The sequence below is a fragment of the Streptomyces sp. NPDC107521 genome, from assembly GCF_055598485.1.
Map to the genome: position 1 here is coordinate 57,672 of NZ_JBVKAT010000005.1, position 323,224 is coordinate 380,895.

Consider the following 323,224-nt stretch of genomic DNA (forward strand, 5'->3'; position numbering starts at 1 on the left):
CAGGACGGACACGTCCGGGCCGAGGTGTCCGCAGGTGGCGAGCCAGCGCAACTGCGAGACCACACCGCACTGTTCGATCATCACCCCCTTGGGCCTGCCGGTGGAGCCGGAGGTGTAGATGACGTACGTGAGGTGGTCGCCCCGGGGCTCGGGGAGGGGGCGCGGGCGGCCGGGCGCCGGGGCGTCGGCGGCGGTGACCACGACCGTGCCCGGGGGGACCAGGCGGCTGAGCCGCTCGCGCAGATGGGGCTGGGTGACGACCAGGCGGACGCCGGCGTTCTCGACCATGTACCGGAGCCGGGCCTCCGGGTAGTCGGGCGACAGCGGCAGATAGGCGGCGCCGGAGGTGAGGATGCCCCAGACGCCGGTCACGAGGTCGGCGGACGGTTCGGCGAAGAGACCGACACAGGTGTCGGGTGCCGCGCCGAGTCCCGCCAGGTGGGCGCCGAGCCGGTCGGCGGCGGACTTGAGGTCCACGAAGGTGAGGTCGCCGCCGTCCGCGGTGACCGCGACGGCGTCGCCCCGCAGACGGGCCTGCTGGCTCAGCAGACCGCGCAGCGACGTGCGGTGGGAGAAGACTCTGGATATCGGTGCGTGGGTGCTCATTGCTGGACTCCCCCGAACAGGTGGGTCGCGCTAGGCCCGGGTGGTGCTCCGGGCCGGCCGCGACGGTGTGTGAGTGGGTCTTCCGGTGCGAGGCTGGGCGAGTACGACGGCTCCGACCACGGCGACCGCGCCGACCAGTTGCAGCGGGCCCAGGGTCTGGTCCAGGAAGAGGTATCCCAGGACCGTCGCACACAGGGGTGAGGCGAAGGAGAGGAACGAGGCGGCGAGAGCGGGAAGCTGGGAAAGGCCGCGGAACCAGAGCACATAGGCGATCAGGGCGCCGATGATGCTGAGGTAGGCGAAGCCGCCGATGTTGCCCCAGGTGAGGTGGTCCGGCAGGTCCTCGCTGGCCAGGGTGACGGGCAGCAGGACCAGGCCGCCCACGGTCAGCTGCCAGCCGGTGAAGGTGAGCAGACTCGTGCCGTCGGGCCGGCCCCACTTCTTGGTGAGGACGATGCCGGAGGCCATGGACAGGGCGCCGAACAGGCCGGCCACGATGCCGACGCCGTCCAGGCCCGCGTGGGGCTGGAGCACCAGCAGGGCCACCCCGGCCGCCGCGAGCAGGCAGGAGACGACGTGGACGGGCCGGATGCGGTCCTTGAGCAGCGCCGAGCTGAGCAGGAGCACGATCATCGGCTGGACGGTCATCACCAGGGCGGCGACCCCGCCGGGCAGGTGGTAGGCCGCGAGGAAGAGGAAGTAGAAGAACGCGCCGATGTTCAGCACGCCGAGCACCGCGGCCCGCCACCACCAGATGCCCCGGGGCAGCGCGCGGGTGATCAGCAGCAGGATCAGCCCGGCCGGCAGCGCCCGCAGGGTGGAGGCCAGCAACGGCCGGTCGGGCGGCAGGAACTCGGTGGTGATGAGGTAGGTGGAACCCCAGACGGCGGGGGCGATGGCGGTGACCGCGGAGGTGACCGCGAGGCGTTGACTGTTCACTTCTTGGCTCCGGAGTCGGTGGTTCCGAAGAACCGGTCGCCGAAGTCGCCGATGCCGGGGATCATGAACGCGTGCTCGTTGAGCCGGTCCTCGACCGCACTGGTGACGATCTTCACGTGGGGCCGCTCGGTACCGACACGACGCAGCCCTTCGGGGGAGGACAGGAAATTGACCATCACGATGCGGTCCTCGTCCACACCCGCGTCCAGCAGGACGTCGATGGCGGCGAGCGCGGACCCCGCGGTGGCCAGCATGGGCTCGAGGAGCAGCACGTGCCGGTCGGCGATGTCGTCGGGCAGGTGCTTGTAGTACAGGTGCGGCAGCTTGGTCCCCTTGTCGCGCTGGATGAGGATCTTGCCGACGCGGATGCCGGGGTGGAGGTCGCGCAGCTCGCCCTCCATGGACTCGCCGGCCCGGATCACGGGGACGGCGCAGATCTTCGTGGCGAACTCGAGTCCGCGGTACGTGGCGCCGACCGGCGTGGTGATGTCCTTCTTCGTGAACGGCAGCAGGTCGAGGCCGTGTTCGAGGAGGAGGCGGATGACTCGCCGCGCGTAGAACACGAAGTCCTCACGGGTGCAGTCGCGGTCCCGGATGATCGTGTGGATGGCGCGGAGCTGGTCGGACTGCGGAAGCAGGTGGACATGGTGACCCGTGGTCACGTGGGGCTCCTTGAGGTCGACTGCCGGCGGGAAGCCGGGAGGACAAGGGCACCGGGGCGGTGTCCGGGCCGGGGTGCGGACCGGACACCGCCCCGTCGTGCGGCCGTGATCCGTGAACTCGGAGGGGCGGGCCGGGTCAGCCGATCGCGTCGAAGGCGGCGCGGGCCTCGGCGATGAACTTGGTGACCTTGGCGCGGTCCTTGCGCCCGTCGGGGCCCTCCAGGCCGGTGTGGGCGTCGACCGCGGCGGGCTTCACCGCGCGGATCGCGTCGCCGACGTTCTCCGGGTTGAGGCCGCCGGCCATCATCAGCGGCTTGGGGGAGCGGCGGACCAGCTCCGCCGAGACGTTCCAGTCGTGGGTCAGACCGGTGGCGCCCTTGGCGCCGGTCCTCGGGTCGAACGTGTCCGTTATGTACATGTCAACGAAGGGATGGGTGTCGTCGACCAGCTTCAACAGTTCGTCGACGTTGTCCTGCTTGACGACGAGGGACTTCAGCACGAACAGGTCCGGGCGCAGCTCCTTGAGGCGGCGGAGCTGGTCGGTCTCCACGTCGCCGTGCAGCTGCACCGCCACCACGCCGAGTTCCTGACAGAACCGGCTGATCCCGTCGGCCTCGGTGAGGTAGCTGATGAGTACTCCGGCGTGCGGGGCCCGGAGGTTCTTGATGATCGCCGCCGCGTCCTGCTCGGCGATGTCGTCCTTGCCGGACGGAAGGCGCAGGGCGAAACCGATCCAGTCCGCTCCCGCGTCGATGATCATGTCAGCCTCGGCGGCATCGATGATGCCGGCGACCTGGACGAGCTTGTTGACAATGGTCACGAGGACCACCCCCCTCTGTGCGGTTCGGTGCGATGGTGAGTGTGTGCCCCTGCGGTCCCTACCGGCCGTAGGTCTCCTGGAAGACCGTCATGCCGCGCTCCCGGCGCCCGGGATGCAGTCGGTCCTCGGCCGGGTAGCCGAGCGGGGCGAGCAGCGCGATGTGCAGGTCGTCGCGGTCGGCGATGCCGATGGCCTTCTTGACCTCCGCCTCGTTCCAGCCGTTCATGGGGCTGGTGGCCAGCCCGGCGGCGTGTGCGGCGATCAGGAGGAAGGACGCGGCGATCATGGCGTCCTTGACGGCGTACTCGCGCTCCAGGCCGCGGTCGCGCAGGTCCTCGTAGAAGGCCCGCACGTCCCCGGGTGTGGCGTCGGCGAACTGCGGGGACCAGGCGCCGCTGTGCCGGGCCTGCTCCCAGATGTCGCCGCGGTCCTCGCGCCAGGCGCCGGACTCCGCGACGAACACCAGCATCACGGGCGCCTCCTGGGGATGCGCCTGTCCGCCGGTGGCCTCGGTGAGGGCCCTGAGGCCCTCTTCGCCGGTCACGGTCACGACGGACCGGGACTGCAGGTTGAAGCTCGACGGCGCTTCCAGGGCGAGGTCGACCAGTTCCCGCAGCAGCTCGGCGGGAACGGGATCCGGCCGGTAGTGGCGGACGCTGCGCCGCGATCGGATGACCCGGGACACGGTGGCGTGGTCCGGTGCGGACAGCTCCATGACCCCCCCTGATTGCTCGACATCGAACTATCTGACGTCGAAACAGTAGGACATGCTTTAGTCTTGCGTCAAATAGTTCGGGATCGAATTAACCCAGATGAAGCGACCATGAAGGCGAGGCAACTCCCATGCGCGATTCCGTGGACGACTTCCTCGACCAGTGGACGGCTCAACGCGAGGACCTGGACCTGGACGCCATGGGAACCGTCGGCCGCATCCTGCGCCTGTCCCGCCTGGTGAACGGGCGTCTGAAGGAGTACTTCGCCCAGTACGGCATGGAGACGTGGGAGTTCGACGTGCTCGCCACGCTCCGCCGCAGCGCCCGCCCGCTCACCGCCAAGGAACTGGCCGCGAGCGTCATGATCGGCTCGGCGGCGCTCACCAACCGCGTCGACCGGCTCGTCGCCCGTGACCTGGTCGTCCGCACACCGGTCCCCGGGGACCGGCGCAGCCTGCACATCGCCCTGACCGACCGGGGCCGGGAACTCGTCGACGACACGGTCCGGGGCCATGTGCGCAACCAGCGCGACATCCTCGCCGACCTCACCGACGACGACGCCGAGAGCCTCAACCGGCTCCTGCGCACGCTGCTGGTCTCCCTCGGCGACACCCGCTGAGCGGCGTCACCGGGGACGGCGTGGGGCGCCTGAGGACCGTCACCGCCGACGGCGGGCGGCTCCGACGGGCCCCGGCCCGCGTCGGCCGCACGCCGGACGCGGTCGGCCTCCCCGGGAGGAGGACCGGGGCACCGGCGCTCCGCCGCCGCCCGCACGGCGGCTCCGGCGTGCTCGCCAGGGGGTGCCACGGCCCCACCCTCCGGCCCTCCGGTCGAGAAGGAGCGGGGCGGTGCCGTGGGGACGGCACAGCGAGCGGCACCGGGGCACGGGTGCCCGCCCGGGACCGGCCCGGGGCACCCGCCCGCGGCCGCGTCTCCGGGCGGTCACCCCTGGTCGGCCCGGGCCGGGCCGAGGACACGGCCCGGGGGAGACGACCCGCTAGAAGAAGCCGAGCTTCTTGGGGGAGTAGCTCTGGAGGATGTTCTTCGTCTGCTGGTAGTGATCCAGCATCATCTTGTGGGTCTCCCGGCCGATGCCCGACTGCTTGTAGCCGCCGAACGCGGCGTGCGCCGGATAGGCGTGGTAGCAGTTGGTCCAGACCCGCCCTGCCTGGATCGCCCGGCCCGCCCGGTACGCGGTGTTGAGGTCACGGGTCCAGACCCCGGCGCCCAGGCCGTACAGGGTGTCGTTGGCGATCCTGAGGGCGTCGTCGAGGCCGTCGAAGGCCGTGACCGACACCACCGGGCCGAAGATCTCCTCCTGGAAGATCCGCATGCGGTTGTCGCCCTCGAAGATGGTCGGCTGGACGTAGTAGCCGCCCTTCAGCTCACCGTCGTACTCCACGCGCTGTCCGCCCGTCAGGATCTTCGCGCCCTCCTGCCGGCCGATGTCCAGGTAGGACAGGATCTTCTCCAGCTGGTCGTTGGAGGACTGCGCCCCGATCATCGTCCCGGTGTCCAGCGGGTGACCGGGGACGATGGCCTCCGTACGGGCGACGGCCGCTTCGAGGAACTCCGCGTAGTGGCCGCGCTGGATCAGCGCCCGCGACGGGCAGGTGCAGACCTCGCCCTGGTTGAGCGCGAACATGGTGAAGCCCTCGAGGGCCTTGTCGCGGAAGTCGTCGTCGTGCGCCCAGACGTCGTCGAAGAAGATGTTCGGCGACTTGCCGCCCAGCTCCAGCGTGACCGGCTTGATGTTCTCCGAGGCGTACTGCATGATCAGCCGCCCGGTCGTGGTCTCGCCGGTGAACGCCACCTTCGCCACCCGCGGGCTCGACGCCAGCGGCTTGCCCGCCTCCGTGCCGAAGCCGTTGACGATGTTCAGGACCCCGGGCGGCAGCAGGTCGGCGACCAGGCTCAGCCAGTAGTGGATCGACACCGGTGTCTGCTCGGCGGGCTTGAGCACCACCGCGTTGCCCGCCGCGAGGGCGGGGGCCAGCTTCCAGGTCGCCATCAGGATGGGGAAGTTCCACGGGATGATCTGCGCGACCACCCCCAGCGGCTCGTGGAAGTGGTACGCCACCGTGTCGTCGTCGAGCTGGCTGAGCGAGCCCTCCTGGCCCCGGAGCGCCCCCGCGAAGTAGCGGAAGTGGTCGATGGCGAGCGGGATGTCGGCGGCCAGCGTCTCCCGGATCGGCTTGCCGTTCTCCCAGGTCTCCGCGACCGCCAGCTTCTCCAGGTTGGCCTCCATGCGGTCGGCGATCCGCAGCAGGACGGCGGAACGCTCGGCCGCCGCGGTGCGGCCCCAGGCCGGGGCGGCCTCGTGCGCCGCGTCCAGCGCCCGCTCCACGTCCTCCGCCGTGCCGCGCGCCACCTCGGTGAACGGTTGACCGTTCACCGGCGACGGGTTCTCGAAATACTGCCCGCGCGCCGGCGGCACGTACTCACCGCCGATGTAGTGGTCGTAGCGCGGCTGGTAGGAGACGATCGCGCCCTCGGTGCCGGGTGCCGCGTAACGGGTCATCCTGGTCTGCCTCCCTGTCGAGCGCTGCCCGCCGTCGGGCAGCCTGCCGCGAGGCTAGGGAGCGGGACGTTGCGGTCGGGTTGCGCCCGTGGTGGGTCGTGTGCGGCGCCGACGGCCGGCGCGGGATGCGCGGCGTGCGCGGTGTGCACGGCGTTCCCGGCACCCGGCGTTCCCTGTGTCCCCGGTCGGGGCGGCGGGAGCGGCCGGAGCGGCGCGAGTGATGTGTCCGTGGACGGCGGCCCGGGGCGTGCGCCCGGTCGGTACGGCTGGAGCTGCCTGCCTGCCTGCCTGCCTGCGTGTCCGGACGGTACGGCCGGGCAGGTGGCCTCGCCCGTGTCGTCCGGGGCGCGGCCGGCCGACGTACCGGCCCGCCGTGGCCCTCCGTCGGGGGTCCTCCGCCGGAGGGCGGGTCGTCGGTCCTGGCGATGGCCACGCCCGGGAGCGTGCCGTGCCCAGGGGCGGGCGGCACCGGTGCCGGCGACCACGGGCGGACGTCACCCGCCCGGCGCCGACAGCTCGGCCTCCAGCGCGGCGAGCCGGGACCGGACCGCCGGGGTGGGCCGCACCTCCGCCAGGGCCCGCCACACACCGAGGTCGTCCCCTCCCCACGGCGCGTGCGCCCAGTCCCCGAGCAGATCGGGGTCGCGCGAGGCGGTCAGCGCCGCGCGCAGCCCGTCGTCGAGCCGACGGCGCCACCGGGCCACCGCCGGGGCCCGGGAACCCGGCAGCAGCGGTCCGGCGTAGGCCCGCACCGCCGCCGTCACCGCGCCGGACCGCAGCCGCCGCTCCACCAGTGCCGCGTCCGACTCCACCGGCACGGCCAGCCGGTACGGTCGGGAGCGCAGCAGACCGGGCTCCAGGACACCGCGCAGCCGGGCCAGTTCGGCGCGCAGCGTCACCGGGGTCACCGACTCGTCCTCGTACAGCGCGCACAGCAGCGCGTCACCGCTGAGCCCCTCCGGGTGCAGGGCGAGCAGGGTCACGATCTCGCTGTGCCGGCGGCTGAGCCGGACCCCGGCGCCGTCCGGGCCGAACAGCGCGTTGTCCCGTCCCAGCGCGGCCAGCCGCGAGGTCCTGGCGGTCGGCCGGCCCGGTGCCGGCAGCGCCAACTGCGACTCGGCCGCGCGGGCCACCGCCTGGACGAACCCGAGGCTGTGCGGATGCGCCAGCCCGTCCCCGCCGGTGATGTCCACCGCGCCGAGCACCCGTCCGGTGCGCGGGTCGTGCACCGGGGCGGCCACACAGGTCCACGGCTGGACGCGGCGGATGAAGTGCTCCGCGGTGAAGACCTGCACCGGGCGGCTGACGGCCACCGCGGTGCCCGGCGCGTTCGTCCCGACCGCGGACTCCGACCACCGGGCGCCGGGCACGAAGTTCATCCGCTCCGCCTCGCGCCGGGCGGCCGGATGGCCCTCCACCCACAGCAGCCTGCCGTGCGCGTCGCACACCGCGAGCAGGTGCTCCCCGGCCACCGCGAAGGTGCCGAGCAGTTCGCGGATCAACGGCATCACCCCCGCCAGGGGGTGCTCGGCCCGGTAGGCGCCGAGGTCGCCGTCGGTCAGCTCCACGCTGGCGGAGCCGTCCGGGCCGACGCCCGCCCGGACGGACCGCCGCCAGGACTCGGCGACCATCCGCCGAACGGGCCGCGGGACCGTACCGGCAGCCGTGAACACCTCGTGCGCGCGCCGCAGTGTCCGTGTGTGCTCCACCGGGTCGGCGCCCGGCGCCAGAGCCAGCCACGAATCCGTCAACTCGGCCTCCCCTGACGGTGGTGCGACGCTGACATCGTCACGCGGACGCCATCCGCCGACAACCACTTCGACGGTCCTTCACCCGGGCGTGGCGGGTTCCCGCTCCCTTCGGATCAGGCGAAGTTGACGAGTCTGATGTACCGGACCCAGTCCCACAGCGGGCCGGGGTCCGTGTGGTCGCTGCCGGGCACCTCGTGATGGCCGATGATGTGCGCCCGGTCCCGGGGAATGCCGTACTTGGTGCAGATCGCGGCCGTCAGCAGGGCCGACTGCTCGTACAGGGCGTTGCTGAAGTACTCCGGCCGGTCCACCCACCCCTCGTGCTCGATGCCGATGCTGCGCGTGTTGTAGCTCCAGTTCCCCGCGTGCCAGGCGATGTCTCCCTCACGGACGCACTGCGCGATGTGACCGTCCGACGATCTGACGACGTAGTGCGCGGAGACCTGCCGGGCGGGGTCGCGGAAGATGGACAGGGTGTCCGCGTAGGTCTCCTGGGTGATGTGGATGACCACGTGGTCGATGGGATAGGAGGTGGGACGGCCGGACGCCGTGTAGTTGGACGTGCTCGCGGGCTGCCACTCCACCGAGGGATAGCCCGTGGCCTCGGTCTCCTCGCGCCGGGTCCGCGCGGAGGCCGTCCGGCCGGTGAGCATCGCGGAGGGGACGGTGGCGAGGGCGGCCCCCTGGAGGAGCCGGCGCCTGTTCAGGGCCGCCGCGGGGCGTTCCGGTTCCGGCTGCTGTCCCGGTCCGTTTCCGTCTGCCCTCTCCTGTGTCCGTCGCATGAGCGCTGCCTTTCGTCGTGGGGGGATGATGGCGTGCTCGGCCGCGCAGCTCCGCTGCCGCGTCGCGCACGTTGGCCAACGGCGGCGCGGCGGCTTGGTTGCGAACGGGTACGCGGTTGGCTCAGTGGGCCGTCGGCGCCGGGTTCGCGTGAATCACGTTACGGCGACGGGCACTTGAGCAGAAGCGCCCGGCACGGTTCCGTGGATGACCGCGGCTTTGTGGAGAACTCGCTCACTCGATCGAGTGAGTTGCCCGGCGCGCGGAAGGGGAAGGGGACGGATCGGACCCGCTCCACGGCTCCGCCGGACCGCCCGGCTTCGGGGAGGCGGCCCCCGGCTCCGGTCCGTCCGTCGGGGCGCCGTCAGCGGCCGCCGGGGCCCCGCTCCAGGAGGGGCGCCGCGTCGGAGAGCACTCCGGAGATCCTCGCCAGGGTCTCCTCGTCCCGCTCCACCGGCTCCAGCACCGGCCCGGCCGCCGTGTTCCAGCGCCGCGCGACCGCGGCGGGGTCCTCGCCGGTCAGCAGCCCGGCCGCCTGCGCCGCCGCGCCGAGCGCGACGAGTTCCCGCGCCGCCGGGACGCGGACGGGGCGCCCCGACAGCCGCCGCACGGTCCGCTGCCACGCCGCTCCGCGCGCCCCGCCGCCGATCAGCAGCAGGGGCGCGGCCGGATCCGCGTCGGCGTCCAGGACGCGGTCGAGCGCTCCGAGCAGCGCGTGCACGGCCCCGTCGTAGGCGGCCTGGAGCAGTTGGCCGCCGGTCGTGTCGTGGCGCAGCCCGTGCAGCAGACCGGTCGCCAGGGGCAGGTCGGGGGTGCGCTCGCCGTCCAGGTAGGGCAGGAAGGTGATCTCCGCGCCGGGCTCGACGGCCTCGCGGTCCAGGCCCAGCAGGGCGGCCACGCGGTCGACGGCGAGGGTGCAGTTGAGCGTGCAGGCCAGCGGCAGCCAGTCGCCGGAGGCGTCGGCGAAGCCCGCCACGGTGCCGGTCGGGTCGGCGGGGCGCCGCCGGGAGACCGCGTACACCGTGCCCGAGGTGCCGAGGCTCAGCACGGGCACGCCGGGGCGCAGGCCGAGGCCCAGGGCGGCGGCCGCGTTGTCCCCGGTCCCGGCGGCGACCAGGGTGCCCGGGGAGAAGGGCAGGCCGTGGCCGCCGCGCACGGTGCCCGCCACCTCGCCGGGCCGCACCACCCGGGGCAGCAGTGCCGGATCGAGCCCCACCCGCGCGAGGACGGCGTCGTCGTACGCCTCCGTGGCGGAGGCCCACCAGCCGGTGCCCGAGGCGTCGCCGCGGTCGGTGGTGCCCTGTCCGGTGAGCCGCTCGGTGAGGTAGTCGTGGGGGAGGCGGACGGCCCTGGTGGCGAGGACGGCCCCGGGCTCGTGCTCGGCCAGCCAGGCCCACTTGGCGACCGTGAAGGACGCGCCGGGCACGCTGCCCGTGCGCTCGGCCCACGCGGCGGGGCCGCCCAGCTCCGCCACCAGGCGCCGGGCCTGCGGGGCCGGGCGCACGTCGTTCCACAGCAGGGCCGGACGCACCGGCTCGCCCCGGGCGTCCAGGGTGACCAGACCGTGCTGCTGACCAGCGACCGACACGGCGGCGGCCTCCCGCGCGGCGTCACCGCACCGGGCCAGTGCCTCGCACAGGGCCTCCCACCACTGGCGCGGATCGCTCTCGCGCGCGGCCCCCGAGGTCACGGTGTGCGCCGCGCGGCCCTCGGCGACGGTCCGCCCGGTGGCCGCGTCGACGACCAGCGCCTTGGTGGACTGGGTGGACGAGTCCACTCCGACGACGAGCGGACCCTCGGCTGCCGACATCGGTCTCCTCCTCCTTCTCCGGGGGCCGTCCTCCGGGGCTCCCGCACCGTTCCGGCCCGCCGTTCCCCCGGGTGTCCGGGCCGGTCGCACCGGACACCACCGGTACGGGACATCGTGTCCCTTCCCGGGGACGCCCGCGGGCGACGATCCGTGAGCGACCGGACCAGCTCACCATGGACGACCTTCTCGGCGTCCGCCGACGCTCCCGGCCCGCCGGGGCCGTCGTCGACGGAGGCCGCCCCCACGCGCGCCCCACGCGCCTCCTCGCGCCGGAGGGCGGGCCCTCCCGCGCGGGACACCGTCAACCCGGTGCGAACCGGTGCGCCGGGGACGACGGGGGTGTCGGGGACGAGGGTGCCGAGAGGGGGCGCCGGTCGCCCCCAGGGGCGCGGCACGGTGTTGACGACGCCCCTGGGAGGATGGTCCGCATGACACAGGAACACGGAGCGGCGGTCGCCCAGGGGCCCCGTCAGGCGACGTTGTCGGTCGTCGCGGCGGCCGTCGTCCAGGAGGGCCGGCTTCTGGTCGTGAGCAAGAGCGCCGCACCCGACGTCTTCTACCTCCCCGGCGGCAAACCCGAGGCGGGTGAGGAGCCCTCCGCGACCCTGGCCCGCGAACTGGACGAGGAACTGGGCGTCGAGCCGCTCCGGCCCCGGCTGCTCGCCCGGATCGACTCCGTCGCCGTGCTGGAACGGGTGCCCATGCGGCTGACGCTCTTCGCGGCGGACATCGACCGGATGCCCCGGCCCGCCGCCGAGATCGCCGACATCAGGTGGATCACCGGCCACGAGAGCGGGCTCCGGCTCGCACCCGCCCTCACGGACCACGTCCTGCCCCTCCTCGCGCGGACGGGCAGCATGGCGCCGTAGGACGTCCCGGCACCGGCGGGGCGGGGCTTCGGACACGGCCGCCCGCCGCGAGCCGCTCCGGCCCCGGCCCATGACCGCGAGCACCGCCGTCCTCCGGTCCGGTCCGTGGCGGCGAGCCCACGCCGACCCCGGCCGGTGGCCGTGAACCTCCGACGGCCCCGGACCGCGGCCGCGGGACCTCCGCCGCCCCGGCCCGAGGCCGCGGTTCCGGCGCGCGGCTCGCCCCCCCGTTCCGCCCCACGCCCACCCCGCCGTACGCCCCGGCCCGTCCGCTCCGGCGCCCATCCTCCGCGACCCGTGCTCGCCCCCGGTCCTACGGCTCGTCCCCGGCCGCGGCGGACGCCACGGCCAGCGCCGTCGCCGGGTCCCCGGCCGCCCCGCCGACGGGCACCCACCGGCCGTCCTCCTCCCGGTACGGCCACCACCCGCCCTCGCGGTCCAGCCGGAGCTGGAACGGGGCTCCGGTGACGGTCCACCGGTTGGCCCGCGCCCGCAGTGACGGCCGCTCGCCCTCCTCCCAGGCCGTCGCCAGGGCCGCCTCCGCGCGCGCGAGCGCGTCCCCCGCCACCGGCCACTCCTCGTCCAGTACGGACAGGGCGGCCGCGCCACCGAGCCGCCAGGCGCGCACGGCGACCGCGAACGCCTCCCGGTCGCGCCCCGACCCGGCGGCGAGCCGGTCCCGCGCCGCGTCCCCGGGGTCGCCCGCCGCCAGCCGGACCGTGTCCTGGGCCACCGTCGGCTCCGCCCGGGGGGAACGCCGGTCGTGCCCGTCGAGCAGCGCGTCGCCCAGCAGGCGGTGCGCCTCGGCGGCGGTCCACGAGGCGAGGAGGGACAGGGCCTCCGGATCGACACCCGGTGGGGGAGCGGTCCCGGTGTCCAGGGACGGCGGTACGCCGGGCCCGTCCTCCGGGCGGGGCGGCGGGGGCGGTGGCGGCAGCGCCCGCCCCGCGGCCCGGGCCTCGGCGGCGTCCACTCCGTCGGTCTCCGCCGCCGCCCCGGTCCGTCCGGACGCCCCGCCGTACGCCCGGAGCGACTCCAGGACGGCCCGTTCGCCACGCCCCCGCATCAGCAGCAGGACGAACGGGTCCCGGTCCAGGAGCAGCGCCATCCGGTAGCAGAGCGCCGCGGTGTGGCCGCAGTGGTCCCAGGCGCCGCAGCCGCACTCGGGCTCCAGGTCGCCGAGGCCCGGCAGCAGGTCGATGCCCGCGGCCGCCGCGTCCTCCACGAGGTGCGTGGGCATCTCGCGCTCCAGGAGCGCCGCCACGTGCCCCGACCGTTCCACCGCCATGTCCGTGAACCGGTCCCACTGCTCCCCGGACAGCTCCGCCAGCAGCACGTCGGCCCGGTGCGCCGTGCCGTCCCGGTCCCTGACGACCGCCGTGACGCGCCCCGGCCGCACCGACACCGCGCCGACCGCCCCCGCGCGCGCCAGCCGCCGGCCCGCCTTGAGCTGCGCGGTGTCCAGCGCCCCGTCCTCCAGGGCGCCCAGCCAGGACCGCCCCCACCAGCTCTCCGCGAAGCCCCGCCCCCGCACGGGCGGCAGCGCCGCGAACGTCCGCTCCGCACCGTCCTCGTGTCCCGTCATCGCGCGCCCCCTCGCAGTCCGACCAGTTCCGCCAGTTCGGCGTCCGTCAGCTCGGTGAACGCCGCCTCACCCGAGCCCAGCACCGCGTCGGCCAGCTCCTTCTTGCGGTCCAGCAGGGCGGCCACGCGGTCCTCGACCGTCCCCTCCGCGATCAGCCGGTGCACCTGCACCGGGCGGGTCTGGCCGATGCGGTGGGCCCGGTCGGTGGCCTGCGCCTCGACGGCCGGGTTCCACCAGCGGTCGTAGTGCACGACGTGCTCCGCCCGGGTGAGGTTCAGCCCGGTGCCCGCCGCCTTGAGGGACAGCAGGAAGACCGGCACCGCGCCCGCCTGGAAGTCGCGCACCATGGCCTCCCGTCCGCCGACGGGAATGCCGCCGTGCAGGAACAGCGAGGGCACGCCCCGGGACGCCAGATGGCGCTCCAGCAGCCGTCCCATCCGCACGTACTGGGTGAAGACCAGCACGCTCGACCCCTCGGCCAGGATCGTGCCGAGCAGCTCGTCCAGGAGCTCCAGCTTCCCCGAGCGGCCCGCGATCACGGGATCGTCCTCCCGCAGGTACTGCGCCGGGTGGTTGCAGATCTGCTTGAGCCCCGTCAGCAGCCTCACGATCAGCCCCCGGCGGGCCGTGCCGCCGGAGCCGGAGATCTCCGCGAGCGCCTCGCGCGTCACGGCCTCGTACAGGGCCGTCTGTTCCGTCGTCAGCGACACCGGGCGGTCGGTCTCCGTCTTGGGCGGCAGCTCGGGCGCGATACCGGGGTCCGACTTCCGGCGGCGCAGCAGGAACGGCCCCACCAGCCGGGCCAGCCGCTCGGCCGCGGCCGGGTCCCGGCCGTCCTCGACGGCGCGGGCGTAGCGCCGCCGGAAGGTGCCGAGACGGCCCAGCAGCCCCGGCGTGGTCCAGTCGAGGATCGCCCACAGCTCCGAGAGGCCGTTCTCCACGGGGGTGCCGGTCAGGGCCACGCGCGCGTCCGCGCCGATGGCGCGCAACCGCCGGGCGGTGTCCGAGTACGGGTTCTTCACGTGCTGCGCCTCGTCCGCCACCAGGAGGCCCCACGGCACGGCGGCGAGCCGGGCGGAGTCCAGCCGCATGGTGCCGTACGTGGTGAGCACGAACCCGTCGCCGGGCAGGTCCCCCGGATCGCGCCGCGCGCCGTGGAACCGGCGTACGGGCGTGCCCGGCGCGAACCGCTCGATCTCCCGCTGCCAGTTGCCCATCAGGGAGGTCGGGCAGACCACCAGGGTGGGTCCGGCCGTCGCCGCGTCGCCCTGCCGGTGCAGGTGCAGGGCGATCAGGGTGACCGTCTTGCCGAGGCCCATGTCGTCGGCGAGGCAGCAGCCCAGGCCCGACGAGGTCATCCGGACCAGCCAGGTCAGACCGCGCCGCTGGTAGTCGCGCAGGGTCGCGGCCAGGGCGGCGGGCTGCGGGACGGGCTCCTGGGCCCCGGGGTCCGCGAGCCGGTCCCGCAGGGCGGCCAGCGGGCCCGTGGGACGCACCTCCACCAGTTGCCCGTCGACCTCGGCCGAGCCCGTCAGGGCGGCGGCGAGCGCGTCGACCGGCGTGACCGTGCGGTTCTCCCGCGCGCGGGCCCGTCGGGCCTCGTCGGGGTCGACCAGCACCCAGCGGTCGCGCAGCCGGACCAGGGGCCGGCCGGCCTCGGCGAGGCGGTCCAGCTCCTCACGGGTGAGCCGCCGCCCGCCCAGCGCGAACCACCAGTCGAAGGCGAGCAACGCGTCGGCGGACAGGAGCGACGTCCCTCCGCCGGACGGATCCGGACCCCGCCCGGGGGAGCCCTCGGGCGGTCCGATCTCCGCCCCGGTGGTGAGGCCCCGGGACAGGTCCCTCGGCCAGTGCACGTCCACACCGGCCCCCGCCAGCGCCCGGGCGCCCGCGCCGAGGAGGCCGGCGACCTCCCGGTCGGTCAGCTCGACGGCGTCGGGCACGGCGGCCGACAGCAGCGGCGCCAGCGCGGGCCAGGCCCGGGCGGCGCGACGCAGCGCGAGCAGGGTGTCCATCCGGGCGCGCGGTCCGAACGCCGCGTCGGCCTCCTCGGACCACACCGCGGCGGCATCCGCGACCAGCGAGGGATCGCCGACGCCGTGCACCTGCGGTACGGCGCGGAACACCGGGGCGGCCTCCGCCGCCGCGTCCTCGGGCAGCCCGAGCACCTCGACCCGCAGGGACAGCCGCACGCCCGCGTCGTGCCCCGCGGCCACCTCGGCCGCCCACGCCTCCAGCCCGGGTGCCCCGCGCGGCTCGCGGGCGGCGAACAGGGGGCCGTCCGTCACGAGGGGGGCGGCGGGGGAGCGGGGCAGGGTGTCGGCGACCCCGTCCAGGAAGGCCCGCACCAGGCGTTCCGGGAAGGGCAGCCGCGGGGGACCGGCGCCGTCCAGCGGGACCGCGTGCGCCTCGGGCGGCATCGCGGCGGCCAGGTGCCGGACGCGCTCGGTGTCCCCGGCGTCCAGCGGGCCGACGCGCCAGGCGTCGTGCCCGGCGGGCGACAGCCCCGGCAGCAGTCGCCCGCGCGCCACCAGGGACAGGGCCTCCACGGCCACCGCGCCCCAGAAGGCGGCCGCCCGGTGGGCGTACGGCGCCACCCGCGCGCGGGTGAGGACGGGGAGGGCGTCCCGCAGCGGCAGCGGGAGGGCGGGCACGCGCACCGCCATGACACCGCCCCCGTCCGGCACCACGACCGTCAGGTCCTCCAGGAACGCCGAGGGGACTCCGGCGGGCGGTTCGCCGTCCGGGTGCCAGAAGGCCACGCGGGCGGTCCGGGCGGGATCACCGGGAAGGAGCACGGCACAGCAGCGGATCAGACCGACGGCGAGGCCGGAGTCCTCGTCGGGGCCGGGGGAGGGCGGTTCCGGGTGGGCCGTCTGCACAGCGATGATGAGTCCTCAAATTTGACTAGTGGGCGGGCGGGCGCCGAATATACCCCCTTTTCCGGAGTGCCGGGTGTGACCGGGGCGTGTCGTGGATCACTATGGAAGGAGTGGGACCTCCCGTCGGCGACGGGCCGCCTCCGGACGCCGCCCGGGGCCGCCGGGACGGGGGACCGCGGAGACCGCCGGGGCCGGTACCGGTCCGGCCGGCTCCGTCGCCCCGCGCCGGATCTCAGGGTTTCCTCAGGGTTCCGGGGGCCCGTGGAGCGGAACCGCGCGGAGCGCGGGACCGTTTTCAGGACAGAGAGCGGCGCAGTGCCGCTGAGGAGGCGACGCCATGTCAACGAATGCCAAGGTGGCCGCAGGGGGTGTGGCGGTCGGGCTCATCCTGCTCATCTGGCTGCCCTGGTGGGCCGTCCTGCTGATCGTCCTGGGAGTCCCGACCGCCGCGTACCTCACGCTCGACCCCTCGCAGCGGCGGCGGCTGCGCCGCGTCGGCCGCAAGCAGATCGGCCGCTGAGCGGGCCGGAGCCCCGGCCGGGGACCGCGCCGACCGGCGGGCGTGCCCGCACGCCGGTGCGGGGGCGGTCCCCGGGGGGCTCTGCGCCGTCCATGCCACGCCCCCGGGCCGCCGGACGGGGGCGGAGGCGTGACCGGAGGCCGACGGGCGGCTCCGGCCGGCCGCACGGCGACGGCCCGCCCACCTGAAGCGGTGGGCGGGCCGGTCGACGCACTGCGCCGTACGGGCCGGGGGCGCCCGGCCCCGGGTCCGCGTGTCCGGGCACATGGACAGCGGTACCCCTGGCGCAGGCCCCGGGAGGGCGCCGACGCGCGGTGCTCCGCCGTGCCGCGCGCGGACCCACGTGGGGCACCGTCGTGGCGCGGGCCCCGCGAGGGCGCCCATGCCCGTGCTGCCGCGCGCGGACGCCCGGCGCGGCGGGGGCGAGGACGCCGGGCGCACGGCCCGGTGGTCGGGACACCCCTCCGCCGTCCGGGCGCCCCGGCCCCGGCCGTCAGGCCACCGTACGGATCAGCTTCTTGTTGACGAACTCCTCGATGCCGGCCCGGCCCAGCTCGCGGCCGAAGCCGGAGCGCTTGATCCCGCCGAAGGGCAGCTCCGCGCCCTCCGCGCCGACGCCGTTGACGAACACCATCCCGGCCTCGATGCGGTCGGCGACCCGCGCGGCCTGCTCGGGGTCGGTGGTGAAGACGTAGGAGCCGAGCCCGTAGGGGGTGTCGTTGGCGATGCGGACGGCCTCGTCCTCGTCGGCCGCGGGGAAGACCAGGGCGACGGGGCCGAAGAGCTCCTCGCGGGCCGCCGGGTGGTCCGGGGCGATCCCGGTGAGGACCCCGGCCGGGAAGAAGGAGCCGTGCCGCTCGCCCCTGCTGTGCAGGGTGGCGCCCTGGGCCACCGCCTCGTCCACCTGCTCGGCGAGCCGCTCGGCGGCGGCGGGGGAGGAGAGCGGGGCACCGGTGGCGTCCGCGAGCAGCCGGGCCGTGAACCGCTCCACGAACGCGTCGTACAGCTCCCGCACGACCACGAACCGCTTGGCGGCGTTGCACGCCTGACCGGTGTTGTCGAGGCGGGCCGCGACCGCGGCGTCGACGACCGCGTCCAGGTCGTCGGTGGAGAGCACGAGGAAGGGGTCGGAGCCGCCCAGTTCGAGGACGACCTTCTTCAGGTGCCGCCCGGCGGTCTCGGCCACGGCGGCACCGGCCCGCTCCGAGCCGGTCAGCGAGACGCCCCGCACCCGGGGGTCGGCGATGATCCCGGCGACCTGCTCGTTGGTGGCGTACACGTTGACGTAGGCGCCCTCGGGGAAACCGGCCTCGGAGAACAGCCGCTCCAGGAGCGCGGCGGTGGCCGGGCACTGGGGGGCGTGCTTGAGGACGACGGTGTTGCCGACCGCCAGGTTCGGGGCGGCGAACCTCGCCACCTGGTAGGCCGGGAAGTTCCAGGGCATGATGCCGAGCAGCGCGCCCACGGGCCCGCGCCGGACGACGGCGCCGCCGGGACCGGAGGTCACGTCGAGCGGCTCGTCGGCGAGGAACTCCTCCGCGTGGTCGGCGTAGTAGTGGTAGATGTCCGCGCAGAAGTCGATCTCGCCCTCGGCCTCGGCCAGGGGCTTGCCCATCTCGCGGACGATGCCCGCGGCCAGTTCGTCGCGGCGCTCGGTGTGCAGGTCGCCGAGGCGGCGCAGCAGGGCGGCGCGCTCGGCGACCGTGCCGGTGCGCCCCCACGCGGCGGCGGCCGCGTGGGCGGTGGTCACGGCCGCCTCGACCTCGGCGTCGGTGGCGGTCGGGTGCGTCTCGACGACTTCGCCGGTGGCGGGGTCGGTGACGGCGTACATGGGATCTCCGGGGGTGAGGGGGGAGGTGGCGGGGCGGGGACCGGCTCAGGGCTCCAGGATGGTGCGGAGCCCGGTGTTGGACCGGAGGTCGTCGAAGGCCGCCGCCGCCTCGGAGAGCGGCCGGGTACGGCCGATCAGGTCGTCCAGCGGGAGCCGTCCGCCGAGGTAGAGGCGGGCCAGCCGGGGGATGTCCCGCTCGCCGATGCTGGAGCCGTAGTTGCAGCCGAGGATGCGCTTGCCCTGGTCGGCGAGGTCGAACAGGTTGAAGGACCCGGTCGCCTCGGCGGCCGCCATGCCCACCAGCACGGCGGCGCCGCCGGAGGTCAGCATGCCGGGCAGGGTCTCGACGACCCGGGGGCTGCCGATCGCCTCGAAGGCGTAGTCGACGCCGCCGAGGTGCTCCTGGCACCAGGCCGCCACGTCGGTGCCGGCGCCGTCGAGGGTGTGGGTGGCGCCGAACCGGCGGGCCGCGTCGAGCCGGTCCGCGGACAGGTCGACGGCGACGATCGGATCGGCACCGGCCAGCCGCAGCCCCATGACCACGCTCAGCCCGACCCCGCCGGTGCCGATGACGACCGCCGACTCGCCCGGGCGGACCCCGGCGGTGTTCACCACGGCGCCGACACCGGTGGTGATGGAGCAGCCGAGCAGCGCGCCGATGCCGAACGGCAGCTCGGCCGGGACCTTGACCGCCGCGCTCTCGGGGACGACCAGACGGCGGGTGAAGGCGCCCAGGCCCAGGTAGGGCCAGATCGGCTCGCCGTCCGCGTCGGTGAACGGGGTGGTGCCGTCGGGCAGGGTGTTCTCCACGGCCCGGGTGCCGGTGCACAGCCACGCCTGGCCGGCCACGCACTTGCGGCAGCGCCGGCAGGGGGCGAACCAGGAGAGGACGACGTGGTCGCCGGGGCGGACGGAGGTGACGCCCGCGCCGGTGGCGGTGACCACGCCGGCCGCCTCGTGGCCGAGGACGAGCGGGCGCTCGGTGGGCCAGTCGCCGGTCACGATGTGCAGGTCGGAGTGGCAGACGCCGGCGGCGCGGACGTCGATCTCGACCTCGCCCGGACCGGCGGGCCGGGCGGCCACCTCGCGGCTGCCGAGTCCGGTGCCGGGGTCGAAGACGACGGCGGGGGAGAGTTCGGTCGGCATCAGGACGCCTTCATCTCTTCGGTGGTCGGACGGGCTTCCGCGGCCCGCGGGAGCCGGGTGTGGGGCTTGGCGAGCGCGACGTAGGCGATGCCGAGGACGAAGAGGGCGGAGAAGACCAGGATCACGGCCCAGGTCTGGACCCAGCTCCCGCCGACCGGGGCGAGTTCGGCGCGGGGCCAGGCGATGTTGATCGCCTCGAACAGCAGCCACACCACGGCGGCCACGTTGACGACCAGACCGACGCGGCCGAGCCGCAGCCGTCCGGCCGCGGGGTTCCAGCGGCCGCTGAGCCGGGCGACGAGCGCCACCACGGCGACGGTGAGGAAGATGAAGTAGAAGCCGCCGGAGCCGAAGGCGATCAGGGTCGCCGCGGCGTTGCCGTTCAGCCCCAGCAGCAGCCCCAGCCCGGCCAGGACGGCCGTCGCGATGAGCGAGACGTAGGGGATCTGCCGCGGGCCGATGGTGGCCAGGGTGGCGGAGAACGGGAGCTGCCGGTCGCGGGCGAAGGCGAAGACGGCGCGTCCGATGTACGTCTGGATCGAGATGGCGCAGGCGAAGAACGCGATCAGGACGACGAGGATGAAGGGCTTCTCGCTCCAGCCGCCGAGTCCGTCGGTGACCGCGGAGAAGACGGGGTCGGCGAGGGCGCCGGCCACGGCGTCCCGGGGCTTGTCCAGCGCCATCGTCACGGCCAGGCCGGTCAGCAGCACGGTGAAGGCGACGAACAGGTAGGCGCGCAGCAGGGCCCGGGGGACGCTGCGCCGGGGCTGCTCGGTCTCCTCGGCGACCTGGGTGGTGGCGTCGAAGCCGAGGAAGGCCCAGCCGGCCACGGCGAGACAGGTCAGGAACCCGGCCAGCACCGAGCCGCCGGAGGCGTTCTCGGCCCCGAGGGTCTCGAAGAGGATGCCGAAGCCGTTGTGGCGGGCGAACACCAGCAGGATCAGGCTGACCGCGATGGACGCGACGCCCTCGGCGATGATGCCCGCGTTGAGGAAGTGCTTGACCGGGTTGACGCCCAGGAGGTTGATGCCGAGCGCGACGGCGACGAAGACGACGCCGAGCAGCACATGGGTGGCCGGGGACGGGGCCCCGTCGGCGAAGAGCATGTACAGCCAGCTGGCGCCGAGGTAGGCGACCGTCGTCAGCGAGGCGACGGCCGAGGCAAGGTAGAGCCAGCCCGTCAGCCAGCCGAGCCGGGGGCCGCCCAGCCGGCGCACCCACTGGTAGACGCCGCCGGTCATCGGGAACTGCGAGGACAGCTCGGCGTAGACGGTGGCCACCAGGAGCTGGCCGAGGAAGGCCACGACGACCGCCCAGATCCAGGCGGGACCCGCGAAGACGAAACCGAGCTGGACGACGGCGTAGATGCCGACGACGGGGGAGATGGTGGCGAAGCCGATCGCGAATACGGCCCAGGCGGACAGGGTGCGCTTGAGCTCCTGCTGGTAGCCGTATTCGGCGAGGTCACCGGCGTCGGTGCGGGGGTCGTTCACATGCGTCTCCTGACCACGTCGGGTGCCCGGACTGCTATTGGGCATCCGACCAATTGCCTAATTGGTCGCATACTCAATAACATTCGTCCCATGACGTCAAGGGGTCCAGGCAAACGAGTGCGCAAGGCGCCCGCCGAGCGCCGCAACGAGATCGTCACCACGGCCGCGAGGGTGGGCCTCACGGAGGGGCTGGAATGCGTGACCCTGCGCAGGGTCGCCGATGAGCTGGGGGTCCAGGCGGGGCTGGTCGGCCACTACTTCCCGGCGGCGGACAAGCTCGTGGCCGAGGCCTTCGCCGGCGCCACGATGACGGAGCTGGACACCCTGCTGCCGGAGGCGGGCACGGACGCGCCGCTCGGCACGCTGCGGAACTTCTTCGGGCTGATCTCCAGCGCCGAGTTCGACAACATCAGCCAGCTGTGGCTGAACGCGCGGCACCTGTCCCGCTACCGTCCGGTACTGCGCGAGCACGTGGTGGAGCAGGAGCTGCGGTGGTGCCGGCGGATCGAGGGGGTGGTCGCCGCCGGGGTCGCGGCGGGCGACTTCCGCTGTGTCGACCCGTGGGTCGCGGCCGTGCGGATACTCGTCGCGATCGACGGGACCACCGCGTACATCAACACCAGCGCCGATCACCGCGCGGCGGCGACGGGTGACATGGTCCGCACCTTCGCGGAGGCCGAACTGGGCGTGGCGGAGGGGACGTTGGACACACCCCCGGTGGGGTGAGCGGAGCGGCCGGGCGTCCCTCGCGCGGCCCCGTGCGGCGCCCCCCCACGATGGCCGGCGGGGGCGCGTCGGGGCGGCGGTCAGGCGCCGGGGCCGGTGCCGCCGCAGTGCGGCGTCGGGCACTCCACCAGGACGGTCACCACGGGGTCGGAGGCGCCCCCGTCCCCGTGCGTTCCGACCGGGTCGCCCGGGAACACGCGCAACCGCCGTCGGCAGCGCTCGCAGCGGGGGCGGGGGAGGGCGGGGAACCCGGATCGGCGCCAGTGCGCCGGGAGGACGGTCATGCCGTCGACGATGGCACAGGACCGCCGCCCCGTCCCGGGCCGCGCACCGTCGCCGCGGCCGCCGGAACCGCCGTGCGCACGGGCGGCCGGTCGCCCCGCACCGTGGCCCGGCGCCGCGGGCGGGCCCGGCCCGGGCGGCGGTCTCACGGCGTGGGGCCGCCGTCGGGCCGGGAGGGCGCCGGGGCGCTCAGGACGCGCAGCGTGCTCAGGGCCAGGGACAGGATCGTGCCGGGGTCCCTGGGGTCGAAGTCGTCGGCGAGGCCCGGCAGGCCGCGGGCGCGGAGGCGGGCGAGCCTCTGCCCGTTGCTGCCGCGCAGGGCCCGCAGGAAGTCCTCGGCGCGCTCGGTCTCGGATGACGGTGCCGGGCTGTCCGGCGCGGCGGTGGTCCACACGGTCATGCGCACTCCCTCGTTCGGCCTTCGGGCGTCTCGGGTCGTCACACGTGTCCCCGGGGTCCCGGACCGGGCATCGACGAACGGTCCGGGCCCCGGCGGCGGCCGTCCGGGCGGCGGGCCGTCCGGCGGTCACCGGTTCAGGGGCGGGGTGCCGGGCGAGCGGGCCCGGGGGCGCGGGCCCCGCCGCGCGCCCGGGGGCGTCCGGTGCGGTGCCGGGTGCGGTGCCGGGCCCCTCCGCACAGGAGCCCGGCGGCTCGCGGCCCGCCGGGCGGCCGGGGCCCCGCGTCCCCGGCGGCCGCGGTCCGGCCGTCGCTTCCGGTGCGCACGGGGCGTGCTCCTTTCGGGCCGGCCAAAGCGGGAGCACGGCCCCCGCGGACCGGATAGGAAATTCAATCAGCCGGGGTGCGGTGAAAACAATGGACCAAAGTACATGAGTGGACCGCAATCCTTCCCCGGTCCGGACCGGGGAAGTGATTTACCGTCAGTTCGCCTTCTCCGTAAGGGGATCAAGCGCGGATGCCTTCATCAGTACGGTTCGATGTCCGTCCACCTGTTACCATTGTGTTGCGCAATGAAGAGTAATGAGGTGATAGTATGGCCCGCTACTTCAGTCAGCCGGACATTGACGAGATCGAGATCCTCGGTGTCATGAAGGCGCTCTCGGACGAGATTCGTACGCGGCTCGTTTCCGTTCTCGCGGACGGTGAATACCATGCCTGCCGTCCCGAGGAGTTCGACATCGGCGTCCAGAAGTCCACGCTGTCCCACCACTTCAAGGTCCTGCGCGAGGCCGGGCTCACCATGACCCGCCTGGAGGGGCGCAACCACCAGGTGCGCCTTCGCCGCGAGGATCTCGACCTGCGCTTCCCCGGGCTGCTCGACTCCGTGCTCGCCGCACTTCCGAACGGACCGGTCCGCGCCGCGGGCTGAGTGCCACCACCCCCGTCCCCACCGTCGCCGCACGAGTTCGAGGGAGAACGCATGAAGCTGGGATTCCAGACCAACTACTGGTCCTCCGGGCCGCCGGAGACGGCCGAGGCGCTGATCGCCGAGGCCGAGCGGCTGGGATTCGACTCCGTCTGGACCGCCGAGGCGTACGGCTCGGACGCCCTGACCCCGCTCGCCTGGTGGGGCACGCGCACCCGGCGCGTCAGACTCGGCACGAACATCGTCCAGATGTCGGCCCGCACCCCGACCGCCACCGCGATGGCCGCGCTCACCCTCGACCACCTCTCCGGCGGGCGCTTCGTGCTCGGCCTCGGCGCGTCCGGCCCGCAGGTGGTGGAGGGCTGGTACGGGCAGCCCTACCCGAAGCCGCTGGCCAGGACCCGCGAGTACTTCGACATCGTCCGCCAGGTGATCGCGCGCCGCGCCCCGGTCTCCTTCGACGGAGCGCACTACCGGCTGCCGTATCCGGGCGGCACCGGACTCGGCAAGCCGCTCAAGTCCACCGTGCACCCGCTGCGCCCCGAGGTGCCCCTCTACCTGGCCGCCGAGGGCCCCAAGAACATCGCGCTCGCCGCCGAGATCGCCGACGGCTGGCTGCCCTTCCTCTTCTCCCCGCGCGCCGACGCCTTCCACCGCGAGCAGCTCGAACTCGGCTTCGCCCGCCGCTCCGCCGAGCGCTCCGACCGCTCCGGCTTCGAGATCGCCGCCGGCGCCCCGCTCGTCCTCGACGACGACGTCCAGCGGGCCAGGGACGCGGTGCGGCCCTGGATCGCGCTGTACGTCGGCGGCATGGGGGCCAAGGGCGCCAACTTCCACAACGACGTCGTCGCGCGGCTCGGTTACGAGGCGGAGTGCGCCAAGATCCAGGACCTGTACCTCGCCGGACGGAAGAAGGACGCCATCGCCGCGGTGCCGGACGCCATGGTGGAGGACGTGTCCCTGGTCGGTCCCCGGGAGAAGCTGCGGGACGAACTGGCGCGCTGGCACGAGTCGTTGATCACCACGCTGCTGATCCGCAACGACGACCCCAGGACGCTCGCCACCGTGGCCGAGCTGAAGCCGTGATCCGGCGGGCGCGCCGGGGGCCGCGGTCCCCGGGCTCGCGGTGACCGCGGCGCCGCGGGAGCGGGGACGAGGGGTGGCCGGTGCCGGACCGGCCACCCCTCGTCGTCCTCGCCCCGGCGCCGCCGGGCCGGGTCAGGACAGGTCGGCGATGATCGTCTTGGTCTCCAGGTAGTTCTCCAGCACCGCGTGGCCCATCTCGCGGCCCCAGCCGGACTGCTTGTAGCCGCCGAAGGGGAGCGCCGCGTCGAGCGTGTTCCACGTGTTGACGAAGACCGTGCCCGCCCGCATCGCGTTGGCCGTGCGGAACGCGGTTCCCACGTCCCGCGAGAAGACCCCGGCGGCCAGGCCGTACACGTTGTCCCGCTCGACGGCGACGACGTCGCCCAACTCGTCGAAGGGCAGCACCGTCAGCACCGGCCCGAAGATCTCCTCGGCCACGACCCTCATGTCCGGGGTGACACCGCTGAAGATCGTCGGCTCCAGGAAGTGCCCGGTGTCGCCGATCCGCCGGCCGCCGGTGCGCAGCTCGGCCCCCTCGGCCGTGCCGGACTCGACGTACCCCATCACCCGGTCGAACTGCTCCCGCGAGACCAGCGGACCCATCTGGGTCGCCGGATCGGTGCCCACCCCGACCTTGATCTTCTCCGCCTCGGCCACCAGCCCCTGGACGACGTCCTCCAGCACCGGCCGCTGCACGTAGAGCCGGGACCCGGCCATGCAGGACTCGCCCTGGTTGAAGAAGATCGCGGCGGCCGAACCGGCCACCGCCCGCTCCAGGTCGGCGTCGGCGTAGATGACGTTCGGCGACTTCCCGCCGAGTTCGAGGGTGAGCTTCTTCAGGTTGCCCGCGCCGGCCCGCACGATCTCCTTGCCGACCTCGGTGGACCCGGTGAAGGCGACCTTGTCGACGTCGTGGTGGGCGGCGAGGGCCGCGCCCGCGTCACCGAAGCCGGTCACGATGTTGACGACACCGTCCGGGATGCCCGCCTCCTGGGTCAGCTCGCCCAGGCGCAGCGCGCCGAGCGGGGTCTGCTCGGCCGGCTTGAGGACCACGGTGCAGCCCGCGGCCAGGACCGGCGCCAGCTTCCAGGCCGCCATCATCACCGGGAAGTTCCACGGGATGATCTGGCCGACCACACCGATTGGTTCGCGCTGTGTGAACGAAAGGAAGCGGCCCGGGGCCGCCGCCGAGAACGGGATGGTGTTGCCCTCGATCTTGGTGGCCCAGCCGGACATGTAGTGGAACATGTCGGCGGTCATCGGGATGTCCGCGAACGCCGCGTGGGTCAGCGGCTTCCCGTTGTCGGTCGACTCGATGAGCGCCAGCTCCTCCGCGTGCTCCAGGACGAGGTCCCCGAGGCGGTGGATCAGCCGGCCGCGCTTCGACGGCGACATGGCGCGCCAGCGTGATCCCGGCTCGAAGGCGGCGCGCGCCGCGCGCACCGCCCGGTCCACGTCCCGGGCCCCCGCCCGGGGCACCCGGGCGATCACCCGTTCGGTGGCCGGGTCGACCGAGTCGAAGGTGGCGCCGTCCAGGGCGTCCACCCACGCGCCGCCGATGAGCATGCGGCGCGGCTCGGGACTGATGGCCGGCCCGGTCCGGCCCACGGCCGACTGCTCGGCTGTCGTCATTTCCGTTCCTCATTCCGTCCGTTGTCTACTGGCCGATGATGCGTTGCGATATTCATGCGCGGTGTGCATTCTCATGGAGCCTGTTGCGCAGGGCATTTGGCGGCGCGTACGCTGCCCGGAGAAATTCGGCCCCGAATAAAGTCGGAGGAGAATTCCATGACCACTGAAGTCCCCCCGCCCACCGCCCTGGTCACGGGTGCGGGCCGCGGAATCGGGAGGGCCACCGCCGTACTCCTCGCCGAGCGCGGGCACCGGGTCGTCTGCCTCGACGTCGACGCCGGCGTGCGGGAGACGGCGGAGCGGACCGGAGGCGTCGCGGCCGTGTGCGACGTACGGGACGCCGCCGCGGTCCGGGCCGTCGCCGACGGTCTCGAACGGCTCGACCTGCTGGTGAACAATGCCGGGGTCTGGACGTTCAGCACCCTTTCGGATATCGACGTCGAGCATTACCGCAGGGTCCTCGACACCAATGTGCTGGGAAATCTCGTCTGCACCCAGGCATTCGCTCCGGTCATCGCCCGGAGCGGTGGCGGTGCCATAGTGAACGTCACGTCCTTCCTCGCGCGGACGGCCCGCGCGAACTCCGGCATCTATCCGGCCGCCAAGGCCGCGATCGTCGCCCTCACCGAACAGGCCGCCGCCGAATACGCCGGCTCCGGCATCCGGGTGAACGCCGTCGGTCCCGGCCTGATCCACACCGACGGCGCGGCCGATCTCTACGGGCCCGACGACGCCGAACGGGCGCGGCGCGGCGGCCACCTGCCGCTCGGCCGGCTCGGCGTGGCCGAGGACATCGCCGGGGTGATCGCCTTCCTCGGCTCCGACGAGGCCCGCTACGTCACCGGGCAGACCCTGTACGCGGACGGCGGGATATCCATCGGCACGATGGGCTTCCTGCACCGCGCCTGGACACCCTGACCCCGGCACCGGCAGGTCCCGGGGGAGGGCCCGGCGGTGCCCCGCCACCGGGCCCGGCCTCCCCGGAGCCGTCCGCCGCGTGCCCGGTGGCCCCTCGGCGGCCGTCACGCACGCCCGACGCGCCGCCGGAGCGCGCTCCGCCCGGCTCCGCCCCGGGGACGCCCCGCCGCCCCGTGGGCACCGGCACCGGGCCCCGCTCCCGGGCTCATGCGTCAGACACCCCCCGGACGGGGGAGGTCGCCGAAGAACACGCCGTGGAAGTCGTTCGGGATGTGGTGCGGCACCCGGGCCCGCCCCAGCTCCTGGAACGAAGCGGCGTCCAGGACGAGCAGGAACGACGTGCCGGTGCGGGCGTCCAGGACCCCGGAGAGCACGACGCCGTCGTCCTCCGCGGTGGCGCCGGGGCGGCCCACGAACACGGCCTCGCTGGGGAAGCTGCCCTTCTCGTACCAGGCGGTGTGGGTGCCCGCCACGACGTCGAGCTTCAGCAGCCGGTTCATCGCCCGCAGACTGCGCGGGGAGTGGCCGAGCCCGTAGGCGTAGCGGTACGGCTTCCCGTTGTGCGCACGGTAGTTGATGCGCGGCATCTCCACACCGGCGTCGGTCAGGTCCACGACCCGCGCCGAGTCGGAGGAACCGCCCAGGGGCAGGACGAAGCGGCGGGCCGCGTAGCCGTAGGCCTGGAGGTCGAACTGGTCCTCCGAGGGCGCCAGCCCCAGCACGCTCTCGTACGGGGTCTCGGTGACCGCGATGTCGATGAGCAGGTCGCCGCCCACCTCGGCGGCGTTGATGTGGTGGAACGCGAAGAACGCCGGGCCCTCGAAGGTCCGGGTCACCCGGCCCTCGCGCTTGTCGACGACCAGGAAGCGGGTGCCCCGCTCCGGCTGCCAGCTGAAGCACTGCACGAAGGTGTTGCCCGGCTCCAGGAACCGCTCGCGGTCGATGACCACGGGGATCTCCACCAGCACCACGTGGTTCTCGGTGGCGGCGAAGCTGTGCATGTAACGCGGGTCCTCGCCGGTCTCGATGGTGGCGAGGCGGGTCTGGCGCAGGGTGTCCTCGGGCGTGTAGTGGACGTGGTAGACCGTCCGGTCCCGCATCTCCGTCGTGTAGTTGAGCAGCGCGCGACGCTCGAAGTCGTAGTGCGGGTGCGGCGTGGACAGCTCCCCGGGGATCCGCCCCTCGAAGGCCAGCTCGCCCACGGTGTCCAGGGTGCGCGGGTCGAACTCCATGTTCAGCGGCTGCTCGTTGAAGGCGAAGAACCGGTTCGCGAGCCGGGTCAGGTTCACGTTGGTGTTGTCGGAGATGTTCGGCGAGTACGCGGCGAAGTGCCGCCCGAACAGCTCCTCGCACGGGTCGACGCCGAACTGCTTGCCGTAGAGCTGCCCCTTGGTGACCGCCAGGTCGTACGCCGTCGTGCGCAGGTACTTGTTGGCGTAGGAGACCTGGCCCTCGCCGAAGGAGTAGGAGTGCAGCATGCCGATGCCGTTGAACCAGTGGGTGAGGCGGTAGTCGCCCACCTCGAACTTGGCGGGTCCGTTGCGGATCAGGGTGCCGCTGAGCCACTCGGGCAGCGTGCCCTCCACCGGCAGCCGGTCGATCCGCACCTCCTTGTCCAGGGTGGTGTACCCGGGGAAGTCGGGCAGCGGCTGCGGCTTCGGTGGGAACGGCGGCAGGGGCTGGGGCGTCTGGGGCATGGTCGGGGTTCCTCTCGCGATGGTGCGGCGGGGGCGGGGGCGGGGGTGCCGGACACGGGCGCCGTGGCGCCGCGGACCGCCGGACACCCCCTGGGTCCCGTCCCCGCGCCGCCGCCCGCCGTGCTCCGGCCGGGCGGCGGCACGGTGACGACGGGGCCTAGCTCGTGAAGGTCATGGGCATGGAGTGCGGGCCGCGGAAGGTCGGCGTCTCGGTGCGGTGGATCCCGGCGCGGTCCACCTCCGGCCGGCGCACCCGCTCCACGAACTGCCGCACCGCCACCTCGTTGATGAGCTGGCCGAGCTGGCCGCCGAGGCAGTAGTGGGCGCCGTGGCCGAGGGCCAGGTTCTGGCTGCGGGGACGGTCCACGTCGAGCCGGTCCGGGTCCGGGAACGCCTTCGGGTCGCGGTGTGCCGCGCCCATCCAGACATAGATCTCCTCACCGGCCCGGATGGTCTGGCCGCCCAGCTCGGCATCGCGCACCGGGCGGCGCTTGGTGAGCTGGACCGAGCTGTCGTACCGCATGAGTTCGGGCGTGGCGTACGGCACGAGGGACGGGTCGGCGGTCAGCCGGGCCAGGACGTCGGGGTGGTCGAGCAGGGCGAGCACGCTGTTGCCGATCTGGTGGGCGGTGGTCGTCTGGCCGGCCGTCAGCATGAAGATCAGGTTCCCGAGCAGCTCCTCCTCACTGGTGAAACCGCCGTCCGCCCAGGCGTCGGCCAGGGTCTGCATCAGATCGTCGGTCCGTTCGCTCTCCCGGCGGCGCAACTGCTCGCGGAAGTAGTCCATGTACTTGCCGACGCTCGCCAGGTGGTAGCCGGGGTGCTCCTTGCTCAGCGGCCCCTCGTCGACCAGCAGGCCCCAGCTCAGGATCCGCTTCCAGAAGAGCTCGCGTTCCTCCACCGGCACCCCGAGCACCCCGCAGACGACGGCGGACGGCAGCGCCATCGCGTAGTCCGTCATGAAGTCCATCCCGCCGCGCGGCAGGACCGCGTCCAGCAGGGCGCCCGCACCGCGCTCTATCCCGTCGCGCATCGCCTCCACGGCACGTGGCAGGAACGGCTTCGTCATCAGCTTGCGCAGCCGCTTGTGGTCCGGGGCGTCGGTGACGAAGAGCTGGGAGTACAGGGCGCGCAGGGGGGCCGCCTGCTCGGGGGAGTGCGTGTCGGGGTCCCACTGGGGGCGGCGCGCGGAGAAGACGGGGTCGCGCAGCGCCGTGAGCGCGGGCTCGTACCCGGTGACCATCCACGCGCCGCCGTCACCCATCGTCGGGTCCCACAGGACCGGGTTGATCTCCCGGGCACGACGGTAGAGCGGGTACGGGTCCTCGACGTAGCGGGGCGTGTAGACGCCCATCATGGACAACTCGTTGTCGCGGTCCGTGGGTCCGGTGAGCTGAACGGTCATCGTGCGTCTCCTCGGTAGCTGGCTGCGTGGACGCGCAGCACGTGCGCGCCCGACACCTCGTCGGACACGAGCCAGTCGCCCCGCCGTGGGTCTCCCTCGACCAGCAGGCGGGCGCCCGACATCCGGGCCGTCCCGGGCGGCCGCAGCAGCGAGATCCGGCGCACCCGCAGCTCGGGCGGACCGCCGGGGCCGTCGGCCGGCGTGCGGCGCAGCAGGTTCTCCAGCGCGGTGAGCGGCAGGCTCTGCTCGGGCCAGCGCGGCAGCATCCAGACGTCGTTGGCCGGAGCCTCGGTGAGACGGGCGGCGACCAGGGCCCCGGCGGTGTCCTGCCAGGAGGCGAGCGGCAGCACCCGGCCGCGCCAGCGCAGCCCCCGGGGCGCGCCCGCCGCGCCGCGCAGGGGCGGGGCGTCCTCCGGCACCGCTCCGCCCGGCACCGCATTGCCCGGGTCCGTTCCCGGGACGGCCCGCGGCCCGTGCGCCGCCCGGTGCACCACGCGCAGCCGGGCCGCCTCGCGGGGCAGCGCCGCACCCGTGCGGTACACCACCTCCACGTGCCACGCCCCGTCGACGTACGCCGCGCGCGCGGTGCGCTCCAGGGGCGCCGCGCCCGCGTCGAGGCGCAGCGCGGCCGGGCGCACCCGGATGTCCTCGAACCGGTCGGGGACGAGGGGTGCGAGGTCCTCCGGAGGCAGCCAGACGGCCGCCCACAGCGCGTTCTCCAGGAGCAGCGAGACCGGCAGCGCGGGGGCCCCGTCGACCTCGAAGTCGGTGAGCACCGGCACGCGTTCCCGGGTGAGGGCGATACGGGCGGTCAGGCTGCGGTGCGGCGCGTGGTCGCTGACGTCGCCGAGGTGGAAGAGCGCCGGGACGAGGGCGCGGTAGCCGGGCAGGTCCTCGCTGCCCGGGTAGCCGAGGGCCTGGAGCGGTCCGAGCGCCCGGCCGAACGGCCCCACGTAGGTGACCTCCCCGCGCGTGCCCGCGGCCAGTTCCGCGAGCCAGAGGCGCACCCCCTCGTCGACGTCGAGGGCGGCCATGTAGCGCAGCGTCGCCTCGAAGTTGGCGACCATGCCGACCCGGTCCCAGGTCGGCCAGCACAGCGTCATCACCGGGAACGGCGCGATCCGGTCGGCCCACAGGGCGAGCCGGGCGAGCCCCTCGTTGGCGGCGCCGTAGTCGAGCTGTCCGACCATGCCGCCGAGCCGCCCGGTGAGCGAGCCGACCGCGCAGAAGAACTTCAGCGGCAGCGCGCGCACCCGCTGGAACAGGTGGAGGAAGCCGTCGGTCTTGGTGGCGACGGTGCGCAGGAACTCCTCGTCGGTCTTCTTCGGGAACCGCGCGGGGGTGTCGACACCGGCGTTGTGGATGACGGCGGTCGGCGGCCCGTCCAGTCCGTCGAGCAGCCGGCCGACCGCCTCCGGGTCGGTGAAGTCGCAGGTGCCGTAGGTGATCCGGAGTCCCTCGCGGTGCACCCCCGAGAGATGGGCGAGCAGTTCCCGCTCGCGCCGCGCCGCTGCGATGGCCGCGCGGATCGCGGTGATCGGCCGCCCCTCGGCGCGCAGGCCCCACAGCCCCCGCTCGTACGCCGCGAAGCCCTCGTCGTCGGCGGTCAGCCAGGGCGCGGCCGCGGGGTCGGGCAGCGGACCGCGCCCGGTGACCACGACGCGGCAGCCGTGCGCGCGGGCCAGCGCCGTGGCGATGCGCCAGCCGATGCCCCGCCCGCCGCCGGAGACCAGCACCAGGTCGTCGGGGCCGAGCGGTACCGCGGGCGGGCCCGCGTCCTCCGCCTCGGCCCGCAGGGTGAAGCGGTGCCCGCCCCGGTGCCCGATCTCGAACAGGCCCCACCGGTACAGCTCGCGGCAGATCCGGTCCGGCAGCAGGTCCGTCTCGTCGAGCGGGGTGTCCAGGACCCGGGTGTTGCAGTTGGGGATCTCCCGGTGCAGCGTCTTGGCCAGGCCCGCCCAGATGCCGCCGAGCGGCTGCGGCCCCCCGCCCGGGGCGTGGTCCTCGGGCGCGAAGCCCATGCCCCCGCCGAGATAGGTGACGGCCAGGTAGAACAGTCTGCGGGTCGCGGTCTCCCGCTCCCACTCCGGGTAGCAGGCGCGCAGGGCGGCGACCGTGCGCAGCAGCGCCGGCGCGTGGGCGCCGCCGCGCTCCGGGTCGAAGGGCTCGGCGAGGGTCAGGTCGACGAGGCCGTCGGGCAGCCGCCCGTCCACGCGCCAGTCCCCGCCGGGACCCGGGTCCGTGACGACCCGGGCGCCGCACTCGCGCAGCCGGGCGGCGACGCGCGCGGCGAGCGGCGGGGTGCCGCCCAGGACGGCGATCCGGGCCCCCGCGATGGCCGGAGCGGTGTGCGCGGGCGGCACGGGCTGCGGCACCGGCCGCCACCGCATGCGGCGCACCGGGGCCACCGCGGGGCCCGCCCCGTCCGGGGCACCGGGGCCGCCGTCCGGGGCGACGCCTGTGCTCATGTCCGGACCGCCTCCTGGTCGGCGTACTTGATCTGCATCAGCACCTCGGGCAGGGGCCGCAGCGAGACCAGCGCGCCGGGGGTGACGGGATGCCCCGACACCAGGTGCAGCCGGAACCGCTGGGTGATCATGGCGACGGCGAACTGGATCTCCAGCAGGGCGAGGTCCATGCCGATGCACTTGCGGGCGCCGCCGCCGAAGGGGAAGTAGTCGTAGCGGTCCCGGCCCGCGGCGCGCCCGCCGACGGCGCCGGTGGACTTCCCCTGGTGGGCGGGGCAGAACCGCCGGGGGTCGAAGGCCTCCGGGTTCTCCCAGACGGCGGCGTTGTGGTGGGCCGCGTAGACCGGGACGAGGACGGTGCTCCCGGCGGGCACGTGGTAGCCGCCGATCTCGTCGTCCTCCACGGTGTCCCGGGGGAACAGCCAGATCGGCGGGTACATCCGCAGCGACTCGTCCACGACCTGCCGCAGGTAGGGCAGGTCCGGCAGGTCGGCGGCGGTCGGAACGCGTCCGCCGAGGACCCGCTTCAGCTCCTCGTCGAGTTCGTCCCGGACGTTCCGGTGCTGGGCGATGGCGTAGAGCGTCCAGGTCAGGGCGCAGCCGGTGGTCTCGTGCCCGGCGAGGAACAGTGTCTTGAGCTCGGCCCTGATCTGCGTCTGGGTGAAGGGCTTCCCGGTGACCGCGTGGGTGGCGTCGAGCAGGGCGGCGACGACGCTGTCGGGGCTGCCGCCGCCGTTGCGGTGCAGGTCGATGATCTCGTCCATGACGCCGTTGAGGACCCTCTGGTGGTGCTTGAGCCGGCGCTGGTAGCGGGTGGGCACCCAGCGCGGCAGCATCTGCTTGACCTCGCCGGTGAGGATCATCGCCTTGAGCGAGAAGCGCACGGCCGGCATCAGCCGGTCGGAGTAGTCGCGCAGGTCGACGCCGTAGAGCATGCGGCCGATGACGCCCATCGCCAGCCACATCATGTCGTCGGTGATGTCGACGTCCTCGCCCTTGGCGGCCTTCTCGTCCCAGCGGGCGAGCAGTTCCTCGACCGTCGCGGTGATGGTGTCCGAACTCTCCCGCAGCCGCGTCCTGTTGAAGAAGGGCTGGGTGACGGAGCGCCGGGTGCGCCACTCCGGTCCGTCGGTGGTGAGCATGCCGCGCCCGAAGAACAGGTGGAAGCCGCGGTAGAACCGCCCGCGCACGTAGTTGCGGGAGTTGTCCTGGAGGACGTGCTTGACGTGCTCGGGCTGGGTGACCTGGTGGACCAGGTAGGGGCCCATCTTCATCCGCGCGATGCCGCCGAACTGCCGCTGCAGTTCCACCAGGAGCTTGAGGGTGTCCTTCCGGAAACTGCTGAGGGCGCCGAACAGGACGCTGCCCTCGGGGCCGGGCGCCTGGCGGCGATCCTGCCCCGGCGCGGCCTTCCCGGCGGGCTCGGTGGTCGGCACGGGGATCTCCTTCTTCGGTGTCATCGGCCGTTCGCCCCCACGGGGGCGGTCCGCGGTTCCTGATCGGGCACCGGCCGCTTGTCCGGCGTGTGGAGGGCCCCGGTCACCGCGTCGACGTAGCCGATGACGGTGGCGGAGACGTCCTTCATCTGCAGGACGACCCGGCCGCCGGGGGCCACCGCGACGAAGCGGTTGTCGGGAGCCCGCTCGGTCATGTCGAAGGCGGGCGGCGTCGCGTAGAGGTCCAGCCGTCCGTACTGCGCCGTGAGCCCGAGGTCGTTGCCCGCCGCGTACAGGTCGATCCGGCGGATGGACAGGGGCGCGGCGATCGGCACCAGACGGCCGTCGACCAAGTGCAGGACCCCGGTGCGGGCCAGCCCGTCGAGGAGGATCGACGGCGCGGTGAAGCGGCTGAACGCCGGGTCGTCCGGGGCGAGGTCGAGACGGTACGTGGACCGCTTGCCCAGCGGGTGGAGCCGGGTGTCGTGGGTCGACACGAACGGCCCGGTCAGTGACACCGGCGAGGCCGGCACGTGGTACGGATCGGCGACCGGCCGCTCCCCGGCCGGGTCCCAGGGCTCCCAGCGGGGCGCCGCGCTGTACTCGGCGGCCAGCAGGACCCGGGCGGTGAAGTGGGGCCGGTCCTCGACGAGCAGCACGCCGCCGGGCGAGCGCACGTCGGTGGTGATCCGGATCTCCACCGCGGTCAGCTCCGCGGTGCGGGCCACGACCTTCGCCGCGATCCGCTTGGGCGTGGACGCCGTGTCCTCGTACACCCGCAGGAAGTGGTGGAACACCAGGTCCTCGAAGGCCACGACCTTCAGCCCCGGCACCAGTTCCCGGGCCGCCTCCGCGGCGATCTCGGTGACGAAGGTGCCCGGCAGGGTGGGCACGCCGCGCACCCGGTGATGGCGGAGGTAGCCGTCGACGGCCAGGTCGAACACGCACTCGTGCACCGCCTCGTCCGGCCCCGACGACACCTTGCGGCGCAGATAGAACCAGTCGCCGCCGGACGGGCGCGGGGCGTCGAGGTAGCCCGGGTAGAAGCGCTCCACGGTGGCCCGCTCGGCGGCTCCGAGGTGCACCACCGACGGCTCGTCGCGGCCCGTCGCCAGCTCCCGCACGAAGTGGTCGACGCCCTCGGCCACCGGCATGTGGCTGTAGGAGCCGGCCCGCTTGAAGTACGCCTTGGTCAGCTCGTTGGCGCCCATCCCGACCCCGTCCCACAGGGTCCAGCCGACGGTGAACTCCTCGGCGCCGCGCGCCCGGCTGCCCCAGGTCGCGGCCGAGGCGAGGAAGTCGTTGCCGGAGGCGTAGTCCGGCTCGCCGAGCTGGCCGAAGTAGCCCAGCAGCGAGCCGAAGTTGCACCAGCTCCGCGGCGGGCGCGCGGCGAAGGCGCGCCGCAGGTTGCGGTAGCTGCGCAGCTTGAGGTCGCGGATCGAGGTGAACTCCGCGAACGACTTGTCCTTGATGAGCGCGGAGCGCTGGCGCCCCGCCGCGTTGATCAGCAGGTCCACGCCGCCCGGCTGTTCGGCGAGGACCCGGCCGACCGCGGCCCCGACGGCGTCGGCGTCCTGGACGTCGCAGCTCAGATAGGTGACCCGGCCCGGCCCGCAGTGCTCCTCCATGGCGCGGATGTTCGCGCGGGCCGCGCGGGCGTCGGTCATCCGGTCGAACTCCCGGTTGATCCGCGCCACGTTGCCGCCCCCGCCGACCAGCCGCCTGCGGATGTAGGACTGCCGGGTGGCGGCGAACGCCTCGTCCTCGCCCTCGAAGACCTCCGCCGGATAGCTGTCCAGCGGGTTGCTGCCGATCAGGTAGACGCGCGGCCTGTGGCGGGCGGCGAGGCCCTTGACGACCTCGGCGGTGATGCCGCGGGCCCCGCCCACGGCGAGCACCACCGCGTCCGGGCCCAGCAGGGCGGGACCGGCGGCGGGCCCGGGGGCCGCCTCGGCGAGGGTGTGGCCGAGGCGCCGGCCGCCGTCGAGGAGGACGACGGGGAACAGGCGGGTCGCGGTGGACTCGCGCTCCGCGGCCAGGGCGGCGCCGCGCAGGCCGCGCTCACCGGTGGCCAGGGCGAAGACCAGGCAGTCCGCCAGCTCCAGATGGGCGCACTTGACGAGCCCGGTGAACAGGCCCGTGAAGGGGTGCGGCACCCCGTTGTCGAGGGCGCCGGTCAGCAGGGTCACGAAGGAGGAGCCGGCCGTGCCCAGGCCGTCGTAGGCGTGCCGCAGCGTCAGGTACGCCGCGTCGTGCAGCGCGATCAGGGAGGCGGCCCCGCCCTCCAGGGACGCGGGCAGCGGCGCGGTGCGCGCCAGGTCGGTGACGACCCGCAGGTGCCGGACCGGCCCCCGGTGCTCGGCGAGCGCGGCGCCCACCGCCTCCTCGGTCACCTCCGGCAGATGGCGCCAGCCGGGCCTGGTGACGTCGGCGGGCGCGGTGGACAGGACGGTGGCGTCGGCCGGCAGGTGGCGCAGGCTGGCGCCCAGGTCCGGCAGGTCGGTGAGGACCACGACGCCCGGCGGGAGGAACGGGACGCGGTCCACCGAGCCGGTGGTGTCGGCGAGTTCGGTCAGCCGTGGCACATGGCGGACGACGGTGTGCTCCGGGGAGCCGCCCGGACCGGCGGGGGCGGGTCCGTCCGGCGCCCCGGGACCCTGGTGCGCTCCGCGTCCACCCCCCGTCCCCGGGACTCCGGCGGGCACGGCCGGCCCGGCGGATTCGGCGGGTTCGGCGGGTTCGGCGGCGCGCTGCGCCGAGGGCTTCCCGGCCGCCGCGGGGACAGCGGCCCCGGCGGGCCGTGCGGATACGGCCGCCTCCGTCACCTCCGCCGCGGGCTCCGGGGCCAGCGCGCCGGTGACCGTGAGCGTGAGGTGGGTGGCGGGGAGCCCGGGGTCGGGCGCGCAGGTCACGGTGACCCGCCCGGCGGGGCGGTGCAGCGCCTCCAGGACGGCGAGGCCGCCCGCCGCGCCCAGGTAGTGGGAGCGCCCCGGGCCGTCGGCGGACGGCATGACGTCGATGCGCCCGGCGTCCCGGGGAGCCTCGCCGCCGACGGTCAGCTCGTCGACGTAGCCCAGGATGTCGAGGCCCGCCGCCCGTGCCGTCTCCTCGGTGGTCAGGGTGAACAGGAAGGAGCCCTCCGCGAGCGGCGGCCGTCCCGGTCCGCGCCCGCACACGCCGTCGAGCAGCGCGTCGTACTCGGGCAGCGAGTTGCCGTTGATGCCGCCGGCGAGCGCGAACTCCAGCTCGCCCGTGCGCAGATAGCGGCAGGCGGTCTCGATCGCGGCGAGCGCGGAGGCGGGGCCCGCGTCGAGCGTGATGTTGGGGCCCTTGAGGTCGAAGTGGTTGGCGACGCGCGCCGAGATGATGTTGGGCATCATCCCGGGGAACGAGTCCTCGTTCGAGGCCGGGATCTGGCCGCGCACCCGCTCCCGCACCCCGGCCAGGAGCGCGTCCAGACCGGGCAGCGCGGCGGTGGCGGCGTCCGTGGTCAGCGCCTTCTCGACGTCGTCGAGGAAGCAGCGGTTGGCGAAGAGCATGGCGGCCCGGGTCGGGCCCATGTTGCCGACGAAGACACCGGCCGACGTGGTGTTCGCGTCCCAGAAGCCGGTGAGCCGCCCGCGCAGGTCGTGGGCGCACTCCAGGATCATCAACTGGCAGCGGTCGATGGTGCGCACGGTCGCCGGGGGCATCCGGACCTTCTGGAACGGCGGCGGCGGATACGTCTCGCCGAAGCTGTCCCCGGGCCGGCCGCTCCCGCGGGTGACCCACTCGGTGACCCCGTCCCGGTCGAGCCCGGGCACGTGCGCGGACCAGGCCACCACCGCGACGCGACGCGAGGCGGCGGCGGCGGACGGCCGCCGCGGAGCGGGCAGGTCCGGACGGTCCTCCTGCACGATGAGGTGGGCGTTGGTGCCGCCGAAGCCGAACCCGGAGACCGCGGCGGTGCGCGGACGCCCGGACCCGGCGGGCCACGGCACCGGCTCCTTCGGTATCTCCAGCCGTGTGGTGCCGAGGTCGAAGTCGGGCTGCGGCGAGGAGTAGCGGAACTGGCGCGGGATCGTCCCGTGCTCCATCGCGAGCAGCGCCTCGATCACCGAGACCACCCCGGCCGCCCAGCCGGTGTGCCCGATCAGGGACTTGTTCGAGGTGACGTACCCGGTGCGGTCCCGGCCGAAGTGGGAGCGCAGCGTCGTGAACTCGGCGAGGTCGCCCGCCGGGGTGCCGGTGGCGTGCGCGATGATCCAGTCGACGTCGGACGCGCCGACGTCGCCGTCGAGCGCCGCCCGTACCGCCAGGTCCTGGCCCGCCGAGTTGGGCGCGTAGATCGCCTTGCCCTTGCCGTCGGAGGAGGCGCCGAACTCCTTCAGGACGCCGAGGACCCGGTCCCCGTCGCGCCGGGCGTCCCGCAGCCGCTTCAGCACGACGACGCCCGCGCCGTCCGCGAAGATGACGCCGTCGGCCTTGGCGTCGAGGGAGTGCACGGCGCCGCGCTTGGACAGGCCCTGCAGCTTGGAGAAGAGCACGGTGCCGCGCGGCGCGAGGGCGAACGCCCCGCCGCAGACGGCGATGTCGTGCTTGCCCGTCTGCAGCCCCTTGACACCGATGTCCACGGCGTACAGGGAGGAGGAGCAGGCGGTGTCCACCATCTGCAGCTCGGTGGAGCGGGGCAGGATGCCGTCCATCGCCAACTGGCCCACGTGGTGCGGGAGGAAGCGGGCCGGGTCCTGGGCGCCGCGCCAGTAGCGGCGGGCGAGCGTGTCGTGCACCGTGCCGAGCAGCCGCTCGCGGTCCCGGTCGCCGAGCCCCAGCCCGTCGGCCACCTCGCGGGCCCGGTCGCCGATGCCGGCCAGCACCCCCGCCTCCTCCAGGTGCTGGCTGCCGTCAGGGGTGTACCCGACGAGGAACGCGTAGCGCGAGTCGTCGTCCCGGTGCACCCCGTCGAGGGCCTGGACCAGGCTGTGCCGCAGCCAGGTGGTGGTCAGCTCGTGGTCGGCCGCGTCCCCCATCGTGTCGACGGAGCCGCGCACCGGCTCGAAGTCCGTGATGAACACACAGGTGTCCTGGTACGACTTGTCCTCGGCCGCGGTGTCCGAGGAGTGGAAGGTGCCCCGCTCCCAGCGGTCCTCCGGTACGGGGACGAAGAGTTCGGCGCCCTTGGTGCGCAACTCCCAGAACTCCTGGGGGCCGTTGGCCCCGGCGACCGCCAGGCCCATGCCGACCACGGCGATCTCGTCGGCGTCGGCGTCGTCCTCGGCGTCGGATACGTGCTCGGTGTCCGGTACGGCCTCGGGACCCGGTACGGCCACGGCGTGTGGTACGGCCTCCGGGGCGGGAGCGGGAGCGGGAGCGGGAGCGGGGGCGGGCACGGCTCCGGGCGTTCCGCCTGTGGCCGCTGCGGCTGCTTCGGCCGCTTCGGCAGCGGCGGCCGTCGGGGCGGCGGGTGAGGACGCGGCTCCGGGTACGGCCGCGGGTAAGGCTTCGGGGGCGGACGCCGTGGCCGGGACCGAGGATTCGGCGGACCCGGTGCCGGGGGCCGCCCCCTCCGCCGCGGGCCCGCCGGTTCCGGCGGCGGCCCCGGGCGCCGGGTCGGCGCCGGCCCGCGGTCGCGGCGACATCAGCGCCGCGCCCAGGCTCAGCCCGCCGTCCGCGAGCACCACCTGGCCCGTGATCCAGCTCGCGTCGTCCGAGGCGAGGAAGGCCACCACGGCGGCGAACTCCTCGGGGCGTCCGAGGCGGCCGAACGGGGTGGACTCGGTGATGGTGCGCTGCATCTCGGCGGCCTGCGGGAACTGATCCGCGACCTCGCTCACCAGCATGGCCGCCGACGCCGTGTTCACCCGGATGCCGAGCGGCGCGAACTCCACCGCGAGATAGCGGGTGGCGGCCTCGGCGGCGGCCTTGGCGGGGGCGCAGGCCAGGTAGTTGGCCATGACCATCTGCGAACTGCCCAGTGCCGAGAGCTGGATGATGGAGCCGCCCCCGCGCCGTGCCATCAGCGGGGCGGCGGCGCGGGCGCAGCGCAGTCCCCCCTTGTAGTTGGTGTCGAGCGCCCGGTCGAGGTGGGCGTCGGTGATCTCGTCGAGCGGGACCAGCGCGCCGTTGGCCGCGTTGTTCACCAGGATGTCGAGGTACCCGAACCGCTCGTCGATCTCGGCGAACATCCGGTCCACCTGGTCCTGGCGGGCCACCGAGCCGCGCACGAGGTCGACCTCGGCGCCGAGCGCGCGCAGTTCGTCGCGCAGGGTCTGCGCCTCCGCGTGCGAGTGGAAGTAGTTCACCAGGACGTGGGCGCCCCGCAGGGCGAGTTCCCTGGCCACGGCGCGCCCGACGTTTCTGGCCCCTCCGGTGACCAACGCCAGCTTGCCCTTGAGTTGTCGCATGGATCGCTAACCCCTTCCGGCTGTCCTGTTCGCGTACGCGGCGCACGGCGGCCCTGCGGGTGGCTCAGCCGGTGAGGGTCCCGCCCTTCAGGTTGGTGTGGACGAGGTCGACGACCTTGCCGAAGGTGTCGTACGTGGCGAGCCGGAACCCGGCCTCGCGCGGTGGCAGCCCGTAGTGCCGGGTGACCCGGGCGAGGAGCTCGACCTGCTTGACGGAGTCGACGCCTAGTTCCGCCTCCAGGAGCACGTCCTCGGTGAAGACCTCCTCCGGGTACTCCAGGGCCGTGGCGTAGGTGGTGCGCACGAGCGCCGCCACCTCCTCGGTGGACGGGACACCGGGGGCGGCGTGCGCCTCGGTGGGTCCGGCGGCCGGTGCGGCGGGCTGTTCGACGGCCGTCGCGGGGGCCGTTGTGGAGGCCGTCGCGGCGGGGGGCGCGGCCGGTCCTCCGTCGAGCTCCGCCCGGACCAGCTCGACCAGGCGGGGACCGAAGGCCTCCCAGAATTCCTCGATGGTGGGCACGCTGCCGCCTTCCAGTCCGTTCAGGAGTGCGTCCAGGGACAGCCCGCCCTCCGCGTCGAGGGCGAGTGACGACCTGACGGTCGTCCCGGCCGGGGGGAGATTGCGCCGGACGAGCTTTCCGAGTGCCCCCAGGGCGCCGGACTCGACGAATACGGAGAAGCCCTCGGCGTTCAGCCTCCGCATGGCCCCGGTGAACCTGACCGGGAGCACGAAGTGGCGGGAAAGGCATTCCGTCAGCACGTCGGAATCCGTGTAATGGCGCTCGAGGATCGGCGAGTAGACCGGGACCTCCAGGGGGCGCTGGGGGAGTCCGGCGATGCGCCGGGCGAAGACCGGCACCAGTGGTGCCAGGACCGGGTTGTGGAACGGGAACGGGGAGTTGAGCTCGACGGCGCCCACGTCGATGTGCCCGGCGATGCCGACGACGCGGGCCAGGGCCCCGGCCGGCCCGCTGATCACGGTCTGCGTCGGGTGGTTCTCGCTGGCCACCGCGAGGAGTTCGTCGCCGACCAGGTCGATGACCTTGCGCACCTGTTCGGCGGGCATGGACAGCGCGGTCATCCGGCCGGTGCCGAGCCCGGCCTCCATGATGACGCGGGCCCGTTCGGCGGTGATCCGCGCGCCGTCCGCGACGCTGAACGCCCCGGCGGCCACCAGCGCGGCGATCTCGCCGAGGCTGTGGCCGACGTGGACGCCCGCCCGTACGCCGTGGGCGTCGAGCACGCTGAACGCGGCCATGTCGCTCGCGTAGATGGCGAGCTGGGACACCCAGGCGGGGTGGCGCAGAATCGACGCCGCGTCGAGGGGCTCCCCCTCCAGCAGCAGCTCCGATACGCCCCGGCCGAAGAGTTCCTCGGCCACGGTGTCGACTTCCTTGAGGACGAGTTCCACCTGCGGGTGCCGGGAGTGGGCGAGCCGCAATGCCGCTCCGTCGAAAGCACCTTGACCGGGGAAGAGGAAAACTGTCTTCTCGTTCGGCTTCATCGGTCGAAACCTTCCATAGACGCCTCGATCGAGTGAACCATCTCCATGGCGCCCGGGAAATTGGACCTAAGTACACGCAACAGTTCGACGGTTGCGGAACTGACGGGGCCCGGACGCCGGTACGGCGCACGGGCCCGGTGGCGCGTGGTCCGGTCGGGGTGACCGGTGCCGGCGCGGTCAGTGCAGCAGACCGTCCAGCAACTGCGTGATGTGTTCGAGCTGGGCCCTGACCTGCTGGGGACCGCCCGCGGTCACCGGCATCAGGATGCGGGTGACGCCGACCGCCGCGTAGTCGGGGATCTGCTCGGGGGTGTGCAGTCCGCCGTACAGGGTGATGGGCAGCGGGGCCCGCCCGGCCGCGCGCGCGAGCACCCGCAACTCCTCCGCCTGGCGGACGAGCTGGCCGAAGTGCGTGGCGAGCGGGAACCAGCCGTCCCCGTACTCCACCACGCGGCGCAGCACGTGCCGCCCGTTGCCGCCGACCAGGACCGGCGGATGCGGCTGGCGCGACGGCTTGGGCCAGGACCAGATGCGGTCGAAGTCGACGTACTTGCCGTGGAAGGTGGCCTCGTCCTGGGTCCAGATCGCCTTGACCGCCCGGACGTGCTCGCCCATCCGCTCGAAGCGGGTGGCCGGGTCGACGCCGTGGTTGCGCATCTCCTCCATGTTCCAGCCCGGCCCGACGCCGAGCACCAGGCGCTCCCGGGAGAGCTGGTCGAGGCTCGCGGTCTCCTTGGCCAGGATGATCGGGTCGCGCTGGTTGACCAGGCAGATTCCGGTGCCCAGCAGGATCCGCTCGGTGACGGAGGCCGCGGCGGTCAGCGCGATGAAGGGGTCGAGATTGCGGTAGTAGCGGGAGGGCAGTTCCCCTCCGGTGGGGGAGGGGGACTCGCGCGAGGCGGGGATGTGGGTGTGCTCCGTGAAGAACAGCGACTCGAACCCCAGGTCCTCGACCATGCGGGCCAGTTCCGTGACCGCGATCCCGTCGAACACCGGGAAGGTCACCACTCCGAATTTCACACTCATGCCTTCTGCTCGGCCCTCTGTTCCGTCGGCCGCCCCGAGCGGGCCGCCGGGATCCCGGCCAGCTCGCGCCGGAGCACCTTGCCCGCGCCGGAGCGCGGGAGCGCGTCGACGATCCGCACCTCGCGGATCTTCTTGTACGGCGCGACCCGCGCGGCGACGTACTCCATCAGCTCGCTCTCCACGGCCCCCGGCGGACGCGGCCCGGACTCCGGGGCGAGGACCACGTACGCCCTCGGGTACTCCTCCCCGTACTCGTCCACGGCGCCCGCCACGCCCGCGTCGGCGACCAGCGGATGGCCGAGGAGGCAGTCCTCCAGCTCACCGGGGGCTATCTGGTAGCCCTTGTACTTGATGAGGTCCTTGACCCGGTCGCGCAACTGGATCCAGCCGTCGTCGTCGACGAGGCCCACGTCGCCGGTGCGCAGCCATCCCCCGGTGTCCGGGGCCCGCTCCCCGGGCTCACCGGAGCCGGGCGCGTACCCCTTCATCATCTGGGGCCCGCGCACCCACAGTTCGCCCTCCTCGCCGGGTCCGAGGGGCCGGCCGTCGGCCACGGAGACCACCCGCAGCTCGGTCATCGGCAGCAGCCGGCCCACGGAGCCGGGCGGCGGCGTCTCGCCCTCGGGCGGCACCGTGATGCCCGGTGACATCTCCGTCATGCCGTACGCCTGCACCACCGGGACCCCGGTCCGGCGCTCCACCCCGGCGGCCACGTCGCTCTTGAGCGGGGCGGCCGAGCACAGGATCTGCCGGACGGTGGCGAAGGCCGCCGGGTCGACCGCCGGGTGCTTGAGCAGGGCCACGGCGATGGGCGGGGCGATCAGGGCGTGGGTGACACGGTGCTCGGCGAGCGTGTCGAGGAACGTCTCGAAGCGGAACCGGGGCACGACCACCAGCGTGGCGCCGTTGCGGAGGCTGAGCCCGATCAGCGTGGAGAAGCCGTAGGCGTGGAAGAAGGGGAGCACCGCGAGGACCCGGTGGCCGGGGCCGACCCGCATGGCGTGGCTCATCTGCGCGATGTTCGCGGTGAGGCCGGCGTGGGTGAGCAGGACGCCCTTGGGGGTGCCCGAGGTGCCGCTGGAGTACGGCAGCAGGGCCACGTCGGCGGCCGGGTCCACGGGGTGCCGCGGCGGTCCCGCGTCCGGGGCGGCGGTGCTCAGGTCCGCGAGGTCGCGCAGGCCCGTGGTGTCCCCGGCCTCCTTCTCCATCAGGACGACCTCGTCGACGGCCCCGGCGGCGCGGGCGGCGAGGGCGAGCGGCGCGAACGCGGCCGCGCTGACCACGGTGCGCGCCCCGCTGCTCGTCAGCTGGCGGATCAGCTCGGCCCCGGTGGCGAGCGCGCTGACCGGTGTGACCACGGCGCCCGCGCGCAGCGCGGCGAGGCAGGCCACCGGGTACAGCGGGGAGTTGGGGGCGTGCACGGCCACCACGTCGCCGGGCCCGATCCCCGCGTGCGACAGTCCGGCCGCCACCGAGTCGACGAGGTCGGCGAGGCGTCCGTAGGTCAGCGTGCGTCCGGTGACGGAGTCGACGAGCGCCGGGCGCTCGCCGTGCTCGCGCGCGTGCTCCAGTACGTACGACACCACGTCGTCGTGGGGCAGGTCGATGGCCGGGAACCGACTGGGATGGATCATGTTTCCTCTCCCGGGAAGAGGCACGCCCCTCCGGACGCGCCGGAGGGGCCTGCCGGAGGGTGCGGTTCTCAGGTGCGGGGTGACGGCTCCGCCACCGGGGCGGCCTGTGGCGCGCCGTCGGAGGAGGGCTTGCCGCGCCGGGCGATGAGGCTCCGGGCGATCTCGGCGGTGCCCAGGCCCAGGACGATGAACACGGCGCCGACCAGGCCCAGGTTGTACGCGCCGAAGAGGGAGATGCCGGCCGCGCCGGTGCCGCCGGAGGCGGAGACGCCGAGGTAGAGGGCCGCCGCGTTGAGCGCGATGCTCAGCGGGGCGCCGGCCGGGTTGATCTGGATGAGGCGGTGCTGCTGCGGCACGAGCACGCCCCAGCCGCACAGGCCCCACACCACGAGCGCGAGGGCGGCGGTCACGGTGTTCCTGCTGCTGAGCGGGAGCAGCAGGAAGTTCAGGGCGGCGATGACGATGGCGCTGTTGATGACGACCCGGCTGCCCAGCTTGTCGGTGAGCGAGCCGCCGCCCAGGTTGCCGAGCGTGGCGGCGATGCCCCAGATGAACAGCAGCACGGCGAGGGTCGTGCCGTTGCCGTCGGTCGCGCGGTCGAAGGAGATGGCGATGTAGGTGTAGACGGTGTAGAGGCCCATGAGCACCAGCACCGTGGTGAGCAGGGTGAACACGATGCGTGTGTCGCGCAGCGGCGTGAGCCGCTGGCTCAGCTTGACCGGCGGCAGCGACGGGACCGCCGGCAGCATGGTCATCACGCCCACGGCCGCGACCAGGGCCAGCGCCGCCACGAACCACATCGTGGTGCGCCAGTCGGACTGGCTGCCGATCACGGTGCCGATGGGCGCGCCGAGCGCGGTGGCACCGCTGAGGCCGGCCATCACGATGGCGAGGGCCTTGCCCCGCTTCTCCGGCGGCGCCAGGGTCGAGGCGGTCACGCTGGCGGTCGGGGTGAACATCGCGGCGCCGAGTCCCGCGACCACCCGCGAGGCGACGACCAGGCCGAACGTGGGGAGCACGGCGGTCAGCACGTTGCCCAGGGCGAGTACGAGGAGGCCGCTGATCAGCAGTTGCTTGCGGGGCCAGTGCGCGGTCGCCGCCGCCATTACGGGGGAGAGCACCGCATACGAGAGCGCGAATACGGTGACGAGCTGCCCGGCGGCGCTGTTGCTGACGTTGAGGTCATCCGCGACATTGGGCAGGATTCCCGCCACGACAAAGCTGTCGGTACCGATTGCGAATGTCCCGAGAGCTAATACTAGGAGGCGGCTGTACATGCCTTGACTCCACTTCGAATACCAAAGGTTCGATGAGCTTCATACTATGACGCGCCTCACGTTGGGTGTCAAGATAACTCGCTGACCTGCGGCAATGGCGAAGCCTCGCCTCGGCGTCAGTGGGGGATACGCCGGGGCGAGGCTCGGTGGAGGCGGGTGAGCGGCAGGGAAAGGGGGGGCGGGATCGCGCCGTTATCCCGCGGCTAGCCCCCTGTCCGACTGGCGGTGGGAGAGCGATACGAGGCCGACCTGGAGTCGGGACTCGAGCCCCAGTTTCTCCATGATGCGGGCCACGTGTGCCTTGACCGTGCGTTCGGTCACGCGCATGCGTGCTGAAATGGCGCGATTCGAGAGGCCGGAGCCGAGGAGGTGGAACACCTCGGACTCGCGGCAGGAAAGGAGGCGGACTCTCTCGAGGGAGCCCGACCAGTCGGGGTCGATGTCCCGGTCGGCCCGGAAGCGATGGGAGACATCCCGCAGCACAGGTCGTTCCGTAGTCCCGTGGGGGGAGGTCCTCGGATGTCGATTTTCAAGATTCACAGAGTCCATCAATGGATCCTTAAACCAACCTCGATGACCGTTTGGTTGTGATGTTACATCGGGGACTGTCTTTGCACTCAAGATCAAGATTCGCCCGTTCGACCGGAATCCAACCGTTGGTTCCATGGGGTAAAAGGTGCGTTCAGGGCATTTTTCCGCGAATCAATCGACAAGATTCGAACCATCCCGCTCAAAAATATAGCCCTGGATTCACGTATGCATTGGCATTGAGGGCGATTTCAGGGCAGCTTTTGTCGAAAATTGACCAGAGTGATATTTGTCACGTATGGAGACTGTATGAATATGGCACCCGGTGACATCGGACTCCCCCGGTCGTTCGGGGAGGGCGTCCTGGGTCCACCGAGAGCGGCGGAGAAGGCCCTGGTGGGCGGGGTTCCGCCCGGAGGCACTCCGTGTCGACGGGGGTGTCGTGTGCCCGGCCGTCCGGTGCCGGGCGTCGATCCCGGCAGTTGGCGCCGGCGACGTCCTGGGCCCGCGCGATGGGGGAGGCCGGGGCGGGGGCGCGGTGCGGCGGGGTGCCGGGCGCGCGTCGCACGGCCGGAGGCCGGGGCCGGGCGGTGCGGGCGGCCTTGCGACGGGTGTCCGCGCGGGCCGACGCGGAGGGGGCCGCCGCGTCCCAGGTGGGAGGCGCCGACGGCACGGGCCTCGGCCTGTCGGGCGCCCGGCGGTCCGGACGGTGGAGGCGGTGGCGCGGCGGCCGCCGGGCCCGTCCGTCGGACGGGGAGCGGCGGCGTTCCGCGCGGCCGTCCGATGCCGCGTGGACCCCGCCCGTGCGCGGAGGGGCCCCGGGCCGTCCGCTTACCGGGGCCGGTGTCGCCCGCTCCTCGGTGTGTCCCAACCGGGGGCGGGAAAAGGCCCATTGTGCAGTAACGAGTGCCCGGCGTCGAGTTCTGCCGAGTTAAATTGGTTGACACATATGATGCGGCTTGGAGGGATGAATGATCGACTCTGCCGTCGCTCTACCTCAGGGACGCCGTCAGCGCAATAAGGCCAGAGTGCAGGAACGCCTCTTCGAGGCAGCCGTGGAGCTGATCGCGCGACACGGCTACGACAACACCTCGATCGACGAGATCGCGGCACGTGCCGATGTGGCCCGGGGTACCTTCTTCAACTACTACCCGCGCAAGGACGACCTGATCTCGGAGTGGAGCGCCCGCCGCGGCACCGAGTTGCGCCGCTCGCTCGTCACGGAGGCCGGCGGGCTGGAGCCCGGGGACACGGTCAGCCGCTTCCACCGCTGCCTCGCCGCCCTCGTCGAACTGAACGAGGACCGACAGGAGGTCAACCGCTCCATGGTCACCGCCGCGGTGAGAGCCGGCTGCCTGGGGGCCCGGGAGTCGGCCACCGCCGAGTTGTTCACCGCCATCCTCACGGACGGACAGGCCCGGGGGGAGCTCAGCGAGGGCTTCGACCCCGACCGGCTGGGGCTGCTGCTCCGCGACGCCTATCTCGGTGTCCTGACCCGCTGGGCGGTGGGCGCCGAACAGGACCATGCCTCGCTCTACCGGGAGTTGCACGAGGTCTTCAAGGTCTTCCTGGTCGGCGCGCTGCCCCGCACCGCCCATCGCGACTGCTGCCCACACACCGCCTGACGCCCCGCCGGAAGCCCTCCGCCCGCCCGTACGTCCGTGCTCGCGCACGGCCGCGTCCCCCCGCGCGCGGGTGTGCACGGCGCCTGTCGCCGATTTCGCGGAGGGCCGTCCGGCGGCGTACCGGCTGAGCGGTGCTGCCGGTCGTCTCGTGGATGTGCCCCGTCGGCCGACCGGTGCCGCCGGCACGGGAACCGCCGGAGGGCGTCATGGACCTCCCTCCGCGCCGCCGGAACGCCCGTCGGCCCTCCGCGCGGACGGGGGAACCCGGGACCAGCGGCCCCGGATCCGCCGCCAACCCGTGTCGATGACGCTGCGGTTGGCGCTCCCGTGGCCCCGAAGGGCCCGTCGCCGTGGGGCGTTCGTGCCGGGTCGGCCCGCGCCGTCCCGGGCCGTGACTGCGGTCGGCGTCGGTGAACCCTGGGCTCGGGTCGGAGATCCCCGTTCCCGAGCGCGCGTTCCCGGCACGGCACGGTTCCGGACTCAGGTGCTGTCCTGTGCCTCCCAGACGAGCGCCTCGACCGTCGCACCCGTGAAGAGGTCACCCATGTCGGTGATCGTCAGGGTGGCGACGCGTCCGGTCTGCGTCCTGAGGCACAGCACGCTCTCCCGCGCCACCGCGGCCGTGTACGACCCGTGCGTCGCGAGCCGCTCCAGGCACTCCTTCCTGCCGGGCGTTCCCGGGCCCGGCCACGGCGCCACGTCGGGACCGCCGGACTGACTGCCGAACAGCGCGCCGCTGTTGGTGAACAGCGCGGCGTCGTAGGACGCGTCGGTGCTCTGCTCCGGTGGGACGGAGTCGAGGTCCACCCCCGCCATTCCGATGTGGATCTCTCCCCGCCACCGAACGGGACTGGCACCGCCCCGGGGCGTCGTCGAGGCCGTCGGCGCCGTCCGTGCGGTCGGCGGGGTGTCGTCAGCGGGGTCGGACGGAGGGGTCTGCTCGGGAGTGGCGGCGGGGTCCTGGCTCATGACGGAGCCCGGTGGCGGTGCGGCGCCCCGCTCGGTCTCCCCCCAGGGGCCGTACGACCTGACCGCGTACGCGGTCCCCCCGATCAGCGCGGCGAGGCAGACCGCCGCCAGGAGGAAGCCCGCCCCGTTCCACACGGCCGCCCCTGCCCTGGCACCGGGGGTCGGAGTGGGGGGGAGGAGGGTACGGAGGGGGCGGCGGCGGACTGGGGGCCTGGTAGACGTTCACCTGATGGCCGTTCCGCCCGATCTGCAGAGCGGCGTCCCCGTCGAACCTGTTGTGGGACCCCTGGCCGGTGGCTTCGGGATCAGGCGCGGGTCCCGTCACCTCGACCCGCCGAAGCTGTTGAACTGGGAGGAGTTGTCCCCGATCTGGAGGGCCGTGGGGCCGTGGAAGACGTTGTGTCCCACGGCGGGCCCGCCCCGCTCGTCCCGTCCGGGCCGGGACGCGTACTGGGCCAGGGCGTCCCGGAGCAGTTCGGCGAAGGCGGCGTCGCGGTCGATCGCGTCCTTGAGGGCGAACTGCAGCCACTGCCGGGTCTCGGGCGTCGGCTCGGTGCGTCCGGCCGAGGCCTCCTCGTCCAGACGGGCCAGGGCGGTCTCCTGCCCGAGCTTTTCGCTGACCACCGTGTGCACCCGGTCCATCGCCGCGTCCAGGGCGCGGTCCACCTCCTGGTCGGCCTGCTCTCCCACCCGGCGCACCTTGCGGGCCGCCCATGCGAACAGACAGCCGATCGCGATCTCCACGCCTGTCATCCTGGTCCCCCCTGCAGCACCAACTGACGGTCGATCAGACGGTACCCCGGTGGGGGGCGCGGACACAGACGTCGGAAGGAAATCGCCCCAGCGGCCCGTACCCGCGGCGAGGTGGGCGATCGGGCGGGGCGCGCCGGAACACGGCGGGACTCCGACGGCCCGCGACGGACAGCGGCGGGATTCCGTGAACAACTCGGGTCGGAGTGTTCAGGGGCGCATCGCCCCGACGGTGTCCGCGGCGACGGCGAGGGGATCGGTGGGAGGCCGGCCGAGCAGCCGCACGAGGTCGGTGCCGGTACCGCCGAGGAACCCGTGCCGGACACTCGTGGCGATCGAGACGAACATCGGTGCCTGGAACGGCAGCAGGGTGTCATCGGCGAGCAGCCGGGCACGGTACTCGCCGAGCCCGATCGTCCGGTGGGTGACGGCGAGGCGTTCGGCGACGTCGTCGGCGGTGATCCGTTCGCCGACCAGATCGTACGTCCGGCCGGCATGCGGTGCCGGGTCGGCGGCGACGAGGGCTGCGGCGGCGGCCAGGTCCGCCCGCGCCACCGCGGAGAGCGCGCCGTCACCGAACGCCGACTCCAGGCCGTCCGGCGTCCAGGACAGCAGGGCGCCGAACAACTCGGCGTACAGCCCGTTGCGCAGGATCGTCCACCTCGGGCCGCTGTCCCGGATCATCCGCTCGGTGGCCCTGTGCGCGAGCGCGAACCCGAGGTGGTCCCCGGCGCCCGTCAGGCTGGTGTAGATCACGTGGCCGACGCCGTCGCGGAGCGCGGCGTCGAGGACGGCCCGGTGGCGGGCGAGGACGCGGTCGTCCTCGGCGTATCCCGCGGAGACGAGGACCAAGGTCGAGACACCGGTCAGGTCCGGGCCCGTGGGGTCGTCGAAGTCGACGCGCCGCTGACCGTCGGCGGGTGTCCTGCTGCTGCCCAGGGCGGGCACCTCGCGCTCGGCCAGTTCCCGGAGCGTGAGGGAGGCCAGCCGTCCGCCGGCGCCGGTCACCATGATCATGAGGGTTCGGTCTCCTGCCGTGGTTCTCTTCGGTAACTACGGTGAGATCCTGAACCGGCCATGACCGGCGTACAAGGAGGCAGTCTCGTGTCAGTGACGCACACCGGGGTAACCACCGGAGCCGCCGAGCTCGAACCGTGCGGGCTGCCGGAGCATCCCGACTGCGGGATCCGCGACGTCCTCGACCGGGTCGGGGACAAGTGGTCGGTTCTGGTCGTCGTCGAGCTGGCCGGGGGACCGCGGCGCTTCCGGCAGCTCCAGCGCGCCGTGGAGGGAATCTCGCAGCGCATGCTGACCCTCACGGTGCGCCGGCTGGAGCGGGACGGCCTGGTACTGCGGACGGTGTACCCGACCGTGCCCGCGCAGGTCGACTACCGCCTCACCGGGACCGGTGCGAGCCTCACCCATCTGGTGAAGGCGCTCGCGGACTGGTCGCTGGAGCACCGGGACACCATCGCCCACGCCCGCCGGGCCTACGACCGCGAGCACCCCGACAACGAGATCCGGTGAACCGGTGGAACGCCGACAGCCGCCCGACCCGCGACACCCCGTCCGTGTGGTGCGCATGACGCACGACGGAGGTCGGCGCGTACCGGTCGAAAGGCCCCTCGTGGCCGACCCCGGGCTCAAGCACGCCCTGCGCCACCTCCGCTCCGTGAAGTCGCGGAGACCGTCCGACGGGAACCCCGGGGCGTTCGCCGGCTGGCGGGAGGGGATCGCCGAGGCCCTGGACGCGGTGGCGCGTGTGCTCCTCTTCGAGGAGGACCGGGCCCGGGCCGCGGCCGAGGCGGCGGCGGCCCGGGAACAGGCCGCGGAGGTCCGACGCCGAGGCTCGATCCGGGCGAACGGGGGGTGACACCTCCGGGCGGCCCTCCGGTTGGTGGCCGCGCCGCGCGACACGGGGACCGGCGCGCACCTCTGCGTGTTCCCCCGCCCCCGCTCCGACGCCTCCCTCTCCTGCCCCCGGCACACAGGGGACCCCGCTCGGCTACCCTTCTGGCGCTCGGCTCCCGTATGCGGCCACACCCGTCGGACACGGCTCAGGTCACTGGCTCGGCCGGACCGCCAACCGGTCCAGTGCCTCCAGGAGCCCGGGAAGCTCGGGCCCCCGGCCCACGGGGAGTATGTGCCCGGGTTCCTCGTCCAGCAGGACGAAGGCGATGTCATCGGTCCGTGCCACGAGGGACCAGCCGGGACCGTCGGCCCGCACGGTCCTGGCGCCGTCGGTCGCGAACGAGGACCGCACCCGGCCGGGCGGCGGAGGCGCGGTGACATAGGCACGGGCCTCGGCGAGCACCCGCCGTACCCCCGCGTGTCCGCCCGCCCCGGACCGGCCGCCGGTGTCCGCCCCGTTCCGTACGGCCTCCGCCCCCGCCTCCGTCGGGGCCCCGGGCGCCGTCCCGCTGCCCGCGCCCGGTGCCATGAAGTCCGCGTCGTCGACCTGGCTCCGCCACCGCGCCCACTGCACGGCGATCTCGTCGGCGCCCAGCCGCCGCTGTGCGGGCCCCCAGACCTCGACGTCCGGCGGTGACAGCGCGGGATGGCCGCTCACCCACGGATCGGGGTCGTGCGGCGCGGGGACGCCGGGAGCCGCCACCGCGACGGCAAGGGGCCAGCCCGGGAGCGAGGCCACCACAGCGCGCTCGTCCGGCGACAGGTCGTACTCCAGGCCGCAGTCCCAGGACGCCACGGCCACGGCGACCAAGGACACGTCATCGACGACGACCGTCCACCGCGCCCCTTCGCCGTCCTGGCCCAGCACCAGCCCGTATCCCTCGCCCGTCGGGGCCAGGTCCAGCGCGCCGCACGCCTCCGGGTAGTCGTCGCCCAGCACACCCGGGAACTGCGCGGGCGTCAGCAGCACCGCGGTGAGCACGTACAGCGCGTCGTCCGCCCCCGCGTGGGAGTCCAGGGGTTCCTCTTCGGGCCCGGCCATCCCAGCCTCCCCATCGGTTGTCCAACGGCGCGCACCCTAGTGCCCCCGGAACACCCTTGTCACGGCCTTCGCACCGGCCCGAACCGGGTCCGGACCGCCGCTGATCCGACGGGACGAGGACCGGGTGGGCCCGGCCCCGGTGACATGCCGCCCCTCACCACCCGGCCCCGTGGCCCACCACCGGGTGCGCCCCGGCGAGCGCGCGTGCCCCCTCGTGTTCCGCCCCCGCCCGGGTACGGACCGAGGGATCCGGCACGCCGTGCGCGATCACCGGTGGGTGACCGGACGGCCTGTCATCTACCGTAATCCACTATGGAGTTACTGCTTCGACGGCGGAAGGGAACGGCGACCGTGAAGCGATATGAACGGCTGCGACAGATCCGACGGATGGACCCGCGGCGCGACGCGTCCGAGATCTACCGGCTCACCTCGGCGTACGAGTTCCCCTGGGACTTCACCCGGGCCCTGGAACTCGCCCTCTACCGCACCTACGCCGTCCCCAGCATCGGCCGCCTGCTGGCAGAGACAGCGGAACTCACGGACCGCACCCAGAAGCGCTACGACGACACCACCCTGCTCCTCGACGCCGTCGTCGAGCACGGCTTCGGCAGCGAGCAGGGCCGCACGGCGATCCGCCGCATCAACCAGATGCACCGCAGCTACGACATCACCAACGACGACATGCGCTATGTGCTCTGCACCTTCGTCGTGACCCCCAAACGTTGGATCGACGCCTTCGGATGGCGGAGGCTCTCCCGCCACGAGACCACCGCCTGCGCCATTTACTATGGCACCCTCGGTCGGCACATGGGTATCAGGGACATCCCCGAGACCTACGACGACTTCGAGACGTGCCTCGACGCCTGCGAGGAGGCCCACTTCGGCTGGGACGAGGGCGCCCGAAAGGTGTCGGACGCCACCCTCGACCTCATGGCCTCCTGGTATCCGCGCCCCCTGGCCCCCGTGCTGCGCACCGGTACGCTCGCCCTGCTCGACGACCACCTGCTGCGCGCCTTCCGCTACACCCCGCCGAGCCCCGCCGTCCGCGCGGCCGTGCGTGGTGCGGTACGGCTGCGCGGACGCGCCGTCCGGCTGCTGCCACCGCGCCGGACTCCCCACCACGCCCGGCAGAACTGGGAGGTCAAGGGCTATCCGAACGGCTACCGACTGGCCGATCTCGGTACCCGCCCGGTCCCGGGAACGGGCGGCTGCCCCGTGCGGCACCTCGACACGTCGGCCACCGAGTAGAGGGCGGTCCCGACACGTCGCCCGCTGGGCCGAAGGCGGTGCCGTGCCTCCTCACCGATCCCGCCCGGCGGGGGAGTCCGAGGAGCCACGGACCGGCACGGTGGGCGCTCCCGCGCGCGGGGAACCGCCTCACGGCCGGGTACGGCGCGTGGCGTGGCGCGGCACACCGCCCGGACGGGCGGGCCCGGTGTCAGCCGTCCCGGGAGGCCAGCACCAGAAAGCGTGCCTCCTCGTCCGTGTACGACGTCATCCGCCACCCGGAACGCTCCAGCAGGGGACGCAGAACCGGTTCGGCGCGCAGATCGTCCGGCGCGAGCCGCCGACCGTGCCGGGCCGCGAGCGCCGCCCGGCCGATGGGGTGGAACAGCGCCAGCACTCCACCGGGACGGGTGACCCGGGCGAGTTCCCGCAGCCCCTCGGCGGGGTCCGACAGGTGCGAGAGCAGCCCCGCGGCGAACACGGCGTCGAACACCCCCGACCGCAGCGGCAGCGCCGCGACGTCGGCCGGCAGCAGGTGCCCCTCACGGTCCCGACCGGCGCGCGCCGCTTCCCGGAGCATGGCGCACGTGAGATCGGCTCCCACGACCACTCCGGACGGCCCCACCGCCGACCGCAGCGGCGGCAGTGCCCGGCCCGTGCCGCAGCCCGCGTCGAGTACCCAGCCCCCTCTCCTCAACTCCAACCGGTCGATCGCGGCGGCGTAGGAGAGGCCATCGTCGGGGAACCGGCGCTCCCAGCCGGCGGCACGGACGCCGAAGAACTCCCGGACACGTGTGCGGTCGTCGCTCATGCCCGCATGATCGCTCACCGGTGCCGACACCGGCGACCGAAGGAACGAGGGGCGAGGGGAAGGCCCTCGTCGTCACCGCCCTGCGACACGCCCATGACCGGCCGGATCACGTCCCTCCACCGCGTTCCCCGCCCCGCCGGACTATCGCCCGCCCGCCCAACGGGAGGACGACAAGGGCCGGTTGAGGCCGTTGCCGGCGCGGACTGCCGTCGGTCCCGCGCCGTGGACGCCGTGGGGGACCGTCGCCCGCCATTCCCCGTCGGTCAACTTCCGTGCCGGAGTCCCGTCCTCCTTGCTCGTGGGCCGGGTGTGGTGAAGGCTTGCGTACAGATCCCCCGGCCCGGGGGAGACGCCGCATATGGGGACAACAGGGGGAGACCGGAAGATGGCGCAGAACCAGGGACTCGGCTGGCTGCTGGACGACCTGACGGAGCGCGTGGAACACGTGCGGCATGCCCTGGTCCTGTCCAACGACGGCCTGGTGACCGGGGCGAGCACCGGTCTGCGACGGGAGGACGCCGAGCATCTCGCCGCCGTCTCCTCCGGGCTGCACAGCCTGGCCAAGGGCTCGGGGCGTCACTTCGGGGCGGGCCAGGTGCGGCAGACCATGGTCGAGTTCGACGACGCGGTGCTGTTCGTCACCGCCGCCGGCACCGGCAGTTGCCTGTGCGTCCTCAGCGGTGCCGAGGCCGACTTCGGCCAGATCGCCTATGAGATGACGCTGCTGGTGAACAGAGTCGGAGAGCACCTCGACGTGGACGCGCGACAGCCCGGGAGGATCTCCTCCACAGGCCTGTGACCTGTGCCTTCGCTGTTCCTGCGGGATGGGTTCGGAGTTTTCCACAGGCTCACCACGGATCTCCCGCCAGCCGCTACGGTCTTTTCCGGGCGGGCGCAATCGGCGCCGGCCGCACACTCCACGGGGGAGAAGACCATGCACGGAAACCTCGTCGCGCCCTGGACCACGACCGGCGCCGGGCCGAACACCCGCGCCCGCTCCGCCTTCCCGGTCCGGCGTCGCGCGGTACGGGCTCCCGGAGCCGTGGCCGGTGGACCCGGCCCGGCCGAGGCCCCACGCGGCATCCACGCGCCGCCCGAGCACGGGGGCGGCGGCCCCGCCCTCGCCGGCACCGAGGCGGTGGGCCCGCGAGCAGTGGCGGACGGCCGCGGGGAACCGCACGAGGGCGCCACCACGGTCGGTACGGCGGAGGGCGCAACCCTCATGCGAGTGGCGAAGGACCGCTTCACACGGCTCGCCCGGCTCGGCCTCCTGGTGCCCGTGGCCTTCTACGTCAACCGCTACCGGACCGTCGTCTGGCTGTACTCGGCCACCGAACTGCGCCGGTTCGCCGCCGACGAGTCCCACACCCGGGTACTGAAGGGGCGCATGTCCGAAGGCCCGCGCGACCAGTTGGCGCGGGGACTCGACCTGCGCCCCCGCAACTGGCGGGGCCGACATCTGGAGCACCTGCTCCGTGAGGCCGGGCATCCGTGGGGGCGCGCGGCGGCCCTGGCCGCGTTCCTCGATCCGGCCGACGTCGCGGACGTCGTGAGTGACCCGTACGAACAGGCCCGCCTCCGCCCCTTCCTCCCACCACCACCGCACCAGGGCGCGCCCGGGTCCGCCTCGGCGCGGACCGCCCGGGAGATCATGACGGCGGCGGACCCGGACGAGGTCGAACGGCTCCGGAGGGACCTGCGCCGCGCCGTGGACGCCGCGCGCGGCCGGCCCCCGGCACCACGGCCCGGCCGACCGGCGGTGGAGCAAGGGCCCGGAACACACCATGAACCCACCCGCCGTACCCACCGGTCGACCCCTCATCGGACACCGGCGGACCACCATCACCCGGCCCTTGACACCCGAACCAGGCTGTCCCCGGTGACGCCGCGACCGAGCCGTGGAGCCCTCCACCCGGTGCCGGACACCCCCGCCCTCCCCTCGGCGCTCACCCTTGCTCCGGCCCCCGGCCCGGCTCCGGCACTTGGCCGGGGCCAAGCGGTCCGGACGGTCGCGGACGCCGGGGCATCCCTCTCGCCGAGGCCGTCCGGGCGGCTTCGTGCCCTGCTGGGGCGCCTACGCCGTTCCCCCGCCTGATCCCGGAGAACGGGAAGGCGCGGCACCATGCCGGTCGCCGGGGAGTGCCGCCGCCCGTCAACGGGAGGGTGATCGAAGGCACTCGGCCGAGGGCTGGATCGGAGGGGCTCCTCGGCGGGCGGCACAGGGGCGCCGTGGCCGGGTTGGTGACCTGCTCCGAGGAACCGGTGGCACACGTCGTGTCCTGCCGTCGGCCCGGCACCTCGAGGAAGAGGGATCAGGGCCGGGCCGTGGTGCTCGAAACGTTGTCGCATCGCGTGCAACCGGACACGGTCCTCCGCTGTCACACCTTCCGTCGTGGGAGCGGACCGTCGGCGGACGCGTCCGCGTGTCCGGTCCGGGCCGAACGGAAGAGGAAGGGCGCGGAGGATGGGGAAGACGCGGTGGAGAGCGGAGGCCGGTCCGGTGTGCCCCGACGCACGACAGACGTCACCGTGGCGGCAGGAGGGCGGTCACCGAGGGGACCGCCTGCCCAGGGACAGGGGCAGACGATGCCTCTCCGGCATGGGCCGCCCCGCGCCCCGGCCACCCGGTTCGCCGCCGGCACGGCGGGGCCGCAATACCGAGGGCCGTGACACCGAGGCGAGGCTGTCTCCCCGACGAGCCCGGTCGATGTACGCCACCCGGGTAGTACCTCCGCCGGACAGCCCGGTTCGAGTGTCGGTCGACCATCAAGAGGGAGTGGTTCGGATGGCCTTCGGCTATCTGGTGACTGTGCTGCTGACCGCGTTGATCGCGGTGTTCTGCCTGGTGCGCATCCGCGGACCGAAGCCGCTCTTCTACTTCAGCTACCGGCTCGGTCTGGTCTTCAACGAGGTGCCGGTCCTCGTCCTCTACGCGCTGGCCGCGGCGACGGCGCTGGCCTTCGCACAGGGCGACATCGTCACGGCCGTCGACCGTGCGACCGTGGCCCTGGCACTGGTCGTGGCCGCCGGAATGGTGGTGGTCGCCCGGCGCGGGGCGAGAGCGGCGCCCGTGATCAGGCAGGCACTGGACGAGGCGCTCGGCGCCGGTGCGGCTACCCGCCGACGGCCGCCGCTGGCACGCATTCTGCTCAGGCCCGTCCTCCGCCGTCGCCGCGACGTCCGACGGGTGGGCGATCTCCGCTACGGGGACGCCGGACGCCGCAACCTCCTGGACGTCTACCATCACCGCTCGCGCCCCGAGGGCGGGCCCGTGCTGATCCACTTCCACGGAGGCCATTACGACCAGGGACGGAAGAACACGCAGTCGCTCCCCCTGCTCTACCGGCTCGCGAGCCGGGGCTGGGTCTGTGTCAGCGCCAACTACCGTCTGCGGCCCGCCTTCTCGCACCCGCACCATCTGATCGACGCGAAGAAGGTCATCGCCTGGGTCCGGGAGCACGCCGGGGAGTACGGGGCCGACCCCGCGGCGGGGGTGTTCGTGTCGGGCAGTTCCGCGGGCAGGCACATGGCGGCGCTCGCCGCCCTCACCCCTCATGAGCCGGTCTACCAGCCGGGGTTCGAGGAGGCGGACACCTCCGTGACGGCCGCCATCGCACTCAACGGCTATCTCGGCACGTACTTCGACGGCGATCCGGCGACCTCGCCGGTGAACCTGGTCCACGCGGACGCGCCACCGTTCCTCATCGCCCACGGTGACCTGGACGAGCTGGTGGAGACCGGGAATCCCCGTGCCCTCGTCACCGCCCTGAGGTCCGTCTCGACGTCGCCGGTGGTGTACGCCGAACTCCCGGGCGGACACCACGCCTTCGACCTCTTCCACTCCTTCCGCTTCGAGGCGCTCATCGACGGCGTGGAGGACTTCGCCGCATGGGTGAGGGCGCGGGAGAAGGGCAGCTAGGAGGTGCCGAGGCGAGATCGGGACTCGGCGGCCCACCGCCGTGGCATCCGGCCCGCGGAGCGTCGCACGACGCGGCGCGGGCCGGTGGACAGGAGGTCAGCCCACCTTGCGGAACAGACCCTCCTGCACGACGGACACGATCAGCTCCCCTTGGAGGTTGTAGATGCGGCCGCGGGCCAGGCCCCGCCCGCCCACCGCGATCGGTGACTCCTGGTCGTACAGGAACCACTCGTCCGCGCGGAAGGGCCGGTGGAACCACATGGCGTGGTCCAGCGACGCCATGTCGAAGCCGCGCGGGCCCCACAGGGGCTCGACGGGGATGCGCACGGCGTCGAGGAGGGTCATGTCGCTGGCGTAGGTGAGCGCGCAGGTGTGGACCAGGGGATCGTCCCCGAGCGGTCCGACCGCGCGCATCCACACCGCGCTGCGCGCTTCGGCGCCCGCGATCTCCTCGTGGGTCCAGCGCAGCCGGTCGACGTAGCGGATGTCGAAGGGCTGGCGACGGGCCATCCGCTCCAGCTGCTCGGGCAGGGCGCCCAGGTGCTCCCGGATCTCGGCCGCGACCGTCGGCAGCGTGTCGGGATGGGGGAACTCGCGGGCGGGCGGTGCCTGGTGCTCGAAGCCGGCCTCCTCGGGCTTGTGGAAGGAGGCGGTGAGGTTGAAGATCGTGCGGCCCTGCTGGACGGCGGTGACCCGGCGGGTCGTGAACGACCGACCGTCCCGCACCCGTTCGACCTGGTACACGATGGGCACGCCGGGCCGGCCGGGGCGCAGGAAGTACGCGTGCAGCGAGTGCACGGGACGGTCGCCCTCGGTGGTGCGTCCCGCGGCGACCAGTGCCTGGCCGGCCACCTGGCCCCCGAACACCCGTTGCAGGGACTCCTCGGGGCTGCGGCCCCGGAAGATGTCGACCTCGATCCGCTCCAGGTCGAGCAGTGCCACCAGGCTCTCTGCCGGATTCGTCATGGGTGGAGTGCTCCCGTGCTCAGAGCTGGCCGACATCGGTGACCTTGATGACCGCCCGGCCCTCCGCGTCGGAGGCCGTGAGGTCGACCTCGGCGCTGATGCCCCAGTCGTGGTCGTCGTCGGGGTCGTCGAAGATCTGCCGCACCCGCCACAGGCCGTTGCGCGGCTCCTCCTCGATCACCAGCAGCTTGGGGCCGCGGGCGTCGGGGCCGGTGCCGAGTTCGTCGTACTCGTCCCAGTACTTGTCCATGGCCTCGCCCCAGGCGTCCGCGTCCCACCCGGCGTCGGCGTCCATCTCGCCCAGCTCCTCGACCCGGTCGAGGGCGGCGAGTTCGACCCGGCGGAACAGGGCGTTGCGGACGAGGACGCGGAAGGCGCGCGCGTTGGTGGTGACCGGGCGCACCTGATCGGCCTTCTCCCGCGCCTCCTCGGCGGTCATCTCCTCCGGGTTCGCGAGCTGTTCCCACTCGTCCAGCAGGCTGGAGTCGACCTGGCGCACCGTCTCGCCGAGCCACTCGATCAGGTCCTGGAGGTCCTCGGACTTCAGGTCGTCGGGGATGGTGTGGTCGAGCGCCTTGTAGGCGCTCGCGAGATAGCGCAGCACGATGCCCTCGGTGCGGGCCAGCTCGTAGTGCGAGACCAGCTCCGTGAAGGTCATCGCGCGCTCGTACATGTCGCGGATGACCGACTTCGGCGACAGCGGGTGGTCGCCGACCCAGGGGTGGCTGCGGCGGTAGGTGTCGTAGGCGTGGAAGAGGAGTTCCTCCAGCGGCTTGGGGTAGGTCACGTCCTGGAGGCGCTCCATGCGCTCCTCGTACTCGACCCCGTCGGCCTTCATGGCGGCCACGGCCTCGCCGCGCGCCTTGTTCTGCTGGGCGGCGAGGATCTGCCGGGGGTCGTCCAGGGTGGACTCCACGACGGACACCATGTCGAGCGCGTACGACGGCGACTCCGGGTCCAGCAGTTCGAACGCGGCGAGCGCGAAGGTGGAGAGCGGCTGGTTCAGCGCGAAGTCCTGCTGGAGGTCCACGGTCAGCCGGACGATGCGGCCCTCGGCGTCCGGCCGGTCCAGCTTCTCGACGATGCCGCCGTCCAGCAGCGAGCGGTAGATCGCGATGGCCCGGCGGATGTGCCGCAGCTGCTGCTTGCGCGGCTCGTGGTTGTCCTCCAGCAGGTGGCGCATGGCGGCGAAGGCGTCGCCCGGCCGGGCGATCACGGACAGCAGCATGGTGTGCGTCACCCGGAAGCGGGACGTCAGCGGCTCCGGCTCGGAACCGATGAGCTTGTCGAAGGTGCTCTCCGACCAGGCGACGAAGCCCTCGGGCGCCTTCTTGCGGACGACCTTGCGGCGCTTCTTCGGATCGTCACCGGCCTTGGCGAGTGCCTTCTCGTTCTCGATGACGTGCTCGGGCGCCTGGGCGACCACGAAGCCCTCGGTGTCGAAGCCCGCGCGCCCGGCGCGGCCCGCGATCTGGTGGAACTCCCGGGCGCGCAGGGTGCGCACCCGGCTTCCGTCGTACTTGGTCAGGGCGGTGAACAGCACGGTGCGGATGGGCACGTTGACGCCCACGCCGAGGGTGTCGGTGCCGCAGATGACCTTCAGCAGCCCGGCCTGGGCGAGCTTCTCCACCAGGCGCCGGTACTTGGGCAGCATGCCGGCGTGGTGCACCCCGATGCCGTGCCGGACGTAGCGGGAGAGATTGCGGCCGAACTTCGTGGTGAAGCGGAAGTTGCCGATCAGGTCGGCGATCCGGTCCTTCTCCTCGCGGGTGCACATGTTGATGCTCATCAGCGCCTGCGCCCGCTCCACGGCCTGCGCCTGCGTGAAGTGCACGATGTAGACGGGGGCCTGCCGGGCCTCCAGCAGATCGGTGAGCGTCTCGGTGAGCGGTGTGTAGCGGTACTCGTAGGAGAGGGGCACCGGGCGGGTGGCCGAGCGGACCACGGCGGTGGGCCGGCCGGTGCGCCGCGTGAGGTCCTTCTCGAAGAACGCGACGTCCCCCAGCGTCGCCGACATCAGCACGAACTGGGCCTGCGGGAGCTCCAGCAGCGGGATCTGCCAGGCCCAGCCCCGGTCGGGCTCGGCGTAGAAGTGGAACTCGTCCATGACGACCTGGCCGACGTCGGCCCGCCTGCCGTCCCGCAGGGCGATCGACGCCAGCACCTCGGCGGTGCAGCAGATGACGGGGGCGTCCGCGTTCACGGAGGCGTCGCCGGTCAGCATGCCCACGTTCTCGGTGCCGAACAGCTTGCACAGCTCGAAGAACTTCTCCGACACCAGGGCCTTGATCGGCGCCGTGTAGAAGGTGACCTCGTCCCGGGCGAGGGCGGCGAAGTGGGCGGCCGCCGCGATCATGCTCTTGCCGGACCCGGTGGGCGTCGACACGATCACGTTCGCGCCGGAGACCACCTCGATCAGCGCCTCCTCCTGGTGCGGGTAGAGGGTGAGACCGCGTTCCCCGGCCCACGACTCGAAGGCTTCGTACAGGGCGTCGGGGTCGGCGGTCGGCGGCAGCTGATCGATGAGGGTCACGGACCCATCTTGCCCGCCCGGGGCCGCTATGCGGGAATCGGTTGCCGCCACGAAGATCGCGAACGCTAGGCTGGGCCGCCGGGGGCGCGTCACCGGGACCGGCCAACTGAACAGCGACAGACGACGAATGGGGCGGGCAGCGGCGATGATGGGACCAGCACACTCACTGTCGGGCGCCGCCGCCTGGCTCGGCGTCGGGGCGGCCACGGCCGCCGCGGGGCGCCCCATGCCCTGGCCGGTGCTGCTCGTCGGGGCCCTGATCTGCGCCGGAGCCGCCCTCGCCCCGGACCTCGACCACAAGGCGGCGACCATCTCGCGGGCCTTCGGGCCGGTCTCGCGGACCCTGTGCGAGATCGTCGACAAGCTGTCGTACTCCGTGTACAGGGCGACGAGGAAGCAGGGCGACCCGCGTCGTTCCGGCGGCCACCGCACCCTGACGCACACCTGGCTCTGGGCGGTCCTGATCGGCGGGGGCGCCTCCGCCCTGGCCGTCATGGGGGGCCGCTGGGCGGTGCTGGCCATCCTCTTCGTGCACATGGTGCTCGCCATCGAGGGACTGCTGTGGCGGGCGACGCGCGGATCGGGCAGTGACGTGCTGGTCTGGCTGCTGGCCGCGACCAGCGCGTGGATACTCGCCGGGATACTGGACAGGTCGGACGGCGGCGCGGGCTGGCTGTTCACCGACCCCGGCCAGGAGTACCTGTGGCTGGGCCTGCCCATCGTGCTGGGCGCGCTGGTGCACGACATCGGGGACGCCCTGACCGTCTCGGGCTGCCCGATCCTGTGGCCGATACCCGTGGGCCGCAGGCGCTGGTACCCCATCGGACCCCCGAAGGGCATGCGGTTCCGGGCGGGGAGCTGGGTGGAGCTGAAGGTGCTGATGCCCGCGTTCATGCTGCTCGGCGGCGTGGGATGCGCGGCGGCACTCAACCTCATCTGAGGCGTCCGGAGGACGCCGCCGTCCGTCGGACACGGCCGGCCGGGAGCGCGGTGGGCGCTCAGCCCGTGCCGCCGGAGCCCTGTCCCTCCCCGCCGTAGCGCCGCTCGAAGCGGGCGACACGTCCCTCCGAGTCCACCGTGCGGGCCTTGCCCGTGTAGAAGGGATGGCTCTCCGAGGAGATCTCCACGTCCACCACCGGGTAGGTCTCGCCGTCGTCCCAGACGATGGTCCGGTCACTGGTCGCGGTCGACCGGGTGAGGAAGGCGTAGCCGGCCGAGCGGTCGCGGAAGACGACGGGCCGGTACTCGGGGTGCTTGTCCTGCTGCATGCCAGCTCCTTGTGCGAGAGGGCGAAGTGCGCGGGTCGTGCGCGCCGCGCGGAGGATGTGCGCCGTGTGGGGGCGCGGTCCGTACGCCGGTTGTCCGGCGCGCCGCCGGCGCCGTGGCGCGGGGACACGCCGCGACGGGTGGGCTCATCGGGGCAGGGAGTCCTCGTCGACGATGTGCACGGCGGCCTCCTCGGCGGACGCGGCCGCCCCGTCGATGCCGACGTCGGCGGCGACCAGCGCGGGCTCCTCGTCCTCGTGGGCGCCCTCGTCGGGGGCCACGAGACGGCCGGAGCGCTCCGCGCCGACCTCGTCGTCCAGCAGTTCGCCGTCGGTGCCGTCGGAGTCGCCCATCCCGTCGCTGTCGGGGACGGAGAGGTCGGGCCGTTCCTCGGCGAGCCGCTGGTCCAGGGTCTCGCCCCGACGTCGCTCGCTCGCCGTCACACCGGTGTGCTCCACCGCCCAGGGGCGTTCGGGCGGGGACCAGCCGCGGTCGAGGGGGTCGTCGACACCGTCGTGCTCCAGCGTGTCCTCGGCGTCGAGCAGTCCGTTGTCCTCCCGCTGCTCGGATCCGTCGGGCTGGTAGACGTCATCTCCCCATCCGTCGGCGCTGTTCACGGGTACCTCCAGGGGGTGGGTGCGGACCCCTGCCCGCCGTGTCCGGCGGTGGGCCGCCACTGCACGCGGCGCGGGCCTCACCCCCGGGCGAACCGCACGGTCCCCGGGTGCTTCCCGAACCGGTGCCTCCCACCAGCCTTCCACCCTCGCTCGGGACCGCGCAACGGCAGGGACCGGGCCGGGCACCCGCCGGTCGGCGCCCGGTGCCCCGCCTACCGCTCACGGGCCGGTGACGTCGGTGTTCCGCCCCGTTCCGCGAGGGGCACGGGCCGTCGGCCATCCGGCGGGGAGGGGCGGACCACCGGGCCGGGCGTGGTCGTACGGCGACGGCCGGGTACGCGGGCGCCCCCGGCGTCCGTCCCGCCCGCCCGGGGGCGATCCCCTCCGCCGGCCCGCCCGCGCACCGGGCAGGGATCCCACCACCGGTCCGTCCGCGCGTCCGGCGGACGGCACGCGGCGAACCGCCGTGACCGGAGAACGCCCGGCCGTGACCGGAGCCCACCGGTAGTGAGCAGAGCCTGTCCGCGCCCCCGGGAGCAGCGGGCCCGCCCCCCCCCGGGGCGCGGCAGGCCCCATCCGGGGCACGCCGCGCCCCGCCCGGCCCCCGGTCCTTGCGCCGCTGCCCCGCCGGAGGCCCGTCACCCGTGCCAGGAACGCCACAGCGCCGCGTACGCGCCGTCCGCCGCGACCAGTTCGTCGTGGCTGCCCAGTTCGCTGATCCGCCCGCTCTCGACCACGGCGATGAGATCCGCGTCATGGGCGGTGTGCAGCCGGTGGGCGATGGCGATCACCGTGCGGCCGTCCAGGACACGTGCCAGGGAGCGTTCGAGACGACGCGCGGCCCGGGGGTCGAGCAGGGAGGTCGCCTCGTCCAGCACCAGGGTGTGCGGATCGGCCAGCACCAGCCGGGCCAGCGCGATCTGCTGGGCCTGGGCCGGGGTGAGGGCGAAGCCTCCCGAGCCGACCTCGGTGTCCAGCCCGCCGTCGAGGGCCCGGGCCCAGTCGTCGGCCCCGACCGCGCCCAGCGCGTTCCACAGCTCGGTGTCGTCGGCGCCGGTCCGGGCGAGCCGGAGGTTGTCGCGCAGGGAGCCGACGAAGACGTGGTGCTCCTGGTTGACCAGGGCCACGTGCGAGCGGACCCGCTCGGCGGCCATCCGGGACAGCTCGGCCCCGCCCAGGGTGATCCGGCCGTCCCGGGGACCGTAGATCCCGGCGAGCAGGCGGCCCAGTGTGGACTTGCCGGCGCCCGAGGGGCCCACCAGGGCCATCCGTGTACCGGGGGCGACCTCCAGCGACACCTCGCGCAGGACGTCCACGCCCTCCAGATAGCCGAAGCGCACCCGCTCGGCGCGGACCCGCCGTCCCTCCGGGGCCAGCGAGGGGTCACCGGCCTCCGGCTCGATGTCGCGCACCCCGACCAGCCTGGCCAGGGACACCTGCGCCACCTGCAGTTCGTCGTACCAGCGCAGGATCAGGCCGACCGGGTCGACGAGCATCTGCGCGATCAGGGCCGCCGTCGTGAGCTGGCCGATGCCGATCCAGCCCTGGAGGACGAACACCCCGCCGATCAGCAGGACGGAGGCCAGCACCGTCACATGGGTGACGCTGACGACCGGGAAGAGGACGGAGCGCAGCCAGAGCGTGTAGCGCTCCCACGCGGTCCACTCCCGCACGCGCCGGTCGGACAGCTCCACGCGCCGGGCGGCGAGGCGGTGGACCTCGACGGTGCGGCCCGCGTCCACGGTCTCCGCGAGCGCGGCGGCCACGGCGGCGTACCCGGCGGCCTCCGACCGGTAGGCCGACGGCGCCCGGCGGAAGTACCAGCGGCAGCCGATCACCAGCAGCGGCACCGCCAGCAGCACGACGGGCGCCAGCGTCGGCGCGGTGACCACGAGGCCCCCGAGCAGCAGCACGACCCAGACCACACCGATGGCGAGCTGCGGCACGGCCTCGCGCATGGCGTTGGCGAGCCGGTCGATGTCCGTGGTGATGCGGGAGAGGAGGTCACCGGTGCCGGCCCGTTCCAGGACCCCCGGCGGCAGCCCGACGGAGCGGACGAGGAAGTCCTCGCGCAGGTCCGCCAGCATGCGTTCGCCGAGCACCGCACCGCGCAGCCGCACCTGCTGCACGAAGGCGGCCTGGACGACGAGCGCGGCGACGAACAGCGCGACGGTCGGGGCGAGACGCAGCTCCCGCGTGCCGTCCGAGACCCGCTCCACCAGCCCGCCCAGCAGATGGGGCCCGGCCATGGAGGCCACGACGGCGGCGGTGTTCACGACGACGAGCAGCACGAACGCGCTCCGGTGCCGGCGCAGCAGCTCGGCCACGTAGCCGCGCACCGTGGCGGGTGCGCCGACGGGCAGGGTGCTCGCCGAGGTCGGGGCCGCCGGGTCGTACGACGGGGGCGCGACGCCGATCATGCCGTCTCCTGGGTCTCTCGCAGTCGGTGCGGTGCGTCGGGGCGCGCGACGCCCGCGGCGAGCGCGCCGTCGGGGGTCCGCTCCGCGGGGGCCGGGGTGCCGCCGCCGGACGCGGTGGCCTCCGCCTCGGCGTCGCGGGTCACCACGGCCCGGTACCGGGGCTCGGCCCGCAGCATCTCCCGGTGCGTGCCCGCGGCGGCCACCCGGCCGCCGTGGAGGAACACGACCCGGTCCGCGCGCTCCAGCAGCAGCGGCGACGAGGTGAACACGACGGTGGTGCGCCCGGCGCGCAGACCCCGTACGCCCTCCGCGATCCGCGCCTCGGTGTGCGAGTCCACGGCGGACGTCGGCTCGTCCAGGACGAGCACCTCCGGGTCGGTGATCAGGGACCGGGCCAGGGCGAGGCGCTGGCGCTGGCCGCCCGAGAGCGAACGGCCCCGCTCGGTGACGCGGGCGTCCATCGGGTCCTCGGCGCCGGACGAGCCCTGCGCCAGCGCGGCGAGCACGTCCTCGCACTGGGCCGCCGCCAGCGCCGCGCCGGCCTCGACCTTCCCCGAGGCGGGCACGTCGAGCAGTTCGCGCAGGGTGCCGGAGAGCAGGACCGGGTCCTTGTCCTGGACCAGGACCGCGCTGCGCGCGCTGGCCAGCGGCAGCTCGTCCAGCGGCACGCCGCCCAGCAGCGCCGAGGCGCCGTCCCGCGCGGAATGCCCGCCGAGCCGGTCCGCCAGCCGCCCGGCGGCGTCCGGGTCGCCGCACACCACGGCCGTCAGCAGGCCGGAGGGGGCGAGCAGGCCGGTCCCGGGGTCGCGCAGGTCCCCGGCGGGAACCTCGGCGGCCCTGGACCCGGCGGTGTCCGTGGCCCGCTCCAGCGACAGCACCCGCGCGGCCCGCCTGGCCGAGGGGCGCGAGGAGGCGTAGGCCATCGCGATCTCCTCGAAGTGCCGCAGCGGATAGGTGAGGATCATGACGGAGCTGTAGACGGTGACCAGTCCGCCGACGTCGATGCGGCCGTCCCGGGCGAGGTTCACCCCGTGCCAGACGACGGCGATCAGCAGCAGACCGGGCAGCAGGACCTGGATCGCCGCGATCAGGGACCACATCCGGGCGCTGCGCACGGCGGCGCGGCGCACCTGCTGGGAGGCGTCGCGGTAGCGGTCGAGGAACAGCTCCTCGCCGCCGATGCCGCGCAGCACGCGCAGGCCGGCGACGGTGTCGGCGGCCAGTTCGGTGGCGCGCCCCGCCTTCTCGCGCTGGACGTCGGCCCGCCGGGTCGCGGGCGGCAGCAGCGGCAGCACGGCGAGGGCCAGCACCGGGAGGCCCACCGCCACGACGACGCCGAGGGCGGGCTGGTAGACGACCAGTCCGACGCAGACCAGGAGGACGGCGACGGCCGCCGCGGTGAAACGGGAGACGGCCTCCACGAACCAGCCGATCTTCTCCACGTCACCGGTGGAGACCGCGACGACCTCCCCGGCCGCGACCCGCCGGGTCAGCGCGGAGCCCAGCATCGCCGTTCTCCGGGCGAGGAGTTGCTGGACGCGGGCGGCGGCGGTGATCCAGTTGGTGACGGCGGCGCGGTGCAGGAAGGTGTCGCCGACCGCGTTGCCCGCGCAGCACAGCGCCAGCAGCCCGCCCGCGAGGGCGAGCCGGCCGCCGGAGCGGTCCGCCACGGCCTGGACGGCGAGCCCGACGCAGAACGGCAGGGCGGCGACCGAGGTGAAGTGCAGCAGTCCCCAGGCCAGCGCGGCGGCCTGGCCGCGCAGTTGGTTCCGGAACAGCCACCACAGGAGTCGGGGACCCGAACGCGCGTCCGGCACGCCGGGGTCGGAGTAGGGGAGGTCTTGGATCCGCATCGTGTCCCAGTGCTCGTGTCGGTGCGTGCCGGGTGGCAGCGGCGTCAGGAGGCCGCAAACCGTGAAAGGTTCGCGTCGAAAGGGCACGGAAGCAAGCGATTTTCCCGGCCCGGAGCGGGGCCGCGCGGGGGCCTCGGGGCGCAGCGGTGGGCGTCGCGCGCGAACTCCCGGGCGGACGCGGCGCGATGGCCCCCGCGAGGGTGGGACCATGGGCGGATGCGAAGCGGTGGTGCACGGCGGAAGACGGTCGCGACGGCGGCCCTGGGACTGCTCCTGGTCACCCTGACCGCCTGCGGAGGCGGCCCGCCCCGGAGCGGCACCGCCCCCGGGGACCGGGCCGCTGGGGGCGGCGGCGCCGGGCCCGCGCGGGAGAGCGCCGACCCGACCCGTGTGCCCGGCATCGGCGACCGCTTCCAGAAGCTCATCCCCGCCGCCTCCCGCCAGGTCGTCGCGGTCTACGGCGACGGCCCGGACTCCGCCGACTCCACGGTCGTGCTCTACACGAAGGAGGGCACGGCCTGGCACCGGGTGCGCGACTGGGCGGCGCACAACGGCAAGAAGGGATGGGCGACCGAGCACCGCGAGGACGACAAGCGCAGCCCGGTCGGGGTGTTCACGCTCAGCGACGCGGGCGGCGTGCTGCCCGACCCGTCCCCGGGCGGGCTGCCGTACACCCGGTCGGAGTCCTTCGCCGCGCCGCGCTGGTGGGCGAAGCCGTACTGGCACGACTTCGACTACGTGATCGCCATCGACTACAACCGGGTCAAGGGCACCCCGCCGAACGACCCGACCCGTCCGCAGGGCGCTGCCAGGGGCGGGAGCATCTGGCTGCACATGGACCACGGCAGCGGCACCTCGGCCTGCGTCAGTCTGTCCCGGGCGGGCATGGAGTACCTGCTGCGCACCCTGGACCCGGGGAAGCGTCCCGTGGTGGTGATGGGGGACCGGGCCGAACTGGCGGCGTAGCCGGGCCGGGGCTTCTGCCCGGCGGTGGCGCTCCCGCCGCGGCGGTCGGCCCCCGCCCGGCCCCCGTCGACGGCCGTGGCACGCCCGCGCCCGGCCCCGGCCCCGGGCCGGGCGCGGCCCCATGGGCTCCCATCCCGTGAGGACTCAGCCGGTGAGGACTCAGCCCGTGCCGGGCGACCCGTCGACCAGCGTGTCCAGCAGCCCGCCGAGCAGCGCGCGCTGCTCTGCGGTGAGCGGGGCGAGGATCTCCTCGGCGGCGCGACGGCGCGCGGCGCGCAGTTCGCGCAGGGTCGCGCGCCCCTCGTCGGTCAGTTCGATCCGGACGACCCGCCGGTTGGACGGGTCCGGCGCACGGCGCACCTCGCCCGCTCGCTCCAGCCCGTCCACCAGGGAGGTCACCGCGCGGGGCACCACCTCCAGGCGCGCCGCCAGGTCGGCCATGCGCGGCGGCGACCCGTAGTGCGCCAGGGTGCGGAGCAGGCGGCCCTGGGCCGGGGTGATGCCCAGCTCGCGCGACTCCAGGTGGCGCTTCTGGATGCGGTGCACCCGGCGGGTGAGCCGCAGCAACTGCTCGGCGAGGAGGCCGTCGGGATCGGGGGCGGTCATGCCGGGAACATTATCAGGACGACATTCATTATGAAGTGAGGTAACAATGAGGGTGATCCGCCGGGCCGTCCGGCGTCGCCACCGACCCCCGTAGGAGCCCATGCGTCCCGACCGTGAACCCGCCTGGACCCCGCCCGCCGACGCGGGAGGGCAGCCCCGGCAGATGCGCCGCATCCTCGGACTCTTCCGCCCCTACCGGGGGCGTCTGGCCGTCGTGGGGCTGCTCGTCGGCGCCGCGTCACTGGTCTCCGTCACCACACCGTTCCTGCTCAGGGAGATCCTCGACGTCGCGATCCCGCGGGGCCGCACCGGGCTGCTGAGCCTGCTCGCCCTGGGCATGATCGCCGGTGCCGTCCTGACCAGCGTCTTCGGCGTGCTGCAGACGCTGATCTCCACGACGGTCGGCCAGCGGGTCATGCACGATCTGCGCACCGCCGTCTACGACCGGCTGCAGCGCATGTCGCTCGCCTTCTACACCCGCACCCGCACGGGCGAGGTCCAGTCCCGCATCGCCAACGACATCGGCGGCATGCAGGCCACCGTCACCTCCACGGCGACCTCGCTGGTCTCCAACCTCACCGCCGTCGTCGCCACCGTCGTGGCCATGCTGGTCCTCGACTGGCGGCTGACCGCGGTCTCCCTGCTCCTGCTGCCGGTGTTCGTGTGGATCAGCCGGCGGGTGGGCCGGGAGCGCCGCAGGATCACCACCCGGCGGCAGAAGCAGATGGCCGCCATGGCCGCCACGGTCACCGAGTCCCTCTCCGTCAGCGGGATCCTGCTCGGCCGCACCATGGGCCGATCCGACTCGCTGACCCGCTCCTTCGCCGACGAGTCCGAGCAACTGGTCGACCTGGAGGTGCGCGCCAGCATGGCCGGCCGCTGGCGCATGGCGGTCATCACCATCGTCATGTCCGCCATGCCGGCCGTCATCTACTGGACCGCGGGCATCGCGCTCCGGCTCGGCGGCCCGGAGGTCTCCCTCGGCACCGTCGTCGCCTTCGTCTCGCTCCAGCAGGGGCTGTTCCGCCCGGCCGTGAGCCTGCTCTCCACCGGTGTGCAGATCCAGACGTCGCTCGCGCTCTTCCAGCGCATCTTCGAGTACCTCGACCTGCCGGCCGACATCACCGAACGGCCGGACGCGGCCCGTCTCGACCGGGTCAGGGGCGAGATCCGGTTCGAGGGCGTCGAGTTCCGCTACGAGGCCCACGGCCGCCCGGTCCTGGACGGCGTCGACGTCACCGTCCCCGCGGGCGGCAGCCTCGCCGTGGTGGGCCCGACCGGGGCCGGCAAGTCCACCCTCGGCCACATGGTGCCGCGCCTGTACGACGTCACGGGCGGCCGGGTCACACTCGACGGCGTCGACGTGCGCGACCTCGACTTCGACACCCTGGCCCGCGCGGTCGGCGTCGTCTCCCAGGAGACGTACCTCTTCCACGCCTCGGTCGCCGACAACCTGCGCTTCGCCAAGCCCGACGCCACCGACGGGGAGCTGGAGGAGGCGGCGCGGGCGGCGCAGATCCACGACCACATAGCCGCCCTCCCCGACGGCTACGACACGGTCGTCGGCGAGCGCGGACACCGCTTCTCCGGAGGGGAGAAGCAGCGCCTCGCCATCGCCCGCACGATTCTGCGGGACCCGCCCGTCCTCATCCTCGACGAGGCGACCAGCGCCCTGGACACGCGCACCGAGGCCGCCGTGCAGACCGCCATCGACGCCCTGTCCGCCAACCGGACCACCCTCACCATCGCCCACCGGCTGTCCACCGTCCGGGACGCCGACCAGATCGTGGTCCTGGACTCCGGGCGCCTGGTGGAACGGGGGACGCACGAGGAACTGCTGGAACGGGACGGGCGCTACGCGGCGCTGGTGCGCGGGGAGGCCGTGGGGGAACCGGCGGCCGTCCCGGGCCCGGAGCCGGTGGGGCTCGCCGTGGTGCCCGTCCCGGAGCCGGTGGTGTTCCCGGAGTCCGCCGGCCCGGACCCCTCGGGGTCCTCCCCGGGGTCCGCCCTCGAACCGACGCGCTCCTGACCCGGCTCCCGGCCGGTTCCCTGATCGGTGACCACGGTCGGGGTCACGATCCGGGACCGCGGACCGGGCCCGGAGCCGGGTGCCGAGGCGGGAACGGACCCGGCCCGGAGCTGGGTCAGGAGCCGAGTGGCGGGTCCAGCGGCGGGGCCGCGACCGGGGTCGACAAGATGAAGATATGCCGGGTTTCTCCCGCTGCCGGGGTTACCGTGCCCGCATGCACAAGAACACTCCGTCACGGGGCGCAAGGGGCACGGGGAGCGAGTGGAGCGCGGAGCGCGCCGGGGGCGCGGCGGACGCGCGCGGCGGTTCCGGGACCCGGCGAGCGGGCGGCGCACACGGCGCGCGCACCCGTGGACGAAGCGCCCGGGACTCCCGCTACCCGCGCACGGCACGCACCACCCGGGCCGCGCGCGCCGCGCGCCGCACCCGGCCCGGGGTCCGGCTGACGCGCCGGGGCCGCGTCGCCCTGGTCGCCGCCGGGATCGTGGTGGCCGTGACCGCCGCGGCGGTGCCACTGCTCGCCCTGGGCGGCGGCGGTGACACGGAACCGGCCTCCCTGGTCGTCCCCGAGGGGCGGCGCGCCGCCCAGGTCTACGAGAGCATCGACGAGGCCCTGGACCTGGCGCCCGGCACCACCGGCAAGTCCGTCGCGGCGGCGGAGCTGGAACTGCCCGAGGAGGCCGACGGCAACCCCGAGGGCTATCTCTTCCCCGGCACCTATCCGCTCGGCGGGAAGCCGACCCCGGAGAAGATGCTGACGGCCATGGTCGGCCGGGCGAACAAGGCGTTCCACGGCGCGCCGGTGGCCGCCGGGGCCCAGCGCAACGCCCTCGACGTCTACCAGGCCGTGACCATCGCCAGCATCGTGCAGACCGAGGCCGCCACCAAGGACGACATGGGCAAGGTGGCCCGGGTGATCCTCAACCGGCTGGAGCGCGGCATGCCCCTCCAGATGGACTCCACCCTCAACTACGCGCTGGGCCGCCCCGCGCTCGCCCCCACCACCGAGGACACCGGCAAGGACAGCCCCTACGACTCGTACCGGCGCATGGGGCTGCCGCCGACCCCGATCGCCGGCCCCGGCGCCGACGCGATGCGCGCCGCCGTCGAGCCGGCCCCGGGCGACTGGCTGTACTTCGTCACCGTCCGGCCGGGCGACACCCGGTTCACCGCCGACCTCGCCCGGCACCGGCGCGATCTGGAGGAGGCCGACCGGGCGCGGCGGAGCGCGTCGCCGGAGGAGAGGGCCGCGGCCGGGTGACCGGACGCGGCCGCGCGCGGCGGCGTTCTCACGCGGCGGCCGGTTCCGGTGCGGACAGCAGCCGCCTGATGTCCCGTACGGCCGCGCGCCCGGCCCGGTTGGCGCCGATGGTGCTGGCGGAGGGGCCGTAGCCGACGAGATGGACGCGCGGGTCGGCGGCGGCGCGCGTCCCCTCCAGCCGGATGCCACCGCCCGCCGCGCGCAGCCGCAGCGGGCGCAGATGGCCGAGGGCGGCCCGGAAGCCCGTCGCCCAGAGGATCACGTCGGCCTCGATCCGCCGCCCGTCGCCCCACTCCACCCCGTCGGGGGTGACGCGCTCGAACATGGGCAGCCGGTCCAGCACGCCCGACCGCAGTCCCTCCCGGATCGCGTCGTTGAGCGGCAGTCCGGTCACCGACACCACGCTCATCGGCGGCAGCCCCCGGCGCACCCGCTCCTCCACCAGCGCGACCGCCGCCCGCCCCGCCTCCTCGTCGAACGGTCCCTCGCGGAACACGGGCGGACGCCTGGTGACCCAGGTGGTGGCCGCCGCGTGCGGAGCGGTCTCCAGGAGGTGCTGGGTGGCGGAGGCGCCCCCGCCGACCACGACGACCCGCAGCCCGGCGAACTCCCCGGGCCCCTTGTACCCGGCGGTGTGCAGCTGACGTCCGCGGAAGGTCTCCTGGCCGGGGACGCGCGGCCAGAACGGCCGGTCCCAGGTGCCGGTGGCGTTGATCAGCGCCCGGGTCGACCACACCCCGTCCGACGTCTCGACCCGCAGTCTCCCGTCGCCGCCCTCCCGCACCGCTTCCACGTCGACGGGCCGGCGCACGCGCAGGTCGAAGGCGCGCTCGTAGGCCGCGAAGTACGCGGGGACGACCTCGGCGGACGGGCGCGCGGGATCGGCGCCGGTCAGCTCCATGCCCGGCAGGGCGTGCATCCCGTGCACCTTGCCGTACGTCAGCGACGGCCAGCGGAACTGCCAGGCGCCGCCGGGGCCGGGGGAGTGGTCCAGCACCACGAAGTCGCGCTCCGGCTCGAACCCGGTGCGCCGCAGGTGGTAGGCGCCGGCCAGCCCCGCCTGCCCGGCACCGATGACGACGACCTCAACCTCACGCACATCGTTCACGCTTCTACCAACCGCCCGATCGTCGCGGATCTTCCCCTGGGGTGGCGGGGGTGGTGGCGGGGGCGCGGGCGGACCGGGCGTGGGCCGACGACCGGGTTCGCGCACCGCGCCGGGCTTCCGAACGGGCCGCGCCGCCACCGGACGGGCGCGGCCCGGTGCGCCCCGGGCGGGGCGGAGGCGCATGCGCCAGGATGGGGGCCATGCCCGATGCCTTCACCACCCGAGTCCTCGACCTCACCACCGGCTCCGCCGAGCGGGTCGCCGACATCACCGGCGACTGCGAGTCCTTCCTGCGCGAGGCGGCGGCGGGCCGCGACGGCCTGCTCAACGTCTTCGTGCCGCACGCCACCGCCGGGGTCGCGATCATCGAGACCGGCGCCGGCAGCGACGACGACCTGCTGACCGCCCTGCACACGCTGCTCCCCGCCGACGACCGCTGGCAGCACCGCCACGGTGCCCCCGGCCACGGCCGTGACCACGTCCTGCCCGCCCTCGTCCCCCCGCACGCCACCCTCCCGGTGGTCGACGGCCGCCTCCAACTCGGCACCTGGCAGTCGGTGTGCCTGGTGGACACCAACACCGACAACCCCGAGCGTCAGGTGCGTCTGTCGTTCCTGGGCGCGTGAGGTCCGGCTCACCTCGCGGTCGGCCCGGGCCCGTCCCGCGGACGATGTCCGGTTCGGGGCCCGCGCCGGCGTCGTCGTCGGACCGGCCGGACCACCGGCTGGAGGGGGGCACGTGAGCCGGGAGACCGGTGCCGTGCTCGATCGCGGGGCTTCCCTGTCCCGCGCGAGCCGCGACGGAAACGGCCGACGGGCCGAATCCCCTCGCAGGTCACCTGAGGACCGGGTCGCCCGTCGACACGGACGGCCCGGCGCGGCGTCACCATGCCAGGTCTAGGCCAGGTCGAGGAAGCTCCATCGTGCCTCGGGCCGGGCGCCGCTGAGCCACACTCCGCAGCTCTGGAGCACCACCGGACCCGCGGTGATGTGCTGGGTCCCGGTGTTGAGATCGCGCAGGAAGCGGTCGATCGGGCCGCGGCGGATCGCCGCCGAGCCCGCCCAGCGGTGGACCGTGCCGCCCACGTCCCGCGCGGTCGACGTCACGTGGCTGAGGACGAGGCGCAGCAGCGTCTCCTGGTCCGTGGTGAGCGGGTCGCCCGAGTCGAGAGCGGCTTCGACGTCGTGCCACACCTCCGCCGCCCACGCGCGGGCGGCCCGGAGCCGGGCCTCCGCGGTCGCGTACTCCGCGTGGAACTGGGAGGTGTCGACGGCGGCACCGCGCGTTCCGGCGCGGGCCCGGGCAACCCCCTTCAGCTCGTCCAGCAGCCGCCGTCCGACGCCGAGTGCCCAGCCGGTGTGCCCGATCGCGGCCAAGTCGACCAGACCGAGGCGGTAGACGGCGCCACCGTTGACCGGGGTGGTCGTGGTGGCGGGGTAGGTGTACTCGTGCGGGACGTACGCGTCGTGGCAGTGGTAGTCGACGCTGTGCGTGGCGCGCAGCCCGAGCACGTCCCAGTTGCCGTCGAGCGAGACCTGCGACTTCGGCATGACGAGGACCCGCATCTCCCCGGTGTCCTCGACCTGGATCAGGCTGTGGACGTGGGTGGCGTGCGCCATTCCGGAGGCGAACTGCCAGTTGCCGCTGACCAGATAGCCGTCCTTCACCGGAACGGCCCGGCCGGGCCGGGCGCCGTGCCCGGCGACCAGCGCGTACTCCCCGCCGGCGACGTCGGGGAACAGGTCTGCCGCCGCCGCGTCCCCGATGTAGGCCGCCGTGGAGCCGGTCACCAGTTGCAGTGCGAACATCGTCCAGCCGGCCGCCGCGTCGTGGTAGCTGAGCCGCTCGACCGTCTCGATCAGTTGCAGAGGGGCGAACTCGTGTCCGCCGAGACTCTCCGGCAACTCCGCCCGGACGATTCCCGTGTCCAGAAGGGCCCGCGCGCTGTGCTCGGGGAGTCTGCCGAGGTCCTCCGCGGCGTCGGCGTCCGCGTCGAGCGATCTGCCCACGGTGTCGATCCGGTCCAGCAGAGCGGGCAGTTCCGGGCTGAGATGCAGTCGAGCCGTGGGCGTCATGCCGAACCTCACTTCACCGTTGCCGATGAGACGTCATGTTCCATGTCATGTGCGGGAGTTCGTTCGTCCGGGTCCGATCGACCCGCCGAGCGCGATCGTCTCACGCGGGTGGTCCGTCGCATGCCGAACAGCCGCAAGGCGGGGCGGGGAACAGGTGCCCCGCTCGCCGAGCCGACCGTCGAGCCGCTCCGGCCCATCCGCGAGCCGGTGGACACCGGCACCGACAACCCCGACGGCTCCGAGCGGCCGCTTCTCCCGGGCTGAGCGCGAACACCCCGGGCTCCGGGGCGTGTTCCGGGTTCCGGTGAGGTCCCCCCCCCGCGCCGTGCGGTGCCGCCGCCCGCGGGAGCCCTCCCGCCTGGGCGGGGGCCGGGCGAAGGGCGGGCGGGGCCGGGGCGGGGCATTCCCCCGGCCTCCCGGTGCTGGTTCGGTGGGAGCAGCCATCGGACGGGGGGTGCGGTGATGGACGTCGACGGCTCGGGGGCGCTGGTCGTGGCGGTCGTCGGGGTGATCGGGACCCTGCTGTCGGCCCTGCTCACCCAGCGCGCGGCCGAGCGCAGCCGACGGCGCGAGCAGGAGCGGGCCGAGCGGGCGCGGGAGCGCGCGCGGGAGGTCGGGGAGCGGCGCGACTGCTACGTCGCCCTCAACGCCGCCTCCCGGCAGTATCTGGCCGCCCTCACCGACCAGTTGCACGCGATCGGCCGCCCGGAGGACACCGATGCGGTGCGTCCGCGCCTCACCGGGGCCCGGGACCTGCACCGGGACGCGTACGCCGAGGCGCAGATGCGGCTGCCCGACCCCGTGCTCGCCCCGGCCGGGGAGGTCGCGCACGCGCTCGGCGCGCTCTACGGCAAGCTGCGGCGGCTGGACGACGGCACGCCCCGGCCCGGCGACGCGCTCGACGCCGTACCGGGGGAGATCGACGCCCTGTGGGAGGCGCTGCGTGAGCTGCGGCGCGCGATGCGCGGGGACCTGGGGGCACCGGGGGAGCCGGGGGCACCGGGAACGGGGCGCGCGGGGCCGGGCGCGTGCCGCCGGGGGACCGGTCCCGGCGCCACCGGGGCGGGCTCCGCACGGTGACCGGGCGTCGGCCGGGAGGCACCCGAAGGGGCCGCCGCCATCGCTGCCCCCTCGCCTCACGGGACCGGACGGCGGCGGTCCGTGAGGCGTGGGGAGCGGCAGTGGAGGAGGACGAGGAGAGCGACAGGGACCGGGCGCCCCGGGACCGCTCCGTCCGGGGCGCCCGGGAACCCGCGCGCCGCTGATCCGGGATACCTGGGCCGCGCCGGAGCCCGGCTCCCGGGACGCCTCGGCCGGTGCCCCGGGTGCGCCTTCCCCGTGCGGGCCGCCCGTCGGCTTGTCCCGGCGCGGCGTCCGGTGCCATGGTGGTCGGCATGGCACCGCCGTCCCTTGAACACGCCTCGGTACTCGCGGAATTACAGGTGGTCCGGAGGGCGGGGCCGCTGCGGCTGCGCGGCCGCGACGACCTGCCCCTCCTCGAAGCGGCCGCGGCCGGGCTCACGGCCACCCGGCCCCGCGAGGGCGCCGTGGAGGCGCTGCTCCGCCGCGCGGTGGAACGGCTCGACCCGGGCACCCTGCGCACCGCCGCCGAGTACACCCTCGGTCTCGCCCAGGGCACCCGGGACTGGCCGGCCTCCTCCCGGCGGGCCCGCGCGGCCGAGGTGTACCGGGTGAGCGTGGAGCGCTTCCGCAAGCACCACGAGGTCATGGTGCTGGGGCAGGTCGCCGAGCACATCGTGGAACTCGCGGAGGGCGGCGGCGAACCGGACGGGGCCGACCGGGAGGGCGCCACCCACCGGACCCTGGACGTCCTCGCGGGCGACCGCGGCGCACGCCTCACCCTCCACATCCACCCGGTGGACCTGCTGCGGGACCTGGACGTCGTGGTCTCCCCGGTCAACACCCACTTCGCGCTGCCCGAGTCGTACAAGTCCTCGGTCTCCGCATCGCTGCGCCGGGCCGCCTCGGTGCGCGGTGTCACCGGCGACCTGCTGGACGACCCGGTCCACGACGAACTGCGCACCTGGGCCGCTCGGCACGCCACCGGTGGCCGCCCGGTGCTCCCGGGAACCGTGGCGGCGACCGGGTCCGGTGCCCTGGCCGGAGCCGGTGTGCGCCGGATCTACCACGCGGCGGTGGCCGTGCCCCGGGCCGGCACCAACGACTACGACGTGCTGCCCGCCGACGTCACCCGCGCCACCTCGCGCGCCCTGGCCCTGCTGGCCGAGGAGCACACCCGGTACGCCCCGCCGCTGCGCTCGGTCTGCTTCCCCCTGCTCGGCTCCGGCCGGGGCGGGCTGCCGTACCGGGTGAGCGCCGCCGCCGTGTGGAGTGCCGTCGAGGCCGAACTCGCTCGCGGGGCGCGGTGGGACGTGCACTTCGTCGGGCACACTCCGGAGGCGGCCCGTGCGGTGGAGCGGATCGCAACCGGAAACCGCCCCGGCCGCGCCCGGCCCGCGCCCGGCCGCTCCGGTTGACCGGGAGTACGGGCCGCTCGGCGGAGCGCGCACCCCGGGGAAGCCCGTCCTCCCCGGGCGGCCCGCCCGGCACAACCCACCCTCGAAGTAAGGGCGTTGGCCCGAAGGAGGCCGGCGTCGCGAAACGCCTCCGGGTGTTCGGCCGACCGGGCTCGCACGACCGCCCCAACGGGCCGCGACCGTCCCCGACATGCCGCGCGGCACGCCGGGTGACGACCGCAGGACGCCTGCCGGGTGCCCCGCCCGCGTCCGTCCCCGGCGCCGATGGACGGACCCACCGCCTCGTGCGTGGTCGTGGACACCGACTCCAGCGGTGTCTCCCGCCGTCGCGGGCGCCGAGGGAATCACGTGGGCCCGGCCCCGGAAGCGGAGGGGCGGGACCGGAGGGCACGGCGCCCCATCCACCCGACCCCGGCCGCCTTGTCCCGCCTCCCGGCCGCCCCTTCCCGCCCCCCGGCCGAGGGGACCCTGTCGGCGTGCCCCCGGCCCGACCGGCCCTCGCGTGCCGGGTCCGGGTGCCCGGTCCAGGTGGCCGACCGCGCCCGCGCGGCTAGCATCGGGAGTGCCCCGGCGCAGGCGCGCGGGCGGCCCGCACGGGGTCCGGGACGCCGGCCGGTGCGACGGCCGTCCGGCCCGGCCGACGGGACCGTTCGGTCAGGTACCGGGCCGGGGTGGGGCGGCCGGACGCGACGGCGGGACCCACAGGCCGCCGACACCGGACGCCGGACGTCGGAAGGACCGGGACAGCGCGCCCGGCGGTGCCGGAAGAGGGAGAGCAGGAAACATGACGGAGCCCGTCCGGAACGTGCTGGTCCTCTCCCTCGGCGGGACCATCGCCATAACCACCGACCCCGCCACCGGCGGCGTCGTCCCCGCGCTCCCGGCCCGTGAACTCCTCGCCGCCGTACCCGCCCTGGCCGCCAGTGGCATCGGTGTCCGGGCGCGGGACGTCCGGCGGCTGCCCGGGGCCTCGCTGACCTTCGACGACCTCGCCGAACTGTCGGCCGTCATCGAGGCGGAGCTGGACGGCGGCGGCACCGACGGCGTGGTCGTCACCCAGGGCACCGACACCATCGAGGAGACCGCCTTCCTCCTCGGCCTCCGCCACGGTCACGAACAGCCGGTCGTCGTCACCGGAGCGATGCGCAACCCCACTCTGCCCGGCGCCGACGGCCCGGCCAACCTGCACGCCTCGGTGCTCGCCGCCGCCGCGCCCGCCCTCAGGGGCGCCGGCTGCCTCGTGGTCCTCGGGGACGAGGTGCACGCGGCGCGCGCCGTCCGCAAGTCCCACACCACCAGCCCCGCCGCCTTCACCTCCCCGTCCTGCGGACCCGTCGCCCGGATCGTGGAGAACCGGGTGCGCCTCCTGGGCGGCCTCCCGCCGCGCGGCGTCCTGATCGGACCGCCCGTCCGCGAGGCCCGCGTCGGGCTGTACACCGTGACCCTGGGCGACGACGGTGTGCTGCTGGACTCCTGGCAGGGGGCCTGCGACGGCCTCGTGGTGGGGGCGCTCGGGGCCGGGCACGTCCCGGAGCGCCTCGTCGGGCCGCTCTCCCGGCTCGCGTCCCGCGTCCCCGTGGTCCTGGCCTCCCGCATCGGCAACGGGCCGGTCCTGTCCGGCACCTACGGCTTCCCCGGCTCCGAGAAGGACCTCCTCGAACGGGGACTGATCGGCGCCGGTGACCTCGGGCCCCACCAGGCGCGGCTCCTGCTCCACGCCCTCCTCGCCCACGGCTCCGACGGACCCGCCGTCCGCGAGGCGTTCGCGGCCGCCGGGGGCTGAGCGGGGCGGGCGGCGACGGGGCCGCGCCGCTCAGCGCGGCGGCGGTGCCGCGGGCGCGGGCATCCCCACGGGGGCGTAGGGCGAACTCTTCGGCGGGTCCAGCGGCGGCCGGTACAGCTCCCGCTCCCCGTCGTCGAAGGGCCCGTGGGCGAAGGCGGCCACGGAGCCGATCGTCCCTCCCCGCTCCAGGACGTCCGCGACGGCACCGAGATACGCGGACAGCGAGGGCAGGCTGCGGCTGAAGCCACCCGAGCCGTCGTGCCACTGCCTGCCGATCCGCCCCTGGTGCGGTCCCTCCCGCGTGTCGATGATCCGCGCGTCCCCGTTGCCGTGTGCCCGGGGAATCCACCGCGGATGCCACCACGGCTCCTCGCCGTCCTCGGGCAACACCGGTACGCCCGGGTCCCGTTCCTCCTCCTGGAGTATCCCCATGGGCATCTGCCAGAACCCGACGATCCCGGTCACGCCCCGGGGAGTCCTCTCCGGGAGGTCATGTCCTCGTACCGCATCCCGTCGTGGCACGCCGGGGACTCCAGCAACGCCTCGGGGAGCCGCAGGCCAAGGATCTCCCGCGCCCGCTCGACCTCCCGCGGACCGACGCGCCCCGTCCGGGCCTCTCGGCCCCTGCCGTCCCCCACGGCCCCGGTTCCCCACGGCTTCCGGACTTCACGGGGAGAGTGCCCCCGGCCCTCGGGCACTCTCCGCCCCTTGCGGCCCCAGAGCCTGCTACGGGCCCGAGGTCCCCCAAGGGTCCGCCCGCCCCTACGGGTCCCGGGTCCTCTACGGGGTTCTCGGGTCCTCTGCGGGGTCTCGGGTCCCCTACGGGTCTGCCCGCCTCCGCCCCCTACGAGCCCACGCCTCCCCCCAGCGCCCCGCCCCCCGTGCGGTCCGGTCGGCCGGTCACCCCCTCACGGGTCCCGCCCGGAGCGGCCGCGCGGGGCCCGGCGGACCGTCTTCCGTCAACCCGTGTTCGCCCAGGGAGCCCACCGTCAGGCCGGCCGAGCGGCAGTCGGACACGATGTCCGGGAGGGCGCCCAGGGCCGCCCGCCAGCTCCCGGCGGCGGAGGCGTGGTCCGTGTCGTGCAGCAGCAGCGTTCCGCCGTCGCGCAGACCGGCGGCGGCCGTCGACCGCACCGACTCCGGCGTGGCGTCCCGCCGCCAGTCCTCGCCCCACGCGGTCCACAGCACCGTACGGAGCCCGGCCCGGCGGGCGGCGGCCCAGCGTCCGGAGGTGAGGATGCCGTAGGGCGGGCGGTACCAGCGCGGCGCGCTCCCGGTGGCCCGGCCCAGCGCGTCGGCCGCACGCCGTACCTCCTCGGCGTCCCGCCGGGGTGACGGACGCCACGGGCGGCTGTGCGTCCAGCCGTGCACGGCGGCTTCGTGCCCGCGCAGCACCAGCTCGCGGGTGAGGGCGGGATGCCGTACTACGTTCTCGCCGAGGACGAAGAAGGTGGCCCTGACACCGAGCGTGTCCAGGACGTCCAGGAAGCGCGGGGTGGACGCGGGATCGGGGCCGTCGTCGAAGGTCAGCGCGACGTGCCCGGGGCTGCCCTGCCCGGCCAGCCCGGGGAACCAGCGCCGCCGCACACCCGGCAGCCAGGTGCCCGCCGTCCCGATGTGCGCCAGCCCGGCCGCCACCGGCACGGCGGCGTACCGCACCGCCCGTCCGGAGCGCCCCCGATTCCATGCTCCAGCCGCCCCGGTCACCGCACGCGTGCCGCTCACCATGCCTCCCGTCTCCGGCGTCGCACCCCGCACCCCCGAACCTGGGCCCGAAGCCCTCCTGTCCCTGCCCCCTGCCGCCCTGCCCCGCTCCGCATACCGCCCGGCCGGCCGTGACCTCCCGCCCCGTCGGCCCTCGCCCCCTCCGTCACCCGTCCTCCCGCTTCCGGCCCCGCCGTCCCGGCGCGGGGCCCGCGCGGACCGGCGGGGCAGTGTCCCAGGCACCGTGCACCGATGGGGCGCCGGCCAGGCCGATGCTGCCCAGACCCATCAGGGCCGCGCCGGTGAGCTCCGGGAGCACCCGCACGCCGAGCGCGATCTGCTCGCCGAACAGGGCCCAGCCGAGGGCGACGCTGGTCAGCGCGTCCCCGAGGGTGAGCGTCGGCTGGGAGGCGGCCAGGGTCCCGGCCCGCAGCGCGCTCTGCAGCAACAGGAAACTGAGCATCCCCAGCCCGGCCGTGGCGTAGGGCGGCCACTGGGTGAGCACCGCGCCCGCCCCCTGCGGAAGCCGCCCGGTTACCTCCTTCATCAGCCCCGCCGTTCCGCCGAAGCCCACCGCCGACGCCGACCCGAACAGGGCCGCCCGGGGGGCGCCCCGCACCAGTCGCCCCACGGCCGTGAACCCGGCCATCGCGCCGAACAGCGCCAGGCCCGCCCAGCCCCACCGTCCCGGAACCGCCGTGTCCCGGCCCGGCGAGGGCGCGGCCGCGCCGAGGAACAGCGCCAGCCCCACCGCCAGGGCCGCGAACGCCAGCCAGGTCCGCCGGTCCGGGCGACGGTGGAAGACCGCGCTGCCCACGGCCAGTGTGAACAGCAGTTCGGTCGCCATCAGCGGCTGCACCACGGACAGGCTGCCCACCGCCAGCGCCGCCGACTGGAGCACCGCCGTCACCGCGAGCAGCGCCGCGCCGCCCAGCCAGTACCGGTCGCGGACCAGCCGCAGCAGTGAGCGCACCACGGTGTGGGCGGCCCCGGCCCGCTCCTCGTCCTGGGCCGCCGCCCGGCGCTGGAGCACCGAGGCCGCCGCGTTGCACAGGGCCGCGAGCAGCGCGAGGACGACGGTGGGAACGGTCACCGGCGCGCACTCCCCGAGTCCCGCGGTCCTTCCCGGCCCGCTCCCCGCCACCCCGCGCGGCCCGTGCCCCGGCCCGGCCCCCGGCCCCCCGTCGGTCCCGCTCCCCGGTCCCTCGCCCGGTATGTCATCCGAACCGCGTGGCCAGCCGCCGGTACAGCCCCGGCACTGTGCCCCGGACCCGGCACGGCAGCCGCAGCCAGCCCGGCACGTACACGTCGTCGCGGCCCCGGACGGCCGCGTCGCGCACCGCGTCGGCCACCCGCTCGGCGGGCACCGGACGGGGCCGGGAGCGCCGGTAGGGCGCCCCGCGGCGCTCGAAGAACGGTGTGTCCACGACCCCCGGCACCACATGGGTGACGCCCACCCCGGTGCCTCGCAGTTCGTAGCGGAGCGAGTCCGCGAAGGTGCCGAGCGCGGCCTTGGCGGCCGAGTACACGGCCTCGCCGCGCACCCCGACCGCCCCCGCGAGGGAGCCGATGAGCACCACCCGCCCCGAGCCCGCCTCCACCATCCCCGGCAGCAGCAGCCGCACCAGCCGCAGGGTGGCCAGGACGTCGATGCCGAAGACCTCGTCGATGGCGTGCGGGGGCATGTCGTGGAACTTCCCCGCCCAGCCGATCCCGGCGCCGGCCACCAGCAGGTCCACCGGGCCGACCGTGGCCTGGGTGAAGTCGGTGAGCAGCCGGTCGGCGCCCGGCAGGGTGAGGTCGGTGGCGAAGGCGGTGGCCCGCGCCTCCTCGGCCACGTCGCGCAGCCGGTCGGGATCGCGCCCGCTGAGCACCAGCCGCCAGCCGCCGTCGTCCCCGAGCCTGCGGGCCACCGCCGCGCCGATGCCCGAGGACGCCCCCGTCACCAGGGCCGTGCGGGTGCGGATGCCGGGACCGCCGTCCGGACCCCGGGGCCGGGCGCGGCCGGCGTCGGGCGCGGCGGCCCGTCCCGGCCGGGGGCCGGGCCGGGTGCGGGAGAACGCGTGGACCATGGCACCCACCTTGGCCGCGGACCGGGCATCGCGCGAGCCGGCGACCGTGCCCCGGGGCCTCCCGGACCGCTCCCCGCGTGGCCCCGACGGGCCGTCGGACCCGACCGGCGGGCCACCGAGCATGCCCGGAGACGGAGACGGAGACGGAGACGGAGACGGAGACGGAGACGGGGCCGGGGCCGGGGCCGGGGCCGGGGACGGAGACGGGAGCAGGTGCCGGGGCCGGGGACGGGAGCAGGTGCCGGGGCGGGACCCGGCGGGGCGTGACCGGATCACCCGCTCCCGTCATGGTTTGACCGCATCGTTCCGGGCTACCTGACGCACCGTGCATCCTCCCAGCTCACCGGCGTCCGGGACGGGGCCCGCGGCGCCCGCGCGGCGCCCCGGCCGCCTGCTGGTGGTCAGCGCGAGCATGGGCGCCGGGCACGACACGGTCGCCGCCGAGGTGGCCCGCCGGGCCCGGGAGGGCGGTGGTGACGCGCTGGTCACCGATGTCCTCGCGCTCCTGCCGTTCGGGCTCGGCCGCGCCCTGCGCTTCCTCTACCGGGGCTCGGTCCGGCACGCTCCCTGGGCCTACGGCGCGGTGTACCGCCTGTTCCTGCGCCCCGGGCCGGGCCGACGCCCCGGCGGCACGCCGCTGGCCCGGCTGGCGGGCGGGCGGCTGCGGCGGCTGGCCGCGGCGTGGGAGGCGGACGCGGTGGTGCCGGTCTTCCACCTCGGCGCCCAGCTCACCGGCCATCTGCGGGCCCGCGGACTGCTGCCGGTGCCCAGCGTGGTCCTGGTCGTCGACTTCGCCGTGCACCGCCAGTGGCTGCACCCCGGCAACGACCACTACCTGTGCCTGACGCCGGACGCGGCCCGCGAGGTGCGGCGCGCCACCGGCGCACCGGCCACCGTCTGCGGTCCGGTGGTGGCCCCCGGGTTCCTGACGCCCGACGCCGGGGCGGGGGCACCGGCGGCCTCCACCGGGCCCGCCCTCGCCCTGGTCGCGGCGCCGGACGCGCCGGACGCGCCGGACGCACCGGACGCACCGGACGCGCCGGGCGCCGGCGGCAGCGACGGCGGAAGTCCGCCCGGCACCGGGCGGTCCGCCGGTCCGACAGCGGGTACCGGCGGCGGCCCCGGTTCCGGCGGGCCGGGCGACACCTGGCGGCTGTTCCTCGCGCGGCACGGCCCCGGCCGGGTGCCCGTCGTGCTGTCCGCCGGGGCCTGGGGGGTCGGTTCGCGCCTGGACGCCACGGTCCGGCTGCTGGCCGCGCACGGCTATCTGGCGGTGGTGCTCTGCGGGGCCAACGACCGGCTGCGGGGCGAGCTGTCGGGCACCCCGGGTGTGCTCGCGCTGGGCTGGGTCGGCGACATGCCCGGCCTGCTGCGGGCCGCCCGCGCGCTGATCGACAACGCCGCCGGGCAGACCGCCGTGCAGGCCCTCGCCGCCGGGCTGCCGGTCATCGGCCACCGCCCGATACCGGGGCACGGAGCGGACGGCGTACGGCGGATGGCGGACCTGGGCGTCTCCGACCTCGCCGGCAACGGCGCGGCCCTGCTCGCCTCCCTGCGGCGGCTCACGGCGCCGGGTCCGGAGCGCGAGGCGCGGACCGCCGCCGGACGCGCGCTGTTCCGGGACGACCCGGTGCCGCTGATGACCGCGTACGCCCGCGCCCGGCGGGGGGCGGGCACCGGCGGGTGAGACCGGGGCGCCCGCCGGACGCGCCGGTCAGTCGCCCGAGGCGCGCTCGGCGCGCTCCTCGTGGAGCTTCCTCACCCGCGCGGCCTCCTTGCGGACGTCGGCCTGCACTGTCCGCTCCCGCTCCAGCCACTCGGGGCGCTCCCGCTTCAGCTCCTCGATCCGTTCCGTGGTGAGCGCCTCGTCCACGCCGCCGCGCCGCAGGCCCGCGATGGACACACCGAGCTTCGCCGCCACCACCGGCCGGGGGTGGGGGCCCTCGCTCCGCAGCTTCCGCAGCCACTCGGGCGGGTCGGCCTGGAGCGCGCTCAGCTCGGAACGCGAGACGACACCCTCACGGAACTCGGCGGGGGTGGCCTCAAGGTAGACACCCAGCTTCTTCGCCGCGGTCGCGGGCTTCATGGTCTGGGTGTTCTGGTGCGACGTCATGGGGTCCAGGGTATCCAGTGGCCACCGGGCCGCCGACCACACCCGGCGGCCCTCCCGCCGGCCCCGGCCCGCCCCGGTGGTCGGGCCGGGGCCACCGCGCCCGGTAGCCTGGACGGGTGACAGGCTCGGAAGAACCCCCCGCGTTCCGGCTCGCCTACGTCCCGGGGGTGATGCCCGACAAATGGGTGCGCATCTGGAACGAGCGGCTGCCGGACGTCCCGCTGTCCCTGACCCAGGTCTCCCCGGACGAAACGGACAGCGTCCTGCGGGAGGGCGGGGCCGACGCCGGACTCGTCCGGCTGCCCGTCGACCGCGCGGTGTTCAGCGCGATCCCCCTGTACACCGAGACCACGGTCGTCGTGGTGCCCAAGGACCACCTGGTCACCGCGGCCGACGAGGTGACCCTGGCGGACCTGGCCGACGAGATCGTGCTGCACCCCCTGGACGACGTGCTCGGCTGGCAGACCCCGCCCGGCCGTCCCGCCCTGGAACGCCCGGCCACCACCGCGGACGCGGTCGAGCTGGTCGCCGCGGGCATCGGCGTCCTCGTCGTCCCCCTGTCCCTGGCCCGGCTGCACCACCGCAAGGACCTCGCGCACCGCACGGTCACCGACGCCCCCGGTTCCGGTGTGGCGCTCTCCTGGCGCGAGGACGCGCACACGGACCTGGTGGAGGAGTTCATCGGCATCGTCCGGGGCCGCACCGTCAACAGCACCCGGGGCCGCCCCCGGGCCGAGCCGGCGGCGGAACGGAAGACCGGGCGCGGGGACGCCGCGCGGCGCAAGCCGACGCCCGGCAAGTCCTCCGGCGGCGCCCGGCGCGGCTCGGGCACGGCGCGAGGTTCGGGCGGCGTCCGGGGCGCGGGCGGCTCCCGGAGCGGGCGGCGCGGCAGACCCGGCCACCGCTGACCGAGCCGCCACCCCGACCGATCCGCACCCCGGCCGAGGATCACCCCCGCCATGGCCGACGGCCGGCAGCTCGCACCGGCCGTCGGTCCCCGCTGCCCACCGGGCCCTACCCGCCGGGCTCTACGCCCCGGCCTCCCCCGCCGTGTTCCGTTCCGGTCCCCCTCGGGCGCGCCGGGCCGAGCGCTCCAGCCAGTCGAGGGCGCCCCGCGCCGTGAACTCCCGCTGCCCGCCGCGCAGCAGCAGGTCCGCCGTGGCGAAACCGGGGTCGCCGGCCGTCTCCGGGAGGTAGGGCACGGCGATGCAGCGCATCCCTGCCGCGTGGGCCGCCTCGGCGCCCGGGACCGCGTCCTCGACGACCACGCAGTCCGCCGGGTCCGCCCCCAGCCGCCGGGCCGCCTCCAGGAAGACGTCGGGGGCCGGCTTGCCCCGCGCGACCTCGTCGGCCGAGACGGCGGTCCGCAGCCGGGCGTCCAGCCCCGTGCCGGACAGCACCGCCGCGATGGCCTCCGCCGAGGAGCCCGAGGCCACGGCCATCGGGACGTCCGCCCGGGCCAGCAGCTCCACGAAGGCGCGCATCTCCGGGTAGGCGCGGGTGCCGCCGCGGGCCAGCTCCAGATAGTGCCGGTTCTTCGCCGCGAGCAGGTCGTCCACCGGAGCCTCCAGGCCGTACCGGTGCTTCCAGCCGATGACGGTCTCCCGGGTGCTGATGCCCACGGAGCGTTCCTGGTCGGCCCAGGTGAAGTCCGGCACCCCGTGCTCGGCGAGCAGGCGGCGGCTCGCCTCGTAGTAGTTCGGCTCGCTGTCCACGAGCGTTCCGTCCAGGTCGAAGAGGACCGCGATGCCCCCCGGAGTGCTCATCCGACCAGCATGCCGTAGCCACGGTCCGCCCGGGGCGGGATTCGGCGGCCCGGGAGCCCGCGCGGGAACACCGACCGGGGGAGCGCTCCCCGTGGGCCGGTCCGCCGGTCCGCGACGGGGCCGGACGCGGCGGCGCGGCCCGCAGGTGGGGCGCGACCGTGAGCGGGTCCCTGGAGCGGGGCCCGGAGCGGACCCACGGCACGGGGACCGCGCCGCACCCCCGTACCGCGCACTCACCCCCGCACCGCACCCCGTACACCGCGCCCGGCACCGGCCACGCGCTCTCACCCCCGCGCCGCGCGGCCGATCGACTCCACCAGCGGCAGCAGCCGGTACGGCACCCGTTCCCGCAGCGCGACCTCGCTGCGGGTGCGCACCACCCCGGGCAGGCTGATGAGCTTCTGCACCACGTCCTCCAGATGCGCGTTGTCCCGCGCCACGACCCGGGTCATCAGATCCCCGCCGCCGGTGATGGAGAAGGCCTCCACGATCTCCGGGACGGCGGCCAGCGCCTCGCCCACCTCGTCCAGACGCCCCTGGGTGACCTCGATGTGCACGAACGCCAGCACCGGGTGGCCGAGCGCCGCGGGGGAGAGCGCCGGGGCGGTGCCGGTGATCACGCTCTCCCGCTCCAGCCGGTCCAGCCGGGCCTGGAGGGTGCCGCGGGCGACGCCCAGGAGGCGGGCGTACTCGCGCACGCTGGTGCGCGGCTGCTCCAGCAGCAGCCGCAGGATGCGGGTGTCCAGTTCGTCGACGGCCATGACGCCCGTCCGCTCCCCTCGTCGGCCATTGGTATGCCGGTGGCTGCCGGGACACCGCATCGACTGTACCAATGGCACAGTCGTGAAGCGGCCTGTTGAGCCACTGGCGGAAAGGATGCTCCCATGGGGGTGTCGATGGCGCTGCGGACCCCGCGGCGCCTTTTTCATGCCGGGAACCGCGCGGACGGCGATCCGTGCGGAAAGGGGGCGATACGTGGTGCTGAAGAGGGTGTTCGTGGCTCCGGACCCGGGGCGGGCGCGGCTGCGCTTCGCCGCGCGGGGCGTCCTCGGCATCGGCCTGGCCGTCATGGTCTGCGGGTCGGCCGGGATCTCCCTGGTGGGCGTCGTCGTCGGCGGGCTCGCCGCGCTGCTCGCGCTGTTCACCGTCACCGACCCGGCCGTCCGCGGCCAGGCGGTGACCACCGCGCTGCTCCCCGCCGCCGGACTGCCGGTGCTCGCCCTGGCCGCCGTGCTCCACGACCTCCCGGTCGCCCGCGACCTGGTCTTCCTCGCCGTGGTCGGCGCCGGGGTGTACGCCCGGCGCTGGGGACCGCGCGGGCACAGCCTCGGCGTGTTCGCGTTCATGACCTTCTTCATCGCCCAGTTCCTGCACGCCACCGCGGACCTGCTGCCCGAGATGTTCGCCGCCCTGCTGCTGTCCGTGGCCGCCGCCGGGGCCACGCGCTTCGGCCTGTGGTGCCACGAGCGCCGCACGCCCCCGCCCGCCGCGCCCGCACCGCCCCCCGGCCGGGGGCTGGCCCGCGTCACCACCCGCCAGGCGGTCCAGGCCACCGCCGGCGCCGCCTTCGCGCTGGTCGTGGGGCAACTGGTGTCGGGGGACCGCTGGTACTGGGCGGTCGGCGCCACCTGGTGGGTCTTCGTCAACACCACCTCGCGCGGCGAGACCCTGGTGCGCGGCTTCCGCCGGGTGCTCGGCACCGTCATCGGCATCGGCGCCGGGTTCCTCGTCGCCGTCCCGGTCGCCGGGTCCGGGGTGCCCACCGCCGTCCTCGCCGCCGTCTGCGTCTTCGGGATCTTCTACACGGCCGCCGTGTCCTACACCTGGATGATGCTCTGCGTGACGGTGCTCGCCGAACTGCTCTACGGGCTGCTCGGCGTGCTCGGCCCCGGGCTGCTCGCCCTGCGGCTCGTCGAGACGGGCGTGGGCGCCCTCGGCGCCGCCCTCGCCGTGCTCCTGGTCCTGCCGGTCACCACCCACGCCGTCACCCACGCCCGGATCGAGCGCGCCCTGCGCGGTGTGCGGGCCTGCACGGCCGAGGCCGCCGCCCGGCTCGCCGGGGACGACTCCGCCGACCCGGGGGCGCGGGTCGCCGAGCTGGAGCAGGCGCTCGCCCGGGTACGGCTGTCGGTCGCGCCGCTGGTGCACCCCCTGCACCCGGTGCGGAGCCGCAAGCGGCGCGCCCGCCGGGTGCTCGCCCTGCTCGACGACTGCGCCCGGGAGGTGCGCGGCCTGGCCGCCGTCGCCGCCGACCCGGAGGCCTCGCACGACGCCCGGCTGGCCGCCGCCTGCTGGCGGGTCGAGAGCGCGGTCGAGGCCCTGACCGGCGGCGGGGCCGTCCCCGCCCGCGCGGAGCGCCCGCTCGCCGCCGGACCCGCCCACGCCCATCTGCACGGCCTGGAGGACGCCCTCGCCGAACTCGCGGCTCCGCTGCGCGCCCCGTCCGGCTCGCCCCTGGTGGGCGCCTGAGCACGGGTTCCCCCGCCTCGGCGGTGCCAAGTCCCCCCTTTGGTCTAGACCGCACGTGATCGACTGCTACGGTCGCCCGGAGCACGCATCGGACGAGGCACCCCGCCGGGGCGCGGGGCAGAGAGGGGCCAGCGGTGGCAGACGGCGGGAGACGACAGCGGCGGGCGTTCATCGGGTCGTTCACGGCGGCCGGCGGACCCGGGATCGTGACGGCGGCCGTCGACCCGGACAGCGGCGCCCTCACCGCCCTCGGCGCGGACGGCACCCTGCCCGACCCCTCCTACCTGGCCCTCGCCCCCGGGGGGGAGACGCTCTACGCGGTCAGCGAGACCGCGCCGGGCGCGGTGGCCGCGTACCGGGTGGCCGGGGACCGGACCGAACCTGCGGGCCGCCCGGTGCCGGTCGACGGCGACGGGCCCACCCACCTCGGCCTGCACGCGGGGCACGTCCTCACCGCCAACTACGGCTCGGGCAGCGTCAGCGCCGTACCGGTCCGCTCCGACGGCACCCTGGCGCGCGGCGCCTCCGGGGTCCTGCGGCACACCGGTTCCGGCCCGCACACCCAGCGCCAGCAGGCACCCCACGCCCACCAGGTCCGGTCCGACCCGAGCGGGCGCTGGGCGGTCAGCGTGGACCTCGGCACCGACTCGGTGCGCGTCTGCGCCCTGGCGGACGGCGCCCTCACCGTGCACCGGGAGATCGCCCTGCGCCCCGGCTCGGGCCCCCGCCACCTGGCCTTCCACCCGGACGGCGGGCACGCCTACGTGGTCAACGAACTCGCGCCGACCGTGACCGTCTGCCGCTGGGACGCCGCCGAGGGGGTGCTGCGGCCGCTCACCGAGGTGCGGCTGCTGGCCGGGCCCGCCGCGGGCGACGCCTATCCGTCCGGCATCGTCGTCTCGCCCGACGGCCGCTTCGTGTGGACCGCCACGCGGGGCGAGGACGTGGTCTCGGTGCTGGCCGTCGAGGGGGACGCCCTGCGGCTGCTCGCCACCGTCTCCTGCGGCGGCCGCTGGCCGCGCGACATCGCCCTGTCGGAGGGCCTGCTGTACGTGGCGAACGAGCGCTCCGGGGACGTCACCTGGTTCACCACCGACCCGGACACCGGCCTGCCGGCGCGCGCCGGATCGCTGCCGGTCGCCGCCGCCTCCTGCGTCGTCCTCGGCTGACCCGCCGTACGTCCCTCCCGGGGGACGGCGAAGGGCCCGTCCCTCCGGGGAGCGGGCCCTTCGGCGGTGCGGGGGCGGGTCAGCGGACCGGGGAGCCCTGCGACGGCTGCGGGGCGATGCCCAGCGTCGTCGTGTACTTGGCCAACGCCAGCTTGCCGATCGCCGGGTAGGGGCCGAGCGGGTCGGCCGTGGCGCAGCCCGCCTCCCGGGCGGCCTCCGCCAGCAGGCTGCGCTCGATCTCCGGGCCGATCAGGTACGGGGCCAGCGCGAGCTGCCGGGAACCGGAGGAGCGCAGCCGCTCGGCCACGGTGGCGATCGAACCCTCCTGGTCCAGGGCTGCCGCCATCACCGGCACGGCCAGCCGCGCGGCCAGCAGCATGCCCGTGATCCCGGCCGCCTGCACCGCCTCGTCGCCGCCCACGGAGGCCAGCACGATGCCGTCCGCGGCGGTCGCCACGGTGAACAGCCTCGCCCGGTCGGCGCGGGCCAGACCGGCCTCGGAGAGCCGCACGTGCAGCGCCTCGGCCAGCAGCGGGTGCGGGCCCAGCACATCGGTCAGCTCGGCCGCGACCCTGCTGTCCATCACGGCCTGGCGGACCCTGCGCAGCAGCGCGCTGTCCGGACCGGCGAGCAGCGGCACGACGACGGCGACGGGCCCCTCGGGCTCCTTGGCCTCCAGACCCGCGGCGAGCGCCTGCTCGTAGCGGGCGACGCGCTCCTCGGCGGCGTGCAGCAGGACGACCGGCAGCGACGGGTACTCCACGTCGTCGCCGTCGAGGTAGCCGATGCGGGCGTCGAGGCCCGGCAGTTCGGAGCGGGCGATGCTGATGACCTCTTCGGCGAGGCCGCGGGTGGCGCTACTGGGCGTGCCCGGCACCGCGAGGACCAGCGCGGGCGCGCCCTCGGGGGCCACCAGCGGCTCGGGACGGCGGTGCCGTCCGGGCTGGCGGGGGCGCGGCATTCGTACAGGCAGGCCGGCGGGCCCAGTGGGGGAACTCATGGCGCCGCATGTTACTGGTTTCCGCGCCTTCCGCGTTCGGGGAGGGTGCGGGAGAGTACCATCCGTCCGGTTTTGTCTGGAGCAGGTTGTACGGATCGGACGGCATCGGCACGATTCCCCTTCGCCGACGAGCGGAGTCAGTCCGTTTCCGTCCGTGTCACATGGAGCATCAGCCCGTCCTCGGGCAGACCCGGGGAGCCCGTGGCCAGGACGGTCGCGAGCCGTACCGCGCCGTGCAGCGGATCGCCCTCGGCGGCCGTCCGCCGCGCCCGGGGAAGGCGGCGCGACAGCTCCTCGTCGAGCGGGTCGGTGAGCGGGGCGCCCAGCTTCAGCAGCCCCCCGGTGACCGCGACCAGGGCCCCGTCCCCGGCGGGGCAGACGGCGGCGGCCGAGTCGGCCATGTGGCCGGCGGCGGCCCGCAGGATGCCGGCGGCGACCGGGTCGCCGTCCGCGCAGGCGGCCACGTCGGGCGCGAAGGAGGCGAGCACGGCGGGGCGGTCCGTGCGCGGGTACAGCGCGCCGGGCAGCCCCGTCACCGGCCCGAACCGCTCCCGGGCGCGGGCGAGCAGCGCGGCCGAACCGCCGTCCCGCCCGTCGTGGGCGCGGAGCGCGGCCTCCAGGCCGGCCCGCCCGATCCAGGCCCCGCCCCCGCAGTCGCCCAGCAGGTGTCCCCAGCCGTCCGCCCGCCGCCACCGGACCAGATCGGTGCCGGTGGCGATCAGTCCCGTACCGGCGGCGACCACCGCGCCCGGCCGGGGGCCGAGGGCCCCGGCGTAGGCGGTGACCGCGTCGGCGGCCAGCGCGACCACCCGGGCGCCCAGTTCCCGCGCCAGGGCACCCGGCAGTTCGGCGCGCAGCGCGTCGCCGAGGGTGGCCATCCCGGCGGCGCCGACGGCCACGGTGGTGAGCCGTCCGGTACCGCTCCCGGCGGCCAGCGCGCGGGCCATGGGCACCACCTGCTCCAGGACGTGCCCCGGGTCGATGCCCCGGGGTCCGGTGCGCACGGGTTCCCGGGAGGCGCGCCGCCCCAGCGGGCCGCGCCGCACGGTGCCGACGACGGCCCGCAGTCCGGAGCCGCCGGAGTCCACCGCGAGGAACCCGTCGTCCCCCGCCGCCTCGGCCGCGCCGGTCACGGCAGGCGCCAGTCCACGGACTGCGCGCCCTGCCGCAGCAGCAGGTCGTTGGCCCGGCTGAAGGGCCGGGAGCCGAAGAAGCCCCGGTCGGCCGACATGGGCGAGGGGTGCGCGGACTCCAGGGCGGGCAGCTCACCGAGCAGCGGCCGCAGATTGCGCGCGTCCCGGCCCCAGAGGACGGAGACCAGGGGCTTGCCGCGCGCGGCCAGGGCGCGGATCGCCTGCTCGGTGACCTCCTCCCAGCCCTTGCCCCGGTGGGCGCCGGGCCGGCGCGGGGCGGTGGTCAGCGCCCTGTTGAGCAGCAGCACGCCCTGCCGGGTCCACGGGGTCAGGTCCCCGGTGGTGGGCTGGGGGAGCCCGAGGTCCGCGTTCAGCTCCCGGAAGATGTTGATCAGGCTGCCCGGCAGCGGCCGTACCTCGGGGGCGACGGAGAAGGAGAGTCCGACGGCGTGTCCCGGGGTGGGATAGGGGTCCTGGCCGACGATCAGGACCCGCACGTCGTCGAAGGGCTGCTGGAAGGCCCGCAGGACGTGGGATCCGGCCGGGAGGTAGGTGCGCCCGGCGGCGATCTCGGCGCGGAGGAAGTCGCCCATCGCGGAGATCCGCCCGGCGACCGGTTCCAGGGCCTGCGCCCAGCCCGCTTCGACGATGTCATTCAAGGGTCGTGGTGCCACGGGCGTCACCCTACTGCCGCGCGGGGGCCCCGGATCAACCGGCGGTGCGGCGGCAACCCCCGGCCCCGCCCGGTCCGTTCACCCGACGACCGCCGCGCGGACGCAGAGCACGTCGGGAAGGTGGGAGGCGAGGAGGCGCCAGGAGTCGCCGTCGTCGTCGGAGGCGAACAGCTCCCCGTTGCGGTTGCCGAAGTACACGCCCGCCCGCTCGGCGTCGTCGGTGCGCAGGGCGTCCCGCAGCACCGTCCCGTAGTGGTCCTCCCGGGGCAGGCCCGCCGTCAGCGGCTCCCAGCTCCGCCCGGCGTCCTGGGTGCGGTAGACCCGGCAGCGGTGCCCGGCGGGGACCCGGTCCACGTCGGCGTTGACCGGGAAGACGTAGGCGGTGCCGCCCCGGTGCGGATGGGCGGCCACGGCGAAGCCGAAGGTGGACGGCAGGCCCTGCCCGATGTCCGTCCAGTGGTCGCCCCCGTTGTCGCTGCGGTAGACGCCCCAGTGGTTCTGGAGGTACAGCCGGTCCGGGTCGGCCGCGTCCCGGGCGACCTTGTGCACGCACTGGCCGAACTCGGGGTCGGGATCGGGCAGGTACTCCGCGGAGACGCCGGAGTTGGACGGCCGCCAGCTCGCGCCGCCGTCCTCGGTGCGGAAGACGCCCGCGGCGGAGACGGCGACCGTCACCGAGGCGGGGTCCCTCGGGTCGGTGAGGACGGTGTGCAGCCCCTCGCCGCCGCCGCCCGGCACCCACTGGGAGCGGGTCGGGTGCTCCCACAGGGGGCGGACCAGCCCGAAGCTCTCCCCGCGGTCCTCCGAGCGGTACAGCGCCGCCGGTTCGGTCCCCGCGTACACCACGCCGGGCTCGGCCTCGGCCGGGTGGAGCTGCCACACCCGCTCCAGCGAGGCGCCGGTGTCCCGGGGGAACCGCACGGCGGGCCGCCCCGGCTCCCGCCAGGTGCGGCCCAGGTCGTCGGAGTGGAACACCGACGGGCCCCAGTGCGTGCTGTCGCCCCCGGCGAGCAGCCGCGGGGTGTCCCCGCGCAGGTCGAGGGCGACCGAGTGGACGGCCTGGGCGTTGAAGTGGGGACTTCCGCCGAACTCCCAGGTGCCACCGCGCCGGCGCCCGATGAACAGGCCCTTGCGGGTGCCGACGGCGAGCAGTACCTCGGTCATGCCGATCACCTCCGGGCGTCCTTCTCGACGCCTTCGACTGGGTTGCGACGCCTTCGCCCCCGGCACCGGCCAGTCTGCACCGGGGTGCGGACGGTCACCTCCGGACGGGGCGTCGTCCCAGGTCACGACGGCGGTGTCGGCCCGCACGGCGCCCGCGCCCGCCCCTTCGGCGCGTCCCGCCCGCGCCTCGCCCCGCGCCGCTCCCGAGTCCCTCCCCGGTGCCCCTCAGCCCTCGCCCGGCAGCGCACGCGCCAGGATCGCGCCCAGGTCCGCCCCGTCGGGCAGGGTGCCGAAGGCGTACCCCCGGTCGCCGCCGAGCCGGGACGCGCAGAAGGCGTCCGCGACGGCCGGCGGCGCGTGCCGGACCAGCAGGGAGCCCTGGAGGACCAGGGCCATCAGCTCGACCAGCCGCCGGGCCCCGGTCTCGGACGCCCCGGGCAGATCCGACTCCAGCCGGGCCACGGCGGCGTCCAGCCGGGCGTCGGCGCCGCGCGCCGGGGCCAGCTCCGCGAACAGGGCGTGCCGGGTGGCGGGGGAGCGGTCCAGCGCCCGCAGCACGTCGAGGGCGTTGACGTTCCCCGAGCCCTCCCAGATCGACAGCAGCGGGGCCTCCCGGTAGTGCCGGGGCATGCCCGAGTCCTCCACGTAGCCGTTGCCGCCCAGGCACTCCAGGGCCTCCGCGGTGAACGCCGGGCCCCGCTTGGTCACCCAGTACTTGCCGACGGCGGTGGCGATCCGCCGGAACGCCGCCTCCCCGGCGTCCCCGCGCACCGCGCGGTCGGCCGCGCCCGCCAGCCGCAGGGTGAGCGCGGTCGCCGCCTCCGACTCCAGCGCCAGATCGGCCAGCACGTTGCGCATCAGCGGCTGGTCGGCCAGGCGGGCGCCGAACGCGCTGCGGTGCCGCGTGTGATGGCCCGCCTCCACCAGGGTCCTGCGCATCAGCGTCGCCGAGGACATCACGCAGTCCAGCCGGGTGCAGTTGACCATCTCGATGATGGTTCTGACGCCCTCCCCCTCGGGCCCGACCAGCCAGGCGACGGTCCCGTCGAACTCCGGCTCGGAGGAGGCGTTGGACCGGTTGCCGAGCTTGTCCTTGAGCCGCTGGATGCGGAACGTGTTGCGCCCCCCGTCGGGCAGCACCCTCGGCACCAGGAAGCAGGAGAGCCCGCCGGGCGCCTGGGCCAGCACCAGGAACACGTCGCTCATCGGCGCCGAGGTGAACCACTTGTGCCCGCGCAGCGTGTACACGCCGGGCTCGGCGGTCGGGGCGGCGGCCGTGGTGTTGGTGCGGACGTCGGAGCCGCCCTGCTTCTCGGTCATCCCCATCCCGGCCAGCAGGCCCCGCTTCCGCGTCGGGACGCGCAGCCCGGGATCGTACTCCCGGGCGGTCAGCAGCGGCTCGTAGACCTTCGCCAGGTCCGGCTGGCGGCGCAGCGCCGGGACGGCCGCGTACGTCATCGAGACGGGGCAGCCGTGGCCCGCCTCGGTGTGGCCCCAGACCAGCCCGCCGGCGGTCCGCGCGACATGGGCGCCCGCCCGTCCGTCCGCCCAGGGCGCGCCGGCCAGGCCCTCCCCGACGGCCACCCGCATCAGCCGGTGCCAGCTCGGATGGTGGTCGACCTCGTCGACCCGGTTGCCGTACCGGTCGTGGGTGCGCAGCTCCGGCTCGTGGCGGTTGGCCAGCTCGCCCCACTCCTGCGCCTCGGCGCTGCCCGCCCGCCGTCCGAGCCGCCGCAGCGACTCCTCGGCCCAGCCCGCCCCCTCCCGCCGCACGCCCTCCAGCAGGGCCGCGTCGTCGGAGGCGTCGTAGGGGGCCAGGGGCGGCGGCTGGTTGGTGACGTCGTGCGTGGTGTGCCCTGCGGGGCGGCCGGCCGAACCCTCGTCGGAGTGCTGCGCGCGTGTCGTCATACCACGATGTTGCGGTATTTCCGCGATCGCAGCAATAGTGCAACAGGGTGGCGGCGCACGTACAGTACGTCCGTGTCCGCGCCGACGAACGACCCCGCGCCCCCGGCCGGGGCGGAGCCGCGCCCGCTCTCCGCGCGGTCGGTGGTGCTGAGCCTGCTGCTGGGCACGGACGCCCCGGAGCTCCCGGCGCGGGAACTGGTGCGGCTCGCCGACCGGTTCGGCGTCGGCGGCTCCACCGCGCGGGCCGCGCTCAGCCGCATGGCCTCCGCCGGCGAGCTGCGCCGCACGGAGGGCGGATACCGCCTCGGCGCACGGCTGCTGGACCGCCAGCGCCGCCAGGACGAGGCGGTGCGCCCGCGCACCCGCGCCTGGGACGGGGACTGGGAGCTGGTCGTGGTCACCGCGAGCGGACGCGGCCCCGCCGAACGCGCCGACCTGCGCGCCCGGCTCACCGCGCTGCGGCTGGCCGAACTCCGCGAGGGCGTCTGGCTGCGCCCCGCCAACCTGCGCCGCCCGCTCCCGGCCGACCTGACGCGCGTCGCCGAGCCCGGACGGTGCCGCCCCGACCGCCCGGCGGCGGACCTGGCGGCCCTGCTGTGGCCGCTGGACGCCTGGGCCGACACCGCGCGGGAACTGCTCGGGCACGTCGGCCGGGCGCGGACCCCGGCAGGGCGCCTCGCCGCCTTCGCGGCCGTCGTGCGCCATCTGCTGGCCGACCCCGTGCTGCCCGCGCCGCTCCTGCCGGACGGCTGGCCCGGCCCGGCGCTGCGCGAGGCGTACACGCGCTACCAGCGGGAGCAGTCCCGCCGGCCGGGCGCCGGGGACGCCCCCGCCTGAGCCGCGCCCGAGGGCCGGGCGGGGCGGGCGGGACGGGTGGCCGCCGCTCGTCCGGTGGGGTGCCGCGCGCGTGTTCCGTTCGTATGGAATGTGATCATGCGGTTACGTTGCGTGTGTGCTCGAAGCATCCTTCGTTCATCGTTCCCTCAGGCTGTCCGACCGCTGCCCGGACGAGGGCGAGCTGTCCGTGCGGCACACCTGGACCGTGCGCGGGGGCGGTGCCGCCGTCTCCTGGTTCGACGTCCGCCTCGCGTTCGCCGACGGCGCCGTGGTCGAGACCCTCGCCGTGCTGTCGCCGCACGGCGTCCGCGTCGAGGACGTGCGCGCCGAACCGGCGCTGTCCCTGGACGACCTCGCGGTCCTCGGGCAGTGGCTGGAGGGTCCGCTCCTCGACGCCTGCGTGCCCGCCGCCGCGGGCTGCGCGGCGCCCCGCAGGGCGCGGCCGGAGTGGCCGCGCGGCCGGGAGGGATGCCGGCTGGCGGCACGGGAGTACCGGGCCGCCCAGGAGGCGGGCACCGATCCTGTGCTCGCCGTGATGGGCGCGACCGGGCACAGTCGCCGGGACTCCCTCCGGCTGATCGGCCGGGCGCGCGACGAGGGGTTCCTGGCCCCGCGCCGGGCGCGGCGCGGTTCCCCCGCAGCGCCGCGTGCCCCGCGGCCGGACCAGCGGGACGGGCCCTACAGCGGCTGATCCGGCCCGCCCCGGGCGCCCTGCGCCGGAACGGCGGGGGCCTGGGCCGAGGGCTCGGCCCCCGTCGCGAAGAACCGCGACACATCCGCGCCGCCCTCCGTGTCCGGGGCCTCGGAACCCGGCGGGACCCCCAGCTCCCACGCCAGCCGGTAGCGCTTGAACAGCTCGGCGCGCAACTGCGGAACGGGCATCGGCACCCCCGGCACCAGCGCCGCGAAGACGGCGCCCATCAGCAGGGCCCGCAGCATCGGGTAGTCCCGGTCGACGTCCTGCGAGCCGTGCCGGACCACGGTGTCGCGGAGCAGCTCGGCCAGCCGCCTCTGCTCCGGGCAGATCACGAACCCCTCGGCCTGCAGCAGCCCCGCCATGTGGTGGCGCATCAGCACCGGCCGGTCCCGCGCCAGGCCCAGCAGGGCGTCGATGGCGCGCGCCATCCGCTCGGGCCCCTCGTCGGTGCGCGGCTCGCGCTCCAGGGCCTCCTCCAGGGTGCGGTGCATCAGCCGGTGCACCGCGGACTGCACCAACTGCCGCTTGCCCGGGAAGTAGTACGAGACCAGACCGCGTGCCGAGCCCGCCCGGTCCGCGATCGCGCCGAGGGTGGTCGCCTCGTACCCGTGCTCGTGCACCAGTTCCACGGCGGCCTGCAGCAGGCGCTCCTTGGAGCGTCTTCGCAATTCTTCATTGACCGAGGCGCTGCGCGGGGACATCCTGTAACTCCTGCGTTGACTGGCTGCCAGCCAACTATACTCAGCGCAGCAGGGGCCGCCCCCTTTCCACATGCGGCCCGGCTGCCGCCTGTCTCGGGCGACACGGGGGATCGTCCGAGACGGGCGGCCTGTTCGACGGCCGCTGCGCACCGCGACCGACGGTGCGGAGCCCGGACACCATGCTGAGCGGGCGGCCGCGGGGCAGTGGCCCAGGGCGCTCGCGGGACCGTGGAGCGCGCCCGTGGGAGGTCTGCGGAGGGCCGGTCGGCGGGCCCGGCCCGTCCCCTGTCTGCGCGGGGCCGCGGCGGGCCGCCGGTCTCAGGGCCGCCACCGCCGGTGGGCGAGGACGGCGAGCGCCGCCACCAGAGCGCCCAGCAGCCAGCCCCCGAGGACGTCGGTGGCCCAGTGCACACCCAGCCACACCCGGGTGAAGCCGACGCCCGCCACGGAGAGCGCCGCGAGGGCGACGGCGGTCCGCCGGACGCCCCGGGGCGCCCCGTAGCGGTACAGCAGCCACACCAGCAGGAGGCAGACGAACGTGGCGGTCATGGCGTGCCCCGACGGGAAGGCCGCGTAGCGAGCGGAGTCCACGGGGACGGCCCAGACGGGCCGGGGGCGGTCCACCGCCGCCTTGAGCCCCTGCTGCGCCGCGGCGCCCAGCAGACAGACCGCCGCCAGCCAGACGGCCGTCCACCGGTCCCGGCGCCGCGCCCACAGCCAGACCACCGCCACCGCGCTCAGCAGCCGCATCGTCCACGGGTCCCACACCCAGTCGGTCAGGACGCGCAGGACGTGCGTGACGCCGGGCTCGCCCAGCGCCCAGCGGTGCGTGGTATCCGCGACGGTCCGGTCGAAGCGGACCAGCGGACCCCACTCGACGGCGACCGCCGCGGTCAGCAGGGCGGAGCACAGTACGAGGACCCGGACGGCGCGGACCGCCCCCCGGGACTCCGGCGGCCTGGAGGGACGGGGCGGGGAGGCGGTGCGCGCGGAGGGCATGCCGCGATCCTCCCCGACGGCCGGCCCACGGGGCCACTCCCGCGGCGACCGCCCCGCGCGCGAGGTGGGCCGGGGCGCGTGGGCGGTGCGGAGGGCGTGTGGCGGGTGCGGGCCGGCGGGCGGGGGCGGTCGACCCGGCGGGCGGCCGGCCCGGGGAGCGGCGGGTGCGGGTGCCGGTGCGGCCGGGCGGCGGGCGGCGCTGGCGCCGTTCCCGGTGCCCGCGGGGGTCAGCGCAGGGCGTGCAGGCCCGGGACGAAGGCCAGGAGTACCGGCACCACCGGGACCAGCGCCGCCGCGGCCGTCAGACGCAGCCGCCGTGCCGCGGGCAGCCGGTCCGGCGCGGTGAGCAGCCGGTCCACCCGCTGCGGGACCTGGGCGCGGCCGGTCGGGGCGGGGCCGAACACGCCCCGGTCCTCGTTGAGTTCGACCAGGGCCAGGGCGGTCGTCAGACGGCCGTGACGACGGGAGGCGGCGTCGTCGGCGGCCAACTCGACCAGCCGGTGCATCTCGTCGCGGAACGCCGCGAACACCGGAACCTGCGGGAAGCCGTCCGCCAGCGCCGACGCGCAGTGCAGCAGCCAGTCGTGCCGCGCCCGCGCGTGCCCCCGCTCATGGGCGAGGACCGCGTCCAGCTGCCGGCCCCTCAGACGGTGCAACGCGGCGGTGGTGACGACCAGTTGCGAGGGAGCGCCCGGAAGCCGCCAGGCGTCCGGCCGCTCGCCCTCCAGGACCACGAGCCGGTCGGTGCCGGGGACCTCGCCGGGGAGCAGCGGCGCCCGCTCGCGCAGACCGGCCCGCCGCGCCCGGCGCCGGGCACGGGCCCGCACGACCTCCCGGGCCAGCATCGCCGCGCTCCACAGCCCGCCGCAGGCCAGCGCCACGGCGGTCACGGCCGCCCAGGGACCGGCGGTGCCCGGCGCGTACGCCTCCACCACCGAGCGGGGCGCCGTCGCGAAGACCTGGCCGCCCACCGCGTGCCAGGCCGCCGCCGCGCTGAGCGTCATCGACAGGACGCAGCACATGAGGACGGCCGCCACCACGCACTGCCACACCCACAGCGCGACCACCGGTTCCCGGTCCGGCCAGTCGGCCCGGGCGAGCAGCCGGGGAGCGGCGACGGCGGTCAGGGCACCGAGCAGCAGCAGAGCCGCGGGGAGCAACATGGAGGCAGCTTATGAGCGCGGGGCCCGGACCGGACGGCCCCGGTGGCCGAAGTGACGCAGGCAACGGCCGCGCCGCGCGCCGGCGGAGGGCAGGGGTACGTCCGCCGGACACCGGTGTGTCCGCGTGGTGCCGGGTGCCGGGTGGGCACAGGTGCGTCGGCCGGGCGCGCGGTGAGGCGCCCGTAGCGGCGCGCTTCCGGCGGGGCCGGCGCGCCCGCGTGCGCCCGGCGCCCGCCCCGGCCTCCCGCCTCACATGGCCGGGAGCATCACCAGCATCGCCATCCCCATCGCCAGCCGGCACGCCCGCGACAGCTCCGGACGGTCGCCCCACCCGGGGGCCGGGCCGCCGCCGGGCACCGCCGGTGCGGGGACCAGCCGGACCCCGGCCAGCAGCACGTACCCGGTGAAGTAGAGCATCAGGACCCCGGTCAGCAGCGGCACGCCCGGGGTGCCGTGGCCGTGCGCGTGACCGCCCGCGCTCGCGGGGGCGCCGGCCATGGCCAGCGCCATCCGGACCATCGCCGCCGCCTCGACGACGTGGTGCAGGTGGTGCGGGTCGGACCGGGCCGCCCACAGGGCGCGCAGCCCCGCCGCCCCGAACACCACGGCGTACGCCGTCCATGTCCCGGGGGGCGGGACGAACACCGCCGCCGGGACCGCCATGGCGGCCATCCCGAACCCCGTCAGCGCCTCGCCCCCCGCCGCCCGGCGCTGTTCCTCGACCCGGCTGCGCATGCGCAGCAGGCAGTAGGCGCCGGTCGTCGCGCAGAGCACGACGAGCAGCCAGCCGAAGGCCGTCGGTCCCCCCACGCCCACCTCCCCGCCGGGCCCGGCGGCGCCGGGGCCCCGGTCAAGGGCTGCCCGCGCCGCGCGGCGCCCACGCGGGCGCAAGGGAGCGCGAAGGGGGCACTGCCGGGAGCGCGCGGTGCCCGCCGGGCCCGGTCGGCGCCGCCCGGGACCGTCCGCCGTACCGCCTCCGAGCAGGGCGGACGGGGGAGCGGCAGGGAAGGGCGGCCCGCCCGGGGAGGGTGGGCGAATCCGCCGGGGTCCACCGGACGGGGATGGGCCGGGCGGGGTGCGGTGGGTGTCGCCCGTGTCACGCCGTACGGCGGTCGGCCGTACGACGGCCCGTGCCCAGGCGCGGGCGGGGACCGTCGTGCCCGATCCTGTGCCCCCGGATCTCGGGCCTCCAGGGCAGCTGCGGGCACCCGGAGGGAACCGGCGGACAGACTGATCCCCGACCGCCCGACCGCCCGACCGCCCGACCGCCCGACCGCCCGGCTCCGGAGCGGCGGCGGAAGACGGAGCCGGAGCGGAAGACTTCTCCCGGGCGCGGGCGAGGCGCTCGTCGAGCCGCTCCGTGCCGCCGAGCCCGAAATGATTCACAGGTAAAACACTTGTTAAGCTACTTCCCATGCGCAGCACGCTCCCCACCACCGGCACCCCGCTCGGCCGCCGTCTCTCCCTGGCCGGTGTGCTGCGTCCGCGCCGGCCCTCGGAGATCTGGTTCAAGCCCGCCCTCAGCGCCGTCGTGGCCGCCGCCCCGCCCAATCTGCTGCTGCTCGCCCTCGGCCGCCTCGACCTGGCGATGTACACCATGGCGGGCTCCCTCTGCGCCCTCTACGCGCACCACCGCCCCTACGCGGCCCGGGCCCGCGCCCTCGCCTGGGTCGTGCTCGGCATGCTCGCCGGGGTCGCCGTCGCCCTGGTCACCGCGGCCCTCACCCGCGACGCCGTCGTCCTGGTGGCCGTCGGAGCCCTGCTGGCCGCGGCGCAGAAGGCGGTGTGCGACGCCACCCGGATCGGGCCGCCCGGGCACGTCATCCCCACCTTCGTCAGCTCCGCCGCCCTGTTCCTGCCGCAGACCCCGGCCGGGATACCCGGCCACCTCGCGCTCACGGCCGGGGCCGGGGCCTGGGCCTGGCTCGTCTGCATGGCTCCCGCGCTCGTCCGCCCGCACGGCCCCGAGCGCCGCGCCACCGCCCAGGCCCTGAACGCCGCCGCCGCGTACGCCGGCACCGGCGGCACCGGCGAGGGCCACGCCGAGGCCCGCGCCGCCGGATACACCGCCGTACAGGCCGCCTGGCACGCCCTGCCGGCGGGGCCCGGCTCCGGTGCCCGGGCCACCACCCGGCGGGGGCTGGCACGGCTCCTGGTGCGGGCCGAGGTTGCCCTCGCCGCCCCCGCCGACACCGACCCCGGGACGCTGCGCGCCGCCGCCCGTGCCCTGCGCGGCGGCGGACGCCTCCTCCGGGCCGGGGCCTTGGACACCGCCGACGGCGGACCGCCCGGCGCCGGGGCCGAGGAAGGGCCCGGGGCCGCCGTCCCGCCCGCACCGCCGCGCCCCCGGCTCGGCCCGCTCGTGCCCGTCGCCGCGCGCACCGCCCTCGGCTGCGCCCTGGCCGGCTACGGCTCCCTCGCGCTGGGCATCGGCCGCCCCTACTGGGCGCTGGTCACGGCCGCCGCGCTCTACCAGGCCAACCTGACGCTGACCTGGAGCCGCACCGTGCAGCGCGTCGTCGGCAACCTCGCGGGGGTGCTGCTGTTCGCCGCCATCGCCCCGCTGGTCCACCTCGGGCAGGTGCTGCTCGTGCTGTTCTGCCTGGCCCTGACCTTCGGCGCCGAGGCCCTGATGAGCCGCAACTACTGGCTCGGCACCGTGTGCGTCACCCCGATGGCCCTGCTCATCACCGAGTTCGCCGGCCGCCAGGAGTCCGGCGCGCTGATCGCCGAGCGGATCGTCGACACCCTCGTCGGCGCCCTGCTCGGCCTCCTCGCCGCCGTGCTCGTCACCGACCGGCGCTCCGGCGACCGCGTCGAACGGGCGCTCGCCACCGCCGACCGGGCCCGCGAGCACGCCGCGCGGCTGCTGGCGGAGCCCGCCGCGGCCCCCGCCGCCCTGGACGCCGCCCGCCGCGCGCTCGCCACCGCGCTGACCGAGCTGCGGGCCGCGGCCGACGCCGCCGCGGGCGAATGGCGGCAGCGGGCGGTCCCCGAGGAGAGGGTCGTGCTCGCGGAGCGGTCGGGACACCGTACGCTCGCCGCAACGGTGCGACGCCGGGCGGCGCGTCCGGACCGGGGCACGAGAACGGAGGACGTACGGTCATGACCGCAACCGACGGGGGCTCGGAGACCGACACCAGGGGCGGCGCCAGGGGGGACACGGTCGCCGCGGTGGTACGGCAGTGGCGGACCGTGCATCCGGAACTCGACACCGGGCCCATGGAGATCATCGGCCGCATCAACCGCTGCGCGGCCCTCCTCCAGCAGGCCGAGGACGCCCCGCTGCGCCGGGCCGGGCTCAGCCGCGCCGAGTTCGACCTGCTGGGCGCGCTGCGGCGCACCGGGCACGAGCTGACCCCGGGCGAGCTGGCCCGCGAGACCTTCTCCTCCGGCGCCGCCGTCACCAAGCGGCTCAAGCAGCTCAGCGAACGCGGTCTCGTCGAGCGGCGCGGCGACACCCGGGACCGGCGCGTGGCCCACCTGCGGCTCACCGACGCCGGGCGCGACCTGGTCGACGGGGTCCTGCCCGACCAGCTCGCCTACGAGTCCGCCGTGCTGTCCGGCGTCGAGCCGCCCCGGCGGAACGAGCTCTCCGACCTCCTCGGCGAACTCCTGGGCCAGTTGGAGGGCCGCCTGGACGCGCTGCGGATCTGAAGCCGCCCGGCGCGCCCCGCCCGGCGCGCCCCGCCCGACGCGCCCCGCGCGGCACGGACCGCACGCGGCACGCGGCGGCCCCCGCACCGCGGCCCGGACGCGTCCCGCGCGGGGCCGGAGACGTGCCGGGCCACCGGGTGCGTCCGCCGGGGCTCCCGGCGGCGCGGGCGGCGTTATCCTCTGCGGTGCCCCGCGCCGAGACCGAGATCCGGAGAAGCCCTGCATGGACACCGCCGCCGCACCGCACACCTTCCGCGACGCCACCGAGGCCGACGTGGACGCCCTCGTCGCCCTGATCGAGTCGGCCTACCGGGGGGATTCCAGCCGGGCCGGGTGGACCACCGAGGCGGATCTCCTCGAGGGGCAGCGGACGGACCCCGAGGGTGTCCGGGAGGTCATCGAGGCGTCCGGCAGCCGACTGCTCGCGGTGGAGCGGGACGGCGCGGTCGTGGCCTGCTGCCAGCTCGAACGCCGGGACGGCAACGCCTACTTCGGGATGTTCGCGGTCAGCCCCGGGCTCCAGGGCGCGGGCCTCGGCCGGGCGGTCATGGCGGAGGCGGAGCGGCTGGTCCGCGAGGAGTGGGGCGCGGCGGAGATGCACATGACGGTGATATCGGTGCGCGAGGACCTCATCGCCTGGTACGAGCGCCGGGGCTACCGCCGTACGGGACGGATGAGCCCGTTCCCGTACGGCGACGAGCGCTTCGGCATACCGCAGCGCGACGACCTCCGGTTCGAACTGCTGACCAAGCCGCTGGTCTGACGCCCGGACCCCGGGGCAGCGCCTCCCGTCCGGCCGCGCCCGGCCCGGCCGCGTGACCGGGCCGGGCGGTCGGCCCGTCCCCGCCGACGGGGTTCGCCGGGGCGGGGTGTGACGCCCCCGGGCCTGGCGCCGCCGGGCCTGGCGCCGCCGTCCCGGGACGGCGGCGCGGACGGAGCGGCGCGCGGGCTCAGGCCGTGAAGCGCCCGGTGCGCTTGATGCCGGGGTAGTCGGTCGTGGCGCCGTCCAGCCCGAACGCGCGCACCAGCCGCAGGTGGTCCTGGGTGTTGACCACCCAGGCGCAGACCCGCAGGCCCGCCTTCCGGGCCCGCTCCACGGTCTCCAGCGTGATCCGGTTGATGTCCAGGCAGAGCGTCCCCGCGCCCGCCTCCACGGCCCGGTCGACGACCTCGGGGCCGTAGTACTGGGCGACCAGCGCCGTGCGCACCCCCGGCACCAGCCGGGCGGTCTCCGCGATGGCATCGGCGTGGAACGAGATGACCTCCACCCGGTCCACCAGCGCGCGCCCGAGCAGCACCCCGGCCAGGGTCCGGGCCGCCGCCGTGTCCTTGATCTCGGCCTGCACCGGCAGCGACACCGCGTCCAGCACCTCCTCGAAGACCGGCACCCGTTCCCCGAGCCCCGCGTCCAGGGCGCGCAGCTCGGCCAGGGTCAGGTCGGCGACGGCCCCGCTCCCGTCGGTGGTGCGGTCCACCTCGGCGTCGTGCATCACGACGAGCGCGCCGTCCTTGCTCAGGTGCAGGTCGAGCTCGACCACGTCGAGACCGGCCCGCTCGGCGGCGGTGAAGGACCGCAGGGTGTTCTCGGGCTCGACGCCCATCACTCCGCGGTGACCGATGGTGAGGAGGTTCACGGCTGGACTCGTTTCCGTCGACGGCGGCGGTGGCGGGGCACGGTCCCGAACCTGGCCGGATCGCGACGCGGTGCCCTCGCTGGAACCGTTTCCCCCGGGCCGCTCCGGGTATACGGACACCGCGCCCGACAGGAAAAAATGCGGCGAGAGCCCGGGTGAGGCAGGATAATTTACGGAGTATCCTCTTGATTGGAGAAACCTTGTATGCGTACGGTGGGTTGACGCAAGCTTCTCCCGTGGAGGATGGGACATGACGGAAATTCTTGTGCAGGTGGGCGGGGAGGGGAACATTCCTCCGGTGAGCAGGGTGGTCGAGCACCCCGCGTGGCCCGTGCTCAAGGATGCCGTGGAGCGGATCCGGCCATGGCAGTCCCCGGACGGGGCCATCGACTTCGACGCCGGGGACGCGCCGCGCCGCCGCGACGCCGAGGAGGCCGTCCGGAGCGTCGTGGAGTGCGTGCGCGTCCTGTCCCCGCTGCTGCCGCACGACGCCGCCTACCACGAGGCCCTCGCGGGCGATCTGACCCGTTGGGCCGACGGCGGCTTCGGCGTCCCGGACTTCCTCGACTCCCTGCTGGCCTTCCAGCCCGCCGCCCACCGCGCCGACGGGCTCCAGCACCTCGTCGTCTTCCCGATGTACACGCAGAACGGCAACCCCGACCGCAACCTCGAGGCGGTCGTGCTGCGCATGGTCTGGCCGGACTGGCTGGCCGAGCTGGAGCGCACCCGCTACGACAACCCGCTGTTCTGCGGGATCACCTTCGAGGACTTCACGGCCGGCTACGACACCAACTCCGCCGTCCTGTTCCCCGAGACCATCGCCGTGCGCGAGGCCCCCGAGCGGTTCTCCTGGGGCGGCATCTTCTGCGACCGCGAGGCGGCCCGCTTCCGCCGGGTCACCGAGGCCGCCGTCGAGGTGCTCGGACTGGAGCTGCCCGAGGACGTCGCCGCCCTGGTCCACGACCAGAAGCGCTGCGAGGAGGCGTTCGTCCTCTGGGACATGGTCCACGACCGCACCCACAGCCACGGCGACCTGCCCTTCGACCCGTTCATGATCAAGCAGCGCCAGCCGTTCTGGATGTACGGCCTGGAGGAGCTGCGCTGCGACCTCACCGCCTTCCGCGAGGCCGTGAAGCTCGCGGCGGAGGGCGTCCCGCAGGCCCGTGACGTGCAGTACGCGGTGCTCTTCGACCGCATGTTCCGCTTCCCGGTCACCGGCGAGCGCGTGCGCAACTACGACGGCCTCGGCGGCCAGCTCCTCTTCGCCTACCTGCACCGGCACGACGCCGTCCGCTGGACCGACAACAGGCTGTTCATCGACTGGCAGCGCGCCCCGCAGGTCACCAACGAGCTGTGCGCCGAGATCGAGACGCTCTACCGCGACGGCATCGACCGCCCCAAACTCGTCCACTGGTTCGCCGGGTACGAGCTGGTCGCCCGCTACCTCGCCCCGCACCCCGGCTCCACGTGGGCCAAGGGCCCGGAGGCCCTGGACCTCTCGCTGCCGCCCCGGAAACTCGTCGATGACGTGCTTCCCGACGAGTTTCCGCTCAGCATGTTCTACGAGGCCCTGTCCAAGAAGCTCAGGAAGGTGATCGCCGCCACGAGGGGCATCACCGCGGACGGGGCCGGACGAGCCGCCGCGTGAGCGACGGCACCGGTACACAGGAACCGGCCGGGCGGGCTCGGCCGGACACGAGGGTTCGGGAGGCGAGGACCATGGGGAACGGGGCGCTCGACGGCGCGGTGATCGCGGTGGCGGGAGCGGGTGGGCCCGCGGGGCGGGCCGCCCTGCTGAGGCTGGCCGAGGCGGGCGCGACCGTCGTCGGCGCGGACAACGACCCGGAGCGGCTGGCCGAGGCCGTCGACGCGGCGCGCTACGCGCACGGCGGCGCCACGGTCACCGGCGAGAAGGTCGACCTGCTCGAACTCGGCCCCACCCGCGCGTGGGCCGACCGCATAGAGAAGGACTACGGCCGGATCGACGGGCTGGTCCACCTCGTCGGCGGCTGGCGCGGCAGCCAGACCTTCACCAAGACCAACCTCGACGACTGGGACCTGCTGGAGCACCTGCTCATCCGCACCGTGCAGCACACCTCCCTCGCCTTCCACGAGCCGCTCCAGCGCAGCGACCGCGGGCGCTACGTCCTGATCAGCGCCGCCGGGGCGAGCAGCCCCACGGCGGGCAACGCCGCCTACGGGGCCGCCAAGGCCGCCGCCGAGGCGTGGACGCTGGCCATGGCCGACTACTTCCGCAAGGCGGGGGGCGAGGACGGGCCCACCTCGGCGGCTGCGATCCTGGTGGTCAAGGCGTTGGTGCACGACGCGATGCGCGCCGAACGCCCCCACGCGAAGTTCGCGGGCTTCACGGATGTCGGGGAGCTGGCCCAGGCGGTCGCCGGGATCTGGGACAGGCCCGCCCCGGAAGTGAACGGAAACCGTCTGTGGCTGACCGAGAAGCCGTGAACCCGCCGAGGACCGACGCACGACGCCACCACGACCCCGCGGTGCGCGGCTTCGCCAGCGACAACTACGCGGGCGCCCACCCCGAGGTGCTCGCCGCACTGGCCCTGGCCAACGGCGGGCACCAGGTGGCGTACGGGGAGGACGCGTACACGGAGAACCTCCAGCGGGTGATACGCGGCCACTTCGGACCCACCGCCGAGGCCTACCCGGTGTTCAACGGCACCGGGGCCAACGTCGTCGCGCTCCAGGCGGTCACCGACCGCTGGGGCGCCGTGATCTGCGCCGAGAGCGCGCACATCCACGTCGACGAGTGCGGAGCCCCGGAGCGCGTCGGCGGTCTGAAGCTGCTCACCGTCCCCACCCCCGACGGCAAGCTCACCCCCGAGCTGATCGACCGCCAGGCGTACGGCTGGGACGACGAGCACCGCGCCATGCCCCAGGTCGTCTCGATCACCCAGAGCACCGAACTCGGCACCCTCTACACCCCCGCCGAGATCCGGGCCGTCTGCGACCACGCCCACGCCCACGGCATGACGGTGCACCTGGACGGCTCCCGCCTCGGCAACGCCGCCGCCTCCCTGGACGTGCCCATGCGCACCCTCACCAACGCGGCCGGGGTCGACCTGCTCTCCCTGGGCGGCACCAAGAACGGCGCCCTGTTCGGGGAGGCGGTCGTCGTCCTGAACCCGGACGCGGTGCGCCAGGTGAAGCACCTGCGCAAGCTGTCCATGCAACTGGCCTCCAAGATGCGGTTCGTGTCGGTGCAGCTGGAGGCGCTGCTCGCCAAGGACCTCTGGCTGCGCAACGCCCGGCACGCCAACGAGATGGCCCAGCGCCTCGCCGAGGGCGTGCGCGCCGTGCACGGGGTGGAGATCCTCCATCCGGTGCAGGCCAACGCCGTCTTCGCCCGGCTGCCGTACGCGGCGGGCGAGCGGTTGCGGCAGCGCTTCCGCTTCTACTTCTGGGACGAGGCCGCGGGCGACGTGCGCTGGATGTGCGCCTACGACACCACCGAGGACGACGTGGACGCGTTCGTCGCGGCGCTCAAGGAGGAGATGGCCCGCTGAGACGGGCGCCCGGGGGACCGGGCAGTGATGCATAGATATGCGGTGTACTGAAAATTCATTGACTGCAGGGTCGCCGCGTTCCTATGCTCTGCGCGCATGCGACTGATCCAGCAGAACCCCGACCTGTCCGCCTACTTGGCCGCCGACGAGGCCATCGACCACCATCATCCCCGGGTCAGGGAGGTGGCCCGGAGCCTCGCGAAACGGGCAGAGGACTCGTATGCCTATGCGGAGCTGGCCTTCGAGCATGTGCGCGACACCGTCCCGCACTCCCTGGACTCCGGCGACACGCGCGTCACCTGGCGGGCCTCCGACGTGCTGGAGCGGCGCACCGGGATCTGCTACGCCAAGGCGCACGCCCTGGCCGCGCTGCTGCGCGCCGAGGACATCCCCGCGGCCCTGTGCTACCAGCGCCTCGGCGTGGTGCACGGGCTGGTCGCCGTGCGGTTCAACGGCGCCTGGCACCGGCAGGACCCGAGGGGCAACCGGCCCGGCGTGGACGCCCGGTTCTCCCTGGGGCGCGAACGGCTGGCCTTCGTGCCCGATTCCGCGGCGGGCGAGGCGGACGACCCGGTGCTGTACGCGGCGCCCCACCCGGCCGTCCTGGAGGCGCTGCGGGCCGCCGTCGGCCGGACCCGGCCGTGGGAGGACCTCCCGACGGCCCTGTGACCCGACGGCCCCGGGGCGGCGTACGGCTCAGCGGGCCTCGGCCGTGCGCACCTGCTCGGGCGTCGGGGCGGTGCCCCCGAGGTGGGCCGGCATCCACCAGGTGTCCTCCGGGCCCCTGGGGCGCGTCGGATAGGCGCGCTGGGCGACCTCCAGGAGCTCCTGGACGCGCTCGCGCAGCCGCCGGGTCAGGGCGCCCGCGTACTGCTCCCGGGAGGCCTCCATGGCCTCGCCGACCCGGACGGTGACGGGGATGTGGCTGCGCCGGAAGTTGCGCGGGTGCCCCTTCGTCCACAGCCGCTGCGTGCCCCAGACCGCCATGGGCACCAGCGGCACCCCGGCCTCCTGGGCCAGCCGCACGGCACCCGACTTGAAGCTCTTGAGCGTGAACGACTCGGAGATCGTCGCCTCCGGGAACACCCCGATGACCTGGCCGGAGCGCAGCGAGGCCAGGGCGTGCGCGTAGGCCTTCTCGCCCTGGCCGCGGTCCACCGGGATGTGCTTCATGCCGCGCATCAGCGGTCCGGAGATCCGGTGCCGGAAGACCGACTCCTTCGCCATGAAGCGCACCAGGCGCTTCTGCGGCAGCGCCGCCAGGCCGTTGAAGACGAAGTCCAGGTAGCTGATGTGATTGCTGACCAGTACGGCGCCGCCCGAGCGCGGGATGTTCTCCGAACCGCGGCAGTCGATCCTGAGGTCCCACACCTTGAACATGGTGCGGGTGAGACCGATGACCGGGCGGTAGACGAGATCTGCCATGGGCGGGACGGACCCTTCCTTCTCGGCCTGGGAAAGGGCTCCCAGTCGAAAGTTACGCAGCCGTAGGTTTGCGGCCTGCCGCCGATCGTGCCCCATGAACGGCCGGGGAACCAGCCCGTGCGCCCCCGTGCCGCGAGATCCTCGTCACGTCACCGGCCCCATCCTGGCCGAAACCCGACGCCCGCCCGGGAATCTCCGGTGCCCGCCGGGCGCTGCACCCGCTGACGGGTGAACCGGGGGTGCGGACGCCGTGCCCCCGCGACGGGCCGCGGAGCGGCGGAAACGGGAGGACACGGGTGAGCGGGCGACGCGAGGACGACGGTGCCGGAACCGGATCGGGTGACTCCGGACCGGCCGGTTCCGCACCACCCGCCCCGGGCCCCTCCGGCACCCCCGCACCGCCCGTGCCGGTGTCCGCGCCGGACGCCCCGGCGCCCCCCGGTCGCGCGTCCGAGGTGTCCTCCGGCGTCCCCGTGCCGTCCGGCCCCGGGCCGGGGCGGGCTCCGCGGCTCGACGCGGCGGCCCTCGGTGCCGAGTTGGGCGCCCGCGCCACCCTCCTCCAGTTCTCCACCGCCTTCTGCGCCCCCTGCCGGGCCACCCGCCGGGTGCTCGGCGAGGTCGCCGCGCTGGTCCCCGGCGTCGCCCACGTCGAGATCGACGCCGAGGCGCGCCTGGAACTCGTCCGCGCCCTCGGCGTGCTGCGCACCCCGACCGTGCTCGTCCTCGACGCCGACGGGAGGATCGCGCGCCGCGCGGCCGGCCTGCCCCGCAAGGCGGACGTGATCGCCGCCCTGGGGGCGGTGGTGTGACCACCGCCACGCCCGCCGTGAGGCACACTCCACTGCTTCCTCGTCCCGGGACGTACTTGACTGTGTCCGCCACTGATCGCCAGCCCGCCCAGCCGCCGCTCCCGGCCCCCCGGGGGCGGGTCCCCCGCGGAAGGACATCCCGCATGACGGCCGCGCCCGACCGCGCCGCGCCCCGCCCGGCCACCGCCGACCTCTTCCGGTCGGTGTTCCGACGGCACGCGGCCGGGGTCGCCGTGATCACCGCGCGGGACGGCTCCGGCCGCCCGGCCGGCTTCACCGCCACCTCCCTGGCCTCGGTCTCCGCCGAGCCCCCGATGCTCTCCTTCGGCATCGCCACGGGCTCCTCCACCTGGCCCGCCGTCGCCGCCGCCGGACACGTCGGGGTGCACGTCCTCGCCGAGCACCAGCAGGACCTGGCGGCCACCTTCGCCCGCAGCGGCGCCGACCGCTTCGGGCCCCCGACCGGCTGGCGCGAGGGCCCGGAGGGCGTCCCGCTGCTGGACGGGGTGCTCGCCTGGCTGGTGTGCCGGGTCGTGGGCCGGGTGCCCGCGGGGGACCACCGCATCGTGCTGGCGGAGGTGCGCGCCGGTGATCCCGGGGAGGGCGGCGGCCCCCTCCTCTACCACGCGGGGCGCTACCACGGCCTGCGCGAGTGAGCGGCCCCGCGCCGTGCGCGCCGCCGCCCTCCCGCGGGCGCCCGCGCGGTGCTGCGAGGGTGTCGGGTTCCGGTTACGCTGCGTTGCGAAGGTCACAGTTCAAAGCGCTTGCTCAGCGGGCAGGAACTGAGTGTACTGACGAGTAATATCCGGTCGGGGCGCGGTCGCCCCGACCGGAACGGGCCGCTTGTGGCGCCTATGCTGCCAGCAAGCAGGCAGCACTGAAATGACGATGCAGTAGGAGAGCCGGCGTGAGCTTGAGGATCGTTGTCACCGTGAAGTACGTGCCCGACGCCACCGGCGACCGGGGCTTCGCCGATGACCTGACCGTCGACCGCGACGATGTCGACGGTCTGCTCTCGGAGCTGGACGAGTACGCGGTCGAACAGGCCCTGCAGATCTCGGAGGCCCACCGGGAAGCGGGTGAGGACGTGGAGATCACCGTTCTCACGGTGGGTCCGGAGGACGCCAAGGACGCCCTGCGCAAGGCGCTGTCGATGGGCGCGGACAAGGCGGTCCACGTCGAGGACGACGATCTGCACGGCACCGACGCCCTCGGCACCTCCCTGGTCCTGGCCAGGGCCGTCGAGAAGACGGGCTACGACCTGGTGATCTCCGGCATGGCCTCCACCGACGGCGCCATGGGTGTCGTCCCGGCCCTGGTGGCGGAGCGTCTGGGTGTCCCGCAGGTGACCATGCTCGCCGAGGTGTCCGTCCAGGACGGCATGGTGCGCGGCCGCCGTGACGGTGACGCCGCCTCCGAGCGGCTCGAGGCCGCGCTGCCGGCCGTCGTGTCCGTCACCGACCAGTCGGGTGAGGCGCGTTACCCCTCCTTCAAGGGGATCATGGCGGCCAAGAAGAAGCCGGTCGAGTCCTGGGACCTGTCCGACCTGGACATCGACGCCGACGAGGTCGGCCTGGAGAACGCGGGCACCGCCGTCGACTCCGCGACCGAGCGCCCGGCGCGTACCGCGGGCACGGTCGTCAAGGACGAGGGCGAGGGCGGCAGGCAGCTCGCCGGGTTCCTCGCGGGCCAGAAGTTCATCTGAGCCCCGCCCGGTCGCGCCGACCGCCCCCTTCATACCTCGCGAGCAGGAGAGAAGAAGTCCCATGGCTGAAGTCCTCGTCTACGTCGACCACGTGGACGGTGCCGTCCGCAAGCCCACCCTCGAGCTGCTGACCCTGGCCCGCCGCCTCGGTGACCCCGTAGCCGTCGCCCTGGGCGCCGGTGCCGCCGACACCGCCGCCGTGCTCGCCGGGCACGGCGCGGTGAAGGTGCTGACCCACGAGGCCGCCGAGTACACCGACTACCTCGTCGTCCCCAAGGTCGACGCGCTCCAGGCCGCCGTGAAGGCCGTCTCCCCGGCCGCCGTCCTCGTCCCCTCCTCCGCCGAGGGCAAGGAGATCGCCGCGCGCCTGGCGCTGCGTCTGGGTTCCGGTGTCATCACCGACGCCATCGACGTGGAGGCCGGTGACGGGGGCCCGGTGGCGACGCAGTCCGTCTTCGCCGCCGCCCACACCACCAGGTCCCGGGTGGTGCGGGGGGTCGCGGTGATCACCGTGAAGCCCAACAGCGCCGCCGTGGAGGCCGCCCCGGCCGCCGGCGCGGTGGAGGCCCTAGAGGTGGCCTTCTCCGCCCTGGCGAGCGGCACCAGGGTCACCTCGCGCACGCCGCGCGAGTCCACCGGCCGTCCGGAGCTGACCGAGGCCGCGGTCGTGGTCTCCGGCGGACGCGGTGTCAACGGTGCGGAGAACTTCGCGGTCATCGAGGCCCTCGCCGACTCGCTCGGCGCGGCCGTGGGCGCCTCCCGCGCCGCGGTGGACGCCGGCTGGTACCCGCACACCAGCCAGGTCGGCCAGACCGGCAAGTCCGTCTCCCCGCAGCTCTACATCGCCGCCGGTATCTCCGGCGCGATCCAGCACCGGGCCGGCATGCAGACCTCGAAGACCATCGTGGCCGTCAACAAGGACCCCGAGGCCCCGATCTTCGAGCTCGCCGACTACGGCGTCGTGGGCGACCTCTTCGACGTCCTCCCCCAGCTCACCGACGAGATCAAGGCCCGCAAGGGCTGACCGGTCCCGCACACGACCGGGCTCCCGCGACCGATTGCGGTCGCGGGAGCCCGGTCGTGCGTGGGGGAGCGGCGGGAACGGGCGCGACGGGCCCCGGGACGAGCGGGGACGGCGCGGGGGCCGGACGCGAGCGGGGCGCGGAGCCGACCTCGCCCCGCGCCCCAACTCCCGCTCCCGCACCCGGCGTCCGTGCCCCGCACCCGGCGTCCGGCTCCGGCACCCGCGCTCCGGCTCCAGGGCGGCACCCCGCGACGGGCACCCGGCTCCAGGACCCGCGCCCGGCATCCGCGCCCCGGCTCCGGAGTGGCACCCCGCTCCCGGCCGCCGCGCCCCGCACGCGCCCAGCACTGTGCCGCGGTCCGGGAATCCGGACCGCGGCACTGACGCACTGCCGGCTCAGACCTCGCCGGGGGCGAACCCCTGGAGCGCGACCGGGCGGAGGAACCGCTCCACGGCCCGCCCGCCGACCGAGGTCGCGCGCGCGTCCGTGGTGGCCGGGTAGGGCCCGCCGTGGTGCTGCTCGTCGACCACGGCGAGGCCGGTCGGGGCGCCGTTGAGGACGACGCGGCCGACCAGGCCGGTCAGGGACCGGACGGAGCGCCGCGACAACTCCTCACCCGGCCGGGCGTAGACCGAGGCGGCCAGACAGGGATCGAGCGTGCCGAGCAGGTCCACGATCTCGTCGGCGTCCGCGAACACCAGGACGACCGCCGGGCCGAACACCTCCTCGGTCAGCTCCCGGTGCGAGCGCAGCGTCCCCGGCACGGTGGTGAACACCACCGGGTCGTGCCACCAGCCCGTCTCCCGCGCCGCCCCCGTCGGCACCGTCTCCGCCGGGGCCAGCTTCTCCAGGGCGCCGACCCGCCCGACGAAGCGGTGGCGGATGCGCTCGTCCAGGAAGGGCGAGGCGACGCTCTCCCGCAGCGCCTCCTTGAACGCGTCGGCGAACCCCTCCGCGCCCCGCTCGACCAGGACCAGCCCCGGCTTCGTGCACCGCTGTCCCGCGAAGTCCCCCACCGCGTGGGCGAGTTCGTCCGCGATGGCGCCGCCCCGGTCCGCCACCGCGGCGGCGGTCACCACGACCGGGTTGAGGCTGCCCATCTCGCAGTACGCGGGGACGGGCCGCGGTCGCGAGGCCGCCAGGTCGTACAGGGCCCGGCCGCCGGCCAGCGAACCGGTGAAGGCCACCGCCGCGATGCCGGGGTGCAGCACCAGACGCTCGCCGACGTCGTGGCCGACGCCCTGGAGCAGGGTGAACACACCGTCGTCGAGCACCTCCCGGAGCGCCTCGGCGATCAGTCCGGAGGTCCGCGGGTGCGCCGGATGGGACTTGGCGACGACGGTGCAGCCCGCCGCGAGGGCCGCCGCGGTGTCGGTCCCGCCGACCCCGAAGGCGAGCGGGAAGTTCGACGAGCCGAAGACGGCCACCGGACCGAGGGGCACCAGGACCCGGTGGATGCCCCCAGCGCCGCCGTCCCCGCCCGGGGCCAGGGCCTCGTCGGCGAAGCGCGCGTAGGAGCGGAACTGGGCCACCGTACGGTCGAGTTCACCCCCCAGCCGGGCCGCGGGCAGCCCCGTCTCGCGCGCCGCGGTCCCGGTCACCGGGCCGCGCCGCGCCTCCAGGGCGTCGGCCACGCCGTTCAGGAGGGCCGCCCGCCGGGCGGGGGTGAGGGCGGCGAAGCCGGCGGCCGCGCGCCCCGCCGCCTCGACGGCCTCGTCCACCTCTCGTGGCGAAGCGTCCTGGAACACGGGGCCGATGCTGGACCCGGTCGCCGGGTCGAACGCGGTGAAGCTCATGGAATGCGTCAACTTTCGTGGTTCGTGGGAAACGGCGGCACGGTCAGGAGGGGCGGACGCGGGCGCGTCCCCTGAGATCGGTCACGGAGGCGGCGCCGAGGAGCTGCATCGCGTTGGTGAACTCGTCCCGCAGCAGCGAGAGGACCTTGTCCACGCCCGCCTCCCCGCCGGCCATCAGGCCGTAGAGATAGGCGCGGGCGACGAACACCCCGTCGGCGCCGAGCCCCACGGCGGCGGCCACGTCGTAGCCGCTCAGCACGCCTCCGTCGACGAAGACCGCGCCCCGGTCCCCGGTGGCCGCGACGATCTCCGGCAGCGCCTCGACGGAGCCGGGCACCCGGTCGAGCTGACGGCCGCCGTGGTTCGACACCACGACGCCGTCGGCGCCCGCGTCGAACACCCGCAGCGCGTCCTCGGCCGAGAGGATGCCCTTGACGAGGAGCCGGCCGGGCCACAGTTCGCGGACCTGCCGCAGCCGCGGGATGTCCAGGGCCGGATCGAAGAGGAGGTCGGCGAGGTCCGACGAGGTGCCGTCGAAGGAGCCGAGGGCGGCGAACTCCAGCGGGTCGTGCGTCAGCAGGTCGAACCACCACCGGGGGTGGGTCGACATGTCGGCGAGGGTGGAGAGCCGCAGGTTGGGCGGGATCGTCAGCCCCTGCCGGATGTCGCGCAGCCGCCGGCCGCCGACCGGGGTGTCGACGGTGACGACGAGCACCTCGTACCCGAGCCGGGCGACCTCGGCGATCAGTTCGGCGGTGCGTCCCCGGTCCCGCCACGGGTAGAGCTGGAACCAGTTCTGCCCGGGGGAGGACGCCATGAGGTCCGCCGGCGAGGTGGTGCCCACCGTGGAGAGCGTGTACGGGACGCCCGCCCGCCCGGCGGCGGCGGCCACCGCGCGCTCCCCGGTGTGGTGCATCATCCGGGTGTAGCCGGTCGGGCCGAGCACGACGGGCAGGGTGCTCGACCGCCCGAACCAGGTCGCGGCGGTGTCCACCCGGGAGACGTCGGTCAGCGCGGTCGGCAGCAGCTCGACGCGGTCGAGGGCGTCGCGGTTGCGCCGCCTGCTGATCTCCCGGTCCGCCGCCCCGTCCACGTAGTCGAACACCGAACGCGGTACCCGGCGGCGGGCGGCGGCGCGCAGGTCCGCGACCGAGACCGCGTCGCGCACCCGGCGCGGTCCCGGCTCGCGGGGGCCGCGCGGCGACATGACCAGCGGCTTCACTTCGGACCAGCGTGGGAGCCGACGGCGGCTCGCCCCTGTTCTGGGCGCCATGTCAGGAGGGGACGGCCGCGGCGGCGCTGGGACGGACCACGAGCGACTCGATGATCGCCGACTTCGGGGCGTCCACGCAGAAGCGGACCGCGTCCGCGACCGTCGCCGGGTCCAGGTAGAAGTTCGGGTCGTCCGGGACCCCGTACGCCGACCCGACCGCGTGGCCCATGTCGGTCGCCACGAAGCCCGGGAAGACGCTGCTCACCCGTACGCCCCGGGCGCGCTCCTCCTCGCGGAGGGTGTCCGAGAAGGCGAGCAGGGCGTGCTTGGTGGTCGTGTAGGGCGATCCGCTCGGGTAGGTGACCTTGCCCGACATCGAGTTCATGAAGACGATGTCGCCGCGCGACCGGCGGATCCGGTCCAGCAGGCGGCTGGTGAGGTCGACCGTGCCGAAGAAGTTCACCTCGATCGCGGCGCGCCAGGCGTCCATGTCCACGGCGTCGATGGGCTGTTCGTCGGCGATGGCCGCGTTGTTGACGAGCACGTCCAGGTCGCCGACCGACTCGGCGGCCTCCGCGATCCGCGCGGAGTCGGCGAGGTCGATCAGCACCGTGCGGGCCGAGGGAAGCTGTGCCACGACCTCGTCGGCGGCCTTCCGGTCCCGGCCGCCGACGAGGACGTGGTGGGTCCGGCCGAGCTCGACGGCGATGGCCCGTCCGATGCCGCGTGTCGCGCCGGTGACCAGGGCGACGGGTCGGGTGCGCTGTTCCATGGTGACTCCTGTTCTGGGGGAGGGGGACCGTGCTCCGGCGGGCGCCGGAGCACGGTCCCCCGGGGGGACGGACGTCAGAAGGGCTTCTCGTCCAGGCCGAGGTGGATGCTCAGGTCCTCGTTGTCGATGCGCCAGGCCGGTCCGGCGCCGTGACTCTCGTCGTGGAAGGACCGGAAGCCGAGGATGCCCTGGATCTTCGGCGGCAGCTCGCGCACGATCTCGAGCGGCACCGCGAACGGGTGCGCCTCGATCGGCACCAGGAAACCGGAGTTGAAGACGAGGAGGATGCAGCGGCGCAGGGTGTCCTCGGTGAGGTTGGCGCCGCCGCCGTGGGACACCTTGCCCGACAGGAGCAGGGCGTCCCCGCGCTTGAGCACCGCGGGGATCGTCATGTCGGGCGTCCCGCGGTCCTCGTAGTCCTCCCAGTGGTTGCTGCCCGGGATGATCCGGGTGGCGCCGACCTCCTCGGTGAAGTCGGTCAGCGCGACCAGGATGTTGATCTGGATCTCGGGCGCCTTCGGACCCGCCGCGACCATGAACGGCCAGGTCTCCAGGTCCCGGTGGAGCCGCTGGGCCTCCTGGCCGGGGTGGGTCTGGATGACGTGGGCCTCCCCGAGCCAGTAGGTGTCGGAGGTCGGCAGCAGCAGGGTGTCGGCGATGTCCAGGACCTTCTCGTCCTGGAGCCACTCCTCGCGGAAGGCCTTGCTCTTCGCGGTCATGCCGGTCATCCGCTTGGTGCGGGTGCCGTGGATCATGTCGCCCCGGCCGTCCACGTCGTAGCGGCTGCCGATGGCCACGTCTCCGAGGAGGCCGTCGATGTCGGCGTTGAGGCGGCCGACCTGCTCCTCACTGAACAGGCTCTGGATGATCACACCGCCGTCGCGGTTGACGTGCTCGGCCATCTCGTCGCTCGTCGTCGACCTCTGGACTCTCCGGATGTCGCTCATGAACTCGCTCCTCTCTTCGGCCGCCGCCCGCGCGGGGCGCGTGCGGCTCGTGGGACAGTCAGGCGGATACCTGGCTGAGGGATGTGACGACCGGGACGCCGCGGGTCGCCGCTCCGAGCGGCGACATCACCGACTCCGGCCGCTGGCGCGCCAGGTGTTCCAGGCCGGCCGCGGCGCGCCGTACGCGTTCGACTCCCGTCTGCCGGGTGACGGAGTCGAGGTGCTGTCCGGCGGGGTAGATGCCGGGGGCGTTGCGGAGACCGAACTTCAGGTAGACCGGGGCGGCCACCCGGACGATCTCACCGATGTCGTGGTAGCGCAGGAAGCCGCCCAGTCCGTCCGGGCCCTCGACGTACAGGTCGAGGGCGGCGGCGAACGCGGCGCGGAAGGCGGCCAGTTCCGGGACCGGGGTGTCCCCGGCGACGTTGACGCTGTCGACGCCGTGGTCGACCAGCATGCGCGCGCCGACCGGGTTCGCGATGCCCATGACGGCGGAGGCCTTCACGATCATGTCGTGGGGGATCTCGCCGGTGGCCCGGCCGCCCTCGATCAGGGCGATCAGGCCCTCGTCCGCGACGAGGATGCTGCGGATGCCCAGCGACGCGGCGCGCAGCACGTCGTCGTAGGCGGCCCGCAGCGTGTCGAGGGTCATGTGCCGCCAGCCGAAGTACTTGCCGTCGGGCGTCAGGGCGGAGGCCGAGGCGTTCCAGGGCGCGCGCGGTCCGACGAAGAGGCAGACCTCGATCCGGTGGGCGGCGCCGAGGGCGGCGTACTCGCGGATCTCCTCGTCCAGGAGCATCGACACGCCGCTGCCCTGGGAGACTCGGTGGACGGGGACCTCCATCGACGCGGCGGCGTCGACGATCCTCTGGAAGGCGGCCGGGTTCTCGACGCTCGGGATCTCCACACGGCACTCGCCGCCGTCCTCGAAGCGCAGGCGGGAGTCGCGCGGGTTGCGAGCCGCGTCGATGAGGGCGGCGAGATGCGTCCCGCCAACGGTCTTCGACATTCCTTGTAACCAGCTTTCCTAGTAGCCCGGTCCGGGGTGCGCGTCAGACGGTGATCAGCGGGCCCGGCGGGGTGTGGTGGGTGAGGAGTTCGTGCCCGTCGTCGGTGACAGCCAGGGCGTGGCTGATGACGAGGGGCGTCTTCTGCTCGCTCCACAGTCCGGCGATCAGGTGGAAGGCCATGCCGGGCCGGAGGACGGTCTCGTCGCCGGCCCGGATGGAGGCGGTGTGCTCGCCCCAGTCCGGGGCGTAGGCCAGTCCGATCGGGTAGCCGAGCCGGGAGGACTTCTCGACGCCGTGCCGGGACACGACGCGCCGCCAGGCGGCCTCCAGGTCCGAGCAGGTGTTGCCGGGCCGGACCGCCTCCAGGGCGGCCCCGATCCCGTCGCTCATCACCTCGGCCATCCGCCGGACCTCGGGATCGGGCGGTCCGATGGAGACGGTGCGGGCGAGCGGGGCGTGGTAGCGCCGGACGCAGGCGGAGAGCTCGATGTTGACGAGGTCGCCGTCGGCGTAGCGCCGGTTGACCCAGGACAGGTGGGAGGCGCCGAGCCGCTCGCCCGACAGCATGAACGGGACGGAGGAGGGTATCTCCCCGCACAGGTCGTCCAGGCCGCGGTACTGGGCGCCGACGGCGGCCGCGGCCGCCTCGCACTCCCTGCTCCCGGCCCGGACCCGGTCGACGGCGGCGGCCATCGCCCGTTCGGTGATGCGTCCGGCGACCCGCATGAGGTCGATCTCGTTGGCGGACTTCACGATCCGGCACCAGTTCACGACGTTGGTGATGTCGGTGAAGTCGGCGGCGGGCGCGTGCCGGAGGAGCTGCCGCCAGGCGTGCACCGTCAGGTAGTAGGCGTCGAGTTCGATGCCCACCCGGCCGCGGGCCAGGCCGAGTTGGTCGAGGAGCCGGGCGACCTCGGACATCGGGTGCCGGTCGGTCCGCTGCACCAGGTCCTCGGGATAGGTGAAGAGGTGGTCCTCGCCCATCCAGGTCGTGAGGCGGGCCGAGTGGTAGTCCACCGGTCTGCCGATCCAGTAGGGGGTGTCCCGGTCCACGTGGACGATGACGGCCTGGGGGACGTAGAACGCGTAGCCGTCGTAGCCGGTGAGGTAGTGCATGTTCGCCGGATCGGAGATCACCGCACCGGCGAGGCCCCGTTCGGCGAGTGCGGCCCGGACCGTCCCGAGCCGGCGCCGGTACTCCTCGACCGGGAAGACGGGCCGCGAGTCCTCGGACCTCTTCGCCGCCTTGACGATGTCGAAGCCCGCGGGAGTGTCGGACATCAGGTGGTACCTCCGTACGTGCGCTGGGGGAGGGGAATGGCCGCCGCGCGGCTCACCGGGCGGTGTCGAGCCGGCGTTCCAGGAGGACTCCGGCGCGGCCGACGGCTCCGCAGATCAGGATGAAGAGGACGGCCGCGGTGCCGTACATGAGCAGGGGCTCGCCGATGCTGCTGACCCCGAGCTGGGCCCGGAACATGATGTCCGCGACGCCGATGTAGTAGAGCAGCGCGGTGTTCTTCACCTGTCCGACCACGAAGCTGGTCAGGGGCGGGAGCATCGCGCGGGACGCCTGCGGGACGATGATGCGGGTGAAGGTGGTGGTCCTGCTCAGCCCGAGGGCCGAGGACGCCTCGTACTGGCCCTTGTCGACGTCGACCAGGCCGGCGCGGAAGATCTCGATGGCGTAGCCGGCGCCGTAGGCCGTCAGCCAGATCAACGCGGCGTACCAGGCGGTCAGTTCGATGCCGAACTCGGCCAGTCCGTAGTAGAGCACGAACAGCTGGAGGATCGGGGGCAGGCCGCGGATCAGCTCGACGAAGCAGATGATCAGGGCCCGGACCGGTGCGGGTCCGTGGATGCGCGCCAGCGCTCCGAGGACGCCGAGCACGATCGCGGCGACGGTGGACAGGGCGGCGAGTTCCAGGGTGGTGGTGGCGCCGCGCACGACCTCCGTGACGAAGTGCCAGGTGGAGTCGTTCATCCGAGCACCCGCGGGGGATCGACGGACTGGAGGTTCTCGGCGATGCGCGCCGCCTCGGAGTCGTCCGGGCGGCCCGGAGCGGAGGGCAGCACCCGGGAGAGGAAGGCGCGGGCGCGCTCCGTCCGCGGGTTGGTGAGGACCTCCTTGGCCGGTCCGGACTCGGCGATCCGGCCGTCGGCCATGATGACGACGGTGTCGGCGACATCGCGGGCGAAGGCCATCTCATGGGTGACGAGCATCATGGTCATGCCCGACTGGGCCAGGCCCTGGATCGTGCTGAGCACGTCGCTCACCAGCTCGGGGTCGAGCATGGAGGTCGGCTCGTCGAGGAGCAGGACCTTGGGGTCCATCGCCATCGCGCGGCAGATCGCGACGCGCTGGCGCTCCCCGCCGGAGAGCTGCTGCGGGTAGGCGGTGGCCCGGTGCCGCAGGCCGATGGCCTCCAGCAGCTCGTGCGCCCGCCTGAGGGCGGCCTCCCGGCTGATGCCGCGGACCTTCTCGGGCGCGATGGTGATGTTGCGCTCGACGGTGAGGTGCGGGAAGAGGTTGAACGTCTGGAAGACCATGCCGACCTGCGAGCGGATGTGGCTCTCGGTCTCGCGCTGTTCGCGGCGGGACGCCCGCGCCCCGGGTTCCGCGGTGCCGACGATCTCCCGGCCGCAGAGGGACACCCGGCCGAGTTCGAACTCGGTGAGGTGGTTGACGCAGCGGATGAGGGTGCTCTTGCCGGCACCGCTCGGCCCCACGATCGCCATCACCTCGCTCTCGTGGACCGTGAGCGAGACATCCTCGAAGATGGTGCGGTCGCCAAAGCGCTTCGTCAGATGATCAAGCTGGACTATAACGTCTTTGGACACGGCGTTCCGTCCCTCCGATGATGCATGCGAGCAGTAGGTAGACAGCGAGGTACATGACGCCCGCCAGGGCCAGCGACGACATGGGCTTGTAGGTCTCGGCCGATGCCTGGTAGGCGCGGGTCATCAGGTCGGCGACGCCGATCGTGAGCACCAGCGCGGTGTCCTTGATGATGTTGCTGATCTGGTTGGTCGCCGGGATCAGGAACGAGACCAGGGCCTGCGGGGCGATGATCTTCCGCGCCTTGAGCAGGGTCCCCATGCCGAGCGCCGCGGCGGCCTCGTGCTGGCCCCGGTCGACGTTGGCCCAGCCGGCCCGGAAGATCTGGGCGAACTGCGTCGAGTGGAAGACGGTCATCGCGATGACGGCCGCGACCGGTCCCGACAGGGAGAGCCCGAGCTGCGGCAGCCCGTAGTAGGCGAGGAAGAGCATCACCAGGACGGGGACGGCCTGCACGAGGTCGATGTAGAGCCCCGAGGCGACCCGCAGCGCGGCGAACCGGGAGAGCCGGGCGGCCGTGAGGGCAGCGCCGAGGACCACGGAGAGGGCCGTGCTCCACAGCGTCAGCTCGACGGTGGTCCAGAGCGCCTGGAGGAACTCGGGGAAGTAGCGGCTCCACAGCTCAAACACGGGTGCTGCCTCCGTCCGGCAGGGGGCTGTCCGGGTGCGGTGTCATCAGGACCGGGTCGCCGCGTCGTCGGGGGCCTCGCACAGGCCCTCGGTGTAACTCGCGTCCTTCATGCCGTACTTCTTGTAGATCTTCGCGAGTTCGCCGTTGCAGGTGATCTTCTTCAGGTAGGCGTTCAGCTCCTCGCGCAGCTTCTCGCCCTTCTTGTTCTTGGGCAGGCCGTAGAAGCTGCGGGGCGTGACGCTGGTCAGCTTCTCGGGCACCGGGCCGAGGTTGGCGAGGTCGAGGGACGGGTCGTTGTGGGTCTCCCAGTCCGCGTTCACCGAGGACTGGATGCTGCCGTCGACGCGTCCGGAGGTGACGGCCATGAAGGTGTTCTTGAGTCCGTCGAACTGCTGCACCTTGGCACCCGGCACCCGGGCGGCGATGCGCGCCTCCTCGGTCCCGATGACGACGGCGAGGCTCTTGCCCCGGAGGTCGTCGATGGAGTTCCCGGACAGCCCCGGCTTGCTCTTGCGGGTGACGGCCACGTCGGCGACGTTGTTGATGGGCCGGGAGTAGTTCATCACCTTGCCGCGCTCGGCGGTGTAGTAGATGTCGATGCCGAGGACGTCGGCGCGGCCCGAGGACACCGCCTGGATCGCCGAGGCGAACGGCAGGTTCTCCAGCTTGATCTCCCTGCCGGACTCCTTCGCGAAGCCCTCGAGGATGTCGACGCCGTAGCCGACGTACTTGCCGCTGTCGTCCTGGAAGACGGACGGGGCGTAGGCGGACGCGGCGACGACGATCCGGTCCTTCGCGGCCGGGCCGTCCCCGTCGTCCGATCCGCACGCCGTGAGGCTCACCGCGAGGACGGTGGCCGCGGCGAGGGCGGTCGCGGTGCGGGTCTTCTTCTCAAGAGGCATGGTTCTCTTCCCTGTGTGCGTACTCTCGGCCCGGTCCCGGCTCGGGTGCCGGGTCCGAGATGGAAGACAAGATCTCCCGCACGGCCTGGGTCGCGAGCGCGACGTAGGCGAGCGGAAAGCGTTCGTTGGGGGCGTGCACGTTGGACTCGGGCAGTCCGAATCCGGTGAGCACCGCCGGGATCTCCCGGGCGGCCAGCGCGCTCATGACCGGCACGGTGCCGCCGGTCGGCTGCATCACGGGGGCCCCGCCCATGGCCCGTCCGACCGCGTCCGCGATGCGCCGGGCGACCGGGCTGCCGGGGTCGATCAGGCTTCCGCGCGACGACTCGAGCACGTCGAGACCGATCTCGGCGCCGGGCACGGCGGCCTCGGCGATCAGCCGTTCCAGCTCCGCCCCGACGGTGTCGGGGTCCTGGAGGGGAGCGAGGCGGATGGAGAGATGGGCGTGGGCCCGGGTCGGAATAATCGTTTTTTCACGGTCGGGCTCACCGCCCGCGATGCCGTGGACGTTGATGCTCGGACGGAACCCGGTGCGTTCCACGAACGAGTCGAGCGCGTCCGGCGCCATCGGCCGGCCGCCGGCCGACGCGAGGATCCGCGGCCAGTCGCACGCCGCCTGCCACTCGGCGAGATCCTCGGGCCGGGGCCGGAAGCGCCCCGCCTCCAGGGCCGCGGGCGGCTCGTCGGTCAGCACGCCCAGGATCCGGTTCAGCACGTGCAGCGCGTTGAGTCCGGCACCGCCGAAGATCCCGGAGTGGAGGTCCATCTCCCCGGTGACCACGGTCAGCCGGTAGAAGCGGATTCCCCGGGTGGCGATCTGCACGACCGGCTGCCGGTGGCGGAACATGATGCCGTCGAAGGCCACCGCGAGGTCGGGCGTCTCCGTCAGCCCCTCCACCCATTCCACGGCGGTCTCGCCCGTCGCCTCCTCCTCCGCGTCGGCGAGGATCACGACGTTGACCGGGAGGGCCGACTCGGCGGCGAGGTCCAGCGCACCGCGCATCAGCGCGTAGAGGTGGATCTTGTCGTCGGCCGATCCCCGGGCGTGGATCCAGCCGTCCCGGACCGAGGGGTCGAAGGGGGCCGTGACCCACTCCTCCTCGTCGCCGGGCGGCTGCACGTCGAAGTGCGCGTACAGCAGGACCGTCGGCGCGTCGGCGTACCCCGGGCTGGCGGGGATCCGCCCCACGACGAGGGGGTCGCGCTCGGTGGGCACCAGTTCCGCCGTCCCCCCGTGTTCCTGGAGGTAGCTCCGGATCCATTCGGCGGCGCGGGCGATGTCGGCCGAGTGCTCCGGGTCGCCGCTGACCGAGGGTATGGAGAGGAACGCCATGATGTCGCTCAGCCGCTCGGGCGGCACCGGGTGGCGCTCCGCCAGGGCGACCCAGTCCACGGCGTCGGCCGGCTCCGCCGGGCCCGGGGCGAGCCCCGTGTCGCGGCCGGTCACGACGCCACCGGGCGGGACGCGGCGACCAGGCTGAACAGGTTCTTGGGGTCGTCGGCCTCGGCGACCAGGTCGAGCCCTCCGCGGGCGATGTGGGCGCCCGCCGTCTCCCGGGCGTAGTTCAGGGCGGAGAAGTCGGCCATGGCGAATCCGACCGAGTCGAAGACCGTGATCTGCTCGGCCGAGGTCCGGCCCTTCTCCAGTCCGGCCAGCACCTGCCACAGCTCCACGACCGGGAAGTCCTCGTCGAACTGCTGGATCTCCCCCTCGACGCGGGTCTGCGGGGCGAACTCGACGAAGACGTCGGCGCGGCGCAGGATGGCCGCCTCCAGCTCGGTCTTCCCCGGGCAGTCCCCGCCGATCGCGTTGACGTGCACCCCGGGGACGACGTCCGCGTCCAGCAGGACATGGGCGTTGGCCTTGTCCGCCGTGCAGGTCGTGATGATGTCGGCGCCGCGCACCGCGTCCGCGCCGTCAAGGGCGGCGACGGCCTCGATGCCCGAGCCCGCGAGGTTCGCGATCAGCTTCCGGGTGGCCGCCGGGTCCGTGTCCCAGACGCGGATCCGGTCCACGCCCAGCAGTTCCTTGAAGGCGAGGGCCTGGAACTCTGCCTGGGACCCGGCGCCGATCATCGCCATGGTGCCCGCGTCCTCACGGGCGAGCACCTGCGCGGCGAGCGCGGAGGTGGCCGCCGTGCGCAGCGCGGTCAGGATGGTCATCTCGGAGCAGAACACCGGGTAGCCGGAGGCGACGTCGGCGAGGAAGCCGAAGGCGGTCACCGTCTGCAGTCCGTTGCCCGGGTTCGACGGGTGTCCGTTGACGTACTTGAAGCTGTAGGTCCCGCCGTCGCTCACCGGCATCAGTTCGATGACGCCCTCGCGGGAGTGGGACGCGACCCGGGCCACCTTGTCGAATTCGTTCCACCGCAGGAAGTCGGCGCGCAGGCGGCCGGCGATTCCGCGGACGATCCGCTCGGTGCCCGTCTCACGGACCCAGGCCCGCATCCCCTCGACGCTCAGGATGTCCAACCCGACCCCTCCTCACTTGTGTTCGGTATTTCGAACGCCTATCGTGATTTCGCACAACCTAAGCTCAGGTTTGAAGAGTCGTCAAGGCTGCCTGCGGATTTATTCGAAGACGAGTTTCGTAAGTTGTTCGCTATTCCGAACATGACTCGGAATGCTGTACGGTTCGAGGCCCTGCCGGAGTGAAGGGGGGAATCACCGGTGCCTCACCCATGGGCCTTCCGGCCCGGAACGGCGGCGGGGGGGGACCCGTCCCCGGCGGACGGTTCCCCGCTTCCCCGCGCGGGACGACGGCCCGGCCCCCGGTCCGGTGCCCCGGCCCCGCGGGCCGGGCGTCGGTCCGTCGCGCCTCACGCCGGCGCCCTCCCGGACGCCGGTGTCCCCGGGCCGGGGACACCGGCCGGGGGCCGGTCCCGCACCGGCCCAAGTCGGCCCGTCCGGAGGCCGTTTGGCCCCGGACCCGTCGGCTACGCTCACCCCTTTGTCCCTGCGACCGAAGGAACGTCCGCGATATGGCTCAGAGTTCTGGTTCGTCCCCCCGGTTCGTCCCGGGTCTGATGCGCGCGATCGACATTCTGGAACTCCTGGCGGAGAGCGACCCGATGTCCGCCACCGAGATCTCACAGGCCCTCAAACTGCCGCGCACCACGGCTCATGAGCTGCTGTCGACCCTCGCGGCCCGCGGGCTCGTCGAAACCGACAACAACGGGGTGCGGAAGTTCCGGCTGGGGCCCACCCTGCTCTGGCTCGGCTCCCACTACCGCGCCGACATCGACCTGCCCCGCGCCGCCACCGCGGTGGCGGAGGCGGTCGCGCAGCAGTGCGGCGAGACCGTGCACGTCGGCCGGCTCGTGGGCCGGGAGGTCCTCTACATCGCCAAGGTGGAGAGCACCCACCCGGTGCGCATGGTCTCCCGGTTCGGGGTGCGGCTGCCCGCGCACCTCACCGCCGTGGGCAAGGTGATGCTCGCCCACCTCTCGCGTTCCGAGATCGACGAGCTCTACCCCCAGGGGGCCGTACTGGAGGCGTTCACCCCCAACAGCATCACGTCGCTGACCGTCCTCAAGCGCGAACTGGCGGCCGTCCGCGAACGGGGCGTCGCCACCGAGACCGAGGAGTCCAACCCCGACGTCGGCTGCGTCGCCGCGCCCGTCTTCGACCACAAGGGCAAGATCGTCGCCGGACTGAGCCTGTCCGTGCCCAGCTACCGGCACACGGAGGAACTGCGCACCAAGTGGGCGGAGTTGTCCCGGTGGGGGGCGCGGGAGCTGTCCCACCGGCTGGGGCACCACGCGGACGCCTGACGCCCGCTCCGGCGGTCGCCCCGGTGGTTCCCCTCCGGAGAGTTGCCTCCGGCCCCTGCCGGCCCCCGCGCGGCCCGGCGGTCCCGCCCGGCCGCGCGGGCGGGCGGACCGCCCGGCCCCCGGCCCCCGTGTCGAGGGCGTCCGTCCCCGTCCGTCCCCTCCCGCCGTCCGTTCGTCCCGTCCGTTCCGCCGGCCCCCTTGTTCCCCCGGCGCCGATCCTCCGCCGGACCGTCCGTTTCCCCGGAGTCCTCCGTGCCCGGGTCCGGGGGGCCGGGGCCGGGCACGCACCGCACCCCCGTACCACCACGTACCGCACCCCCGTACCACCACGTACCGCACCACCGCCGTACCACCACCGCACCGCACGCCCGCCGTTGGCGTGGCCGGCGTCCGGGGCCGATGAGCAGGACGCCCGGAGCCGGCCGTGAACCCGGGCGTCCGGAGCCCATGAGAGCGCGAGGAGCACCATGGCCAACCCACCGAAGACGTCCGCCGACGGACCGCCCGTCGAGGAGCTGGCGCGCCGCGTCGGCGCCGCCGGGCTGGTGACCGACCCGGACGTCATCGCCTCCTACTCCCGCGACATGGCGGCGATCCCCGTCTCCGGAGTCCCCGCGGCGGTACTGCGGGCGACCTCGACCGAGGAGGTGTCCGCCGCCATGGCCTGGGCCTCGGAGCACGGTGTCGTGGTCGTCCCGCGCGGCGCCGGTACCGGGCTGTCCGGAGGAGCCAACGCGGTCGACGGCTGCCTGGTCGTGTCCCTGGAGGGGATGAACCGCATCCGCTCCATCGACCACGTCAACCGGGTCGCCGTCGTCGAGGCCGGTGTGGTCAACGCCGACCTCGGCCGGGCGGTCGCCGAGCACGGCCACTTCTACCCGCCGGACCCCGGCAGCTTCGAGGTGTCCACGATCGGCGGCAACCTCGCCACCAACGCGGGCGGGATGCGCTGTGTGAAGTACGGGGTGACCCGCGCGTCGACCCTCGGCCTGGAAGTGGTCCTGGCCGACGGGTCGGTGCTCACCACCGGCGCCCCGACCCGCAAGAACGTGGCGGGTCTCGACCTCACCAGCCTCTTCGTCGGCTCCGAGGGCACGCTCGGCGTCATCACCGCCGGGATCATGCAGCTCCGGCCGGCTCCGCCCCGGCCGCCGGTCACCTTCGTCGCGGCGTTCGACACCCTGGCGCGGGCGGGGGAGGCCATCGGGCTGATCCTGGAGTCACGGGCGGTGCCGAGCGTCCTGGAACTCATCGACCGGGCGACGATCAACGCGATCGAGGACTACCGGTCCATGGGCCTGGAGCGCGGCTGGTCCGCGCTGCTCATCGGCCAGTCCGACGGCGAGAACGCCGACACCGACGTCCTGACGATGGCGGACATCTGCACAGCCGCCGGGGCGGAGTTCGTCGCCCACACCGACGACCCGGCCGAGGGCGACCAGTTCATGCGGGCCCGGCGGCTGGCAGGCACCGCCACCACCGAGGCCGGGCCGTCCATCACCGAGGACGTCGCGGTGCCGCGCGGCTCCCTGGTGGCGATGATCAACGCCGTCGACGAGCTCAGCGCGGAGGCCGGCATCCGGGTGGCGACCGTCGGACATGCCGGGGACGGCAACCTCCACCCCGTGCTCATGCTCGACGGGACCGACGAGGAGACCATGGACCGCGCGCTCCGGCTCGCCGAGCGGATCGCCGCGCGCGCCGTCGAACTGGGCGGCACCGTCACCGGGGAGCACGGCGTGGGGCTGCTCAAGCGGGACTGGGTCCGCGACCAGCTCGGCCCCCGGTCGATCGACGTCCACCGCCGGATCAAGGAGGCCCTCGACCCCGCCGGAATCCTGAACCCCGGCCGCGCCTTCTGACGCCGACGGGATCGGCGGGAGTGCCCGGTGCCGCCGTCGCGGACCGGGCCCCTGCGACGGCGCCCGTCCCCGGTGGGCCGGGGACGGGCACCGTCGCACGTGCGGGCGAAGAGGCATGGGCCCCACCCGGCACGGAGCCGGTCGCGAGGCCCGCTCAGGGGCCCGCCCAGAGGGCGGGCCCCGGTCGCGTCGTGGGACAGCGACGGGCCCCGACGCCGGGTCAGCCCCGGGCGGCCCGTCGACGGCGGACGGCGAACAGGACTCCGCCACCGGCCACGAGGAGGGCCGCGGCGGTGGCCGTGATCACACCGGTGCCACTGCTGCCGGTCTCGGCCATCGGGCCGCCGGGCACGGCCGGGGAGGGGCTGTCCGAGGCGGTGGCAGGGGCCGTGGCGCCGCCGGTGGTGCCGTCGTCCCCGTCACCGGGGGTCGGTGCGGCGGTTGTGCTCGGGCCGGTGGACGGGGTCGTCCCGCCGCCGGTGGTGCCGTCGTCCCCGTCACCGGGGGTCGGTGCGGCGGATGTGCTCGGGCCGGTGGACGGAGTCGTCCCGCCGCCGGTGGTGCCGTCGTCGTCCTCGTCGCCCTGCCACCGCACGACGGCCTCCGCACTCGTCGTCGCCGTGTTCGGCGCCACGAGGATGACGGTCTGGGCGTGGTCCTCCGCGGTGGGGGTGCCGCCGGGCGTGGTGGGAACCGAGACGATACGGCCGGTGAGCGATGACCCCGCGGCCGTCGCCGTGACCGTCGCGCTCCCGGAGCCCTTGATGTCGCGGAGGTCGAGGTACAGCTCCTGGCCGTCGGTGAGCGCGTCCGGGTCGAGGGCGGCACCGTCGGCGTCCGTCACCGTCACCGCGGGGTCGACGGAGACGGCCACCGAGGGCCGGTTCGCGCTCACGACGAAGGGGCCGACGAGGGTTCCGGCCTGCTGGGGGGTGCCGGGCGCGGAGAGCGAGAGTTCGGTCGCCGTGTCCTCCGGCGTCGTGCCGGTGTCCGCGTTCGCGCCGGCGATGAGGTGGCGGTAGGCGGCTTCGGAGTCGGCGGTCTCCCAGCGCCAGGGCGCGTCGAAGTCCAGTTCGGTGTACCGCCAGATCGCGTACTGAGTCGCCTCGATCGCGTCGTCGCGCGCTATGCCCGGTACGCCCGCCGCGGTACCGAACTCCTCCAGGCTCAGGGCGGGATAGCTGTGCGTGAGCACCCAGAGGACCTTGCTCCGGACCGCCGGGTCGGTGAACCGGTTGTCCCCGAGATAGCTCCCGGGACCGCCGACCGTTCCCCGGACGTTGGTCAGGGCGGTCACGTCGTGCTCGATGCAGTAGGCCCACGCGTCCGGCTCGCCGACGCCGGCCGGCTCCCCCGTGCGGACGGGGAAGATGCCGGTGCCCGCGTAGCCCTGGCGCGCACCGATGTGGACCGTGCCGCCCCCCTGCGGGGACGCCTCGGCCGCGGCGGATGCCGCGGCCCCGGGCACGAGGAGAGTGACGCACGCCAGAACACCCGTCATCACCGCACGTGCGGTCCGTCCCGATCGCCGTAGCGTCCTGTTCGCCATTCCCACGCCAGACCTTTCGTTCCACGATGAGCCGCACGGACCCGTGACCGGATCCCGTACCGTCGGCCGCCCCCCCCCGGCCACGGCGTCCGGGGCGCGCGGCCGCACGGCGGACCTCCTCCCGCCGAGGAGGCCGGGGGAGGTCCGTGAACGCGGTCGATGCGCGGGCGTGCGCCGTGACAGGGAAGTCGCCGGCCGGTGCGGAACCCGGAGTCAGAGGGGTCCATGCCATCGGCTCCTGCGACGCACACGATATCGATCGGGCTTCCCGCGCCCGGGTGACCGTCGCGATTCCCGAAATGGGGACGGGTGGCCCCGGTGGGAATTCTCCCACCGGAGAATCCGGTGTCCGGGGGACGGGGAGGCTCTTTCCTCACTCTTCGGCGGGTGTCCCATGACAGACGGCAACAACGTCTGTGACCTGCGCTTTTGTCGGATCGGTCGCGACGGGGAAGGAGGTGGGTCCGCCGTGCGCCGACGCAAGTCGTCCGTGCGCCCGGGGCCGCCCGGCACGTACCCCGTGTCCCGGAAGGGGCCGGAATTCCGTTTTCCGAGATGGTCAGAGCCATGCGTCGGGTCCTTCGAAACACCTAGCACGTTCGCAGGGCGAAAGGAGAACGAGTCGAACGGTCCGGCTTCCCGGCCTCCGCGTTTCCCCGCATTCGGCGAATGCCCGGTCCGCGCGTGCCGCTCCAGCGGTTCCCCGGAGCCGGTGCGACGGGATCCCCGCCCCCGGCGCCCCGGGCCCCGCCGGTCGATGCCGTGCCGCCCCGATCGCGCGGCAGGCGGCGGAGGACCTGCCGGGTCCGGGTACGGGCACGGCGTCCGCGGCGGCGGACGTGACCGGTCGCGTCGACGGGAGGGGGGCACCGGAGCGCCGCACGGGTGCTCCGGACGTGCGTCCACCGGCCGCCAGAGGGGGTGTTGACCCCCCGTCGCCCGCCGGTTAGCTTCGGTCGACGGTCCGCCGATTCCGTACGGCGGACGGCCGGAGGGTGCCGCGTGGGACAGCCGGAGAGGATCGCCACCAGCCTCACGGACGCCGTCGTCGAGGAGATCGGTGCCTTCCTCGCCCCCGTCGACGCCGAACTGGCGCTCCGCTACCCCGGCGACCCCGGCACCCGCCAGCCCGTCCACACCGTCTACGTCCCCGCCGACTCCCTCACCGCCGCCACCCCGCGCGAATGGGGCGACCGGGCCCTGGCCGCGCTGGACGAACACGCGCCGGACGCGGCCTCGTTCGCCGCCGTCCTCGGCCTCGCCCCCGAGCTGGCCGGACCGGTCCACTCCCGGGTGCGCGCCAAACTGGAGCGCGAACCCGTCGAGGACCTCCGCGTCGACTTCGAGGACGGCTACGGCCACCGCCCCGACGCCGAGGAGGACCGGGACGCGGCCCGCGCCGCCCGGCTCGTCGCCGGGGCCCGTGCCGACGGCACCGCGGCCCCTCTCGTGGGCATCCGGGTGAAGTGCCTGGAGGCCCCGGTCCGCGAGCGGTCCGTCCGCACCCTCGACATCTTCCTCAGCGGCCTGCTGGAGGCCGGCGGCCTGCCCGGCGCACTCGCCCTCACCCTGCCCAAGGTCAGCCATCCCGGGCAGGCCGCCGCCATGGCCCGGCTCCTGGCCGCGTTCGAGTCCGCGCGCGGACTGGAGCCGGGCCGCCTCGGCTTCGAGATCCAGGTCGAGACCAGCCAGGCCGTCCTGGCCGCAGACGGCACCGCCGCCGTCGCCCGCATGATCCACGCCGCCGGGGGCCGCGTCACCGGACTGCACTACGGCACCTTCGACTACAGCGCCTGCCTCGGTGTCTCCGCCGGGCACCAGGCCCCCGACCACCCGGCGGCCGACCACGCCAAGGCCGTGATGCAGGTCGCCGCCGCGGGCACCGGCGTACGCGTCAGCGACGGCTCCACCAACGTGCTGCCGGTGGGCCCCACCGCCCGGGTCCACGAGGCCTGGCGGCTGCACTACGGGCTCACCCGGCGCGCCCTGGCCCGCGCCTACCACCAGGGCTGGGACATGCACCCCGGGCACCTCCCCACCCGGTACGCCGCCGTCTTCGCCTTCCACCGCGAGGGCCTCGCCCGGACCACCGCCCGCCTCGCCCGCTACGTCCGCCGCGCCCCCGGCGACGTCATGGACGAGCCCGCCACCGCCCGGGCCCTCGCCGGCCAGCTCCTGCGCGGTCTGGACTGCGGCGCCCTCGACCTCGACGAGATCACCGGCCCGACCGGCCTGGACCGCGCCGCCCTGGAGTCCTTCGCCGGTCCGCGCCGGGACGCGGCGTCCGCCCCGGGGAGCCGACGGCCGCGGACCGGCGCGGTCACGGACCCGACCCGGGCGCGGTGACGGCGCGTCCGGTCAGTCCGCCGGGGGCAGTTCGCCCGACCCCCGGGCGATCAGCCGGGTGGGCAGCTCGATCCGGTCCGGGGTGATCAGGGTGCGGTCGAGCTGGCGGAACAGCCGCTCCGCCGCCGTACGGCCCAGCGCCGCCGCGTCCTGCGCTACCACCGTCAGCCCCGGCCGCAGCAGATCGGCCAGCTCGATGTCGTCGAACCCGACCAGGGCCACCCTGCGGGAGTGCTCCGCCAGCACCCGGATCACCGTGACCGTCACCCGGTTGTTGCCCGCGAAGACCGCGGTGACCGGGTCCGGACCGGCGAGCATCGACTCCGCCGCGCGCCGCACCCGCCCGGGGACGGTGGCGCCCAGCGACGTCCACGACTCCCGCACCGGTATGCCCGCGTCCTCCATGGCCGCCCGGTAGCCGCGCAGCCGCTCGGCCGCCGTGTGGATGCGCGGCATGTCCCCGATGAAGCCGATCCTGCGGTGCCCGTGCGCGATCAGATGGGCGACCCCGTCCCGGGCGCCGCCGAAGTTGTCCGACACCACCACGTCCGCGTCGATCAGCCCCGCCGGACGGTCCACGAACACCGTGGCCACGCCCGCCTTCAACTCCGGCTCCAGATACCGGTGGTCGTCCCCGGCCGGGATCACCACCAGCCCGTCCACCCGCCGCGCGCACAGGGCCAGCACCAACTCCTGCTCCCGGTCCGGGTCCTCCGCGCTGGAGCCGTTGATCAGCAGCGCGCCGTGCGCGCGGGCCACCTCCTCCACCGCGCGGCTGAGCGGCCCGTAGAAGGGGTCCGCCAGATCCTCCAGGACCAGCCCGATGCTCGCCGTCCGGCCCTTGCGGAGCACCCGCGCGCTGTCGTTGCGGCGGAACCCCAGGGCGTCGATGGCCTCCTGGACGCGGTGCTCCGTCTCCGGGGTGACACCGGGCTCCCCGTTCACCACCCGGGAGACGGTCTTCAGCCCGACCCCCGCCCGGGCGGCGACGTCCTTCATCGTCGGGCGGTTGCCGTAGCGGCTGCCCGGAAGGCGGTCCGCCCGGCGGGCCGTGCCGGGAGGGGTGCGGTGTCCTGTGCTGTCGTCCACGGGGTTGCGTCGGCTCCTGTCGTCCACGGGCGTACGCCGGTCCTGCTCGCGTACGAGGATGTGGCGACGAGCATAGAGCCTGGACAACGTTGTCATAGGCGGGTCGGAATGTTCATGGCAATCTTCGGCCGTGCCCCCACCACACAACCAACTCACCGTGCCCGATGTGTTTCCCGATTGTGTTTCCACTGATGTTGACCTCGACGGGGAGAGCCGACTCTGATGCGCACCGACCTCGTGGCAGCACTGGACATCGGCGGAACCAAGATCGCCGGAGCGCTCGTCGACGGCCACGGCCGCATCCTCCTGCGCGCCCTGCGCCCCACCCCCGCCCAGGAGGACGGCGAGAGCGTGATGCGCGCCGTCACCGCCGTGCTCACCGAACTGACCGCCGCGCCCCCCTGGGAGCGGGTCACCGCCGTCGGCATCGGCAGCGCCGGACCCGTCGACGCCTCCGCCGGAACCGTCAGCCCGGTCAACGTGCCCGGCTGGCGCGACTATCCACTGGTCGCCCGCGTCCGCGCCGTCTGCGGCGGACTGCCCGTCGAGCTGATCGGCGACGGCGTCGCCGTCACCGCCGCCGAACACTGGCGGGGCGCCGCCCGCGGCCACGACAACGCCCTCTGCATGGTGGTCTCCACGGGCGTGGGCGGCGGCCTCGTCCTCGGCGGCCGGCTGCATCCCGGGCCCACCGGCAACGCCGGCCACATCGGCCACATCAGCGTCGATCTGGACGGCGACCCCTGCCCCTGCGGTTCGCGCGGCTGTGTCGAGGGGCTGGCCAGCGGACCCAGTATCACCCGGCGCGCGCTGGCGCACGGCTGGCTCCCCGGCGCGGACGGCGACGCCACCGCCGCCGCGGTGGCCGCGGCCGCGCGCCGGGGCGACCCCGCCGCCCTCGCCGCCTTCGAACGGGCCGCGCGCGCCCTCGCCGCCGCCATCGCGGCCACCGCGACCCTCGTCGAGATCGACATCGCGGTCGTCGGCGGCGGTGTCGGGCAGGCGGGCGACGTCCTGTTCGCCCCACTCCGCCGGGCCCTGTCCGACTACGCGACGCTGTCCTTCGTCCGGCGCCTGACGGTCGTCCCGGCCCGGACGGGCACGGACGCGGGTCTGGTGGGCGCCGCGGCGGCGGCCCTCACCCGGGTGTCGGCGGGGCGGACGGCGGGGGTGCGGGGCCGGGAAGGGCGCGGCCCGGCCGTGACCCCCGTGCCCCCGGGGCGTTGAGCCGGGCATGAAGAAGCGCAGCATGCTCGCCATCGCCTCCCTCGCCACCGGCTTCGTCGTCGCGGCCGTCACCCCCTCGCACGCCGCCCCGGTCGAACTGCCCCTCCACAGCGAGCTGGAGGGCGCCCTGGGCACCGTCGAGCACACCGTCGCCACCGACAGCGTCACGCTGGACCAGGACACCCTGGGCCGCCTCGGCTGACCCTCCGCCGCACCGCACGGCGCCGGGCCCCTCGCACGGGGGGCGCCGGTGCCGCTGCCGTGCGCCCTCCAGCTGGGCCTGGTTTCCGTGGCAGGGTGTTGCGGGCAAGCCACAGGGGGCCAAACAGAATGAGGGGGACCTGTGTCCGTCGTCTGGATCAACGGCGCGTTCGGTGCGGGCAAGACCACCACCGCACGGGAACTGATCGAACTGATCCCGGACAGCACGCTGTTCGACCCCGAGATCATCGGCGGGGCGCTCGCACACCTGCTGCCGGCCAAACGCCTCGCCGACACCGGCGACCTCCAGGACCTGCCGATCTGGCGCCGCCTCGTCGTCGACACCGCCGCCGCCCTGCTGGCCGAACTCGGCGGCACCCTCGTGGTCCCCATGACCCTGCTGCGCCAGGAGTACCGCGACGAGATCTTCGGCGGGCTCGCCGCCCGGCGGATCGCGGTCCGGCACATTCTGCTCACCCCGGCCGAAACGATCCTGCGGGAACGGATGGCCCTCCGGGACATCCCGCCCGACCCCTCCGGCGGCGACCCGCGGACGGGCCGGTGGTGCGACGACCGCATCGAGCCGTACCGCACCGCCCTCGCCTCCTGGCTCGCCGCCGACGCCCACCCCATCGACACCGGCGCCCTCACCCCGTACGAGACCGCCGCGCGGATCACCGAGGCCGTCGGCACCGGCAGCGCGCCCCTGTGCGACATCGTGCAGACGCCCGAACCCACCGGGGAGACGCTGGCCGCCGGGGTGCTGCTGTTCGACGCGCAGGACCGTTTCCTCCTGGTCGACCCCACCTACAAGCCCGGCTGGGAGTTCCCCGGCGGCATCGTCGAACCCGGCGAGGCGCCCGCCCGCGCCGGCATGCGCGAGGTCGCCGAGGAGACCGGCATCCGCCTCACCGACGTCCCCGGCCTGCTCGTCGCGGACTGGGAGCCGCCCGCGGCACCCCACTACGGCGGGCTGCGGCTGCTGTTCGACGGCGGCCGGCTCACCCCCGCCGACGCCGCCCGGGTGGCGCTTCCCGGCCCCGAGCTGCGCGACTGGCGCTTCGTCACCGAGGACGAGGCCGCCGGACTGCTGCCCCCGGTCCGCTACGAACGCCTGCGCTGGGCGCTCCGGGCGCGGGAGCGCGGTGCCGCGCTCTACCTGGAGGCGGGCGTCCCGGTCGGCTGACCCGGGTGGCCGCCGGGCGGGGCGCTTCCGCCGGGCGGGGCCGGGAGGCGCGGCCGGTGCTCCGGCGCCGCGGCCCGTACTCCGGCGCCGCTTTCCCGCCGCGCGTCCTGCTCCTGCCTCCCGGCCCTGAGCGGTTCCGGCCCTGCGTGGTTCCGGGCCTGCGCCTGTTCCGGGTCTGCGCCGGTCCGGGCCCGCGACTTCCCGTCCTGCAACGACGCGGCCCTGCGCCGGTCATGGGCCGCGCCTCCGTGCCCGGCCCGGCCCGGCGCGCCGCCCGCCGTCAGATCGCGGCGTAGTTCCGCAGGAACAGGGCCTCCGCCACCGAGAGGCGCTCCAGTTCCTCGGGAGACACGCTCTCGTTCACCGCGTGGATCCGCGCCTCCGGCTCGCTCAGGCCGATCAGCAGGATCTCCGCCTCCGGGTAGAGCGCGGCCAGGGTGCCGCACAGCGGGATCGAACCCCCCTGGCCCGCGTACTGCATCTCCTCGCCGGGGTACGCCACCGCCATCGCGTCCGCCATCGCCCGGTACGCCGGGCTGCCGGTCCCGGCGCGGAACGGCCGGCCCTGGCCGATCCGTTCCACCTCCACCCGGGCGCCCCACGGCGTGTGCCGCTCCAGGTGCGCCTGGAGCAGGTCGGTGGCGTGCGAGACGTCCGTGCCCGGCGGCACCCGCAGGCTGACCAGGGCGCGGGCGCTCGCCTGCACCGAGGGGGTGGCGCCGACGACCGGCGGGCAGTCGATGCCGAGCACCGTCACCGCCGGGCGGGCCCAGATCCGGTCCGCCACCGCACCGGAGCCGATCAGCTCCACCCCGTCCAGTACCCGGGCGTCCTCCCGGAACCGCTCCTCGTCGTAGTGCACGCCCTCCCAGTCGCCGTCCGCCGTCAGCCCGTCGACGGCCGTCGAGCCGTCCTCGGTCCGCAGCGAGTCCAGGGTGCGGATCAGCGCGGCCAGCGCGTCGGGCGCCGCGCCGCCGAACTGACCGGAGTGCAGATTGCCCTCCAGCGTGTCGACCCGCACCCGGACCATGGTCATGCCGCGCAGCGTGGAGGTGGCGGTCGGCAGCCCGGCCCGGAAGTTGCCCGAGTCGCCGATCACGACGGTGTCCGCGGCCAGCAGGCCGGGGTGCTGTTCGGCGTACCGCTCCAGACCGCCCGTGCCCTGCTCCTCCGAACCCTCCACGATCACCTTGACGTGCACCGGCACGCCGCCGTTCGCCTTCAGCGCGCGCAGGGCCAGCAGGTGCATCAGCACACCGCCCTTGCAGTCGGCGGTCCCGCGTCCGTACCAGCGGCCGTCCCGCTCCGTCAGTTCGAACGGGGGACTGGTCCATCCGGCCTCGTCCAGCGGCGGCTGCACGTCGTAGTGGGCGTACAGCAGCACCGTCCGCGCGCCCTCCGGGCCGGGCAGCCGCCCGTAGACCGACTGGGTGCCGTCCGGTGTGTCGAGCAGGGCCACGTCCTCGAACCCCTCGGCGCGCAGAGCGGAGGCTATCCACCCGGCGGCGGCCTCGCTCTCGCCGCGCGGGAACTGGCCGAAGTCCGCCACCGACCGGAAGGCCACCAGTTCGGTGAGCTCCTCCTTCGCCCCGGGCATCAACGAGGCGACGGTCTCCGCGACCGGATTCGAGGACATGGGCACGCTCCTTGCGGGTACGACGTTGTAGCGGTGGAACCCCGTTCAGCCGCCCGATCCTCCCACAGTGGCCTGCGGCGATGCCCGCCGTAGGATGCTGGGGGTCAGGTGCGGCATGTGGTGAGATCGGAGCAGAAGGCCATCGTGAGGGACGAGAACTCTTCGGCGGACGACGCGCGTCAGGTCTGGGACGTCGTGGTGGTGGGCGCGGGACCGGCGGGGTCCTCCGCCGCCTATGCCGCGGCGGTAGCGGGACGGCGCGTACTGGTGCTGGAGAAGGCGGAACTGCCCCGGTACAAGACATGCGGCGGCGGCATCATCGGCCCCTCGCGCGACAGCCTGCCCCCCGGATTCGACCTGCCGCTGCGGGACCGGGTGCACGCGGTGACCTTCGCGAACAACGGGCGGTTCACCCGTACCCGCCGCTCCCGTCAGATGCTCTTCGGGCTGGTCAACCGGGCCGAGCTCGACCAGCAGCTCATGGAGCACGCCCAGAAGGCGGGTGCCGAGCTGCGCACCGGCGCCACGGTGACCCGGGTGGAGCAGCACGGCTCGGCGGTCCCCGACCGGCGCACGGTCGCCGTCGTCCTCCAGGGCGGCGAGACGGTGCTGGCCCGTGCCGTGGTCGGCGCGGACGGCAGCGCCAGCCGGATAGGGGCGCACGTCGGCGTCAAGCTCGACCAGGTCGACCTCGGCCTGGAGGCGGAGATCCCGGTGCCCGAGACGGTCGCCGAGGACTGGAAGGGGCGCGTCCTCATCGACTGGGGGCCGATCCCGGGCAGCTACGGCTGGGTCTTCCCCAAGGGCGGCACCCTCACCGTCGGAGTGATCTCGGCCCGTGGCGAGGGCGCGGCCACCAAGCGGTACCTGGAGGACTTCATCGGGCGGCTCGGCCTCGCCGGTTTCGAACCCACCGTCTCCTCCGGCCATCTGACGCGCTGCCGGGCCGACGACTCGCCCCTCTCGCGGGGACGGGTACTGGTCTGCGGGGACGCCGCCGGCCTGCTGGAGCCGTGGACCCGTGAGGGCATCTCCTTCGCCCTGCGCTCGGGGCGGCTCGCGGGTGAGTGGGCGGTGCGGCTCGCGGAGGCGTACGACGCCGTCGACGCGCGCAAGCAGGCGCTGAACTACGCCTTCGCCGTGAAGGCGGGGCTCGGTGTCGAGATGAGCGTCGGCAAGCGGATGCTGGCGATCTTCGAACGCCGACCGGGGCTGTTCCACGCGGCCCTGACCGGGTTCCGTCCGGCCTGGCGGGCCTTCCGGGACATCACGCGCGGCTCCACCACGCTGGGCGAACTGGTGCGGACCCACCCACTGGCGCAGCGGGCGCTGTCCGCGATGGACCGCCGGGCGGGTGCGCCCACGGGCGGCGACGGAACCGACGGGGGCGACGGGAACGGCGGGGCCGCCGAAGGCGCGGGTGCCGCCGGGGGTGCCGCAGCGGTGGAGCCCTCCCGTGCCGACGGGGCTGAGCGGGCCGGGGACGCCGGTGACGGCGGCGCGTCCGGCGGTGCCGGTGCCCGGGCGGGTGCCGGAGCCGTGGACGGAGGGTCCCTGAACGGCGTTCGGGAGGACGCCGGTTCCGCGGACGGAGGTCCGGCGCACGGCGGTTCCGTGGAGGGTGGCCCCGGGGACGGAGGCCCCGTGGACGGAGGCGGGGACACCGGGGTCACTTCCTGATCTCGATGCGGAAGACCGGGTGGTCGGGAGCGGCGGCGAGGATCTCCTCGTCGGAGGAGTCCGCGGTGACCCCCTGGAAGTACTCGTTCACCTGCCAGCCCCACCGCTTCAGATAGGTGCGCACGACGGGGAGCTTCTCCTCGTCGGGCAGTTCCACCGCGGTGAAGGTCCGGACCTTGCGCCCGACACGCAGTTCCCCACCGCCCGCGGCCCGCATGTTGCGCACCCACTGGGAGTGGCCGCGCGCCGAGACGAGGTACTGCCCGCCGGCGTGGCTGTGCGGGTTGACCGGGACGCGTTGCATCTGTCCGCTGCGGCGCCCGCGCACCGACAGTTCCGCCGCCCCCGCGAGGCTGACGCCGCGCCGGGCCAGCCAGCCGACCACGCGGTTGAAGCGGAGGTTCATGGGTGTGCCCTTGAGGTAGTAGGGCGCGGTGCCGACCGGGGGCGGGGGCGTGGCCCCGTGCGGGGCCGGGATCGGGGCCGGGGTTTCGGCTGTGTCCAGGGCCGGGGGCGGGGTCGCCGAGAGGGGCGGGGGCGAAGTCGGGGGCTGAGGGTGGGTCTTGGCCGAGGTCATGGCGTCCTCCGGGGATGTGGCTGATGTGGCGGATGTGGCCGCTGGGGTGTGCATTGCGGCCGGGGTGGGTGCTGCGGCGGGGTGGGGGCGCAGCGGGCGAAGCCGTGCCGCTCCGGCGGGCGGGGGTCGTGGCCTTCGGCGGGGCGAGTGGGGCAAGGCGGGGACCGGCGGGCACGGACTCTTGCGGAAGCACCGCTCACATCTGTGAGCACCGCTCTCTCTTTGTGCTTCCAGTGTGCAGCGCGAGCCTGGGTAATGCAAGAGCACTGATCTCGTTTGTGTGCACTGATCTCGTTTGAGTGTGGCGCTTCCGTGTGTGTGCGGTGCGCTTGTTTGCGTGTGCTGGTCGCGACCGGGTGCGGCGCTCCCGGTCGTGTGCAGTGCCACCCGCTTTCCGCTCCCCGCTGCCTGCTGCCCGCTCGTGCGCGGCGTTCTCGCTGGCATCCGGCGCCCCTCTCGTGTGGGGTGTTCTCACTTGTGTGCAGTGCTCTCGCTTGCGTGAGGTGCTCGCATAGGGGTGCGGTGTGCGCGACGGGGAGCGGTGTTCGCAGGTGGAAGCGGTGCTCGCGGGGGAGAGCGGTGTTCGCCATCCGGGGTGGGTGCGCGTCCATGGTTGGCGGGTGCGGGTGCGGGTGCGGGTGCGGGTGCGGGTGCGGGTGCGGAAGGGGAGAGCGCTGCTCGCGTACCGGTGCGGTGCTCGCAAATCTGCGCACCGCACACGTTTGCGAGCAGTGCTCGCGTCTGTGTGCACTGCTCGCACCCCATGGAACACTGGCTCGCATGAGTAACCCCGCACAGGGCGTTCGTGCCCGGGCCCGGATCGAGGCGACCGCGGCCATCAAGGACGAGGCGCGCAGACAACTGGCGCACGAGGGCGCCGCCAAGCTCTCCCTGCGGGCCGTCGCCCGCGAACTGGGCCTCGCCTCCTCCGCGCTCTACCGCTACTTCCCGAGCCGCGACGACCTCCTCACGGCGCTGATCATCGACGCCTACGACGCCATCGGCGCCGCCGCCGAGGCCGCGCGCGACCGGACGGCCGACGTCACCCCGGTGCGGTGCTGGATCCTGGTGTGCGAGGCGGTGCGCGGCTGGGCGCTGGCGCATCCGCACGAGTACGCGCTGATCTACGGTTCGCCGGTGCCCGGCTACCACGCGCCGCAGGACACGGTGTCCTCGGCCGCGCGGGTGGCGGAGGTGCTGGTCGGCGTCGTGCGGCAGGCGCACCGGGGCCGGGGGCTGGCCCAGCCCGTGCTGCCCCCCGCGCTGCGTCCCGAGGCCGAGCGGATGGCCGCGGAACTCGCCCCCGATCTGCCGCCGCAGGTGGTGGCGGCGTTCGTCGCGGCCTGGGCCGAACTGTTCGGGCTGATCGGCTTCGAGGTGTTCGGGCAGTTCCACCGGGTGGTGGAGGACCGGGAGGAATTCTTCCGCCACGCCGCCGCTCGCCTCGCCTACGAGGTCGGCCTGGAGCACTGAGCGCCGGGCGTGACGGACGCTCAGTGTCTGCGTGCGAGCGACGCTCCGGGTGGCACCGCTCCGCCGGGCCGTTGCGTCGCATCGGCCCGTCGGCCCGTCGGCCCGTCACGCCGTCAGCCCGTCACGCCCTCGGCCGTCCCCCGGCGCGGTCGCCTCCACCCGTGCCCGCGTCCGCGTCCCCCGGTCCGGCTCCGGTCCGGTGCCGGCCGGTCCCGCTCCCGCCGTGATGCCCGGCGTACTTCCCCGGGAGTACGCGCGACCGCCCCGCGGGGGTGACGCCCGGGGGAGGCGCGGCGTCTAGCGTGACGGGCATGGACGGACCGGGCGTGGACGGACAGCGTGAGCGCGGGGGCGGGCCGCCGCCCCGGTGGAGGTACGGGCCCCCGTGGTGGAGCGGGGACGAGGAGGGGCGAGGGCCCCGGCTGCCCTGGCTGTCCACCGCCCTGGTCACGGCGTTCGTACTGATCGGCTCGGAGTTCGCCGCGCGGGCACGGCATGGGGACCGGGTCCCACTGGACGCCCTCGGGCATGTGCTGCTGGTCGTGACCGGCGCCGTCCTGCTGGGGCGCCGGCGGCACCCGGTGGCCGTCGTGTGCGCCGCGACCGCGGCCGTCCTGCTCTATCTCGGCGCGGGCTACCCGTACGGGCCGGTCTTCGTGGCGGTGGCGGTGGCCTGCTTCGGCGCCGTCGTCGAGGGTCACCGCCGGGCGGCCTGGTCCGCTCTGGGCGTGCTGTGGGCGGGGCACGCCCTGCTCGCCCACTGGCTGCACCGATGGCTGCCCCCGGCCGGGGACTCCGCCGCGTCCTGGGGGCAAGAAGGGGTGGTCGCGACCTGGGTGGTCGTCGTCGTGGCCCTCTCTGAACTGGCCCGGATCCGCCGTGAGCAGTGGGTGCGGGAACGGGCGGAGCGGGCCCGGGCGGCCCGGCGGCGTGCCGACGAGGAGCGGCTGCGCATCGCCCGGGAGCTGCACGACGTCCTCGCGCACAGCATCTCCGTCATCAACGTGCAGGCGGGCGCCGGGCTGGCCCTGCTCGACACCGATCCCGAACAGGCCCGCACGGCGCTGTCCACCATCAGGGCCACGAGCAAGGAGGCGTTGGGCGAGGTGCGTCAGGTGCTCGACACGCTGCGCGCCCCCGGAGACGTGCCGCGCGCACCGGCCCCGGGGCTGGACCGGCTGCCGGAACTGGTCGAGCAGGCGGCGGGCGTGGGGCTCACGGTGAGCGTGATGGGGGAGCCGCCGGGGCTGCCGCCCGCCACGGACCTCGCCGCGTTCCGGATCGTGCAGGAGGCCCTGACCAACGTCGTGCGGCACTCGGGCTCGCGCCGGGCGCGGGTGCGATGGGCACGGGACGGGGGAGTGCTGAGGCTGGGGGTCGACGACGACGGGCCCGCGACCGGGGCCGAGGCGGGCGGCAGCGGCAACGGACTGGCCGGCATGCGGGAACGGGCGGCGGCCCTCGGCGGCACCATCGAGGCGGGTCCCCGGCCGGACGGGGGCTTCCGGGTGCGCGCGGTACTGCCCCTCGTCCCGGCGCACCGAGTCCTCCCCCCGGGCCCCTCCGCCCTGTCCGACCCAACCGCCGTGCCGGACCCAACCACGGTGCCTGGCACACCAGTCCCGCCGGATACACCCGTCCCGCCGGGACCACCCGTCGTGCCGAACCCGTACGGCCCGTCGTCCACCGCACCGCACATCGAGGAGAAGGGCCCGTGATCCGCGTACTGCTCGCCGACGACCAGTCCTTGGTGCGTGCGGGTTTCCGTGCCCTGCTGGACGCGCAGCCGGACATCGAGGTCGTCGGGGAGGCCGCCGACGGTGGGCGGGCGGTGCGGGCGATCCGTGAACTGCGCCCGGACGTCGTCCTCATGGACATCCGGATGCCCGTGATGGACGGACTGGCCGCGACCCACCGGGTGACCGGGGACGGCGCGCTCGCCGGGGTGAGGGTGGTCATGCTGACCACCTTCGAACTCGACGAGTACGTCTTCGAGGCGATCCGGTCCGGGGCCTCGGGGTTCCTGGTCAAGGACGCCGAGCCCGAGGAACTCCTGCGCGCCGTGCGGGCGGTGGTCGCCGGGGACGCCCTGCTCTCACCGGGGGTGACGCGGCGCCTGATCGCCGAGTTCGCGGCCCGCTCCAAGGAGCCCGCGGCGGACGACGCCCTCGCCGTGCTCACCGAACGGGAACGGGAGGTGATGGCCCTGGTCGGCATCGGTCTGTCCAACGCGGAGATCGCCCGCCGTCTGGTCGTCAGCCCGCTCACCGCCAAGACCCACGTCAGCCGCACCATGGTGAAACTGGGCGCCCGCGACCGGGCCCAACTGGTCGTCCTGGCCTATGAGTCGGGGTTGGTGCGCCCCGGCTGGCTGGGCTGATCCGCGCTTCCGCGCGCCTCGTCGCGGCGGCCTTCCGCAGGGAGCCCCGCTCCTCCGGTGTCGCCGCGGTCCTCCGTCGGCCGGTCGTCCCGCCCGCGCTCCGCAGCCCCGCGCTCCGTCCCTCCGGGTTCGGGCCGGCCGCGGAACGCCCGCCCGTGCGCCGGCCGTCCGCGTGACGTCCGCTCGCGCTGCGCGCGCCCGAACCGGGTGAGGACGCTCACCACGCGGAGCGGGAACACCACGGCGCCCACCAGCGCGCCCACGCCGGTGAGCACGCCGCGCGCACCGGCCAGCGGGGAGAACACGTAGGCCGGTCCGGCCACGGCGGCCAGCAGCACGACCGCGGCGAAAGCCGCGCTGCACAGCGCGTAGCCGATCTCGACCGTGAGCGCGTCCCGTTCGCCCTGTGTGCGCCGGCCCCCGTGGTGCGTCATGGGGCGATTGTCCCGGGCGGCGTCCCCTCCGGGCAAGGGGCACCCTCACCCGGCCGAGGAGTGCCCGGTGGGCGCGGTCCGGCCCATGGGGCGACGGCACGGAGGCACCGCCGCGGTGGCGAGGCCATGGGCGGCAGGGGAGACCGGGCGGCGAGGGGACGGGGCGGCGGGTGCATCCCGCGTACCCCGCGTACCCCGCGTACCCCGCGTACCCCGCGTACCCCGCGTACCCCGCGTACCCGGCAGGCCGCGCGCACTCCGCGTACCTGCGTATCCCGTGCGCCCCGCCTTCGTGCGCCCCGCCACCCTGCCTTCTCAACCGCGCAGTTCGCCCAGCGCGGTCAGCAGCCGGTCCACGTCCTCGTCGGAGCTGTACGGGGCGAGCCCCACCCGGACGGCGCCCCCGTCGCCCAGGCCGAGGTGACGCGAGGCCTCCAGGGCGTAGAAGGACCCGGCGGGCGCGTCGACGCCGCGGTCCGCCAGCCCCTGGTACACCTCGGCCGGGCTCAGTCCCGCCACGGAGAACAGCAGGGTCGGTGTGCGCCGCGCGGCCCGGGAATACACGGTGGTTCCGCCCAGCTCCGCGAGCCCCTGCTCGATCCGCTCGCGCAGCGCGTCCTCGTGGGCCTCCAGAGCGGCGAAGGACGAGGCCAGACGCTCCCGTCGGCCGTCGCCGGTCCCGGGGTCCAGCTCGGCGAGGAAGTCCACCGCGGCCCGCGTGCCCGCCAGCAACTCGTAGGGGAGCGTGCCCAGTTCGAAGCGCTCGGGGACGGTGTCGCTGGAGGGCACCAGCTTGTCCGGGCGCAGTGTCTCCAGGAACTCGGGCCGGGCGGCCAGGACGCCCATGTGCGGACCGAGGAACTTGTACGGCGAACAGACCAGGGTGTCCGCCCCGAGCGCCGCCAGGTCGACCAGGACGTGGGAGGCGTAGTGCACCGCGTCGACGTGGAGCAGGGCGCCCGCCTCGTGGGTGAGGCGGGCGATGGCGGGGAGGTCCGGGCGGGTGCCGATGAGGTTGGAGGCCGCGGTCACGGCGACCAGCCGGGTGCGCGGGGAGAGCGTGGCCGCGATGTGCTCGGGGGACAGTTCCCCGGTGGCGGGGTCGAAGTCGGCCCAGCGGACGGTGGCCCCGGCCGCCTCGGCCGCCTGGACCCAGGGCCGGATGTTGGAGTCGTGGTCGAGGCGGGTCACGACCACCTCGTCACCGGGGCCCCAGTCCTTGGCGAGGGTGCGGGACAGATCGTAGGCCAGTTGTGTGGCGCTGCGCCCGAGGACGACGCCCAGGGGATCGGCGCCGAGCAGGTCGGCCAGCGCGTCGCGGGCCTCCAGCACCGTGCGGTCCGCGTTGCGCTCGCCCTCTGTGGTCCGCCCCCGGTTGGCCAGCGGGGCGGCCAGCACCTCGGCCATGGCGTCGATCACGGGCTGCGGGGTCTGGGTTCCGCCTGGTGCGTCGAAGCGGGCGGTGCCGGACTTGAGGGCGGGGACGCGGGCGCGGATCGCGTCGATGTCGAGGGTCATGTGCACTCCAACCGGAAACGGGGACTGTCCGACATGGTCGCAGCCGGACGCCGCCCGCGACAGGGGGCTCGGCCCCGCGGCCGGCCGCCGCCCCGGGGGCCGCCCGGACCGGCCCAGGGCACGCGAGCGCGGGAGCGGGGCGGTCGGGAAGCTGCGGGGCGCGACCCTGAGGCCGTCGGGCCGTCGGGCCGCCGGGCGAGGACGCCGCGGGCGCCGTCACCCCGGGCGCACAGGGAGCGGCGGGGGCGGACCGGATCACGCGGGGAGCCGGGCGCCCCCGTGTCCGTGAGCCCCTGCGGCCGGGTCCGGGCGGCAAGTGGCCCTGCGCGGACCGGCCGCCCGGACGGAGGTGACGGAGAGACGGATACGCGCGGAGGAATCGCGGCGATTCTCCGTCCTGGGTAAAGAATTGACGACGCATCACTTCCATCACGTGAAAGATTCATGGGGAGTTGGCTCCGAGGTGATACGGGTCGACGGAGGCGCCGCGCACTCTTGTCATGTACCTGCGACTCGATGGGCGGGTCGCAGCCTCAAGGAGGTATGGGATGCGCCGCAGACTCGTCACCGGGCTCGCCGCCTCGGCCCTCGCCGTGACCACCGTCGTCGCCACAGCCGCCGTCGCCGACGCCGCACCGGCCGACAAGGGGTCGGTGCTCGCGAGCTGGACCCAGACCGGGGCGTCCAGCTACAACGCCTGGAACTCCGCCCGGGCCAACCGCTCCGCCTGGTCCGCCTACGGATTCGACTGGACCACCGACTACTGCTCCTCCTCGCCCGACAACCCCTTCGGCTTCCCCTTCGGCAACTCCTGTGCGCGGCACGACTTCGGCTACCGGAACTACAAGGCCGTGGGCGGCTTCAGTGCCCACAAGGCCCGTCTGGACAGCGCCTTCTACGAGGACCTCAAGCGCGTCTGCGCCGGGTACGGCGGTGCGTCGAAGACCGCCTGCAACAGCACGGCGTGGACGTACTACCAGGCGGTCAAGGTCTTCGGCTGACGTCGACGGAGGGGCCGGGCCCGCGGCCGGGTCCGGCCGGTGGCGGCGCTCGGGCCGTGCGGCCGGCCGTCCGCGTCCGGACCGCCGGCGGCGGCTGCATCCCCGCCGGGGGTGCCCGGTGCGGATCCGCGGACCGTTCCCGGACGGCGCTGGGTGTGGCGGCCCTTCCGGGAGGGTGTCTTCTTCGGCGGGGGTGGGGGTGTCCGGCGTATCGGCCGCGAATACCCCTGGAGGGTAAGAAAATCGCGCCTTTCTGTCTTGACTCAATACCCCTGGGGGGTATGGTGGAACATGTGGAGACCCCCGCCGGAGTCTGGGGTCCGGACATGGAGGAGACGATTCCCGTGCACACCGCCCTGAAGATCACCGCGTTCGCCGCAGCCCTGGCGGCCTCCTTCGGTACGGCCTACGGCGTCGGGTCGAGCGTCGATCCGGTCGTCGACGGCGCCCCGTCCGCTTCCCACGCGACGAGCCACACCAAGGGGGCCGCCGGGGGCGGCACGGACGGAGAAGGGGACGAGCGAGGGGGCAGGGCTCCGGCCGCCGGCGGGCTCCAGGTCTCGGAGAACGGATACACCCTTGATCTCGCCACCCCGCGCGTCACCGCCGGACAGCGCGCGGACCTGCGCTTCACGGTCCGCGACGACGACGGCCGGGCCGTCACCTCCTATCGGCCCGAGCACGGCAGGGAACTGCATCTGGTCCTGGCCTCGAACGACCTCGTGACCTACCGTCATCTGCACCCCACCCGCGCCGCCGACGGCACCTGGACCACCCCCGTCGAACTGCCCCGGGCCGGCGGCTACCGCGTCCTCGCGGACTTCGCCCCCGCCGCCGGGGGCGAGGACGGCCTCACCCTGGGCACGGACCTCGCCGTCGCGGGCGGCTACGCGCCGCTGGAGCCCCCGGCCCCGTCCCGGACCGTCGCGGTCGACGGGTACGAGGTGCGGCTCACCGGCGCGCTGCGCCCCGGCGCGGCGGGCGAACTGGGGCTGACCGTCTCCCGCGACGGCCGCCCGGTCGCCGACCTGGAGCCCCACCTCGGCGCCTACGGCCACCTCGTGGCGCTGCGCTCCGGCGACCTCGCCTACCTCCACGTCCACCCGAACGGCGCGCCCGGAGACGGGGTCACCCGGCCCGGCCCGCGGATCTCCTTCACCGCCACGGCGCCGAGTACCGGAACCTACCGCCTGTTCCTCGACTTCCGGCACGAGGGCAAGGTCCGCACCGCGGCCTTCACCGTCCGGGCCGAGGCGCCGCGGAGTGCCGAGGAGGCCCCGGCCGACGCCGCGCGGACGGAGGGTCACGGCCACTGACGGGGGAGGGTGGGTCCCCTGCCGGAGGGGGGCGGGGCACCTGCCAGGGGTACCGGATGGCGCCGGGGGCGAGGGTAACGGCCGGCGGGGTGCGACGAGGGAGGGAAGCGTGGGTGCCGGGGTCGTCGGGCCTCTCGGACAGGCCCAAATTAGTACTGACGCGAAACCATCGTTACTCATTGCGATCTTGGCGAGTTCGAAACAGGCACGTTCAGTAGACTGCGACAAGGAACACCACACAGCAGCGAAGACCAAAGATTTACCCCGTCTTGGCGGTCCCCGGTAAACGTATCGATCACCACATCCGCTTCTCGGTTTTGCTCAACCCATTTCCCTTTTCTGGCTGTTGACCTTTAGCTCGCCTGAAGGCCCTAGTTGCGGCAGGTATCTGTGAGAGCACTGTGGGTGGAGTGTGGCGAGGATGCGGGCCCGGTTGTGGGGCGGGGGCAGGGCCGTTGGGGCACTACTGAGTGTGACATTGGCAGTGGGGGCGGTTCCGGCCCTGGGGGTGAGGCTACGGCCGCCGTGCCGACCGCGCCGCGCGGTGCCGAAGCTCCCCGGGCTGCGGGTGGGGTGTTGGAGGCGGAGGCGCTGGCTGAGGCCCGGCGAACTGGGGAGCCGGTGGAGATCTCCGCTCAGCGGGGGGAGAGCCGCGCGGTGTTCGCCACCCCGGAGGGTCGCCTGGAGGCGCGGGAGTATCTGCGTCCGGTCTGGGCCTGTGGCCGGTGTGGGCCAATGGGAACCCCAGTCTCAACAATATTCCCTTCGATGACGGAAGCCCGTTGACCCAGAAGCTCATGTCGGACGGGCCCCACAAGGAGATAGTCGAAGACCTGGCCAGGAAGATAATTCATGCCGACTTCGATGCTCCGGTGAATGAACTCGGGGATGGAAGGGGCCACTCGGACCCGAAGTCGAATATCGGGAAGGACCTGCTGGGCATGATGACGGACGGCAAGCGCGGAAGTGAAACTCCGACTGCTTTCCCCGGTAGTTACAACATCGAATATCAAGTGATCGCGCAATCGAAGAAAAATCGCTCTTTCGCGATTGCTTTCGCCTCCTACAGCAAGACAGGGGTGCAGTCGCTGTTTCACATCCCTGGGATGGGTGACGTTCCTTCCGGTCACGCCTTCCGTAGTATCGCGCAGGAGTTCTACGGCACGGTGACGGTTAGTGTCCGTTGATTCCGGAATTGCCAAGTCGTTCCGGTCGGTGAAAGCATGGACGGGGGTGGCCCGGTTTGCCGCTCTACTGCTCCTGGGTGCGTCTTATGCGGCGTACCTGTTCCAGGCGTTCCCGATTCCGAGTACCCAGGATGACCTAGTGGCGGCCCTGAGGTCGGACAGGCATCCGGTGGTCGAGGTCGGCTACGACGATCGGGGGGTGAACCTGTTCTGGGAGACGGCTCCGCTGGTCTACCGCGAACTGCACACCCATGTACCAGGTGCGCTTCACGGTAGTGAGGACGTGGCCGCAGTGAAAGAAGCGATCGCCGCCAAGGCGGGCATGCGCGTCACGGATCTCCGGTTTAGGGACCGGCAGATGCGCTATGAACCGGGCGGCCTGGCCGTTCTTCTGGCCGCGGCGTATCCGCTCTTCCTTCGGTCCGCCGTCCTGATTTGGGCTGTATTCAGTGTGGGCGTGGCACTGCTGATCGCGGCCTACGCGCTGCCCCGCAGGTACATGCGGGTGAAGAACCGCGGGGTGTGGTTCACCATCTGCCTGGCCACCGGGGTGGGGTTCTTCACCCACCTGTGGCTCGAACGCTGTGTGGCTCCCGATACCGGGGAGCCGCCGGAGCTCAAGCCGCGATATGCATGGGCCGCGTCGCTTGCGACCGCGGTGATCCTGGCAGTGGGCGGATGGGCGCTGGTCCATACGATGTGGTGGATGCAGGCATGATCTCCAACTCGATCCACTTCACGGGCATGTGCAAGACGGCGGCGATCTTGTGGCGTTGCCAGCCTCTGGGGGTGTGACCGGAGAGCTGATACGGCGGAGCTCCGTTGCGGCGAGGAAGAACCCAAGTCCTCTGCTGTAACGGAGCTTCGCGATGCGAGAACCCTCTACCCGTTTTCGCCCACCGCATCCTGCGCCATTGCCGGACGGCTGGGAATTGGAGAAATGAGAGGCGAGGGGCACGTGCAGGTGATCGAAACGATCGCGACAGCCCTGTTCCTCGGCCTGCACCACCAGGAAGACTACTGAGCTTGAACTCGTGATGTCGTCGGGTTGCTCAGGTGGGTCTGATGGGCAGGCCGGTTTCGGTAGGGCAGCCGTCTATGAGGTGGCTGCGGTACTGGATGTGCCGCAGGCCGCGTCGGATGCGCTGGACGAGGTGTTCGGGAGTGCTGAAGGCGACGTTGGAGAGCCGGCCACGCCGCAGCAGTGACCAGATCCCTTCGACGGGGTCGAGGCCGGGTGCGTAGGGCGGCAGGTAGGAGATGGTCAACCAGTTCCGGGACGCCGCGGCCGGACGCCGGCTTCGGGCCACTCCGCCAGACGGCGCCAGCAGGCCATGCCGACCCGAAGCCCAGTTCCTGCGGGAGGTGTTCCCGGGCGACACCGGTGTGCAGCACGGACAGGATGCCCTGGAGCACCAGCCGGTCCGGATGCCGCTTCCGCCCCGGATGACGGACCCGACGCTCCATCCTCGGCAGAAGCGGCTCGATCACCGCCCAGAGCTCATCATTGACTTCCCACGGCTTCCGCCGAGCCACCCGGCACCCCCGATCAACCCCCGGAGAGCCGCCCAACCAGCCCGAAGATCATTTCGTTAGGGGTTGTTGGGCCAGGACCACCCGGACCCCGGCCTCCTCGAACCGGGCGACGGCCTCCGGGTCGGCCGCGTCGTCGGTGACCAGGGTGTCCACCGCGCCGGTCGCGCAGATCCGGGCGAAGGCCCGCCGCCCCAGCTTGCTGGAGTCGGCCGCCACCATCACGCGCTCGGCCCGCTCGCACAACAGCCGGTTGATCGCCGCCTCCGCCTCGTCGTGGGCCGCGGCGCCGTGCTCGACGTCGAAGGCGACGACGCCCAGCACCGCCACGTCCAGCGTCACCTGGCCCAGCACCCCGTCCGCCAGCGGCCCGATCAGCTCGTACGACTGGGGCCGGGCCACTCCGCCGGTCACCACGATCTTGAACTGGGGCCGCACGGCCAGCTCGTTGGCGATGTTCAGCGCGTTGGTGACCACGGTGAGCGCGGGCGTGCCCGAGGAGAGGTCGGGGCGGACGGCCAGGGCGCGGGCGACCTCCGTGGTGGTGGTGCCACCGGTCAGTCCCACCGCCTCCCCGGGCGCCACCAGTGCCGCGACCGCCCGCGCCACGCGCTGCTTCTCGGAGGCGTGCCGGGCGGTCTTGTAGCGCAGGGGCAGCTCGTAGGAGACCCCGTGGACGACGGCGCCGCCGCGGGTCCGCACCAGCATCTGCTGCTCCGCGAGACGGTCGAGGTCGCGGCGGATCGTCGCCGCCGACACGTCCAGTTCGGCCGCCGCCTGCTCGACGTCCAGCCTTCCGCGCTCGACGAGCTGTTCCAGCAGCGCCTTCCAACGGGCGTCGCGTGACATCCGCCCCTCCGTTCCTCGATCTCCCGCCGACCCTAACGCACCGCAAAGCTCCGCTGTCTGCTTGATTGTGCTTGAAACTTCGCTATATCTTGCAGGAACAATCATCGATTGCCGAGTGGGGAGAGTGCGGCATGACCCATGTCGAGGACGAGCTGAGCAGCCAGCCCGAGTGCTGGACCCGTGCCGCAGGGGAGGCCGCCGCTCACGCCGGAGCGCTGCCCGGGGCGGGGGAGCGGGTGGCGATCGTCGGCTGCGGCACCTCCTACTTCATGGCGCAGGCGGCGGCGGCGCTGCGCGAGGGAGCGGGCCTGGGCGAGACGGACGCCTTCGCCGCCTCCGAGTTCCCCGGGGGCCGCTCCTACGACCGGGTCGTGGCCCTCACCCGCTCCGGCACCACCACCGAAGTCCTGGGACTCCTCAGCGAGTTGAAGGGGCGTACGCGCACCGCCGCGATCACCGCCGACCCGCGGACACCGATCATGTCCGCCGCCGACGACGTGGCCGTCCTCGACTTCGCCGACGAACGGTCCGTCGTGCAGACCCGGTTCGCGACCACCGCCCTGACGCTGCTCCGCGCCCACTTCGGCCTGCACACCGACGCCGTCGTCGCCGACGCCCGCACCGCCCTCGCCGAGCCGCTGCCCGAAGGGATCGTGGGCTGCGACCAGTTCACCTTCCTCGGTCGCGGCTGGACCGTGGGGCTCGCCAGTGAGGCCGCGCTGAAGATGCGTGAGGCGTCGCTGTCCTGGACCGAGGCCTATCCGGCGATGGAGTACCGGCACGGCCCCATCAGCATCAGCACCGGCGGCACCGCCACCTGGATGTTCGGCGCGGCGCCCGAGGGGCTGGCCGAGCAGGTCCGGGCGACCGGAGGCCGGTGGGTGGCCGGAGGGCTCGACCCGCTCGCCGAACTGGTCCGGGCCCAGCGGCTCGCCGTCGCCGTCGCCGCCGCCCGGGGCCTCGACCCGGACAGCCCGCGCAACCTCACCCGCTCGGTGATCCTCACCCCCGACACCGAGTGACGTCCAACACCCCTGTCACCGGAGGGTTTTGAGGTCGCCTCGGGTGCGGGTCCGGTCCCCGGCCCCGCACCCCCGCTCCCGTCGCCCGGTCCCTCCCCGCCGCTCCGAGGCCCCCGCCGTCCGCGCCTGGTCGCCCGGCCCCCGACGCGGCGCCCCCCCGACACCGTGCCCCTGACGCCCCTGACGCCCCTGACGCCCCTGACGCCCCTGATGCCTCGGCCGCCGAGGCCCGGGAAGGAAGAAGACCGTGCCCCTCGTCACCACCGGTGAACTGGTCGGCCGAGCCGCCGCGGCGCGCTCCGCCGTCGCCGCGTTCAACATCATCACCCTGGAGCACGTCGAGGCCGTCGTCGCCGGCGCCGAGACGGCCGGCGCCCCCGTCGTCCTCCAAGTCAGCGAGAACGCCGTCAAGTTCCGGGGCGGACGGCTGCTGCCGCTGGCCCGCGCCGCCGTCGCCGCCGCCGAGGAGGCCGCCGTCCCCGTCGCCCTGCACCTCGACCACGTCCAGGACGGCACGCTGCTGCGCCGGGCGGCCGACGCGGGGTTCAGCTCCGTGATGTACGACGCCTCCCGGCTGCCGTACACCGAGAACCTCGCCGCCACCCGGGCCGCCGCCGACTGGGCGCACGCCCAGGGGCTGTGGATCGAGGCGGAGTTGGGCGAGGTGGGCGGCAAGGACGGCGAGCCGCCGCGCGACGCCCACGCGCCGGGTGCCCGCACCCTGCCCGACGAGGCGCGTGCCTTCGTCGCCGACTCGGGCGTCGACGCCCTGGCCGTCGCCATCGGCAGCAGCCACGCCATGACCACCCGCACCGCCGTCCTCGACCACGACCTGCTCAAGCGGCTCTCCGCCGCGCTGGACGTGCCGCTCGTCCTGCACGGCTCCTCGGGCGTGCCGGACGGTGAACTCGCCCTAGCCGTCGCGGGTGGCATCGCCAAGGTCAATGTCGGCACCGCCCTCAACATCGCCCTGACCGGCGCCGTCCGCGAGTGCCTCGACGCCCGGCCGGAGGCGGTCGATCCGCGCGGCTACCTCGCGGCGGGCCGGGAGGCCATGGCCCGCACGGTCGCGGCGACCGTCCGCGTGCTCACCGGGACCGCTGCCGTCTGACGGCCTTCAGCACCACGAACTTCGGATCGCTCGCCACCACCCGGCTGTTGCCGAACAGGCGCCGCAGCGCGACGTGGTACCCGAGGTGGCGGTTGCCCACCACCCACAGCTCACCGCCGGGCCGCAGCACCCGCCGGGCCCCGGCGAACATCCGCCACGCGGCGGCGTCGCTGGTCGCCTGGTGGGAGTGGAACGGCGGGTTGTTCAGCACCAGGTCGACACTGGCGTCGGGCACCCCGGCCAGCCCGTCCCCGACCCGGAACTCGGCGTGCCCCGGCACCCCGTTGGCCCGGTAGGTGTCCTGCGCGGAGGCCACGGCCGGGAACGACTCGTCGGTGAACAGCACCTCGGAACCGGGCTCCGCCAGCGCCACCGCCGTACCGACCACGCCGTTGCCGCAGCCCAGGTCCACCACGCGCCGGGGGCCGTCGCCCACGGGCAGGTGTCCCAGGAAGAAGCGGGTGCCGATGTCGAGCCGGTCGGCGCAGAACACCCCGGCGTGGTTGACGACCGGCCGTCCGGACATCGTGCCGATGCCGTCCGGGAGGGCGTAGCGCAGCGGCCACGGGTTGGCGGGGCGCTCGGCGGCCGGGTCGGGCGAGCAGAGGATCAGCCGGGCCTTCCGCTCCGCGAGGGAGGTGCGGGTCGGGCCGAGGATCCGCTCGAACAGCCGGAGGGTCGAGGTGTGGATCTCCTTCACCATCCCGGTGCCGACCACGACCGTGTCCCGGTGCACTGCCGGTGCCAGCCGGAGCAACTGCTCCTCCAGCAGGGCGAGGCTCTTGGGCACCCGCACCAGCAGCACGTCGATCCGGCCGGGCGGCGAGTCCTGGGTGGTGAGCATCCGCACCGCGCCCGGTTCGACCCCGGCGCGCGCGAGGTTGGCGCGGGTCGCCTCCTGGGTGAGGTGGGAGTCGCTGATCTGCACCGGGCGGTGCTCCGCCAGCGCCGTCACCAGCGCCCCCCACCGGTCGCCCAGCACCACGACCCGGCCCGACAGCGGAACCTGCCGGTCCGCGAGATGCCTGAGCAGATACTCGTCGGAGGCGTCCCAGGCGCGCAGCCGGTCGCGCGGGTCCTGGGGGAACCGGGCGAGCACGCTCTCGCCCCAGGGAGTCGTCAGTCGGTCGGTACGGTCGCTCATCGTGCGTCCAGGCTAGCGGAGCCGCAGCTCAGCCCCGCCGGGTCCGGGGCACCGGCGGCGACGGCGCGCCTGGCCGGCGCCGAAGCCGGTCCACGCGGCCACGGCGCGGGAGCCCGGACGTCCCCGCGCCGTGACGTCCCCGCGCCGTGACGGCGGGGCGTGGCCGGGTGGCGCCCTGCGCCCGCCGTCGGCCCCGCCGGGTGCGGCACCACGGGCGACAACGCACCGCCGACGCCGACGCCGACGCCGACGCTTGCGGTGCCGGTGCCGGTGCCGGTGCGCGGACGGGCGTCGTACCGCGACGTCATGGCACGGTCGGACATCCTGTGCCCCTCGGCCCGGGAACGGCGGACTGTCCCCCCGGCCACCCCGCCCCCGGTGGCACCCGCCCCTCCCCGGAGCCCAGCGCCACCCTCGGACACCGCTCCCGGGCCAGGGCCTCTCCGAACCAGAGTCTCCCCGCACCGGGGCCGTTCCCGGACCCCGACCGCTCCGGTGTCCGGACCGCCCAGCCCCCGCGGCACCGGGTGGCGGTGCCCCCGCCCGTCTCCGACGGCCCCGGCCCGCACGCCATGGCCCGCCGCCCGCGCATCCGCGCACCGGACCCCCTGAGTTGGGGTGCCCCGGACGGCCGGATCCGGCCCCTTGGCGAGCGGGCCGCCCCGTCCGGAGAGGGCACGGAGGGCCCGCGGATCATGGGAGACTCGCCCTCATGAGCGGCAAGGCGGACCCCCGGGCGGCGGGGGAAGGGAACACGTCGAGGACGCGGCTGGACCGGGGGCGCGCCGCGCTCGGACCCGCGTTGGAGCTCGTGCACACCGGGCGTGCCCCCACCCGTGCCGTGCTCACCGCCGAACTCGGCGTCACCCGGGCCACCGCCGGTGCCGTCGCCGCCGAACTGGAGGCGCTCGGCCTGATCAGGGTGGACGCCCGGCCCGGGGCGGCGGCCGGGTCCCAGGGCCGGCCCTCGCACCGCCTCGCGGTCGCCGAGGACGGCCCGGTCGCCCTCGCCGCCCAGGTCCACGCCGACGGCTTCCGGGCGGCCCTCGTCGGGCTCGGCGGGCGGATCGTCGCCACCGCGCCCGGCCGTGAGGCCGTCGGCGCCGACCCGGCGAAGGTGCTGGGCTCGGTCGTCGAGGCGGGCGCGGACCTGCTGCGGAGCACCGGGCGGCGCTGCGTCGGCGCGGGGCTCGCCGTGCCGTCCGCCGTGGCCGAGCCGGAGGGCCTGGCCCTCAACCCCCTCCACCTCACCTGGCCGCCCGGTTCGCCGGTGCGCCGGATCTTCGCCGAGCGGGTGCGCGCGGCGGGGATCGAGGGTCCCGCGTTCGCCGCGAACGACGTCAACCTCGCCGCCCTCGCGGAGCACCGGCACGGCGCGGGGCGCGGCGCCCGCGACCTGCTCTGCGTGGCCACCGGCCACCGGGGGGTCGGCGGCGCCCTCGTCCTCGACGGCCGCCTGCACTCGGGGAGTTCGGGGCTGGCGCTGGAGGTCGGCCACCTCGTCGTCAACCCCGACGGCGGGCCCTGCCACTGCGGCAGCCGGGGCTGCCTGGACGTGGAGACCGATCCGCTGGCCTTTCTCACCGCGGCGGGCCGCGCGCCCGGCCCGGAGGTGTCGCTGCTCCAGCAGTCCAACGACCTGATCCGGGGCCACTACGACGACCCGGTGATCCGCAACGCCACCGAGGCCCTGGTGGACCGCCTGGGCCTGGGCCTCGCCGGCCTGGTGAACATCCTGAACCCGGACCGGATCATCCTCGGCGGACTCCACCGCACCCTCCTCGACGCGGATCCCGGACGCCTGCGCGCGGTGGTGGCCGACCGCAGCCTGTGGGGGCGGAGCGGCAGCGTGCCGATCCTGCCGTGCGGCCTGGACCACAACAGCCTGGTCGGCGCCGCGGAGCTGGCGTGGCAGCCGGTGCTCGACGACCCCCTCGGCGCCCTGGCCTGAACCCCGTGCCGGACCTTCCGATCCCGGCCCCGTGCCGGACCTTCCGCTCCGTACCGGCGGCCCTCCCGTCCGTACCGGCGGCCCGCACTCTCTCGCCGCCCCTTCCCCCGTCCCTCGTGGCCGTCCGCACGGCCCGCGCACGGTCCCGGCCCGTGCGCCCCGGAACCGCCCCCCGCCCCGAGCGGCCGGGCGGCTCCGGGTCATGGCGTGCGTCCGGCCGGCGCGGTGGTGAGCGGGAGTGCAGCACCTCCGCCTCCGTGCCGTACTCCCGCGGCCGTACGACGACGCCCCTCGGCGGTACGACGACCCGGACCCCTTCCCTGGAGCACGCTCGGGGACGACAGCGAGGGGCGTCACCCCGAGTGAGCCGACCGGCATGAACACCCTGGCGCACGTCACCGGTGACGGACCCGGCCGTGGGTCCGGCTCGTCCCGCTGGTCCGGGTGCTGGTCGGCGCGGGTGTCCCGGCGCTGCTGCGCCGCACCGGGGGGTGCGGGCGACCCGGCTCCGGCGGCCCTGCGGGGAGGAGTGCTCGCCCGTAGCCCTGCTCGGCCGCCGCTTCGCCTCCGGCGGCATCGACGAGGACGAGGACGCGCGCCGGCTGAGCGTCCTGCATGACGGATCCGGCCGCACCGGAGGGCGACGCGGGGCATGATCACGGCGCCCCGGGCCACCGGGCCCCGGTTCTCCGTCCGGGCCGGGCGTCCGGGCCGGGCCATCGGGCCCTGCGCGTCCCCGGCCCGCTCATCCGCCCGCCGCGGCCCGCGCGGTACGCGGGCGGGGTCACCGCCCGGTCAGCCGGGGACGGCCGACCGGGCGGGAGCGGTGCGCGTGCCGGCGCCCTCCACCGCGTACTCGGGCTCCACCGCGAACTCAGGGACCGGAGCGGGCTCCGCCTCCGCGAACACGACGGCGGGCACGTCCTCGGCGGGGCGGCGCGGGGCGCGCGCGGCGGCCGGCGGCGCGGCGGGGTCCTCGGTCAGCGAGAACCAGACGACCTTCCCGGACTCGCCGTCCGGCCGGGCGCCCCAGCTCTCGCTCACCGAGGCCACCATGGAGAGCCCGCGCCCGCAGGTGGCCAGTGGACCGGGGTCGTCCATCACGGGGAGCCGGGGATCCCGGTCGCGCACCGAGACGGTGAGCCGTCCGGGCTCCAGATCCAGCTCCACAGTGCACGACTTGTCGGGCCGGGCGTGCAGATGAACATTGGTGAGCAACTCCGTCACGCCGAGCACGGCCCGGTCGATCAGGGTGTCCATGTGCCAGTAGCGCAGATGCGCGGAGACAATTCTGCGGACCTGGCCGATCCGCGACGGCAGGGCTTGCAGCTCCACCGCGCAATGTCTGTTGGGGTGACTGATCACGGCTGCGGCTCCCCGACATAGAAGGTCCGGAAGAACACGGAGTACGGAGCCGGCGGGGCGCAGACGCGTGCCGCCGCCCGTTGTCATCGCCGGCGGGGCTGGTTCGCAGCGTTATCGCCGGTAAACCCAGAGTGACGTGGGACCAGAGTGACGTACCGGGTGGGACCCCGCAACTCGCGGGCCCGGCAGGGGGTGGAGCACCGCGGCCCACCGCTCCCGAGGGGGCGGGGCCCGCGGCCCGCGGAGGGTCAGCCGTCGCGCCCGGCGGCCCGCCGCACGGCCTCGATGAACCGCCGTGCCGCGGGCGGTCCCGGCTGGCCGGGCGCCGGATCGCCGACGCCCATGGTCAGCAGGTACCGCGTGCCGTTGAGGTCCGCCAGGGCCCGGCCCTCCGGCGCGAACCAGGGCCGCGAGGCGCGCACCGTCTGCACGGGCGCGCTGTCGATCTCACTGCCGTAGCTGGTCAGCAGCTCCAGCCGGCCGCCTCTGATGCGGACCTGTCCGGCCGTGCTGAGCGAGCGCAGCCGTCTGCCGATGCGCACGCCCGTGGCCGTGAACTCGGTCTCCGCCATGCCCTCGCCCCCTCGTCCCCGTCGGTGTGCCGGACCCCGCCGCCGGGCGCGGCGCGGCACCGGACCGCTCCGCCTCCAGTGTGCGCCCGGAACGGGGCACCGGCCCCGCCGGGAAAAGTGTGCCCCGGTCCGGGGGCGGGTACCAGCGCGCGCGGCGTCATTTCCCGGGCGCGCGGAGCACGCTCCCGCATCCGCCGCCGTCCGGCGGCGGCCGTGCGCCCCAGTGCTGCCTTTGGGTCTCTCAAAGGGGTGTTTATGCAGGTGAGAAGCGTGAGCAAGGTGCCTATGATCGAGGTGCCGGTCGCGCGACGCGCCGCTGGCGCACAGCATAAGGAGTCCTGCCGTGAGCACCACCCAGCCGCCCCGGACCGGCGCCACCCTCGATGTCGACCGCAGTGACGCCGCCTCCCGCGCCTGGCTGAAGGAGGCCGTACGGAAGGTCCAGGCCGACGCCAACCGGTCGGCCGACACCCACCTCCTGAAGTTCCCGCTGCCGGAGGAATGGGGCGTCGACCTGTACCTCAAGGACGAGTCGACCCATCCCACCGGCAGTCTCAAGCACCGCCTCGCCCGCTCCCTGTTCCTCTACGGCCTGTGCAACGGCTCGATCCGGCCGGACCGCCCGGTGATCGAGGCGTCCAGCGGCTCCACGGCCGTCTCCGAGGCGTACTTCGCGAAGCTGATCGGCGTGCCCTTCATCGCCGTGATGCCGCGCTCGACCAGCACCGAGAAGATCCGCCTGATCGAGTTCCACGGCGGACGCTGCCACTTCGTGGACGACCCCCGCCGGATGTACGAGGAGTCCGCCCGTCTCGCGGCGGACACCGGCGGCCACTACATGGACCAGTTCACCTACGCTGAGCGCGCCACCGACTGGCGGGGCAACAACAACATCGCCGAGTCGATCTTCCACCAGCTCCGGCTGGAGCGGTTCCCCGAGCCGGAGTGGATCGTCGCCACGGCCGGCACCGGGGGCACCTCGGCGACGCTCGCCCGCTATGTGCACTACATGCAGTACGACACCCGGGTCTGCGTCGCGGACCCGGAGAACTCCTGCTTCTTCGAGGGCTGGACCACCGGCGACCCGGACGTCTCCTGCGACCGGGCCTCGCGGATCGAGGGCATCGGCAGGCCCCGGATGGAGCCGAGCTTCCTGCCCGGCGCCATCGACCGCATGATGAAGGTCCCCGACGCCGCCAGTGTCGCCGCCGTCCGGGCCCTGGAGGGGGCCATCGGCCGCCGGGCGGGCGGCTCCACCGGCACCGGGCTCTGGAGCGCGCTGCGGATCGTGGCCGAGATGGTGGCCGAGGGGCGTCGGGGCAGCGTGGTCACCCTGCTGTGCGATCCCGGTGACCGGTACCTGGACAAGTACTACTCGGACGACTGGCTCGCCGGGCAGGGCCTGGACATCGCTCCCTACAGCGCGGCCATCGCCTCGCTGCTGCGCACCGGGAGCCGGCTGGAGTAGGGCGCCGCCGCGGGCCGCCCGCCCGGGTCCCGGTGGCCCCGGGCCCCGCGCCGCCCGTCGGCCGCGGCGCCGCCCGTCGTCGTGCCGCCCGTCCTCGGGCCGTCCGCTCCGCCGTGCGCCCGCGGGGGCCGTCCGGTCAGGCCGCTTCGGGGTCCGGTTCGCCCGCCACCAGCAGCCGCAGGTGCTCCGGGATCTCCGCGCGGGCCGGCCCGGGCAGGCCGCCGTCCGTCACCAGCGTGTCGACCTCGCCCAGCGTCGCGAACGAACTCAGGCCCACCACGCCCCACTTGGTGTGATCGGCCACCACCACGACCCGCCGCGCCGACCGCACCAGCCGCCGGTTGGTCTCCGCCTCGGCCAGGTTCGGTGTGGACAGGCCGGCCTCCGCCGATATCCCGTGCACCCCGAGGAACAGCAGGTCGAAGTGGAGCGCCGCGATGGCCTGGTCCGCCACCGGCCCCACCAACGAGTCCGAGGGGGTGCGCACCCCGCCGGTGAGCACCACCGTGGCATGGCCGGAGCGGGAACCGGAGGTGCGCTGCGCCATGTGGAACACGTCGGCCACCCGCACCGAGTTGGTCACCACCGTCAACTCCGGTACGTCCAGCAGCCGGTGGGCCAGCGCGTAGGTCGTCGTGCCGCCCGACAGGGCGACGGCCGCGCCCGGTGCCACCAGCTCCGTCGCGGCCCGCGCGATCTCCTCCTTGGCGGTGGGCTCCAGGTCCGACTTGGCCTCGAACCCCGGCTCGTGGGTGCGCGCGTCGACCACCGGCACCGCTCCGCCGTGCACCTTCTCCAGGACGCCCTGGCGGGCCAGCGCGTCCAGGTCGCGGCGGATCGTCATGTCCGACACCCCGAGCCTGCGCGTCAGTTCGTTGACCCGGACCCCGCCCCGGCGGCGCACCTCGTCCAGGATCAGGGCGCGCCGCTGCTCCGCGAGGAGGTTCGGATTCTCGCTCACGTACGCTCCGGTCCTTTCGCCGCAAAAACCGTCCGACACGCCCACCGCACCCGCTCCGGCAGGGCCGTTCCCCCCGGCCCCGGCGCGTGGACGCCCCATCCTCGCACGGCCTGTCATGACCCGCTCCACCGGCAAGGGTGTTGTGTACATGCCGCGATGACGGCTCCCGGGTCACACGGATCGGCGGAATCCGGCCCCCCGGAGTGTAGGAGGGCCGCACAACGGACATCCTGTGCCCGCACGGACACTGCCGACGGCGCGTCACGGGGGTGCGAACGGTGGAACGGGCAGCGCGAGGGACGGGACGGACGGGACGGGAGCGGACGGCGGAGCCGCGGGGGAGGCCGGGGGAGAAGCGGACGGAGGGCACGGCGGAGCGGCGGGAGCGGGCCGGGGAGACACCGGCGGAGAGGACGGCGGAGGGGACGGGGCCCGCCGGGCGGGGGAGCGGGACCCCCGGTCCACCCCCCGCCGGGGACACCGGCAGCGCCCTGGAACTGCTGGTGCACGGGGTCGGCGGCACCACCCCCGAGCGGATGCTCGACGCCCCGCGCACCGTCCGGGTCACCGGTGACGACATCGCCGCCGTCTTCCGCCGGGGCGAGGACGCCGACGCCGAGTCCCGGCCCGGCGACGGGACCGGTCCCCCGGTCCCCGAGGCCTACGTCTGGTGCAACCTCACCTCGGGCAACGGCACCCGTGCCCTCTGGCTGCTGCTCCTGCCCTTCATGGTCGTCAACCTCGCCCACTGGATGCGGCCCGCAGCCCACGGCCGGGTCCGCGTGGTCCGGCTCTACGGACTGCTGGTGCGGCTCGCCGGACTCTCCCTCACGGTGCTGCTGGTCGCCGCCGCCTGCGAGGTCGCCGTCGACCTGATCGCCTGGCAGTGCGCGGGCACCCACGCCTGCGCCGTGCGCCACTCCTGGCTCGGCTTCCTCTCCCCGGGCGCCTCGCACGACGGCTGGTGGAGCATGCCCGGCCGCCGGCTCGCGCTCGCCGCCCTCGTCCCCGCCGCCCTCACCGGGCTGCTCTGGTACCTGTCCCTGCGCACCTGGCGGGCGTACGAGTCCCAGCAGCCCATGGACCGCACGACCGGGGACGGCACCGACGCGGACACCTCCGGCCGCACCGCCCTGGACCGGCCCGGCTTCTGGTACGGCCGCCGCCTGGTCGCCCGGCTGCGCGCCGCGCACACCGCCGCCGGACTGCTCACCGTCGCCGCCGCCGTCACCGTACCGGCCGCCGCCTTCGACCGCCGGGCGGGCGGGGCGCCCCCGCTCGACACCGCCGGATGGCTGCTCCAGTCGGCGCTCGCCGCCTGCGCCGTCGCCACCGTGGCCGTCGTCTGCCGCCGGGGCCGCAGCGAGAGGCGGCTCGACGCCCGCCTCGACGCGCACCTCGTGCGCCGACTCCCGCTGACCGCCCTGTTCCTGCTCGCCCTCGCCCTCCTCTACGGCGGCTGGACCCGGCCGGGCTGGACCTCGGCGGGACGGCTGGCCGGGGACGCCGCCTTCGGCTCCCTCACCCTGGCGCAGGGCGCCCTCGTCATCGCGCTCTGCGTGGCCGCCGGGCTGCTGCACCACCGCGCACCCGACCCGCGCGCCGCCGTCCACGGCCTCGGCGGACCCGCCGTCGCCCTGATCGCCTGCGCCCTGGGCGGGGTGATGACCGGCGGCGTCGCCCAGCGGATGGCCGACTGGCTCGACGGCACCCGCGCCTCCCTCGACGGCCCGCCCGTCCTGCTGACCTGGCAGGCCTCCGTCATCCCGCCCCTGCTCGGCCTCCTCCTGCTGCTCTGCGCCGGTCTCGCCCTGCACGCCCGGCGCCTCGCCCGCGCCGAACGCGCCGCCGTCGAGGCCGACTACCCCGGGGAGACGGGGGAGAGCGGTGACCCGGCCCGCACCCGGCGGATCGCCCGCGCCCGTGCCCTGGCCTCCCTCACCGACCGGGGCCCCCTCGTCGTCGGCGCCGTCTCGGCGGCCACCCTGGTGCTCGGCGCCGGGGCCCTGGCGGGGGCGTTCGCCACCGGGAGGGTACCGGCCGACGCGGCGCGCGGCGCCCACCCGCTGGTGCACGGGGCCGCGCAGACCGCCCAGGGGCTCGGCTCCTGGCTGATCGGTCTGGGCTTCATACTGCTGGTCACCTGGGGGCGGCGCGCCTACAAGGACGCCTCCGCCCGCCGCACCATCGGCATCCTCTGGGACGTCGGCACCTTCTGGCCCCGGGCCGCACACCCCTTCGCCCCGCCCTGCTACGCCGAGCGGGCGGTCCCCGACCTGACCTGGCGCATGGCCACCTGGACCAGGGCCACCGGCGGGCGGCTGGTCCTGTCCGGGCACTCCCAGGGCAGCGTGCTCGCCGCGGCTGCCGCCTGGCAGCTCGAACCCGCCGTCCGCCGGCGGGTCGCCCTGCTCACCTACGGCTCCCCGCTGGAACGGCTCTACGGCCGCTGGTTCCCGGCCCACTTCGGGCCCGACGCCCTCGGCTCGCTCCACCGCGACGTCGACCGCTGGCGCAATCTGCACCGGCGCACCGACCCCATCGGCGGCCCGGTGCGGCTGCCCGGCGCGCAGGGCCCCGCCGTCGACCGCGCCCCCCTGCGGGACCCGCTGACCTACGGCCGAACCGAACGGCACCCGCTGCCCACGCCGATCCTCGGCCACGCCGACTACCAGGCCGACCCGGCCTTCGCCGAGGAGCGCCGCGGCCTCCTGGCCCGGCTCCGCCCGGAAGTGCCGTCCCCGCGCCACACCGTCCCTGACCCGCCCGTTCCGGACCCGCCCGTCCCGGACCCGGGTGGCCGTCCCGCCCCGGCCGACCGCGGGGCCGGACCGGAGCCCGCGGCGGCGGAGGACCGACCCGCGACAACGGGGGACTGACCCGCGCCGGGCGGGAAGGGGGCAACCCCCGGGCGGGCCGCGGCACCCCCGCGTCCTAGCCGCGCCGGGGCGGCAGGTCGTCCGGGAAGAGCAGGGTCAGGTCGTCCGTGCTCGGGTCGGGGAGCTGGGCGACCCGGCTCGCGTGCCGCTCCACCATCGCCTCGAACGTCTGCCGGGCGGTGCGCCCGTTGCCGAAGGCCGGGCCCTTGGGCATCCGGGTGAAGTACGCCGCCAGCGCCTCCGGGGTGTCCGGGGCCAGCCGGTACTCGTGCTCGTCGGCCTGCTGCTCCACGATCCGCAGCAGCTCCCCGGGCCCGTAGTCGCCGAAGGTGATGGTGCGGGAGAAACGGGAGGCGACACCGGGGTTGACGGAGAGGAACCGCTCCATCTCCACCGTGTAGCCGGCGACGATCACCACGACCGCGTCCCGCTCGTCCTCCATCAGCTTGACCAGGGTGTCGATGGCTTCCTTGCCGAAGTCCCGGCCCGCGTCCTCCGGGGACAGCGCGTACGCCTCGTCGATGAACAGCACCCCTCCGCGCGCCCGCTGGAACGCCTCCTGGGTGCGGATCGCCGTGGAGCCGATGTGCTCGCCGACCAGATCGACCCGGGACACCTCGACCAGGTGCCCCTTCTCCAGCACGCCGAGCGCGGCCAGGATCTCGCCGTACAGCCGGGCCACCGTGGTCTTGCCGGTGCCGGGGGAGCCGGTGAAGACCAGGTGCCGCTTGACCGACGCGGCCTTCAGCCCCGCCCGCTGCCGGCGCCGGCCCACCTCGATCATGTCGGTGAGCGCCCGCACCTCGCGCTTGACGCTCTCCAGGCCGACCAGCGCGTCCAGTTCCCCGAGGACGTCCTGCGAGGACCGGACCGGGGTCTCCGGCACGGCGGGCGCGGGCGCGGGCGCGGTCCCGGGCTCCGGGTCCCGCTGCCCGGGGAGCGGGCCCAGCAGCCCCGTCGACCGGGGTGCCGTCTGGAGGGCGGTCTCCCGGGAGCCGGGGGGCCGCGGTCCGCCGCTCTCGTCGCTGGTGCAGTCCTCCACGAGGGGGCCCGCGTCCGGGGAGCCGTCCGCGCCGCCGTCCGCGAACTCGTAACCGCCGCGCGCGCAGCGCTCGGTGCGGCACCTGCGGAGCGTGGTGCGGCTGCCGTCGATGACGTGGAAGCCGTAGCCGGCGCTGCCGGTCACCCGGCAGTTCAGGAAGCTGCCGCGTCCGCCGGCCGACACGTAGACACCGGCCTCGGAGGGGCCGTCGACGGTGCAGCGCTCGACGGTGGGATCGGCGCCCTTGGTGACGATCACGCCGGTGCGGTTGCCCTCCAGGGAGCAGTTGTTGAGGGTGCCGCCGCTGCCGTGGTCGCGGAACCAGGCGCCGGTCGCGGCCTCCCGGATGCGGCAGTCGTCCAGTTGCGCGGTGGCGCCGTCGCTGACCGACACCGCCGTGTTGCGGACCTGGGACAGATCGCTGTCGACGACGTCGACGCGCGAGCCCCGGTCGAGGACGAACAGGGCGTCCGGCACGTCGTGCACCCGGCAGGAGTCGAGCACGGCCGTGGCACCGTCGCTGACCCACACGGCCGGGTAGTCGCCGGTGCTGTCGAATATCTCGCACTGGTTGGCGTCGACGCGGGTGCCCGGGTCCCACACGGAGAGCCCGTTGCGCCCGAACTGCCGCACGCTGGTGCGGGTCAGGGTGAGCACCGACCGGGAGCGCAGGTCCACCGCGTTCTCCGGGATGTCGTGGATGCGGCAGTCGGCGAGCGTCAGCACGGCGTCGGTGTCCAGGGTGATCCCGTCGCCGGTGGTGCGGTGCACCGCGCAGTCGGTGAGGTGGCCGGTGGCCCGCCCGGTGATCTGGACGCCGCTGCCGCGCACCTCGTAGACCTCGCAGCCGATCGCCTCCAGGGCGGAGCCCTCGCCGGTCGCCGTCAGACCCGAGCCCGCCGCGTGGTGGACCCGGCAGCGCTCCAGCCGGGGGTGCGCCCCGGAGCTGACGGCGATGCCCGCCTGCCCGGCCGAGACCACCTCGCACTCCTCGAACACCCCGCCCCCGCCGTCCAGGACGGCGATGCCGACCCCGGCCGGGTTGTCCACGCTGCAGCGCCGCACGGTCGGCCGGGCGCTGCCGCGGACCTCGATGCCGGAGGCGGAACGGGTGACCACCCGCACGTCCAGCAGCTCCGGGGTGCCCTCCTCGACGAGGACGGCGGGCGCCGTCGCGTCCTGGCCCTCCACGTGCAGGTCCTGGACGACGGCCGAGGCGCGCACGGTCAGCGGCACGCCCTCGGTCGGCGCGATCCGCACCGAGCCGTGGGAGCCCTCGGGGCCGCGCAGGGTCACCGCCCGCTGGACGACGAGGTTCTCCCGGTAGGTGCCCGGGGCGATGGTGAGGACGTCACCGTCGGCCGCGGCCTCCAGGGCGGCGGCGAGCGATGCGTACTCACCCGTGCGGCGCCGCCACCGCGAGGTGCCGGTGTGCGTCACCTGGACCGTGCCCTGTGCCATGGCGCTGCTCTGCCCCCACCTCGTCGTCCTGACGGCTCGTTCGCCCGCGGTGTGCTCCGCGGCTCCCCCCGGCGGGCCGCGGCCGACCGGTTCGGCCGGTCCACCGTAGCGTGCGGACGGAGGGCGGGCCGACCGCAGGCCCGGGCCCGTCCGCCGCCGGTCAGCGGCCGGCGCCGGGGCCGCCGGGGACGGCTCCCGGCCCAACGGGCCCGCCGGGGACGGGTCGTGTGCCCCGTACCCGGCACGGCACGGTCGCCGCCGCGCGTCCGCCACGCGTCGCCGGGCCCCGGCGGGGCCTTCGCGCGGCCGTCCCCCGGGGTCAACGCCCGGGCGCGGCACCGGGTTCCCCGGCCCCGCGCCGCCGGGCGGCCTCGGCTACTCCAGGACCCGGACCGGGTCCCCGACCCGCACCGTGCCGAGCCGTTCGGGCACGAGGTTCTGGCCGAAGACCAGCCTGCCGTCGATGGCGCGGTGCCGGGCGAGGCTGCGCAGCGGTTCCTTGCCGCGCGCGGCGGTGTCCTGGTCGGTGGTGGTCACCACGCACCGTCCGCAGGGCTTGGCGACCCGCGCCACCAGCTCCCCGACCGCGATGCGCGTCCAGCCGTCCTCCGCCCACGCCTCGGTGCCGGAGAGGACCAGATTCGGCCGGAACCGGTTCATGGGCAGTGGCCCCTCGGCCGGGCGGTCGCCCCCGGCGATCATCGCGTTGAGGGCGTCCAGGGAGGCGGTGGTGGTCACCAGCAGCGGGAAGCCGTCGGCGAAGGTCACCGTCTCGCCGGGCCGGGAGTACGCGGGGTCGACCCGGCGGCGGGTGGCGGGATCGTCCATGTGCACCAGGCGCACGTCGGTGCCGAGGTGGGCGCTGCACCAGGCGTGCGCCTCCGGCGCCTCGGCCGGGACGGCCTCCAGGGTGTCGCGGAAGATGTGCACCGGCACGGTCTGCGCCGCCTTCGGCACCGGCACGGTCAGCGGTTCGAGGCCCGGCGCGGACAGGCGGATGCCGCCGCCGGGCAGCAGCTCGGCGGCGGCGAGGGCCAGGCGTGGCCGCTCGCGCTGGGTGACGACCCTTCCCCCGTCGTCGACCAGCATCCAGCGGCGGTCCCCGGCCAGCCCCCAGGGCTCCACCACGGCCTCCCGGAGCGGAACGCTCCGCAACGCCTTGACCGGGTGGACGTGAATCGACTGCACTCGCGCATTCCCCATGGGGCCATGGTGCCAGCAGGCACCCGCGGGCCACCCGGGGAACGGCTCAGTAGCCGCGGTACTGCTGGTTCTGGTACGGGTCCTGGTACGGAGCCGGGGCGGGACGGGGCGCGGCGGGACGCATCGCCTCGTACCCCGCGGGGCGCATCCCCTCCTGCCCGGCGGGCCGCATGGCCTCGTAGCCGGCGGGGCGCATGCCCTCGTACCCGGCGGGCCGCATGGCGTCGTAGCCGGTGGGGCCCGGTGCCATGGGGCGGGGCGGCTGGGGCTGGTGGGGGGCCGGGTAGCCGCGCGGGGCGGTCTGCTGCGGGATGTACGCGGTGGGCGCCTGGTGCAGGGGCGCGGGCTGCGGCATCTGCTGCGAGTAGCCGTAGGAGGGCTGGGACGGCGCCGCCGGGAGGGCGGGCAGCGCCGAGGGGAGCGCCGGCAGGTGACTGACCGGCGCGTCGTACGCGGCCGGGACCCGGATCGGCGCGATCTGCGGGGTGCCCCGCTCGGCGACGAGGGAGTCGTAGATCGGGGTCTCCGGGAAGGAGGCGGAGTAGTAGCCGCCACCAAAGGTGGAGCGGGGGGAGGTCATGGCCATAAGTTAAGCCCACGATGTGCTGGTTGGGGAGACCGACAAGAGGGTTGTTTTCCCGCGTTCACGACGGCCTGGTATCCATAATTCGAGTGAATACGACAAAACAGGTCAGCAGGCGTCCCGTTGTGAGGTAAAAGCCGAGTTCCGGGCCTGTTACCGGGGGTTGGCGGGGGTCACTCCCCGTACTCCTGGCGGGCCGCGGGCCCCGGGGGCTTAGGTTGGGTGCGAGGACTTGGCGGACCGCCGGGGCACGGCCCGGCGCCACGACACAGTGATGGGGGCGTACATGTCCATGTCCAAGGGCGCGAACACTCCGGTGCCGACCGCGGCGCTGAGGGTCGAACTGGGCTGGCGATCGGGCCCCGGAGTGCCCGACGCGGACGCCTCGGCGCTGCTGCTCCTGGGTGGAAGGGTCCGCTCCGACGCGGACTTCGTCTTCTACAACCAGCCGTCGCACTCCTCGGGCGCGGTCCGGCACGAGGGCAAGCGCGACGCGGGCGGCCGGGTGACGGACGGCCTGCTGGTCGATCTGGCGCGGGTGGAGCCCGCCGTCGACACGGTGATCGTCGCCGCGTCCTCCGACGGCGGCTCCTTCGGACAGGTCCCCGGCCTGTACATCGAGGTCCGGGACGCCGCGGGCACCGTCGTGGCCCGCTTCGACAACCCGGGCGCCACGGTGGAGACGGCGTTCGTGCTCGGTGAGTTCTACCGCCGCCAGGGCGCCTGGAAGTTCCGCGCCGTCGGCCAGGGGTACGGCACCGGTCTGGAGGGCCTCGCCACCGACTACGGCATCACCGTGGACGAACCGCAGGTCCCCGCCGCCCCGCAGGCACCGCCCGCGCCCCCGCCCGCCGCCCGTCCGGCCTTCCCCCCGGCCGCGCCGCCCGCGGCCCCGCCCCGTCCGCCCGCGGCCCCGGCGGCCCCGCCCGCCGCGCCACCGGTCAGCCTCGGCAAGGTCACGCTGACCAAGGCGGCGCCCTCGGTGTCGCTGACCAAGCAGGGCGGCACCTCCGGCGCCCTGCGCGTCAACCTCAACTGGGAGGTGCGCAAGCAGTTCTCCGGCTGGGGCCGCAAGCTCGGCCGCTCCGTCGCCATGCACAACGACCTCGACCTCGACCTGTGCTGCCTGTACGAGCTCACCGACGGCAGCAAGGGCGTCGTACAGGCCCTGGGCAACGCCTTCGGCGCCCTGCACCGGCCGCCGTTCATCCACCTCGACGGCGACGACCGCACCGGGGCCGTCTCGGCCGGCGAGAACCTCACCGTCAACCTGGACCACCAGCGCAGCTTCCGGCGCATCCTCGTCTTCGTCACCATCTACGAGGGCGCGCGCTCCTTCGCGGACCTGCACGCGACCGTCACCCTCCAGCCCCAGCACGGCGCCCCCGTCGACTTCTCGCTCGACGAGTGCACGGTGCCCTCCACGGTGTGCGCCCTCGCCCTGATCACCAACACCGGCGACGACCTCGTGGTCCAGCGCGAGGCGCGCTACCTGGTGCCCGACCGCGGCGTCAGCCCCCAGCGGACCGTCGACCGCGCCTACGGCTGGGGCATGAACTGGACCCCCGGCCGAAAGTGACCCCCGGCCGCCGGTGCCGCCCCCCGGGGGCACCGGCCCGCCGCCGGTGACCACCGCCGCCCCGGTGCTCAGCCCTCGTCGGGCAGGGCGCCGGGCCGGGAGTAGGTGCGGCCCTTCCACGCCGCGCCGCGCCCCCGGTAGTGCAGCACCGCCGAGTCGACCGTCATCAGCAGGTACAGCAGCGCGGTGAACGGCAGCAGCGGGGCGAGCCACCAGGGCTGCCCGTAGTACCGCAGCATCGGCACGTACGTCGCCGCCATCACCAGCCACGCGGCGCCGCCCGGCACCGCGACGGCCGCGCCGCCCCCCGCCGCGCCCGCCACGACCGCCGCGGGCGGCACCAGATACACCAGCGCCAGGCCGAGCACCGTGCCCGCGAGCAGCGGCGGACTGTGCCGCAGCTGCGCGTAGGCGCTGCGCGAGACCATCCGCCAGAGGTCGCCCAGGCGCGGATACGGCCGCACGCTGTCCACCCCGTCGGCCAGCCCCAGCCAGACCCGGCCGCCGCTGCCCTTGACGGCGCGGGCGAGGGCCACGTCGTCGATCACGGCGTGCCGGATGGAGTCCGGGATCCGCGCCCGCTCGGCGGCCCGGGTCCGCAGCAGCACACAGCCGCCCGCCGCCGCGGCCGTCCGGGTCGTCCCCACCCGCCCGTCGCGCCCCGGGCGCCCGGCGATCCACCGGAACGGGTAGAGCTGGGCGAAGAAGTACACGAAGGCCGGCACCACCAGCCGCTCCCACGGGCTCTCCACGCGCAGCCGGGCCATCTGCGAGACCACGTCGAAGCCGCCGGGCCCGGCCGCCGCGACCAGGCGGCGCAGACCGTCCGGCGCGTGGGCGATGTCCGCGTCCGTCAGCAGCAGGAACCCGGGCTCCCGCGCGCGGGCCAGCGCGATGCCGTGCCGCACCGCCCAGAGCTTGCCCGTCCAGCCCGGGGGCGGCTCCCCGGGCGAGGAGACGGTCAGCGGCAGCCCGCCGGTCCGCCGCGCCAGCTCCCGGGCCAGCTCCCCGGTGCCGTCCGTGCTCCCGTCGTCGACGAGGAACACCTCGGCGCGCCCCGGGTAGTCCTGCGCGAGCAGCGACGGCAGGCTCGCGGGCAGCACCCCGGCCTCGTCGCGCGCCGGGACCACCACGCACACCGGCGGCCACTCGGCGGGCTCCTCCCCCTCGGGCAGCCGGACGTCCGTCCGCCAGAAGAAGCCCTGCCCGAGCAGCAGCCACAGCCAGACGGCGAGCGACAGGACGGCCACCGCGGACGCCACGGACGGCGGCGCCGCGGCGAGCGAGGCGGCCACGTCGGCCGCGGCGGACGGACCGGCCGCGCCCGCCCCGGGGGGCGGGGCGGGCGGCGGGGCGAGGGCGGTCGGAAGGGCGGTCCACACGTCGGCGCTCACGTGCGCAGTCTGCCGCACGGCCCCGGGCCGCGGCGGCGCATCGTCTATCGTGGCGGAGTGAAGATCGCGCTCATGGACTCCGGAATCGGTCTGCTGGCGGCCACCTCCGCGGTACGGCGGCTGCGGCCCGACGCCGATCTCGTCCTCTCCCTCGACCCCGACGGCATGCCCTGGGGGCCGCGCTCCGTCGAGGACCTCACCGGGCGCGCCCTGGCCGTCGCCGAGGCAGCCGCCGCGCACGCCCCGGACGCCCTGATCGTCGGCTGCAACACCGCCACCGTGCACGCCCTGTCCGCGCTGCGCGCCCGGCACGAGCCCGGACTGCCGGTCGTCGGCACCGTCCCGGCGATCAAGCCCGCCGCGGCCGGCGGCGGACCGGTGGCGATCTGGGCGACCCCCGCCACCACCGGCAGCCCCTACCAGCGCGGCCTCATCGCGGACTTCGCCGACGGGACCCGGGTCACCGAGGTGCCCTGCCACGGGCTCGCGGAGGCCGTCGAGCACGCCGACGGGGCGGCCGTCGCCGCCGCCGTCGCCGCCGCGGCCGCCCTGACCCCCGAGGACGTGACGACCGTCGTCCTCGGCTGCACCCATTACGAGCTGGTCGCCGAGCGCATCCGCGCCGCCCTGCGCCGCCCCGGCTCCCCGCCGCCGGCCCTGCACGGCTCCGCCGGGGCGGTCGCCGCCCAGGCGCTGCGCCGCCTCGGCGTCCGGCCCGAGCCCGGCGCGCCCGCCGGGGGCACCCTCACCGTGCTGCTCAGCGGACGCGAGGGCACCCTGCCCGACGCGGCGCTCGCCTACGCGGAGGGACGGCTGCTGCACGCGGTCGCCCCGGCGCACTGACCGCCCGGTCCGCCCCGCCTGCCCGGTCCGGCCCCGCCCGCCCGGTCCGGCCCCGCCCGTCGCGCCCGGAGCCCGGCGCGAACCCGGTCCGGCCCGCCCCGGCCGGGGACGCCCCGGTTGGCGCAGTCACGTTCCGCGACGCCGCACACACGGGGCGAAACGTGGGTAACCTCGTCTTCCATGAGGCATCGCCCCGGCGAGAAGGCCCCCCGCCCCCCGCACATCTGGACCGGACGCGCCACCAACAGGGCCCAGTGGTTCCTGGCCCTCACCGGCGCCGCCTGCCTGGCCCTCGGCATCGCCCTGGCCGTCGACTCGGCCTGGGAGTCCGGGGTCGCCCCGCTCGCCATGGCCGTGGTCGGCTGCATCGCCGCCGGGCTCCTCGTCCTCTACGGCACCCTGGCCTTCGTCCACGTGGCGCTCCGGGTCGACGAGGAGTGCCTGGAGGTCCGCTGCGGCCACATCGGCGTGCCCCGCCGCCGCATCCCCCTCTCCGACGTGGCCGGCGCCGAGTTCGTCCCCCACGTCACCCCCCGCCACTGGGGCGGCTGGGGCTACCGCTGGAGGCCCGAGAAGGGCACGGCCGTCGTGGTGCGGCGGGGCGAGGGCATGATCCTGCGGCTGTGGGACGGGCACACCCTGACGATCACCGTCGACGACGCGGAGTCCGCCGTCCGGGTCATCACCGGCCTGCTGCGCCCGAGGAGCCCGGGGCCGGTCCTCTGATCCGCCGCCCCCGGTCCGGCCCGCGCCCCTGATCCGGCCCCGGCCCTCCCGGGCCGCCCCGCCGGTCCCGCACCGGTGCCGCGGCCCCGTGCCGGGACGGTCACCGCCGGTGCCCCTCACGGACCGTGTTGCCGGGCGCGATGTCACGCACCGTACACTCCCGGGGTGACCGCCACCGCAATCCCCGTCGGCACCCCGGACCCCTCGGAACCGCAGGCCGCGCCCGGATCCCGCGCCGCCCGACGGCTGCGGCGCGTGCTGCCGGCCTCCGTGGCCGCCCTGTCCGGAGTGCTGCTCTACGTCAGCTTCCCGCCGCGCACCGTGTGGTGGCTGGCCCTGCCCGCCCTCGCCGGTCTCGGCTGGGCACTGCGCGGCCGCACCTGGAAGGCGGGCTTCGGCCTCGGATACCTCTTCGGCCTCGGCTTCCTGCTGCCGCTGCTCGTCTGGACCGGCGTGGAGGTCGGCCCGGTGCCCTGGCTGGCCCTGGTCGCGGTCGAGGCGGTCTTCCTCGCACTGGTCGGCGCGGGGATCGCGGCCGTGTCCCGGCTGCCGGCCCGGCCGGTGTGGGCCGCCGCCCTCTGGACCGCCGGGGAGGCCGCCCGGGCGCGCGTGCCGTTCGAGGGCTTCCCCTGGGGCAAGATCGCGTTCGGCCAGGCCGAGGGCGTCTTCCTGCCGCTCGCCGCGGTGGGCGGCACCCCCGTCCTGGGCTTCGCCGTGGTCCTGTGCGGCTTCGGCCTCTTCGAGGCGGTCCGCCTCGCCCTCCTGGCCCGCCGCACCGGCGCCGTACGGCGGGGCGCCGCGGCGGCCGCCCTGCTCGCCCTGGCGGTGCCCCTCCTCGCGGCCCTGGCCGCCCGGCCGCTGGTCAGCGACCGGGCCGAGGACGGCACCGCGACGGTCGCCGTCGTCCAGGGCAACGTGCCGCGCGCCGGTCTCGACTTCAACGCCCAGCGCCGGGCCGTGCTGGACTACCACGCGCGCGAGACGGAGCGGCTGGCCGCCGAGATCGGGGCGGGCCGCGTCCCCCGCCCCGACTTCGTCCTCTGGCCGGAGAACTCCTCCGACATCGACCCCTTCGCCAACCCGGACGCCCGCCACGTCATCGACCGGGCGGCGAAGGCCGTCGGGGTGCCGATCTCGGTCGGCGCCGTCGTCGAGCGGGACGGCAAGCAGCTCAACGAGCAGATCCTGTGGGACCCCGAGAAGGGCCCCACCGACACCTACGACAAGCGGCAGATCCAGCCGTTCGGCGAGTACCTGCCGCTGCGCTCGCTCATCGGCGCCCTCAACGACGAGTGGACCGGCATGGTCCGCCAGGACTTCACCCGGGGCACCGAGCCGGGCGTGTTCACCATGGCGGGCACCAGGGTCGGCCTGGTCACCTGCTACGAGGCGGCCTTCGACTGGGCGGTGCGCTCCGAGGTCACCGACGGCGCCCAGCTCATCTCGGTGCCGAGCAACAACGCGACCTTCGACCGCAGCGAGATGACCCACCAGCAGCTCGCCATGTCCCGCGTCCGGGCGGTCGAGCACAGCCGCACCGTCACCGTGCCGGTGACCAGCGGCGTCAGCGCGATCATCATGCCGGACGGCCGGATCACCCAGCGGACCGGCATGTTCGTGGCCGACTCCCTGGTCCAGGAGGTGCCGCTGCGCTCCTCCCTGACGCCCGCCACCCGGCTGGGGGTGCTGCCGGAGATCGCGCTCGTCCTGGTCGCCGCGGCCGGCGTCGGCCTGGCCGTCAGCCGCGCCGTCCGCGCGCGGCGCGCCGGGACCGGGACGCCGGGCCCGTCCGCGTAGCGGCACGGCCGGGCGCCCGCCCGCACCGCCGGTGACCGCCCGTGCCTGCGGGGCGCGGGCGCCGTCGTCCGGCGTCGCGGTGCCGGACGACGGCGTACCGCAGGGCGGGGGCGCGCGGTGCCCCAGGGCGGGGCGCGGGGTGTTGCCGGGCGGAGGGCGCGGTGACGCGTCGCGCGCCCCGTCCCGTGCACGCGCTCCCGGGACGTACGCCCCGCCGCACGCCCGCGAAGTGACGTCGTACGCCCCGCTCCACGCCCCCGTGCCCGGCCGGCCGCCGCCGGACGGCCCGTTAGGGTCGGGACCATGCCTACGCCCGACTTCATCCACACCATCCGCGCCCACGCCGGTCACCATCTGCTCTGGCTCCCCGGAGTCACCGCGGTCGTCTTCGACGACGAGGGCAGAGTGCTGCTGGGCCGGCGGTCCGACACCGGGCGGTGGGCGCTGATCGGCGGCATCCCGGACCCGGGGGAGCAGCCCGCCGTCTGCGCGGTGCGCGAGGTGGAGGAGGAGACGGCGGTGCGGTGCGTCGTCGAGCGGGTGGTCCTGATCCAGGCGCTCAGCCCGGTCACCTACGACAACGGGGACGTCTGCCAGTTCATGGACACCACGTTCCGCTGCCGTGCCGTCGGCGGCGAGGCCCGGGTCAACGACGACGAGTCGCTGGAGGTCGGCTGGTTCGCCGTGGACGCCCTGCCGGACCTCAACGAGTTCGGCCGCTTCCGGATCAAGCAGGCGCTGTCCGACGCCCCCGTGTGGTTCGAATCCGCCACCACCCCGTGATCCCCGCCCCGGCGGGGCGACCAGGCAGGGGCGGGAGGGGGCGGCGCGGCTCGGCAGCCGCCTGACGGGGCTCCCGGGCGCCGCCCGCCACCGCCGGGTGGCTCCGGCCGCCCCTGGCGCCCCGCGCGGTCCCGGCCGCCGCCCGATGCCGCGCGGGGGGCCGCCTGCCCGGAGTGGCATCCGTGCCAACGGGTGGCCGTGACACCGACGGGCGCGGCTCACGCGCGCCGGAGCCGCGGCCTTCGCCGGTTCGTCCGAACGTCCCCTCCGACGGCCCCGTCCCGCCGTACCGGTGGCCCCCTCGACGCCGGAGGACGCCGCGCTGAGAGGATCGTCCGGACCCGCGAGATGCACCGCGGCCCGGAAGGAGACCGAGACCATGCGCGTCACCACGGACGGCGGCCGGACGGAGGCCCACGGATGAGCGGCGGCGGGAGCGACCACGTCCTGGCGCACACCGAGGGACGGACCGGCCGGGTCGTCCTCAACCGGCCCGGGGCGATCAACGCCCTCACCCACGCCATGGTCCGCCGTCTCGACGCGGTCCTCACCGCGTGGGAGCGCGATCCGGCGGTGGAGGCCGTGGTCCTCACCGGGGCGGGGGAGCGGGGGCTGTGCGCGGGCGGTGACATCCGCGCCATCCACGGCGACGCCCGGGACGGCGACGGCAGCGCGACCGCGGCCTTCTGGCGCGACGAGTACCGTCTCAACGCCCGTATCGCCCGCTATCCCAAGCCGTACGTCGCCGTCATGGACGGGATCGTGATGGGCGGCGGCGTCGGCGTCTCCGCCCATGGCAGCGTGCGGATCGTCACCGAGCGCTCCCGCGTCGCCATGCCGGAGACGGGCATCGGCTTCGTCCCCGACGTGGGCGGCACCCATCTGCTCGCCCGCGCACCCGGCGAACTGGGCACCCACCTCGCCCTCACCGGCCTGCCGGTCGGCGCCGCGGACGCCCTGCTCTGCGGACTGGCCGACCACCACGTGCCCTCCGCCTCCCTCGGGCCGCTCCTCGACGACCTGGCCGGGTCCCCCGTACCGGCGGCGCTGGCCCGCCACACCCAGGCCCCGCCGCCCGGCGCACTGGCCCGGCGGCGCCCCTGGATCGACGCCTGCTACTCCGCCGACACGGTCGAGGAGATCGTCCGGCGCCTCCGCGCCCACGGCGATCCCGAGGCCGGGGCGGCCGCCGAGACCCTGCTCACCCGGTCGCCCACCGCGCTCAAGGTGACCCTGGCCGCTCTGCGCCGGGCACGGCGGCTCGGCTCGCTGGAACCGGTCCTCGACCAGGAGTACCGGGTCTCCCTGGCCGCCTTCGCCCTCCCCGACCTGGTCGAGGGCATCCGGGCCCAGGTCATCGACAAGGACCGGACACCGCGCTGGTCGCCCGCCACCCTGGAGGAGGTCGCCGGGGCCGACGTGGAGCGGTTCTTCCGGCCCCTCGGCCCCCGCGAACTCGGCCTCGCCCCCGGCACCGCCCCCCGGAGCGGAGCGGAGACCGGCTGACGGGACCGTCGCCGCCGGCCCTCCTTCCCGCCCCCGCGGCCTCCTCCCGGCCGCACCCTTCTCCCGGCGTCGGCACCCCGCCCGGTGGCGGAGCCGTCGGACGGTCGGCCCGGGTGTCCGCCCGGCCCCGGCACACCGCCGCGGCCGGGTGTCCGCCCGGCCCCGGCACACCGCCGCGGCCGGGTGTCCGCCCGGCCCCGGCACACCGCCGCGACATGCGGAACCCGGGTGCCGTTGGGACGATGTCCCCAGGCGGGGGCGGCCGGGGGGCAGCGGAAGGGAGGACGTGGGGATGCCCGGCAGCGCTCCGTCCCCGGACACACCGTCCACCGCGGGGACACCCCCCGACGGCGCACCGCCGCCCACCGGCGCACCGCCCTCCGCCGGGCCGCCACCGGTCCCCGCCGGACCGTCCGCCGACACGGCGTCACCGTCCGCCGCAGCCCCGTCGCCCGGCCCGTCCCGAGGTGAGCGGCCCGGTATCCGGTTCTGGATCGACCGGGGCGGCACCTTCACCGACATCGTGGCCCAGGCGCCCGACGGCGGGCTGAGGGCGCTGAAGCTGCTCTCCGAGAACCCGGACCACTACCCCGACGCGGCCGTCGAGGGCATCCGGCGCCTGCTCGGACTGGCCCCCGGCGAACCGGTCCCCGCCGCCGCCGTGCACAGCGTCCGCATGGGCACCACCGTGGCCACCAACGCCCTGCTGGAGCGCTCGGGGGAACGCACCCTCCTGGTGATCACCCGCGGCTTCCGCGACGCCCTGCGCATCGGCTACCAGAACCGACCCCACCTCTTCGCCCGCGGCATCGACCTCCCCGAGGTCCTGTACGAGCGGGTGACCGAGGTCGACGAACGCGTCACCGCCGAGGGCGAGGTGCTCCGCCCGCCCGACCTCGACTCCCTCGCCCCCGAGCTGCGCCGGGCCCACGACGACGGCATCCGCAGCGTCGCCGTGGTCTGCCTGCACAGCGCCCTGCACCCCGCGCACGAACGGGCCGTCGGCGAACTCGCCGCCGCGGTGGGCTTCACCCAGGTCTCCCTGTCCAGCGACGTCGGCCCGCTCACCCGGCTCGTGCCGCGCGGCGGGACCGCCGTCGCCGACGCCCACCTCTCCCCGGTCCTGCACCGCTACGTCCACCGGGTCTCCCGTGAACTCGCGGGTGTCCGGCTGGCGTTCATGCAGTCCAACGGGGGACTGGCCGCCGCGGAGCACTTCCGGGGCACCAACGCCGTCCTGTCCGGCCCGGCCGGCGGCGTCGTCGGCATGGCCGCCCTCTCCCGGCTGGCGGGACACGACCGCGTCGTGGGCTTCGACATGGGCGGCACCTCCACCGACGTCTCGCACCACGCTGGTGAACTGGAGCGCGTGTCGGTCACCGAGATCGCCGGGGTCCGCCTCCAGGTGCCGATGCTCGACCTGCACACCGTCGCCGCCGGCGGCGGCTCCGTGCTCCGCTTCGACCACGGCCGCTACCGCGTCGGCCCCGACTCCGCCGGTGCCCGCCCCGGTCCCGCCTGCTACCGCCAGGGCGGACCGCTGACCGTCACCGACGCCAACGTGATGCTCGGCCGCGTCCCGCCCGCCCGCTTCCCCCACGTCTTCGGCCCCGGCGGCGACCAGCCGCTCGACGAGGCCGTCGTGCGGCGGGAGTTCACCCGGCTCGCCGCCCGCATCCGCGCCGCCACCGGCGACCGGCGCACCCCCGAGGAGGTCGCCGAGGGGTTCCTGCGCGTGGCCGTCACCCATGTCTCCGCCGCCGTCAAGCGCATCTCCGTCCACCGGGGCCACGACATCCGCGAGTACGCCCTGACCTGCTTCGGCGGCGCCGGCGGCCAGCACGCCTGCGCCGTCGCCGACTCCCTCGGCATCCGCACCGTCCTCGTACCGCCCTTCGCCGGGGTGCTCTCCGCCGTCGGCATCGGACTCGCCGACGTCACCACGGTGCACGAGCGGTCCCTGGAACTCCCCCTGGACCGGGCCCACATGGCCGAGGTGAACGCCGCCGCCGACCGGCTGGAGGCCGACGCCCGCGCCGTCCTGGCCGACCAGGAGGTCCCCCGCGCGCACGTCCGCGTCACCCGCGCCGCGCGCCTGCGCTACGACGGCACCGACACGCCCGTGACCGTGGCGCTGGCCGGACCCGGGGCGATGGCACGGGAGTTCACCGAACGCCACCGGGCGCTCTACTCCTTCCTGCTCGACCGCCCGGTCGTGGTCGACGCCCTCTCCGTCGAGGGCCGGGGAACGAGCCCCCACCCCGACCTCGCCCGCCCGGACACCCCGCCGACCGGCCGCAGTCCCCACGAGACCTCCGACCGGACCCTCGACCGGCCGCCCTCCCCCGGCCACGACGGCTCCCCGGGGGAGGGCACCGGACGGCGGGAACCCCGGGAGGACGGCACCGGAGGGGACGAGGCCGGGGCCACCACCCGCCTCCACCTCCGGGGCGCCTGGCACGACGTACCGCTGCGCGCACGCGAACGGCTGCGCCCCGGCGCGGTGCTGGCCGGGCCCGCCGTCATCACCGAGGCCAACGCGACCACCGTCGTCGACCCCGGCTGGCAGGCGGCCGTCACCGGCTCCGGCCACCTCCGGCTGACCCGCACCACCGCCCTCCCCGCCGAGGACGTCGGCACCGGGGCCGACCCCGTCATGCTGGAGATCTTCAACAGCCAGTTCGTCTCCGTCGCCGAGCAGATGGGCGCCCGACTCGCCGCCACCGCCCAGTCCGTCAACATCAAGGAGCGGCTGGACTTCTCCTGCGCCCTGTTCGACCCCGAGGGGCACCTCGTCGCCAACGCCCCCCACATCCCCGTCCACCTCGGCTCGATGGGGACCGCCGTGCGCGAGATCGTCCGCCGCCGCGCCGGGACCATGCGGCCCGGTGACTCCTACGCCGTCAACGACCCCTACCACGGCGGCACCCATCTGCCGGACATCACCGTCGTCACCCCCGTCTTCGGGGAACCCGGCACACCGCACGCCGGCCGCCTGCTGTTCCACGTCGCCTCCCGCGGCCACCACGCCGAGATCGGCGGACTCACCCCCGGCTCCATGCCCGCCGACAGCCGCAGCATCGAGGACGAGGGCGTCCTCCTCGACAACTGGCTGCTGGTGCAGGACGGCAGGCTCCGCGAGGAGGAGACGCTCGCCCTGCTCACCGGGGCCCGCCACCCCTCCCGCGACCCGGCGACCAACCTCGCCGACCTGCGCGCCCAGACCGCCGCCAACGCCAAGGGCGTCGACGAAGTGGGCCGCATGATCCGGCACTTCGGACTCGACGTGGTCCGCGCCTACATGCGCCACGTCCAGGACAACGCCGAGGAGGCCGTGCGCGGCGCGCTCGACACCCTCACCGGCGGGACCCACCGCTACGAGACCGACTCCGGAGCGGTGATCGCCGTCCGGGTCGACGTCGACCGCGCCGGACGCCGCGCCACCGTCGACTTCACCGGCACCTCGCCCCAGCTCGACTCCAACCTCAACGCCCCGTCCGCGGTCGCCACCGCCGCCGTGCTCTACGTCTTCCGGACCCTCATCGCCCAGGACATCCCGCTCAACGACGGCTGCCTGCGCCCCCTGCGCGTCATCACCCCGGAGGGCTGCCTGCTCGCCCCCGTCCCGCCGGCCGCCATCGTCGCCGGCAACGTGGAGACCTCGCAGGCCGTCACCGGCGCCCTCTACGCGGCCCTCGGCGCCCAGGCGGAGGGCAGCGGCACCATGAACAACGTGACCTTCGGCAACGCCCGCCACCAGTACTACGAGACGGTCGCCTCGGGCGCCGGAGCGGGCCCCGACTTCGACGGCGCGTCCGCCGTCCAGACCCACATGACCAACTCCCGGCTGACCGACCCCGAGGTGCTGGAGCTGCGGCTGCCCGTCCTGGTCGAGGAGTTCTCCGTGCGCCGGGGCAGCGGCGGCGCCGGCCGCCGGCACGGCGGCGACGGGGTGCGCCGCCGGATCCGCTTCCGCGAGGCGATGACGGTCAGCGTGCTCGCCGGGCACCGCAGGATCCCGCCCTACGGGATGGCCGGCGGCTCCCCGGGCGCCCTCGGCTCCCACCACGTCGAGCGCGCGGACGGCACCGTCGTCCCCATGGCGGGCCGCGACTCCGTGGCGGTGCGCCCCGGTGACGTGTTCGTCCTGCTCACCCCCGGCGGCGGCGGCTACGGCAGCCCGCCGCCGGAGGACCCCGGGTGAGCGGCGACGCGGGCCGCCGGGGGAGTCGCCCGCCGCTTCCCGGGTAGGGGTCCCGGCGGCGGACGGTACCGGACGGCCCCCGGAGGAGGGCCGGTCGGCCCCGGACCGGGACCAGCGGCCCCTGCCCGGGGCCCCCGTCGCGCGAGAGGCTGGCAGCGCGGCACAACCGGACACAGGAGGTGGGCACCATGCCCCGCACGATCACCGTAGGACTCGACGGATCGCCCGAGAGCCGGGCCGCCGCCGAGTGGGCGGCGCGCGAGGCGGTCCTGCGCGACCTGCCGGTCACCCTGCTCCACGTACCGCACCCGCTGCCGGAGCCCGTGGCACAGGCCCCGCTGCCCGGTGCCGAGACCCTCCAGCACTGGAGCGAGCGCATCCCCCGCGAGTCCGCCGAGGGCCTGCGGCTGCGCCACCCCGCCGTCGAGGTGCGCACCGAGCAGCGCCCCGGCACCCCCGTCGACGTCCTGGTGGAGGCCGCCGCCGAGGCCGATCTGCTGGTCCTCGGCTCCCGGGCGCTCAGCGGGCTCGGCGGCTTCCTCGTCGGCTCCGTCGGACAGGCGGTGGTCGCCCGCGCCGAGGCGCCGGTGGTGCTGGTGCGCACCGGGACCCGGGCCGCCGACGAGCACGTCATGGACGCCACCGGCATCCCCTCCGCCGCCACCGCCTTCCGCCCCGTCGTGGTCGGCATCGACCTCGCCCGGCCCGCCGAGGCGCCGCTCGCCTTCGCCCTGGACGAGGCACGGCGCCGCGGCACCGGCCTCTACGTCGTCCACGGCTGGAACCTCTCGCCCTACTACGCCTACAGCCTGGCCGCCGGAGTGGACGCGAGCGACGAGGCCGCCCGGCAGCAGGCCGCCGAACTCACCGGCCTGCTGCACCCCTGGCGGCAGAAGTACCCCGACGTCCCGGTCACCGAGGTGTCCCGCCTCGGCAGCCCCGCCCGGCAGCTCATCGAAGCCGCCCGTGACGCCTCCCTGGTGGTGGTCGGACGGCGCCGCCGCAGGCGCCCCTTCGGCATCCACATCGGTTCCGTCGCCCACGCGGTGATGCACCACTCCACCGTCCCCGTCGCCGTCGTCGCGCACGAGTGAGCCGCGGCCCGGCGCCCAGCGAGAGGAGCGACACGCCATGAAGGCAGCCGTCGTCCAGAAGTTCGGCGAGCCCCTCGTCATCGAGGAGCGCCCCGACCCCCGGCCCGGCCCCGGCCAGGTCCGGGTGCGAGTCGAGGCGTGCGGGCTGTGCCACACCGACATCCACGCCGCGCACGGCGACTGGCCCGTCAGGCCCAGCCCGCCGTTCGTCCCCGGCCACGAGGGCGTCGGCATCGTCGAGGAACTGGGCGACGGCGTCACCCACCTCGGCGTCGGACAGCGCGTCGCGGTGCCCTGGCTGGGCCGGGCCTGCGGGCGGTGCGAGCACTGCCTGTCCGGCTGGGAGACGCTCTGCGAGAGCCAGCTCAACACCGGCTACTCCCACGACGGCGGGTACGCCGAGAAGATGCTCGCCTGGGCCGACTTCGCCCAGCCCGTGCCCGACGGCGTCGACCCTCTCGACGCCGCCCCGCTGACCTGCGCCGGGGTCACCACCTACAAGGCGCTGAAGGTCGCCGGGGTGGCCCCCGCCCAGCTCGTCGCCGTCTCCGGGGTCGGCGGGCTCGGGCACCTGGCGGTGCAGTACGCGAAGATCGCCGGGGCCACGGTCGCGGCCGTCGATGTCACCGACGACAAGCTGGCGCTCGCCCGCGACCTGGGCGCCGACATCGTCATCGACGCCCGCACCCAGGACGTCGGCGCGGAGCTGAAGCGGCACGGCGGCGCCCACGTCGCCCTCGCCCTGGCCGTGAACCAGGGCGCCTTCGAGGCGGTCAACAAGGGACTGCGGCGCGGCGGCAAGCTCGTCATGGTCGCCATGCCCGCGCACGGCACCCTCCAGGTGCCGATCTTCGACACCGTCCTCAACGGCACCTCGGTGATCGGCTCCATCGTCGGCACCCGGCAGGACCTCGCGGAGGTGTTCCGGCTGCACGCGGCGGGCCGCACCCGGGTCGTCCGCGAGACCCGCCCGCTCACCGCCGTCAACGAGTCCGTCGACGAGGTGCTGCGGGGTGCCGTCACGGCCCGGATCGTCTTCGACCTCACCGGGTCCGGCTGAGCCCCGGGCCCCCTGCCCGCCCCTTCCGCGCCCGCCCGGACCGGTCCGCCCCCGCGGCCGGTCCGGGCGGGCGCGCGGTCCCTCCCGAGCCGAATCCCGCCGGGTGCGACAAGCTGGACGGGTGAGGTGATCCCCGCCGGCCCCCGCCGGACCCGCGCCCGCGCACCCCGCCGTCCGCGGAACCGGAGGCCGCCGGCCCACAGCGAGAGGGGCCAGCATGAAGGCGCACGTCTTCCACGCACCCGGACGGTCCGCCTGGGAGGAGGTCCCCGACCCGGGCCTCGACGGGCCCGGCGACGCGATCGTCCGCGTCGACACCGTCACCATCTGCGGAACCGACCTGCACATCCTCAAGGGCGACGTGCCCGCGGTCCGGCCCGGCCGGGTCCTCGGCCACGAGGCGGTCGGCGAGATCGTCGAAGTGGGCCGGGACGTGCGCACCGTACGCCCCGGCGACCGGGTCCTGGTCTCCTGCGTCAGCCCCTGCGGGCGCTGCCGCTACTGCCGCGAGGGCGCTTACGGGCAGTGCCTCGGCGGCGGGGGCTGGGTCCTCGGCCACACCGTCGACGGCACCCAGGCCGAGTTCGTCCGGGTGCCCTTCGCCGACCTCTCCCTCCACCCCCTGCCCAGCACCGTCACCGACCGGGACGCGGTGCTGCTGGCCGACATCCTCCCGACCGCCTACGAGGTCGGCGTGCTGAACGGACGGGTGGGCCCCGGCGACACGGTCGTGGTGGTCGGCGCCGGGCCGGTGGGGCTGGCCGCCATCGCCACGGCCCGCCTCTTCGCCCCGGAACGCGTCATCGCCGTCGACGTGGCCGAGCCCCGGCTGGAGGCCGCCAGGGCCTTCGGCGCCGACGCGGTGGCCGACGCCCGCGAGGACCCCGGCCAGCTCGTCGCGGACCTCACCGGGGGGCTCGGCGCCGACACGGCCGTCGAGGCGGTGGGCCTGCCGGAGACCTTCGAGCTGTGCACCCGCGTGGTGCGGCCCGGCGGGCGCGTCGCCAACGTGGGCGTGCACGGCGCGCCCGCCACCCTGCACCTGGAGGACCTCTGGATCAGGAACCTGACGGTCACCACCGGCCTGGTCGACACCCGCACCACCCCGACCCTGCTGCGCATGGCCGCCGCGGACCGGCTGCCCACCGGCCCGATGGTCACCCACACCTTCCCGCTCGACCGCATGGAGGAGGCGTACGACGTGTTCGCCAACGCCGCGCGCACGGGAGCGCTGAAGGTGGTGCTCGGGGAGCCCCGGCGCGAGATCGTCGCCACCTGAGCGCCGCCGGGTCCGCCGGTGTCGCCGATGGGACCGGCGGGCACCGGTAGGGCCGGCGCTCACGGCCGCCCGTCGGCGCCCGGGGCACGGGCGGCGCGGACGCCTCCCGGGAACCGGCGGCGCGGCCCGTGACGGGCCCGTACGGCCGGTACAAAGGCTCGGAGGCACCGGGAGTCCGGGGCCGGTGCGCCCTCCCGGTACGGGCCCTCACAGGGGGCCGGTCGGCGGGCGCGTACCGGGGCACGGGGTACAAGGGCACGGGGTGCCCCACCGCGAGGTGCGGGAATCCGCGGGGCCGGGGCCGGGGCTGGGGGCTGGGGCCGGGGCGGAAGGGAACCGCCCGGTCCGCCCTCGCGGCCGGGGTCAGCGCGTCATGTCCGGCTCGCCGCGCACCACGACCACCGGGCACGCCGCGTGCTGGGCGCAGCGCTGGCTGACCGAGCCCAGCACCGCGCGCGCGAACGCCCCGCGCCCCCGGCGGCCCACGACGAGGATCTCCGCGCCCTGCGAGGCGCGGATCAGCGCCTCCGAGGGGTCGCCCTCGACGAGCAGTTCGCGCATCCCGGCCGGACGGCCGTCGGGGAAGACGGCGCTCAGCGACCGCGAGAAGCGCTCCCGGGCCTGCTCCAGGTCGAAGCCGGGCTCCATGGCGGGGGCGCCGCCCCACCCGCCCGTGGCCGGGGTGTCCCAGACGTGCACCGCCTCCACGACGCCGCCGACGGTCCGGGCGTAGCGGTCCGCCCAGCGCAGCGCCGTGTACGAGGACGGGGAACCGTCCACACCCACGACCACCCTCGGTGGTACCGGCTCGGAGGGTCGCATGGCCACCTCGCTCACACGTCGCGGTCCGCTCCCGTCCACGCTGCCGGGACCCGCGCCGCGCCGCCAGTCGGGGCACCCCCGACCGCCGCGCCGTCCTCCTCGTCCCCGGTCCGCCAGTCCACGTCGACGACGCCCTCCACGGCCCGTGCCAGACGGGCCGCGACCGGCACCAGCGAGGTGTCCCGGACCCGCCCGGCCAGGGTGACGACTCCGTCGGTCACCTCCACCCGGACGGGCTCGGCGGGCCCGGGGAAGAGCGGCGCGACGACCTCCCGGCGGATCTCCTCGACGAGTTCGCCGTCGTCCCGCAGGAAGCCCTTGAGCAGGTCGGCCCGGCTGACGATGCCCCGGAGCAGGCCCCTGTCGTCCACCACCGGCAGGCGTTTGACCCGGTGCTCGGCCATGAGCCGGGCCGCGCGGGCGAGGGTGGCGCCGGGGCCGACGGTGACGGCGGGGGAGGTCATCAGCTCGGCCGCGGTCCGGGCCCCGGCCCTGGCCAGGTCGGCCAGGCGGCGCAACTGGGTGAACCGGTCCGGGTCGCCGTCCCGGAACTCCTCCTTGGGCAGCAGGTCGGCCTCGGAGACGACGCCGATCACCACCCCCTCGCCCTCCACCACGGGAAGGGCGCTGACCCTCCACTGGTGCATGAGGACGACGATGTCCTTGAACGGGGTGTCACGGCCGACGGCCACGGCCGCCCGCGTCATCACGTCGCTCACGGGGCGAGGACTGCCGTACACGATTCCTCCAGGGTGTCGGTTGCGCCCGGTGGCGTCGGGTGCCGGTGGCCGGCGCACCGGGACCGGCCACGGCCGCTCCGCCGGACCCCCGGGCCCCGCCCGCCCCCGCGCGCGGGGCCCCGCTCCCGCCGGTGCCTCCCTGACGGCAGCGTCCTCCCCGCGCGGGCGCGGCACCAGGGGCCACTCGGGCACCGGTGGGGGACCTTCGGCCCCCGTCCCGTCGGAGGGACCTCGCCCGTGCCCCGTCCGGCCCCCCCGGGAGGGCTGTCAGGGCTTGCGGGCCAGGCCCCCGTGCTCGCCGATGGGCTCCGGGGCGGGCGTGGTGGTGAAGGGGCGCCAGAGGGTGACCGGGACGACCCCCGGCTCCACCAGCTCCAGGCCGTCGAAGAACCCGGTGATCTCCTCGGCGGTGCGCAGCACGTACGGCGCCGCGCCGCTCTCGTTGTAGGCGTCCTGGGCCTGCTCGAAGTCCGGGTCGATGCCGCGCGAGCCGTCGTTGATGGACACATGGCTGCCCGGCGGCAGGCCCGCCACCAGCCGGGCCACGACCGAGCGCGCCTGCTCGTAGTCAGGGATGTGCCCCAGGATGTTGCTGAGGATGAGGCCGATGGGCCGGGAGAAGTCCAGCGTCTGCGCGGCGCCCGCCAGCACCCGGTCCGGGTCCAGCACGTCGGCGTCGATGTAGGCGGTCGCGCCCTGCGGTGTGGAGTACAGCAGCGCGCGGGCGTGCGCGAGGACCATCGGGTCGTTGTCGACGTAGACGATGCGCGCCTCGGGGGCGAGGCGCTGGGCCACCTCGTGGGTGTTGTCGGCGGTGGGCAGCCCGGTCCCGATGTCGAGGAACTGGCGGATGCCCGCCTCGCCGACCAGGTACGCCAGATTGCGGTGCAGGAAGGCGCGGCTGCTGCGGGCGATGGTGACGATGCCGGGGAAGACGCGGGTGTAGGCGTCGCCGGCCTGTTCGTCGACGGGGTAGTTGTCCTTGCCGCCCAGCCAGTAGTTCCAGATCCGGGCCGAGTGCGGTACCGAGGTGTCGATGTTCTGGAGTGCGTCGGGTCCGGGCTTCGGTGCGTGGTCGCTCATGATGGTCCGTCTCTCAGCGGCGGCACGGGTGCCTCGTGCACGGGTCCCGTCCAAACTACGTCCGGTCGCCCCGGTCCCGCACGGAGGCGGGGGACACCGTCGGCGGCGACGGCGGGACGGAACGGCCGGGGAGGGGGCGTTCCGGACCGGTTCCCGGCGGCGCGGCGCGGCCGTCCCGGGCGATCGGCGCCGGGTGCCGCCCCGCCGCGTCCCGGCCCAGCAGCCGCTCGGCGTTGATGTCCTGGACGGCGCCGAGCGCGTCGCCGACCGTCGCGTAGTCCACGGCGACGAAGTTCACCTGTGCGCCGCGCTGCTGTTCGCAGCCGCGGACCCGTTCCAGGACGCGCTGGCGGGAGTTGACCGTGCCCGCGTCCAGCCGCCGTCCGCCGCCCGCCGTGACGAAGTGGTTGAGCAGGAACAGCCGCCGGCCGGTGCCGCCCCGGTGGGGCAGGCAGGTCATCTCGTCGGGGCTGCGGAAGGCGAACGGCGTCTCCATGCCGTACTGGTAGAAGTTGCGGTACCAGGGCGCCGGGCCGTCGGCCTTCTCGGTGAAGACGACCAGCCGCCGGCCGCTGTCGATCATGTCCTTGAGCCGGGGCCAGGGGCGGTCCGGATCGGGGTCCGGGGTGTGGATCAGGTCCGTGAGCCCCGCCTCGGCGAAGGCCCGCTGGGTGGCCTCGGGGTCCGTGCCGTCCTGGAGGATCAGGGTGACGATCTCGGTCGGGTTGTCGCGCAGCCAGTCCCCGATCTGCCGCAGCGACGGCGTCAGTTCCAGGGCGCCCGCGCCGCAGACGGCGTGGCACAGCCACAGTCCCGGGTGCGGCGGGTTGACCCGCTGGAGCACCTGGATGAGCTGCCGCCGCAGCTCGGGGGTGAACTCGGAGGCGTTCAGCCGGTCCGCGACCTCCTCGGGCCGCTCCCAGCGGTGGGTGTCCAGCAGCAGGACCCGCACCCCGGCGTTGAGCTGGCCGACGATGTCCGGGTCCTGGAGCGGCCCGATGAACCGGTCGGCGGTGGTGGCCATCGCGTTGTGCGCCGCGAGCTGCGCGATCTCGTCGTAGCGGGCGTCGCACAGCTCGGTGCTGCCCTGGCAGATGCGCGGGGAGGAGCCGGTCATCGCCACCGGCGCCAGCATCGTCCCGAGCAGGGCGCAGGCCGTCACGGTGAGGGTGAGCAGCGGGCCCTGGCGGGGGTCGGTGAGGCGCGGCACCGAGGGCCTGGTCTGCCAGACCCAGGAGACGGTGATCAGCAGGGCTCCGGCGGCGAGCAGGATCACGGCGACGACGGTGGCGGTGGACAGCAGCCGTTCCAGCGCGGTGGCCTGGACGTCGGCCAGCAGCCGCGCGGCGGACGGCGGCCAGGACGGCGGCGGCACCAGGAGCGCGTCGCCGAGCACCAGGCGGAGCAGGAACACCCCGGCCGCGGTCAGGGCCGCCGCGGCGGCCGGCACCCAGCCCAGGGACATCAGGCGGCGGGCGGCCGGAGCGGGCGTGGACCGCCAGAGCAGGAACAGCGCCCCGGCGCAGAGCACCGCCGCCACCGGTTCCACCACGTCCTGGAAGAGCCGGGTGACGGCCCGCGCGCGGTTCACCGGGGCGAGCACCTCCTGCCCGGGGTCCACGTCGACGGTGATCACCCAGGTGCCCCGGCGGGCGTCGCCGAGCAGCTCGCCCGCGGCCTCCCGGACCTTCTCCGACAGGGCGAGCGGGGCGACCGCGGCCAGCGCCCCGGTCACGTCGCCCCGGTCCAGGGCGGTGCCCACGGTGACCCGGGCCTCGGCGCGGGACCCCGGCGGCACGAGCCGCATCAGCGCCTCGGTGGCGGCGGCGGCCTGGCCGGGCGACAGCGGCAGCCGGGGCAGCGCCTCCAGCGGGGCCTCACCGGCCACCAGCCGCGCCGTCATCTCGGACAGGCGCTGCACGAACGCCTGGAAGTCGGGCTCGGAACGCTGCTGGAGGGCGGCGACGGCGTCCCCGAAGTAGGCCTCGCTGAGGCGCTCCACATTGGCCACGACGGGTTCGAGGTCGACGGTGATCCGCAGGGCGGCGCGCTCGCCGCGCAGGTAGTGGATCACCTCCGCGATCTGCCGGTCGCCCATCGCGCGCAGCGTCTCGGGCGGGATCACGACCTTGAGGTTGGAGGTGACGGTGGACTGCGGCACGGGCAGCCGGTCCAGCAGCTCGCTGGTGACGGGCGTGCCGCGCGGATCGACCAGGACCTCGTCGTAGAACCGGCCGTAGGCGCCCTCGTCCTCCAGCACCTGCCCGTAGAAACCGGGGTCGAGGACGGTGGAGCGGATGACGGCCGCGGCGGCCAGGACGGTCAGGCTCAGCACGGCCACGACGCGGACCAGCAGCGCGAACCGGGGCGAGCGGCGCACCAGTGCGTTCATGGCCACCCTCCCGTCGTGCCGTGCGTGTGCTCCCTTCACCCTGCCACGCCGGCGGGGGGCGGCGGGGACCCGGTGCCGTCCCCTCCGCCCCCCGCCGTGCGCGGTGCCGGGGTCAGACCGCCGGCGCCGGGTAGGTCGGGTACTCCACCCCGGAGACGTGCTGGACGACGCGGACGACCTGGCAGGAGTAGCCGAACTCGTTGTCGTACCAGAGGTAGAGGATCGCGTTGTCGCCCTCGACCCGGAGCGCGCCCGCGTCGACGATCGAGGCGTGGCGGGAGCCGATGAAGTCGCTGGAGACGGCGTCGGGGGCGGTGATGAAGTCGATCTGGCGCTTGAGCGGCGACGTCAGCGACACCTCGCGCAGGTGGTCGAGGACGTCCTCGCGGGTGGTCTCGCGGGCGAGCTGGAGGTTGAGGATCGCGATGGACACGTCCGGCACCGGCACCCGGATCGAGCTGCCGGTGATCGTGGCGTCGAGCTCCGGGAGCGCCTTGGCGACGGCGGAGGCGGCACCGGTCTCGGTGATGACCATGTTCAGCGGCGCGCTGCGGCCGCGGCGGTCGGACTTGTGGTAGTTGTCCAGCAGGTTCTGGTCGTTGGTGAAGGAGTGCACGGTCTCCACGTGGCCGCGCAGCACCCCGTACTCCTCGGCCATCGCCTTCAGCGGCGGCACGATCGCGTTGGTGGTGCAGGAGGCGCAGGAGAGGATGCGCTCGTCCGGCTTGATGGTGTCGTGGTTGACACCATGGACGATGTTGGCGACGTCGCCCTTGCCCGGCGCGGTCAGGACGACCTTGTCGATGCCGGGGCGCAGGTGCTTGGAGAGCCCCTCGCGGTCGCGCCACTTGCCGGTGTTGTCGATGAGGATGGCGTTGTCGATGCCGTACGCCGTGTAGTCGACCTGCGAGGGGTCGTCGGCGTGGATGACCCGGATGGCGTTGCCGTTGGCGAGGATCGTGCTGCTCTCCTCGTCGACGGTGATGGTGCCCTGGAACTGGCCGTGCACCGAGTCGCGGCGCAGCAGCGAGGCCCGCTTGACGAGGTCCTGGTCGCCGCCGCCGCGCACCACGATGGCGCGCAGCCGCAGTCCGTTGCCGGAGCCCGCCTTCTCGATGAGCAGGCGGGCGACGAGGCGGCCGATCCGGCCGAAGCCGTAGAGGACCACGTCGCGGGGCTCGCGGCGGTCCGTCTTGCGGGCGCCCGTGGCGCCCTCGACGGCCTCGGCGGTGAAGTCGGCGACCGAGAGGCCGCGGTCGTCCTCCTTGTAGGTGGCGGCGAGCATGCCGATGTCGATCTGCGAGGGGCCGAGGTCGAGAGTGGCGAGTGCCTGGAGGAACGGCATCGTCTCGGTGACCGACAGTTCGGCGCCCGCGATCTGGCGTGCGAACCGGTGCGTCTTGAGGATGCTGACCACCGACTTGTTCACCAGGGAGCGGCTGTGCAGCAGGACGGTGACGTCCCGCTCGCGCTGCAGCTTCCCGATGATCGGGATCATCGACTCCGCGATCTCCTCGCGGTGCATCCAGTTGGTGAACGAGTCGTCGTTGACAGTCACGTCTCTTATCTTTCGAGCTAGGCGGCGCTCATATGCTAACCCTCTCCCTCGGACGGTCCCTCATGTGGGCCCCGTCTTGATCAGATGAGTGCGCCGAGGGCGCCCCGGGGCCCGCTCCGGAGTGCCGACGGCACCGGGGCCGCGCGCCTCTGGCGGGGAGGCCCGCCACCGGCCGGACCGCCTCCCCGGCCGCCCGCGCGGCCGGTGGTGCGAGGGGGCGCGCGGACCGGGGTTGTGCCACGGCCGACCGGGTACGCGGATCTGGACCGCGCCCGCCGGTGCCCCGGTCGGGCGGCGCCGCTACCAGGGATGCGCCCATGGAGACACCCGCGAACAACACGCCCCTGCCCACCCCCGCGCAGCGCGCGCTGGACGCCCTCGCCGGGGACACCGAGGACACGGTGGCGCTCGACACCCTCGCCGGCAGCGACGTCCTCGTCCCGGTGCCCGACGACGCCGACGAACGGGACGCCACCGATCCCGGCATGCTGGCCCTGCCGGTGCTGGAGCAGCGGGGCGGCCGGCCGGTGGTCCCGGTGTTCACCTCGGAACGGGAGATGGCGGGACTGCTCCCGTACGTCTCCCGCTACCGCCTGGTGCCGCTCGGCGTCCTCGCCGCGCAGTGGCCCGCCGAGGACCTGTCGCTGTCGATAGACGCCGGGTCGGAGCACCGGCTCACGCTCACCTCGGACGGGGTCCGCACGCTGCTGGCCCGCCCGTAGCGGGGGACCGCCCGCGCCCGCGGGCCGGGCCGGACGCGCGGGTCAGGCCGGGTGCGCGGGCCCCGGCGCCGTCCGGGCCGCCCCGGGGGGCGCCGCCGGGGCCTCCTCGCCCAGGCTGCGGGACAGGGCGGCCCGCTGCAACGGGCGCACCTCGGCGTACAGGGCGCTGCCCCGGAGGGTCAGGGCGACCCGGACGCCGCGCCGGTCCTCGGCGCACATGGAGCGCTCCACCAGCCCGTCCCGCTCCAGCCGCGCGATCAGCCGGGACAGCGCGCTCTGGCTGAGATGGAGCCGGTCCACCAGGCTCTGCACCCGGTACGGGGCGCTCTCCCCGGACGGCTCGGCCGCGAGCACCTCCAGCACCTCGAAGTCACTGGCGCCCAGACCGTGGGGATGCAGCACCCGGTCGATCTCGCACACCGTGCGGGCGTGCAGCGCGAGGATCTCGCGCCAGCGTTCCTGCAGCCGCGCACCGGCCGTTCCGACTGCCATGCGTGCACGGTAACACCCGAACGATCATTCGTTTAGGGGAAGAGCACAACCCGTCGCACCGGCCGCCTCCCGGGTCCCGGAAGGGCCTTCCCCCGCGCGCGGGGGTGATGCCGGACGGCGCCCTCGGGCGTCGCCGCCGCGCGCCCGACGGCGTGTAGTAGGACTGGCGCGCGGGGAGCGGGAGGGGGGTCCGGTCCCGTCCCTCCGCAGCCCGCCCCGCCGCGAGGAGAACAGGACCTCCATGAGCGCCATCAGCATCGGTCAGGCCGTCGTCCTCGGAGCCGTCGAGGGGGTGACCGAGTTCCTGCCCATCTCCTCCACCGGCCATCTGAAGATCGTGGAGGGGCTGATGGGGATCCCCGTCGACGATCCCGCGGTCGTGGGGTTCTCGGCCGTCATCCAGGTCGGCGCCATCGCCGCCGTGCTCGTCTACTTCTCCGGGGACATCGCCCGGATCACCTCCGCCTGGCTGCGCGGACTGACCGACCGCGAGCAGCGCTACCACCACGACTACCGGTTCGCCTGGTGGGTGGTCCTCGCGACGCTGCCCGTCGTCGCGGTGGGGCTGGCCGCCAAGCCGCTGATCCAGGGACCGCTGGCCTCGCTGTGGGTGGTGGCCGGCTCGCTGATCGCGGGCAGCGCGGTCATGTGGGTGGCGGACCGCAGGGGCCGGCACAAGCGGGGCGAGGACGACACCTCGCTGCGGGACGCCCTGCTGGTCGGCGGCTCCCAGATCCTCGCCCTGCTCTTCCCGGGCTTCTCCCGCTCCGGCGCCACCATGTCCACGGCCCTGCTGCTCGACCTGGACCGGGTGGCCGCCACCAGGCTGTCCTTCTTCCTCGGCATCCCCGCCCTGATCGGCGCCGGGGTCTACGAGCTGAAGGACGCCCTGGGCACCGGCACCGCCGCCGCCCCGCTGGCGGTCGGCACCCTGGTCTCCTTCGGGGTGGCCTACGCCTCCATCGCCTGGCTGCTGCGGTTCGTCGCCCGGCACACCTTCGACGCCTTCGTGGTCTACCGGATCGTCGTCGGCGTCCTGCTGTTCGGCCTGCTGGGCGCGGGGGTGCTCCAGGGCTGACGGGTCAGCGGGCCCGGGCCGCCCGCAGCGGCTCGCCCACGGAACGCAGGTGGCGCAGCCCCTCCCGGTGCGAGGCGAGGAGGCCGGTGCGGTGGTAGGGGAGGCCCAGTTCGGCGCAGTACCGCTCGGTGAGGACCTGGGCGTCCCGCAGGGCCGGCGTCGGCATGCTGGGGAAGAGGTGGTGCTCGATCTGGTGGTTGAGCCCGCCCATCAGCGCGTCGACGAACACCCCGCCGCGCACGTCGCGCGAGGTGAGGACCTGGCGGCGCAGGAAGTCCAGCCGGGTGCCCTCCTCGATCATCGGCATGCCCTTGTGGTTGGGCGCGAAGACCGAGCCCAGGTAGATCCCGAACAGTCCCTGGTGGACGGCGGCGAAGGCGAGCGCCCGGCCGGGGGACAGGACGGCGAACAGCCCGCCGAAGTAGAGCGCGAAGTGGGCGACGAGGAGGGTGCCCTCCAGGACCGGGCGCTTGACGGCCGGTCCGCCGAGCGCCCTGAAGCTGTTGAAGCTCAGGTTGAGCCCCTCCAGCGTCAGCAGCGGGAAGAAGAGGGCGGCCTGGTGCCTCCCGACGAAGCGCGGGAGGCCCCGCGCCCGCTCCGCCTGCCCCCGCGACCAGACCAGGATGTCGGGGGAGACGTCGGGGTCCCTGCCCTCGTGGTTGGGGTGGGCGTGGTGGCGGGTGTGCTTGTTCATCCACCAGCCGTAGCTCATGCCCAGCAGCAGGTCGGCCGTGAACAGGCCGCCGATCTCACTGGGCCGCCGCCGCGAGAACACCTGCCGGTGGGCGAGATCGTGCGCGGCCAGCCCCAACTGGCCGAAGACGACGGCCAGGACGGCCGCGACGGCCAACTGCTCCCAGCGGTCCCCGAGGACCAGGAAGGCCGCGACGCAGGAGGCCAGGGCGAGGGCGACGAGACCGAAGCGCACCGTGTAGTACAGCGGTCGGCGTCGCAGCAGCCCCGCCTCGGTGACGCGCCGCGCGAGTTCGGCGAAGTCGCTTCCCCGGCCGGGCCGGAGCGCCGGGTGCGTGGGGAGGTCCGCCGCCTGCTCGGGCGGGGACTCGGACGGGGGGAACAGGGTGGTTCGGGCCATGCGGTCGAGTATCCGAACGGGGCCGCGCCCGGGGAATGGCGGTGCCCCCCGGGCCGGGGTGCTGCTGTCCCCACCCCCGGACCGGGGGGGAAGGCCCGGGTGGCGGTCCGTCCCGGCGGGTCCCGCCGCCGGGACCGGGCACCCGGGCAGGCCGTCACCGGCGGGTCCTGACGCCCTCCGGCACCCGGCACGGCGGCCGGGGGTCCGCCGCACCGCGGAGCGTGTCCGGCGTCGGCACCGGGGCCGGGGAGAACGCTGTGCCGGTAGACCCGTGCCGGCGGGCCCGTGCCGTGCGGGGCGCCGTCACAGCCGTGCGTGCCGCGCCTGCCGTGCCCGCCGGAGCCCGAGGCGCAGGGCCAGGGCCGCCGCGCACGCCCCGAGCCCCGCGACACCCCCCGCGACCAGCCCGGCACCGGGGCCGCCACCGCTGCCGCCGGGGGCGGGCGGGGCCGCCGCGGGCACCGGCGAGGAGCCCGCACCCGGACCGGTGTCCCGGGGCAGCCCGGCGTCCAGGGAACCCACCGGCACGATCCGCCCGTCCGCCGCGAACCCCCAGTCGAGCAGGGCGCGCGCCTCCTCGTACACGGCGTGCGCGCCGCCCTCCTGGGGGTTCATCACGGTCACCACCAGGGTGCGGCCGTCCTGGCGGGCCGCGGTGACGAGGGTGTTCCCGGCGTCGCTGGTGTAGCCGTTCTTGACGCCGATCAGCCCGGGGTAGCGCTCCACCCCGTCCGCTCCGGTGAGCAGGCGGTTGGTGTTGAGGATGCCGTACGTGGTGCCGTCGAGCCCGGGGAACATCGCGTCGACGGTGGAGCAGTAGCGCGCGAAGTCCGGGTCGCGCAGCCCGGCCCGGCCGAACACGGCGAGGTCGAACGCCGACGACACCTGACCGGGCGCGTCGTAGCCGTCGGGCGAGCGCACCCGGGTGTCGAGGGCGCCCAGGGCGCGGGCCCGGGCCTGCATCCGCCGGGTCGTGGTGTTCCAGCCCCCGCCGAGCGAGGCCAGCACGTGCACCGCGTCGTTGCCCGAGTTCAGGAAGACGCCGTTCCACAGGTCGGAGACCCGGTACGTCTGCCCCTCGACGACGCCGACCAGACTGCTGCCGGGACCGATGTCCGAGAGCTCCTCGGGGCTCACCCGGTGCAGGGTGCCGCCGGGCAGGTCCGGCAGCACGGTCAGCGCGAACAGCGTCTTCAGGGTGCTGGCGGGCGGCAGCGGACGGTGCGCCTCGTGCCCGGCGAGCACCGCCCCGGTGTCCGCGTCGGCCACGACCCAGGACAGGGCCGAGACCTCGGGGACCTTGGGCACCCCGGCGCGTGGGTGCACCTGGGTGCCGGAGCGGAACAGCAGACCCGGCCGGGCCGCCGCCGCTCCGGGGCCGCCGGGCGTCCCGGGGTCGGGGCGGGTGGGGCGGGCGAAGACCGCGGCGGGGGTGAGCGTGAGCAGTCCCGCCACGCACAGGACACAGGAGGAACGGGCGGCCCGGCACAAGAATCTGATAGTCATACCGCAAACGTAGGAACGGATCCGGGGGACGCCCCGCCGACCCGGCCGGGCCGCGCCCGCGACCACCCGGATGCCGTACGGAAACCGGTCCGCCGCGCGCCGTCCGGCGCCCGCCGCCGTTCGCGGGCCGCCCCGCACCCGTCGTTCACCGCCCGCCCCGCATCAGCCGTTCGCCGTCGTCCGTCAGGCGGCCGTGCCGCGGCCGTCGTCAGGCGGCGGGCAGCGTGGGCCGGAGGCGGCGCAGCAGGGAGGCGTTGTCGGGTGTCCGGCGCATCCGGTCGAGCAGGGTCTCCAGCGCGGCCCGCGGGTCGCGGGACCCCAGCACCCGGCGCAGACCGGGCACGGTGGCCGACTCGGCGGCGGACAGCAGCAGTTCCTCGCGGCGGGTGCCCGAGGCCGCCACGTCCAGGGCGGGGAAGACCCGGCGGGAGGCCAGCTCGCGGTCGAGGCGCAGCTCCATGTTGCCGGTGCCCTTCAGCTCCTCGAAGAAGAACTGGTCGGCGCGGGAGCCGGTCTCCACCAGCGCGGTGGCGAGGATGGTCAGCGACCCGCCCTCCTCGGTCTTCCTGGCCGCCCCGAACAGCCGCTTGGGGGCGGACAGCGCCGCGGCGTCGACACCGCCGCTGAGCACCCGGCCGCCCGCGGGCGCGGCGTTGTTGTGGGCCCGGCACAGGCGGGTCAGGGAATCGAGCAGCACCACCACGTCCTCCCCGTCCTCGACCAGCCGTTTCGCCCGCTCGATCACCAGCTCGGCCAGTTCGATGTGGTGCCGCGCGCCCCGGTCGAAGGTCGAGGCGTACACCTCGCCCCGGACCGATCGGCGCATGTCGGTCACCTCCTCGGGGCGTTCGTCGAGGAGCAGCACCATCAGCCGGCACTCGGGGTGGTTGCCGGCGACCGCGGCGGCGATCCGGGTGAGCAGGACCGTCTTGCCGGTCCGCGGCGGGGCCACGATCAGCCCGCGCTGGCCCTTGCCGACCGGGGCGATCAGATCGGTGACCCGTCCGGTGGGCCCCGCCGCCGGATGCTCCAGCCGCAGCCGCTCGTACGGGTGGACCGGGGTCAGGTCGGCGAAGTGCCGCCGTCCGGGGAGGTGCCGGGGATCGGCGCCGTTGACCCGGACCACCTCGGTGACGGTGCCCCGGTCGCCGGGGATCCCCTCGACCAGATCGCCCCGGCGCAGCCCGTGGCGGCGGACCAGGGCGGGGGAGAGTACGGGATCGGACGGTTCGGGCAGCAGGGCCGCCGAGCGCAGCCGGCCGGTACCGCGCGGGTCGAGGTCCAGCACGCCGGTGACGGTGCCGGCGGGGGAGGAGTGCGGAGCGGGGGGTTCGAGGGTGGTGGTCATGCGCGGTCCTTTCGGGACGCGGGGCGCGAGCGGCGCGGGCACACGGAAGGAAGGGAAGGGGGAAGTCCGCGCCGAGGGGCCGTGGGCACGCCCGGGCGGCGGGAACAGCACCCCGGGCCTGGCGAAGGGCCGGCTCACGAGGTGGTGGTGCGAAGACAGCGGATGCGCCGAGCCCGGGAGGCGGGCGGGGCGCGGAACCGAAGCAAAGACAACATCGGCGCCCATTGCGGGCGTCCACAGATGCTGGCCGCACCCTACATCGCGGAGCGGTTCGGTGGCAAGGGGTCACCGGTTTCCCCGCCCTGACCTCCACATCCGTGCTCCGGCGCCCCTCTCCGGAGCCCGGCCACCGCTCCCGTTCGCCGCCCCAGGGCCCCGCCCACGGCCCGCCCCCGGGCCCGTCTCCGGACCCCGTCTCGGTCCCACCGCGCCGACCCGCCCCGAACCCTCCTCCGGGCGGACGCGCCCCCGGCGCGCGGTCGCACACCCGCCGCGCCGCCCCGCGCCACGCGGGTCCGCCGCGCGCCGGACCGCCTCCGGTGCCGCGGCCGGCGGCGTCACCCCGTCGGGAGGCCCGCACGACGCCCGCGTGCGCCCTTCGCGGTGGGCGGAGGTGTGTCCCCCGCGGCGCCACCCGGTGGCCGACCGGAACCGGGCGCCTGACACGGCGTCCGCTCCCGCGCCCCGGCGCCAGGCACCCCCTAGGCTGACGGAGTGTTCAGCCCCGAAGGTCCCACCCTGCGCGAACTCGCCGTCCAGGCACTGTCGTCGGTCGAGCACGGCTACGACCTGCTCGCCCCCAAGTTCGACCGCACCCCCTACCGCACCCCGGGCCCGCTGCTCGACGCCGTCGCCTCGGCCCTGGAGCCGATGGGGCCGTTCGGCAGCGGTCTCGACCTGTGCTGCGGCACGGGCGCGGGCACGGACGTCCTCGCCCGGGTCTGCCGGGACCGGGTGACGGGCACCGACTTCAGCGCCGGGATGCTCGCCGTGGCGCGGGGGCGGATCGCGCCCCGGGGGCCGAAGGTGTCCTGGGTGCGCGCGGACGCCCGCGCCCTGCCGTTCCGCTCCGCCTTCGACCTCGTGGTGAGCTTCGGCGCGTTCGGCCACTTCCTGCCGAGGGAACTGCCGGGCCTGTTCGCCGGGGTGCGTGCCGTGCTGCGGCCCGGTGGCTGCTTCGCCTTCCCCGTCGTCGCCCCGCCCCGGCCGGGCTCGGGGGCGTACTGGGCCCTGCTGGGCTTCGACACCGCGATGCGGGTCCGCAACGCGGTGTGGCGCCCGCCCTTCGTGATGTACTACCGGACCTTCCGACTCGGCGCAGTCGGAAGGGAGTTGGCGCGTGCCGGGTTCCGGGTCGGCCTGCGCGACCTGCCCTCCTTCGGACACCGGCCGGACGGCAGCCCGCGCGTCCGGCTGGTGGTGGCCCGCAGGCTGCCCGGCGGCCGGGTCAGCCCGCGGCCGGCAGGGTGAACTCGTAGACCAGGGCGTCCCGGTGGGTGTCCACCAGCAGGTCGGTGACCTCCAGGGGGCGGGCGTACTGGTCGTGCACCCGGCGCAGGACCCGGACCGCCGGGGTGTCCGCGAGCGGGGTGATGACGTCCCGGTGGTGCAGCGTCAGGCCCGCCCGCCGCATCCAGTCGTAGGCCCTGCGCAGTTGGGCCGCGGCGGCCCCGTCGGCGCGGTCGCGGTAGCGGGCCAGCTCGGCGACCTCGGCGAGCGCCACCGGGGAGAACGATGTCAGAGCCGTGCGCCGGCCGCTGCCGTCGGCGGAGGTGGAGGTGTAGCGGTGCACCAGGGTGGGCCGGTCCGGGGCCAGTCCGAGGGCCCGCGCGTGCTCCGGCGGCGGCGCCTCCCAGACGACCGTGGCCCGGTCGACGGCGGCCGACTGCGCCCCGCGGGCGCCCACCGGGAAGGCGAGGGACGACGGGCTCTGGGCGGGCGGCCCGGGGAGGGTGACATGGCTGCCCCGCTTGTCGGTGGCGACCAGTCCGTCCCGGCGCAGCACCTCCAGCGCCTGCCGGACGGTCTCCCTGCTGACACCGAAGGTTTCGGCCAGTCTCCGCTCACCCGGCAGCCGGCCGCCCGGCGGGACGGTACCGTCGTGCAGTTCGCCGAGCAGCCGCACGGCGATCCGCCAGTACAGGGGTTCCGCCCCGGTATCGGAGCGGGCGTGCGGGGTGGAGCGAGCGTCCTGCGAAGTGGAGCGGGCCATGCCGCGCCCTCCTGTTGGTCACGTACGGTAGCCGCGCGGGCTCGATGCGCCACCAGAATTACCATTGGTCTAAACCACTAGGGAAGGGCGCCCCGGTGATCTGGCCGAAACCGTACTGGCGCCCCGTGCGGGGGTGTACCTGTCCGCGGACGGCGGCGCTCCGGGGGAACCCCCGCCACCGCTTCCGGGCCCGCCGTTCCCCCGCGTCGTCGACCGCGTGGTCCGCCCGCCGCGCCCCGGGCGGGCCGGACCTGCCGGGGCCTCCGGGCGGGGCGCCCGGGCCTCCGGGAGCGCGCGGCCTCAGGCGCGGCCGTCCAGCCATCGCATCCGGACGGTCTGCTGGTACGGGCCCCCGCCCTCGTGGTCGTTGAACTCGTACACCTCGATCGCCTTGTCCCGGTGCGCCCACGCGTTGAACGCCGCGAAGACGGTCGACGGCGGGCAGGTCTCGTCCTCCAGCCCCGTCGAGAACAGGGCCGGCACCCGGCCGCGCGCCGCGAAGTGCACCCCGTCGAAGTACGACAGGGTGCGCAGGGCGTCCGCCGCCCGGCCCCGGTGCGTCCTCAGGTACAGGCCGATCTCGCGGTACGGGTGCCGGTCGGTGAGGGTGGTCGCGCGGGGGAAGTCGCACAGGAACGGCACGTCCGGCGCCACCGCCACCAGATCCGGCACCAGCGCGCCGACGGCGAGGGCGATGCCGCCGCCCTGGCTGTTGCCGAGGGCGACCGTGCGGGACGCGTCGGTCAGCGGGTGGGCGCGCGCCGCCTCGACGGCGCGCACCGCGTCGGTGAACACCCGGCGGTAGTAGTAGTTCTCCGGGGCGTCGATGCCGCGGGTCATGAACCCCGGGTAGGCCGGTCCGCCGCCCAGCGGGTCCGCGGTGCCGCCCCCGCCGCCCCAGGCGCTGCCTTGGCCGCGGGTGTCCATCACGAAGTGGGCCCGGCCCGTGGACGCCCACAGCAGGTGCTCGTGCGGCAGGCCCCGCCCGCCCCCGTAGCCGACGAACTCCACGACCAGCGGCAGCGGTTCCCGCGCCGAGGCGGGCAGGAGCAGCCAGCCCCGGACCGGGTGGCCGCCGAACCCGGCGAACGTCACGTCGTACACCCGCACCGTGGACAGCCCGGTGTCGACCGGCTCGAACCGGGCGTCGAGGTCGTGCTGCCGCGCTTCCCGCAGGGTGCCGTCCCAGAACGCGTCGAAGTCCTCGGGCTCGGTGGAGGTGCTGCGCCAGGCGCGCAACTCGTCCAGGGGAAGGTCGAACAGGGCCATCGAGACCGCCTTTGTCGCCGGGAACCGGTGGGGACCGCGCCCGCCGGCACGGGCCCGGCGGGGGCCGCGGGCCCGGTTCGCACGGGTGAGCACACGGTACGGGAGCGGCCGAAGGGGAGGCCAGGGCCGTCCGGTCCGTCACCTCGGGTGATTCCGCCGTTCGGCCCAGGGGTGCCGGGACGCCGGGACGCCGGGGAACCGGAGGACCGGGCCGCCGCCGGCCGGGGGAACGGGGTGTCCGGAAACCACCGGACACCCGAAGCGTCCTGCCGCGTGCCGCGTGCCGCGTGCCGCGTGCCGCGTGCCGCCTCCGTGTCCCGTCCGGGTGTGCCGCCCGCCGCCGGCCGTCCGTCAGGTGCGGCGGTGGGTCCAGCGGGGCTCGGTCCGGGCCCACGCGCGGTCCCACTCGGCCAGCCGCCGCCGCATCGCCGCCCCGCGCACCGCCCGGTGTCCGGCGACCACCACGAGCGCCGAGCCCAGCGCGGTGAACGCGCCGACGGTGACGGTGTGTTCCAGGATCGCGGTGTCACCGGTCGGCGGCGGCACCCTCCGGTCCCGCGAGTCCACCCAGATGCCGACGGTGTCACCCGCGCGCGTGTCCGCCGGGACCCGGGCCGTCGCGTCCCGCGCCGTGCCGTCCCGCGCCGTCCAGCGCACCGTGGCGCGGAAGGACTGCCGTCCGCCGTCCTCCGACGACGCGGGCGCCTCGGACGTCCGCCCGGTCACGAGCGCGCCGACCCGGTGCCGCTCGGCACGCTGCTCCGCCGCGACGGCGCGCGCGTGCCCGTCGGAGCGCACCGCCGCGACGGCGCCCAGCAGCGGTGCCCCCACGATCAGCAGGACGGCGACGACCAGCGCCGTCCACGTCTCGACGACGTCCGAACGGCGCAGCAGCGGATTGCGGTGGCGCCGCCGGACGCACACCCCGGTTCGCATCTCGGCCTCCTCGCGGTCGCGCCGGAGAAGTGCCCCGCACCGCACCCGGGAAACCCGGCCGTACGCAGGGTGCGCCATGCCCCACGGACCGTCGCCGGGCGCCGCCGCGGCCCCGTCCCGGTGTCACCGCGGCACTCCCCTCCGTGACGGAGCGCCGCCGTCCCGTGCCGGCCGCGGTCCCGGACCCCGTGCCCGCCGGAGTCCCGGCCCGGTGCCGCCGGACCCCGTCCGCCGCCGACCGGGGAGCGGGTGCCGGCGGGAGGGGCGGCCGTCCGGGCCCGGCCGTCGGGGCGTGACCGTTCCCATGTCCCCAACACCCCCTGGACAAGGGGCTGTTGGAGTAGTCCGGTCGTCGGCCGAGGAGGAGTGTCCCGGCCGGCGTACTCCGGGAGGTGAGCCCCATCGCCCCTGTGTCGGTCAGGGTGCTCGCGGCCCTCGGCGGTACCGTCACCGGACTCCGGTGACCGCGAGAGCGCCCTTCGGTTCCCGAACGGCCCTCCCTTCACCATGCCCGCTCCGTTCTCCGCCCTCCTCCCCTGCCGTGACGCCGTCGTGGCCGCGCTCCGCGCCGCCGGTCGCGTCTTCGCCGAGGACGAGGCCGCACCGATCCCCGGCGCCGCCCGGACCCCCGGTCGGCTCATCGCCCCGGTCGGCCGCCGCGTCACCGGTGTCCCCCTCGAACACGTCCTCGGCCGGGCCGTGTTCGGGGGACTGCGGGTCGCCGTCGAGCCCGGTGTCTTCGTCTCTCGCCGCCGTACCGAGTACCTCGTCGAACAGGCCCTGGCCGGGGCACCCCGCGGCGCCGTCGCCGTGGACCTGTGCTGCGGCTCCGGGGCCGTCGGCGCCGCCCCGGCCGCCGGGCTCGACCGCCCCGAGGTGCACGCCGCCGACATCGACCCGGCCGCCGTGCGCTGCGCCCGCGCCAACCTCGCCGCCGCCGGGGGCCGGGTGCACACCGGCGACCTCTTCGACGCCCTGCCCGGCGGTCTGCGCGGCCGGATCGACGTCCTCGCGGCCAACGTGCCCTACGTCCCCACCGCCGAGGTCGCCCTGCTGCCCGCCGAGGCCCGCGACCACGAGCCGCTGACCGCGCTCGACGGGGGCGCGGACGGCCTCGACGTGCCGCGCCGGGTCGCCGCCGGAGCCCCGCGCCGGCTCGCGCCCGGCGGGCGCCTCCTCGTCGGGACCGGCGAGCACCAGGTGCCGGCGGCCCTCGCCGCCGTCACCCGGGCGGGGCCGACCGCCCGGCTCGCCGCCGACCCGGACCGCGGCGCCGACGTCGTCATCGGGGTCCGGGGGCGGCCGGGGGACCGCTGACGGAGGGGGGCGTGGCCCGGGCGATCAGCAGGGCGACGTCGTCGGCGGTGTGCGGCTCGCGCAGGGCGTCCAGCAGCAGGTCGCACAGCTCCTCCAGCGGCCGGTCGGGGCCGCCGAGCAGGCTCAGCAGCGTCCCCAGCCGCTCGTCCAGCGAGTGCCGCCGGGTCTCCACCAGGCCGTCGGTGTAGAGCACCAGCCGGTCGCCCGGCTCCAGGTCCACGGTGACGGCGGAGAAGGCGACCCCGCCCACGCCCAGCGGCACCCCGGTCGGCAGGTCCAGCAGCTCCGGCTCCCGCCCGGGGCGCAGCCGCACCGGCGGCGGATGCCCGGCGCTGGCGATCCGGCAGGTCCGGGTGTGCGGGTCGTGCACGGCGTAGACACAGGTGGCGATGGCCTGGTCGAGGCCCGCCGCCGTCCGGTCCAGGTGCTCCAGGAGCAGCGCCGGATCGAGGCCGAGCACGGCCAGGGTGTCCGTCGCGGTCCGCAGCCGCCCCATCGATGCCGCGGCCGCGATGCCGCTGCCCATCACATCGCCCACCACCAGCGCCGTCCGCCCGCCGTCCAGCGGGATCACGTCGAACCAGTCGCCGCCGACCTCGTTCGTCGCCTCGGCCGGGCGGTACCGGGAGGCCACCTCCAGCCCGCCGGTCACCGGGGGATGGGCGGGCAGCAGGCTCCGCTGGAGGGTGAGGGCGGCCTCGCGGGCGTTCTGGTACCAGCGGGCGTTGTCGATCTGGAGGGCCGCGCGGGAGGCCAGCTCCCGGGCGAGCAGCAGATCGTCCTCGCCGAAGGGCAGCGGGTTGCCGATCCGCTTCAGGTCCAGCGCCCCCAGCACCTCGCCCCGCGCGATCAGCGGCACCGCCAGGTACGAGTGCACCCCCGCCCGGCCCAGCAGCCCGGCGGCCTCGGGGGAGCGGGCGATCCGGGGCAGGTCCGCGTCCGTCACCCGGGACACCAGCACCGGGCGCCCGGCCCGCACGCACTCGGTGACCAGGCGGTCCGGACCGTAGCGGGCCACCTCGCCGGGCGGATCGGCCGCCCGCAGGGCCTCCCCGGCGTCCTCGGCGGCGACGGCCAGCGCCCGGATCACCGCCGGATCGGCGGGCCGGAGCGCGGAGCGCCGCCCCCGCGTCACCGGCTCCAGCAGGTCCACCGCCGCGATGTCGGCCAGCCCCGGCACCGCCACCGACGCCAGCTCGTGCGCCGTGCGCTCCAGGTCCAGGGTGGTGCCGATCCGCGAGGACGCCTCCGCCACCGCCGCCAGCCGCCGCCGCGCGGCCTCCGCCTCGGCCTCCGCGCGGTGCCGCTCGGTGATGTCCTCGACGGAGACCACCACGCCCAGCACCGTCCCGTCCGGGGCCTCCAGCCGGTACAGGGACAGCGACCAGACGTGCTCCTCGTCCGGGCCCGCCGGGGTGCGCCCCCGCACCGCCTGGTCGACGACCGGCCGCCCCACCGCCAGCACCCGGCGGGCCGCCGCCTCCAGGAGGTCCACGGTCTCCAGCTCCGGCAGCACCTCGCGCACCGTGCGCCCCAGGTGATCCCCGGCCGGCAGCCCGTTGATCCGCTCCAGCGCCGGGTTGACCGAGACGTACCGCAGGGAGGTGTCGAGCACGGCCAGCCCGTTCGGGGCCTGTCTGATCACCTGTGCCGACAGCGCCACCTCGCGCTCCAGACGGCGCAGGGCGCTCCGGTCGGCCGCCAGCGCCAGCGCGTACGCCGCGCCCCGCTCGTCCAGCAGCCGGGTGACCCGGAACTCCACCGACCGCGTCCCGCCGTCCCCGCGGCGGACCGGGAAGGAGCCCGTACGGCCGCGGCCCGTCCGCAGGGTCTGCGCGAACAGCTCCGCGACCGCCTCCGGGTCCCCCTCGGGGGCCAGCAGCGGGCCGGCGGGCCGCCCCAGCGCCTCCCGGGCGGAGCGGCCGAACAACTCCTCCGCCCCGGAGCCCCAGAACACGATCCGCCCCCCGGAGTCCAGCACCAGCGGGACCCCGCCGAGCACGCCCGGCAGCCCGCCGTCCGGCACCGGACCGAACGGCGGCGCACCGCCCCCGTCCGCGGTGGCCCCGGCTCCAGTCATCCCACGCTCCGCCCTCGCCGTTCCACGCGGCGGCCCCGGCGCTGCCGGTCGCCGCCGCCCGCCGCGCTCGCACGCGGCATGCCTCCACCCGCGGTTCCCGCCCCACCGTCCAGCATCACCCCGTACGGCGGCCACCGCCCACGGAAGGGGGCGCGGCGCCGGGAGGGCGGGTCCGGCGAGGGCGCGGTGCCCCCGGAGGGAGGGCGCCGGTAGTGCTCCGCCCGGGGGAGTGCTTCCCTGGAGGGAGAGGCAGTGCCGGCCCGCCGTGACCGGGGCGCGTCCCGGCGCCGCGCGCCGCGCGGCCGGGCGCGGCGGTGCCGTGCCGGGCCCAGGAGAGGAGCGATCACCATGGATGCCGAGCGACCGCACCCGGAGTCCGTCTCGGTGGAGCTGAGCGGATGCACCGAGGAGGACGCGCGGGCCGTCTTCGACGCCCTGTGCGCCCGCTTCCCGTCCGACCGGCACACCGGCGACGCGACCCGCCGGTACGACGCCGTCCGCCCGACCGTCTGGCTCGGCACCTTCGACGTCGCCGCCGGACCGGCCGGGGAGGGCGGCCCGGCCCCGCTGGGGGCCTCCGTGGAGGCCGACGCCCAGGGCGGCTACTGGGCCGTCGAACGGCTGCGCGTCACCCTGGACTCCCTGTTCACCGTGCGCGACCTGAGCACGGCCTCGGGGGACCAGGAGCGCGAGCTGCACGTGCGGCTGGAGAGCCGCTGAACGACGTCGCGCTGCCCGGGGCCCCTCCGTACGGGCCCCGCGGCCCGGACCCTCCGCGCGGGCCGACGGCGCCGCGCGACCGGGTCCCCGCGTGACCCGGTCTCCAGCGCGACGAGGCCCCGTGCGGCCCGGTTCCCCACGCGGGCCGTCCTTCGCGCGGCCCGTGACGACGTCCCACGGCCGGGTCGCGGGCGGGGCCGGTGACGGCCCACGGCCCGGGCCGGTCCGTGGAGCCGGGAACACCCCGCGGCCCGGCTCCCCGCGCGCCCGGCCGCGTCCCGTCACCCGGTCCCCGGCGAGGCCGGGGACACCGTGCCACCAGGGCCTCCGTGTGGCCGACGCCACTTTATGCAACTAGTTGCACAAAAGTGGCGGTGTCCTCTAGAACTGAGGCACGACATCGCGCACGGAGGCCCTGATGAGCCGCTATCCCCACCTGCTGAGCCCCCTGGACCTGGGCTTCACCACGCTGCCCAACCGGGTCCTGATGGGCTCCATGCACGTCGGCCTGGAGGAGGCGGAGGGCGGCTTCGAGCGCCTGGCCGCCTTCTACGCCGCGCGGGCCCGCGGGGGAGTGGGTCTCATCGTCACCGGCGGCATCGCGCCCAACGACGAGGGCCGCCCCTACCCCGGCGGCGCCCGGCTCACCACCGCCGAGGAGGCGGCCCGGCACCGCGTCGTCACCGGCGCCGTGCACCGCGAGGGCGGCCGGATAGCCCTCCAGATCCTGCACTTCGGCCGGTACGCCTACCACCCCGACCTCGTCGCGCCCAGCCCCCTCCAGGCGCCGATCAGTCCCCATGTGCCGCGCGAGCTGACCGACGCCGAGGTCGAGCGCACCGTCGACGACTACGCCCGCACCGCCCGCCTCGCCCGCGAGGCCGGGTACGACGGCGTCGAGATCATGGGCTCCGAGGGCTATCTCATCAACGAGTTCACCGCCGCCCGCACCAACCACCGCACCGACCGCTGGGGCGGCTCGCCCGAGAACCGCAGGCGCTTCCCGGCCGAGATCGTCCGCCGGGTGCGCGCGGCCGTCGGCGAGGACTTCATCGTCGTCTACCGCCTGTCCATGCTCGACCTGGTCCCCGGCGGCTCCACCCTCGACGAGGTGACCGCCCTCGCCCGGGAGGTCGAGGCCGCCGGAGCGACCCTCATCAACACCGGCATCGGCTGGCACGAGGCACGCATCCCCACCATCGCCACCTCCGTGCCGCGCGGCGCCTACGCCTGGGTGACCGAGCGCCTGATGGGCGAGGTGGGCGTCCCGCTCATCACCACCAACCGCATCAACACCCCCGAACTCGCCGAGGAACTGCTCGCCGGCGGCGCCGCCGACATGGTGTCCATGGCCCGCCCGATGCTGGCCGACCCCGACTTCGTGGCCAAGGCCGCCGCCGGGCACCCCGAGGCCATCAACACCTGCATCGGCTGCAACCAGGCGTGCCTGGACCACACCTTCAGCGGGCTGCCCACCTCCTGCCTGGTCAACCCGCGCGCCTGCCACGAGACCGAACTGGTCCTGTCCCCGGCCGCGACCCGCCGCAGGATCGCGGTCGTCGGCGCCGGGCCCGCCGGGCTGGCCTGCGCGGTGAGCGCCGCCGAACGCGGCCACGAGGTCACCCTGTTCGACGCCGCGGACGAGATCGGCGGCCAGCTCGACGTCGCCCGCAGGGTCCCCGGCAAGCAGGAGTTCGACGAGACGCTGCGCTACTTCCGCCACCGGCTCACCGCGCTCGGCGTCGACGTGCGCCTCGGCGCCGAGGTCACCGCGGCCGGCCTCGACGGATGGGACGAGGTGGTCGTCGCCACCGGCGTCACCCCCCGCGTCCCCGACATCCCCGGCGTCGGCCACCCCAGCGTCGTCGGCTACCTGGACGTCCTGCGCGACGCCGTACCCGTGGGCGAGCGGGTGGCCGTCCTCGGCGCCGGGGGCATCGGCTTCGACGTCGCCGAGTACCTCACCGACGACGGGGGCCGGGCCCACCGGGACCCGGCGGCCTTCCTCCGCGTCTGGGGCGTCGACCCCGCCCACCGCGCGCCCGGCGGGCTCACCGAACCGGTGCCGCCCGCCTCCCCGCGCACCGTCCACCTGCTCCAGCGCACCGTCGGCAAGGTCGGCGCCGGGCTGGGGCGGACCACCGGCTGGATCCACCGCACCGAACTGCGCCGGCGCGGCGTCACCATGGTCCCGGGCGTGCGCTACGACCGCATCGACGACGCCGGGCTCCACCTCACCGTGGACGGCGCGAGCACCGTCCTGGAGGTCGACACCGTCGTCCTGTGCACCGGCCAGGAACCGCGCCGCGGGCTCTACGACGACCTGGTCGCCGCCGGGCGCCCGGTCCACCTCATCGGCGGCGCCCACGAGGCCGCCGAACTGGACGCCAAGCGCGCCATCAGGCAGGGCACCGAACTGGCGGCGGCGCTGTAGCCCCGGCCCCGACCGGAGGACCCCGCCCCCGCCGCTCGGCTCCGGGCGGGAGGTCCCCCCGGTGCCGCGTGCCAGGATGAGCCCATGTCACTCCCGCACGCGATCCTCACCGCCCTGGTCGAAAGGCCGTCGTCGGGGCTGGAGCTGACCCGCCGGTTCGACCGGTCGATCGGGTACTTCTGGTCGGCCACGCACCAGCAGATCTACCGCGAGCTGGGGCGGCTGGAGACCGACGGGCTGATCCGGACCCTGCCCGCCCCGCGCCCCGCGCGCGGACAGCGCAAGTGCTACGAGGTGCTGCCCGCGGGCCGCGCCGAACTGGCCCGCTGGACCGCCGCCGCCCAGGACCCGAAGCCCCAGCGGGACGTGATGCTGCTGCGTCTCAGGGCCGCCGCCGTCGTCGGCACCGCCGGGATCGAGGAGGACCTGCGCCGCCATCTCGACCTGCACGAGCGGCAGTTGGCCGAGTACGAGGAGATCGAGGAGCGTGACTTCCCGCCCGGCCGGGACAGCGCGGAGGACCGGCTGCGGCATCTGGTGCTGCGGGCCGGGATCGATCTGGAGACCTTCTGGACCGGGTGGCTGCGGCACGCGCTGGCCGAGTTCGCCGCCCTGCCCGCCGCCACCGGCACCGCCACCTGCCCGGCCCCGCCTCCCGGCGCCCCGGACCGGTCCGCCTCCTCCGGGGGTCCCCCCGGCCCCGGCGACCCCGACGGTCCCGGCCTCGCCGACGGTCCGGGGTGAGCCGCTCCCGGCACGCCCCCGCCCCGCTCAGAACCGGTACGGCTTCGAGCGCCGCCGCAGGAACCAGGCCGCGGCGATGACCCCGCTGCCGACCAGCGCGCCGCCCGCGACCAGGGTCACCGTGCCGTAGTCCTTGACGGCGCCGCCCACTCCGCCGAGGACCCCGCGCGGCGACGCGGTCGGCGAGGGGGCGGCCGTCCGGCTGGGGGACGGCGAGGGGGAGGGGGCGGCGGCGACGATGACGGTCTGGGTGCCGGCGGTGCTGTTGTTGGAGCACATGACCACGACGGTGTAGGTGCCGGGGGAGATGTCCGACCACGCGGCCGTCTGGCCCTCGGCGGTGCCCGACAGGGCGACCTGGCGGCCCTCGGCGAAGCTGCCCTGACTGCTGGTGAGCAGCGAGGCGGTGCCCCAGCTCCCGTTGAGCTGGGCGCAGGCGGTGGTGGTGACCGACACCGTGGAGCCGGTGGTGCTCACGGAGATCCCGGGGCCCGCGGCGGCGGGACCGGCGGCCAGGGCCAGGGGCAGCGCGAGGGCGGCTGCCACGGTGGGGCCGGTACGGGGAAGCGGCGATGAGTAGCGCATGGGACTGCCCTCCGGCGGCACGGTCGACGGCACGCCCGTGCGCCGCCGGAGGTGGGGGAACGCCCGTGCTGCCTCAGACGCAGCCAACAGGGCCGCGAGCGGGGCCGCATGCGGAGCGCCCCCGGCCAGGTGACGCCCGTCTCGTGGCGCGTGGCGGCCGAGCCCGCCCACCGGCACCGGCCGCCCGGCCGACGCCCGGGGCGCGGCGCTTTCGCGGCCCCCTCGCGGTCCCGCGGCGCCCTCGCGTCCCCTTCGCGGTCCCGGGTCCCCGCGTCCTCTCCACCCGCGCCCTGCCGTCCCCGGTCCGGGGGATCGCACGGCCCTGCGACTCGCGTCCGGCCCCGGCCGCCCGCCCGGGCCGTTCCGGCCGTCCGCCCGGCCCGCGGCGGATTCCGCCGCCCGCCGCCCCTGCCGTCCACCCGGCCCGCGGTGGACTCCGCCGCCCCTGCCGTCCGGCCGGTCCCGGCCGGCGCCCCTGCCGCATGCCCGGCGTACCAGGCCCGTCCGGTGTCATGGTGTGCCCCGCCCGTCCGGTGTCACGACGCGCCCGGTCCGTCCGGTGTCACGGGCCGGTCGTCACCGTCCGCTCCTCCGAGAAACCGCCCCAGGTGCCGTCCGGCAGCTTGGCCCGCAGCCGTACCCGGTGCCGTACCCCGGCCTCCTCTCCCGCGTAGAAGCTGTACTCGCCGTGCTCGCGGGGCGCCTCGGCGCCGTAGACCAGCGAGGTGGCGGACTCGCCGTCCAGGTGGATCTGGTACTCGGTGACCACGCCGTCCGTGTGCGGCACCGTCCAGGTGAGGTCGATGTAGTACGCCCCGTCCTCGCGGTGGGAGGCCGCCTTCAGCCCGGTCGGCGCGGGGGCCCGCCCGTCGTCGGAGCCGGGGGTGGTGAGCCGGACGACGGCGCTCGGCGTGGAGGTGTTGTCGGCGGCGTCGCGCGCCCGGACGGTGAACGCGTAGGCGGTGCCCGGACGCAGTCCGGTGACCACCGTCGCGGTCTGTCCGCCGCCGACGCTGTGGACCTTGGTGCCGCCCTGGTAGACGTCGTACGACACCACGCCCCGGTCGTCCTCGGAGGCGGTCCAGCCGAGCTGGACCGCCCTGCCTCCCGCCACCCTGCCGTGCGCCCCGCCGGGAGCGGTCGGCGCGCTGCTGTCGGCGGGGCCCCCGGCCGGTGTGGTGGCCCCGACCTCCTGGCTGTGCGGACCGAGCCGTCCCTCGGCGTCGCGGGCCCGCACGGTGAACACATAGGCGGTGGAGGGGCGCAGCCGCGTGATGTCCACCATGTGGCTCTCCGACGGCACCTCCTTGATCTTCGTGCCGCCCCGGTAGACCTCGTAGGTCTCGACCCCGTCGGCCGCGTTCCACATCACGTGCACGCTGGTCGAGCTGCCCGCCTGCGCGGTGACGCCCGCGGGCGCGGCGGGCGGCGGCTTGCCCCCGCCGCCGTCGTCGCCCAGCCCGCAGGAGGTGACCAGGAGCAGGGCCCCGCCGGCCAGGGCGCAGCGCCGGGCGAGGGAACCGGACGCGCGGAGAGCAGCGGGGATGGATCGCACGGCGGTGCCTCCCGGACGGTCACGACAAAGGTCCGGACCAATTGTGCGGTCATGACGCGATCACATCAAGAGGACCTTGGCGGGGCGCTGCCGGAAGGTTGCGTATGCTGGCCTTCTGAGCCGAACTGTCCCGCGCCCGCGGGGAGTTCGAGCCCATGGCGCGGGCCGCTGTCGTCGCTGCCGCCGTGCCGGCACGGGTGGCCGGGCGGACCGGACCCCTCGGGTTCCGGTCCGCCCGCCCCCGGTCCGCCACCCGGGGCGCACCACCCGTCCGGCCCCGCCCCGGTGGACGGACGGCCCCGCGCGGGGACAGATGGGCCGAGTGTCCGCCGCTGTCCCCCAGGAAGGCCGCACCGTGTGTGTCCGTTCGCTGACGCTGGCCCTGGCCGGTGCCGCCCTGCTCGCCCCCGCGCTGCCCGCAGCCCCGGCCCACCCGCACCCCGGCCCCCGGCCCCCGGCGCGGCCCGCACCGGCCCCCGCGCCGGGGCACGGGACCGGCACCGCGCGGGGCACCGCGCCCCTGCCCCGCGCCGTGGCGCCACCGGTGCGCCGCGGTGATCCGCACGCCGTCTCGCGCGGCCACCGCGGGGCCGCGCCGCCCGGGCCCGCCCGGAAGGAGGCCGCGGAGGACCCCGTCCGCGCCGCCGACCTGCTGGCCAGGATGCGCGACTGCGCCCCCGTCTCCGGCGGGCGCTACCGCCCCGACGCGGGCGCCCCCGCCGACATCCCGGTCTGCGGCACTCCCGACGCCGTGTTCTGGAAGGCCGACCTGGACATCGACTGCGACGGCCGGCCGGGCGAGCACTGCAACGCCGACACCGACCCGCACTTCACCGACGCCACCGCGTACACCGGTCCGGACGGCCGGCCGCTGGACGCCGAGCGGCTGCCCTACGTCGTCGTCCCCGAGCCCAGCGACATCTGGGACCACCGTGAGCACGGGGTCGGCGGCGGCTCGGTCGCGGCCGTCGTCTACGAGGACCGGGTGCGGTACGCGGTCGTCGGCGACGTCGGCCCCCGCGACCTCATCGGCGAGGCCTCCTACGCCGCCGCCGAGTCCCTGGGCATCGACCCCGACCCCCGGGCCGGCGGCGCCGCCTCGGGGGTCTCGTACATCGTCTTCAAGGACAGCCGGGCCGAGCCCATCGACGACCCGGCCGCCGCCGTGGCGGCGGGGGAACGGCTGGCCCGGCGGTTCGCGGACGGCGGCTGACCCGCCGGGCCGCCCGCCTCACGCCTTGCGGTAGGAGTACGCCTCCGCGGCCGCCGCGGCCACCGCCGCGAGGTCGCCCCCCGCGGCGGCGGTGACCACCGCGGCCACCGCGCCCTCCACGAACGGCGCGTCCACCAGACGGGTGCCGTCCGGGAGTTCGCCGTCCTCCGCCAGCATCGCCTTCACCGTCAGCACCGCGCTGCCGAGGTCGGCGAGCACCGCGACACCCGCGCCCCCGTCCACCGACGCGGCGGCGGCCGACACCAGCTCCGCGCTGGTGCCGAAGCCGCCGTCCGCCGTGCCGCCCGCCGTGGCGACGGGCACCGCCGTACCGCCCCCGGCCAGTTCCCGGGCCAGCTCCGCCACCGCCCCGGCCACCCGCGCGCTGTGCGACACCAGCACGATCCCGACCCGCCCCGCCTCAGCCATCCGCGGCCTCCTCCAGCGCGGCGACCAGCAGCGCCGCCGAGGTGGCCCCCGGGTCGCGGTGGCCCACGCTGCGCTCGCCGAGGTAACTCGCCCTGCCCTTGCGGGCCCTCAGCGGTGTCGTGGCCGCCGCCCCCTCCTCGGCGGCGGCGCGGGCGGCGGCGAAGGACTCGCCCAGCGCCTCCACCGCGGGCACCAGGGCGTCCACCATCGTCTTGTCACCGGGCGCCGCGCCGCCCAGGGCGCGGACCGCGTCCACCCCCGCCCGCAGCGCCTCGGCGAGGTCCCCGGGGCTCACCTCCCCGGCGTCACCGAGCGCCTTGCCGGTGCGGCGCAGCAGCGTCCCGTACAGCGGGCCCGAGGCGCCGCCCACGGTCGAGATCAACTGCCGTCCGGCCAGCGTCAGTACGGCACCCGGGGTGCCGGGCGGCTCCTTCTCCAGGGCGGCTGCCACGGCCGCGAAGCCGCGCCTCAGATTGCTGCCGTGGTCGGCGTCGCCGATGGGCGAGTCCAGTTCGGTCAGCCGCTCCGCCTCCCGGTCGACCGAGGCGGCGGCCGCCGCCATCCAGCGGAGGAAGAAGCCGGTGCCGAGCAGGTCCTCCCGCCCGGTGCCCGGGGCTCCGTCCGGTCCCGTGCCCCGTTCGGCGCTCACCGGCCCCACCGCAGCCCCGGGGTGCTCACCGGCGCGTCCCACAGTCCGAGCAGCTCCTCGTCGACGGTGCACAGGGTGACCGAGACACCGGCCATGTCGAGGGAGGTGACATGGTTGCCGACCAGCGTCCGGGCGACGGCCACCCCCCGCTCCGCGAGCACCCGCTGCACCTCGGCGTTGAAGCCGTACAGCTCCAACAGGGGCGTGCCGCCCATGCCGTTGACGAGGACCAGCACCGGTTCGCGCGGGGCGAGGTCGGCCAGCACCGCGTCCAGCGCGGCCTCCGCGATCCCGGCCGACGTCATCATCGGCCGCCGCTCCCGGCCCGGCTCACCGTGAATGCCGATGCCCAACTCCAGCTCGCCCTCGGGCAGATCGAAGGTGGGACTGCCCTTGGCCGGGGTGGTGCAGGCGCTCAGGGCCACCCCGAAACTGCGGGAGTTCCCGTTCACCCGGCGGGCGACGGCCTCGACCTCCTCCAGCGGCCGGCCCTGCTCGGCCGCAGCGCCCGCGATCTTCTCCACGAACAGCGTCGCCCCGGTGCCGCGCCGGCCCGCCGTGTACAGGCTGTCGGTCACCGCCACGTCGTCGTCGATCAGCACCCGGGCGACCCGGATGCCCTCCTCCTCGGCCAGTTCGGCGGCCATCTCGAAGTTGAGCACGTCGCCCGTGTAGTTCTTGACGATGAACAGCACCCCCGCGCCGCCGTCCACCGCCGCCGCCGCGCGCACCATCTGGTCCGGCACCGGCGAGGTGAACACCTCGCCCGGACAGGCCGCCGACAGCATGCCGGGGCCCACGAACCCGCCGTGCAGCGGTTCGTGCCCGGAACCGCCGCCGGAGACCAGTGCCACCTTTCCGGCCACGGGGGCGTCCCGCCGCGCGATCACCCGGTTCTCCACGTCCACGGCCAGTTCGGGATGCGCGGCGGCCATACCGCGCAGGGCGTCGGCGACCACCGTCTCCGGTGTGTTGATCAGCATTTTCATCGGTACCTCCTGGGAAGGGCGACGATCGGGTCATCGGCCGGGTCCTCGCTGGTGAGCATAGGTGCGGACGGTCCGCCGTCCGGCGGTGCCCGGGGGACCGGGGCGGGCCGCGGCGGTCCGGTGCCGGTCGGGCGGCCGGGCGGTGTGCCGGCCGTCCCGGTGCGACCGGAGGCGTCGGCCCTGCTGAGGCCGCGTCACCCACGGCGTGGGGCGGCCGCGCGCGGGGCGCGGGGCGCGGCGGGGCACGGTGCGTGGCACGGGCGCGCGCCGTCCACCGGCGGGCGGAGCCCGGCGGGCGGTCCCCGGGGGGGCGGAGCCCGGCCGTCGCGCGGCGATGCCCCCGGCACGGCTCCCCGCGTCCCCTCGCCGCACATCACCGCGCGAGCACCGCCACCGCCCGCGCCCCCCGCACATGCCTCCCGCCGCATCCCCTCGCGCACCGCCCCCTCGCGCACCGCCCTCCCGCGCCTCCTCGCGCACCGTCCCCCGGTGCTCGTGCCGAGCCCCTCCGCCCCCCGGTCCGGAGCGCCCCGCCCGGCCCGGGGCATGCCCGGCGGCCGCCCGGGACCCCGTCACGGCGGCATTCGTGACAGTGGTGTCGGGGGAGTGTGGAGGAGTGGCGCAGGAGTGCCACCCACCCTGGTCCGCCATCTGTCGCCTGTGGTTAACTGGGTTCATGACTGTGCTCGTGACCCGCCCCCATGTGGACCTCGCGCGCGTCACCACCACGGGCTGTATCGCCCGGGGCTGACGCCTCGCCCGGCTTCGCCCCTCCGTGCACCCCGTCTTCCGCCCCGCCGTACGCCCGCTCCGGGCCGGACACCGGGTGCCCCTCCCGCCGTTCCCCGCCGCGCGCGGCCCAGCGCCTTTCCGACGCCCCCACGCCGTCGCTCCGGCACGCCCGTACGGCGATTCCGTCCCCTTTCTCAGTCTTTCTCTCTTTTTCTCGTTTCCTCTCGTTCCTCTCTCGCCCTCGCACGACCGCACAAGGGAGCACCACCATGAGCCAGCCGATCGACTCCGCCACCGAGGGCCGCGCACCCGACGGGGAGTCGGCCGGGCCCGCCGCCCCGGCCTGGTCCTTCGAGACCAAGCAGGTCCACGCCGGTGCCGCGCCGGACCCGACGACCGGCGCCCGGACGACGCCCATCTACCAGACGTCGTCGTTCGTCTTCCGGGACACCCAGCACGCCGCCGACCTCTTCTCGCTCGCCGAGCCCGGCAACATCTACACCCGCATCCACAACCCCACCCAGGACGTCTTCGAGCAGCGCGTCGCCGCGCTGGAGGGCGGCGTGGCGGCGGTGGCGCTCGCGTCCGGACAGGCGGCGCAGACCCTGGCGATCCTGACGCTGGCCGGCTCCGGCGACCACATCGTCTCCAGCGCATCCCTGTACGGCGGCACGTACAACCTGTTCCGCCACACCCTGCCCAAGTTCGGCATCGAGGTGTCCTTCGTCGACGACCCGGACGACCCCGACGCCTGGCGCGCGGCGATCCGCCCCGGCACCAAGGCGCTGTTCGCCGAGACGCTGGGCAACCCGCGCGGCAACGTCCTCGACATCCGGACCGTCGCCGACGTCGCGCACGACGCCGGCGTCCCGCTGATCGTGGACAACACCGTGCCCACGCCGTTCCTGCTGCGCCCCGTCGAGCACGGCGCCGACATCGTCGTCCACTCGGCCACCAAGTTCCTCGGCGGGCACGGGACCACCCTCGGCGGCATCGTCGTCGACGGCGGAACCTTCGACTTCGGCGCCCACCCCGAGCGCTTCCCCGACTTCACCGAGCCCGACCCGAGCTACCACGGACTGCGCTACTGGCCCGCGCTGGGCCCCGGCGCCTTCGCCGTCAAGCTCCGGGTCCAGCTGCTGCGCGACCTCGGGCCCGCCATCGCCCCGCACTCCGCCTTCCTGCTCCTGCAGGGCGTGGAGACGCTCAGCCTGCGCCTGGAGCGGCACTCCTCCAACGCCCAGGCCCTGGCCGAGTGGCTGGAGCAGCGCGACGAGGTGGCCGCCGTCCACTACCCGGGCCTGCCGTCCAACCGCTGGTATGAGGCCGGGCAGCGGTACCTGCCGCGGGGCGCGGGTGCCGTGCTCTCCTTCGAACTGCGCGACGGCATCGAGGCCGGCAAGCGGTTCGTGGACGCCGTCGAACTCTTCAGCCACCTCGCGAACATCGGCGATGTGCGCAGCCTCATCATCCACCCGGCGTCCACCACCCACAGCCAGCTCGACGAGGAGCAGCTCGCGGCGTCGGGCGCGGCGCCCGGCCTGGTGCGCCTCTCGGTGGGCATCGAGAACCTCGCCGATCTGAAGGCCGATCTGGAGGCCGGGTTCCGGGCGGCGAAGGGCGCGTCCTGAACACCGTGCCGGCACCCGCGAGGGTCCCCCTCCCGCCGTCCCACGGGGGCTGGCGGGAGGGGGACCCGTCCGGGCGCCGGCAGTGGTACGCGCACGGGACGCCGCTCGCCACGGAGGCGGGCGGCCGACTGCCCGGGGCACGGCTCGCGTTCGAGACCTGGGGACGCCCGGCACCGGACCGCTCCAACGCCGTGCTCGTACTGCACGCCCTCACCGGGGACAGCCATGTCGCCGGGCCCGTCGGCGCGGGCCACCCGTCCCCGGGGTGGTGGGACGGTCTCGTCGGGCCCGGCCGGGCGATCGACACCGACCGCTGGTACGTCGTCGCGCCCAACGTCCTCGGCGGCTGCCAGGGCAGCACCGGACCGTCCTCCCCGGGACCCGGCGGACGGCCCTGGGGCGGCGACTTCCCCTTCCTGACCCAGCGCGACCAGGTGGCCGTCGAGGCCGGCCTCGCGGACGCGCTGGGCATCGACCGCTGGGCCCTGGTGGTGGGCGGCTCGATGGGCGGGATGCGGGCGCTGGAGTGGGCCGTGACGCACCCGGAACGGACGGGCGCGCTCCTGCTGCTGGCCACGGCCGCCGCCGCGAGCGCCGAGCAGATCGCCTGGGCCGGCATCCAGACGCGCGCCATCCGCTCCGACCCGCACTGGCAGGGGGGTCACTACCACGCCACGGGCCGAGGGCCGGACGAGGGGCTGGGACTCGCCCGGCGGATGGCCCACGTCATGTACCGCGGCGAGCCCGAACTCCAGAGCCGGTTCGGCCGCTCGGCGCAGGGCCGGGAGGACCCCTGGGCGGGCGGCAGGTATCAGGTGGGGTCGTATCTCGACCACCATGCCGACAAGCTCGCCCGCCGTTTCGACGCGGGCAGCTACGTGGTCCTCTGCGACGCCATGAACAGTCACGACATCGGCCGCGGCCGGGGTGGCACGGCCGCCGCGCTGCGCCGGGTGACCGCCCCGGCCCTGGTCGCCGGGGTCGACTCCGACCGGCTCTACCCGCTCTACCAGCAGGCGGAGTTGGCGTCGGGCATCGGCACGGCCGACGATCTGCGGATCATCGGGTCCCCCTACGGCCACGACGGCTTCCTCCTGGAGACCGAGCAGGTCGCCGCGCTGGTGGCGGAGCTCCTGCCCTGACCGGCCGCCGCGCGCGGCGGTGAGGGTGCGGGCGGGGCGCCTTGAACGAGGCGGCCGGGTGCGCACCCCGCGCCGCGTGGGCGGCGCGGCGCCCCGAGGGCCGGCCGGGCCGCGCGCCGCCGAGCGGGGGTCGGCGGGCCGCGGACGTGGCGCGCCGCCGCCCGCCCGGAGGGAGCGGCGGGAGCGCGCCCCGGCCCCTGCCGCCGTCACCGCCGCCGTCACCGAAGCGGGACCGGCCCGACCGGTCGGCGGGGAGCGGCCCCGAGGTGACCCGGGAGCGGCCCGGGGGCTGGGCTGAGACCGGGGATGGGTACGCTGCCGACGACAGCGGGCGACGCCCGGGGCCCGGCGCCCCTGCCGACGCCGATCCGACGACCGACCCGAGGCCCCGCCCATGCCAGCGCGCCACCCCACCGGCCCCGCCCGGGCGTCCGGTGTGCCGCGCGTCCTGGGCGCCGGAGCCCCGGCGGTGCTGTGCGTCCTGCTCCCGCTCGCCGGACACCTGCTGGACCGCTGCCACGCGCCGCGCTGGATCCTCGCCGCCGCCGTCGTGTCGGCCGCCGTGCCCGGCGCGGTGCTGCTGACCCGGCGGCGGCTCTCGGACGCCCAGGCGATCGGGGTCCTGCTGGCCGCGCAGCTCGCCGCCGACCTGGCCTACACGCTTCCCGGTGCCTGCCGGGCGATGACGGGGGGTCAGAGGGCGGCGCCGGGCCCGCTGGCCCTGACGGGGCACGCGGCCGAGGGCGGGCCCCCGGCCGGGGTGCTGTTCGCCGGGCATCTGATCACCCTGCTCATCGCCGCCCGGCTGCTGGGCTGCGCCGAGCCGCTGAGGGGGCGCAGCGGGTCGCTGCCGGCGCTCGCGCGCCGTCTGCTGCGGCGCGTCCGGGCCGTGCTCGGCCGGGTCCCCGGCACCGGTCCGCGGGTGACCGCGCGGACCGGTGCCGCGGTGCTGCGGTCGGCCGTCCTGGCGCGGCGCGGCGGCGGCCGGGCGCCGCCCGCGCGGGGACGCGTGCTCCCCGGCCCGCTCCGGCCGCTGCCGTACGGCGTTCCGTCGCCGCCCTGACGGGCAGTGGGGCGGACCCGCGCGGCGCGGTGCCCGGCGTTCCCGGTGGCCCGTGCCCCGCCGACGCGGGACCACGGGGACGCCGGAGCGGGTGAGGGCCGGAGGCGGCCCGGAGACGCCCCGAGGTGTCTCCCGGGGGCCGCGACGGGAGTCCCCGCGCCGATGGGTGCGCCGCACGCCCTCCGTCGGACGGGCCGCCCGCGCCACGCCCCCCACCCCGACCCGACCCGACCACCGTCCCGTGGGCGCGGCGGCGCCCACCCCGCCCACGCGGTCCCGGCCCCGTGCCGCCGCACGGCCGCACGGACCGCCGTCCCTCACCACCGCCCTCCCGCGCGCCCGGCCCGTACAGGCCGTACGGCCCCGGCAGATGCCCAAACCGGTGCCGTGGCCGCCGCGAGGCCGGCCGCGGCCCGGCCCGTGCCGCCGTCCCCCTCCGACGCCATGAAGAAGGAACCATGAAGAGGCTCACCAGACACCTCGTCGTCGCCGCCGTCCTGCTCGCCGGATTCGCCGCCGCCCTCGGCTCCTATCTGCTGCTCGCCCCCGAGGACCGGCGCGACCGGGGCGGATCGGACGTCGGCCCCGCCGCCCAGGCCGTCCCGGTGCGGGAGAACAGCCACCGGCTCACCGACCCCGCTTCCGGCGAACTGACCCTCGTGGAGTTCCTGGACTTCGAGTGCGAGGCGTGCGCGGCCTACTTCCCGGTTGTCGAGAAGCTCCGCGAGGAGTACGGGGACCGGGTGACCTTCGTCGCCCGCTACTTCCCGATGCCCGGCCACCGCAACGGCGAGCCCGCCGCCCGCGCCGCCGAGGCCGCCGCGCGGCAGGGCCGGTTCGAGGAGATGTACACCAAGCTGTTCACCACGCAGAAGGAGTGGGGCGAGTCGAAGGAGTGGAAGGAGGACGTCTTCCGGGGGTACGCCGAGCAACTCGGCCTGGACATGAAGCGGTTCGACCGGGACATGGCCGACCCGGAGACCGCCGGACGCGTCCAGGAGGACCAGCGCGACGGACTCGGACTGGGCGTCCAGGGCACGCCCACCTTCTTCCTCGACGGCCGCCGCGTCGCCAACCCCGGCTCGTACGAGGAGTTCAGGGCGCTCATCGAGGAGGGACTCGCGCGCTGACGAGGTGACCCGGTGACCCGGTGACCCGGTGACCCGGTGACCCGGTGACGGTGACGGTGACGGTGACGGCGACGCCCGGCCTCGCCCGGTGACGGCGCCGCCCCTCCCGCGGTGCCCCGGGTCCGCCACCGCCGCCCCGTCGTTCACCCGATGCGGTGAACGGTGTCGGCGGGCTCCGGCGGCCCCCGCCACCCCCGCCGGTGCCCGTCGCCACCCGCCCCGGCCAGGGACGCCACCGTCCGGACCGGAACCGGCCCCGTCGCGCGGCACCGTGACCGGAGGGCAGCCCGCGCTCCACGGACGCGGACCTCGTGCAGTCGGTGCACTACGTTCTGTGTCCGTGGTGACGGGCATCGTTCGAGGACGCCGCCGCTCGGGGCCCCCGGCCGGAGCGGTGCTGGCGCTGCTGCTCGCCGCCCTGCTGCACGTCCTGGTCTGCGCCCACGGCCCGGCGTCCGCGAGCGCGGCGCCCGCCGCGGACACCCCGCTCGCCGCCCCGCTCCTCTGCGGGCAGCCGTCCGGACCGCACCCGGCGCTCCACTCGCACGCGCCCGTGGACGAACACCGGACGCCCTGCCGGGAGGCGGGCGAACCCACGGCGGCCCAGCCCTCCCGGGACACCGCCCCGTCCCTCCTCCTGGCCCAGAGCCTTCTCCCCGCCCTCCTGGGCGCGCTCCCGGCGGCCGGTCCGCAGCCGCTCCGTCCGCCGCTCCCCGCGCCGCCGCCCGCTCCCTCGGCGGGCGACCGGCGGGCCCTGCTCGGCGTCCGGCGGACCTGACCGGCCCCGCCGCCGTGCCCGCCGACGCGGCGCGGCGGCCGACCGGCCCCGTCCGTTCCCCCACGCACCACCGGCCGCCCGGCGCGCCGGTGGCAGGAGAAGCACGCCATGACATCCCTGACCCGCACCGCCGTCCCGGACGGCCCCGCGCAGCCGGCGGACACCGCCAGGCGCCCCCTGCACACCCCCGCCGGACTGGTCGGCGACACCCCCGTCCTGCGGATCGGCGAGCCCTTCACCGCCGCCGGGCGCGGCTTCTGGGCCAAGCTGGAGGGCCACAACCCCGGCGGCATCAAGGACCGCACGGCCCTGTACATGGTGCGCGCCGCCCGGGAGCGCGGAGCGCTCGTCCCCGGGGCCCGCATCGTCGAGTCCACCTCGGGCACCCTCGGTCTCGGTCTGGCGCTGGCCGGGGCCGCCTACGGCCATCCGGTCACCGTCGTCACCGACCCCGGCACGGAGCCGCTGATGACCGGTCTGCTCACGGCCCACGGCGCCACCGTCGACGTGGTCGCCGCGCCGTGCCCCACCGGCGGCTGGCAGCGGGCCCGCCGCGACCGCGTCCGGGAGATCCTCGCGGGAGAGCCCGGCGCCTGGTGCCCCGACCAGTACCACAACCCCGACAACGTGGCCGCCTACGCCCCGCTCGCCCGTGAACTCGCCGCCCAGCTCGGCCGGATCGACACCCTGGTCGTCTCCGTGGGCACCGGCGGCCACTCCGCGGGCATCGCCTCCGTGCTGCGGGTCCCCTTCCCCGCGCTGCGCGTCGTGGGGGTCGACACCACCGGCTCCACGATCTTCGGCCAGCCCGCGGCCCGGCGGCTGATGCGCGGTCTGGGCAGCAGCATCCACCCCCGCAACGTGGCCTACGGCCTCTTCGACGAGGTCCACTGGGTCGCGGCACCCGAAGCGGTGTGGGCCGCCCGGCGGCTGGCCCGGGACCACTACGCCACCGGGGGGTGGAGCGTCGGCGCGGTGGCCCTCGTCGCCCGCTGGCTGGCCCGCCGCTCCCCGGCCGACGACCGGGTCGTGGCCGTCTTCCCCGACGGCCCGCAGCGCTACGTGGGCACGGTGTTCGACGACGGCTACGGCCGGGCCCACGGACTGCTCGGCCGAACCCCCGCCGACGATCCGGACGAGATCGCCCACCCCGCCGAGCGGGTGGTCACCCGCTGGACGCGCTGCACCACCGTCGTCGACCCGCTCGGCGGCGCCGGCGGGCACGACGGGACCGGCACGGCGGCCGCGGGAGCGGTCCGGTGAGGCACCTCTGGCGGCAGACCCGCTCCTTCCCGCCCGCCGCGCGGCTGCTGATGGCCAACCAGTTCGCCATCAACCTCGCCTTCTACATGCTCATGCCCTACCTGGCGGCCCATCTCTCCGGCGGACTCGGCCTGGCGGCCTGGGCGGTGGGGCTGGTGCTCGGCGTGCGCAACTTCTCCCAGCAGGGCATGTTCCTGATCGGGGGCACGCTCGCCGACCGCTACGGCTGCAAGGCGCCCATCATGGCGGGCTGCCTGCTGCGCACCCTCGGCTTCGGCCTCCTCGGCTGGGTCGACCAACTGCCCGCCCTCGTCGCCGCGTCGGCCGCGACCGGCTTCGCGGGGGCGCTGTTCAACCCGGCCGTCCGCGCCTATCTGGCCGCCGAGGCGGGGGAGCGGCGGGTGGAGGCGTTCGCCACCTTCAACGTCTACTACCAGGGCGGCATGCTGCTCGGACCGCTCGTCGGACTCGCTCTGCTGGCCGCCGACTTCCGGCTGGTGTGCACCGCGGCCGCCGCCGTCTTCGCGGTGCTGACCGCGCTCCAGGCGCGGGCCCTGCCGGCCCGCCACGGCGACCGCGCGGACGGCGCCCGCGAGGGCGTGCTCCGCCAGTGGCGCACCGTCGTCGCCAACCGCCCCTTCCTGCTGTTCGCGGCCGCGATGACCGGCTCGTACGTGCTGGCCTTCCAGGTCTACCTGGCCCTGCCACTGGCCGCGTCCGACGCGCTCGGTCCGCGCGGTACGCAGGTCACGAGCGCGCTCTTCGTCGTCTCGGCGGCCGTCTCGGCCGTCGGCCAACTCCGCCTGACCGCCTGGGTGAAGGAGCGCTGGCGGCCGAGCGGGGCGCTGGCCCGGGGGCTGGTCCTGATGGGGCTGGCGTTCGTGCCGCCGCTGCTCGCGCCGCCGGGGCACGCCGTCGCCACCGCCGGCTGCCTGCTGCTGGCCGTGGCGCTGCTGGCGGTGGGGGCCGCCGTGGTCTACCCGTTCGAGATGGACACCGTCGTCACGCTCTCCGGGAACCGGCTGGTGGGCACCCACTACGGGCTCTACAACACCGTCTCCGGACTGGGTGTCACCCTCGGCAACCTCGGCACCGGCGCCCTCTGGGACGCCGCCGGGCGGTACGACGCCCGCTGGCCGGCCTGGGCCGCGCTGACCGCCACCGGGCTGGGCTGCGCGGCGGCGGTCGGCGCGCTCGCCCGCACGGGCCGCCTGGTGCCCCGCCGGACGGACCCGGTCGCCGCCTGAAATCCGGCCGGGGCGCGACGCCCGTCTCCTCCCGGCTCCCGCGATACGGGCGGCTTCGCGGGGGCCGCCCCCACCCGGCCCGGTGGGGGCCACCGGTCCGGTAGCACCGCGACCGGGACACCGGTACCCGGCGTTCCCGGCCGCCGGCCCGCGGCTCCCCGCGGTCCCGGACCGGGTGAAACGGCGGTGGCGCGGGCGGTGCCTGCGTAGCCTGTGACGGCCCCGTGTGCCACAAGTTCCCGGCGGGGCCGTCTTCTTGAGAGGCCGACAATGACCAGCAGCACATGGATACGTCGTCTGCGCCCGGCCGCGTCCGGCACCGCGCAGTTGCTCTGCTTCCCCCACGCCGGCGGCGCCGTCAACGCGTACGGCGGGCTCGCCCGCGCCCTGGACCCCGGTGCCGAGGTGTTCGCGGTGCAGTACCCGGCCCGGCAGGACCGGCTCGGGGAGCCCCCCGCCCGGGACTTCGGCGAGATCGTCGACCGGGTGCTGGCGGAACTGCCCGGGCACCGCGACCCCGGCAGGCCGCTGGCCCTGTTCGGGCACAGCATGGGCGCGCTGCTGGCGTTCGAGACGGCCCGCGCCCTCCAGCGGACCGGGGCCGCCGACGGACCCGTCCACCTCTTCCTCTCCGGCCGGGCCTCGCCCTCCCTCGGCCCGCGCGCGAGCGACTTCCAGGAGGGCGACGCCGCCCTGCTGGCCGAGATACGCCGCCTCGGTGGCATGGACCCGCGCCTCCTGAGCGAGCCGGGCATCCTCGACCTGATCATGCCGCCGGTCCGGGCCGACTACCGGCTGCTCGGACAGTACGTCTGGGACCGGGGCACCCTGCGGGACCTGCCCGTCACCGTCCTGGTCGGCGAGGACGACCCGATCGTCCGGGTGGACCAGGCCGACCAGTGGCGGGGCCTCACCTCCGGCCCCGGCCGCACCCTCGCCCTCCCCGGGGGCCACTTCTTCCTCGACCAGCAGATCGAGCGGGTCGCCGCGGCCGTCACGGAGGCCCTGGCGGGTGCCCCGGCCGCGCCGCCCGCCGCCGGGGACCCGGCCGGACGGGGCCGCCCGCTGCCCCGGTGACCCCGCCGCCGGTAGGGGCGCACGGCCCGGCGGGACCGCCCCCGCGCTCCCGCCGGCCGCCGTACCGGTGAACCGGACCGCCCGGCGGGTGTCGCGCACGGCTTCCCCAGGCTCCCGGCGACGGAAACGTCGTCGCAGGTCAGGGGCCTGTTAATGAAGATGGCAACGGTCACCGATGCAGCCTTTGCCCCTTTCTTCGGGTTGTGGTTCCCTGCTGGCGGCAAGAGGGTCCGACCGAGGAGGGGAACCGGAGTCATGGGGCACGGTCACAGTCACGGCACGGGTGGTCACGCGGGCGGGAAGCACCGGTGGCGGCTCGCCGTCTCCTTCGGGCTGATCGCGTCGTACTTCGTGGTGGAGCTGGCGTACGGACTGCTGTCGGGATCGCTGGCGCTGCTCTCCGACGCCGGGCACATGGCCGCCGACGTGGTGGCGCTCGGCGCGGCCCTGGTCGCCACCCGGGTGGCGACCAGGCCCGACCGGACCGGACGGCGCACCTACGGCTCGTACCGGGCGGAGGTGTTCGCCTCCCTGCTGTCGGTGCTGCTGATGCTCGGCGTCTCGGCCTACGTCGTGATCGAGGCCATCGGCCGGATCGGCAGCACCGCCGAGGTGTCCTCGGGACCGATGATGGTGGTCGGCGGCATCGGCCTGGTGATCAACCTCGTCGCCCTCGCCCTGCTGCGGTCCGGCGCCTCCGAGAGCCTCAACGTCAAGGGCGCCTACCTGGAGGTCGTGGCCGACACCGCCGGATCCGTCGGGGTGGTCATCGCCGGCTGGCTGGTGGCGACGACCGGACAGCCCGTGTGGGACACCGTCATCGCCCTGGCCATCGGCGCCTTCGTCGCGGTCCGCGCCGTGGCCCTGGGCCGCGAGGTGTTCGCGGTGCTCGGCCAGCACGCCCCGGCGGGCATGGAACCGGCCGAGGTCGCGGCCGACCTGGAGGCCGTGGAGGGCGTCAAGGAGGTCCACGACCTGCACCTGTGGACCCTCACCTCGGGAATGAACGTGGCCACGGCGCATCTGGTGGCCGAGGAGGGCTCCGACGACCACGCCGTCCTGGACCGGGCGCGCGACGTCCTGCGCGACCGCCACGGGGTCGAGCACGCCACCCTCCAGATCGAACCCCTCGACCACAGCGGCTGCGAGAAGGTCGGCTGGTGACCACCGGTGCCCCCGCGGACCCGCGGGGGCACCGGGCTCAGGCCGCCCCGTCCCGCTCCGGCACGAGCCGCTGCTCGGACCAGATCGTCTTGTCCCGGCGGGTGTGGCGCACCCCCCAGCGGGAGCTGAGCCGCATCACGATGAACAGACCCCGCCCGCCCTCGTCGCCCTCCCGGGCGTGCCGCAGGTGCGGCGCCGCGCCGTTGGCGTCGGTGACCTCCGACAGCAGGCGGTCCCCGTCGAGGATCAGCCGCAGCCGGATCGGGCCCTTCCCGTGCAGGATGGCGTTGGTCACCAGTTCGCTGACGATCAGCTCGGTGTCGGACGCAGCCCCGGACAGCCCCCACGCCGAGAGCTGCTGCTCCACCAGCCGCCGTGCCGTCGCCACCACCGAACCGTCGGTGGGCAGCGTCCACACCGTGACGTGCTCCTGCGGCAGCGCCCGGGTGCGGGCGAGCAGCAGCACCGCGTCGTCGTCGCGCGGCGGGGCCAGCGCGTACAGGGCGGTGTCGGCCAGCTCCGCGAGCGAGCGGTCCATCGGCGCCAGGAAGTTCTCCAGCCTCCGCCGCCGGCAGGACTCGTCGGGCCCGCAGGCGGCCACCAGCCCGTCGGTGTAGAGCGCCAGCAGACTGCCCGGGGCCAGTTGCACCGACACCGGGGTGTACCCGCCCCCGCCGCCCGCGCCCAGCGCCGGCCCCTCCGGCACCTCCACCGCCACCGGCGCGCCCTGCGGGTCCAGCACCACCGGGGCGGGATGCCCGGCGCGGAGCAGGACGCAGGTGAGCGTGACGGGGTCGTAGACCGCCACCGCGCAGGTCGCCACGTACGCGGGCGAGGCGTCCGGCGGTTCGGTGCCGATGATCGCCGCCACCTCGTCGAGGTGGGTGAACAGCTCGTCCGGCTCCAGGTCCTGCGACGCCAGCCCGCGCAGCGCGATCCGCAACTGCCCCATGGTGGCGGCGGCCTCGATGCCGTGCCCGGTCACGTCCCCGACCACCAGCGCGACCCGCGCCCCCGACAGCGGGACCACGTCGAACCAGTCGCCGCCCGCGCTCTCCGGCAGGTACACCTGGGCGGTCTCCACGGCCGACAGCTCCGGGGCGGGCCGCGGTTGCAGCCGGTGCTGGAGCGCCGAGGCGATGGTGTGCTCGCGGTGGTAGGCGCGGGCGTTGTCCAGATGCGCGGCGGCGGCCAGCGCCGCCTGCCGGGCCAGGTCCAGATCCGCCTCCCCGAAGGCGTCTGTGCGCAGGGTCCGGCAGAGCGTCAGCAGCCCCAGCACCTCGTCCCGCACCCGCAGCGGCGCCACGATCACCGAATGGACGCCCGCCTCCACCAGCGGCGCGAACCGCTCCGGGTCCGTGCGCAGCCAGGGGGTGTCGGCGGAGAGCGTCAGCAGCCGGGCCCGCGCGTCGTTGAGCACCTGGGTGAAGGGCGTCGGGAAGGGGAAGGGGCGGCCGCCCCCGCGGTCCGGCGGCCGGGCCGACTCGGGCGCGTGCCCGGCCACGCGCAACGCGGTGTCGGCGGGCAGCGGGCCCCGCCGGGCGGCGCCCCCGCCCCCGGCGGCGTCGGAGAGGTGCACGAAGGCCGCCTCGGCGAACCCGGGCGCCAGTGCCCGGGCCAGCTCACCGGCGGTCGACCGCTCGTCGAGCGTGGACCCGACGGTGCGGTGCACCCGGCTGAGCACGGCCAGCCGGTCGGCCGCGGCCTGCCGCTCGGTGACGTCCTCCAGCACCGCCACCAGGCCCAGCACCCCGCCGTCCGCGTCGTTCAGCCGGAACAGCGACACCTCGACGGCCAGCGTGTGCCGCGGCCGGGTGGGGGTCGAGCCCCGTACCAGATGGTCCCGCAGCGGCTCCCCGGTGGCGAGCACCTCCCGGGCCAGCCCGGTCAGCTCGGCGGCGGGGAACCCGGGGGCGAACTCCCCGACCGTGTGACCGACCACCTCCTCGGCCGACAGCCGCCGCATCGCCCGCGCGGACGGATTGAACCGGACGACCCGCAGCTCCGTGTCGAGGACGAACAGCCCCTGGGGCGACTGGCTGAACAGCGCGCTCAGGACCATCGAGTCATCGGCCCCGGAAGCCTCCACGCGACGCTCCTCTCCCGGCCGCCCACTCCACTCCACTCCACCCTCCCGGACCCGGTGCCCGGGGCAACCCGGCGCGCGCCGCACGGGGTACCGCGCCGCCTGCCGGGCCCGCCGGGTGCCCCGCCCCCCGGGCGTAAACCGGCACCTCCCCGGCGTGGTCCTGCGACGGGCGCCCCGGCCCGCGGATACCCTCCGCCGCATGGCGGTGCAGCAGAGGACCGGACCGCCGCACCGGGATCCGGAGCGGCACCGCGCGAACCGCGCACCCGGGCGCGCCCTGGTGCGCTGGACGACCACGACCGACCACAAGGTGATCGGCAACCTCTATCTGGTGACCTCCTTCGGCTTCTTCCTCTTCGGAGGGGTCCTCGCCCTGCTGATGCGCGCCGAACTCGCCCGCCCCGGACTCCAGTTGTTCACCGCGTACCAGTACAACCAGCTCTTCACCGTGCACGGCACGGTCATGATGCTGCTGTTCGCCACCCCGCTGTTCGCCGGGTTCGCCAACGCCGTGATGCCGCTCCAGATCGGCGCTCCCGACATGGCCTTCCCCCGGCTCAACGCCCTGTCCTACTGGATGTACCTGTTCGGCGGGCTGGTGGTGCTCGCCGGTCTGCTGACCCCGTCGGGCGCGGCCTCGTTCGGCTGGTTCGCCTACGCGCCGCTCAACGGCGCCGCCTTCACCCCCGGGCCGGGCGGCGACCTGTGGACCATGGGCCTGGTGGTCAGCGGCGTGTCGACCACCCTCACCGCCGTCAACTTCGTCACCACGATCCTGTGCCTGCGCGCCCCCGGCATGACCATGTTCCGGATGCCGATCTTCACCTGGAACGTGCTGTTCACCTCGATCCTGGTGCTGCCCGCCTTCCCCGTCCTCACCGCCGCGCTGCTCGCGCTGGAGGCGGACCGCGCGCTGGGCGCCCACGTCTTCGACGCGGCGAACGGCGGGGCCCTGCTGTGGCAGCACCTGTTCTGGTTCTTCGGCCACCCCGAGGTGTACATCGTCGCGCTGCCGTTCTTCGGGATCGTCTCCGAGATCATCCCGGTCTTCAGCCGCAAGCCCGTCTTCGGCTACACCAGCCTGGTCGGCGCCACCATCGCCATCACCATGCTCTCCGCCGTGGTGTGGGCCCACCACATGTTCGCCACCGGCGCGGTGCTGCTCCCGTTCTTCTCCGCCATGTCGTTCCTCATCGCGGTGCCGACCGGGGTGAAGTTCTTCAACTGGATCGGCACCATGGTCCACGGCTCGCTGTCCTTCGAGACCCCCATGCTCTGGGCGACGGGGTTCCTGGTGACCTTCCTGCTCGGCGGGATGAGCGGGGTCCTCATCGCCTCCCCGCCGCTGGACTTCCCGCTGACGGACTCGTACTTCATCGTCGCCCACCTGCACTACGTGCTGTTCGGGACGGTCGTCTTCGCGATGTTCGCCGGCTTCTACTTCTGGTGGCCCAAGCTCACCGGCCGGATGCTCGACGAACGCCTCGGGAAGATCCACTTCTGGACCCTCTTCACCGGCTTCCAGACCACCTTCCTCGTCCAGCACTGGCTGGGGGAGCGCGGCATGCCCCGCCGCTACGCCGACTACCTGGCCTCCGACGGCTTCACCGCGCTCAACACCGTCAGTACCATCGGCTCCCTGCTGCTCGGCCTGTCCGTCTTGCCGTTCCTCCACAACGTGTGGCGCACCCACCAGTACGGCGCCCGCGTCGAGCAGGACGACCCCTGGGGCTACGGCCGCTCCCTCGAATGGGCCACCTCCTGCCCGCCGCCGCGCCACAACTTCACCGCCCTGCCGCGCATCCGCTCCGAGTCCCCGGCGTTCGACCTCCACCACCCCGGCGTCGGCCGGACCGGGGAGAGGGACGCGCGGTGAGGACCGAGGCCCGGCTGTTCACCGGCGTCGCGGTGTTCTTCGCCTCCTCCGCCGTCCTGTACGGCTGGTGGTCCGCCGAACCCGTCGGCACCGTCGCCCTGACCGTCGCCTTCCTGATGGCCCTGGTCATCGCCTTCTTCCTGCGGGTGCAGCACCACAGGCACGGCACGGGTCCCCAGGACCGGGGCGACGCCGAGACGGCCGACGGCACCGGACCGCTGGGCTTCTTCGCCCCGCACAGCCCCTGGCCCCTCGCCGTCGCGCTCGGGGCGGCCGTCGTCGCCCTCGGCGTCGTGTTCGGCCTCTGGCTCGCCCTGATCGGCTGCGGCCTGCTCGCGCTCGCCGTCCCGGCCCTGGTCCTCCAGTACGCGGGGCGCGGCACCCGGCACCGCGACGCGCCGCCACCGCCGCCGGGTCCCTGAGAACGGCCCGGTGCCCGGCCCCCGGTCACGGGGCCGGGCACCGGGCCGGACAGCCGGGGCTGGGGGGCCGAGGCGGTGCCTCGCCCCGGTGCCCTCCGCCGGAGGACTCCCCCCCGGGGGACTCAGCGGACGCCGGGGCCGCCGCTGCCGAACGAACCGCTGCCGCCCTCGCTCCACTTGCGCCGGTGCTCCTCGGGAGCGCTGCGGGTGCCCTGGTGGCGCAGTTCGTGCGGCAGTGTCCGGCCGCCGTCGTGCGGCATCTCCTCGGCCTCCCGGTGCTCCCGGATCTCGTGCACCGCCCCGTCGGGCGGCAGCCTCGGCTGCTCGTCCGCCGTGGGCGGCGGCAGTTCCCGGCGCCGTACCCGGCTGCCCAGCGCGAAGGCGCCGATCAGCAGGGCGACCACCACGACGGCCGCGATCACCAGGCCCGCACTCATGGCGCCGGAATCCGCTGCGAGGTCCATCCACGTGTCGGTCATCCGGCGCGGGTACCCCCGGCCCTCCGGGCGATTCCGCCGCCCGCCGCGCACCACCCGCGGCGCGCCGCACACCCGCCGGAGCCGCCCGTGCCGCCCCGGGCGCCGGTCCCGGTCCGGTTTGGCGGCCTGCCCGGGGGCAACCCGGAGGAGGTGACCTCGACGACTTCGCAGCAGGAACTCTTCCGGTTTCTGGAGGACCGCTTCGCGTGCGCGCAGGCGTGCGCCACGTGCGGCAGGTCGTGCGCGCTGCGCGCGAGCCTCGTGGACCCGGACGGGAACGAGGACCAGGAACTCGCCCGGCGCAAGGGCATCATGTGCGCGGAGGTGTGCGACGCCACCTGCCGGGTGCTCTCCGAACAGAACCAGGTGGACGAGGAGGCCATCCGCGTCCAGGTCGAGTGGTGCCGCCAGGTGTGCCTGGAGACCGCCCACGCCTTCGACGGGCAGCCGGACGCCCAGGAGAGCGCCGATGCGTGCCGGGCCTGCGCCCGCGCCTGCGACACCTTCCTGACGACCCTGCGCTGAGCGACGCACCCCGCCACGGCCGCGCGCCCTCGCCACGGCCGGGGCGGGCCGGGGCGTCCCGCCCGCGTCCCGGCGTCCCCCGCGACGCCCCCGGAAGCCTTGGCCGGGCCCCTGCCGCACCGCCCCCGTCCACGTCCGTCCCGCGGGCCCCTGGCTCCCCGTCCCGCCCCGTGCTACCAAGAGCCATGACGCCGCACCCGCACCCGCGCTCCTACGACGCCGTCATCGTCGGCGGTGGCCACAACGGACTGGTCGCCGCCGCCTACCTGGCCCGCGCCGGACGCTCCGTCCTGGTCCTCGAACGGCTCGGGCACACCGGGGGTGCGGCCGTCTCCAGCCGCCCCTTCCCCGGTGTCGACGCCCGGCTGTCCCGGTACTCGTACCTGGTCAGCCTGTTGCCGGACAAGATCGTGCGGGACCTGGGGCTCGACTTCCGGGTCCGCGCCCGCACGGTCTCCTCCTACACGCCCACCGAACGCGACGGCCGCCCCACCGGACTGCTCGTGGGCGGCGGCGAGCGGCGCACCCGCGAGTCCTTCGCCCGGCTCACCGGCTCCGACCGCGAGTACACCGCCTGGCGCCGCTTCTACGCGATGACCGGACACGTCGCCCGCCGGGTCTTCCCCACCCTCACCGAGCCGCTGCCCACCCGGGACGCCCTGCGCCGCCGGATCGACGACGCCGACGCCTGGCGGGCGCTGTTCGAGGAGCCCCTCGGCGTCGCCGTCGAGGAGCGCTTCGCCGACGACCTCGTGCGCGGCGTGGTCCTCACCGACGGCCTGATCGGCACCTTCGCCGACGCCCACGACCCCGGACTGCGCCAGAACCGCTGCTTCCTCTACCACGTCATCGGCGGCGGCACCGGCGCCTGGAACGTCCCCGTCGGCGGCATGGGCGCCCTCACCCGGGCCCTCACCGACGCCGCCCGCGCCGCCGGCGCCGTGATCGCCACCGGCCACGAGGCGGTGCGCCTCGCCACCGACGGCCGCACCGCCGAGGTCACCCACCGCCACGCCGACGGCGAGCACACCACCGCCGCCCGCCACGTCCTGGTCAACGCCTCCCCGCACGAACTGGCCGCCCTGACCGGCGGGACACCGCCGCCGCCCGACGAGGGCGCCCAGCTCAAGGTGAACATGCTGGTCGACCGGCTGCCCGCGCTGCGCGATCCGCTCACCGACCCGCGCGAGGCCTTCGCCGGCACCTTCCACATCGCGGAGGGCTACGGGCAACTGGCCGCCGCCCACGCGCGGGCCGCCGCCGGCGAGCCGCCCGCCGCCCCGCCCTCCGAGATCTACTGCCACTCGCTGACCGATCCGACCATCCTCGCCCCCGACCTGGCCGCCCGGGGCCTGCACACCCTCACCCTGTTCGGCCTGCACACCCCCGCCCGGCTCTTCGCCGACGACCACGACACGACCCGCGACCGCCTGCTGGCGGCGACCCTCGCCCAGCTCGACGCCCACCTCGCCGAGCCGCTCGCGGACTGCCTGGCCACGGACGCCGACGGGCGGCCCTGCATCGAGGCCCGCTCGCCGCTGGACCTGGAGCGCGATCTGCGCCTGCCCGGCGGCCACATCTTCCACCGCGACCTGTCCTGGCCGTACGCCGCCGACGGCGCCGGCCGCTGGGGCGTCGCCACCGAGTGGCCCAACGTGCTGCTGTGCGGGGCGGGCGCGGTGCGCGGCGGAGGGGTGAGCGGCGTACCGGGGCACAACGCCGCCATGGCCGTCCTGGAGGAGCGACCCGGGGACTGACCGGTCCCGGGCGCGCCCGGGACCGTACGACCTCCCGGCCGCGGCGACGGCCGGGCCGCCGGGGACGGCCGGGCCGCCGGGGACGGCACCGGGTCCCGCGCACCGTCCGCACCCCGCGCCGCGGCACCCGGGAGGCCCACCGCCCGCCCCGGGCCGGTCCGGCGGCCCCGGCGCGGCCACCACCGCCCGCCCCGGGACCCCGCGCACATCCCTTGACCCCTCCGGCTCCCCGGCCCAGGATCGGGCCATGACGCCCGGACACGGCAGTACCGTCGACGGGGTGCTGCGGCGCAGCGCCCGCCGCAGCCCCGAGCGCGTCGCGGTCGAGTACCGCGACCGCTCCTGGACCTACCGGGAACTCGACACCGCGGTCTCCCGCGCGGCGGGCGTCCTGCGGGACCGGGGGCTCGCCCCCGGCGACCGGGTCGCCGCCTACGGGCACAACTCCGACGCCTACCTCATCGCCTTCCTCGCCTGCTCCCGCGCCGGGCTGGTCCACGTCCCGGTCAACCACCACCTCACCGGCGACGACCTCGCCCACGTCCTCCGCCAGTCCGGCAGCGCCCTGGTCCTCACCGACCCCGCCCTCGCCGCGCGGCTCCCGGAGGGGGCGCCCGCCCTGCCGCTGCGCGACGCCGACGGGGCGCTCCTGGACCGGCTGGCCGGGGCCGCGCCGTACGACGGGCCGGAGCCCGGGGACGGCGACCTGGTGCAGCTCCTCTACACCTCGGGCACCACCGCCCGGCCCAAGGGCGCCATGATGACCCACCGGGCACTGGTCCACGAGTACCTGAGCGCCGTCACCGCCCTCGACCTGCGGGCCGCGGACCGCCCCGCGCACGCCCTGCCCCTGTACCACTCGGCGCAGCTCCACGTCTTCCTGCTGCCCTACCTCGCCGTCGGCGCGACCAGCGTCATCCTGGACGGGCCCGACGGCGACCTGCTCCTCGACCTCGTCGAGGCCGGCCGGGTGGACAGCCTCTTCGCGCCGCCCACCGTGTGGATCGCCCTCGCCAACCGCCCCGACTTCGCCACCCGCGACCTCGCCGGACTGCGCAAGGCCTACTACGGGGCCTCGGTCATGCCGGTGCCCGTGCTGGAGCGGCTGCGCGCCCGGCTGCCCGGGCTGGCCTTCTACAACTGCTTCGGGCAGAGCGAGATCGGCCCCCTCGCCACCGTCCTCGGACCCGACGAGCACGAGGGCCGCCTCGACTCCTGCGGGCGGCCCGTCCTGTTCGTCGAGGCCCGCGTGGTCGACGAGGACGGCGCCGACGTGCCCGACGGCACGCCCGGTGAGGTCGTCTACCGCTCACCGCAGCTCTGCGAGGGCTACTGGGACGAGCCGGAGGAGACCGAGGCCGCCTTCCGGGGCGGCTGGTTCCACTCCGGCGACCTCGCCGTCCGGGACGCGGACGGCCGGCTCACCATCGTCGACCGGGTGAAGGACGTCATCAACTCCGGCGGTGTGCTGGTCGCCTCGCGCCAGGTCGAGGACGTCCTCCACACCCACGGGGCCGTCGCCGAGACCGCCGTCATCGGCCTGCCCGACGAGCGCTGGATCGAGGCCGTCACCGCGGTCGTCGTCCCCCGTGAGGGCGTCGCCGTCGGTGAGGACGAGCTGATCGCCCACGCCCGCGCACGGCTCACCGGCTTCAAGGTCCCCAAGCGGGTCCTCTTCGTCGACGCCCTCCCGCGCAACGCCGGCGGGAAGATCCTCAAGCGCGAGCTGCGCGCCCGCTTTGCCCCGGCGCAGCCTCCCGGGTGACCCGCCCGGGGCCATGCGGCGGTGTCCGGGGAACCCGGCACGGCGGGTCGCCCGCACGGCCTGTTCGCGCCCCCTCCCGGTCGCTAGGCTGACCGCGCAGGGCCGAGACGTGAGGAGTACGGACGTGGCCGAGAGCACCACCCACCAGCGCCCGCACACGGGCTGGGACAAGCCCGAACTGGATCTGAGCAACGCGCAGTGGCGGTCCAGCAGCGGCGGCAGGGGGGACGTCCAGATCGCCTTCGTCGAGGGCTTCATCGCCATGCGCAACGGCGGCAGCCCGGGGAGCCCCTCCCTGATCTTCACCCCGGACGAGTGGGGTGCCTTCGTCTCGGGGGCGCGGGGCGGCGAGTTCGACCTCACCTGAGCCGCCCCGCCCGGCGGGCCGCCCCCGCCCGACCCGCTCCGCCCGCCGGTGCCCCGGCCCGTCGGCGTCCCGGTCGGCCCGGTGCGCCGACCGGATGAACGGGGGTGTGCCGGACGGCGCCCTGGGGAAGGCGGCTCACCGGAGGTGAGGACCATGAACACCCTGCCGGTCATCGCGGCGGTCGACGGATCCCCGGACAGTCTGCGCGCCCTCGACTGGGCCGTCGACGCCGCCCGGGTCCGCGGCGCCGCCCTGCGCGTCGTGCACGTGCGGCAGTACGCGGCCTGGGGCCAGACCGACGTCCTGGTCGCCGGACCGCCCGACTCCGGCGAGGACCCCGTCCTGGAGGAGGCACGCGACCACCTGGCGGGCCGGGCCGACGCCGCGACGACGGACTACCTCGGCCTGGACGGCGCCCCCGGGGCCGTCCTGCCGGAGCTGGGCGCCGACGCGGGACTGCTGGTGCTCGGCTCCCGGGGCCGCGGCGGCTTCGCCAGCCTGCTGCTCGGCTCCATCGGCCTGGCCGCCGCCCGCGACGCGCCCTGCCCCGTCGTCGTGGTCCCCCGGCCCGGCCGTGAGGTGCCCGAGGGGCCGGTCCCGCCGGGCAGCGGCCCCCGGGTCGTCGTCGGGCTGAACGTGGACAGCCCCGACGAGGCGACCCTCGCCTTCGCCTTCGAGGAGGCCGCCCGGCGCGGCGCCCGCCTCCAGGTCCTCGCCGCCTACCCGTGGCCGATCCAGACCTGGGCCGCGGGGCAGGTCGTCGCCCCGGTGATCGACGAGACGGCCGTCGCCAACGACACCCGGGTCCTCGCCGACGGCTTCCTCGCCCCCCACCGCGGCCGCCGTCCGGAGGTCCGGGCCGAGCCGTACGTCGCCCCGGGCGATGCCGCCGGACAGCTCGTGGCCGCCTCCCGGGACGCCGATCTGGTCGTCGTCGGCCGCCACCGCCGGCGCCTGCTCGCCCCCGCCCGGATGCTGGGCTCCGTGACCCACGCCGTGCTGCTCCACGCGGCGGCCCCCGTCGCCGTGGTCCCCCCGTCCCCGGCCGAGGAGTAGCCCCGGGGGCGCCCCTCCGTCGGCCCCCTCCGGAACGCCGCGGCACCCCCGCCCGGACGGCCTCCGGGCGGGCCGGGGGAGCGCCGTCCCGGCCGTCGCCCGTGGGGCGTTCACCCGGCCGGGCCACGTACCATGTCGGCATGTCGTTCCTCCGCCGCCGCAGCGCCACCCCCGCCGGGCCAGACTTCGACGTACTGGCCATGGACCCGGGTGACTGGCCCGGCAACCTCGGCGCCGGGCTGCTCCCCGCGCCCGACGGAAGCTGCCAGGGCGTCTTCCTGCGCTACGACCTGTTCGGCGGGCGCGGCCCCGCGATGATCATCGGCAATCTGCCGGAGGGCTCCCCGGCCCGCGAGGTCCCCGAGGGCGAGGTCCCCTTCGAGGTGGCGCAACTGCTGCTGGCCCTGGAGAACGACGAGGAGGTGACCGTCGTCGGCGCCGAGGACGTGCCCGTGATGCAGGGTGACAACCTGCTGATCGTGCGCCGCCTCAAGCTCTCCGAGAGCCGGATCTCCTGCGTCCAGTTCGACCGCAGCGACCGGGTCCTGGTCACCATCGCCGCCTGGGACCGCCCCATCACCGACGACCTGTACGCCCTGCTGAAGCCGCTCCCGGCGGAGCTGTTCCAGCAGGGCTGACCGGCCCGACGGCGTCCCCGCTACCGCCCCGGGGACGCCACCGTCACGTCGGCGGCACGCACGTACGCCACCCGGTGGCCGTACTGGATCTCGTAGTACAGGTCCTCACCGGTCACCACCCGGTGCGAGGCACCGCCGAAGTCCACCGCGTAGTAGTACTCGCCCGGCACCTTGTCCCCGGCCACGTACGTCTGGCCCTTCGGCAGGGTGTACGGCAGCGGCGACACCGCCTGGACCGGCACCTCCGCCGGGTAGGCCGCCGGCTCCGGATAGGCCCGCCCGTACACCGGGATGCTCTCCAGACCCTCCCTCGGGGTGATCAGCAGCGCCCGCGCGGGCACCGCCGCCGGCTGCCTGCGCGGGTTCGGGAACCACGCCTTCTGCCCCAGGTACCAGATGGCCGTCCAGTCGCCCCAGCGGTCCGCCACCGCGAACCGCTGGCCGGTGGAGACCCGGGACGACAGGTCGTTCACCCCGGTCGTCGGCGCGCCGCCCAGGCCGATGTCCCTGATCAGGGGCGCGTTCGCATCGTGGTCGGAGTACAGCCGCACATCGCTCGAACCGTGCGGGACGCACGCCTCGCCCCGGGTCGCGCACCCGGTGTACTCGGGCCGGTTCGAGGCGTAGTCCGGGCGGATCGTCACCGCGTCGGCGCCCGGCCCGGCGGTCGGCACCAGCGGGCGGCCGAGCAGCTCGAAGTAGTGCCGCCAGTCCCAGTACGGCCCCGGGTCGGTGTGCATGCCGGCGACGGTCGCCGTGGTCGGTCCGGGCACGTTGCCGTGGCCCAGGATGTGCTGCCGGTCCAGCGGGATGCCGTACTTCCCGGCCAGGTACCGCACCAGCCGTGCCGAGGAGCGGTACATCGCCTCCGTGTACCAGGCGTCCGGCTCGGCGAGGAAGCCCTCGTGCTCCAGCCCGATCGAGTTGGCGTTGACGTACCAGTTGCCCGCGTGCCAGGCCACGTCCTTCGCCTTCACGTGCTGGGCGACGTGGCCGTCGGTGGAGCGCAGCGTGTAGTTCCAGGAGACGTACGTCGGGTCCTGGACCATGTTCAGCACGCCGTTCCAGGCGCCCTCGGTGTCGTGGACGACGATGTACCGCACGCGCTGCGAGGCGGGCCGGTTCCCGAGGTCGTGGTTGCCGTAGTCGCCGTCGCCGAACTCCTCGTACGGGGCCGGGATCCACTCGCAGGGCACCGAGGCCGGGCACTCGGTGCCGGCCGTCGCGGCGGCCCGCAGTCCGGTGCGCCGGAGCTGCGCCGTGTCGGGGGCCAGGCCGGGGTCGGCGGCCAGCGCGACCCGCTGGCCGGCGTCGGTGGTGCGCTCCCGGCCCTCGCGGATCACCGAGAAGACGTCGTCGGCGTAGGCCGCCGCCGTCGCGGCGTCGTCCGCGCCGGAGAACCCCGCCACCGCCCCGTACCAGTCGGCCGGGTCGCTGCTGAGCGGCTCGCCCAGATCCCGCTGGGCGGCGGCGAGCAGCGCGGCCCCTCCGGCCACGTTGGCGGCCGGGTCCTCGCGCAGCGCCGCCGGGCCGAGTCCGGTCAGCCCGGCCGCCCTCGGCAGGGTGGTCAGCCGGGCGGGCGGCGGCCCGGTCTCCGGCGCGGGCCTCGCCCGGGGCCGCAGCGGGGCGCGGGCGCCGTCGCCGCGCGGGTCCTCGGTGCCCTCGCCGTGGTGGGAGGCGCCGGCCAGGGCGGTACGGGCGTCGGTGAGGTGCATCGGACCGTAGCCGCCGCTGACACTGGGCGAGCCGCCGTGGCCGTCCCAGCGGGACTGGAGGTAGGAGACGCCGAGCAGCACGCTCGACGGCACCCCGTACTCGGCGGACGCGTCGGCGAAGGCCCGCTGGAGGCGGTCCGGCGCGGGCGGAGCGGCGACGGCGCCGGAGGCGGAGGGCGCCGCGCCGAGCAGCGGCAGCAGCAGCGCCGCCGAGGCCAGGACACCGGCCGCGGCACGGCCGCGACCGCGGCCGGGAGCGGACGGGGGAAGGGGGACGGGTCGTCGCAAGGCGGCCTCCTGTGACGGTGGGGCGTGACGGGGCGTGCGGGACCCAGTGCCGCGGCACTGGCGCCCGACAGTGGTACCGGGCGCCGTGACGATCCGTCAATCATGCGAGGGGGGACGGCGATTCGCCCCGCCGCCGGGGGCCGGCCGGGTTCCGCCGCGGGTGGGCCGCGGACCTGCGCGGCGTCAGTGGCGTACACCGGCGGCGGTCCCGAGGGCGGGAACACGGAACGAGGGGCCGGGCCGCGTCCCGCTCCGGACGCGCCCCGGCCCCTCGTCCACCGCCTCAGCGGGTGCCGACCGCCGCCCGTACGGCCCGACGGGCGAGCTGGCAGTCGTCGTGCAGCCGCCGCAGCAGCAGCCGCTGCTCCTCCCCGGACGGCACCGCGCCCGGGTGTCCCGCGCCCGGCGCCGACGCGGGCGACTCCCTGAGCGAGCGCTGCACGGCCGTCTCGTAGGTGCGGATCTCCCGGGTCAGCACGATCATCAGATTGACCAGGAACGCGTCCCGCGCGGCCGGTCCCGCCGACTGGGCGAGGTGGCTGATCCGGCGGCGGGCCTCCGGCGAGTCACCGAGCACCGCCCACAGCGTCGCCAGGTCGTAGCCCGGCAGGTACCAGCCCGCGTGCTCCCAGTCCACCAGCACCGGACCCGCCGGAGACATCAGGATGTTGGAGAGCAGCGCGTCGCCGTGGCAGAACTGGCCCATGGCCTCGCGCCCGGCCGCCTGGGCGATGCCGTGCAGCAGCTTCCGCAGGTCGCCCAGGTCCCGGTCGGTGAGCAGGCCCAGCTCGTGGTCCCGGGAGATCCGCCGCGCGTAGTCCAGCGGGGCGACGAAGGTGCCGGCCGGTGGCCGCCACTCGTTGAGCCGGCGGACCGCGCCGAGCACCGCCCGGATGTCCGCGCGCGGCGGCGCCTCCACCGGGTGGCGCAGCAGCGCAGCCGGGCGGCCCGGCATCCGCTCGATCACCAGGGTGCCGTTGTCCGGATCCGCCGCGATCAGCCTCGGCACCCGCACCGGGGGGCGGTGCCGGACGAACGAGCGGTAGACCCCTATCTCGTGCCGGGTGCGCTCCGCCCACGCGGGGGAGTGGTCCACCAGGCACTTGGCGACCGCCGTACTGCGCCCGGTCGTGCCGACCAGCAGCACCGAGCGGCCGCTGCGGCGCAGCACCTGCACCGGGGCGAACTCGGGGCAGACCCGGTGCACCGAGGCGATGGCGGCGCGCAACTGGGCGCCCTGGGCGCCGGACAGGTCGAGCCGTCCGCTGAGTGTCTGGCCGCCGGGTACCGCCCCGTGCCGCGGCCTGCCCGCTCCGAGCACCGGGGCCGCCGGACGGGCGGGGGCCAGGTACGGGCCGCCGCTCCCCGCCGGACGGGGGTGCGGCGGGCGGGGCGGGGCGGCCACGGAGGACGATGCTGCGTACATGGGCGAGACAGATCCCTTCGTGTGGCTGGTGTGCCTGTCCGGACGGCGCCGCCCCCACGGGCGCGCCGTCCTCGTCGTCGTCGCGCCCCCCGGCCCGGCCGCCGGGCCACCCTGGGGAGTGAGCCCCGGCGACCGGGTCGGGACGGCGCTTTCCTACCTGACACCCGCCCGGCCGTGGCACACCATCTGGCGCACCCTGGCGAACGGTGGCGAATAGTCGCCCGGCAATCCGCACGGGGCTAGTGTCAACTCAGCCGAGAACCTGGGGGCTTGACGTGAGTGGACGAACCAACGCCCGCCTTTCGGACCTGTTCGGCCTGGCCGGCTGGTCCAAGGGTGAGCTGGCGAGGCTGGTCAACCGGCAGGCGGCGGCCATGGGCCACCCCCAGCTGGCGACCGACACCTCGCGGGTGCGGCGGTGGATCGACATGGGAGAGATCCCGCGCGATCCCGTGCCGAGGGTGCTGGCGGTGCTGTTCACCGAGCGTCTCGGCCGTGTCGTGACCATCGAGGACCTCGGTCTGGTCCGGCACGGGCGTGCGGGAAAGCGGTCGCCCGACGGGAACGAGGAGCATCCCGACGGAGTGCCGTGGGCGTCCGGGCGGACCGCGGCGGTCCTCACCGAATTCACGGGAATGGACCTCATGCTCAACCGACGCGGCTTGGTGGGCGCGGGCGCCGCGCTCGCCGCGGGAACAACCGTACTCAGCGGTGCCATGCGGGACTGGTTCCACACCGGTCCCGCCCCGGTCGCCGACGCACCCCACTCCCTCGACACCCCGCACGCCGAACCCGCCGGGTTCGACCGCTACGAGGCCGCGCCCCTCGGGTCGCAGGAGATCGAGGAACTGGAGCGCTCGGTCGAAGTCTTCCGCGCCTGGGACGCCGCCCGCGGCGGCGGCCTCCAGCGCAAGGCGGTGGTGGGCCAGCTCAACGAGGTGGGCGGCATGCTCGCCTACCACCACCCGCCCCACCTCCGGCGGCGCCTGTGGGGCGTCGCCGCCAACCTCGCCGTCCTCGCGGGCTGGATGTCGCACGACGTCGGCCTGGAGCCCACGGCCCAGAAGTACTTCGTCATCGCGGCCCACGCGGCCCGCGAGGGCGGGGACCGGCCCCGCGCCGGGGAGGCACTGTCCCGGGCGGCCCGCCAGATGGTCCACCTCGGCCGCCCCGACGAGGCGCTCGACCTGCTGAAGCTCGCCCGCACCGGCTCGGGCGAGGAGGCCCTGCCCCGCACCACGGCGATGTTCCACACCGTCGAGGCCTGGGCGCAGGCGTCCATGGGCCGGGGCCAGGCGATGCGCCGCACCCTGGGCCTGGCGGAGGAGCTGTTCGTCTCCGACCGGGGCGACGTGCCGCCGCCGAGCTGGATGCAGCTCTTCAACGAGGCCGACCTGTACGGCATGCAGGCCCTCGCCCACCGCACCCTCGCCGAGTTCGAGCCCGGCGCCGCCGTGCAGGCCCGGCACTACGCTGACAAGGCGCTCGCCCTGCGGGTCGACGCCCAGCAGCGGTCCAAGATCTTCGACTTCCTGTCCATGGCGTCCGCCTGCTTCATCGCGGACGACCCCGAACAGGCGGACGGGTTCGCGCGGCTCGCCCTGGTGTCGATGGGCTCCAACTCCTCCCGGCGCACTTGGGACCGGCTGCGCCAGATGTACCGGCTCACCGCCGAGTACGCCGGGTATCCGAGGATCAGGGAACTGCGGGAGGAGATCGCCCTGGCACTGCCCCGGCCGAGGCAGCCCGGGGGCCGGGGCGGGGCCGCCGCCCGGGCGTAGGGCCCCGGCGGCCCGCGGGGCTCCGGCGGTGCGGGGGGCCCGGCGGATGGAGCCCCCGCCGGGGCACGCTCCGGGCGCCGTGCGGCGGTTGTTCCGCCGTGTCCCGTGGCTACTCCGTCACCCTGGCCACCAGGGTCCACCCGCCCGTCTCCGGGCGGGGCGCCTCCGGTCCGCCCGGGGCCCCGGTGAGCCACCGCAGCGCCTCCCCGGCGGTGCGGGCCCCGGTGAGCCGGGCGGCGAGGGCCGTGAGAGGGCCCCGGTCCGGCCCCGCCGTGGCGGTGCGCAGGACCAGCAGGTCACCCGGTGCGAGCACCGCCGTGCGCCCCGGGCCGTCGAGGACACCGGCCGCCCCGCCCCGGAAGAGCAGCGGGGCGGGGCCCCCGGCGTGCGCCCAGGTGAGGGCGCGGGTGCCGGGACGGTAGCCGCAGCAGACGGTGACGGCCGGGGCCGGCAGCGCGGCGTCCGCCAGGAACAGGGCCAGCCGGTCCGGCAGTTCCCGGGGCCCGGCACCGGCCAGGGCCAGCCCGCGCAGGGCGCCGAGCAGCGCCGCGATGCCCTGGGAGGCGCTGCTGCCGCCGGTGCGGACGCCCCCCTCGGGGGCGGTGCCGGGCACCGGCGCGCTCGCCGTCCCCGGCGCGGTCGCGGCGAGGACGCCCACGGTGAGCAGCGTGCCGTCGCCGCCCAGCGCGCACGCGTCGTACCAGCCGTCGGTACCGGGCCCGCCGTCGGCAAAGGCCGGGCCGTCCGCGGCGAGGTCCAGGCCCGGCCGCCCCCGGCGCGGGAACCGCAGCGGCCCGCGCCACGGCGGCGCCACGGCACCGGCGGCACCCTGCCCCCCGGGGTCCGCCGCCGTACCCGGGGTGTGCCGCGGGCGCGGGCCCGGGAGGGGCACGCCGGTCTCGCGCAGCACCGCCCACATCGAGGCGATGCCGCCGTCGGGGCCGGGCACGGGACCGCCCAGCATGTGCACGGGCCGTACGGTGCCGTCGGGCCGCCGCACCCGGAACTCCCCGTCGACGGGCCGGGCGTCGACGAGGCAGTCGGTGACCATCCCGGTGAGGGCGGGCCGGTCCTCGGGCAGCACCACCGAGGGCAGGGCGTCGAGGCCGAGCGGTGCGGAGTCCGGGTCGCGCCCGAGTATCCGGAACAGCCCGGCCGACCACTCGGCCCGGCCCGTCAGCAGGTCCCACTCCGCGCTGCCCACCCGGCCGGGCGGCCCGGCCGGCTCCCCGGCCGCCGGAACGCCCCGCAGATCCGCCAGGCTCCGCCCGGCGGCGTCGAGGTGACGCAGCGCCACGGCGTACAGGGCGTGCCGCCGGGAGCCGTGCGGGTGCGCGGCGCCGTCCGGGGCGGCGTGCCGCGCCGCGTCCACGTCGCCGCGCAGCCGCCGGGTCCGCAGGATCAGCGCGTCCAGCGCTCCGTGCGGCGACGGCGCGGCCGGGCGGCCCGCGGAGAGGGGGGACGGCATGACGCACTCCGGTGTGCAGACGGGTAGGGCCCCGTGGGGAGCCGGGGCCTGCGGAGGGACCGTTCCGACGATCGCACAGCCCGGGGCGCCCCGGGAGGCGTTTGGCGACACCGGGCGCGACGGTGTCTTTGGCATGTGCCAGGGTCTTCCCGGAGGGCACCGGGCGGCTGCGCGGAGGCGGCGGGACGATCCGAAGTCGGCTTCTGGGCAAGGGTTTTGACAGTTCCGTTGCGGCGACGACCGTGTCGGAGCGCTCCGTCCCGCCGTCCGTCCCGGTGACGATCCGGGCGCGCCCGCCCTCGTCCCAGGCGGCGTCCCGCACTTCCCGGCGGAACCGGACGGCGCCGTCGAGCCCCTGGTCCCGGCAGACCGCCTCGATGCGGCCGAGGATCTCGGAGCCCGGGGGTGAAGTTCCCGCGCCAGTCGTGGACCGGGCGAACGAGAAGCTGTGGTATCGGGGCGGCGGATCGCAGGCCACGCCCGGATGGGGGGTGTCCCGCCAGTGGTCCCGCCGACGCGTTCGGCCTTCTCGAAGACGGTGCACGACACCCGGGAGCCCGCCGCGGTTCGCGCACCGCGCAGATTCCCGATGCACCGGCACCGGCACCGGCACCGACGACCGCGACCCGTACCGAACGCTCCACGCCCCCGCCTGCCGAGGGAGGAACAGATGACTTCAGAAGCCCGACCGCGCGCCGGCCGGGCGGCCACGGCCGGTCGCGGAAGGCGTGCGACCCCGTGACCGCGTCGAATTCCCGGCGGGAGAGAATGGGAGGACCGGCCACCGTCGCCGGACGAACGGTCCGGGCACTGACCTTCCGCACCGATGTGGATCTTGACCCGTTCCGGTTCGGTGGCCACGGCAGCCGGTATGCGCGGAGGCCGGACCCGGTGGTGCGGCCCCGGAGGGCGGTGCCGGTGCCGGTGCCGCTGCCCCGAGGGTGCCGTGACGGGAGACGATGACCGCCCCGGAACCACGGCCCGCCCGGCCGGGGCCCGACGGGGGCACCGCACCAAGGCGCGGGCCGCCCCGGGGTGTGCCCGTCGGAACGTGGCCTGCCCGCCGTGCGCACACACGACACCTGAGAAGGGGACCATGACCACCTGGACCACCCGCCCCGAGACCACCGAGGACATCTCCGCCGTCCGGCGGATTCTCCTCGGGGCCTTCCCCACCGCCGCGGAGGCCGACATCGTCGATGCCCTGCGCGCCGACCCGAACGCGTGGATCGACGGCCTGGCCGTGGTCGCCGCGGCCGCCGACGGCACTCCGGTCGGGTACGCGCTGCTCACCCGCTGCCATGTCGGCGGTCAGCCCGCCCTCGCCCTGGCCCCATGTGCCGTGCTGCCCTCGGTCCAGCGCACCGGCGCCGGCACCGCCGCCGTTCGGGCCGCCCTGGACGCGGCTCGGGCCGTGGGAGAGAACCTGGTTCTTGTCCTGGGCCACGCCTCCTACTATCCCCGGTTCGGCTTCACTCCCGCCTCCCGCTTCGGCATTCGCGCGCCCTTCGACGTACCGGATGAAGCCATGATGGCCCTGGCCCTCGACGACACCCGCTCCGTCCCGACCGGCACCATCCGCTATCCCCCCGCGTTCGGCGTCTGATCTCTTCCCGCGGTGCCCCTGGACTCGTGCTCCGGGGGCGCCACGGTCCCGGGTGGAAGAGCCGCGGCGGCCCGTGGAGCCCGGCTCGTCCTAGAGGAAGACGCCCGCCCCTCCAGGACGCCGCCGCAGGCGGAGCCCCGGTCACTGCGAGGCCGCACGTGTCTCGCCCAGCGCGGGGCTCCAGGGCCGCGGTCGTGAAGCACGGCTGTTCCGCGCCCGTCGAGGATCCTGCTGAAGCCAAATGCATGGCATGTACTCGATCATCTGGGTACGGTGAGGATCTTTGGGTGGACGGTCAAGCGCATACGGGGGCGTAGCGGCATGACGGGCGAGCCGGACGGAACGAGACCACATCCACCGATGCCGCCGCATCCTCCGCGGCCCGCGCCCCCGGAGCCCAGGACGGGGCCACCGAAATGGGCCTGGTGGGTCGTCGGCATCCTCGTCCCGGTGCTCGGCCTGGTCGTCACGCTGGTCACTCAGGGGGCCAATCGCCCTGCCCGGCCCGCGGCTGCTTCCCCGGCATCACCCGAGGCGTCGGCTCCGGAGGCGACGGGAACCGCAGCCCCGAGCGAGCCGGCCGCCGGTGGGGTGACCACTCTCCCTCCTTCGCCGACGCCCTCGGAAACGTCGGTGGCGATCCTCAGGACCGGCGACTTCACGCTCCTCAGGGGCTACAGCGCCGATCTCGAGCACGGCACGGTCGGGGCTTTGGTGACGAGCCCCGACATGATGTGGAACGGCGGCACCACGTTCTCCGTCATGAACGGACGCGTGGGGGACTCCTCGCAGGGGGCTACCCCGAAGACCTGTACGAGCGCCCTTGCCTCGCCGTCGTCCACCGCCTGGATGGTCCCCGGCCTGGAGGGGACCTGGTTCTGCATGCCGACCAGCGCGAACCATCTGGCGGCAGTCCAGTGGCTGGGCGTCGGGAACGGGGGTCACCGCTACCACTACATCCTTTGGGACACGCCCGCCCCCCAGGCCGACCAGGCGTACTGACCCGCGGCGTCGTCGATGCGGCTGAGCGCTCGTCGCGCCGTCCGCCGCGGACGCCCACCGGCTGAAGTACGGCTCACCGGCACGAATCTGCCCACCCCCCGGCACCGGGGATATGAGCACTCATTCGGGTTCTCCCCGCTCGTGCTCACGCTGATCTTCGCGGTGCACGTCGCCCCGCCCATCCCGTCCCTGCTCATCGCAGACCTCCGCCCGACTCGTCGGCCGCCGCAAGGTGCTGCTCCCGGCCGTACTGCCGGCCGCGCTCGGCTCCCTCGTGTTCGCCCTCGCCGACGGCATCGCCCGCCTTTTCGCGGCCCGCCTGCTGCAGGGCCTGGCCGTGGGCGCGGCGTCCGGAGCGTCCCCCGCTGCACTGAGTTCCGTGACCGGACTTTCCTGAGCGCCCGCCACGTCACCCTGCTCCGGCAGCGGCAACCTCGCCCTGGCCGGCGGAGCCGTCACGCTGATGCCCGCCTGCTTTGTGGCCGCGCAACTCGCGGTGCCGGGACGCCGGGCGCCCGGCCTCCGGATCACGGACCCGGTCCTGCCGGCCGTCGGCCCGGTCCTGCTGGTGGTCGCCGGACGTACCGGCTCACTCGCCCTGCTGCTGGCCGCCACCGTCATCGGCGGGAGGGGGCAGGGGCTGACCTTCCTCGGCGGCATCATCCAGGTCAACCTGCTCGCCCCCGAGGACCGGCACGCGGAGGTGCCCTCCGGCTTCTACGTCGTCTGCCTCGGCGTCGGAGTCCCCCTCGTCGGAGTCGGCCTCCCGGCCACCGCGACCGGCTTGCTGACGGCGGTTCAACTCTGCGCCGCAGTCGTGGTTCTGCTGTGCCTCCTGGACGTGTTCGCTCTGGCCAGCAAGCGCTGCGAACAGCCCTCAGCAGGCCAGGGGGTGGAGGACGTCTTCCCCCGGCGTCGGCGCGCTCCCCGCCGTGGTCCCGGGCGCGCGGGCGTGCTTCACGGTGTCTCCCTGTGACCCGCCGGTCGGGGGCGGGCGGTGCCGGAACGTGACGGAGGCGACTCGGCGGCGCCAGCCCCTCCGCACCTCTGCGGGCAGCCCGGCATACAGGAAGAGGCGGCGGCCGGGACGACTCCGCGACGCGTGGTCGCCGCGTTCCTCGACCGGGTGAAGGAACGCGGCGAGTACGGCATGGGGGGAGAAGCCGAGCGCGCGGTCCGCATGGTGCTCGCCCCGCCGGGCGTCTCCGGTCGGCGAAGTACGCGCCCGGTTCGCGTCACGCCTGGCGGAGGAACCCGCCCCGAACCTGCTCCACTCCATCCGTATCGCCGAACCGCTGCCGGCGGAAGGGCTCGTGAGGACGGCCGCGGCATGGATCGAGGGCGCCACCGGGCAGACCGTGCCCCGGGACACCGGTGCCGCCCTGCCCGCGGTCGGCGACACCGCCGACGACGACCCGGTGGGCCAGAACCTGCTCCAGCACCCGTCGGCCACGAACCGGTCGATCGGCGGCCCCGGAGCGGCCGACCGCGCCCGCCTCAACCGGACGTGAACCCCTGGCTTCCGCCGGTCGGGACGGGGGACCGGCCGACGCCGGGGGCCGCGGTGCCGGTTGGTTCGCCGGATGCACGGGAAGAGGCGGCGCGGGCGCGCGCGGGTGACTACCGTTGCTCCTCCGGTGATCAACAGGGGCGGAGGAAGGCGATGTTGCTGCGTAAGGGTGAGAACACGGCGTTGCTGACAGCGCGGACGGTGCTGACGGTGGCGGTGCAGGGGCTGTCGGCGGACGTGTCCGCGCTGCTGCTCGGTGCTGACGGCAGGGTGCGCGGTGATCACGACCTGGTCTTCTACAACCATCCGGCTCAGGACGGCGTGTCCGTCCAGGGCGCGGCGGTCACCGCGGAGCTTTCTCACCTGCCGGTGGGCGTGCACCGTGTGGTTGTCGTGGCGAGCGCCGATCCGCTGCAGCCCGGCGCCGTCTTCACCCGGGCACCCCGACTGACGGTCACCCAGAACGGCGCTCCGGCGGCGTCGTTCACCGCGCCGGACTTCACGTCCGGCGAGACCGTCGTGGTCCTGGCGGAGCTGTACCGACGCGGTGACGGCTGGAAGGTCCGGGCCGTGGGGCAGGGGTACGCCTCCGGCCTCGCGGGACTGGCGACCGACTACGGCGTCGACGTCGACCCGGAACCCGAAACCGGCGGTGCGCCGCTGCCCGCTCGGACGCGCACGGCAAGCGCAGGCTCCGCCTCGGTCGACCTGACGAAGCTGGAGCGGCGGGCCCCGGGCCTGCTGGCCCCCGCCCGCCAGGCCGGCCGGGTCCTCGCGGACCGGGGGATCACGGGGCGGCGGGCCGCCGTCTACCTGATCCTGGACCACGACTCGCACATGGAGGAGCTCTACGAGTCGTTCGCCGTGCAGGCGTTCGCCGAACGCGTCCTGGCCCTGTCGGCCAACCTCGACGACGACGGCACGGTACCTGTGATCTTCTCCAGCGGAGACGATCCGTTCCTCGAGGAGATCCGGCTGGACAACTACCGCGGCCGCATCGGACAACTCCACACCCAGGTCGACTGGGGCTGGGGGAACGTCGCCAACGCGATGCGCCGTGCCGTCAGCCACTACCAGGAGTCCGGAGCCTCCGACCCCGCCTTCATCGTGACCCAGGTCGGTGACGAGCCCTGGGACAAGGCGGAGGTCCGCTCCCTCCTCCAGAACACCGCCTCACTGGGCGTCTTCTGGCTCTTCGTCGGCTTCGGCCGAGGCAAGCTCGCCTTCTACAAGAACCTCAACGCCTCCACCTCGGCCACCTTCACCAACGTCGCCTTCTACGACGCCAGCAAGAACCCCGGCTCGGTCCCCGGCGAACGGTTCTACACGGGCCTGGTCGACTCCTTCGCGACCTGGATGCGCTCATGAGGCCGTAACCGGGGGCACTGCGCCACCGTTTCGGCGATGACCGGGGGAGTGCTGGTGCACCTCGAATCCCGACGTTCCACCGTCGAACCCCCGATGACGTCCCGGTGGCTGACTGCGGGGGCGGGCCGCGTGCCACCCGGCCGAACGGATGCGGCACGCCTGGAGCTGCGGGCAGGCAGTGGTGCTCCGCCGGTGTCAGGAAGCTGCCGCGCGTGCCGTCTCCAGTTCGGCGACCAGCCGCACGACCCGCTTGTTCCGGACCCGGACGGAGCTGTGGCCCGACAGCATGTACAACAGGTCCGTCCCGCCCGAGGCCAGTACCAGCTCCGGGACGTCGGACGAGTGGACCGCGCCCGACAGGACGGCCACCCGCACCTCCAGGATGTCCTCCCACGCGTGGGACCGCGCGTTGAACAGCCCGGAGTACCTCAGCCCGTCCGGCCCGTAGCGGACGCCGAACACCGGCGCGCGGAACGTCATCACCGCACCCGGAACGCCCAGGATGACGACCGGGAGCAGATGGACCGCCTGCCTCACTCCCGTCGCCATCGCGACGGCGACCAGCAGGCACGCACCGCCCATCAGGAAGTAGCAGAGAGCTCCGAGAAGGGGGCGCCTCTTCCGCATGTCCGCCTCCGGTTCCGCGGTGTGTGGCGTCGCCCGAGGTCCGGAGCCGCCGTGATCGTCCACGAAACAGCTTACGAATACCGGGGCGGCCGTCCGAGGGCGGAGTCGCCCGTCCTTCGGCCCTGCTCTTCGCGAACTCCGAGGCCGGAGGCGTTGCGGCCCTGCCGAGTGGGGTGTCGGACGTCAGCGCAGATGTTCCAGGATGTCGCGCGCCCGGTTCACCTCGTAGTCCACCAGATCATCAGCCCCGTCCAGTGACTCGCCCAGGGCGACGGCCTCGCGCAGTGCGTGCCCGGCTGTGCCGTGATCACCGTCAGAGGCCAGCATGTCGCCAAGGACCACCAGGGCTCTCACTTTCAGTGCTGAAGCCCCGAGCTCGCCTGCGAGGTCACGCAAAGCAGCTTTCGCGACCTCGCCCTCACCACGATCAGCCCGCATCAGCGCCTTGCGGAACCGCAGTTCACCATCCACGTCCGGATCATAGGTTGCTCCATGGCCCGGTGGGCGTTGCGTCGTTCCCAAGCCGGTCGAGGTGAGCGCCGTGCGGGACTTCGGTGGTCCGGCGGGGGAGGGCGTGTCCTGGCGGTGGTTCCGAGACGTCCGCCTGGCCCGGACAGACGTGAGCCGGTGCGGGTCGGGTCGGCTTTCCCCGGGGTCCCACGGGGCGCGGGTGATCGGACGAGCGAGGCGGAGTCGGCCGCAGGCGGTGATGACCAGCCGGGTCCGACCGGTCCGCCGCCTCCGGTTCCCGCAGCCGGGGGGCGGGTCCGGCCCGGTGCCCGTTCCGAGACCACGGGCACCGCCTGACCCGGCCGCTGCCCAGGCGTGGCTTCGAGGATTCCGGACACCGAGTGATCCGGGCCGATCACATACCCGCCGCGATGTCGCGGGCGAGCCGCGTGCAGTGCCTGCGCGCCGCCGCGATCTGCTCGTGGTCCGTGGGACGCAGGCCCTCGCGCTCGCGCGCCAGTCGGGCTCGTGCCTTCGGTCGCCGGCGCCCACCGTCCTGGCGCCGCGTGAACCCGGATCGCGTCCGCCGTTCCCGCCCCGCTCGCCGCGCGGCCGCCGGAGGGCGGGGCGTGCGGCGGGCAGGGTGTCACGGCCGACGCGGGCGGCACGCTCCGGGAGCGGTGTCCCCCTCGGGCCGGTGCCGTCGCGGGGGACGGTTCGCGTACGGGCGCCCGTGCCGGTTCGTGTACGGGCGCGGCCCGGGCCGGTGCCGGGGTCAGTACCGCAGGACGCCCGCGATGCCGTGGGCGTCCCCCAGGGCGCCGTCCGGCACGAAGCGGACATCGGCCCCGGTGTCCAGGCACTGCTCGACGATCTCGTCCACGATGTCCTCGCGGGCGTCCAGGTCGCCGCTCTCCGCCGGGACCAGGTGGTCGCCGTCGTCGCGCACGGTCACCCGGTAGTTCTCCTCGACGGCCAGCAGCCGGACCCGTCCGGTGCGGGCGTTCTCCCACAGCTCGTCGACGCCGGCCGCGAAGTCCTTGCGCCCGCGCGCCGCCTCCAGTTCCCGCGCCACCTCGTCGGCCGCGCCGCGCGCCTCGTCGGTGAGGGCCGGGGCGACCGCCTGCCACACGGCCTCCGGGGTGCCGTTGGCCAGGCCGCCGTGCGGGACGGTCATCGCGTCGCGCAGCGTGGTTCCGGCCTCCTCCATCAGCGCCAGCGCCGCCTGCGTGCCGGTGACGTACAGCGGACGGGGATGGGCGCGCAGCACCTCGGCCATCGCGGCGTCCGCCTCGCGGAGGAACTGGCGGGTGCCCTCGTCCTGGAAGGTGCTGGGGGAGTCCCCGATGCGCTCCTGGCGCTCCGGGTCGAAGTTCTCCGGCGGCCGGTCCATCGGGAAGCCGTTGAGGTGCTCCTCGGTGACCCGGTCCACCCCGCCGCTCCACAGGGTGACGCGGTCGGCCGCGACCGAGAGCACCCAGAACGGCCGCTCGGACGCCTGGGCGGCCACGAGGTTGCGGGTCAGGAAGGTGTCCGACAGCACGACCCGCTCCGGAACGGAACGGGCGAGCGTCCACACCTGGTGCTCGCCGGGCGCGGCGAACAGGACCAGGCCGTCCTCGGCGTGCGTGAGGTCCACCTCGGCGAGGGCCCGGTCCAGCTCCCGGGAGACGTCGAGGCGCCGGTCGCGGGTGACCGCCGGGTCGTCCTCCAGCTGCCGTTTGGCCTCCGCGACGATGTTGCGCAGCCGGACCGGGTCCTGGGAGTTGTCCGGTGCGCGGCGGTGGGTCGGCGTCAGTACGGACACCGCGGGATACGGGCGGGCGCGCCGCAGTTCGGCGAGGGTGTCGGGACTCAGCTCGTGCTCCATGTCAGCACCATAGAGCCGTGGGGCGTATCCGGCATTCGGGGCAATTCACCCCGCCCGGGGTGGTGCGCCGGGTGCCCGCGCCGGTCGGGGCGCCGTTCAGCGGTCGTCGCCCTCCGGACCGCAGGAGGAGCTGCCGCCGGACGGCAGGGAGCCGTACAGCAGGAAGTCGTCCACCTTGCGGTGCACGCACTTGGAGGAGGCGTACCCGGTGTGCCCCTCGCCCCGGTTGTCCAGCACCACGGCCGAGGGGCCGAGCCGCCGGGCGGTCTCCTCGGTCCAGCGGTACGGCGTCGCCGGGTCGCCGCGCGTGCCCACCAGCAGCATCCTCGGGGTGTCGACGTGCTTGACCCGCTCGCGGATGTAGTCGGTGCCCCGGGGGCGTCCGTGGCACATCAGCACCTGGGTGAGCCGGTAGCGGCCGAAGACCGGGGACGCCTCCTCGTAGCGCCTGCGCAGCTCCCCGAGGGACCGGGTCACCTGCCCGGCCGTGGGACGGTCGGGATCGTCCGCGCAGTTCACCGCCATCAGCGCGGACGGCATGTTGTCGAGGGGGACGTCCTCCGGGTCGGTGAGCCCGGCGCCGGCGGCCCGGGGGGCGGGCGGCGGCGCGGCGCGGACGGGGAGGGTGACGCCGCCGGAGGTGAAGCCCTCCAGGCCGCGGGTGTCGCCGTCGTCCAGCAACTGGCCGAGGGCCCGTTCCAGTGACGGCCACAGCTGCCGGCTGTAGAGCGCCTGTCCGATGGCGCCGACGAGGTCCTGGCCGGAGAAGGGCTCCCCGAAGGCGCTCGGTACCGGATCCGAGTCCAGCGAGGCGACGATCCGCACCACGGCGCCGCGGGCGGTGCGCGCGTCCCGGCCGAACGGGCAGGCGACGTCCCGCACGCACCAGTCGAGGAAGTGGTCCAGCGCGATCTGCTGGCCGCGCGCCCCGGCGAGCCCCTGCGCGGAGGGCGGTTCGGTCAGGGTGTCCACGCCGTCCAGCACCATCCGGCCCACCGCGCGGGGGAACCGTGCCGCGTACACCGCCCCCAGCCGCGTTCCGTAGGAGAAGCCCAGGTAGTTGAGCCGGTCGTCGCCGAGCGCCCGGCGCATCACGTCCAGGTCGCGCGCGGCGTCGACCGTGCCCATGTGACGCAGCACGGGTCCGGAGTGCGCCGCGCACTGGGCGGAGGCGTCGCGCAGGATGCGGAGCGCCTCCCGGGGGTCGGTCAGCTCCCGGTCGGGGTCCGTGGCCTTCATGATCTCCGCCGTGGCGGGTCCGCAGGTGACGGGGGAGGAGCGGCCGACACCGCGCGGATCGAACGACACCACGTCGTAGCCGTTGGTCAGCTGCATGAACTCCTTGCCCGCGGCGGCGAGTTCGTCGACGCCCGAGCCGCCGGGACCGCCGAAGTTCAGCACCACGGACCCGCGCGAGCCGCCGGTCGCGCGGTAGCGGGCGACCGCGAGGTCGAGGGTGGCCGCGCCGGGCCGGGCGTAGTCGAGGGGGACGGTGACCTTGCCGCACTGGAGGTCGGGCGGCATGTCCACGCCGACGCAGCGCGACCAGCGGACGGTCTGCCGGTGGAACCGCGACAGTCCGTCGGACGCGGGCTCGGCGATGGTGGCCGGGAGGCCCGCGCCCAGCAGGGCCAGACCGAGTGCCCCGGTGACCGCGCGGCCCCCGAGAGAGGGCCGAGTCGACGTCTTGACCTGCATCGATGCCTCCCGGACGCTCCGTCGCGGACCGGTGCTCGGCGCCCGCGCCCACCCTAAGCGGGCCCCGGCGGGGCCGCCTCCGGGCACCGGTGCGGGGGTCACCGCGCGCCCGCTCGTGATGACGCCGGCACCCTCGGTGTCACCGGCCGCCGTCCGCTCGGCGCCCGGCTCGCACGTCCTTGCGGTGACGACGGCGGATGTTCGGGTGGGGGCGGCCGAACGGGTGAAAGATCATGAGGCCATAACCCGGACGGCCCGCCCGGGGTTTACCCGCTGCGGGCGAGTGCCCGCGACCATGTCTGGAAGGCAGGGAACCTCATGCGAAGGGTTACCCGAAACGGTGTGCTCGCCGTGGCGGCCTCCGGTGCGATGGCCGTGACGCTGCCCGCGTACGCGGCCTTCGCGGCCGGCGGGGCCTCGGCCGACGGCGCCGCGGTCGGCTCTCCCGGAGTGATCTCCGGGAACACCGTGCAGCTCCCGGTCGACGTTCCGGTGAACGTCTGCGGCAACACCGTCAATGTGGTCGGGCTCCTCAACCCCGCCGCGGGCAACAAGTGCGCCAACACGGGCGGGAGCGAGGCCGGCCCCGGGAAGGAGCACGGCTCCGGCGGCCACGGCGAGGGATCCGGGTCCCACGGCGGCGCGTCGAGCGGGACCTCCGGCGGTGCCACCGCCGAGGGCGCCGCGGTCGGCTCCCCGGGAGTGATCTCCGGCAACGGGGTGCAGCTCCCCGTCGACGTACCCGTCAACGTCACGGGCAACAGCGTGAACGTGGTGGGCGTCGGCAACCCGGTGTTCGGCAACCAGTCGGTCAACGCCCCCGGCGACCGCCCCGAGCCGCCGGAGCGCCCGACCGAGCCGACGCCGGAACCGTCGCCGGAGCCGTCCGCCCCCGCCGAGCCGCACACTCCGGCGAAGCCCGCTCCGGAGCCCGCGGCCCCGCCGTCGGCCGGGCCGGGGACCGAGGCGTCCCTCGCCCACACCGGTGCGGACGGGACGATGACGGCGCTCGCGGGCAGTACGGCGCTCGCCCTCGGCGGCGCCGCCCTCTACCGGCGCTTCCGCCCGGGGCGGGACGCCTGACCGGGCGGTGCCCGGTCAGGTGACGTCCGGTCCGGGAACGTCCGGTCCGGGAGCATCCGGCCCTGGGGCGTCCGGTCCCCGGGCCTCCGGTTCCTGAGCGTCCGGTCCGGGGGTGTCCGGATCGGGCGGGGCCGGTTCCGGGGCACCCGGCCACCGGAGGCCCGCTCAGGGCCCCGCCCCGGCGGGTTCCGGTTCCGGGAGCCCCGGTCCGGGAACGGTGAGGGACCGTGCCCCGGCGGCGCGGCCCCACGGGTCCCCGCGGTCTCCACCGCGGGGACCTCTCCGTACCCACACCGCCGGGTCGCCGCGTTCCGTCGGCGCGGGATCCGGCCGCGGCGTCACCGCCCGGTGTGGAACCTGCGGTGCAGCGCGTGGACCTCCTCGACCAGCTCCGGGACCGGGCCGTCCACCGCCACGTCGGGCGCGACCTCGCGCACGGCCAGTGTCCGCACCGGCGGCGCCGGGACGCCCAGTTCGGCGAGCCAGCCGCCGAGCTGCTCCGACGAGGCGACGTAGACGATGCGGCCGAGCCCCACCCAGGCGTGCGCGGCGGAGCACATCGGGCAGTGCTCGCCGGACGTGTACACCGTGGCCCCGGCCCGCTCCTCGGGTGACATGTGGGCGGCGGACCAGCGGGCCAGGTCGAACTCGGGGTGACGGGTGCGGTCACCCGAGGCCACCCGGTTGTGGTCCTCGGCCAGGACCGTCCCGTCCGCGCCCACCAGCACCGAGCCGAACGGCTCGTCCCCGGCCTCCAGCGCCCGGGCCGCCAGCTCCACGCAACGGCGCAGGTACGGCAGTTCGGCGTCCTTCACGACCATGGTGTCCGGTCCTCCTCGCAGTGCGGCCCCCGATGGGCTCCGCCCAGCCTATGCGCGAGCGGAGGCCGACGCTCCGCGGCCCCGGAGAGCAGGCGCGCGGACCGGTCCGGGGAGGTGGACCGGCCCGCGCGGGCTCCTTCCGTCGGCTCGTCCCCTACCGTCTGGTCGTGCTCCGCGCCGACGCGACGGCGCAGGCCGCCCCAAGGACCAGTGCCAGGGCTCCGATGACGATGTTGTTCCAGATGACGCCGGCGTCCGGGTGGGACCCGACGATCCACGGTGCGACGATCATCCACGCTCCCATCGCGCACATGGCCCAGCTCAGGCCGTACATGCGGTCGGGGGCCCGGGTGAACCCGAGCGCCAGCAGGCCGATCGCCACACCCATGATCAGGTTGTGGGTCATGAGCGCGGGCTGGCTCGCCGTGTAGTGGACGATCCACGGGGACGCGGCGCAGTACAGGCCGAGCAGGAACACCGGCCCGTCCATGAGCGCCACGTCGCGGCCTCCGAGCACACGGGCGTAGCGGGCCCGCATCTCCGAGGCGTCGGGGTGAGCGGTGATGTCCCCCGCGGGGTGGGTGGCCCCTCTGGGGTGCGAGACGTTGGCCATGACGTCGTCTCCTTCGGTGACTACGTCCATTCTGCTCTTATTTTTCCCTTATGTGTAGCCGGGGGAGGAAGAGACGGGCAACGGCCCCTGGAGTACGTCCGTTTGTCACACCGGTATGAATTCGGCGTCCGCGGGGCGGGAACGGGCCCGGATCTCCTTGACGCTCCTCTCCGGCCGCTGACACGATTCACGGCATGACCTTGCGACTGGACCTCACGCGGCGACGCCATGTCGACCTCGCGCGTGTCTCCAGCGCCTTCTGTCGCCCGGCGGCCTGACCCCTCCCGTCCCCCCGCGGCGCCTTCCTTCCCCTGCCCCTTCCCCTTTCCCGCGACCGGCCGTTCCGCGCCGGTGGGACGGGGGCGCCGCGCGCCCGGTGCCGCCACCGCGCACCCCGCGGACACCGCCGTGCCGTCCCCGGCACCGCGCCGTCCCGCGCCGTTCCCGGCCGCACCGTGCCCGGTCCGCCCTCCGGCCGCTCCGCCGGCCCGCTGTCCCGAAAAGAGAACCCATGGCCATCGTCCTGTCCGTCTCCGGGAGCCCCTCGGTCTCCTCCCGCACCAACCGGCTGCTGCGCCACCTCGACGGCCGGCTGACCGCCCAGGGCCACGAGGTGATCCCGCTCGACGTCCGCACCGTCCCCGCCGAGGCCCTGCTCGGCGCGGACTTCCGGCACCCCGCGATCGTGGAGGCCGCCGCACTGTTCGCCCGCGCCGACGGCGTCGTCGTCGGCACGCCCGTCTACAAGGCGTCCTACTCCGGAGTCCTGAAGGCGCTGCTGGACCTGCTCCCGCAGTACGCCCTGGCCGGCAAGACCGTGCTGCCGCTGGCCACCGGCGGTTCCACCGCCCATGTCCTGGCCATCGACTACGCCCTGCGGCCGGTGCTCACCTCCATGGGCGCGGAACACGTCGTGCCGGGCTGGTTCACGCTCGACCGCGACATCACCGCCCACGAGGACGGCACGGTCTCCGTGGCCCCGGCCGCCGCCGAGGCCCTCGCCGGGGTCGTCGACCGGTTCTCGGCGGCGCTCGGTGCCCGTCTCCCCGTCCTGGCCACCACCGGCTGACCCGCCCCGGACCCCGTCCCGCCCCGGATCCCTCGCGGGTCCGCACCCCCGCACGACCTCGCGCACCCCGCCCGGACCGTCCCCCCGCGGCGGTGTCCGCGCACGCACCGAACGGAGACCCTCGTGTCCCTCACCTTCCACTGGTTCCTGCCCACGAGCGGCGACAGCCGCGATGTCGTCGGCGGCGGACACGGCACCCCGGCCACGTCCTTCGGGCGGCACCGGCCGCCGACCGTCGGCTATCTGACCCAGATCGCCCGCGCCGCCGAGGACCTCGGCTTCGTCGGCGCCCTCACCCCCACCGGTGCCTGGTGCGAGGACGCCTGGCTGACCACGGCCATGGTCTCGCAGGCCGCCGAGCGGCTGAAGTTCCTGGTGGCCTTCCGCCCCGGGGCCATCTCGCCCACCCTCGCCGCGCAGATGGCGTCCACCTTCCAGCGGCACACCGGCGGACGCCTGCTGCTCAACGTCGTCACCGGCGGCGAGAGCCGCGAGCAGCGGGCCTACGGGGACTTCCTCGACAAGGACGACCGTTACCGGCGCACCGGGGAGTTCCTCACCGTCGTACGGGGGCTGTGGGAGGGCCGCACCGTCGATCTGGACGGCACGCACCTGCGGGTCGAGGAGGCCCGGCTCACCCGGGTGCCCGAGCCGGCGCCGGAGGTGTACTTCGGCGGCTCCTCGCCCCTGGCCCGCGAGATCGCCGCCCGGCACGCCGACGTGTACCTCACCTGGGGCGAGCCGCCCGCCCAGGTCGCGGAGAAGATCGCCCGGGTGCGGGAGGCCGCCGCCGCTCGGGGCCGCGCCCCGCGCTTCGGCATCCGGCTGCACGTCATCACCCGCGACACCGCCCGGGACGCCTGGGCCGAGGCGCACCGGCTGCTCGACGGATTCGACCCGGCGACCGTGCGGGCGGTGCAGGAGGGCCTGGCCCGCAGCGAGTCGGAGGGGCAGCGGCGCATGCTCGCCCTGCACGGCGGCGACCGAGGCGACCTGGAGATCCGCCCCAACCTCTGGGCGGGGATCGGCCTGGTGCGCGGCGGCGCGGGCACCGCCCTGGTCGGCGGCCACGAGGAGGTCGCCGAGCGGATCGAGGAGTACCACGCCCTGGGCATCGACGAGTTCGTCCTGTCCGGCTACCCGCACCTGGAGGAGGCGTACTGGTTCGGCGAGGGCGTCCTGCCCCGCCTCGCCGCCCGCGGCCTCTGGCACCACCCGCACACGGACCCGGCCGCGACGGAGGCGCCGGTACCGGTGGCCGTCTGACGCCCGGCCGCTTGCGACCGATGGGCGACCGAGGTGAGGCACCGGGTGACGGACACCGGGTGACGGGCGCCGGCCGGCCTGGCGCCGCGTCGGCCCCGTCCCCGGCGGTCGGCGTCAGCCGGGGCAGGGAAGGCCACTGTCCTGGGCAAGGGGCGGCGGGACCTCGATCCGGCCGCGGCACCGGTCGGATTCCGTGAACAGTGCCGGGCGATCTGTTCACGGTCACAGCCATACGTACCGGCACCGCCGTGAACCGTCGTGCCATCCGGGCGGGTTGCCTGGCCGCTCGGGTTCGTGCGGTGCATCAGAGCTGCCGCGGGCCGTCGACGGTGAGAGAATGGGTCGAGCGACAGTCGCCCCTGCGGGTCTCCGAGATGCCGGACCGGCCAGACGGTCAGCCAGAGCAGAAAGGGGCAGGCATGCCCTTCATCTTCCGGTACGGCGACGTGATCTGCACTGCTGCCGGGGGTGTCGGGTTCGCCGTGGCGTCCGCACTCGGTGGTCTCTCGACCGTGTGGTGGGCCGTGTGGGCGGCGGTGGCCGTCATGGTTGCGGGGAGCCACATCTACCGCCGTCGACCCAGCAGCCGATGAACGGCGCGCGCACCCCTGGATGTTCGCCATGTCTCCGAAGCGGCAGGGCTGGTCGTTGACCTGAACGGCCGGGAGACGCGGCGACTCGGTGGCTTCCGGGACGCGGCGGGCGTGTGCCGTGCCGTCTCTCGGTGCGGTGAGGTGCGGTGCGGACGGAACCTGGAGGCGTGCCCGGACATGGATGCGGGTCCCGGAGCAGTTCTGACGCCATCGACGGCCACGGTGTCCCGCTCGCACACGTCGGTCGGCAGCCTCTGAGAGGCATGGGCAGACCGACGTTCAGGCCGACATCGTCGACGACGAGCGGGACCGACTCGTCGTCCACGCGCTGAAGGGGCCGGCACCGGTTGCTCGGGTCCGTAGGCGAACGACCTGCGGCGCAGAACGCTCCAGGACGTGTCGCGCGTGGGTCACGGGACCCGGCACTCCGAGACGGGTGATGGGGCCCGGTCGTGCGGCCGGGCACCTGCGGCGAGAAGTGCGGCGATCGTTTCGGGAAAGGGCCCGGCCATCGCCCATTCGAGCGGGGACCTGCCCGTGCCGTGGTCTTCGCGCAGACCGGGGTCGGCGCCGTGGGCGAGGAGCGCGCGCACCGTTTCGGTGTGACCCCAGCACGCGGCCGCGCACAGGGGTGTGCCTTCCGTGCCGTGTCCGCTCTCGGTGTCGGGCAGTGCCCCGGCCGCCAGGAGACACAGGACGGTGTCGGTGGCTCCGTGGACCGACGCCGCGTAGAGGGGCGTGGTCCCTTCGGCGTCGCTTGTCTCGGGGCGGGCCCCGGCCCGCAGCAGAGCATTGGTCCGGGCGCTGTCGCCGACCATCGCCGCCTCGACGAGACGCTTGGGCAGCTTCTTCTGCCTTCTTCTGTTCATGGTTGCCCAGATTAGCCACGAGTCGGGTGAAGTACCCGGTCACACAGACTTGTTGGGGACCACGCCGTCATGGCCACCCCGGATGCCACCCGCTTTGCGCGACGTTCATGCTTCTCACGGTGCCGGATCTTCCACGGTCGAGACGGCCGGTCGGTGCCGTACCGGAGGCCCGCTCAGGGCTCGCGGACGAAGTGTGCGCAGTCCGGGCAGTCGTCGAGGTAGCGGTGCCGGCACTCGACGGTGTGCTGCAGGAAGGTGATGGCCTGCCGTGTGCGGGCGAGTTCGCCCTCGAGGGCGGTGATCTTCGCTCTCACCACCGCCTGCGCATCCTGCTTTCTCGGCGCCATCGCGGCCCTCACCTCCGGCAGGGACAGCCCGACGCGTCGCAGCTTCAGCACGGTGCGTGCCTGCTCCAGGGTGCTGTCGTCATAGACGCGGTAGCCGTGGCCGTCGCGGGGCACGGTGAGCGCCCCCGTCTCCTCCCAGTGCCGCAGTACATGGGCCTCGATGCCGAGTTCCGCGGCTGCCGCGCCGATCGTTCGCATCACCACACCCCTTGCCTTCATGCCGACCTGAACCCCTAGCGTCTCGATCATGCCTGAAACCCAACGCCCCACGGGCGCCCCTCGCAGTGCCTCGGTTCTGGTCACCGGTGCCGCCGGCAACCTCGGCCGTGAGGTCGTCGTCCGTCTCCGGGCACGCGGCGCGCGCGTGCGCCGCCTGGTGCACCGTCGGACATCCGGCCTCCCGGACGATGTCGAGTTGGTGGTCGGCGACCTCACGGAACCCGCGGTGCTCCGCGCCGCGCTCCGGGACATCGACGCCGTCCTTCTCCTCTGGCCCCTGCTCGACTCCGCCCCCGCCCACCCCGTGGTCGCGGAACTCGTCGCGGCCGCGCCCCGTGTCGTCTACGTGTCCTCGACGGCGGTGGACGACGACGCCGCCCGGCAGAGCGATCCCATCGTCCAGGTGCACGCCGACATGGAAGTCCTGTTGCGCGACGCCGGACTGGGTCCGGTGATCCTGCGCAGTGACACGCTGGCCTCCAACGCCCGTGGCTGGAAGGCTCAGTTGCGTGCGGGTGACGTGGTCGCGGGCACGGACACCGCGCGCACGGCCGTCGTCGACGAACGCGATGTCGCCGATGCTGCCGCGGCCGTACTGCTCGCACCGCACCACGCCCACCCGGACACCATCCCCTATCTGCTGACCGGGCCCGAGGTGCTCGGCCGGGCCGGCCAGATCGCCCGGCTCGGTGACGCCCTCGGGCGCCGACTGGGTTTCAAGGCCCTTCCCGCCGGCCTCGCCCGGTCCCGCATGCTCGCGGACGGTCGTCCCGAGCGGTTGGTGGAGGCGCTCATCGCCGCTGCGGTGCGCCGACCGGAGTCGAACCGCGTCACCGATCACGTCGAGCGCCTGACCGGCCACCCGGCCCGCACCTTCGCGCGATGGGCCGTCGACCACGCTGGTGAGTTCAGCTGACGGGAGAGCACTCCGTGCGGTCGTCGACCCGAGGGGGATCACCCCCGGGGGGGGAAAAAGGCGCGATGCTTCCGGCCGGGCCGCTCCGCGAGGGCCCCCTCCCGCCTCCGTCCGTGCGGGCCCCTGCTTCCCAACCTCCGCGCCCGCCCCGGCCCTCGGCGGAAGGCAGGTGGTCTGCCCGGATCACCGCTTCGCCGCCGCCCGCGCCACGGCCTCCCTCCCGGCCCCGCCTCCCGATGTCTCCCGTGGCAGCCAGCGGCGCGTGAGCAGGCCGAGGACGAGGTGCAGGAGACCTGCCGTCGCCGCGACGACGTGCAGTCCGGTGACGAAGGCCGACTTGGCGTCGCTGACGACCGCCGCGGTCAGGCCGGGGAGTTGGAGCGCCTCGTCGAGCGTGGGGGCGAGGCCGGGGACCCCGAGCCGGAACACCACGGCGGCGAGCGAACCGAGCAGCGCGATGCCGAGGGCGTTGCCGATCTCGTTGCTGGTCTCGGCGATCGCCCCCGCGGATCCGGCCCGCTCGGCAGGGACCGCGGCGACGGCGGTGTCGGCGACGACGGCGAAGGAGATGCCGTAGCCGAGGCCCGCGACCGCGGTGGAGGCGATGTACCAGCGGGTCCCGCCGGTCGCGGTGGTGAGGAGCAGCAGGAGCAGACCGGCGGCGATGGAGAAATGGCACACGAGCAGTGCGACGCGCCTGCCGAAGCGGTCGACGGCCGTCGGGGCGACGACGCAGGCCGTGGTGAGCACGACGGCTCCGGGCAGCGCCAGGAGCGCCGACCGCAGGACGGGGAGGCCGAGGACGGACTGCAGATAGATCCCGGACAGGTAGGCGGTGGCCGACCAGGCCGCGAGCGGGAGCAGGCCGGTGACGACGGCGACGGCGAAGGTCCGGTCGCGGAACAGCGTGAACTCGATCAGGGGGTGCGGGAGGCGGCGCTGTCGCAGGGCGAACCACCCCAGTACGGCGGTGCCCAGGAGCAGGGAGGCGGCAGCGGTGGCCGTCGGGCCCTCGGCGGCGGCGCGCTTGACGCCGTGGATCGCCAGCAGGAGCCCGACGGCGGAGGTCACCACGCTGATCGCGTCGATCCGGCCCGGTCGCGTGGCCCGGACCTCGCGCAGCAGCACGGGGGCCAGGCAGAGGAACAGGGCGATGACGGGCAGGTTGACCAGGAACACCGACCCCCACCAGTAGTGCTCCAGGAGCACACCGCCGATGACCGGCCCGATCGCGAAGCCCGCCGCGAACGCCGCGGCGAAGATCCCGATGGCCCGGGCCCGTCGCCCCGGGTCGGTGAACAGTTCACCGAGGACCGCGAGCGCGGAGGGGAGCAGCGTCGCGCCCGCGATCCCCATGACCGCGCGGGCGGCGATGAGCAGTTCCGGCGTGGGGGCGAAGGCGGCGGCGGCCGAACCGAGGCCGAAGAGGGCGGCGCCGGCCATGAGGAGCCGGAGGCGTCCGAAGCGGTCGCCGAGGCTCCCGAACGCGACGAGAAGGGACCCGACGGCGAAGCCGTACACGTCCAGGATCCACAACGCCTGGTCCGCGCTGGGGTTCAGCGCCCGGCTCAGCCGGGGCATCGCGAGGAACAGCACGGATCCGTCCATCGAGACCAGCAGCACCGGACCGAGGACGACGAGCAGACCGAGCCAGGCCCTGAGCGGGACGGCACCGGAGACGGGAGAGGGGCGTCGGGTCATGCCGTCCAGGCTCCGGGCATCGGAGGAGGACAGCCAGACACCCGGTGTGGGTACACCCGCCAGGTGCACCCTCGCACCGCACGGTCGGCCGTGCCCGAGAACCGTCCCGACATCCTCGGCGGGTGCGCGACAAAGGCCACGGCACCTCGCGGCGGCGTCCGAACGCCCGGACACGCCGTGGCCCGGGCGTCCCGCCCTCGCCCCGGACGGCATCCCGTCCGGCGCCCCACACCATCGGCCGGGGAGCGGCCATCGCTCCGCCCGAGACGCCGCACACCGATCCACCGGGGGTGACGGGACAGCCGTAGGCTCGGACGGGTGGAGAGTCTCGGAGCGTTCCTGAAGAGCCGCCGCGACCGGGTCACCCCGGACGCGATCGGGCTGCGCACCTACGGCGGCAGCCGGCGCGTTCCGGGGCTGCGCCGGGAGGAGTTGGCCCATCTCGCCGGTGTCAGCGCCGGCTACTACACGCGGCTGGAGCAGGACCGGGCGGGCAGCGTCTCGGCGCAGGTCCTCGACGCCCTGGCCGGGGTGCTGGTACTGGACCCGGTCGAGACGGCGCACCTGCACAACCTCGCCCGCCGGAGCGGTCGGGCCGCTCCCGCCGAACCTCCCGTCGAACACCCCCACCCCCGTGTGCTCGCGCTGCTCGACGCGCTGGCCGGGACGACGCCCGCGATCGTGCTCGGCAGGCGCGGTGACGTGCTCGCCTGGAACCGCGCGGGTCACGCGCTGTTCGCCGGGCACGTGGACTTCGACGCGCCGGGCGCCCCGGAACGCCGTCCCTCCGTCCCGCGGATGTTCTTCACCGACCCCCGCACCCGGGAGCTGCACCGCAACTGGGACGACCTCGCGCGAATCCACGTCGCGTATCTGAGGCTCACCGCGGGCCGGTTCCCGGACGACGCGCGGCTGGCGGACCTGATCACGGAACTCACCCTGCGCAGCGACCGGTTCGCCCGGATGTGGGCGGCCGGGGAGGTCGCGGACTGCACCACCGGCGACATGCACCTGCGCCACCCCGCCATCGGCAGCGCGAGCGTCGCCTATCAGGTGTGGCTCCAGCCCGACAGCCCGGATCACCGTCTGGAGGTCTACACCCCCAACGACGCGTCCTCGGCGGACGCCCTCCACCTCCTCCTCCAGCCCCGCGTCGCGGAAGAGGACGGCCCCGGTATCCCCGCGGCCGAACGGTGGCCCGCCGACGGCCGCCTGCGCGAACGGCCCGTCAGCACGCCTGCGCAATAAGGCAGTCAGCATCCCTCGACGGCTCGACGGCTCGACGGGCGCTCCCTCTCCTCGCGTCCATGCCCGCCCGGCCGTGTCACTCACCCCCGCCCCGGCCGCACCCGGCCCTCACCCGGTACGGCCCCCACCCCCGCCCCCGTCCCACGCGGCCGATCGACGGGTGGTCGACACCGCCCGCCGGACCCCTGCCGCGCCCTGACGGCCCCGGCACGCCGGGGCTCCGCGCACGGGGCTACTTGCCCGGCTTCTGCAGCAGGTGCCCGAGCTTGATCAGCGCGCTGCGCCGGTGTTCGTCGAGCAGCGCGCACAGTTCGACCGCGTCGCGTCGGCGGGTGGCGGCGAGGATCTCGTCGTGGGCCTTGCGGTCGTAGCGCCGCAGGTTGTCGTCGGAGAAGAACATGGCGCGGTACGGGTCCGACTTGTCCCAGAGCTGGGTGATGAGGCGGAGGAGCTGCGGCATCCCGGCGCGCTCGAAGACCAGGAAGTGGAAGCGCCGGTCCAGCCGGCCGAGTTCGATCACCTGGCCGCTCTCGGCGCTGGCGGCCATCTCGTCCAGGAGCAGGTCCATCGTGACCAGGTCCTCCTCGGTGAGGTTCGGCAGTCCGCGCGTCACCGCCAGGCTCTCCAGGTTGCACCTGATGTCGCACAGCTCGATCAGCTCGTCCATGCCCAGATAGGTGACGGAGAAGCCCCGCCGGGGACGGTAGGTGACCTGGCCCTCGGTCTCCAGGGTCTTCAGCGCCTCGCGCACGGGCACCACGCTGACGCCCAGCTCCTCGGCGATGGCTTCCTGGCGCAGTGGCTGACCCGGCGTCAGCCGTCCGGAGAAGAGCCATTTGCGCAGCTCGTGCAGGACGGCCTCGTGCACGGTGACCGGCTTCGCGATGCCCGTGGACTGCATGGATCCTCGATTCGCTCGGATGACGCATGACATGCACACAAGTGCACTGCGGTCATCTTAGGTCTTGTTTTTTCTAAGATCCAGCCATACTGTCCTCGGACATCGGACCAGAATGGTCGGTTCGGTATGAACACCCTGATATAGGTGACAGAGGGGGCAAATCATGCATCCCAGAAGTGTCCGGGGTTTTGTCGACGGGGCCTTTGTGGAAGGTTCCGCCGTTTTCGAGAAGATCAGCCCCGTGGACGGCGGCGTGGTTGCCCAGGTGCACGAGGCGGGCCGGGGGGAGGTGGATGCCGCCGTCAGGGCCGCGCGCCGGGCGGTGGACGACGGACCGTGGGCACGGATGAGCACGCCCGACCGCGTCGCCCTGCTGCGCAGGATCGCCGAGGGGATCGAGGAGCGCTTCGAGGACTTCGTCGCGGCCGAGGTGGCGGACACCGGTAAACCGGAGCGCCTGGCACGGGAGTTGGACGTGTCACGCGCCGTCGCGAACTTCCGCCAGTTTGCCGACATGGCGGCGACCGTGGGGCTCGACGCGTTCCACACGGAGACGCCGACGGGGCGAAGGGCGCTGAACTACGCCTTCCGGAAGCCGGTGGGGGTGGTGGCGGTGATCGTGCCCTGGAACCTTCCGCTGCTCCTGCTCACCTGGAAGGTGGCGCCCGCCCTGGCCTGTGGCAACGCCGTGGTCGTCAAGCCCTCCGAGGAGACGCCGTCGACCGCCGCCCTGCTCGCCGAGGTGATGGCCGGGGCCGGGCTGCCCAACGGCGCGTACAACGTTGTCCACGGCTTCGGGCCGGAGTCCGCGGGCGAGTTCCTGACCACGCACCCCGGCGTCGACGCGGTCACGTTCACGGGGGAGTCGTCCACCGGTTCGGCGATCATGCGGGCGGTCGCGCCGGGGGTCACCCCGGTCTCGTTCGAACTCGGCGGGAAGAACGCGGCGATCGTCTTCGAGGACGCCGACCTCGACCGTGCCGTCGCAGGGCTCGCCGAGTCGGTCTTCGCCAACACCGGCCAGGTCTGCCTGTGCACCGAACGGGTCTACGTCCAGCGGTCGGTGTTCGACACGGTGGTTCAGGGACTGGCGGAACGCGCCGGGGCGCTGCGCCCCGGCCGCCCCGACGACCCGGCCACGAACCTCGGCCCGCTCATCTCGCGCAAGCACCGCGAGAAGGTGCTCGGCTTCTACGCCGCCGCCCGCGCCGACGGGCGGCTGGTGGCGGGCGGCGGGGTGCCGGAGCTGGGCGGGGGCCTGGACGGGGGCGCCTGGATCGAACCGACCGTCGTCACCGGGCTCGACGACGGCCACCGGGCGGTGCGCGAGGAGATCTTCGGTCCGGTCTGCGCCGTACTGCCCTTCGACACCGAGGAGGAGGTGGTGCGCAGGGCCAACGACACGCGGTACGGCCTGGCCGCCGCGGTCTGGACGGAGGACCTGCGCCGGGGCCACCGCGTCGCCCAGCGGATGCGCGCGGGGATCGCCTGGGTCAACTGCTGGTACCTGCGCGATCTGCGTTCACCCTTCGGCGGGTTCGGCCTCTCCGGCATCGGCCGTGAGGGCGGGACCCACTCGCTCCACTTCTACACGGAGCCCACCAACGTGTGCGTGGAGCTGTAGCCGCGGCCCCGGACACCCCGCCACCGCGGACACGCGGTCCGGGCGGGGGTCCCGGGCGCACGACCGTCCCGGCACCGCCCCCACCGGGGGCACGCCCGGACACGCGACGACGGCGGAGACCGGCCGCCCACGCCCCGGGCGCGGGAGGGGCCGGACGCGTCGCCGCACCCAATGGACATCTGGAGGACGAAGCACAGTGCAACGGACGCAAGACACCCCACGGAACGGCGCGACCGCGCGAGCGGGCACGACAGGAGGGACCGGCGGGGCCACGCACCCCGACGACGTGGCGGCGGTGCTGGACGAGGCCCAGCGGAGGGCCGGGGCCGTACCGCAGTTCGAGGAAGGGGCCTTCGACCTGGCCGGGGCCTACCGGGCGCAGGAGGCGCTGCTCGCGCTGCGGTGCGCGCGCGGCGAGCGTCCCGTGGGGATCAAGCTCGGCTTCACCAGCCGCGCCAAGATGGCGCAGATGGGCGTCGACGAGCTGATCGTCGGACGGCTCACCGACGCGATGCGGGTCGACGACGGCGGCGCCCTGGACATGGGCGGGCTGATCCACCCCCGGGTGGAGCCGGAGGTCGCCTTCCTGCTCGGCGCGGACCTGCTGCCGGGCGAGGAGCCGCGGGTCACGGCGGTGGCCCCGGCGCTGGAGGTGATCGACTCCCGCTACCGGGACTTCCGGTTCAGCCTCGTGGACGTGGTGGCCGACAACGCGTCGAGCGCGGCGTTCACCGTGGGGGAGTGGACGGAGGTGCCGGACGGGCTGGCCGACCTCGGCGTACGGCTCGACATCGACGGGACCGAGGTACGGACCGGATCGACGGCGGCCATCCTGGGCAACCCCCTGGACGCCCTCGCCGCCGCCGCGGTGCTGGCCGCGCGCTACGGGATCGCCGTCCCCGCGGGCACGCTGGTCCTCGCGGGCGCGGCGACGGCGGCGGCGCCGCTGCCGGCCGGCAGCACCGTACGGGTGAGCGTCGACGGCCTGGGCTCCGCCTCGCTGACCTCGGGGGGCGGCCGTGGCTGAGGCGCTGCGGGCGGCGGTGACCGTCGAGGGCAAGGCGATCCCGCGCGGCCGGTTCCCCCATGTGCGCCGGGCCGGGGACCTCCTCTTCATCTCCGGGACGAGCAGCCGCCTTCCCGACAACTCGATCGTGGGCGCGGAGAGCGACGCGATGGGCACGACGCGGCTGGACATCCGGGAGCAGACCCGGGCCGTGATCACCAACATCGCCGATCTGCTCGCGGCGGCCGGAGCGGACCTGTCGGACCTCGTCCAGGTGACGTCGTACCTGGTCAACATGAACGACTTCGGCGGATACAACGAGGTGTACGGGGCCTTCTTCGACGAGTCGGGGCCGACCCGGACCACCGTCGCCGTGCACCAGTTGCCGCATCCCCATCTGCTCATCGAGATCCAGGCGGTCGCCCATGTGCCCGCGGACCCCGCACCGAAGGAGAACCCCTGATGGACATTCCCACGACGGCCCACTTCGCGCGCTGGCTGAAGGAGCACGCCGAGGAGCTGCTGCCCCCGGTGAACAACAAGGTGGTGTTCGAGGGTTCCGAGGACCTCATCGTGCAGGTGGTGGGCGGACCCAATGAGCGCACCGACTACCACGTCGACCCGTTCGAGGAGTGGTTCTACCAGATCAAGGGCGACATGCACGTGCACCTGATGGCCCCGGACGGCCCCCGGACCGTGCACATCCGCGAGGGCGAGATGTGGCTGCTGCCGCGGAACATCCCGCACTCGCCCCAGCGCCCCGAACCCGGGTCCATAGGACTGGTGCTGGAGCGGGTGCGCGAGGAGGGCACCATCGAGTGCTTCCAGTGGTACTGCCGGGAATGCAGCGCACTCGTCCACGAGGCGGAGCTCCAGGTGAGCGACATCGTCACCGACCTGCCCCCGGTCTTCGAGGACTTCTACGCGGACGAGCGGGCCCGGACCTGCCGTGAGTGCGGCGCCCTCCACCCCGGCCGGGGCGAGGCGGCGACATGACCGTGATCGACGTGCACACGCACTACGTGCCGGGGCACTGGCCCGACCTCGCCGAGGCGGCGGGCGGCGGCCGGGACTGGCCGTGGCTGCGCGGCGGGCCGGGCCGCGAGGCCATGATCATGCTGGGTTCCCGGGAGTTCCGCCGGATCGGCGCGGAGTGCTGGGACGTCCCGGCCAGGCTGGCCGACATGGACGCCGACGGCGTCGACGTCCAGGTGGTCTCCCCGACGCCGGTGTTCTTCGGCTACGAACGGCCGGCGGACCAGGCGCTCGCGGTCGCCCGGGTCTTCAACGACCTCGCGCTGGACATCTGCGCCCAGGCCCCGGACCGGCTGCTGCCGTTCTGCCAGGTGCCCCTCCAGGATCCGGACGCGGCCTGCCGGGAACTGGACCGCTGCCTGGCCGCCGGCCACCGCGGGGTGGAGATCGGCAACCACGTCGGCGACCGCGACCTGGACGACGAGGGGATCGTCACCTTCCTCCAGCACTGCGCCCGGGTCGGCGCCCCGGTGTTCGTGCACCCCTGGGACCTTCCCACCGGGCCGCGGCTGGAACGGTGGATGGCCCAGTGGCTCGCCGGGATGCCCGCGGAGACCCATCTCTCCCTCCTCGCGATGGTGCTCGGCGGGGTCTTCGACCGGGTGCCCGAGAGCCTGCGGATCTGCTTCGCCCACGGCGGGGGGTCGTTCGCCTTCTGGCTGGGCCGGATGGACAACGCCTGGCACCGCAGGAACGACGTGGTCGGCACCTCCCGGATGCCGCCGTCCTCCTACGTCGGCCGGTTCTTCGTGGACAGCGTCGTCTTCGACGAACGTCCGCTGAGGCTGCTGATCGACACGCTCGGCGCCGACCGGGTGATGCTCGGCAGCGACTACCCCTACCCGCTCGGAGAACGGCCGGTGGGTGCCGTGGTGCGCGGCTCCAAGACGCTCACGGCCGCCGAACGCGGCCTGGTGCTGGGCGGGAACGCCCAGCGGTTCCTCGGACCGCGCGGGACGCGGTCGAACTGAGGTGGAGGCCATGGGCATCCACATCCACACTGAAGAAAGGTTTCTCTGGTGTTCTCCATGACAATGCGGCGCAGACGGGTGGTCGTCCTCCTCGCGGCTCTCGGCCTCGCGGCGACGGCGTGCACCGCCGGCGGCTCCGGCGGCTCCGGCAGCGGCGGCGGCGGTGAGAAGCGGAACTCCGACACCCTCACCGTGAACTGGGCGACCGGCAACACCACCCTCGACCCCGCCGCGGCCTGCAACCAGGACGACCTCAGCCTCATCCACAACCTGTACTCGGGCCTCACCCGGTACGCCACCAAGCCGGGGCCCGACGGCACCAGCGAGTACGACCCGACGAAGATCGAGCCGTCCTTCGCCAAGAGCTGGACCGTCACCGACTCCGGCCGCACCTACACCTTCAAGCTGCACGAGGGCGTGACCTTCCCCGACGGCACCGCGATGGACTCCGCGGCGGTGAAGTACTCCGTCGAACGGGTGCTCACCATGGGCACCTGCGCCACCTTCTACCTCCAGGCGGGCATGAGCGCGCCGCCCCTGATCACCAAGGTGGAGACCCCCGACGCGAACACCGTCGTCTTCCGCCTGCGCGCCCCCAACGCCGACTTCCTGGCGGGACTGGCGACCCCGGCGGGCAGCATCGTCAACCCCGCGGTCGTCGAGGCCAACGGGGGAGTGAAGAAGGGCACCCTCAGCACCTGGATGGCCGGGAACACCGCGGGCTCCGGCCCCTACTCCCTGGCCACCTACCAGCCCAACTCCACGGCGGTGCTCACCGCCAACCCCGACTACTGGGGCGACAGGCCCGCCACCCCCACCATCCGGATCAACTACGTCACCTCGGCGCCCACGCTCGCCCTGCGCGCCAAGTCCGGCGAGGCCGACGTCACCCTCGGACTGCCCCCGCAGAGCGTCAAGAGCCTGGAGACGGAGAAGGGCCTGCGGCTCATGGCCCACCGTGCCCCGCTGTTCGCCCAGGTCGCCCTGAGGAACGACGCGGCCCCCCTCGACAACGTCAAGTTCCGGGCCGCGCTCACCCTGGCCGTCCCCTACGAGAAGATGCTGGAGTCCGTCGGCTTCGGCTTCGGCGAGCTGTACTACGGCTCCGTCCTGCCCGGCGTCTCCGGGTACGACGCGCCCGGCTCGAAGCCCCTGCGGACCGATGTCGCCGAGGCCAGGAGACTGCTGGCCGAATCGGGTGTGAAGACCCCGGTGACCGTCCCGATGATGATCAACTCCTCCGCGCCGAGCGCCGAGCAACTGGCCACCCTCCTCCAGGGCGTGTGGCAGGAGATCGGCGTGAAGGTGGAGATCGAGAAGCTGGCGCCCAGCGACTTCACCCCCCGCTTCACCAAGGGCGACTACACGTCGGCGCTGGTCCTCGAAGGCCCCGGCGTGCCCACGGCCGGCTACCAGCTCGCCCTCACCGCCTCCTGCGACAGCCCCTTCAACAACGCGAAGGTCTGCATCCCCGGCCTCGACGGGAAGCTCGCCCGGGCCCAGGCCGCCCGCGACCCCGAGACCGCCCGGAAGCTGTACGCCGAGATCAACAGCGACTGGCGCGCCCAGTCACCGCGGATCCCGCTGTACGCCCTCCAGCACGTCGCCGTCCTGAGCACGTCGGTCACGCACTACTCGTACGCCAAGTTCATGGACTTCACCGACTGGGCCGTGTCCCGCTGACCAGGAGCCCGACCATGGAACCAAGCACCCCGAACTCCGCGGTGCCCGTCATCGAACGGCACCGGAGCGAGGCCCCCGCCACCCCGGCCCCACCGGGCCGGGAGAGGACCGCGAAGGGCCGCCCCCTCCACCGGGCGCTGCGCGCCCTGCGCCGCCAGCCCACGCTCACCGCGGCGGGCGGAACCCTCCTGCTCTTCCTGCTCGCCGCGCTGCTCGGCCCGCTGCTCTGGGGCCCCGACCCGACCAGGGTGGACCTGGGCAGCGTGCTCGCCGCACCGTCGGCGGCCCACCCCATGGGCACCGACTCCCTGGGCCGGGACGTCTTCGCGCGGTTCCTGGCCGGAGCCCGCATCTCCCTGTTCGTCGGGCTCGCCGTCACCGCCGTCGGCGCCGTGCTCGGCGGGACCCTCGGGGTGGTGGCGGGCCTGGCCCGGGGACGCGCGGACAGCGTGTTCAACTGGCTGATCAACACCCTGCTCGCCTTCCCCCCGCTGATGCTCGCCATGGCCGTGGCGGTCGGCCTGGGCGCGGGCACCCTCTCGGGGGTCCTCGGACTGGTCATCGCCTCCGTGCCGTGGTTCGCCCGGGTGCTGCGCAGCGAGGTCATCCGCATCCGGTCCATGCCGTACGTGGAGAGCGCCCAGCTCCTCGGGGCCTCCCGCGCCTGGGTGACCCTGCGCCACGTCGTCCCCCAGGTGATACCGACCCTCGTCATCCAGGCCGCCGCCGCCTTCGGCTGGTCGGTGCTCACCCTGGCCGCGCTCGGCTTCATCGGACTGGGCCCGCCACCGCCCACCCCCGAATGGGGCTCGATGATCACCGACGGACTCCAGTACGCGCTGTCCGGCCAGTGGTGGATCGGGGTCTTCCCCGGACTCGGACTGCTCGTCGCCGTCACCGCGGGCTCCGTCCTGGCCGACCGCGCCCGGGACATCCTCGACCCGCGCGGCTCCTACGACCGCATCTGAAGGAGGCACAGTGCGTACCTTGTTGACCAAGGCCGGCTGGGGACTGGCCACCGCGCTCGGCGCGTCCCTGCTGGCGTTCCTGCTGATGCGGGTCCTCCCCGGCGACCCCGCCCGGCTCGCCGCCGGGGAACTGGCGTCCGAGGAGACGGTCCGCGCCCAGGAGACCGCCATGGGACTCGACCAGCCGATACCCGTCCAGTACGTCAAGTTCCTCACCTCCTTCTTCCAGGGGGACTGGGGCTTCGCGTACTCGGTCGGGCAGCCGGCCCGGCACGAGATCACCAGCAGGCTCCCCGCCTCGCTCGAACTGGGCCTGTTCGCCTTCGCCCTCGCCGTCACCACGGCGGTGTGCCTCGCGGTCCTCGCCACCTACTCCCGGCGCGCCTGGGTGGACCGGCTGGTGCGGGGGGTGTCCTCGATCGGGCTGGGGACCCCGCAGTTCTGGCTGGGGCTGATCCTGCTCGTCCTCTTCTCCCAGGCGCTCCCGCTGCTCCCCGGACCCGAGGGCAGACTCTCCCCCGGATTCGAACAACCCCCGTCCACCACCGGCCTCCTCACCGTCGACGCCCTGCTCGCCGGCGAGCCGGCCACCGCGTGGAACGCCGTGCAGCACCTGATCCTGCCCGGTGTCGTCCTCGCCCTGGTCCCGTGCGCCTTCCTCATCCGGCTGCTGCGCGGCAACCTGCTGGAGTCCCTGCGCGGCCAGTACATGGTGGTCCTGCGGGCCAAGGGCGTGAGCCGCCGCGCCTCCTTCGTCCGGCACGCCTTCCCCAACGCGGCCCTGCCCACCATCACCGCGGCCGGGCTGGTGCTGGCCGAGATGCTCGCGGGCAGCGTGCTCACCGAGAAGGTCTTCGGCTGGCCCGGCGTCGGCAGCCTCGTGGTGGACTCCATCCTCCGCAAGGACTTCGCCGTGGTGCAGGCCTTCGTCTTCCTCAGCGCCATCGCCTATGTCGTCCTCAACACGGTCGTCGACCTCCTCTACGGCGTCATCGACCCCCGGATCAGGAGCGCGGCCCGATGAACACCCTCCGCAGACCGGCCGACGGCCGGCCGTCCGCCCCGGACCCCGCCCCGGGGACCACCGGCACCGTCGAGCACCGGGCCTCGCCCGGCGCCCGGGTCGCCGACCGCGAGGTGGTCCTCGCCGTCCGCGGGACACACACCAGGTTCGCGGGCCCCCAGGGCACCGTGACCGCCGTGCACGACGTCGGCTTCGACCTGCGCCGCGGGGAACGGCTCGGCGTCGTGGGCGAGTCAGGCTCGGGCAAGTCCGCCCTCGCCCGCTCGCTGATGCGGCTGATCGACCCGCCCGGCCGGGTCACCGGCGGGACCGTGACCCTGGACGGCACCGCCCTCCACGAACTCTCCGAACGGCAGTGGCGCGCCGTCCGCGGCCGCGACATCGCCATGGTCTTCCAGGACCCCATGACCGGCTTCGACCCGCTGCGCACCATAGGCCAGCAGATCGTCGAGGCGATCCGGCTGCACCAGGACGTCACCCCGCGCCAGGCCCGGTCCCTGGCCGTCGACCTCCTCGGCGACGTGGAGATCCCGGACGCGCGGCGCCGCGCGGACGACCACCCGCACCAGTTCTCCGGAGGCATGCGGCAGCGCGCGATGATCGCGATGGCGCTCGCCAACGGGCCCCGGGTGCTCATCGCCGACGAACCCACCACCGCCCTCGACGTCACCACCCAGGCGTCGATCCTGAAACTGCTGTGCCGCCTGTCCGACGAACGGGGCACCGCCATCATCATGATCACCCACGACCTGGGGGTGGTCGCCGAACTGTGCGACACCGTGCAGGTGATGTACGCGGGACGGATCGTCGAACGCGGCCCCGCGGCCGAGGTGCTGACCCGCCCCCGCCACCGCTACACCGCCGCCCTGCTCGACTCCGTCGTCCGCCGGGACCGGCTCCGGTCCGGGGCACTGCCCATGATCCCCGGCTCCCCGCCCGACCTGGCGGCGCTCCCGGCGGGCTGCCCGTTCGCGCCGCGCTGCGCCACCGGACACGACGAGGCCGACTGCCTCGGCGGGGCCCCGGAGAGCCGCGGCGTGCCCACCGGCCTCGGTGACGTCACCGTGGCCTGCCATCTGCCGGTCGACCACACCGCGCCGACCGGGAAGGAGCCGTCATGAGCACCGGCCGCAGGGACCCGGCGGCCACCGCCGGCCACCGGAAAACCCCCGGAGCGGGCGCCGTGCCCGGGACCGGACCGCACCCGGAACCGGCCCGCCCGGTTCCCCCCGCCCGGCCCGGCCTGCGCCCCGCACTCACCGACCCCCTGCTGCGCGTCCAGGGACTGGAGAAGACCTACGGCACCGGACGCGGCCTGTTCGGGAACCGGCCCGGCGCCACCCCCGTCCTGCGCGGCATCGACTTCGACGTGGCCCGCGGCGAGACCCTGGGCATCGTCGGCGAATCCGGCTGCGGGAAGTCCACCACCGGCCGGTGCGTCGTCCGGCTCACCTCGCCCACCCGGGGCACGGTGGACTTCGGCGGGGTCGACCTCGCCACCGCCCGCGACAGCGAGGTCCGCCTGGCCCGCCGGAGACTCGGCATGGTCTTCCAGGACCCCGCCAGCTCGCTCGACCCGCGCATGACCATCCGGGCCATCGTCGAGGAACCGCTGCGCGTCCACGGGGTCGCCGACCCCGCCGAGCGCACCCGGCGGGCCGCGGAGGCCCTGGACCGGGTCGGCCTCGGCCCCCGGTTCGCCGACCGCAAGCCGCACATGCTCTCCGGCGGGCAGCAGCAGCGCGTCGCCGTGGCCCGGGCGGTCGTCGCCCGCCCCGAACTCGTCCTGCTCGACGAGCCCGTCTCCGCGCTGGACGTCTCGGTCCGCGCCCAGGTGCTCAACCTCCTCGGCGAACTCCGCGACGAGCAGGACATCACCTACCTGTTCATCGTCCACGACCTCGCCGTCGCCGAGCACTTCAGCGACCGGATCATGGTCCTCTACGGAGGCCGGGTCATGGAGATCGGCCCCGCCGCCGACCTGTTCCACCACCCCGCCCACCCCTACACCCACGTACTGCTCTCCGCGGTACCCGTGCCCGACCCGGGTGCCGCGGGACGGCAGAAGATCATGCTCCGCACCGCGGAGGGCAACGCCGCGGCCTCCGCCGGCTGCCCCCTCGCCGCCCGCTGCCCCGTCGGCGCCGGCCGGGAGCGGTGCGCCACCGAACTCCCCTCACTCAGGGAAGTACGCCCCGACCACTGGACTGCCTGCCACTACTCCGAGGAGTCGGCAGCGCTGGGAAAGGACCACCTGTGAACACCACGACCACCAAGGACCTGTCGGAGCGGATGCCCGGCGAACTCGCCGCCGCCGGCCTCGACGGAGTCCTGATGCTCGGCCTGGAGAACGTCCAGTTCGCGGCCGGTGCCGCGCTCCGCTCGGCCAGCATGCTCGACCGGCCCAACCTGGTGTGGTGGCCGCGCGAGGGCCGGCCCGTCGTCTACACCAGCGAGGAGACCGTGCCCACGGTGGCGTCCATGACCACCATCACCGACATCGTCGGCTACGACGAGCAGGGCGCCCGGTTCCCCTCCGGCATCGTCGACACGGTCGCCGCCGACCTGCTGCGGCGCGGTCTCGGCTCGGCCGCGATCGGCTACGAGTCGGACCGGATGCCCGTGGTCTTCTTCCAGCGCCTCTCCGCGCTGCTGCCCGAGGCCCGGCTGCTGCCCGGTGACGCGGTGCTGCGCCGGCTGCGGATGGTCAAGGACGAGGGCTCGATCGAGATCATGACCCGGGCCGCCCGGCTCACCGAACTGGCCCTCGCCGCCTGCATCGAGGGCGTCCGGGTGGGCGAGAGCGAGCGCGAGGCCGCCGACCGGCTCACCGGGACGATGCGCGGCCACGGGTTCGGGAACGTCGACCCCCTGGTCGGCACGGGCGAGGGCGCGGCCCGGATCGGGCCGCCCACCGACCGCCTCATCCGCGAGGGGGACTACCTCAGACTCGACGTCAAGTCCCGCTACCAGGGCCTGCTGTACACCGACGCGGGCCGGATGGCCGTCATCGGCACCCCCACCGAGGCGCAGAAGGCCGCCTACGCCGCCCAGTACACCCTCAACCGCCGGGTGATGGACTTCATCAGGCCGGGCCGGACCTGCGGCGAGGTCTACCTGTACTGCCGGGAGCAGACCGAACGCCTCGGCATCCGGCTGTTCAACTACGGCCACATCGGCATCGGTCACGGCATCGGGGTGAGCGGCACCGAACGCCCCTCCCTGCACGCACGCGACGAGACCGTCCTCGTCCCCGGCATGGTCATCAACATCGAACCCGACACCTACGGACCGGCCGGGGAGATCCTGCACATCGAGGACATGCTCCTGGTCACCGAGGACGGGGTGGAGCCGCTGTCGCACCGTGACGACTGGTCGGCGCTGCCCGTGGTCCCCGCGTGAGCACCCTCCCCGGCGACCGCCGAGCGGTCCGCGCCGACGGCCCGCCCGGCCCGGCCGCGGCGCCCCGTACCGGGGTCCGCGATCAGGCACCGGGCACCGTCGACCTGCTGGTCGGGGGCGCCGAGCTGGTCGTGACCATGGCGGGGGAGGACATCCCGGGCGGCTGGGTGGCGGTCGACGGCGGCACGGTCGCCGCCGTCGGCCCCCCGGGCTCCGAACCACCGGCCCGCCGCGTCCTCGACGCCTCGGGCACCCTGGTCACCCCGGGCCTGGTCAACGCCCACCACCATCTGTTCCAGAACCTCACCAGGGCCTTCGCGCCCGCCGCGGCCGAGGGCCTGTCCGGCTGGCTCGGCGTCCTGCGCCCCCTCTGGCGAAGACTCGACGAGGAGGCGGCCCACGTCTCGACCTGGGTGGGCCTCGCCGAACTGGCCCGCAACGGCTGCACCACCACCGCCGACCACCTCTACCTCCATCCGAGGCCACGGCTGGTCGACGCCCAGGTGGCGGCCGCCCGCGAGGTCGGGCTGCGCTTCCACCCGACCCGGGGCAGCGTCGTGGCCCGGCCGGGCGCGGACCGCGACGAGGTGCCCTCCTGGGCGGAGCGGCCCGACGACGTCCTCGCCGACAGCGCACGCCTGCTGGACGCCTTCCACGACCGGTCGGCCGGAGCGATGACCCGGGTGGCGATGGGGCCCACGGCCCTGGCCGCCACGACGCCCGCACTCCTGGAGGACCTGGCCCGGCTAGCCGAACGCCACGACGCCCGGCTCCACACCCACCTCTTCGAGGAACCCGGCGAAGCGGAGGAGTGCCGGGCGTGGTTCGGCCGCCCGCCCGGCCGGCTGCTCGCCGACTCCGGCTGGGGCGGCCGGGCCTGGGTGGCGCACGCCGTCCACCCCGGGGAGGAGGGGGTGCGCGACCTCGCGGAGGCCGGCATCGGAGTCGCCCACTGCCCCAGCTCCAACGCGCTCCTGGGCGCCGGGATCGCCCCGCTGTCCGCCCTGCGGGCCGCCGGGGTGACGGTCGGGCTCGGCACCGACGGCTCCGCCTCGGCCGACTCCGCCTCGCTCTGGCTGGAGGCGCGGACCGCGATGCTCCTGGCCCGGGCGACCGGCGGGGCCCCCGCGATGAGCGCACGGCAGGCGCTGGCCCTGGCCACCGTGGGCGCCGCCCGCTGCCTGGGCCGGGAGGGGGAGATCGGCGCCCTCGGGCCGGGCATGTGCGCCGACATCGCCGTCTGGGAACTGGACGAGGTGATGTTCGCCGGGGCGCACACCGATCTGGTCGAGGCATGGCCGCGCTGCGGTCCGCCTCGGGTCCGGCACACCCTCGTCGGGGGAGTGCCGGTGGTGCGCGACGGAGAGCTGTGCGCGCCGGGGCTGTCCGACCGGCTCGCGACCCACCGCGCCATCGCCCGTGCGTGGCAACACGCGGCACCGGCGTGAACGACGGGCCCGTCCCGCCGGTACGGGCGGCCCAACGGCCGGGTCCTCGCCGCGCGCCGCGCGCCGGGGACCCGGCCCCGCCGCCCACCGCGGAACGGGACCGTGGGGGCTGCTGGGACGGGCCCGTGGTACGGGCTCCCGGAGCAGGCCCATGACGACGACAAGGAGACAGGAATGACACGACCAGGGCCCCGGCCCGGTACGGAGACCGACGGCACCGACGCGGCCCACCTCGCCCGCGCGATCGAGCTGGGCCGACAGGCCGGGACCGAGGGGAACCGTCCCTTCGGCGCCGTCCTCGTCGCCGCGGACGGCACGGTGCTCGCGGAGGGGCGCAACACCGTGCGGGCCACCGGCGACATCACGGCCCACGCCGAGGCGCACGCCCTCCGCAGCGCGGGCACCGCGCGGGGGCCGGCCGTCGTGCGGGGGGCCACCCTGTACGCCAGCGGCGAGCCCTGCCCGATGTGCGCCACCGCGCTGTACCTCGCCGGTGTCGAACGGGTGGTCTACGGGTTCGCCGCGGCCGACATGCGGCGGATCGGATCGGCCGACGACCCCTTCATCGCGCTCGGCTGCCGTGAGGTACTGGCGCACGGCGATCGCCCCGTCACGGTGACCGGCCCGGTCCACGAGGGTGCCGGGGCCGTCTTCACCGGGGCGCCGGACCCGGCCCCCTGACCGGCCCCGGCCCCTGACCGGGCCCGGCCCGGCACGGCCGCGGCGGGGCCGGGCGGCCCTGAGCCGGGGCCGTCCGCCGAGCGGGTGGGCGCTCCCACGGGAGAACCCCCCTCCTCCCGGCCGAGCGGTGCCGGTCAGCGCCGGTCGGGCGGGTTTCCTCGGCATCCGGGGCGGGCCGCCCGGCGGTCTCGTCGGCCGCCGGGCGGCCCGCCCGCGCACGCCGGCCGACGCTGCCCGTGCGGTGCCGCCGGACGCGCCCGCGCATCGAGTGCGGGGCGGCACCGTCCACCCATCGGCAACGCCCGCCGGCCTAGTGACCTGAGTCAGAGCTTCTTCGTCAGAACGTGGCCATCAGCCGGATGCCGTGCGGCCGGCAGGTCCGGCCCGGACTGCTGACATCCGGCCTCCGGCACGCCGGGCAGCGCGCGAGAGCTACCCGAATGTCCCCGGCTCAGGTCACTGGGGCCTCTCGTTTGGATCATGCCGGGCTCGCGGGCCCCGGCACCGCACCTCGCCGGGTTGTCGTCGGTCGCCGGGGCTCCGCCCCGACTCCCTCCTCCGCCTCGCGACGCACGGCGCCCGACCCCGCCCCCTGATCCGGCCCGACCCAAACGAAAGACGCCAGCGGCGGTTGAACCGCCGCCGCCCTCGGCCCCTGCTCCTCGGGCTCTGCCCTCCGGCCCAGGCCCCGGCCCAGGCCTCGTCCCAGGCCTCGTCCCAGGCCCCGTCCCGGGCCCCGTCCCGTCCACCGGCCTCCCGGTGCCGCCCTCACCCGTCCCGCTCCGCGCGCCTCGCGCGCGACTACCGGCCGGTCGAGCCGTCGATCCGTTCGCGCAGGATGTCCGCGTGGCCGGCGTGCCGGGCGGTCTCCTCGATCATGTGGACCAGCACCCAGCGCATCGACGGCGGCGGGGTCTCGCGCAGCGAGCGGACGCCGGGGCGGTCCAGGTCGGTGCAGGCCAGGGCGATCTCGTTGGCCCGGGCGATCGCCCTCCTATAGGCGTCCGCCACGTCCGGCGCGGTGTCCTCGGCGGACACCGCGCCGTCGTCGTCCCAGGGCTCGCGGTCCTCCCCGGCGTAGGCCCAGACGAACCAGTTCAGCTCGACGGCCGTCAGATGCCGGAGGAGTCGGAGCAGGCTGGTCCCGGACGGCACACCGGCGGTGCGCACCGCGGGCTCCGGGACGCCGTCCGCCTTCGCGAGGACGGACTCCCGCAGGTAGTCGAGGAAGGCCAGCAGGGTGGTCCGCTCGTCCGCGTTCAGGCCGGGGGGCCGGAGGTCGGGGCGGGGCTCCGTGGTCGTCATGACGGAACGGTAGCCGACCGGCCGGGCCGTCGGCGGCCGTGCCCGGTCGGCGGTCGTCCCGGCGGGCACCGGCCCCCGCCGGTGCCCGACCCGACACCGTGTCGCATCCGGTGGCCCCCGGTTCCCTCACCACGCCCATGCGGCGGGCCGCGGTGCCTCCGTAGCGTCCATGCGTACCAGCCGATCAGCCCCACGAAGGCGCCGTCTCGGCGGAACCAGCCGACCGCACATGAGGGATACGCGAGGGACATGATGGATGTGAGTGACGCCAAGGGCGCCATGACCGGCGACGACTTCCGGGCGAGCCTCGACGACGGCCGCGAGGTGTGGCTGGGCGGGGAACGGGTCCGCGACGTCGCCGCCCACCCCGAACTGCGCGGCGCGGTCGACCGGATCGCCGATCTGCTGGACCTGCGCCGGTCGGACCCCGCCGCCCGCGAGGTGGCGCTGACCACCTCGGAGGAGACCGGCAACCTCGTCAGCCGCTCCTACGGCCTCCCGACCACCCCGGAGGACCTGCGCGCCAAGTTCGCCGCCTCCCGATGGTGGATGGCCGAGAGCCTCGGCCAGCACGGCCGTGCCCCCGACTTCATGGCCAACGTCGTCGTCGGCCTGCGCGACTACCACGCCGAACTGGAGACGAACCGCCCCGGCTTCGGCGCCAACGCGATCGCCTACCACCGGTACGCCACCGAGCACGACCTCGTGCTCACCCACGCCCTCGGCGACCCCCAGATCGACCGCAGCACCAGCCCCCTGGACGACCCCGACCTCGCCCTGCGGGTGATCGAGGAGAACGACCGGGGCGTCGTCATCCGCGGCGCGAAGCAACTGGCCACCCTGGCGCCCTTCGCCCACGAGGTGCTGGTCTACCTCAACGGCGTCTCCGCCCAGCGCGGCGCCGAGGACTTCGTCATCTGGTTCGCGCTCCCGATGAACACCCCCGGGCTGAAGACCCTGTGCCGCGAGCCCCTCGGCGGCTCCGGCGCCGGACACGCGCACCCGCTCGCGCGCGGCTACGACGAGCAGGACGCCATGCTCTTCTTCGACGACGTCGAGATCCCCTGGGAGCGGGTGTTCCTGCTCGGCGACGGCCTGCTGGCGCTGAAGGGCCTGTCGCGGATCAACGCCTGGTCGATGCAGAGCACCCACATCCGCTTCCACGAGCGGCTGCGCACCTTCGTCTCGGTGGCGGCCATGCTGGCCGACAGCATCGGGGTCGACGGCTTCCGCGGCATCCAGGAGGACCTGGGCGAACTCGTCTCCTACGCGGAGACGCTGCGGCTCGGCATCGCGGGCGCCGAGGCGACGGCGGTGCGCACCCCGAGCGGCCTGCTCGCGCCCGCGCCCTCCTACGGCCTCGGCTTCTGGTCCGCGGAGGTGTCGGCGCGGGTCGTCGCCATCGTCCGCCGCATCGGGGCGTCCGGGCTCATCATGCAGCCCTCCGAGGCCGACCTGGCCAGTCCCGAACTGCGCCCCTTCATCGACCGCTACATGCACGGCCGCGACATGGCCGCCGACCACAAGGCCCGTCTGTTCCGGCTCGCCTGGGAACTGGTCGGCGACGGGTTCGGGGCGCGCCAGGAGCTGTACGAGTACCTGCACCGCGGCGACCCCGGCGCGGGCCGCGCCCGGCTCCTGCGCGGCTACGACCGCTCCGAGACCGACGCCCGCATCCGCCGGCTGATCGCCTCCCCGCTCGGCTGACCCCCCGACCACCCAGAAGAGGACCACCCATGATCATCGACGTCCACGGACACCTCAGCGCGCCCGCCGAACTGTACGCCTGGAAGTCGGGGCTCCTGTCCCACCGGGGGGCCCACGGCCGGGGCGCCCCGCGCATCAGCGACGACCAGCTCCGCGCCGCGCACACCGAACCCCACCCCAGCTTCGGCAACGTCTCGCACCTGGACCACATCGACGGCGCCGGGGTCGACGTCCAGCTCGTCTCGCCGCGGCCGTACCAGATGATGCACAGCGAACAGGGCAAGCTGGTGCAGTGGTTCACCGAGGAGACCAACGACCTCATCCACCGTTCCACCCAGCTCTTCCCCGGCCGCTTCCTCGGCGTGGCCGGGCTGCCGCAGAGCCCGGAGCTCGAACCGGCCCGCTGGGTCGGCGAACTCCGGCGCACCGTCACCGAACTCGGCTTCGTCGGCGCCCTGCTCAACCCCGACCCGTTCGAGGGCACCGCCACCCCGCCCGCGCTCGGCGACCGCTACTGGTACCCCCTCTACGAGGCGCTGTGCGAACTCGACGTCCCGGCGCTCATCCACGCCGCCGGATGCCGGCCCCCGGCGCGCGAGCCGTACAGCCTCCACTTCATCCAGGAGGAGACGGTCGCCATCTGGAGCCTGCTCAACTCCTCGGTGCTGCAGGACTTCCCGGAGCTGCGGATCGTGGTCTCGCACGGCGGCGGCGCGATCCCCTACCAGGTGGGCCGCTTCCTGCCGTCCGGCGTGCGCTCCGGGGCGACGCCCTACCTGGACAAGCTCCGCAGGCTGTACTTCGACACCTGCCTGTACACCCGGGACGCGATCGAGCTGCTGATCCGCACCGTAGGTGTCGACCGCTGCCTCTTCGGCACCGAGAAGCCCGGCACCGGATCCCAGATCAACCCGGACAACGGCCGCTGGTTCGACGACATCCACCTGCTGGTCGACGAGATCGACTGGCTCACCGACGTCGACCGCACCGCCCTGTTCGAGGGCAACGCGCGCGCGGTGTTCCCCATCGGCGCCGGAGCCGGCGCCCCGGCCCGGACCGCGTGAGGGCCGCGCCATGGCGACCGTGGTCACCGGGATCGGCTGCTCGCACGGCCCCCAGCTCAAGACACCGCCGTCCGGCTGGGCCGAGCGCGGCCTGGCCGACCGGCGCAACCCCGCCCTCGAATTCCGGGGCCGCGCCCACGACTTCGCGTCCCTGCGGGCGCTGCGCGAGGACTTCTCGCGGCACTGCACGCCCGAGGCGATGCGGGCCAACTGGGACGCCTCGCAGGCCGCGATGGACCGGCTCGGCCGGCACGTGGCCGACGCCGACGTCGACGTACTGCTGATCGTCAGCAGCGACCACAAGGAGGTCTACGGCGACGAACTGCTGCCCGCCTTCGCGGTCTACTGGGGCGACGACGTCGCCCATGTGCCGTTCACCGAGGAGCAGCTCGCCGCCATGGCGCCGGGCCTGGCCGAGGCCGCGCTCGGCGACGTGCCCGCGGAGACCGTCGTGCGGGCGTGCCACCCCGGCCTCGCCCGGCACCTCATCGAACACACCGGCGAGCTGGGCTTCGACGTGGCCGCCTCGCGCACACTGCCGCCGGGCCGGTACGCCAACCACGGCATCCCGCACGGATGGGGCTTCATCTACCAGCGGATCCTCGGCGAGACCTGTCCGGTCCCGTTCGTCCCGGTCTTCGTCAACACCTTCTACGAGCCCAACCCGCCCTCCGCCGCCCGCAGTCACCAGTTCGGCCGGGCGCTCGGCCGGGCGGTGGCGGACTTCCCCGAGGACCTGCGCGTCGGGGTCGTCGCCTCGGGCGGGCTGTCGCACTTCGTCGTCGACGAGGAGCTCGACCGCGACTTCCTCGCCGCCCTGCGGGCCGGCGACGAGCGGTACCTCACCTCGCTCGACCCGGCCCTGATGCGCTCGGGCACCTCCGAACTGCGCAACTGGATCACGGTGGCGGGCATCGCCGCCGAGACCGGGCTGAGCGTCACCTCCACCGACTACCGCCCCTGCTACCGCACCGAGGCCGGCACCGGAAACGCCATGGGCTTCGTGACCTGGAGCCGCGCCGATGACTGATCCGCTCGACACCGCCCCCGTGCCGCCCGACGCGGTCGCCCGGCTGCGCGCCCTGGACGTGTGCGCCGTCTCCGACGCCCTCGACACCCTGGACCTGCCCGGTGCCACCACCGGCCTCGCCCCGATGTGGCCGTCCCCGGGCACCGTCGCCGGACGGGTCCGCACCGTCCGGGCCGCCCCCAGGACCTCGGCCGGACCGGCCACCCACATCGCGAGCCCCGCCGTCGCCGCGGCCCGGCCCGACGACGTCATCGTGATCGACAACCACGGGCGCACCGACGTCTCCTGCTGGGGCGGACTGCTCGCCGAGGCCGCCGTGGCCGCCGGGATCGCCGGGGTCGTCGTCGACGGCGCCTGCCGCGACGTGCCCGAATGCGCGGACCTCGGACTGCCCCTGTTCGCCGGGGCGGCCGTCCCGGTCAGCGCCCGGGGCCGGATCGTCCAGGAGGACATGGACGTGCCCGTCCGGATCCGCGGCGTCCGGGTCGCGCCCGGCGACCTCGTGGCCGCCGACCGCAACGGCGTGGTCTTCGTCCCCGCCGCGCACGCCGGACGGGTGATCACCCTCGCCGAACGCATCGCCGCCCGGGAGGCCGCGATGTCCGGGGCGGTGCGCGCGGGCCGCTCGATCGTGGACGTCATGCACGACTCCCAGTTCCCCACCGTCACCGCAGAGGAGACCCCGTGACCGGGACCGGCGGCCGCACCGAAGCGGCACCCGACAACGACACCGCCCTCGACCCGAGGCTCGCCCACCTGTCGACCGCGACCCTCTCCGACGCGCTGGACCGGCTCGGACTGCCCGGCGGCCTCCACGGGCTCGCCCCGCTCGGACCCGGACAGCGCATGGTCGGACGCGCCTTCACCGTGCGCTACCGGCCGGCGGGGGACCCGCCCGGGACCGTGGGGGACTACCTCGACGACGTGCCGCCCGGCTCGGTCGTCGTCCTCGACAACCAGGGCCGCACCGACTGCACGGTGTGGGGCGACATCCTCACGGCGGTCGCCCACGCGAAGGGCGTGGCGGGCACCGTCATTGACGGCGTCTGCCGCGACGTGCACCGCGCGCTCGGCCTCGGCTACCCGGTCTACAGCCGCGGACGGTACATGCGCACCGGCAAGGACCGGGTCGAGGTCGCCTCGACCGGCGACCCGGTGGCCGTCGGCGGGGTGCAGGTGCGCCCCGGCGATCTGCTGGTCGGCGACCAGGACGGCGTCGTCGCGATCCCCGCGGCCGCCCTCGACCGGGTCCTCGGCGTCGCCGTCGAGATCCACGAACGGGAGGAGGGCATCCTCGCCGGCGCGCTCGCCGGCGCCACCATCGCCGAGGCGCGGGCCGCCCACGGCTACCACGAACTCCAGCGACGAGGAACCCGATGAGCACCACCCCCTTCACGTACGACGAGGCGGAGCTGCTGGAGCTGGGGACGGCCACCCTGTTCGAGGCCGCCCGCTCCGACTGCGACCTCGACCCCGGGCTGCGGCCCGCCTGGCCCGGCGCCCGCCTGTGCGGGACCGCGCTGCCCGTGCTCGCCGCCGCCGCCGACAACCTGCCGCTGCACTGGGCGCTGGAGGCCGCGGTCCCCGGAGACGTGCTGGTCGTCGACGCCGGGGGATCGCGCTGCGGCTACTGGGGCGAGGTGCTGTCCGTCGCCGCCCGGGCCCGGGGGGTGCGCGGACTCGTCATCGACGGCGGCGTGCGCGACACCGTCCAGCTGGAGCGGCTCGGCTTCCCGGCGTTCTCGTCCTCCGTCGCCATCCGCGGCACCGGCAAGGAGTGGCGCGGCACCGTCGGCGCCCCGGTCACGCTGCGCGGACGCACCGTGCGCCGCGGCGACCTCGTCGTCGCCGACCAGGACGGCATCGTCGTCCTCCCGGCCGAGCGCGTGGAGGAGGTCGTCACGGCGGCCCGCGCCCGGGTCGAGAAGGAGGACGCCTACATGGACAGACTGCGTTCGGGCGAACTGACGCTCGACATCTACGCGTTCCGGGAGACGCCATGACCACCACCGACCCGCGGACCGGGTTCAAGAAGGCCGCCGGCCACTTCGCCTCGGGCGTCACGATCGTCACGACCCGCAACGGCGACCACGTCTACGGCATCACCTGCTCGTCCTTCGTCTCGCTGTCCCTCAACCCGCTCCTGGTGACCGTCTCGGTCAACTCCCACAGCCCCTTCCTCGCGGAGGTCCGGGAATCGGGGCGGCTCGCCGTCAGCGTGCTGGCCGACCACCAGCAGGACGTGTCGCGGTACTTCTCGACCCGAGGCCGGGGCCGGGCCGAGGGCGACTTCCCCGGCCTGGCGACCGAGTCCATGACCACCGGCGCGCCGATCGTGAGCGACAGCCTGAGCTGGTTCGACGCGAAGCTCCACGCGATGCTGCCCGGCGGCGACCACGAGATCCTGATCGGGGAGGTCGTCGCGGCGGGCGGCCGGGACGGGGCACCGCTGCTGTACTGGGCCGGGGACTACCGCACCCTGGACGTGGCCGCGCCGGCCGACCGCGTCGAGCGGTACGCGGACGCCATGGCGGTCCAGCTCCATCTGGTCGGCCTGGACAGCACCCGGCTCCTCGACGCTCAGCTCGCCGTCGAACCCGCCGCGGGCGCGCTGGCCGCCCGGGTCCGCTCGGACGCCGGACTGTCCGCGCTGCGCGGCTCACTGGCGGAGTCGCGCACCCTCACGGACTCCCCGGAGGCGTTCACCGACTCGGCACTGCGGTTCCACAACGCGCTGGGGACGGCGTCGGAGAACCCCGCGCTGGCCGCGTCGGTCCAGGCGCTCGGGCACTCCCGGCGGGCCCACTACGCGAGCGGCACCACCAGGGAGACCATGGTCCGCACCATCGAGGCGCACGAGGAGATCTACCGCGCCATCGAGGCGGGGGAGGAGGAGCGCGCGCGGGGCCTGGTCACGGACCACCTCACCGCGGTGGGGGCGCGGCTCTGCCACCACTGAGGGTCCGGACGGCGGTCCCGCGGAGGCGGCGGCAGCCGTCGCCACGGGATCCGGCGGCCGTCGGTGACCCGGTGGGCATCGGCGGCCCCGCCGCTCGCCGCCCGCGCCGTTCGCTGCCCGCGCCCTTCGCCGCCCCGGCGCTGCCGGACGGCCGGCAGCCCTGAGCCCGGACGACTGGTCCGGGGCCCGCGGAACAGTTCCCGGCAGTGTGCCGCACCGCCCGGGGCGCGCTTCACTCTGGGGCGCGTCCCGGGCGTTCCGGCGCCATGACCCGGGGTGCGGGGAGTGCCCCGGGCGGTCCGGGGGAGGGTCCCGGCGGTGCGGGGAACGGCCCGGACCGACCGGTCACCGGGGCAGAGCGGGGCGTTCGGTGGGCCGGTCCACACGGCTCCGAGGGGCGGGCCGGCCGGCGGAGGCGATCCGCCGGCCGGCCCGCCCCTCGTCTCCTCCCGCCCCCTGCGTCCCCCTGCCCTCCGCGGTCTCCCACCCCTTCCGTCCTCCCGCCCGGGCGCGCCGATGCCGCCGGGACGCGGCGGAGCCCGCCCCGGGGCGGGGAACGGGCGCCCTCACCAGTGCGGAGCCGTCGCCGGGAACCGGGCAGTGGCCCCGTGGCCGGGCCGGGCCGCCGCCCGGCCACGCGCGGCCCGTGCCCCCGGCCGCCGCCGTCCGCCGTCGCCCGCATCCCTCGGCCACCACCGCCCTCGCGCCCCCGGCCGCCGCCGCCCCGGTCACGGACACGCACCTGCCGAAGAGGGCGCCCGGACCGGTGAGGGTGCCGGGCGCCCTCCGCGGGCGTGGCGTCAGCGGGCGCCCCGCAGTCCCGCCAGGGTCGCGACGCGCAGCGCCGTGTGCAGCTCCCGGCGCACGCTGCCGCTTCCCAGGTCGATGTCGACGATCTCGCGGACGCGGTCCAGCCGGTAGTACAGCGTGCTCCGGTGGATCACGAGGTCCCGGGCGGTCGCCTGCGCGTCGCAGGCGTTGTCGAGGTAGCTCTCCAGCGTGGCGACGAGGTCGGGCCCTCCGTCGACGGCCAGCAGCTTCTGCAGCGGGGGCGGCAGGTCCCGGCGCGTCAGGGAGTCGAGGGGGAGCTGGACCAGCAGCCGGTCGAGCCCGAGGTCCGACCACTTCGCGACCGGGCCGTAGGTCGGCCTGTCCAGCCAGGCCGCCCGGGCCGCCACCAGGGCCTCCCGGTAGGACCCGACCGCGTCCACGAGATCCTCCCGGGGGTCGCCGACACCGCCGCGCAGCCGGGCGAACCCCTCCCCGCCCAGGTGCTCGGCGATGCGCTCCTGGTTGACCCGGCGCGGCGTGATCGCGACCGCGTGCGTGGCCAGGACCGTCCCCGCGACCCTCGACGGAGACTTGCGCAGCAGCTCGGCCATGCAGTCGTCGAGGGCCAGCCGGTCCTCGATGGACGGCTCCCCGTCCGGCGGGCCGACGGTGAGGACGAGGACCGTGAAGCTCCTCGACGTGCCGATCATGCGCGTGCCGCGGAGCACGTTCGCCGCCTCGGCACGCGCGTCGGAGTCGCCGGACAGGACACGTGTCAGTTGCTCGTTGACGCGCACCAGGTCGCGCTTGCGGCCCAGCTCGCGCTCGTACAGCAGCTCCTTGAGGTCGTCGGCGGCCACGTCGAGGGCGTCGCGGCACCATGCCGCCGCCTCCTCGGGCGTGCCGGTGTGGATGTAGGCGATGTACCCGACGAGGCGTTCGCCGCGCCGCACGGGGAAGATCACCCGGGCCGGCGCGCCGGTCTTCTCGTCGGGCGGGATCACCACGGTGCCGTGGGCGCGGTGCGCGCCCGCGCGATGGATCATCTCGCGGGCCCGCGCGCTGCCGCGGCGGCTGAGGATCACCGTCCGGCGCACGTCGTCGACGTCGTCGTCATGGGCGCTGAACGCCACGAGGTTCAGCTCGGCGTCGTACAGCACGAGCGAACGATCGAGCTGTTCGGCCAGGTTCTGGACTACATCATCAAGGTTCAACCGTCTACCGCCAATCCGACACGGTGTCGGAAATCCTGGGCGCACATTAGTACACCGGAGTGAGCCTTATCACGGTTGTCCCACATACCTTTTCGGCCAAGGCGTCCGGCGAGGACGGTGCGACGCCCGTCGAAAGGGAGACCCCACGTGAGCATCCTCGATCCTGAGATCTGGACCGGTCGACTGTACTCGTCCGGCTGGCGGGAGGGCTCCGGCACACCGGCCGCCGTCTCGGAGGCGGCGACCGGCACCCGGCTGGGAACCATCGGTACCGCCACCGCCGGCGACGTCGCGGACGCGGGGGCCGCGGCCGCCGCGGCGCAGCCCGGCTGGGCCGCCACCTCGTTCAGGGAGCGGGCGGCCGTGATGCACCGCGCGGTCGCGGCGCTGGAGGCGCACCGGGACGACATCACCGACTTCATGATCCGCGAGACGGGATGCACACGGCCCAAGGCCGCCCAGGAGATCGTCAAGGCCGTCGGCGAGCTGACCGCCTCCGCCGCCCTGGTCGACCGGCCCTGCGGGGACCTGCTCCCGCACGAGACGCCCGGAGTGCTGTCGATGGCGCGCCGGGTCCCGGTCGGCACCGTCGGCGTCATCTCGCCGTGGAACGCCCCGCTCATGCTGGCGATCCGCGCCGTCGCCCCCGCGCTGGCCCTGGGCAACGCGGTGCTCCTCAAGCCCGCCCCGGAGTCCCCGGTCAGCGGCGGGGTGCTGCTCGCCCGGATCTTCCAGGAGGCGGGACTGCCCGACGGCCTCCTCCACGTGCTGCCCGGGGGCGCCGACACCGGTGAGGCCGTCGTCCGCTCCCCGCACACCGCGGTGATCTCGTTCACCGGATCGTCCGCGGCCGGGCGCCGGGTCGGGGAGATCGCCGGGGGCATGCTCAAGCGCGTCGTCCTCGAACTCGGCGGCAACAACGCGTACATCGTCCTCGACGACGCCGACCTGGACGCCGCCGTCAACAACGCGGCCTGGGGCTCGCTCCTGCACCAGGGGCAGATCTGCATGGCGACCGGCCGCCACCTCGTCCACGAGTCGCTCGCCGACGCCTACGTCGAGCGGCTGACCGCGCACGTCCGCTCGCTCACCGTCGGCGACCCCACCCGCCCGGAGGTGCGGGTCGGACCGCTGATCAGCGAGCGCCAGGCCGACCGGGTCCACGAGATCGTCACCGCGTCGGTGGCCGCCGGATCGGTGCTCCGCGCCGGGGGCACCCAGGACGGCCCCTTCTACACCCCGACCGTCCTGGACCGGGTCACCCCCGAGGCCCGTGCCTTCCACGACGAGATCTTCGGCCCGGTCCTGCCCGTCACCCGCTTCTCCGACGACGACGAGGCGGCCGGACTCGCCAACGCCACCCGCTACGGGCTGTCGGCGGCGATCCACACCGGCTCCCTGGGCCGCGGCCTCGCCCTGGCCGCGCGGCTGCGCACCGGCATGGTGCACATCAACGGCCAGACCATCAACGACGCCCCGCACGTGCCCATGGGCGGCACCGGGGACTCCGGCAACGGCGGCCGGTACGGCGGCCACTGGAACCTCGACGAGTTCACCCAGTGGCAGTGGGTCACGGCCCGCGCCACTCCGGGCACCTACCCCGCCTGACCCCGCCCGCCGGCACCACATCCGAGTACGAAAGAGGAAGTCGCATGAAGATCTCAGTGGAACGGGCCCGTTGCGAGGGCTACGGGTTCTGCGAGCAGGCGGCGCCGACCCTGATGCGCCTGGACGACGAGGGCGAGCTGGAGATCCTCCTGGAGGAGGTCCCGCCCGCCCTGACCGGGGCCGCCGAGGCCGCCGTCCGCGTCTGCCCGGTCGCCGCGCTGGGGCTCGCCGATGCGTAGCGGTCGGCGGGAGATCGTCGTCGTCGGCGGCTCGGTGGCCGCCACGACCGCCTGCGACGCGCTGCGCCAGGAGGGACACGACGGACCGATCACCGTCCTCAGCGAGGAGGCGTACGCGCCCTATGTGCGGCCCCCGCTGTCGAAGGCGGTCCTGAAGGGCACGGAAGGCGCCGAGTCGGTGTTCATGTCCGCCCTGCCCCCGGGCGTCACGCTGCGCACCGGCGCGCGGGCGGCCGGCCTCGACACCGTCCGGCGGCGGGTGCTCCTCGCCGACGGCGAGGAGGTGCCCTACGACGGGCTCGTCCTCGCCACCGGAGCGCGGGCCCGGCGCCTGGGCACGTCCCCGGGCGAACGCGTGGTCCGGGACCTCGACGACGCCCTGGCCCTGCGCGACCGCCTCGCCACCGCCCGCTCCGCGGTCATCGTCGGCGGCGGCTTCCTCGGCATGGAGATCGCCTCCTCCGCGCGCTCGCTCGGCGTCGAGGTCACCGTCGTCGACCGCGACCCGCACCTGGTCCGCCAGTTCGGCCGGGACCTGGCGGCCCGCATGACCGCCGCCGCCACCGCCGCGGGCGTCCGCCTCGTCCGCGACGAGAACGGTGTGGAACTGCTCGGCGGCGAGGAGATCACCGGTGTGCGCACCGGCTCCGGCGCCGTCCACGAGGCCGATGCCGTGATCACGGCGGTCGGCTGCCGGCCCAACGTCGAATGGCTCGACGGCACCGGGCTCGCCACCCCGGCCGGGGTCACCGTGGACAGCCGCTGCCGGGTGCGCCCGGACATCGTCGCCGCGGGTGACCTCGCCGCCCGCCCCCACGGCCCGGCCGGACCGCGCCGGACGCCGCACTGGGCCAACGCGCTCGACCAGGCGCGCGCCGCCGCCGCGGCGCTGGTCCGCGGCGACGAGGCACCCGTCCACCGGCCCCGGCCGTTCTTCTGGACCGAGCAGTGGGGCCTGGACATCAAGATCGCGGGCGAGATCCGGCCGGGGACCGAGCTGTCGGTGCTCGACGGCTCGCTCCGGGACGCCGACGCCCTTCTCCAGTGGACCCTCGACGGCCGTCCGGTCGCCGCCGGCACCGTGAACCGCAGGGTCCCGGTCGGCAGGCTCCACCGGCTCGCCGCCACCGAGCCCGTCCCCGCCGCATGACCCCGATCCCCACCCCGTTCCTGGAGCCACAATGACCAACCACCCCGCACCGGCCCTGGACATCGACCTCTTCACCGACGAGGCGATGCTCGACCCGTGGCCGCTGTACCAGCGGATCCGCGACGCCGGACCGGTCTGCTACCTTCCGCGCCTCGGCGTCCACGCGATGGGCCGCCACGCCCAGGTCCGGGCCGCCCTCGGCGACTGGGAGACGTACTCCTCGGCCGGTGGCATCGGCCTCAACGACGTCGCGAACGAGGCCACCCGCGGCCTGATCATCGCGACCGACCCGCCGGAGCACGACCGGCTGCGCGGCGTCCTGGCGGAGCGCCTGTCGCCGCGCGAGATCCGCAGACTCGGCGAGGACATCCGGCGCCGGGCCGCCGAACTGGTCGGCGAACTCGTCGACAGGGGCAGCTTCGACACGGTCACCGACCTCGCCCAGGGCTTCCCGCTGTCCATCGTGCTCGACCTGATCGGACTGCCCCAGGACGGCCGCGACAAGGTCCTGACCTGGGCCGACGCCGCCTTCTCGGCGAGCGGACCCGAGGGCCCGCGCACCGACGCCGCCCTCCCGCTGCTGGAGGACCAGATGGTGTACCTCGCCACCCGGGCCACCCCCGACCAGCTCGCCCCGGGCAGCATGGGCCGGGCGATCTACGAGGCCGCCGAGGCCGGGAAGATCGACCCCGCGTCGTGCGTGCCGCTGATGTCCGCCTACGTCACCGCCGGCCTGGACACCACCATCAACGCGATCAGCAACGCCGTCTGGTACTTCGCGGAGCACCCCGAGCAGTGGGACGCCGTCCGCGCGGACCGCGCGCTGATACCCGGGGCGTTCAACGAGATCCTGCGCATCGAGTCGCCGGTGCAGTTCTTCTGCCGCGTCACCACCCGCGACGTGGACGTGGAGGGCACGGTGCTGCCCGAGGGCTCGCGCGTGATGATGATGTACGCCTCCGCGAACCGGGACGAGCGCCGCTGGCCCGACCCCACCCGGTTCGACGTGCGCCGCGACGCCGCCGAGCACGTCGCCTTCGGCTACGGCATGCACGGCTGCGCCGGCCAGGGCCTCGCCCGGCTGGAGGGCCACTCGATCCTGGAGGCGCTGGCCGACCGGGTGGTCCGGTTCGAGACCGGCACGCCGCAGCGGCGCATCAACCAGTTGATCCGCGGTCTGAGCGCCCTGCCCACCACCGTGCACACGGCCTGAGAGGAGAGGCCGACCATGTTGGCCACGAGATTCAACAAGCCCTTCGACATCACGGTCGAACGCGTCCCGGACCCGCGGGTGGTCGACCCCACCGACGTGACCGTGGAGATCCTGTACTCCGCGATCTGCGGATCGGACCTGTGGACCTTCCGCGGCATCGTCCCGCACGCCCCCGGCGGGATCGGCCACGAGTTCCTGGGACGCGTCCTCGACGTCGGCGCCGCCGTGACCTCGGTCCGGCCGGGCGACCCGGTGATCGCGCCGTTCGTCTTCTCTGAGGGCGACTGCCACCAGTGCCGCAGCGGCCTGCAGCCCCTGTGCGAGCACGCCGGGATCTGGGGCAGGGACTGGGCGGGCGCCCAGGCCCAGGCCATCCGCGTGCCCTACGCGGACGCCACCCTCGTCCCGCTGCCCTGGGCGGCCGACGAACTCGGCACGGAACTGGCCCGGCGGCTGATGCCGCTGTGCGACGTGTACGCCACCGGCACCCACGGCGTGGCCCTCGCGGGCGTCGCCGCCGGTGACACCGTCGTCGTCATCGGCGACGGGGCCGTCGGCATCTCGGCCGCCGCCGCGGCCCGCCGCGCGGGCGCCGGACGCGTGGTACTGCTCGGCGAGCAGCCGGCGCGGCTGGCCGTCGCCGAGGGCTTCGACGTGGAGACGCTGCGGGTCTCCCGCGACGAGTCCCCGGTCGAGCGGGTGCGCGAACTCCTCGGCGGCCGGCTGCCCGACCGGGTGGTGGAGTGCGTCGGCATGCAGTCCGCCTTCGACACCGCGCTGGACGTGGTGGCACCCGGCGGGGGAGTGGGATACGTCGGCGTCCCGCACGGTGTGGACCCGGTCCCGCCGATGCGGATCTTCGGACGCCAGATCCGTCTGTGCGGCGGGGTCGCGCCCGCCCGCCACTACCTCCCCCGACTGGTCGAGGAGGTGCGCACCGGCCGACTCGACCCCTCGCCCCTGATCGACCGGACGCTCGCGCTCGCCGACGCAGCGGCGGGCTACGCGGCGATGGACACCGGAACGGCACTGAAGGTGCTGCTGGACACCACGGGAGGAAACCATGGCCACTGAGCCAGCGGTGATCATCGTCGGCGCCGGGATCGGCGGCCTGACCCTGGCACTGGAACTGCACGACCGGGGCGTCGGGTGCGTCGTCCTGGAGGCCGCCCCGCGACTGGAGCCGCTCGGCGTCGGCATCAACCTGCTGCCGCACGCCACCCGCGGCCTCTCCCGCCTGGGGCTGGAGGACGCGCTGGCGGCGGTCGCGGTGACGACGGCCGAGTCCGCCTTCTTCAACCGCTTCGGCCAGCACGTCCACACCGAGCCGGCCGGCCGCCACGCCGGCTACGCGTGGCCGCAGTTCTCGATCCACCGGGGCGACCTGCAACGGGTCCTCCTGGACGCGGTGCTCGAACGCCTGGGCTCCGACGCGGTCCGCCTCGGTCACCGGGTCGTCTCGGCCTCCCAGGACGCGGACCGCGCGACGGTGCGGATCGAGCACCCGGACGGAACGACCGGTTCCCTCTCCGCCGGCGCGGTCGTCGCCGCCGACGGCGTGCACTCGGCGATCCGCCGCCAGTTCCACCCCGGGTCGGCCACACCCAGGTACACCGGCTGCATGATGTGGCGGGGCACCACCGTGTGGCCGCGGTTCCTGTCCGGGGCGTCGATGGTGCGGGCCGGCTGGCTCGCCACCGGCAAGATGGTGATCTACCCCATCCGCGACGCCGTCGACGACCAGGGACGCCAACTGGTCAACTGGGTCGCCGAGTGCGAGGCGCCCCGGCGCGGCAGGCGAGACTGGAACACCCCCGGGCTCATCGAGGACTTCATCGGGCCGTTCGCGGACTGGCACTTCGACTGGCTCGACGTCCCGGCGATGATCCGCGCGGCCGACGAGGTGCTGGAGTACCCGATGGTGGACCAGGACCCCCTGGACCACTGGACCGAGGGGAGGATCACCCTCCTCGGCGACGCCGCGCACCCGATGGTCCCGCGCGGTTCCAACGGAGCCGCGCAGGCGATCCTCGACGCCGGGGTGCTGGCCGGGGAACTCGCCGGGGGCGACCCGCTCACCGCGCTGCGCCGCTACGAGGAGATCCGCCTCCCGGCGACGGCCCGGGTGGTCCTCGCCAACCGGGCCAACCCGCCGGACGCGATCCTCCGGGAGGTCCACGAGCGCACGGGCGACCGGCCGTTCGAGCGGATCGACGACGTCATCGGCCGGGACGAGATCACCGCCCTGAGCGACGGGTACAAGGTCGTCGCCGGGTTCGACAAGGAGCGGTTGACGCAGTAGGGGCCGGGGTGCGTGCGGCTGCCGTGGGCGGTGTCGGCACCGCGGGTGCCGTGCCCGCTCCCCAACCGAGGGGTGGTGCCGTGCCCGCTCCCCTGCCGAGGGGGCGGGTGCCGTGCCCGTCCCCTCCTGGAGCGTGCCGGTCGCGTCCGTGACCCCGCACGGTCGCTCTCTCCGACCCCGAGGAGGGCGACCGGTCGCGGGCGCGGCCGGCACCGCACACCGCGGCGGTCCGCACCCGCCCCGGGACCCGGGGGGAGGGTGCGGCGGCCCGAAGGGGGCCGGGTGGGAGTCTCGCCGGCCGGCGTTCCGGGACGACGACGCCCGCCGCCACACCCGGCCGAACTCCCCCGACTCCGGCCGCCCTTGGGCGCCGGGACCGGCCGGCTCCCTCCACCACGCCCGCGTCCCCCGTACACGGGCCGCCCGCCCACGCGCCCACGGACCGGGCCGCTTCCGGCACCCACGGGGCCGGGCCCGGTCCGTGACCGGCGCGGACCCGACAGGTCCGTGTCCGGGGCGCCGCCCGGTCCGTTCGGTACCCGGTGACGCACCGCGTCGCGGTCCGGGCGGACGCGCGATCACACCCCGTCCGGTCCGGACGGGGCATCCCTTCAGGAAGCGGCACGCGCCGCTGTCGAACGGAGCGCAGAAATGAACGGATCGCAGTTCACCCCCTGTTGCGCGGGGAGCGCACAGCCCCCTTCCCGGCGGGGCCTGCTCAAGGCGGCCGGTGCGGTCGGCGGCGCCGGTCTGATGGCGCTCGGCGGCTCCGGAACGGCGGTGGCGGCCCCCGGGCCCGCCGGAAACGGAGGCCGCCGGGGCGAGTGGGCCGGTCTGCGCGTGGTGCTGCTCGGCACCGGCGGGGGACCGGTGCCGATGACGGACCGGCAGATGACCTCGCAGGCCGTGGTGGTCGACGGCCGTGCCTATGTGGTCGACTGCGGCAGCGGAGTGGTCCGGCAGCTCTACGCGGCCGGGATCACCCACGCGATGGTGCGGGCCCTGTTCGTCACCCACTTCCACGCGGACCACTTCAGCGACTACCTCCCGATGATCCTCTTCGGACGCCCGATCCCCGGTGTCGGCTACGGCTACCCGGACCGGCTGCACGTCTACGGCCCGCCGTCCCTCGGTCTGCCGCCGGGCACCCCGGCCCCCGGTGTGGAGCTGATCCGGCCGGAGAACCCGCACCCCGGCATGACCGACGTCCACCACGGCATTCTGGAGGGCTTCGCCACCACCACCAACAGCCAGGGCATCGCCAGCCGGATGGGACCGGACATCCGCGACCTCGTGGTGCCGCACGACATCCCGGTCACCGCCCCGGCGTCCCTGCCGGCGCCGCCGAGGACACGGCCGTTCACCGTGTACGAGGACGACCGGGTGCGGGTGAGCGCGACCCTGGTCACCCACTACTGGCCGTTCCCGGCGTTCGGCTTCCGGTTCGACACCGACCACGGCAGCGTGACCTTCTCCGGGGACACCACACCGAGCGCGAACCTGGTGGAACTGGCGCGCGGCACCGACCTGCTCGTCCACGAGGTGATGGACGGCCAGCGCATGATCGACACCGGTACCGCGGAGGACATGGTGCGCGGGCTGCGCGGCTGCCACACCGACATCACCGAGGTCGGCGGCGTGGCCGCCGACGCCGGAGCGAAGCGGCTCGCGCTCTCCCACATCGTCCCGCTGGGCCTCACCTCGCCGACACCCCCGAGGATTCCCGTCGGCCGGTGGCGCTCCCGGGTGGGCCGCGACTACGGCGGCGACCTGGTCCTCGGTGAGGACCTGATGCGGCTGACGGTACGGGGCCGCCGGACCCGCTGACCCCGCGCCCGAGGAGGGCGGAGCGCCCGCCTTTCTCGGGCGGGCGCTCCGCCGTGCCCTCCACGGGGCGGAAGGCCCGCGACCGCGGCTCGCGTCACGGCTGATTGACTCGGGTGAAGTGCGGCAGAACCGCCCGCTCCGTGCCGCCGGAGCCGCGCGGCCCGGGTGATCCGCCCGTGGATCCGCCGCTCCCGGCCCCGGCCCGTGCGCTCCGCCCGGGTGCTCGGGGCCGGGCTGTCAGAAGGTGAGGACGGGCTTGATGGTCGCCCCGCTGCCGGAGTCGGCGAAGGCGTCGTTGATCCGGTCGAAGGGGTACTTCTTGATGAGGGTGTCGAAGGGGAAGCGCCCCTGCTTCCACAGGTCGATGAGCTGGGGGATGAAGACCTGGGGGACCGAGCTGCCCTCGATGACGGTCTTGAAGGTCCATCCCTTGGTGAGGGAGGCGCCGGTCTCGAAGGCGACCTCGGTGCCGGGGGCGGCCGCGCCGACGAGGACGACGGTGCCGCGGATGGCCAGCGCGTCCGCCGCCTGCCGCAGCACCGCGGGCACCGCCGTGGTCTCCAGGGCGTAGTCGACGCCCCGGCCGCCGGTGATCTCCCGGACGCGTTCCACCACGTCGCCGGAGCGACCGTTGACGGTGTGGGTGGCGCCGATGCTCCGGGCCAGGTCGAGGCGGCTGTCGTGCAGGTCGACGGCGACGACCGTGGTGCATCCGGCCACGACGGCGGCCATGATGCCCGCCGCGCCCACGGCTCCGGTGCCGAAGACGACGAGGGAGGAGCCCGCGTGGGGCCGCATCTCGTTGAGGACCGCGCCGGCACCGGTCTGGATGCCGCAGCCCAGCGGGCCGAGGAGGTCCAGGGGCACCTCCGGGTCCACCCCGACCACGCTGCGCACGGCGACGTTGGCATGGGTGGCGAAGGAGGACTGCCCGAAGAACATGGAGGAGACCGGGCCCCGGTCGTCGGAGAGGGCGGTCGAGCCGTCGGGGCGGCGTCCGCCGAAGTTCCGGCCGAACAGGTCCTCGCAGTAGGAGAGGTCCCCGCTCATGCACCGGCGGCACTGGCCGCACGAGTTCGCGGACAGGACGACGTGGTCCCCCTCACGGACGGTGGTGACGGAACTGCCGACGGCCTCGACGACGCCCGCGCCCTCGTGCCCGAGCACGGCGGGCAGCGGGGTCGGATAGACCTGGTCGCGCACGATGGCGTCGGTGTGGCAGACGCCCGTGGCGACCAGCCGCACCCGCACCTCGTCGTGCCGGAGCTCGTCCAGCCGGAGACGGCGCAGCACGAAGGGCTGGCCCTGGGCCGGAGCTACTGCAGCGGTGATGTCCACGATGACTCCTCGGTTCGAACCGGGCGGTGGCCCCTCTCCACCTTGCGTGCTCCGGTGGGTATCCGCCCCCGGAGCCGCCCGCTCCCGCCACGGTGAGCCGCCCGGTACGGTGCCGACGGCCACCGGCCCGGACCCGGACCGGACGGTCGCCGGGGCACGGCGGGAGCGGGCGGCGCCGACCCGGGACGGGACGGCGGCCGTCCTCCCGGAGGCCGCGCGGCCGCCGGCCGGAAATCCCGCCCGTCCCACGTCGCGGCGGATCGCCGGGGCCGGATCGGGGCAGGGCACGACGGCCCTCGCGACCGGACCGGTCGTCACCGGGCGGCGGGGGGTCCGCCGGCCCCGGCCCCGCGTCCGCAGGATGAACCGCTGCGCCCGGGCCGGGCCCGCAGGTCGACGACGCCACCGTCGACGACGGGGCGACCGCGCCCTTCGGCGGCGTCGACGCGTCCGGCACGGGGGGCCGCTTCGGCGGGCCGGGCGCGAACCTCGGCAGGTGCGCCCGGACGCGGTGGGTCACCGTCCGGTCGCGGATCGGGGGCTGCCCCCTTCTGATCCCCGGGCCCGGTCAGGGCAGGATCGAGTCGACGTAGCCGCCGTCGACGCGCAGGGCGCCGCCGGTGGTCGCGGACGCGTGGGGCGAGGCCAGGTAGACGACCATGTGGGCGATCTCCTCGGGCTCGATGAGCCGCTGGATCAGGGACTGCGGACGGTACCTGATCATGAACTCGCGCTGCGCCTCGTCCCAGGGCAGCTCGTCGCCGACCAGCTCACGGACGAAGTCCTCGACGCCGCCGGTGTGCGTCGGACCGGCGATGACGGAGTTGACGGTCACCCCCGTGCCGGCCGCCGCCTTGGCGAAGCCCCGGCCGACCGCGAGCAGCGAGGTCTTGGTCATGCCGTAGTGGATCATCTCGGCAGGGATGACCACGGCCGAGTCGCTGGCGAGGTTCAGCACGCGGCCCCAGCCCCGTTCCGTCATGCCGGGCAGGAGGGCCCGGATCAGCCGGACGGCGGAGAGGACGTTCACCTCGAAGTAGCGGCGCCACTCGGCGTCGTCGATCTCCAGCGGGTCGGCCGAGCCGAAGATCCCGAGGTTGTTGACCAGGATGTCGACCGCCGGGACGGCCTCCAGGACGGCCGCGGTGCCCCGCTCGGTCGTCAGGTCGCCCACGGCGGCGAGGACGTCGGCGCCGCCGGACTCGGCGCGCACCCGGTCCACCGCGTCCGCGACGCGCTCCGCGCCCCGGCCGTTGACGGCGACCCGGGCTCCGGCGCGGGCGAGGCCGACCGCGATGGCGTGTCCGATGCCCTGGGTGGAGCCGGTGACCAGGGCGGTGCGGCCGGATAGATCGATCTGCACGGTGGTTCCTCCTCGTCGGGGGCGGCTGAACGTCCCCCGGTAACGGGGTGCGCGGCTCCGGCTGCCCGCGGCTGCCGCGGTGCGCACGCCGGTGCCGGTGTGCGGCGGGTGCCCGCACGCCCGCCCGGTCAAGCCCCACGCCTGCCCGCCGGCCCATCACCCCCAAACCTCGTCCCGTCGGTCCTGTCGCTCCCGCCGCTCCCGCCGGATGCGCCGGATGTGCTGGACTCGCCGGGCGCCCGCTGGACCCGCCGGACCCGCCCGACGTACCGGACCCGCGAGAACGGGTGGCCGTGCGGCCGGTGCGACGGCCGCGCCGACGGGACCGGCCCGCGGTGTCCTCCCGCCACCGGGGCCGTACGGCCCCCGCCCCGCTCAGGAGGCCGCCGTGGCCCCCTCCGCCCCGCTCCCCGTGTCGTACGCGACCCTCAGCGCCCCGTCGAGTTCCGCGAGGCGTTCCGCCAGCGCCCGGTGGTCGGGGGCGTCGCCGTAGACGATGCCCACGAACGCCTGGGTGCCCTGGCGCCAGTCCACCGGCTGGCCGGGGGACTTGGCGAGTTCCACCCGGCGGACGCCGGGCAGCGCGCGGGCCTCCTTGACACCCGAGACCGAGGAGACGGCGCGGGCGTCCACGGGCGGCGCCAGGAAGCGCTGGTAGGCGACGCGTCCGGCGGCCGGGACGGTGAGCGGGCCGGGCGGGCCGCCGAGCGCGCAGTCGAGCGCGGTGCGCAGCAGCGGGAAGCCCGTGGCGCGGCCCACCACGTCGTTGACGAAGCCGCCGAGCCTGCCGTTGACCTCGATGAGGCGGGGGCCGTCGGCGGTGAGCTTGAACTCGGTGTGGGTGACGCCGCCGCTCACCCCGAGCGCGCGCAGGGCGTCGCCCGTCGCCGCCAGCACCTCCGCGCGGACCGGGGCGGGCAGATCGGCGGGGAAGAACGCGCCGGTCTCCCGGAAGGGCTCCAGCAGCGGGGGTTTGCCGGTGACGCCTATGTGGGTGATCCGTCCGGCGTGCGCCACCGACTCGACGGAGACGTAGTCGCCCCACTGGGGCCCCGCCACGGTGGCGTCCCCGGCCAGGTACTCCTCCAGCACCAGCTCCCGCTCCCCGGCGGCCCGGAGCGCGGTGACGGTGCGCACGCCCTCCTCCTCGGTGCGGACCAGGACGGTGTTGCGGCTGCCCGCGCCCCGGCGGGGCTTGACCACGGCCGGGGCCCCCACGGCGGCCACCGCCTCGCGGACGTCCTCCTCCCCGGCCTCGGCGGGGACGGCGGCGTGACGGGGGGTCGGCAGGCCCGCCCGCGCCAGCCGGGCGCGCTGGCGGTGCTTGTCGACGAGCAGGGCGGCGGTGAGCGGATCGTGGTAGTCCAGGCCGAGCAGCCGGGCCAGCGCGGCCGTCAGCTCCACCGTCAGGTCACTGAAGGTGGTGATGCCGTCGACACCGAGGTCCCGGAGCCGCGCCGCGGTCTCCTCCGGCGGGGTGCCGTCGCCACGGGTCACCACGGTGCCCGTCTCGCGCAGCAGCGGCAGGGCCGGGCGGACACCCTCGGAGGAGGGGTCGCAGACCAGGACCAGGGCACAGCGCCCGGTGGCGGCGACCGCGAGTTCCAGCGGGTTGACCGATCCGTTCTCGTAGACGACCGCGAGACGGCGCTCCATGCGGGGATCCTTTCTGCGGGCCGGGCGGACGCCGCGCCGGGCCGCGGGCGGTGGCCCTGCGGGGCCGCGCGGCGCGCTCCGCCTAGCCGAGGACGTTCCGGACGAGGAAGAAGACGACCACGCCGATCGTGGTGACCAGCAGGAAGTGCTTGATGAACCGGCCCGCGACCAGGGTGGCCACGCCGCCGACGAGGGTGGGCACGGCCCAGTCGCTGTCGCCGCTCTCCCACATCGGGGTCAGCACGGCGGGGAAGACCAGGGCGGCGAGCACCGCGCCCGGCACGTAGGTGAGGGCGCTCTTGACCACGTCGGGCAGCTCCCGGTCCTCGAAGAGGACGAGGGGGACCCAGCGGGTGGCGAACGCGCACAGCGCCATACCGATGATCAGGAGGGTCAGCGTCATCTCACACCGTCTCGGGGTCGTCCGGGGCCGCCGTCGCCCGCCGGCGGCGCTTGTCCCACATCTCGCAGAGCGAGCCGGCCACGGCCCCGCCCAGCGTCGCCACGACGACGTACAGGTTGTACGGCAGCGGATGGGCGGCCAGGGCCAGGGCACCGGCGACCAGGACCGAGATCCAGAGCTTCCAGTGGGTCAGCGTCGCGGCCATCATCGCGATGAACAGCGCCGTCATGGGGAACTCCAGGCTCTCGCCTGCGATGTCCGGCACCGCGCTGCCCAGCGCCATGCCGAGGGCCAGGGAGCTGGTCCAGTTGACGAACATCGCGGCGGCGCTGCCCAGGAAGTACCACTGGCGCTCGCGGACGCCGACCGGCTTCCCGAAGCGCTCGATGACGATGAAGAAGGTGGCGTCCACCAGCCCGAAGGCCAGCAGCGCGCGCCACCGCTGCGGCAGGTCCCGCAGATGCGGCCGGAGCATGATGGCGTAGATCGTCATGCGCAGGCTGAGCACCATGGTGGTGAGCAGGATGACCGGCCACGGCGAGCCGTCGCGCAGCAGTTGGAGACCGGCGAGCATGGCGGTGCCCGAGTTCACGGCCACGCCCATCCCCAGCGTGCCGAGCCAGCCGACGCCGCCCGCGATGCCCGCGGCCCCGGCGACGATGCCCATCGGGAACGCGGCGATCATGAAGGGCGCCATGGCGCGGGCGCCGGCCCACAACTCGCCGCGCGCGCCCGCCGCGGTGCCTGCGGCGGGACCGGCACCGGCGGGGACCGGTGTCTCCTCGTTCACGGCGTCGCTCAACCTCGTACCTCGTCCACGGTCCCGTCCTCTTCGCGTGCGGTCGTCACTGTGCAGTTCTACAGGAGGACCGGACGCGGTCGGGCGGCAATCCGGCCACCCAGCAAGGGCGCCACCTCGGCCCGCAGTTCGGACGGGGACCCCAGCCACGTCGACTCGACGGCGGCCCGCCGGTAGAAGAGCTGCGCGTCGCTGTCCTCCGTCATGCCGTGCGCCCCGTGGATCTGCATGGCCTCGGTGGCCGTGCGCCGGGCGGCCTCGGCGGCCATCGCCAGGGCCTGCGCGGCCGACAGCCGGACGGCCCCGGCGCCGACGTCGTCCGGGCGGTCGGCCTCCCAGGCCGCCGCGCGCACCACCAGCCCCACGGCGTCCAGCCGGGCGGCCAGCTCGGCCAGCCGGAACGCCGGCGCCTGCTGGTGGCCCAGAGGACGGCCGAACTGCCGCCGCTCCCGGGCGCGTTCGACCGAGATCCGCAGGGCGCCCCGGCCCAGGCCGGTGAGCAGCGCCGCGTGCCGGACGCGCGCGCCGTCGAGGACGGTGCGCCAGAGCGCGGCGGGGTCCTCGCCCAGGTCGAGCCAGGCGGTCACCGGCGTGTCCGCGAGGTCCAGCGCGTACAGCTCGCCCCGGCCCAGTTCCTCGTGGCGGCGGCGGACGAGTCCGGGGGCCCCGGGGTCGACCAGGGCCGCGTGGAGCGCCCCGTCCGCGTCGGTGCCCAGCACCAGCAGGTGGTCCGCCTCCCCGGCGAACGGGACGAAGGCGCGCGCCCCGGTCAGGGTGCCCCGGAGGCGGTCCGCGGTGAGCGGGGCCGGGACCGCGGTGGTGGCGCCACCGGGTGTGTCGGAGCGGACGGCGAGGGCGACGGTCACGCCCTCCCCGATCCGCCGGAGCAGGCCGAGGTGGGCGTCGCCGCACCGGGCGAGCAGCGCGGCGGCGGTCAGGGTGTCCGGGAGCAGCCCCTGGTAGAGGACCTCGCCGAGCCGCTCGGCCACGACGGCCAGGGCCTCCTGGCCGAGCCCGTCGCCCCCGGCCGCGGCGGGCAGCGGCAGCCGGGGCACGCCGAGTCCGGTCAGTCCCTCGTGGACCATGGCCCGCACCTCCCGCTCGCCCCCGGCGCCGGAGTGCGGGGAGCGGTAGGCCATGCGGCGCACCAGCGGGGCGATCTCCTCGTCCAGGAAGGCGGTGAGGGCGTCGTCGAGGGCGAGCTGTGCGGTGCTCGGTGCTGTCTTCAAGGCGGCTGGGCTTTCTGCGAGAGGGGCGGGCCGGGACCGGCGTCAGGCCAGCAGGCCGAGGCCGGTGGAGGCGATGAGCGCGAGCATGACCTCGGAGGTGCCGGAGGCCAGGGTGAGCCCCACCGCCTCCCGGTAGGCCGCCTCGCCGATGCCGTGCAGCGCGGCCCGGCCGTCGTGCCGGTCGAGCACCCCCGGCAGGCCGGTGAGGTCCAGCGCGGTGTGGGCCACCTCCTTGCCGACCTCGGAGGTGAGCAGCTTGGCCATGGCGTTGTGCACCTCGTCGCTGCGGTCGGCGGCGAGTTCTCCGACGGACCGCCAGGACAGCAGCCGCGCGGCCCGCACCCAGGCCTCCAGCTCCACCAGCCGGGGGCCGTGCACGGGGTGCTCCAGCAGGCCGGTCCCGGCGGCGTGCCGCAGCAGCACGTCGAACCAGCGGGCCGCCTTCGCCTCGAACTCCACGCCGGTGCGTTCGAGGCCCAGGACGTGGTTGATGACCTCCCAGCCGCCGTCCACCTCGCCGACCACGTCGTCGGGGGTGACCCGGACACCGGCGAGGGTGATGTCGCCGAACCGCTCGTCCCCCAGGTTCCACAGCGGGTCCACCAGGACGCCGGGGGTCCTCAGCGGCAGCGCGAACAGGGTGATGCCGTGGTACTTGACGTCGGACTCGCTGGTCCGGGCGGCGCACAGGGCGAAGTCGGCGAGGTGGGACTTCATGCTGTAGACCTTGCGGCCGCGCAGCCGCCAGCCGTCCCCGTCCCGCTCGGCCCGGGTCTCCAGCGCCGCCAGGTCCGAGCCCACGCCGGGCTCGCTGAACAGGACGGAGGCGGCGCCCTCGCCCCGGGCGATCCCGGGCAGCAGGCGCTCGCGCTGGCCCTCGGTGCCGTGCGTCAGCAGGGCGAGCCCGACGATGTCGATGCTCAGGGTGTGCACGATGTCGGGCACGCCGTGCCCGATCAGCTCCTCCGTCACGATGGTCTTCTGCTGGAGGGTGCCGCCCAGACCGCCGTACTCCTTCGGCCAGTTGACGGCCAGGTAGCCGCGCTCGCCGAGCCTGCGGTAGGCGTCCAGCAGACCCGGTTCCGCGTCCCGCCGGGCGCGGACCGCGGCGACCTCGGCCCGCACCTCCTCCCGGCAGAGCAGGGCGCAGACCTCCTCGCGGAACGCGCGGTCCTCGGGGGTGTCCTGGAGTTCCACGCTCAGCTCCTCGCGTCCAGCACCCGGCGCACGGTGTCCGCGAGGACCTCGACGCGGGGGTGCTGGAGCATCGTGTAGTGGTTGCCGGGGACCGGGAGGTGCTCGACGTCCCCGGTGGCCAGCGCGCGCCAGCGGTCGACGGGGACGTTGTCCTCGTCGGCGGCCGTCAGCAGGGTCAGCGGCGCGTCCAGCGGGCGGGCCGGATGCCGCAGGACCGCGCGGGTGGTGGCGAGGAACACCCGCATACGGGCGCGGAGTTCGTCGCGCACGCCCTCGGGGACCAGCCCGGCGCCCTCCAGCAGTTCCGTCACACGGACGAGCCGGTCCTCCGGGGACAGGGCCCGCAGCGCCGCGAGGCCGAGCGCCGGGGCGGGCCGTTCGCGCAGGCCCGCCAGGTCGTGGACGAAGGACCGCAGCAGCTCGGCCTCGTCCGGCGGGGCCCCGGAACCGGCCGGGTCCCCTCCGGGCAGCGAGGTGTCGAACAGCAGCAGCGCGCCGACCTCCTGGCCGGCCTCGCGGAGCTGGACGGCCATCTCCGCGGCGATGGCACCGCCCACCGACCAGCCGCCCAGGTGGTACGGGCCGGCGGGCTGCGCCGCGCGGACGGCGGCCACGTAGCGGCGGGCGTAGTCGGTCAGCCGCTCGGGCGGGGCGCCGCCGTCCAGGCCGGGCGCCTCCAGCCCGTAGAACGGCTGGTCCGGGCCGAGCAGCCGGGCGAGCGGGATGTACGGGACGACGGCCCCGCCCGCCGGGTGGACGCAGAAGAGGGCGGGGCGGGTGCCGCCCTCGCGGGGCGGGGTGATCGGCACGAGGGGCGCGGTGGGGTCCCCGGCGGCGTCGGGGGCCCCACCGCCGTGCGGGCCTCCGGAGGCCGGGGCGTCCGGCCGGGCGAGCTCCTCGTCGATCAGCGCGGCGATGCCGCGGACGGTCGGCGCGAGGTAGAGGCGGCGGACCTCCGGCGAGGTGCCGAACTCCTGGCGGATGGCGGTGGTGAGCCGGACGAGGTTGAGCGAGTTGCCGCCGAGCGCGAAGAAGCTGTCGTGCGCGCCGACGGGCCCGGGTACGTCCAGCAGCTCGGTCCAGAGCCGGGCGAGGACCCGCTCGGTGGGCGTGGCCGGAGGGGTGCGGACCGCCTGCCCGGTGGCCCCGCCCGGCTCCGGCAGCCGCTTGAGGTCGACCTTGCCGTTGGGGGTCAGCGGCAGCGCCTCCAGCACGGTCACCACGGACGGCACCATGTGCAGCGGCAGCGTCGCGGCGAGGTCCTGCCGTACGCGCTCGCCGTCCAGCGGGCCGTCGGCGGACGCGGCGGGCTCGGCGACCGCGTAGGCGGCCAGCCGGGCCCGCGGGGTTCCGGCGTGCTGGACCGTCACCACGCCCTGGCGGACGGCCGGGTGGTGGGTGAGGGCGTGCTCGACCTCGCCCAGTTCGATGCGCAGACCGCGGATCTTGACCTGGCGGTCCGCGCGGCCGAGGAACTCCAGGTTGCCGTCCGGCCGCCAGCGCACCACGTCGCCGGTGCGGTACATGCGCTCGCCCGGCTCGGCGGCGTACGGGTCCGGCAGGAACCGGTCGGCGGTCAGGTCGGGGCGGCCGAGGTAGCCGCGGGCGAGGCCGGTGCCCGCGACGTACAACTCGCCGGGGACGCCGACGGGCACCGGGCGCAGCGTCCCGTCCAGCACGTAGGCGCGGTGGTTGGCCATGGCCCGGCCGATGGGCGGGGCGCTGGTGAGCCCCTCGGGCGGGCAGAGGTAGTCCACGCAGGCGACGGTGGCCTCGGTGGGCCCGTAGCCGTTGTGGAACTCCCTGCCGGGGGCGCTCCAGCGGTTGACCAGCTCGGCGGGGAACGCCTCCAGGCCGACGAAGAGCACCCTGAGGTCCGTCAGCGGTCCGGCGTCCAGCAGGCGCAGCACCGCGGGCGGCACGTCGGCGACGGTCACCCGCTGTTCGGCCATCAGCCGCTGGAGGGCGTCGGGGTCGAGCAGTTCGGCGCGGGGCGCCCCGATCACGCAGGCACCGGAGCCCAGCGCGGCGTAGAAGTCGAAGACGCTGACGTCGAAGGCCGGGTTGGCGAACTGGAGCAGCCGGTCGTCCGGGGTGATCTTGAACAGGTCGCGGACGCCGACGACGAAGTCCACCACCGCCCGGTGGGAGATCAGCACGCCCTTCGGACGGCCGGTGGAGCCGGAGGTGTGGATGACGTACGCGAGGTGGTCGGGGCGCACGCCCGTCTCCGGCGGCACCTCCGGGTACCGCGCCAGCTCGGCGTCCGCCCCCTCGTCGTCGGCGTACCAGCGCTCCTGGCCGGAGGGGAGCAGATGGGCCAGGTCACGGGTGGTGACGACGGTGCGGGCGCCGGCGTCCGCGAGCTGGTGGGCGATGCGGTCGGCGGGGTTCTGGGGGTCGATCGGCAGCCAGGCGGAGCCCGCCTTGAGGATCGCGAGCTGGGCCACCGGCAGGTCGGTGCCGCGGTCCAGCAGGACGCCGACGATCCGGTCCGGCCCGGCCCCCCAGCGGTCGCGCAGGAGGTGGGCGAGGCGGTTGGCGGTGCGGTCGAGACGGCCGTAGGCGAGTTCCCGCCCGGCGAACCGCATGGCGGGCGCGGCGGGCCGCTCGGCGGCGTGCGCGGCGACGAGTTCGTGCAGCAGGGCGGGGGGCGCCGGGGCGGGCGGCGGGTTCCAGCCGTGCAGCACGAGGTCCCGTTCCCCGGCCGTGAGCACGTCGAACTCGGCGGCACGGGTTGCGGGTTCGGCCACCGCCCGGGTCAGCACCGAACGGAAGTGCCCCACCAGGCGCTCCATCCGGTCCCGGTCGAACAGGTCGGTGGCGTACTCGATCCACACGTCGAGCCCGGCCTCCCCCCGGTCGGTGACCTGGAAGGCGAGGTCGAAGCGGGAGGTGCCCAGGTGCACGGGGCGTTCCTCGACGGTCAGCCCGGCGAACTCGAAGGCGCCGACGATGCCTTCGGTGAGCAGGGTGAAGCTGATCTGGAACAGCGGGTTGCGGCTGGGGTCGCGCTCGGGGCGCAACTCCTGCACGAGGCTGCCGAAGGGCAGGTCCTGGTGCTCCAGGGCGTCCAGCACGGTGGAGTTGACCCGGGCGACCAGACCGGTGAACGAGGGGTCGCCGGACACGTCGGCGCGCAGCACCAGGGTGTTGGCGAAGAAGCCGACCAGCGGCTCCAGTTCATCACGGGTACGGCCGCTGAGGACGGAGCCGAAGGCGAGTTCGGACTGCCCCGTGCAGCGGGCGACGACCACGGAGAAGGCGGAGAGCAGCACCGACAGCAGCGAGGCGCGCTCCCGGGCGGCCAGGTCCCGCAGGGCCGCGCCGAGCCCGGCGGGCAGGGTGCACTCCAGGGTGGCCCCGGCGCCCGAGGGCTGGGGCGGGCGGGGCCGGTCGGTGGGGAAGTCCGTGGTGGGCAGCCCGGCCAGCGCCTCGCGCCAGTGGCCGGTCTCCCGCTCCCGTGCCGGGCCGGTCAGCCACCGCTGCTGCCAGGCGGCGACGTCCGCGGGCTGCAACGGAGCCTCGGGCAGCCCGGCGGCGGTACCGGTGAGGTGCGCGCGGTACAGCACGGCGAGTTCCCGGGTGATCCGGCCGGTCGACCAGCCGTCGGTGACGATGTGGTGGCTGACCAGCAGCAGGACGTGGTCGTCGGGGGCGGTCCGGAACAGGGTGGAGCGCAGGAGCGGGCCGGTCTCCAGGTCGAACGGGGCGCGGGCCGCCTCGTCCACCAGACGGGACAGCTCCGCCTCGGGGTCCGGGCCCGGCACCTCGACCACCGGCAGGGGCCAGGCGGAGGGGGCGGGGTCCACCGTCTGGAAGGGCACCCCGCGCTCACTGCCGAACCGGGTGCGCAGGCTCTCGTGCCGGGCCGCCAGCGCGGTCAGGGCCGAGCCCAGCGCGGCCGGGTCCAGGGCGCCGCGCAGCCGCAGCGCGAACGGCACGTTGTAGACCGGCAGCCCGGGCTGGAGCTGGTGCAGGAACCAGAGGTAGCGCTGCTGTTCGGAGACGGCGAGCGTGCCGTCCCTGGGCACCGGGACGATCCGGTCCCGCTGCTCCTGGAGGGCCCGCTGCTGCCGCCGTCCGATCTCCAGCAGCCTGCGCTTGACGTCGGAGAGGCCGTCGCCGTCCGTGGTGCCGCGTGCTGTGTCCGCCATGTCCCTCGTCCACTTCCTACGTGTCGGTCCGGTCTTCCGTCGCCCGCGTCTCGTGCTCCCGGAGCAGCCGCAGCGCCTCCTCCTCGGACAGCCCCTCCACCGAGGCGAGCAGGCCGTCGCCGTCGGTGCCGAGGGCGTCCCCGACGGCCGCGGTGAGCCCGTCGACGCTGCCCTCGGTGAAGATCACCGGCAGCGGCACCTTCACCCCGAACGCCTGCTCCATCCGCGTCATGAGCCGGACCGCCTGGAAGGAGGTGCCGCCGATCGCGAAGAAACTCTCGGCGGGGTCCACCTCCGCCGCGTCCAGGCCGAAGACCTGCTGCCAGATCGCGGTCAGCTCCGCGCGCACGTCCGTGCTCACCCGGCGGCCTCCGCCCACTCGTCGGCCGCGATCCCGTCGGCCGTCTCCCACGGCGTCCGGTACTCCATGGACACCGCGTGCCGCGCCACCACGTCGCGGTGGGCCCAGACCTTCTCGAAGGCGTCGGCGTAGGCGGACAGCAGCGGCCCGGCCGAGGGCGACAGATGGGCCTTCTGGAGGGTGAACGAGTCGTCGATGACCGCGAGGGCGGTCGGCTGGTCCTCCGCCCGGTACGCGCGCGGCGCCACGCCCGGCAGCTGCCAGGGCAGGCCGCCGAAGCCGAGCCGCTCCCGGAAGACCCGCTGCTGCGGCAGCGACATCATCTGGTAGTGCCCGGCCGGCACGCCCTCGGCGCGCAGCGCCCGCATCAGGGCCGCCCGCAGCGGCCCGGCGTACCCGGCGGCCAGCTCCCACGCCCCGGGATCGGTGCGGAAGCGCAGGATGTGCCAGGCGTGGTCGCGGTCGTCGGGCACCTCGGGGACGAGCAGTCCGGGCAGCGCCGCGAGGCGGCCCAGGAAGCGGCGCACGTTCTCGTCGCGCAGCTTCGCCTCCTCGTCGAAGCGCTCCAGCCGGCTGCGGGTGAAGGCGGCCTGGATGGCGTTCGGCTTGTGGTTGAAGCCCAGCAGGTGGCCGACGTAGGAGCGTTCGGCCTTCTTCGTGGCGACCTCGCCGAACTGGCGCAGCATGGCGGCCCGGCGGGCGATGCCGTCGTCGTCGGTGGTGATCAGGCCGCCCTCGCCGCAGGTGGCGAGGTTCTTGCTGACGTTGAGGCTGAAGGTGTTCACCTCGCCGATGGAGCCGACGGTCCGGCCCCGGTAGACGGCGCCGTGCGCCTGGGCCGCGTCCTCGACCACGGCCAGGCCGTGCCGGTCGGCGACGGCGCGGATCTCGTCCATCTCGGCCGGCAGGCCGTGCAGGTGGACCACGACGATCGCCCTGGTGCGCGGCGTGATGGCCGCCTCTACCAGCTCCGGCACCATGTTGTAGGTGCGCGGGTCGATGTCCACGAACACCGGGACGGCCAGGACGTGCAGGGGAGCCACCGCGGAGGCGATGAAGCTCAGCGCGGGCACGATCACCTCGTCACCGGGCTCGACGCCCAGCGCGCCCAGGGCCACCGAGAGGGCGGCGGTGCCGTTGCTCACCATCACGCAGTGGCGGGTGCCGGTCCGCCCGGCCCACTCCCGCTCCAGCGACTCGATCTCCTGCTCGCCGACGGCGGCCGTGGTGAACCGGCCGCTGGACAGCGAGCGGAGCACGGCCTCGCGGTCCGCGTCGGTCACCAGCGGCCAGGCCGGGATGCGGCGGGTGCGGGGCACCGCGCGGGCACCCCCGAGCATGGCCAGTCGGTCCGGGGACGCCTGCCGCGTCGGCCGGGGCGCGGAATCGGTCATCAGAGTGCGGCTCCTTCGTGCCCGAGGGCGTCGAGTACCTGCTCCAGGTCGGAGCGCAGCGCGTGGCTGCGGCGCGCCAGCCGGTCCGGGCCGAGGTCGCCGGAGGCGGTGAGCGCGGACATGATGCGGAGGGCGGAGAAGTGGTGGGCGATCCGCTCGACGCCCCGGGCCGCCTCCGCGAGGCCGGGCGCGTCCAGGGTGCGGGCGGCCAGCGCCAGCCAGTCGGCGTGGACGGCGGTGCAGGCCAGGGCCGCGCCGGTGACGACGAACAGCTCGTCGCGGACCGCCTCGCCGGCCGCCAGCCGCTCGCCCGTCCGGGCGAGGAAGGCGGTCAGTCCCTCGGCGCCGGTCAGGCGCGGACCGGTCTCGCCCTTGCGGAAGCCCTCCACGTTGCGCTCGACGACCGAGCGGATGTGCTCGCGGTCGAAGGGGGGCATGTCCTCCGGCCCGGCGTCGAGTTCGACGGACAGCCAGCGGTTGCCGATCCGTACGTCGGTGAAGAACATGTCCCGGTCGTGGACGGCCGGGTTGCCCGAGTCGCGGGCCGCGGCGAGCTGCTCCAGGGTGATGTCGCCGTGGAAGCGGGGCGGGACCGCGTCCAGCACCCGCACCGTGCCGCGCTCCTCGTCGAACCCCTGGACGATCACCAGGTGGTTGGAGTGCACGTCCCGGTAGGCGGGCCGGAAGGGCAGCTCGAAGTTGTCCACGGCCACCGCCGCCGGCCGTCCGGCCGCCACCTCGTCGCGGACCTGGGCCCAGCCCTCGGCGGCGTCCGCCGGGTGGTGCCAGACGGAGCGCACCGGATGGTGGGGGGCGAGCGCGCCGAGCAGCGAGACGCCGTCGTCGCACGGGTAGTAGTACTCCTCGCGCCGCAGGTCGCCGGGGAGGTGCAGGAAGCCCCAGGCGGCCCCGAGGGTCTCCAGCGGGGCCACGCCCCGGTGGTGCAGCAGCGCGGCCATGCAGCCGTGCAGGCAGCCCGCGAGGTCGTGCCGCCAGCCGAGGACGTGGGGGACGAGTGCCGCTGTCACCGGGTGGCCTCCTGCCGCTCCGAGGGGGCGAGGGTGATCGCGAAGAGGTGGATCGCCGGGTTGTCCGGGAGCCGGAAGGCGCGCAGCCGCTCCTCCCGGCTGACGGGCACCCGCTGGCGCCACACGGTCGGGCCCATGGCGTGCTGGACGTGGCGCGGATAGTGCAGACGGGTGCACGAGAAGGCGGGGCGCTCGCCGAACCGGGAGGACGTCTCCGGCCAGAAGTCCGACACCCGCAGCCACTCCGGGTCCACGCCGCCGTCCGCGAAGTGCAGCAGCAGCGGGTCCTCGGTGCGGCGTTCGGCCGCGGCCAGGACGTGGATCCAGTCGTAGCGTCCCTCGGGCACCGGGACGAGCTGTCCGCGGCAGCGCACGTTGTCCGGCGCCCCGCCGCCCGTCGCGGGCCAGTGGAACGGGACGCCGTGCACCTCCACCGGTCCGGCCGGGGGGAGTTCGTCGGCGGGGAAGGTGTTGCCCCAGATGTTGAACGCGCCGTCGGACAGCCGGTCCGGGCGGGTGACGCCGACGTTGTCGGCGAGCGCCGTCAGGTCCAGCGGGACGGGGGCGGTGGTCGAGGTGGTCAACTCGGTCCTACTCCAGCCGTGTCGCGGGCGGGCGTGGTCGGGGTGCCGGACGGTTCCCGGCCGGGGGCCAGGCGCAGCACGGCACGCAGCCGCGGATGCAGGGTGCGCGGCATCAGATGGACGCCGACCCGCTCGCGCGGTGCGGCGAAGTGGTACGCGCCCGGGGCGACCGGCCGGGCGAGGCCCGTCAGCCGCCCGGTGAGCAGCCGCCGGGCGTCGGGCGGGGCGTCCTCCCACAGGTCGACACCGACCGGCTCGCCCGGTCCGAAGGCGCCGGGCGCGCCGTGCCGGGCCGCGCGCAGCGCCTCCCCGGGCCGCACACCCGCGCCCACCACGGCCAGCAGCCCGGCGGGCCCGGACAGCCAGCCGACGAGCACGTCGGACGGGAGCGGGGCACGGTCCGCCAGGGGCAGCGCGGACGGGTCGTGGGCGGCGCCCGGCACGCGTTCGAGGGTGGTCTCGGACAGCGGCTTGTCGTCGGCGGACCAGTGGCGCACGGCGCGAAAGCCCATCCGGGCGTACACCCCGGGCAGGCACCGCTCGACCACGGCGTTCAGCCAGATCCGGGGCACGCCCTCGGCCAGCGCCGCCGCCTCGACGCCCGCCACCAGCCGCCGGGCCAGGCCCCGGCCGTGGTGGGCCGGGTGCACGCAGACCCGGTGCACCTCCCAGCCGCCCGCCTCGTCGGCGGACACGCGCAGCGCCCCGGCCAGCCGTCCGCCGTCCGTCTCGGCCACCCAGATCCGGGTGCCCCGGGCGAGCCCGCGCCGTACGGCGGCCTCGCTCTCCCGGGCCCCGTCCGGCACCGGCAGTCCGGGCAGCGGGTCGGACCCGGCGTAGGCGAGGCGGGTCAGTTCGGCTATCCGGCCCGCGCGGGCGGCGGCCCCGGCCGGGGACAGGCGGCGGACCCGCGGCTCACCCATGGCCGAGCAGCAGGTCGAGGTAGCAGCGGGCGCCGAACTCCAGCGCCTCGACCGCGATGCGTTCGTCGGCCACGTGCAGCATGTCCCGGTAGGAGGTGGAGCCGCCGTGCAGCAGCGGCAGCCAGCCGTACGTCTCGATGCCGAGGCCCGGGAAGAGCCGGGCGTCGGTGGAGGCCGTGGTGACCATCGGCACCGGGACCCCGTCCGGGTCGTGCCGCCGCAGCACCCCGGTGAGCCGGGAGTAGAAGTCGCCCAGCCGGGGTTCGGGCATCTGCTCGCCCTCGACGAAGACCTCGAGGTCCATCTCCACCCCGGCCCGGGCCCGCAGTTCGGCGAGGAAGCCGGGGGTGTCGAACGGGCCGGGCAGCAGCCGCCCGTCCAGCTCCACCGTGATCTCGGCGGGCAGCACATTGGTCTTGGTGCCGCCGTGGATCACGGTGGCGTTGACGGTGTGCCGGACGACGGAGCGCAGGTAGCGGACGTCGGCGTCGTCGAAACCGGCCAGCGGGGAGGCGTCGGAGGGATCGGCCCGGAAGGCGCCGACGCGGGCCGCCTCCTCCGCCGGGAGGGCCGCCTCCAGCTCCTTGAGCATCAGGTCCACCGGGGGTGTCAGCAGCACGCCCAGACCGCCGTCCGCGATGGCGCCGAGCAGCCGGGTCAGCTTGTGCGCCGCGCCCGTCCCGTCGGTCACCCGGGAGGCGTGCCCGGCGGTGCCGCGCAGGACCGCGCGGACCCAGCAGGCCCGCTTCTCGGCGACCACGACGGGGTGGAACCGGGTCCGGCCGCCCAGCGAGAGGGTGGCGCCGCCGTCCTCGCCGATCGCGTGGCGCACCCCGGCGAACAGCTCGGGGTGCTCGCGCACCAGGTACTTCGCCCCGGCGGCGCTGCCCGCCTCCTCGTCGCACACCACGGCCAGCAGCACGTCGCCGGCCGGGGCGCGTCCGGTGGCCCGCAGGGTGAGCAGGGCGTCGAGCATCATGGCCAGCTGGCCCTTCATGTCGACCGCGCCGCGCCCCCACACCTCGCCGTCGACCAGCTCCCCGGCGAACGGGTCGCGGGTCCACGGCTGCCCCTGGGTGGGGACGACGTCGACGTGCGCGTGCAGCAGCAGCGGGGGCGCCTCGCCGCGGCCGGGTATCCGGGCGACGAGGTTGGGCCGGTTCGGCTCCCGGCCGAGCAGCCGGGTCTCCACACCCGCGGCGGCCAGCAGTCCGGCCACGTGACGCACGCAGGCGGCCTCGTCGCCGGGCGGGTTGGTGGTGTCGAAGCGGATCAGCCGCCGGGTCAGTTCGACGACACCGGGGCTGTCCGCGGCGGTGGTCCCGTCGGCGCTCATGCGGTCGTCTCCGTCCCGTGGGCCAGGGGGGCCAGGTCGCGCGCCAGCTCCGCGACGAGCGGGGCGGGCGCCTTGAGGAAGTCGTAGTGGGCGCCGTCGAGCAGCACCTCGCGGAGGGCGCCCTCGGGGACGTAGGCGGACCAGCCGCCCATCAGGGCGGGCGGTATCACCTCGTCGCCGCGCCAGCCGATGGCGGTGAGAGCGGTGGGCAGCGGGAAGGGCCCGGCGACCCGGTAGCGGCGGTTGGCCTCGATGTCGGCGGCCAGCACCGGGACGCCCAGCTCGATCAGATCGGGGTGCGGCTCGCCGCCCGCCGAGCGGGCCAGCGCGGCCAGTTCGCCGGCCAGCTCGTCCTCGCCCAGGTCCAGCAGCCTGCCGTACGGGCCGTCGTGCGGGGCCACCTGCGAGGACACGATGAGCCGGTCCGGCAGGCGCAGCCCGCGGCGCTCCAGCTCACGCACGGCCTCCACGGCGGGCAGGACGCCGCTGCAGTGGCCGAAGAAGACGAACGGGCGGTCCAGGTGCGGGGCGAGGGCGTCGACGAGCGGGCCGGCCAGCTCCTCGTAGGTGCCGAAGTGCGGCTCGCGCAGCCGCGCCTCGCGCCCCGGCAACTGGACGGGGTGCAGCTCGGCGCCGCCGATCCGCTCGGGCCAGAGCGTGTACATCGACGCGCCGACACCGGCGTACGGGAAGAGGAAGACCCGGGCGGCGGCGTCGGGTCCGGGGCGGCGCAGCAGCCACTTCGCCGGACGGGCGGGGCGGGCCCGGGGCGGGGCGGTGCCCGCGGGACCCTCGGGGGCGGCAGATGTCATCGTCGTACCTCGGGGAGGGGGGCGGGGCCGGAGGCGGGGGAGGGGTCCGGGGCGGCGGAATCGCCCGACTGCTCGACGATCAGCGCCAGTTCGGCCACGGTCGGGTTCAGGTAGAGGTCGCGCAGCCGGACCCGGAGGCCGTAGCGCTCCCCGATCCGCCGGATCAGCACGGTGGCCTGGAGGGAGTGGCCTCCCAGTTCGAAGAAGTCGTCGTCGGCCCCGATCTCGTCCAGGCCCATCAGCTCGGCCCACAGAGCGGCCAGTTCGTGCTCCAGACCGGGCGAGGGGGGCCGGAAGCCGGAGTCCAGGTCGGGGCGTTCGCGGATCTCGCGGGCCTCCAGGGCGGCCCGGTCGACCTTGCCGTTGGCGGTCAGCGGCAGCGCCCCGAGCCGGGCGACGGCGGAGGGCACCAGATGGGGCGGCAGGATGCGGGCGAGGGCCTCGCGCAGCACGGCGGGACGGACGTCGTCGTCCCCGGCGAAGAACGCGACCAGGCGCTTGCCCGTCTCGGGGTGGGTGTGCACCACCACACCGGCGTCCCGGACACCGGGCTGGTCCAGCAGGGCGTTCTCCACCTCGCTGGGTTCGATCCGGAAGCCGCGCACCTTGACCTGCCGGTCGGCGCGGCCGAGGAAGTCGAGGACGCCGTCGGGACGGCGGCGCACCAGGTCCCCGGTGCGGTAGAGCCGGGCCCCGGGGCGGCCGGAGAACGGGTCGGGCACGAACCGGTCGGCGGTGAGCGCGGCCTGTCCGGCGTAGCCGCGGGCGACACCGGAGCCGCCCGCGTACAGCTCGCCGGCCGTGCCGTCGGGCACCGGGCGCAGCGCCCCGTCCAGGACGTGGACCTCGGTGCCGTTGACGGGGCGGCCGATGGGGACGGGGCCGTCACCGACGGGGGCGGTCATCGGGTGGCAGCAGGTGAACGTGGTGTTCTCGGTGGGCCCGTAGCCGTTGACCACGGTGATGCCGGGCAGTGCGGCCAGGACGCGGTCGACGTGCCGGGGTGAGAGCACGTCCCCACCGGCGAGCAGCACCCGCAGGCCGCCGAGCCGGTCGAGCGGGCCCTCCGCCATCTGGTGGAAGAGTCCGGCGGTCAGCCACAGCACGCTGACGCCCTCCTCGGCGGTGGTGGCGGCCAGCGCCTCCGGGGAGAGGTCGCCGGGGGGCTGCACCGCGAGCCGGGCGCCGTTCAGCAGCGGGGCCCAGATCTCCAGCGTCGAGGCGTCGAACGCCAGCGGCGCCGCCATCAGGAACACGTCGTCGGGGCCGACGGTGAGGTAGTCGCCGTCCAGGACGAGCCGCAGCACGGCCCGGTGCGGCACGACGGCGCCCTTCGGGGCGCCGGTGGAGCCGGAGGTGTACGCGATGTAGGCGGCGGTCTCCGGGCCCACGGGGACCCCGAGGTTTCCGGCGGGGTGCCCGGCGAGCGCCCCGTCGAGGGCGTCGAGGTCCCGGACCCGGGCGAGTCCGGCGACGCCCTCGAGGGTGGGGCCGTGGGCAATCAGCAGGTCCAGGCCCGCCTCGGCCACGAGGAGTTCATGGCGCGCCCGGGGCTGGCGCGGGTCGAGGGCGACGTAGTGGCCGCCGGTCTTGAGTACGGCCAGCAGGGCCACGACGGTGCCGACGGAGCGTTCCAGGCAGACGCCCACCGGTGTCTCGACGCCCGCTCCGCCCTCGCGCAGGTGCCGGGCGAGCCGGTTGGCCCGCTCGTTGAGCTGGCGGTAGGTGAGCCGGTCGCCGCCGAGGCCGATCGCCACCGTGTCCGGTGTGCGGGCCGCCCGGCGTTCGAAAGCCGCGTGCACCGACGCGACGGTTGATCCCATTCCCCGTTCCCTCTGTCCTCGCGTGACACGAATCGGGCCGGACCTTCATTTCAGTCGCGCAGGCTCAGCGGCCTCTGATCGGTCCAGACGCGGGCTATCTCGTCGAGGCATTCCGCGCGGTTCCCGGTGAATCCGACGGTATGCCAGCCGGACGGCGGTTCGCCCCCCGAGGGCCATACCGAATACTGTTCCTCGTCATTGACGACAATGACCCAGGAATCCCGGTCGTCTTCCGTCGTCGTTCCGGTCACTTAGCCGCCCCCGGTCCACGCTCGTCGAATTGCGGATTACCCGGAAGACGCTAGGGGATTTCCCGGGGCAGCACATCCACTCTCCCGTGGACTCTTCCCCGAACGGTGTGTGGACGGCGGCGCCGGGCGTGGACGCCACGCTTACCCGCGTGCACGCCCGGCGGCCCCGCCGGGGGCCCGGCAGTCCGGCTCAGGCGGACTGCTTCACCAGCCCCGAACGGTAGGCGTAGGACACCAGCTGGGCCCGGTCGCGCACACAGAGCTTGTTGCGCAGCCGGTGGAGGTGGGTGCGGATGGTGCTGACCCTGATGGACAGTCTCTCCGCCACCTCCTCGATGGACATGCCCTGGCCGACCAGGGAGAGCACCTCGCGCTCGCGGGCCGTCAGGGTGCTGACGGCCGGGCTCTCCTCGGTGCCCGGGTGCGGGTCGCGGCTGCGGAACCAGTCCACGAGGCGTCCGGCGACCTCGGAGGAGAGCGCGGTGCCGCCCGCGGCCACGGTGCGCACGGCGTGCTCCACCTCCTCGCGCTTGGAGTCGCCGATCAGCACGCCGTCCACGCCGGCGCGCAGCACCTCGCCGATGGTGGCGTCGTCCCAGTCCATGGAGAACGCGATGCAACGGGCCTCGGAGGCGGACGCGTCGTTCTCGGCGACGACACGGCGGATCAGCTCCACGCCGGACATGCCGCGGTAGGTCAGACCGCTGATGACGACGTCGGGCCGGTGCTGGCGGATGAGCATGAGGGTGCTCATCGCGCTGTCGGAGACTCCCACGACCTGGATGTCCTGGGATGCTTCGAGGAATGTCTGGAGACCATTCCTGATGATGGACACTTCGTCACAGATGAGAACCCTGATCGGACCCATCAAGCACACGTCCGATGTGAATGCGAATGGTACTTCGGCGATAACACACGTTCGCCATTCATCTTACCCCCGGTCTCACTTCGCTTGTGTCGACATATTCCGACTCGATTCGATCACGAGGTGTGAGACAGTGTCAAAGGTTTGCTCGGCGGACTGTCGCGAAATCATCCTTGCCCAGTAGGCCGGGATCCGTCCGCCATGCCCGCGGCCAGCGTCGTCCCGTCGGCCGGGTCGATCAGGAGGAAGGCGCCGGTCCGGCGGCAGTCCGCGTAGGCGTCGACGGCCAGGGGCTCGGCGGTGCGCACCACCACCCGGCCGATGTCGTTGGCGGTGAGGCCCCCGGGGTGCGAGGGGATGTCCTCGACGACCGCCTTGACGGTGCGGGTGCCGTGTTTGACGAGGACCCGGTGGCCGACGGTGAGCGGCCGGTCCGCGACGTGGCAGACGGTGCCCCCGATGACCCGGGTGGTGGGCGGGGCGTCCTGGCTGGGCACGATCAGGTCGCCGCGGGAGACGTCGAGGTCGTCGGTGAGCAGCAGCGTCACCGACTGCGGCGCGAAGGCCGTCCCGACCGGCTCGCCGAGCAGGTCGATGCCGGCCAGCCGCGAGGTGCGGCCGGAGGGCAGCACGGTGACCTCGTCGCCGACGCGGAAGGTCCCGGCGGCGATCTGGCCCGCGTAGCCCCGGTAGTCGGGGTGGTCGGCGGTCCGCGGTCTGATCACGTACTGCACCGGCAGCCGCGCGGGCCGGTGCGGCAGGTCGTGGCTGACCGGGACGGTCTCCAGGTGCTCCAGCAGGGCCGGGCCCCGGTACCAGGCCATGCGGTCCGAGCGGTCGACGACGTTGTCGCCGACGAGCGCCGAGACGGGCAGGGGGGTGAAGCCGGGCAGGTCCAGTTCGGCGGCGTGCGCGGCGAAGTCGCGGACGACGCGGTCGAAGACCCGCCGCTCGTACCCGACGAGGTCCATCTTGTTGACGGCGAGGACGACGTGGGGGACGCGGAGGAGGGCGGCGATGGCGGCGTGGCGGCGGGTCTGTTCGACGACGCCGTT

The 323,224-nt window shown here is 74.9% G+C and carries 274 protein-coding genes and 4 pseudogenes (1 of these 278 running past the window's edge); 136 read left to right on the forward strand and 142 right to left on the reverse strand.

Going from position 1 to position 323,224, the window contains the following annotated elements; all coding sequences use genetic code 11:
• The 5 genes from ACZ7LB_RS09860 to ACZ7LB_RS09880 all read right to left on the reverse strand — a co-directional run.
• Positions 1 to 606, reverse strand: partial view of a non-ribosomal peptide synthetase family protein gene (locus ACZ7LB_RS09860; protein WP_471466725.1) — the 5' end (the start) only. It extends 3,228 nt beyond the left edge of the window; 606 of the gene's 3,834 nt are visible here — the first part of the coding sequence; the start codon lies at positions 604 to 606; its stop codon lies beyond the left edge, outside the window.
• 30 nt (positions 607 to 636) lie between these two features.
• Complete coding sequence (locus ACZ7LB_RS09865) at positions 637 to 1,545, reverse strand: EamA family transporter (RefSeq protein ID WP_471466726.1); 909 nt, start codon at positions 1,543 to 1,545, stop codon at positions 637 to 639.
• Entirely contained in the window at positions 1,542 to 2,207 is a 666-nt protein-coding gene (gene upp, locus ACZ7LB_RS09870) for a uracil phosphoribosyltransferase (protein ID WP_471466728.1), read from the reverse strand. The genes ACZ7LB_RS09865 and upp overlap by 4 nt, the downstream gene beginning before the upstream one ends.
• Before the next feature lie 136 nt (positions 2,208 to 2,343).
• Entirely contained in the window at positions 2,344 to 3,027 is a 684-nt protein-coding gene (locus ACZ7LB_RS09875) for a phosphoribosylanthranilate isomerase (RefSeq protein ID WP_471466730.1), read from the reverse strand.
• Between the two features lie 58 nt (positions 3,028 to 3,085).
• Complete coding sequence (locus ACZ7LB_RS09880; protein ID WP_471466731.1) at positions 3,086 to 3,742, reverse strand: nitroreductase family protein; 657 nt, start codon at positions 3,740 to 3,742, stop codon at positions 3,086 to 3,088.
• A 128-nt stretch (positions 3,743 to 3,870) separates the two neighbouring features.
• On the opposite strand from ACZ7LB_RS09880, the gene ACZ7LB_RS09885 reads away from it, so the two are divergent.
• Positions 3,871 to 4,359 (forward strand): MarR family winged helix-turn-helix transcriptional regulator, encoded by a 489-nt coding sequence (locus ACZ7LB_RS09885; RefSeq protein ID WP_471466733.1) that lies wholly within the window; start codon positions 3,871 to 3,873, stop codon positions 4,357 to 4,359.
• A gap of 378 nt (positions 4,360 to 4,737) precedes the next feature.
• Here the strand turns inward: ACZ7LB_RS09885 and exaC are convergent, their stop codons facing one another.
• The 4 genes from exaC to xylB form a co-directional block, all read right to left on the reverse strand.
• Positions 4,738 to 6,261, reverse strand: a complete 1,524-nt coding sequence (exaC, locus tag ACZ7LB_RS09890; protein ID WP_471466735.1) for an acetaldehyde dehydrogenase ExaC — start codon at positions 6,259 to 6,261, stop codon at positions 4,738 to 4,740.
• 494 nt (positions 6,262 to 6,755) lie between these two features.
• A complete protein-coding gene (locus tag ACZ7LB_RS09895; protein WP_471466737.1) occupies positions 6,756 to 8,012 on the reverse strand; it encodes a GAF domain-containing protein in 1,257 nt (418 codons plus the stop codon).
• A gap of 113 nt (positions 8,013 to 8,125) precedes the next feature.
• On the reverse strand, positions 8,126 to 8,794 hold the full coding sequence (locus tag ACZ7LB_RS09900; RefSeq protein ID WP_471466739.1) for an N-acetylmuramoyl-L-alanine amidase: 669 nt from the start codon (positions 8,792 to 8,794) through the stop codon (positions 8,126 to 8,128).
• Between the two features lie 362 nt (positions 8,795 to 9,156).
• On the reverse strand, positions 9,157 to 10,602 hold the full coding sequence (gene xylB, locus ACZ7LB_RS09905; RefSeq protein WP_471466741.1) for a xylulokinase: 1,446 nt from the start codon (positions 10,600 to 10,602) through the stop codon (positions 9,157 to 9,159).
• A 428-nt stretch (positions 10,603 to 11,030) separates the two neighbouring features.
• Here xylB and ACZ7LB_RS09910 point away from each other — a divergent pair, with 428 nt between their 5' ends.
• A complete protein-coding gene (locus tag ACZ7LB_RS09910; protein WP_471466743.1) occupies positions 11,031 to 11,471 on the forward strand; it encodes an NUDIX hydrolase in 441 nt (146 codons plus the stop codon).
• Positions 11,472 to 11,784: 313 nt separating this feature from the next.
• On the opposite strand, the gene ACZ7LB_RS09915 is transcribed toward ACZ7LB_RS09910, so the two are convergent.
• Positions 11,785 to 13,056, reverse strand: a complete 1,272-nt coding sequence (locus ACZ7LB_RS09915) for an SWIM zinc finger family protein (protein ID WP_471466744.1) — start codon at positions 13,054 to 13,056, stop codon at positions 11,785 to 11,787.
• Positions 13,053 to 15,722: a DEAD/DEAH box helicase gene (locus tag ACZ7LB_RS09920; RefSeq protein WP_471467153.1), complete on the reverse strand. Its 2,670-nt coding sequence runs from the start codon at positions 15,720 to 15,722 to the stop codon at positions 13,053 to 13,055. The genes ACZ7LB_RS09915 and ACZ7LB_RS09920 overlap by 4 nt, the downstream gene beginning before the upstream one ends.
• A 553-nt stretch (positions 15,723 to 16,275) precedes the next feature.
• On the opposite strand from ACZ7LB_RS09920, the gene ACZ7LB_RS09925 reads away from it, so the two are divergent.
• Complete coding sequence (locus ACZ7LB_RS09925) at positions 16,276 to 16,458, forward strand: hypothetical protein (RefSeq protein WP_471466746.1); 183 nt, start codon at positions 16,276 to 16,278, stop codon at positions 16,456 to 16,458.
• A gap of 493 nt (positions 16,459 to 16,951) precedes the next feature.
• Here ACZ7LB_RS09925 and ACZ7LB_RS09930 read toward each other — a convergent pair whose 3' ends face one another.
• Genes ACZ7LB_RS09930 through ACZ7LB_RS09940 form a run of 3 tightly spaced genes read right to left on the reverse strand, consistent with a single transcriptional unit; the run spans position 16,952 to position 20,928 of the window.
• Positions 16,952 to 18,289: an NAD-dependent succinate-semialdehyde dehydrogenase gene (locus tag ACZ7LB_RS09930; RefSeq protein ID WP_471466748.1), complete on the reverse strand. Its 1,338-nt coding sequence runs from the start codon at positions 18,287 to 18,289 to the stop codon at positions 16,952 to 16,954.
• A gap of 45 nt (positions 18,290 to 18,334) precedes the next feature.
• Positions 18,335 to 19,435, reverse strand: a complete 1,101-nt coding sequence (locus ACZ7LB_RS09935) for an alcohol dehydrogenase catalytic domain-containing protein (protein ID WP_471466749.1) — start codon at positions 19,433 to 19,435, stop codon at positions 18,335 to 18,337.
• Positions 19,435 to 20,928: an APC family permease gene (locus tag ACZ7LB_RS09940; RefSeq protein ID WP_471466751.1), complete on the reverse strand. Its 1,494-nt coding sequence runs from the start codon at positions 20,926 to 20,928 to the stop codon at positions 19,435 to 19,437. The genes ACZ7LB_RS09935 and ACZ7LB_RS09940 overlap by 1 nt, the downstream gene beginning before the upstream one ends.
• A gap of 90 nt (positions 20,929 to 21,018) precedes the next feature.
• On the opposite strand from ACZ7LB_RS09940, the gene ACZ7LB_RS09945 reads away from it, so the two are divergent.
• Positions 21,019 to 21,654 carry a TetR/AcrR family transcriptional regulator gene (locus ACZ7LB_RS09945; protein WP_471466753.1) on the forward strand — a complete coding sequence of 212 codons (636 nt, stop codon included), beginning with the start codon at positions 21,019 to 21,021 and terminating at the stop codon, positions 21,652 to 21,654.
• Positions 21,655 to 21,734: 80 nt separating this feature from the next.
• Here ACZ7LB_RS09945 and ACZ7LB_RS09950 read toward each other — a convergent pair whose 3' ends face one another.
• Both ACZ7LB_RS09950 and ACZ7LB_RS09955 read right to left on the reverse strand, forming a co-directional pair.
• Complete coding sequence (locus tag ACZ7LB_RS09950) at positions 21,735 to 21,938, reverse strand: hypothetical protein (protein WP_471466754.1); 204 nt, start codon at positions 21,936 to 21,938, stop codon at positions 21,735 to 21,737.
• 143 nt (positions 21,939 to 22,081) lie between these two features.
• Entirely contained in the window at positions 22,082 to 22,336 is a 255-nt protein-coding gene (locus tag ACZ7LB_RS09955; RefSeq protein WP_471466755.1) for a hypothetical protein, read from the reverse strand.
• Between the two features lie 591 nt (positions 22,337 to 22,927).
• Between ACZ7LB_RS09955 and ACZ7LB_RS09960 the strand changes: the two genes are divergently transcribed.
• A complete protein-coding gene (locus ACZ7LB_RS09960; protein WP_471466757.1) occupies positions 22,928 to 23,263 on the forward strand; it encodes an ArsR/SmtB family transcription factor in 336 nt (111 codons plus the stop codon).
• Positions 23,264 to 23,314: 51 nt separating this feature from the next.
• Positions 23,315 to 24,346: an LLM class F420-dependent oxidoreductase gene (locus ACZ7LB_RS09965; protein ID WP_471466758.1), complete on the forward strand. Its 1,032-nt coding sequence runs from the start codon at positions 23,315 to 23,317 to the stop codon at positions 24,344 to 24,346.
• A gap of 132 nt (positions 24,347 to 24,478) precedes the next feature.
• Here the strand turns inward: ACZ7LB_RS09965 and ACZ7LB_RS09970 are convergent, their stop codons facing one another.
• Positions 24,479 to 25,978 (reverse strand): aldehyde dehydrogenase family protein, encoded by a 1,500-nt coding sequence (locus tag ACZ7LB_RS09970; RefSeq protein WP_471466760.1) that lies wholly within the window; start codon positions 25,976 to 25,978, stop codon positions 24,479 to 24,481.
• 156 nt (positions 25,979 to 26,134) lie between these two features.
• Between ACZ7LB_RS09970 and ACZ7LB_RS09975 the strand changes: the two genes are divergently transcribed.
• Positions 26,135 to 26,896: an SDR family NAD(P)-dependent oxidoreductase gene (locus ACZ7LB_RS09975; protein ID WP_471466762.1), complete on the forward strand. Its 762-nt coding sequence runs from the start codon at positions 26,135 to 26,137 to the stop codon at positions 26,894 to 26,896.
• A gap of 212 nt (positions 26,897 to 27,108) precedes the next feature.
• On the opposite strand, the gene ACZ7LB_RS09980 is transcribed toward ACZ7LB_RS09975, so the two are convergent.
• From ACZ7LB_RS09980 to ACZ7LB_RS10025, 10 genes are all read right to left on the reverse strand, one after another.
• Positions 27,109 to 28,593: a carotenoid oxygenase family protein gene (locus tag ACZ7LB_RS09980; RefSeq protein ID WP_471466764.1), complete on the reverse strand. Its 1,485-nt coding sequence runs from the start codon at positions 28,591 to 28,593 to the stop codon at positions 27,109 to 27,111.
• Between the two features lie 157 nt (positions 28,594 to 28,750).
• Complete coding sequence (locus ACZ7LB_RS09985; protein WP_471466765.1) at positions 28,751 to 29,998, reverse strand: cytochrome P450; 1,248 nt, start codon at positions 29,996 to 29,998, stop codon at positions 28,751 to 28,753.
• Positions 29,995 to 32,466, reverse strand: coding sequence for a KR domain-containing protein (locus tag ACZ7LB_RS09990; RefSeq protein WP_471466767.1), 2,472 nt, complete (start codon positions 32,464 to 32,466; stop codon positions 29,995 to 29,997). The genes ACZ7LB_RS09985 and ACZ7LB_RS09990 overlap by 4 nt, the downstream gene beginning before the upstream one ends.
• A complete protein-coding gene (locus tag ACZ7LB_RS09995) occupies positions 32,463 to 33,902 on the reverse strand; it encodes a cytochrome P450 (RefSeq protein ID WP_471466768.1) in 1,440 nt (479 codons plus the stop codon). The genes ACZ7LB_RS09990 and ACZ7LB_RS09995 overlap by 4 nt, the downstream gene beginning before the upstream one ends.
• Positions 33,903 to 33,922: 20 nt before the next feature.
• On the reverse strand, positions 33,923 to 40,285 hold the full coding sequence (locus tag ACZ7LB_RS10000; protein WP_471466770.1) for an SDR family oxidoreductase: 6,363 nt from the start codon (positions 40,283 to 40,285) through the stop codon (positions 33,923 to 33,925).
• A gap of 64 nt (positions 40,286 to 40,349) precedes the next feature.
• Entirely contained in the window at positions 40,350 to 41,789 is a 1,440-nt protein-coding gene (locus ACZ7LB_RS10005; RefSeq protein WP_471466772.1) for an acyltransferase domain-containing protein, read from the reverse strand.
• Between the two features lie 177 nt (positions 41,790 to 41,966).
• Positions 41,967 to 42,815 (reverse strand): LLM class F420-dependent oxidoreductase, encoded by an 849-nt coding sequence (locus ACZ7LB_RS10010; protein ID WP_471466774.1) that lies wholly within the window; start codon positions 42,813 to 42,815, stop codon positions 41,967 to 41,969.
• Positions 42,812 to 44,449, reverse strand: coding sequence for an AMP-binding protein (locus tag ACZ7LB_RS10015; RefSeq protein ID WP_471466775.1), 1,638 nt, complete (start codon positions 44,447 to 44,449; stop codon positions 42,812 to 42,814). Before ACZ7LB_RS10015 ends, ACZ7LB_RS10010 begins: the two co-directional genes overlap by 4 nt.
• A gap of 68 nt (positions 44,450 to 44,517) precedes the next feature.
• A complete protein-coding gene (locus ACZ7LB_RS10020) occupies positions 44,518 to 45,726 on the reverse strand; it encodes an MFS transporter (protein WP_471466777.1) in 1,209 nt (402 codons plus the stop codon).
• Between the two features lie 192 nt (positions 45,727 to 45,918).
• Positions 45,919 to 46,275 (reverse strand): response regulator transcription factor, encoded by a 357-nt coding sequence (locus ACZ7LB_RS10025; RefSeq protein WP_471466779.1) that lies wholly within the window; start codon positions 46,273 to 46,275, stop codon positions 45,919 to 45,921.
• 950 nt (positions 46,276 to 47,225) lie between these two features.
• Between ACZ7LB_RS10025 and ACZ7LB_RS10030 the strand changes: the two genes are divergently transcribed.
• Positions 47,226 to 47,879, forward strand: coding sequence for a TetR/AcrR family transcriptional regulator (locus ACZ7LB_RS10030; RefSeq protein ID WP_471466781.1), 654 nt, complete (start codon positions 47,226 to 47,228; stop codon positions 47,877 to 47,879).
• Between the two features lie 480 nt (positions 47,880 to 48,359).
• On the opposite strand, the gene ACZ7LB_RS10035 is transcribed toward ACZ7LB_RS10030, so the two are convergent.
• The 3 genes from ACZ7LB_RS10035 to ACZ7LB_RS10045 all read right to left on the reverse strand — a co-directional run bounded on the left by ACZ7LB_RS10035 (position 48,360) and on the right by ACZ7LB_RS10045 (position 50,615).
• A complete protein-coding gene (locus ACZ7LB_RS10035) occupies positions 48,360 to 48,983 on the reverse strand; it encodes a hypothetical protein (protein ID WP_471466783.1) in 624 nt (207 codons plus the stop codon).
• Positions 48,984 to 49,169: 186 nt separating this feature from the next.
• Positions 49,170 to 49,592, reverse strand: a complete 423-nt coding sequence (locus ACZ7LB_RS10040) for a hypothetical protein (RefSeq protein WP_471466785.1) — start codon at positions 49,590 to 49,592, stop codon at positions 49,170 to 49,172.
• A 216-nt stretch (positions 49,593 to 49,808) separates the two neighbouring features.
• Positions 49,809 to 50,615 (reverse strand): NAD(P)H-binding protein, encoded by an 807-nt coding sequence (locus ACZ7LB_RS10045; protein WP_471466787.1) that lies wholly within the window; start codon positions 50,613 to 50,615, stop codon positions 49,809 to 49,811.
• An 87-nt stretch (positions 50,616 to 50,702) separates the two neighbouring features.
• Between ACZ7LB_RS10045 and ACZ7LB_RS10050 the strand changes: the two genes are divergently transcribed.
• Both ACZ7LB_RS10050 and ACZ7LB_RS10055 read left to right on the forward strand, forming a co-directional pair.
• Positions 50,703 to 51,125 carry a winged helix-turn-helix transcriptional regulator gene (locus ACZ7LB_RS10050; RefSeq protein ID WP_471466789.1) on the forward strand — a complete coding sequence of 141 codons (423 nt, stop codon included), beginning with the start codon at positions 50,703 to 50,705 and terminating at the stop codon, positions 51,123 to 51,125.
• A gap of 100 nt (positions 51,126 to 51,225) precedes the next feature.
• Positions 51,226 to 51,471, forward strand: coding sequence for a hypothetical protein (locus ACZ7LB_RS10055; protein WP_471466791.1), 246 nt, complete (start codon positions 51,226 to 51,228; stop codon positions 51,469 to 51,471).
• Between the two features lie 189 nt (positions 51,472 to 51,660).
• Here ACZ7LB_RS10055 and ACZ7LB_RS10060 read toward each other — a convergent pair whose 3' ends face one another.
• Entirely contained in the window at positions 51,661 to 52,551 is an 891-nt protein-coding gene (locus ACZ7LB_RS10060) for a hypothetical protein (RefSeq protein WP_471466793.1), read from the reverse strand.
• Positions 52,552 to 52,902: 351 nt separating this feature from the next.
• On the opposite strand from ACZ7LB_RS10060, the gene ACZ7LB_RS10065 reads away from it, so the two are divergent.
• Positions 52,903 to 53,799: an oxygenase MpaB family protein gene (locus ACZ7LB_RS10065; protein ID WP_471466795.1), complete on the forward strand. Its 897-nt coding sequence runs from the start codon at positions 52,903 to 52,905 to the stop codon at positions 53,797 to 53,799.
• 190 nt (positions 53,800 to 53,989) lie between these two features.
• On the opposite strand, the gene ACZ7LB_RS10070 is transcribed toward ACZ7LB_RS10065, so the two are convergent.
• A complete protein-coding gene (locus tag ACZ7LB_RS10070) occupies positions 53,990 to 54,589 on the reverse strand; it encodes a class I SAM-dependent methyltransferase (protein WP_471466797.1) in 600 nt (199 codons plus the stop codon).
• Positions 54,590 to 54,974: 385 nt separating this feature from the next.
• Here ACZ7LB_RS10070 and ACZ7LB_RS10075 point away from each other — a divergent pair, with 385 nt between their 5' ends.
• The 3 genes from ACZ7LB_RS10075 to ACZ7LB_RS10085 all read left to right on the forward strand — a co-directional run bounded on the left by ACZ7LB_RS10075 (position 54,975) and on the right by ACZ7LB_RS10085 (position 58,508).
• Positions 54,975 to 55,388, forward strand: coding sequence for a roadblock/LC7 domain-containing protein (locus ACZ7LB_RS10075; protein WP_471466799.1), 414 nt, complete (start codon positions 54,975 to 54,977; stop codon positions 55,386 to 55,388).
• Positions 55,389 to 55,523: 135 nt separating this feature from the next.
• Positions 55,524 to 56,684: a DUF6397 family protein gene (locus ACZ7LB_RS10080; protein ID WP_471466801.1), complete on the forward strand. Its 1,161-nt coding sequence runs from the start codon at positions 55,524 to 55,526 to the stop codon at positions 56,682 to 56,684.
• Between the two features lie 690 nt (positions 56,685 to 57,374).
• Entirely contained in the window at positions 57,375 to 58,508 is a 1,134-nt protein-coding gene (locus tag ACZ7LB_RS10085; RefSeq protein ID WP_471466802.1) for an alpha/beta hydrolase, read from the forward strand.
• A gap of 96 nt (positions 58,509 to 58,604) precedes the next feature.
• Here the strand turns inward: ACZ7LB_RS10085 and ACZ7LB_RS10090 are convergent, their stop codons facing one another.
• Together ACZ7LB_RS10090 and ACZ7LB_RS10095 are read right to left on the reverse strand one after the other, a co-directional pair.
• Positions 58,605 to 59,474 carry an acyl-CoA thioesterase gene (locus tag ACZ7LB_RS10090; RefSeq protein WP_471466804.1) on the reverse strand — a complete coding sequence of 290 codons (870 nt, stop codon included), beginning with the start codon at positions 59,472 to 59,474 and terminating at the stop codon, positions 58,605 to 58,607.
• Positions 59,475 to 59,493: 19 nt separating this feature from the next.
• Positions 59,494 to 62,007: a DEAD/DEAH box helicase gene (locus ACZ7LB_RS10095; RefSeq protein ID WP_471466806.1), complete on the reverse strand. Its 2,514-nt coding sequence runs from the start codon at positions 62,005 to 62,007 to the stop codon at positions 59,494 to 59,496.
• A 145-nt stretch (positions 62,008 to 62,152) separates the two neighbouring features.
• Between ACZ7LB_RS10095 and ACZ7LB_RS10100 the strand changes: the two genes are divergently transcribed.
• The gene (locus ACZ7LB_RS10100) at positions 62,153 to 62,947 is read left to right on the forward strand and encodes a metal-dependent hydrolase (RefSeq protein WP_471466807.1); all 795 of its coding nucleotides are present in this window, start codon (positions 62,153 to 62,155) and stop codon (positions 62,945 to 62,947) included.
• 58 nt (positions 62,948 to 63,005) lie between these two features.
• Here the strand turns inward: ACZ7LB_RS10100 and ACZ7LB_RS10105 are convergent, their stop codons facing one another.
• From ACZ7LB_RS10105 to ACZ7LB_RS10120, 4 genes are all read right to left on the reverse strand, one after another.
• Entirely contained in the window at positions 63,006 to 63,275 is a 270-nt protein-coding gene (locus ACZ7LB_RS10105; RefSeq protein ID WP_161226907.1) for a type B 50S ribosomal protein L31, read from the reverse strand.
• Positions 63,276 to 63,419: 144 nt separating this feature from the next.
• A complete protein-coding gene (locus ACZ7LB_RS10110; RefSeq protein WP_471466809.1) occupies positions 63,420 to 63,890 on the reverse strand; it encodes a DUF5709 domain-containing protein in 471 nt (156 codons plus the stop codon).
• A 638-nt stretch (positions 63,891 to 64,528) separates the two neighbouring features.
• Complete coding sequence (locus tag ACZ7LB_RS10115) at positions 64,529 to 66,310, reverse strand: ABC transporter ATP-binding protein (RefSeq protein ID WP_471466811.1); 1,782 nt, start codon at positions 66,308 to 66,310, stop codon at positions 64,529 to 64,531.
• Positions 66,307 to 68,163 (reverse strand): ABC transporter transmembrane domain-containing protein, encoded by a 1,857-nt coding sequence (locus tag ACZ7LB_RS10120; RefSeq protein WP_471466813.1) that lies wholly within the window; start codon positions 68,161 to 68,163, stop codon positions 66,307 to 66,309. The genes ACZ7LB_RS10115 and ACZ7LB_RS10120 overlap by 4 nt, the downstream gene beginning before the upstream one ends.
• A gap of 216 nt (positions 68,164 to 68,379) precedes the next feature.
• Between ACZ7LB_RS10120 and ACZ7LB_RS10125 the strand changes: the two genes are divergently transcribed.
• Entirely contained in the window at positions 68,380 to 69,129 is a 750-nt protein-coding gene (locus ACZ7LB_RS10125) for a L,D-transpeptidase family protein (RefSeq protein ID WP_471466815.1), read from the forward strand.
• 159 nt (positions 69,130 to 69,288) lie between these two features.
• Here ACZ7LB_RS10125 and ACZ7LB_RS10130 read toward each other — a convergent pair whose 3' ends face one another.
• Positions 69,289 to 69,735, reverse strand: coding sequence for a MarR family winged helix-turn-helix transcriptional regulator (locus tag ACZ7LB_RS10130; RefSeq protein WP_471466817.1), 447 nt, complete (start codon positions 69,733 to 69,735; stop codon positions 69,289 to 69,291).
• A 100-nt stretch (positions 69,736 to 69,835) separates the two neighbouring features.
• Between ACZ7LB_RS10130 and ACZ7LB_RS10135 the strand changes: the two genes are divergently transcribed.
• Positions 69,836 to 71,764, forward strand: a complete 1,929-nt coding sequence (locus tag ACZ7LB_RS10135) for an ABC transporter ATP-binding protein (RefSeq protein ID WP_471466818.1) — start codon at positions 69,836 to 69,838, stop codon at positions 71,762 to 71,764.
• Between the two features lie 214 nt (positions 71,765 to 71,978).
• Positions 71,979 to 73,025 carry an endolytic transglycosylase MltG gene (gene mltG / locus ACZ7LB_RS10140; protein ID WP_471466819.1) on the forward strand — a complete coding sequence of 349 codons (1,047 nt, stop codon included), beginning with the start codon at positions 71,979 to 71,981 and terminating at the stop codon, positions 73,023 to 73,025.
• Positions 73,026 to 73,053: 28 nt separating this feature from the next.
• Here the strand turns inward: mltG and ACZ7LB_RS10145 are convergent, their stop codons facing one another.
• On the reverse strand, positions 73,054 to 74,133 hold the full coding sequence (locus tag ACZ7LB_RS10145; RefSeq protein WP_471466820.1) for an NAD(P)-binding domain-containing protein: 1,080 nt from the start codon (positions 74,131 to 74,133) through the stop codon (positions 73,054 to 73,056).
• A gap of 200 nt (positions 74,134 to 74,333) precedes the next feature.
• On the opposite strand from ACZ7LB_RS10145, the gene ACZ7LB_RS10150 reads away from it, so the two are divergent.
• The gene (locus ACZ7LB_RS10150) at positions 74,334 to 74,759 is read left to right on the forward strand and encodes a secondary thiamine-phosphate synthase enzyme YjbQ (RefSeq protein WP_471466822.1); all 426 of its coding nucleotides are present in this window, start codon (positions 74,334 to 74,336) and stop codon (positions 74,757 to 74,759) included.
• 270 nt (positions 74,760 to 75,029) lie between these two features.
• On the opposite strand, the gene ACZ7LB_RS10155 is transcribed toward ACZ7LB_RS10150, so the two are convergent.
• A complete protein-coding gene (locus ACZ7LB_RS10155; protein WP_471466824.1) occupies positions 75,030 to 76,208 on the reverse strand; it encodes an acyl-CoA dehydrogenase family protein in 1,179 nt (392 codons plus the stop codon).
• A gap of 120 nt (positions 76,209 to 76,328) precedes the next feature.
• Between ACZ7LB_RS10155 and ACZ7LB_RS10160 the strand changes: the two genes are divergently transcribed.
• From ACZ7LB_RS10160 to ACZ7LB_RS10175, 4 genes are all read left to right on the forward strand, one after another.
• Positions 76,329 to 76,472, forward strand: a complete 144-nt coding sequence (locus tag ACZ7LB_RS10160) for a hypothetical protein (protein ID WP_471466826.1) — start codon at positions 76,329 to 76,331, stop codon at positions 76,470 to 76,472.
• 198 nt (positions 76,473 to 76,670) lie between these two features.
• The gene (locus ACZ7LB_RS10165) at positions 76,671 to 77,288 is read left to right on the forward strand and encodes a hypothetical protein (RefSeq protein WP_471466828.1); all 618 of its coding nucleotides are present in this window, start codon (positions 76,671 to 76,673) and stop codon (positions 77,286 to 77,288) included.
• Positions 77,289 to 77,602: 314 nt separating this feature from the next.
• Positions 77,603 to 78,706: a macro domain-containing protein gene (locus ACZ7LB_RS10170; protein WP_471466830.1), complete on the forward strand. Its 1,104-nt coding sequence runs from the start codon at positions 77,603 to 77,605 to the stop codon at positions 78,704 to 78,706.
• Positions 78,707 to 79,490: 784 nt separating this feature from the next.
• Positions 79,491 to 80,489, forward strand: a complete 999-nt coding sequence (locus tag ACZ7LB_RS10175) for an asparaginase (RefSeq protein WP_471466831.1) — start codon at positions 79,491 to 79,493, stop codon at positions 80,487 to 80,489.
• A 30-nt stretch (positions 80,490 to 80,519) separates the two neighbouring features.
• Here ACZ7LB_RS10175 and ACZ7LB_RS10180 read toward each other — a convergent pair whose 3' ends face one another.
• The 4 genes from ACZ7LB_RS10180 to ACZ7LB_RS10195 form a co-directional block, all read right to left on the reverse strand.
• Positions 80,520 to 80,954, reverse strand: a complete 435-nt coding sequence (locus tag ACZ7LB_RS10180; RefSeq protein ID WP_471466833.1) for an SMI1/KNR4 family protein — start codon at positions 80,952 to 80,954, stop codon at positions 80,520 to 80,522.
• A gap of 435 nt (positions 80,955 to 81,389) precedes the next feature.
• Positions 81,390 to 82,217 carry a polysaccharide deacetylase family protein gene (locus tag ACZ7LB_RS10185; protein WP_471466835.1) on the reverse strand — a complete coding sequence of 276 codons (828 nt, stop codon included), beginning with the start codon at positions 82,215 to 82,217 and terminating at the stop codon, positions 81,390 to 81,392.
• 142 nt (positions 82,218 to 82,359) lie between these two features.
• Positions 82,360 to 83,286 carry a DMT family transporter gene (locus tag ACZ7LB_RS10190; RefSeq protein WP_471466837.1) on the reverse strand — a complete coding sequence of 309 codons (927 nt, stop codon included), beginning with the start codon at positions 83,284 to 83,286 and terminating at the stop codon, positions 82,360 to 82,362.
• Positions 83,287 to 83,410: 124 nt separating this feature from the next.
• A complete protein-coding gene (locus ACZ7LB_RS10195; protein WP_471466838.1) occupies positions 83,411 to 84,265 on the reverse strand; it encodes an SDR family NAD(P)-dependent oxidoreductase in 855 nt (284 codons plus the stop codon).
• 325 nt (positions 84,266 to 84,590) lie between these two features.
• Here ACZ7LB_RS10195 and ACZ7LB_RS10200 point away from each other — a divergent pair, with 325 nt between their 5' ends.
• Positions 84,591 to 85,952, forward strand: coding sequence for an MGDG synthase family glycosyltransferase (locus ACZ7LB_RS10200; protein ID WP_471466840.1), 1,362 nt, complete (start codon positions 84,591 to 84,593; stop codon positions 85,950 to 85,952).
• Between the two features lie 27 nt (positions 85,953 to 85,979).
• Here the strand turns inward: ACZ7LB_RS10200 and ACZ7LB_RS10205 are convergent, their stop codons facing one another.
• Positions 85,980 to 86,378, reverse strand: coding sequence for a DUF5997 family protein (locus ACZ7LB_RS10205; RefSeq protein ID WP_471466842.1), 399 nt, complete (start codon positions 86,376 to 86,378; stop codon positions 85,980 to 85,982).
• 116 nt (positions 86,379 to 86,494) lie between these two features.
• Between ACZ7LB_RS10205 and ACZ7LB_RS10210 the strand changes: the two genes are divergently transcribed.
• The gene (locus ACZ7LB_RS10210) at positions 86,495 to 87,286 is read left to right on the forward strand and encodes a LysR family substrate-binding domain-containing protein (protein WP_471466844.1); all 792 of its coding nucleotides are present in this window, start codon (positions 86,495 to 86,497) and stop codon (positions 87,284 to 87,286) included.
• A 120-nt stretch (positions 87,287 to 87,406) separates the two neighbouring features.
• Here the strand turns inward: ACZ7LB_RS10210 and ACZ7LB_RS10215 are convergent, their stop codons facing one another.
• A complete protein-coding gene (locus ACZ7LB_RS10215) occupies positions 87,407 to 88,144 on the reverse strand; it encodes an HAD family hydrolase (RefSeq protein ID WP_471466846.1) in 738 nt (245 codons plus the stop codon).
• Positions 88,145 to 88,428: 284 nt separating this feature from the next.
• Positions 88,429 to 88,905 carry an Lrp/AsnC family transcriptional regulator gene (locus ACZ7LB_RS10220; protein ID WP_471466848.1) on the reverse strand — a complete coding sequence of 159 codons (477 nt, stop codon included), beginning with the start codon at positions 88,903 to 88,905 and terminating at the stop codon, positions 88,429 to 88,431.
• Positions 88,906 to 89,122: 217 nt separating this feature from the next.
• On the opposite strand from ACZ7LB_RS10220, the gene ACZ7LB_RS10225 reads away from it, so the two are divergent.
• Together ACZ7LB_RS10225 and ACZ7LB_RS10230 are read left to right on the forward strand one after the other, a co-directional pair.
• Positions 89,123 to 90,613, forward strand: coding sequence for an FUSC family protein (locus tag ACZ7LB_RS10225; RefSeq protein ID WP_471467154.1), 1,491 nt, complete (start codon positions 89,123 to 89,125; stop codon positions 90,611 to 90,613).
• A gap of 134 nt (positions 90,614 to 90,747) precedes the next feature.
• Entirely contained in the window at positions 90,748 to 91,782 is a 1,035-nt protein-coding gene (locus ACZ7LB_RS10230; RefSeq protein ID WP_471466850.1) for a lactonase family protein, read from the forward strand.
• Positions 91,783 to 91,861: 79 nt separating this feature from the next.
• On the opposite strand, the gene ACZ7LB_RS10235 is transcribed toward ACZ7LB_RS10230, so the two are convergent.
• From ACZ7LB_RS10235 to ACZ7LB_RS10255, 5 genes are all read right to left on the reverse strand, one after another.
• Entirely contained in the window at positions 91,862 to 92,782 is a 921-nt protein-coding gene (locus ACZ7LB_RS10235; RefSeq protein WP_265293196.1) for a sirohydrochlorin chelatase, read from the reverse strand.
• Positions 92,783 to 92,919: 137 nt separating this feature from the next.
• Positions 92,920 to 93,915, reverse strand: a complete 996-nt coding sequence (locus ACZ7LB_RS10240) for an N-acetylglucosamine kinase (protein WP_471466852.1) — start codon at positions 93,913 to 93,915, stop codon at positions 92,920 to 92,922.
• Complete coding sequence (locus ACZ7LB_RS10245) at positions 93,912 to 94,589, reverse strand: uracil-DNA glycosylase (RefSeq protein WP_471466854.1); 678 nt, start codon at positions 94,587 to 94,589, stop codon at positions 93,912 to 93,914. Before ACZ7LB_RS10245 ends, ACZ7LB_RS10240 begins: the two co-directional genes overlap by 4 nt.
• 78 nt (positions 94,590 to 94,667) lie before the next feature.
• Complete coding sequence (locus tag ACZ7LB_RS10250; protein WP_471466855.1) at positions 94,668 to 95,753, reverse strand: WD40/YVTN/BNR-like repeat-containing protein; 1,086 nt, start codon at positions 95,751 to 95,753, stop codon at positions 94,668 to 94,670.
• A 225-nt stretch (positions 95,754 to 95,978) separates the two neighbouring features.
• On the reverse strand, positions 95,979 to 97,661 hold the full coding sequence (locus tag ACZ7LB_RS10255; RefSeq protein ID WP_471466857.1) for an acyl-CoA dehydrogenase family protein: 1,683 nt from the start codon (positions 97,659 to 97,661) through the stop codon (positions 95,979 to 95,981).
• 72 nt (positions 97,662 to 97,733) lie between these two features.
• Here ACZ7LB_RS10255 and ACZ7LB_RS10260 point away from each other — a divergent pair, with 72 nt between their 5' ends.
• Both ACZ7LB_RS10260 and ACZ7LB_RS10265 read left to right on the forward strand, forming a co-directional pair.
• Positions 97,734 to 98,498, forward strand: a complete 765-nt coding sequence (locus ACZ7LB_RS10260) for a PaaX family transcriptional regulator C-terminal domain-containing protein (RefSeq protein ID WP_471466859.1) — start codon at positions 97,734 to 97,736, stop codon at positions 98,496 to 98,498.
• Between the two features lie 181 nt (positions 98,499 to 98,679).
• A complete protein-coding gene (locus tag ACZ7LB_RS10265; protein ID WP_471467155.1) occupies positions 98,680 to 99,189 on the forward strand; it encodes a DUF6214 family protein in 510 nt (169 codons plus the stop codon).
• On the opposite strand, the gene ACZ7LB_RS10270 is transcribed toward ACZ7LB_RS10265, so the two are convergent.
• The 4 genes from ACZ7LB_RS10270 to ACZ7LB_RS10285 all read right to left on the reverse strand — a co-directional run bounded on the left by ACZ7LB_RS10270 (position 99,177) and on the right by ACZ7LB_RS10285 (position 102,868).
• Complete coding sequence (locus ACZ7LB_RS10270) at positions 99,177 to 99,896, reverse strand: TetR/AcrR family transcriptional regulator (protein ID WP_471466861.1); 720 nt, start codon at positions 99,894 to 99,896, stop codon at positions 99,177 to 99,179. The genes ACZ7LB_RS10265 and ACZ7LB_RS10270 overlap by 13 nt on opposite strands.
• 318 nt (positions 99,897 to 100,214) lie before the next feature.
• Positions 100,215 to 100,895, reverse strand: a complete 681-nt coding sequence (locus ACZ7LB_RS10275; RefSeq protein ID WP_471466863.1) for a phosphatase PAP2 family protein — start codon at positions 100,893 to 100,895, stop codon at positions 100,215 to 100,217.
• Positions 100,896 to 101,122: 227 nt separating this feature from the next.
• Complete coding sequence (locus ACZ7LB_RS10280; protein WP_471466865.1) at positions 101,123 to 102,058, reverse strand: M56 family metallopeptidase; 936 nt, start codon at positions 102,056 to 102,058, stop codon at positions 101,123 to 101,125.
• 249 nt (positions 102,059 to 102,307) lie between these two features.
• On the reverse strand, positions 102,308 to 102,868 hold the full coding sequence (locus ACZ7LB_RS10285) for a DUF5134 domain-containing protein (protein ID WP_471466867.1): 561 nt from the start codon (positions 102,866 to 102,868) through the stop codon (positions 102,308 to 102,310).
• 604 nt (positions 102,869 to 103,472) lie between these two features.
• Between ACZ7LB_RS10285 and ACZ7LB_RS10290 the strand changes: the two genes are divergently transcribed.
• The 3 genes from ACZ7LB_RS10290 to ACZ7LB_RS10300 all read left to right on the forward strand — a co-directional run bounded on the left by ACZ7LB_RS10290 (position 103,473) and on the right by ACZ7LB_RS10300 (position 106,478).
• A complete protein-coding gene (locus ACZ7LB_RS10290) occupies positions 103,473 to 105,167 on the forward strand; it encodes an FUSC family protein (RefSeq protein WP_471466869.1) in 1,695 nt (564 codons plus the stop codon).
• The gene (locus ACZ7LB_RS10295) at positions 105,164 to 105,715 is read left to right on the forward strand and encodes a MarR family winged helix-turn-helix transcriptional regulator (RefSeq protein ID WP_265293211.1); all 552 of its coding nucleotides are present in this window, start codon (positions 105,164 to 105,166) and stop codon (positions 105,713 to 105,715) included. Before ACZ7LB_RS10290 ends, ACZ7LB_RS10295 begins: the two co-directional genes overlap by 4 nt.
• 223 nt (positions 105,716 to 105,938) lie before the next feature.
• Entirely contained in the window at positions 105,939 to 106,478 is a 540-nt protein-coding gene (locus ACZ7LB_RS10300) for a GNAT family N-acetyltransferase (protein WP_471466871.1), read from the forward strand.
• A gap of 187 nt (positions 106,479 to 106,665) precedes the next feature.
• Here ACZ7LB_RS10300 and ACZ7LB_RS10305 read toward each other — a convergent pair whose 3' ends face one another.
• The gene (locus tag ACZ7LB_RS10305) at positions 106,666 to 107,349 is read right to left on the reverse strand and encodes a glycerophosphodiester phosphodiesterase (RefSeq protein ID WP_471466873.1); all 684 of its coding nucleotides are present in this window, start codon (positions 107,347 to 107,349) and stop codon (positions 106,666 to 106,668) included.
• A gap of 250 nt (positions 107,350 to 107,599) precedes the next feature.
• Between ACZ7LB_RS10305 and ACZ7LB_RS10310 the strand changes: the two genes are divergently transcribed.
• From ACZ7LB_RS10310 to ACZ7LB_RS10325, 4 genes are all read left to right on the forward strand, one after another.
• On the forward strand, positions 107,600 to 108,997 hold the full coding sequence (locus ACZ7LB_RS10310) for a DUF6421 family protein (RefSeq protein ID WP_471466875.1): 1,398 nt from the start codon (positions 107,600 to 107,602) through the stop codon (positions 108,995 to 108,997).
• 71 nt (positions 108,998 to 109,068) lie between these two features.
• On the forward strand, positions 109,069 to 109,815 hold the full coding sequence (locus ACZ7LB_RS10315; RefSeq protein ID WP_161226940.1) for an SDR family NAD(P)-dependent oxidoreductase: 747 nt from the start codon (positions 109,069 to 109,071) through the stop codon (positions 109,813 to 109,815).
• On the forward strand, positions 109,812 to 110,882 hold the full coding sequence (locus tag ACZ7LB_RS10320; RefSeq protein ID WP_471467157.1) for a threonine aldolase family protein: 1,071 nt from the start codon (positions 109,812 to 109,814) through the stop codon (positions 110,880 to 110,882). The genes ACZ7LB_RS10315 and ACZ7LB_RS10320 overlap by 4 nt, the downstream gene beginning before the upstream one ends.
• A gap of 96 nt (positions 110,883 to 110,978) precedes the next feature.
• A complete protein-coding gene (locus tag ACZ7LB_RS10325) occupies positions 110,979 to 111,551 on the forward strand; it encodes a transglutaminase domain-containing protein (protein WP_471466877.1) in 573 nt (190 codons plus the stop codon).
• Between the two features lie 27 nt (positions 111,552 to 111,578).
• Here ACZ7LB_RS10325 and ACZ7LB_RS10330 read toward each other — a convergent pair whose 3' ends face one another.
• Positions 111,579 to 112,307, reverse strand: a complete 729-nt coding sequence (locus ACZ7LB_RS10330) for a lysophospholipid acyltransferase family protein (protein WP_471466879.1) — start codon at positions 112,305 to 112,307, stop codon at positions 111,579 to 111,581.
• Positions 112,308 to 112,780: 473 nt separating this feature from the next.
• On the opposite strand from ACZ7LB_RS10330, the gene ACZ7LB_RS10335 reads away from it, so the two are divergent.
• The 4 genes from ACZ7LB_RS10335 (at position 112,781) to ACZ7LB_RS10350 (ending at position 115,845) form a co-directional block, all read left to right on the forward strand.
• Positions 112,781 to 113,116 carry a TlpA family protein disulfide reductase gene (locus tag ACZ7LB_RS10335; RefSeq protein ID WP_161226943.1) on the forward strand — a complete coding sequence of 112 codons (336 nt, stop codon included), beginning with the start codon at positions 112,781 to 112,783 and terminating at the stop codon, positions 113,114 to 113,116.
• Positions 113,117 to 113,259: 143 nt separating this feature from the next.
• A complete protein-coding gene (locus ACZ7LB_RS10340) occupies positions 113,260 to 113,772 on the forward strand; it encodes a flavin reductase family protein (protein WP_471466881.1) in 513 nt (170 codons plus the stop codon).
• Between the two features lie 251 nt (positions 113,773 to 114,023).
• Positions 114,024 to 114,821 (forward strand): electron transfer flavoprotein subunit beta/FixA family protein, encoded by a 798-nt coding sequence (locus tag ACZ7LB_RS10345; protein WP_471466882.1) that lies wholly within the window; start codon positions 114,024 to 114,026, stop codon positions 114,819 to 114,821.
• A 61-nt stretch (positions 114,822 to 114,882) separates the two neighbouring features.
• The gene (locus ACZ7LB_RS10350) at positions 114,883 to 115,845 is read left to right on the forward strand and encodes an electron transfer flavoprotein subunit alpha/FixB family protein (RefSeq protein WP_471466884.1); all 963 of its coding nucleotides are present in this window, start codon (positions 114,883 to 114,885) and stop codon (positions 115,843 to 115,845) included.
• A gap of 396 nt (positions 115,846 to 116,241) precedes the next feature.
• Here ACZ7LB_RS10350 and ACZ7LB_RS10355 read toward each other — a convergent pair whose 3' ends face one another.
• The 12 genes from ACZ7LB_RS10355 to ACZ7LB_RS10410 all read right to left on the reverse strand — a co-directional run bounded on the left by ACZ7LB_RS10355 (position 116,242) and on the right by ACZ7LB_RS10410 (position 128,425).
• A complete protein-coding gene (locus ACZ7LB_RS10355; RefSeq protein ID WP_471466886.1) occupies positions 116,242 to 117,642 on the reverse strand; it encodes an aldehyde dehydrogenase family protein in 1,401 nt (466 codons plus the stop codon).
• Positions 117,643 to 117,685: 43 nt separating this feature from the next.
• The gene (locus tag ACZ7LB_RS10360) at positions 117,686 to 118,864 is read right to left on the reverse strand and encodes an alpha-hydroxy acid oxidase (protein ID WP_471466888.1); all 1,179 of its coding nucleotides are present in this window, start codon (positions 118,862 to 118,864) and stop codon (positions 117,686 to 117,688) included.
• Positions 118,865 to 118,916: 52 nt separating this feature from the next.
• Positions 118,917 to 119,627, reverse strand: a complete 711-nt coding sequence (locus ACZ7LB_RS10365) for an SDR family oxidoreductase (RefSeq protein WP_471466890.1) — start codon at positions 119,625 to 119,627, stop codon at positions 118,917 to 118,919.
• Positions 119,628 to 119,701: 74 nt separating this feature from the next.
• Positions 119,702 to 120,574, reverse strand: a complete 873-nt coding sequence (locus ACZ7LB_RS10370) for a phytanoyl-CoA dioxygenase family protein (RefSeq protein WP_471466892.1) — start codon at positions 120,572 to 120,574, stop codon at positions 119,702 to 119,704.
• A gap of 58 nt (positions 120,575 to 120,632) precedes the next feature.
• Positions 120,633 to 121,583, reverse strand: coding sequence for a hypothetical protein (locus ACZ7LB_RS10375; protein WP_471466894.1), 951 nt, complete (start codon positions 121,581 to 121,583; stop codon positions 120,633 to 120,635).
• A gap of 43 nt (positions 121,584 to 121,626) precedes the next feature.
• Positions 121,627 to 122,865 (reverse strand): M24 family metallopeptidase, encoded by a 1,239-nt coding sequence (locus ACZ7LB_RS10380; protein WP_471466896.1) that lies wholly within the window; start codon positions 122,863 to 122,865, stop codon positions 121,627 to 121,629.
• A gap of 52 nt (positions 122,866 to 122,917) precedes the next feature.
• Positions 122,918 to 123,565 carry an amino acid ABC transporter permease gene (locus tag ACZ7LB_RS10385; RefSeq protein WP_471466898.1) on the reverse strand — a complete coding sequence of 216 codons (648 nt, stop codon included), beginning with the start codon at positions 123,563 to 123,565 and terminating at the stop codon, positions 122,918 to 122,920.
• Entirely contained in the window at positions 123,562 to 124,422 is an 861-nt protein-coding gene (locus tag ACZ7LB_RS10390; RefSeq protein ID WP_471466900.1) for an amino acid ABC transporter ATP-binding protein, read from the reverse strand. The genes ACZ7LB_RS10385 and ACZ7LB_RS10390 overlap by 4 nt, the downstream gene beginning before the upstream one ends.
• Positions 124,394 to 125,050, reverse strand: a complete 657-nt coding sequence (locus ACZ7LB_RS10395; protein ID WP_471466902.1) for an amino acid ABC transporter permease — start codon at positions 125,048 to 125,050, stop codon at positions 124,394 to 124,396. Before ACZ7LB_RS10395 ends, ACZ7LB_RS10390 begins: the two co-directional genes overlap by 29 nt.
• A 45-nt stretch (positions 125,051 to 125,095) precedes the next feature.
• Positions 125,096 to 125,953, reverse strand: coding sequence for an ABC transporter substrate-binding protein (locus ACZ7LB_RS10400; RefSeq protein ID WP_471466904.1), 858 nt, complete (start codon positions 125,951 to 125,953; stop codon positions 125,096 to 125,098).
• Positions 125,943 to 127,400 carry a M20/M25/M40 family metallo-hydrolase gene (locus ACZ7LB_RS10405; RefSeq protein WP_471466906.1) on the reverse strand — a complete coding sequence of 486 codons (1,458 nt, stop codon included), beginning with the start codon at positions 127,398 to 127,400 and terminating at the stop codon, positions 125,943 to 125,945. The genes ACZ7LB_RS10400 and ACZ7LB_RS10405 overlap by 11 nt, the downstream gene beginning before the upstream one ends.
• A complete protein-coding gene (locus tag ACZ7LB_RS10410) occupies positions 127,397 to 128,425 on the reverse strand; it encodes an ornithine cyclodeaminase (RefSeq protein ID WP_471466907.1) in 1,029 nt (342 codons plus the stop codon). Before ACZ7LB_RS10410 ends, ACZ7LB_RS10405 begins: the two co-directional genes overlap by 4 nt.
• A gap of 509 nt (positions 128,426 to 128,934) precedes the next feature.
• Between ACZ7LB_RS10410 and ACZ7LB_RS10415 the strand changes: the two genes are divergently transcribed.
• Positions 128,935 to 129,726 (forward strand): IclR family transcriptional regulator, encoded by a 792-nt coding sequence (locus ACZ7LB_RS10415; protein WP_471466909.1) that lies wholly within the window; start codon positions 128,935 to 128,937, stop codon positions 129,724 to 129,726.
• A gap of 467 nt (positions 129,727 to 130,193) precedes the next feature.
• On the forward strand, positions 130,194 to 131,588 hold the full coding sequence (locus ACZ7LB_RS10420) for an FAD-binding oxidoreductase (protein ID WP_471466910.1): 1,395 nt from the start codon (positions 130,194 to 130,196) through the stop codon (positions 131,586 to 131,588).
• A 220-nt stretch (positions 131,589 to 131,808) separates the two neighbouring features.
• Here ACZ7LB_RS10420 and ACZ7LB_RS10425 read toward each other — a convergent pair whose 3' ends face one another.
• Positions 131,809 to 133,089: a thioester domain-containing protein gene (locus ACZ7LB_RS10425; RefSeq protein WP_471466912.1), complete on the reverse strand. Its 1,281-nt coding sequence runs from the start codon at positions 133,087 to 133,089 to the stop codon at positions 131,809 to 131,811.
• A gap of 1,050 nt (positions 133,090 to 134,139) precedes the next feature.
• Here ACZ7LB_RS10425 and ACZ7LB_RS10430 point away from each other — a divergent pair.
• On the forward strand, positions 134,140 to 135,483 hold the full coding sequence (locus ACZ7LB_RS10430; protein WP_471466914.1) for a DUF6986 family protein: 1,344 nt from the start codon (positions 134,140 to 134,142) through the stop codon (positions 135,481 to 135,483).
• A 12-nt stretch (positions 135,484 to 135,495) separates the two neighbouring features.
• Here ACZ7LB_RS10430 and ACZ7LB_RS10435 read toward each other — a convergent pair whose 3' ends face one another.
• Positions 135,496 to 136,572, reverse strand: coding sequence for a LacI family DNA-binding transcriptional regulator (locus ACZ7LB_RS10435; RefSeq protein WP_471466916.1), 1,077 nt, complete (start codon positions 136,570 to 136,572; stop codon positions 135,496 to 135,498).
• Positions 136,573 to 136,794: 222 nt separating this feature from the next.
• Here ACZ7LB_RS10435 and ACZ7LB_RS10440 point away from each other — a divergent pair, with 222 nt between their 5' ends.
• The 3 genes from ACZ7LB_RS10440 (at position 136,795) to ACZ7LB_RS10450 (ending at position 139,186) form a co-directional block, all read left to right on the forward strand.
• Positions 136,795 to 137,799, forward strand: a complete 1,005-nt coding sequence (locus tag ACZ7LB_RS10440) for an ROK family protein (RefSeq protein WP_471466918.1) — start codon at positions 136,795 to 136,797, stop codon at positions 137,797 to 137,799.
• A gap of 7 nt (positions 137,800 to 137,806) precedes the next feature.
• Entirely contained in the window at positions 137,807 to 138,001 is a 195-nt protein-coding gene (locus ACZ7LB_RS10445) for a hypothetical protein (RefSeq protein WP_471466920.1), read from the forward strand.
• Between the two features lie 141 nt (positions 138,002 to 138,142).
• The gene (locus tag ACZ7LB_RS10450) at positions 138,143 to 139,186 is read left to right on the forward strand and encodes an NUDIX hydrolase (RefSeq protein WP_471466921.1); all 1,044 of its coding nucleotides are present in this window, start codon (positions 138,143 to 138,145) and stop codon (positions 139,184 to 139,186) included.
• Between the two features lie 280 nt (positions 139,187 to 139,466).
• Here ACZ7LB_RS10450 and ACZ7LB_RS10455 read toward each other — a convergent pair whose 3' ends face one another.
• Positions 139,467 to 140,822 (reverse strand): M20/M25/M40 family metallo-hydrolase, encoded by a 1,356-nt coding sequence (locus ACZ7LB_RS10455; RefSeq protein ID WP_471466923.1) that lies wholly within the window; start codon positions 140,820 to 140,822, stop codon positions 139,467 to 139,469.
• Between the two features lie 144 nt (positions 140,823 to 140,966).
• On the opposite strand from ACZ7LB_RS10455, the pseudogene ACZ7LB_RS10460 reads away from it, so the two are divergent.
• Positions 140,967 to 142,181, forward strand: a pseudogene (locus ACZ7LB_RS10460) (geranylgeranyl reductase family protein); the annotation flags it as partial.
• A gap of 310 nt (positions 142,182 to 142,491) precedes the next feature.
• Here the strand turns inward: ACZ7LB_RS10460 and ACZ7LB_RS10465 are convergent.
• Positions 142,492 to 142,908 (reverse strand): nitroreductase family deazaflavin-dependent oxidoreductase, encoded by a 417-nt coding sequence (locus ACZ7LB_RS10465; RefSeq protein WP_471467159.1) that lies wholly within the window; start codon positions 142,906 to 142,908, stop codon positions 142,492 to 142,494.
• Between the two features lie 951 nt (positions 142,909 to 143,859).
• On the opposite strand from ACZ7LB_RS10465, the gene ACZ7LB_RS10470 reads away from it, so the two are divergent.
• The 3 genes from ACZ7LB_RS10470 (at position 143,860) to ACZ7LB_RS10480 (ending at position 146,932) form a co-directional block, all read left to right on the forward strand.
• The gene (locus ACZ7LB_RS10470; RefSeq protein ID WP_471466925.1) at positions 143,860 to 144,552 is read left to right on the forward strand and encodes a TetR/AcrR family transcriptional regulator; all 693 of its coding nucleotides are present in this window, start codon (positions 143,860 to 143,862) and stop codon (positions 144,550 to 144,552) included.
• A gap of 311 nt (positions 144,553 to 144,863) precedes the next feature.
• Positions 144,864 to 146,270, forward strand: coding sequence for a sensor histidine kinase (locus ACZ7LB_RS10475; RefSeq protein WP_471466927.1), 1,407 nt, complete (start codon positions 144,864 to 144,866; stop codon positions 146,268 to 146,270).
• Complete coding sequence (locus tag ACZ7LB_RS10480; RefSeq protein ID WP_471466928.1) at positions 146,267 to 146,932, forward strand: response regulator; 666 nt, start codon at positions 146,267 to 146,269, stop codon at positions 146,930 to 146,932. The genes ACZ7LB_RS10475 and ACZ7LB_RS10480 overlap by 4 nt, the downstream gene beginning before the upstream one ends.
• Here ACZ7LB_RS10480 and ACZ7LB_RS10485 read toward each other — a convergent pair.
• Together ACZ7LB_RS10485 and ACZ7LB_RS10490 are read right to left on the reverse strand one after the other, a co-directional pair.
• Positions 146,893 to 147,366 (reverse strand): DUF6332 family protein, encoded by a 474-nt coding sequence (locus ACZ7LB_RS10485; RefSeq protein ID WP_471466930.1) that lies wholly within the window; start codon positions 147,364 to 147,366, stop codon positions 146,893 to 146,895. The genes ACZ7LB_RS10480 and ACZ7LB_RS10485 overlap by 40 nt on opposite strands.
• A gap of 315 nt (positions 147,367 to 147,681) precedes the next feature.
• Entirely contained in the window at positions 147,682 to 148,884 is a 1,203-nt protein-coding gene (locus tag ACZ7LB_RS10490; RefSeq protein WP_471466932.1) for a cysteine desulfurase-like protein, read from the reverse strand.
• 548 nt (positions 148,885 to 149,432) lie between these two features.
• Here ACZ7LB_RS10490 and ACZ7LB_RS10495 point away from each other — a divergent pair.
• From ACZ7LB_RS10495 to ACZ7LB_RS10510, 4 genes are all read left to right on the forward strand, one after another.
• A complete protein-coding gene (locus tag ACZ7LB_RS10495; RefSeq protein ID WP_471466933.1) occupies positions 149,433 to 149,885 on the forward strand; it encodes a phospholipase in 453 nt (150 codons plus the stop codon).
• Between the two features lie 344 nt (positions 149,886 to 150,229).
• A complete protein-coding gene (locus ACZ7LB_RS10500) occupies positions 150,230 to 151,201 on the forward strand; it encodes a hypothetical protein (protein WP_471467161.1) in 972 nt (323 codons plus the stop codon).
• 782 nt (positions 151,202 to 151,983) lie between these two features.
• A complete protein-coding gene (locus ACZ7LB_RS10505; RefSeq protein WP_471466935.1) occupies positions 151,984 to 152,388 on the forward strand; it encodes a hypothetical protein in 405 nt (134 codons plus the stop codon).
• On the forward strand, positions 152,378 to 153,106 hold the full coding sequence (locus ACZ7LB_RS10510) for a hypothetical protein (RefSeq protein WP_471466937.1): 729 nt from the start codon (positions 152,378 to 152,380) through the stop codon (positions 153,104 to 153,106). Before ACZ7LB_RS10505 ends, ACZ7LB_RS10510 begins: the two co-directional genes overlap by 11 nt.
• A 334-nt stretch (positions 153,107 to 153,440) precedes the next feature.
• Here ACZ7LB_RS10510 and ACZ7LB_RS10515 read toward each other — a convergent pair.
• From ACZ7LB_RS10515 to ACZ7LB_RS10525, 3 genes and pseudogenes are all read right to left on the reverse strand, one after another.
• Positions 153,441 to 153,683: pseudogene (locus ACZ7LB_RS10515) on the reverse strand (transposase); the annotation flags it as partial.
• Positions 153,680 to 153,924, reverse strand: a pseudogene (locus ACZ7LB_RS10520) (transposase); the annotation flags it as partial. The pseudogenes ACZ7LB_RS10515 and ACZ7LB_RS10520, both read right to left, overlap by 4 nt.
• A 48-nt stretch (positions 153,925 to 153,972) precedes the next feature.
• Positions 153,973 to 154,770, reverse strand: a complete 798-nt coding sequence (locus tag ACZ7LB_RS10525) for a DeoR/GlpR family DNA-binding transcription regulator (RefSeq protein ID WP_471466939.1) — start codon at positions 154,768 to 154,770, stop codon at positions 153,973 to 153,975.
• Between the two features lie 131 nt (positions 154,771 to 154,901).
• Between ACZ7LB_RS10525 and ACZ7LB_RS10530 the strand changes: the two genes are divergently transcribed.
• Together ACZ7LB_RS10530 and ACZ7LB_RS10535 are read left to right on the forward strand one after the other, a co-directional pair.
• Positions 154,902 to 155,792 (forward strand): SIS domain-containing protein, encoded by an 891-nt coding sequence (locus ACZ7LB_RS10530; RefSeq protein WP_471466940.1) that lies wholly within the window; start codon positions 154,902 to 154,904, stop codon positions 155,790 to 155,792.
• A gap of 247 nt (positions 155,793 to 156,039) precedes the next feature.
• Complete coding sequence (locus tag ACZ7LB_RS10535) at positions 156,040 to 156,903, forward strand: class II fructose-bisphosphate aldolase (protein ID WP_471466942.1); 864 nt, start codon at positions 156,040 to 156,042, stop codon at positions 156,901 to 156,903.
• Here ACZ7LB_RS10535 and ACZ7LB_RS10540 read toward each other — a convergent pair.
• Entirely contained in the window at positions 156,881 to 158,047 is a 1,167-nt protein-coding gene (locus tag ACZ7LB_RS10540) for a methyltransferase (protein WP_471466943.1), read from the reverse strand. The two genes, ACZ7LB_RS10535 and ACZ7LB_RS10540, sit on opposite strands and share 23 nt — an antisense overlap.
• A 712-nt stretch (positions 158,048 to 158,759) precedes the next feature.
• Between ACZ7LB_RS10540 and ACZ7LB_RS10545 the strand changes: the two genes are divergently transcribed.
• On the forward strand, positions 158,760 to 159,998 hold the full coding sequence (locus ACZ7LB_RS10545) for an ROK family protein (RefSeq protein WP_471466944.1): 1,239 nt from the start codon (positions 158,760 to 158,762) through the stop codon (positions 159,996 to 159,998).
• A 376-nt stretch (positions 159,999 to 160,374) separates the two neighbouring features.
• A pseudogene (locus tag ACZ7LB_RS10550) lies at positions 160,375 to 160,654 on the forward strand (SHOCT domain-containing protein).
• 139 nt (positions 160,655 to 160,793) lie between these two features.
• On the opposite strand, the gene ACZ7LB_RS10555 reads toward ACZ7LB_RS10550, so the two are convergent.
• Both ACZ7LB_RS10555 and ACZ7LB_RS10560 read right to left on the reverse strand, forming a co-directional pair.
• Positions 160,794 to 161,363 carry an ATP-binding protein gene (locus ACZ7LB_RS10555; RefSeq protein ID WP_471466946.1) on the reverse strand — a complete coding sequence of 190 codons (570 nt, stop codon included), beginning with the start codon at positions 161,361 to 161,363 and terminating at the stop codon, positions 160,794 to 160,796.
• Between the two features lie 248 nt (positions 161,364 to 161,611).
• Entirely contained in the window at positions 161,612 to 161,935 is a 324-nt protein-coding gene (locus tag ACZ7LB_RS10560) for a hypothetical protein (protein WP_471466948.1), read from the reverse strand.
• Positions 161,936 to 162,278: 343 nt separating this feature from the next.
• Here ACZ7LB_RS10560 and ACZ7LB_RS10565 point away from each other — a divergent pair, with 343 nt between their 5' ends.
• Positions 162,279 to 163,403 (forward strand): PLP-dependent cysteine synthase family protein, encoded by a 1,125-nt coding sequence (locus tag ACZ7LB_RS10565; RefSeq protein WP_471466950.1) that lies wholly within the window; start codon positions 162,279 to 162,281, stop codon positions 163,401 to 163,403.
• Positions 163,404 to 163,539: 136 nt separating this feature from the next.
• Here ACZ7LB_RS10565 and ACZ7LB_RS10570 read toward each other — a convergent pair whose 3' ends face one another.
• On the reverse strand, positions 163,540 to 164,364 hold the full coding sequence (locus ACZ7LB_RS10570) for a DeoR/GlpR family DNA-binding transcription regulator (protein ID WP_471466951.1): 825 nt from the start codon (positions 164,362 to 164,364) through the stop codon (positions 163,540 to 163,542).
• A 536-nt stretch (positions 164,365 to 164,900) separates the two neighbouring features.
• Between ACZ7LB_RS10570 and ACZ7LB_RS10575 the strand changes: the two genes are divergently transcribed.
• Positions 164,901 to 167,243: a hypothetical protein gene (locus ACZ7LB_RS10575; RefSeq protein ID WP_471467162.1), complete on the forward strand. Its 2,343-nt coding sequence runs from the start codon at positions 164,901 to 164,903 to the stop codon at positions 167,241 to 167,243.
• A gap of 55 nt (positions 167,244 to 167,298) precedes the next feature.
• Here ACZ7LB_RS10575 and ACZ7LB_RS10580 read toward each other — a convergent pair whose 3' ends face one another.
• The 3 genes from ACZ7LB_RS10580 to ACZ7LB_RS10590 form a co-directional block, all read right to left on the reverse strand.
• The gene (locus ACZ7LB_RS10580; RefSeq protein WP_471466953.1) at positions 167,299 to 169,746 is read right to left on the reverse strand and encodes a right-handed parallel beta-helix repeat-containing protein; all 2,448 of its coding nucleotides are present in this window, start codon (positions 169,744 to 169,746) and stop codon (positions 167,299 to 167,301) included.
• 375 nt (positions 169,747 to 170,121) lie between these two features.
• Positions 170,122 to 170,949 carry an MOSC domain-containing protein gene (locus ACZ7LB_RS10585; RefSeq protein ID WP_471466955.1) on the reverse strand — a complete coding sequence of 276 codons (828 nt, stop codon included), beginning with the start codon at positions 170,947 to 170,949 and terminating at the stop codon, positions 170,122 to 170,124.
• A gap of 46 nt (positions 170,950 to 170,995) precedes the next feature.
• Positions 170,996 to 171,529 carry a DUF6643 family protein gene (locus ACZ7LB_RS10590; RefSeq protein ID WP_471466956.1) on the reverse strand — a complete coding sequence of 178 codons (534 nt, stop codon included), beginning with the start codon at positions 171,527 to 171,529 and terminating at the stop codon, positions 170,996 to 170,998.
• A 295-nt stretch (positions 171,530 to 171,824) separates the two neighbouring features.
• On the opposite strand from ACZ7LB_RS10590, the gene ACZ7LB_RS10595 reads away from it, so the two are divergent.
• Positions 171,825 to 173,111, forward strand: coding sequence for a TerD family protein (locus ACZ7LB_RS10595; RefSeq protein ID WP_471467163.1), 1,287 nt, complete (start codon positions 171,825 to 171,827; stop codon positions 173,109 to 173,111).
• A 68-nt stretch (positions 173,112 to 173,179) separates the two neighbouring features.
• Here the strand turns inward: ACZ7LB_RS10595 and ACZ7LB_RS10600 are convergent, their stop codons facing one another.
• Positions 173,180 to 174,373 carry a glycosyltransferase gene (locus ACZ7LB_RS10600; RefSeq protein WP_471467164.1) on the reverse strand — a complete coding sequence of 398 codons (1,194 nt, stop codon included), beginning with the start codon at positions 174,371 to 174,373 and terminating at the stop codon, positions 173,180 to 173,182.
• Between the two features lie 189 nt (positions 174,374 to 174,562).
• Here ACZ7LB_RS10600 and ACZ7LB_RS10605 point away from each other — a divergent pair, with 189 nt between their 5' ends.
• The 9 genes from ACZ7LB_RS10605 (at position 174,563) to ACZ7LB_RS10645 (ending at position 187,797) form a co-directional block, all read left to right on the forward strand.
• Positions 174,563 to 175,348 carry a glutamate racemase gene (locus ACZ7LB_RS10605; RefSeq protein WP_471466958.1) on the forward strand — a complete coding sequence of 262 codons (786 nt, stop codon included), beginning with the start codon at positions 174,563 to 174,565 and terminating at the stop codon, positions 175,346 to 175,348.
• 180 nt (positions 175,349 to 175,528) lie between these two features.
• The gene (locus ACZ7LB_RS10610; RefSeq protein WP_471466960.1) at positions 175,529 to 176,074 is read left to right on the forward strand and encodes a hypothetical protein; all 546 of its coding nucleotides are present in this window, start codon (positions 175,529 to 175,531) and stop codon (positions 176,072 to 176,074) included.
• A gap of 165 nt (positions 176,075 to 176,239) precedes the next feature.
• Complete coding sequence (gene lnt, locus ACZ7LB_RS10615) at positions 176,240 to 177,871, forward strand: apolipoprotein N-acyltransferase (protein WP_471466962.1); 1,632 nt, start codon at positions 176,240 to 176,242, stop codon at positions 177,869 to 177,871.
• Between the two features lie 303 nt (positions 177,872 to 178,174).
• Positions 178,175 to 178,654, forward strand: a complete 480-nt coding sequence (locus ACZ7LB_RS10620) for an NUDIX hydrolase (RefSeq protein WP_471466964.1) — start codon at positions 178,175 to 178,177, stop codon at positions 178,652 to 178,654.
• Between the two features lie 420 nt (positions 178,655 to 179,074).
• On the forward strand, positions 179,075 to 180,160 hold the full coding sequence (locus ACZ7LB_RS10625; RefSeq protein WP_471466966.1) for an enoyl-CoA hydratase/isomerase family protein: 1,086 nt from the start codon (positions 179,075 to 179,077) through the stop codon (positions 180,158 to 180,160).
• A 481-nt stretch (positions 180,161 to 180,641) separates the two neighbouring features.
• Positions 180,642 to 184,364: a hydantoinase B/oxoprolinase family protein gene (locus ACZ7LB_RS10630; RefSeq protein WP_471467166.1), complete on the forward strand. Its 3,723-nt coding sequence runs from the start codon at positions 180,642 to 180,644 to the stop codon at positions 184,362 to 184,364.
• Positions 184,365 to 184,552: 188 nt separating this feature from the next.
• The gene (locus ACZ7LB_RS10635; RefSeq protein ID WP_471466968.1) at positions 184,553 to 185,458 is read left to right on the forward strand and encodes a universal stress protein; all 906 of its coding nucleotides are present in this window, start codon (positions 184,553 to 184,555) and stop codon (positions 185,456 to 185,458) included.
• Between the two features lie 37 nt (positions 185,459 to 185,495).
• On the forward strand, positions 185,496 to 186,518 hold the full coding sequence (adhP, locus tag ACZ7LB_RS10640) for an alcohol dehydrogenase AdhP (RefSeq protein ID WP_471466970.1): 1,023 nt from the start codon (positions 185,496 to 185,498) through the stop codon (positions 186,516 to 186,518).
• Between the two features lie 217 nt (positions 186,519 to 186,735).
• A complete protein-coding gene (locus tag ACZ7LB_RS10645; RefSeq protein ID WP_471466972.1) occupies positions 186,736 to 187,797 on the forward strand; it encodes an alcohol dehydrogenase catalytic domain-containing protein in 1,062 nt (353 codons plus the stop codon).
• Positions 187,798 to 188,160: 363 nt separating this feature from the next.
• On the opposite strand, the gene ACZ7LB_RS10650 is transcribed toward ACZ7LB_RS10645, so the two are convergent.
• The 5 genes from ACZ7LB_RS10650 to ACZ7LB_RS10670 all read right to left on the reverse strand — a co-directional run bounded on the left by ACZ7LB_RS10650 (position 188,161) and on the right by ACZ7LB_RS10670 (position 194,392).
• On the reverse strand, positions 188,161 to 188,619 hold the full coding sequence (locus ACZ7LB_RS10650; RefSeq protein WP_471466974.1) for a universal stress protein: 459 nt from the start codon (positions 188,617 to 188,619) through the stop codon (positions 188,161 to 188,163).
• 11 nt (positions 188,620 to 188,630) lie between these two features.
• On the reverse strand, positions 188,631 to 189,359 hold the full coding sequence (locus ACZ7LB_RS10655; protein WP_471466976.1) for a CBS domain-containing protein: 729 nt from the start codon (positions 189,357 to 189,359) through the stop codon (positions 188,631 to 188,633).
• A 267-nt stretch (positions 189,360 to 189,626) separates the two neighbouring features.
• Positions 189,627 to 190,442, reverse strand: coding sequence for an SAM-dependent methyltransferase (locus tag ACZ7LB_RS10660; RefSeq protein WP_471466978.1), 816 nt, complete (start codon positions 190,440 to 190,442; stop codon positions 189,627 to 189,629).
• A gap of 55 nt (positions 190,443 to 190,497) precedes the next feature.
• The gene (locus ACZ7LB_RS10665; RefSeq protein ID WP_471466979.1) at positions 190,498 to 192,834 is read right to left on the reverse strand and encodes a PI-PLC domain-containing protein; all 2,337 of its coding nucleotides are present in this window, start codon (positions 192,832 to 192,834) and stop codon (positions 190,498 to 190,500) included.
• A 112-nt stretch (positions 192,835 to 192,946) separates the two neighbouring features.
• Positions 192,947 to 194,392, reverse strand: coding sequence for a glyceraldehyde-3-phosphate dehydrogenase (locus ACZ7LB_RS10670; protein WP_471466981.1), 1,446 nt, complete (start codon positions 194,390 to 194,392; stop codon positions 192,947 to 192,949).
• A gap of 317 nt (positions 194,393 to 194,709) precedes the next feature.
• On the opposite strand from ACZ7LB_RS10670, the gene ACZ7LB_RS10675 reads away from it, so the two are divergent.
• The gene (locus ACZ7LB_RS10675) at positions 194,710 to 195,114 is read left to right on the forward strand and encodes an SseB family protein (protein ID WP_161228495.1); all 405 of its coding nucleotides are present in this window, start codon (positions 194,710 to 194,712) and stop codon (positions 195,112 to 195,114) included.
• Between the two features lie 42 nt (positions 195,115 to 195,156).
• On the opposite strand, the gene ACZ7LB_RS10680 is transcribed toward ACZ7LB_RS10675, so the two are convergent.
• On the reverse strand, positions 195,157 to 195,606 hold the full coding sequence (locus ACZ7LB_RS10680; RefSeq protein ID WP_471466983.1) for a MarR family winged helix-turn-helix transcriptional regulator: 450 nt from the start codon (positions 195,604 to 195,606) through the stop codon (positions 195,157 to 195,159).
• 241 nt (positions 195,607 to 195,847) lie between these two features.
• On the opposite strand from ACZ7LB_RS10680, the gene ACZ7LB_RS10685 reads away from it, so the two are divergent.
• The gene (locus ACZ7LB_RS10685; RefSeq protein ID WP_471466985.1) at positions 195,848 to 196,684 is read left to right on the forward strand and encodes an undecaprenyl-diphosphate phosphatase; all 837 of its coding nucleotides are present in this window, start codon (positions 195,848 to 195,850) and stop codon (positions 196,682 to 196,684) included.
• A 4-nt stretch (positions 196,685 to 196,688) separates the two neighbouring features.
• Here ACZ7LB_RS10685 and ACZ7LB_RS10690 read toward each other — a convergent pair whose 3' ends face one another.
• From ACZ7LB_RS10690 to rho, 3 genes are all read right to left on the reverse strand, one after another.
• Positions 196,689 to 197,777, reverse strand: coding sequence for a fatty acid desaturase family protein (locus ACZ7LB_RS10690; protein ID WP_471466987.1), 1,089 nt, complete (start codon positions 197,775 to 197,777; stop codon positions 196,689 to 196,691).
• Positions 197,778 to 198,080: 303 nt separating this feature from the next.
• Entirely contained in the window at positions 198,081 to 199,283 is a 1,203-nt protein-coding gene (locus ACZ7LB_RS10695; protein WP_471466988.1) for a D-alanyl-D-alanine carboxypeptidase family protein, read from the reverse strand.
• 208 nt (positions 199,284 to 199,491) lie between these two features.
• A complete protein-coding gene (gene rho / locus ACZ7LB_RS10700; protein WP_471466990.1) occupies positions 199,492 to 200,631 on the reverse strand; it encodes a transcription termination factor Rho in 1,140 nt (379 codons plus the stop codon).
• Between the two features lie 714 nt (positions 200,632 to 201,345).
• Between rho and ACZ7LB_RS10705 the strand changes: the two genes are divergently transcribed.
• Positions 201,346 to 202,101 carry a class I SAM-dependent methyltransferase gene (locus ACZ7LB_RS10705; RefSeq protein ID WP_471466992.1) on the forward strand — a complete coding sequence of 252 codons (756 nt, stop codon included), beginning with the start codon at positions 201,346 to 201,348 and terminating at the stop codon, positions 202,099 to 202,101.
• Here the strand turns inward: ACZ7LB_RS10705 and ACZ7LB_RS10710 are convergent.
• The 3 genes from ACZ7LB_RS10710 to ACZ7LB_RS10720 form a co-directional block, all read right to left on the reverse strand.
• The gene (locus tag ACZ7LB_RS10710; RefSeq protein ID WP_471466994.1) at positions 202,079 to 202,843 is read right to left on the reverse strand and encodes a GntR family transcriptional regulator; all 765 of its coding nucleotides are present in this window, start codon (positions 202,841 to 202,843) and stop codon (positions 202,079 to 202,081) included. The genes ACZ7LB_RS10705 and ACZ7LB_RS10710 overlap by 23 nt on opposite strands.
• Positions 202,844 to 203,143: 300 nt before the next feature.
• Positions 203,144 to 204,112, reverse strand: coding sequence for an acetylxylan esterase (locus ACZ7LB_RS10715; RefSeq protein WP_471466995.1), 969 nt, complete (start codon positions 204,110 to 204,112; stop codon positions 203,144 to 203,146).
• A gap of 351 nt (positions 204,113 to 204,463) precedes the next feature.
• Positions 204,464 to 205,048: an Rv1733c family protein gene (locus ACZ7LB_RS10720; protein WP_471466996.1), complete on the reverse strand. Its 585-nt coding sequence runs from the start codon at positions 205,046 to 205,048 to the stop codon at positions 204,464 to 204,466.
• A gap of 507 nt (positions 205,049 to 205,555) precedes the next feature.
• On the opposite strand from ACZ7LB_RS10720, the gene ACZ7LB_RS10725 reads away from it, so the two are divergent.
• Positions 205,556 to 206,365 carry a putative protein N(5)-glutamine methyltransferase gene (locus tag ACZ7LB_RS10725; protein WP_471466998.1) on the forward strand — a complete coding sequence of 270 codons (810 nt, stop codon included), beginning with the start codon at positions 205,556 to 205,558 and terminating at the stop codon, positions 206,363 to 206,365.
• Here ACZ7LB_RS10725 and ACZ7LB_RS10730 read toward each other — a convergent pair.
• Positions 206,331 to 208,445, reverse strand: coding sequence for a SpoIIE family protein phosphatase (locus ACZ7LB_RS10730; protein WP_471467000.1), 2,115 nt, complete (start codon positions 208,443 to 208,445; stop codon positions 206,331 to 206,333). The two genes, ACZ7LB_RS10725 and ACZ7LB_RS10730, sit on opposite strands and share 35 nt — an antisense overlap.
• Before the next feature lie 348 nt (positions 208,446 to 208,793).
• Between ACZ7LB_RS10730 and ACZ7LB_RS10735 the strand changes: the two genes are divergently transcribed.
• From ACZ7LB_RS10735 to ACZ7LB_RS10745, 3 genes are all read left to right on the forward strand, one after another.
• Positions 208,794 to 209,165, forward strand: coding sequence for a hypothetical protein (locus ACZ7LB_RS10735; protein WP_471467002.1), 372 nt, complete (start codon positions 208,794 to 208,796; stop codon positions 209,163 to 209,165).
• A gap of 418 nt (positions 209,166 to 209,583) precedes the next feature.
• A complete protein-coding gene (locus tag ACZ7LB_RS10740; protein ID WP_471467003.1) occupies positions 209,584 to 211,599 on the forward strand; it encodes a 2,4-dienoyl-CoA reductase FMN-binding domain-containing protein in 2,016 nt (671 codons plus the stop codon).
• An 84-nt stretch (positions 211,600 to 211,683) separates the two neighbouring features.
• Positions 211,684 to 212,343, forward strand: a complete 660-nt coding sequence (locus ACZ7LB_RS10745; protein WP_471467004.1) for a PadR family transcriptional regulator — start codon at positions 211,684 to 211,686, stop codon at positions 212,341 to 212,343.
• A gap of 27 nt (positions 212,344 to 212,370) precedes the next feature.
• Here ACZ7LB_RS10745 and ACZ7LB_RS10750 read toward each other — a convergent pair whose 3' ends face one another.
• Positions 212,371 to 212,928, reverse strand: a complete 558-nt coding sequence (locus tag ACZ7LB_RS10750) for a hypothetical protein (protein WP_471467006.1) — start codon at positions 212,926 to 212,928, stop codon at positions 212,371 to 212,373.
• Between the two features lie 562 nt (positions 212,929 to 213,490).
• On the reverse strand, positions 213,491 to 214,474 hold the full coding sequence (locus tag ACZ7LB_RS10755) for a fibronectin type III domain-containing protein (protein WP_471467168.1): 984 nt from the start codon (positions 214,472 to 214,474) through the stop codon (positions 213,491 to 213,493).
• Positions 214,475 to 214,838: 364 nt separating this feature from the next.
• On the opposite strand from ACZ7LB_RS10755, the gene ACZ7LB_RS10760 reads away from it, so the two are divergent.
• A complete protein-coding gene (locus tag ACZ7LB_RS10760; protein ID WP_471467008.1) occupies positions 214,839 to 215,696 on the forward strand; it encodes a glycoside hydrolase family 75 protein in 858 nt (285 codons plus the stop codon).
• Between the two features lie 18 nt (positions 215,697 to 215,714).
• On the opposite strand, the gene ACZ7LB_RS10765 is transcribed toward ACZ7LB_RS10760, so the two are convergent.
• The 3 genes from ACZ7LB_RS10765 to dhaK are packed head-to-tail and all read right to left on the reverse strand — an operon-like array spanning position 215,715 to position 217,763.
• A complete protein-coding gene (locus tag ACZ7LB_RS10765; protein WP_471467009.1) occupies positions 215,715 to 216,125 on the reverse strand; it encodes a PTS-dependent dihydroxyacetone kinase phosphotransferase subunit DhaM in 411 nt (136 codons plus the stop codon).
• A complete protein-coding gene (gene dhaL / locus ACZ7LB_RS10770; protein ID WP_471467170.1) occupies positions 216,118 to 216,717 on the reverse strand; it encodes a dihydroxyacetone kinase subunit DhaL in 600 nt (199 codons plus the stop codon). The genes ACZ7LB_RS10765 and dhaL overlap by 8 nt, the downstream gene beginning before the upstream one ends.
• Before the next feature lie 53 nt (positions 216,718 to 216,770).
• Positions 216,771 to 217,763, reverse strand: coding sequence for a dihydroxyacetone kinase subunit DhaK (gene dhaK, locus ACZ7LB_RS10775; protein ID WP_471467010.1), 993 nt, complete (start codon positions 217,761 to 217,763; stop codon positions 216,771 to 216,773).
• Positions 217,764 to 218,764: 1,001 nt separating this feature from the next.
• Here dhaK and ACZ7LB_RS10780 point away from each other — a divergent pair.
• The 9 genes from ACZ7LB_RS10780 (at position 218,765) to ACZ7LB_RS10820 (ending at position 228,990) form a co-directional block, all read left to right on the forward strand.
• The gene (locus ACZ7LB_RS10780; protein ID WP_471467012.1) at positions 218,765 to 220,126 is read left to right on the forward strand and encodes a bifunctional o-acetylhomoserine/o-acetylserine sulfhydrylase; all 1,362 of its coding nucleotides are present in this window, start codon (positions 218,765 to 218,767) and stop codon (positions 220,124 to 220,126) included.
• On the forward strand, positions 220,123 to 221,268 hold the full coding sequence (metX, locus tag ACZ7LB_RS10785; protein WP_471467172.1) for a homoserine O-acetyltransferase MetX: 1,146 nt from the start codon (positions 220,123 to 220,125) through the stop codon (positions 221,266 to 221,268). Before ACZ7LB_RS10780 ends, metX begins: the two co-directional genes overlap by 4 nt.
• A gap of 394 nt (positions 221,269 to 221,662) precedes the next feature.
• Positions 221,663 to 222,331, forward strand: a complete 669-nt coding sequence (locus ACZ7LB_RS10790) for a hypothetical protein (RefSeq protein WP_471467013.1) — start codon at positions 221,663 to 221,665, stop codon at positions 222,329 to 222,331.
• Between the two features lie 458 nt (positions 222,332 to 222,789).
• Positions 222,790 to 223,461 (forward strand): DsbA family protein, encoded by a 672-nt coding sequence (locus ACZ7LB_RS10795; protein WP_471467014.1) that lies wholly within the window; start codon positions 222,790 to 222,792, stop codon positions 223,459 to 223,461.
• A 334-nt stretch (positions 223,462 to 223,795) separates the two neighbouring features.
• On the forward strand, positions 223,796 to 224,239 hold the full coding sequence (locus tag ACZ7LB_RS10800) for a hypothetical protein (protein ID WP_471467015.1): 444 nt from the start codon (positions 223,796 to 223,798) through the stop codon (positions 224,237 to 224,239).
• Between the two features lie 108 nt (positions 224,240 to 224,347).
• Entirely contained in the window at positions 224,348 to 225,502 is a 1,155-nt protein-coding gene (locus ACZ7LB_RS10805; RefSeq protein ID WP_471467017.1) for a PLP-dependent cysteine synthase family protein, read from the forward strand.
• Positions 225,499 to 226,749 carry an MFS transporter gene (locus ACZ7LB_RS10810; protein ID WP_471467019.1) on the forward strand — a complete coding sequence of 417 codons (1,251 nt, stop codon included), beginning with the start codon at positions 225,499 to 225,501 and terminating at the stop codon, positions 226,747 to 226,749. Before ACZ7LB_RS10805 ends, ACZ7LB_RS10810 begins: the two co-directional genes overlap by 4 nt.
• Before the next feature lie 270 nt (positions 226,750 to 227,019).
• On the forward strand, positions 227,020 to 227,826 hold the full coding sequence (locus ACZ7LB_RS10815; RefSeq protein WP_471467021.1) for a thioesterase II family protein: 807 nt from the start codon (positions 227,020 to 227,022) through the stop codon (positions 227,824 to 227,826).
• Positions 227,827 to 228,081: 255 nt separating this feature from the next.
• Complete coding sequence (locus ACZ7LB_RS10820) at positions 228,082 to 228,990, forward strand: cation diffusion facilitator family transporter (protein WP_471467023.1); 909 nt, start codon at positions 228,082 to 228,084, stop codon at positions 228,988 to 228,990.
• A 37-nt stretch (positions 228,991 to 229,027) separates the two neighbouring features.
• Here ACZ7LB_RS10820 and ACZ7LB_RS10825 read toward each other — a convergent pair whose 3' ends face one another.
• A complete protein-coding gene (locus ACZ7LB_RS10825; protein WP_471467025.1) occupies positions 229,028 to 231,079 on the reverse strand; it encodes a SpoIIE family protein phosphatase in 2,052 nt (683 codons plus the stop codon).
• Between the two features lie 199 nt (positions 231,080 to 231,278).
• Between ACZ7LB_RS10825 and ctaD the strand changes: the two genes are divergently transcribed.
• Entirely contained in the window at positions 231,279 to 232,955 is a 1,677-nt protein-coding gene (gene ctaD, locus ACZ7LB_RS10830) for an aa3-type cytochrome oxidase subunit I (RefSeq protein WP_471467027.1), read from the forward strand.
• Entirely contained in the window at positions 232,952 to 233,377 is a 426-nt protein-coding gene (gene ctaF, locus ACZ7LB_RS10835) for an aa3-type cytochrome oxidase subunit IV (protein WP_471467029.1), read from the forward strand. Before ctaD ends, ctaF begins: the two co-directional genes overlap by 4 nt.
• Positions 233,378 to 233,499: 122 nt before the next feature.
• Here ctaF and ACZ7LB_RS10840 read toward each other — a convergent pair whose 3' ends face one another.
• Entirely contained in the window at positions 233,500 to 233,856 is a 357-nt protein-coding gene (locus tag ACZ7LB_RS10840; RefSeq protein WP_471467031.1) for a DUF6479 family protein, read from the reverse strand.
• Positions 233,857 to 234,006: 150 nt separating this feature from the next.
• On the opposite strand from ACZ7LB_RS10840, the gene ACZ7LB_RS10845 reads away from it, so the two are divergent.
• The 6 genes from ACZ7LB_RS10845 (at position 234,007) to ACZ7LB_RS10870 (ending at position 239,964) form a co-directional block, all read left to right on the forward strand.
• A complete protein-coding gene (locus ACZ7LB_RS10845; RefSeq protein WP_471467032.1) occupies positions 234,007 to 234,381 on the forward strand; it encodes a four-helix bundle copper-binding protein in 375 nt (124 codons plus the stop codon).
• 185 nt (positions 234,382 to 234,566) lie between these two features.
• Entirely contained in the window at positions 234,567 to 236,138 is a 1,572-nt protein-coding gene (locus ACZ7LB_RS10850; RefSeq protein WP_471467033.1) for a phytoene desaturase family protein, read from the forward strand.
• Positions 236,139 to 236,385: 247 nt separating this feature from the next.
• Positions 236,386 to 237,903, forward strand: coding sequence for an acyl-CoA synthetase (locus ACZ7LB_RS10855; RefSeq protein ID WP_471467034.1), 1,518 nt, complete (start codon positions 236,386 to 236,388; stop codon positions 237,901 to 237,903).
• 124 nt (positions 237,904 to 238,027) lie between these two features.
• Entirely contained in the window at positions 238,028 to 238,270 is a 243-nt protein-coding gene (locus tag ACZ7LB_RS10860) for a DUF397 domain-containing protein (protein ID WP_471467036.1), read from the forward strand.
• 153 nt (positions 238,271 to 238,423) lie between these two features.
• Complete coding sequence (locus ACZ7LB_RS10865; protein WP_471467038.1) at positions 238,424 to 239,326, forward strand: universal stress protein; 903 nt, start codon at positions 238,424 to 238,426, stop codon at positions 239,324 to 239,326.
• 140 nt (positions 239,327 to 239,466) lie between these two features.
• Positions 239,467 to 239,964 (forward strand): hypothetical protein, encoded by a 498-nt coding sequence (locus tag ACZ7LB_RS10870; RefSeq protein ID WP_161228465.1) that lies wholly within the window; start codon positions 239,467 to 239,469, stop codon positions 239,962 to 239,964.
• A 20-nt stretch (positions 239,965 to 239,984) separates the two neighbouring features.
• On the opposite strand, the gene ACZ7LB_RS10875 is transcribed toward ACZ7LB_RS10870, so the two are convergent.
• Positions 239,985 to 241,967, reverse strand: a complete 1,983-nt coding sequence (locus ACZ7LB_RS10875; protein WP_471467040.1) for an N-acetylmuramoyl-L-alanine amidase — start codon at positions 241,965 to 241,967, stop codon at positions 239,985 to 239,987.
• 283 nt (positions 241,968 to 242,250) lie between these two features.
• Positions 242,251 to 243,393 carry an aminoglycoside phosphotransferase family protein gene (locus tag ACZ7LB_RS10880; RefSeq protein WP_471467042.1) on the reverse strand — a complete coding sequence of 381 codons (1,143 nt, stop codon included), beginning with the start codon at positions 243,391 to 243,393 and terminating at the stop codon, positions 242,251 to 242,253.
• On the opposite strand from ACZ7LB_RS10880, the gene ACZ7LB_RS10885 reads away from it, so the two are divergent.
• Together ACZ7LB_RS10885 and ACZ7LB_RS10890 are read left to right on the forward strand one after the other, a co-directional pair.
• Positions 243,392 to 243,610: a hypothetical protein gene (locus ACZ7LB_RS10885; RefSeq protein ID WP_471467044.1), complete on the forward strand. Its 219-nt coding sequence runs from the start codon at positions 243,392 to 243,394 to the stop codon at positions 243,608 to 243,610. The two genes, ACZ7LB_RS10880 and ACZ7LB_RS10885, sit on opposite strands and share 2 nt — an antisense overlap.
• Positions 243,611 to 243,668: 58 nt before the next feature.
• Positions 243,669 to 245,174, forward strand: a complete 1,506-nt coding sequence (locus tag ACZ7LB_RS10890; protein ID WP_471467046.1) for a DNA-binding protein NsdB — start codon at positions 243,669 to 243,671, stop codon at positions 245,172 to 245,174.
• 109 nt (positions 245,175 to 245,283) lie between these two features.
• On the opposite strand, the gene ACZ7LB_RS10895 is transcribed toward ACZ7LB_RS10890, so the two are convergent.
• A complete protein-coding gene (locus ACZ7LB_RS10895) occupies positions 245,284 to 246,642 on the reverse strand; it encodes a PAS domain-containing protein (protein ID WP_471467048.1) in 1,359 nt (452 codons plus the stop codon).
• A gap of 1,096 nt (positions 246,643 to 247,738) precedes the next feature.
• Here ACZ7LB_RS10895 and ACZ7LB_RS10900 point away from each other — a divergent pair.
• From ACZ7LB_RS10900 to ACZ7LB_RS10925, 6 genes are all read left to right on the forward strand, one after another.
• Positions 247,739 to 248,248, forward strand: a complete 510-nt coding sequence (locus ACZ7LB_RS10900; RefSeq protein WP_471467050.1) for a GNAT family N-acetyltransferase — start codon at positions 247,739 to 247,741, stop codon at positions 248,246 to 248,248.
• A gap of 633 nt (positions 248,249 to 248,881) precedes the next feature.
• Positions 248,882 to 249,250, forward strand: a complete 369-nt coding sequence (locus tag ACZ7LB_RS10905; RefSeq protein WP_471467052.1) for a hypothetical protein — start codon at positions 248,882 to 248,884, stop codon at positions 249,248 to 249,250.
• Between the two features lie 232 nt (positions 249,251 to 249,482).
• The gene (locus ACZ7LB_RS10910) at positions 249,483 to 249,647 is read left to right on the forward strand and encodes a hypothetical protein (RefSeq protein ID WP_471467053.1); all 165 of its coding nucleotides are present in this window, start codon (positions 249,483 to 249,485) and stop codon (positions 249,645 to 249,647) included.
• Between the two features lie 66 nt (positions 249,648 to 249,713).
• Entirely contained in the window at positions 249,714 to 250,226 is a 513-nt protein-coding gene (locus ACZ7LB_RS10915) for a hypothetical protein (protein ID WP_471467055.1), read from the forward strand.
• A gap of 337 nt (positions 250,227 to 250,563) precedes the next feature.
• Positions 250,564 to 250,761, forward strand: coding sequence for a hypothetical protein (locus ACZ7LB_RS10920; protein ID WP_471467057.1), 198 nt, complete (start codon positions 250,564 to 250,566; stop codon positions 250,759 to 250,761).
• A 152-nt stretch (positions 250,762 to 250,913) separates the two neighbouring features.
• Positions 250,914 to 252,128: a VWA domain-containing protein gene (locus tag ACZ7LB_RS10925; RefSeq protein ID WP_471467058.1), complete on the forward strand. Its 1,215-nt coding sequence runs from the start codon at positions 250,914 to 250,916 to the stop codon at positions 252,126 to 252,128.
• Between the two features lie 195 nt (positions 252,129 to 252,323).
• Here ACZ7LB_RS10925 and ACZ7LB_RS10930 read toward each other — a convergent pair whose 3' ends face one another.
• The 4 genes from ACZ7LB_RS10930 to ACZ7LB_RS10945 all read right to left on the reverse strand — a co-directional run bounded on the left by ACZ7LB_RS10930 (position 252,324) and on the right by ACZ7LB_RS10945 (position 256,773).
• Positions 252,324 to 252,755: a hypothetical protein gene (locus ACZ7LB_RS10930; protein ID WP_471467060.1), complete on the reverse strand. Its 432-nt coding sequence runs from the start codon at positions 252,753 to 252,755 to the stop codon at positions 252,324 to 252,326.
• 183 nt (positions 252,756 to 252,938) lie between these two features.
• Positions 252,939 to 253,226: a hypothetical protein gene (locus ACZ7LB_RS10935; protein ID WP_471467062.1), complete on the reverse strand. Its 288-nt coding sequence runs from the start codon at positions 253,224 to 253,226 to the stop codon at positions 252,939 to 252,941.
• A gap of 754 nt (positions 253,227 to 253,980) precedes the next feature.
• Entirely contained in the window at positions 253,981 to 255,075 is a 1,095-nt protein-coding gene (locus ACZ7LB_RS10940; RefSeq protein ID WP_471467063.1) for a baeRF3 domain-containing protein, read from the reverse strand.
• Between the two features lie 96 nt (positions 255,076 to 255,171).
• Positions 255,172 to 256,773 (reverse strand): alpha/beta hydrolase, encoded by a 1,602-nt coding sequence (locus ACZ7LB_RS10945; protein ID WP_471467065.1) that lies wholly within the window; start codon positions 256,771 to 256,773, stop codon positions 255,172 to 255,174.
• 318 nt (positions 256,774 to 257,091) lie between these two features.
• Between ACZ7LB_RS10945 and ACZ7LB_RS10950 the strand changes: the two genes are divergently transcribed.
• On the forward strand, positions 257,092 to 257,856 hold the full coding sequence (locus tag ACZ7LB_RS10950; protein ID WP_471467066.1) for a chaplin: 765 nt from the start codon (positions 257,092 to 257,094) through the stop codon (positions 257,854 to 257,856).
• A gap of 338 nt (positions 257,857 to 258,194) precedes the next feature.
• Here ACZ7LB_RS10950 and ACZ7LB_RS10955 read toward each other — a convergent pair whose 3' ends face one another.
• Entirely contained in the window at positions 258,195 to 258,677 is a 483-nt protein-coding gene (locus tag ACZ7LB_RS10955; protein WP_471467067.1) for a nucleoside deaminase, read from the reverse strand.
• Positions 258,678 to 258,831: 154 nt separating this feature from the next.
• The gene (locus tag ACZ7LB_RS10960; protein ID WP_471467174.1) at positions 258,832 to 259,290 is read right to left on the reverse strand and encodes an SPW repeat protein; all 459 of its coding nucleotides are present in this window, start codon (positions 259,288 to 259,290) and stop codon (positions 258,832 to 258,834) included.
• Between the two features lie 194 nt (positions 259,291 to 259,484).
• Here ACZ7LB_RS10960 and ACZ7LB_RS10965 point away from each other — a divergent pair, with 194 nt between their 5' ends.
• From ACZ7LB_RS10965 to ACZ7LB_RS10975, 3 genes are all read left to right on the forward strand, one after another.
• A complete protein-coding gene (locus ACZ7LB_RS10965; protein ID WP_365213827.1) occupies positions 259,485 to 259,568 on the forward strand; it encodes a putative leader peptide in 84 nt (27 codons plus the stop codon).
• A 233-nt stretch (positions 259,569 to 259,801) separates the two neighbouring features.
• Entirely contained in the window at positions 259,802 to 260,359 is a 558-nt protein-coding gene (ssuE, locus tag ACZ7LB_RS10970; RefSeq protein WP_471467069.1) for an NADPH-dependent FMN reductase, read from the forward strand.
• A 123-nt stretch (positions 260,360 to 260,482) separates the two neighbouring features.
• Positions 260,483 to 261,625: an LLM class flavin-dependent oxidoreductase gene (locus ACZ7LB_RS10975; protein WP_471467070.1), complete on the forward strand. Its 1,143-nt coding sequence runs from the start codon at positions 260,483 to 260,485 to the stop codon at positions 261,623 to 261,625.
• Between the two features lie 1,003 nt (positions 261,626 to 262,628).
• Here ACZ7LB_RS10975 and ACZ7LB_RS10980 read toward each other — a convergent pair.
• Together ACZ7LB_RS10980 and ACZ7LB_RS10985 are read right to left on the reverse strand one after the other, a co-directional pair.
• On the reverse strand, positions 262,629 to 263,087 hold the full coding sequence (locus ACZ7LB_RS10980) for an ankyrin repeat domain-containing protein (RefSeq protein WP_471467072.1): 459 nt from the start codon (positions 263,085 to 263,087) through the stop codon (positions 262,629 to 262,631).
• A gap of 173 nt (positions 263,088 to 263,260) precedes the next feature.
• Positions 263,261 to 263,632 (reverse strand): MerR family transcriptional regulator, encoded by a 372-nt coding sequence (locus tag ACZ7LB_RS10985; RefSeq protein WP_365211112.1) that lies wholly within the window; start codon positions 263,630 to 263,632, stop codon positions 263,261 to 263,263.
• Between the two features lie 49 nt (positions 263,633 to 263,681).
• Between ACZ7LB_RS10985 and ACZ7LB_RS10990 the strand changes: the two genes are divergently transcribed.
• Complete coding sequence (locus tag ACZ7LB_RS10990; RefSeq protein WP_471467074.1) at positions 263,682 to 264,569, forward strand: NAD(P)H-binding protein; 888 nt, start codon at positions 263,682 to 263,684, stop codon at positions 264,567 to 264,569.
• Between the two features lie 183 nt (positions 264,570 to 264,752).
• On the opposite strand, the gene ACZ7LB_RS10995 is transcribed toward ACZ7LB_RS10990, so the two are convergent.
• Complete coding sequence (locus ACZ7LB_RS10995; RefSeq protein ID WP_471467076.1) at positions 264,753 to 266,270, reverse strand: MFS transporter; 1,518 nt, start codon at positions 266,268 to 266,270, stop codon at positions 264,753 to 264,755.
• 318 nt (positions 266,271 to 266,588) lie between these two features.
• Between ACZ7LB_RS10995 and ACZ7LB_RS11000 the strand changes: the two genes are divergently transcribed.
• Positions 266,589 to 267,518: a helix-turn-helix transcriptional regulator gene (locus ACZ7LB_RS11000; RefSeq protein WP_471467078.1), complete on the forward strand. Its 930-nt coding sequence runs from the start codon at positions 266,589 to 266,591 to the stop codon at positions 267,516 to 267,518.
• A 232-nt stretch (positions 267,519 to 267,750) separates the two neighbouring features.
• Here the strand turns inward: ACZ7LB_RS11000 and ACZ7LB_RS11005 are convergent, their stop codons facing one another.
• Positions 267,751 to 268,419 (reverse strand): GntR family transcriptional regulator, encoded by a 669-nt coding sequence (locus ACZ7LB_RS11005; protein ID WP_471467080.1) that lies wholly within the window; start codon positions 268,417 to 268,419, stop codon positions 267,751 to 267,753.
• Between the two features lie 163 nt (positions 268,420 to 268,582).
• Here ACZ7LB_RS11005 and ACZ7LB_RS11010 point away from each other — a divergent pair, with 163 nt between their 5' ends.
• From ACZ7LB_RS11010 to ACZ7LB_RS11070, 13 genes are all read left to right on the forward strand, one after another.
• Positions 268,583 to 270,043, forward strand: coding sequence for a 2-hydroxymuconic semialdehyde dehydrogenase (locus tag ACZ7LB_RS11010; protein ID WP_471467082.1), 1,461 nt, complete (start codon positions 268,583 to 268,585; stop codon positions 270,041 to 270,043).
• A 295-nt stretch (positions 270,044 to 270,338) separates the two neighbouring features.
• On the forward strand, positions 270,339 to 271,070 hold the full coding sequence (locus ACZ7LB_RS11015; RefSeq protein WP_471467175.1) for a 2-keto-4-pentenoate hydratase: 732 nt from the start codon (positions 270,339 to 270,341) through the stop codon (positions 271,068 to 271,070).
• 16 nt (positions 271,071 to 271,086) lie between these two features.
• On the forward strand, positions 271,087 to 271,512 hold the full coding sequence (locus ACZ7LB_RS11020; protein ID WP_471467177.1) for a RidA family protein: 426 nt from the start codon (positions 271,087 to 271,089) through the stop codon (positions 271,510 to 271,512).
• Entirely contained in the window at positions 271,509 to 272,045 is a 537-nt protein-coding gene (locus ACZ7LB_RS11025; RefSeq protein ID WP_471467179.1) for a 3-hydroxyanthranilate 3,4-dioxygenase, read from the forward strand. The genes ACZ7LB_RS11020 and ACZ7LB_RS11025 overlap by 4 nt, the downstream gene beginning before the upstream one ends.
• The gene (locus tag ACZ7LB_RS11030) at positions 272,042 to 273,055 is read left to right on the forward strand and encodes an amidohydrolase family protein (RefSeq protein WP_471467084.1); all 1,014 of its coding nucleotides are present in this window, start codon (positions 272,042 to 272,044) and stop codon (positions 273,053 to 273,055) included. Before ACZ7LB_RS11025 ends, ACZ7LB_RS11030 begins: the two co-directional genes overlap by 4 nt.
• A gap of 57 nt (positions 273,056 to 273,112) precedes the next feature.
• Complete coding sequence (locus ACZ7LB_RS11035) at positions 273,113 to 274,738, forward strand: ABC transporter substrate-binding protein (RefSeq protein WP_471467181.1); 1,626 nt, start codon at positions 273,113 to 273,115, stop codon at positions 274,736 to 274,738.
• 14 nt (positions 274,739 to 274,752) lie between these two features.
• On the forward strand, positions 274,753 to 275,706 hold the full coding sequence (locus ACZ7LB_RS11040) for an ABC transporter permease (protein ID WP_471467085.1): 954 nt from the start codon (positions 274,753 to 274,755) through the stop codon (positions 275,704 to 275,706).
• A gap of 10 nt (positions 275,707 to 275,716) precedes the next feature.
• Positions 275,717 to 276,730, forward strand: coding sequence for an ABC transporter permease (locus tag ACZ7LB_RS11045; protein ID WP_471467086.1), 1,014 nt, complete (start codon positions 275,717 to 275,719; stop codon positions 276,728 to 276,730).
• Positions 276,727 to 277,851: an ABC transporter ATP-binding protein gene (locus ACZ7LB_RS11050; protein WP_471467088.1), complete on the forward strand. Its 1,125-nt coding sequence runs from the start codon at positions 276,727 to 276,729 to the stop codon at positions 277,849 to 277,851. The genes ACZ7LB_RS11045 and ACZ7LB_RS11050 overlap by 4 nt, the downstream gene beginning before the upstream one ends.
• Positions 277,848 to 278,990 (forward strand): oligopeptide/dipeptide ABC transporter ATP-binding protein, encoded by a 1,143-nt coding sequence (locus tag ACZ7LB_RS11055; protein ID WP_471467090.1) that lies wholly within the window; start codon positions 277,848 to 277,850, stop codon positions 278,988 to 278,990. Before ACZ7LB_RS11050 ends, ACZ7LB_RS11055 begins: the two co-directional genes overlap by 4 nt.
• A complete protein-coding gene (locus ACZ7LB_RS11060) occupies positions 278,987 to 280,132 on the forward strand; it encodes a M24 family metallopeptidase (protein WP_471467092.1) in 1,146 nt (381 codons plus the stop codon). Before ACZ7LB_RS11055 ends, ACZ7LB_RS11060 begins: the two co-directional genes overlap by 4 nt.
• Positions 280,129 to 281,580 (forward strand): amidohydrolase family protein, encoded by a 1,452-nt coding sequence (locus tag ACZ7LB_RS11065; RefSeq protein ID WP_471467093.1) that lies wholly within the window; start codon positions 280,129 to 280,131, stop codon positions 281,578 to 281,580. The genes ACZ7LB_RS11060 and ACZ7LB_RS11065 overlap by 4 nt, the downstream gene beginning before the upstream one ends.
• A 174-nt stretch (positions 281,581 to 281,754) precedes the next feature.
• Positions 281,755 to 282,261, forward strand: coding sequence for a nucleoside deaminase (locus ACZ7LB_RS11070; RefSeq protein WP_471467095.1), 507 nt, complete (start codon positions 281,755 to 281,757; stop codon positions 282,259 to 282,261).
• An 801-nt stretch (positions 282,262 to 283,062) separates the two neighbouring features.
• Here the strand turns inward: ACZ7LB_RS11070 and ACZ7LB_RS11075 are convergent.
• Positions 283,063 to 283,566 (reverse strand): DinB family protein, encoded by a 504-nt coding sequence (locus tag ACZ7LB_RS11075; RefSeq protein ID WP_471467097.1) that lies wholly within the window; start codon positions 283,564 to 283,566, stop codon positions 283,063 to 283,065.
• 249 nt (positions 283,567 to 283,815) lie between these two features.
• Between ACZ7LB_RS11075 and ACZ7LB_RS11080 the strand changes: the two genes are divergently transcribed.
• From ACZ7LB_RS11080 to ACZ7LB_RS11110, 7 genes are read left to right on the forward strand one after another with little or no spacing between them, the layout of a single operon-like run.
• A complete protein-coding gene (locus tag ACZ7LB_RS11080) occupies positions 283,816 to 285,273 on the forward strand; it encodes a 4-hydroxyphenylacetate 3-hydroxylase family protein (protein ID WP_471467099.1) in 1,458 nt (485 codons plus the stop codon).
• Positions 285,274 to 285,302: 29 nt separating this feature from the next.
• Complete coding sequence (locus tag ACZ7LB_RS11085) at positions 285,303 to 286,337, forward strand: amidohydrolase family protein (RefSeq protein ID WP_471467100.1); 1,035 nt, start codon at positions 285,303 to 285,305, stop codon at positions 286,335 to 286,337.
• 10 nt (positions 286,338 to 286,347) lie between these two features.
• Positions 286,348 to 287,367 (forward strand): DODA-type extradiol aromatic ring-opening family dioxygenase, encoded by a 1,020-nt coding sequence (locus ACZ7LB_RS11090; RefSeq protein WP_471467102.1) that lies wholly within the window; start codon positions 286,348 to 286,350, stop codon positions 287,365 to 287,367.
• A complete protein-coding gene (locus ACZ7LB_RS11095) occupies positions 287,360 to 288,055 on the forward strand; it encodes an RraA family protein (protein WP_471467103.1) in 696 nt (231 codons plus the stop codon). Before ACZ7LB_RS11090 ends, ACZ7LB_RS11095 begins: the two co-directional genes overlap by 8 nt.
• Positions 288,052 to 288,747, forward strand: a complete 696-nt coding sequence (locus ACZ7LB_RS11100; protein WP_471467105.1) for an RraA family protein — start codon at positions 288,052 to 288,054, stop codon at positions 288,745 to 288,747. Before ACZ7LB_RS11095 ends, ACZ7LB_RS11100 begins: the two co-directional genes overlap by 4 nt.
• Complete coding sequence (locus ACZ7LB_RS11105; protein WP_471467106.1) at positions 288,744 to 289,370, forward strand: 4-carboxy-4-hydroxy-2-oxoadipate aldolase/oxaloacetate decarboxylase; 627 nt, start codon at positions 288,744 to 288,746, stop codon at positions 289,368 to 289,370. The genes ACZ7LB_RS11100 and ACZ7LB_RS11105 overlap by 4 nt, the downstream gene beginning before the upstream one ends.
• Complete coding sequence (locus tag ACZ7LB_RS11110) at positions 289,367 to 290,326, forward strand: flavin reductase (RefSeq protein ID WP_471467108.1); 960 nt, start codon at positions 289,367 to 289,369, stop codon at positions 290,324 to 290,326. Before ACZ7LB_RS11105 ends, ACZ7LB_RS11110 begins: the two co-directional genes overlap by 4 nt.
• An 800-nt stretch (positions 290,327 to 291,126) precedes the next feature.
• Here ACZ7LB_RS11110 and ACZ7LB_RS11115 read toward each other — a convergent pair.
• Complete coding sequence (locus tag ACZ7LB_RS11115; protein ID WP_471467109.1) at positions 291,127 to 292,311, reverse strand: PucR family transcriptional regulator; 1,185 nt, start codon at positions 292,309 to 292,311, stop codon at positions 291,127 to 291,129.
• A 147-nt stretch (positions 292,312 to 292,458) separates the two neighbouring features.
• On the opposite strand from ACZ7LB_RS11115, the gene ACZ7LB_RS11120 reads away from it, so the two are divergent.
• The 7 genes from ACZ7LB_RS11120 (at position 292,459) to ACZ7LB_RS11150 (ending at position 300,650) form a co-directional block, all read left to right on the forward strand.
• Entirely contained in the window at positions 292,459 to 293,919 is a 1,461-nt protein-coding gene (locus ACZ7LB_RS11120; RefSeq protein ID WP_471467110.1) for an aldehyde dehydrogenase family protein, read from the forward strand.
• Between the two features lie 44 nt (positions 293,920 to 293,963).
• The gene (locus ACZ7LB_RS11125; RefSeq protein WP_471467112.1) at positions 293,964 to 294,158 is read left to right on the forward strand and encodes a ferredoxin; all 195 of its coding nucleotides are present in this window, start codon (positions 293,964 to 293,966) and stop codon (positions 294,156 to 294,158) included.
• Positions 294,151 to 295,308: an NAD(P)/FAD-dependent oxidoreductase gene (locus tag ACZ7LB_RS11130; RefSeq protein WP_471467113.1), complete on the forward strand. Its 1,158-nt coding sequence runs from the start codon at positions 294,151 to 294,153 to the stop codon at positions 295,306 to 295,308. The genes ACZ7LB_RS11125 and ACZ7LB_RS11130 overlap by 8 nt, the downstream gene beginning before the upstream one ends.
• 31 nt (positions 295,309 to 295,339) lie before the next feature.
• On the forward strand, positions 295,340 to 296,521 hold the full coding sequence (locus tag ACZ7LB_RS11135) for a cytochrome P450 (RefSeq protein WP_471467115.1): 1,182 nt from the start codon (positions 295,340 to 295,342) through the stop codon (positions 296,519 to 296,521).
• A 15-nt stretch (positions 296,522 to 296,536) separates the two neighbouring features.
• The gene (locus ACZ7LB_RS11140; RefSeq protein WP_471467116.1) at positions 296,537 to 297,595 is read left to right on the forward strand and encodes an alcohol dehydrogenase catalytic domain-containing protein; all 1,059 of its coding nucleotides are present in this window, start codon (positions 296,537 to 296,539) and stop codon (positions 297,593 to 297,595) included.
• Positions 297,585 to 298,823 (forward strand): flavin-dependent oxidoreductase, encoded by a 1,239-nt coding sequence (locus tag ACZ7LB_RS11145; RefSeq protein ID WP_471467118.1) that lies wholly within the window; start codon positions 297,585 to 297,587, stop codon positions 298,821 to 298,823. Before ACZ7LB_RS11140 ends, ACZ7LB_RS11145 begins: the two co-directional genes overlap by 11 nt.
• 651 nt (positions 298,824 to 299,474) lie before the next feature.
• The gene (locus ACZ7LB_RS11150) at positions 299,475 to 300,650 is read left to right on the forward strand and encodes an MBL fold metallo-hydrolase (RefSeq protein ID WP_471467120.1); all 1,176 of its coding nucleotides are present in this window, start codon (positions 299,475 to 299,477) and stop codon (positions 300,648 to 300,650) included.
• A gap of 237 nt (positions 300,651 to 300,887) precedes the next feature.
• Here the strand turns inward: ACZ7LB_RS11150 and ACZ7LB_RS11155 are convergent, their stop codons facing one another.
• The 19 genes from ACZ7LB_RS11155 to ACZ7LB_RS11245 all read right to left on the reverse strand — a co-directional run.
• Positions 300,888 to 301,988 (reverse strand): NAD(P)-dependent alcohol dehydrogenase, encoded by a 1,101-nt coding sequence (locus ACZ7LB_RS11155; protein ID WP_471467121.1) that lies wholly within the window; start codon positions 301,986 to 301,988, stop codon positions 300,888 to 300,890.
• 568 nt (positions 301,989 to 302,556) lie between these two features.
• The gene (locus tag ACZ7LB_RS11160) at positions 302,557 to 303,351 is read right to left on the reverse strand and encodes an SDR family NAD(P)-dependent oxidoreductase (protein ID WP_471467123.1); all 795 of its coding nucleotides are present in this window, start codon (positions 303,349 to 303,351) and stop codon (positions 302,557 to 302,559) included.
• A gap of 375 nt (positions 303,352 to 303,726) precedes the next feature.
• Positions 303,727 to 305,007 (reverse strand): ATP-grasp domain-containing protein, encoded by a 1,281-nt coding sequence (locus tag ACZ7LB_RS11165; protein WP_471467125.1) that lies wholly within the window; start codon positions 305,005 to 305,007, stop codon positions 303,727 to 303,729.
• An 82-nt stretch (positions 305,008 to 305,089) separates the two neighbouring features.
• Complete coding sequence (locus ACZ7LB_RS11170) at positions 305,090 to 305,410, reverse strand: AzlD domain-containing protein (RefSeq protein ID WP_471467127.1); 321 nt, start codon at positions 305,408 to 305,410, stop codon at positions 305,090 to 305,092.
• 1 nt (position 305,411) lies between these two features.
• Entirely contained in the window at positions 305,412 to 306,212 is an 801-nt protein-coding gene (locus ACZ7LB_RS11175; RefSeq protein WP_471467129.1) for an AzlC family ABC transporter permease, read from the reverse strand.
• A gap of 56 nt (positions 306,213 to 306,268) precedes the next feature.
• Entirely contained in the window at positions 306,269 to 307,438 is a 1,170-nt protein-coding gene (locus ACZ7LB_RS11180; RefSeq protein WP_471467131.1) for an acyl-CoA dehydrogenase family protein, read from the reverse strand.
• 42 nt (positions 307,439 to 307,480) lie between these two features.
• Positions 307,481 to 308,635, reverse strand: coding sequence for an acyl-CoA dehydrogenase family protein (locus ACZ7LB_RS11185; protein WP_471467132.1), 1,155 nt, complete (start codon positions 308,633 to 308,635; stop codon positions 307,481 to 307,483).
• A 2-nt stretch (positions 308,636 to 308,637) separates the two neighbouring features.
• Positions 308,638 to 312,792, reverse strand: coding sequence for a non-ribosomal peptide synthetase (locus ACZ7LB_RS11190; protein WP_471467133.1), 4,155 nt, complete (start codon positions 312,790 to 312,792; stop codon positions 308,638 to 308,640).
• Positions 312,793 to 312,808: 16 nt separating this feature from the next.
• Positions 312,809 to 313,153: an acyl carrier protein gene (locus tag ACZ7LB_RS11195; protein ID WP_471467134.1), complete on the reverse strand. Its 345-nt coding sequence runs from the start codon at positions 313,151 to 313,153 to the stop codon at positions 312,809 to 312,811.
• Positions 313,150 to 314,547: a DegT/DnrJ/EryC1/StrS family aminotransferase gene (locus ACZ7LB_RS11200; protein WP_471467135.1), complete on the reverse strand. Its 1,398-nt coding sequence runs from the start codon at positions 314,545 to 314,547 to the stop codon at positions 313,150 to 313,152. The genes ACZ7LB_RS11195 and ACZ7LB_RS11200 overlap by 4 nt, the downstream gene beginning before the upstream one ends.
• Positions 314,547 to 315,575 (reverse strand): BtrH N-terminal domain-containing protein, encoded by a 1,029-nt coding sequence (locus ACZ7LB_RS11205; RefSeq protein ID WP_471467136.1) that lies wholly within the window; start codon positions 315,573 to 315,575, stop codon positions 314,547 to 314,549. Before ACZ7LB_RS11205 ends, ACZ7LB_RS11200 begins: the two co-directional genes overlap by 1 nt.
• The gene (locus tag ACZ7LB_RS11210; RefSeq protein ID WP_471467137.1) at positions 315,572 to 316,159 is read right to left on the reverse strand and encodes a hypothetical protein; all 588 of its coding nucleotides are present in this window, start codon (positions 316,157 to 316,159) and stop codon (positions 315,572 to 315,574) included. Before ACZ7LB_RS11210 ends, ACZ7LB_RS11205 begins: the two co-directional genes overlap by 4 nt.
• Entirely contained in the window at positions 316,156 to 317,082 is a 927-nt protein-coding gene (locus tag ACZ7LB_RS11215; protein WP_471467138.1) for a GNAT family N-acetyltransferase, read from the reverse strand. Before ACZ7LB_RS11215 ends, ACZ7LB_RS11210 begins: the two co-directional genes overlap by 4 nt.
• The gene (locus ACZ7LB_RS11220) at positions 317,075 to 318,418 is read right to left on the reverse strand and encodes a M20/M25/M40 family metallo-hydrolase (protein ID WP_471467139.1); all 1,344 of its coding nucleotides are present in this window, start codon (positions 318,416 to 318,418) and stop codon (positions 317,075 to 317,077) included. Before ACZ7LB_RS11220 ends, ACZ7LB_RS11215 begins: the two co-directional genes overlap by 8 nt.
• Positions 318,415 to 319,230, reverse strand: a complete 816-nt coding sequence (locus ACZ7LB_RS11225; protein WP_471467141.1) for a thioesterase II family protein — start codon at positions 319,228 to 319,230, stop codon at positions 318,415 to 318,417. The genes ACZ7LB_RS11220 and ACZ7LB_RS11225 overlap by 4 nt, the downstream gene beginning before the upstream one ends.
• Complete coding sequence (locus ACZ7LB_RS11230) at positions 319,227 to 321,053, reverse strand: non-ribosomal peptide synthetase (RefSeq protein ID WP_471467143.1); 1,827 nt, start codon at positions 321,051 to 321,053, stop codon at positions 319,227 to 319,229. Before ACZ7LB_RS11230 ends, ACZ7LB_RS11225 begins: the two co-directional genes overlap by 4 nt.
• Positions 321,054 to 321,103: 50 nt before the next feature.
• Complete coding sequence (locus ACZ7LB_RS11235; RefSeq protein ID WP_471467145.1) at positions 321,104 to 321,304, reverse strand: MbtH family protein; 201 nt, start codon at positions 321,302 to 321,304, stop codon at positions 321,104 to 321,106.
• A gap of 190 nt (positions 321,305 to 321,494) precedes the next feature.
• Positions 321,495 to 322,172 (reverse strand): LuxR C-terminal-related transcriptional regulator, encoded by a 678-nt coding sequence (locus ACZ7LB_RS11240; protein ID WP_471467146.1) that lies wholly within the window; start codon positions 322,170 to 322,172, stop codon positions 321,495 to 321,497.
• Positions 322,173 to 322,336: 164 nt separating this feature from the next.
• Positions 322,337 to 323,224 (reverse strand): elongation factor 1-alpha C-terminal domain-related protein (locus ACZ7LB_RS11245; protein WP_471467148.1); only part of this gene is annotated, 888 nt, incomplete at its 5' end.

What these genes read in the sequence shown, in the direction of transcription:
- ACZ7LB_RS11110 (WP_471467108.1), top strand. Translation starts at nt 289,367, where the DNA reads ATGACCACCACCGACCCGCGGACCGGGTTCAAGAAGGCCGCCGGCCAC.
- ACZ7LB_RS10685 (WP_471466985.1), top strand. Translation starts at nt 195,848, where the DNA reads ATGAGCGCCATCAGCATCGGTCAGGCCGTCGTCCTCGGAGCCGTCGAG.
- ACZ7LB_RS10540 (WP_471466943.1), bottom strand. Translation starts at nt 158,047, where the DNA reads ATGAGCGACCGTACCGACCGACTGACGACTCCCTGGGGCGAGAGCGTG.
- xylB (WP_471466741.1), bottom strand. Translation starts at nt 10,602, where the DNA reads ATGTCGGCAGCCGAGGGTCCGCTCGTCGTCGGAGTGGACTCGTCCACC.
- ACZ7LB_RS09990 (WP_471466767.1), bottom strand. Translation starts at nt 32,466, where the DNA reads ATGAGCACAGGCGTCGCCCCGGACGGCGGCCCCGGTGCCCCGGACGGG.
- ACZ7LB_RS10355 (WP_471466886.1), bottom strand. Translation starts at nt 117,642, where the DNA reads ATGAGCTTCACCGCGTTCGACCCGGCGACCGGGTCCAGCATCGGCCCC.
- ACZ7LB_RS10690 (WP_471466987.1), bottom strand. Translation starts at nt 197,777, where the DNA reads ATGGCCCGAACCACCCTGTTCCCCCCGTCCGAGTCCCCGCCCGAGCAG.
- ACZ7LB_RS10150 (WP_471466822.1), top strand. Translation starts at nt 74,334, where the DNA reads ATGCCCGATGCCTTCACCACCCGAGTCCTCGACCTCACCACCGGCTCC.
- ACZ7LB_RS10855 (WP_471467034.1), top strand. Translation starts at nt 236,386, where the DNA reads ATGACGCCCGGACACGGCAGTACCGTCGACGGGGTGCTGCGGCGCAGC.
- ACZ7LB_RS11125 (WP_471467112.1), top strand. Translation starts at nt 293,964, where the DNA reads ATGAAGATCTCAGTGGAACGGGCCCGTTGCGAGGGCTACGGGTTCTGC.
- ACZ7LB_RS10960 (WP_471467174.1), bottom strand. Translation starts at nt 259,290, where the DNA reads ATGGCCAACGTCTCGCACCCCAGAGGGGCCACCCACCCCGCGGGGGAC.
- ACZ7LB_RS10495 (WP_471466933.1), top strand. Translation starts at nt 149,433, where the DNA reads ATGCGCCGCAGACTCGTCACCGGGCTCGCCGCCTCGGCCCTCGCCGTG.
- ACZ7LB_RS10925 (WP_471467058.1), top strand. Translation starts at nt 250,914, where the DNA reads ATGTTGCTGCGTAAGGGTGAGAACACGGCGTTGCTGACAGCGCGGACG.
- ACZ7LB_RS11225 (WP_471467141.1), bottom strand. Translation starts at nt 319,230, where the DNA reads ATGACATCTGCCGCCCCCGAGGGTCCCGCGGGCACCGCCCCGCCCCGG.
- ACZ7LB_RS10115 (WP_471466811.1), bottom strand. Translation starts at nt 66,310, where the DNA reads ATGATCGGCGTCGCGCCCCCGTCGTACGACCCGGCGGCCCCGACCTCG.
- ACZ7LB_RS11050 (WP_471467088.1), top strand. Translation starts at nt 276,727, where the DNA reads ATGAACACCCTCCGCAGACCGGCCGACGGCCGGCCGTCCGCCCCGGAC.
- ACZ7LB_RS11005 (WP_471467080.1), bottom strand. Translation starts at nt 268,419, where the DNA reads ATGCAGTCCACGGGCATCGCGAAGCCGGTCACCGTGCACGAGGCCGTC.
- ACZ7LB_RS09955 (WP_471466755.1), bottom strand. Translation starts at nt 22,336, where the DNA reads ATGACCGTGTGGACCACCGCCGCGCCGGACAGCCCGGCACCGTCATCC.
- ACZ7LB_RS10955 (WP_471467067.1), bottom strand. Translation starts at nt 258,677, where the DNA reads ATGGTCGTGAAGGACGCCGAACTGCCGTACCTGCGCCGTTGCGTGGAG.
- ACZ7LB_RS10870 (WP_161228465.1), top strand. Translation starts at nt 239,467, where the DNA reads ATGTCGTTCCTCCGCCGCCGCAGCGCCACCCCCGCCGGGCCAGACTTC.
- ACZ7LB_RS10315 (WP_161226940.1), top strand. Translation starts at nt 109,069, where the DNA reads ATGGGGAACGGGGCGCTCGACGGCGCGGTGATCGCGGTGGCGGGAGCG.
- ACZ7LB_RS10120 (WP_471466813.1), bottom strand. Translation starts at nt 68,163, where the DNA reads ATGCGGATCCAAGACCTCCCCTACTCCGACCCCGGCGTGCCGGACGCG.
- ACZ7LB_RS10900 (WP_471467050.1), top strand. Translation starts at nt 247,739, where the DNA reads ATGACCACCTGGACCACCCGCCCCGAGACCACCGAGGACATCTCCGCC.
- ACZ7LB_RS10290 (WP_471466869.1), top strand. Translation starts at nt 103,473, where the DNA reads ATGCGCAGCACGCTCCCCACCACCGGCACCCCGCTCGGCCGCCGTCTC.
- ACZ7LB_RS09980 (WP_471466764.1), bottom strand. Translation starts at nt 28,593, where the DNA reads ATGCCCCAGACGCCCCAGCCCCTGCCGCCGTTCCCACCGAAGCCGCAG.
- ACZ7LB_RS11200 (WP_471467135.1), bottom strand. Translation starts at nt 314,547, where the DNA reads ATGACCGATTCCGCGCCCCGGCCGACGCGGCAGGCGTCCCCGGACCGA.
- mltG (WP_471466819.1), top strand. Translation starts at nt 71,979, where the DNA reads ATGCACAAGAACACTCCGTCACGGGGCGCAAGGGGCACGGGGAGCGAG.
- ACZ7LB_RS10745 (WP_471467004.1), top strand. Translation starts at nt 211,684, where the DNA reads ATGTCACTCCCGCACGCGATCCTCACCGCCCTGGTCGAAAGGCCGTCG.
- ACZ7LB_RS11170 (WP_471467127.1), bottom strand. Translation starts at nt 305,410, where the DNA reads ATGACGCTGACCCTCCTGATCATCGGTATGGCGCTGTGCGCGTTCGCC.
- ACZ7LB_RS09945 (WP_471466753.1), top strand. Translation starts at nt 21,019, where the DNA reads ATGACGTCAAGGGGTCCAGGCAAACGAGTGCGCAAGGCGCCCGCCGAG.
- ACZ7LB_RS10090 (WP_471466804.1), bottom strand. Translation starts at nt 59,474, where the DNA reads ATGACGAATCCGGCAGAGAGCCTGGTGGCACTGCTCGACCTGGAGCGG.
- ACZ7LB_RS10380 (WP_471466896.1), bottom strand. Translation starts at nt 122,865, where the DNA reads ATGTCCGACACTCCCGCGGGCTTCGACATCGTCAAGGCGGCGAAGAGG.
- ACZ7LB_RS11085 (WP_471467100.1), top strand. Translation starts at nt 285,303, where the DNA reads ATGATCATCGACGTCCACGGACACCTCAGCGCGCCCGCCGAACTGTAC.
- ACZ7LB_RS10045 (WP_471466787.1), bottom strand. Translation starts at nt 50,615, where the DNA reads ATGATCATGGTGACCGGCGCCGGCGGACGGCTGGCCTCCCTCACGCTC.
- ACZ7LB_RS09885 (WP_471466733.1), top strand. Translation starts at nt 3,871, where the DNA reads ATGCGCGATTCCGTGGACGACTTCCTCGACCAGTGGACGGCTCAACGC.
- ACZ7LB_RS10195 (WP_471466838.1), bottom strand. Translation starts at nt 84,265, where the DNA reads ATGGTCCACGCGTTCTCCCGCACCCGGCCCGGCCCCCGGCCGGGACGG.
- ACZ7LB_RS10815 (WP_471467021.1), top strand. Translation starts at nt 227,020, where the DNA reads ATGACCAGCAGCACATGGATACGTCGTCTGCGCCCGGCCGCGTCCGGC.
- ACZ7LB_RS10275 (WP_471466863.1), bottom strand. Translation starts at nt 100,895, where the DNA reads ATGCCCTCCGCGCGCACCGCCTCCCCGCCCCGTCCCTCCAGGCCGCCG.
- ACZ7LB_RS10075 (WP_471466799.1), top strand. Translation starts at nt 54,975, where the DNA reads ATGGCGCAGAACCAGGGACTCGGCTGGCTGCTGGACGACCTGACGGAG.
- ACZ7LB_RS10160 (WP_471466826.1), top strand. Translation starts at nt 76,329, where the DNA reads ATGCCGAACAGCCGCAAGGCGGGGCGGGGAACAGGTGCCCCGCTCGCC.
- ACZ7LB_RS10015 (WP_471466775.1), bottom strand. Translation starts at nt 44,449, where the DNA reads ATGATCCATCCCAGTCGGTTCCCGGCCATCGACCTGCCCCACGACGAC.
- ACZ7LB_RS10725 (WP_471466998.1), top strand. Translation starts at nt 205,556, where the DNA reads ATGCCCGCTCCGTTCTCCGCCCTCCTCCCCTGCCGTGACGCCGTCGTG.
- ACZ7LB_RS10215 (WP_471466846.1), bottom strand. Translation starts at nt 88,144, where the DNA reads ATGAGCACTCCGGGGGGCATCGCGGTCCTCTTCGACCTGGACGGAACG.
- ACZ7LB_RS10000 (WP_471466770.1), bottom strand. Translation starts at nt 40,285, where the DNA reads ATGCGACAACTCAAGGGCAAGCTGGCGTTGGTCACCGGAGGGGCCAGA.
- ACZ7LB_RS10735 (WP_471467002.1), top strand. Translation starts at nt 208,794, where the DNA reads ATGGATGCCGAGCGACCGCACCCGGAGTCCGTCTCGGTGGAGCTGAGC.
- ACZ7LB_RS10850 (WP_471467033.1), top strand. Translation starts at nt 234,567, where the DNA reads ATGACGCCGCACCCGCACCCGCGCTCCTACGACGCCGTCATCGTCGGC.
- ACZ7LB_RS10475 (WP_471466927.1), top strand. Translation starts at nt 144,864, where the DNA reads ATGGACGGACCGGGCGTGGACGGACAGCGTGAGCGCGGGGGCGGGCCG.
- ACZ7LB_RS10575 (WP_471467162.1), top strand. Translation starts at nt 164,901, where the DNA reads ATGCTCGACGCCCCGCGCACCGTCCGGGTCACCGGTGACGACATCGCC.
- ACZ7LB_RS10675 (WP_161228495.1), top strand. Translation starts at nt 194,710, where the DNA reads ATGGAGACACCCGCGAACAACACGCCCCTGCCCACCCCCGCGCAGCGC.
- ACZ7LB_RS10840 (WP_471467031.1), bottom strand. Translation starts at nt 233,856, where the DNA reads ATGACCGACACGTGGATGGACCTCGCAGCGGATTCCGGCGCCATGAGT.
- ACZ7LB_RS10805 (WP_471467017.1), top strand. Translation starts at nt 224,348, where the DNA reads ATGACATCCCTGACCCGCACCGCCGTCCCGGACGGCCCCGCGCAGCCG.
- ACZ7LB_RS09910 (WP_471466743.1), top strand. Translation starts at nt 11,031, where the DNA reads ATGACACAGGAACACGGAGCGGCGGTCGCCCAGGGGCCCCGTCAGGCG.
- ACZ7LB_RS10445 (WP_471466920.1), top strand. Translation starts at nt 137,807, where the DNA reads ATGAAGAAGCGCAGCATGCTCGCCATCGCCTCCCTCGCCACCGGCTTC.
- ACZ7LB_RS10185 (WP_471466835.1), bottom strand. Translation starts at nt 82,217, where the DNA reads ATGGTGAGCGGCACGCGTGCGGTGACCGGGGCGGCTGGAGCATGGAAT.
- ACZ7LB_RS10980 (WP_471467072.1), bottom strand. Translation starts at nt 263,087, where the DNA reads ATGAACAGAAGAAGGCAGAAGAAGCTGCCCAAGCGTCTCGTCGAGGCG.
- ACZ7LB_RS10365 (WP_471466890.1), bottom strand. Translation starts at nt 119,627, where the DNA reads ATGGAACAGCGCACCCGACCCGTCGCCCTGGTCACCGGCGCGACACGC.
- ACZ7LB_RS10220 (WP_471466848.1), bottom strand. Translation starts at nt 88,905, where the DNA reads ATGGCCGTCGACGAACTGGACACCCGCATCCTGCGGCTGCTGCTGGAG.
- ACZ7LB_RS10155 (WP_471466824.1), bottom strand. Translation starts at nt 76,208, where the DNA reads ATGACGCCCACGGCTCGACTGCATCTCAGCCCGGAACTGCCCGCTCTG.
- ACZ7LB_RS10485 (WP_471466930.1), bottom strand. Translation starts at nt 147,366, where the DNA reads ATGACGCACCACGGGGGCCGGCGCACACAGGGCGAACGGGACGCGCTC.
- ACZ7LB_RS10740 (WP_471467003.1), top strand. Translation starts at nt 209,584, where the DNA reads ATGAGCCGCTATCCCCACCTGCTGAGCCCCCTGGACCTGGGCTTCACC.
- ACZ7LB_RS10750 (WP_471467006.1), bottom strand. Translation starts at nt 212,928, where the DNA reads ATGCGCTACTCATCGCCGCTTCCCCGTACCGGCCCCACCGTGGCAGCC.
- ACZ7LB_RS10250 (WP_471466855.1), bottom strand. Translation starts at nt 95,753, where the DNA reads ATGACCGAGGTACTGCTCGCCGTCGGCACCCGCAAGGGCCTGTTCATC.
- ACZ7LB_RS11150 (WP_471467120.1), top strand. Translation starts at nt 299,475, where the DNA reads ATGAACGGATCGCAGTTCACCCCCTGTTGCGCGGGGAGCGCACAGCCC.
- ACZ7LB_RS11215 (WP_471467138.1), bottom strand. Translation starts at nt 317,082, where the DNA reads ATGGGTGAGCCGCGGGTCCGCCGCCTGTCCCCGGCCGGGGCCGCCGCC.
- ACZ7LB_RS10425 (WP_471466912.1), bottom strand. Translation starts at nt 133,089, where the DNA reads ATGACGGGTGTTCTGGCGTGCGTCACTCTCCTCGTGCCCGGGGCCGCG.
- ACZ7LB_RS10130 (WP_471466817.1), bottom strand. Translation starts at nt 69,735, where the DNA reads ATGACCGCCCCCGATCCCGACGGCCTCCTCGCCGAGCAGTTGCTGCGG.
- ACZ7LB_RS11030 (WP_471467084.1), top strand. Translation starts at nt 272,042, where the DNA reads ATGACCGTGATCGACGTGCACACGCACTACGTGCCGGGGCACTGGCCC.
- ACZ7LB_RS10660 (WP_471466978.1), bottom strand. Translation starts at nt 190,442, where the DNA reads ATGAGCGACCACGCACCGAAGCCCGGACCCGACGCACTCCAGAACATC.
- ACZ7LB_RS11055 (WP_471467090.1), top strand. Translation starts at nt 277,848, where the DNA reads ATGAGCACCGGCCGCAGGGACCCGGCGGCCACCGCCGGCCACCGGAAA.
- ACZ7LB_RS10060 (WP_471466793.1), bottom strand. Translation starts at nt 52,551, where the DNA reads ATGGCCGGGCCCGAAGAGGAACCCCTGGACTCCCACGCGGGGGCGGAC.
- ACZ7LB_RS11040 (WP_471467085.1), top strand. Translation starts at nt 274,753, where the DNA reads ATGGAACCAAGCACCCCGAACTCCGCGGTGCCCGTCATCGAACGGCAC.
- ACZ7LB_RS11165 (WP_471467125.1), bottom strand. Translation starts at nt 305,007, where the DNA reads ATGGAGCGCCGTCTCGCGGTCGTCTACGAGAACGGATCGGTCAACCCG.
- ACZ7LB_RS10525 (WP_471466939.1), bottom strand. Translation starts at nt 154,770, where the DNA reads ATGTCACGCGACGCCCGTTGGAAGGCGCTGCTGGAACAGCTCGTCGAG.
- ACZ7LB_RS10020 (WP_471466777.1), bottom strand. Translation starts at nt 45,726, where the DNA reads ATGTACAGCCGCCTCCTAGTATTAGCTCTCGGGACATTCGCAATCGGT.
- ACZ7LB_RS11220 (WP_471467139.1), bottom strand. Translation starts at nt 318,418, where the DNA reads ATGAGCGCCGACGGGACCACCGCCGCGGACAGCCCCGGTGTCGTCGAA.
- ACZ7LB_RS10310 (WP_471466875.1), top strand. Translation starts at nt 107,600, where the DNA reads ATGACGGAAATTCTTGTGCAGGTGGGCGGGGAGGGGAACATTCCTCCG.
- ACZ7LB_RS11240 (WP_471467146.1), bottom strand. Translation starts at nt 322,172, where the DNA reads ATGGGTCCGATCAGGGTTCTCATCTGTGACGAAGTGTCCATCATCAGG.
- exaC (WP_471466735.1), bottom strand. Translation starts at nt 6,261, where the DNA reads ATGACCCGTTACGCGGCACCCGGCACCGAGGGCGCGATCGTCTCCTAC.
- ACZ7LB_RS10765 (WP_471467009.1), bottom strand. Translation starts at nt 216,125, where the DNA reads ATGGCTGAGGCGGGGCGGGTCGGGATCGTGCTGGTGTCGCACAGCGCG.
- ACZ7LB_RS10710 (WP_471466994.1), bottom strand. Translation starts at nt 202,843, where the DNA reads ATGGCCCGCTCCACTTCGCAGGACGCTCGCTCCACCCCGCACGCCCGC.
- ACZ7LB_RS10370 (WP_471466892.1), bottom strand. Translation starts at nt 120,574, where the DNA reads ATGAGCGACATCCGGAGAGTCCAGAGGTCGACGACGAGCGACGAGATG.
- ACZ7LB_RS10470 (WP_471466925.1), top strand. Translation starts at nt 143,860, where the DNA reads ATGAGTAACCCCGCACAGGGCGTTCGTGCCCGGGCCCGGATCGAGGCG.
- ACZ7LB_RS11105 (WP_471467106.1), top strand. Translation starts at nt 288,744, where the DNA reads ATGAGCACCACCCCCTTCACGTACGACGAGGCGGAGCTGCTGGAGCTG.
- ACZ7LB_RS10715 (WP_471466995.1), bottom strand. Translation starts at nt 204,112, where the DNA reads ATGGCCCTGTTCGACCTTCCCCTGGACGAGTTGCGCGCCTGGCGCAGC.
- ACZ7LB_RS10895 (WP_471467048.1), bottom strand. Translation starts at nt 246,642, where the DNA reads ATGCCGTCCCCCCTCTCCGCGGGCCGCCCGGCCGCGCCGTCGCCGCAC.
- ACZ7LB_RS10610 (WP_471466960.1), top strand. Translation starts at nt 175,529, where the DNA reads ATGAGGCATCGCCCCGGCGAGAAGGCCCCCCGCCCCCCGCACATCTGG.
- ACZ7LB_RS10235 (WP_265293196.1), bottom strand. Translation starts at nt 92,782, where the DNA reads ATGAGTTCCCCCACTGGGCCCGCCGGCCTGCCTGTACGAATGCCGCGC.
- ACZ7LB_RS10325 (WP_471466877.1), top strand. Translation starts at nt 110,979, where the DNA reads ATGCGACTGATCCAGCAGAACCCCGACCTGTCCGCCTACTTGGCCGCC.
- ACZ7LB_RS10625 (WP_471466966.1), top strand. Translation starts at nt 179,075, where the DNA reads ATGAGCGGCGGCGGGAGCGACCACGTCCTGGCGCACACCGAGGGACGG.
- ACZ7LB_RS10375 (WP_471466894.1), bottom strand. Translation starts at nt 121,583, where the DNA reads ATGTCGAAGACCGTTGGCGGGACGCATCTCGCCGCCCTCATCGACGCG.
- ACZ7LB_RS10650 (WP_471466974.1), bottom strand. Translation starts at nt 188,619, where the DNA reads ATGCGACCCTCCGAGCCGGTACCACCGAGGGTGGTCGTGGGTGTGGAC.
- ACZ7LB_RS10940 (WP_471467063.1), bottom strand. Translation starts at nt 255,075, where the DNA reads ATGGAGCACGAGCTGAGTCCCGACACCCTCGCCGAACTGCGGCGCGCC.
- ACZ7LB_RS09915 (WP_471466744.1), bottom strand. Translation starts at nt 13,056, where the DNA reads ATGACGGGACACGAGGACGGTGCGGAGCGGACGTTCGCGGCGCTGCCG.
- ACZ7LB_RS10915 (WP_471467055.1), top strand. Translation starts at nt 249,714, where the DNA reads ATGCCCGCCTGCTTTGTGGCCGCGCAACTCGCGGTGCCGGGACGCCGG.
- ACZ7LB_RS10790 (WP_471467013.1), top strand. Translation starts at nt 221,663, where the DNA reads ATGCCAGCGCGCCACCCCACCGGCCCCGCCCGGGCGTCCGGTGTGCCG.
- ACZ7LB_RS10340 (WP_471466881.1), top strand. Translation starts at nt 113,260, where the DNA reads ATGACGGCCGCGCCCGACCGCGCCGCGCCCCGCCCGGCCACCGCCGAC.
- ACZ7LB_RS10680 (WP_471466983.1), bottom strand. Translation starts at nt 195,606, where the DNA reads ATGGCAGTCGGAACGGCCGGTGCGCGGCTGCAGGAACGCTGGCGCGAG.
- ACZ7LB_RS10885 (WP_471467044.1), top strand. Translation starts at nt 243,392, where the DNA reads ATGGGCGAGACAGATCCCTTCGTGTGGCTGGTGTGCCTGTCCGGACGG.
- ACZ7LB_RS10440 (WP_471466918.1), top strand. Translation starts at nt 136,795, where the DNA reads ATGCGCACCGACCTCGTGGCAGCACTGGACATCGGCGGAACCAAGATC.
- ACZ7LB_RS09970 (WP_471466760.1), bottom strand. Translation starts at nt 25,978, where the DNA reads ATGACGACAGCCGAGCAGTCGGCCGTGGGCCGGACCGGGCCGGCCATC.
- ACZ7LB_RS09930 (WP_471466748.1), bottom strand. Translation starts at nt 18,289, where the DNA reads ATGTACGCCGTCACCGACCCCGCCACCGGCGAAGTCGTCGAGACGCAC.
- ACZ7LB_RS11190 (WP_471467133.1), bottom strand. Translation starts at nt 312,792, where the DNA reads ATGGCGGACACAGCACGCGGCACCACGGACGGCGACGGCCTCTCCGAC.
- ACZ7LB_RS11230 (WP_471467143.1), bottom strand. Translation starts at nt 321,053, where the DNA reads ATGGGATCAACCGTCGCGTCGGTGCACGCGGCTTTCGAACGCCGGGCG.
- ACZ7LB_RS10995 (WP_471467076.1), bottom strand. Translation starts at nt 266,270, where the DNA reads ATGACCCGACGCCCCTCTCCCGTCTCCGGTGCCGTCCCGCTCAGGGCC.
- ACZ7LB_RS10965 (WP_365213827.1), top strand. Translation starts at nt 259,485, where the DNA reads ATGACCTTGCGACTGGACCTCACGCGGCGACGCCATGTCGACCTCGCG.
- rho (WP_471466990.1), bottom strand. Translation starts at nt 200,631, where the DNA reads ATGACCACCACCCTCGAACCCCCCGCTCCGCACTCCTCCCCCGCCGGC.
- ACZ7LB_RS10730 (WP_471467000.1), bottom strand. Translation starts at nt 208,445, where the DNA reads ATGACTGGAGCCGGGGCCACCGCGGACGGGGGCGGTGCGCCGCCGTTC.
- ACZ7LB_RS10465 (WP_471467159.1), bottom strand. Translation starts at nt 142,908, where the DNA reads ATGAACCTCCGCTTCAACCGCGTGGTCGGCTGGCTGGCCCGGCGCGGC.
- ACZ7LB_RS10490 (WP_471466932.1), bottom strand. Translation starts at nt 148,884, where the DNA reads ATGACCCTCGACATCGACGCGATCCGCGCCCGCGTCCCCGCCCTCAAG.
- ACZ7LB_RS10385 (WP_471466898.1), bottom strand. Translation starts at nt 123,565, where the DNA reads ATGAACGACTCCACCTGGCACTTCGTCACGGAGGTCGTGCGCGGCGCC.
- ACZ7LB_RS09985 (WP_471466765.1), bottom strand. Translation starts at nt 29,998, where the DNA reads ATGACCGTTCAGCTCACCGGACCCACGGACCGCGACAACGAGTTGTCC.
- ACZ7LB_RS10165 (WP_471466828.1), top strand. Translation starts at nt 76,671, where the DNA reads ATGGACGTCGACGGCTCGGGGGCGCTGGTCGTGGCGGTCGTCGGGGTG.
- ACZ7LB_RS11080 (WP_471467099.1), top strand. Translation starts at nt 283,816, where the DNA reads ATGATGGATGTGAGTGACGCCAAGGGCGCCATGACCGGCGACGACTTC.
- ACZ7LB_RS10005 (WP_471466772.1), bottom strand. Translation starts at nt 41,789, where the DNA reads ATGAAGCCGAACGAGAAGACAGTTTTCCTCTTCCCCGGTCAAGGTGCT.
- ACZ7LB_RS11135 (WP_471467115.1), top strand. Translation starts at nt 295,340, where the DNA reads ATGACCAACCACCCCGCACCGGCCCTGGACATCGACCTCTTCACCGAC.
- ACZ7LB_RS11090 (WP_471467102.1), top strand. Translation starts at nt 286,348, where the DNA reads ATGGCGACCGTGGTCACCGGGATCGGCTGCTCGCACGGCCCCCAGCTC.
- ACZ7LB_RS10645 (WP_471466972.1), top strand. Translation starts at nt 186,736, where the DNA reads ATGAAGGCGCACGTCTTCCACGCACCCGGACGGTCCGCCTGGGAGGAG.
- ACZ7LB_RS10080 (WP_471466801.1), top strand. Translation starts at nt 55,524, where the DNA reads ATGCACGGAAACCTCGTCGCGCCCTGGACCACGACCGGCGCCGGGCCG.
- ACZ7LB_RS10205 (WP_471466842.1), bottom strand. Translation starts at nt 86,378, where the DNA reads ATGACGTCGCACCAGAACACCCAGACCATGAAGCCCGCGACCGCGGCG.
- ACZ7LB_RS09935 (WP_471466749.1), bottom strand. Translation starts at nt 19,435, where the DNA reads ATGCCGACCGAACTCTCCCCCGCCGTCGTCTTCGACCCCGGCACCGGA.
- ACZ7LB_RS10585 (WP_471466955.1), bottom strand. Translation starts at nt 170,949, where the DNA reads ATGGGGAATGCGCGAGTGCAGTCGATTCACGTCCACCCGGTCAAGGCG.
- ACZ7LB_RS10930 (WP_471467060.1), bottom strand. Translation starts at nt 252,755, where the DNA reads ATGCGGAAGAGGCGCCCCCTTCTCGGAGCTCTCTGCTACTTCCTGATG.
- ACZ7LB_RS09920 (WP_471467153.1), bottom strand. Translation starts at nt 15,722, where the DNA reads ATGGCGGTGCGCGTGCCCGCCCTCCCGCTGCCGCTGCGGGACGCCCTC.
- ACZ7LB_RS10135 (WP_471466818.1), top strand. Translation starts at nt 69,836, where the DNA reads ATGCGTCCCGACCGTGAACCCGCCTGGACCCCGCCCGCCGACGCGGGA.
- ACZ7LB_RS10300 (WP_471466871.1), top strand. Translation starts at nt 105,939, where the DNA reads ATGGACACCGCCGCCGCACCGCACACCTTCCGCGACGCCACCGAGGCC.
- ACZ7LB_RS10780 (WP_471467012.1), top strand. Translation starts at nt 218,765, where the DNA reads ATGAGCCAGCCGATCGACTCCGCCACCGAGGGCCGCGCACCCGACGGG.
- ACZ7LB_RS10280 (WP_471466865.1), bottom strand. Translation starts at nt 102,058, where the DNA reads ATGTTGCTCCCCGCGGCTCTGCTGCTGCTCGGTGCCCTGACCGCCGTC.
- ACZ7LB_RS10415 (WP_471466909.1), top strand. Translation starts at nt 128,935, where the DNA reads ATGGCTCAGAGTTCTGGTTCGTCCCCCCGGTTCGTCCCGGGTCTGATG.
- ACZ7LB_RS10865 (WP_471467038.1), top strand. Translation starts at nt 238,424, where the DNA reads ATGAACACCCTGCCGGTCATCGCGGCGGTCGACGGATCCCCGGACAGT.
- ACZ7LB_RS10595 (WP_471467163.1), top strand. Translation starts at nt 171,825, where the DNA reads ATGTCCAAGGGCGCGAACACTCCGGTGCCGACCGCGGCGCTGAGGGTC.
- ACZ7LB_RS10030 (WP_471466781.1), top strand. Translation starts at nt 47,226, where the DNA reads ATGATCGACTCTGCCGTCGCTCTACCTCAGGGACGCCGTCAGCGCAAT.
- ACZ7LB_RS10125 (WP_471466815.1), top strand. Translation starts at nt 68,380, where the DNA reads ATGCGAAGCGGTGGTGCACGGCGGAAGACGGTCGCGACGGCGGCCCTG.
- ACZ7LB_RS11145 (WP_471467118.1), top strand. Translation starts at nt 297,585, where the DNA reads ATGGCCACTGAGCCAGCGGTGATCATCGTCGGCGCCGGGATCGGCGGC.
- ACZ7LB_RS09975 (WP_471466762.1), top strand. Translation starts at nt 26,135, where the DNA reads ATGACCACTGAAGTCCCCCCGCCCACCGCCCTGGTCACGGGTGCGGGC.
- ACZ7LB_RS10620 (WP_471466964.1), top strand. Translation starts at nt 178,175, where the DNA reads ATGCCTACGCCCGACTTCATCCACACCATCCGCGCCCACGCCGGTCAC.
- ACZ7LB_RS11070 (WP_471467095.1), top strand. Translation starts at nt 281,755, where the DNA reads ATGACACGACCAGGGCCCCGGCCCGGTACGGAGACCGACGGCACCGAC.
- ctaD (WP_471467027.1), top strand. Translation starts at nt 231,279, where the DNA reads ATGGCGGTGCAGCAGAGGACCGGACCGCCGCACCGGGATCCGGAGCGG.
- ACZ7LB_RS11035 (WP_471467181.1), top strand. Translation starts at nt 273,113, where the DNA reads ATGACAATGCGGCGCAGACGGGTGGTCGTCCTCCTCGCGGCTCTCGGC.
- ACZ7LB_RS10950 (WP_471467066.1), top strand. Translation starts at nt 257,092, where the DNA reads ATGCGAAGGGTTACCCGAAACGGTGTGCTCGCCGTGGCGGCCTCCGGT.
- ACZ7LB_RS10455 (WP_471466923.1), bottom strand. Translation starts at nt 140,822, where the DNA reads ATGTCCTCGAATCCGGTCGCGGAGACCGTCGCCTCGTTGATGCCCGGG.
- ACZ7LB_RS09965 (WP_471466758.1), top strand. Translation starts at nt 23,315, where the DNA reads ATGAAGCTGGGATTCCAGACCAACTACTGGTCCTCCGGGCCGCCGGAG.
- ACZ7LB_RS10170 (WP_471466830.1), top strand. Translation starts at nt 77,603, where the DNA reads ATGGCACCGCCGTCCCTTGAACACGCCTCGGTACTCGCGGAATTACAG.
- ssuE (WP_471467069.1), top strand. Translation starts at nt 259,802, where the DNA reads ATGGCCATCGTCCTGTCCGTCTCCGGGAGCCCCTCGGTCTCCTCCCGC.
- ACZ7LB_RS10560 (WP_471466948.1), bottom strand. Translation starts at nt 161,935, where the DNA reads ATGGCGGAGACCGAGTTCACGGCCACGGGCGTGCGCATCGGCAGACGG.
- ACZ7LB_RS10635 (WP_471466968.1), top strand. Translation starts at nt 184,553, where the DNA reads ATGCCCCGCACGATCACCGTAGGACTCGACGGATCGCCCGAGAGCCGG.
- ACZ7LB_RS10270 (WP_471466861.1), bottom strand. Translation starts at nt 99,896, where the DNA reads ATGTCCCCGCGCAGCGCCTCGGTCAATGAAGAATTGCGAAGACGCTCC.
- ACZ7LB_RS10100 (WP_471466807.1), top strand. Translation starts at nt 62,153, where the DNA reads ATGATGGGACCAGCACACTCACTGTCGGGCGCCGCCGCCTGGCTCGGC.
- ACZ7LB_RS09950 (WP_471466754.1), bottom strand. Translation starts at nt 21,938, where the DNA reads ATGACCGTCCTCCCGGCGCACTGGCGCCGATCCGGGTTCCCCGCCCTC.
- ACZ7LB_RS10255 (WP_471466857.1), bottom strand. Translation starts at nt 97,661, where the DNA reads ATGACGACACGCGCGCAGCACTCCGACGAGGGTTCGGCCGGCCGCCCC.
- dhaK (WP_471467010.1), bottom strand. Translation starts at nt 217,763, where the DNA reads ATGAAAATGCTGATCAACACACCGGAGACGGTGGTCGCCGACGCCCTG.
- ACZ7LB_RS10350 (WP_471466884.1), top strand. Translation starts at nt 114,883, where the DNA reads ATGGCTGAAGTCCTCGTCTACGTCGACCACGTGGACGGTGCCGTCCGC.
- ACZ7LB_RS10545 (WP_471466944.1), top strand. Translation starts at nt 158,760, where the DNA reads ATGAGCGGCAAGGCGGACCCCCGGGCGGCGGGGGAAGGGAACACGTCG.
- ACZ7LB_RS10085 (WP_471466802.1), top strand. Translation starts at nt 57,375, where the DNA reads ATGGCCTTCGGCTATCTGGTGACTGTGCTGCTGACCGCGTTGATCGCG.
- ACZ7LB_RS10945 (WP_471467065.1), bottom strand. Translation starts at nt 256,773, where the DNA reads ATGCAGGTCAAGACGTCGACTCGGCCCTCTCTCGGGGGCCGCGCGGTC.
- ACZ7LB_RS10720 (WP_471466996.1), bottom strand. Translation starts at nt 205,048, where the DNA reads ATGCGAACCGGGGTGTGCGTCCGGCGGCGCCACCGCAATCCGCTGCTG.
- ACZ7LB_RS09880 (WP_471466731.1), bottom strand. Translation starts at nt 3,742, where the DNA reads ATGGAGCTGTCCGCACCGGACCACGCCACCGTGTCCCGGGTCATCCGA.
- ACZ7LB_RS11095 (WP_471467103.1), top strand. Translation starts at nt 287,360, where the DNA reads ATGACTGATCCGCTCGACACCGCCCCCGTGCCGCCCGACGCGGTCGCC.
- ACZ7LB_RS10530 (WP_471466940.1), top strand. Translation starts at nt 154,902, where the DNA reads ATGACCCATGTCGAGGACGAGCTGAGCAGCCAGCCCGAGTGCTGGACC.
- ACZ7LB_RS10295 (WP_265293211.1), top strand. Translation starts at nt 105,164, where the DNA reads ATGACCGCAACCGACGGGGGCTCGGAGACCGACACCAGGGGCGGCGCC.
- ACZ7LB_RS09925 (WP_471466746.1), top strand. Translation starts at nt 16,276, where the DNA reads ATGTCAACGAATGCCAAGGTGGCCGCAGGGGGTGTGGCGGTCGGGCTC.
- ACZ7LB_RS09960 (WP_471466757.1), top strand. Translation starts at nt 22,928, where the DNA reads ATGGCCCGCTACTTCAGTCAGCCGGACATTGACGAGATCGAGATCCTC.
- adhP (WP_471466970.1), top strand. Translation starts at nt 185,496, where the DNA reads ATGAAGGCAGCCGTCGTCCAGAAGTTCGGCGAGCCCCTCGTCATCGAG.
- ACZ7LB_RS10590 (WP_471466956.1), bottom strand. Translation starts at nt 171,529, where the DNA reads ATGACCTCCCCCCGCTCCACCTTTGGTGGCGGCTACTACTCCGCCTCC.
- ACZ7LB_RS10010 (WP_471466774.1), bottom strand. Translation starts at nt 42,815, where the DNA reads ATGAGTGTGAAATTCGGAGTGGTGACCTTCCCGGTGTTCGACGGGATC.
- ACZ7LB_RS11140 (WP_471467116.1), top strand. Translation starts at nt 296,537, where the DNA reads ATGTTGGCCACGAGATTCAACAAGCCCTTCGACATCACGGTCGAACGC.
- ACZ7LB_RS10695 (WP_471466988.1), bottom strand. Translation starts at nt 199,283, where the DNA reads ATGACTATCAGATTCTTGTGCCGGGCCGCCCGTTCCTCCTGTGTCCTG.
- ACZ7LB_RS11075 (WP_471467097.1), bottom strand. Translation starts at nt 283,566, where the DNA reads ATGACGACCACGGAGCCCCGCCCCGACCTCCGGCCCCCCGGCCTGAAC.
- ACZ7LB_RS11010 (WP_471467082.1), top strand. Translation starts at nt 268,583, where the DNA reads ATGCATCCCAGAAGTGTCCGGGGTTTTGTCGACGGGGCCTTTGTGGAA.
- ACZ7LB_RS10175 (WP_471466831.1), top strand. Translation starts at nt 79,491, where the DNA reads ATGACGGAGCCCGTCCGGAACGTGCTGGTCCTCTCCCTCGGCGGGACC.
- ACZ7LB_RS10580 (WP_471466953.1), bottom strand. Translation starts at nt 169,746, where the DNA reads ATGGCACAGGGCACGGTCCAGGTGACGCACACCGGCACCTCGCGGTGG.
- ACZ7LB_RS10880 (WP_471467042.1), bottom strand. Translation starts at nt 243,393, where the DNA reads ATGTACGCAGCATCGTCCTCCGTGGCCGCCCCGCCCCGCCCGCCGCAC.
- ACZ7LB_RS10105 (WP_161226907.1), bottom strand. Translation starts at nt 63,275, where the DNA reads ATGCAGCAGGACAAGCACCCCGAGTACCGGCCCGTCGTCTTCCGCGAC.
- ACZ7LB_RS10070 (WP_471466797.1), bottom strand. Translation starts at nt 54,589, where the DNA reads ATGAGCGACGACCGCACACGTGTCCGGGAGTTCTTCGGCGTCCGTGCC.
- ACZ7LB_RS10400 (WP_471466904.1), bottom strand. Translation starts at nt 125,953, where the DNA reads ATGCCTCTTGAGAAGAAGACCCGCACCGCGACCGCCCTCGCCGCGGCC.
- ACZ7LB_RS10990 (WP_471467074.1), top strand. Translation starts at nt 263,682, where the DNA reads ATGCCTGAAACCCAACGCCCCACGGGCGCCCCTCGCAGTGCCTCGGTT.
- ACZ7LB_RS10820 (WP_471467023.1), top strand. Translation starts at nt 228,082, where the DNA reads ATGGGGCACGGTCACAGTCACGGCACGGGTGGTCACGCGGGCGGGAAG.
- ACZ7LB_RS10795 (WP_471467014.1), top strand. Translation starts at nt 222,790, where the DNA reads ATGAAGAGGCTCACCAGACACCTCGTCGTCGCCGCCGTCCTGCTCGCC.
- ACZ7LB_RS11130 (WP_471467113.1), top strand. Translation starts at nt 294,151, where the DNA reads ATGCGTAGCGGTCGGCGGGAGATCGTCGTCGTCGGCGGCTCGGTGGCC.
- ACZ7LB_RS10330 (WP_471466879.1), bottom strand. Translation starts at nt 112,307, where the DNA reads ATGGCAGATCTCGTCTACCGCCCGGTCATCGGTCTCACCCGCACCATG.
- ACZ7LB_RS10665 (WP_471466979.1), bottom strand. Translation starts at nt 192,834, where the DNA reads ATGAACGCACTGGTGCGCCGCTCGCCCCGGTTCGCGCTGCTGGTCCGC.
- ACZ7LB_RS10420 (WP_471466910.1), top strand. Translation starts at nt 130,194, where the DNA reads ATGGCCAACCCACCGAAGACGTCCGCCGACGGACCGCCCGTCGAGGAG.
- ACZ7LB_RS09900 (WP_471466739.1), bottom strand. Translation starts at nt 8,794, where the DNA reads ATGCGACGGACACAGGAGAGGGCAGACGGAAACGGACCGGGACAGCAG.
- ACZ7LB_RS10985 (WP_365211112.1), bottom strand. Translation starts at nt 263,632, where the DNA reads ATGCGAACGATCGGCGCGGCAGCCGCGGAACTCGGCATCGAGGCCCAT.
- ACZ7LB_RS10025 (WP_471466779.1), bottom strand. Translation starts at nt 46,275, where the DNA reads ATGGACTCTGTGAATCTTGAAAATCGACATCCGAGGACCTCCCCCCAC.